This window comes from Sorangium sp. So ce836 (assembly GCF_028553905.1).
GTDB lineage: Bacteria > Myxococcota_A > Polyangia > Polyangiales > Polyangiaceae > Sorangium > Sorangium cellulosum_D.
The window spans coordinates 1,441,789-1,903,161 of the sequence record NZ_CP102233.1 but is presented as its reverse complement, the minus strand read 5'-3'; the positions used below and the strand labels follow the sequence as shown (position 1 = coordinate 1,903,161).

The window sequence follows — 461,373 nt, the reverse complement described above, 5'->3', positions numbered from 1 at the left end:
CGACGACGAGCTGCTGCGCACCTTGACGCGCATCGCGCAGCAGGATCCGCCGGGCGATCCGCGCCGGCGGAAGCTCGGCGAGGAGGCGCGCCCGGACGACGCGCGGAGCGCCCAGCGAGACGACGCGGACGCCGCGAAGACCGCGGAGCCCGCAGACCCCGCGGCGTCCACCACGGGCGCAGGGCGCGAGGGGCGCGGGGCGCGGGTGCCCCTCGACGACGAGACCCGCGCCCGGCTCGCCGACGAGCTGATCGCCCAGCTGCGGGACACGCGCGGCGACGCGCCCGCGCCGCCGTCGCTGCCGCGCCCGATGGTCGACCGGAAGTCCGGGATCCGCTTCCGGAGCCCCCACGAGTGGGACGGCGACGCGGACGAGCCGGGCGACGCGGCGGACGCGCCGCCGCTCGGCGCCGACGCCGACTCGCTCAGCGGGACGAGCGCGCCGTCCACCACGGATGCGCCCGTCTGCCGCGCGATCGGCGGCGACTCGGTGCCGCCCGGGGCCTCGGAGCCGCCCCGCGACGCGCGCCCGAGCGCGGCCCCGGCGCAGCCGGCCCAGCGCGCGCCGGACGGGGCGGACGCCGGCGCCCTGGCGCCGCGCCCGGGGCCGCTGCTGGTCCCCGAGCTGGTCGTCGAGCGGCGGAGCGCCCCGCGGGCGAAGATAGGGGCGCGGGTGCGGACCGCCGTGGGCGTGGCCGGCTGGGTCGTGTCGGCGGCGCTCGTGTCGCTGCTCGCGCTGCGCCCTGCGCCGTTCGCGCCCGGCGCCGCCCCGCTCCCCGACTACACGATCGCGACGACCCTCGGCGCCGGCCCGCAGCAGGGCGATCGCGATCCGGGCGCCCCGCGCCGCGTCGGCCGGGGCGCCCGGATCACGATCGCGCTCTCGCCCGACGCGCGCGTGCCCTCGCCGGTCGCCGTGAAGGCGTTTCTGGTGCAGGGCGGGAAGGCGCGCTCGTGGCCCGTCGACATCGAGCTCGACGGCAGCGGCGGCGCGCGCGTGTCGGGCACGCGCGAGGCGCTCTTCAGGGACGTCGCGGCGGGCCCGTGCGAGGTCGTCTTCGTGATCGGCCAGCCCGGGTCGCCGCCGGTCGACGCCGAGGCGCCGCCCGACCAGGCCGCCGTCCAGCTCGCGGGCGGCCGGCTCCTCCGGCAGCGATTGTTCCTTGACTGACCGCCACTTGGACTAAGGAGAAAGGCTGTCCTTCCCGGCGGGCGGCGCGCGCCTCGCTCGCGGACCGGCGGCGCGCGCGGCGCCGGCCCGAGCAGGGAGGAGCAGAGGTCAGCACGCATGAATCGACGGATGTTCAAGAGCAAGATCCACCGCGCGACCGTGACCCACGCGGATCTGCACTACGAGGGCAGCGTCACGATCGACGTGGACCTCCTGGAGGCCGCCGACATCCTGCCCTACGAGGCGGTCGACATCTGGAACGTGACGCGCGGCTCCCGGCTGACGACCTACGCGCTCGCGGGGGCGCGCGGCTCCGGCGTCGTGTGCATCAACGGCGCCGCGGCGCACCTCAACCAGCCCGGCGATCTCGTCATCATCGCCACGTTCGCGGACATGGACGAGGCCGAGGCGCGGCGGCACGCGCCGCGCGTGCTCCGCGTCGACGGGCAGAACCGGCCGCTCGCCGACCAGCCGCCCGAGGCGCCGGGGCCGCTCGCGCCGGCGGCGCCGCCCGCTGCCCAGCCGGGCGCTGCCCAGCCGGGCCCCGCGCCCGAGGCGCCGGCGCCGCGCGCGCCGAACTGAGCGCGCGTCACCCGGCGTGCGGCAGCGCCCGCGCCACCGGCGCGCGGGCCAGCCGGACGAAGCGCATCGAGAGCACCCCCGCGACGGCGATGAGCCCCGCGGTGAGCCCGAACCAGAGGCCGCGGACGCCGAGGTCGAGCCCGAAGGCGAGCCCGATCGACAGCGGCAGGCCGAAGGCCCAGTGGGCGCCGAGGTTGGCCCAGAAGGGGAACCGCACGTCGCCCGCCCCGCGCAGCGCGCCGGCGGCGACCGCCTGCACGCCGTCGAACAGCTGGAAGAGCGCGGCGATGCGGAGCAGCGGGACGCCGATGGCGAGGACGTCGGCGTCCGGGGTGAACGCGCCGATGAGGGCGCGGGGGAAGGCGGCGTAGGTCGAGGCGCTCACGCACATGACGCCGGCGCCGAGCAGCACGCCGAGCACGCCGGGGCGCAGCGGCGATCGGCCGGCGCCGACCGCGTGGCCCACGCGGACGGCGGTGGCGCCGCCGACGCCGATGGCGCCCATGAACGCGAAGGAGGCGAGGCCGATCGCGATCTGATGCGCCGAGACAACGGTCGCGCCGAGGCGCCCGGCGAGCAGCGCGGTCATCCCGAACACGCCGACCTCGGCGACGAGCTGCAGCCCGATCGGGACGCCGAGCCGGTAGATCACCGCGACCGGCACGGCGCCCTCGTCCGCCTGGTCGCGGCGCGGGGCCGCGCGCCGGCGCCGCGCCGCGACGAGCACGATCGACGACAGCACGGCGCTGGCGAGGCTCGCGGCGAGCCCTGCGCCGAGCGCGCCGAGCTGCGGCAGGCCGAGCGGCGGGAGGCCGACCCAGCGCAGCGCCTCGTCGCCGCGGACCATCAGGTTGCAGGCCACGAGGTTGACGGCGTTCGCCGCGACGACGGCGACGAGCGCGGGCCGCGTCGCGCCGTGGGCCTGGAGGAAGCTCTTCCCGGCGAGGAAGACCGGCCAGAGGAAGATCCACAGCGCGTGGCCGACGATGTACCGGCGCACGCCGGGGACGAGCCCCGGGTCGACGCCCATGGGGACGAGCGCGAAGGTCGCCGCGAGCGCGGCCCCGAAGGCGACGACGCTGACGAGCAGGCTCGCGCGCAGGGTCGCGCGGAGCGCCGCCCACGCCTGCCCCGGGCGGCCGGCGCCGATCGCCTGCGACGCGAGCGGATCGACCGCGGCCGAGACGCCGATCCCGAGCGCGTTGCACGTGTGGACGAGGGTCCTGCCCATCGCGCAGGAGGCGAGCTCGTTCACCGAGACGCGCCCCACGATGGCGACGTCGACGAGCGTCATCGCGACGAGCCCCGCCTGCGCCACCGCGATCGGCAGCGCGAGGCGCGCGAGGGCGCGCAGCTCGGACCGCGCGCTGTCGGCGGCGAGAGGGGCGGAAGCGGGGTTCACGGGGGCAACGGCGTCGAAAAGGGGCGCCACCATAGCGCGCCGGGGTGGGAGCGCTCGCCGGAGGTGGGACAAGCATCCAAAAACTTAGTATTTACAATAACTTATAGCGGCGCAGACGAGCCGACTCGAGAAGAGAAGAAGAAAAAAAACGCAAAGGCGCAAAGTCGCAAAGGGAGAGAGAGATAGGACCTCTCCCAGCTCCGGGCGTCGTCTTGGACAGAGAGAACATTTCCGAGCTCCTGCCGCCGTGCGCCCAGCAGCGCCCAATCATTTCTCTCTCTTTTTTGCGTCTTTGCGCCTTTGCGCCTTTGCGTTTTTTCTTCTCGTTCCCGCCGCGCGTCGCTCCACCGTCTTCGCGCCGGCGCCTCACCAGGCGAGGTGCGCCCGCCCGTCGAGGAACACGCGCTCCGCCTCCGCGAGCCCCGTCGACTCGACCTCCACCACGCGCAGGATCCCCGTCGCGGGCCCGAGCATGACGTCGCGCCCCGCCTCGAAGCGCTGCGCCCGGACCAGGGCGCGGTAGGCCTTGTCGAGCAGGAGCGCCCGATCGCGCGACGGCGCGACGAGGTACGCGAGATCGCGGTCGCCGCCGGGCGCGCCGCGCCGCACCTCCGCCTCGTCGAGCGCGCCGCCGGGGAAGAAGCGCGCGAGCATCTCGGCGTTCCCGCGGTAGTCGTCGGCGCCGCGGGCGCGGCGCAGGTAGGTCAGGACCTCCGGCTCCGCATGGCCGGCCTGCGGCACGTCGGGCATGCCGCGCAGGTCCTGGTGCCGCCAGCCGGCGGCGCCGGGCACCTTGCGCGCCAGCGAGAAGGTGTGGTCCACCGCGACGCCCACGGCGCCGTGGCAGCCCATGCACGCGCGGTGCTCCTCCGCCGTCTGCAGCCGCAGCCGGCCCCGCTCATCCTCGATGAACGCCTGGATCTGCCAGCCGAACGCGTTCCGAAGGCCGACCTCGGGCCCGCCGGCGTGGAACGGCGGCTGCCCCTCCGCCTTCTCGTCGGCCTCGCGCTCGTACGCGCGCGCGATCGCCCAGTCGTCCGGCGCCTCGACCTTGCGCGCATAGCGCAGCTCCTTCATCCGCGCCGACAGCAGCGTCGGGCGGTCCGGATCGAGGTACCGCACCGAATGCAGGAGCTCCGCCCCGCGCGGGTAGAGCCACGCGCGAACAGGGACGCCGGCCGCCCCGCCGGCGTACCGCGCGGGGAGGCGAACGACGCGCGTCACCGCCGGCTCGAGCGCGCCGTCGCCGTCGAGGTCGAAGCCGGCGAGGAGCTCGCTCACCGGCTCGACCTCCCGCCCGGCGGGCGCCTCCGCGGGCGGCGCCGCGCCCCCCACGGAGAGCGGCGACGGGGACGCGATCGCGGCCTCGAGCAGCGCGAGGTTCAGCTTGTAGACCTCGCGCGACGGCGCGCCGGAGGCGTCCTCGCGGAACGCGGCCGGCAGCCGGAGGAACACGTCGCCGGCGCTGCCGTTCGTGGGCCAGAAGCTCCCCGGGAACGGCTTGTACCGCACCGCCCGGAAGCCGCTCCCGTCGCGCGCGAAGCCCTCGTCGTCGAAGCCGGCCTCGAGGTCGAGATCCGGCACGTAACCCGGGTAATCCGGGCGGCCGGCGAGCGCCTTGCGCAGCGGCGCGTAGTTGTCCTCCCGGATGTACTCGAGGATCTCCTCGTCGCTCGTCCGGGCCGCGGCCGCCGAGAGGTCCTCGAGCAGGTTGGTCCAGGGGTTCTTCCGCGCCGCGTCCGAGAAGCTGTACGCCGCCTGGAGGTCGTGATCGGCGAGCGTGTTCGGGCCGCGCCCGATCGTGTGGCACGTCCAGCAGCCGTTCGCGCCGCCGGCCGTCGACGCGTAACACATCGGCGGGATCGACGCCTCGGGGTTGCCCGCGTGCCCCGCGCGCGCCGCCGCGGTGGCGAGCGGATCGTAACCGCCCCCGCCGCAGCGCGCGGCCGCGGCGAGGACGGCGGACAGCGCCGCGATGGCCAGGAGCAAGGACAGCGGAGGTTCGCGGCGAGCACCCACGGAGATCACTCGGGCAGGAAGGTGACCGCGATCACGCTCGACAGGGCGCCGTCGCCCTTCGGCCAGGTGCTGTAGGCGTTCTCGCCGGGGTGCTGCACGGACATGAAGATCGTGCCCATGTCGGGCGCGAACGACGGGCCGGTCGCCTCCGCGTCGCTCGGCAGCGCCACCACGCGGAACGCCTTGCCGAAGCTCGGCTGGGCCACGCCCGCCTGGCCCTCGCGGTGGGCGGGGTCGAGATCGAGGTAGTAGAACGCGTCCGCGTGCGAGGCGACCCCGAAGTTGCCGTCCGTGCCGAACCACACGCCGCCCTCGCGATCGAGGAGCAGGTTGTCCGGGCAGGAGGCGTCGAAGTCGCCCTGCGTCTTCGCGCCGTGCCACACCTCGAAATACCGGAACGAGGTCGACGCGCCCGGGTGCGCGGGGTCGGCCTCCTCCAGCGCGAAGATCGAGCCCACGGCGTCCGCGCGCTTCGGGGACGTTGTCGCGTGCGTGGCCGGATCGTAGAGCTTGCCCCCCTGATCGAGCGCCGTCTGCCCCGTGTGGTTGGTGAACGCCACGTAGATCCGCGGCGTGCCGCTCGGGTCCCGCGGGTTCCACTCGATGTCCTCGGGCCGGTTCAGCTCCATGATCCCGACCTTGTTGCTCGCCGTGAACAGCGCGCGCCACACGTCGTAATCGGTCGCGAAGCCGCCGAGGCCGTTCCAGGTCGCGTCGCGCAGCGCGGCGCCGACGGTCCTGGTCGCGTCGCCGAGCGCGGCCGCGTTCGGCGCGACGGCGGCGCTGTCCACCGAGAGCTCGATCCACTGCCCCGCGCCGGGCGCCGCCTCGGTCGGGGCCGCGCCGGTCGCGAGCAGGGTGTTGCCGGTCGTGTTGTCGAGCCCCGCGAGGTGCGCCGCATAGAGCTTGCCCTCGTCGAGCAGCCCGCGGATCTCCGCCCGCGTCATCCCGGCCGTGTAGTTGCCGGCCGTCACGTACTTGTAGATGCGGCCGCCGCGGCGATCGTCGGTCCCGTAGACCACGATCGGCTGGCCCGGCAGGAGCTTCCAGTCGCCGTCGACGGCGAACGTCGCGGCCTCCCAGCGGGCGCGGCCCATGAAGCCGAATTTCTTGTGGCCCGTGCCCGCCTCGGTCTTGCCGTCGTACTCGTCCGCGGGCTTCCCGGGGTCGATCTCGGTGAGGTACCCGTAGTGATCGCGGGGCTGCCTGCCGTTCGGATCGGAGATGCGCCCGAACTCGGCGCTGGTGCTCGCCTCGAAGGCCGGGCTCACCGGCGCGCCCGGGTCGAAGCCCCGGCCGGCGAGGAACTTCTGATCGCCCGACCAATTCGCCTCGAGATCGCCGTAGTAGTCCTGCACGTTCTCCTCGGCGGTGATCACCGTGCCCCAGGGCGTCTGCCCGCCGGCGCAATCGCCCATGATGCCGGCCACGATCCCCTCGGGGAGCGGCGCGCCCGTCAGGTCGTCCTTGCCCGGGCCCGAGAGCTCGTGCCCCGCGATCCGGCTCAGCGTCTTGCTGGTCGCGTCGTAGCGAACGGCGCGCGCGCTCCGGTCCACCGACCACGCGCCGGTCGCCGGGTCCTGCACGATCCGGAGCCAGGAGCCGCCGACCTCCTTCTTTTCCCAGCGGATGTACGTGTCGACGTCCGCCTGCGCCCAGACGTTCGCCTCGACGTCGTTCGCGAGGACACCGAGCTTCTTCAGGTGCCGCGCCAGCGTGAGGTGCTGCCCGGTCGGCGCGGAGCTGGCCGTCGGGCTCTTTCCGGAGACGTACTCGTGGTTGACCCAGAGCCAGCCCGCGCTGCCGGAGCCGTTCCATTGCGGCGCGCTGCCCGCGGCGGCGGACCACCCCTCGCCGAAGAAGGCGGTGTAATCGTTGTTGGCGCCGAACCGGGGCGCGTCCGGCGCGGTGCTGAAGGTCAGCGGATCGAGCCAGGTCACCACGATGTCCGAGCGCACCCCGGCGAGCGTCCGGATGGTGTCGGTCGCGGCCGCGTGGAGCGGGAACTGCTCGCCCGCGGGCAAGGCGCCGGCGGCGAACATCTCCACGCGCTCCTTCACGTAGCCCGCGATGTTCGCGGCGCTGGTCCACGGGACCGCGTCCTCGCCGTCCTCGCCCTTGGGCCCTGGCGGCCCATCCTGGCCCGGCGCCCCGTCCTCGCCGTCCTCCCCGTCCTGGCCCGGCGCGCCGTCCTGGCCCGTCGCGCCGTCCTCGCCGTCGTCGCCCTTGGGCCCGGGCGCGCCGTCCTCGCCATCCTGCCCGTCCTCGCCGTCCTTGCCATCCTGCCCCGGCGCGCCGTCCTCGCCGTCCTTGCCATCCAGCCCCGGCGCGCCGTCCTCGCCGGGCGGGCCCTGCTTCCCATCCTCACCACAACCGCCTGCGCTCGCGGCAAGGCCGCTCGCGAGCACCAGAAGCAACGCCGTCCTCAGGGTCCGCCTCGTCATCATCGCATCTTCTCCGCGGGGTAATGGGCGGAGACGATGCCTGCCCACCGTGGCGCCCCGATGCGACGATTGCGACGAGTTCTTGTCAGAGGTCGCGCGGATCGCGGGGCGCGACGGCGCGCAGCGCTCGAAGCGCGCGATTACCGTGGGCGTGAGCACAGCGGGCGTGGGCACCGCGGGCGTGGGGGCGAGCTCACATCGGAGGCGCCGCGCGCCTCGTCGGCGCGGCGCTACTCGTCGTCGTCGTCGGGCACGACGACGTCTTGATCGAAGCGCGCGCGCGCCTCGAGCAGCTCCTTGTCGGAGATCCAGGTGCGCTCGCAGCCCTGGAGCGGCGCGACCTGGTAGACGTCCTTGCGCTGCTCACCGTGCCCGTCGTCAAGGACCCGGACTACCTCGTGATGGAGGCCGCAAGAGGGGCAGAGCGCTCGCATGAGGGGTCACTATAGTGCGGCCGCGCTGGGTGCAAGACCCTCCCCCGGCGCGCCCGTGGACGGGCGGCGGGGGAGGTCAGCGCGGGGGAGAGGGGGCGCGGTGGCCCGGGAGGAGGGACGCCCGGCTCAGGCCGTGGCGTTGGCGCGGACGGCGGCGGTCTTCTCGGCGTCCGACTTGATGCGCATCCCGTAGAAGGAGCGGTACACGAACACCATCGAGAGCACGAAGAAGATGCCCGCGAGCACGAGGCTCGTCGTGCGGTCGATCTCGATCGCCAGCTCGACCGCGAGGAGGCCGAACAGGGTCGTGAACTTGATGATGGGGTTCATCGCGACCGACGAGGTGTCCTTGAAGGGGTCGCCCACGGTGTCGCCGACGACCGTCGCCGCGTGGAGCGGCGTGCCCTTCTCCTTGAGCTCCACCTCGACGAGCTTCTTCGCGTTGTCCCAGGCGCCGCCGGCGTTCGCCATGAAGATCGCCTGATACAGCCCGAAGAGCGCGATGCTGATGAGGTAGCCGATGAAGAAGAACGGCTCGAGGCAGGCGAAGGCGAGCGTCGAGAAGAAGACGCCGAGGAAGATGTTGAACATCCCCCGCTGCGCGTACTGCGTGCAGATCTCGACGACCTTCTTGCTGTCGGTGATCGAGGCCTTCTCCACGCCCTCGAGGCGGATGTTCGCCTTGATAAACTCGACCGCGCGGTAAGCGCCCGTCGAGACCGCCTGGGTGGACGCGCCGGTGAACCAGTAGATGACCGCGCCGCCCGTCACGAGGCCGAGCAGGAACGGCGGGTGGAGCAGCGAGAGCTTGTCCACGTTCGTCGTCAGCTTGTTCGTGAGCACGACGATGATCGAGAAGATCAGCGTCGTCGCGCCGACGACCGCCGTCCCGATCAGCACCGGCTTCGCCGTCGCCTTGAACGTGTTGCCCGCGCCGTCGTTCTCCTCGAGGTAGTGCTTGGCCTTGTCGAAGTTCGGGGTGAAGCCGAAATCCTTCTTCAGCTCGCCCTCGACGTTCGGGACGTTCTCGATGAGCGAGAGCTCGTAGACCGACTGCGCGTTGTCGGTCACCGGGCCGTACGAGTCGACCGCGATGGTCACCGGGCCCATGCCGAGGAAGCCGAACGCCACGAGGCCGAAGGCGAAGACGCTCTCGGCGATCATGAGCCGATCGAGGCCCTGGGCCGAGAAGAAGTACGAGATGCCCATCAGCACGACCAGGACGAGACCCATCCAGTACGCGCTGAAGTTGCCGGCGGTCAGGCCCGACAGCACGTTCAGCGAGGCGCCGCCCTCGCGCGACGCCTCCACGACCTCGCGGACGTGGCGCGACTCGGTCGAGGTGAAGACCTTGATCATCTCCGGGATGATGGCGCCCGCCAGGGTGCCGCAGGTGATGATCGACGACAGCTTCCACCAGAGCGTCGTGTCGCCCCCGAGGTTCGGGATCATGAACGCCGAGACGGCGTAGGTGAGCCCGACCGACACGATCGAGGTCAGCCAGACGAGGCGCGTCAGCGGGGCCTCGAAGTTCATCTTGTCGGCCTCGGCGTAGGACGCCTTCGCGATCGCCTCGTTGAGGAGGTACGAGCCGATGCTCGCGAGGACCATCACGATGCGCATCACGAAGATCCAGACGAGCAGCTGGACCTGGACGGCCGCGTCGGGGACGGCGAGGAGGATGAACGAGATGAGCGCGACGCCGGTCACGCCGTAGGTCTCGAAGCCGTCGGCGCTCGGGCCGACCGAGTCGCCGGCGTTGTCGCCGGTGCAGTCGGCGATGACGCCCGGGTTGCGCGCGTCGTCTTCCTTGATGTTGAAGACGATCTTCATGAGGTCGGAGCCGATGTCGGCGATCTTCGTGAAGATGCCGCCCGCGATGCGGAGCGCGGAGGCGCCGAGCGACTCGCCGATGGCGAAGCCGATGAAGCACGGGCCGGCGTAGTCGCCGGGGATGAAGAGCAGGATCACCAGCATGAGCATGAGCTCGGTGCTGATGAGGACCGCGCCGATGCTCATCCCGGCCTTGAGCGGGATCGCGTACGTCGGGAACGGCTTGCCCTTCAGGCTCGCGAACGCGGCGCGCGAGTTCGCGAACGTGTTGATGCGCATGCCGAACCACGCGACGCCGCAGCTGCCGGCGATGCCGACGAGGCTGCTCAGCAGGATGACCAGGACCTTCGTGGCCTCCATGTGACGCAGCACGCCGAAGTAGAGGACCATGACCGCGCCGATCAGGACCTCGAGGATCATGATGAACTTGAACTGCGTGACCAGGTACGTCTTGCAGGTCTCGTAGATGAGCTCCGAGATCTCCCGCATCGCGCGGTGCACGGGGAGCTTGTTCAGCTGCGAGAAGATGGCGAGCCCGAAGACGAACCCGAGGGCGCAGACGCCGATGCCCCCGAGGAGGAGCGTGCGGCCGTCGATGCCGCCGAAAGACTGGGTGCCTAGGTCGGGGAGGACCAGATCGGATTCGCTCGCGCTGGCGAGCCCGCCGCTGAGCAGCAAGGCGAGCGCAGCCAGGCCGGCCAGCAGCGGTGCGAGCCAGGCCTTTTGGGACCGGATGACGTTCATGGACGGTGTGCCTCCATCGCAAAATCCGAGGCAGAGGACGGCGCCATCGCCGCCCGCAGCTTCGTGGTTCCGAGGGGTTGGCCGCCTGCGTAAAGGGGAAGGGGACCGGCGAGCTGCCGGAGGGGTCTTGCTCTAACGCCGACGCTTCAGCACAGCCTCGTCCCTCAGCGGCCGGTGGTGGCGGGGCGCCAAGAGTTTCCTCCCAAGCCCCCCGCCTCGACCGGGAACGCCGAGGCGCGCGCTAGCTACCATGTGTGGCAGACGCCGTCGAGAGGGTGCGATGCGCGCGCATGACGAGAGCGCTTGTCAGCGCCGCGATGTCAGGAGATTACGTAGGGAGATTGCGTAGGAGGATGGCGCGGAGCGCGGGGAGATCGCGTAGGAGGATGGAGCGGAGCGCGCATTGGCGCGCTCCTTCACCGATTGTCGCGTTCAGCCCTGTTCAGTTGCGCTCGGTCGCGTTGTTCAGCCTCCGGTCCGAACCGGAGAGCCGCTGATCCGACCCGGAGTCGGCGTTGGGGCTGGCGTGCGAGGTGAGGAGCTCCGCCACGAGGTCCCGGCATTCCGGCTTGTTGCGGAGGTGGCTGAGGAGCAGGTTCGAGGCCTCGCTGAACGACTTCTCGTAGGCGAGCCCCTCGCGCGTGCGCGCCGCGACGCGCTCGCGCCCCTGCGCGAGGTCCTCCTCGAGCGCCTCGGCGTAGCGGGCGAGCTGGGCGCGGAGCTCGTCGATCTGGCGGCGCAGGTCGCGCGCGTTCGCCTCGCGCGCGTTCTTCTTGTGCTCGTAGCGCCCGAGCTGCTCGCGCTTCGCCTGCGCGGTCGCGCCGGCGGCGCCCGCGCGCTCGTAGACGAGCGGATCGTGGTTGCCCTGGCGCGCCGCCGCGTCGGCGAGCTGGCGGGCGGACAGCGCGAGCTTCTCGGCGGCGGCGAGCTCGACGCGGACCTTCTCGACGTCCTCGCCGTCGGCCATCGCCTCGCGCATCACGCGCGACTCCTCGTGCGCGAGCTCCTCGACCTTGCGGCCGATCTCGGCGCGCAGCGCGCGGCCGCGGCGCTCGAGCGCCTCGAGCTTGCGGGTGAGGCTCGCGACCTCGCCCTCGAGCTTGTTGGCGCGCGCGGCGAGGTCCCAGGCCTGCGCGAGGCCGTTCTGGACCTCCTGCGGCACCTGCCCGGACGGGTAGGCGCGGGAGACCATGCGCGAGAACAGGGCCGCCCGGCTCGCCCACTCGATGACGCCGGCGCTCTGCGGCGGCGGCGGGGGCGGGGGCACCGGGACGCCGTCGCCGCCCTCGACCTCCCACGCGTGGGCCGGGAGCCCGCGCTGGAGCGCCTTCAGCTCCTCCTGGAGGTGGTGGGCGTCGCGGTAGCGCTTGCGGATGTCCTTCTCGAGCAGGCGCAGGACGATCGCCTCGCCCTGCGCGTGCGCGTCGGGGCGGATCGAGCGGGGGCGCGGCGGCGCGTGGGTCCGCTGCATCTCCAGCAGCGTGTCGCGATCGTTCGCGCGGAAGGGGAGCTGCCCGGTGAGCATCTCGAAGAAGAGCACGCCGAGCGCGTAGAGGTCCGACTGCGCCGTCGCCTCCTCGCCGCGGGCCTGCTCGGGCGACATGTACTCGGGCGTCCCGAACACCGCGCCCTTCGGGGCGAGGCGCGGGTCGCGCGCGATGGCGGCGAGGCCGAAGTCGAGGATCTTGACGAAGTCCTTCCGGCCGCCGCGGTGGGTGAGCAGGATGTTGTCGCTCTTCAGATCGCGGTGCACGACGCCGAGGTCGTGGGCGCGCGCGAGCGCGGCGCACATCTGCTCGAGGATGTCCACCGACCGCGCGATCGGCATCGGGCCGCGCGCGAGCTCCGCCGAGAGCGGCGTGCCGACGAGGTACTCCATGACGAGGTAGAGCTCGCCCTCCTCGGTCTCGCCGATGTCGTGGATATCGATGATATGGGCGTGATCAACGCGGTTTGCGGCGCGCGCCTCGCGCAGCATCCACGCGCGGAGATGGGTCTCTCCGCGGAGATCGGGCCGGATGAGCTTCAGGGCGACGACCCGGTCGATCAGCACGTGACGGGCGCGGTAAACGACGCCCATGCCGCCTTCGCCAAGCCGTGCCTCGAGCCGGTACCGGCCGGCCACGACCTTACCGATCAACGGATCGGTGCTCGAAGCCTTGGGACCTGCCGGTCGCTGAATCGCGCGCTCCATGGTGCCTTCGTTTCTCCTCAGCGCTCCCCGGAGAGCCGTTCGCGTCTCTCAGGGGCCTTATTGCGCTGTGCGGTGAGTCGGATCGCTCGCTGAACGTATCCGGTTTGAAACAGCCGGTCTACGGGGCCGCGGTCGGGTGCGGAGGAATCTGGAGCGCGCTCCGCGTGGAGGTGGGGTGGGAGACCGGCGCCGATTGCGCGCTGGTTCAAGCCTCCGCTGTCCGCGGAGCGGGGCGCGCCTCCGCGGTCCGCGGGGCCGAGCCGCCGCCCGAGGACGGCCGTGCAGGCGGGGGCGCATCGCCTTGCGGGCGGGCGCTCCCCGGGCGAGGATCGAGGGGCAGGCGACAGACGAAGCGCGCCCCGGCGGGCGCGCCGCAGCGCAGATCTCCAGCGCGGCCGTCCGCGGGGGCGAGGGCGAGCGTGCCGCCGTGCCGCCGGACGATGTCCGTCGAGATGGAGAGCCCGAGGCCGGTCCCGTGCCCTCGCGGCTTCGTGGTGAAGAACGGATCGAAGATGCGCTGCGCGAGGTCGGGCGGCACGCCGGGGCCGCTGTCGGAGATCGCGACGGCCGCCATGTCCTCGTCGATCCAGGTCTCGACGCAGATCACCGGCGCGCCGGGCGGGCCCTCCGCCGCGCCGCCGGCGCCCTCCGCCGCCTCCGCCCCGACCGGCGCCGGCGGCGCGGCGCTCGCCTCCTCCAGCGCCTGGATGGCGTTGACGAGGAGGTTCATGAAGACCTGGTTGATCTCTCCGCTCCGGCAGGTGACGGGCGGCAGGTCGCCGTAGCGCCGGACCACCTCGATGCGCGCCTGGCGGAGCCGCGGGCCGAGCAGGAGCAGCGTCTCCTCGAGCCCGGCGTGCAGATCGACGGGCAGCGGCTCGCCGGAGACGCGCGAGAAGCTCTTCAGGTTGGCGACGATGCGGACGCTGCGCTCGACCGCGCGGTGGACGAGGGTGGAGATGCCGACGAGGTCCTCGAGCGCCGCCTCGGTCTGGAGCTGCTCGCGCAGCGCCTCGAGGGCGCGGCGGCGGTCGTCCGGGAGCTCGCGCTCGGCGGCGCGGTAGGCGTCGAGTACGGCGCGGAGCTCCGCGGCGAGCTCCTCGATCGGCTGGGCGGCGCCGGCGATGGCGTTCAGGGGGTTATAGATCTCGTGCGCGACGCCGGCGACGAGCTCGCCGATGGAGGCGAGCCGCTCGCCCTGGATGAGCGCGGCCTGCGTCCGCTTCAGCTCGGAGAGGGCGCGCGTGAGCTCCGCGGTGCGCGCGGCGACGTTCTCCTCGAGGCCGGCGCGCTCGCCCTCGAGCTCGTCGATCGTCCGGGACAGCGCCTGCCGCATGCGCTCGACGCTCTCGCCGAGGCCAACGACCTCCTTCGGCCCGGACAGCCGCGGCACGGCGGCGCCGAGCTCGCCGCGCGCGACCTCGTCGGCGGCGCGGGCGAGCTGCGCCATCGGCCGCGAGAGCTCGCGCGCCGCCCGCGCGACGACGCCGAGGGCGGCGAGCACGAGGAGGGAGAACGAGGCGAAGAGCGCGGTGATGGCGTTGAAGTCCTCGTTGAACGACGAGCCGGTCGCGAGCGCGCGGTAGAGGCCGATGGAGGAGAAGAGCGAGAGGAGCCCGGTGAACAGGAGCGGCAGCCCGAAGTCGCGCAGCATGCGCCGCCGGAGGGGCGTCGGGGGCGCGCCGCCGCGCTCGGGCGCGCCGGTCCACGCGCGCAGGAGGTCGACGGCCCGCGCGACGGAGTCTCTGTGCCACGCGCGCTGGTAGAACGAGACGCCGAAGGCGAAGAGCGCGCCGAAGCCGAGCTGCATGAGCGCGTCGGCGGCGCTGAAGGGGGCGCCGGGGCGGAAGGTGGCGCCGGGGCGGACATAGGCGATGCCGATCGCGGTGCACCCGAGCCAGAGCGCGAAGTTCAGGGAGGCGAGGACGTCGGGGAGCCGCTCGGCGCGGGCGAGGCCGCGGGCGAGCAGGGCGCGGTCGCCGGACGGGCCGGCCCGGAGGGCGGCGACGATCGCGTGCGTGGCGGGGCGCACGGCGAAGGTGAAGCCGAGGGTGCCGGAGAGCGCGAGGAGGGGGACGACCTCGAACCACGCCTGGAACACGACCTGGCTCTGGGTGCGGAGGAACGCGACGCAGAAGAGCAGCATGACGTGGCCGCCGACGATGCCGGCGGCCGTGGCCGACTCGGCGAGGCGCGGCCGGAGCGCCGCGGCGAGGGCGCGCGCCGAGGCGGCCTCGGAGGCGCCGCCGTCGGCCGCGTCGGCGCGGAGCAGGCTGCGGTGGATGGCGAGGCGCATGCCGCCGGCCATGACGCCGAAGGCGACGGCCGTGACCAGGAGGCCGAGCCACGACGGCGGCGTCGCATGGCCGATCCCGAGCGGGCCGGGCCACGAGGGCGGCCCCGCGGGGGGGCCGCGGAGGGCGAGCGGCGAGACGGCGAGGGGCCACGAGAGGGTGCGGATCGCCGCGGCGATGGCGAAGCCGCGGTCGCCGCGGCGGACGAGCGCGCCCGAGAGCGCGGCCGAGAGGGCCATCGAGGCGAGCAGGAGGATCGCCGGCCAGGGCGTGGTGAGGGCCGCGGGGACGACGGCGGAGAGGAACAGGAGGGCCGAGAACAGCTCCCAGCCGGTCGCGACGAGCTCGGCGCGGGCGCGCGGGGTGAGCGGCGCGCGGAGCTTGGGGGGCGGCGGGGTGCTCACGGGGCCGGCGGCATGGAAGCCCAGGGCGCGCGGCTTCGCAACGGCGGCCGGCGGCGCGGGCGCGGCGCCGGCGGAGGATCGTGCGCTGGCGCTTGACGGAACACGGATGACGGAAGGCGAGGAACGACGGCCGACGCTCTTGGCCCCCGGGCTACTCCCAGTACAGCGTCGCCCGCCCGATCGCCGTGAACGGCCACCCCGGCGAGTAGTGGATCCCCGTGACCGCGGCCGGCTCGTACGGCAGCCGCGAGTCGCTCGCGAACTGGACCTCGCGCCACGTCGCGTCGAACAGGTTCTGGATGTCCACGGCCGCCTCGACGTTCCTCCACCGGAGCCCCGCGTTCGCGTCGACCACCGTGAACCCCTCGGCGGTGAGCGACTCGTCCTCGGTCGCGGGCCGCGCGCCGATCGCCTTCACCCGGAGCGCCGCGAACGGCGTGAAGGCGCCGAACGCCCTGCGCACGCCGATGCCCGCGGTCAGCGTCCGGGTCGGCGCGAGCGCGACCGCGCTCCCGTTGCCGGCGTTCGCGCGGAAGCGCGCGCGGGTGAAGGTCGCGTCCACGTCGGCGAAGAGCCAGCTCCCGAGCCGGTAGCGCGCGCCCATCTCGATCCCATAACGCCGCGTCTCCCCCGACGCCTCGGTCACGCCGGCGTCGCCGCTCCAGACCAGCTCGGAGTCGAGGTCGAGCAGGAACCCGGCCGCGCTGAGCGAGAGGCCGCGCACGGGCGCGACCCTCGCGCCGACCTCGTAGCCCTTCGCCGGGGTGATCAGCGTCGCCGCCCCCTGGCCCAGCACCGCGCCCCGGGCGTCGTTCGAGTGGAAGCCGCGCCCGTAGTGGGCGAAGAGATCGAGCCCGACGGCCGGCGAGACGATCGCCGAGAGCTTCGGGAGCAGCTGCATCTGCCCCCGCGCGCCGCTCGACCGGTTCCCCGTCCCCTCGAGGTCCTCGCGCAGGTCGTCCACGTTGACGTCGATCCACTGCCCGCGCACGCCGAGCACGAGGCGGAGCCAGCGCCGGAGCCGGGCGTCCTGCTCGACGTACACGCCGATCTGGCCCTCGTCGACGTGGGTCCGATCCCGCTCCTCGAGCCGCTCGCGCGCCTCGTCGTGGTGGAGCGACTTGTCGATCGCGTCGGCGCGGATCTGCGCGCCGAGCGAGGTCGTGAACCTCGCCCCGCGGTGCTCGATCTGCTTGCGGAACCGGAAGTCGGCGCCCAGCACCGTGCGGTCGTCGTTCTGCTCGATCTGATCGCCGTGGACCGGATCCTCGGCGAAGAACGTGAAATTCGAGTACAGCGTGAAGCGATAGCGGAGGAAGTAAGCCATCGCGCTCAGGTCGGCGTCCCGCCACGCGGTCGAGGCGGAGACCGACGCCATGTGCCGCGCGGTCGACCCGCCCTCGGTCGGATCGACGGCGCCGAAGTGATCGATGCACGGCTGCCCGAAGGCGGAGGGCGGCGGGTTCAGACCGCCCTGCTCCCCCTCGCCGCACACGGCGCGCGCCGGGATCTGGCCGGAGCCGTACCAGGTCGAGCCGTAGGACATCCACGTCGCCTGGACCTTGCCGGTGCTGCCGAGGTCGCGCGTCGCCCTCAGGAAGACGTTGAAGCGCTTGAGCCGCTCCGGGCTCTGGAACGGCCCGTCGTTCCGGTAGACCTCCGCCGCGGCCACCGCGCGCCATTCGTCGCCGAGCTCCGGCGAGGCGATCACGAGGCCGCGCAGGATGCCGTACTGCCCCACGCTGAGCTGCGCGGTGCTCTCGTCGAGCTTCTCGGCGAAGCGGAGGTTGACGGCGCCCGCCGTGCCGAAATCGCCGATGTTCGCGTAATAGGGCCCCTTGTAGCCGTCGAGCCCGATCACGAGCTCCGGGATCATGAAGTAGAGGTCGGTGAAGCCGTGCCCGTGGCCGTGGCTGACCAGGTTGACGGGCACCCCGTCGACGAAGAACGCGACGTCGGTCCCGTGGTCGGCGTCGAAGCCGCGCAGGAAGTACTGGTTCGCCTTGCCGCCGCCGGCGTGCTGCACGGCGAAGAGCCCGGGGACCGACTCGAGGATGTCGCCCGGCCGGAGCCGCGGCCTGAGCTCGAGCTCGCGGTGCCCGACCGAGACGCGCGAGGCGGCCTCGCTGCCCGGCTTCTCCGCGTGCACCGTGACCTCGATGGGCTCTTCCTGGGCGCGCGCTGGCGGCGCGGCGAACAGCGAGATCGCCAGCGCGGCGATCCGATGGAGTCGATGACGGTGTCCGTGGCCCTTCGTGACGTTCTCGCGCAGCATTCATGTCCTCCTTCGCGCAATCGCGCGGAGCGGCGCCGGGCCGCTCGCATCGAGCTCCGGGAGGAGGAAAAGGTCGCCCACGGCGCGATGCCCTGGACCGACCTCTCGCCCCCGCGGGCGACCGAAAGGCAACGCGGGGGGCGGCTCGGGATCCGGGACGTGCGCAGGGCTGCACCGGCTCGGACCTCACCGCCTCCCTCGAGGCTCCCAGGTCGAACCGGCGTCGGATGTGTCCCCGTCGCCGGGCGCGGGCAGGTCTTCGGGCTCGCGAGCGCTCCGGCCGCGCCGGCTTCCTACTGTCCACCGCTTCCCAGCCCTCATCGGGCCAGTGCGTGGGGTGGAGGTCGTTCTCGCTTACCGCTGCGGGGCAGCCCCGGAATCTCACCGGGTTCCCTATTCAGCCTGAGCGAGCGCCCAGGCACCAGCGCGGCGCGCACCCTAGGAGGATGCACCTCCGGCTGTCAATCGCTCCCGCTCACCTCGCCCGCTCCGCGCGCGTCCCTCGCCATGCGCCCGCCTCGCGCGCGCCACCTGAACGAGAGCGCTCGCCGCGCGACGTCCGCGCGCCGGCCGAACGTTCGGGCTCTGGCGAGGATGGGCTCGCTCCTCCGTGGGTCGCGTGCTACACGGCCGCCGCCGTATATGCCGCGTAACGACCTCCGCAACATCGCCATCGTCGCCCACGTCGACCACGGGAAGACCACGCTCGTCGATCACATGCTCCGCCAGGCGGGCGCCTTCCGAGAGAACGAGGTCGTGGCCGAGCGCGTCATGGACTCGAACGATCTCGAGCGGGAGCGCGGCATCACCATCCTCGCGAAGAACACGAGCATCCGGTACCGCGGGGTCAAGATCAACATCGTCGACACGCCCGGCCACTCCGACTTCGGCGGCGAGGTCGAGCGCACCCTGATGATGGCCGACGGGGCGCTGCTCCTCGTCGACGCCGCCGAGGGCCCGCTGCCGCAGACGCGGTTCGTGCTCTCGAAGTGCCTCCAGCGCGGCTTCCCGGTCATCGTGGTCATCAACAAGATCGACCGGAGCGACGCGCGCGCCCACGAGGTGCTCTCCGAGGTGTTCGACCTCTTCTGCGATCTCGAGGCGAGCGACGGGCAGATGGACTTCGCGACGCTCTACGCGATCGGGAAGCTCGGCCAGGCGAAGCGCGAGCTCGAGCACGAAGCCAAGGACCTGGAGCCGCTCTTCGAGACCATCCTCGAGCGGGTGCCCGGCCCCTCCGGCGACCCCGACGGGCCGCTCCAGGTCATCGTCTGCAACACGACCCACGACGACTACGTGGGCCGGCTCGCGGTCGGCCGCGTGGTCCGGGGCACCGCCCGGTCCGGCGCCGACGTCGCGCTCCTCGGCGAGGGCGGGCAGTCGCGCGGCTACGTGAAGATGCTCTACGCCTACGAGGGGCTGAAGCGGGTCGCGGTCGAGAGCGCCGCCGCGGGCGAGGTGGTCGCCATCGCGGGGCTCGACTCGGTCACCATCGGCGACACGATCGCGGACCCGGCGACCCCCGAGTCGCTGCCGCGGATCGTGGTCGAGGAGCCGACGATCAAGATGAAGATCGGCGTCAACACGTCGACCTTCGCCGGCAAGAGCAAGCAGTCGAAGTTCCTGACGAGCCGTCACCTGAAGGAGCGGCTCGAGCGCGAGGCGATGAAGAACCTCGCGATCCGGGTGGAGCCGACCGAGGTGCCCGACACGTTCGTGGTGCTCGGCCGCGGCGAGCTCCAGCTCGCGATCCTCGTGGAGACGATGCGGCGCGAGGGCTACGAGATGCAGCTCTCGAACCCCGAGGTCGTGACGCGCGAGATCAACAGCGAGGTGATGGAGCCGGTCGAGCTCGTGGTCGTGGACGTGCCCGACACCTACGTCGGCGTGGTGACCGAGCGCCTCAGCACCCGGCGCGGCCGGATGGTGAAGATGACGAACCCCGGCTTCGGGCGCGCCCGCCTCGAGTTCCGGGTGCCGTCGCGCGGGCTCATCGGCTTCCGGGGCGAGTTCCTGACGGCGACGCGCGGGACGGGCCTGCTCAACACGATGTTCGACGGCTGGGCGCCCTGGGGCGGCCCGATGATGCGCCGCCCGACCGGCGCCATCGTCGCCGATCGCGCCGGCGTGGCGACCCCGTACGCGCTGCACCACCTCCAGCCGCGCGGGACGTTCTTCATCGTCCCCGGCGTCGAGGTCTACGAGGGGATGATCGTCGGCGAGCACAACCGGCCGAACGACACCGACGTCAACGTGATCAAGGAGAAGAAGCTGTCGAACGTGCGCAACCACGGCAAGGACGAGAACGTCCTCCTGGCCAGCCCGCGGCTGCTCACGATCGAGACGGCGATGGAGTGGATCGACGGCGACGAGCTCGTCGAGGTCACGCCCGACGCGGTGCGCGTCCGCAAGAAGGTGCTCGCGTGCAACCGCCGGGAGCGCCGCGAGGACGCGATCGAGCAGGCGCAGGCCGTGGAGTGAGCGGCGGGGGGCGCCCGGCGAGCGCGCGCCCGGCGAGCGCGCGCCCGGCGAGCGCCCCCCGCCCCTGCCCGCGCCGGTGTGGACCGGTGTAGACTCCCCGGCATGAGAACGACGCTGCTTCCGGCGCTCCTCGCTTCGCTCGTCGCCCTCGCGGGGGCGAGCGCCTGCGGCGGGAGCGTCGTGGTCGACGGCTCCCCGGGGGGCGACGACGGCTCCGGGGGCGCCGGCGCCAGCGCGACGTCGAGCGGGCGCGCGAGCGTCGGCGCGGGCCCGCAGTCGGCGAGCTCCAGCGCAGCGGGCTCGGGCGGCGGAGCGCGGGCCTCGTGCGATTTCTTCTGCGCCCTGTTCGACGGCACCGCCTGCCCGGACCCCGGCTGTCGCGACGCCTGCGCCGAGCTGCTCTCGGTGCCGCGCCCTTGCAACGACCTGACCGCGCCGTTCTTCGACTGCATGGGCGGGATCGTCCAGATCCCGTCGGTCACGCGCTGCGAGCAGATCTCGGCGTGGCTCGATCCGCTGTTCGCGTGCATGGCCTCCAGCGACCCGGCGTGCGACGCCGACTTCGTCCAGGTGGACTGCGCCCCGTTTTACGAAGATCAGCGGGCCTGTCAGCTCAGCCAGGGCCGGTAACGGCGGGCGACGTCACCGGCCCTGGCGCGGCCGCGCGCCCGGCCGGAGGGCGCCTCGCAGCGGCCCGAGGGCGTCGGTGACGAACGCGACGAGCGCCTTCACGCGCGGCACCGCGCGCGTGTCGCGGTGCACCCCGAGCCACAGCGTGCGCTCGGGCGGCGGCGACGGCGGCGAGAGCAGGCGCAGGCCCGACGTCGCGTCGCCCAGGTAGCGCGGCAGGCACACGAGCCCGACCCCGGCGGCCCCCATCGTCGCCTGGGCCTCGCGGCCGTTCGTGCGGGCGGCGACGCGGGCCTTCGCGGCGACGGCGCGCAGCCACGCGAGGTCGGCGACCGCCGGCGGCTCGTCGCTCATCGTGACGAGGGCGTGGCCCTCGCACTGCCGGTCGAAGTCCGGCAGGCCGCGCTCGGCAAGGTAGGCCTCCGACGCGTAGAGGCCGAACCCGATGCGCGCGACCTCGCGCTGGAAGACCTCGCGGTGCTCGAACGCGGCGGGGCGAAAGGCGATGTCCGCCTCCCGCCGCGGGAGGCTCAGCCAGCGCGCATCCGCGACGAGCTCGACGGAGATGCCGGGGTGACGCGCGAGGAACGGGGCGAGCAGCGGCCCGAGGACGCGGGCCGCGAGCCACTCGGACGCGGTGACGCGGAGGTGGCCGGTCAGGCCGGCGTCGCGTCCGGCGGCGGCGCGCTCGGCGGCGAGCGCGCCCTGCTCCATGCGCTCGGCGTGGCCGAGCACGCTCTCGCCCGCGGCCGAGAGCGCGAACCCCGACGGCGAGCGCCGGAAGAGCTTCGCCCCGAGGCGCCGCTCGAACGCTTCGATGCGCCGCCCCACGGTCGGCTGGGTGACCTTCAGCGCGCGCGCGGCGGCCGAGAGGTTGCCGTGCCGGGCGACGGCGAGGAAATAGCGCAGATCGTCCCAGTCGAGCATGGTCTTCGCGCGGGGCGCTGCTGCGCGAGAGCGCCCCGCGCCATGCACAGATGCATGGCGAGTATACGGCGATGGCGGATGTGCGGGCAACGGCGGAGGGTGCATGCTCTCTCCACGCATTCGCGCGCTCGTCTCTGGCGCAGCGCTCGCGCTCTCTCTGCGTGAGCTCTTTTGCGTGTTGCGTGACGCCGCGCGCGTCTCGCGCGTCCGCGCGCCTCGCACGTCCGCGCGGTCTCACCCATTTCATGTCGGATGACCCGATCGAGGCCACCATGCATTCGAGTCGTCGTACGTTTCTCCACCGCGTGGCCGGGACGGCCGCGACAGGCCTCCTGGGCTCGGCCCCGCTGGCCGTGACCGCCTCGTGCGCCGCGGAGCGCGGGCCGGCGCCGCCGCGGCCGGCGGCGGGCCGGAAGATCAAGGCCCTCGCCTTCGACGCCTTTCCGATCTTCGATCCGCGGCCGATCGCCGCGCTGGCGGAGGAGCTCTGTCCGGGCAAGGGCGCCTTGCTGAGCGAGGCCTGGCGCACCCGTCAATTCGAGTACACGTGGCTCCGGGTCGCGGCCCGCGAGTACGCCGATTTCTGGCAGGTGACGGCGGACGCGCTGGCGTTCGCCGAGCGGGCGCTGCGGCTCGATCTCGGCGAGGCGAGGCGGGCGCGGCTCCTCGGGGCGTACCTCGAGCTCGAGGCGTGGCCGGACGCGCTCCCCGCGCTCGCATCGCTGAGGCGCGCGGGCCTCCGGCTCTCGTTCCTGTCCAACTTCACGCCGAGGATGCTCGGCGCCGCGATCGAGCGCTCCGGCCTGGGAGGCCTGTTCGATCGCGTGCTCAGCACCGACCTGGCGAGGACCTACAAGCCGGATCCGCGCGCGTACCGGATGGCGCTCGACGCGCTCGGCCTCGAGCGCGAGGAGATCCTGTTCGTCCCGTTCGCCGGCTGGGACGCCGCGGGCGCCCGCTGGTTCGGCTATCCAACGTTCTGGGTCAACCGCCTGAGCCTGCCGGCCGAGGAGCTGGGCGTGAGCGCCGACGCCGCGGGAGCGAGCCTGAACGATCTGGTCGAGTTCGTCACGGCGGGGGCGTGACCGCCGCCGAGCGCCATCGCGGAGGGGCGTGGCCCGCAGCGCGGCTCAGGCGATCTCCAGCCGCCGCGAGGCGCGGATGCCGACCTGGCGCATCTCCTCGATGATCGGCGCCATCCTCTGAAGCGACCTCGCCGTCCGCTCTGGCCCGGCGAGCTCGGGGCTGCCCGTGCCATAGGGCGGCTCCGGTGCGTATTCCATCTCCAGCTCGCACTCCCTGGCGACCTCGTCGCCGCACAGGCGCCCGATCAGGCGCAGCGCCAGATCGAATCCGCCGGACACCGGCCCTGAGGTGAGCCGATTCCGGTCTTCCACCACGTTCCCCTTGGTGGGGATCGCGCCGTAGTAGGCGAGCTGGTCGTGCAGGTGAAAGTTCGTGGTGGCCCGGTAGCCCTTGAGCAGGCCCGCGGCGCCCAGCATCAGGGCGCCCGCGCAGACGCCGGACAACCACGCCGCGCGGCCGCCGTATTCTGCGAGGAACGCGAGCGATTCTTTGTCCTCCATGACGTGGGGCGGAAGCGCCGGAACATGGAGGACGTCGAGCGCCTTCGGGCATTCGCCGAAGGTGGTCGTGGCCCGCGTCGTGAAGCGCGGGACGCCCGCGATCTCGTCCCTGTTCTTCCAGACGAGGTGGAGGTCCACGTTGGGCAGGACGCCGAACACCGTCTGAAGACCGATGTTGTCGGGCAGGAAGAAGCCGGGGCAGACGAAGAGCGCCACCTGGAGCTTGCGCTCTACGGGGAGGCTCAGGGGCAAGGTGAACGAGGCATCGTCATGAACGCTCATCGAGGAATCCTTTCTGTTCTGGTCTCGCGCCAGGGCGCGAGGAGGGCGCGCGCTTCGGCGAGCGGTGCGCGTGAGCATGCGCCCCGCGCGGGATGGCAGAGGGACAGAGCGCCTGCATTTTCTGCCACGCGCCGCGCCGCGAGCCGGGCCCGCGGCGCGGCGCCCTCGGCTCCGGCCTCGGCGGAGGCCTGGCAGGAAATGCGGGCGCTTTGTCGTTGCGGTCGGGTGCGCAGCGGGTACCGTCGCCGCGTGAAGCGGCCCCGCCCCTCGAAGCGCGCTCCGCGGGGCTCGCCGAGCCCGAGCCCGCATGCGCCGACGCGCAGGATCGTGGTCGTGGCCTACGACGGCGCGGGCGCCATCGACGTGATGGGACCCGTCGATGTCTTCGCCTTGGCCTCGGCGTGCGCCGCCTCGAGGTGCCCTGGCGCGCCCCCGGCGTACGCCGTCGAGATCGCCGGGGTGTCGGGCGGCGTGATCCGGACGCTCTCCGGGGCGCAGATCGTCGCCCACAGGGCGCTCGAGGACGTGGCCCGCGGCGCCGATACGGTGCTGGTCGCGGGGGGCGATCCCCGCGAGGCGATGCGAGACGCCGGGCTGCTCAACTGGCTGCGCGCGGCGACGCCCGAGGTGCGGCGCATGGGCGCCGTCTGCACGGGCGCCTTCATCCTCGCCGCCGCTGGGCTGCTCGCGGGGCACCGCGCCGCCACGCACTGGCGCGAGGCGGCCGCGCTCGCGCGCCAGTTTCCCGCCGTCGAGGTCGATCCCGACGCGATCTTCGTGCGGTCCGGGAAGATCTACACCTCTGCGGGCACGACAGCGAGCATCGATCTCGCGCTCTCGCTGGTGGAGGAGGATCTCGGGTACGACGTGGCGCTCGAGGTGGCGCGCGGCATGGTGGTGTTCCTCAAGCGCCCTGGCGGACAGTCGCAGTTCAGCTGCCCGCTCCGCGCGCAGGAGGCCGCCGCGGGGCCGCTCGGGCGCGTGATCGCGTGGGCCCTGCGGCACCTCGACGCCGACCTGCGCGTCGAGGTGCTGGCCGAGAGGGCCGGGATGAGCCCCCGCAATTTCGCGCGGACCTTCACGAGGACGCTGCAGACGACGCCCGCGAAGTTCGTCGAGGCGGCGCGGCTGGAGCAGGCGCGCTCCTGCCTGGAGGGGGGGCGAGCGTCGATCAAGCAGCTCGCGCGCGACTGCGGCTTCGGCACGGACGAGCGGATGCGGCGCGCATTCCAGCGCACGCTCCAGGTCACGCCGGAGGAGTACCGGCGGCGCTTCGGGCGATCGTGAGCCGACGCCGCGGGGAGCGGCGGACTCGAGCGCAGGAGGCGTGGCCGGGCTCCGACCTGCGCAGCAGCCTCGACGGAGGCTGTCATGCACTCCCGTGGAGGTACGCCGGCCGCGGCGGTGGCGAGGAGGATCGATTTCTCCGATACCGATGGATCAACATAGTTCTTAACAATTCATTGGAGAATAGGAGTGGCCGGGGGACAGCGGATCTGTAAGCTGCGCGGAGCGCCTCCTCCTTCTGGGCCTTGCCTGGCGAGGCGCGAGCGAAAGGAACTCACGATGATGAGGATGGTTCGACGGGCTCTGGCCTCCGTGATTTTGCTTTCCGGCGTGGGTCTCTGGGTGTGCGCCGCCGGCGCGCCTGCGGCGGCGGCCACGGAGGCCCCCGCCGCAGAAGAGGCGCAGCCCGCGGCATGTTGGGAGTGCGTCAAGGACAGCGATTGCGACGCCAGGTGCGACGGCCCGGGCACCGGGGTTTGCCGGTGGTCCGGCTGTACGCGCTGCCTCTGTACCCAGTAGCCGATCCCCGCGACTGGCCGCACACGCGGTCAGACGTCTGGCCGTCGGTGGTCTCTCTTGCCCGAAGGAATACCTCGCCGGGCCGCGCCTCGCCCCGGAGGCGCACCCGATGCCATTCGAGGTGTTCGCGCGCTCGTTCCTCAATCCGGACGGACGCCGCCGCGCGGACCCTACCGGGCGCGCTCGTGCTCGCGCGCGAGCGCCCGGAAGCCCTCGTCCACGAGCTCGAGGAGATCCTCCGTCGCGCCGCGCGCGAGCCACGCATCGATCGCGCACTGCATGATGGCGATCGCGCAGCTCGCCAGCACCCGCGGCGCGAGGTCGCGCTGCGGATCCAGGCCCATGCGCGCGGCCAGCGGCTCGCAGATGGCCTCCGCGCAATGGCCGAGCCGCTCGCTCTGCCTCGCGCGGATGGCCGGCGTCTTCGCGACGAACTGCTGGACCGCGACGAAGCGCGGCACGTTCCCCTCGTAGAGCCGGCCGACGGTATCCCGGATCGCGTTGCGCGTCGCGACGACCGGCGCCTCGCTCCGAGGGCGCGCGCGGATCGACGCGCACGCCACCTCGATGAGCTGGTCCATCCAGGCGATGAGCAGGTCTTCCTTCGACTCGAAGTAGCGGAAGAACGTCCTCCGCGAGATCTCGACCGCTCCGAGCACCTCGTCGAGCGTCGTCTGCTCGTACCCATGTTTCAGGAAGAGGTCGATCGCGGTCTCGATGATCTGCGCGCGCGTCCGCTCCTTCTTGCGCTCTCGGAGCCCCGGGGCCTGGCCCTCCGCCATGGCGCCAGCCTACCACACGCAGGATCGGGGTGCCTCTCCTTGACAAATGCTACTCAGTAGCACATTCTTCCTCCTGTCGCGGCTCCCCGCCGACCTCCAGCGATTTCGCGCGATTTCGGGCGAGGGAGCGCGCCTTCACGGGTACGGAGTCCATCCATCGCCGCCGCTTTGAGCGGCGCCGCGGCCTCCGCGCGACCGTCGCGCGCATGGGCCGTCGCGCGCGGGGCGCATCGCCGGAGGCCGCTTTGCTGCGGCCAACGACCTTTCCGTACGCGCGCCGGTCGGCTCGGGCGATCGGCGCGTCCACGGTCGTTGTCCGCCGAAGAGCGCGCGGGGAGGCGGCCCTCACAGGAGCAACGATGAACACCACGGAACACGACAAGGTCGCGCTCATCACGGGCGCAAGCCACGGTATCGGCCTCGAGCTCACGCGCCGCCTGCTGTCGGAAAGCTTTCAGGTCGTCGCGCTGAACCGCTCGGGGTTCCCCGAGGGCGATCCGCTGCTCCGGGAGAGCCTCGAGCGCCGGAGGCTCCGTGTCCACACGGCAGATCTGTCCGATTTCGAGAGCCTCAGGCGCGCGCTCGGCGCGATCAAGGCGAGCGAGGAGAGGATCGATGTGCTGTTCAACAACGCCGGCGGCAGCGTCCCGGAGCTGACCTTCTCCAGGCAAGGTCGCGAGCTGCACTTCGAGCTCCAGACGGTGGCGCCGTACGTCATCGCGATGGAGCTCAGGGAGCTGCTGCGGAGGGGGGCCTTGAAGACGGTCGTGAACACCTCCTCGAACGCGTTCGACATGACGAGGCGCTTCGACCCCGACGCCCTGGAGCGCCCGGCGTCGTTCAAGCAGCTCTTCGGCCCATACGCGACGTCCAAGCTCGCGCTCTCCCTCTGGACGCGTGAGGTGGCGCCGCTGCTCGAGGAGGACGGGATCAAGATCCGGAGCGTGGATCCAGGGGCCAACAACACGCTGAGGAAGGGGAAGCGGTCGGGGCTGCCGTTCTTCGTGAAGACGCTGATGAGGCTCTTCTTCCCGCCGCCGACCCAGGGCGCCTCGCGGCTGTACGAGGGGGCGTTCGGCGCGCACCGGGAGCGCTCGGGCGTCTACTTGAGAAAGGACCGCGCGATGGATCTCCCGTTCCTGGAGCATGGTCCGAGGGTGCTGGAGAAGGTGCGCTCCATCCACGAGCGGGAGTTCGCCGCCAGCTGATGCGCCCGCTTCGTCAGGGGGCGGCGACCTGCGCTCCGGCCGCCAGGCCGCCCTCGAACCCGCGCGCGCTTCCGCGAGCGCCTCGCTCCCGCGCGGGCTCGCAGCGCTCACGTGGACGGGTTGGCCACGCGGCCCACGAACAGGATCGTGCGGGCGTCGTTGTCCCGGATGAAGAAGACGAACGGTCGATCGAAGCGGATGGCCGCGGTCTCGGGCGCGCTCTCGTCGAGCGCCACCGCCGTCGCCGCCGCGGCCTCCGTGCCGGCCTCGTTCACGTCGACGAACGCCTTGTGGACCACGGCGCTGATGGACAGGTTTCGCGTCCCGTCGATCCCCGAGAAATCCGCGTTGGAGAACGGGGCGGTCATCCCCAGCTCCTTGAGGGGCGGGATGAGATCGAACCGCGACTCCACCCTGAACTTCGGCAACGTGATGGTGACGTTCCGCGTCTCTCGGAAGACGAGGAGGGTGCTGAGCGCCGAGAAATCGAAGCCCGCCTCGAACTCGCCGAGGTCCGATGGCAGCACGAGCACCATCGACAGGCGGTCTTCCTGGTACGGCACCTCGACCGCCTGGTACCCGTCGTCCTCGTGATACCGCATGTGCGCCGTGTTGGTCATCATCGGCACGGACGCCTTGGAGCCGTCCGCCAGCGTGAAGTCGCCCGGCGCCGTCGCGTCCTCGTCAAAGGGGAACTTCCACGCCGCGTTGAAATAGATCGCGTTCGTCAACACGAGCCGCGTGGTGCTCTGGACGTCGTTCGCCTGTAGAAGGTCCTTGATCCGGTCCTCGGTGCGCTCGGCCACCCAGTCATTGATGATCTCCCGCGACGCCTCGGCCGCCCCCGCGAAATCGAGGAGGGTCATCCCCGCCCCGTAGTGCTCCGCGAGCACGTCGAGGAACGAGGGCAGGAACGGATGGCCTATCTGACCCCAGAGCGCATTGGCGATGTTGAGCTGGAACTTGCCGCGGCCCGCCCCGCTCGACCCCTCGCCGCGGCTCTCGAGCACCCCGTTGAGGACGTTGAACGTCGGGTGCAGCCGCTCCTGGGACAGCGTCGTGAAGTGCAGCGTGCTCGCCATCTGCTCTTCCGTCTCGGTGCGCGCTCCCGCGTACGTCATCGCCAGCGCGCTCGAGATGCTGTACGGCGAGTAGAAGAGGTTGCCCGGCTGGGCGCCGAGCTCGTGATAGAGGTCGAGCGCGAACCTCGTGTTGCCGTCGGCGAGGTCGTCGCGCTCGACGTCCGAGACCTGAGGGTCGTGGATCCGCTCTTTGTCGGAGGCGGCGACGCACGGCGGTGCGCCTCGGTCGCTGCACGCTGACTGTGGCTCCGGTTCGGTTCTGTCGGAGACGCAGCCGGCGAAGATCAGGGACAGTGGGAGGAGGGCTGAAAGGACCTGGAGCTTGCGCATGCGACCCGGCAGAGCAGGTGTTGTGCCAGGGCGGCGCGAGGAGCGCCGCGGCCCGTGACACCGACTCCCCGCCGACCCAGGGCACCCGTGGATGGCGCAGCTCCGCTGGCCAGCAGCGCAGCGGAGCGGCGGGCGCGATCGATGAGGCAGAGTTGGCCCACTGTGGCGCAGCTCCCGCGCTGCTCCACGCGGAGGGCGCGGGCGACGCGCTCCCCCTCGGCGCGGCGCCACGCCGGCCCGGCCGTGGAGGCGCGCCCCGTGCTCCGGGCAGCCGCGGGAGAGGACGCGGAGCTCGCGGTCTCCATGGTGGCGGCCGTGGAGATCGGGCGGGGCGATGTGCCGGCGGGCCGCGGGATTTCCCTCTCCCCGCCGCCGCCGTCGTAACGTTTTGCTGTACCTAGCTGGCTCGTGCGCTGGCTGCGCGCTGCTCGGCCGAAACGACAAAAGCCACGCTCGCCTGGCGGCTCAGAGCTTGGGTATGGTCCGCGCTCGAGGGATCACGCCGATGCGCAAGAATCTGATTTCGATTGGGCTGCTCACCTGCCTGCTCTGGTCGTGCGACTCGTCAACGTCGGGTCCCGACGATCCTGCAGCGGACGGCGCCGCCGGCGGCACCACGAGCACGGCTCAGACGGGAGGAACATCCGCGAGCACCGCGAGCGCTGGCGGCAACGCGGCGGGCAGCGGTGGTCAGACGAACGAGGGCGGAGGCAGCGCAATGGCCGACGCGACCTCCGCAGGCGTGGGCGGCGACGGCGGCGCGGGCGGCGCCGGCGGTGGCGGCCCGCCGGACGGCGACCGCAACAAACTGGCAGACAGGTACAAGAACTACTTCCCGATCGGGGCAGCGGTGGATTCGCAGTCGTACATGACGCACGCCTCGCTGCTGAAGACGCACTTCGATGGAGGATGGCGCGTACCGCACGGGCAACCTCGCAGATGGACAGCGGAGCCGCTGGTACGAGATCATCGGCGAGAGCTATATCGCGGAGGCCTTCAAGTCCGCGCACGCCGCCGATCCGGACGCCAAGCTGTTCTACAACGACTTCTACAACTACCTCCCCGCCAAGCAGCAGGGCATCTACAAGATGCTCAAAGGGTTGCTCGAGCAGGGCGTGCCGGTCCACGGCGTCGGGCTGCAGGCTCACCTCAACATCGAGCCCTCGACGGTGACCACGAACCAGGCCTATTACCAGCACGTGGCCAACATGGAAGAGGCCATCGAGCTGCATTCGTCGCTCGGCCTGGAGGTGCAGGTCACCGAGCTCGACATCTCGCTGTACATCCCCGGCGTGACGTACAACCCGAGCACGTTCTACACGACCGCGACCTTCACCGACGCGCTGAAGGCCAAGCAAGCCGCGCGCTACGGGGAGTTCTTCGAGCTGTTCCGGAAGTACCGGTCCGTCATCACGGGCGTCACCTTCTGGGGCATCGCGGACGACAACACCTGGCTGTCCGAGTTCAGCTCGGGGCGCAAGGACTTCCCCCTGCTCTTCGACGTCGACCACGACCCGAAGCCGGCCTACGACGCCGTGGTGGATTTCTGAGCCGCCGCGAGGGCGCGGGGCAGCTCAGCCCGCGCGAAGCCCTCCGAGGTCGACCCACACATCGACGCTCGCGGCCAGCCCGCGAGCTCGTGCCTTCGCCGCGCACCGCCGTGGCATCCGGCGCGGGCGCGCTCTGCGCTGCCGACCTGCTAGGCTGCGCGCATGCGGAGCATCGCCGGGCGCGCCGCGGGCGTGGACGCAGCGGGACATCGCCTCGCCTGCCCGGGCGACGGCACGATCGCGCGGGCCGGCGCAGCTCCGCGCGCGCTCCGGTCGCGCTGCTCCCGCCCGTGCGGGCCGGGCTCGCGGATCGGGGCTACCCTCGTGCTCGTGACGACGACCTCCTGCAACAGCGTGCGACCCCAGGAAGCCCTGCCCGGCGAGCCCGCGGCCGCGCCGGGCGGCCCGTCCGCGACGGCCCAGCAGGCCGCCGAGCAGGGCCCCCTGCCCTCCCCGCCCGGGCCGCCGGCGCCCGCGGGCCGCCTGGCGCCGCGCCTCCGCCGGGCGGCGCTGCGGGGCGCGCCACGGCCGAGGCGATCGCGGCCTCCGCGCGCGCCTTCCTGGACGGCCTCGACGGCGAGGCGCGCGGCCGGGCGCTGCTCGCGTTCCGGAGCGGCGAACGCGAGGACTGGCATTACGTCCCGCGCCGCCGCGCCGGCCTCGCGCTCGGCGACATGGACGGCGGCGAGCGCAGCGCGGCGCACGCGCTGCTCCGGGCCGGCCTCAGCCCGGAGGGGTATCGCAAGGTGGAGGGCGTCCTCCTGCTCGAGGGCATCCTCGGGGGCATCGAGGGCAACCCGGCGTTCCGCGACCCGGGCCGTTACCACCTCGCCCTCTTCGGCCAGCCCGGGCCCGAGGCCCCGTGGGGCTTTCGCTTCGAGGGACACCACGTCTCGCTCAACTTCACCTCCGCAGGCGGCGGCGTGGCCACCACCCCGGCGTTCCTGGGCGCCAACCCCGCCGAGGTGCCCTCGGGGCCCCGGAAGGGCCTGCGCGTGCTCGCGGTCGAGGAGGACCTCGGCCGCGCGTTCCTGGCCTCCCTCACCCCCGCGCAGCGCCAGCGCGCCGTGATCGCCGCCACGGCGCCGCCCGACCTCGTGACCGAGGCCTCCCGTCGGGCCGCGCTGGCAGGCTTCGAGGGCCTGCCAGCGGCCGAGATGACCCCGGCCCAGCGCGCCGCGCTGCTGCGCCTGCTGGAGGCCTATGCCCGCAACTTCCCGGCCGACGTCGCCGACGGGCACCTCGACCGCATCGCGCGCGCCGGCGTGGAGCGCCTGCACTTCGCCTGGGCGGGCAGCGCCTCACCGAAGCAGTCGCATTATTACCGGATCCACGGCCCCACCCACCTCATCGAGTACGACAACCGCGGCGGCGATCACATCCACACCGTGTTCCGCGACCTGCAGGACGACTTCGGCGACAGCCTGCTCGCGCGGCACCTCCAGGAGGGCCACGGCGCCCCCGCCCGCGGTCGGCCCTAGCGCTCTGACACGACTCTAGGATGCCGAGTCACCGCGCCGTGGCGCGCGTGACCCTTCGGCGCGCGCGTCACCTCGGCTCGTAGGTCGCGACGATGTTGCCGTTCGCGAAGGTGCGCTCCGAGACGCGGCGGAGCGCGATGGCGCGGTCGAGGCCTTCGAAGAGGGTGCGGCCGCCGCCGAGCAGGATCGGCACGATGACGAACGTGTAGCCGTCGATGAGCCCGGCCCGCGCGAGCTGCGCCACGATCGTGCCGCTCCCCATCACCAGGATCGGCTCGCCGCTGCCCTGCTTCATCGCGGCGACCCGCTCCACCAGGTCGCCGCGGAGCAGGGAGGCGTTCGTCCAGCCGACCTGCTCGAGCGTGCGCGAGGCGACGACCTTCTCCAGCCGGGCCATGCCCTCGACGACCTCGGGCATCTGCTGGCGCGCGGTCTCGGTGGTCCAGAAGCCCGCCATGAGCTCGTAGGTCTTGCGGCCGAAGAGCAGCGTGCCCCGGCCGCCCTTCGCGTTCTCGGAGGTGAAGCGCGCCCACTCGGGATCACCCGCGGCGGACGCGTGGGCCCAGCTCATGTCGCCTCGCGCATCGACGAAGTAGCCGTCCAGCGAGACGTTCTCGAACACCGTCAGCCTTCTCATCCCAGCCTCCTCGCGCGACCTCGTTGGAAGATCTTAGTCCTAAATTAGGACTGGACGGTCCTGAAGTCAAACTCCATCGTGGACCCCATGCGTAGCTACCTGGATCCGTGCGGGATCGCGCGCGCTCTCGACCGCGTGGGAGAGCGGTGGGCGCTCCTCGTCGTGCGCGAGCTCCTCCTCGGACCGCGGCGCTTCACCGATCTGCGCGCCGGGCTCCCTTCCGCCAGCCCCAACGTGCTGTCGCAGCGGCTGCGGGAGCTCGAGGACGCCGGCGTGGTGCAGCGGCGCGCGCTCGCGCCGCCGGTCGCGGCGACGGTCTACGAGCTCACGCCCCGGGGGCGCGAGCTCGAGCCGGTGCTCGTGTCGCTGGCCCGGTGGGGAAGTCGGGCCGTCCCTCTGCCGCGGGGCGAGCTCAGCCCGAGCGCGCTGATGATCGCGCTCCGCACCACGTTCGACCCCGGCGCGCTCTCGCGCGGGAGGCTCGCGGTCGTCCTCGACGGCGAGCCGTTCTCGGTCGAGATCGCGCGCGGCGCCCTGTCGGTGGCGCGCGGCGAGCCGGAGGCGCCCGACGCGACGATCACCACGACCGCGCGCACGCTCCGCGCCGTCGTCTTCGCTGGACACGAGCCGCGCGGGGTCGAGATCGCCGGCGACACCGCCCTCGCGACGCGCTTCCTCGGCGCGTTCGCGCGCCCCGCGCCCGCCTGAGCGCCCCGGCGAGGGCAGAGCCGGTCTGACGTCGAGCTCCGTCGCGCGGTCGAAGCCGAGCGGCTCGTCGCTATTGCCTCATGCCGATGGCCAGGCCGTGGCCGTCGCTCGACCGAGCCGACGCGCCTATCATAAAGATGCAGCTCGGTGCGAACAGCGGGATGTCGCCTCGTTCCACTCCTCGAACGCCGCCGTTCCATATCGCCGCCTGGCACTGCTCCTGGTAGCACCGCATACTCTGGACGTGAGCCTTGAGCGGTTGCGGGGCGGGCTTCGTTCGCCCGCCTCCGGGCCTCCTGCTCCGGCGGCCCCTGCCGCCATCCTCTTGCGGCGTGACGAAGGTGCACCCATGAATCCATGCACCCGAACACGCGCTTGGCCCGAAGACATAAACTACCATACCAACACATTGGCAAAACGAATGAAACACATCTCTCACATGACGCCCATGCGCGCCCTGATCTGCAGCCTTGTCGCCGGAGGCATCTCGCTGAGCGCACCCGCCGAAGCTCAGGCGGTGGAGTTCGGAGTCTACGAAGGAGAAGGCTGCCCCGCAGGATACACGCCGTTGACCGCGGTCGACGCCTTCTGGACGTTTGTCGCCCGCTGCGATGAGCTCCCCTATTCAGGAGTCTTTCGTATCGCAGGCGGCTCTTCGATCGATGGCCCGTGGAACAACTGCCAGCAGCATGCTGACGATACCCGCGAGCTGGAATACACGCTCTGCAAACCCAACTACGAGCTCTTTGACATCGACGGGACCACCTTCGCGGTGGTGAGAGGCGGAGAGCAGTGCCTCGAAGGCTTCGAGCACGTGGATTTCGCCACCGTCTCCGCCTACTCGGAGGAGATATGCACTCACGTCGGGTACTGGGGGATCGCGAGGATCGGTGGAGGGGGCTCCATTGACGGTGCAGGTTATGGTTGCGGCGTCCGCGCGACCGACTCTCGCGAGCTCGGTGATGCCATCTGCGTAGAAAGCGAGTGAAACTCCGAGCGAGAGGCTGGCTTCGGCGCTCGCCCACGAGGGGGTGAGCTCGAGAGCTCCCGGCCTGTGAGCGTGCGCCCGGCGGTGCTTCAGCCGTCGAAGCGGACGCGCGTGCCCGCCGCGGGCCGGAGCACCGGGAGGTAGCGCGAGGCCGGGAATCCGCCCTGGAGCCTGGGGCCCGAGGCCGGGAGCGCCCGCCCGAGCGCGACGAGGAACTGGACGATCTCCATCCAGGCGAGGTGATAGCCGAGGCAGAAGTGCGCGCCGCCGCCGAACTGGGCGATCTCGAGCGGCGAGATCGCCTCCTTGCGGCCGAGCCAGCGCTCGGGGCGGTAGCTGTCCGGATCCGGGTAGAGCTGGGGATCGCGCGAGAGCAGGACCAGCGGGATCGCCACGCTGGTCCCCCGGGGGACGGTGCGGCCTTCGAGCTCGAAATCGGCGACGGCGCGGCGGGCGTCGTGGGGCACCGGCGGGTGGAGGCGGAGCGCCTCGCGGAACACGGCCTCTGCGAAGGGGAAGCGGCGGAGCTCCGCGGGCGAGCGGGGGAGATCCGGCGCGCTCGACGCCTCCTCGCGGAGCGCGCGCCAGATCGCGGGGCTCTCGGCGAGGTGGGCGACGCACCAGGCCATGGTCGAGGCCGAGGTCTCGTGGCCGGCGAGGAGGAGCAGGCGGAGGTTGCCCACGAGATCGTGCTCCGAGAGCGGCGCGCCGTCCTCGTCGCGCGCCTCCAGCAGCGCGGGCAGGAGCCCCTTCGCCTCGCCGCGGGCGCGCACGTCGGCGAGGATCCGGCGGATGCGCGCGTCGAGCCAGCCGCGGGCGCGGAGGCCGCGGCGCCTCGGCGAGCCCGGCACGTCGAAGGGCAGGTTGAGGATGAGGAGCATCAGATCCTCGTAGTGGCGGCGCCACTCGGGGAGCTCGTCGTCCTCGACGCCGGTGATCTTGAACATCACCTCCAGGGCCAGCTCGCGGGTCTCGCGCAGCACCAGGACGTCGCGCCGGCCGAGCCAGGAGCGGACCTTGCGCTCGACGCTGGTCGCGACGATCGCGCCGACCTCCGCGGCGTCGAGCCCCTTCGGCGAGAAGGGCCCGTTCATGGCGGTGCGGATGTGGCGGTGGGAGGCGCCGTCGTGGGCCATCAGCGTCTGGCCGAAGAGGTGGCCGACCCCGCCTTCGGTCAGGTACGAGGAGTCGACGGTCTTGTTCTTGAAGAGCGAGAAGGCCTCGTTCGAGGCGTAGACGAGCTGCCAGGCCTGGAAGCCGTGGGTCCAGAAGAAGAGGGAGCCGAAGCGGCGCTGGCCCTCGCGGAGCAGGCCGAGCTCGTCGACGGCGATCGCCGGCATGTGGCCCACGACCGGGAAGCCGCCGGGGAGGACGGGGAAGCCATGCCGGGTCTCGACGCGGCGGGCGAGGGGGTTCTGGCCCCGCTGGAGCGGGAGGGCGGTGGAGGAGAGGAGGCGGGCGGTGCTCATGGCGGGTGTGAGCTCGTCTTGTACCATCGCGCTGGCGCGGACTGGGCGCCGGGATCGCGGGGCGGAGCGCGCGCGGGGAGCGAGGGGAGCAGACCGAGGAAGAGAGCCAGCATAGTTTTCGCTCGGAGTTGATGTGGATGTCTCTCGTGCTCGTCTCTCGTCTCTCGTCCCTCGTCCCTCGTGCTCGTGCGCGATTCTCCGGAGTTCGCGCGCACGCGCACGAAGTGACGAGCACGGAAGACGGGAGACGGAAGACGGAAGACGGAACGTGGGCGAGTCCGCAGCGAGCCAGCCGGAGCGCCGCAACGGGCCCCGCCGCGCCTCGGTCGCCCGCACGCCTCTCGACCGTTGGTGCGCTCTTTGCTGAAGCCCCGGTCCCCCCAGGAGGCCATCTCATGACCGATCGCAAAGATCCTGCGAAGTCATCATCCAAAGATCCGGCGCCGGCCGAGAAAGGCGCGGGCAGCGCGAAACAATCGATGGGCGGCCCGTCCGCGAAGCCACGGGCGGCACGGCCGAAACGCAGCCTCCTCGAGCGCGCGGCGACCGCGCTCGGCAGCGGGACCAGCAGCGACGACGCCGGGGTGCGCAACGTCGCGGCCGCCGATCGCCTCGACGCGAAGGTCGACGCCACCGAGGCGCTCGTCGCCGCAATCCCCGAGAACGTGAACAAGCCAGCCGAGTACGCGCTGCGCGGCAAAGTGCCACAGCCGCCGCAGGGTGCCACAGCGAAGCCCGAGAACCTCGACGCGACCGCGAGCACGATCACCGAGAGCAACGAGTCCGAGAAGAACGGCGCCAAGGCGGCGCCCGGCGCGAACCCGAACCAGGGGCCGCTGCAAAAGCACCGGGTCGACTCGCTCGGCCGGGCGCTGACGACGAATCAGGGCGTCCCCGTCGGGGATAACCAGCACTCGCTGCGCGCGGGGCTGCGCGGCCCGACGCTGCTCGAAGACTTCATCCTGCGCGAGAAGATCACGCACTTCGACCACGAGCGCATCCCCGAGCGCGTGGTGCACGCGCGCGGCTCGGGCGCGCACGGCTACTTCGAGTGCACCGAAGACATCACCTCGCTCACCAAGGCCGCGCCCTTCGCGAAGGTCGGCAAGCGGACGCCCGTCTTCGTGCGCTTCTCGACCGTGGCCGGCGAGCGCGGCAGCGCCGACACGGTGCGCGACGTGCGCGGCTTCGCCGTGAAGTTCTACACCGAAGAGGGCAACTGGGACCTGGTCGGCAACAACATCCCCGTCTTCTTCATCCAGGACGCGATGAAGTTCCCGGACGTGGTGCACGCCGTCAAGCCCGAGCCGCACCACCAGATGCCGCAGGCCTCGAGCGCGCACGACACCTTCTGGGACTTCATCTCGCTCATGCCCGAGTCGATGCACATGGTCCTGTGGCAGATGAGCGACCGGGCGATCCCGCGCAGCTACCGCACGATGCAGGGCTTCGGCGTGCACACCTTCCGGCTCGTCAACGCGGCGGGCGAGGCGACGCTCGTGAAGTTCCACTGGACGCCCGTGCTCGGCACGCACTCGCTCGACTGGGACGAGGCGGTGAAGATCGCGGGCGCCGACCCCGACTTCCACCGCCGCGACCTCTGGGAGGCCATCGAGGGCGGCGCGTTCCCCGAGTACCTCCTGCAGATCCAGACGTTCACCGAGGCCGAGGCCGAGACGTGGAGCTTCGACGTGCTCGACGCGACAAAGATCGTGCCGGAGGAGCTCGCGCCCCTGCGCACCGTCGGCCGGCTCGTCTTGAACCGCAACCCCGACAACTTCTTCGCCGAGACCGAGCAGGTCGCGTTCTGCACGCAGCACATCGTCCCCGGCATCGACTTCACGAACGACCCGCTGCTGCAGGGCCGCAACTTCTCGTACCTCGACACGCAGCTCTCGCGCCTCGGCGGGCCGAACTTCCACGAGATCCCGATCAACGCGCCGATCGCCGAGGTGCACAACAACCAGCGCGACGGGTTCCACCGCCAGGCGATCAACCGCGGCCGGGTGAGCTACGAGCCCAACTCGCTCGCCGGCGGCTGCCCGTTCCAGGCCGGCGCGCGCGGCTTCGCCTCGGTCGCCGAGCGGCTGCTGGCGCAGCAGGCCGCGACCGAGCCGAACAAGCTGCGCGCGAGCCCCGAGAAGTTCGCGGACCACTACACGCAGGCGCGCCTGTTCTGGGCGAGCCAGACGCCCGTCGAGCGCGAGCACATCGCGCGCGCCTTCCGCTTCGAGCTGACGCGCGTGCAGACGCAGGCCATCCGCGAGCGCATGGTCCGGATGCTGCGGAACGTCGACGAGGCGCTGGCCGCGCGCGTCGCGGCCGACCTCGGCATGCCGCTCCCCGAGCCGCTCTCGATGGCGGCGCCGCCCGTCAAGGCCCCCGAGGTCGCGGTGTCGCCGGCCCTGTCGCTGTTCGCCCGGCCCGGCGACGGCCGCATCCTCGGCCGCCGCGTCGCGATCCTCGTCGCCGACGGCGTGAGCTCCGCGGCGTCGGGCGCCCTCTACGACGCGCTGCTGCTGGAGGGCGCGGTGCCCCGCTACGTCGGGCAGCGCCTCGGCGTCGTGCGCGCCGCCGAGGGCGACGAGCTGCCGGTCGAGGTCACGATCGAGGCCGCCCCGAGCGTCCTCTTCGACGCGGCGGCGCTGCCGCCCGGCGCGGGCGCGGACGCGCTCTCGCGCGACGGGCTCGCGGTCGAGTTCGTCCAGCTCCAGTACCGCCACTGCAAGCCGCTGCTCGTCCCGGCGTCGGCCGCGTCGCTCGCCGCGGCCGCGGGCATCAAGGCCGCCGCGGCCGCGGGCGCCGACCCGGGCCTGCTCGTCCTGCCCGACGACGCGATGGCCGAGGCGGCCCCGGCGTTCATCAAGGCGATCGCCACGCACCGCGCGTGGCAACGCCAGACCGAGCCGCCGGCGGTCTGACCCGAGTCGCCCCGCGCCAAGAACCTCCTCGGCGCCACCTGACCTCGCGCAAGGACGAGCGAGCTGAGAAGGCTCCGTGACGGCTGCCAGCACGCCGCCGCCCAACGTTGTGCCGATGAGCGGCCGGCGCACGACGGCCGACGAACGACGAGGCAACGCTCTCGCCGGTCCGCCGCGTGGGCGGGTCATGCGTCGCCGTCCGCCGGCACGTACGATTGGAACCGATCGTGGCCAGGCCGTCGCCAGTGGATGCGTCCGCATTTCGGGCACTCCCACATCTCACCCTCCAGATCGAGCTCGGCATAAAGGCTCTCATGGAAATCCTTGGACTCCTGAGTACCGGGCTCGGGAAGCATGCCGCCTCGCTCGACGTCGCAGAGCTGGTATGTCCGCCACACGTGACGACCATAGGTGTCCATGTCTCGGTCGCGTATGACGTGCATGCTGTCGTTCGGGCAACCGACGTCGCTGAACACGTGGCCACACTGGCAACTGAAGCGTCCCATGTCCGTGCCCCTTGGCGCATGACGCCCTGGCGATAATCCGCGGGCGAAGCCCGTCTGAACCATCGCCCTGTCGGGCCGCATCCGTCAACGGTCAGGAGAGCACTTCGGCGGCCGTCTTCGCCCCAAGGACGTTATGCCTCGAGCGGGCGGCGAGCGAGCTCGCGACCCGCCCGGACGACGCGGTGTTCGAGATCGCCGCGCGCTGGGGCTTCCGCGACACGAGCCACTTCACGCGCCTGTTCCGGGGGCACTTCGCCGCGACGCCCGCGGCCTACCGGCGCGCGGCGCAGGAGCGGCCGGGCGACGCGCGGCCGGGGGCGACGAGGCCCCGTCAAGGCATCGGGATGACGAAGGTGGTGATGGAAAAGGCCGGGACCGTGGCCACCAAGCGATAGTCTTCGATCGCCATGTCGGGCAGCCGATCGAGGTCCTCCGTGCGCGAGGTGCGGTGCGCTTCCGCCGCGAGGCCGACCGTGGGGAGCCGCGTGAGATCGAACGTGTAGCCGCGGCTCGCGTCGCGATCGCCGTTGCGGACGACGAGCGTGAGAGAGCGCCCGTCGGCGCTGACCGCGGCCACCATGTCCTCGCTGTCGACCTCGACGAAGGTCGCGCCGGGCCGGATGTAGCGACTGAAGCCGGCATGCATGTAAAAGCGCTTGATGGGCGTGTAGGACTGCTCGCGGTCGTTCAGCGTGAAGCTCGCCCAGCTGCGCGACGGATCGCCCGACTGCCAATCCACCCAGGCCTCCGGCCTCAGCTCGCGCAGATCCCGGATGATGCGCTCCGCCATGAACAGCGCCGCGTCCGTGTCGTCGCTCAGGCTCTGCCCGAGGGGCCCCGACTCCGACTGCCACAGCCGCTTGCCGAGCCGGGTCGCCAGCTGCCGGAGCTCCTTGCGCTGGCTGCCCGCGTAGGAGTGGACGTTGATCTGCTGGAAAGCGGCGAGCGTCTCCGCGCCGAACGCGCCGATGTTCCGGACGGCATCATCCATGCTGTTCTCGTCCGACGCGCTGACCACCGTCTCGTCGAGGCCCTTGCTGGCGAGCTGCGCGGCCACCTCTCGGATGATCTTCTCCTGGCTCGCCCGGTCGAAGTGGCAACCTTCCTGGGAGCCATCCGATTTCCACCAGTTGGCGTAAGGCTCGTTCAGCGGCTCCAGCGTGCGAAAGGTGATCGCGTGCTCGTCCCTGTAATGACGCACGACCTCGGTGAGGTAGTGGGCGAAGTCGTCGTAGTGGTCGGCTTTGAGGTTGTCTCCGCCGCTCCTGCTGCCCGAGGCGCAGCCGCTGCTCGTCATCCAGTACGGGGGAGAGTTGGAGAACGCCTCGAAGATCAGGTCCGCTCCGCGCTCTGCGATGCGCAGGAGGATGGCGCGCTGGCGTTCGTCGTTCTCCCACGTGAAGGTCCCGTCGGCGCCTTGGAACCCCGGCATCTCGCGATGCTCCTTCATGTGCTCGTGGGACGGGTTCTCCCCTCCACCGATGTTGTAGCGGAAGATGTTGTAGCCGAGGCCGCTCACCGGATCGACGACCGCTTCGACGACCGCGTCGCGCTTGGCTTCGTCCCACCCGCCCACGTGATTTGCCCACCAGCACAAGCTCGTCCCCCAGCCCTCGAACGATTGGTGGAGCGCGTCCGTGTCGATCCTGACCAGCTCCGTGCCCGGAGCGGCGGTCACCGTGGGGCGTGGCTCGCTCGGTGAGCCCCCGCTCCCGCCCACGTCCCCCGTGCCGCCGCTGCTGCTCGACGATCCGCCCCCCGGGCCCGCGGTCGCGCTGCCTCCGCTTCCCCCCTGGCCGCCGCTCGCCGCGGCCGCGGCGTCCACGGAAGGGCCCGGATCGCTCGGGGAGCACGACACGGCCGCGGCGAGCGCGGCGAACGACGCGACGAGAGCTCGATGTTTCATGGAAGTGCGTGCGGTTGCGATGAGCGCTGTCTTGCTCGTGACGGCGTGATGCCACTCCGGGGAGGCGCGCGGGATCCCCACGGCCTCAGGACGTTCTCACGAGCGGAGTCTCGTCGAACGGGCAGCGCCTTGCACCCGAAAAGCGCCTCCCGCAGAGAGCGGCATGGCGCTCGGGGCGCAAGATTGCAACCGACCTTTACCGCATCGTGCGCGTCGGCGAGCATGTACGCCGCGTGGCAGCGCTGCCAGCGCGCCGCTCCGGTCAGCGCCTCCGCCTCTCGCGATCGACCCGCCGGTCCGCGGGCCCGGCGGGCTGCGCCCGCGCTCGTCCACGTCCACGGGATCAGGGGCCTCGCCGAGGTGGAGGCGCGAGCCTCCATCGCTCCGCCGATGGAGGAGGCTGCCGCCTCCATCGCCGGGCGAGCGGCGGTCGGCCCACGGCCCGCGTCGCGAATTTGCGCTGCGAGAGCGTTGAACGCACAGGAGCGATCAGGCGGATCGTCGTAGGCATGCTCCCTGCTCCTCGGTCGGGCGCGGTCTGACAGGCAGGCATACCAAGGGGAGTCGCACCATGAAGATTACTGCGTATCATGTCGGTCTCGGTCTCATCACCTTCTCGAGCGTCACGGGCTGCCTGGCGGCGGATGACGGCAGCTTCGACGAGGAAGACACGGCGGAGAGCGCCGAGGCGCTCGGAGGAAACCCTGACCCCTGCGCGATGGGGACCGACCCGAACTTCACCAGCGCGCAGCTCACCGCGGTCGGAGCGAGCGAGCATTACGTCCGCGCCTACCAGTGGATCGACAGCATCTGTCCGGCCAGCGGGCTGGATCGAGCGACGACCATCGTGGATTTCCCCGTGCCCAACTATTACCAGCACCAGACCCCGGAGACGTACCGCTTCGACGTGGCTCCTACCTTCTGGGGCTCCTCTTCCACCTCGTGGAGCGACGCGGCGCAGGCGATGAGCGACTGCGCGAACACCAAGATGGCGACGCGCGTGCAGCGCTGGGACTGGGCCACGAGCCAGTTCGTGCAGCTCACGTACAAGGAGCAGGCGGGCGCGTGGGTCTGGGACAACGCGCTGACCGGCCGCGGGCACTGCTCGACGCCGACCTTCACCTATTACCACGAGAACTACGGGACTGCGCAGCAGGTCGCCACGAGCAAGTACCGCGTCCGCACCTGGGCCACGCAGTCCGACGACTCCCACGCGACCGTCTGGATCACGGGGACTCACACTGGCCTGTAGCCCTGCGGCGCGGCGGCCCAGGCGCTCGCCAGCATTGAACGACCACGCGCGCCCGATCACCGCCGCGACGGCCCGCCGATCGGCGCACGCCGGGCTGCTGCGCCCCGGGCGTCGACGCTGCCGACGCGCTCCTCGCCCATCAGCGCGATACAAACCGTCATCGAGCCTGATCCGCGCGCCGGCGCGCCGCCGTCGCCCCGCCCCGACGACCCAGGAGCGGCCGGCGGCTCGCGGCGCGGCTGCACACCCGGGACGCCCCTGACGGGCAAAGACCGTCACAACGGCACGTATGGGGTTGACCCTGACAGGCAAGGACTGCAGCGACTGCGTGCATGGAAAAACCCTGACAGGTAAACACCGTACGTTGTCCAGTGCTCCGGCTCAGCTCGCCAGCCGCGCATGGGGCGCTACGCTGTTGCTTGGATCAATGGTGATGCCGCAGCCGCGCCCATGGCGAGCTCAGCAGCACCATGGCCTTCCATGACATGGCGGCGACGGCCGCCCGCGGAGGAGCGAAGCGATGACAAGGACCTTGTTGGTGGTGTTGGCGTGCGCGGCTGCCGCGCTGAGCAGCGCGTCGTGCGGTGGGACGGACAAGGACGATCGGGGTGCCGACGGGAGCGAGACCGGCGGCGGCGACACGTCGGGGACCGGCGCGCAGCCGGGGTCCGGCCAGTTCTCCGTCGACGCGCAGGGCGGGACCTTCACCGCGGAGGACGGCTTCACGATCGAGGTGCCGTCGGGCGCGGTGAGCGAGGAGACGGTGATCACCGTCGAGCGCGTCGAGGACGCCCCCGAGGGCGCGGTGGGGCCCATGTACGTCCTCGGCCCGGAGGGCCAGACGTTCGACAAGCCGATCACGCTCACGCTGCCGATCACCATCGCGCTCAAAGCGGAGCTGGGCGAGGACACGGTCCTCGGCGCCTATGGCTTCACCGCGCAGGAGGGCTCGAACGATTTCGCGCCGCTCGCGCGTCACGACGTCTCCAAGGAGAGCGTCGTCACGGAGACCGACCGCCTCTCCAGCGTTTACCCCGGGATGCCCCTGCCGACCGCGATGGCGAGCCAGCACCGCTACCCGAACGCGCTGGCCGCCGACGGGTCCTTCCTCTACTTCGCGAGCGGCGGCACCGAGGACGTCGCCACCGGGGACAACAACGACGGCTTCATCTACCGCGTGAAGCCGGGCACCGCCGCGGCGGAGGCGATGATCCCCGCCGATCCCGATCCCAAGTCGCTGTGGGTCAACGACTCCCACGTGTACTGGGCGAGCGGCGGCGACGATGATCCGGTGATCCCCTCGGCGATCCGGCGCGTCGACAAGGCGAGCCAGGAGGTGGAGACGCTGGTCGAGGTCGGCTATGTCGTGAGCGTCATCGGCGACGCGTCCGCCCTCTACTTCGGCGACGGCTTCGGCGAGAAGATCTACACGATGCCTCTCGACGGCGGCGAGCCCGTCGTCCTCGCGGAAGGCGCCGGAAATCCCGAGCACCTCGCGCAGGACGCGGAGAACATCTACTGGACCGGCGGCGCAGCGACCAACAAGGTCTACAAGGTGGCGAAGTCGGGCGGGGAGGTGACCGTCATCGCCGAAAACGAGGCCGAGCCGGCCGGGATCGCGGTGGACGCGGAGTTCGTCTACTGGGCCAACGTCGGCGACGGCGGCGTGTTCAAGGCGCCGATCGCCGGAGGGCAGAAGACCCTGGTCCATCAGGGGGTCTCGATGGCGGGGCTGGCCCTCCGGGGCTCGACGCTGTTCTCGACGGACACGGGCGGGAACCGCAGCGTCAACGCGCACGACCTCGAGAGCGACAGGACCGTCGTGCTCGCGCTCGGACAGCCCGTCGCCTGGCGCGTCCTCGCCCCGGAAGGCCAGGGCGTGTTCTGGTCCAACGCCGGCGATTACCGCTATCAGGGTCAAGTCGTGTCCTATCACGCCCCTTGAGCGCCCCCGTCCGGGCGGCGACCGCGAGCGCGCGCCAGCAGGGGCGCCCCCGACGCGCGCGCCTCGCGCATCGCCCCTGATTGCAATATTCCAACATCACGGTTGCCGCCGGCTGGCGCGGGACCCAGCAGGACGACGTCGCGGACGCCACGTTCCGCTGACGCCGTCCCCGATTTCGCCCAGAGCGGCCCGGGGAACCGCGGCACCGCCATTTCCCACTTGATCCGCCGTCATGGACGGAAGAGGGAGCCGGCGCTCGCTCCGGCCGGGAGCGATCGAGAGGACCATCACCCGTGGATGCATTGTCGTATCAGTCGCTCGTAACGGGCGCCGTCGCGCTCATGGTCGCACGCAGCTTCTACGTGCGTGTCAAGAAGGCCCCCGAAGGCAACGAGACGATGGCGCGCATCGCGCGCTACGTCCGCGAGGGGGCGATGGCCTTCCTCGCGCGCGAGTACAAGGTGCTCGCCGTCTACGCCGCCGTCGTCTTCGCGCTCCTGGCCGCGACGCTCGGGCTCCTCGCGGCGGGCGCCTTCGCTTCCGGCGCGTTCCTGTCGCTCATCGCCGGCTTCTTCGGCATGAAGGCCGCGACGTACGCCAACGTCCGCACGGCCGAGGCCGCCCGCGCCCACGGCAAGCCCACCGCGCTCGTCACCGCGCTCGACGGCGGCGCCGTCATGGGCCTCTGCGTCGCGGGGCTCGGCCTCATCGGGCTGGGCGGCATCTACGCCCTGTTCCGCAACCACGAGCACCTCGCGACGATCGTCCACTCGTTCGCGGTCGGGGCGAGCTCGATCGCGCTCTTCGCCCGCATCGGCGGCGGCATCTACACGAAGGCCGCCGACGTCGGCGCCGACATCGTCGGCAAGGTCGAGGCGAACATCCCCGAGGACGACCCGCGCAACCCGGGCGTCATCGCCGACAACGTCGGCGACAACGTCGGCGACATCGCGGGCATGGGCGCCGACATCTACGAGAGCTACGTGGCCGCGGTCGTCGCCGCGATCGCGCTCGGCCTCACGATGCCGATCGCCAAGCTGCAGCAGCTCGCGCCGTCGGCGAGCGAGCTGGAGCTCCGCGCCATGGCCGTGTCGCTGCCGCTGCTCCTCGCGACGATCGGCCTCGCGGTCTCGGTCGTCGGCATCTTCATCACGCGCGCGCTCAAGAACCTGCCCCCGGCCCGGGTGCTGCGCCTCGCGCTCATCGTCCCGCCGTTCCTCGTCGTGCTCGCGGCGGCCGCCATCCTCCCGGAGCTCGGCTTCAGCTTCGGCGCCGTCATCACCCTCGCGGCCGGCGCGGCGGGCGGCGCCATCGTCGGCCTCGTGACCGACTACTACACGTCGATGGGCCCCATCCACAAGGTGGCCCAGAGCTCGCTCACCGGCCCCGGCACCAACGTCATCCGCGGCATCGCGGTCGGCCTCGAGAGCGTCGCGATCCCGCTCGTGACCCTCGTCGCCGTGGGCTGGATCTCGAACCACTACCTCGGCCTCTACGGCATCGCGCTCGCCGCGGTCGGCATGCTCGCGGGCACCGCGATCGTCATGACCGTCGACGCGTACGGCCCGATCGCCGACAACGGCGGCGGCATCTCCGAGATGGCCGGCCTCGGCAAGGAGGTCCGCGCGATCACCGACGAGCTCGACGCGGTCGGCAACACCACCGCGGCCGTCGGCAAGGGCTTCGCGATCGGCTCGGCGGTGCTCACCGTCGTCGCGCTGTTCGCCGCCTTCAACATGGAGGTCGACGCGGTCCGTCGCGCGAAGGGGCTCCCGGAGCTCGTGCTCTATCTGACCGACGCGAAGGTCCTCATGGGGCTCCTCTTCGGCGCCCTCCTCCCCTGCCTCGTCGGCGCGCTGACGATGACCGCCGTCGGCCGCGCGGCCGGCTCGATCGTCGAGGAGATCCGCCGTCAGTTCCGCGAGATCCCCGGCCTGCTCGAGGGCAAGCCGGGCGTCGACCCGCAGCCCAAGGTCATCGTCGACATCGCCACGTCGGCCGCCATCCGCGAGATGATCGCGCCGGGCGCCATCGCGGTGCTCGCGCCGGTCGTCGTCGGCTTCGTGGCCGGCCCCGAGGTGCTCGCGGGCACGCTGGCCGGCGCGCTCGTCGTCGGCGCGGTGCTCTCGCTGATGATGGCGAACGGCGGCGGCGCCTGGGACAACGCCAAGAAGCACATCGAGAAGGGCGGCCTCGACGGCCACGCGAAGGGCTCCGACGCCCACAAGGCCGCCGTCGTCGGCGACACCGTCGGCGATCCCTTCAAGGACACGTCCGGCCCTGGCATCTCGATCCTCATCAAGGTGATGGGCGTCGTCTCGCTCCTCATCGCCCCGCTCATCGCCTGAGCGGACGCGTCGTCGCCACGACCCGCTCTGCGCTGTTCTCGCCCCGCCTCACGGGCCGAATCTCCTCGGCCGACGACATCACTTCAGCGCTGCAAATGGCCGTTGAGCCGTCCGGGATGATGGCGTAAACGTCATCATCCCGACTCGACAGGGTTCATGAGGATCAGCCGCCGCTCGCAGGTGCCGCCGTTCGCGGTCATGGAGGTGCTCGCCGCCGCCAACGCGCGGCGCGCGGCGGGCGAGCCGGTCATCAGCCTGTGCGCGGGCCAGCCGGGCTCAGGGGCGCCCGCCGCCGTGCGCGCGCGGGCGGCCGCGCTCCTCGCGGCCGGCGACCTCGGGTACACCGAGGCGCTCGGCATCCCGGCGCTGCGCCTCGCGCTCGCGGAGCACTACGGCCGCTGGTACGGCGTCGACCTCGACCCGTCGCGCGTCGCCCTCACCACCGGGTCGTCGGGCGGGTTCCTGCTCGCGTTCCTCGCGGCGTTCGAGCCGGGCGACCGCGTGGCGCTCGCTCGCCCGGGCTACCCGGCGTACCGGAACATCCTCCGCTCCCTCGGGGTGGAGGCGGTCGAGCTGCCGTGCGGCCCGGAGAGCCGCTTCCAGCCGACCACGGCGCAGCTCACGGCCGCGCACGACGGCGGAAGGCTCGACGGCCTGATCCTGGCGAGCCCCGCGAACCCGACGGGCACGATGGTCGACGCCGCGGAGCTCGACGCGATCGCGCGCTGGTGCGCGGAGCACGACGTCCGGCTGGTGAGCGACGAGATCTATCACGGCCTCACGTACGGCGCGTGGGCCGGGCGCCAGGCGACGGCGGCGCGCTACGGCGACGCGGGCGCCGTCGTCGTCTCGAGCTTCTCGAAGTACTGGGCCATGACGGGGTGGCGCCTGGGGTGGCTCGTGCTCCCGCCGAAGCTCGTCGCCCCGGTCGACGCGCTGGCGGGGAACCTCGCGCTGTGCCCGCCCGCCCTGGCGCAGCACGCGGCCCTCGCGGCCCTGACCCCGGAGGCGTACGCCGAGGCGGACCGGCTGGTGGAGGGCTATGCGGCCGCGCGCGACCTGCTGCTGCGGCGGCTGCCCGAGCTCGGCTGGAAGGTCGCCCCGCCCGACGGCGCTTTCTATCTGTATGCCGACGTCGGCACGGACGACTCGGTCGCGTGGTGCGAGCGGCTGCTCGCCGACACGGGCGTGGCGCTCACGCCGGGCACGGACTTCGACGGGATCGACGGCGCGCGGTACGTCCGGCTGTCCTTCGCGGCCCCGGTCGAGCAGGTCGACGAGGCGGTGACGCGGATCGTCGCCTGGCAGCGCGCGCGGTGACCGACGCGCCACGTCGGCCGCCACCCTCCCGACCGCGTCAGCCGCCCTCCGGCATGAGCACGGCGAGCGCCGTATCGATGAACGCTCGCAGCTTCGCCTGCGTCTGCGCGCGGGCGGGAAAGTAGAGGTAGAACCCGGGCCCCGTCGGCGCGCGGCGCTCGAGCGCCGTCGCGAGCGCCCCGCTCGCCAGGTCCTCCGCGACGGCGAGATCGAACACGTACGCGAGCCCGAGCCCCTCGCGCGCGAGGGACACCGCCAGACAGGCGTCGTTGACCGTGAGCGCGCCGGGAGCGTGCACGGCGACCTCGCGGTCGTCGCGCACGAACTCCCAGCGGTAGAGCGCGGAGCTCTGGAATCGGTACCGGATGCACGTGTGCGCGAGCAGATCCTCGGGCTCCTCGGGGCGGCCGTGGGCCGCGAAGTACGCCGGTGCGCCGACCACGAGCCAGCGGAGATCGCGCGTGAGGCGCACGGCGGTCATGTCCTGGGCGAGGCCGTCGCCGAGCCGCACGCCGGCGTCGAAGCCGGCCTCGGCGAGATCGACGAAGGCGTCGTTCACCGAGATCTCGACGGCCACGTCGGGGTAAGCGCGGCGGAAGCGCGGGAGCACCGGCTCGACCACGAAGGGCACGGCCGTCCGAGGGACCGTGAGGCGGAGCAGCCCCGCAGGCCGGCCCCGGAGCTCGTCGAGCGCCTCGAGCGCGGCGCCGATCTCACCGGCCGCGGGCGCGAGGCGCTCATGGAGCCGCTCGCCGGCCTCGGTGAGCCCCACGTGGCGCGTCGTGCGCGAGAAGAGCGGCAGGCCGACGCGGCGCTCGAGCGCGCGGATCGCCTGGCTCACGGCGCCCGTGGTCACGCCGAGCTCCGCGGCGGCGGCGCGGAAGCTCCGGTGCCTCGCCACGGAGAGGAAGACGGTCAGCCCCTCGAAGCGGTCCGCCGCGCGGTTCATCGCTCGATTGTATAGCAGCGCTCATCGGTCCGTTTCGCGCGGCGGGCCTACCGGTCGCGGCGGGGCGGGCGCATCTAGCCTGTGCGCGGCGGGGCATGCCGCCCTGCTCGACGGTCGGATGGTTTGGAGAACGCGAGCCCACGGGCTCCTACGATGAGGAGGCAGCATGGCCATCACCCTGGTGAACCCCAGCGGGTTGCCCAAGATCGAGGCGTACCGACAGGTGTCGATCGCCACCGGGTCGAGACTGGTGTTCATCGCGGGCCAGGTCGCCTGGGATGTCGAAGGGTGCACGATCGGTGTGGGCGACTTCGCCGCTCAGGTCGAGCAGTGTTATCTCAACGTCGCCACCGCCCTGGCGGCGGTCGGCGGCACCTTCAACGATGTGGCGAAGCTGACCATCTACGCCGTCGGCTGGACTCCCGACAAGATGCCCTTGTTGCTCGAGGGGATCGCTCGGGCGGCCGCGAAGCTGGGAGTCGTCCCGGTCCCGCCGGGCACGCTGCTGGGCATCAGCGCGCTCTCCGACCCCGATCACCTGGTCGAAGTCGAGGTCGCCGCGGTCCTCGACTGAGCGCAGGACGGCGCGGGGACCCGGACGCGGGTCCGGCGGACCCGCGGCGCGCTATTCTTCCCCTGCCCCGGCCAGCGCGCCCTCCCGGTGGGTGTGGCCGCGCCCCAGGGTGAAGGGCACCGCTCGCCCGCGCCCCGCGGGCGGCCCAACCGCCCTCCCCTCGATGCACCAGGACCTCCTCGATTTCCTCCTCGCCCTCGACCGCGTGCCGCAGGATCCGCGCTGGCACCCCGAGGGCGACGCGCTCTTCCACTCCCTGCAGGTCTTCGACCTGGCCCGCCGCGAGACCGCGGATCGCTCGCTCTGGGCCGCGGCCCTGCTCCACGACGTCGGCAAGGCGTTCGCCTCCGCCGATCACGCCGAGGAGGGCGCCGACGTCCTCGCGGAGCTCGTCTGCCCGCGGGTGGTCTGGCTCGTGCGGCACCACCTGCACCTGCTGCGCGCGCCCGGCCCGACGAAGCGGCGCCTCCGGCGCACGAGGGCGCTCGCCGACCTCACGCGGCTCCGCCGGTGGGACCTCGGCGGCCGCTCGCCGGCCGCGGCCGTGCTGAGCGCCGAGGCCGCCGTGGAGGTCCTGCTCGACGGCGCGGATCTCTCCCTGCTCTCGATCGGCGGCGAGCCCGCCCCCGCCCATGATCTGCGAAAGGAGCCGCTCGCGTGAGCGCAAGGCGCGCCGGGAGGTCCTCTGCGGCGACGTGGATCGCTGGGGCGACGATCGCCGGCTCTGGGGCGACGAGGCCGGGCCGCCGGGGCGAGACCGGCTCTGCGCCGCGGTGCGGGATGCGGTCGAGACCGCGCTGACGGCGAAGCAGCGCGAGGTCGTCGAGGCCTATTTCTTCGACGGTCTGTCGCAGGGCGAGATCGCGCGCCGCCTCGGGGTGGCGCAGCAGGTCGTGCAGAAGCGCCTGTTCGGGGCGCCGCGGGGCGGCCGGCAGGTCGGCGGCGCGATGCTCCGGCTGCGGCAGGCCCTGGCGCCGGCGCTCGCGGCGGCGGCGGCGGCGCGCGGCGCGGCGGCAGCGCCGGCAGCGCGCGCGGCGCGGGTGAGCCGATGAGCGCCGAGCGAACCGGCGGGCTGCGGGCCCGCATCGCCGCCGAGGCCGCGCGCCTCATGTACGAGGAAGGCGTGGACCAGTACTTCACCGCCAAGCGGATGGCCGCGAAGCGGATCCTCGGCCAGGTCGAGGGGCGGCGGGCGCGGTACCGGCCCGCGGACCTGCCCTCGAACGGGGAGATCCGCGAGGCGCTGCTCCTCTTCGCCGAGCGCGCCGAGGGGAGCCAGCGCACGCGCCGGCTGTTCGCGCTGCGCGTCGTGGCGCTGGAGGCAATGCGCGCGCTCGCGCCGTTCTCGCCCCGGCTGATCGGCTCGGTCTCCACCGGCCATATCCGCCGCGGCAGCGACGTCGATCTGCACGTGTTCCCCGCCGACGAAGAGGCGCTGGAGCGGCACGTGCGGGCGCTCGGCTGGACCTTCGATCGCGAGCGCGTGACGATCCAGAAGGGCGGCGAGCTCCGGGAGTACGTCCACTATCACGTCGCGGACGTGGCGCCCCTCGAGCTCACGGTGTACGCCCCGCGCGAGCTGAGGGCGCGGCCCCGCAGCAGCACCGACGGGAAGCCGATCGTGCGCCTCGGCGTCGCCGCGCTCTCGGCGCTCTGCGCCCGGGACCACCCCGCGGCGTGGGAGCGCTACCTCGCGACCGGCGAGGTGGAGGGGATGGACGCGCTGCTCGAGGCGGACGAGGACGAGCCGCTCCCGGGGCCGTTCGACGGGTTGCTCAGCGACACCGGCGGCACCGGAGCCGACGACGCGCCGGTCTGCGCCGAGCCCGGCGAGGAGGACGACCCCCATCAGGAGTACGATCCGCTGCCCGGCTTCGAGGGGACGGCCTGACGATCACGGCCGGGCTTCGTGGGCCGGTGCGGGCGCACGCGCGGCCCGCTGGCCGGCGCATTTCGGGGCGAGGCAGGTGTAATCGGCTCGCGGCCGGTGCGTCGTCCCCGGCAAGACCCTCAAGGAGGAGACGCCATGCAGACGAACGCTCGATACGTCCACGCCCTCGGCCCCGCCGCCCTGACGCGCTTCTACGACCCGGCGATCCGGCTGCTATTCCGCGAGGAGGCCTTCCGGAGCCAGCTCGTCGCGCACCTGGAGCTCGCCCCCGGCCAGCGGGTGCTCGACGTGGGCTGCGGCACCGGCACGCTCGCGGTGCTCGCGCAGCAGCGCCACCCCGGGGTGGAGGTGCACGCGGTCGACGGCGACGCCGAGGTCCTCGCCCTCGCCCGCGAGAAGGCCGCGCGCGCCGGCGCGGGCGTGCGCTTCGAGCGGGCCATGGCGTGGGCGCTGCCGTACCCGGACGGGACCTTCGATCGCGTGGTGTCGAGCCTCATGTTCCACCACCTCGGCGCCGACGACAAACGGCGGACGGCGCAGGAGATCCTCCGCGTGCTCCGCCCCGGCGGCGCGCTGCTCCTCGCCGACTTCGGGTCGCCGCGCAACGCGCCGGGCCGGGCGGCCGTGCGGGCGCTCCGCTGGTTCGACCGGCTCGCGCACCGCCACGACGACGCCCTCGCGCGCCGCTTCGACGACAACCTCGCGGACCAGCTCCCCGCGGTGCTCACCGGCGCCGGGTTCTGCGACGTGGCCGAGATCGACCGGATCGGCACCGCGATCCTGCCGATCGCGACGGTCCGGGGTTACAAACCCGGCGACGTGGCGCAGGCCTGAGCGGCGCACAGGCGCGCTCGACGAGATCGACGAGATCGACGAGCGCCGCCGCGGCCGCACGAGGCGGCCCGGGGGCGCGCGTTGCTCCGCCTCTCCGCGGCGGGTACAGTCGGCGGGGCATGCTGGTCACGACGGTGCTGGAGCGCGGGGCCATCTCGGTGCTCGACTACCGGTGCAGCGCCGGCCCCGCCGACGCGCCGTTCGTCGAGCAGCACCGCGGCTTCTCGGTCTCCTACGTGCGCAAGGGCAGCTTCGGTTACCGCGTCCGCGGGGAGTCGTTCGAGCTCGTCGCCGGGTCGCTCCTCATCGGCCACCCCGGCGACGAGTACATGTGCACGCACGAGCACGTCCGCGGCGACGAGTGCCTGTCCGTCCACCTCGCGCCGCCGCTGATCGAGGCGCTCGGCGCCCCGACCGACGCCTTTCGGACCGGCGGCGTGCCGCCGCTGCCCGAGCTGATGGTGCTCGGCGAGCTCGCCCAGGCGGCCGCCGACGGCAGGAGCGACATCGGCGTCGACGAGGCGGGAATGCTCTTCGCCGCCCGCTTCGTCGAGGTCGCCTCCGGGCGGGAGCAGCGGCCGCCCGAGGCCCTCGCGCGCGACCGTCGCCGCGCCGTGGAGGCGGCGATCTGGCTCGACGAGCACGCGCACGAGCCGGTCGATCTCGAGGGCGCCGCGCGCGAGGTCGGGCTCAGCCCGTTCCACTTCCTGCGGCTGTTCGCGCGGGTGGTCGGCGTGACCCCGCACCAGTACCTGGTCCGCGCCCGCCTGCGCCGCGCGGCGCGCCTCCTGGCCGACAGCGCCCGGTCGATCACCGACATCGCGCTCGACGTCGGGTTCGGCGACCTCTCCAACTTCGTCCGCACCTTCCACCGCGCCGCCGGCGTCTCCCCCCGCGGCTTCCGCCGGGCGGCGCGCGGGGATCGCAAGATCTTCCAAGACCGGCTCGCCGGGCGCCCCTAGGATGGCCGCCGGACGCGGGCGCTCGGCCCGCGCCGCCCCCCATGACGGCACACGGATTCCTCCTCTTCGACACGGCGATCGGCCGGTGCGGCATCGCGTGGGGCGCGCGCGGCGTCGCCCTCTTGCAGCTCCCGGAGGGGCGCGAGGAGGGCACGCGCGCGCGCCTGCTGCAGCGCATGCCGGGCGCGCTCGAGGCGCCGCCCCCGCCCGACGTGCAGCGCGCCATCGACGGCATCGCCGCGCTCCTCCGCGGCGAGGCGAGCGATCTGTCCGGCGTCGCGCTCGACATGGAGCGCGTGCCGCCGTTCCACCGCCGCGTCTACGAGGTCGCGCGCACCATCCCGCCGGGCGCCACGCTGACCTACGGCGACATCGCGGCGCGGCTCGGGTCGATCGGCTCGGCGCGCGCCGTGGGGCAGGCGCTCGGGCGCAACCCGTTCGCGATCCTGGTGCCGTGCCACCGCGTGCTCGCGGCCGGCGGCAAGGTCGGCGGCTTCTCCGCCGACGGCGGCGTCACGACGAAGCTCCGCCTCCTCGAGATCGAGCGCGCCCGGCCGGCCGGCGCGCCTCGGGCCGACGGCGGGGCGGCCGGCGCGCCTCGGGCCGACGGCGGCGGCGCGTTCGGCTTCGATCCGGCCGCCGCCGTCGAGCGCCTGCGCGCGTCCGACGCGGCCCTCGGGCGGCTCATCGATCGGGTCGGGCCGTTCGGCATGCGGCTCGACCGGACGTCGAGCCTCTTCCTCGCGCTCGCGGAGTCGATCGTCTACCAGCAGCTCACCGGCAAGGCCGCGGCGACCATCTTCGCGCGCGCGCGCGCGCTCTTCCCCCGGGCGCACGAGAGCTTCACGCCCGAGCAGCTCCTGCGCGCCTCGGACGAGGAGCTCCGCGCCGCCGGCCTCTCGCGCGCGAAGCTGCTCTCGCTGCGCGACCTCGCGCGGAGGACGCAGGACGGCGAGCTCCCCACGCTCGCCGAGGTCCACGGCATGGAGGACGAGGCGATCGTCGAGCGCCTCACGCAGGTGCGCGGCATCGGCCGCTGGACGGCGGAGATGCTCCTCATGTTCCGGCTCGGCCGCCCCGACGTGCTGCCCGTGGACGACTACGGCATCCGCAAAGGTTTCGCGATCGCGTTCAAGCAGCGCGAGCTGCCGGGGCGCAAGGACCTCGAGCGGCGCGGGGCGCGCTGGCGGCCGTACCGCACGGTGGCGAGCTGGTACCTGTGGCGCGCGGTGGATCTGGCGCGGGGAGACGGACCTCGCGCTCCCGCGGCGGACGGGGCTCCCCGGGACCGCGCATAAGCCGGCGCGGCTGTCGGCCGGCCCTGGCCTGGACGCGCGGTCTTCGCAGGGGCCGCCTGTCAGGCACGCTCTGACGACGGCGGCTGCAGAAACGCCACAGCGGGCTGTGCCGCATGGCGCGCGGCCGCGCGCAGGACCTCCGGAGCACGCGCGACGGCTGGCCGGCGTCGATGCGCGGGGTTAAGTTCTCGCCGGCCACAGAGCGAGAGCGCCGCGTGGAGCGCCGCACGACGTTGGACAAGGGTCGCCGTCCCGACGGCGCCCAGAAGAGCACTGGAGGAGCACGACAGTCATGCTGAAGAACCTCGAAGGGCAGCGCGTTCCGGATGTCACGTTTCGCACGCGTGTCGACGGTCAGTGGAAGGACGTGACCACGAAGGACGTGTTCGCGGGCAAGAAGGTGGTGGTGTTCGCCCTGCCGGGCGCCTTCACGCCCACCTGCTCGAGCAGCCATGTGCCGCGCTACAACGAGCTCGCGGCAGAGTTCAAGCGGCGCGGGGTCGACACGATCGCGTGCGTCTCGGTGAACGACGCGTTCGTGATGGATGAGTGGTGCAAGGCGCAGCAGGCGGACAAGATCCTGTTCCTGCCCGACGGGAACGGGGAGTTCACCGAGAAGATGGGGATGCTCGTCGACAAGGCGAACCTCGGGTTCGGCAAGCGCTCGTGGCGCTACTCGATGCTGGTCGAGGATGGCGTCATCAAGAAGATGTTCATCGAGCCCGAGAAGGAAGGCGATCCCTTCGAGGTGTCGGACGCGGACACGATGCTGAAGCACCTGGATCCGTCGTCGCAGGCGCCGCACGACGTGCTGATGTTCACGAAGCCGGGGTGTGGCTACTGCGCGAAGGCGAAGCGGCTCCTGGACGAGCAGGGCCTGGCGTACGAGGAGGTGGCGGCCTCGCCGCGCCGGCTGCGCGCGGTGAGCGGGAAGTCGTCGACGCCGCAGGTCTTCATCGACGGGAAGTACGTCGGCGGGGCCGACGACCTCGAGGCGTATCTCGCGAAGGCCTGATGTGACCGAGACCTGGCAGCTCTCGCCGGGACATGGCGCCATGCCCCTGGCTTGCCGCTCAGGGGCGGTACCGCGGATCGTCGAGGAAGGCGGGATCGGTCAGCGACCGCAGGAACGCCAATAAATCGGCCTTCTCGTCCGGCGAGAGCCCCAGCTCCTCGATCTGCGGATCGGTGGAGAAATGGCCCAGCCCACCGCGATCGTAATGGTCGACCACCTCCTCCAGCGTCGCCAGCGATCCGTCGTGCATGTAGGGGGCGCTCGCCGCAATGTTGCGCAGACCGGGCACCTTGAATTTGCCGAGGTCTCCCGTCCGTCCGGTGATCCTTTGCCGCCCGACGTCGCCGCCGTCGCGGTAGGTGCCGTTGTTGAAGAAGCCTTCGTTGGTGAGCATTCCGGCCGGGTGGCAATGGAAGCAGCCAGTCCGCTCGCTCAGGAACAGCGCCTCGCCGCGGCGCTCGGCGTCTCCGAAGCTCGTGTCGTCCCCGCGCAGGTGCCGGTCGTAAGGGCTGTCGGCGCTGACGATCGAGCGGACGAAGCTGGCGATGGCCTGGCGCAAGGACGCCTGGCCGGGAGGCCCGCCATAGGCATCCGCGAACGCCTTCACGTAGCCGTCATCGCCGGCGACACGAGCGACGGCCTCGGCGAGCGGTAGACCCATCTCGTCGGGGTGCTCGATGGGCATCCCCGCCTGCTCTTCGAGGGTGGCCGCGCGGCCGTCCCAGAAGAAGCGCTCGCCCCACGCCAGGTTCACCAGCGCGGGCGCGTTCCGCTGTCCCAGGCGGCCGTCGACCCCCCGGGAGACGGGGTCCGGCTCGGCGAAGGCGTGCTCCTGGCGGTGGCAGCTCGCGCACGCCACCTCGCCGGTGCGAGAGAGGCGCGTGTCGAAGAAGAGCCGCTTGCCGAGCTGGGCCCTCGCCTCGGTGAGCGCGTTGTCGACCGGCGCTCTGGCCGCCGCGGCGCGCGCCGGAAACCCGCCGGGGATGGCGTCCGTGACGAGCGGCGGCAGAGGTCCGGAGCCCGCCGACCCGTCGTCGCCGCATCCGCCCGCGAGGAGCAGCGCCGCCAGGCCCAGGGCCCCTCCGCGGCTGAAGCTCGGCGTCACGGATCGAAGGCGAACACCGTCAGGGCGGGAAGGCTGCGCCGCAGGCGCTCACCCGCGAGGAGCTCGTCTCCCACGGGCCCGGGCGGCCCGATGTACCCGGTCAAGTCGACGTCCGCCGTGGCGCCCTCGAAGATCTCGTCCATGACGAGCCGGACGACCTTGCCCGTCGAGCCGCTCTCGGGCACGGACACGGCGCCCCGTACCTCGACCCTGGGGGCGAGATCCATGGCAAGGTTGCCTCCCATGTGAACGGCCGGCGGAACCGTGGCCGCCCCTCCCTCGGGATCGACGGGATCACCTCCGGCCGGCGGATCCACCCTGCCCTCGTAGCGCAGGAAGAGGTAGCCGGTGTGCGGCCACGTCATCTGGGAGGCATCCGACAGAGGCGCGACGTTCTGCGCGGGCTGGGAGACATTGCAGGCCTGGTGCAAGCCCCAGACGAAGCTGACGCCTTCATAGCTGCCAGCCGGAGCGCGCAGCCGGAGCGTGGCCGAGCCCGGCTCCTCGGCGTTGTAGAAGTGGACCCCGTGAGGGGCGGGGGCGCCGTCCGGGCCGACGATATCGACGGGCACGAGATCGCCGCCCGCCTGGATCAGCGCCGCGTGCGAGACATAGAAGCGAACGTTGAGCGGCGTGACGGCGCTGCCGTCCGGCGCGGCGTTCGGCTCGCCGAACAGGAACGGCTTGCCGTCGAGGACGAGCTCGAACGCGAGCTCGACGAGGGTGCCCTCGGTCCTGATGGGCGCCGGCAGCTCTGCGCAGCCGGCCGGCCACGTCGCCTCGGCCGCGCCGCCCGCGCCGCCCGCGCCGCCGTCTCCGGGGTGGCCGGCCGCTCCACCCGTGTCGCTCTCTCCTCCGGCCCCGTCGGGCTCGCTGCCGCCCGCCCCGCCGGTCCCGGGCGCCGTCTGCTGAGGCGAGGGCGCGCCGCAAGCGGCGGCCACGCCCAAGAGCAATCCGATGAAGCCGAACAAGCGAGGAGATTTCATGGCGGGCTCGATTGTACGCGAGGACGCACCCCACGGGAACGGGTGACGCATCTCGGGGATTGGCAAGAGAACGCGAGGTGTCCTCTCCCTGGCGCCGCGCCTTCCTCCTCGGCCTCCTCGGCCTCCTCGGCCTCCTCGGCTTACTCGGCGTACATCTGGTCGATCACGCCGCGGAAGCGCTGCTCGATCACGTTGCGCTTCATCTTGAGGGTCGGCGTCATCTCGCCGTCCTGCACCGAGAACTCGCGGCCGAGGACGGTGAACTTCTTGATCTGCTCGAAGCTCGCGAGCCCCGCGTTCAGGGCGTCGATGTGCACCTTCACCTGGTCGACCACCTCGGGGGTCGTGATCGCGGCGTCGCCGTTCAGGGCGCCACGGCCCTTCAGCTCGGCGAGCTTCGACTCGGTCAGGGTGATCAGCGCCGACAGGTACTTGCGGCCGTCGCCCACCATGCACACCTGACTGATGATCTCCGCCGCCTTGAGCTTCTCCTCGATCGGCAGCGGCGCGATCATCTTGCCGCCGGAGGTCTTGAGGATCTCCTTCTTGCGACCGCGGATCTTGAGCTGCCCGCGCTCGTTCCACTCGCCGAGGTCGCCCGTGTGCAGCCAGCCATCCTCGAGCGCGGCCGCGGTCGCCGCCTCGTCCTTGTAATAGCCGACGAACACGTGCCGGCCGCGCGTCAGGATCTCGCCGTCCTCGGCCAGCTTGAACTCCACGCCGGGCACGGGCTTGCCCACGGTCCCCGCGCTCTCGACGCCAGGCTCGGTCATGCAGATGACGCCTGTCGACTCGGTCTGGCCGAAATCCTCGAGGATCTCGAGGCCGAGCGCGCGGAACCAGGTCGAGATGTGCGGCGCGAGCGCCGCCGCGCCCGAGGCCAGCATCTCGGCCTTGCCCAGGCCGAGGGCGGCGCGCACCTTGCCGAGCACGAGTTTGTCCGCGACCTTGAGCTGCAAGGCGTCGAGCGGGCTCGGCGCCCGCCCGGCATACCGCGCCTCGGCCACGCGCGCGCCGACCGAAAGCGCCCACTCGGCGAGCTTCTTCTTCGCGCCCTTGCCGCCGCGCACCTTCGCCATCACGCCTTCCATCATCTTCTCCCAGAGGCGCGGCACGCAGAGCAGCAGCGTGGGCTGCACCTCCGGGAGCTCGACCGAGACGTTCTCGAACTTCGAGCAGAAGCTGACGGTATAGCGCTGGGTGACGCCGACCCCCACGTTCTGCAGCTTCTCGGCGATATGGCAGAGCGGGAGGAACGAGAACATCGTGCCGCGCGCGAACGGCAGGCCCCAATACTTCACCACCATGTCGGACGTGTAGGCCAGGTTGTCGTGCGAGATCATCGCCCCCTTGGGGTTGCCCGTCGTGCCCGAGGTGTAGATCAGGAACGCGCCGGCCTTGGGATCGATCTTCGCCAGGTAGTCGGCGTACGTCTTCGCGCCCGGCCGCTGCGCGAGCGCGCGGCCCTCGGCCAGCGCCGATTCGTACGAGATCGCCTTTGGCGAGATCGACGTGTCGCCGTCGAAGACGAGGATCCACCGCACGCTGTCAGGGGCGGCGGACTCGCCCTTCTCCCCGGAGATCTTCTGGAAATATTCCCGGTTTTGCACCGCGAGCAGCGTCGCCTCGGTATGCGCCAGGATGTATTGGATGTCCTTCGCCGTGGAGTTCGGATAGAGCCCCGCCGACTTGCCCCCGACGAGCAGCGCCGCGAGATCGACGTGCACCCATTGCGGGCAGTTGTACGAGAGAATCGCGCCGATCTGGCTCGCGTCGAACCCCCTCGACTCGAGGAACAGCGCCAGGTGGTGGACCCGGTCGCGAACGTCTCGCGCCGTCAGCGTCGTCCATTCACCCCCGGATTTGTAACGCTGGGCCGGCGCGTACGGGGTTTCATGGGCCCACTGATCCAGACGGTGGAGAACGGTGCTCATGGCATCTTCCTGCGGCCTCGGGGCCTCGGGTGGGTGATCGGAGCCCAGGATGCGGGAGCCGCCGGGGCATTGTCAATCAGCCTCGAGAGCGCGCGCCGACGTCGAGCGGGTGCGCACGTCGCTCGTCGATCGTCCAGCTCGCCCGGGCGCTCCTGGGAGAGCGCGCCGCCTTCCGGGGCGCCGGCCGCCTCCGGGGCGGGCGCCGTGGGCCCCCCCAGGGCCGCCGCCGAGGTGACGAATCCCCGACGCGCGATCAAATATTTACTTGCGCATATATACACCAGTGCGTATGTTAAGCGCATGCCCAGCTCGGAACTGTTCGAAGTGCTGGCCGACCCGACGCGGCGTCTGATCCTGGAGGCGCTGCTCGACGGTGAGCGCGCGGTCGGTGAGCTCGTCGAGCTCGTCTCGATTCAGCAGTCCGGCGTCTCGCGCCACCTGCGCATCCTCGGGGAGGCCGGGTTCGTGGAGGTGCGGGCGGAAGGCACCCGGCGGCTCTATTCGCTGCGCCCGGAGCCTTTCCGAGAGCTCGACGACTGGGTGGGGCGCTATCGGTCGCTCTGGGAGAAGCGCCTGGATCGGTTCGGCCAGGCGCTCGAGGCGAGGCGAACGGCGCGCGACAGCGGGCCCAAGAAAGGACGAAGTGAATGAACGCGACGGTCGAAAAAGCCAGCATCCTCATCGAACGCACCTACCCGGCCTCGGTCTCCGAGCTCTGGGAGCTCTGGGCGACCAAGAATGGATTCGAGTCCTGGTGGGGTCCGGAGGGGTTCCGGGTCGAGGTCCACGCGCTCGAACCGAAGGAGAACGGGCTCCTCCATTACACGATGATCGCCGACGCCCCGGAGATGATCGAGGCCATGAAGCGCGGCGGGCAGCCGACGTCCCACGAGGTGCGCGCCCGCTTCAGCGCCTTCTCGCCCCACAAGACGCTCACCATCACGAGCGTCATCGACTTTCTCCCGGGCGTCGAGGCTTACGAGAGCAACATCGAAGTCCTCTTCACCCCGCTGGCGCACGGCGCGCACATGGCCGTGACGCTCCACGCGATGCACGACGCGCACTTCACGGAGATGCAGAGGGCCGGCTTCACGAGCCAGCTCGGAAAGCTCGACAAGCGCTACACGAAGTGAGGGTCCCCTCGCGGGGCGCTCCCCGGCTCCGGCCGCTTTTCCGCGGCCGTCGCCCCGGCGCTCGTGGCCGCGCCGGCCTCGGCGGGATCGATGCGCCGCCGCACGGCCTCGCGCCCGGCGAGAGCGGCGCGTCAGTCGTCGATCGCCTGGTAGACCGAGGTCCAGAAGTCGAGATAGACCGGCGACATGAGCGGGAATCCAGCGCGCTGGGTCATCAGGATGCCGACAAGGTCCTCCCTGGGATCCGAGCTCCAGGACGTGCCGTAACCGCCGTCCCAGCCGTAGCGGCCGGGGCTCGCCGTCACGTCGTCGCGCCGGGTGACGATCGATACGCCAAACCCCCAGCCGCGGCTGTCCCAGTAGCCGGGGAAGAACCCGGACGCCGCCTTCTGCTCGGGCGTCAGCTGGTCGGTCGTCATCGCCTCGACCGAGGGGCGCGACAGGATGCGCTCGCGCCCGTGCTTGCCCTTGTTCAGCAGCATCTGGCCGAAGGCGAGGTAGTCGTCGGCCGTCGAGACGAGCCCCGCGCCGCCGTCCGGGAACACGGGCGGGCGGCTCCACTGGCTGTCGGCGACGCCGTCGTGCAGGTCGAGCGCCCCGGCCTCGGCGCTGGCCCAGTAGCTGGTCGCGAGCCGATCGAGCTTGTCCGCAGGCACGCTGAAGCCGGTGTCCTTCATGCCGAGCGGCTCGAAGATGCGCTCGCGGAAGAACGCCTCCAGCGGCTGGCCCGCGGCGCGCGCGATCAGCACGCCCAGCACGTAGGACCCGGTGTTGTACATCCACCGCTCGCCCGGCTGATGCATCAGCGGCAGCGCCCCGAGCCGGCGGATCCACTCGTCCGGCGCGTGCGGCGTCGACGGCTTCGGCGGCCCCAGGCACGCGAGCTGCTGCTCGCGCACGGCCCTCTGGATCGGCGTGCCGCCCGGCGGCCCCATGATCATGCCGAACCCCATGCGGAAGGTCAGCAGATCGCGCACGGTGATCGGCCGGCTCGCGGGCACGGTCTCGTCGAGCGGCCCGTCGATCCGCTGAAGGACCTTGCGGCCCGAGAGCTCGGGCAGCAGCCGATCCACCGGCTCGTCGAGCCGCAGCTTGCACTCCTCGACCAGGATCATCGCGGCCACGGCGGTGACCGGCTTGGTCATCGACGTGATGCGGAAGATCGTGTCGCGCCGCATCGGGTCGTCGCCGCCGACCGCCTTCACGCCGATGGCGTCGACGTGCACCTCGCCCCGCCGGCTGATCAGCGTGACGAGCCCCGGCGCGTCGCCGCGCTCGACGTGGCCGCTCATGACGTCGCGCATGCGGCCGAGCCGCGCCCTGGAGAGCCCACCGGTGCTCATTGACTGCTTCCTCCGTTCATGTCCGAGGTCTTCACGTGCTGTCACGTCAGGCGGCGCCGGCGAGCTCTGATCGGCGATCCGGGGCAGGCGCGCTGGCCGGCGGCGGACCGGCCGCCGCCAGGCTCACCCCGGCTCGCGCCCCGGGATCTCCGGCCGCACGCGCACGCTCTTCCACCGCGCGAGCTGCACGAGCCCGGCCGGGGCGCCGCGCGGCTTGCTCACGTCGGCGACGCGGCAGACGTGGACCTCCACCTTGGCCGCGCCCCGCGCCTTCGAGTACCACGCGGCCGCCGCGGCGGCGCGCTCGACCACCTCGCGCGGGAGCTCCCCGCGCCCCGGGTTGCGCACGATCACGTGGCTGCCCGGCGTGCCGCCGGCCACGTGCAGCCAGAGGTCGTGCGGCTCGGCGATCTCGAAGGTGAGCGCGTCGTTGTCGTCGTCGCCGCGGCCGACGAGCACCTCGAAGCCGTCGAACGTGAGCGTGCGGTACGGCCGCCCCTTGCTGCCCATCCCCCGCCCCCCGCCGTCAACCGGCCGCGGCGCCGGCGCTCGGCCGCGCGGGCCGCGCGGGCGCCGCCTCGGTCTTCACCTCGGCGCCGAGCCACGCGAGCAGGTCCCGCACGACCTCCTCGCGGTTGATCTCGTTCAGCATCTCGTGGCGCCCGCCGGGGTAGATCCGCTGCGTCACCCGGCGGAGGCCGGCGGCGCGGTACGCCTCGATCATCTGCGTCACGCCCCGGAGCGGGCCGCCGACCGGGTCGCGCGAGCCGGAGAAGACGTAGACCGGCAGATCCTTCGGGATCCGCGCCTGCCGCTCGGGCCGCGCGATCTCCACCATCGCGTCGAGCAGGTCGATCCACAGCGAGACCGTCGCCGGGAAGCCGCAGTGGGGATCGGCCATGTACCCGTCGACCTCGGCGCGATCGCGAGAGAGCCAGTCGAAGGGCGTGCGCGCCGGCGCGAACTGCTTGTTGAAGCTGTCGAAGCTCATCGACTGGAGCAGCTGGCTCTTGCCCCGCTCGCCCAGGCGCCGCCGCTCCGCGCGCGCGAGGAGCCGGCCCGCGTCGACGAGCGGGCTCGGCTTGCCCGAGGAGCCCGAGAGCACCGCGCCCTGGATCGAGCCGCCGCGCTCGATCAGGTACTCCTGCACGAGCGAGGAGCCCATGCTGTGGCCGAAGAGCACGACCGGCAGGCCCGGGTGCTCCTCCTGCTCGCGGGCGATGAGCGCCGCGAGATCGCGCACGACCCGCTGGAAGCCGCCCTGGCTCGCGAAGAAGCCGAGCTCGCCGCGATCGCGCGCCGTCCTGCCGTGGCCGCGGTGGTCGTTCGCGTAGACGGCCCACCCGGCGGCGCAGAGCGCGTGCGCGAGGCGCGCGTAGCGGCCCGCGTGCTCGGACATGCCGTGGGCGATGTGGAAGATGCCGCGCGCCCCGTCGTCCGGGAGCCAGCGGTGCACGAAGAGCTCTCGACCGTCGTCCGCCTGAAACGTGAAGGTGTCCGCGGGCATCGGGAGAGGACCCTACCACCGCTCCGCGCGCGACTGACCACGATTCTCGATGCTTCCGCGCCGAAAGGACTTTTCGGTACGGTCCTCCGTGGCATGAGCTTCGCACGACGATCCGGCCATGCCCGAGCGCCGATCGTTGCCCGTGCTGTCGTTGCGCGACACCGTGCTCTTCCCTGGGATAGCGACGCCCATCACGGTCGGACGGCTGAAGACGCTCCGCGCGGTGGAGGCCGCCCTCCGGATGGAGGGAGAAGACAAGCGCATCTTCGCGGTCGCCCAGCGCGACGCCGCCGAGGAGCCCACCACGGGCGGCCTCTTCTCGATCGGCGTGATCGCCCGCATCACCCAGGTGCAGCGGTTCGGCTCGGGCCTCCAGCTCGTGCTGTACTGCGAGCGGCGAGCGGCCGCGCCCCGCTACACCGAGGTCGACGGCGTGATCCGCGCCCCGGTCATCGAGCTGGCCGATCTCCCCCTCCGTCCAGAGGAGGACAGCGCCCTGGAGGCGCTCTCCCGCGAGGTGCGCGAGCGCGCCGTCGAGTACGGCCGCCACCGCGGCGCGCCCGAGGACGTTCTCAAGCAGTTCGTCGGCAGCATGTACGGGCCCGCCGAGCTCGTGAACCACATCGCCTTCTACCTGGACCTCCCGACCCCCGAGAAGCAGGGGCTGCTCGAGATCCTCTCGACGGAAGAGCGGATGCGCAGCCTCGCGCTGCACCTCTATCGGCAGATCGGGATCGTGGAGACCCAGGAGAAGATCCGGACGACCGTCGAGGAGGAGCTCGGCGAGCGGCAGCGGGAGCTCTACCTGCGCGAGCAGCTGCGCGCGATCCAGAAGGAGCTCGGCGAGGAGGACGACGAGAACGCCGCGGCACGTCTGGAGCACAAGCTGCAGCGGGCGGGCCTCCCGGCGGACATCCTGCAGGAGGCCCGGCGCGATCTCTCGCGCCTCCGGCGCATGGGACGGGAGACATCGCCGGAGGCGCAGGTGCTGATGACCTGGCTCGAGTGGGTGGCCGATCTGCCCTGGAGCCAGCGCACCGACGACCACGTCGATCTCGATCGGGCGCGGGCGATCCTCGACGAGGATCACCACGGCCTCGGCGACGTGAAGGACCGGGTGCTCGAGTTCCTCGCCGTCCGCAAGCTGCGCGTCGAGCAGGCGCGAGGCGAGGGCGATCGGAGCCGCGCGGTCTCCCGCGGCCCGATCCTGCTCTTCCTCGGTCCGCCCGGGACCGGCAAGACGTCCATCGCGGAGTCGATCGCGCGGGCGCTCGGGCGCAAGTACGTCCGCGTCTCGCTGGGCGGGGCGCGCGACGAGGCGGATATCCGTGGACATCGTCGCACCTACGTGGGCGCGATGCCGGGCCGCATCCTCCAGGGGATCAAGCGGGTGGGCTCGAAGAACCCCGTGATCGTCCTCGACGAGGTCGACAAGCTCGGCGCCTCGTTCCAGGGCGATCCGGGCGCGGCGCTGCTGGAGGTGCTCGATCCGGCGCAGAACGAGGGCTTCGTCGATCACTACCTCGGCCTGCCGTTCGACCTGTCCGAGGTGCTGTTCATCTGCACGGCCAACTTCCGGGAGACGATCCCCGCGCCGCTGTTCGACCGGATGGAGACCGCGCTGTTCGCCGGATACACGGAGCAGGAGAAGCACGAGATCGCCCGGAGGTACCTGCTCCCCCGGCAGCGGCGGGAGTGCGGGCTGCGCGAGGATCAGCTGCGCGTGACGGGCGCGGCGCTCGGCGAGATCATCTGCGGCTACACGCGCGAGGCGGGCGTACGTCAGCTCGAACGGACGCTCGGCGCCCTGGCGAGAAAGGCCGCGCGCAGGATCGCGGGCGGCGAGATCGAGCGGGCTGTGGTGAGCGCGGAAGAGGACGTGAAGGAATTGCTCGGTCGCGCGAAGATGCGCCTGGAGCGGAGGCTGCAACACGATCAGCCGGGCGTCGCGACCGGCATGTATTACACGCAGATGGGTGGCGACATCATGCACGTCGAGGCGAGCGTGATGCCCGGCAAGGGCGATTTCGTCCTGACGGGGCAGCTCGGCGAGGTCATGAAGGAGAGCGGCCGCGCGGCGCTGAGCTATGCGCGCGCGCACGCGGCGGAGCTCGGCGTGCCGCTCGATCGGCTGCTGCGGCGCGACGTGCACGTCCACGTTCCGGCGGGGGCGGTGCCCAAGGACGGCCCGAGCGCGGGCGTGACGATCGCTGTGGCGCTGGTGAGCGCCCTGTCGGGCAGGCCGGTGCGGAGCGACATCGCGATGACCGGGGAGATCACGCTGCGCGGCACGGTCCTGCCGATCGGGGGCCTCAAGGAGAAGGTGCTGGGGGCCCACCGGGCGGGGATCTTCGAGATCCTGATCCCGGCGGACAACGAGGCGGATCTCGACGATCTGCCGGCCGAGGTGCGGCGCTCGCTGGAGTTCACCCTGGTGAGCACGCTCGACGAGGCGATCGCGGTCTGCCTGCGGCTCCGGCCGATCCGCCTGGAGGCGCCGGAGGAGATGCCGCACGCGCGGGCGTCCTGAGGCGCGCGCTCCGGGACGGCCTCAGCGGCGATCGGCGCTGTCGGTGTTGACGGAAGCGGCCCCCCGCCGCTCGGTCAACCCGGCGGAATCCTCGACGATGGCCTGGAAGCTCCGCAGCTTCCCGGCGTCGCGCATCCCCACGCGGATGGAGAAGCCCGGGTCGTCCGGGCGCCGGTAGAGCAGGATGGCCGCGTCTTGCCGCTCGAACAGGAGGCAGCGCCGCGGGTACGGCAGCCGCGTGAACCCCAGCCGCTCGAAGACCACGGCCGCGTCCTCGGCGCTCGGGGGCGCGCCCGCCGGCCCGTCCGCGGAGAGATGCTCGGCGCGGTGAGGGAAGGTCGGGAGGTGGACATTCCTCATCGCCAGCACGAACAGCATCTCCCGGAGGCTCACGAACCGCCGGGTGAGGCGCGTCTTCCACGTCTGCTCGCCGAACGGAAAGCGGACCACCTGGCAGTCCTCGGCCTCGGACGGAGCGTCGAGATCGAGGAACGTGTGCTGCCCGTCCGGAGAAGCGTCGCCGAAGGCGTAGAGGAAGCGGCGCGGCGGCATCCACGGGGCAAGCTCGTAGAGCTCTGCGATCTTCGTAGGGTGGTACTCGTGGAGGCCGTCGAGCAGCGGCCCGCCCTCGGCGCCCATCGCCAGGGCAAACGAGCGGTAGAAGCCCGGGCAAGGGCGGCCGAAGCGCTCCTCGAGCTCGTCGAGCCGCCAGCCGTAGACGCCCTGGATCCGGCCGCGGTACCCCGGCGCGTAGCGGTCCAGCAGCGCGAGGAGCTCTTCCATGGTCAGGGACACTCCGCGTGGTTGTCACAGAGCATCTCCGGGACGAGCTCCTGGCAGGTCTCGCACGAAGGCACCGACTCTTCGTGATCGAACTCCTGCGGGCCCCTCGCGGTCACTTCGCCTTCCGTCCTCGTGTACGTCACCTTGACCAGCTTGCCCAGGGGCGAATACCACTTCTCCGACATGGTCTTGACCTTGTGTCCGCCCGCGCCTCCTGCCTGGAGGAGCTTGGGAGCGGCGCAGTCCCAGGCATTGCGGTCCATCTTCTCGAGAGCGCTCTTCTGCCGTTCGCTCTGCGTGAAGCCGTCGACGAGCGCGAACGTCCCGGTGGCCTTCACGGCGCCCCTGAAGCCGGGCGTGACCTCGCCGGAGGCGGCCGCGAGCATCTTGGGGCTGCTCGTGCACTTGCAGATGCACGCCCCGATCATATAGGCCTTGGTGTACGTCCCGGACTTCTCGTCCTCCCCGAGGACAGGACCCAAGTCCGCGATCTCTTTGTTGATGTCGCGGAGCTCCGCCGAGAGGGCCTCGGTCGCGCGCTCGGCCTCTCGCCGGAGGGCCTTGATCTCGTTCTCCTTCGCCGTGACCTTGCCGCGGGCTTCGCCGTAGGCCTTGCCGAGCGTGGCCTTGCCCTCCGCGGGCGCCTTCTGGAGGGCTGCCAGGGCGGACGCCGCGGTCGCCTGCAGCGCCTCGAGCGTCTTGCTCTCCTTGTCGATCTCCAGCTCGAACTCGGACCGCTTCTTCCGCCGCTCCTTCAAGGCCTCGAGATACCTGCGGAGGAGCGCCTCTTGCGCGCGGAACCTGTCCCGGAGCTCCTTGAAGAGGTCGAGCAGGGTCGCCACCACCTCGCCCGTCTCGTGAACCCGGTGGTTGTCGACCGGCTGCTCGCACACCGCGCACGGCGCGTCGTCGCCGTAGGCCAGCCCCGTCTGCCCGTTCGAGATGAACGCCGTGTTGAAGGTGTTGCCGTTGTGCAGGGTCGGGTCGAGGAACCGGGCCACGCCCTTGCCCTCCACCTTCACGTCCATGCTCGATCCGCCCCAGGTCAGCTTGCCCTTGATCTTCGACGAGATGACGCCCCCGGCCGCCCCCGGCTCGTCGCCCGTGCTCGTGCTGAGCTCCGAGCTCGCGAGGGCCACGGGGTTGCCCGCGATGCTCGTCTGCTTGCTGCCCTTGGCCAGCATCGCGTCCTGCGCCGTGTTCACGAACGGCGTGGGCACCGGGCCGGCCGGCGTGGGCACCTTGCAGACGTCCGGCGGCGCCGCGACGTGCGTGAGGCCGTCGCCCTGATGCAGGACCAGCCGGCCGTTCGCGAAGACGTTGCTCATCGCCCCTCTCCTCCGCCGGAGCCCCCGGAGGCCCCCTCCACCACGCACGCCCCCACGCGCCCCCCGCGGCCCCGCCCGCCGTCCGCGCTGCCGTACACGAGCGCGCGCGGCGCCCGCCCGGCCGCCCTCGCCGCCTGCGCCCACCTCCGCCGCCGGTGGAGCGCCGCGGCCAGCATCACCGGCGCGGCGCCCGCGCCCGCGTCGCCCAGCCACTCGCCCGCCGCGCGCAGCGCGAGCGGCTCCGGCATCCACGCGGCGTTGCGCAGGTACGCGCGCGAGAACTCCGTCGCCCAGAACGACTCGCCCGGCTGGCAGCTCATCACCTCGTCCACGCGCCGCGCCCCCGCCGCCTCGTCCCCCCGGAGCGCGCGGAACACGCCCGTGAGCCCGTCGGCCGCGCTCGGCACCCGCGACGCGAACGGCGCGGGCTCGGCCCCGAGCGCGACGCCCAGCACGACGCCCAGCGCCTCGACGCCCATCGCCGCCGCGGCCCCGGGCCGCGCCACGACCACGAAGCCCGCCGCCTCCCCCGGGATGCGCCCGTCGCGGTTCTGCGGGGAGAGGTGCAGCCGCGCCGCCGCGAGCGCCGCGAGCGAATCCGCGTCGCAGAGCGAGTCGACCGCGCCCACCACCGCCATGGAACCGACCCGGCCCGCGCGCAGGTCCCCGATCGCCGCGGAGAGCGCCTCGAAGAAGGCCGCGCGCCCGCCCTCGAACGCCCCGACCAGCGCGAGCGCGCCCCCCGCCTGGCCCGGCGGCGCGGCCAGGAGCGCGCCGAGGAGCGGCTCGCGCGCCACCGGCGCGCCCAGCGACGGCTCCGGCAGCCCGAGGTAGAGCGGCACCCGCCCGGTCGGGGACGCCTTGAGCCGCTCCCGCACGCCGTCCAGCGCGGCGCGGCCGAGCGCGATCATCCGCTCCGTGCGGGTGGACGACGGATCGAGCGTCGAGAGCCGCGACGCGCGCACCGGCTCGCCCACGCCCGGCGCCGCGGCCTCGGCGAAGCGGGCGAGCCCCGCCCGCATCGACGCGAGCGTCATCTCCTCGGTCGTCCCGATCGGCGTGCACAGCCCGAGGCCCACGACGCGCTCGCCGCTCACGGCGCGTGCTCCCACGGCTCCAGCAGGCGGACGGTGGTGACCTCGTGCCCGGCGAGCTCGCCGTGGGCCGCGAACGTCGCGCGGTAGACGAGCGAGACGCGCCGCTCGTCCGGCTCCAGGTAGACCGCGTCGAGCGCCATGAGCCGCCGCTCCACGCGCCGCGCGAGGGCGCACTTCGCGACCACCCGGCACACGGGCAGCGAGAACGCGATCGGGCCGTCCGGCGAGACGCCGTCGAGGAGGACGGGCTCGCCGCCGCGGAGGTGCGGCGAGGCAGCGAGGCGCCGCGGCGCCGCCTGGAAGAAGCGCTCGTCGAAATCGGCGGGCCAGAGCGGGGCGCGCCGCTCGACCCACGCCGCGTCGTACGTGCCCGCGAGCCCGAGGCGCGGCTGCCAGCTCCGGGCCACCGGGCCGAAGCCGCACGGCGGAGGCCGGTCCGACCAGCCCTCGATGAGCGCGTCGGGGTCCTCGATGAACGGCAAGGGGCGGCCCTGCGCCTCGCGCTCGCTCGCATGGAGGCCCATGCCCACCGGGTTGCGCGCGTCGTGCGCGCCGGCCGCCGCCCCGCCGAAGCTCTGCTCGTAGCGGAGCGGCATCGACCGGAACGGCTCCGGGCTCGAGGGGGACAGCCCCGCCCTGCCCCGCTGCCAGACGCGCGCGCCGAAGACCAGCGCCCGCTTCTCGACCCGGCCCACCCGGACCGCGACCGAGGCCGTGGTCGCCCGCCGCCCGCCGGCGGTCCACGCGTGGCCGTGGAGCAGCACGTCCGTCATCGGGCGCGTGTACGCGGCCTCCGATTCATAGCGAAGGCTCGACGCCCCGGGCTCGCCCCAGTACTCGTCGGCCGCGCGCGGCGCGGGCTGCTCGTCGCAGAGGCGCAGCGGCCCCGCGGCCGGCCGCCCCGGCGCCGGCAGGACGAAGCTGCCGGCGACGACGACGACGAGGCATTCCACGCCGTCCCGCGTGAGCGACGGGAAATCGGCGGCCGCGAGCGGGGTGAGGTTGTCGAGGGCGGGCATCCAGCCGGTGAGCGGGGATGTTTTCAGACTCGCTGGCCCACGACAAGCAGCTCGACACCGCCAAGCGCGAAGCATGTAGTATCGGGGCGCTCGCGCGCGCGCTCCCGTGCGCTCGCCTCTCGGGAGGAGCGGGATCCGTGCACACATTCCAGATCGAAGGCGTCGGCGGAGATCTCCGGGTCGTCCATTTCGAGGGGCAGGAGGCGATCTCCGAGCTCTTCCGGTTCGATATCACGCTCGTGAGCCTCGCCGGCGACCTCGCCCTCGGCGCCGCGGTCGGAAAGCGCGCGTCGCTCGGCTTCCGGGTCGGCGAGGACGTCCGCCGCGTCCACGGGATCATCGCCCATTTCGAGCTCGGCGAAGAGGGGAAGAAGCTCACCACGTACAGGGCCGTGCTGGTCCCCGACGTCTTTCGCCTGCTCCACCGGCGCGACAGCCGCATCTTCCAGGAGCTCTCGGTCCCCGACATCCTGAAGAAGGTCCTCGAGGCCGCCGGCGTCGCCGCGGGCGACTGCCGCTTCGCGCTCCGGGGGCGCTACGCGCCCCGCGAGTATTGCGTGCAGTACCGCGAGACCGACTGGGCATTTGCCTGCCGGCTGATGGAGGAAGAGGGCATCGCCTACTGGTTCGATCACGACGCGGAGGCGCACACGCTCGTGCTCTGCGACGACCCCTCGGCCCACCCCCCGATCGACGGCGAGGCGACGCTCGTGTTCCGCCCGCCGCTCGGCGCGCTCGTCAGCGGCGAGCACGTCTCCCGCCTCCGCTACGCCGAGCAGGTCCAGCCCGGCAAGGTCACGCTGCGCGATTACAATTTCAAGAAGCCGGCGCTCTCGCTGGAGAGCTCCGAGCAGGGCGAGCGCGACGACGATCTCGAGATCTACGACCACCCCGGCGATTACGACGCGCCGGGCGCGGGCCGCGAGCGCGCGCGCGTCCGCCTGGAGGAGCTCGCGGCGAGGCGCCGCATCGCCGAGGGCGAGGCCGCGTGCCCCCGCCTGCTCGCCGGCCGCACCTTCTCGCTCGCCGAGCACCCGCGCGACGACGTGAACCAGGCGTACCTCCTCGTCCGCGTCGAGCACAGCGGCCACGAGCCCGCCATGGAAGCCGTGGTGAACGAGGGCAAGCCGCCCTGTGAAACGCGGTTCCAGGCCATCCCCGCCGGCGTCCCGTTCCGCCCGCCGCTCGTCACGCAGAAGCCGTCGATCAAGGGCGTCCAGACCGCGATCGTCACCGGCCCCGCGGGCGAGGAGATCTACACGGACGAGCACGGGCGCATCAAGGTGCAGTTCCACTGGGACCGGCAGGGCAAGCGGGACGAGCGCAGCTCGTGCTGGATCCGGGTGAGCCAGATGTGGGCCGGCAGCGCGTGGGGCGCGGTCGTCCTGCCGCGCATCGGCCACGAGGTCGTCGTCGATTTCATCGAGGGCGACCCGGATCGCCCGCTCGTGGTCGGCAGCGTCTACCACGGCGCCAACGTGCCGCCGTACGCGCTGCCCGCCGAGAAGACGAAGAGCGCCCTCAAATCGAACAGCTCGTCCGGCGGCGAGGGCTACAACGAGCTCCGCTTCGAGGACCGGAAGGGCTCCGAGGAGGTCTTCCTCCACGCCCAGAAGGACTGGAACACCGTCGTTCGGAACGACAGGACCCAGGACATCGGCCGCGACGAGGCGCTCCACGTCGCCCGCGACCGGACCAAGCGCGTGGACAACGATCAGCGCGAGGTCGTCGGCGGCCACAAGGCCATCGAGGTCACGAAGACGCACACGGAGAGCATCGGGCAGGACGAGCGCCTCGACGTCGGCGGCGACCGGAGCGTCGCGGTGGCGGGCGGCCACGCCGAGTCGATCGGCAAGGACCAGTCGATCGACGTTGGCGGCGGCCAGAGCGTCTCGATCGGCAAGTCGGCGTCGATCTCGATCGGCAAGGGCAAGACCGAATCGGTCGGCGAGGCGAGCGACGAGACCGTCGGCAAGAGCAAGTCGGTGAGCGTGGACGAGGCGTACGCCATCACGGTCGGCAAGGACATGACCGTCACGGTCAGCAAGAGCGCGCGGGACGAGATCGGCGAGAACAAGGCCGTCATCGTGGGCAAGGCGCTCACCATCCAGGTCGGCGACGCGCAGATCCTGATCAAGCAGAGCGGCGACATCGTGCTGCAGGGAAAGCAGCTCGTCGTGAAGGCCGACGGCCCGATCCAGGTGGAAGGGCAGAAGCTCGCGGTGAAGTCCGGCGGCGACGTGAGCGTGCAAGCCTCGGGCAACGTGAGCGTCAAGGGCGGCAAGATCGGGATGAACTGACGGCGTGTCCGATCGGGGCCGCGGATCGACCGGAGGAGGGCGCATGGCGAGGCGAGCGAGCGGGGGCGGAGCGGCGGCGTGCACCGGAGCCGGGGCGGCTCGGTGCGAGCCGGCCGAGCGCGCGGGCGCCAGGGGATGAGCGCGCCCCTGCAAGCCTCGCTGTGCGAGGAGCACGCCGACCAGGCGGCGTTCCTGTGGCTCCTCCGGGATCGCGCCGCCCGGAGCGCGGCCTACGGCCTCGACGACCTGGCCGAGCTCGACGACCGGCTGGAGGCGCACCTCGACGGGCTCAGGCTGGCGGGGGACGCGGGCTGGGAGGCGTGCCGCGCGCTGCTCCAGCGGGCCGAGGGGGGCGAGGTGTTCGGCGCGGCGGTCGTGGCGGTGCATCGCTGGGACCTGCGGGGGCTCGCGCGGGTCCTCGACGTGGGCGGCGGGGCGCCGGACCTGTCGCGGGGCATCGCGTCGGCGCTCGGGTGGACGCCGCTCGAGCGCGTGCGGCGCCTCCTGCCCGGGCTCCTCGCCGGCCGGAGCCCGCCGGCGCTGCAATGGCTCGGGATCGCGGCGTGCGCGGCGCACGGGGAGGACCCCGGCGCGCCGCTCGGCTACGCGCTGCTCGCGCGCGACCCGCGGCTGCGCGCGCGGGCGCTGCGGGCCGCGGGGCAGCTCGGGCGGGTCGACCTGCTCCCCGAGGTGCGCGCGTCGCTCCGCGCCGACGACGAGGCGTGCCGCTTCTGGGCGGCGTGGTCGGCGGCGCTGCTCGGCGAGGGCGCGTCCGCGCAGGTGCTCTGGGAGCTCGCGAACGGAGGCGGGCCGTTCGCGGCCGAGTCCGCGGGCATGGCGATGCGGCGGATGGCCCCGGCCGTCGCGTCCACCTGGCTGCGCGCGCTGGAGAGGTCCGCGCTCGATCCGCGGGTGCCGGTGGCGGCGGCGTGGGCGCTGGGCGACCCGGCGGCCGTGCCGTGGCTCCTGGAGGTCGCGGGAGATCCGGCCCTCTCACGCCTGGCGGGTCAGGCGATCGCGCTGATCACCGGGCTCGATCTGGCGGCCGAGCAGCTCGCGCGCAGGGCGCCGAGCGGCGTCCGCGCGGGGCCGACCGACGATCCGAGCGACGAGGCCGTGGCGATGGATCCGGACGGGGACCTCGCCTTTCCCGACGTCGCGGGGATCTCGGCCTGGTGGCGCCATCGCGCGGCGGAGTACCGGCCGGGGACGCGGTACCTGCTCGGCCGGGCGATGACGCGAGAGGGGCTGGAGCAGGCGCTGCGGGAGGGCAACCAGATCGCGCGCCGGGCCGCGGCGGTGGAGCTGAGCTTGCGGGAGCGGGGGCGGGCGGTGTTCGAGGTGCGGGGGCCGGGCTTCGCGCAGCAAGAGGCGCTCGAGCGACGCGGCTAGCGCGATCCGACGAGCGCCTTCACGCCGCGGCCTGCGGGCCCTCTTTGCCCGTCGAACCGCCCTGCTCCTCGGAGCAAGGCGGCCCGAGGGCGATTCGCGCTACGGCAGGTTGGCAGAAGAGATCTGCCAGGTCCTGTCGCTGCAGAAGCGGCAGTTCGCGCCGACGAGCATGCCCTTGCCCGTGGCCGATACGTCGCCCTTGAGCCACCAGTTGAGCCACGCCAGGTTGACCTGCGTGAACTCGCCGCCGTTCCGAGCCCACAGATCGCCGCCATGATCCGCGCCGACCTTGGCGAACATCATGACCGGGATATCGCCCAGGGCGGCGATGTTCTGGTAGTCTCTCGCGCCGTTCTCGTTCGCGCCCAGGCTATCCGCGGTGCCGGTGACGATCAGCACGGGCGAGTGAATCGAGTTGTAGAAGGCCGGATCCGGCGAGAAGGTGCCGCTGCTCGTGTGTCCCCAGGTCGTCATCCTGGGATCTGCGGCGGTCCCCGCCGCCATCAAGCCGCCGCAGGAGAAGCCGTTCGCGGCGACCTTCGTGGTCTCGATGCTGTGGTAGTAGGCGCTGCAAGGCTTCTCGTTCTCGGCGATCACCCAGTCGACGTAGGCGAGCAGCACGTCGCCTCCGCCCCCGAGATCGCGGTTGGGCTCCTTGCCTCCCGGTGTCCCGTCCGCCACCACGAAGTAGCCATGCGAGGCAATTTCGGCCATGGCCGCTTCAGTCGAGAGCCCGTCTCGCGAACATCCGCCCTGCCCCCACACGAAGATCGGATACTTGGTGCCACCACCGAGATCCGCCGGACGGAAGATGGTGCCCTCGTTGATGCGCGGGTCCGAGTTCGTCTCGACGACCACCTGATGAGGGCCGCTCCCCGACACCCTTCGATCCGTCGGTCGTGACTCGGTGCACGTGCCGGTGAAGCCGCCGCCCGAGCCTCCGTTCCCGCCCGCCATTTCCCCGCCGCCGGCAGACGCTCCTCCGCCCGCGCCGCCCGAGCCGGAGGCGTCAGCCCCTCCGGCCGTGCTTTGTGAGCCCCCCGAGCCCGCAGGCAGAGGCCCTCCGGTGGAGCTCGCCTGCTCGCCGCCCGAGCTGCTCACGCTCCCTCCTGTGCCCGCCGCGGCTCCGCCGCTTCCCCCAAGGTTGCCGTCATCACTTGAGCCGCCGCAAGCGCCGACAATCATGCCCAGCGCGGCCCAGGTGAAAGCCCAAGTCGATTTGCTTTTCATAGCGACTCCATATCACATCGAGCAAGCGAAGAGAGGGACCCCATTCGCGTCTCTCCCGCGAACCGCGGGCAAAGGCCGTGCGCGCCATCGGTCGGCGCTATGGAACATCCCGATATCTATCTGCTCTTGCCATCCCCCCGTGGTGCTGACGGGCACATGCACACGGATCGTCAGGCGCCCCACAGACCCCGGTGGCACGCCGTCGATCCACGTCGTCGATCGCCGAAGCAAAAGGATGTCTTTCCGCGTCACTGTGAACGTTCACATGTCGGATGTCAATTCCAATCGTCAAGCCCCGGACCTGGGCGTCAAACCCCGGATCTGGGGAGCTCGCCGCGACCGATCCGTCGCCACGGGCGGCCGTGGTCGCCCCGCTCACCAGCCCCCCGCGCCCGGCTCGCGCGGGCGGCGCTCGCCGAGCCGCCCGCACAGGCGAGCCCCTCAGGAGCCCACGACCGGGTGGGAGGGAGCCGTGGCGCCCTGTCTCGACGTAAACTTACCATCTGAGGGGAACTCTTCGAGCCCTCGATGACAAAGTCGAGCGACCCGTGATTGATCGAGAGCGCTCCCGTACACGGGGAGAGGGGGACGACGCGTTCCCGATCTCCGTCGCCGCGACCGCCGAACCACGCTCGGCGATCCGCGGTACTGCACCGGGCCGCTCACGAACCTGACATGGTCGCTCGAACGAGACGCGAACGACTGGCAATGAAATCGGACGCTTCTTGTCGGCGACTTCACTTTCTCGCGAGGCTACACCGATGAGCATGAATCGAAAGCAGTCTTTGGCGGCGACCTCGACGATCGCGGGCCTCTTCGTGCTTCTGGCGACCGGATACGCGAGCGCGGCGGAGCACTATGTGGCCCCGGACGGCAGCGATTCAAACCGCGGGACCATGGACCAGCCGTTCGCCACCCTCTCCAAGGCGAACAGCGCCGCCTCCGCCGGTGACACCATCTGGGTGCGCGGCGGCACCTACTACATCACGACCCAGCTCGTCCTTTCGAGGAGCGGCACCTCGGATACGAGCCGCACCAAGATCTGGGCCTACCCAGGTGAGAAGCCGGTGCTCGACGCGTCGAGGTATGTCACCAGCAACCCGGCCGTCGACGTGCCGGTGGTCTTGGTGACCGGAAGCTGGATGCACCTTCGAGGGCTCGAGATCGGCAACGCCAAGGTGGGCAGGAGCGGCGACCACTCGTACTCGCTGCTCCGCACCAAGGGCTCCAGCAACAACATCTTCGAGCTGCTCGACCTCCATCATGGCTTCGGGTCCGGCCTGTTCATCGATAAAGGCAACGGCGGCAACCTGGTCCTCAACTGCGATTCGCACGACAACTACGACCAGAACGGCAGCCAGGGCGACGGCCAGAACGGAGACGGCTTCGGGGTCCATTACCAAACGACGGGTCCCAGCACGGTCATCCGGGGGTGCCGCGCCTGGAACAACTCGGACGATGGCTACGACTACATCTCGCAGGAGGTGCCGGTCACCACCGAGGGCAGCTTCGCCATGTCGAACGGTCGGGGCAGCGAAGGCAACGGCAACGGGTTCAAGGTCGGCAGCAGCAAGACGGGCATCCGGCACATCGTGCAGAACAACGTGGCCTGGAAGAACAAGGCCGCGGGCTTCTACGCGAACCATTCGTCGGGCGGCAACACCTGGCTCAACAACACCGCGTACAAGAATGGAACCCAATACAACATGCTGGCGAGCCCGCCCGACGACAGCAGCCAGGCCATCATCTTGACCGGAGCGCTCGCGCACAAAATGCGGAACAACATCGGCTTCCCGAACAAGAACTCGAACATGGGGGGCGTCGACACCGCGTTCAACACGTGGGACCTGAACATCACGGAGACGAGCTCGGCCTTCGAGAGCACGTCCGACGCCGGTTGCACCGGCCCCCGCGAGGCCGACGGCAGCCTCCCCTCCGCGTGCGTGTTCATGAAGCTCAAGGCCGAGAGCGCCTTGATCGACAAAGGGACGGACGTGGGCCTTCCGTTCGTCGGATCGGCGCCGGACCTCGGAGCTTACGAGTTCGGCGCCGGGCCGACCGAAGGGACGGGCGGCGGCGCCGCCGGTGGCTCGGGCACCGCTGGCGGCGGCATGGGCGGCACGGCGGCCCATGGGAGCGGTGGCGACGGGTCCGGTGGCACGGTCGGCACCAGCGGTGGAATGGGCGCAGCTGGTGGCGCCGGCCAGGGTGGCGCGCTGGGCGTCGGCGGCTCCCCGGAGACCGGCGGCGCCACGGGCGGCACCGACGGCGAATCGACAGGCCGCGCCGGAGGCGCAGGGACCTCGGAAGACGAGAGCTCCGCGGCGGGTTGCGCTTGCGCCGTCGGTTCCGAGGACGCCACCGCCGGGATGGGCGGGTTCGCGTTCCTCGCGCTCGCCTCCGCGTTCGCCGCGCGCTCCCGCGATCGGAGGACGACGCGACGCGAGGGCGGCCGGCAGTCGAGGGTCTGATCCGACAGGCCCCGCGACAGCAGGGCTACTGGCACGTCGTTCCCTGGAGCTCTTCGGCAGGGGTCGATGGCACAGGAAGTCCATAGGACTCGGCCAAGCGCGCGTATGCGTCCATGTTCGCGTTGGTCGTATAGGTATTGTCGCTGAAGTCGAACAGCGTGCGATCACCATACGCCGTCGGCTCCCAAAGGAACGTGCCCCGGCCCATTTGGTTCGGGAACTCGCGCACGACGGAGTTGATGAGATCCCTACGGACATCGGTGTACTCGCAGCTCATCACGGGCAGCTTGTATTTATCGATGACGTACCCGAATTCCTCACTCCAGTCCTGGCCATTGTTGGTGGTTCCGTAGGTGGAGCCGCAGATTCCATCCACGTCGATGGGCGGATCGTTGGTCAAGTGCGCGTCGACCCAGGGGCGGAAGCCGCCGTCGGGTCGCGGTCGGCCGTGCTGCGCCCAAACGATGATGTTCGGGTCGGTCTCGCGCACGGCCCGAATGCCGGCATTGACGAGACCGGAGAAGCTTGCCCAGTTGCTCATGGACACCCCCGACATGCGCGAGTTGGTCTCGTTGCCGACCTGGACCATGTCCGGCTTCACGCTAGCGGCCACCATTTCATCGAGCACACCTTTTACGTGGCCGTAGGCGGCCTCCTGCATCTGAGAGGGGTTCATCCCAGCCCAGGCGGACGGTACGTTCTGGTGACCGATGGACGCCCAGGTGTCGCTCATGTGAAAATCGAGGAACAGGCCCATCCCGCAGGCCTTGACCCGCTTCGCCATGGCGATGGTATGCGCGGTGTCGCCGAAGGCCTCCGTCGGGCGAGCGCCCGAATAAAGCTCCGAGGTGTAACCTCCCGGACAATCCGGACACACGAAAGTCCGGAGCCGAACGAAGTTGAACCCGTGGTCGACCAAGATCCTCTCGATGGATTTGGTCTGGCCCTGGTCTCGGTAGCGCCGGCCGATCGACTCCTGTTCGAGGGTCCATGAGATATCGGCACCCAGGATATACGGAGGGTTGAAGATCTCGCCGGTGCCGGGATCGGCGCCCCCGCTCCCCGAGGCACCACCGCTCATGCCGGTCCCGCCGGCCGCCTCCCCACCCGTGCTCGTCGCGTCACCCGAGCTCGAGGTTCCGCCGGAGCCGGTGGACCCGCCGGAGCCGGTGGACCCGCCGGAGCCGGTGGACCCGCCGGAGCCGGTGGACCCGCCGGAGCCGGTGGACCCGACCGAGCTGGAAGTGTCGTCGATTCGGTTACCTCCTGTGCCGCCGTCGTCCACCGCGCACGCTCCGAGGAGCACCAGGCCGGCGGCCGTCGCTGCCGATAAGCAAGATCGCATGGGAACATCCTTTCAGCGGACGCGAGACACGAGTCGGTCCGCGGGCAAATCCTCGTCCTCCGGCGGCTCACCTGCGGGGCGCATGACCGCCCCTCCAGAACGAAGCAAGAGACCACCAGCAGGCCTCTATGTGAGCGCTCACATTTCCGATGTCAGCATCGTGTCGGCCACCGTCCGTTGCGGCGAGGCGATGGCCATCGTGGGCGTGACGCGACGCGGCCCGCGAGGCCGATGAGCCTCGCGGGCTGTGCGCCGCCGTTCAGCCGAACGACGACGCGAGGCGACCGCCGGCCATCGCGTGCAGCGTCACATCCGATCACAAGGTGGATCGAGCCGCCCGCGACCAATCACGATTCGATCACGAAACCTCGAGAGCGGCGAAGATCGCGTCGGGAGGTACTTTTATATCGCGGAGAGGACGGCAGACCGGCACGCGACGAGGCGCTCTAGCGCAAGCGGAACGGCGCGAGGGACGAGGTGGCTCGGTAGGGTCGGGCGATCGACGGGCGTCACGAGGCTTGCATGCTCGTGCACCTCGACGGGGAGCATGGCGGCTCTTCCTCGCGGCCGCCGCGGCAGGAGAGAGCATGGAGAGGCCCGCCCGTCGAGGTCATTTCACGGCCAATGCGGGGAGCGTCAGCGCCCCTGGACCTCGATGTTGGTCACGCCCCAGCCCTCATCGAACAGGCCGATCAGCCCGGACGCGGACAGGTCGAGCGCGAGGTCGGGCGCGGAGTGCGGGAAGACCAGCTTCATGCGATACACGGAGTCGCCGTACGGATAGGCGAGCGTGTTCACCTCGAGCGCTCCCGACCCGGCCAGGCTCCCGTCCAGCGGATAGCTCTGGGTGCTCAGGGTGTTGGAGAAGGTCTCGCTGAGCAGCTCGACGCCGTCCGCGGAGGCCGTCCAGACGCTGGGGCCAAAGGGCCCATCGCCGTCCCAGGCGTTGATGACGTAGAGGTCGAAGCTGACGGTCAGCTCGGTGTGGGGGGCGAGCTCGTCGAGCGTCAGGTGCGCCGTCTCGTTGCCGAACTGCCCCAGGAAGGTGCGGTCTCCGAGCGGGGTGACGCTTGTGACGATGGACTCCCACTCCGGGCCGATGGATCCGGTGAAGTTGTTGAAGTAGACGCTGCGAGGGCTGTCGATGATCGGCCCGCCCTGCCCGTGGCTCGCGAGATCCGTGGCGGCCTCCTGGGCCGAGACCGCGAAGCTCGGGTCGCCGGTGAGGCCCACGTCGAGGATGCACGTCTGCTTGATGACCTCGTCGGTGATGCCGGCGCAGGCCAGCTCGCCCGCGGCCCGCTGCGCGGGGGTCAGGCTGTTGAGCCACGCCGGCTGCCCGGGACCGGCCGGACCGCCGCACGGCGTGCCCTGCTGGATGAGCGCGACGTCGCCCTGGGCGGCGCCCACCCGCCAGACGTCCGCGTAGCTGTTCGTGTCCTGGTACATCTCGAAGAACGTCAGCGCGCTGCTCAGCACGCTGCCGTCGCGGGCCATCATGAACTCGTTGGTGGCGTCGTCATCGGCGTTCCCGAAGAGGCCGACCATCTTGCCCACGCTGGCCGGCGGGACGAGGAAGAGCGTGTCCAGGTACAAGCCGAGGGAATAGCTCCTCGGACGCAGCGCCAGCCGCTCTCCCGTCGGCCAGGCGAGCACGGTCCTGCCGCTCGCGGACTGGTAGACGCTCCCGCCGCCGGCGAGCGCGAGCGCGCCGCTCGACGGCACCGTCGTCGGCTGCCCGTTCACGTAGAGCGCGCCGGTCGCGTGGAACTCCACGAGATCACCCGCGACGCGCGCGCCCACGGCCCGGCCGGTCGAGACGCCCGGCGACACGGGGCACTGCCGGATCTGGATCTCCAGATCGGGAGTGGCCGCGCTGGTCGCCAGCACGAAGTCGCCCTCCCCCTGGAAGTCGAAGGCGACACGATCGAAGCTGACATAATGGGGATCTCCGTTGCACGTGGCGGGCTTGCAGGACGGGTCCGGGGTGTCCACGCGGCACCCCTTCATGACCTTGACGAGGAGGGCGTCGCTGCCACCGCCGCCGAAGGAGTGACCGCAGAACGGCGCGTCGGTCCTGCCCGTCAGGAAGACGTTGCCCTTCGGATCGACGGCGACGCCTTGTCCCGCCTCCATCGCGTTCGTGCCGATGTACTCGGTGCGCAGGTGCGCCCCCGCCGCGCTGTACTCGCGCAGGTACATGTCCGCGCTCCCGAGGGGCGCGTCGGAGTCGAGGTCGCGGCGGGTCTCGCCGGTCAACACGACGGATCCACCGACGACGGCCACCGACGTCGCGGAGACGTTCTCGCTCGCCGCGGTCTGCCGGATCCACTGCGTGGTGAGGCTCGCGTCCAGCTTGGCGAGGAAGGCGTCATATGTCGTCGAAGAGGCATAAGGGGGGAAGTTCCCGTTCGTCGTGCCGGAGACGTAGACGACGGTCTGACCCGACTCCACCGCGGTGGTCAGGCTGAACGCCTGGTCCTGGAGGCTCGTGCCGAGGAGCGCCACCCCGCCCAGGGCGCCGCTGTCGCTGTAGCGGGCGACAAAGGCGTCAGCGCTGCCGCCCGCGTACGGTTGGCCTGCCAGCGCGCCGGTGGTGTAACCGGCGACGTAGACTTGCCCATCCGCGCCGACGGAGACGCTGCGCGCGATGGTCGTCTTGTTGTTCACTCCGAGCTGCCTGGTCCAGACGAGATCGCCGCTCGCCGAATACTTCGCCACGAACAGCGACGTGGTGCCGCTGGTCGGCGGCGGGCTCACCCCGGCGAGATTCCCGCCTGTGGAGCCCACCACGTAGACGCTGCCGTCAGGCGCGTGGGCCACGGACCACGCTTGATCCACCGCAGCCGTACCGAGCTGGCGCCGCCAGGCCTCGGTCCCGTTTGCGTTCAGCTTGACGACGAAGGCGTCCGAAGATCCCTTGTGCTGGCCGGCCTCGATCGCGCCGCTCGTGTGGCCGACCACGTAGAGCGACGCGTTGCTGCCCGTGGGGCACTGGGCCGAGGAGACGGCGACGCCCGTCGCCTGGTCGTTCGCCGACGTGCCGATCTGCGCGCCCCACACGAGCTTCCCGTCCTGCCCGACCTTGCGGATGAAGGCGTCGCTCGCGCCGCTGTTCACCTCGCCCGAGATGGCCCCGGTGGTGGACCCGACCTGGTAGACGGCATCGCAGGACGCGGCGACCGCGTTCCCGAGGTCCGCGCCGGCCGTGGGCGTCTCGTCATGCCACGTGAGTCCCTCGAAGCTCGGGCAGGTCACGTTCTGCAACGGGAGCGGGAGGCCATTCGCGCGATCTCCGCCCGTGGGGTCGAACGGGAGGGTGGACAGGGGGGAGTCGTCCTCCCTGGGCCTCAGCTCCTCCTCGGTCGCGCTTGTATCGTCGTTCAGCTCTCCAGCGGGGGCGAGATCATCCCCCTCCGCTCCGGAGCCGTCGTCCGCGGAGGAGATCGGCGCAGCCTGGTCGGGCTGGGGGCCTCTCGTCGAGCCCACCGGCAGAGGATCGCCGGTCGAGCCGCTGCAAGCGGCGACGCCTGCTGCCAGGATGCACACGGAGAGCGTCTCACCATGAAATCGTTTCATGCTTGAACCTCGCAGTAATGATGTCGATTCGAAGTGGCCCTGAGGCTGGGAGAACCCGATGTTTCATTCTCGTTGTCGGGTGCCCCCGAGCTCTCCAGCCCGTCGGGGGGCCGCGAACCCGGCCTTGACGCTGCCGGTCCACGACGAGCGCGCTTTTCCTCGTCACCGAGAGCTCAGGGCTTCCGGACAGCCCCTCAGCGCGCTCCGATTCTCGCGGGGGCCATGAGCAACGAGAGTGCCAGACCTCTCAAGCTTCAGATCTGCACCCCATGGCCGCAGGCCAGCTCATCGGCTGGGCCCGCAGCGCGCGCAGGCGAGCGCCGCGCCAAGGACGGGATCGTTCCGCCTCCATGCAGAGGGAGAGGGCATATGCGGCAGCGTGCTCGTCCCCCAGGGACGCAGCGCTTCATTCGGGGACGCGGGCTCTATCGCGGCCCCCCTCTCCGGCGACCGCTCGCCATCGACCGGCTTTTCCGGCGGGATTTCCGACCCGGGTGCCAGCGCGCCGCCGCCTCGCTCACGGCGGCCTCTCCGCTCCGCGCATCGCCCTCGCCTCGGGAGGACGCGCCGTGGTACTGCCATGGACCGTGCGCTCCGCTCGATGGCCTGTCGCGATGACGTCGCTCGGCCGCGCCTCGGCCGCGACGCTGGTCTGGGGGCTGCGGGGGCAGCGGTACGTGACCGCGGTCGTCAAGGCGACGTTCGGGCTCGTGGCCGAGGGCGCGATGGCGCTCGGTGAGCCGGACCCGATCGTGCCCGGCGAGGTGCCGGATCCCTCGGGCGTGGGGCTGCGCTCGGCGGGGGATCTGGCGCCGTACCTGCGCGAGGTGGACGTGCTGCTGACCGGACACGCAGGGGTGCCTCCGACGGTCGCGGGGGAGATCCAGGTCCGGCTGGCCGTGGTGCAGGAGGGGGCCCTGCGGCTCGACCGGTGCGTGACGCTCGACGGGAGCGCGGGGAGCGCGCTGGGGAGCGAGGGGCAGAGGCGCGTGCGGGTGGACGGGATGGGGCCGCTGTCCCGCCGCTGGCCACGGCGCGAGGCGCTGCTCGGGGCGGCGGATCCCAGGCGGCTCGAGGGCGTGGCGCTGGAGGTGCCCGACGGGCTCGACTGGGGGTACTTCCAGGCGGCGCCACCCGAGCAGCGGATGGAGCGGCTGCTCGGCGACGAGTGGGTGGTGCTGGGGGGCATCGTCGCGCAGCGACCGCGGCTGCGCACGCAGCTCCCGGGCGCCCGGGGCGTCGCGCGGCTCTACCGGCGCGAGGAGCGGGCGCCGCGCGAGGGAGCGGCGCTGTCCCTGCGGGCCGACACGCTGCAGATCGACGCGGATCGGCGGTGCTGCTCGGTGGTGTGCGAGGGTACGCGGCCGTGGGCGAGGAGGATCTCGAGGCGCTCCGGTCGGAGCCGAGATCGACCAGGCACCGCGCGACCTCCGGGCGGATCCCCGTCAGCACCACCTTTGCCCCGAGCAGCCGCACGGCGCCCGCCGCCTGGAGGATCCCATGGGTCGCCTCCGCGTCCACCCCTGGGACGCCGGTGATGTCCAGGATGGCGACCCTCGCCTGGCGCCGCTGCAGCTCGTCCAGGAGCGCGCCCGTGGCCTGCTGCATCCGGGCCCGGTCCAGCGCCCCGATGAGCGGCATGACGATGGCGTCGTCGCTGATCGGGATCACCGCCGTGGACAGCTGCGCCAGCATGGTCATCTGCGCGCGGATCGTCTCCTCCTTGCTCTGGCGCAGCGCCTCCTCGGCCCGCTTGCGATCCGTGATGTCCAGGAGCGACACGAAACAGCGCTCCCACGTCTGCTCGCAGCCCGCGCTCATCGCGAGCCGGAGCGTGACGGTCCTCCGCTCGCCGTCGAGCGTGGAGATGAACGTCTCTTCCTCGAAGGACGTCGCCCCGTTCCCCAGGGCGACGAGCTCTCGGCGGAAGGTCATCACCGCGGGCTCGACGAAGATGACCGACAGCCCGGCGAGGATCTGGCCCTTGCTCGAGGCCCGGCAGAGCTCTAGCGTGGCCTTGTTCGCGTCGAGGATCTTCACCAGGGCGATGCCCGTGAAGAGGTCGTCGGCATGGGCTTGGAAGTGCGCGTCCAGGTCGGTGACGCCCGACGCGATGATCCGGTCGAGGTGCCGCCTGACCGCCGACCAGTCCTCCTCCCAGAGGGAGATCGGGGAGCTCTCGAAGATACCGCGGTAACGCGCCTCGCTCCGCTCGAGCTCCTCGATCCGCCGGCGTAGCTGCGTCAGCTCGTCATTCGTGCTCATTGATGTCATGCTCGATCGGTTGCTGCCGGGAGCACAAGCGCCCAGGACCAGGATGCTACGGCGGCCCCTTCACCGTCACCGACCAACCACCGTCAGCGTACGCCGACCACAGTCAGAGCACGCCAATCACAGCCAGACCATCGGCCTCTACCGTTCACGCCGAGCGAGGGCGACATCCTCGAAGCCTCGTTCGCGCCGTCGTTCGCCCGCGCGGCGCGCCAGTCGCCTCGCGCTGGACCAGCGCGTCGCGCCGGCCGTCCTCGCCGGAACCGCCATGGCCCGGAGCGCGCGCATCTCGGTAGTGGCGACGACCCGCTGGGCCGATGGGTCGACGCCATCGCCGAACGCCGGGGTCGCCACATCGCGGCCGTGGCGCTGGCGCGGCGGCTGTCGGGGGTGCTGTGGGCCATGTGGCGCGACAGCACGGCCGATCAGTCGACGGCCACCTTGCATTTGGGCCGTTGGGGAAGCACATCCCCTCAAGCCGCTTCGGTCCTCGACGCCATTCGTTCGCAGATGCGCGCGAGCGCCACGTCGCGGCGGCCACGATCCTGGGGTAGCTTTGGCTGCTGCGGATGCAATCTCGGAGCGCCCTGCCGTTACCCGACGTGCCTGCCCGGTCGCTGGCCGCGCCCGGGCTGGAGCCGATGACCGTTCGCCGGGCGAACCCCGTCGACGCCTCTGGTGTATCGCGGCTGCGGATGCTCCTGCGGGTCGAGGAGTCGGGCTCCATCCTGGAGCCGGACGAGCCGGCGCCGTCCTTGCAGGAGGAGATCGCCCGGATCGCTGCGCAGGACCGCGACCCCGGGCTGCTGACGCTGGTGGCGGAGTCGGCGGGGCAGCTGGTGGGCTGGCTGGAGTTCTCGGGAGGCGAGCACCGCCGGACCGCGCACCGGGGCTGGGTGGTGCTGGCGGTGGCAGCGGGCTACCGGAGGCTGGGGATCGGCCGCGCGCTGCTGGAGGCCCTGCACGACTGGGCGTCGCGCCACCGGCTGATTGAGCAGGTGGCGCTGCACTGCGCGGAGAACAACGCGCCGGCACTGGCGCTGTACCGGAGCCTCGGGTACGTGGAGGAGGGGCGGTCGCGGCGCGCGCTGAAGCTGGCGCCCGGACGCTACGCCGACGTGGTGCAGCTGTGCCGGGACCTCCGCGAGGGCGGGCCCGCGGTCATGCCTGGTCCGTCCACGGATCGCCATCGTACGGGACGGTGAGGATCCAGTACACGCCCAGGTTGGCGGTGGTGAGCGTGGTGAAGAGGTTGAAGTCCACCACCGCCCAGTCCCAGTAGTACCCGTCCCCGGCCAGCGGTAAGTCTTGGAGGCGATTCTGCTCCTCGACCAGCTCGCTGAAGCGGTCGCCCCAGTATTCCACCAGCCCCGTGTCCAGCTCCGGCTCGCGTTGGTCCTCGTAACGACTGTCGTTCAGGCTAAATTCGTTCAGAGTCTGGCTGACGTCCAAGCTCTCGTTTCGGCCATCGTTGGCCAGAGTCTGGCTGACGTCCAAGCTCTCATTTCGGCCATCGTTGGCCAAAGTCTGGCTGACGTCCAAGTTCTCGCCTTGGCTATCGTAGTCGTCATCCGACCCGTCGTCGATGAAGGAGGAAAAGGAGACGTCCTGTTGTTGGATAAAACACTCATTTACCCAAGACTCCGCGATCTTCGAGCTCTCTGGCGAGGTGGCGTTGCAGCCCCACTCCTTCAGCAGCACAGTGAGGGCATCCTTGCCCGTCATTGTTGCTCCCGCCTTCATCCGTTCGAGCACGGCTTTCACGCGATGAGGCATCTCGATGAGCTGCTCCTGCCCCTTTTTCTGAGATTCGAGCCCCACGTTCAGCCTGGGGCCAATGACGACGCCGTGGGGGCCGAACTCGGCGGTGGACTGCACGTTCGGGCAGTGCTCGAGCACACGCTTTACGACCTCCCAGGTGGGGTGGCGAAATCGGTCCCTGTTATCGGCGCTGAAATGGACCCAGGAGGGATTGACCGCCTTCAGAAAATTCACCGAGAACGATTGCGCGGAGCCGTGGTGACCGCCCGCGAGCGCGAACGACTTGAGATCGTCCTTCCACTCAGTGTGGAACAAGATGTAAGCTTCGGTGGAGAAGGTTGCATCGGCGCAGATCAGCACCTGTTTCTGATTGTAACGGAGGGCGAGCACGACACTGGCCGTGTTGGCCTCGGTGCCCCGCAGCGCGCCGGTCGTCTCCAAGGCGTTGATCTCCCCGCGGTCCGCCAGTCTCGCGTTGGCGCTGACGATCCAGACGTCCATCCCAGCGCACTGGATCAGTCGCTTGCCCACATCGGTCTTGGGGGACTCCGAGAAGGGTTTCTCGTTTTCGATGAACTCTGCCAGCAGCTCTTTCAGGAACTGCCCGCTGTCGCCCGAGTAGCTGGACGCCTTGCCCCCGCAGAGGACCGTCTTGATCTCGACGCCTTCCAGGACCTCGGCCAGCAGGTTATAGTGGTCCCCGTCGGGGTGCGAGATGACCAGGTAGTCGAGCCGATTGACGTGGAGCAGTCCTTTGATGTACTCCCGCGCAAGCGGGGCCACCAGCTCCTTACAGCTCTTGCTCCCGCAGTCGACGAGGATGGTCTCGCCGCCGGGACACTGGATGAAGGTGCAATTGCCCTGACCGATGTCGATGAAGTGGAGGACCAGGTCTCCGTCCACCGCAATCGTGTCCGTCGAGGAATCTTCGGTCGCGATTTTCCCGCGCCTCTCCAGGGTGGTCCGCTCCGGCTCTTTCCCCTTGGCCTCTTCGAGGGCCTCTTGGGACTTGCGCTCGGCCATCCGCTTTTGTCTTAGCTTGCTGCGCCCGGTCACTGACCGGAAATCCAGGTTCGGCTCCTCCTTCGCGTCCCTCTCGGCGTAGTTGTTGGTTTCCAAGGAGGGCGTCGTCCCCCCGGTGATCGAGCTCCGCCGGCCGTAGTTGCCTTCCACGGTGTACTCGTCTCCGCGGCTAAATCGCCGGGTTCCTGGGAGCTTCGCTGCCGAGGTTGTCGTGCAGGGTGGCGATCCGCTCGCGCGTGGCGTCGTCGATCTCGCCCGTCTCGGTGAGATCCTCGCGGCGCTGGAAGAGGCGGAGCGCGGCGCGGGTGCGGTCGTTGAACTGGCCGTCGGGCTCCCCGCAGTCGTAGCCGAGATTGTTGAGCCGGTTCTGGACCCCGCTGACCTCCTCGATGGGGCCGACGCGGCCGAAGGAAATACCGATGACCAGCAGCGGGCGAGGCGAGCGATCCACGCGGAGCACGCCGCGCCGGGCGCCAGCGGGGACGTAGCTCTTCACGACACCCTGGGCGTCGGAGCGGCCGGTGATCTTGAGGCCGCCGTCGATGACCAGCTCGTAGGGGAGGTCCGCCAGCGGCTTACCGCACGAGACGAGACGGACCCGGTACTTGGCGGGGATGCCCTTGCGCTTGAACCTGTGGCTGGCGCCCGTGGCGCAGGAGACCTCCTTGATCCTCTTGTCCGGGATGACCAGCTCGTCGCCGGGCAAAAGGGCGTTCATGTCCCGCCGGCGCGCGCGGAGCCCCGCGTTGTCCGGGTGCGACCAGACGGTGCGGTCGAAGAAGCCGTACTTCTCCGAGATGGACGTCGTCCCTTCGCCTTCCTCGACGCGGTGACTGATCGGCACCAGACGATTGTAATCTGGGGGGGTCCTGGTAGCATTGATTTTCACCCGCCGGATCCAATGAGGCGTCGCCGCAGTGGAGGTGGCCCTGGCGGCCACGCCGCTGGGCCATGAAGAGACCGCCACCGCGCCCCGCTCGGGCGCCGTGCGCCGCTGATCTGAGCGCGCGGTGCGCGGCGCCGCGCTCATCGTGATGGCGCAGGCGGCGAGCGGGCTCCTGGTCCCGCGGCCTCTCCGCGCCGCGCATTGCCTGCGCATCGCACTCGCCTCGGGAGGACGCGCCGTGGTACTGCCATGGACCGTGCGCTCCGCTCGATGGCCTGTCGCGATAACGTCGCTCGGCCGCGCCTCGACCGCGACGCTGGTCTGGGGGTTGCGGGGGCAGCGGTACGTGACCGCGGTCGTCAAGGCGACGTTCGGGCTCGTGGCCGAGGGCGCGATGGCGCTCGGTGAGCCGGACCCGATCGTGCCCGGCGAGGTGCCGGATCCCTCGGGTGTGGGGCTGCGCTCGGCGGGGGATCTGGCGCCGTACCTGGGCGAGGTGGACGTGCTGCTGACCGGACACGCAGAGGTGCCTCCGACGGTCGCGGGGGAGATCCAGGTCCGGCTGGCCGTGGTGCAGGAGGGGGCCCTGCGGCTCGACCGTTGCGTGACGCTCGACGGGAGCGCGCCGGGGAGCGAGGGGCAGAGGCGCGTGCGGGTGGACGGGACGGGGCCGCTGTCCCGCCGCTGGCCGCGGCGCGAGGCGCTGCTCGGGGCGGTGGATCCCAGGCGGCTCGAGGGCGTGGCGCTCGAGGTACCCGACGGGCTCGACTGGGGGTACTTCCAGGCGGCGCCACCCGAGCAGCGGATGGAGCGGCTGCTCGGCGACGAGTGGGTGGTGCTGGGGGGCATCGTCGCGCAGCGACCGCGGCTGCGCACGCAGCTCCCGGGCGCCCGGGGCGTCGCGCGGCTCTACCGGCGCGAGGAGCGGGCGCCGCGCGAGGGGGCGGCGCTGTCCCTGCGGGCCGACACGCTGCTGATCGACGCGGATCGGCGGTGCTGCTCGGTGGTGTGGCGAGGGTACGCGGCCGTGGGGGACGAGGATCTCGAGGCGCTCCGGGTCGTGGCCGGCGTGGAGCTGCCGGGCGAGGCGCTGCCGTGGGTCGACCCCTTCGCGCAGGAAGCGCGGGAGGCGGGGCGAACGGCGCCGCTTCCCGCAGCGCCCTCGCGCGCCACGCTGCCGCTGCCGACCCAGGCAGCGCCCGTGGTGACGAACGTCGAGGTTCATCCGCTCGAGGGCACCGTGGAGCCGCTGAGCGCGCACGTGCGCAGGCCGGCGACGCCGTTCGAGGCTCGGCCAGAGCTCCCTCCGGCCGCGCTGCCAGCGAGCCGGGCGCGGCCAGGAGAGCCGGCGATCGAGGATCACCCGCTCGCAGGGACCGTGGACCCGCTGAGCACGCCCGCGGGCCGGCCAACGACGCCGTTCGAGGCTCGGCCAGAGCTCCCTCCAGCCATCTCCGCGCCGCTCCCCTCGCCCACGCCCACGCCGCTCCCGTCGCCCGCGCCCGCTGCCCCCTCGGGGCCCATCGCCGCGGCCCCGCCGCTGCTCCCCCCGGAGCTCTCCGCCGAGCCGCCGGGCCTCGGCGACGCGTTCCTCTCCGCCATGACCGAAGCGGGCGCCTTCCCCTGACGATCGCATCGCGCGCCCGGCCTCGGCTCGCCCCTCGCCTCGGGGCCTTCCTTGCGCGAGGGCGGGCTGATACGCTCGCGCGAGCCCGGGAAGGAGCATGGTGCTTTGAAGCGGCTGCTATCGCTGGGTCCGCGGCGCTTCGCGATCGAGCTCGCCGACGGCCGTGAAGACGGCGCCGATCGGCTCGGCGATCGCGCGAGGGACGCCGCGTGGCTGCGCCAGCTCTTCGCCGAGCCGCAGAACCGCCCGGCGCTCCGGCGGCTGCTCGACGACGCCGCGCCGGCGAGCGCCGTCCGCCGCCTGGCCGACGCGGACGTGCTCGGCGCGCTGAGCCGGCTGCTGCTGAGCGGCCGGGTGCGGCTCCGCGAGGCTCCCCTCCCCTGGCTGCCGTCCTACGGCGGCGACGAGGCCAGCGCCGACGACCAGGCGCCCGCCGACGCCGCCCCGCGCGCGCCCAGGACCGAGCTCACCTGGGTCGAGATCCGCCTCATCGGCGAGGACGACAAGCCCATCCCGCACGAGCGCTACCGGGTGGAGCTGCCCGACGGCTCGATCCGGGAAGGCTCGCTCGACCACGAGGGCCGCGCCCGGCTCGACGGCATCGACCCGGGCGCGTGCCTCGTCACCTTCCCGGCGCTCGACCAGGAGGCCTGGGAGCGCGTGGGTTGACCGCGTAGACTCGCGCGGTGGCCACCGAAGCCGATCTCCTCCGCGATGTCCTCGCCGCGCCGGACGCCGACGCGCCGCGGCTCGCGTACGCCGCCTGGTGCGACGACCAGGACGACCCGGCCGTCGAGGCGCGGGGCAGCTTCATCCGCGCGCAGATCGCGCTGCTCGCGACCGACGAGGCCGCCGAGCCGGATCGCCACTTCCGCCTCACGTGCGAGGCCCGCGACCTCGAGGAGGCCCACCGCGCCGCGTGGATCGCCGCGCTGCCGCCGGAAGCGCGCGATCCCGTCTTCGACCGCGGCTTCGTCGAGCTCGTCACCCTCGACGCCCGCGCCTTCCTGCAGCACGCGGACGCGCTCCTCGCGCTCGCGCCGATCCGCCACCTGACGATCGACGCGCTCGGCGACGCGGCCGAGGAGCTCTTCGCGTCGCCGCGCCTGGTCGGCGTCCGCTCGCTCCGGCTCGACCGGGTGGGCCTCACCGACGACGACGTGGAGCGCCTCGCGGCGTCGCCGCACCTCGCCGAGCTGCGCTGGCTCTGGATCGGCAACAACCGCGTCACGCGCCGCGGCGCGGAGGCGCTCGCGGCGTCGCGGCGCCTCCCGGCGCTCGGCTACGTGGGCTTCGTCAACAACCCCTTCGACCCCTCGGAGCACCAGGGCCACGATCAGGGCATCATCGTCGATCGCTGGCTCCCGCCCGAGGGCCGCGCGCTGGAGGCGAAGTTCGGCGCGCTGCGCTGGCTCCACACCGAGGCGCGCACGCTGCTCGAGGTGGTGCCGGACCGGCTGCGCATGCCCGGCTGATCAGTACACGAGCTGGTCCGCCGCCCGGTACTGGGTGGTGAGCTTCGCGATCGGCGCGTCCCAGGACGGCTTCCAGCCCGTCCGCGCGAACTGGGCCATCCTCGCGAGCTCGCCCTTGATCTTCGCCTTGAGCGCCTCGCGGTTCTTCCAGACATCGTCGAAGAGCGCGCGGTCGGTTTGCCTCACCGCCTCTCGCGCCTCCGCGATCTTCCTGGCCAGGACCTCGTCGTCGCCCACCTGCTTCGCGAGGTTGTGCGGTTGTTTGTTCAGCGTCTTGTCGAAGCTCTTCCAGCCGTCGTACTTGCCCTCCCACCCCTCGGGCAGCGGCTCCGCCTGGCCGAGCGCGTGGCGGACGAGCGCCTTCTTCAGCTCGTCGAGCGTCACGTACCCGCTCTGCGTCTTCTTCCGGACCTCGATGATCCTCCGCGCGAGATCGACGTCCCCGAGGAGGGCCTCGAGCTCCTTCTGGGACATGGTGTTCACGTTCGTGTTCGGCGCCTTGCCGTTGCCGGGATCGAAGTAGTGGTTGGCCTCCGCCACGTTGAGGGCGGAGAACACGAACCCCACGAAGATGATCCGCCCCTGCGCCGGGAGCGTCTCGTGGTACGCGCGCATCTTCTTGACCGCGGCGTCCTCGGCGCTCACCAGCGCGGCGTTGCCGGTGGCGGCGGCGCCGAGCACGCGCACGGACTCGTCCTTGGTCTGGAGCCCGACCATCCGGCCGTCGGCGGGGGACACGATGGGGACGAGCTCCAGCATGGCCGCGATCTTCTCGGCTTGCCCCACCTCGCGGATGTCCTGCCCTGCGCAGCGGATCACCCGATCGTAGCTCCTGGCGTCCTGGATCGCCTGCGGGCGCGCATAGCTGTCGTAGAACTTGAAGGCGCCGTCCTCGAGGTCGGACACCTGCTCGTCGTAATCGCGGATCAGCGCGGGGATGGGCTGCTTGCTCATCTGGGGCGCGTTCGGCACCTTGTCGTACTTCGCGTCGGGGCTCTGCTTAAAGGTGATCCGGAGCCGCGGCGCGGCCTCCTCGACCCGGTCGAGATCGCACCCCTGGCCGAAGCGCCACTTTCGCGCCGCAGGCAGGATGACCGCGAGCTGATCGTTGCGCCCATAGGCGAAATCATCCATCCGCATCGGCTGGCCGCGCCGCTCGCTCGCGCTGGCGGCCGGGTGCTTGAGCAGGATGTCGTTGCGGCCGATGGGGAACGACTCGTGGAGCGTCTTCGTCGCGAGCCAGTCGATCCATTTGCCCGTCTCCTCGGCGCGCTCCACCATGTTGACGCCGACCCCGCCGCCGCCCATCACGCAGTAGCGCTCACCGACGTTCCAGTCGGTCTCTCGATAGAGCCCCTCGGTCCCGGAGAGGATCGACCGCCGCTTCTTCGCGTCGTCCCAGCGCTCGACCGGCTCCCAGAGCCGGGTGCGCACCGCCTCGTAGAGCTCCGACGTGACCATCGTCTCGTCCACGGCGCGCGGCTTGCCGGCGCCGGTGCAGATATCGATCTTGTCGGCGTAGAGCCAGTGGAGGTGCGCCGTCGTGTCGGCGAGGAGCAGCCGGTAGCGCGGGGAATGGTCCGGGTGCGCCAAGCGGAGCATGTCATTGAGCTCGTCCTCGTCGATGCCCTCCCGGAGGATGGCGCCGCGGGCGCTGTCGTGGAGGGCCTTCACCCCGCGCGGCACGATGGCGAGGACGCACATGGCGAGGCGCAGCAGCTCCAGCGGGCGCACCGCCGGGCCGTAGGCGGTCGCGATCCACACCCGCTTGTTCGCGCGCACGTGCTCCGCGAGCCGCGCCCGCTCGGCCCGCGTGTCCGCGGCGAACCTGGTCGAGTCGCGCGGCCCGGTGACGTCCTCTTTCCCGTCCTCGTTGGGCCCGCCGAGCACAGGCCGCTGCGCGACGCCCGGCAGGCCGAGCAGCTGGGGGAATTGCCCCATCTTGTGCTGGTTGTAATGGCTCCAGGGGTCCTCGAACCCGATGTGCAGGATCTCCGCCGGGGCGACCCGAGCCTTGCCCCACGCGCTCTGCCGCAGCGTCGTGTGGTTGACCGTCGCGGCCGTGCCGTCGCCGATGATCACGTAAGGCGGGGCCGGCCTGCGCAGCGCGTTCTGCCCCTCCCGCTCGGCGTGGGCCTCCGCCTTGTAACGGTCGTAGATCTCGGTGACGCGCTTGACGCTGCGGCTCTCCTTGTAGACGAACCCCCAGCGCTTCCCGAGCCCCGCGGCGATCGACCGGAGGACGATCAGCAGGAGCTCGCTGCTCACGGTCTTGCCGTGGTAGACGATGCTCGCGGGCTCCTTCTCGCCGTCCCCTCCGACGATCAGCAGGCCCTTGTGGTCGAGCGGCCTCGACAGCTCGGTGCTGACCTTGTTCCTGGCCTCGTTGCCGGTGACCGAGGTGCCCGCGACGGTGTCAGTGATCGTGATCTCGGTCCAGTAGATGTGCACGGCGCGCCCCTCCTCACTCCTCGTGCCTGCGCTCGATCTCCTGGAAGGTGTCGTCCTCCGGCAGCGACTCGTCGAGATCGTGCGCGGCCCGGAAGCGGGTCAGCGCGTCGGCGAAGGCGGGGCTCCGCTGCCCGTCGACCTCGCCGTGATAAAAGCCCAGGTTGGCGAGCCGAGACTGGATGCCGCGGATCTCGTCCGAGGGCTGGAGGTAGCCGAGCGCGATCGTGACGACCTCCTCTCCGCCGGACAGGAACAGCCGCGCCTGCCTCGCGTTGTTGGGGATGAACTCCTCGATGCGCCCGTCGCCGTCGGCCTTCTTGTCGTTCGGGCGGAGCTCGCCGTCGACCTCGAGGAAATACTCCTCGTTCGCGCGGGGCCTGCCCTCGTGATCGAGGAGCCGGATCCTGAGCTTGGCCGGGACCCCGCGCCGCCGGAAGGTGTGCACCTTCGCGGTCTGGCAGCTCTCCTCCCTGGGCCGCGGATCCGGAACGACCACCTTGTCGACGCCGGGGACCAGCGTGAACGGGTCCCTCCGGAGCTCGCGGAGCGCCTGGTTCTCCGGGTGATCCCAGAGCGTCTGCCAGAAGAACCCGTTCTCGTAGGCGATGCTGGTGAAGCAATCGCCCACGCGGACGCGATGCGCCTTCATGCCCGCCCCCGCGCAGCAGGGGGCGTCGCCGGGCGGCGCCCGGGCGCAGCGCCGCCCTCCACGCCCACGCCCCGCTGAAGGCCCATCCCATCAAAAGACCAAAGGGCCCCCGGGAAGTCAAGCGCCCGGCCCGCTCGACAGCCGGCGCGGGCGGCGCGCTGGCCGCGCGCATTGCCCCCTTCGCCGGACTTCCTCAGCGGCTCGTGTGGCGGCGAGGCCATCGCGCGCCGTCGTGCCGGCGCGCCTCAGGTGGGCGGCTGCGACGCCGGCGCGCCTCCTCCGCCGAGCGCGTCGGCCAGCGCGGCGGCGGCGGCGGCGGCGAAGGCGTCGAGCGTGGCGGGCTCGGTCCAGCGGGTGGCCTCGCGGGCGTCGAGCGCGTGGTGGGTCTCGATGAGGATGGAGGGCATGGCGGGGCGGCGCAGGACGAAGATCCGCTGGTCCTGGGGCCGCCGATCCACGAAGACGCCCGGCTGGGCGGTATCCGGCGCGTACAGGCCGCTGTACGCGGCGCCGCCGTAGGGCAGCAGGCCGGCCTCCTCCATGCGCCGCGCGAAGGCGCGCGCCAGGGCGAGCCGGCGGGCGCCGAGGGCCGGGTCCCCCTCGTCGGACCAGAGCACCGCGAACCCCGGCGCAGCGAGGCTGAGCGGGCACGAGCGGCCTTCTGCGGGCGACCACGTGTCGATCCTGCCGCGCACGTCCGAGTGCAGGCTGACGAACGCGTCCGCGCCCCACCGGGCGGCGTCCTCGACGCGCTCCGCGTAGGGCAGCGGCCGGTCGCCGGTCCTCCCCACGCGCGCCTCGAAGCGCCCGGTGGCGTTGAGCCGCTCGGCGAGCGCGCGCGCCGCGGAGAGCGTGAACTCCTGCTCCTCGACGCAGAAGCAGGACACGTTGCCGGTGTTGCCCGGGGCGCCGTGGCCCGCGTCGAGGTAGATGCGGCGGACCCCGAAGTCGGGCGGGAACACGGCGGAGGGGGCGACGACGCGGGCGCCCGGGAAGGGCCACCCGCTCGGCGCGATCGGGAGCTTGAGGGCGCGCCGCGCCGCGATGTCGCGCGGGAGGCCGGGGGCGAGCGCCCGCGAGAGGGCGGCGGCGCCGGCGGCGCCGGCGAGACCGAGGACGAGCTTCCTGCGCGAGATCACCGCGGCCCCGCTTGCTATCAAAGGCGGGGCGCGGCGTCAGGTTCTCGGCAAACCAGCGCGCGGGAGACCGCGCTACTGGGCCGACGTGTAGCAGACCTCGAGCTTCGGCCGGACGGCGACGTTCGCTTGCTCGCTCGACCGGATGTCGGTCCGGCCGTTCACGTCCTGGAGCGCGATGCCGTAGTTCGGCTGGGCTCCATCCACCCACGTCTGGACGAGGGCCGCCACGTCGGCGGTCGCGACGGCGTCCGCGGCGACCGCGGAGATGGTGGCCGCGACGGCCGCGTTGTACCCGGGGAAGTTGCCTGCGTGGACGGTCGACTCCTGCCAGGGGCCGTTCACGCGGTGCAGCTCGATGGTGCTGGCGCTCGCCTTCCACGCGTGGGAGAGCGAGAGGGTCGCTGAATCGACGTCGGCTCCCGCCGGGATGAACGACAGATCGAAGGCCAGCACGCCGATCTGCGGGCCCTCCGGCAGCGTGTTCAGGACGACGTACGGGTAATCGCCGTAGGGCCACGAGACGCCGGGCTGGATATGCGCGTCCGCCACGCTCCCGTTGGTGCCGCGCTGCACGACGACGCACTGCGACTGGACCGGGGGCTCGCAGGCGTTGCCGATGCCGTCGTTGTCGGTGTCGGCCTGGGAGGGGTTGGGCACCGCCGGGCAGTTGTCGCACGAGTCGAAGACCCCGTCCTGATCCGTATCGGCGGCGACCACGGTGACCCGATCGAGGAGCGTCCCCTGGCCGTTCGAGATGCCCAGATCGTTGAACTGGAGGCGCGTCGTCGCGCCGGAGGCCACGAGGGTATAGGTATAGTAGACCCACGCGGAGCTGGCGGTCGTGAGCGTGGCGACCGACTGGCCGCCCCAGACGACGCCGAGCACGTTCTGGTTCGCGCTGGTGCCGGGGCGCGCGGCGAAGGCGAACCGGAGCTGGTACGTCACCCCCGGGATGGTGGTGAGGTCCTGGTAGATGCCGCTCGAGTTGCTGGCGTCCAGCTCGACGTGCTGCTCGCCGTGCGCGGGGCTCATGCCGTTCGAGTGGTCATGGATCTGGATCTGTCCATAGGCGGCCTGCCAGCCTTGAATCGAGCTGTAGATCGACGAGTTGCCGCGCGTCACGTTCGGCGCTTCGAAGCTGCCGTTCGTGACGATGTCGCCGGAGGGCAGCACCGAGCAGGAGACGAGCGCCGCCGCGCCCTCGCCGACGGCTTCGTCGTTCCCGTCATGCGGCTCGGCGGCCGCCATGCAGCCGGAGATCATGGAGGCGAGCACGAGCACATAGATCGACGGATAGGTGGTTCTCATGAGAGAGCTCCTCGTTGCGGCGCCGGCATAGCGGCGCCGCGCCGTGCGGCGAGCTGCCGCACGCTATGGTTTGAAAAATGTATTTACAAATCGCAAACGATGCTGATAAACTGTTACGTTTGCCGCGCAGACGGGTCGACGTAAGCCGTTATTCGTCAACCAGCGCGCGCGGCACGACGGTACGACGGGACGGCCGCTGCGAGGCGCTCGCCTCCCGGATCGTGGCCGACCTCGAGCCGTCTCGACCGAGGAGGCCCGCGTCCCCCTGGAGGAGGACCACTGGCCTGGCGATCGATGGACGGAGTCGGACGAGCGCGATCACGAGCGATTCTTGCAACTGCCAGCCGAGGCGCTGTCTTCGTTATATCATGAAATGGGCGAACGGATCATCATCATTCGCACCCGGTGTGCAGATCGACCGACGTCGCTCAGCCTTGCCCAGCCTTGCTCGGCCTTGCTCGGCCTTGCCCAGCCTTGCTCGGCCTTGCCCAGCCTTGCTCGGCCTTGCCCAGCCTTGCCCCACCCCGTCCTGGTTTCATGCGAAATCGAACCACAGTGGGCACAGAGGGCACAGAGGGAAGAGGAGAGAGAACAATTTAAGAGAGATATAATTTTCCAATCTCTCCTCTGTGCCCTCTGTGCCCTCCGTGGTTCCACTTCTCCCCAGCACGGGACCTCGCTCGCGAGCCCCGCCTCGACCGCGCCGGAGAAGAAGCCGAAGAACGCCGCGTTGACGCGTTGACAAACGGGGCGCGCGCTCCGATCGTCGAAACCGGAACGACCGTTCCGGTTTCATGCGAAGAGAGGGCGATGGACGAAGGAAGAGATTCTCGCGCGCGGTGGACCGAGGCCGACATCCCCAGCCAGGTGGGCCGAGTCGCGGTCATCACGGGCGGAAACACCGGCATCGGCCTCGAGACGGCCCGGGCGCTGGCGGAGCGCGGGGCCACGGTCGTGCTCGCGTGCCGCGACATGGAGAGGGCCGGCGCCGCGGTGGCGCAGATCGAGGCCCGCGCCCCGGGCGCGGCCGTGCGCGCCGTGCGCCTCGACCTGGGCTCGCTCGCGTCGGTCCGCGAGGCCGCCGGCGAGCTCCGGGCCGCGTACGACCGCATCGACCTGCTCGTCAACAACGCCGGCGTGCTGTCCTTCAAGCGCGAGGTCACCGCCGACGGCTTCGAGCTCCAGCTCGGCGTGAACCACCTCGGCCACTTCGCCCTCACCGGCCTCCTGCTCGACCGGCTGCGCGGCGTGCCCGGCTCGCGCATCGTGACGGTGGCCAGCATCGCGCACCGTCAGGGCGACATGGACTTCGACGACCTGCAGTGGGAGCGGGCGTTCCGGGGGTTCCCCGCGTACGGGCGGTCCAAGCTCGCGAACCTGCTGTTCACCTACGAGCTCCAGCGCCGGCTCGCCGCGGCCGGCGCGAAGACGATCGCGCTCGCCGCGCACCCCGGCGGCTCGAACACCTCGATCGTCCGCGGCGCGCCCGGCTGGATGCGCGCCCTCAGCAAGATCGCCGAGCGGCTCCAGCTCGGGCAGAGCGTCCCGATGGCCGCCCTCGCGTCGCTCCGCTGCGCCGTCGATCCGGGCGCGCGGGGCGGCGAGTACTACGGGCCCCCGGGCCGCTTCGGGATGACCGGCTTCCCCGCGCGCCTCGAGTCGAGCGCCCGCTCCCGCGACGAGGTCGCGCAGCGCCGCCTCTGGGAGGAGTCCGAGCGGCTCACCGGCGTGACGTACGCCCTCTGACGAGGACGAGGCGCCCGTCGACCGACGGATGGAACGCGGTGAGGCCCGCTCACCCCTCGCCAGCGCTCCGCTCCCGGAGCGGCAAGAGCAGCCCGAGGAAGGCGACCGAGATCGCGGTCCCCAGGGCGAACAGCCCCGCATAGCCGAGCCGCTGGGCGAGGGTGCCCGACAGCCACACCGCGGGCGACTTCCCGAGCACCTCGACGCTCGCCAGCAGCGTGTAGTGCGTCGCGCCGACCGAGCGCCGGACGCGCGACATCATGAAGGCGAACACCGCGGTCGTGAGGGCGCCGCCGAAGAGGTGCTCGGCGACGGTGACCGCGATGACGGCCCCGGCGGTGGGCGGGCCCGCCACGGCGAGGGTCCACTCGCCGGCCATCGCGGCGGACCGGAGCGCCGAGGTCACGCCGACGGCGGCGAGCAACGGCAGGCGCTGCGCGAGGAGCCCGCCCGCGAGCGAGCCGGCGATCGAGGCGACGAGGCCGTACGTGCCCACCCAGAGGCCGATCTGGTGCGGCGGGAAGCCGGCGTCGACGAGGAAGGGCTTGAACATCATGTCGACCATCGCCTCGCCGAGCTTGTAGGTCCCGAGGAACGCGACGACCCAGAGCGCGCCCGGCGCCCGCAGGGCGACGGCGACCGTCGCGAGCACCTCGCGCAGCGAGCGGCGCGCGCGCGCCTCGACCTCGCCCGCGGGGGGCTCGCGCAGCGCGAACGAGGCGAGCACCGAGGCGAGGACGAGCGCGGCCATCGCGCCGAACTGGCCGCGCCAGCCGATCCACGCGCTCGCCCAGACGAGGAGCCCGCCGGCGGCGAGCATGCCGACCTTGTAGCCGACCACCTGCGCCGCGTTCGCCAAGCCGAGCTCGCCGTGCCCGAGCAGGTCGATCGCGAGCCCGTCGACCGCGATGTCCTGGGTGGCCGCGAGCAGGTTCATGAGGAAGACGAGCGCGAGCAGGGCGCCGAGGTGGCGCGACGGCGGGACGAACGCCGCGGCCGCGCACGTGAGCGACAGCAGCACCCCGAGCGGCAGGATCCACGAGCGGCGCCGGCCGAGCCGCTCCCACCCGAAGCGGTCGACGAGCGGCGCCCAGAGCGCCTTGGCGACCCAGGGGACCGCAAGCGCCCCCGCGAAGCCCACGCCGGCGAGGGAGACGCCGCTCGCCCGCAGGAAGACGGGCAGCGCCGTCGCCTGGAAGCCGAACGGGATGCCCTGAGCGAAGTAGAGTGCGGCGAGGGCGGCGATCTTGCCGGCGGACGTTCGGTCTGCCACGACCGACAATCGTAACCGAGCGGACGAGCTTCGGTCGCGCCAAACGCGGATGCTGGCGTAGATCTCGATCCGGCGGCGAGCGCGCCGCGCCGACCTCGATGAGCACGCAGCACCGACCTCGATGAGCGCGCCGCGCCGACCTCGATGAGCGCGCCGCGCCGACCTCGATGACCACGCAGCGCCGACCTCGATGACCACGCAGCGCCGACCTCGATGACCACGCAGCACCGACCTCGATGAGCACGCAGCACCGACACACCACGTTGGCCGACCGGGCGAGCCCGCGCCGATGATCGCCGACATGTTCTCGCCGCGATCGCTCGCGCCGGCGGGCGCGGTCCGGGTGCGGTGGCTGGGCACGGCGGGGTTCGCGGTCGAGCACGCGGGCGCGGTGGTGCTCATCGATCCCTACCTCACGCGCGCCTCGCTCCGCCGTTGCGTGCTCGGCCGGCTCGCCCCCGACGCGGCCGCCGTCGCGCGCCACGCGCCGCGCGCCGACGCCGTGGTCGCCGGTCACACCCACTTCGATCACGCGCTCGACATCCCGGCGATCGCGCTCCGCACGGGGGCGACCGTCTTCGGCTCGCGCTCCGCGGTGGCGCTCTGCCGCGCGTCCGGCGTCCCCGCGGCGCGCGTGCGCGACGTCGAGCGCGCGCCGGGCGGCCAGCCGGTCGTCGCCGAGGTCGGCCCGTTCCAGCTGCGCTTCCTCCCGAGCGCCCATTCCCGCCTGCTGCTCGGCCGGGTCCCCTTCCCCGGCGACATCTCCGATTGCGACGAGGTCCCGCTCCGGGCCGAGCGCTACCGGTGCGGCGCCGTCTTCGCCGTGGAGATCCGGGTCGCGGGCCGGCGCATCGTCCACCTGGGCAGCGCGGAGCTCGTCGAGGCGGGCCTCGATTGCAGGGAGCCCGACCTGCTCCTGCTCTGCGTCGCCGGCTGGACCGCCTCGCGCGACTTCCCCGAGCGCGTCGCGCGCGCCCTGTCGCCGCGCGCGGTGCTCTTCTCGCACTGGGACAACTTCTTTCTGCCCCTCGATCGCCCCGCCGTCGCGCTGCCCGCGATGCAGGGAGAGCGCCTGGCAGAGCGCCTCGGCCGGGCGGCGCGCGACGTCAAGATGGGCGTGCTGCCGCTCCTCGGCGAGGTGTGGATCTAGCGCCGGTGGCACGGAGCCCGGCCGCCCGCCGTCACATCGAGTCGAGCACCGCGACGCGATTCTGGGACGAGGTGCTGAGCGCGCAGGGTGCACCGCGACCTGCGATCGGGTCGCTTCGACGCGCCGGCTGGGGCGCTGAGGCTACAGCCCGAACACCCTGACATCGCTGCGGCTGCTGGCGTGATGGGGCCAGCAGGCGATCTCGCCGCTCGCGAGGGCGGCGCAGGCCTCTTCGTAGCCGACGGAGACGTGAACGGCCTCGCCGATGTCGATCTCCGACGGGGTTGCGTTCGCGGAGGCCCACCAGCAGACGACCCTGCCGCCCTGCCGGAGCGCGCAGGACAAATTGTACCCGGCGCTCACCTGGATCGCATCGTCGAGCCCGGGCACCTGGTGCGGCCCACGGGCGCCGTCGGCCCGCTGGTAGCGATCGCTCCAGCAGAGGACCTCGCCCGATGCGAGGCGGGCGCAGTCGTGCGCCCAGCCGGCCGAGATCTCGACGGCGCCTTCGACGCCCTCGACGCCCACGGCCGTCACCGCCTCCCCACCGGAGGTGAGCCACCCCCAGCACGCCACCTCTCCGGTGGCCCGCAGCGCGCAGGTGTGATCGATGTTCGCCGCGACCTGCACGGCGTCGTCGACGCCGGTGACGGTGACCGGAACCTGCGTCACGCCGATGCCATAGGCGTCCTCGACGTGCTCGACGCCGAGCACCGGCGCGGGGGACGGGCCGCCCCAGCAGACGACCTTGCCCGAGCCGAGGACGCCGCAGACGTGGTGATGACCCGAGGAGAGCTGGACGACGCCCTCGACCCCCGGAAGCTCGAGGGGCACCGCGCTGGATGCCCCGACGGGAACGGCCTGCCCGAGCTGCCCGTAGTGGCTGAGGCCGAGGCAGGAGACGCGCCCGCCAGCATGGAGGAAGCACATCTGCTCGACCAGGCCAGACGCAGCGACGATATCGTCGAGGCCCGGCTGCTCGACCGGACCGGCCAGGCGGGTCCCCAGCACGAATCCGTCCCACCAGCAGAAGGCCTTTCCGGAGGCGGAGGCGGCGCATTTCGGAGCGCCCTCGGCGATGCGCACGGCGCACTCCGCAGCGGAGCAGGAGGGAGCCGGCGGCGGGTCGGGAGGTGCGCCGCCCGAGCCAGTCGAGGCAGCGTCCTCGCCGCCAGCACCGGCGCTGCCGGTCTCCGGGACGGCAGGACCGCCGCCGGTCTCCAGGACGGCAGGACCGCCGCCGGTCTCGGCGATGGCAGGACCCCCGCCGGTCCCGGCGATGGCAGGACCGCCGCCGGTACCGCCCGAGGTGTCGTGCGGGGCGATCTCGACGTAGCCGCAGGCGGCGAGGGCGGCGGGGAGAACAACGATATAGAGGAGAGGGGTGACGATGGCGCGGCGCATGGGATCCTCCGTCGGCGGGCGTCGTTGCCGGACGGAGGGACTATGGAGGCGGACGGCGGGGGTGCTCCTTAATGAGGCCTTAAAGCAGCGCCGGGCGCCCTGAGCGCGGAGTCCCGGCCTCTCGAGCTCACGCCCGTCGTGCCACGCCCGCGTGGCCTCTGCTTTGCTAGAAGCGCCTGCCACGATGACGAGGCGCGCCGAGACGATCGCCAGCGCACCTGACGATGCGGGACGGCTCGTCGCGCCGCTGCACGGATCCGAGCAGCTTTGCGCCGCCGCTGCTGCTGGAGCAGCAGCTTGACCCGCAGGTTCGCCGCCGGCGTCACCGCGCGACATCCATTTTCGCTCGGCAACCGTGTCCATGCTCGTAGACATGCCGTCGCTCGATAGATTGCGAGGGACGCCAACCGGAAGGGAACTTTGCATGAAGTCCTTGTTGAGATTGCTCGCCCTGGTGCTCGCGCCGCTCGCCATTGCGCTGAGCGCCCGGGCCGCCGAAAAGCCCAGCGAGATCCGCGTGGCCAACCCCGGCGTGGGCGTCGGCAACCGCCCGGTGGTGGGGGGCTCGGCCTGGTCGCTGCTCAACCTGCGCGGCGCGCTCGAGAGCGAGTTCAAGAGCGACGGCGTTCCGGTGCGCTGGAGCTTCCTGCGCGGCGCCGGACCTGCCGTGAACGAGACGTACGCCAACGGGCTGACCGATTACTCGCTGCTCGGCGATCTGCCCTCGATCATCGGCCGCGCCGGCGGCCTGAAGACGCGCATCCTCGCGAGCGGGCCGAAGACGAACCTGTACATCGCCGTGCCCGCGGACTCGCCGATCCAGAGCATCAAGGATCTCAAGGGCAAGCGCTTCGCGGTGTTCAAGGGCACCTGCCTGCAGCTCTCGGCGGCGCGCATCCTCGAGGCCCACGGGCTCAGCGAGCGCGACGTCCGCGCCATCAACATGGATAACGCGACCACAAAGGCCGCCCTGGCCACCAAGGACGTCGACGCCGCCATCGGTCTCACCGATCTGCTCGCCCAGCGCGATCAAGGCCTCGTGCGCATCATCTATTCGACCAAGGGCGACCCCCGCTACACCTGCAACAGCACCATCATCGGCTCGGACGATTTCATCCGGAAGTACCCCGAGGTCACCAAGCGCGTGGTGCGACAGTACGTCCTTGCAGCCAAATGGCTCGCGGATCAGGAGAAGGACCTGACAGAGGCGTACCGCCTCTGGGCGCGCTCCGGCACGCCGTTCGCGTCGTTCAAGGAAGACTGGGCTGGCGAGTCCGCGCGCGAGAAAGACAGCCCGCTCGTGGACGCGTACGTGATCGCTCGCTACAAAACGAGCATCGCGGACGCCAAGCGCCTGGGCTTGATCCGCGCGACGTTCGACTTCGAGCCCTGGGTCGACCGCAGCTTCCTCGATCAAGTCCTGAAAGAGGAGAAGCTCGAAGGTTTCTGGAAGCCCCGCCCGGCGCCCTGACAGCGCCTCGCGCTCGACGCGAAGCTGCCGGGACAGGCAGACCGAATCGCCGCTGCCAGCTGTCGCGCGCGGCGCTGGCGGCGCCCGGCGAACGGCGTACACTGACGCTCCGCTATGACGGCCAACGACGACATCGTGGTGATCGTGCGCGAGCTGGACGTGGTGGTGGAGCGCGCCGGCGGGCTGTTCCTCGGCCGGCGCCACGCCCTCCCGCCGTTCGCCGATCCGCCCGTGTTCCTCGGCAGGTTCGAGGATCGCGGCTGGTACGCGGCGCGCGCTCGGCCCGACGTCGAGCTCCCGGCCGAGCTCGCGTTCGCGTCGGTCCGCTCCCTGTTCTCCGAGCTGCCCGAGCCCACGCTGAACATCCTGGGGCGCGCGCTCGCCGGCGTCGAGTTCGCCGAGACGCACCGCCACTGCGGGCGCTGCGGAGCAGCCACCGAACCGGGGCCGTCGGCGTCGGACGATCGCGAGCCCAGCGCCGGTGAGCAGACGCGGCGCTGCCCGCGCTGCGGCTTGAGCGTGCACCCGCGGATCGCGCCCGCCGTGATCGTGCTGGTGGAGCGCGAGGACCGCGTGCTCCTGGCGCGCAGCGCGCGCTTTCCGCCCGGGCGCTTCAGCGCGGTGGCAGGCTTCGTGGAGATCGGCGAGTCGCTCGAACAGGCGGCCGCGCGCGAGGTCGGCGAGGAGGTCGGCGTTCAGATCCGCGATCTGACGTATTTCGGCAGCCAGCCGTGGCCGTTCGGTCGCTCGCTGATGATCGGCTTCTCGGCCACGTACGCCGGCGGCACGCTCACGCCGGACGGCGTCGAGATCGTCGAAGCCGACTGGTTCCCACGCGACCAGCTGCCCGACCTCCCGCCCAAGGTCAGCATCGCGCGCCGCCTGATCGACGCCTTCGTCCAGCGCCCCTCGCCGCGGTCCTGAGCGAGGCCCGCGCGGCGCGCCGAGAGAACAGCGCCGCCTCCGGCGCTCCCTATTTCACGGCCTGCTCGTTCGCGTAGGGGTTGAACTCGTTCGTGTAGAGGCGGCTCAGGGCGATCTCACCCGGCTTGAGCTCGCCGCCCTTGACCATCCAGTCGAGCCAGATCTGAAAATCGCGCTCCGCGATCAAGCCGCCCTTGCCGGCGACGCCGTAGCTGCGCCAGAACCGGATGGCCGCGTCCTCCTCGTTCCGGCCGCGCTTCTTCATCAGCGCGACGAAGCGCTCCACCACCGTCTCGCGCGGGGTATTCCGGGCCCACTCGATGGCCTTGGCCGTCGCCTCGACGAAGCGCCGCACGGTCTTGGGATTGTCCTTGATGAAGCTGGTCTTCATCACATAGCTGCCCGCGGTGAACTTGCCGTAGAGCTCGTAGTCCGAGAACAGCGCGCGGAGGCCGCCGCGCTCGAGCGCGCGATCCCGGTAGATGTCGCTGAGCGACGCCACGTCGACCTGCTTCTCGCGGAGGAGCTGCTCGCCGTTCACGGGGGGGACGACGAGCAGCGTGATGCGCCGGGCTTCGTCCAGCGTCATCTGGTTTCGCGACAGGAACTCCTTGACCATGAACTCGCTGTGAGCGCCGAGCGTGTTCATGGAGATCGACTTGTCCAGGAGGTCGCGCGCGGCGCGCAGCGGGCTGTCTTCCAGCACGTAGAAGCCGCTCTGGCGCTGCTCGTCGACGCCGTAGTAGCCCGCGACGGCGATGATGGGCGCCTTGGCCGCGATCAGCTTGATGATGGCGCCGTTGAAGGCGCCGCCGAAGTCGGTGTCCCCGGTGACCACGGCCTGCACGCTCTGCGGGCCGCTCACCGTGCTCCCGATGAAGTTCAGGCGGATCGGCGCGAGGTAACCGAGATCCTCCGCGAGCTCGATCGGCGACACCGTGCCGTTGTTGCCCTGATACCGGAGCTCGAGCGTCTCGAACTCGCCCTCCGGTCCGGCGGCGGAGGCGCGCGACGCCTCGTCGCGCGAGCAGCCCGCCGCGCCGCACAGCGCCAGCAGGAGGAGCAGGAAGATCACAGGCGACGCGGCGCGGAGCAGGCCAGGCCGGACGGGACGCGGAGGAGCCACGTCCGCAATATTGGACAAGTATCCGTTCAAATGCAAGCATCCCCGGACAAGCATGTCCTCCAGTCCCTCGCCCGCCTCTTTCCGTGTGGCCGTGCTCGACGACTACCAGCGCGTGGCGCGCTCGCTCGCGCCGTGGGACGCGCTGGGCGCGGACGTCGAGGTCGAGTTCTTTCACGATCACGTGGCCGACGCGCGAGCGCTCGTGAGCCGGCTTTCGCCGTTCGACGCCATCGTGGCGATGCGCGAGCGGACGCCGTTCCCGCGCGCGGTGCTCGCCGAGCTCCCCAGGCTGCGCTTGCTGGTCACCACCGGCGCGCGCAACGCCGCCATCGACGTGGACGCCGCGCGCGAGCTCGGCGTGGTCGTGTCCGGCACCGGAGGCCTGCCCTACCCCCCGGCCGAGCTCACCTGGGGCCTGCTGCTCGCGCTGGCGCGGAACATCCCGCGCGAAGATCGCGCGGTGCGCGCCGGCGAATGGCAGACGAGCCTGGGAATCGGCCTGTCCGGCAAGACGCTCGGGCTGCTCGGCCTCGGCCGCCTCGGCGCGCAGGTCGCCCGCGTCGCGCTCGCGTTCGGCATGCGCGTGACCGCCTACAGCCAGAACCTCACGCGCGAGCGCGCCGCCGAGCACGGCGCCACGCTCCTCCCGCTCGACGAGCTGTTGGCGGGCGCCGACGTGGTCAGCATCCACCTGGTGCTCTCCGAGCGGACGCGCGGGCTGCTCGGGGCGCGCGAGCTCAACCTGCTCAAGCCCGGCGCGCTGCTCGTGAACACCTCACGCGGGCCGATCGTCGATGAGCGCGCGCTGATCGAGGCGCTCACGAGCGGTCGGCTCGCGGGCGCGGCGCTCGACGTGTTCGACACCGAGCCGCTGCCCGCGGAGCACCCGCTGCGCCGGCTGCCGAACACCGTGCTCACCCCGCACCTCGGGTACGTCACCGAGGAGACGTATCGCATCTTCTACTGCGACGCGGTCGAGGACATCGCCGCGTTCCGCGCCAACCAGCCGGTGCGCGTGCTCTGACCTGCGAGCGCCCGTCTACGGCGACCTCGAGCGGTGGCTCGATACCCACGCACACCTGTTCCAGAGCGACGCTGGCGCTACAGCCCGAACACGCGGACATCGCCGCCGTCGCGCCAGGACCAGCAGGCGATCTCGCCGCTCGCGAGGGCGGCGCAGGTCTCGTCGTAGCCGACGGAGACGTGAACGACCTCCCCCGTGTCGATCTCCTGCGGTGTCGCCGTCGAGGAGGCATCCCAGCAGACGAGCCTGCCGCCCTGCCGCACCGCGCAGGTCCGGTTGTACCCGGCGCTCACCTGAATGGCATCGTCGACCCCGAGCACGTGGATCGGCTCGCGGGCGCCGTCGTCTCCCTGGGTGTCGCCGCCCCAGCAGACCACCTTGCCCGACGCGAGGCGGGCGCAGTCGTGCGTCCAGCCGGCCGTGATCTCGACGGCGCCCTCGACGCCCTCGACCTTCACGGCCGTCACCGCCTCCCCACCGGTGGTGAGCCATCCCCAGCACGCCACCTCTCCGGTGGCCCGCAGCGCGCAGGTGTGATCGACGCTCGCCGCGACCTGCACCGCGTCGTCGAGGCCGGTGACCGCGATGGGGGCCTGCGTCTGCCCGACGCCCTCGACGCCGAGCACCGGCGCGGGCGACGGGCCGCCCCAGCAGATGACCTTGCCCAAGCTGCGGACGCCGCAGACGTGGTGATGACCCGAGGACAGCTGAACGACGTCCTTGACGTCCCGCAGCATGAGCGGCTCCGCGCTGGACACGCCGACGGGAACGGCCTGCCCGAGCTGCCCTTCGTGGCTGAAGCCCTGGCAGGAGACGCGCCTGGTTGCGTGCAGGAAGCACATCTGCTCGGCCAGGCCAGACGCAGCGACGATATCGTCGAGGCCCGGCCGCTCGACCGGACCGCCGGTCAGGCGCTCTTCCAGCATGACGCCGCCCCACCAGCAGAAGACCTTTCCGGAGGCGGCGACGGCGCACTTCGGCGCGCCCGCCGCGACGCTCACGGCGCATTCCGCGGCGGTGCAGGAGGGCGCAGGCACCGGGTCGGGAGGAGCGCCGCCCGAGCCGGTCGGGAAAGCGTCCTCGCCGTCGGCACCGGAGCCGCCGGTCCCCACGACGGCAGGACCGCCGCCGGTGGCGCCAGGCGTGTCGTACGGGACGATCTCGACGGAGCCGCAGGCGGCCAGGGCGGCGGGGAGCGCGACGGTAGAGAAGAGAGGAGCGACGATGGAGCGGGGCATGGGTTCCTCCGTGCGGCGGGCGTCTCCGCCGAACGGAGGAACTATGGAAGCGGCCGGCGGGGGCGCTCCTTAAGGAGACCTTAAAGCGATGCGGGCCCCGGCGTGCCTATCGCCGTCGGCTCACGGAGCGAGCGCCTTCTTGTCGAGGCGACCGAAGTCCCAGACCACGGAGGAGCCAGGACCGTAGTCGACCGTCACCGGCTCCTGCGCGGCGATGCGGTCGAAGGCGGCGCGCGGGAGCACGAACTGGACGGTGTGGAGATCGCCGTTCGGATGGCGCGCTCGGATGCTCCGCTCGGCGCCGACGGTGAGCACCAGGCCCGTGGCGCGGAGGTCGAAGAACTCGGCGCTGGTGAGCGTGAGCTCGACGGCGTCGGGGCCGCTGATCTTCATGCTCTTGATGGCGTTGCCGGCCGTGATCCGCCGCGGCTCGGGGGCGGTCGCGCCGGCGGAGCGCGCGATGGACATGGGCGGCGCCGCGCTCGACGCGGCGGGGGCGAGCCGCGCCGCAGCCGCCGGCGCTTCGGTGGTGGCGCGCGTCGCGCGGAGGTTCGCCACGAACAGGCTGTTTCCGTCGAGCGGGGTGGTGAAGGTCAGCCGGGCCCCGCGCACCGACCCGAGCGTGGCGCCGGTGAACAAGGACAGCGGGATGCGCGCGGTCGGCAGCGTGCTGCCGCCGCGCGGCGGCGAGCCGAGCTCCAGATAGTCGTCGATGGCGACGGCGCTCGATCGGCTATCGTCGGCGTTTACGAGCTCCACAAGGAACGACGCCTCGGTCGGGTCGGAGCCCCAGCCGCGGTCGGCGCGGAGATCGAGATAGTCGTACCCCGTGAGATCGAAACCCGTGCCGACAGGGGACCAGTTCGACTGGAAGAACGTCGAGCTGCCCTCGGCCACGTCGTGGATCCAGGCGACCGAGTGCGAAGGGTCGTGTCCGCTCAGGGCGATGTGCTCCACCGAAATGGTGCCGCCGGTGGTGTTCGGCAGGCCGTAGGAGCTCGTGCCGGTCGGGCTGATGAAATCCTCGAGCAACAGGCTGTCGGTGGAGTCGCCGCCGGTGTGATAGCCGCGGCGAACGCGGTACGGGACGTTCGGGAACGGGAAGGCCGGGTCGAACAGGGCGTTCGCGGCCTCGTCGCGGTCCTCGCCCACGTTCGCGGTGAAGAAGGAGACGGCCGCGAGGCGACCCGTCTCGCGCTGCGCCGGCGACCCGTACTCGAGCGGGTCGAAGAGCTCCTCGTGGTCGATGCAGCCCGTGATCCCGCCGGTGTTCCCGTCCGCGAGCTGCCACTCGCTGTTGTAGTAATTGTGGTTGGCGCCCCAGACATGATAGAAGGACTTGAAGAGGGGCTCCGGCTCGGGGATGCTCATCATGCGATCGAACGGGCGCAGCCCGGGCAGATCGCTCAGGTCCCAGTCGCAGGCCGGCAGGATCACGTTCCAGGCCGTCTGGTCGGCGTTCAGGCGCTGGCCGTTCTGGCCCTGATCGGTCGGGCCGATCTCGAAGATCCCGCGGATGCTCACCGGGCTCTCGATCAGGGCGGGCCACGGGCTGCCGCTCCGGCGGTATTCGTTGTAGGCGAACCGCACGGCCTCGCCGCCGCGCGAGTGGCCCATCAAGCCGACCTGATCGAAGTCGATGCGATCGTGCAGATCCACGCCGAGCTCCGTGGGGGTCGTCTCGGCGCCGCTGTCCCAGCGGCTCAGCCGCTCCAGGTGGCGGAGCAGCAGGCGCCCGCGCGGCCCGATGACCAGCTCGTCGCTGGGCGAGCCCGAGGCGGCGTGGATGCCGCGGTTCGTGTTGATGGACACGACGAAGTAGCCGCGCGCGGCGAGATCCGTGGCGATGTAGTCGTAGCCGCGGTGGTTGGGGACGACGACGTAGTTCGCCGGGCACGTCCCGGTCGTGGCATACTGGTTGTTGTTGTCCACCCGCGGGTTTTGGCCCGTGCCGCAGGTGGGGTGGTTACCGTGCATGAACACGAGCAGCGGATACTGCCGGCCGGCCTCGAGGCTCGCCGGGCGGTAGAAGGACGCCCAGAGCTCGGTCTCGTAGTCGGGGCTGACCATGGTGTCGACCGCGGCCGGGAACTTGTACTCTGCGATCGCCACGCCGTTGCCCATCGGGGGCAGGTCGCTGCTCACCGACAGGAGGACCGGCTGGATCCCCGGGCTCGGGATGTTGGCGCAGAAGCCGAGCTGGACGTTGCCCGACGCGGGGATCGCCGCGTTGCTGCCCTGAGGGGTGACGGTGATCTGACCCGAGCTTCCGCTGAACGTGCCGTTCCAGCTCGAGAAGATGGCGCCCGCGCCGACGTCGAGGCCGACGCTCCACGTGCCCGTCGTGGCGGTCGCGTGCTGGTTGCTCACGGTGATGCTCGCGCAGTACCCCTGACCCCACTGCGAGTCGATCACGAGATCGGCGCTGATCCCGTTCGCGCCCTGCAGGGCGGCCTGCGATGTGCCGATCGGCTCCGTCGAGCCGTCGCCGCAAGCCGGCACGAGCGCCAGCGCTGCAGCGGCTACCCACATGTCCCATCTGCTCTGGAGGTTGTGCATAGATCTCACCCAAGTTGATGACAAAGCGCTCCATCGTCGCCCCCTGGTTCGGCAGGGCGACGACGCGGCCGGCCCTCGGCTCCGCGGGGGAGGCGTCGAGCGAGCGCGCACCTGGAGACGAAGATGCCCTCATGATGAGGGCGCAGGAACGATAAGCCCGCCGAACCGGTCACCCGTGTTGTTAGACGCGAATATTCGTCTCGTCAATGGGCGCGCTATGCCCTATTCCCGGCATTCGCCGTCATGGCCTGCGCGCGCGACGCTGGAAGCTATCGTGTGAAATATCGTAAAGAACGATGAAGTTGACTCATGGCCTCCTCACGAGAGCTCCCTGCGCCACCGGCGGCTCTGGTGGATCGTTGGACGGGTCGTGCTACAGAGTCCGCGACGGCCGACCGGCCTTCGCAGGAGCGGCGCGGCGCCCACGCGAGGACGCGGAGCGTCAACGGCGACGGAGCGACGCCGGGTTCACGAGCTCCTGGATCGACGCACGCCGCACTTTTGGAGCCGAGCGGTGACGCCGTCGCTGTTGCTGAAATTGTTCAAATCGCGCGCTGCTTTTTGGCGAACGGCGTCGCCGCGCGCCGCCGTGCGCCGGTATTCAGGTGTATGTTCCGCGGCATGCAAGCGCTTACCCTGGCCAAGTCTTTCGCACGGCTCACGCTGACGGCGACCCTCGTCGCGGGTTGCTCTGGATCTTCCGACCCCGGAGGCGACGGCGGAGCGACGGGCTCCGGCGGGCTGCCGACCGCGAGCGGCTCGACGAGCGGCGGCGCGGGCAGCGGCGGCGGCTCGACCACGGGCGGCGCCGGCGGCACGAGCGTCGGCACCGGCGACGCCAGCGGCGGCACCGGCGGCGCGGGCAGCAGCGTCGGCACCACGGCCGGGACGGGCGGCGGCGGAGCGGCAGGCACCGGTGGCGGCGGCGCGGGCGACGGCACCGGCACGGGCGGCACCGCGAACCCGGGCTCGGAGCTCGGCAACGGCACCATGGAGGGCTCGGGCAGGTCGAGCGAGCGGTACGAGACGGGGCTGGTCTCGCGCGACGGCACGCCGTACGTGCTCATCACCAACGGCTGGGGCCCCGGGTTCGGCAACCACACCGTCTCGTGGGAAGGCACGTCGTTCACGGTGGAGAGCATGAGCGGCTCTGCCGGCTCGATGGGACAGCCCGCCTCGTACCCGACCGTGTTTTGCGGCCGCTACTCGGTGAGGGAGGTGCCCGATTGCGGGTTGCCGGCGCCAAGCGCCTCGATCACGAGCCTGCGCACCGGCTGGCGCTGGGCCAAGAACGGCAACGAGGGCCAGTACAACGCCGCGTACGACATCTGGATGGGCAACGGCACGCAGCTCCAGGGCTACCTCATGGTGTGGCTGCGCGATCCGCCGCGCTATCAGCCCGCCGGGCAGCCGAACCCCGCGCACCAAGGCGTGACGGTCGCGAACGTCCCCGGCACGTGGAACATATGGAACGGCATGGTGAACGGGCTGCCGATCACGAACTGGGTGCGCGCCGAGGGCAACGACAGCTACGAGATCGAGTTCGACGTGATGGACTTCGTGCGCGACGCGCAGACGCGCGGGCTCAGCGTGCCCGGCAACCAGGTGAACGCGGTCGCCGTCGGGTTCGAGATCTGGGAGGGGCCGATCACGAACTTGCAAAGCGTCGACTTCTACGTCGACGTGAACTGACGTGAACCGAGCGCGCGCTTTTGCCGAAACCGGCGGCAGGAGGCGGGGCTGACGCGGGGCGGGTGATGGGGGGCGGCTCGCCCCTCGGCGTCAGGGGTTGAACGTCGCGACGAAGATATCGGAGCCGCCGGCGTGGGGGATGAGGCCGGTCCCGAAGTCGACCGCCGCGCTCGCAGCGCCCGTGAGGGCGATGGTGCCGGCCGGAGAGATCGTGATGCCACGCGCGCTGGCGTCGAAGCCGAGGGTCCAGAGCTCGGCGCCGCTCGGATCGAGCTTGGCGAGCCCGTTTCCGGCGACGACGATGTTGCCAGCGGCGTCCAGCGCGAGCGTGTCGCCGAAGGGGATCGAGTCGCTGAACACGTAGGCCCCCGCGGCGTCCAGCTTGAGGAGCACGGGGCCGGCGGGCAGCACGCCGCCGCCGAGATCGACGGTCCCGTCCGTGACGCCGGCCACGAAGACCTCGTCAGCCGCATTGACGGCCACCGACCAGGCCGCCTTCCCCGCGCCGCCAGGGGGAATCGACGGATCCGGCGCGAACGGGCGGCTCCAGAGCACGGCGCCGGTCGGGTCGAACTTGCTGACCGTGAGATCCCCTGCGGCGGACTCCGGCGCGGTCACGGTCAGCGCGTTGCCGGCGCTGTCGATCGCGAGATCGGCGTAGTAGAACGGGTGGCCGTAATCGTCGGGAGGGGGCGTGATCCTGTGGTTCCAGAGGACATCGCCGCCAGGGCTCAGCTTTAGCAGGTAGGCACCGTCCGTCCAAATGTTGACGTAGACCAGGTAGGTGTTGCCGAGCGCATCGACGGCGATCCGCTCGGGAAAGCTGTAGATCTCGAGCGGCCTGTCCGGCGGCCTCGGCGGGACGATGGGGGCTTGACTCCACATGAAGTTACCATCGCGGTCGAACTTGGCCACGAAGGCTGCGGCATCAAGGGCCGCGAAGGGGGGGAGGCACTGGTTCAACACCCTAGCGCCGCGCGGCGAGTATGCGCCGGCGAGCAGGAGGTCGCCGTTGCCGTCGACGGCCATGACGAGCGGGCGGTCGCTGGGCAGGCGCTCGCTCCAGAGCAGCGCGCCCGATGGATCGAGCTTGAGCAGGAAGTGGCTTGAGAGCGGGGAGGGGCCGGTCAGAGGGCCCGCGCCGAAGTCGACGGTTCCTGTGAAGGTGCCGGCGACATAGTAGTTGCCTGCGGCATCGCTCGCGATGTTCAGGCCCTCGTCGGCGCCGGCGCTGCCGAACCCGCGCGCCCACGACAGCATCGGGCAATGTGGGTCGCCGTCGCAGTTCTCGTCCTCCGGCGTGGAGCAGATATCCTCGGCGGGCGTCACTTCGCCCACGCAGGCGCCGAAGCCAAGGCCGTCGGGTCGGCAGGTCTGCGTCCCCGCAGCGCAGGGTCCGACGCCCCTGGTCCCGGCAGGGCCGGAGTAGCACGCGATGACCGAGCCCGGCACGCACGTCTCGGACGGGTCTCCGCCGCTGCCGCCGCTGCCGCCGCTGCCGCCGCTGCCGCCGCCTCCTCCCTCGCCGCTGTCGCCGCTCGCCGGCGGATTGAACGTGGCAGCATAGATATCCCGGCCTTCTGTATGCGCGATCGGGCCGGTTCCGAAGTCCACCGGGCCGCTCACAATGCCGGTGACGGCGACCGCGCCGTTGGGGGATAAGGCTATGTCCCATACGCTGGCCGCGAAATCGAGCGTCCAGAGCTCGGCGCCGCTCGGGTCGAGCATCGTGAGCCCGCCCCCGCCGACGAAGATGTTGTCCGCAGGGTCGACCGCGATGCTGCCGCTGCGGTGGACGGGATGGCTGAACACTTCCTCGCCCTCCTGATCCAGCTTGATGAGAACGTTGTCAACTAACACGAAGATCTCGCCCGCCGAGTTGACCGCCACGTTGCCAGCGGAGAGGTAGTCGTACATTGGCCGGGACCATAGCAAATCGCCATCCGGAGAGAACTTTGAGACGATAAGGAAGGAAGTGTAGTTGATGTGGTCCCATCCCGTGCCCGTTGTCACCACGTTGCCGGCGCTGTCGAGCGCGAGCTTTCTGTAGGAATTGGCGTCCGGACCGCGACGCGTCCAGACGACATTGCCCATTGCGTCCATCTTCACCATCTCGGTCCTTTCCTCTACCGCGAAGGCGATGTACGCGTTGTTGAGAGCATCGAGGGCCATCTGCGTCACCGTGGGCCCATAGTGCACGTCGCTGCTGAATCCACCGCTCCAGATGTGATTGCCGTCGGGATCGAACTTGGCCATGTACATCGCGGCATTATCGAACCCACCGTTGACCGAGAAGGCGCACCCGCCGAAGCCGAGGTCCCTGGAACTGTTAAAATGGTTATAACGGTCGCCCTCGTAGCTGCCGACGATCAGGACATTGCCATTTCCGTCGATGGCCAGGGCCTCTCCGGCCTCGCGCAAGGGGGTGCCGAAGCGCTTGCTCCAGAGCGGCGCGCCCGAGGGGTCGAGTTTGAGAAGGAAGACGTCACTGTCGCCGGCGCTGGTCAGAGGGCCGGTGCCCAAGTCGACCGTTCCTTCGAAGGAGCCGAGGATGTAGTAATTCCCCATGGCGTCGACGGCGATGGACGATCTGATATACGTGGCCTCGATGCCGAACCCGCGCGCCCAGGCGGCCGGTCGCGGGCAATGGGGGTCGCCGTCGCAGCTCTCGTCCTGCGGCGTGGCGCAGACCTCCGCAGCAGGGGTGATCTCACCCGTGCAGGGCCCGTAGCCGAAGCCGTCAGGACGACAGGTCTGCGTCCCGGCCGTACAGCGCCCGACGCCGATGGTCCCCTCGGGGCCGGAGTAGCACGCGACGATGGATCCCGGCACGCATGGTGCGGTGGTAGCGGAGCCGCCGCTCCCGGTCGAGGTGCTCTCGTCGCCGCCGCCGTGGCCTGCGGAGCCGCCGCTGCCCGTGGCAGCCGAGCCGCCGCCTTCTCCTGTGGCTGCGGAGCCGCCGCTGCCCGTGGCAGCGGAGCCGCCGCCTTCTCCTGTGGTTGCGGAGCCGCCGCTGCCCGTGGCAGCCGAGCCGCCGCCTTCTCCTGTGGTCGCGGAGCCGCCGCTGCCCGTGGCAGCCGAGCCGCCGCCTTCTCCTGTAGTTGCGGAGCTGTACCCGCCGCCGCCCGCGGCGCCGCCGCCGCTGCTGCCGGGCCCCCTCGGATCGCATTCGTTCGTGGGGCCGAGGGCCGCGAGAAGCACGGCGGCGGAGGCGCGCCGGTGAAGCCTGGATCTCGAACCGATGGATTCGGAGGTTCTGGCCATGCCACCTCCGATGCTCGCGGCAGACGCCACATTCAGCCCGCGAGCGAGAATGACGCGCGTCCGGGCGAGGCCGAGGGATAGCAAGCTCCCCCTCGGCGCTGGCTCGCAGCGGCGGCCGCCCACCGTACCCGCGCTGGTTCCGAGCGGGTTCCTCCAGGCGCGTTCGCGGGGGCCACCCGTGGCGCCCGGCCGGCCCAGCGCGCTGGCTGGGGGAGGCTCGACCCCTCGCCATGAAGGCCGATTCCTGCGCAATCGCGCGGCCGCGCTGGTATCAGGGCCGTCATGACGACGATGCGCGCCAAGCGAACGGTCTCGGCCCCTCGTAGAGCCCCCAGCGCGGCCGCTCCAGCGGTCGCTGCTCCGCGCACGGCGCCGGAGCGAGCCCATGTGCTCGACGTCCCGTTCGCGATGCGCGCGGTCGCGTCCGCGAGCGGCGCGCGCTGGGACGCGGCGCACGGCGTGTTCGTCGCTCGCGCAGAGACGCTCCCGCCGGCCCTCGCGCCGTTCCGCGCCGCGCCCTACTCGTGGGAGCGACGCATCGAGCGCGAGCTCAACGACGACCCAGCGCCCGCGCCGGCCGCCCCCGCGGGGGCGATCGTCCTCCGCCCGCACCAGCTGGACGGCGTGCGGGCCATCGCCGCCGCGAAGGCCGAGAGGCGCGCCGGGTTCCTCCTCGCCGACGACGTCGGCCTCGGCAAGACGATCACCGCCTGGGCCGCGGTCCTCCGGATGCCGGACGTCGCGGCGGTGCTGATCGTTTGCCCGCTCGCCGTCGTCGCGCACTGGCGCCGCACGGTCGAGGCGATGGGCGACGCAGGCAAAGAGATCGTCATCATCAATTATGATCGGCTCGGCAAGCTCTTCGAGGTGACCCCGGAGGCGCGGCGAAGGATCCGATCGAAGAAGGGCCTCGCGCGCGCCGGCAGCGCCGCGGAGTTCGACGTGGTGATCTGGGACGAGAGCCACCGCTGCAAGAACCCGGCGGCGGCGCGCTCCAAGCTCGCGGTGAAGCTCAACGCACGCGCAGGGTTCGTGCTGTGGCTCTCGGCCACCGCGGGGCAGAACCCGCTGGAGCTATCGTATCTCGCGCCGCTCTTGGCGAGCGCGACCGGGAGCCGCTCCGCGGATCTCAAGGACTTCGAGCAGTGGTGCGAAGGCCAGGGGCTCGGGGTCACGCGCGGCGCGTTCGGCAGGTGGGACTGGCGCGGCGATCCGGCGGACTGCGAGAAGGTGCGTGCGCTCCTGTTCGACGGCCGTCCCGCGGTGGGGATGCGGCGTCGCCCGGAGGACGTGGCCGGCTGGCCCGAGATCAACCGCATCCTCACCCCCATCGAGCTCGACGCCTCCGCGCGCGAGCTCTACGCGCACGCGTGGACCGCGTTCCGCCGGGAGATGGAGCTCGTGCCGAAGGGCGCGAACCCGAGGTCGGCCCTCGCCGCGACGCTGCGCCTGCGGCAGAAGAGCTCGCTCATCCGCGTGGCGGGCACCGTGGAGCTCGTGCGTGAGCTGCTCGACAACGGGCATCAGGTCGCGGTCTCCGTCGCCTTCCTGGAGACGCTCGAGGCCGTGCAGGCCGCGCTGGCCCGCGAGCGCGTCCCGTGCGCGCTGATCCACGGCGCGATGCCGGCCGGCGAGAAGGAGGCCGAGCGCCTCCGCTTCCAGCGCGGCGAGCCGCGCGTCGCGCTCTTCACCGTGGAAGAAGGGATCTCGCTCCACCAGGGAGAGCACAACGAGGTCCCGCGCTCGGAGGTGATCCACGATCTGCGGTGGTCGGCGATCCAGATGGCGCAGATCGAGGGCCGCTGTCACCGCGATGGACGTTTTGCGCAGGTCTACTGGGCCTATGCCGACGGTACCGTCGAAGAGAAGATCGCCGCGATCGTGTGCCGCAGGATCCAGTCGATGAAGGCGATGGTCGGCGACGACGTCGAGACGATGCGCGAGATCGAGCGGCTGCTCGCCGGAGCCGATTGAGGCGCGCCATGCAGTGAAGCCGTGGTCGAGGGGCGGATGAAGCTCGTCAGCGGTGGAGTCGCCGCTGGAGAGGCTACCGGCGTCGGCCGTGGCGCAGGGGGACAGCGCGGCGTCGGCCGTGGCGCCGGACGACAACTCACGCGACGCCGAGATGGTCGCGCTCACGACGGTCGACCTGCTCATCCTCGACGACTTCGCGCTCGAAGCGATGAGCAAGGAACTCGGCGCGCCTCGCCCACCCTCGTCAACGTGACCGCGACGGGCACCGGGGGCGGGGTGGACGTTCCTGCTCCTGCGCCCCCTTTTGGGCAGCTGGATGGCTCGCCTCCCAGGGAGGCTACAGCTGAAGGTCCCCGACCGAGCTCCTGCAGCTTCTCCTCGTCCTCCTGCCCCCGGTCGTACGGTAGAGGCCAGCATCATCTGCCACCTTCACGCACAAAGGCCGAGGTACGCGGTTTGCGTCCAGATACCCATGCGAACCATCCAAACGTTTCTCGCCATGCTCTCTCTGTCTGGGGTCGCGCTGTGTGTTGCTTCATGCGCCACACCAGCGACAGAACCAAGGTCGGAGACGGAGGACACCGCACAGACCAGCGAACCAGAACCTGATCATGCAACACCTGACGATGAGGAGCCGAAGAGCGACTCCGAAACAGCAGAATCAAGCGGCGCGCTCAAGGTCATCCGCTGCAAGAAAAGCGAGCGCGGCGAAGAGTGCATGGAGCGGTGCGCTGAACAAGGAGTTCCTTGCGCGGCAGGACGCCGCCATCCATACATGCGCAATGTAGGCCTTGGACTGCTAGGACAGTGCAGATCAGCCGTCAGAGTCAACTGCTGCTGGTATTATTATAAAAATGGACACGTCTGTAGGTTCATCGGAAATCTTCATCTCTGTCTGTATCAGGGTGGACGTCATGATTGAGGGCACGCACGTTGGACTCGAACTCGTACGAGATGCATTTCCAGTCCGGGCCGACTAGGGACTCCATGCACCGAAGAGCGAGCGGGTACAGCTCGGGCGACCGCTCGCCGCCCGAGAGCGCTGCGGCGCCCAGCACATGAAGCCGGTGCATCCGCTGGACGTCCTCCAAGGTGATGGCCGTAGGTCCCTGCATGCGGCCGTGTACGTGCTCCATCATCGCCCACTGGACGGCGGCCATCGTGTTCTCCCACGCCGAGGGATCCACCCCGAGCTCGGCATCGCCGCGCTCGAGCGCGTCAGCCAGGATGCGGATGTAGCCGACTGCATAGACCTCGGCACTAGACGCCCAGTCGAGCTGATCCTCCAGGTGTTCCTGGTCGGCTCGGTCGGCTTCGTCCGTGGGGAGTCCCGGATCGAGCAGCGACTCTATGCACTGAAGAGCGAGTGGGTGCAGCTCGGGCGGCCGCTCACCGCCCGAGAGCGCAACGGAGCCCAGCACGTGGAGCCGTCGCATCCGCTCGACGTCCTCCAGGGTGATGGTCGGTGGCCATGTCGCGCGCCCGTGCACGTGCTCCATCATCGCCCACTGGACGGCGGCCATCGTGTTCTCCCACGCCGAGGGATCCACCCCGAGCTCGGCATCGCCGCGCTCGAGCGCATCAGCCAGGATGCGGATGTAGCTGACCGCGCAGGCCTCGGCGTTGGCCGCCCAGTCGAGCTGATCCTCTAGGTCTTGCTCATGGGGTCGATCAGAGTGGGCCATGCGCGGAGTCTACTCCAGCCTCACGAATGTGGAGCAGCGCCCACACGGATGGCCCCGGGCTCGCGCTCCAGGACGTCGACGCTGGCGCGCTCGCTGAGCTCGCCGACCACCGGCCGCGCCGAGGTGTGACCTCAGGCTGCCCGCTCCACCTTCGGCGAAAGCGATGCGGCTCTGTCCTGCTCGGGCAGACCCGTAACCGACACCCCCGGCTCACCCCGGGCACGCCGCGTCGCACCCCTTGCCGCCGCAGTCCACGCCGAGCTCGTCGCCGTTCTCCACGCCGTCCTTGCAGCTGGGCGCCTCGCACGCGCCGGCCCAGCAGACGCCGCTCGCGCAGTCATCTCCCGACGTGCAGCCGCCGCCGTCCGGGCAGCGGCGAGGGCACGCGCCGCTGCAGTCCACGCCGGTCTCGTCGCCGTTCTTCACGCCGTCGTTGCACGTCGGCGCCTTGCAATGCGCCATCGTGCAGACCCCTGATTGACAGTCCGTCGCGGCGTTGCATGGATCCCCGTCCCTGCACGGCGCGCAATCCCCACCACAGTCCTGAGCGGTCTCTCCGCGCCCAGCATCGAACACCATGTTGACGCAGTGGGGCGGGACGCAGAACACACCGTCACACGCCAACCCTGCAGCGCAGTGCAGCGTGGGGTCATCGTGGAGGCACTCGACGCACCGCCCCTCATGGCACCGACCCGAGCCCGAAATTGGACAGATCACCCCGTCGAGCAACGCGTTGAGCGGCCGATCATAATCGCAGAGATCGTTCGTGCACTGGTTGCCGTCGTTGTACACGTCGTACGCCGGCACGCTGACCACGCGCCCCTCCTCCGTGCACTCGTCCTGCTTGCAGTCGCCGCGGAGCTGCGATGCGAGCCGACCCGGCTTGATGGCGAGCTCGCATTTCCCCTCGACGCAGCGCCCCGCGCCGCACCGCGGATCCGGCGGACCGGGGCACTCCGCGTCGCTCTCGCACTGCGCCGAGGGATCCACCACGCCCGAGCACTCCGCCGTTCCCTCCGCGCACTCATCGCAGGGCCGGCACATCAGGAAGCAGCCCGGCTCCTCCTCGCCGCGCGCGCAGCAGACCACCTTGCCCGGCTCGGCGCACTCGCAGCGCTCGTTGATGCACACCGTCCCCGGCGCGCTCTGCCCCTCGGACAGGCAATCGTCCGTGGTCGCGCAGTCGCCCCCCACGTACGGCTCGTCACCACAGGCGAAAGAAAGCGCCAGACCCGTGAGAAATAAAAAGCCCCCGATACAAAGCTTGACAGAGCTCATCGTGTGTCCAGTCCTCCGGCACAAGGCTGGGCAGCCGGCAGCCCCGGCGGCCCCAATCCGCCGGGAGAGTCGTTGGCCTGATCCTCGAACGGGCTCACTATGCCGCGCTCGCCCCGCGGACGTCACGCAAGTTTTCGCCAGTGCGCGGCGCGCGGACGCCGCCGTCCGGTCACGCGCGGGTCAGGCCAGGATCGATGTCGAATCCGTGGTCAGAAGACGCCGCTGACCGTAAAGCCATCCGCCGACATCCTCACGTCGGCCTGAGCGCGCGGGTAGAACGTGTATCCGAGCGTGACCGCCAGGACCGCTCCACCGGTGATGAGCCCGGCCACCCCGAGCTGCCGGAGGGTGCGCATCTCGCCGTGGGCCGCGGCGGCTTGCTGGCACATCGGCCAGCGCACGCGGAAGCAGCCGTTCGGCCCGGCGGCGCGGGCGGCGGCGAGGACCGCCTCCTCGCGCTTCTCGGCGCCGACGAGCAGCACGCCGCCGGCCGCCGCGAGGGTGGCGGACAGGCCGAGGCCGCCCGTGACGAGGGTGCCGTCCGGCATCGGTCGCGGCGGCGGCGGCGGGGGGCTCGGTCGCGCCGCGCGCGGGCCTTCGGGCGGCGGCGGTTCGGCCGGCGGCGGGGGGAAGGTGAGCCTCACGTCCCGCGTCTCGCCGCGCGGGACGTCGACCTCGGCCGAGGCCGTCTTGCCGTCCAGCGTCGCGCGCACGACGCGGCGCCCGGGCTCGACGGGGACGGGGTTGTCGCCCTCGATCTCGGCCGGCGCGCCGTCGATGGTGACCGTCGCGCCCGCGGGCGCGAGGATGCGGAGCTCGCCGGCGAGCTGGCGCGCGCGGGCGAGGTCGACCAGCCGCGACTCGTAGAGCGCGCGCTCGTCGGGGGTCCGCGGCGCGCGCATGATCTCCTTGCAGAGCGACAGCCAGCGTACGGCGGCCGGCATGTCGCCGATCCGGAACGACAGCGCGCCGATATTGCAGGCCGCCACCTGGGAGCGCTCGAGCTTCCACACGGCCATCCACAGCTCGCGCGCGTCGGCCAGCCGCCCCTCGTCGACCGCGGTGTGCGCCTGCGCCACGAGCCGATCGCGGGCGCCGGACGGCGGCGCGGCCGCGGCGCCTGCCGAGGCTGAGAGGAGCGCGGCGGCGAACGCCGACGCGACGGCACGACGGATGTTCCTGTGCACGGAGATGGGCCTCCTCGGCCCTGGCTCGGGCTCGCGCGGGCGCCGCGGAGCCGGCCGCCAGGGATGCGGAGGCTCACGTACCAGAAGGATGGCAGCCGTGAAAGCGCGGCCCCACGGACGGGGTTCGGCCCCCGCCGGAACCGGTCCTGCAGGGGTGGGAGTGGCGGTCGACCCTCCCGAGAGGTGGCCTTGCACCTGATCGAGGGGGGGTTCGACCCCCTTCACGTCTGGCCGGACACCTGGTCCCGAGGGGGTTCGACCCCCTTCACGTCTGGCCGGACACCTGGTCCCGAGGGGGTTCGACCCCCTTCACGCCTGGCCCGGCATCTGGTCGTGTGGAGGTCGACCCCCGCGGGACCTGGCCAGCAAGACCCACGCAGGCCGCGCCAAGCACGGGTGGTACCTACTTCGAACATGGAAGGCGGGAAGAGAAGATCGATGATCTCCCCGCCTTCATGTGAATCACTCCGGGGCCATTGAGGCCACCACCCGACGACGACCTTCCCCTCGGCTGTGGACATGCTCGCGCCGCTGGTTGCGCCCGGAACAGCCCGACGGCCCGAGTCGTCGAATGGCCCGGGCGCCGTGGGCAGAGGCGATCTCCCCCGATGCCCTCGACGCCCCGGTGATTCTCGTCTTCCGAGGGCGATCCCCTGTGCGCGCAACGCCGGGGTTCGGCGCGGAGGCGGGCGCCGGATGGAATGGACCGGCATTTGCCGCCTTTCCCGGCGCGTGAACCGCGCGCCCACGGGCGGAGGCCGGGCGGCCGGACATCGCCGGCGGCCATGCACCACACGCGCGGCAGGAGAGGCCCGCGTGAGAACGTCCATGAATGTCGTGATGGCGCTGTGTGTGGCCGCCACGCTCCCTGCGACGGGCGGCTGTGCGCGCGGCGACGGCCTGGACGACGAGGGCCGCTCCATCGCGCCTGCGGCCCCACCCCCCGGCGCCACGAGGCAGCGGCGCGACGGCCGCGGTTGGAAGATCACCCAGACGGCCGACTTCAACGCCGACAGGATGGCGGATGTGGTCTGGTACGACGCCGAACGAAACCGGATCGCCGTGTGGTTGATGAACGGAAGCGACCTCCTGGCGCCCGGACCGTTCATCCCGGGGCCCGGCGGCGACGGCTGGCTCGTCTGGGCGAACGATTTCGACGCCGACAACATGGCGGACCTGCTCTGGTCCCACGACGAGCGGAACCTGATGGCGGTCTGGCTGATGGACGGCAGCCGCCTGCGCGCGCCCGGACCGTCCATTCCGGGGCCGATCGCCGATGGCTGGATCGCCCTGCCCGGCGATTTCGACTTCGATCGAATGTCGGATGTGCTCTGGATCAATGCCGAGCACAACCGGATGGCGGTCTGGCCGATGAACGTCACCCAGCCGCTCGCGGCGATGCCCCCGATCCCGGGGCCGATCGGCGGCTTCGCCTTCGGCTTTCCGGTCGACGTCAATTTCGATGGAATGGCGGATGTGGTCTGGAACGATATCGAGCGGAACCTGCTGCGGGTCTGGCTGATGCACGGAAGTCGACCGCTCGTGGAAGGGCCGGCGATCCCCGGGCCGATCGGCGACGGCTGGGTCGCCGCCGGCGTGGGCGACTTCAACGCCGACGGCATGCTCGACGTGCTCTGGAGCAACCAGGAGAGAGGGCTGATGGCCGTCTGGATGCTGGAGGGGACCCAGCTGCTCGCGGCGGGACCCGTGATCCCGGGGCCGATCGGCGACGGCTGGGAAGCGCGCGCCGCCGGCGACGTCAACCTGGATCGGATGGCGGATGTGATCTGGCAGAGGGCCGGGACGGGCGAGATGACCGTGTGGCTGATGGACGGGAGCCGCGTCCTCGCGCCGGGGCCGGTGATCCCGGGCCCTCACGGCGGCGGCTGATCGGCCGCCGCCGGTCGTCGCGACGCGCCCTCACGATCCGGCCCGCAGGAACGCCGCCTTGATCCGCTTCTTCCCCCACCCCGAGAACTTCACCGTCGCGATCGGATCCGCCCCCGGGTCCACGCTCTCCACCACGCCCGGCCCGAACCGCTCGTGGAACACCCGCATCCCGCGCCGCAGCGCCATCCCCTCGCCGCCCTCGCCCCCCGCGTCGACCGCCTCCCGCTCGACGTACCGCTCGCCCGGCGCCCGCTCCACCCGGTCCACGCCGCGCGCCGCCGGCGACCTCGCCGCCTCGCCGTCCCGCGCGAACCGCGACCACGCGAGCCGCTCCTCGGCCTGCGCCGCGGGCCGCCGGCCCTCCCACGAGCCCCGCCCCTCCCACGCGCGCTCCCCGGAGCCGCCGAACCTCCCCCCCGACGCCGCGTACCCGCCGCCCCCGACGTCGACCCGACGCTGCGCCATCATCGCCGTCGGCGTCGCCATCGGGCGCACCGACGCCGGCGGGAGATCCGCGAGGAACCGGCTCGGCAAGCAGTAACGCGTCTGGCCGAAGATCGCCCGCCGCGCCGCGTGCGTGATCCACAGCCGCTCCCGCGCCCGCGTGATCGCGACGTACGCGAGCCGGCGCTCCTCCTCGATGTCGCCCTTGCGGTTCGGATCCTGGCTCCGGAACGGGAACAGGTCCTCCTCCATGCCGGTCAGGAACACCGCGTGGAACTCCAGCCCCTTCGCCGCGTGGATCGTCATCATCGCGACCTTCGGCATGTCCACGAGCGCGTCCACGTCCGACACCAGGCTCACCCGCTCGAGGTAGCCCTCGAGCGTCGCGTCCTCGCCGGCCGCGATCGCCTCCTGCTCGTAGTCCACGAGCGACTGCACGAGCTCGCGCAGGTTCTGGAGCCGCGCCTCGGACTCGACGCTCTCGTCCTGCTCGAGCATCCGCGCGTAGCCCGACCGCGCGAGCACCTCCTCCGCGAGCGCGCTCGGCGACGCGCTCCTCGCCTCGGTCATGAGCCCCTGGATCAGATCGCGGAAGCCGAGCAGGCTGCGCTTCGCCGCCGTGGCGAGCGGCTCGAGCTTGCCCCCCGGCATCGCCGACGGCGGCACGCGCCCCTCGATGAGCGGATCGATCGCCTCGAAGAGCGACACGCCGAGCAGATCCGCCGCCTGGATGAGCTTGTCCACCGTGCTCTGGCCGATCTTGCGCGCCGGCACGTTGATGATGCGGTTGAGATCCACGTCGCTGCGGGGGTTGGCCACGACGCGCAGGTACGAGAGCAGGTTCTTCACCTCCGCCCGCTCGAAGAAGCGCGTGCCGCCGATGATCTGGTACGGGATGCGCGCCTCGCGCAGCACCTCCTCGAGCACGCGCGACTGCGCGTGGATCCGGTAGAATACCGCGATCTCGTTCGGCGACACCCCCTGCGCGATGAGCTCCTTGACGCACTCGACCACCCACGCGGCCTCGTCGTGCTCGCTGTCGGCCGCGACCACGTCGATCTGCGGGCCGTCCGCGTTCGCCGTCCAGAGCTCCTTCGGCTCGCGGTCCGACGCGTGGCGGATCACGCCGAGCGCGCCGCGCACGACGTGCCCGACCGAGCGGTAGTTCTGCTCGAGCTTCACCACCGTCGCGTGCGGGAAATCGCGCCGGAACCCGCGGACGATCCGCACGTCGGCCCCGCGCCAGCGGTAGATGCTCTGGTCGTCGTCGCCGACCACGCAGAGGTTGTCGTGGGCCTTGCAGAACGCCCGGACGAGCCGGTACTGCACCTGGTTCACGTCCTGGAACTCGTCGACGAGCACGTGGCGGAAGCGCGCCCGGAGATCTTCGCCCGCCAGGCTCGTCGGGTCCTCCGCGATGCGGAGCACGGAGAGCAGCAGATCGTCGAAGTCCACCGCGTTCGCCGCCTTGAGGTGCCGCTCGTACGCCTCGAAGCACCGCGCGATCGCGTCGTCGAAATAGCCGTTCCGCTCGAACTCGCCGGGCCCCCGCCCCTCCTGCTTCTCGGCGTGGATGCGCGAGAGCACCTGGCGCGGCGGGTAGCGCCGGTCGTCGAGGTTGAGCTCCTTGAGCACGCGGTTCATGACGGCGCGCTGGTCGTCGTCGTCGTAGATGACGAAGTTCTTCTCGAGCCCGGCCGCTTCGTGGTGCCGGCGCAGCAGGCGGGCGCACACGGCGTGGAACGTGCCGACCCAGAGGTCCTTCACGATGTCGGCCCCGATGAGCCCCTCCAGCCGGCGCTTCATCTCGGTCGCCGCCTTGTTCGTGAACGTCACCGCGAGGATCCGGTAGGGCGGGACACGGTGCGTCACGATGAGGTTCGCGATCCGGTACACGATGACGCGCGTCTTGCCGCTCCCCGCGCCCGCGAAGATGAGCAGCGGCCCCGCCGCGTGGCGGGCCGCGCGCGCCTGCGGCTCGTTCAGCTCCTCGTGGGGGAGGCCAGGCTCGGGCGGCGGAGAGCGGTCGGCGTCGGGTGCGGCAATACGATCCACACGGGGTCGCTAGCACGACCATCGCGCGAGCGGGAGCCCGGCCAGCCCGGAGACCGCCGCGCCGTTGCCCCGTTTTTTCCGCCGCAAAAAAGGCGCGCTCGCCGTAATCTGCCCCGCGCGTGCGCCGCCGACAGGGCACAGGAACGACGCGGCCCGGACGAGCGGCCCAGGAGAGATCATGCGCATCGCGCTCACGCACAACCTGAAGATCACGGGGTCCGCCGAGGAAGCGGAGTTCGACAGTCCGGAGACGATCGCCGCCATCGCCGGCGCGCTCGAGCGGGCCGGGCACGAGGTGGAGCGGATCGAGGTCAGCGGGCCGGCCTCCCGGGTCCTGGCGCGGCTCGAGGCGCTCCAGCCGGACCTCATCTTCAACACGGCCGAGGGCCACAAGGGCAAGACGCGCGAGGCGTTCTATCCGTCGCTCTTCGACGAGCTCGGCATCCCGTACACCGGCTCCGACGCATACACGCTGAACGTCGCGCTCGACAAGTCGCTCACGAAGCGCGTCCTCGCGAGCTACGGCGTCACGACGCCGCGCGCCCGCCTCGTCAACCGGACCACCCTGGAGAGCGGCGCCCTCGACGACGTGAGCTTCCCGGTCATCGTGAAGCCGAACTTCGAGGGCTCCTCGAAGGGGATCTTCCGGGAGTGGAGCGTCTGCGAGGACGCGTACCACCTCGCCGAGGTGGTCGAGCGGCAGCTCGCGCGCTTCGAGGCGGGGCTGCTCGTCGAGCACTACATCGCCGGCATCGACGTCGCGTGCGCCTTCGTCGACGGCCTCAAGGAGGCGAGCGGCGCGCGTCCGAGCGCCGCGGGCATCCCCGAGGGGGTCCTCACGCCCATCGAGTTCGTGATCGATCCCCAGGTGGCGGGCAGGCACAACGTCTACGACTTCAACCTGAAGCACGCGAAGCCCGAGCACGTCACGCGCCGGCCCGCGCAGCTGCCCGCGGCGACGATCGAGCGCATCCGGTCGCTCACCGCGCGCGTCGTGCGCGCCCTCGACCTCAAGGACCACGCGCGCTGCGAGTTCCGGGTCACGCCGTCGTCGAAGCGCGGCCTGGACCACGACGTGCACTTCCTCGAGGTCGACGGGCTGCCCACGCTCCAGCCGGGCGCCAGCGTCTTCGTGGCCGCGGCGCAGCGCGGCGTCGACTTCGACGGCGTGATCCGGGCCATCGTGAGGAGCGCCTGCAAGCGGCGCGGGCTCCTGCCGCTCCTGGAGAGCACCCCGCCGCGCCGGGCGAAGCGGACCGCGCTCCGCGTCGGCTTCACCTACAACATGAAGCGGAGCGACACGGTCGCGACCGACGGGGGCCCCGGCAAGGGGGGCGCCGGGGCCGCGTACGACTCCGAGGCCGAGTTCGACTCGCCGCGCACCATCCAGGCGATCGCGAGCGCCATCGAGAGCTACGGCCACACCGTGGTCCCGCTCGAGGCGACCCCGGATCTGCCGCGCGCGCTCGGCGCCTCCGGGGTCGACGTCGTCTTCAACATCGCCGAGGGCCTGCGCGGCCGCGGCCGGGAGGCGCAGGTCCCGGCGCTCTGCGAGCTGCTCGGCATCCCCTACAGCGGCTCGGACGCGACCACGCTCTCGCTGGCCCTCGACAAGGGGCTCACGAAGCAGATCCTGCGGGCCGCCGGCATCGAGACGGCCGAGTGGCAGGTGGTCACGACCGGGCGCGAGAAGCTGAAGCCGTTCCGCTACCCGGTGATCGTGAAGCCCAACGCCGAGGGGACCTCGAAGGGGATCACCTCCGCGTCCGTGGTCAAGGACGAGGCCGCCGCGCGCGCCGCGGCGAAGCAGCTGGTGGATCGCTATCACCAGCCGGCGCTCATCGAGGAGTACATCGCGGGGCGCGAGTTCACCGTGGGCCTGCTCGGGGAGCGGCGGCCGAAGGTGCTGCCGCCGATGGAGGTCGTCTTCGTCGACCCGCCCTCGTACCCCGTCTACGGCTACGACGAGAAGCAGTCGGACACGCCGCGGGTGCGCTTCGAGTGCCCCGCGCAGCTCACGCCGTCCGAGCTCCGCCGCATCGAGAAGGTCGTGCGCGACACGTTCGCGGCCCTCGCCTGCCGCGACGTGGCGCGGGTCGACCTGCGCATGGCCAAGGACGGCCGGGTGTACGTCATCGAGATCAACCCGCTGCCCGGCCTGACCCCCGACTTCAGCGATCTCTGCGTGATCGCGAAGGTGGCGGGGATGGATTACCGCATGCTGATCGGCGAGATCATGGCCGGCTGCCTCAAGCGCCACCGCGACGCCCGCGCAGCGACGCCGCAATCCGCGGGCGCCCTCGCTGCTGCGCCGCAGGCCGGGGGTGCCCTCGCCGCCGCGGCCCCTGCCGCCGCGGGCGCGGCGGGCGCCTCGCCGGCGTCCGAGCCGGCCCCGCAGGCCGCGCACGCCGCGCAGGCTGCGCCGGCCCCGCAGCCCGCGCCGGCCCCGCAGCCCGCGCCGGCCCCGCAGCCCGCGCCGGCCCCGCAGCCGCGCCGGCCCCGCAGCCGCGCCCCGCAGCCGCGCCCCGCAGCCCGCGCCGGCCTCGCAGCCCGCGCCGGCCCCGCAGGCCGCGTCCGGCCCCGCGCTCGCCGGGCCGGCGCCGCTCGCGGCGGAGCAGCCTCCATCGTCGGCGGCATCGGTCGTGGAGCGCGAGGTCGCCGGCCCGTGAGCGCGCCCTCGATCTCGATCAGGCGCCCTCGGCTGCGCGATCTCGGCGTCGCGATCGGCCGCTTCCCCACCGGTCCCGAGAACGCGATCACGGACGTCGCCGGGGTCCGGGTCCACCACGTGACAAAGGTCGAGGGCGAAGGCGAGCTCCTCCCCGGCATCGGCCCGGTGCGCACGGGCGTGACCGCGGTCATGCCCGCCGAGGGCGACATCTTCCTGGATCGGGTCTTCACCGCCAGCTACGTGCTGAACGGCGCCGGCGAGGTGACCGGCCTCGCGCAGATCAACGAGTGGGGCCTCTGCGAGACGCCGATCCTGCTCTGCAGCACGCTCTGCGTCGGCCGCGTCCTCGACGCGACCGTCGCGTGGCTCTCGCAGCGCCACCCGAAGATCGGCAAGGAGTACGACGTCGTGATCCCGGTCGTCGCCGAGTGCGACGACAGCTATCTCAACGACGCCGTGGGGCGGCACGTGACGCAGGCCGACGTCGACGAGGCGCTCGACAACGTCCGCGGTGGTCCGGTGGCCGAGGGGTGCGTCGGCGCCGGCACGGGCATGCAGACCTTCCATTTCGCGGGCGGGATCGGCACCTCCAGCCGCGCGGTCCCGGTCGGCGGGGTCGACTCCATGGTCGGCGCGCTCGTGCTCTCGAACTTCGGCGATCGCGAGCTGCTCCGGGTCGACGGGGTCCCGGTGGGCCGGCTCATCAGCGATCGTTTCACGCACGTCCCGCGGCGGGGCCCTGCCGGCTCCATCATCGTGCTCGTGGCCACGGACGCTCCGCTCATCCACCGCCAGCTCGCGCGCCTCGCGCGTCGCGCCGCGCTCGCGATCGGCCGGACGGGCGGGTACGCGGCCAACAACTCGGGGGAGATCGTCCTCGCGTGGAGCACCGCGAACCGGGTGCCTCGCGTCGCCACCGAGCAATGGAGCGCCCCGCGGTCGAGCCGCTCGCTCAGCGTGCACCCCCTCGCGCCCGGCCGGCACATGGCCGAGCTCGTCCTCGACACCGAGGTCGACGGCCTTTACGAGGCCACGGTCGACGTGGTGGAGGAGGCGATCCTCAACGCCATGTGCGCGGGCGCGGACATGATCGGCCACAGCGGTCATCACGCGCCCGCGTTGCCGCTCGACGCGGTGGCCGAGGTCCTCGCGCGCTACCGCCCGCCGCACCCGTGCGACCCGCCTCCCCTGCGCTAGCGCGGCGCTCCCCCCGCTCCTGGTGCACGGACCGCAGAGCTGCGGTCACCCCCCGCTCCTGGTGCACGGACCGCAGAGCTGCGGTCACCCGCACAGGAGACGGGCCCAGATCGGCGTTTTCGGCGCGGAAGCGCACTCTCGTGCGCTGAGCACCGAAAACGTCGAGGTGGGCCCGTATCCGAAGCGGGTGGCCGCAGCTCTATTCGGGATCGCCGTGGAGCAGCCACTCGTGGGCTGCGTCCTCGTCCCAGAAGCGCCGGAGCACCTTGTCCGTGCCGCTCTCGCGCGCGACGCGGTTGAGCTGGAGCGCGACGATGTCGCTCTCGATGATCTCGGCCACGCGCATCACCCCGAGCTCCAGGCCGAACTCCTGGACCGCGCGGATCTTCTCCGCCACCTCGGGGGACATCGGCCGGAAGCCCCGCACATCGGCCTTGATCTTGATCTCCCGCCCCTGGAGGCCCTCGCACGCCTTCCTCAGCTCGCTGACGAAGTTCTCCATCTCTTCGAGGCGGACGCGCCCCTCGAGGACGAAATCCACGATGGAGTGGATCCGGTCGACTTTGATCTCGAACACGTTGGGGGACCTCCTGCCGGTTCCCGAAGGGGCGGGATGGGGCCGCGTGATCATACCCCGGATCGCGCGGCGCGAGCCCCGGGATCGCGCCGCGCGCGCCGCGGCGATGCTGGTGGTCGGCCGTGGGGGAGCGCGGACGGCGCCGCTCCGGCGCGGCGCGGACGGTGTGGTTTTCCTGGAAAGACGCCGCCCGGGGCGCCGCGCCCTGCGGGGCTCACGCGCGGCGGGAGCGCGCCGGGCGCCGTGCCTCCCGGGCGCCGGCGCCCCGCCGCGCGCGGCGGCTCACGCCGCGCGCGCCTCGCCGGCGGGCGACTTGCCCCGCCCGCGCCGCGCGGCGATCGCCTGCTCGTAGATCGCCGGGTACCGCGAGAGCAGCGTGGGCCACTGCCGCTCCTTGAGGATCCACTCCCGCGCGCTCTTGCCGACCCGCTCGAGGCGCTCCGGATCCTTGAGCGCCTCGACGCAGCGCCGCGTGAGGTCGGCGCTGTCGCCCGCCTTGAAGACGAACCCCGTCTCGCCGTAGCGCACGAGCTCTCCCATCGCCGGCACGTCGCTGACCATCACCGGCCGGGCCATGGACATCGCCTCGAGCGGCTTCAGCGGCGTGGTGAGCGCGGTCGTCCGGGTCCGGATGCGCGGATACACGAGCAGGCTCGCCATCGCGTAGATGTTGAACACCTCGTCGTGCGGCACCCGCCCCGTGAACGTCACCTTGGACTCCACGCCTCTCTCGCGGGCGAACGCCTTGAGCTCCATCTCCTGGCCGCCGGCCCCCGTGATGACGACGTGCGCGTCCGGGATCTCCCGCGCGATGTCGCCGATCGCCGCGATGAGCGTCTGGAGCCCCTCGTACGGCTGGAACGTGCCGACGTACCCGATGAGCCTCTTCCCGGCGAGCCCGAAGCGCTCCCAGGCCCCGGGCGGGGCCTCCCGCGGCGCGAACTTGTCCGAGTCGACGCCGTTGCCCACCACGTAGAGCGCGTCCGCGCTGCGCACCCGCGGCGCGACGGCGTTCTTCAGGCTCTCGCAGATCGTCACCGTCGCGTCAGCGTACTTGTAGACCACCGTCTCGAGGCCGGCCGCGATCTTGTAGGGCACCGAGTCCTCGGCGAACTTGCCCCGATCGACCGAGGCGTTCTCCCAGAGGTCGCGCACCTCGTAGACGAGCGGCAGCCCGAAGCGGCGCGCCGCCGCGAGCGCCGGCAGCCCGACCAGCATCGGCGAGTGCGCGTGCACCACGTCGGGCTGGAACTCCCGAATCGCGTCCTCGACGCGCGCCTCGAGCGCCCGCACGAGCGAGAGCTCCCGCACGAGCGGCAGCTTCTTGCCGGTAGGCTCGCGCGTCCGCCAGTAGGAGATGCCGCCGATCTCCTCCTTCAGCGCGTCCCCGGATCCCTGCTGCGCCGACGTCACCACCGCCGGACGCATCCCGTGCTCGGCCTGATGCTTGACGATGTAGTCGCTGCGGATCGTGTACCCCGCAATCACAGGCAGCGACGTATGAAGAACATGAAGCACGCGCACGAATCACCACCCTTCTTTACGATGATGCGCCGCGCAGCCTACCCGAGGCCGCCGCGACCGTCACGAGGCTCGTCCACGCCGAGGGGCCTTCGCGCCGCGCTCGACGCGGACGCACGACCTCGACGCCGTCGCCTCGCCTGGCGGGCCCGCGCGCGGGCTGGCCCGCCCCGCCGCGGCCCCGCTGCGATCGCCGCGGGCCGGCCAGCCGCGCGCGGGGTGACGACCCCGAGAGCCTAGCTCTCGCCTGCCCCGTTGCGGTACGCTCCGCCGCCCCATGACCCTCAAAATCGCGATCGTCGGCTGCGGCAAGATCGCCGACGGCCACATCGAAGAGATCCAAAAGATGCCGGAGCGGGCTCGGGTCGTCGCCGTATGCGACCTGGAGCTCCTGATGGCCGAGCAGATCGCGGTGCGCTACGGCATCCCGAGCCACTACGACTCGTTCGACCGGATGCTCGACGTCGAGAAGCCCGACGTCGTCCACATCACCACCCCTCCGCAGTCGCACCTGTTCCTCGCGCGGCGGGCCATCGAGGCGGGCGCCCACGTCTACGTGGAGAAGCCGATTGCGCTGAACCTCTCGGACGTGCGGCGCCTCATCGAGCTCTGCACCGCGGCCGGGAAGAAGATGACCGTCGGCTGGGAGTACAACTTCGATCCGCCGGCGGTCGAGATGCGGCGGCTCATCGGCGAGGGCGTGCTCGGCGAGCCCGTCCACGTGGAGAGCTGCTTCGGCTACAACCTCTCCGGCCCCTTCGGCGCGGCGCTCCTCGGCGACGGCTCGCACTGGGTCCATCGCCTCCCGGGCAAGCTGTTTCACAACAACATCGATCACCTGCTGAACAAGATCGTCGAGTTCGTCGACGACGAGCAGCCGAAGGTGACCGCCACGGCCTACGCGCTCCGGGAGAAGCGGTTTGGCGACGCCCGCGACGACATGCTCGACGAGCTCCGCGTCACGGTGCAGGGCGCGCGCGTCAGCGCCTACGGGACGTTCTCGTCGCACGCGCGGCCGCCCGGGCACTTCCTCCGCGTCTACGGCACGAAGAACACGCTCCACGTCGACTACACGAGCCGCACGGTCACGCTCGACGCGTCGCCGAAGCTCCCGAGCGCCATCGGGCGCGTCGTCCCCGCCTTCGATCAGGCCCTCTCGTACCTGCGCGAAGGGGGCAAGAACGTGGCGCGGTTCGCCCGCAGCGACTTCCACTTTTTCTCGGGGATGAACCGCCTGTTCGGGCTCTTCTACGACAGCATCACGCGGGGCGCGGAGCTGCCCATCTCGTACCGGGACATGATCCGGGTCGCGTGGATGATGGATGAGATCTTCCGGCAGGCCCCGCAGGAGAAGGCGCGCACATGAAAGTCCTTGTCACCGGCTCGAACGGCTTCCTTGGGTCGGCCCTCGTCGACCGGCTGCTCGCCCACGGCGAGACCGACCTCCGCTGCCTCGTCCGCCCCGCGAGCAACCGCGCGCGGCTCGAGGAGATCGAGCAGCGCCGCGGCGTCCCCCTCGAGGTCGCCGTGGGCTCCCTCGCCACGAAGGAGGCCGCCGAGCGCGCCGTCGAGGGCGTGGACGTCGTCTACCACGTCGCCGCGGCCATGGGCGGCGCGCCCGCGGACATGTTCCTGAACACCGTCGTCGCCTCGAAGAACCTGCTCGAGGCGCTGGTCCACACCGGGCGGTCGCCGCGCGTCATCCTCATCAGCTCCTTCGGCGTCTACGGCGTGGCCGACCTCCCGCGGGGGTACATCGTCGACGAGAACACGCCCCTGGAGACGAAGCCCGCGCAGCGGGATCTCTACTCGCAGGCGAAGCTCCGGCAGGAGAAGCTCTTCTGGGAGTACCAGGCGCGCTACGGCTTCCCGCTCACGGTGCTCCGCCCCGGCGTCATCTACGGCCCGGGCGGCAACGCCTTCTCCAGCCGCGTCGGGATGAGCCTGTTCGGCGTGTTCCTGCACCTCGGCGGCAGCAACATCCTCCCGCTGTCGTACGTCGACAACTGCGCCGAGGCGATCGCCGTCGCCGGCCGCAGCGAGGTCGCGAAGGGGCAGGTCTACAACGTCCACGACGACGACCTGCCCACGGCCGACGTCTACCTCGCCCGCTACAAGCGCGAGGTGAAGCCGATCCGCTCGATCAAGGTACCGTATTTCGCCCTCACCGGGATATCGAAGCTCGTCGAGCGCTACCACGCCTACTCGAAGGGGCAGCTGCCGGCCATCTTCACGCCCTACAAGTCCGCGACCTCGTGGAAGGGGAACCGGTTCGACAACACGAAGCTGAAGGCGCTCGGCTGGAAGCAGCTCGTCTCCACGGAGGAGGGCCTGCAACGGACGTTCGCCTACCTCCGGGAACGCGCGACATGACGCGTCGGCCGTCGTTCGCGCCGCTCGCGCCGCTCGCGCCGCTCGCGCCGCTCGCCCTGGCGCTCGGCCTCGCGGGCCTCTCCGCCGGCTGCGACCGGCGGATGACCCCGGGGCCCCCGGCGGTCCACAGCGGCGCGGACCCGCAGACGCAGGCCGGCGCCGCGGCCCTCCAGGCGGCGGCGCCGGGCGTCGCGGCGCAGCGCTTCGAGGGGCCGCCGGCCCCGCCCGCCTCGCCGGTCACGGGGCACCCGCGCCTCTGGGTGCGCGCGGCCGACCTGCCGAAGCTCCGGGCGCGCGCCACGCCGGCGAACCCCATGTTCAAGGAGCTCGCCGCCGTCGCCGCCGAGGCCGCGGCCGGGATGGACAAGGGCGGCATCCCCTCCGAGGGCGACTGCGAGTTCAGCCGCGTCTACTGCGAGGCGCACGCCGAGCTCTTCGCCTTCATGTCGCTCGTCTCGAGCGACGAGGCGGCCCGCAACGACTACGCCGCCCGCGCGCGGAAGATCCTCCTCCACATCGTCGACCGCGTGAACAAGGGGGATCCGAAGGACCCCTTCAACCACCCCAAGTTCTCGACCGGCGACCGCGCCCGCTGGGCCGGCGAGTCGTTCGGCCTCACGGTCGACTGGATCTACGGGTACCTCTCGGCCCAGGACAAGGCGGCGATACGGCCCGTCTTCCTGCGCTGGGCGGAGGAGCAGCTGAAGTCGTCGACGACGAGCCACGACCACCCCGAGCCGGTGGGCAAGCTGAACGACCCGGTCCTGCTGAAGGAGCCGCGGAAGCGCAGGTACGCCGTGAACAACTACTTCACGTCGCACATGCGCAACCTCGCGCTCCTGTCGCTCGCGTTCGACGAGGCCGACGATCCGCCGGCCCCGAACCACAAGGGCACCTACCCGCGGCTCAGGGACTACTTCGCCAACGTCACCGGGGCGTGGCTCTACATGACCGACAGCGTCCTCCGGAACGACGCGCGGGGCGGCGCGCCGCCGGAGGGCTTCCAGTACGGCCCCGCGACGCTCGCCTACGTGAGCCAGACGCTGCTCGCCATCCAGACGTCCGGCGAGGCCGATCCGGCGAAGTGGGGCCCGCAGGTGCACCTCGACGGCAACCCCTTCTGGCACGAGTTCATCCCGGCCCACCTCCACAGCCTGAGCCCCGCCGCGCCGGCGGGGCGGATCGGGCCGACGCACGAGGCCGCGTGGACGGGCGACGGCCAGCGCTACGAGTACACCGATCACATCGACCCGTTCGCGGCGCTCGGCCTGCACGCCCAGAACGGCGGCAACGCCGAGCGCCTCAACGCGCTGCGCTGGATGGCCATCCACGCGGGCCCGGGCGGCGCCTCCGGCCTCGCGCGGCGCGCCCGCTCGCAGCTCGGCCAGGTCCACAAGCGCCACTCCATCCTGTACTTCCTGCTGCTCGACCCGGCGGTCACCCCGACCGATCCGCGCCCCTCCCTCCCGCTCACGCACTACGGCCCCGGCCTCGGCCAGGTGTTCGCGAGGACGAGCTGGGGCCCCGAGGCGGCGTGGTTCCAGTTCCAGCTCGGCTGGGAGCACATCGACCACCAGCACGGCGACGGCCTCAGCTTCGGCCTCTACCGCGGCGGCGAGTGGCTCACGAAGGAGCGCATCGGCTACGGCGCCTTCTTCGGCAACTCCGAGCAGCACAACACCCTCGCCGTCGAGAACGACAGGAACCGCCGCTACGACGACCCGAACCGCGGCACCTTGTGGCAGCGCGGCTCCCAGTGGCCGCTCGTGCACACGCACGATCCCCGGGTGCTCGCGAAGAGCTTCGCCGAGGGCTACGTCTACGTCCTCGGCGACGCGACCCCGCTCTACAACTCCGACTACGAGGACATCCACGACGTCACGCACGTCAGCCGCTCGCTCGTGTGGCTCAAGCCGGATCACCTCGTCATCTACGATCGCGCCGCGACGGGCAAGGAGGGGCGGTTCAAGCGGTTCTTCCTGCAGACGCCGAGCCCCGCGCAGGTCGCGGGGAAGCTCGCGACCGTCACGACGCCCAAGGGGCAGAAGCTCTTCGTGACCGCGCTGCTGCCGGAGAGCGCCGTCCTCGTGGCCGAGCCGTACAAGCCGACCGGCACCTGGGACACGAAGCCTGCCGAGTTCGAGCCGATGCTCGCGACCCTCAGGACCGAGCCGCCGGCGCCGATGCCGAAGGACGCGCGCTTCCTCCACGTCATCGAGGGGGCCGCCGCGGGCGCCGCGGCGCAGCCGGCGACGCTCGTGCGCACGAAGCAGGGCACGCCGTACGCGGGCGCGGCCGTGAAGGGCACCCTGGTCCTGTTCCCGGTCGCGCTGGGCGCCGTGTCCCAGGTGCAGCTCACCTCGCTGCCCGGCGTCACGAGGCACCTCGTCACGGGGCTCACCCCCGGCGCCTCGTACGACGTGATCAGGAAGCCGGCGGCAGGCGGGGACGAGATCGCGATCCGTCCAGGCTCAGGCCCCAACGCCGCCAAGGCCGACGAGGGCGGCGTCCTCGCGTTCTGAGCCGGTCGGCTTGTCCCCGGCGCGCCGCGCTGCGATAATTTAGCTTCCCCGCCCACGTCCTCTACGGAGATGCCATGAGCAAGAAGCACCTCGTGTCCGCCGGCGCATTCCTCGTCGCGCTGGGCGCCCTGTTCATCCCCATCGAGGGCAAGGCCCCCGCCGCCACCGGCCCCATCGCGAAGGCCACCTCGCTCGACCTGTCCGGCTTCTCGAGCGCCCCGCCCGGCGCCCCGCTGGATCTGCTGTTCATCCACCACTCCGTCGGCGGCCAGCTGCTCGCGGACCCGGGCCCCGAGAAGGAGAAGGCGTCGTGCGTCTACGAGACGCACCCGAACGGCGGCGGCCTCAAGAAGAGGCTCATCGAGCAGGGCTACCGCGTCCACGAGGCCTCCTACGGCAGCGCGATCGGCGAGGACACCGACCTCTTCCACTGGGCGCCCAAGTTCCGCGACAGGATGGACAGCGTGCTCCGGGTCGCGCTCAACGACCAGATGCTCCCGGACGGCGCGGTGAACCGGATCGTCGTCTTCAAGTCCTGTTATCCGAACAACCGCTTCGTCGGCGAGGGCACCGCCCCCGGCGACCCGTCCGGCCCGGAGCTGACCGTCTGGAACGCGAAGGCCACGCTCTCGTCGCTCCTGCCCGAGCTCGCGAAGCGCAAGGACACGCTGTTCGTCTACATGACCGCGCCGGCCAACATCCTCAAGCGCTCGAAGGAGCCCGCCTGGAAGTGGACCGCGAAGAAGATCCTCGGCAAGCCGTCGGAGGCCGAGGTCGCGCAGCGCCAGGCCGACCTCGCCCGCGCGTTCAACAACTGGGTCAAGTCGCCCGACGGCTGGCTCAGCGGTTATCCGGAGAAGAACCTCGTCGTCTTCGACTACTACGACGTGCTCACGAACAAGGGCGAGTCCAACTTCTCGCAGCACGGCTCGGAGAGGAACACCGACAACCACCCCTCGCGCGAGGGCAACGAGAGGGCCGCGGACGAGCTCGTGCCGTTCCTGAACCAGGCCGTGCGCCGCATGGGCCTCAGCACGTAGCGCCGAGCGCGCGGCGACGGCGATCTCGCCGGGAGGCGCCGGCGCAAGTCGCTTGACGCGGGCCGCGATCCTCCGGAACGTCCCCCTCCACCCGAACCGCGTCTTCGCTGAGGACCCTCGTCATGCTCGCGCTCCCCGGGGTCATCCTTCTCATCATCTTCATCTACGGCAGGCCCCAGGAGTGGGACGAGCGCTTCGAGAGCCTGCCGTTCTTGTACCTCTGGCTCGCCCTCGCCTTCATGGGCATGGGCCTCGACCTCGCCCTGGGCAAGGTCAGGCTGAAGGCGACCCCGCAGCTCCGGTGGGCGATCGTCGTCTACTTCTGGTGCGTGCTCACGCTCGGCCTGCGGAACCCCGCCGAGTTCTCCGAGGGCTTCGTCTCGATCAGCGTGACGTTCATCCTCTTCTTCCTGATCGGGCACAGCCCCGAGGGCTTCAAGGGCTTCCAGAAGCTCGCCGGCACGGTGCTCATCATGGGCCTCTTCGTGGCGGGCGTCGCCGTGCACCAGGGGTTCTCGTCGTTCCAGTGCCTCGCGATGACGCAGACCATCGGCGGCTCGCGCGGCGAGGCCGGCATCCCCGACGGCCGGCCGTGCGAGATGCGCGTGGACTGCCGCGAGGGGCCCGGCGCCGATCCCGAGGCCGAGTACCTGTGCGAGCGCGTCGGCCTCTTCAAGACGTCGACGATCAACGGCCGGGTGCGCTGGCGCGGCGTGCTCCAGGATCCGAACGAGCTCGCGCTCACGTCGGGCATCGTCCTGCCGTTCAGCTTCGCCCTGTTCGAGCAGAAGCGCTCGTTCACGCGCGCGCTCCTGGTCCTCGCCTCGCTCCTCGTGATCGCGACCGCGATCATCCTCACGCAGTCCCGCGGCGGCCAGCTCGTCTTCGCGACGGTGCTGGGCGTCTACTTCGTCAAGAAGTACGGCATCCGCGGCGCGATCTTCGGCGCGGTCTTCGCGGCGCCGCTCATGCTCCTCGGCGGCCGCGGCGGCGGCGAGGCGGACGAGTCGGCGAACGAGCGCACGGAGATCCTCGCCGAGGGCCTGATCATCTACCGGATGTTCCCGCTGATGGGCGCGGGCTTCCGCCAGTTCACGGAGCACCACTGGCTGACCGCGCACAACGCGTACCTCCTCGCGCTCTCGGAGCTCGGTCCCCTCGGGATGTTCGCGTGGACGGCGATGATCTACCTCACGCTCAAGATCTCGCTGGTCGCGCTCAAGCGGTACGAGCACGGCGCCCAGTTCGCGATGATCCGCGCCTGGTCCATGGCGATCATGGCCGGCTTCTGCGGGATGATGGTCGGGATCTTCTTCCTCTCGTTCACCTACCACTACGTGCTCTGGATCTACTTCGGCCTCGCGGGGGCGCTGTATTGCGCGATCCGGAGCGTCGATCCGAACTTCTCGATCCGGCTGGAGAAGCGCGACGTCTACCGGCTCATCCTGGCCGACATCGCCATCGTGCTCGTGATCTTCGTGCTCAGCAAAAGGGCCTAGCTCCGCCCGCCTGCGATCCCGCCGGGGATCGCCGACGCGCGGAGCCAAGGCGGCCGCGCCGCGCGCGCCGGGCGCGGCGCGCGGCGCCGGCTCAGCGCCCGAGGCCGAGGACCATCACGAGCGGCGTCTTCAGGATGATCGAGAGCTCCATCGACAGGAACGTCGAGAGCTTCTCGAGCGACGCGGCGTACGCGAGGTCGAACAGCAGCTTCATCCGCATGTCGTCGGCCTCGGCCCCCTCCGCCTCCTCGAGGCCGAACGGGTTCGTCAGCGTCGCCTCGAACGCGGCGACCTCGCTCTCCGCCGGGGCGCGGCCGGTGTAGCCCAGCGACACCTGCGCGAGCCCCGTGATGCCCGGCTTGATGTCGCGCATCCGCTCCTCGAAGAAGGGGATGGCGAGCGCCAGGTTGACGAGCAGCTCCGGCCGCTCGGGGCGCGGGCCCACGATGCTCATGTCGCCCATGAGCACGCTCCAGAACTGCGGGATCTCGTCGAGGCGCGTCTTGCGCAGGAAGCGCCCGACGCGCGTGATGCGCGGGTCGTCCTGCTGGGCGAGCACGGGCCCGGTCATCTTCTCGGCATCCACGCGCATGGAACGGAACTTGCGCATGTGGAATTCGACGAACCGCGGGTAGCTCACGCCATCCCGCACTTCCGTGCCGATCAGCATGCCCGCGCGGCGCTGCATGTAGAAGATCGGCCCGGGCGACTCGAGGTAGATGGCCGCGCCGATGATCGGGTAGAGCGGGAGGGTCAGCGTGAGACCCACGAGCGAGCCCGCGAGGTCGATCGCACGTTTCGCTACACGAACGCCAGGTGTCACTGTTTACCTTGTGGCTCCCATAGTCGAGAACGTGGTAGGGTACAAGCTCGGATGGAGGTTTGGGCGTGATCCGACTCCGCGTACCAGGTTCGTTGACCTATCGCCACCTCGCCCTCCGCGTGGTGGCGGCCGCATGCAAGATGGCCGCGCCTGGGAGGGTCGAAGGCGGAGGATCGCCCGGCCCGACCCAGGAAGATTTCGAGGACCAGACGGTCTCGGCGTTCGGCGAGGCGTTCAACAACATCGCGATTCACGGATACCGGGCTGGCCCGCCCGGCGACGTGGACATCGAGATCGAGTCCGACGCGGACGGCATCATCATCCGCCTGATGGACACGGGATGCAGCTTCGACCCCGCGGCCATCGACAACCCTCCCATCGACGACCTCCCCGAGTCCGGCATGGGGCTCTTCATCATCAAGTCGTTCATGGATGAGGTCGATTACTGTCCCGGCAGCCCGAATGTCCTCCGCCTCGTGAAGCGGCGGGACGGCAGCTCGTGCGTCGCCGGCGACGGCAGTGAAGGCAGCAGCGAACAAGAGCATTCCGATGCCGATTTCGCCGAGGCGACGGGGCATCGGACGAGCAGTTTCCGAATGCGGAGCGTCTCCCGCTTGGGCGCAGCCCGCGCCGCTGGGGGAATCAAAATCCAATGAGCTATACGCGGACCGATAACGGCAATGAGACGGTTGTGCAGTTCGAGGGGACCCTCGACGCGGTGACCGCACCGGAGTTCAGGACGTTGGTGGACGAGCTGGTGGCCGAGAACCGGCAGAACATCACGCTCGAGCTCTCGTCGCTCCGGCTGATCGACAGCTCCGGCGTCGGCGTCATCGTCTCCCTGTTCAAGCGGGTACGGGCCAACGGCGGCCAGGTGCGCATCGTGGGCCTCCGAGATCAGCCGCGCGCCATCTTCCGCCTGCTGCGCCTCGATCGGGTGTTCCCCACGTGACGCTCCGGGGCGGCGCGCTCGCCGCCGGCACCGCGGCAGCGGCCGCGGCCGCGCGCGGGGACGGGAGCGCGCCCCGCGCGCCCCGCACGCCGCGCGCGCGGCGTGACCGCGACCACGTCGCCTCGCGCGTGTGCCGGGGGCGTGACGGGCTCGGAGCAGCGAGCGGCGAGCGCGGGCCGCGTGCAACAAGCTGGCGCTCGGGCGGCGCACGTCTACGATAGGCAGCCGTCCGCCGGACGTAGGTGCGCGTTCTCCGGGTCCGGCGGAGCAAGGCAACCTTCGAGGAGCGCGAACTATGGACAAGAAGATGAACCAGCAGACCTCCGGGCCTACCCCGCCCCAGGAGGCGCTCGGGGCGCTTCCCGTCGATGCGACGGCGCGACCTGCGGGTCCACAGCCGCCCAGCATCAGCGCGATGATCAACCGGACCCTGGCGCACTGGTACGTGGCGGTGCTCGTGGCGCTCGCGGGGATCGCGTTCACGGTGCTCGTCGTGCAGTCGAGGAAGCCCGCGTACCGCTCCGAGACGGTGATCTTCTACCGGGAGGGCGTGAAGGCGACCTACCTCGGGCCGGACGGGCCCGACCCGCTCCGCACCCTCTCCGCGCGGCTGAAGGAGACGCTGCTCGCGCGCTCCAACCTCGAGAAGGTCGTGACCGAGTTCAACCTCTTCCCCGACGTCCTCGAGAAGCGGGGCATGGTCGACGCGGTCGACCGGCTCCGCATGAAGATCACCTTCAAGGCCCGCTCGACCGACACCTTCGCGATCTCGGCCGAGGGGGAGACGCGCGAGCAGGCGCAGGAGGTGACGCAGCGGCTCGCCGACATCCTCGTCGAGGAGACGACGCGCATGCGCAGGTCGCAGGCGAAGCTGACCAACGAGTTCCTCGACGCCGAGCTGAAGCGCGCCGAGCAGGACGTCGAGAAGGCGGAGACGGAGCTCGCGGCGTTCCTGGCCGAGCACCCCGAGTTCGCCGCCGAGCAGGCCGCGCCCGGCGGCGCGCAGACCGGCGCCGCCATCCGCGCGCAGGAGCGCCGCTCCACCACCACCGACCCGACGCTGGAGGCCCTCGAGCGGCAGGCGCCCCGCCTGCGGGCCCGGCTCACCGGCAAGCCGGAGCAGGTGGCGCCGAGCGTGGGGGGGGCGCCCTCCCCCGCGCTGGTCCGCCAGAAGGACCAGGCCGAGCAGGAGCTCGCGACCGCGCGGCGGGACCTGGCCGACAAGCAGTCCCGGTTCACCGAGCAGCACCCGGACGTCCGGGCCGCGGCCGCCCGCGTGAGCAACGCCGAGGCGGCGCTGCGGCGCGCCGAGGAGGCGCTCATCCTGCCGCCCGCGCCGGTCGTGGAGGTCGCCGCGACCGACGAGGCCGAGAAGGCGAAGATCAAGGCCCAGCTCGCGAAGATCGAGCGGGAGATCGCCGCGCGCAGGAGCGCGAAGATGGGCAACCAGGCCGACGCGAGCGAGACGGCCAAGGCGATCATCAACACCGAGACCGAGTGGTCGCGGCTCAGCCGCGAGAAGGCGCGGGCGCAGCAGCGGCTCGCCGACCTCGAGGGCAAGTCGTTCCGCGCGGAGATGGCCGCGAGCTCGGAGCAGGGCGGCTACTCGGCGCAGATCGAGGTGCTCGATCCGGCGTACAGGCCGAGCGCGCCCTCGAGCCCGTCGCGGCTGATCCTCGCCATCGCGGGGCTCTTCGTGTCCGTCGCGGCCGGGATCGCCGCCGCCGCGGCGCGTGGCATCGTGCTCGACGATCGGGTTTACGACATGGAAGATATCGATCGAATGGCGCTCGCTCCGGTGCTCGTCGTCGTGCCGGCCAACGCGCGGGGGCCCCGAGGACGCCGTGGCTGAGACAGGCGGAGCTGAGCCGGGAAAGCCCCCGCCGGTCGCGTCTCTGGAGCGGGCGCTCGATCAGGTCTGCGACTTCCTGAGTCGCGCGGAGCAGACCGCGCGGGTCCGCGCCCTCGTCATCGAGGCGCGCCGGCTCCGCAACGTGGTCGGCAACTGGCGCTCGATCGCGCCGGATCCGGACGTGCGCGAGGAGATGATCGCCCGCGTCCTGCGCCTCGCGAACGACGCCGAGGACGTGGTCGCGGCGGAGCGCCCGAGCCAGGACGACTCGAGCGCCGCGTTCGACTCGCCGACCATCCGCCACGACCTGCCGCCCGCGGGGCAGCACGGAATGGGGCTGCGCCTCGGCCCCGGGCCTGCGGCGGCCGGTCATCCCGGCATGCAGGCGCCGCTCAAGTCGCCGCCCCAGGCGGCGGCGATGTTCCTGGCGGGGCTGTCCGGGGAGCACGCCGAGCACGGCGCGCCTCACGGCCACCCGGCGATGCACGGCGCGCCCGCGCCCGCGCTGCCGCCCGGCCCCGAGCGGCCCTACGCGGCCCCGGTGGTGACGCGCGTCGTCGACCTGAGCGCGACGCTGAGCAGCCCCGGGTTCGCGCCGAGCGGCCCGGGCGCGCCTCACGGCCACCCGGCGATGCCGGTGCCGATCGAGCGGGTCATCGCGCCGCCGGCGCGCGACGTTGGCGTCCGCGACGCGGCGCCGCACGGCGCGGGCGGGCCGCCGTTGGAGCGCTCGTTCAGCGGGACGTTCCACTCGCCCCCGTCGCTCGTCTTCGACCGCGTGGTGCCGGCCGCCGCGCGCGAGGTGACGGTGCGCGAGGTGCCGTCGCCTCGGCCGCCGCAGCCGCCGCCCGAGAGGCCGCTGGAGCGCTCGGGCACCGCCACGTTCTCGTCGCCGCCGTCCCTCATCTTCAACCGCGTGGTGTCGACCCCGGCCCAGCAGGCCGTGGACGCGAAGCTGCAGTCGCTGGATCCGACGTTCGAGGAGCCGCCGTCGCTGCACATCGAGCACATGCGCTCGCTGCCGAGCCCCCCGGAGAACGCCGGGCTGCTCCCGGAGGAGTCCCTGGGCGGCTTCGGCGAGGTCACCGTGCGCCCGCTGCCGCTGCCGGACGCCGTGGATCTGAACATCGTGATGATCCACGCGCCGTACTCGCCCCAGGCGGACGCCTACCGGACGCTCCGGCGCAAGCTGCCGTCGGCCGTCGGGGCCACGATCGCCGTGACGAGCGCCGGGCCGAGCGAGGGCAAGACGTCGTGCGCCATCAACCTGGCGCTCGCCCTGCGCGAGACCGTCCGCGGGAAGATCCTCCTCGTCGAGGCGAACATCCGCCAGCCCGGCATCGCGAAGGCGCTGCGGTTCGATCCCCCGAGCTGCTTCAGCGAGCAGCTCCAGCGCCACGCCGCCGATCGGTTCGCCCCCTGGGTCGTCGTCGACCAGGCGGCGCCGGCGCCCGCCGTGGCGCCCGGCGACGACGGCGTCGACTCGTCGGACCGGAACGCGGCGCCGATGGGCGGCAGGGCGCCGGACCCGAGGCTCTCCCTCCAGACGCCGGTCCACATCCTGGCCGTCGACCCGCGCACGGAGCGGCCGCCGATCCTCGACGCGGTGGCGTTCTCGAGCGCGATCGAGAGCCTCAAGCGCGCGGGCTACTCGTACATCATCATCGACACGCCCCCCGTGCTCGGCAGCATGGACATGAACGTGATCGGCGACTCGGTGGACGGCGTGATCCTGACGTCGCGGGTCAAGAAGTCGACCCGCAAGGCGATCCGCCAGGCCATCGAGCAGCTCCGGCCGGCGCCCATCCTCGGTGTCGTCCTGCTCGACGCCTAGGCGCGCGGCGCGCGGCCCGCGGCTTCCCTGCTCGAAAGGTCGGGGAGGCGTAGCCGAGCGCCGGCTCCATTGTTACCTTGCGGCCCTCATGCGCTCCGGACGAGGCATTGCGGTCGCGGCCTTCGGCTGCGCGATCCTCACCCACGACGACGCCAGAGCGCAGGACGCGTATCTCCAGGGCGTCTTCACGGGCTCGATCGGCGTCACCGACAACGTGAGCTCGGCGGCCGAGCCTCCGGCCGGGCCTGGCCCCGACGCCGACGGCTTCGGGACCGTGAGCCCCGGCCTGATCTTCACCTACACGACGCCGCGGACCTCGCAGACGCTGTCGTACACGTTCTCGGCGAGCTTCTTCTTCCGGCACTGGGAGGCGAGCTCGTACTCGAACATGGCCATGTGGTCCGGCCGCTTCGTCACGTCGCCGAGGACCACGCTGACGCTCGGCGCGGCCGGGTCGCAGGGCCAGCTCAACACCTTCCAGCTCGAGCAGACGCCGGGGACCACGACGATCCAGGGCACCGCTGGCGGGACGACGAACTTCGTGCAGGCGTCGTTCAACGAGGGGTTCTCGTTCCAGCCGTCGCCGGTCTGGGCGCTCGGGCAGGCGGCGACGTTCCTCGTCTACAACCCGCTCCAGGATCTCCCGCAGCGCACGTACACCGTGTCGAACACGCTGAGCGCGCAGCGCATCTTCCGCCACGACACCGTGTCCGGCGCGCTCTCGGTCGGCTACACCCACTTCGACAACGTCCCGGTGACCGACGCCGATCCCGCGACCCCGGACACGATCGAGGATCGCGATCAGCTCCTGACCACGCTCGTGGCGAGCTGGCAGCACGACCTCGGCCGCCGCTTCTCGAGCCAGCTCGACGTCGGCGGGGTGGTCGCGACGGACCTGACCGGGGGCGCCGACTCGCTCGTGCGGCCGGCGGGGCTCGCGGCGCTGCGCTACACGCACGACCGTGGCGAGGCCGAGCTCGCGTACGCCTACGCGGCCACGCCCAACGTCTTTTTGCAGCAGATCCAGCTCTCGCACCAGCTGACGCTCCGCGCCGCCGCGCCCCTCCAGCCGGCCTGGCACCTGTCGGTCGAGGGCTCGGCCGGCGGTCAGATCGCGCAGCCGCTCGAGGCGAACGCGGCCGGGGGGCTCGAGACGGGGCCGACCACGGTCGCGGTGCTCACCGACGTGGCCTTGCTCTGGAGCCCCGTCGTCGTCATCCCCGATTTCGCGCTCGCGCTCCGGTACCAGCACACGAACCAGCGCACCGAGGCGAGGACGTCGGAGCTCCCCGACACGCGCATCGTCCGGAACGCGGTCCTCGTGTCCGTGTCGGGCGGGTTCCCGCGGCGGATGGAGCCCGGCTCGCGCATCACGATGACCCAGCCGTTCGGCTCAGCGGGCCCGGTGGGCCCGCCTCACCGCGATCCCACGCCGATCGAGCCGCCCGAGGGCACGGAGCCGCCGCCGGGCGGCGCCGCGCCCTAGGTCCAACGCTCGTCCCCGGTCACACGCCCACCGTAGGCCCCCGGGGGAGGCCTCAGGTCAGGTACGCCGCGCGAGCAGGAAGGCCCTGTCGTCCTCGGGCAGCTGGTCCCCGCGGAACTCCTCGAGCATCTGCGTGAGCTTGTCGGCGATCGACGCCACCGGCCGCCCCGCGCTCGCCGCGCACAGCTTGGCGAAGCCGGTGCCGAGCGCGTGCAGCCCGAGCATCTGCTTCGACGAGTTGCGCAGCTCGGTGAGCCCGTCCGTGTACATCGCGAGCACCTCGCCCGGCGCGAGCACGCTCTGGTGCGCCTCCATGGGCACCGGCCCGATCCCGAGCGCCGGGTTGACCGCCGCCTGGAGGTGCCGCAGGCCGCCCTCCGCCGTCGCCACCAGCGCCGGCGGGTGCCCCGCGTTGACGCACTCCATGCGGCCCGTCGCAGGGTCCAGCGCGACCGCCACCATCGTCACGAACGACTGCTCGGGCAGGTACTCGCAGAGGTAGGCGTTCAGCCGGTCCATCATGCCCGTGATGCCGCGGCCCGCGTCGACCGTCGCCCGCACCATCGTGTGCACGCTCGACCCGATGAGCGCGGCCTGGAGCCCCTTGCCGCACACGTCCGCCACCGCCAGCATCAGCCGGCCGTCGGGCATCGGGACGATGTCCACGTAGTCGCCGCCGACCCACCGGCACGGCTCGAAGCCGAGCGCCACGTCGAGCGCCTTGAACTCCAGCCGCTTCGGGACGAACGTCCGCTGGATCTGGTGCGCCATCTCGAGCTCGCGCTCGATCGCCGCGTGCGCCTGCGCGTGGCGCCGCGCCTCCCACGCCGACTCGGCCTGCTGGTAGACCTCCGCCGCGAGCGCGATGAGCCCGAGCCACTCGACGCTGCCGAAGTCGGGTGGCAGGGTCACGTAGAGCAGGTTCATCAGCTGCTCCTCGACGCGCAGCGGGCAGGCGACGACCCAGAGCGCCATGACGTCGCGCGACATCGTGAGCTCGACCGTGGCGCTGTCGCTCACCAGGTTGCCGGCGAGCACCGGCTCGCGCGTGTCCTGCACGGCCGCGAGCACGCGGCGCGAGATGTACGGCGGGGCGACCGAGTCCTCGCGCCGGAGCGACTGGAACGGGCGGTGCGGCCCGGACAGGATCGTGAGCGCGCCGTTCTGCCGGAGCCGCAGCGCGAGCGCCATGCTGCCGTGGAAGTCCTCCCGGACCATCAGCTGGCAGAGCGCGTCGAACCGGTCCGTGGCGTCCTCGATGCTGAGGAGCCGCCGCGACAGGTCCATCAGGGTGAACAGGTGCTTCGCGGCGATCCGCGGCGGATCGAGCTCGCCGAGCTTGCGGATCGCGGTCGGTTTGTCCTCCTCGAAATGGAGCCCGCCCGGGTCGAGCGGCACGCGGGGGGCGCGCGCCGTGAGCTGGAACTCGAGGATGTAGTCGCCGATCCCGATGCGATCCCCCGGCTTCAGCACCTTCTCGTTGATCCGCTCGTCGTTGACGAGCGTGCCGTTGGTGCTGCCGAGGTCGCGGATCCACCACCGGCCGAACGGATCGCAGAAGAGCTCCGCGTGGCGCCGGGAGACCGTGTAGTGGTCGAGCGTGAGCTGCACGCCCGGCGCCCTGCCGATGACGATGTGCGACTCGGTCAGCGGCCGCCGCGTCCCCGGGAGATCGCCGAGCCGGATCTCCAGGTGGCCCTTCCAATCCGAGCTCGACGGCGCAGGGCCCAGGTTCTCATCTGCAGGCGACATCGTTCGACCTGGCCCGACCATGGGCGGCGGCGTGGACATGGACCGTCTTCGATGGGTACCGAACCGGCGCCCTGACATCAAGGGGATGCTCGCGATTTCGCGAGCGCGGCGAGATCCGCGTACGTAAAGGCCGTCATTGAGACGCTGGCGGACGCTCACGGACGCTGGCGGACGCTCGCCGAGCATTTCCGCGCCGCGGCGCCCACAGCACGGGCGTTGAGCGACACGCCGCGGCGCGGGCCGGCAAGGCGGCGAGGACGCCGCCGATGGGTGCCCGGTCACCAAACCGCCGCCCCGGCCCGCGCCCGCGCCCGCAGGCGCGGCGCACGCGGGCCGGCAGGGCGCCGTCGTGCCGCTCGGGGCGCCCTCGGCTAAGCCTTGATCACCTTGGGGTGCACGTTGCGGTAGACGCCGCGGGCGTCGACGATCAGGGCGGCGTGGTTGAGCACGAAGTCGTAATCGACCACGGAGTGATCGGTGACGACCATGACCGCGTCGTGGCTCTTGAGCGTGTCCTCGTTGAGGGGCACCGACGAGAGCTCCGGCAGGTGCGGCCAGGTGCGCATGCGCGGCAGCTTGGGCACGTGCGGGTCGTGGTAGCTGAGCACGGCGCCGAGACGGCGCAGCAGCTCGATGATCTCGAACGCGGGGCTCTCGCGCGGATCGTCGATGTCCTTCTTGTAAGCGACGCCGAGGAGCAGGACCTTCGTGCCCTTCATCGGCTTGCCGCGCTCGTTCAGCCCGAGCTGGAGCTTGTTGACCACGTAGTGCGGCATCTCGACGTTCACCTCGCCCGCGAGCTCGATGAACTTCGTGGACACGCCGAACTCGCGCGCCTTCCAGGCCAGGTAGAACGGATCGAGCGGGATGCAGTGGCCGCCCCAGCCCGGGCCCGGGTTGAACCGCATGAAGCCGAACGGCTTTGTCGAGGCGGCGTCGAGCACCTCCCAGACGTCGATGCCCATGGCGTCGTAGACGACCTTGAGCTCGTTCACGAGGGCGATGTTGATGGCCCGGAAGATGTTCTCGGTGAGCTTCGCCGCCTCGGCCGCGCGCGCCGACGAGACGGCCACGGTGCGCGCGATCGCCTGGGAGTAGAGCGCCTGCGAGAGGGCCAGCGACGCGCGATCCACGCCGCCGACGACCTTCGGGATGGTCGCGGTGCTGTGATCGCGGTTGCCCGGGTCCTCGCGCTCGGGCGAGAAGGCGAGGTAGAAATCCTCGCCCATGCGGAGGCCTGATTGCTCGAGGATGCCCTTGACCAGCTCGTCGGTGGTGCCGGGGTACGTGGTCGACTCGAGGACGACGAGCTGCCCCTTCCGCAGCCGCTCCTTGATCTTCTGGGCCGAGCCGACGACATAGCTCATGTCGGGCTCCCGCTGGGCGGTCAGCGGGGTGGGGACGCAGATGAGGATGGCGTCGGGCTCGTTGAGCCGGCCGAAGTCCGCCGTCGCCTCGAACCGACCCGTCTTGGATGCCGCCGCGACGCGCGAAGGATCGAGGTGCTTGATGTAGCTCTTCCCCTCGCTGAGCGCGGTGACCTTCTCGGGGTCGACGTCGAAGCCCAGCACGCGGAAGCCCTTCTCGATGAACGTGAGCGCCAGCGGCAGGCCGACATAGCCCATGCCGATGATGCCCACCTGGGCTTCGCGCGAGTTGATCTTCGCCAGGAGGCTCTCGACCGCAGCGGGATGCGTCTCTGCCATTTCCTTTGATCTCCAGTGGTGGAGGGGAGCCGCCACGCGGGTCCCGACCCATGTTGAAGAGAGGGGCCCGACGCTACCACAGGCCCCCAAATTTCGCTCGATTGTCGAAAGGGGTCCTCGCGGCCGCCTGGAGGAGAGCGACGGCGGCCGGCGGTCGGCGACACGCGTCACACGTCAGCGACGGCGGCGCACCGCTTCGCGGGCGAGCTGGAGGAAGTCGCGCGACGCCTGCCGCGCGATGACGAGCGCGGAGCCGGCGAAGACCACAGCGCCCGCGAGGACCTCGGCGCCGAGGCGGAAGCCGCGGGGCAGCTCGCCGAGCGGCCGTATCGCGTAACGGACGGCGAGCACAGCAATGACCATGGGCACGCACGCGATCAGCGGGCGGGCCAGCGGGCGCAGCAGCCGCATGTACGGCACGCCGTCGGCGCGCTTCACCACCCAGAGGCTCCCGAGGGCGTGCACCCCGAACGCAACGCCGACCCCGGCGCACGCCCAGAGCACGCCGCCGATCGCGCCGAGCAGCGCGATGCCGCCGATGATCGCGGCCACCTTGAGCCACTCCAGGATCATGATCGCCTGCGTCCGGCCGTAGACCTGCATATACGAGGCCATGACCCAGCCGATCGGGCGGGTGACGCCGAGCGCCGACAGCACCGCGAGGAGCGGGCCCGCCGGCTCCCAGGCCTCGTTGAAGAACGTGTCGTTGAGGATCGTCGGGGCGACCGCGCCGAGGCCGACGGCGAGCGGGAAGATGAGCAGCGAGAGCAGCGTGAGCGCGCGGACCAGGGCGGCCTTGCGCTGCTCCGGCTCGAGCTTCGAGAACGACGGGACGAGCACGTCGCCGATGCGCTCGCCGACCTGGGAGGCCGGGATGTCGGCGAGGTTCCACGCGAGGTTGTAGAGCCCGCCGACCTGCTCGCCGAACAGCCGGATCATGACGAGGTTGTCCCACTTCGAGGCCCCGAAGTGCGCCAGCGACCCGAAGTTGAGCGGGATGCCGAAGGCGAACAGGTCGCGCGCCTTCTCGCGCGACAGCGGGCTCGGCGTCAGCCACTCGGCGAGCTTCACCGCCGGGACCGTGGTGACCACGCGCACGACGGCGCGCAGGAGCGTCGCGACCACGATGGCGTTGCCCCCCCAGCCGCGCACGGCGAGGAGGACCGACGCCGCGGTGTAGGTGAGCTCGCCGGCCGCGTTGCGGAGGCTCACGCTGCGGAAGCGCATCTCGCGGATGAGCAGGCGATCGGGGACGTACCAGATCCGATCGATGATCATCGCGAGGATGAGCCCGGGCATGAACTCGAGCATCCCGGGCGCGCCGACGAGGTGCACCGCGATCGGCTCTCGCAGGAGATAGATGACGCCGATGGCGAGCAGCCCCGCCGCGTGGAAATAGACGGTGGCGTTGAAGACTGTCTGGCGGTCGAGCTGCGGCTGCGACGCGATGTACTGGCCGATCCCGAGGCTCGACACGAAGTGCGCCGTCATGATGACGACGGACGCGGCCGAGACCTCGCCGTACACGTCCGGCGCGATGAACCGGGTGAGGACGAGGGTGCCAATCAGCCCGATGACGCGCGAGCCGAGCCCGGTCGCGATCGTCCAGACCGCGCCGAGGACGGCCTTGCGGGCGAGCGCGGAGGAGCCGGCCACGGTCAGGGCACGAAGACGGTATCGCCCGCCTTGAGCACGAGGTCCTGCTCGGGCCGCTTGCGCGAGGCGATATCGTCGTAGTTGATGGGGATGTGCCGGAATTTGCCCGGGCTATCCATGCGGATGAGCAGGATCTGATCGGTCGAGGCGAACTGGTTCGGGCCGCCGGCCATCGCGAGCGCCTCGGAGACCGAGACGAAGTAGTTCGCGTTGAAGATGCCGGCGCGCGCGACGTTTCCGCTGACCACGAACCGGTAGCTGTTGATTCCGGTCACGGCGACGGTGATCACGGCCGTCTCGTCCTTCACGAACTCGGAGAGCCGCCGCTTCAGCTCCTCGCGCACCTGGGTCGGCGTCCTGCCGGCGACGTAGACGTCGCCGATGAGCGGCATCGTGATGTACCCGTCGGCCCTGACCAGCGCCTCGCTCGACAGGTCGGCCATGCGCCACACGTTGACCCGGATCTGGTCGCCCACGCCGATCACGTACTCGTGCTTGCGCGGATCGTACTCTTTCGCGTAGTTGGCCGGGTTGTAGACGTACGTGGGCGCGCACCCGGCCGAGAGCGCGGCGAGGGCGAGGGCCGCCGCCGTCAAAAGCACTCCTCTCATGAAGGACCGTTTCTTGGGACGGGCTTTGCCTTCCATGGGCGTCTGCATTGAGGAGGATGTCAGGCAGTACAGGGTTGCGAATCACGAGGCGATCGCGGCCGTATGGCCGCGCAGCCCACGAGCGGCGCCAGCATTGCAGGAAGGCCGTCCGCCGCCAAGGGGAAGTTTTCATCCTGCGGCAGGGCGCGGGATCCTCGCGCGGAACGAGCTTGACGGCCCGATGGCCGCTCTCAAAGCTCGGCTTTGATGCTGCTTCATCTCCAACGGATCGCCGTCCCCTTCGAGTACCCCGTCTACCTCACGGACGGCGTCTTTTCGCCGAGCAACGGCGATCTCGCGTCCGCCATCGCCTCGAAGGAGCCGCGCCGGCGCCACCGCGTGCTGCCGGTGATCGACGGCGGCGTCGCCGCGGCGTGGCCGTCGCTCGCGGAGGACATCGCGCGGTACGTGGGCGCGCACGCGGACAGGCTCGCGCTCGCGGCCGAACCGATCGTGGTGCCCGGCGGCGAGGCGGCGAAGAACGACGCCGCGGCGACGGCGGCGCTGCAGGCGAGGCTCGACGCGCTCGGGATGGATCGGCAGTCGTTCGTGATGATCGTCGGCGGGGGCGCGGTGCTCGACATGGCCGGCTACGCGGCCGCGACGGTGCACCGCGGCGTGCGGGTCGTGCGCGTCCCGACCACGGTGCTCGCGCAGGCCGACTCCGGCGTCGGCGTGAAGAACGGGGTCAACGCGTTCGGGAAGAAGAACCTGCTCGGCACGTTCGCCCCGCCGTTCGCGGTGATGATCGACCCGCGCTTCCTGGAGACGCTGCCCCTGCGCGACAAGGTGGCCGGGATGGCCGAGGCGGTGAAGGTCGCGCTGATCCGGGACGCGAGGCTGTTCTCGTGGCTGTCCGAGCACGCGCCCGCGCTCGCGTCGGGCGCGCTCGCGCCGCTCGCGGAGCTCGTGCGCCGCTCGGCGGAGATCCACCTCCAGCACATCGCGACCGCGGGAGATCCGTTCGAGCTCGGGAGCGCGCGGCCGCTCGATTTCGGGCACTGGGCCGCGCACAAGCTCGAGTCGCTCACGAGGCACCGGCTCCGTCACGGCGAGGCGGTCGCCATCGGGATCGCGATCGACACGCTGTACGCGGAGCTCGCCGGCCTCTGCAGCGAGGCGACGTCGGCCGCGGTGGTCGCGACGCTCGAGGCGCTCGGCTTCGCGCTGTGGGACGACGCGCTGTCGCTCGCCCGGCCGGGCGGCGAGCGGGGCGAGCGGCTCTGCGTGCTCGACGGGCTGGACGAGTTCCGCGAGCACCTCGGCGGAGAGCTCACGGTGACGCTCCTCGAGGACGTGGGGCGCGCGCGCGAGGTGCACGCGATGGACGAGCGGCACATCGTCGCGGCGATCGCGCGGCTGCGCGAGCGCGCCGGGCGGCGGGGCGCGCTCGCGGCGGCCGGCGCGGCCGGGGCGGCGCGGTCGTGAGGCTCGCGTGCGCGGGGGCGCCGCACCTCACCTACTGCACGAACATCCACCCGGGCGAGACGTGGCCCGAGGTGAAGCGGAGCCTGGAGACGCACCTGCTCGAGATCTTGTCGCGCGCGGCCGGACGGCCGGAGGGCGGAGGGGCGGAGCGCGCGGGGACCGGCGAGCGCCGCCGCTGCGGCGTGGGCCTGCGGCTCTCGGCGCGGGCGGCGGCGGAGCTCGCGGCGCCGGCGGAGCTCGAGGCGTTCCGCGACTTTCTCGAGCAGAACGGGCTGTACGTGTTCACGCTGAACGGGTTCCCTTACGGCCGGTTCCACGGCGCGCCCGTGAAGGAGCGCGTGTACCTGCCGGACTGGCTCTCCGACGAGCGCCTCGCGTACAGCGATCTCCTGGCGACGCTCCTCGCCGCGCTCTTGCCGGCCGAGGAGGGCCTGATGGGCAGCGTCAGCACCGTTCCCGGCGCGTTCCGGCCGCGGGTGCGCGGGCGGGACGACGCGGAGGCGATGGCGCGGCGGCTGGTCCAGCACGCGGCGCACCTCGTCGAGATCCGCCGGCGCACGGGCAAGCGCGTCGCGCTGGCGCTCGAGCCGGAGCCGCGCTGCTTCCTCGAGACGACGCCCGAGGCGATCGGCTTCTTCACCGATCACGTGTTCGCGCGGGAGCGGGCGCGGGAGCTCGCGGCGCTGTGCGGGATGAGCGTCTCGGCCGCGGAGGAGGCGCTCCGCGAGCACCTCGGCCTCTGCTTCGACGCGTGCCACATGGCGGTCGAGTTCGAGGACGCGCCGGCGTCGCTCGCGGCGCTCCGCGCGGCGGGCGTCGGCGTGCACAAGGTGCAGATCAGCGCCGGGCTGCGCGCGCGCGTGGCGGAGCGCGATCCGGCGACGATGACGCGGCTGCGCGCGTACGCGGAGGACGTCGTCTACCTGCACCAGGTGGTCGAGCGGCGCGGCGGCGCGGCCGGGGGCGAGCTCGTCCGCTACCTGGATCTGCCCGAGGCGCTGTCGGCGCTCGAGGGCGCGGGGGCGGCGCCGCCGGAGGCGCGGCCGGAGGAGTGGCGCATCCACTTCCACATGCCGATCTTCCGGGGGTTCGAGGGCGCGCTCGCGACGACGCAGCCGGAGCTCGCGGCGCTGCTGTCGCACCTCCGGGACGTGCCCGCGACGCAGCACCTCGAGGTGGAGACCTATACCTGGGATGTCCTGCCGGAGGATCAGCGGCGCGGCGGCGTGGTCGAGGCGGTGGCGCGGGAGCTCCGCTGGGTGGAGGAGCGGATGGTGGTCGAAGGGAGCGGCGGCGCCGGTGATGGCGGCGTCCTCGGCGCTGGCAGCGGAGAGAGGGTGTGACGATGAGCTCACGCGCGCGGGTGTATTTGCGGCTCGGCCGCGTCTCGAACTTGCCGACGGTCTGGACGAACGTGCTGTGCGGCATGGCGCTGTCCGGGGCCGGCCTGCGGGCGCCCGAGGTGGCGCTGGTGGGGTTCGCGGTGTCGCTGATGTACGTGGGCGGCATGTTCCTCAACGACGCGTTCGATCGGGAGATCGACGCGCGCGAGCGGCCCGAGCGGCCGATCCCGTCCGGCCTGGTGAGCGCCCGCGAGGTGTTCGCGGTGGGGTACGGCCTGCTCGGCGCGGGGGTGCTGCTCGTGGGCGGCCACGCGCACCTCGCGGGCCGGGGCGCGGCGCCGGGCGTGGCGAGCGCGCTGCTCGCGGGGGCGATCGTGCTGTACGACGCCTGGCACAAGGGGAATCCGCTGAGCCCGGCGCTCATGGGGCTGTGCCGCGTGCTGGTCTACGGGACCGCGGCGCTCGCGGCAGGGGGGCAGCTCGGCAGCGCGGTGCTCGGAGGGGGAATGGCGCTGCTCTTCTACCTGATCGGGCTGACGGCGATCGCGAAGCAGGAGAATTTGCTGGCCGTGCGCAGCCTGTGGGCGCTCGGCTTCATGGCGGTGCCGTTCCTCTACACGCTCGGGGCGCCGCTCACGGGGCTGATGGGGACGGTCGCGTACGGCGCGCTCGCGGGCTGCGTGCTCCACGCGGTGAGGCTCTTGCGGGGGACGCGGAAGGACCGGATCCCGCGCGCCGTGGTGACGCTCATCGCCGGGATATCGCTGCTCGACGCGGTGCTCATCGCGCGGAGCGGGGCGCCGGGCGCCGGCGGCGCGGCGGCGCTCTCGCTCCTTGGATTCCCGCTGACGCTGGCGATGCAGCGGGTGGTGCGGGGGACGTGAGGCAGCGGGGGGGCGAGGGCCCCCGCCCCGCCGATCAATCGAACAGGTGGCTCAAGACGACCTTGCCGACGTCGGTGGCGTGGACGCTCTCCCCCGGCGGCAGCGAACCGCAGCTGGACATGAGCAGGGGCCCGCGCCCGGGCCCCTCGAGCAGCCGCCCGTGAGATCCCCGGACGAGCCCGGCGTCGAGCGGGATCACATCCATCAGGTACCGGAACCCGAGCTTCTTCTTGAGCAGCCTCCACGCGACGCTGGCCGGCAGGGCGCGCAGCGCGGGATCGGCGAACAGCTCCACGGGGTCGTACCCGGGCTTGCGGTGGATATCGACGGTCCTGGCGTACTCGGGCGCCTTCTCGTCATCGAGCCAGTAGTAGTAGCTGAACCATCGATCCTCGCGTGAGACGGCGACGAGCTCGCCGGACCTCGGATGATCCAGGCCGGCGGCGCGCTTGCCCTCCTCGTCGAGGACGACGTCCACGCCGGGCAGCCCCTCGAGCAGCGCCTTCACCTCGGCGACGCGCTCCGGGCGGCGCACATAGACGTGCGCCACCTGGTGGTCCGCCACCGCGAACGCCTCGGACGCGCCGGCGTCGAGCTTCTCGAGCCCCCGCTCGACCCGGACGCGCACGAGGCCTTGCTCCCGGAGCGCCCGGTTGATGTGCACGACCCCGGACACCCGCGTGATGCCGTATTCGGACAGGACGATCACCCGCGCCCCGTCCTTGCGCACGTGGTCGATCAGCTCGCCGCAGACCGCGTCCACGGCGCGCAGATCCTCCTGGATGGCGGGATCGTCCGGCCCGAGCCGCTGGAGGTTGTAATCGAGGTGCGGGAGATAGACGAGCGTCAGCGTCGGCCGCCGCGTGTCGTACACGTGGCGCGCGCACCGCGCGATCCACGCCGTCGACCGGATATCGGCGTTCGGGCCCCAGAAGTTGAAGAGCGGAAACTCGCCCAGCCGGAAGACGAGCTCATCGCGCAGCAACGCCGGCTCGGTGTAGATGTCCGGCAGCTTGAGCCCGTCCGCCCAGTAGATCGGCCTCGGCGTCACCGCGTAGTCGGCCGAGCTGTACATATTGTACCACCAGAACAGCTTGGCGCAGGTGAAGGTCGGATCGCGGCGGCGCGCCGCGTCCCAGATCTTCTCCCCGGCCACGAGCTGGTTCGCCTGGCGCCACAGGTTCACCTCGGCGATGTCGCGGAAGTACCAGCCGTTGGCGACGCAGCCGTGCCCGCCCGGGAGGAGGCCTGTCGTGAAGGTCGACTGGACCGTGCACGTGACCGCGGGCAGCACGGTCTCCAGCGGGCGCATCGCGCCTTCGCGCGCGAGCCGCTGCAGGTTCGGCGTGGCGTCGCCGAGGAGATCGCCGGTGAGCCCGACGACGTTGAGAACGACGGTGCGGTGCATGGGCGCGCTCGGTCAGCTCTGCACGACGGGGGTTTGCCCGCGCAAGACCGAGTTGCCCTCGAACAGCGCGCGCTGGTCCACGGCGGGCGCCTCGCCGAACTCCGCGAGATCGAGCCGGCCGCTCTGGGCGAAGAAGGCGAGCGGGTTCTTCCAGACGATCCGCTCGATCACCTCGTCCGCGATCCCGTCCTCGCGCATCCGCGCCGCCGTCTTCGGCACCTTCAGGGGATCGCTCACGCCCCAGTCCGCCGCGCTGTTGATCAGGATCCGCTCCGCGCCGTATTTCTTGACCAGCGCGACCATCCGGTCTTCGTCCATCTTCGTGTTCGGGTAGATCGAGTGGCCGGCCCAGCAGCCGGTCGCGAGCACGAGCGGCAGCGTCTCCTCGTTGTTGTGATCGACGAGCACGCGCTCCTCGGGGAACTTGAGCTCCCGCACCAGGGCGAGCGTCCGCTCGGTCCCCCGCTTCTTGTCGCGGTGAGGCGTGTGCACGAGGATCGGGAGGTCGTGCGCGCGCGCGAGCTCGACCTGCAGGGCGAAGTACTTCTCTTCCTCGGGCGTCATGTCGTCGAATCCGATCTCGCCGACCGCGACCACGCCCTCCTTGTCGAGGTAGCGCGGCAAGAGATCGATGACGCCCTGCGCGACGCGCGGGTTGTTGGCCTCCTTGGGGTTGAGCGCCAGCGTGCAGAGGTGGCGGACGCCGAACTGGCTGGCCCGGAAGCGCTCCCAGCCGAGCAGGGACGCGAAGTAGTCCTCGAACGTGCCGACGTGCGTCCTCGGCTGACCGAGCCAGAACGCGGGCTCGAGGACGGCGGCGATGCCGGCGTCGGCCATCGCCTGGTAGTCGTCCGTGGTCCGCGATGTCATGTGGATATGAGGATCGAATAGCTTCACTGGTCCCTCCGCCTTGCGCGCTTCACTCGGGGATGCGCGTCGCGCGCTCGTGCTCGTGCTCCGGGGCGAGCAGGCCGATGTCCGCCGGGACGCTCCGGCCAGCCGCCCTCCTCTCGCTCGCGAAGTCCTCTGCCATCCTGGCGAGCTCGCTCGTTCGCCGCCGCTCCAGCCCGACGATCCGCGCGAGCGCGACGCCCATGAACATGGCCTTGAGGACCATCTGGTTGAAATTGAGCTCCGGAAAATACGCCGCCGGGTAGCGGTTCTCGCAGGCGATCGCCTCGAAGACGGGCAGCTCGTTGGTGCGGCACGCGTCGACCGCGAGCGGCAGAGAGCGCTCCGCGCCGGTCACGAACGGCAGGGCGCGCAGGAGCGCTTGCCGTTCCCGGCTATCGCCCTGCTGATAGCAAGTCCAGAGCAGCGACTCGACCTCCATTTCGGGCAGGCGCCTGGACACGAGCGCGAGCAGGGTCACCCGGCCCAGCTCGTCCAGCCGCCAGCCCTCCACCGCCGTGGACCCCAACGCCGCTTCCAGCGCGTCGCGCTCGTCCGCTCGAAGCGCGAGCGGCGCCTTGCCGAGCGCGCGCGCAGCGGCGGTGAACGTCGACAGGAAGTGGTCGCGATCGAACCAGGTGGACGTCTCGCCGACCACCGCATCAGGCGCCTCGCCACGGCGCGCACCAATGCCGGTCACCTGCTCGACGCGCTCTCGCCAGGTGCCGGCCGCAGACGGAATCCGGCGTGACAGGATTTCGAGCAGCAGTAGGGAAGCGTCTTGCATTGTAGTTGCGTTCACCGATCCCGGTTGGGTGCAGAATCCGGAGATGCGGCGCCATCAGGTGGAAATTTATACCAAGGGGCGCGTTGTTCGGATAGTCTCCTACGGCATGATGGACCAGAAGCGTTTCCTTTTGTCTTTCATGCCCATCGCGGCCGCCGTCGTCGGTCTGAGCTTCACCTTGAATGGGTGCGGGGGCGATGAAAATAACGGATCAGGGGGCAGCGGTGGAGCCGGTCCTGGTGGAACCGGCACGGGCGGCGGCGCCACAACGGGTCCGGGCTCGGGGCCGGGCTCGGGCTCGGGCGCCACGACGGGCACGGACGCTTCGGCGACGGGCAGCGGAGGCGGTCCGGCGGCGACGACGACGACGAGCGGAACGGGGGGGTCGGGCGCCGGCGCGACGACCGGAACCGGCGCGGGCGGGCATGGGACGATCGAGTGCGACGAGCCGGGCGGGACCGTGCCGCCGCTCAAGCTCACCGAGGTGGCCAGCGGCCTGCGTAGTCCCGTCTTCGTGACGAGCGAGCCGGAAGATGCCAGCCGCCTCTACGTGGTGGAGCAGGGCGGGACCATCCGGCTCATCCGCGGAGGCGTGGTGCAGAGCACCCCGTTCCTCGATATCACCGCGCAGGTCCAGCAGATCCAGTACGACCAGGATGAGCGAGGTCTCCTCGGGCTCGCGTTCCACCCTCAATATGCGACCAACGGGCGGTTCTTCGTCTACCACAACACGAGATCGAGGACGCTGGCCCTTCGAGAGTTCAAGCGTTCAGCGTCCAATCCGGACCAGGCGGAGCCGGCGCAGGTCAGCGAGCTCTTCTCGTTCCCGGTGCTGGTCGGCAACCACAACGGCGGGATGCTCGCGTTCGGTCCCGATGGAATGCTCTACGTGGGCGTCGGCGACGGCGGCGGGGACACCTCGAATCCGGACCCGGACAACAACGGGCAGAACCTCGCGGTGAAGTACGCCAAGATCCTCCGCGTCGACGTCGACAACCACCCGACGCCGCCGGCCGGGAACGTCGCCGGTGGAGACCCGTACGTGTGGAATTACGGGCTGCGCAACCCGTGGCGCTTCAGCTTCGACCGCTGCAGGGGCGATCTCTACATCGGAGACGTCGGCGGGCGCCTGTTCGAGGAGATCAACGTCCAGCCGCGCGGCGAGGGCCACAAGAACTACGGGTGGAGCGTCACCGAGGGGGACGTCTGCCTCCAGAACGATCAGGAAACCAGGTGCGACTCGCCGACGATCACGCCGCCCGTCAAGCGCTATGATCACGACAACGGCGACGGCTCGATCACCGGCGGCTACGTCTACCGCGGCAGCACGATCCCGGCGCTCCGGGGGAAGTACCTGTACGGGGACTTCGCGTCGGATCGGGTGTGGATGTTCACCTGGCGGGACGGCGTCGCCACGCCCGCGAGCCCGAGCGATCTCGGCACCCAGCTCAGCCAAGATCTCAACTCCGTGAGCACCATCGAGGGCCTCGCCTCCTTCGGCGAGGACGCCGCGGGCGAGCTCTACATCGTCTCCTACGGGGGCAAGATCTTCCGGATCGATCCGGAATAGGTCGCCCCGCGCCGCGAGGCCATCACGCCGTTCATCGTCGGTTCACGCTGTCCGAAGAGCAGCTTGCCAGATCTGGATCCTAGCTATGCAGAAGAAGGTAAGGTTGGGGGTTGGTTGGGTGCTCGCGCTCGGGCTGCTGAGCCGCGGAGCAGCCGCCGGAATCGATGATCTCAAGGGGACCAAGGCGGGCGAGATGCCGCAGCCGAACAACCTCGGCACCGCCGAGCGCTGCGCCGGATGCCACCGGGCGGAAGGCCAGGACTCGCTGGATTACATGCCCACGGACACGTGGGCAGGCACCATGATGGCCAACGCGTGGCGCGATCCGGTCTTCAAGGCCGCGCTCACGATCGCCAACCAGGACGTGCCGGGGATCGGCACGTTCTGCTTGCGCTGCCACACTCCGGTCGGCTTCGTGAACGGGAGGGCGACGCCGCCGGACGGCTCCGGGCTCGACCCGAACGCCGCGTCCGACGGGAAGATCGTCGATGGTCAGGGCGTCAGCTGCAACGTGTGCCACCGCGCGAAGCCGACCCTCGGGCCCGACGACATGCCGTCGTACCACCTCGGCAACGCGCAGCTCGTGTTCGACGCCACGCCGGAGGCCGCCGGGTTCACCAGCACGCCCGTGATGTACGGGCCCTACGAGAACGTGGAGTCGAACTCCCACGTCGGCGAGCGGGACCCCATGCTCGCCGGCTCGCGGTTCTGCGGGCAATGCCACCAGGTCACGAACCCGGAGATCATGCTGAGGAACGCGGACGGCACCGAGACCAGGATCGAGTTTCCGCTCGATACGACCTTCGAGGAGTGGGCGTCCAGCGACTTCCGCGACGGCGGAGCGGACCCTCGGAGCTGCGTCGACTGCCACATGAAGAGGAAGACCGGAGAGCTGACCGTGGCCGATCTCGGTCCGCCCCGCACCGATCCGCGCGACCACGTCCTCGTCGGCGGCAACCACTGGGGCATCCAGGCCGTCATGGCGGCCGAGAAGGAGTTCGTCGCGGAGCGCGAGGCCTCCTTCCAGCTCGCGCTCGACCGCACCCTCGAGAGCCTCGCCTCGGCCGCCTCGGTCGAGCTCGTCGAAGCCCCCGGGGAAGCGAGGCCCGGCGACGAGATCACCGTCACCGTCCGCGTCGAGAACCTCACCGGCCACAAGTTCCCGACCGGCTACGCCGAGAGCCGGCGCGCCTGGATCGCCGTGTTCCTCGTCGGCGAGGACGGCGTCGAGCGGCCGCTGCTCGGCGGCTACGACGCGGACACCGGCGAGATCCAGCACGAGCCGCCCACCCACGAGTACCGGGCCGTGCACGGGCGCTGGGACAGCGACGCGGGCGCGGGGGAGAAAGAGGAGCACCTCGCGCTCCACGACATGATCATCTCCGACACCCGCATCCCGCCGAAGGGCTTCGTGCCGTCGCAGACGACCCAGCCGACGCCGGAGATCGACTTCGGCGACGGCAACGGCGGATACCGCAACTACGACGAGGCGCGCTTCACGCTCACCGTCCCCGCCGGCGCCTCCGGCGCCCAGACGCTCTCGGCGCGCGTCTACTACCAGTCGATGACGAAGGAGTACATCGAGTTCCTGCGATCCGAGAACGTCACGGACGACAGGGGAGAGCGGCTCCACGCCATCTACGAGGAGACCGGCGAGGCGCCGCCCATCCTCGTCGCGAGCGCCGACACGTCGATCGATCTGGGGGAAGCGCCCGACAACACCGGCGGCGGCGACGCCAGCGGCGGCGGCGACGCCAGCGGCGGCGGCGGGGACGGCCCGAAGGGCAGCGACGGCGCCCGCGAGGCGGGCGGGTGCGGCTGCCGGACGCCCGAGAGCGGCCACGGCGGGTGGCTCCCCGCGGGCCTCGCCGGGCTCGCCCTCGCCTCCGCCGCAGCCCGGCGGCGGCGCGCGCGCCAGCGGCGCTGAGCGCCGTCCGTCACGAGCAGCAGCGCCGGGGCGGGCGCACCGCGCGTCCGCCCCACACCTTCGCGGCGCGCCCTTTTCGCTCGCCTCGCCCCCCGACGACGGCATAGATAAAGCGCGCCGAGCGCCTCCCCGGCGAGCCTCACCTTGTCCATCTCCCGCCTCGTCGATCCGCTCCTCGTGCTCCTCGTCGCCGCGGGCATCGGCCTCGCGCTCTCCGGCGGCGGCTGGACGTACCGCGCGCGCTGGTCGAAGGTCGGGCGGGCGCTCGCGTGGAGCGCCTGGCTCGCGCTGTGGCTCCTCTCGTTGCCCGCGGTCTCCACCGCGATCTCGCGCCGGATGAGCACGGCGCCGAGGGACCTGCGGCCGGAGCTCGCCCAGAGCTCGCCCGAGCGGCGGGTCCTGATCGTCCTCACCGCCGGGATCGACGCCGACGAGTTCGGCACGCCCGCCCTGGAACGGCAGACGGCGGACGGCATCGAGCGCGGCATCGGCGCCGCGCGGGTCTACCGCACCTACGGCTTCGGCCACGTCATCGTCTCGGGGCGGGACCTCCGGCGCGCGCCCACCGAGCTCGCCGGCGCCATGGCCGACCTGCTCGTCGAGCTGGGCGTGCCGAGGAAGAAGATCATCCTGGAGACCGAGTCGCGCGACACCCGGGAGAACGCCCTCCACTCCGCCCGGATCGCGCGCAGCCTCGCGCCCGACGCCGTGGTGCTCGTGACGAGCGCGCTCCACATGCCGCGCTCGATCCGCATGTTCGAGCGCGCGGGCCTCGACGTCCTCCCCGCGCCGGTCAGGTTCCAGGCGCCGCCGAACGAGGGGCCGGGGCGGCTGCTGCCGTCGTCGCTCGCCCTCCTGCGAACCCACCGCGCCGTCCACGAGCTCGTGGGCCTGCTCGAGCCGTAGCCCGCGCGAGCGCGGCGAGCGGGCCGCGAGCGCGCGGGCCTGCTCGGAGCGCGGCCGCGTCGATCGCGGCCGCGCCCCCGCGCCTCACGCTACCAGGTGACCTTCTGCGAGCCGCGGACGTAGCGCCACAGGCCGACCACCGCCGCCGCGTTGAGGACCACGAACGTGCGCGCGAGCGCGCCGAGCTTGCCCGCGGCGCCCCCGAGCAACGCGAGCAGGTAGAACGCCGCCTGGCCGCCGAACAGCGCGCGCGCCGCATAGAGCGTCCACGACGCGTCGCCGCTCGACTCGGCGCCGACCCACGCGGCCGTCGACGTGAGCACCAGCGCGACGAGCGCCCAGGGGCACACGAGGCGAAGCAGCTTGTGAGAGAAGATCTCGAACCAGGACGGGTTCCGGAACGGGACGAGCAGCGCCGGGAGCAGCGAGAAGAGCTGGTAGTTGCCCGCCAGCGTGCGCACCTTGCGGCCGAACTCGCGCTCGTCGCCGAAGGCGTCGTCGTACGCGATCGCGTCCTCTGCGAAGAGGATCGAGCGGCCCTCGAGCCGGAGCCGCATCGGCACCCACATGTCGTCGAGGATGACGCCCTCCGGGAGCTGGCTCATGTCGGCGCGGCGGATGGCGTAGATGGGGCCGGTCACCCCGACCATGCTCCTGAACCGCCCCTCCTGGAGGCGGATCCAGTTCTCGTAACGCCAGTACGCCCCCGAGCCCGCCGAGCCCTTCAGCACCAGGTTGCCGGAGACGCAGCCCGCGCCGGGATCGGCCAGGAGCCGCACGAGCGCGCGCAGCGCACCGGGCACGAGCGGCTGGCGGACGTCCGTCATGAGCAGCACCTCGCCCGTCGCGACCCCGAGCATCGTATTCACGCCGATCGGCTTGCCGCGCCGCGCCTCGCTGACGATCACCTTCACCCGGGGGTCGCGCTCCGAGAGCTGCTGGGCCACGCGCACCGTGTCGTCGGTCGACCCGTCCGAGTAGAGCAGGACCTCCAGCTTGTCCCTGGGATAGTCGAGCGCGAAGAGGCTCTCGACCTTCGCCGGCAGATACGACGCCGCGTTGTAGACGGGGATGCACGCCGTCACCGTGGGGACGTAGCTCGGGTCCTCCTTCCGCTGCGCGGGCCAGAGGCGCGCCAGGATGCCGATAACGATCGGGTACCCGAAGTACGTGTACACGAGCACCGCGACGGCCAGGAAGGAGGCGATGACCACGCTAAACTGTAAAGCGCCGGTCGGGGGCGCTTGTCAATCGACATGGATGGACGCCGCCGAGCCCCAGCGGTTCGCGTTGCTCGCGCGTCACGCGACGCGCGCCATGTCGAACGCGTCGCGCGTCGCGCTCCGATGCGTCGCGCGTCGCGCACGATCGGTGGCGCGCGCCGCGCGCGATCAGTCGCGCACCTTCACGCTCCGGATGACGTCCCCGTCCACGAGCGCAGCCCACGGCCCGGCGGCGACGCCGACCGCCGCGTACTGGCCGTCGAGGTGCGGCGCGCGCGCGTGCATGACGAAGAGCTGGCTCGATCCGGTGTCGCGGCCGGCGAGGGCCACGCCGACGCGCAGCGGCTCGAACGGGACCGGCGACGTCTCGCAGCGGAGCGCCGGCCTGCCGGGCGGACCTCCGGCGCCGTCGCCGAACGGCGCGCCGAACTGCGTGACGAAGCCGGGCACCACGCGGTGGACGATCTTGCCGTCGTAATAACCGGAGCGCGCGAGATCCACGAAGCGGGTCACCGCGACCGGCGCGAGCGCTGGGTCGAGCGTCATCGTGAGCTCGCCGGCGTCCGTGTCGAACGTCAGCGCCGCCGGCGCGCGCGCGAGCGCGGAGGCCTCCGCCGGCAGCTCGCCGGCCGGCGGCGCGACGGCCGGCCGCCCGGCGTCGCCCGGCAGCCCGGCGTCGCACGCGATCTTCCGGCCCCGGAGCACGCCGAGCGCCGTCCCCGCGCGCGCCCGCGTCGTGGGGTAGCTCGAGCGGCAGAGCTCCTCGATCCGCGCCTCGGCCTGCTTGAGCGAGAGCGCCCCCGCCGCGTCGATGACCGCGCCGATCAGCTCCGGATCGTCGCGCACGCCAGGGCGGTCGAGGAGCGAGAGCAGCGCGCCCTCGATCGCGGGCGACGTGACCGCGGCGGGCGCGCCCTTGTCGTCGAGCCGCCGCTTGCGCTTCCGCTTCCCCTGCGCCGGCGCCTCCGACGCGCGCTGGGGCTGCCGCGCGATGACGTCCGCCGCGGCGGCGACGAGGCCCGGCTCCTCCGCGGCGAGCGCCTTCGCGAGCAGGTCGGGCGCGCCGGCGATCTCCTCGTGCGAGGCGATGAGATCGATCGCGGCCTCCCGCGCGCGCAGATCGCCCGACCCGGCGTAGGCGCGGTACGCGGCGAGCCGCGCGCCCGTGATCGCCTCGCGGCCGATCACCTCGACGACCGCCCGGGCGCCGATCGAGCCGCGCACCGGCGCGGCGGCGTCCGGCTTGCTCCCCGGATCCGGAGGCGCCGTGACGTCGCAGCCGAGGAGCAGCGGATCGCGGTAGTTCGCGCCGGCGAGGAGCTTGGCCGCGCCGCAGCGGAGCCACGCGACGCGGCGGAGGATCGCCGCGGGCGCGCTCGGCGGCGGCGGCAGGGCGGCGAGCTCGCGGAGCGGCTTGCGCGCGGCGCCCGCGGAGCCGAGCGCGTCGAGGGCGGTGAGCAGCACGCCGAGGTCCTCGCCCACGAGGCCCGTGAGCGCGATCGGATCCGCGCTCGGGACGAGCGCGGGGAGCGCGTCGGCGAGGGCGCGCTGGCCGGGCGCGCCGAGCCGCTTGAGGGCGCGCGCGGCCTCGGCGCGCTCGCTCGCGGCGAACACGCCCCGCGTGCCGAGCACGCGCGCGAGCTCGGGGGCGGCCGCCTCCCCTGCCCGGCCGAGCGCGCGCACCGCGAAGAGCCGCGCGTCGCCCGCCTCCGCGAGCCGCGCGGCGGCGACGTCGCGGATGCGGGGGATGACCGTGAGCGGGACGTGCTCGAGGCGCCCGATCGGGTAGAGCGCCTCCGGGACCGGCGGGCTGGCCGCGCTGCCCGAGGCGAGGTTGAGCAGCGCGACGAGCGTCTCCTCGCGCAGCTTGAGCTTGATCGCGGCGAGATCTCCGAGCGCGTACGCCGCGTGGATCGCGCGCTCGCGCGGCCCCTCGAGCCACGCGACGAGCGTCGGCTCCGACGCGTCGGCGCCGCACCGCCCGATGGCCCGGGCGAGCGCGCCGCCGGCGTCGAGCCGCGGCGCTCCCGCGGGGGCGCCGGCGCTCGCCGACGCAGCGGCGCTCGCCGACGCAGCGCCGCTCGCCGACGCAGCGGCGCTCGCCGACGCAGCGCCGCTCGCCGACGCAGCGCCGCTCGCCGACGCAGCGCCGCTCGCCGACGCAGCGCCGCTCGCGGACGCGGCGGCGCCCGGCGCGGCCGCCGGAGCCGGGCGGGCGTCGCGGGCGAGGGCGCGCGCGACGAGCGCCGAGACCGTCTCCGCCTCGTGGCCCTTGCACGAGAACCCGAGGCCGTAGGCGGCCCACGCGATCACCTCGTCGTCCTCGTCGGCGAGCGCGCGCGCGAGCCCGGGCCGCGCCGCGTCGCCGCCGATGCGCGCGAGCGCCCGCGCGGCGGCGCGCCGCACGTCGACGTCGCGGCTCTGCTGATCGGCGGCGGTCACCTCCAGGGCGGCGCGGCGCTGCTCCGCGGCGAGGAGGGCGTCGAGCCGCGCCTTCGCGCTGGCGCTCGGGGCCGGCGCCGCCGCGGAGCTCCCCGCGTCCGGCGCGGGGCCGGGCGCCGGCTGCCCGGTGCAGGCGGCGAGCGGCAGGAGCAGAGCGAGGAGCGAGGAGGGTCGCCGTCTCGGCATGATCACGTCTCACCCCGGCGCGCGCCGTCGAGCAGCCAGTCGGCGCTCTCGCAGAGGATCTGCCGGCGGCGCATCGCGCGCGCGTCGAGCCACATCGAGACCACCTCGTGACCGCGCAGCCACGCGCGCGCAACCATCGGAGCGCGCACGTGCGGCGACGGCAGCGCGCAGGCGTCGATCCCGACCTCGCGGAAGTTCTGGAGAGCCCTCGCCATGTGCCAGGGGCAGGTGACGATCGCCGCCCGCCGCGCGCCCATGCGGCGCAGGAGGGCCGCGCTGAAGATCGCGTTCTCGTGCGTCGTCAGCGACCAGAGGTCCTGCAGGATGGCGCGGGCCGGGACGCCGGCGCGCAGCAGCTCGGCGGAGAGCACGCGCGCCTCGATCTGCGCGCCCCAGCGCCGCCCGCCGCTGGCGATCACCCACGGCGCGACCCCGTCGCGGTAGGCCTGCGCCGCGCGCGCCGCGCGGCGCGCGCCGGGGGCCGCCGGGCGCCCGGACGGGAGCATCCTGCAGCCGAGGACGACGATGGCGTCCGCGTGGAGCGGCATGCGCCCGACCATAGCCCATCGGCCGTGGCCGTCGCGCGTCTGCTGCGCGGGGCGGGCCCTGCCCTCCGGCCGCCAGGACGCCGCCGCGGCCTCCCGCGCCGCCGCCACCCACGCCGCCGCGTCCTCCTGCGCCGCCGCCGCCACCCCCGCCGTCTCCCGCGCCGCCGCCCGCCGCCGCCCGCGCCCTCCCCGCCGCCGCGGCCTCCCCCGCCCCGCCTGCGAGCCCCCGCGCCGCCGGATCCAGGCCGTAACGTGGCCGGCTTCCTGGCGCTTCCGCGGCCTGTCGCTGCCCCGCCGCCTACCCCGCAACTACATTGGCGCCGTGCCCCTGCTCCCCCGGCCAGGTCTCCACGTCTGCGACCTTCCTTGCTCCCGGTGCACCTGCCGGCTTGACGCTGCCCGCGCTCGGAATCTAATAGCTCTACCTTGAAACGGGCGGGGTTCAGCGAGCGAGGCAGGATGCGGATCAAGATGTGGGGGGTTCGCGGAAGCATCCCCACGCCCGGTGCAGGCACGGTCGAAGTCGGCGGCAACACGAGCTGCTACGAGATTCGTGCCGGTGAGACGCTGGTCATCCTCGATGGCGGGACGGGGCTCCGTCTCCTCGGCCAGGATCTGGTCAAGGAGATGCCCTTCGAAGCCTGGATGTTCTTCAGTCACGTGCACTGGGATCACATCCAGGGCTTCCCGTTCTTCACGCCCGCGTTCGTGCGCGGGAACAAGATCCACCTCTACGGCGGCCTCAACGTCTCGCGGACGCTCGAGGAGACGCTCGCCGGGCAGATGGACTACCCGAGCTTCCCGGTGCACCTCACGGAGATGGGCGCGGCGATGACGTTCCGCGATCTCTACGAGGGCGAGGTGGTCACGATCGGCCCGAACGACGACGTGCGCGTGACCAACGCGCGCGGCAACCACCCGAACGGCGTCTACGCGTACCGCGTCGAGCACGAGGGGAAGGTCGTCGTGTACATCACCGACTCCGAGCACTACGCCATCGTGGATCCGAAGCTGAAGAAGCTCGCGATGGGCGCCGACGTGCTGATCTTCGACGCGATGTACACGCCCGAGGAGTACGCGGGCGAGGTGGGCGGCGGTCCGAAGACCGGCTGGGGCCACGCCACGTTCGTCGCGGGCTGCGAGCTCGCGAAGGCGGCGGGCGCCAAGCAGCTCGTCCTGCACCACCACGACCCCAACCAGACCGACGCCATGGTGCGCGAGAAGGAGATGCGCGCACGCGAGCTCTTCCCGAACACCATCGCCGCGCGCGAAGGCACCGTCATCGAGATCTAGCGCGGCGCCCCGCCCGCCTCGTGGCGGGCGCCGCTCGGCGCTCTGGAGGAGGCGGCGTCGCTCGCCGCCCACCCCGAGCGCTCTCTCCGGATCAGGCGCTCCTGGCCATCGGCTCGCGGGTGATCTCCTCGATGCGCGCGCGCATCCGCTTCTTCGCGCGCTCCTCGATCTGCCGCACGCGCTCCTTGCTGACGCCGAAGTCGGCGCCGAGCTGCTCGAGCGTCACGGGGCTGTCGGTCAGCCAGCGCTGGTTCATGATGCGGCGCTCGCGGGGCGACAGCTCGCTCACGACCTTCTGCAGCGCGCGCGAGAGCTGCTCGCGCTCGTCGGCGGCGCACGCCTCCTCCTCGGGCGTGTGCGAGTTCGACGCGATCCGCTCCACCGGGGCCACGCCGTCGTCGCTCGGAGAGCGCTCCAGGCTGACGTCGCGCGCCATGAGCAGCGGCAAGAGCTCGGCCGCCCGCTCCTCCGACAGGCCGCTCAGCTCCGCCAGCACCGCCGGGTCCTTCTCGTGCGTCTTGCGGTAGATGCGCAGCGCGCGGCGCTCGCTCTTCGACGAGCCGAGGCGCACGATCCGGTACCCCCGCGCCACGTGCTCGCGGATCTCCGCACGGATCCAGTAGGCCGCGTAGGTCGCCAGGCGGCAGCCGCGGTCCGGATCGAAGCGCTCCGCCGCCTTCAGGAGGCCGATGTTCCCCTCCTGCACGATGTCCTCCATCGGGAGCCCCCACCGGCGGTACTCGAGCGCGATCGTCATGACGAACGGCAGGCACGCCTCGATGAGGCGCCGGCCCGCGTCCCGGTCACCAGCGCGCCAGCGGAACGCCAGCTCCCGCTCGGCCTCCGGGCTCAGGGTGGCGTAGTTCGCGAGCTCTGTACGATAAGCCGAGAATGCCGCACGATCCCAGGTGGTGCTCATGGTCCCTTTGTTCTCCGCCGCGCGCCGATCAAGGAGGACGTGGGTCGAGAGACCCGTGCGAGCCGGTGGGCGGCACCCGGCCAGATGCAGGCTCGATGCCGGGATAAACCCTACGAAATCGCCTTTTTTTGCGCTGGAATGCGCAACGTGTTCGGATCCCTGGAGGGACGCGAAAGCTTTGCGGGAAAGCGAAGGAGCACGGATGCGCGGCGCTGAGCGCAGATCCACGGCGCGCGAGCGGCGAATGAGAACACGATGTTGCGTCCAGGTTTCGGGCTTGGGTCGGGCCGCCCGCGCGGACGGCATGGGCAGCGACCGCGGGGCCGTCCGCGCGACGCTTGCGCGGATGACCGCGGTCGCCCTTGCGCCCGCGGCCCGCGCGCCGATGACCGCGGTCGCCCTTGCGCCCGCGGCCCGCGCGCCGATGACCGCGGTCGCCCTTGCGCCCGCGGCCCGCGCGCCGATGACCGCGGTCGCCCCTGCCCGCGCGGCCCGCGTCGTGATATCCGGAGAGCAGTGAGGACACGCGTCGCGAGCTCCGTCGCGTGCATCGCCGCCTGCCTGGCGACGCTCGCCTTGCTCTCGCGCGAGGCGGAGACGCCCCTGGCGAAGGCGCGGCGCGGGCTCTCGCGGCCCCTGCTCCACGCCCTCGCGCCGGACGACGAGGAGATCGACGGCGTCGGCTGCGACCCGAACGCCCTCGACCGCGGCATCGCGGTGCCCAGCGGGGCGCCGACCTCGCTCGGCTGCGAGCAGGCGCGCGCCATCGTCGCCCAGGCCCGCACCACCCTGGCCGCCCCGCCGCTCCGCATCGATCCCGCAAAGTTTGCCGAGGCGACCTCCGACTGGCTCGATCCGCACGGGCTGTGGTCGGTCGCGCCCGACGCGCCCGTGGGGGCGGCGCTGCGGCGGGAGGCCGCCGAGCTCCTCGCCGATCTGCAGGCGCCCGTGGGCAGCGGGCCGTGCTCGGCGGCGCTGCGCGTGGGCCAGGAGCTGTCCCGGTGGTCGCGCGAGCTCGACGGGATCTTCGACGAGGGCTTCCGTCGCGGGCTGGCCCGCCCGCCCGCGACGGCCGCCGAGGCGTGGTCGCTGATCGCCGCGGCGCCGTTCGAGGACGGCGAGGTGACGCGGAGCGCCCGGGATCTCGCGCGCGAGCTCGGCCGGGAGGTCGGCGCGCTGCGCGCGCACTTCGGGGAGCCGCTCGCCCGCTACGCCGACGCCGTGCGCGAGCGCGCGGCGCCCTCGATGAGCGACGAGGGCTGGGCGCGCACGGTGATCGCGGCCGCGGTGCGCGCCTACGTGCCCCAGCTGGACGCCCACGGCGCCTGGGCGCCGCTCGAGGAGGAGGTCTCCATCTACGACCTCGATCTCGAGGCGCACCCGCCCGCCCGGCTCTGGCAGGAGATGACCCGCACCGCGATCGGGGTGCGCATCGATCGCGGCGCGCTCGCGCCGCTCGCGGACGGCGACGTGGTGATCCGGATCCAGGATCTTCCGATCTCCGGGATGAGCGTCGAGCAGGCCGAGCAGCTCGCCGTGCTCGCCGACGTGCGCCCCGGGACGACCGCGCGCGTGGCGCTGCTCCGGCGCGGCGCCGCGGCGCCGCTCGAGCTGAGCGTGGCGCCGCACCCGATCGGGCCGCAGCCGGCGGAGGCCGCGCCGACGGAGCTGCCGCTCGATCTGGTGCGGTTCGGCGACGGCAAGGTCGCGGTGATCGCCATCCCCGACGTCCCCGACGACCTCGGGGACCGGGTCGCGGCGGCGCTCCACCGCGCGCGCGCGCAGGGCGACACGCGGGGCGTGATGCTCGACGTGCGCGCGAACGGCGGCGGCTCGACCGACGGGGCGATCGCCGCGCTGGGGCTGTTCCTGCCGGGCGTGCCGCTGTTCCCGATGCGGCGCCGCGACGGCGGCGTCGAGGTGGAGCGCTCGCCCGACGTGCCCTCGGATCGCGGGTGGAGCGGGCCGCTCGCGGTGCTCGTCGACGGCGACTCCGCGAGCGCGGCGGAGATGATCGCCGGCGCGATCGGCAGCTACCGGCGCGGCGTGGTCATCGGCGATCGCACCTACGGCAAGGGGTGCGCCCAGGAGTACCTCGACGACGACGCCCACGTCGGCGTCCTGCGCCTCACCACGCTGCTCTACGCGCTGCCGGACGGCGCGCCGGTGCAGAAGGTCGGCATCGTGCCGCAGGTGCAGCTCTCGCTGCCGGCGACGAACGAGCGGGAAGCGCGGGTGGACCGGGCGCTCGGCCCGTGGCGCGGCCCCGACGTGCGCGATCTGCACCGCGTGCGCGAGGTGCCCTGGCCGGCGCACGCGGGGCGGGTGGGGCCCTGCCGCGACGAGACGATCTGCCGCGCGCTGCGGTCGCTCGGCGCCGCCCCGGCGGCGGCGCGCTGACCCGCGTCAGCGCTTCCAGAACTTGCCGAGGAGGCCGCCGGTGGGCGTCGGGTCGCTGGTCGTGCGGCTGCGCATCTCCTGCACGCGCACCTCGCGGATCGCGTCGAGGTTCTTCGGGTTGATCTCGGCCGCGAGGCGGAAATCGCGGATCGCGCGATCGATCCGCCCCGACCGCTTGAGGAGCATGCCGCGGTAGAAGAGCGCCCGCTCGTAGCGGGGCTCCTTCCGCAGGACGACGTCCAGCGTCTGGATCAGGTCGTCGTAGTGCGCGCTCGTGGCCCCCTCCGCGAGCGCGGGCGGCTCGCCGCGCCGCTGCGCCTGGATCCAGACGAGCAGCGTCATGTACTCCGGCTGCTCCGGGTCGGCGTTCAGCGCGCGCCGCGCGCGGATCTCGGCGCCGGCGAGGTCGTTCTTCTTGAGCAGGATCTCGGCCTTCTGGAACTCGAGCGCGGCGTCGACGACGCGGGCGATCTTCTCCTCGTCCTCCGCGGGGGGCGCGGCCTCCTTCGGCCCCTGCAGGTACTCGGCGCGCCGCTTTGGATCGCTCAGCGTCTGGTAGGCCTCGCTGATGCGGGCGAACACGCGCGCGACGAGCGGCTTGACGTCCTGGAGCTCCGCCGGCGTCCGGTCGGGGTGCCACTGCTTGGCGAGCGCGAAATAGGCGCTCTGCACGCGCTCCGGGGGGACGTCGTCCGCGACGCCCAGCATCTGGAAGAAGCTCTCGCCGTCGATCGCGGCGGCGCGCGCCTCGATCTCGGCGCGGCGCGCGGCGAGCTCGGGGCTCAGCGCGGCGCGCGGTGGCGGCGGGAGCTCGGAGGCAGGCGCGGCGCCCGCCAGCGCTGGCGACGCGCCCGCCTGCAGCCTCGCGGGCTCCGGCCCGCGCGGGGGCGGAAGCGGCGACGCCGCCTCGGCCCGCCCCGCCCGCGCAGCCCTGCCCTCCGCGCCGACGGCCGCCATCTTGACGGTGGGCGCCTGCTGCATCGGCGGCTGCGCGCGGGGCCCGGCGAACGCCGGCGCGAGGGGCTGCTTCGGGACCTTCGGCTCCGCGCCGCGGGGCGCGCCGCCCGGATCGCCGCCGGCCGCGCGCGGATCGAAGGGCGCCGCCGGGCCCGGGAGCGCGACGCCGCGGCCGTCCGGCGCCACGGACGGGGGCGGCATGGACGACCGGCGCGGGGCGACCGGCTCGGCGAACGGCAACCCTGACCGCCTGCTGGACGGCGCCGGCGCGTCGGACGGCCGCGGCGACGCGCGGCCGTCCGCCTCGCCGCGCGCCGCGCGCGGCGAGGGCGCCGTCGAGCCCGAGGTAGGGCGCGGCGACCGCGCCGCCGCGGCGGCCGGGTCGCGCTGCGCCTGGCCCGCGTCGGCCGGGGCGGCGCTGGCGGACCGCTCCCGGCCGGAGCCGGCGGGCGCGCCGAGGCCGACGGGGCGCCGGCCCGGCGCGCCGAGATCGAGGTGCCGCGTGATCGCGAGCGCGTAGATCGTCAGCCGCACGACGCGCTCCTGCGCGACGCCGGCCCCGACGAGATCGGCGAGCGTCATGCGCCGCGTGCGCAGGAGGTCGACGACGGCCGCCTCGTCGCGGTGGAGCTGGAACCGCTTCATCTCGGCCTCGACGTGGAGGCCGAGCTGCCGGCTCTGGATCCGGTCGAGGGTCGCGTCGATCAGCGGATCGTCGGCGTGGAGCCGGACGCCCGCCATGATCACCGCGAGCGGCTCGCACCCGATGAGCTCCGGGCCGCCGTAGGACGACAGCAGGTTCTGGCCGTCGTAGTAGGCGTAGCGCGTGTCGGGCGGGAGATCGTAGAGCGCGACCAGCTTGCGCACGAGCTGCTCGCGCAGCACGGCGAAGACCGTCTCCCGATCGAGCAGGCCCCGGGAGACGAGCAGCCGGCCGTGCAGCACCCGCCGCTTCGTGATGTCCCGGAGCGTCTCCCGGAGCGTCGCCTCGTCGAGGAGGCCGAGCTCGAGGATCACCCGGTCGAGCGGGGCGATGATCGTCCCGGTCCAGATCTTCGCCGGCACGCCGTCGCTGAAGAAGATGCCGTGGCGGACGCCCTGGGGGTCGATGAAGCACGCGGTGCCGGTGAGGCGCCGGTCGAGCATGTACACGAGCAGGTGGACGAGCGGCGTGCGCGCGAGCGCGCCCTCCGCGGTCGGCGGCTCGCCCGGCAGCGACAGCACGGCGATGGGGCCGGCCATCGCCGAGGGCGGCAGCTCCGACACCGGATCGCGCTCGCGCCGCGATGGCTGCTCTCCCCAGCCGCGGGCGCGCAGCGCGGCCGGCCGCGCGCTCTCCTCAGGGACCTCGTCCGGATCGCTGTCTGTCTGCACCGACCACGACTCCTCTCCGTGAGCGCCCTGCGGGGGCGAGTACGGGTCCGCCGCCGCGGCGGGCTCCTGCGGTGGATCCGGCCAGCGCGCGGTGGTGCGCCCGGGCCGCAAGGTGGGCGAGAGCCTGCCGGACGGCGCCGGCGGCAGATCCGCGAGCATCCTGGCCTCCGCGCCGCCGTCGTCGACCGGCGCCGGCGACGCGGCCTCGGGCGGCGAGGCGGGCCCGCGGCCGGCGTCGCCGGGCCGCGGCTGCGTCCTCCGGCTCACCGGCGAGCTGGTCATCGGCAGCGTCGGCGACGAGGGCCGCGTGATCGGCTGCGGCGGCGGCATGCGCAGGTTGGCGAGCGGCGACGCCGGCGCCTGCGCCGAGCGGCCGGGCGGCTCTGCAGGGATCGTCGGCGTCCTCAGCGACACCTGCGGCGCCTCCTGGACGGCCGCGTGGGCGCGCATCGACGCGGCGGCGGGGTCGTCGCTGGTCGCGACGATCCGGCGGATGTGCCGCGTCGGCTCGCCGTGGCGAGGCCGCTCGGCGAGATCGACCTCGAGCGCGCGCCCGATCGGCCCGCCGGAGGCGTCGAGGACCAGCCGGACGCGCGGCTGCGAGTAGCGGGCCGGGTGCGCCGGCGTCTGCACGACCAGCGCGACCTCGCCGGTCGAGAGCTCCACGAGCGTGCCGGTCGGAAAGATCCCGAGCGCGCCGACGAGCAGCCGCAGCACCGCGCGGTCCGCCGGATCGGTCGCCTCCTGCTCGAGCTTGGCGATCGCCTCGTCGGCGGAGAGCGGCGCCTCGCCCGGCGCGGGCGTCAGGAGGTCGTTGAAGGCGCGGGCGGTCGCGAGGATGCGCGCCTGCAGCGTCGGCTGGCGGAGGCCGCGGTAGACCGGGCCGAGCGCGGCCTGACGGCGCACCCAGTGCGCCTCGTAGGCCACCACGGTGCGCATGACGCTGGGCTCGTTGACGAGGCCGAGCGCGGTCAGCACGACCGCCGTGCCGGCCGGGACGTCCGCGTCCTGCTGCTCGCTCAGCTGCGGGACGAGCCCGCCGCCGCCGCTCCGCGCGACGCCGGTGAGCCGCGGCCGCGCGATGTCGAAGAGCAGCGCCGCCATCGAGAGCCGCTGCAGGAGCACGACGTCGCCCGTGATCTGCCGGGCCATGGCGAGGCTCAGGATCGCGGTGTTCACCGCGCGCCCGGCGTCGTCGTGGTTCTGGTTGCGGAGCGCGGTGACGCCGAGGAACGCCGGAGTCTCGTTCGCGGAGAGATCGACGAGGCGCTGCGTGATGCGCTTGACGCCCTGCCGCAAGACGTAGCGGCCCTGCCGCAGGTCGTCGTAGAACCGGCGGAGGATGACGATCGCCGTCGCGTAGGTCCGCACGATCGCCGACGTCTCGTCGCCCTCGCGATCGACCGCCACCTCGCGGCGGAGCACCTCCTCGTCCACGGCGCGCAGGCGGACGCGCGGCGCCGGGCGATCCGCGAGCGCCGGCTTGGCGCTCCGGAGGGCCTCGGCGAGCGCGGAGGCGAGCGCGTAGAGGTCGCTCGCGCGGACGTCCTTCGCGATCCCGATCTCGGAGTAGCCGCAGCGGCCCAGGATGTCGCCGAGCTCGAGCGCGCCCTCGTAGACGGCGCGGTTCGCCTTGAGGAGCTGCCCGGAGACGAAGACCGAGCCGCGGGTGAACAGGATGGAGACGTTGTGGCCGGAGCGCTGGCCGAAGTCCTGGACCAGCGAGACCGTCTCCTCGACCTGCCGCACCATGGCCTGGTTGTCGATGGCGTGCAGCGTCGAGAGCTTCACCAGCCGGAAGAGCGCCTGCACGACGCTGGCGGCGAGATCGCGCGCCTGCTCGCGCCGGATGTTCTCGGACACGTTCTGGCTGATGACGTCGACCTGGGGAGCCGTCACGGGAGATCTCCGACCGTCGAGATCCGCTCGCCGAGGCGGCCGGCGATCGCCTCGGCGGCGGCGCTCGCGGCGTCGCGCAGCGCCTGGCTGTTCCAGGGCCGCCGCTTCGAGGCCGCGAGCGCGGCGTCGAGCGCCTCCTGGGAGCGCGCCTCGCGGCCGAGCAGCTCGGCCGCGAGGCAGCGGGTCTGCTCCGCGGCGTCGTCCGCGAGCAGGCCGTGCCGCTGGAGCAGCTCGACGGCGACCGACTCGCCGCGCGCCGGGTTCAGCGTGTAGAGCGCGCCGAGGAACTCGCGCCGCTCGTCGAGCGTGAGCTGGTGGAACGAGCTGTCCTGCACGCGGCGGACGAGCAGCGGGCCGGCGGCGCGGACCTGGTGGTGCGCGAGCGTGCGGAGCGCCGCGACGCGCACCTCCGGCGGCGCCGACTCGGCGAGCGAGAGCAGCTCGTCCCGGATCTGCTCGGGGCTCGTGGCGAGGTGGGCGATCGCCTCGCAGCGGAGCGCCGCGTTCGCGCACCCGGAGAGGCGCCTCAGCGCGCCGAGGGCGCCCTGCGTCCGCGACGCGGCGAACATCTTGAGGATCGGGCGGGCGACGTCGAGCTCCAGGGTCATGAGCGCGTCGACGACGCCCTCCTCGTGCCCGGGCAGCGTGCGCTCGAGGTGGCCGAGGAGCGCGCGGCGCAGGGGCTCGTGGCCGACGTGCCCGACGACCTCCATGGCGACCGGCAGGGTTTCGCTGCCGAGCTTGTGCAGGATGGGCGCGAGGCGCTGCGCGACGAGATCGAGGTCCACGGGCGCGGGCTGCGCCGCGCCGCCGGGGGTGCCCGGCGCGACGACGCGCGTCGCCTCGCGGAGGAGCAGCCGCATCGTGTCGGGCGGGAACATGCCCCGGGCGAGCTCCGTCGCGAGCGCGCCGCCCTGCTGCCTGGGCGCGAGCGCGTCGAGCGCCTTCTCCAGCGCGTCGTGCATGCCGAAGAGCACGTCGAAGCGGCGCGCGAGGATGAGGTCGCGCGCCGAGGCGGCCAGCGGCTCGGCGACGAGCTCGACGTCCTGGTAGCGCCTCGCGTTCAGGAAGGCGTCCGCCACGATCTCGACGAAGCGCTCGCTCCAGCGATCCGGGCTGAGCACGAGCTGCGTGCCGAGCGCGCGCTGCGCGACCGGGTCGAGCGCGAGCGCGCCCGCGGCGCGGCGCGCCGCCCGCAGCGCGGCCGCGTCGGTGTCGATCACCATCGCGGCCGCCTCGGCGCGGTTCGCCCGCTCCTCGGCGGCGCGCCGGGCCATGCTCTCGACGTCGTCGGCCTCGTGCCAGAACTGCTCGCGATCGGCCGCGTCCCCCTCGGCGAAGACGCTCACGACGTCGTAGCGCACGTGCTCGAGGCGGCGCTCCCACAGGGCCGCCGCGACGTCGTCCTCGGGGGCGAGGTCGCGCAGCGGATCGAGCAGCAGCACCTCGCAGAAGGCGCGCAGCTCTTCCTCGGTGATGCCCGGGAGCAGCTGCACGCGCCGCACGCCGGCCGCGAAGAGGTTGTACGGGACGAGATCGAGCGGGTGCTGCGGCTCCCACACCGTCCGCCGGCGGTGCTCGAAGGCGTACGGCGTCAGCGCCCAGTGGACGAGGCCCCCGTCCGCGCGCAGCGCCTCCACGATCGCCTGGAAGGTCGCGCGGAGCTTGTTGTCGGCGTCCGGGTGGCGAAAGCCGTAGTGGCGCACCGCCGGGAGCAGCCGCTCCAGGCGGCGGAACACCTCGGTGAGCCGCGCGACCGCGGGGTCGTCCGGCTCCGCTTCCGCCGGCTCTTCCTGGGGCGCGGGCTGCTCCGGCGGCCGCATCCCGACGGCCGTGGGGGACTCGTCCGGCGGGGGGCGCCCCGTGCTCGGCGGCGCGGGGCGGCGCGGGACGGACGCGCCGAGCTCCTCGAGGAGGCGCAGCACCTCCTGCCGCATCTGCGCGGCCGAGTCGAAGCGGTTGCGCCGATCCCAGGCGAGCGCCTTGTCGACGAGGCCGATGACCGAGGCGGGCAGCTCGGGCGCGATCCGCGCGAGCGACGGGGCCGGCGTCGTCGCGGCGAGGATGAACGCCTCGTTGTCCGAGCGGCCCTGGTGCAGGCGCTGCCCGCTGAGCACGGCGTACAGGGTCGCGCCGATCGAGAAGAGGTCCGCCCGCCCGTCGACCCCCTCGGTCAGCCCCATCGCCTGCTCCGGCGCCATGAACGACGGGGTCCCGAGCGCCGTGCCCGCCTTGGTCTTGTCGCCGGGCGCGCCGCGCAGCCTCGCCACGCCGAAGTCGAGCAGCTTCACCACGTTGTCCTTCGTGACGAAGATGTTCGCGGGCTTCAGGTCGCGGTGGACGATGCCCTCGCCGTGGAAGCTCTCCAGCGTCTGGAGCACCTCCCCGGCGATCCAGAGCGCCTCGGCGACGGGGAGCTTCCGGCTCTTGCGCTTCCAGAGCTGCTGCACGGTCTCGCCGTCGAGCAGCTCCATCACGAGGAACGGCTCGTCCTGCTCGGTGATGTCGTCGTCGAGGATCGCGACCCGGCCGGGGTGATCGATCTTGTTGGCGACGTACCCCTCGCGCAAAAACCGGTCGCGGATGCCGACGTCCCGCGCGAACTCGGCGTGCAGGATCTTCAGCGCGGCGCGCGAGCCGTTCCGGTGGGTGGCGGCGTACACCGACGCCATGCCGCCCACGCCGAGGAGGGCGTCGATCCGCCACTTGTTCTTGAGGGTCATCCCGACGCGGGCGCGCGCCCGCTGCTTCTCGTCCGGGGCGTCCGAGACCTCCGAGGGAGGAGGGATGACGGACTCGGGGATGACGCCACGTGAGGTCATTCGGCCACCGGAAGGCGGGAAATCGTATCACCTCCGCGCCCTCACCAGGTTCCGGATTTCGGGGGGCAGGCGGTGCGCCTTACCGTTTCCCGGCGCCCGGCGGGTGCAGGGCGACCGCTGGCACGGGAGCTCGTTCCGCCGCCGGAAGTCCGGCCAGGGATGCGATGAGGTGCCGCGCGGGCGGCGAGCCGGCCGGGATTACGAGGGCCGAGCGCCGGCCGATGGCGAGGGGGCCGCGGGCGCGGGGGCCGCGGGCGCGGGCGCGGGGGTCGCGGGCGCCGGCGCCGGCGCAGGCTTGCCATCGACCGGTCCGGCCTCGGCGGCCTTGCGGGCCTTCTCGCGCCGCGCCGCCACGCGCCGGCGCCGCTCGTAGGCGCTGGTGACCTCGCGGACGATCTCGGAGTGACGCCGGAAGACGTGCGCTGCGGTCTTCCGGATGGCGGCGACGCGGTCCACCATGAGGTGCAGCATCTGGTTGCGGATCGTGGCCGCGGCGGCCGAGGCGACGCCTTCGGGGACCGTTTCCATCGCTCGCCGCTGCAGATCCTCCGCGAGCTTCCTGGCCTCGGCGATGAGGCGCACGTCGAACTCCTCGTCCGCCTCGACCAGGCGGTCCTTGAGCGCCTCCGCGAGCCCTGCGTAATCGCGGAGCGCCTGGGAGAGGGCGCTGGAGCGCTGGCCGTCCTGCGCGTGGAACTCCTTGATGCGGGCGAGCTGCGCGTCGGCGGGCTCGTCGACGTCGTCGTCCAGCAGGAACTCGAGCGCCGACTCGAGCTCATCGACGACGAACCGGGCGCGTTCTCCGACATCGGTGACCGCGGGATCGACGATGAGAAGCAGCCGCGTCTGCGCCTCCTGCACGGCGTGGACGATGGAGAGCAGATCCTCGCTGGTCGACGCGGGCAGCCGGCTCTTGACCCGCTTGAGGCCGGGGCGATCGCCGTCGGGCTCCCAGTAGTTCTCCACGAACGCCGCGGCGGCGACCGCCTCGCGCACGGCGACGTCGTACGGCACCTTCAGCGGGTTGTCGGTCCGTCCCGTCTCGGCGGCGGCCTTGACCCAGCGTTCGTAGTCCTTTCCCTGCTTTGCCATGGCGATTGCTTGTCCCCTCCTCCTGCGTCCGCGCCTTTCCGGCGCGGCGCGAAGCGGCAAGGATGAGCTCGCTCGCGGCGATGTCCAGCGCGAAAGGGGCTGGTCCGGACGCGAGCGGGGGAACCCCGGGGCGATAGGGCAGAGCGGCGGCGAGCGGAGCGCCGGGGGGTGTGTCCGGATGGCCGGGGGACGTGTCCGGATGATGGGCGGAGTGTCCGGATGGCCGGGGGCCGCGTCCGGATGGCAGGGGGCCGCGTCCGGATGGCAGGGGGGCGCGTCCGGATGGCAGGGGGCCGCGTCCGGATGGCAGGGGGCGTGTCCGGATGACGGGTGGCGTGTCCGGATGGCGTCCGAGCGCCCGGCGCTGGTCGCCGATGGTTCCAGCGATCGATCCATTTCTTGAGAAAGCCACGCCTCCACATCGATAGATCCGCGCGAACGCCAGGAGGACGGCCACCGCCTTCGCCCGTGCCTGGGCCAGAGGTGCTTCGGCTGCCGTCATGTCCGCGCGTGCTTCGACGAGGAACATGGCCGTGACAGCCGCCCGCAGCTCGATCGAACACCACCTCGCGACCGTGCCGGTCGACGGGCGCGCCCCAGTCGACGACCGCGTCACCGAGCCGGTGGCTCGCGGCGCCGCGCCTCCAACCCCGCTGGTCACCGAGCCGCTGTCCGCCGGTTTCACGCCGCGATCGGCGCTTCCCTGGCCGCCGCCTCGGCCGCCTCGGTCGGCGACCGCTCCCGTGGCGACCGCTCCGTTGCCGCCCGCTCCGATCGCGCCGCGGGTCGCCACGCAACCCATCGTGATCGAGGTGCTTTGTCCGCCAGTCCGCCGGGCGCCGCGCCCCTCGAGGGCGGAGTCGCCGCCGCGCGCGCGGGCGGTCGCCCCGCGGCCCCGTCAGCTGGCGGTGAGCTGGCTCATCGTCGCGTCGATCGCGGCGTTCTTTGGTATGGTCGCCGCACTCCTGATGCGGTGGTGGGTGGGATGAGCCAGGGCGAGCACAGCGCTGCGGACGACCATGCCGGGACGCCTTCGCCCCCGGCTCCCTATCTTCCGGGCAGCGTCGTCGCGGGCCACAGGCTCGTGCGGATGCTCGGCTGGGGCGGCCTCGGCGCCGTCTACGAGGCGGTCGACGAGTTCACGCAACGGCGGGTCGCGCTCAAGCTGCTGCTCCCCCACTACGCCAGCGCCGAGCAGGTGCGCGAGCGCGCCCGCAAGGAGGCCATCGCGCTCTGCCGGCTGCGGCACAAGAACATCGTCGCCGTGCACAGCGCCAACATGCTGCCTGACGGCACCGTCTGGATCGCCATGGAGCTGCTCGAGGGCCAGTCGCTCCGCCGGATCTGCCAGGTGGAGTCGCCGCTGCCGATCGCGCGGGCGCTCCACATCGGGATTGAGATCGCCGACGGCCTCGCGGCGGCGCACGACCTCGGGATCGTGCACCGCGACGTGAAACCGGAGAACGTGTTCGTCGACCGGCACGGCGACGTCAAGCTGCTCGACCTGAACATCGCGAAGGTCCATGTCGACGGCCTTCCGAGCACGCAGCCGGGCCAGCGGTTCGGCACGACGGCGTACATGGCGCCGGAGGAGTGCTACGGCGATCCGTGCACGCCGGCGAGCGACGTGTACGCGCTGATGCTCGTGCTCTACGAGATCCTGGCCGGGCGCTACGTGTTCGCGACGGGCCGCGGCCTCTCGGAGTTCCCGAACGAGAAGCAGCTCGTGACGGCGCACCTCCTGTGGCTGCCCAGGCCGCTGCACGAGGTCGCGCCGTGGATCCCGGCGTACTTCTGGCCGGTGTTCCAGCTCGGGATGGCGAAGGACCCGGCCGCGCGCTTCCGGCACGCCGGCGCCGCGGCGAGCGCGCTCCGCGAGCTCCGGGAGCGCTACCAGTCGGACGTGCGCGCCGGCCGGCTCGCCGGGGGCCCGGACACGGCACAGCCGGGACAGCCGGGGTCCCGGCGGGAGCACCACGCGCCGCAGTCGCCCGAGCGGCTGCTCACGGCGCCGAGGCCCGACGAGAGCCGGGTGATCCTCCATGGGCCGGCGGCCTCGGCCGACGTCGGCGGGAGCGGGGCGCGCGAGGAGGGCGCGACGCCGGCGGCGCGGCCGGCGCAGCCTCCGGCCCCTCCGTCGCATCCGCCGTCGAGCGCGGCGCCGGCGGGCGACCCGGGCTGGCCGCTGCTCGTGACCCCCGGGCCTCTCACGGTGCGATCGTCGCCGGGAGGCCAGGGGGCGAGCGGCTCGACGTCCGGGCTGCCGTTGACGGACCGCGTCGCCGACCGGCGCTGGCGAGCGCAGCTCCTGCGCCGCTGCGTCGCCGCGGCGGTGCTGGCGATGCCGATCTCGGGCGCCGTGACCGCGCTGTACCTCCATGCGCGCCGCGAACACCCCGCGGAGGCGGCGCCCGCCGGCGGGGGCGCGGCCGCCGGCAGGTTTGCGCCGGCGGCGCCCGCGCGCCCCACCTCGAGCGCGTCCGTCGGGACGGTGCGGGCGGAATCCTCGCCCAGCGGCGCGCGCGGGACCGGGACATCGCTGGACCGACGCGACGCACGCGACGCACGCGACGCACGCGACGCACGCGCAGCGCAGGCCGACGCGCCCGCGCGCCCGGTCGAGACCGGCGCGCCCGCGCGCGCGGCCGCCCCCCCCCGAGGTCGAGGCGTCCGCGACCGCGCTGTCCCCCGGCGCCGAATCCGGGGGGATGGCGTCCGGACCGAGCGCGCCGCCGCGGGCGAGCGCGCCGCCGCGGGCGAGCGCGCCGCCGCGGGCGAGCGCGCCGCCGCGGGCGAGCGCGCCGGTGACACGGGCGCGTCCGGTCGCGGGGGCGGCGCAGGCGCCCGCGCGGCGCCCGTGGGACTGGCTGTTCACGTCGAAGTCGAAGGGTCGCGACGAGGAGAGGGGCATCTACCCGGACGAGGAGGAGGACATCTACCCGATGCCCTCGCGCGGGCGCGCCCCCGCGCCCGCCAGGCCGGCCCCGCCCCGGAACGGGGAAAAGCTGCCGTTCGGCGACAAGCCGATTTTCTGAGGGTGCGTGCAGCGCCACGAGCAAGGAGCGACGAGATGCCGACCGATGAACCCAGCGCGACCGATCCCTACCTCGACGAGGTCGTCGAGCGGACGCTCGCGCCCTACCGCGGGATCGCGTCGCGCGACGTGATCGAGGCCATGCGCGAGCTGCTCGTCGAGGCGCTCACCGAGGACGAGGTCGGGCGGGACCTCTTGGAGCGGGCGCGGCCTCGCGCGGCGCCGCTCGGGAGCGGCGTGGAGGCGCGCGACGGCGTCGGGGAGCCCCGGCGCAAGGCGGGGAGCGGCGAGGATGGATGAGCTCAGGGAGATGCTCACGCCGGCGCAGCAGGCGCTCGCGGCGTCGGCGCTGCACGAGGTGAGCGGCGTTGCGCGCCGGCTCTCGCCGAGGCTGCGCAAGCACCTCTCGTTCGACGAGCTGATGTCGCTCGGCCGGACGGGGCTCATCGAGGCGGCGCTCGCCTACGATCCGGCGCAGAACGACAGCTTCCCGCGCTTCGCGCGGCACCGCATCCGGGGCGCGATGCTCGACGGGTACCTCCGGGAGGCGCGGGAGCAGGACCGGGTGATCGCGCTCTGCCTGCAGGGCGGGTACGACTACATCGCGCGGAAGCGGCGGTACGGCGACGTGATGACCGACGTCGACGGCAAGGCGGAGGAGCGACTCCTCGACCATCTTGACGGCGTGGCGGCGAGCGTCTTCGCGACGGCCGCCGGGGTGGCGAAGCCGGCGACCGGCGAGGAGGCGCTGTCGCGGCGCGAGCGCCACGCCCGGGCCCACGCGCTGCTCCGGAGCACCCTGAAGCGGCTGACGCCGCGCGAGGCCGAGGTGCTGTCGATGCATTACGTGGAGGGGCAGCCGCTCAAGGAGGTCGGCGGCGCGCTCCGGCTCCCGCACCCGGGCGTGTACCGCGTCCACGACCGCGCGATCGTGCGGCTCGGCAAGCTGCTGCATGCGGCCGGGGTGACCGAGGCGCCGCCGCGCGAGGACGAGCTGTGAGCGGGCGGGCGCGGCTCGATGAGCGATGAGAAAGATGAGAATTCGGACGCGCAGGGGCGATGAAACGCCGTGAAGGGCCAGCGGCACGGATGGGAGGCGAGGCTGTGAAGGACGAGGACCGGGACGAGCGCGGAGGCCGTGAGGCGGGCGCGGGCGCGCCGGCGAGCCCTGCGCCAGGAGCGAGCCCGCCCGCGGGTCACCCCGCCTTCCAGACGGGCGTGGTGTACGTCGAGCCCGAGCTGCGCGACGAGGTACAGGCGTACTGGCAGGCGTACGCCGCGTGGGAGAGGACCAGGCAAGGGCCCCCGCCGCGAGAGCCGCGCGTCAGCGTGCGCGTGGACCACGCGGACAAGCCGAGCACGGCCGCCCGGCTGCGGGAGGCGATGGCGCCTGAGGACGCGGCGCGAGGGGCCGGCGGGAAGAGTGCCGGCGGGAGCAGCTGCGCGGGGGACGAGGCGGCGGCGGTGATCGACAAGAGCGCGCTGCCGTCGGCGCACCGGCCGGGGAGCGCGGCGGCGGTAGAGAAGGACGGCGCCGAGACCGAAGCCAGGCCGGGGAAGGTGCGGCGCGTCGGGACGGTGGCGGCGGTGCTGGCGCTGGCGGCGGGCATCGGGGCCGCCGCGATGTGCGGGGCGAAGGCGCAAGCGCCGGAGAGAGGCGCGGAAACGCGAGCGAGCGAGACGGGAGCGGTGAACGGTGCGGCGGCGGCGCGGAGCACGACGGCCGACGCAGCGAGCGAGGCGGCGGCCGAGGCAGCCAGCGAGGCGGCGGCGAGCGGTGCAGCCGCAGCGAGTGGTGCGCCGGCCGTGAGCGCGACCGTGAACGGTGCCGCGACGGTGAGCGCAGCAGCGGCAAGTGGTGCGCCGGCCGTGAGTGGTGCGCCGGCTGCGCCGCTGATGAAGCGGCCACAAGCGCCACGCAAGGTGGTGAACGCGCCGAAGGAGAAGCGAGACGTCAAGCCGGAGCCTGCTGGCACCGCCGGGGCGCCGCCGGCACCGCCCGCGGCGACAACGGCGACGCCGCCGCCGGCGGAGCAGCGGACGCGCATGTTCGGAGTCGAATCATGAAGAGTACAGGTACAGCGATGTGGATCCTGTGCGCCGCGCTCGCGGCGCCGTCCGCCTGGGTTTCGGAGGCACGCGCGGCGGAGCCGACAGCCGATGTCATCGCGAAGCAGCGTGCGCTGTTCGAGCAAGGCAACGCGCGTTACGACGAGCGGAGGTGGGCCGAGGCACACGACGCGTACCTCGCGGCCTGGAAGCTCAAGAAGAGCTACGACGTGGCTGCCAACCTGGGGGACGTCGAGCTGATGCTCGGCGACGCACCGAGCGCGGCGGAGCACTTGGCGTATGCGCTTCGCGAATTTCCCGCGGGCGGCAAGCCGGCGCTGCGGGCGACGCTCACCAAGCGGTTCGAGGAGGCGCGATCGCAGGTGGGCACGCTGGTAGTGCGCGCGGACGTGGAGGGCGCGCGGGTGTTCGTGGACGGGACGCTGCGAGGGCTGACGCCTCTCGCGGATCCGGTGTTCGTGGAGCCTGGTACGCACACGATCTCGGTGGAGCACGAGGGGTACGAGACGCAGCAGATGACGGCGCAGCTCGGAGCCGGCGGCACGATCGAGAACGGGCTGCAGCTCAAGCGGAAGGCGGCCGGCGCGCCGCCGACGAAGGCGCCACCGACGAAGATGAAGGCGCCGGAGGGGGCCGTTGCGCGGCCGGAAGAGCGGAGCTGGGTGCCGGTGATCGTGCTCGGAGCGGCGAGCGTCGTCGGGCTCGGCGTGGGGGTGGGCCTGACGGTAGCGTCGAACGACGCGAACAACGATGCCCACGCGCACAGCCGATCGATCCGGGACGCTGGAGGGCAATGCGTCGAGCCGTCGACCGCGTTCACGGAGCAGTGCGCCGAGCTGGATCGGCGGGGATTAGAGGCCAGCACTCTGGGTTATGCCGCGTTCGGCAGCTACATCGCATCGGGCGTGTTCGCTCTCGCCACGGCGACGTATGTGCTTTGGCCCAGCCGAGCAGGGACCGGCTCGACGGGGGTGTCGGTGCGACCCGACGTCCGTCTGGATGGCAGCGGCATCCTGGTCGTGGGGACGTGGTGATGAGCCGGAGGGGTCACTTCGTGAGACTTCGACGAATGCAGGCGCTCACGGCAACCACGGCGTTCGTCATCGCCGCCGTTGGCTGCGATGGGCTCTGGTTCGATATCCACAACGACTGCGAGCTGATGCTCACGTGCGAGCACTTCCGCCCGACGAGCAGCGCAACCGGTGGTGGCGGCAGCAACGCCGTGTGCGACGCCGATCCGACGGAGGACGCGAGCACGGCGACGGAGGAGTGCGCGGTGTTCGCGCGCGCGAGCGCGAAGGCGGGCGGCGACGGCACCAGGGCGAAGCCGTACGCGTCGCTCGCGGAGGCGATCGCCAATGCGAACGGCAAGCGGGTGCTGGCGTGCGCGAGCGGGGCGTTCGCGGAGAGCGTGACGATCAGCGCGGGGGTCGAGGTGATCGGCGGCTTCGACTGCGGCGCGAGATGGACGTGGAGCAAGACAGCGCGGAGCGCGATCGAGGCGCCCGCGGACGAGATCGCGCTCACGCTGACGGAAGCAGCGAGCGGGGCGAAGGTGCGGAGCTTCCAGGTGACGGCGGCGAGCGCGACCGTGGCGGGCGGCTCGTCGATCGGCGTGGCGGTGGCGGACATCGAGGCGGAGCTCGCGCAGGTGGACGTGACCGCGGGCGACGGGATGGACGGCGCCAAGGGCGAGACGCCGATGGGGGCGCCGCAGGCTGGCGCCAGCGCGCCGGCGACGAGCGCGTCGAACGCGTGCGAGCTGCCCGCGGCGGTTCGGGGCGGCGAGCCCGGCGTGACGACGTGCGAGGACGGAGAGACACTCGGCGGCGCGGGTGGGCTCGGTGGAAGCCCGGGGATGGATGACGGCAACGGGCAGCGCGGGGAGGACGGCGCACCGCTGCCGGAGGAGAACCCGAACAACCGCGGGCTCGGCGGCATTGGCCAAACGGATGCGGCGGGTGAGTGCAGGCGTGGCGAGGACGGCAAGAGCGGCGATGCCGGCATCGCAGGTGACGCGGGCAGCAGCACGACGCTGACGCTGGACGGCATCGCAGGCGGCGACGGCGGCAACGGCATCAACGGCACCCGAGGTCAAGGGGGAGGTGGCGGCGGAGGAGCGAAGGCGGGGCTGTTCTGCGGGCCCGCTGCGGCCCCGGTGGAGGGCCCCGGCGCCAGCGGCGGCGGCGGCGGGGCCGGCGGGTGCGGCGGGAAAGGAGGAGGCGGCGGCAAGGCCGGCGGGTCGAGCATCGGCATTCTCAGCCTCGGCACGAAGTTGGTGCTGATGGACGTGACCGTCGCGGTGGGCAAGGCGGGCAAGGGGGGAGATGGCGCCGGCGGAAGAGGCGGTGCAGTTGGGGGCAGCGGCAGCACCGGTGGTACCCCGTCGTCCCTCGGTGGTTCCGCCGGCTGCCGAGGCGGGGACGGCGGCCAAGGGGGAGCCGGCGGCCCCGGCGCCGGCGGCCGAGGCGGCCACGCCGTTGGCATCGCCTATGCGGCGGCACCGAGCGACGCGCCGGCGGTGCAGTTCACCCCCGGCACGCCCGGCGACGGCGGCAGCGCCGCGCCCGGCGGCCCGCAGGAGAGTGCCGGCGCGCCGGGGAGCGCCGGGAGCTGCTGGGACTTCGCGACGGGCAAAGGCTGCGGGCAGTGAGCGCCATCCTGTTTTTTCGTGACGATTCCACGAGGTCAGACGTAAGGATGCGCAGCGTCAGGGATGTCATCGAGGCAGCGCTTGGCGAGCAGCGCCATCAGCAGCAAGATGGGCCTCCTCAGCTCGAGAGGTGCGCCCATGTCGAAGCGTCGGTGGTTGCACAGCAGCGGCATGCGTCGCGCGGACAACGTGATCCACGTGAGCCCAATGCTGATGTGGGAGCTGTCGTGGGTGCGCAAGATGGGCCTCGAGGACATCGACTGGGACCCAGGGCGCTACTGCGTTTGCTGCAGAGCGGAGCGAGCCGCACGCGGAGAGGCCGTCGAGGCTCTCGCGCCGCCGTCAAAGACACGGCCCGACTGCTTCATGCGGGACGATGGCGAGCACGCGACGCCGTCCGGCAGCCCGCCACGGAGCCCCAGCGGACGCGGCGGCATGCCGCTGCACCTGAAGCTCGTGCGACCGCCGCGGCCCGAGCCCGAGGACACGTGATCGAGGGGCGCCGCACGAGCGGCGCCCTTTCAGGAGAGCACGCGAGCGCTGTGAGCACGGATCGCGTGCGCTGACGACCCGCGGCAGCGCCGCGGCGCGCTGCCCCGGAGAAATGACCCGGCGCCCTGCCCTTGCAGCGCGCCCTGGCTCGGCTCGTCCTGGCGACGAGCGCGCGAGGAGGACGAAGGTGTATCCACAGCTCGCCATTGAAGCGGCAGCGCAGTCAGACGTGGGCCGCCGCCGCAGCCACAACGAGGACAGCTTCGCGGCGCTGCCCTGCCTCGGGCTGTTCATGGTGGCCGATGGACTCGGAGGCAACGCGGCCGGCGAGGTCGCATCACGCATGGCCATCGAGGTGGTCAAGAGCTGCATCGAGGAGGACGGCGATCTCGAGGACACGTGGCCGTACGGCACGGCGAGGCCGCACAACCGGGACGAGGTGCGGTTGGTGATGAGCGTGCGGCGCGCCAACGGGGCGATCTACGAGGCGAGCCAGCGAGAGGACGAGATGCGCGGCATGGCGACGACCTTCGCGGGCGTGCTGCTGGGGGTGGGCATGGCGTACATCGCGCACGTGGGCGACTCGCGCGTCTACCGGATGCGGGATGGCAAGCTGGAGCGGCTCACGCGGGATCACACGCTGCTGGAGGAGCTGCTCCGCGACGGCGACGGCGCGCTCGCAGCCATCGAGGCGCTGAGCGACCGGGCCAACGCGGTGACGCGGGCGCTCGGGTGCGACGAGAGCGTCGCGATCGAGTCGGTAGCCGCTCCGCAGAGCGCGTTCTGAAGCGAGCTTGTGGAAGGCGGCCCCGTGCGTAGAGTCGCGGTGCGATGACGGAGCGACGGAGCGGGGACGCAGGCGTCGAAGTCCCGAGCCTGATGACGGCGGTGCTGAAGCTGTCCGCGCCGCATGTCGCGTGGCAAGGCCGCGAGGACGTCCCCGCCCGCGCGAAGGGGCGCCCGCGTCGCGCGGCCGGCCAGGAAGAGCGCGCGGGAGCAGCCGAGCCCGCAGGCGTGGGGCGCCGCAAGAGCGCCGCCCAGCCGTCCGCGGAGCAGGAGGGCGGACGGCGGCCGACCCGAGGCGCGGACAAGCAGCGCCAAAGCGAAGCGACCCGGAGGCGCCCCGCCACGACGAGCTCGACGGCGGCCGGGCGAAGCGACGACAGCACCGGCTCGACGAGCCGACGCACCTCGGCGCGGAAAGGACGCGCGCCGGCCTCGACCGCTCCGGACGCGACGAGCGCTGTGGGCGCGGCGGATGCGGGCGACGCGGCGCGATCAGCGGTCGCGGAAGGCGAGCCGCGAGCCGGTGATCCGAGCCAGGTCCAGGTACTTGAGCCGCCCTTCGGCGATGAGGCGTTGTCGCGTCGCGACCCAGTTCTTGGGACTCAGGTCGAGGATGCGACTGAGCGGATAGCTCGGAGCCACGGTCAGGATCTCCTGCAAGTAGAGCTCGGGGTCGAACCCGTGCATCTGGCAAGTCGCGATGAGCGACGTGATGGCACAAGACCGGACAGCGTGCTCGTCGCTGCCGTGGAAGAGCCAGTTGCGCCGTCCCTTGACGACGCGGCGCAGAGCCCTCTCGGAGGCATTGTTGTGGATGGGGATCTCCCCGTTGGAGAGGAACTCGCAGAGCGCCTCCCTCTGGTTGTGCAGATAGACCAGCCCTTCGCGCAACGGCGAATGCTCGGGGACGACCTGCCGCTGCGCCTCGACCCAGGCGAAGAGCTTCTCAATCAGCGGTGCGGACTTGCGCTGCCGGATCTCGAGGCGCTCGTCCGGGCTGCACAGGGCGCATTCCTGCTCGACGCGGAAGAGCGCCTGGAGGGTCTGGAGCGCGAACGCCGCCTCCTTGCCCGCCCCGGCCTTGAACGCCTTGAAGAAGCGCCTTCGTGCATGGCTCCAGCAGCCGGCCTCACGCGCCTTGCCCGGCCCGAACAGCACGTTGTGGTTGGCCGAGGCGTCGGCGACGAGCGTCCCCTGGTAGCCGCCGAAGAGCTTCGCGACGGTGGGCCCGTCGTACGTCGGTGTATAGCGGAACAGCACCCCATCGCCCGGCGCGACCAGGACGAAGACATGCCCATAGCGGTGCTTGTCCTTGGCCCGGATGGCGGTGCCCGTCGCATCCATGGCGAACCACGACCTCGAGAGCGCGTCGCTCCAGATAGCATCGGCGATGCGCATCGCGATGCCACCACAATCGTACTGCCAGCGGGTCATGTTGCCGCGGCCGATGCGGAAGCCGTGGCGATCCGACTCCACCTCTTGCCGGTAGTAGGGCGTGTGGTAGTCGAGCTTGTGGACGAACAGGTGGGCCAAGAGGCTCGGATCGGCAAGGCACCTGTCGATCGGGCGCTCCGGCAGCGACGCGATCTTCACCGGTCCGCTGTCCTCCGCAGCGTCCGACTCGGGCGTGTAGCGTACAAGGACGCCGTCGACGAAGGGGCTTTGCTTGAAGGACGTGTCCGCGGGGATCCCCAGGAGCTCGTGCTCCCGCACGACGAGCGGCTCGCCGCGCTCGTGATTCAAGGCCGGCCCGGCGGCTGGCGAAGGAGCCGGCGCCTCTTCAGCTGCGCTGCTCGCCGCCGGTGCCTCCGCCTTGGCCACGTACTTGAGGCGACGCGTGACGAGCTCGAGGAGGCCGCCACGCCGGTAGCCGATGCTCGAGCTGTCTTCGGCGCCCACACGCTCGAAGCGCTCGAGGCCTTTGAGCAGCACCTCCTGCGGCAGCGACTCGATGATCACCCTCGGAATGACACCGATGCGGCGGCGCCCGTGCTCGTGGCGCTTGACTGGCTTGCCACCTCCGGGATCGGAGCCGGAGGAGGATTCTGCCGTCCCCGCGTGCTCCGGTGGGCTCGCGGAGCCCGGCGGCGGGCCGCTGGCCTCGCCCGGGTCCACTTCGGGCGCGGCGTCGACGCTCTCGGCCTGCGACGAAGTCGGAGCCGGACAGGCATCTGGCTCTCCGGCCAGCGAAAGCCGCAGCTGGTCAGGCGAGACCTGCTCGGAGACGTGGCGCCGGAATCCGATCTCCAGGGTCCGAATCGTCTCCTGCAGCTGTTGATTGTACGCCTTGAGCGACGCGACGGTGCGAGCGAGCTCTTGGGCCTGCTGCTCCGCCGTCGAGAGCTCGGCCAGCCTCGCCTCGAGCTCCTGCACCCGCCGGAGCAGCGCGTCGACCACCGACGCGGGGCCGGCGGGGCTCCCCTGTCCTTGTCCCCTGGCCTGGAGATAGCCGAGCACGAGCGCCGCGCCGTCAAGGCGCTCTGCCTCCGTCGACTGCGGCAGCGCGGTCTCACCGGGGCGTGTCGTCGAGGTCAAGGCGCGCCATGGATGCCCCCTGCGCTTGCTCTTGACAAGTACCTTATGCAGCGAAAATTCGCTGTTTTCGATGAGAATTTCTCGTCGAAGGCGGGAATGCAGGGCCGCCATGGTGCGCCATCGGCGGCGCGCTCTCGCGAGGTCTTCGGGCGCGATGCAGCGCGCGCCCTGCTCCATCTCCGCATCCGGCTGCGCCGGCCGCCATCGGGCCGCGCTGGCGCCGGCAGCGCGGTGAACGAGCGCCGGCGCAGACGCCTCAGTGGACCAGCCGGCGGCGGCTTGCCAGCTCTTCTACAGGCAGACCGGCGAGCAGCTGCGCGAAGTCCTGTGCTGACAGCTCGATACACCTGCCGTCGGCCTCGGTGAACGAAGGCAGAGCAAATGCACCCTTCGAGAGACGCTTATACAAGATCGTGTATCCATTGCGATCCCACCAAAGGGCTTTGAGCCGGTTACGCCTCCTGTTGAGGAACAAGAACAGCGCGCCGCTGGCCGGGTCCAGGCACAGCACTTGCCGGGTGATCGCGGCGAGCCGGTCGAACGCACCACGCAAGTCCACTGGACCGACCGCCAGATAGACGGCTATAGTCGCGGGGGTCACCGTCCCCTCCGCAACGCTTCGAGCGCTTCCACGAGCTCGCGCGCGCCTATCCCACATACCTGCATCCGCGTCCCGTCGGCAAACGCGACGTTGAGCCGCAAAGGCGGCGCCTCGCGGCGCTCCGGGCGCACCACGACGGGTAGGAACGGAATCTGCTGAGCCGCCTTGGGGGCTCTTGGCGACGCACCCTCGTCTGCGCGCTCACCGTCAGCCACCCATCGGTCGGCAGTCATCTTGTGGACACCGAGCTCCGTGGCGATCTCGGTCGGTGTTGCCCCCGAGCGGGAGCGCGCCTTGGCGTAGGCCTCGGCTCGCTCCCGCAGCTCGCTCGGGAATTTCCCACGGCTCTTCTGCTCTCGATACCTCGACAGCTCTGCACGCAGCTGTACCAGCTCCCTGCTTCCTGGCATCGCTCGCTCCTCTTCGCTCGGCGAGGGCACGGCCCTCATCTGGCGTCGCGTAGCGTGCAACCGAATCTGGCCAGGGGAAAGACGCGGTCAGCGGAGCGGCTACTCGAGTCGCGGGTGGAGGCGACCGCGCCGGGCGACATCTTCCTCGTCTGCTCGGACGGGCTCTGGGGGCCGGTGCCGGAGGGGCAGATCGCCGGCATTCTCACGGCCCATCGCGACCTGGGTCTGGCGGCGAGCTTGCTCGTCGATCTGGCCAACGAGCACGGCGGGCCGGACAACGTGACGTGCGTGCTGGCGCGCCTCGGAGGCGGGTGACGTGCGCGACTGCGACACGACGCTGCGGCTCGAGCTGTCGCTCGCGTGGACGGCCGAGGCGCCGGAGACGGACGCACCCCTCCCGTCCCGCGCGGAGCGCGGGACTTGGGAGGGGCGGACCGCGCGCAGGCCCGAAGGGCCGAGCACGGGCCGGGGGTGGGCATCTGTCATTCCCCTGCTCCTCTTCCTCTTCTCTCTCTTCTCTCTCTTCTCTGGATCAATCCAGCTCGCAGACCGGGACGAGCGCGGAGGCCGTGAGGCGGGCGCGGGCGCGCCGGCGAGCCCCGCGCCAGGAGCGAGCCCGCCCGCGGGTCACCCCGCCTTCCAGACGGGCGTGGTGTACGTCGAGCCCGAGCTGCGCGACGAGGTACAGGCGTACTGGCAGGCGTACGCCGCGTGGGAGAGGACCAGGCAAGGGCCCCCGCCGCGAGAGCCGCGCGTCAGCGTGCGCGTGGACCACGCGGACAAGCCGAGCACGGCCGCGCGGCTGCGGGAGGCGATGGCGCCAGAGGACGCGGCGCGAGGGGCCGGCGGGAAGAGCGCCGGCGGGAAGAGCGCCGCGGAGAAGAGCGCCGCGGAGAAGAGCGCCGCGGAGAAGAGCGCCGCGGAGAAGAGCGCCGGCGGGAAGAGCGCCGGCGGGAGAAGCTGCGCGGGGGACGAGGCGGCGGCGGCGGTGATCGACAAGAGCGCGCTGCCGTCGACGCGCCGGCCGGGGAGCGCGGCGGCCGAGGAGAAGGACGAGGCGGCGGCCGGGCCGGGGAAGGCACGGCGCGCCGCGACGGCCGTGGCAGCGCTGGCGCTGGTGGCGGGGATCGGGGCCGCGGCGATGTGCGGTGTGAAGGAGCGAGGGCCGGCGCAGAGCGCGGCGCCCGCGCAGAGCGCGGCGGCGCGGGGAGCGGCGGAAGCGAGCGGCGAGCGAGCGATGAGCAACCCGGCGGCGAGCGGCGCGGCAGCGGCGAGCGACGCGGCGACGAGCGACCAGCGCGCGGCGAGCGCGGCGGCCGCCGTCGCGGAGAGCGCGCCCGTCGGCGCGACGTCGGAGGCGTCCGTCGAACGCGCTGCGCCTGGCGCGGCGCCGGATCGAGTTGAAGCCGCGAGCGCTGCGCGCCGGAGGCCCGCTCCCGAGACGCACGCGCCGGCGCCGAGGGCGCCCGCGGCGCCGCCGCCGAGGCGGCAGCCTTCACCCGTGACGACGGCCGACACGCCGCCCCAGGCCCCCGTCGCCTCCGCAGCGGCGGCCAACTCGTCGGCCGAGATACCATCACCGACGCCTGCGGCCAGCACCAACGAGTCCCTCGATCTACCGGCCAAGAGCGCCCCCCACACGGAGCCGAAGTTCTGATCATGCGCAGGCACATTCGACGTATCGCTTCCGTCGCCGGCTTTCTCGCCCTGCTCTCGTGGACCGCGCCCGGCAGGGCACAGCCGAACGCTGCGCCCCACGAGGCGGAGGTCGCCGCGATGACCCAGCAGGCTCGGAAGCTGTTCAAGGAGGGCGTCGACGCCTTCGCGCGAGACCGCTGGGCCGAAGCGCGGGCCGCGTTCCTGGCGGCGCTGTCGCTAAACCCCCATTACACGATCCGCGGGAACCTGGGCGCCTCCGAGCTCAAGTTGGGCCGGTACCGCGACGCCGCCGAGCACCTCGCGAGGTACGTGCGCGAGATGGCGGAGGACGCGACGAGCACGGCGGCGGAGCGGCGGCGTGGCGCGGCGATGTACGCGGAGGCGCAGGCGAAGGTGGGCACGCTGGTGGTGCGCACGGACGTGGACGGGGCACAGGTGTTCGTGGACGGCGCGTTGCGAGGGCAGACGCCGCTCGCGGATCCGCTGTTCGTCGAGCCGGGGACGCACACGATCTCGGTAAGGCACGAGGACTACGAGACGAAGGATATGACGGTGCAGCTCAGCGCCGGCGGCACGATCGAGAACGGGCTGGAGCTCACGAAGAGGGCGGGGAGCGCGCCGCCGCCGAAGCTGCCAGCGACGACCGTCGCGCCGCTGGCCCGCGGCGCGGAGGAGCACGCCCGCGGACCGAGGACGGCGCTGCTGATCGGCGGCGCGGCGACGGCGGGCGCGGCGGCGGTCGCGGGCGTGGTGTTCACCGTGCTGGCGAACACGAGCGCCAGCGACGCGGAAGAGCAGCGGGATGCGCTGGCGCGCAGGGACGCCGCTCCATGCCCTCGCACCGGCGGAGCACCTGCATGCGTCGACCTGCGAGAAGCGTACGAAGCTCGCGTTAACTTCACCAATGCGGCGTTCTTCAGCTTCGTCGGCGCTGGCGCCATCGGTGTGGGAACCCTGGTCTACGGGATGATGACGCGGCCCTCGTCAACGCCGCAGGCGCGTATGCGGCTGGCGCCGCTCATCGGTACGAGCAACTTGGGGCTCTCCGTAAGCGGTTCACTCTGAACAGGCACGATGGAGCAAGGAGACAAGAGCATGCGTCGTGCTTCGTGCTGTGCATGGGCGCTCGTCGCGCTGGCGATGAGCTCGGGAATCTACGTGGCCGGGTGCTTCCCGTTCCCCTTGAACTACAACTGCGAGAACACGTACACGGACTGCAGTTCCGGCGCTGGTGGCGCCGGCGGCGACGCGAGCCCGACGTGCGATGCGGACCCGACGCAAGATGCGAGCACTGTGACGGAGGATTGCGCGGTGTTCGCGAGCGCGAGCGCGAAGCCGGGCGGCGACGGCACCAGGGCGAAGCCGTACGCGTCGCTCGCGGAGGCGATCGCTAACGCGAACGGCAAGCGGGTGCTGGCGTGCGCGAGCGGGGCGTTCGCGGAGAGCGTGACCATCGAAGCGGGGGTCGAGGTGATCGGGGGCTTCGACTGCGGCGCGAGATGGACGTGGAGCAAGACAGCGCGGAGCGAGATCGAGGCGCCCGCGGACGAGATCGCGCTCACGCTGGCGGAGGGCGCGAGCGGGGCGAAGGTGCGGAGCTTCGCGGTGCGCGCGGCGAGCGCGACCGTGCCGGGCGGGTCGTCGATCGGCGTGGCCGTGGCGGATGTGGAGGCGGAGCTCGCGCAGGTGGACGTGACCGCGGGCGACGGGATGGACGGTGCGAAGGGCGAGACGCCGATGGGGGCGCCGCAGCCAGGAGCGCCGGCGGGGGCGGTGTCGAACGCGTGCGCCCTCGTCCTCGGCGGCGAGGCCGGCGTGACGACGTGCGAGGACGGCGAGACGAGCGGCGGTCCCGGCGGGCGCGGTGGAAGCCCGGGGATCGATGACGGCAACGGGCAGCGCGGGGAGGACGGCGCGCCGCTGCCGGAGGAGAACCCGAACAACCGCGGGCTCGGCGGCATTGGCCAAACGGATGCGGCGGGTGAGTGCAGGCGTGGCGAGGACGGCAAGAGCGGCGATGCCGGCATCGCAGGTGACGCGGGCAGCAGCACGACGCTGACGCTGGACGGCATCGCAGGCGGCGACGGCGGCAAGGGCATGAACGGCACCCGTGGTCAAGGGGGAGGTGGCGGCGGCGGCGCGAAGGCGGGGCTGTTCTGCCAGCCAGGCGCGGAAATCGTGGAGGGCCCCGGCGCCAGCGGCGGCGGCGGCGGTGCTGGGGGATGCGGCGGGAAAGGTGGAGGCGGCGGCAAGGCCGGCGGGTCGAGCGTCGGCATCCTCAGCCTCGGCACGAAGCTGGTGCTGACCGAGGTGACCGTTGCCGTAGGCAGGGCCGGCAAGGGGGGAAATGGAGCTGACGGGCAGAACGGGGCCAACGGCGGCGCCGGTGCTTCCGGTGGCACCGCATCGGATAAGCCCCCCTCCATCCCCGGCTGCGATGGCGGTCGAGGCGGCCGAGGCGGAGCCGGCGGCCCCGGCGCCGGCGGCCGAGGAGGCCACGCCATAGGCATCGCCTATGCCGCGACACCGAGCGACGCGCCGGCGGTGCAGTTCGCCCCCGGCACGCCCGGCGACGGCGGCAGCGCCGCGCCCGGCGGCCCGCAGGAGAGCGCCGGCGCGCCGGGGAACGCCGGAAGCTGCTGGGACTTCGCGACGGGCAAAGGCTGCGGGCAGTGAGCGCCATCATGTTTTTTCGTGACGATTCCACGAGGCCAGGCGTAAGTCCGCGCAGCGTCACGGATTTCGCCGGGACAGCGCTTGGCGAGCAGCTTCATCGGCAGCAAGATGGGCGCCCTCTGCGCGAGAGGTGCGCCCATGTCGAAGCGTCGGTGGTTGCGCAGCAGCGGCATGCGTCGCTCGGGAAACGTGATCCACGTCAGCCCGACGCTGATGTGGGAGCTGTCGTGGGTGCGGAAGATGGGCCTCGAGGATATCGACTGGGACCCGGAGCGCTACTGCGTTTGCTGCAGAGCGGAGCGCGCCGCCCGCGGAGAGGCCGTCGAGGCTCTCGCGCCGCCCTCGAAGACGCGACCCGACTGGTTCGTGCGGGACGACGACGAGCACGCGACGGCATCCGGCAGCCCGCCACGGAGCGCCAGCGGAAGCGGCGGCATGCCGCGGCACCTGAAGCTCGTTCGACCGCCGCGGCCCGAGCCCGAAATGACGTGATCGAGGGGCGCCGCCGTACAGGCGCCCTTTCCGGAGAGCACGCGAGCGCTGCGTTGACGGACCGCGTGCGCTGACGACCCGCGGCAGCGCCGCGGCGCGCTGCCCCAGAGAAATGACCCGGCGCGCTGCGCAGCGCTGCGCAGCGCGCCATGGCTCGGCTCGTCCTGGCGACGAGCGCGCGAGGAGGACGATCGTGTATCCGCAGCTCGCCATCGAGGCGGCAGCGCAATCAGACGTGGGCCGCCGCCGCAGCCACAACGAGGACAGCTTCGCGGCGCTGCCTTGCCTCGGGCTGTTCATGGTGGCCGATGGCCTGGGCGGCAACGCGGCCGGCGAGGTCGCGTCGCGCATGGCCATCGAAGTGGTCAAGAGCTGCATCGAGGAGGACGACGATCTCGAGGACACGTGGCCCTACGGCACGGCGAGGCCGCACAACCGGGACGAGGTGCGCCTGGTGATGAGCGTGCGCCGCGCCAATCGCGTGATCTACGAGACGAGCCAGCAAGAGGACGAGGTGCGCGGCATGGCGACGACCTTCGCGGGCGTGCTGCTCGGGGCGGGCATGGCGTACATCGCCCATGTCGGTGACTCGCGCGTCTACCGGATGCGCGGCGGGAAACTGGAGCGGCTGACGCGCGATCACACACTGCTGGAGGAGCTGCTGCGCGACGGCGACGGCGCCCTCGCGGCCATCGAAGCGCTGAGCGACCGGGCCAACGCGGTGACGCGGGCGCTCGGGTGCGACGAGAGCGTGGCCATCGAGTCGCGGGTGGAGGCGACGGCGCCGGGAGACATCTTCCTCGTCTGCTCGGACGGGCTGTGGGGGCCGGTACCCGAAGGGCAGATCGCCGGCATTCTCAAGGCCCATCGCGACCTGGGCTTGGCGGCGAGCTTGCTCGTCGACCTCGCCAACGAGCACGGAGGGCCGGACAACGTGACGTGCGTGCTGGCGCGCCTCGGAGGCGGGTGACGTGCGCGACTGCGACACGATGCTGCGGCTGGAGCTGTCGCTCGCGTGGACGGCCGAGGCGCCGGAGACGGACGTACCCCTCCCGTCCCGCGCGGAGCGCGGGACTTGGGAGGGGCGGACCGCGCGCAGGCCCGAAGGGCCGAGCACGGGCCGGGGGTGGGCATCTGTCATTCCCCTGCTCCTCTTACTCTTCTCTCTCTTGTCCGGATCAATCCAACTCACGGACCGGGACGAGCGCGGAGGCCGTGAGGCGGGCGCGGGCGCGCCGGCGAGCCCCGCGCCAGGAGCGAGCCCGCCCGCGGGTCACCCCGCCTTCCAGACGGGCGTGGTGTACGTCGAGCCCGACCTGCGCGACGAGGTACAGGCGTACTGGCAGGCGTACGCCGCGTGGGAGAGGACGAGGCAAGGGCCCCCGCCGCGAGAGCCGCGCGTGAGCGTGCGCGTGGACCACGCGGACAAGCCGAGCACGGCCGCGCGGCTGCGGGAGCGCCCCGGTGCGGCCATGCCGAGCGCCGTGTGGAGCGCGCGATCTCGGTGTCCGCAGGGAACGAGGTGCGGCATGCTGCAGAGCGCGGTGTATCGAAGGCAGCGCGTGGGATGAGGGCAGCGATGAGAACGTTGATCATCAAGGTAGCGAGCAAGGCATCCACTCTCGCAGCGGGCGGAATGCGGGATGCGGGAGGCGCTGGCGGCGCACAGGCGCAACGCGCCGAGCATCGCCGGGGCGCGGGCATCTCTCATCTCTCCACGCCACGGCTCGGCATCCTCGTGATGGCCGCCGGAGCTTCCCTCGCCGGATGCGCCGTTCGGTCCGGGGATGCCACGGCAACGCCGATGCACCCGTCGTTGTCGCTGCAGGAAACGCTCGCGGAGCGGACGACGCAGGCGGAGGAGCGCACGAGCTACTCGAGAGCGGACAGCACCGAGCCAGCGCAGCAGTCCTCGTCCGTGGAGCCGACGCCCGAGGAGACGGCGCTGCTGGAGCAGGCCTCGGTGAGGCTGAACGAAGTGCTGGCCAGGATCGTGACCCTCAACCTGGTGACAGAGCCGGAAGGCGCACAGGTGACGGTCGATGGATGCGTGAGGGGGCGGAGCCCGCTCTTGTATACGGTGTTCCTGGAGCCGGGTCGGCATGAGATCCGTACGGACCTCGCGGGCTACATGCCGACACGGCATGTCATCGAGATGACGGCGGGGGAGACGCTTGGACTGACGGTGCACCTGCGTCCGTCGCGCACGGAGGTGCCCCCCCACGATGGATGCACCGGTAAAGGAGGCGTCGCCTGCGACGAGCCATGTCGCCGCGGAGTCGGACCGTTGATGAAATGAGCGCGCAGCCTCGAGACGCCGAGGCGGCGCGCGTGAGGCATGGCGACCTCGCGCGGAGCCGATCGAGCGCGACGGGTGATCGAGGTGTGGGAGGTGGTGACGAGAGACGCACCCCTCCCGTCCCGCGCGGAGCGCGGGACCTGGGAGGGGCCGGCGGCGCGGAGGCGCGAAGCGCCGAGCACCGCCGGGGGGCGGGCATCCATCAATTTCCTGTCCCTCCTCTTCGAATCCGGGTCGAGCGTGCCGGATCTGCGGGACGAGACCGAGCTTCGCCTCCCGCTCGCGTCAACGTGGACGCGATCGTTGGATTTCGCCCTCCTGTTCCCGTGGTTTCTTGGTGCCCTTGGCGTCATGGCGGTCGGCTTCGCAGCGCGACTTCCCGCAGCAGGGCTAGGACGGCCCCGTGGCGCCCCCGAGCGCGCGGCACCGGGCGTCGTGGAGCACCACACGCACGCCGCGGTTGGAAGGAAAGATCGCGTTCAGGCGCTCCGTGACCGCCGGATCGCCGGTGAAGACGTCGATCTGCCGCCCGACGACCTTGATGCCGCGATCCTCGGCGACGAAGCAGCCGTCGTGGCGGCCCCCGCCCGGGAGCGGCAGGCCGGCGAGCTCGGGCACGTAGAGGGCCGTGCCGAGCGGAATGACGCTCGAGTCGACCGCGACCGTGCGCAGCGGCGTGATGGGGCGCCCGGTCGCGCCGCGGCCGTACGGGAAGCGCCGCGGGTCGAGCCGCTCGAAGCAGACCTTCTGGCCGGTGCGCGGGCAGACGTCCGCGCACGCGCACCCGCGCCGCGCGAAGCTCACCGTGTCGCCCGACGCGAGCCGGCCGCTCCCCTGGACGCAGACCTGGTCGTGGAACGCGCGCGGGACGCTCGCGAGCGGCGCGCACGCGGCGTCGTAGAGCACCGCGTCCTTCGGCCCGCCGCCCTCGGTCGGGAAGTCGTAGTAGGTGTTCCGGAACAGCCCCGGCGCCAGCCCCGGCGCCGCGGCCGCGCGCGCCGCGCCGTCCGCGCGCGCGGGCCGGCCGTGCTCGCGGACGAGGATCGCGGGCTCGTCCTCCGCGGAGGCCGCGCCCGCGGCGCCGCGCCGGTCGGCGCGCGTCGCGTCGACCGCCTCGCCCGGCGCGGCGGCGTCGCGGCCCGCGGCGCCGGCGCCCGGGTCGCGATCGCCTTCGCCTGGCGGCGGCGCGTGGAGCCAGCCGCCGCCTCCGCGCGCGATCCGCGGCTCGCTCGAGCCGTCCTGGGCCCAGTCCGCGCCGCCCTTCGCCGCGCACCCCGCGGCGAGCGCGATGAGCAGCGCGCCGAGCCCGCGCACGGCGGGCGCCGCGCTCGTCAAAAGGCGCCTCCGAGGCGCGAGAGCTCCCGGATCGCTGCGGCGGCGACGTCGGCGCGCGCCCAGAGGGCGGCGGGGGCGCCGGCGCCGGCCGGCGCGGCGCCGGCGGCGATCACCACGGGCGCCGGATCGCCCGCGCCCGGCTGGCCGAGGCGGCTCGCGACGAGCCGCAGCGGCTCGAGCACCAGCGCGAACGCGATGTCCGCGCCGAGCGGGGCCAGCGCGGCCTTCATGGCCGGGGCGTCGCCGAGGCTCTCGCCCTGGATCGCGGCGACGGCGCTGCGGAGCCCCGCGCTCGGATCGTTTCCGACCGACGCGAAGAGGCCGTCGTCGCGGACCAGGTAGTGCAGCTCGATCGCGGGCGGCGGCCCCGCGCCCGGCGCCCCCTTTCGGGCCGGCGGCGCGCCCGCGCCGCCGGGCTGGCCCGCCGCGGCGGTCTGCTCGATGCGCACGCGCCGCACCTCGCCGCCCTGCTGCGCGAGCTCGGCCTTGCCCGCGGAGACCCGGAACCCCTCCCGCTTGAGCGCCGCCTGGATCGGCGGGAGCTCGGCGGTCCCGACGAGGTCCTGGATCGCGGCCTCGAGCTTGGCCCGGTCGCTCACGGCGGCGCGCACGAACGCCGTGGGGCCCGCGCCGTCGAAGCGGACCCCGCCGGCGAACCAGTCGCCGCGCGCGTCCGACGCCGCGCGGATCGCGGCGCCGAGGCGCTCCCGCTCGGGGGGCGGGAGGCCGCCCTCGACGAGCCCCGCGACGGCGTCGACGAGCTTCGGCACGTTCTCGGCGCGCGACGCGGCCCGGTCGCGGACCAGGACCCCGACGAGCGCGTCGGCGGGCAGATCGAGCAGCGGCTTCACGTCGCCGACCGCGAGATCGGCCGACGCCTTGGACGCCGGGCCGCCCCCGGGCTTCGGCGTCCCGGAGGCGCGCAGGTGCGCGCTCTCGTCCAGCGTGAGCGTGAGGCGCGCGCGCTCGAGATCGCCGAGCACCGCGAGCGCGCCCTCGATCATCGGGGCGAGCGGGACCGCGGTGGCGGCCGGCGCGCCGTCCGGCCCGCGCGCCCTGTCCCAGGCGCTCCGCGCCGCCCTGAGCACCGGGCCCTCGAGCGCGTGGCCCGGGAGCTCGATCGCGAGATCCTCCTTCGGCACCTGCGCCTGCGGCATCGTCCGCGCGACGTAGGGGCCCAGGGCGGTCAGGTCGCCCGGGGTCTCCGCGACGAGCAGGTAGTTGCCGAGGACGCCGAGGGCCGCCGGGCTCGTCCCCTGCAGCGGCTCGAGCAGCGCGATCGAGGTCGCCGCGTCGGGCGTCGCGCGGAAGCGCGCCCCCTCGCCCCGCGTGAGCTGATCGATCAGGCGCGCGCCGTCCTTCACGTGGACGCCGAGCGCGGCCCGGGGGTGCGGCCGGTCCGGCGTCTCCACGGCCACGCCGAGCGCCGGGACGTTGCCGTCGATCTCGGACGCGACGGCGATGGGCAGGCCGAGCAGCGACGCGGCGAGGGCGCCGGCGCTGCCCGGGAGGAGCGCCGCCGGGCCGCCGACGAGGGCGCGCACCTTGGCCCAGGTGGCGTCGGGCGTCGGCAGGAACGCCTCCCCGATGAGCCCGGCCGGCGCGGGCACGGGGCTCAGGCCCTGGACGCCGGCGTCGGCCGGCGCGCCCGGCGATTTGCAGCCGAGGGCGCCCGCGCTCAGGCCGAGGACGAGGGCCAGGAGCGCGGCGGCGCGCCGGGACGTGGCGGAGGTCGATCGTACGCTCACGACCGAACCGTAGCGCTTTCCCGCCGCGGTCGACCACGAACCTGCAAAACCGCCGCGCGCAGCGGCGCGGCGCGGCGGCGCGTCAGGGCCTCGTGGGGCGGCGGGCCGCGGCGACCCCGGCGGACTCCCCGAGGCAGATGCGCGCGAGCGAGAGCAGCATCGCGTTCTCGCGGACGCGGTGCAGGAAGCTCTCGCGCTGGGCGGGCTCCGGGATCTCCGCGGCCCGGGCGAGGAGCCGGTCGCGGCCCCGGGCCGCGGCGGCGCGGGCGCCCTCGACGTCGCCCGCGGCGCGCGCCGCCTCGACGACGGCCACGAGGACCAGCGACTCGAAATCCTCGATGCCGCCGTAGCGCGCGAGGATGCCCTCGGCCTCGCGCGCCGCCGAGAGCGCGGCGTCGGCGCGCCCCTGGGCGGCGAGGGCGCGCGCGAGCGCGGCGAGCGCGCCGGCGCGGGCGGGGGGCACGACCTGGAGCAGCTCCGCGGCGTCGCGGGCGTCGGACTCGGCCGCGGCGAAGTCCCCGGCCGCGTGGGCGATGAGGGCGGCGTAGATGCGAGTGCCGCCCTCGAAGCGCAGGTTGCCCTGCGCGCGGGCCTCCAGGATGGCCTGCCGCGAGAGCGCGAGCGCGTCGTCGAGCCGGCCGCTGGCCGCGAGCACGCGGCCGAGGTTCTGCCGGGCGCGCGTGGCGACGGTGCGCAGCCCCATGCGCTCGGCCGCCGCGAGCGCGGCGGTGAGCTCCTCGCCGGCCCGCTCGAAGTCGCCGAGCGCGAGGAGCGCGAAGCCGAGGCTGACGCGCGCGTTGCACGCGTCGCGGACGCCGCCGGCCCGCTCGAACGCGGCGACCGCGGCCGCGTAGCCCGCCACGTCGCCCGCGGGATCGCCGAGGTGCCGCGCCCGCGCGCCGCGCAGCCGGTGCACCTCGGCGGCGGCGCGCGGCGAGAGGGAGTCGAGATCCCCCGCGAGGGCGCGGACCCGCGCGATCAGCGCGTCGGCCTCGGCGTAGCGCCCCGCGGGGAAGAGCTGGCGCGCCGCCGAGCACAGGGCGATGACGCGCGCCGAGCGGATGTCCGCGGCGACCCGCGCGCCGGCCGGCGCGCTCCCGGGCGCGCCCGCGTCGCCGGGGGCGCCCTCCGCGGCCGCGGCGTCGCCGCACGCGGCGACCTCCTTCGCCCACGCGGTCGTGAGCATGGTATCGCCCCTCCGGCCGCTCGCGCTCATCAGCTCGTCGGCGGCGCGGAACCAGAGCGGCGCGCCGCGGGGCAGGCGCCGCGCCGCCTGGGCCGCGCAGCGCTGGGCCTGCTCGAACTCGCCGCGCCAGCGGTGCGCCTCCGCCTGCACCAGGCGCAGCGCGCTCAGCGTGTCGCCTTCGCGCGCGCCGCTCGGGCCGGCCGGGGCGCCGTGCTCCCCGGCGGGCTCCTCGCCCGCGAGCCGATCGCAGAGGTCGCCGTGCCGCGCGCCCCGCTCCGCGAGCGCGATCGCCGCGGCGAGATCGCCGCGCTCGAGCGCCTGCTCGGCGCCGCGCAGGAACCACTGCATCGCCCGGCCGTGCTCGCCGCCGTGGTCGAAGTGCTCCGCGAGCGCGATCGCGTCGCGCTCCCCGGCCTCCTCGAGCCACGCGCCCGCGAGCCGGTGGCCGAGGAGCCGGTCGCCCCGGGTGAGCGTCGCGTAGGCGGCCTCGCGGAGGCGCGCATGCCGGAACGCGTACTCCTCCTCGCCCGGGAGCCTGCACGCGGGCCGCCGCTCGATGAGCGCGCGCGCGGCGAGCTCGAGGAGCCACCTGTCCAGGTCCTGCGCGCCCTGCGCCCCGCCGAGCAGGGCGGCCACGCCGCCGCGCCAGAACGCCTCGCCGAAGATGCTCGCCGCGCGGAGGATGCGGCGCACCGCCGGGTGCAGATCGTCGAGGCGGGCGTGCGCCATCGCGAGCACCGTCTCGGGCGAGCCCTCGGCGTCGCCGCGGGCGACCGACCGGATCAGCTCCTCGAGGTAGAACGCGCGCACCGGCGCGCGGCCGTCGGCGCGCGCCTCCGCCGCGAGCGCCTCGCGGGCGAGCTGCCCCGGGGCGCCGGGGGAGCGCTCGCCGCGCCGAGGCTCGGCGGGGCCCGCGCCGGCGCAGATCTCCGGGAAGAGGCGCTCCATCTCGCCGCGGCCGAGCGCGAGCAGGCCGGCCGTCACGTCGTCGATCAGCACGCCGCCGCGCGGCGGGGCGCCGTCGCTCCCGTCGCTCCCGTCGACCGTCGCGCGCTCGCCCCCGGCGCGCGGGCGGGCGCCGAGCAGCGCCGCGGCGCGATCGATCACCTGCCGCGCTGGCCAGCGGCCGGAGGCGACGTCCTGGCCCGTCGCGAGCGCGATGGAGACGTCCGCGGGCAGCAGCGCGCGCAGCGCGAGCGCGCAGCGCGCCGCGTGGGCCGCCTGGTCCATCGGCGCCCTCGCCTGCGCCCCGGCGGGGCGCGGCGGCTCCGCCAGCGGATCGGCCTCGCCGGCGATCGTGACGAGGAGCCACCTGGCGGCGAGCCGGTCGACGCGCCCCCCGAACGGCGCGACCGCGGCCCGGACCGCCGCCTCGGTCGCGGCCCTCGGCGCGGACTCCTGGAGCTGCGGCGGCGGCCGAGCGGCGCCCGGCGCGCCGGACCCGGCGCCCGCGGCGTCGCCGGGGAGCGCGCCGTGGATGAGCACCACGCTGATGAGCCGCGGCTCGCCCGCGGCGCTCTCGGCCAGCGCCCGGGGCCTCGTGCTCGGCGTGCCGCTCTCGCCGGGATCCCTGGCCTGCTCGCGGGCGGCGCGGAGCTGCGCCGCGCTCGCGAGGACCTCGTTCCCGTCCCGCGGGCGGCCGTCCGGGTCCTTCTCGAGCATCCACGCGACCAGCTCGTCGAGCGCGGCGGGCACGTCGGGTCGCAGCTCCGAGAGCCGGCGCGGGCCCACGAGGGCGGCCTTCGCCAGGATCGCCATCACCTGGTCCCCGGCGAAGGGCGGCCGGCCGGTGAGGCAGTTCCAGATCACGCACCCGAGCGAGAACACGTCCGCGCGGGCGTCCACGTGCGCGTCGCCGCGCGCCTGCTCGGGCGCCATGTACCCCGGCGTCCCGAGCGTCACCCCGTTGCGCCCGCCCTCGCCGTCCCGGAGGACGCCGCCGTCGTGCCCACGCGCGGGCAGCCCCGCGGAGCCCGCCGCGCCCGCGCCGGCGCGGGCGATGCCGAAATCGACGATCTTGGCGCCCTCCAGCGCGCCGCCCGGCAGGAAGATGTTCCCGGGCGTGACGTCGCGGTGGACGACGCCCCGCTCGTGCGCCGCGCCGAGCGCGCCCGCGAGGCGCTGCAGCAGCGTCACCGCGCCGTCCACGCTGAGCCGCGCCCGCGCCACGCGCGCGGCGAGATCCTCGCCCTCGAGCCACTCGAGCGCGAGGTACCGCTGCTGATCCGCGGTGACCCCGTGCGCGACGTAGCGGACGATCCCCGGATGGCGCAGCCCGGCGAGGAGCTGCGCCTCGCGCTCGAGCCGCCGCTCCTGATGCTCGTCCCCGCGGTGCAGGATCTTCAGCGCGACCGGGCTGTCGTCGGTCAGGTCGGTGGCCCGGTACACCGAGCCCATCCCGCCCGATCCCGCCAGGCCATCGATCCTGAAACGGTCCGCGACCGTGACTCCCGGGCGCATCAACCGGGCGATTATACGTGGGGCCGCGGTCGGGGATAGGGGAAGCCCTCGGCGCGGCGGCGGCGCGCGACCCCGGCCGGCGCGCGGCGCGCGCCGCCGCATACGCCCCCGTCGCTCCGCGCGCGTCCGAGGCGGCGTCAGCGGAAAGCTGCGGAGCAGGCGCACCGCTGCGGTAAGCTCTGGTCGATGCCTCGCCCCGGCTACGACAGCGTGGTGCTCATCACCGGCTTCCCCTCGTTCATCGCGCGGAAGATGCTGCAGCACATCCTCGCGTCCGAGCCGCGCGCGCTCGTGTATGCCGTGGTGCTCGCGAAGTCGTCGGCGCAGGCGAGCGCGGAGCGCGACGCGCTCGCGCCGGCGGATCGCGAGCGCGTCGTGCTGATCGAGGGGGACGTCGCGGCGATGGATCTCGGGCTGTCGGGCGCCGAGTTCCGGCAGCTCGCGCGCGAGGTCGACCGGATCCACCACCTCGCGCACGTGGGCCACGCCGGCGCCGACCGGAGCACCGCCCACGCCCAGAACGTCGTCGGGACCGCCGAGGTGATCGAGCTCGCCCGGGCCTGCACCTCGCTCCAGTGCCTCGTGCACCAGTCGACCGCGTTCGTGGCCGGAGATCGCACGGGGACGGTGTACGAGGATGATCTCGACGCGGGTCAGGCGTTCCGCAACCCCGTGGAGGAGACGCGGATGCGCGCGGAGGTGCTCGTGCGGCGGGCGATGCGCCACGTGCCGGCGGCGGTGGTCCGGCCGACCACGGTGGTGGGCGACTCGGCGACCGGGGAGATCGACCGGCTCGACGGGCTGTACCTCCTCGTGCTGCTCATCATGGCGGCGCCGGCCGACATGGCGATCCCGCTGCCCGGCCGCGGGGACGTGCCGCTCAACATCGTCCCCATCGACTTCGTGGTCCGCGCGACGCACGCGATCGGCCTGCACCGGCTCGCGCCGCGCCGCACGTTCCACATCGCCGACCCGCACCCGCTGTCGGCGCGGCGGGTCTTCGACCTCATCGCCCGGGCGAGCGGCCGCCGCGCCGCGCGCGGCCACATCCCGTCGAACCTCGCCAAGGCGCTGCTCCGCACGCCCGGGATCGAGCGCTTCGTCCGCAGCCCGCGCGCGTTCGTCGAGCAGCTGATGACCCCGGTGCGCTACGACGCCCGGAACGCCGACCTCGTGCTCGGCGGCGCCGGGATCGCCTGCCCCCCCTTCGAGTCGTACGTCGACGTGCTCGTCGGCGCCGTGCAGGAGCGCGTCCGCGAGCGGCGCGAGCGCCAGGAGCTCGAGGCCAGCGCGGACGCCGAGCTCGACATCGAGGATCCGCTGTCGTGAGCGGCGCAGCCTGCGCCGCGGCCCGCGCGGACGTCCCGGAGCGCAGCCTCGCCGCGCCGCCGCGCCGCCTCGCCGCGGCGCTGCTCGCGGCCGCGGCGCTCGGCTGCAGCTCGACGCGCGAGCACGTCGCGCCGCCGTCGCCCGAGGTGGGGGCCGCGCCGCCCGCGCCCGCGGCGCCCGCGCCGCGCCCGGCGGAGGCCGCCGCCCCCGCGCCGGCCGCGCCGCGCCTCGGCGACGCCCCGCTGGCGCGCCCGCCGGAGCTGGATCTCTTGCGCCCGGAGGACGGGCCCTACGCCCACTTCTTCGCGGCGCTCCGCGCCCTCGAGCAGGGGCGCCGCAGGGACCACGTGCGCGTCGCCTGGCTCGGCGACTCGCACGCCGCGGCGGATTTCTGGAGCGGCGCGGTCCGCACGGCGCTCCAGCGGCGCTTCGGCGACGGCGGCATCGGCTTCGTGCACCTCGGCTATGCCGCCTACCGCCACGACGGCGCGCGGCTCACGGCCGATGGCAAGTGGCGGACCCGCCCGAAGGCGCCGGGCGGCTCCACGCCGGTCGACGACGGCGCCTTCGGGCTCGGGGGGATCCTCTTCAGCGCGCATCCGGGCCCGGCGCGCGCGGAGATCACGGTGACCGGGGCCGGGCCGTCCGCGCGGCTGCTCTGGGACGTGTGCTTCCGGTCCAGCGCGCCGACCGACGAGCTCGCGGTGACGATCGAGGGCGGCCCGAGCGAGATCCTCCGCGGCGCCGCGGGCGACGACGCCGGGGCGCTGCAGCACGCGAAGCTCGCGAGCGTCGGCGCGACGAAGCTCGGCGTCGTGCCGTCGGGCGCGCCCGAGCTCTGCGGGCTCGTCGTCGAGGCCGATCCGGAGGTGAAGCCCGGGGTGGTGCTCGACACGCTCGGCATCAACGGCGCTCGCCTGGCGACGCCGCTGCGGTGGAACGAGCTCGCCTGGGCCGCGGAGCTCGGGCGGCGCTCGCCGGAGCTCGTGGTGCTGGAGTACGGCACGAACGAGGCGGGCGACGTCACCACGGATCCGTCCCTCTACGCGAAGCAGCTCGCCGAGCTGCTCGCGCGCACCCGCAGGGTCGAGCCCGACGCCGACTGCCTCGTCCTCGCGCCCACGGACCGGCGAGACGCGCCCGATCGCACGCCCGTCGTCCGGGACGTGCTTCGCGACGCCGCCCGGGAGGGCGGCTGCGCGTTCTGGGACACCTACGAGGCGATGGGCGGGCGGGGCTCTATCGAGACCTGGTACCGCGAGCGCCCGCCGCGCGCGTCGCGCGACGGCGTCCACCTGACCTTCCGCGGCTACCGCGAGCTCGGCGTGAAGCTCTCGACCGAGATCCTCGAGCGCTACCGCCCCTGACGCGCGCGCCCCGCGGGGGCTCCGTCCGACGGCGACGGCGGATCGAGGGGCCCGTGGCCTTGCTCGTGCCTTTCGGCTCTCGGTACCCGATCGGCGTGAAGGCTTCTCACGCGCGATGGGCGAAGGGGGCACATGCTGCATGCCGGGGACGTCGCAGGAGGTCGCTTCCGACTGATTCGGCCGATCGGCTCGGGCGGGATGGCGAGCGTCTGGTGGGCGCGCCACGAGCTCATCGGCCGGGACGTTGCGCTCAAGCTGTCCCCGGCGCTCCGGGACGACCAGGTCGTCGCGCGGTTCATCCGCGAGGCGAAGATCATCGGCAAGTTCCAGCACCGGAACATCGTCGGCGTGGTCGACGCCGGGGAGCTCCCGGACGAGGGCTACCTCTTCCTGGCCCTGGAGCTCCTGCGGGGCTCGCCGTTCGCGGATCGCCTCGTCCCGAGCCGGCCGCTGCCGCCCGAGGAGGTCGTGCCCGTCCTCATCGAGGTCTGCTGCGGGCTCTCGGCCGCCCACGCCGAGGGCGTCGTGCACCGCGACATCAAGCCGGAGAACATCGTGATGGCCATGGTCCCCGGCGAGGGGATCGTCCCGAAGATCGTCGACTTCGGCATCAGCCAGCTCACGGACGCGGGCGACGCGATCACCGTCGATGGGCAGCTGCTCGGGACGCCCTCGTACATGAGCCCGGAGCAGGCCCTGGGCAAGCGCACCATCGACGCGCGCGCCGACATCTGGGCGGTCGGCGTGATGCTCTACGAGGCGCTCGGCGGCGCGCAGCCGTTCCGGGGGGGCAACCACCACGCGGTCCTCCGGCGCATCCTCGAGACCGAGCCCGCGCCGCTCCCGCCCTCCGTCCCGCAGCGCCTCCGGAAGATCGCCGCCCGCTGCCTCGAGAAGGACCCGGCGCGGCGCTACCCGGACGCGGCCTCGCTGCGCGCGGATCTGACGGGCGCGCTCGACGATCTCGGCGCGAGCGCGCCCGCGCCGATCGTGATCCTCTCGCCGGCGTCCGTGGGTCGGCGGTCGCTCGAGACGACGCGCCCCCGCGGCGCGCTCGCCGCGCCCCCGCGGCTCGCCCTCCGCGCCCTCGGACGGCTCTGGACCTCGAGCGCGCGGGCGCCCCGGTGGCGCGAGGCGACGACGCTCGGGAGCGCGCCGCGCGCCGCGTCGCCGGACGCGCGGCGGCGCGCGCGGGCGATCACGGCGCTCCGGGTCGCGGGCGCGGCGGTGCTCGCGGCGGCGCTCAGCTCGGCCGCGCTGCGGGCCCCGACGGACGAGGAGGCCGGGAACGCGGCGCGCGAGAGCCTCCGCCACGTGCTGGCCGCGGCCTTCGCCGACAGCGGCGCGTGGCGCCGCGGCGCGGGCGCGCCCGGGGCGGCGGGGATCGACGCGCCGCGCGCGCCGCACGCGGCGTCCGGCAAGGCGGCGGGCCGCGGCGGCGCGATGGGCTCGCCCGAGCTCGCGTCGGCGGACCCGGGCAGCCCCGAGATCACGGCGGCGGCGGAGGACAAGCCCCCGCGCTCGCAGGCGCCGCGCGGCGCCTCGAGATCCCGCATCACGAGCCCCGGGTTCTGATGAGCGGCGCCGCACGGATCCCCGCTCTGCGCGCGCGCTCCCGCCGGCGCGCCGTCGCGCTCGGGCTCGCTGGCTGGGCGCTGCTCTCGGCGCCCTGGGTCCGCGCGCAGGACGACGGCGCGACGCGCGCGCTGCGGCTCCAGTTCGCGCAGGGGCTGACGCTCGAGGGCGCCGGACGCTGGGCCGACGCGCTCGCTCGGTTCGAGGCGATCGCCCGCCACCGGCCCACGGCGAACGTGGCGTTCCACATCGGCCTCTGCCACGAGCGGCTCGGCCGGCTGCGGACGGCCGAGCGGACGTACCAGGACGCGCGCGCCACGGCGCGGGCCGCGGCGCCCGCGGTGCTCGCCGAGATCGACGCGCGCCTCCAGGACCTCGAGGGGCGGATGCCCCGGATCGTGCTGAACCTCGCCGGCGCGACCGAGGGCGTGACGCTGCTGCTCGACGGCGAGGAGGCGCAGCCATCGCGCGCGATCCGGGTCGATCCGGGCCCGCACGTGGCCGTGGCGCTGCGGCACGGGATCCCCGTCGCCGCGAGCGCGTTCTCGAGCCACGAGCGCCGCACGCGGTTCGTGACGCTGACCGTTCACCCCATCGCGATCGGCGCGCCGCGCCCCTGAGCTGGCCGGGTCCGCCGGCCTCGCTCGCTCCGCGCGCCCGCGATCCAGGGCGGGATCTCTGGCGCGCGGAGCGCGCGCGGCGGACCGCTCGCCTCGCCGGGCGATCGCCAGCGCGGCGCGCGCGCCACGCGCGGCGCCGACCGGGACGGCCCGCGCCGGGCCCCCCACACCCGAGCACTTGTGTGCGCGCGGAGGAGCCCTCACCCCTCGCTGCGAGCGCGGGCGCGCCGCGGCCACGCTCGCAGCGAGAGCGATCGCGTCGCGCGGCTTAGCGCTCGTCGCCGGCGTGTCAAGCCGCGAGCGCGACAGCGGCGCGCCGCCGAGATCGCGCCGATTTGAAGGCTTTTCGCGGCGCGCGCGGCGCTGGCCAGGGGCGTCAGGCGCCCGCTCGGACCGCGCTCTAGGTGCGCCTGACAGGGCGCTCCGGACACGGCCAAGCTCGCCGTGTCCGCGGCCATGAACGCTGGATCCAGCTTCTGACGTCCTGATAGCATGCAAGTCCCATGGCGCTCGACAGGCCGCCCGGTGCGGGCTCTGCTTCGCGACTCGGCAATTATGAGCTGCTGAAAGAGCTCTCCGGCGGCGGGATCGGGTCCACGTGGCTCGCGCGGGCGGCGTCCGACGACGGTGAGGCGGCGAGCGCCGCGCCTGTCACGATCCTGCGCATCTACCGGCACCTCACGAAGAAGCCCGAGACCGCGGACGGCATCCTCCGCGAGGCCGGGATGGCGCAACAGGTCCGCTTCCCCAACGTGCTCTCGGTGGTCGACGCGCGCGTCGCCGACGGCGAGGTGTTCATCGTCTCGGAGTACGTGGAGGGCGAGCCGCTCGGCGCGCTCGTCTCGGCGGCCGGCGCCGAGGGGCTGCCGCTCCCGGTCGCGCTCCGGATCGGGGCCGACGTGCTGCGCGCGCTCGCGTCCGCGCACGCGACCGAGCCGGCGCCGCTCGTGCATGGCGAGCTGAACCCGACCCACGTCACCATCGGCATCGACGGGGTCGCGCGGGTGAGCGGGCTCGGCGTCGCGCGGGCCATCGCCGGGCTCGCGCCCATGGGGACGAGGAACCCCGATCGCCTGGCCTATGCCGCGCCGGAGCGGGTCAAGGCGATGGCGGCGCACACGGCGGCCCCGCTCGATCCGCCCGCTGATCTCTTCTCGGTCGGCGTGATCCTCTGGGAGCTGCTCGCGCGGCAGCGGCTGTTCTCGTCGAAGCTGGAGTCCGCGGTCATCCAGAAGGTGCAGACGGCGCCCATCCCGCCGCTCGCGGCGGGCGCCGTCCCGGCCGAGGTCGCCGAGGTCGTCCGGACCGCGCTCGAGCGCGATCCGGCGCGCCGCTTCGAGAGCGCGTCGGCGATGCTCGCGGCGCTGGAGGCCGCGGGCGCGGGGCGGATCGCCGCGGCGGAGGACGTCGCCGCGACGGTGAGCCGGCTGGCCGGCAAGACGATCGAGCCGCGCAGGACGATGATCGCGGCGGCGATGGCGGGCGCGACCGGGTCGCAGCTGTCGCCGCCGCCGCGCGCGCGCGGCGCGACGCTGGTGGGCGTGGCGATCCCCGTGGTCGAGAGCGCGCTCTCCCCGCGCGGCGATGGCGCCCGCCACGCGATCACCGCGCCGTCTCCGCGCCCGCGTGGGACGCCAGGCCCGCCGGCGGTCGCGGGCGCCGCGGTCGCCGCGAGCCAGCTCCGCCCGTCCGGCGGCGCGACCGCGCCGAAGGAGGCCGCGGCGCCGAAGAACGGCCTCGCGGCCAAGGCAGGGGCCGGCGCGTCGAACGGCGCCGGGCCGGCGGCGCACGCCGACGTGGACGTGGACGTCGACTGGGGCTCGCCGGACGACGTCGCCGGCCGCGGCTTGCCCGCGCCGCGGCCCCCTGCGGCGACGCTGCCGCGGATCGAGCTCTCGAGCGAGAAGACGGAGAGCCGCGACGCCGCCGTGGCGAGGCCCGAGGTCCCCGCGGCGGCGACGGCGACGGCCGCGCGGAAGGAGCAGCCGCCTGCGCGGCCGGGCGTGCCGCGGCCCGGCGATCCGGGGGACAGCCTGGTTGCGGCGCGGACAACGCCGACGCCGGCCGAGGGCACGGTGCCGAAGCGGCCGACGCCCGTTCCGGCCGCGCCGCTCCCGAGGCCGCCGCGCCCGCCGGCGCCGCGAGGGGTGCCGTCGCCGCCCGCGGCGCCCGCGGCTGCCGGCGTTGCGCCGCCCGCGGCTGCCGGGTCTGCGACCGCGGCGAGCCCGGTGACGCCGCGCGTACCCGTGCCGCCCGCCGCGCCGCCGGCTCCTGCCGCGCCTCGCGTCCCGGTGGTGCCCGCCGTACCGCCCGCGCCGCGTGCCGCCGGCGCGCCCGCGGCATCGCCGGCGCCGGCCACACCGCGCGCGCCGGTGGTGCCCGCGGTGCCCGTGGCGCCGGCCCTGCTCCGGTCCCCCGCGGCGCCCGCGCCGGCCGCTGCGCCCGCCGCGGCGACCGCGGCGCCGGCGACCCCCGCGCCCGCCGCGCCGCCTGCGCCTCTCCAGGCGCCGCCTTCTCCTGCGCCGGCGTCGTCTACCTCGCCGGCCATCCCTGCCGCGCTGAGGGCGCCGCCCGCGCCGGTGTTCGCCCCTCCAGGCGGCGGGGCGGCCGCGCCGGCGGCGGCAGCGGCGCACGAGCTCGCGATCGCCGGCGAGCCGGCGCCGACCTCCGGCAGGACGCTCCACACGCCGACGGGCGCCCAGGGCCCGACGAAGCTGTGGGGTCGCGCCGCGTCGGCCGTCGACCGTCTCGGGCCGGGGAGCACCCTCGGCCGCTACGAGATCCTCATGCCGGTCGCCAAGGGAGGCATGGCGGCCGTCTGGGCCGCGCGCCTGCAGGGCACCCGCGGCTTCCGGAAGATCGTCGCGATCAAGACGATGCTGCCCGACGTCTCCGACGACCCCGACTTCGAGTCGATGTTCCTCGACGAGGCGCGGGTCGCGGCGCGCATCCGGCACCCCAACGTGGTCGAGATCCTCGACCTCGGCGAGGAGGACGACGTCCTCTACATCGTCATGGAGTGGGTCGACGGCGAGACGGCCGGCACGCTGCAGAAGGCCGCCAAGCGGCTCGGCGGCATCCCGCAGCGGATCGTGCTCCGCATCGCCTCCCAGATCTGCGCGGGCCTCCACAACGCGCACGAGCTCCGCGACGACAGCGGCGCGCTGCTCGACCTGGTCCACCGCGACATCTCGCCGGCGAACGTGCTCATCTCCACCGCCGGCTTCGTGAAGATCGTCGACTTCGGCGTGGCGAAGTCGAAGGGGCGGCTGCACGTCACGCGCGCCGGCGGCATCATCAAGGGGAAGACGCCGTACCTGTCGCCCGAGCAGCTCGGCGGGCTCCCCATCGATCGCCGGAGCGACATCTTCTCGCTCGGCGCGCTGCTGTACGTGCTCACGACGGGCCTGCACCCGTTCCGCGCCGAGACCGAGCTCTCGACCGTCGAGAACATCACGATCAAGAACCCGCTCCCCCCGCGCGAGCTGAACGGCGCGATCCACCCCGAGCTCGAGCGGATCATCCTCAAGGCGCTCGAGAAGGATCGCGAGAACCGCTTCTCGACGTGCGCCGAGATGCAGCGGGCGATCGATCAGGTGGCGTCGACGCTCGGCGAGCCCACGACCGACGAGGACGTGGCGGCCTTCGTGCGGCAGGCGATCGGCGAGATCCAGTCGAAGCGCGCGCAGGAGCTCCGCGACGCGATCGCCGCCGTCGACGCCGGGTCGGCCCTGAACTCGGAGCCGCGCTCCGGCGCCTCGCCGGATCTCCACGCCGCGCCGCCCGACCCGGGCCCTGGCGCGCGCGAGGGCGCGGCCGCGGCCGGCGCGGCCTCGCGCGCCGCGGCGGCGCCCCCGGCTGCAGCGCAGGAAGAGGAGAGCCCCGTCAGCCTGGAGCCGATCTCGCTCGAGGAGATCGCCGCGCCGGCGAAGCCCGCCGAGGCCCCGCCGCGGCTCATCATCGCGCCCGCGCTGCAGGCCGACATCTCGCCCGCCGAGCCGGCCGAGCCGTCGAGCCCGCGGCCCTCCTCGCGCGACGGCAAGCCGCTCGGCTCGTCCGTGCCGCGGGTCCTCCCGGCGGCCGGCATGCCCGCCACGAAGGTGCTCGCCGCGGCGGACCCGCCCGCCTCCAGGGCGGCGGCGCTCGGCGCGCGCTTCACGAGGGGCGGCTCCCGCAGCCTGGCCAACGACGTCGGTGAGGTCACGGCGGTCGACCGGTCGTTCGAGACCGGGCAGCGCCGCAAGCGGCTCCAGCTCATCGTGGCCGGCGCGGCGATGTTCTGCGTGGCGATCGGCGCCGTCGCGCTGGTCGTGCGCGGCGGCGACGAGCGCGCGACCTCGGAGAGCGGCAAGGCGCGCGTCGACGCGCTGCCCGCGCCCGAGCCCGCGGCCTCCGCCGCGCCCACGGGCGCGACCACGAGCGCGGCGGAGGCCGCGCCGGCCGCGCCGCCCGCGACCGCGGAGCCTCCGCAGGCAGCGCCGCCGCCGCCTCCCGAGGAGGCCCCGGCGCCTGCCGCCGCGCCTCCCGACGACGCGCCGGCGCCTGCCGCCGCGCCTCCTGACGACGCGCCGCCCCCGGCGGCCAAGGCGCTCCCGGCGCCGACGCCGGCGCCCGCGGCGACGCCGGCGCCCGCGGCGACGCAGGCCGCGCGCCCCGCGTCGACCGCGCGCCCTGGCTCGACCGCGCGGCCTCGGCCGACGTCCACCTCGACGAAGCCCGCGCCCAAGCCGGCATCGACGGCCAAATCGACCACCAAAAAGAAGTACAACCCCTCGGGGATCTGACCACCGTGCGACCTCGACCCTGGCTCCGTGCGCTGCTCTTCGGTGCGGCCTCTTGCCTCTGCCTGTGCACGCTCCCCGCGCCCGCAGCGGGCGCGGACGCCCCCGCGGCCACGCCGTCGCCGGACGCGGTGGAGAAGGCGCAGAGCCTCTTCAAGAAGGGCGCCGCCCTCTACGAGAGCAAGCGCTACGCGCTCGCGCTGGAGCAGTTCCGGGCCTCGTACGCCGCGGTGGCGAGCCCGAACTCACGCCTGTACATCGCGCGCTGCCTCGCGGATCTGGGCGAGCACACCGAGGCGTACCTCGAGTTCGAGCAGGTCGCGGCGGAGGCCGCGGCCCGCGCGGCGACCGAGCCGCGCTACGCCCAGACGGAGCAGACGGCGCAGCTCGAGCGCGACGAGATCGCGCGCAAGATCGCGCTCGTGACGGTCGCGGTGGCGCGCCCGGACGCCGCGATCTCCCTCTCGATCGCCGGCAAGGACGTCCCGCGCGAGCGGTGGGGCAAGCCGTTCCCGGTCAAGCCCGGCAAGACCGAGGTCGTCCTGCGCACGAAGACCACCTCGATCCCGCAGACCCTGGATCTCTCGGCGGGCGAAGCGAAGACCGTCTCGCTCGATCCGGAGGAGCCCGGCCAGGCCGGCGCCGCGGACGGCGGTCCCGCGCTCCTCGACGAGGGACCGAGCTTGCCCGAGGAGGCGCCCTCGGCGCGGGCGTACCTGCGCCCCTACGCCTATGCAGCCGGCGGCGTGGGCGTGGCGGGGCTCGCCGTGTTCACGGTCGCCGGCTTGATGGCGAACAGCACCTACAGCGATCTCGCCGAGAGCTGCCGGGGCCCCTGCCCCATCGAGCGGAAGGACGACGTCGATGCGGGCAAGGCCCAGCAGACGATCGCCAACGTCGGGGTCGTGGTCGGCGCGATCGGGCTCGTCGCGAGCACGACGCTGCTGGTCCTGAGCTTCACGGGCGGCAGCGCCGGCGAGCCGCCGCGCAGCACCGCCTCGACGCAGCTGCTCGTCGGCCCCGGCTTCGCCGGCCTGCGCGGCACGTTCTAGCTCCGTCGCGTTCGGTGAGCCGCCTGGAGGCGAGGAGCGTCAGGAACACAGATTCCTGAGCACTTTCGCACCCTTGTCGCCTTGGCGGTCGCCCGTCCAGGGCCTTCACGAGGGCGAGCCGCCTGCACCCGGCGACAAAACGAACGGGCGGGATCGCTACCGCGACCCCGCCCGCCTGCCGTCGATCGCTCGCGCTACCGCGGAGCGATCAGCGACCGCCGCCCTTGGCGACCTTGGCCTTCTTGTCCCCGGAGTGGCCGTGGAACGTACGCGTCGGCGCGAACTCGCCCAGCTTGTGGCCGACCATGTTCTCCGTCACGAACACGGGAACGAACTTCCTCCCGTTGTGCACGGCGAAGGTCAGGCCGACCGACTCGGGCAGGATCGTCGAGCGGCGCGACCACGTCTTGATCACCTTCTTGGCGTTGGTCGCCTGGGCCGCCTGGATCTTCTCCAGCAGGTGACCGTCGATGAAGGGCCCCTTCTTAATGCTCCTCGGCATGACTAACCCTTGGTCCCGCGCCGACGGACGATCATCGTGTCGGTGCGCTTGTTGTTCCGCGTCTTGAGGCCCTTGGCGAGCTGACCCCACGGCGAGCACGGGTGGCGCCCGCCGCTCGTCCGGCCCTCACCGCCGCCCATCGGATGATCGACGGGGTTCATCGTCACGCCGCGGTTGTGCGGCCGGCGACCCAGCCAGCGGGAGCGCCCCGCCTTGCCGAGGCTGATGTTCGCGTGCTCGGCGTTCGACACCTGCCCGATCGTGGCGCGGCAGTCGAGGTGCACCTTGCGGATCTCGCCGCTCGGGAGGCGGACCTGCGCGTAATCGCCGTCCTTCGCCATGAGCTGCGCGGCGACGCCGGCCGAGCGGACGAGCTGGCCGCCCTTGCCCTTCTTGACCTCCACGTTGTGGATGGAGGTGCCGGGCGGGATGAAGCGGAGCGTCAGGCTGTTGCCCGGCTTGATGTCCGCGTTCCGGCTCGCGAGCAGCGTCGCCCCGACCGCGAGGCCGTCGGGCGCCAGGATGTAGCGCTTCTCGCCGTCCACGTAGTGCAGGAGCGCGATCCGCGCCGTCCGGTTCGGGTCGTACTCGATGGCGGCGACCTTCGCCGGGACGCCGATCTTGTCGCGCCGGAAATCGATGATCCGGTAGCGCTGCTTGTGACCGCCGCCGCGGAACCGCGACGTGATGCGGCCGTTGTTGTTCCGGCCGCCGGTGGACGTCTGCTGCTCGAGCAACGACCGCTCGGGCTCGACCTTCGTGATGTCCTTGAAGTCGCTGACCGAGTAGTAGCGCCGCGCCGGCGAGGTCGGCTTGAAGGATCTGATTCCCATGGCTATTCCGCCTTCTCGTCGAAGAACTGGATCTCGTCGCCCTCTTTGAGGGTGACGATCGCCTTCTTCCAATTGCGCAGCTTCGCATAGCCGCGCCCCATGCGCTTTTCCTTGCCGCGCATGATCATGGTGTTGACGTCCACCACGCCCACCTTGAAGAGCGTCTGGATGGCGTCCTTGATCTGGATCTTGTTCGCCTCGCGGCGGACCTCAAAGATGACCTTGTTGCCTTGGTCGCGGAGCCGGCTCGACTTCTCCGTGAGGATGATGGGCCGGCGGATAATCTGCTCGGGCTGCATGGCGGACTCCCCTGACTAGCGAAGGCAACGCGCCTCGAGCGCCTTGGCGGCGTCCCTCGAGACGATGAGGTGGTCGTGCCTGAGGAGGTCGTAGACGTTGACCCCCTCCGGCGGCAGATACTGGTGGTTCTCCAGGTTGCGGAGGCTCTTCACCAGCTTCTCGTTCCCGGCCGTGTCGACGACCAGCGACTTCTTATCCGCCTGCAGCGTCGTGAGCGTGGCCGCGATCGCCTTGGTCTTGACCTCGGGGACCTCCAGGCTGTCGAGCACGATGAGCCGGCCCTCCTTCGCGAAGAGGGAGAGCGCGCTCTTCAGGGCGCCGATGCGCACCTTGCGGGGCGGACGGTACGACCAGTCCTTCGGCTCCAGGGCGTGCGCCATGCCGCCGCCCGCGTGGTGCGGCGCGCGGATCGAGCCCTGGCGAGCGCGGCCGGTGCCCTTCTGGCGGTAGAGCTTCTTCGTGGAGCCGGCGACCGCGCTCCGCTCCTTGGTGGCCTTGGTGCCCGAGCGGCGAGAGGCGAGCTGCGCCTTCACGACCTCGTAGAAGAGGTGCTCTTTCACCTCGGTCCCGAAGACCTCGTCCGAGAGGTCGAGCTCGCCGACCTGCTCCCGCTTGAGGTTGTAGACGGTAACCTTCATGGTACCTGGACTCCTAGCTCTTGATCTCGACGTCGACGCCGGCCGAAAGGTCGAGCTTCATCAGCGCGTCGAGGGTCTGCTGAGTCGGCTCGATGATGTCGAGAAGCCGCTTGTGCGTCCGGATCTCGAACTGCTCGCGCGACTTCTTGTCGACGTGGGGCCCCCGGAGCACCGTGTAGCGGCGGATCTCGGTGGGCAGCGGGATGGGTCCCGCGACGTGGGCGCCGGTCCGCTTCGCCGTCTCGACGATATCGCTCGTCGACTTGTCGAGCAGCTGGTGGTCGAACGCCTTGAGGCGAATCCGGATCTTCGTTGTATCAGCCATGGTGCTCTTCCTACGCGAGGATCTTGGTGACGACGCCGGCGCCCACCGTCTTGCCGCCCTCGCGGATGGCGAAGCGCATCTGCTCCTCCAGCGCGACCGGGGCGATGAGCTCGATCGTCATCGTGATGTTGTCGCCCGGCATCACCATCTTCACCCCCTCGGGGAGGTTCACCGTGCCGGTCACGTCCGTCGTCCGGATGTAGAACTGCGGCCGGTAGTTGGTGAAGAACGGCGTGTGGCGCCCGCCCTCCTCCTTCTTGAGGACGTACACCTCACCGGTGAACTTCGTGTGCGGCGTGATCGACCCGGGCTTCGCCAGCACCTGGCCGCGCTCGATCTCTTCCTTCTCCACGCCGCGGAGCAGACACCCGACGTTGTCGCCCGCCTGCCCCTGGTCGAGCAGCTTCCGGAACATCTCGACGCCGGTCACGACCGACTTCTTCGTGTCCTTGAAGCCGATGATCTGCACCTCGTCGCCGACCTTGATCACGCCGCGCTCGATGCGGCCCGTGGCCACCGTGCCGCGGCCCTTGATCGAGAACACGTCCTCGACCGCCATCAGGAACGGCTTGTCGATGTCGCGCACCGGCTCGGGGATGTAGCTGTCCAGCGCGTTGAGCAGCTGCTGGATCGTCTCCTCCCACTTCGGGTCGCCCTGGAGCGCGGGCAGCGACGCGCCCCGGACCACCGGCGCGTTGTCGCCGTCGAACTTGTACTTCGACAGGAGCTCGCGGACCTCCATCTCGACCAGGTCCAGCATCTCCGGGTCGTCCACGGCGTCGCACTTGTTCAGGAACACGACGATGTGGTTCAGGCCGACCTGCCGGGCGAGCAGCACGTGCTCGCGCGTCTGCGGCATCACGCTGTCGAGCGCCGACACGACGAGGATGGCCCCGTCCATCTGCGCCGCGCCCGTGATCATGTTCTTGATGTAGTCGGCGTGCCCGGGGCAGTCGACGTGCGCGTAGTGGCGCTTCTCGGACTCGTACTCGACGTGCGCCGCCGCGATGGTCACCGTCTTGGTCTCGTCACGGACCGTCCCGCCCTTCGCGATGTCGGCGTACGAGATCGCCTTCGCCAGCTGGCGCTTCGACTGCACCTTGACGAGCGCGGCCGTGAGCGTGGTCTTGCCGTGGTCGATGTGACCGATGGTGCCCACGTTCACGTGCGGCTTCGTACGAGTGAATTTCTCCTTGGCCATGGCGTCTTCTTAACCTCGCTGCTTGGCGACGATCTCTTCCTGGATCGCGGCCGGAACCGGTGCGTAATGAGAGAACTGCATCGAATGAGTCGCGCGACCCTGCGTCTTGGAACGGACGTCGGTCGCGTAACCGAACATGGTGGCGAGCGGGACCTCCGCGCGGATCACCCGGGTGTTCGCGCGTTGCCCCATATCGAGGATGCGGCCACGTCGCGAGTTGAGGTCGCCGATGACGTCCCCGAGGTAGTTCTCGGGAGAGACGACCTCGACGGCCATCATCGGCTCGAGGAGCACGAGGCCCGCCCGCTTCGCGCCCTCCTGGAAGGCCATCGACGCGGCGACCTCGAACGCGGGCCCCGAGGAGTCGACCTCGTGGTAGCTGCCGAAGTGGAGCCGCACCTTGATGTCGACGACCGGGTAGCCCGCGAGCACGCCGCGGCCCATCGCGTCCCGGATTCCCTTCTCGATCGAGGGGATGAACTCCTTCGGGATGATGCCGCCGACGATGTCGTTCTCGAACACGAAGCCCGCGCCGCGCTCGGCCGGCTCGATGTCGATCCGCACGTGGCCGAACTGGCCGTGCCCGCCCGACTGCCGGACGAAGCGCCCCTCGACGTCCGTCGCCTTCTTCGAGATGGTCTCGCGGTAGGCGACCTCGGGCTTGCCGACGTTGGCGTCGACCTTGAACTCGCGCTTCAGGCGGTCGACGATGATCTCGAGGTGGAGCTCGCCCATCCCGGCGATGATCGTCTGCCCCGTGTCCTCGTTCGTGTAAGTGCGGAACGAGGGATCTTCATAAGCGAGCTTCTGCAGGCTGAGCCCGAGCTTGTCGAGATCGACCTTGGTCTTCGGCTCGATGGCGATCGAGATCACCGGGTCGGGGAACTCCATCCGCTCCAGCACGATCGGGTGCTTCTCGTCGCAGAGCGTGTCCCCGGTGCGGGTGTCGCGGAGGCCGACGGCGGCGTAGATGTTGCCCGCGTAGCAGACGTCGATCTCCTCGCGCTTGTTCGCGTGCATCCGGAGGATGCGCCCGAACCGCTCCCGCTTGCCGCGGGTCGAGTTGAGCACGCTGACGCCGCTCTTCGTCGTGCCGGAGTAGACGCGGAAGAAGGTGAGGTTGCCGAACTGGTCGTTCATGATCTTGAACGCCAGGGCCGCGAACGGCTCGTCGTCGCTCGCCTTGCGCGCGACGACCTTGTCCTTCTTGTCGGGCAGCGTCCCCTCGACGGCCGGGATGTCGACCGGCGACGGCAGGTAGTTCACCACGCTGTCGAGCAGCAGCTGAACCCCCTTGTTCTTGAACGCCGAGCCGCACAGGACCGGGACGAACTTGAAGCTGAGGGTGCCCGCGCGGAGCGCGCCGTGGATCTCCTCCTCGGTGATCTGGTCGATGTCGCCGGCGATGAACTTCTCCATCACCTTGTCGCTCGCGTCGGCGCACGCCTCGATGAGCCTCTCCCGGAGCTCCTTGCACCGCGGCAAGAGGTCGGCGGGGATCTCCTGCCACTCGTAGCGCTGGCCCTTCGTCTCCTCGTCGAAGACGGCGGCCCGGAGGGTCACGAGGTCGATGACGCCGCGGAACGAGTCCTCCGCGCCGAGCGGGTAGTGGATCGCCACGGGGTTCGCGCCGAGGCGCTCGCGGATCGAGTCGACGCACATCTCGAAGTCGGCGCCGACCTTGTCCATCTTGTTGATGAACGCGATGCGCGGGACGCCGTACTTGTCCGCCTGCCGCCAGACCGTCTCGCTCTGCGGCTCGACGCCGTTGCCGCCGTCGAACACCGCGACCGCGCCGTCGAGCACGCGGAGGCTGCGCTCGACCTCGATCGTGAAGTCGACGTGACCGGGGGTGTCGATGATGTTGATCCGGTGAGAGACGCCCTTCTGGGGCCCCTGCTCCGGCGACCAGAAGCAGTTCGTCGCGGCGGACGTGATGGTGATGCCGCGCTCCTGCTCCTGGACCATCCAGTCCATCGTCGCGGCGCCCTCGTGGACCTCGCCGATCTTGTAGTTGACACCCGAGTAATAAAGGATGCGCTCGGTCACCGTCGTCTTGCCCGCGTCGATGTGGGCCATGATCCCGATGTTGCGCGTCCGTTCCAGGCTGTACTCGCGTGCCACTTTTCCTTCTCCGTCGTGTGATGCGTGGGGTGAGGGTTCCGGACTCAGGATGCAAAACACCCTCTCCAGCCCGTCCCGCCTCCGTTGTGGCGGGCACTTGAACCTGGAGAGGGTGTCGGGGTACAGCAGCAACTTTTCTAGGTCTCCGGGAGGCGAGCGCTGTCGCGCTCCCTCGAGAAGACCGGCTCTGTAACCCGATCCTTATGTCGACTGTGCCATCTCGCTCTACGCGTCTCCTCGCCTGGGAATGCGACGTGACGAACCGTCAAATGAACGAACCAGCGCAGATCCGGGATCCGCGCTGGCCGCCTCGCTCACCTACCACCGGTAGTGGGCGAACGCCTTGTTGGCCTCCGCCATCTTGTGCGTGTCGTCCCGCTTCTTGACCGCGTTGCCGCGGTTCTGCGCCGCGTCGACGAGCTCGGCGGCGAGCCGCTCGCGCATCGTCTTCTCGCCGCGGCCGCGGGAGTAGGTCACGAGCCACCGCATCGCCAGCGCGACGCGCCGCTCCGGGCGGACCTCGACGGGGACCTGGTAGGTCGCGCCGCCGACGCGCCGGCTCTTCACCTCGAGCTTCGGCTTCACGTTGTCGAGCGCCTTCCGGAAGACGTCGATCGGCTCCTCCTTGAAGCGGTCGCGCACGATGTCGAAGGCGCCGTAGAGGATCCCCTCGGCGGTCGCCTTCTTGCCCGACTGCATCAGGGAGTTCGTGAACTTGGCGACGAGCTTGTCCTTGTACTTCGGGTCCGGGATGATCTTCCGCTTCGGGACTTCGCGACGACGGGGCATCTTCGTTCCTCTGCTCGGCTATCGCCCGGTCAGGCCTTCGGGCGCTTCACGCCGTACTTCGAGCGCTTGCGGTTGCGGGTGGCTTTGTTGGTGGAGCTCGGCCCGGCGGCGCCGGACGCGTCGAGCGTGCCGCGGACGACGTGGTAGCGCACGCCCGGCAGGTCCTTCACGCGGCCGCCACGGATGAGGACGACCGAGTGCTCCTGCAGGTTGTGGCCTTCGCCCGGGATGTAGCTCGTCACTTCCATCTGGTTGCTCAGCCTGACACGGCAGACCTTGCGGAGCGCCGAGTTGGGCTTCTTCGGCGTCGTGGTATAGACACGTACGCACACGCCTCGGCGCTGCGGGCAGGACTTGAGCGCAGGAGAGGCCGTCTTGTAGCGGGCGGCCTCGCGGCCTTGGCGGATGAGCTGGCTGATGGTCGGCATAGAGACGCGGATTTCCACCTGAGGGATGGGGACGCGCAGGATACCCAGGAGCCGAACCGTGTCAAGCGGTACGACGCCCGTTCCTGCTGGATGCATCCGCGCGCTGATCTTCGGCGGCATCTTCGGCGATGGGCGCGGTGCTCGGGCGCGCCCTGGAGCGGTTGACCGGCGCGCGATCGCGCCGCTCGGGAGAGCGCTGCGCAGGGCGCTCGCGCGCGGCACGAAGCGGACGCCGGCGCGCGCCGGCGGCTCTTGGCGGCCCGGCTGCTGTTCGGTACGGTCGCTGCGTGGCGAAGAAGCCTTCACGCGCTCAGCGTAAAGAAAGCCGGCGGAAGGCGCCGCAGAACGGCGCCGCGTCAGGGGCTGCGTCCCGCGTGGACGCGAGGATCGCGGGGCCGCCGTCGCGCAGCGACCCGGTCGACGATGCGGCGGATCGAGCACGGGTCGAGCCCGCGACGGGCCGCCAGGGAGACGACGCGCTCAGCGGGCGAGCGCGCGGCGCCGCCGCCGCGAAGGGCGCGGAGCCCGCGCGAGCGCGCGGCGCCGCCGCTGCGAAGGGCGCGGAGCCCGCGCGAGCGCGAGGCGCCGCCGCTGCGAAGGGCGCGGAGCCCGCGCGAGCCCGCGGCGGCGGGGCGCGCTCGAAGGCGGGGAGAGATCGCGTGCTCCTCGTCTTCCTGGGCGTCGTGGCGCTCGCCGCGGTGATCGTGTTCGCCGCGCAGTCGCCCCGCGCGCCGGAGCGCGCCAGGGCGGAGCCCGCGAGCGCCGCTCCCCCGCCGCAGGAGCGCGCGGCGCCGGAGCCCTCCAGCGCGCCTGCTGAGGCGCCCGCGGAGGCGAGCGAGCCGCCGGCGCGACCTCCCGTCGACTCGTCGCCGCCGACCATCGTCACGGCCGAAGCGACCGCAGCGGCGCCGGCGAGCGCTGCGGCCTCGCAGCGCGCTGCGACCAGCGCCGGCCCGCAGGGGGCAGCGGCGGGCGCCGCGTCCGCAGCCGCAGCCGCAGCGCCGCCGAAGAAACGCGCGAGCGCGGCGAAGCCAGCCGCCGTGCCGGCCGGAGCGACGCCGCAGGCCTCGGCAACGCAGGCAACCGGCGCGACGCCGCCGGCTGGAGCCGCGCCGCCGGCCGGAGCCGCGCCGCCGGCCGGAACCGCGCCGCCGGCTGGAGCCACGCCGCCGGCTGGAGCCACGCCGCCGGCCGGCGCCGCGCCCCCGCCGGACCCAGCGCCAAGGCCCGCCGACGCGCCCTACGAATGACCGAAACCGCTGCGATGAAAGGACGCCCGAGATGCTTCGCTTGAATGCCTCGCCCGACGCCGCCCGCACGTCGCGCCCCTCGCCGCTCCCGTGCGGTCGGACGCTCGCCCTGCCGCTCGCCGTCGCGCTGTCCGGCCTCCTCGTCGCGACGACCGCGCCCGCGCAACCTGCGCCGCAACGGCAGCCTCCTGCGGCGCCGCCGGCCCAGCCAGGGGCCGCTCCACGTCAGCCCGGCGCGGCCGCCGTGCCGCCGGTCACGTCACAGCCGGGCGCTGCGCCGCCGGCCGCTGCGCCGCCCGCTGCGCCGCAGCCCGGCAGCGCTCCCCCCGCGGCGACGGACGCTGCGACGCCCGCGCCCATCGCGCCGCCCGGCGCCGCGCCGCCCTCGCCAGCGGCGCCGTACCCCGCGCCGCCGTACCCCGCGCCGCCGCAGCAGGCCCCTCCGCCCCCGCCGGGAGCATCGCCTGGCTACCCGCCGCCCGGCTACCAGGGCGGCTACGCGCCCTACGGCGGCGCCTACCCGCCGCTCCCGCCGGGCTACCCGTCGCACGCAGAGGCGATCCCGCCTGCGCCGCCGCCGGTCCCGCTGCGCCGAAACAGCCCAGGCTTGATGCTGGGCGGCATCGCGCTCACCGCCGGCGGCACGATCGCGTTCTTCGCCGGCACCGGCCTGCTCGCCTCGGCGAGCGAGCGCTACGAGATCTATTGCGATTTCGGCGGCGGCACGGGCATCTGCGACACGCGCACCGACGGCCCCCGCCAGGTCGCCGGCGCGCTCGTCTCGATCGGAGGCGGCATCATGCTCGCCGTGGGCATCCCGCTCTGGATCATCGGCGGCAAGAAGGTGCCGGCCACCGCGGAGGCGCCCGAGGAGCCCGCCCAGACGACGCTCTCGTTCGGCCCCGGGTCCGCCGCGCTGCGGACGCGGTTCTGACGGCGCTCCCCTCGCCCGCCCCCGGCCCGCGCGAGGCCGCCGGGGCGCGCCGTCGCTCAGGATAGGCCCTTCTTCTTCTTGCCGCCCTTGCGGTGCCGCGACTCGCCGTCCGGCGCGCTCGCGGGCATGCGGAGGATGTGGAAGCGGCCGCCGCCGCGCGCCAGCGGATCGCTGAGCTTCACCCGCTCGCGCGCGAGCTCGATGAAGCGCTGCTGCGACCGCAGCTGCGGGGCGCCGCTCGGCACCTGGAGCTTGTGGTAGCTGCCGTCGCTCGCGAGCTCCCAGGTCTTCGCCGTGTCCGAGGTCACGGTGTTCAGCATGTCGTCGACGCGCGAGCGGATGGCCGGCTCGATGATCGGGACCATCAGCTCGACCCGGCGGTGGAAGTTGCGCGGCATCCAGTCGGCGCTCGACATGTAGACCTCCTCGTTGCCGCCGTTCGCGAACCGGAACAGCCGCTTGTGCTCGAGGAACCGATCGATGATCGCGCGCACCTGGATCCGCTCCGAGAGCCCCGGGATCCCCGGCCGGAGGCAGCAGATGCCGCGCACCGCGAGCTTGATGTCGACCCCGGCCTGCGACGCCGCGTAGAGCGCGTCGATGACGTCGACGTCCACGAGCGCGTTCATCTGCGCCACGATCTCCGCCTTGCGCCCGGCCCGCGCGTGCGCCGCCTCGCGCGCGATGAGGCCCAGCACCGCCTCGTGCAGGCCGAGCGGCGCCACGATGAGGCGGTTCCACTTGGGCGGCGCGCTGTAGCCGGTGAGCAGGTTGAAGAGCGAGGTCATGTCCTCGCCGATCTCCCGGTTCGCGGTGAACAGGCCGATGTCGGTGTAGAGCCGCGCGGTCTGCGGGTTGTAGTTGCCCGTCGACAGGTGCACGTAGCGGCGCAGCTTGTCCTTCTCGCGCCGCACGACGAGCAGCGCCTTCGCGTGCGTCTTCAGCCCGAGCAGGCCGTAGATCACCTGCACGCCGCTCTGCTCGAGCGTCCTCGCCCACTGGATGTTGCTCGCCTCGTCGAAGCGCGCCTTCAGCTCGACGATGGCCGTCACCTGCTTGCCGCTCTCGGCCGCGCGCGCGAGCGCCTTCAAGATCGGCGAGTCGCCGCCGGTCCGGTAGAGCGTCTGCTTGATCGCGAGGACGTTCGGATCGTCCGCCGCGCGGGAGACGAACTCGGCGATCGGATCGAACGACTCGTACGGGTGGTGCAGGAGCACGTCCTGCTCCCGGATGACGGCGAAGACGTCCTCGACGTCGCGGAAGAGCGGCGGGACCTGCGGCGAGAACGGCTCGTCGCGGTACTCGCGGCGCTCGTCTTCCGCGACGATGCCCATGAGATCGGCGATGTGGAGCGGCCCAGGCACCCGGTAGACCGCGAGCGACGCGTCGACCTTGAGGGCGCGGCAGAGCCGCTGGACCGAGGTGCCGGCGCCCTCGCCGATGCCGATCTCCAGGCGCACGGCGTTGCCGCGGTCGCGCCGGCGGAGCTCGGCCTGGATCGTCTCGAGGAGGTCCTCGCCCTCCTCCTCGTCGATCTCGAGGTCCCAGTTCCGGGTGACGCGGAAGGGGTACGTGCCCCGCAGCCTTCCGGAGGGGAAGAAATCCTTCACGTGGCGGGCGATCACGTCCTCGAGCAGGACGAAGGCGCGCGTCGCGCCCTCCACGCGGACCTTCATCAGCCGGCTCAGCATCGGCGGCACCTGGATGACGGCGAAGCCCGGCTCCTGCGCCTCGTGCTCCCGGGAGAACATGATCCCGAGGTTGATCATCTTGTTGCGCAGGTGCGGGAACGGGTGCCCCGGGTCGATCGCGATCGGCGTGAGGATCGGGAAGATGTCGGTGCGGAACCGATCGTCGAGCGCGCTGAGCTCGGTCGGGCCGAGCTCGTCCGGCTTGACGATCACGATGCCGGCGCGCTGGAGCGCCGGGATCAGGTCCGAGTTCCACAGCTGGTAGGCGTCGTCGACGAGCGCGTGGACCCGCGCGCCGATCGCCACGAGCTGCTCGTGCGGCGTGAGCCCGTCCGGCGGGACCTCCGCGATCGTGCGCTGCGTCTGCGCCTGGAGGCCGGCGACGCGCACCATGAAGAACTCGTCGAGGTTGGAGAAGAAGATGCTCAGGAACTTGAGGCGCTCGAACAGCGGCACCTCGTGCGATCTCGCCTCCGCCAGCACCCGCGCGTTGAACTCGAGCCACGAGAGCTCCCGGTTCAGGTAGTGATTCGGGTCCCCTTCGATCGGGATCGGCCCCGCCGCGGCGGGGCCCGACGCGGCGGGGATCGACACCGGGCCGCTCGCCGGGGCGGCGCTCGCTCCCGACCTCGCGCCGGCCGAGTCGCCGGAGCCCGCGCCGGGCCGGTCGGCCTGAGCGGTATCCGAGTCGCCGCCTGGGCCGGAGCCGAAGGTGGTGTCGGTGGAAGAGGGCAGGTCGATCATGGTCGAAGCTCCGAAGTTAGCCCAGGTCTGGTAGGGTCCGCCCATGGATTTCTGGCGACATCCGGACGAGCTGAGGCGCGCTTGCGAGCGGGCGCGCGCGGCGGGGCGCCGCGTCGGCCTCGTTCCGACGATGGGCGCGCTCCACGCAGGCCACCTCGCGCTGATCGCGGAGGCGCGGCGGAGAGCGGACTTCGTCGCGGTGACCATCTTCGTCAACCCGACGCAGTTCGGCGCGGGCGAGGACCTCGCGCGCTACCCGCGGATGCTCGAGCGCGACCGCGCCACGTGCGCCGAGGCCGGCGCCGCCGGCGTGTTCGCGCCCGAGGTCGACGCGATGTACCCGCCCGGCGAGGAGACGCGCGTGCGCGTCGGCGCGACCGCGGCCCCGCTCTGCGGCGTCCACCGTCCCGGGCACTTCGAGGGCGTCGCCACCGTGGTCACGAAGCTGCTCGCGCTCGCCGGCCCCTGCGTCGCCGTCTTCGGCCGGAAGGACTACCAGCAGCTCCAGGTGATCCGGCGGCTCGTCGCCGACCTGTTCCTGCCCGTCGAGGTCGTCGGGGCGACGACGCTGCGCGAGCCCGACGGCCTCGCCATGTCGTCGCGCAACGCGTACCTCTCGCCCGAGCAGCGGAGCGCGGCGCGCGCCATCCCGCTCGCCCTGGCCGAGGCGTGCCGCGCCTTCGCCCGCGGCGAGCGGCGCCCCGCCGCGCTCCTCGGGCCGGCGCGCGCGCGCCTCGCGGCCGTCGCGACGAGCATCGATTACGTCGACCTCGCCGACCCGGAGTCCCTCGCGATCTGGAGCGAGGAGGCCGCGATCGGCGACCGGGCCCTGCTCGCGGTCGCCGTCCGCCTCGGGACGGCGCGCCTCATCGACAACGTCGTCCTCGGGGCGGACGCGCCGCCCGTCGCTGTCGAGGAGATCGGGTAGATGACGGCGAGGACGAGCGCCGAGCAGGAGGCCGCCGCCCCGTCCCCGCGCCCGGCCGGACACGCCGGCCGCGGCGTCTTCCTCGTCTTCGAGGGCATCGACGGCGCCGGGACGAGCACGCAGGCCGAGCGCTACGCGGCGCACCTCAGGGCCGCGCGGCGCCTCGTCCACGTCACCCGCGAGCCGAGCGCCGGGCCGGTGGGCGCGCTGCTCCGGCAGGTGCTGACCCACCGGATCTCGCTGCCCAGCGCCCGCCAGGCCGAGGTGATGGCGCTCCTCTTCTCGGCCGACCGCCTCGATCACCTCGGCGCCGAGGTCGAGCCGCTCCTCCGCGACGGGTACGTCGTGATCTCGGATCGCTACGACCTGTCGAGCCTCGCCTACCAGTCCACGACGGCCGCCGACGGCGGGGAGCCCGGGGATATTCTCGAATGGATCCGGACGCTGAACCGTTACGCGCGGCGGCCCGACGCCACGGTGGTGATCGACGTCGCGCCGGAGATCGCCGAGCAGCGGCGCCGCGGCCGCGGGGGGGCAGAGGAGCTGTTCGAGAAGACCGAGCTGCAGGCGCGGCTCGCGGAGGCCTACCGCCGGGCGGAGGAGCTCGTGCCGGGGGACCGCGTCATCCACGTCGACGGGGGCGGCACGGTCGAGGAGGTCTCCCGCGCGATCGCCGCCGCGCTCGCGCCGGTCGTGGAGCGGTGAATCGGGGCGGCGGCGCCTCGAGCCTCCGAGAGGAGCCGCGGAGCGCGCAGCGCCCCTGCGCCGCCGCGCGCCCTCCGCGCCTCGCTGGCCCGAGCCTCCGCGTCGCGCGCTACGGGCAAGCCGCGTTCGCGATCTCCACGTCGTCGATGTTCCAGCTCGACACGGTGTCGACGAAGGAGTCCCGCCCGATCTCGTAGCCGAACCGGATCCGCAGGCGCGCGCTCTTGTGGGGGGTCAGGTCGTAACGGATCTTCGTCCAGGCCGGGTCGCGGACGCCGGGGTAGGTCCCCGACTCGAAGAGCACCTTCCACCGGACGCCGTCGTAGACCTCGACCCGGTTCGTCATGTGGGGCGCCTCATCGCTGTTCAGGAAGCGCCAGAACGTCAGATACACGCCGCCCTCGACATCGGCGTTGATGACTGGGCTCGTCAGATAGAAATACGGATGAACGCCCGGAGGCGCGTTCCCTCCGATGACCACGCCGGCCACCCCGTTGTCCGGCGTCTCCGTATGATCGAGCGCCGGATCGGCGTGCCCGTAGGTCTGCCCGGTGGACGCCGCCGCCGCGCCGATCTGCCAGGTCGGACCGAGCTCCCACCCGGCCGCGTTGCTCTCGAACGTATCCCGGAAATAGACGGCCGGCGTCGCGGCGGCGCCGCCGCCCTGGCAGACGCCGGCAAGGCAGGACTCCCCCACGGTGCACCAGTCGCCGTCGACGCAGACGCCCCCGTCGGGGACCGAGCGCGCCGTGCACACCCCGGCGTCGCTGCAGACGCCGCGCGTGCAGCCGACCGTCCGTGAGGAGCACGACGCCCCCGGGGTAGGGATGGAAATACAGGCGCCGTGCTCGTCGCAGACGCCACGATTGCACTCGTCGGTCCCGGAGAGGCAGGCGCCGCCCGGCGCGATCGGCTCAGCATAGCAATTGCCAGAGCCCGGATCACAGGCGCCATCGTTGCACCCGACGCTCAGCGCGCTGCAGTCCTTGGGGACGCCCCCCTCGCAGCGGCCGCTCTGGCAGGTCTTGCCGACCATGCACAGGTCGCCGGAGTCCGCGCACGGCGCGCCCTCGTTCCCGGGGACCGCCTCGCACGCACCGGTGGCCGGGTTGCACTCGCCCACATGACAGGAGTCCGGCACTTGGAAGAAGAAGCAATCCCGCTGGGTCCCGACGCAGGCGCCGTCCGCGCACGCGGCGCTCAGCACGCAGCGATCTTCCGTCACGCACGACGCCCCGTCCTCCTTCGGCTCCACCCCGCAGCGGGGCTCGCCGCGCGCGTCGACGCACGTGACGACATGACAGCTGTCCGGCTCGATGCCGCAGTCCTCCTGCGCGCCGCCCTGACACACGCCGTCCGCGCACGCCTCGCCGACCGTGCAGGCGTCCCGGTCGTCGCACGGCTCCCCGCCCGCGCTGGGGACGAGCTCGCACTTGCGCGTCGCCTCGTTGCACACGGCCGCCATGCACTGCGGCGTCGGGACGAGCGAACAGTCGATCTCGCACGGAGCGCCGGCGCCGCCCCCGCTGCCCCCACCGCTCGCGCCGCTCGCGCCGCTCGCGCCCGGCGCGCCGCCGTCCCCCGCCGCGCCCGAGCTGCCAGCGGACGTCGCGGTCGAACAGCCGAGATCCGTCAGGGCGACAGCGGCAATTACCCATGGAATCCACCTAGTCATGTTCGCCTCTTTCCAGCAAGCGTGACGCACCTCGTGGGAATTACGCGTCCTTCGCGGCCGCGCAAGGAAACATGATGTTCCCGCGCGCGAGCACCCGGAACGGTCCTCGCGCGCCGCGCCGCGGCGCCGGCGGCCGCGCGGTGCACGGTGTGCGGTGTGCGGTGTCAAAGAGCACACGAGGCCTCTCGCGTCGCGAGGGGCCGTGAGGAGCCACGAAAACAAGACAGCGACGAGAGCAAAGACATCACGTCACCAAGGAGGCCCACAAACCGGAGAGCCCCTATCGCCCCTCGCTCGAGAGTTGCAGTATGCTGACGAGATCGTCTCGGAGCTCGCCCCCCTCGATAGACAGACCACTTCGCGCGTGGAGCCCTCGCGGCCGCGAGCCACGTCGCATCAATTTGAAGAGGAGCGCAGAGATGTCCTTCCGACGTCATTTGGTGTTTGCCCCTTTCCTCGTCGCCGCCGGGCTGGCCGCGCCGTCGGGCGGCTGCGCGGCCACCGAGGAGAGGAGGCCCGCGCGCGTCGACCCGCCGGAGGACGGCGGGGGCGGCGGAGGCGGCGCCTTCGGAGCGAGCGCCACGGGCGGAGGCGCGTCGCTCGGCGCGGGAGGGTTCGGCGCGACCGGCGAGGGCGGCTTCGACGAGGGCTCCTCCTGCGCCCAGACGAGCGCGGAGGCCGCGCTCATGCCGCTCGATATGCTCATTTTGCTCGATCGCTCCGGGAGCATGCTCGGCGCGAAATGGAGCGGCGTCACGAGCGCGCTCTCCACGTTCGTGAACGACGCCGCCTCCGCCGGGATGAACGTGGGGCTGACCTACTTCCCGCGCGGCAACAATGGAACGAACGACTGCGAGCACACGGTCTATGACGAGCTCGCGGTCGCCATCGGCGAGCTGCCGCTGCACACGCCGGAGATCTGCGCCTCCATCCAGCGCACCGCGCCGGGCGGGGGGACGCCCATGCGCCCGGCGCTCCAGGGGGTGCTCTCGAACGCGACCGCCTACAAGGACGCCAACCCGTCCCACAAGGTCATCGTCGTGCTCGCGACCGACGGCGATCCGTCCGGGTGCGCCGACAACACCGTCGCGAGCACCGCGGAGATCGCGCAGCGGGCGCTCAACTACAACGGCGTCCAGACGTACGTCATCGCCGTGGAGGGCTCGACCGTGTCCAACCTGGATCAGATCGCCGCCGCGGGCGGGACGGCGCGCGCGTTCGACGTCACCGCGGACGTCGCCGCGTTCTCGGCGAAGATGGCCGAGATCCGCGCGTCGGCGCTGCCCTGCGAGCTCCTCATCCCCGACCCGCCCGCGGGCGCGACGCTGGACACGAGCCGGGTCGCGGTGAAGTTCGCGACGGCGAGCGCCAGCGCGCTGGAGATCCCGAAGGCGGACGGCGAGGCCGACTGCGGCGCGGGGCCAGGGTGGTATTACGACGACGAGCTGCAACCGAAGAAGATCGTCCTCTGCCCCGCGTCCTGCAGGGCGGTGCAAGGCGAGGTGCAGGCGAAGCTCGACGTGCTCTTCGGGTGCGAGCCGAAGCTGAACTGAGCGCCTCGCGCCCGGCCGCCGCCCGCGCGGGGCCCAGGGCCGCCGCCCGCGCGGCGCTCAGGCCGCCGCCGCCCGCGCGGGGATCACGGCCGCCGCGGCGCCTCGGTCTTCAGGGCGTCGAGCGCGGCCAGGAGCTCGGCCTCGGTGAACGGGAGCCGCGCCAGGGCCGCCTGCTCGTCGGCGAGCGAAAGCTCGATCTCGCGCTGCGCGTCGCGGGCCCGGAGGACCCACGAAGGCGCCTCCCCGGTGCGATCGCCGAGGCGGACGGTGCCGGCCAGCATCTTCTGCCCCTTCTCCAGGAGCACGCGGTAGCGCAGGCGCATCGCCCCCTCGAAGAGCAGCTTCTTCCTCGGGGTGTCGGCGCTCGGCGGCGGCGGGACCTGCATCACGTCGCGGTGGAGCTCCTTGTAGAGCTGCCCGATGCGGTAGCCCGCCATCGCCGACCAGTGGGCGTCGAGGCTCCGCATGGCCTCGGTGTAGGCGCTCTGCGCGTCGAGCAGCCCCTGGCAGCGCCGCTCCAGCGCCTCGGCGAAGTCTGGCGGCGCCGGCACGAAGGTGATCGCCTCGCTCCGGCGCCGCCGCACCTCGCCGAGCGCGAAGCTCACCTGCGCGAGCTCGAGCGGCGGCTTGCCCGCCTCGCCCAGCCGGTGCGCCTCGATGAGATCGCGCGCGAGCCCGATCTGACGCGCCGCCGCCTCCACGAGATCCTGCTCCACGAGGCCGAGCGCGAGGGCGCCGCGCGCCTCGATCGCCTCGAGGACGCTCAGATCGCCGAGGCCGAGCAGGCGGCGCGCGACCTCGACGAGCTCGGGCCACCGCTCGAGGGCGGCCGCCGCGCGCGCGAGCCGGAAGAGGGCGCCGCGCGCGACCGCGTGGTCCGGGAAGCGCCGCGCGACCTCGCGGTAGCGCTCGGCCGCGAGCGCGCGATCGCCGAGCGCCTCGTGCGCGAGCCCGGCGTTGAACAGGCTGGGCGGCGCGACCTCGCCGTCCGGCGCGAGGCGGACCAGCCGATCGAACAGGGGCGCCGCCTCGCGCGCCTTGTCGGCCAGGAGCAGCGCGCGCGCCCGCTCGAACTCCGCCGCGAGCTCCGCGTCCGAGTAGGGCGAGACGACGACCGGCGCGAGCTCGACCGGCGCGCGCGCCGAGGCCGCCTGCGGGGAGCGCGCGGTGGCCCCGGAGGTGCATCCGACCGAGGCGATCACAGCGGTCAGGACGGCGAGCGGGGCGATGCGGGGAAGCGACATGGCCCGGGAAGAATAGCCCCACGGTCGAGGTTGTCCCTCTCGCGCGGACGGAGATGCCAGCCTGGCCGTCCGGAACGAAGGTGTACCGCTGTGCGCCTGTAGGGCAAACCCTGGTTTCAGCTGCTGTTCCGGGATGTTACAGAGGGTACCCCCCGACAAAAAGCCTGCATCGAGCCGCCATGATGCGGTAATCTCGCTTCGTTCAACAGGCCGCTGTTCGCTCATAGCTCGCGGCGGCGATCTCCTCTCCAGCGACGATCGGAACGAGGGCTTCTGTTGTGGGCTCTCGAAGGCATCACGGCCCTCTTGTGGGCCTTGGAGGTGGGTACATGAAGCATCAGATCATCTCTCCTCGCGCGATGACGGCAGTCGGCCCGGAGCAGCGGCTGAGCATGGCGGAAGCGCGTCATCGCGAGCTCGACTCGCGGCTCAGGCAGCTGGGTCGACGGGCCTTCTTAACACCGGGGGAGAGGATGGAGGCAGCCCAGCTCAAGAAACACAAGCTCGCCGCGAAGGACGAGATCGAATCGCTGCGCCGGCGGATGTCGTAGCGCGACCCGGCTGACCAGCGATCCCACAGCGCCGCGCACGGCGCCCCGCCCCACGTCTCCTCTCGCAGCTCCTGTCCAGGCCATCCAGCGCGCCCACACGGTGGGACGCTCGCACGAAGCGCACGACGAGCGCGCGGTGCAGTGCCGGTGCGCGGAACGATGCGGGCGCGCGGAACGACGCGGGCGCGCGGAACGACGCGGGCGCGCGGAACGACGCGGGCGCGCGGAACGACGCGGGCGCACGGCGCCGGCGACGCGCGGGGGGCGTGCGAGCACCGCGGACGCGGGCGCGCTGCGGTCAGAGCGTGGGCGCCGGAGGCTCCGACGCATCGGCGGGCGATGCAGGAGCAGCGTCGGGCTGCGGCGCGGCGCCGCCCTCCGGCAGCGCCTCGGCGCCGCCGTACACGTCGCGGTTGAGATCCGCGAGCGTCTCGGTGAGCCGGCCCTTCTGCTCGCTCGTGATGCCGCCGGGGGTCTGCTTCTCGATCGCCGCGGCGAGCCCGAGCCAGTGGCGCGCGTTGTCGCGGTAGCCCTTGCGCGGATCGGCGACACCGGTGCCCTGCGGCGCAAGATCGGCCAGGCGGTAGTCCGTCATGCCCCGGAGGTAGGCGTACTGCGCCCGCTCCGGGACCGAGAACGAGTCCATGTCGTGCTCGAGCACGCGGAACAGCGCCAGCGCCTGCTCGAACCGGTTCGCCTCGTAGTGGCTGCGGGCACGATCGAGATCTTGCGTGTAGGTCGCGCAACCCGGCGCGAGGGCGAACGACGAGAGGAGAAGGACGCACGAGACCAGGCGGCGCATGCGCGGAGGGTATCTCTCGCGTCGCGGCGCGATCAAGCGGGAAGGCAGCGCACCGCGCGACGCGGCGACGGCGGCCGCGATCGGGGCGGGGCGTCGAGGCTCCGCGCCCGGCGGTCGGGGGCGCGCCGCGAGGCCGGCGGCGCCACGCTGGCGCGCCGCGAGGCCGGCGGCGCCGCTCACCGCAGGAGGGTCGCCGCGAGCACGCCGCCCACCGCGAGGAGCGCGATCCCCAGCACGACGACCGCCCAGATCAGGCCGCGCACCGCCGGCGCCGCCGCCGCGACCGCGCCAGGCGCCGCCGCCGGACCCGCCGGGGCGCGCGGCGCGGCGGCGGCCGGCGGCGCGACGGCCGGCGGCGTCACGGCGGCGACCGCCAGCGTCGCGGCCGCGGCCGGCAGCGTCGCGGCGGCCGGCGGGGGTGCGCCGCTCGGGGCCAGGGCCACGGTGTCGGCCGTGTCCCACGCCCCGGCCCGGGAGCCCGCGGCCGACGGCGACCGCGCGCCCGGGAGGCCCGCCGAGGGGCCGCGCTCCATCGAGTCGGCCGTGCCCGACGCCACCATGAACGCCTCCGCGAGCTCCCTGGCCGAGGCGAAGCGCGCGTCCGGATCGACGGCGAGCGCCTTGCGCATCCAGGCCTCGACCTCCGCGGGGACGCGCGCGGAAGGCGCCGCCGCCGACAGCGCGGGCGCAGGCGTCCCCAGGATCTTCGCGATGAGCGGGCCGAGCGCCGGGGCCGTGAAGGGGCGCTGGCCGGTGAGGCACTCGAAGACCACGATTCCCAGGGACCACAGGTCAGACCGGTAATCGACGCTCTTCAGGCCTTTCGCCTGCTCCGGGCTCATGTAGTAAGGCGTCCCGAGGAGCGCGCCCGTGCGCGTGGGATCCACCCCCGCCATGGAGAGCGCGTCCGTCGCCTTCGCCACCCCGAAATCGAGGATCTTGACGATCTCGCCGTCATCCTCGCGCGCCATGAAGATGTTCTCGGGCTTGATGTCGCGGTGCACGAGCCCGGCCTCGTGGGCGCGCGCGAGGGCGCGGCACACGTGAGATACGACCTTCGCCGTCTCCGCCAGCGTGATCCGCCCGCGCGCGGAGAGCCGGTCGCGCAGGGTCTCGCCCGCGAGGCACTCCATCGCGATGTACGGCAATCCATCGTCGGTCAGGCCGTGGTCGAGCACCTTGACCACGTGGGCGCTGCGGATCCGCGCCGCGAGCTGCGCTTCGCGATCGAAGCGCGCGCGGGCGCCCGCGTTCTTGGCGGCCTCGACGTCGATGAGCTTGATGGCCACCGGCGTGCGGAGCGACAGGTGCTCTGCCAGCCACACCGAGCCCATTCCGCCCTTGCCGAGGAGCCGGGCAAGGCGATACTTCCCGGCGATACACTGACCTTCCATGGCGTGCGCTCACGGTAACGCGGAGCGCGCCGGTCGTCATCAGTACGGGAGTTGGTCGACGATCCCCCTCGCCGGCTGGCTCGGCGCCGGGGGCGTCACAGGCGGCGTCGCCGAGGGCGCCGGCGCCTTCGCCGTCGCCGTACCGGAGGGCGCCTTGGGCGGAGGCCGCCGCGCAGGAGGCACGGCGGACGCCGCGGCGGCCTCCGCCGCGCGATCGTCTCGGGCGAGGGCGGCCGGGGCCGCCGCGCTCGGCGCGGAGGACGGAAGGGGCGCCGGGCCGGACGCGCGCGCGCCCTCCGCTGCGGCCGTCGAGGAGACCAAAGGGGCGGGCGCGCCCTCCGCTGCGGCCGACGTGGAGACCAATGGGGCGGGCGCGTCCGCCGGAGGGCGACGGAGCGCCGCGAACGCCGCGACGCCGATCGCCGCGAGGAGCGCGGCGCCTGCGCACGCCCGCTTCAGCGACCTCGCGGGGCCGCCTCGATCCGTGACGGCGGCGGGCGCGGCGGAGCGCGGGGGCGCGATCAGCGGCGCGAGCGCGTCGACCACCTTGCCGCCCGCGAGCGCGCCCGGCGACGCCGGGTCGGCGTGGCGGCCGAGGACCTCGATGAGGGGCCCGAGATCGTCGAGCCGATCCTCGCGCCGCTTCTGCAGGCAGCGATCGAGCACGTCGGCGACGTCCGCGGGCAGGTCGGGGACGGCCGAGCGGATCGACGGCACGTCGCGCTGCAGGAACGCCGTGTACATCTCGCCGAGGGTCTCGAACTCGAGCGGCCTCCGGCCGGTGAGCGCCTCGAAGAGGATGACGCCCATGGCCCAGATGTCCGCCCGATGATCGATGTCCTTCTCGCTCATCGCCTGTTCGAAGGACATGTAGTGCGGCGTCCCGAGGATCGAGCCAGTGCTCGTGTTGGCTCCCTGGGTCTCCGAGCTGATGGAGGTCGGGTCGAGCACCTTGGCGATCCCGAAGTCGAGCACCTTGGGCACGCACCCGCCGGCCGGGGGCTCGGAGAGGAAGATGTTGTCCGGCTTGAGATCGCGGTGCACGATCCCCTTGTCGTGCGCGGCGCGGAGCGCGGCGGCGACCGGCGAGAGGAGCCGCGCCGCCTCGTGGAGGTGCAGGGCGCCCCTCTGCCTGCGCAGCCCGGAGAGCGGCTCGCCGCGGAGCAGCTCCATGACCATCACGGGCGTGTGATCGTCGCCCTCGAAGACGTCGAGCACCTCGATCACGTTCGGGTGCTGGATCGCGGTCGCCGCCTTGGCCTCGCGGAGGAAGCGCCGAGTCTGCGCGGCGTCGGCGACGCCGCGGACCACCTTGAGCGCCACGTCGCGCCCGGTGCCGAGGTTCTTGGCCGCGTACACCTCGCCCATCCCCCCGCGGCCGATGAGGCGCTCGATCCGGAAGCGCCCGGCGACGACCTTGCCGGCCGGGAAGGAGCCCTGGAGATCGTCCGACACGAGCGCAGCGTACCGTGGTTCCCGGCCGGACCCAATCCTCGGCGGCGCGGTCACATCGGTCACATCGGTCACATCGGTCACATCGGTCACATCGGTCACATCGGTCACATGGATTGCGCGCACCGGAAGCCGGTGGCCTGATTGAACGTCGACGGCCCGTCATGGCTGCGCGCGGTCGCCTGCGCCGAGAGCTTGTATCCCGCCCAGGAGCTCCCGCGATAGGAGAAGGCCTGCGCCGCGCCGGGGGCCGGCGCGCGGCACACCGGATCGACGAGGAGCGCTCCGCCCGGCTGCCAGCACGGCGCCGTGTAGGGAGCGAAGGTGTCGGCCACCCACTCGGACATGCTGCCCGCGAGGTTCCGGACGCCGAGGGCGGTCACGTCGCCCGGCGCGCCTCCGGCGACAGGCCCCCAGAGCATCGTCCCGCCGAGCGGGCGACAGCCGGCGTTCTCGAACACGCCCGCGTCGGCTTCCACGGGGTGCCGGCCCCTGCCGAGCAGCGCCGTCGCGCAGAGATCGCCGGCGTTGCCCCACGGATAGGCGGTCTCGTCGGCGAGGTTGCCGGCCGCAAACTCCCATTCGGCCTCGGTCGGGAGCCGCTTCCCCAGCGCGGAACAGACCTCCTCCGCCTGCGCGTGCGTGACGCAGTTGACCGGCAAGGCGTCGCTGTCGCGGTCGTCGGCGCCGAGATACGTGCACGCGCCCCGGCCGGACCCCGGCGCGTCGAGGTCCCGGACGCCGGGCTCGGACCGGAGCTGCCCTGTCGCCGCGAGCTCCCGCACCGCGCCCACGGTCACCTCGTCCACGTCGATGGCGAAGGCGCCGAGCCGCACGAGGTGCTCGGGCTGGCTCAGCTCGTCGAAGTCGACGGCGAAGCCCGGCCGGGGCGCGCCGAGCAGGAAGACCCCCCCGGGCACGCAGACCATGCCGGCGGGCGCCGGCCCCGCGCAGGGCACCGGGGCCGCGCCCGGCCAGGAGCCGGGCCGGGGCTGGGGCTCGACGTCGGAGAGCAGCGGGAGCACCGGCTCCGGCGCGAGCGCGCCCGTCTCCGGGTCGCAGGTCGCGCCCTCCCCGGGGGCGCTCGGGACGCCGAAGCAGCGCATGGACAGGTCGAGGGCCACGCGCGTCTCGCCCTCGAGCAGCGGCGGAAGCACGGCGACCGCATCGATCAGCGCGGCGGCGTCGGGCAGGCCGTCCGGGCCCGCCTGCTCGGCCCGGTAGAGCCGCGCGCGGACCCGCACGGCGGCGCCTTCGCCCCGCGGGACCACGCCGAAGCTGACCGGGAGGCTGTCCGGCCCGTCCACCCCGATGAGCCGCATGCACCCGGTGCAGCTCGCGTCGGTGCCCATCACCTCGAGCAGCAGGTGATCGCCGAACCGGGGCACCGGCGCGTCCGTCGAGACGCTGACGAGCCACTGGCGAGGCTCGGCTCCGCACCCGGAGAGCAGGAGCCCCGCGGCCGCGAGCGCCCCCAGGGAGCGCCGGGCCGTCACGGCGCCCCTCCCGCGTAAACGCACCGGAAGCCGTGCAGCGCGTCCAGCACATCGCCCCTCCGGAACGCAGCGCGGGTGTTCGCGGGGCCGCTGGCCCAGTCTCCCCCGCGGGCGGCGCGCGATCGGGTGGTGTCGTCGTCGCACCGGGGATCGACGAAGATCCCGGGAGCGCCCCAGCAGCCCTCTCCGTAAGGAACCAGCCTGTCGGCGCACAGCTCGCTCAGGTTCCCGCCGAGATCGAGGACGCCATCCCTGGACGCGTCGCCGAGGCCGCCGCACGCCGCCGACGGCGGATGGGCGCCGACCTCCTCCGGCCCCGTCCCGCCGGGGCACAGCGTCCCGCGCCCAGCGCTCGCCGTGCAGCACGCGGGCGACGCGTCGCCCCAGGGATAGACGCGCCCCTGGCCTCGACCTCGCGCCGCGTGCTCCCACTGCGCCTCGGTCGGCAGATCGCCGCCGCTCGCCCTGCACGCCTCGCGCGCCAGCTTCCACGAGAGGCAGTTGAGGGGGTGATCGTCGTTCGCGCCGTCCGCGGCGCCGAGCCAGCGGCAGCCCGCGAGCGCGTCCCTGTCCGGATCGGGCCCGCTGGGGAGCTCGCCCGCCGCGCCGAGGAGGCCCTCGTTCAGCAGATCGCGGAAGCGGCCGACCGTGAACTCCGTTCGATCCATGAAGAAGGGGCTCACGTAGACCGGCCGCGGGGGCGCGGCGGCGGCGTCGCTCTGCTCGTCGATGGCGGCGAGCTCGGCCTGGCCGAGGAAGCTGAGCCCGCCCGGGATGCAGACGGCGTCGGCGCCCGGCGGCGGCGCGGCCCCGCAGGGCACCTCGCGCGCGCGGGGCCACGTGCCGGCCCGCGTCGCGGGCGCCCCCGTCTCCGGACCGACGAGGACTCCCTCGGCGGGGGCGGCCGCGCGCCGGGGGCCGTCGAGGCACGTGCGCGGCGGATCGCGCAGCGACACGGGCACGCCGAGGCAGTCGGCCGAGAGCAAGAGCTCGACCGTCTCCACGCCGGACGAGGGGAGCGCGACCTCGAGCAGCCGATCGATCGCGGCCTCGGGCGGAGGATCGATGGTCGAAAACGCCCTGCCCTCGACAGCGTCCTTGCCTCTCGTCGCGACGGCGCCGCGGAACGCCCGGACGCGCAGGCGGAGCACGGCGCCGCCCGCCTCGGGCGTGGCCACCCCGAAGGAGAACGGCCAGGAGGAAGGATCCGGCAACACGAAGTTGGCCGTACAGTCGACGTCGTCGATGCAGCTCGGGCGCCACGCGTCGTCGAACCTGTCGATACGCACCGTATCGACGACCGCCTCCGGAGAGATCGACGGATCGGCGAGGAGCTGCGCGGCGACCGGGGCGTCGGTGTCCACGACGACGAGGAGCTGCGGTCGCTCTCGCCCGCCGCAGGAGCCCGAGTGCACAGCCATGCTGAGCACGGCGAGGCTCGAGAGCGCGCGCCTCGGTTCCACCACGTTCCGCCTTTCTCGTTGCCGTTCGACCGGCGCCAGGGGTAGCATCACTGTTATCATCCAGGGAAGGCGGAGCCAAGCACGATCGAAGGAAGATCCAAGTCCGAAGCACGAAGATCGATTGCCGCTCTCGCCGACCGACGAACGCCAAACGCTGCTACCGCTCGCGAGGAGATTGTATGTCGTGGGTAACCCGGCCCGTGCTCGCCGTGCTCTCTGTGTCGCTCGCGGCGGCGCTCTCCCCGGCGTGTGACGGGGGTCCCCTGCCCGCGAGCTCGGGGACGGCGTCGAGCACGGCATCGGGGACCGGCGGAGGCGCCGGCGCCGGCGGAGGCGAGGTCACCTACCGGACGAGCGCGTGCGGCGCGTGCGTCGTGGAGACAGCGTGCGTGTCCCAGGTGAACGCCTGCGCGGCCGACCCGGGCTGCGCCGCCTACCTCGACTGCCTCGACGCGTGCCCGCTCGGCCCGAGCGGGGATGCGGACGTCGCGTGCGAGAGGGCATGTCCGCCCGTCTCCGGCTCCGCTGGCCAGAGCGCGCAGCAGGCCTTCATGGACTGCCGCGCCTCGGGTCCGGGCGCGCGGTGCGCCGGCTGCGGTCAGGTCCCCGCCGCGACCGACCCGGACTTCAACCAGACGTGCCCGCCGTCGATGGAAGAGAACGAGTGTTACAAGTGCGAAGACGAGCGCTGCTGCGAGACCTACCAGGCGTGCAGAGACGACCAGGACTGCCAGGATCTCGTCGCGTGCATCAAGGCCTGTCCAGGCGGCGCGGACTACCCGCCCTGTGAGGGCCAGTGCTACCAGGATCACGCCGCCGGCTACGAGCGCTACGGTCACCGGGTCGCCTGCATGGAACACTTCTGCTTCGACGACGACGCCTGCGGCGAGGAGCCGCTGCACCCTTGTGTCGAGTGCCAGATCCTGCGCTGCGCCGACGAGATGGCGGCTTGCCATCACGATCTCCAGTGCGCGCTGCTGGAGAGCTGCCAGGTCCAGTGCGAAACCGGGGACCAGGCCTGCCTCACGGCGTGCGAGGAGGCGTTCCCGACCGCGGTGGAGACGCACAACGCTCGCCTCGGCTGCGCGCTCGCGCACTGCTTGTCAGCCTGCGGCGGGACCGAATGACGGGGCCGTCGGCGAGGAGAGGCGCCCTGCGGACGCGGTGGCTCCTGGGTGGCCTTGTCGTGGCGGGATTGGCGCTTTCGGCCGAGGGGCGCGCGAGCGCCGAGGAGCCGAGCGGGCCCGCGGCTCCGGCGGAGGCGCCGGCGGCCGACGAGCGCACCGCGCGCGGCAGGGCGGCGTTCCTGCTCGGCGTGCAGCGCTCGAAGGACGCGCAGTGGGGCGAGGCGCTCGCCGCCTTCGAGGAGGCGGCGGCGGCGCGGGACGCGCCGATCGTCCAGTACAACATCGGCTTCTGCGAGCGCGCGCTGGGCCGCTACGTCGCGGCGCGCCGCACCTTCCGCCGCGTGCTCGCGAGCGCGGACGGCCTCGCACCCGCGCAGATCGACGACGCCAGGGCGTTCGTCGCCGAGCTGGACCAGCTCGTCGTCCGCGTGGCGGTGACGCTGGATCCCGCGGGGACGCCGCTGACCGTGGACGGGCGCCCCCTCCGCCTGGACGACGGCGACGGGACCCGGGTCTTCGTCGCGCTCCCGGCGCCGGCCGGGCGCGCGGAGGCGCCGGCGGAGAAGGCCTTCACGGTGGAGCTCGATCCCGGCGTCCACCTCTTCCGGGCGGCGCGGCCGGGGCGCCAGGATGCGTTCGTCCAGAAGACCTACCGGCCCGGGGAGCAGGCCACGCTCGACCTCCGGTTGGACCTGCTCCCTGCGCGGGTCGCGGTGCGCGCCGAGCCGGCGCAGGCGCTCGTCCGCGTGGACGGCCGCGAGGCCGGGCTCGCGCCCATCGACATCGAGCGGCCGCCGGGGAAGTACCGGATCGAGGTGGTGCGCGACGGGTTCGAGACGTACGCGGCGACGCTCGATCTGCACGCGGGGCAGCGGGCGGATCTGACGGCCAAGCTGGTCCCGGTGCGGCAATCGGTGCTGAAGACGTGGTGGTTCTGGACGGGCGCGGCGGCCGTGCTGGCGGGCGGCGCGGCGCTGACGTACGCGCTGACGCGACCGCCGCCGCCCTACGACGGGGGGAGCCTGAACTGGGTCGCGGAGCCGACGGCGATCCGGTGGTGAAGGAGGCGGCGGTCAGGGGCGACGACGAAGGCGGAAGCCGAACTAAAGCCCAACAATTTTCTACACTTATCCCTCATCGCGAGCTCTCTCCGGGCCGTGCGATCAGGCCCTGAGGGACGTCGCCCCCGCCCGGCTCACCCCATGAGCCGCCTCCCCAGGAGCCGCGCCGCCAGCTTCCGCAGCCAGTCGGCCCGCCGCGGGTCGGGCGGCGCGAGCCGCCCCGTGCGCGCGGCCTCCACGATCGCGGCCGTCTCGGGCGTCGGGTCGGCGCACGCCTCCAGCACCCGGAAGACCGTCGCGTCCTCGTGCCCGACGCCCGCCTCCGCCACCCACGCGTCCACCGACGCCGCGAACGCAGGATCGCCCGGGAACGGCTGCTCGACCTCGTTGCTCGGGCCGAGCCCGTTGATCCCGGCGATCACGAGGTCCTTGCGCTCCTTGTAGGTCAGCCCCGCGAGCTCCTCGGGCAGCAGCGGGCGGCCGATCCAGATGTCCTGCACGCCCATGCCCAGCGGGAACTCGAGCCGCTTCTCGAGCGGCTCCGGCGGCAGCGCGCCGGCGAAGCGCACCGGCACCACCGGGACGCCCACCGCGAGCGCCATGTCGATGAACGAGCCGCTCATCTTGCGCACCGGCGTGCGGCACTCGAGCGACCTCGTGCCCTCGACGTGCACCATCACCCCCTTGCCCGAGCCCTGCATCTCCGCCCCGAGCTCCGCGATGATGCCCCCGAGCGACGCCTTGTCCTCGCGATCGAAGTACGTGATCACCTTCGGATCGCGCGCGCCCGGGTACGCGAAGCAGTGCGCGAGCATCGTGCCGAGCCACGTGGTCCGGTGCTCCGCCTTGGCCAGCGTGACCGTGGAGACCTCCGTGAGCCCGGAGACGGCGATGCCGAACAAGAGCGACTCGACGCCGACCTGGTGGTTGCCGAGGTAGAGCAGGCTCCGGCCCTTCACCGCGCGGAACGCGGCGGGATCGGCGACGTGCACCCGGCGGATGAACCGCTCGATGAGGCCGAAATACAGGTCCTCCGCGGGCCACCGGCCGAGGCCCATGGCCGCGCCCCAGTAGCGGCGCACCGGCGCGATGTCGATCACGGGCGGGCCCGCGTCGCGGACCACGACCTCGGAGCCCTCGCGCGCCACCGCGAACGGCCAGCGCGTCAGCGGCTGCGCCGAGGAGACCCCGGCGAGCGAGACCGTCGACGGGTGCACGCCGGCGCGCCGCGCGACGTGATCCTTCACGGCCACCGCCTCGACGAGATCGCCCGACGCGGCGTACAGGTGCGCCACCGTGCCCGGCATCCAGTCCATCGTGCGCACGTCGGCCGGGCTGCACCGCGCCTCGCCCGACGCCGCGTCGAGGCGCGAGACGCCGAGGTCGACCGGGGCGCGGTCGCGCAGGAACGCCCGGCGGATCCCGGGCGGCGCGCCGCCCACCGACCCCTGCGGGAGCAGCACCTCGACGAGGCGGAGCTCCAGCCAGACGCGCTCGCCGGCGGCCTCCGCCCCGGCGCCGGCGCCCGCGATGGCCTGCACCCGGAACGAGACGAAGCGATCCTCGCGGCCCTCGTAGCGCACCTCGACGCGCACCGGCGCCTCGGGGATCGGCCCGTACAGGCGCAGCGACGGGATGCGCGACGGGAACGCGATGTGCGCGGGCGGGCTCGCCGGATCCCACAGGAACAGCCGGTCGTGCGGGATGGTGTGGGTCAGCGCGTCGAGCATGCCCTGGTGCAGCGCCCCGGGAGGCACCGAGCCCTTGCCGGGATCGAGCACCGCCGAGGAGCCGCGCGCGCCGAGCCGGAGCGAGGTCAGGTACTGGAACGCGGGGCCGTGGAACAGCGTGCCCGCCGCGTAGGGGTCGTCGGCCTCGGGCGCGTCGAGCGCCGGCTCCGGCGCGGGGGCGGGCGGGTACGCGCCGGCCACCCGCACGCGGCCGGTGCACACGGGCTCGAACCGCGAGAGCGCCGGGTTCGAGGCCTCGCGCCACGCGAGGAGCCGCACGTCGAGGACATCGCCGGTCCCGGTGGCCTCGGCCTTGATGCGCACCGGCCCCGGCACGGGCAGCCAGCGCAGCACCACCACGTCCTCCACGGCGACGACCACGCTCCCCGGGCGCGCCAGCAAGGCGGCGCCGGCCAGCCGGTCGACCATGCTCATCCCCGGGAGCGCCGGGACCGTCCAGGTGGGGCAGTGGTCCGCCACCCAGCCGGCCGGATCCAGCACCTCCTCGGCGCCCTCGGCCTCCGGCGGCGCGGCGCGCCCCGCGAGCGCTCGCGGGCCCCGGACCTCGCCCTCCGGCGGCGCGGCGCGCCCCGCGGTCGGCTCCTTCGGGCCAGGCCCCTGGCTCCGGAGCACGGCGCCCGGGAGCGAGGCGAGGTGGCGCGCGTCGCCGCGCGGGTCGAAGCCGACGTCGCGTCGCGGGCGGGGCGGCGGAGCGCCGTCGACGATGCGCACGCCGAGCGTGGCGCCGTAGATGCGGAGGCCGTCCACCCAGAGGTAGGACTCGGCGACGACGTAGGGCCCGCGATCGTCGCGGCCGACCTCGAGGATGTCGGTCTCGACCGTCACCCGCCGGCTGCTCGGCAGCACCTGGCCGCGGTAGCGCCAGGCGTGCTCGTGCCCCGTCATCACCGGCTCGAACCGCGGGTCGCGGAGGCCCGCGTGGAGGTCGTGGTGCAGCATCCAGAACTGGATCGTCTGCAGCATCGCCTCGATGCCGAGCGAGCCGGGCTGCACCGGATCGCCCAGGAAATGGGCCTTGAAGAACCACTCCGACGGCTGGACGTCCCGCCGCGCGCGCAGCCGGCCGAGCCCCTTCCGGCCGCCGCCCTGCCACAGGCCGTCGATCCGGTCGATCATCAGCAGCGACGGCCGCGCGAGCCCGAGCTTGCCCCCGCAGTACCGCTCGGGGCGCGCGCGGAGATCGACCTCGACATCGGACGGCGCCTCCAGCGCGGCGACCTCCTCGGGCTTCGGCGGGATGCCGATCTGCGTCGCGAGCGCGGCCTTCGGGAAGAAGCCGAACACCGTCTCGAGGTCGTACACCCGCGTGGCGCCGACGCTGCACTCGACCCGGAACGACAGGATGATCATGCCGCCCGATCGCGAGATGTTCGTGAGCTGCGACGTCGTGCGCAGCGCGCCCGCGTCCGGCAGGACCTCGGCGCGCAGCGTGCCCTTGCCGTCGAGGTTGCGGAAGTACAGCGCGCCCTCGCTCGAGAGCGCGCAGCCGGCGTAGCTCGCGAGCCAGCCGCACGTCTGGAGCGCGGCCTCGAGCACCACCGCGAACGGCATGGTGAGGCTCGCGTTCTCGTCGAAGTACCAGGCGTCCTCGGGGACGTCGTACTCCACCTCGACCTTCGCGCCGGCCTTCATCGCCGCCATGGGGCTCGAGACCGAGAGGACCCGGCTCATGAAGTGGTACGGCGGCCCCGGGAGCCGCGCGACGTGCCGGCCCTCGTCGAACCTGCGGTAGAGCGGGCCGAACGCGTCCGACGGCCTGCCCCAGGCGCACGAGAGCAGGCTCTTGTAGTCGAACGGGAAGCCGCCGGCGTCCGCGTCGGCGCCGCCTGGGGGCGGCGCGCCGAGCTCGGCCCCGGGGACCCGCGCGACCGGCTTCGGCTCGACGTGGCCGTCGAGCAGCTCGGGGAAGCTCGAGAGCGGCCAGTCCGGGCGGAGGCGCAGGCCGACGCGGCGGGCGTGGAACGCCTTGAGGCCGTCGACCGTGCACAGGAAGTCGGCGAACACGGTCGGCTGGGGGCCGTCGTGGACCTCCTCGACGAAGACCTCGTACGTGAGCAGCCGGCTCTGCGGGACCACCTGGCCGCGGCAGCGGAGCAGGTAGGGGATCTCGGGCACGGGCTCGAAGCGGAAGCCGTCCGCGTCCACCGTGAAGCCCATGGCCGCCATGTAGAACGCGAGCGCCTGGAAGCAGCCCTCGAACATGAGCGTGCCCGGCATGCACGGGTCGTCCTTGAAGTGGCCCTCGAAGAACCAGCCGTCCTTCGTGATCGGCATCGTGGCCCTGAGATAACCGCGCTTCCACGGGCCGCCCGCCGGGTCGAACACGTCGACGCGATCGAAGAACAGCATGGGCGGCGCGCTGATCCGCGGCGTCCGGACGTGGGTGCTCAGGCGCTCGAAGCCGGGGCCGAACGCCGCCGCGCCGTCGCCGGCCGCGAACGCGAGGAGGTCGGCCCGATCGAAGGCGGATTTCTGGCAGGCGATGCGCGGCGGATCGAGGCGGGCGGTCGCCGCGTGCTCGGCGGTCTCCGCGTCCCAGAGGACGCCGCCGGAGCTCGCGAGCTCCTCGTCGGTGAAGAAGCCGGCCTGGCCCTTGCGCGTCTTCAGGCGCAGCTCGCCGCCGATGCGGCAGTCGTAGTGGAAGAAGAACAGGCGGACGTCGCCGTGCTTCGCGTGCCCGTCGACGTGGATGTCGTAGACGAGCGTGTCGCCCGGGCGCGGCAGCCCGCCGTAGAAGGTGAGCTCGCAGCCGAGCAGCCGGTAGACGCGCTCGCCCTTGTTCTCGAAGTCCGCGCCGAGCCAGCTGATGAGCAAGAGGTCGGCCTGGCCGCTCTCGATCATGATGCCGGCCGGCATCGCGCCGTCGTGCAGGTACCAGGAGTCCCACCGCACGTCGGTCTCGGTCCACATCGTGCCGAGCTTCATCGAGCCGGGCTCGGCGTCGATCCCGGTGACCCGGTCGGCGAGCAGCAGCGGCGGCATGGGCATGCGCACCTGACGGCGGTAGCCGTCCTGCCGGGCGAAGAGCGGGCCGAAGACGTCGGAGATCCGGCCCGAGGCGAGGTGCTCGAGCTGCTCGCGGCTGAACCGGGGGCCGCGCAGCGCGAGGGCAGCCGCCGCGGGGAGGTCCGGCGCGGCGGCGGGGCGCGGTGGAGGCGGCGGCGCGGCGGCGGCGGGGCGCGGCGGAGGCGGCGGCGCCGCGGCGGCGGGGCGCGGCGGAGGCGGCGGCGCCGCGGCGGGGCGCGGCGGCTCGATCGACCGCGGCGGCTCGACGGGGCGCGGCGACTCGGCGCGGGGCGGGCGCGGCGGCTCGGCGGGGCGCGGCGGCTCGGCGGGGCGCGGCGGCTCGGCGCGGATCAGGCGCGGCGCCTCGACCGGCCGCGGCGACTCGGCGCGGACCGGCGCGACGGGGACGACCTGCGCCGAGGGCGCAGCGTGCACCGCCGCAGCCGCGCCCGACGACGCCTCGACGAGCGCGTCCAGCGCGCGCTGCCGCATCTGCAGGAACCGGCGGTGGACCTGGGCTTGCTGCTCCGCCCACGCCCTGTGGATCTGCGCCATCTGCACGGTGAACGCCGCGGCGCCGGCGATCACGTCGCCCGGGATGTCCACGGCCGCCGTCTCGACGAACGCCGGCGCGACCTGCAGCGGCTCGACCTCGATGCCCGCCGCCGCGGCCTCGACGAACGCCGGCGCGACCTGCAGCGGCTCGACCGCGATGCCCGCCGCCGCGGCCTCGACGAGCGCCGGCGCCATCGGCGGCGGCTCGTCCCAGGACGGCGGCGAGGCCGCGTCGGCGGCAGAGAACCCCGTGGGCCCGGGGTACAGCGGCGGCAGGTCGTCGAGGGCGGACGGCAGAGGCGGCGCAGGTTCCATGGAGTCTCCAGCGGATGAGCGGGGGGCCGCGCCGGGCATGACGATCGCCGGCGGGTGGGCGGGGAGCGTGAGCGCCGGCCCCCCCGAAGGTCGCGGCGGCGGGAGCGGCGCGGCCGGACCGCCGGCCCCGATGCGGACCGACAGCGAGCCCCCGCCGAGGCCGGCGCAGCGGACCTCGGCGACGCGGACGTCGTCGGACCACGGCGCTCCGTCGGGCTTGCGGCCATGACGGCAGGCGAGCACCGCGGCGGCGACGTGCAGCAGGCCGGAGGCGGCGTGCGCATGGCCGAACCGCGGCGCGAGATCCGTGGCCGACAGCACGAGCCCCGGCTCGGCCGGCTCGTCCACGACCACGGCCAGGACCGGGTGCCGCTCCCGGACGGCGTCGTCGAGCCGCTCGAGCACGAGCACGACCGCGGCGTCGCCCGGAGGCAGGTGGACGCCGAGCGCCTCGAGCGCGGCCGCGTGGGCGGGCTCGCACGAGACGTCCACGGCGCCGACGATCGCCGCGTCCACGGCGCCCGCGCGCAGGGCGCGGGACGCGACCCGCAGCGCCCAGGGCCCGGAGAGCTCCTCGGCCGCGATCGTGAACGACGGCCCGCCGACGTCGAGGTGGCTGTTCAGCCGGTTCGCCGGGATGTTGGGCATGTTCCCGACGACGCCCGCCGCCCGGAGGGGCGCGATGATCGCGTCCTTGAGCGCGTCGACGTCGACCGACGGGCCGAGCCGCGCCGGCGCCGACTCGGCGAGCCGCCAGCGCGCCATGTACCGGCACACCTCGGTGTCGGCGCCCATGCCGATGAGCACGGCGGTGCGATCGCGCGGCAGCGCGAGCCCCTCGGTGGCCTCGATCGCCGCCTCGAGCAGCAGCGTCTGCTGGGCGAGCGCCTGCTCCAGATCGCGCGGCGGGAACCGGAGGCGATCCGCGGGCAGCGCCACGGTCGCGCGGCGGGGATCCGCGCCGCCGCCCGAGAGGAGCGGCTCGGCGAACGCCCGTACGCCGCTGAGCTCGCCGACGCACACGCCCATCGCCACCACGGCCAGGTGGCCCGCCGGGGCGGGGCGCGCCGCCGTGGCGGGCGGCGCGGCGAGCGCGGCGCGGCCCCTCGGCGCGGCGGGCTCGTACGCCTCCACGAGCAGGTGGGCGTTGTTCCCGCCGAACCCGAACGCCGAGAGGCCGGCGAGCCGCCGGCCCTCCCAGGGCTCGGCCCGCTGGAGCACCCGGAACGGGCTCGCGGCCACCGCGTCGCTCAGCGGATCGGCGTGCAACGTGGGCGGGCGGATCCCCGCCGCCATGGCGCCGAGCAGCTTGAGGAGCCCGGCCGCGCCGGCCGTCGTGACGAGGTGGCCGAGGTTCGACTTGAGCGAGCCGAGCGGGACCTCGCGGCGGCCGAACACCTCGGTGAGGGTCGCGATCTCGGTCGCGTCGCCGAGGGGCGTGCCCGTCGCGTGGCACTCGAGGAGCGAGACCTCGCCGGGATCGAGGCCGGCCATGGCGTACGCGGCCCGCATCGCGCGCAGCTGGCCCTCGACCGCCGGCGCGAGCAGGCCGCGGCCGCGGCCGTCGTTCGACAGGCCGATCCCGCGGATCACGCCGAGGATGGGCCTGCGCGCGGCCTCCGCGTCGGCCAGGCGCTCGAGGACCACGAACGCCGCGCCCTCGGCCGGGACCAGGCCGTCGGCCGCCGACGAGAACGGGCGGCTGCGCCCGGTGCGGCTCAGGGCCGACAGCGCGCAGAACCCGATGTGCATGAAGAGGTCGTCCGACCGGCACACCGCGCCGGCGAGCATCCGGTCGACCTCGCGGTCCTGCAGGCGCTCGCAGGCGAGCGCGATCGCGTAGAGCGACGACGCGCACGCGGCGTCGAGCGCGAACGCCCCGGCCCCGAGGCCGAGCGCGTCGGCGAGCAGGTGGGCGGGCAGCCCCGACATGAACCGGTTGCGCGGATCGGGCCGCGCGACGCCGGCGAGCTCGCCGAGCCACGTCGCCTCGGCCCACGCCGACATCGCCGACGAGGGGAACGAGAGGTTCCCGAGCACCGCGCCCGCGCGGTCGGATCGGCCCTCGTGGCCGGCCTCGCGCAGCGCCTCGCGGCCCGCGTAGAGCACCCACTGGAAGAGCGGGTCGAGCGCGAGCAGCGACTCGGGCGGACCGCTCCTCCGCGGGAACGGGTCCCGGGCGAGCACGCGGCGGAAGTGCTCGTCGAACCCGGCGACGTAGCCGCCGCGGTCGCTCCACGCGCGGTCCTTCGCGTCGCGCACGTCGCGCGCGCCGCGCCCGTCGCCGTGGCCGGAGGCGAGCGCGCGCTCGCGCGACAGGCGCCAGCGGCCGTCGGGGGCCGCGGACAGGAGGTCCCTGCCCGCGAGCACGTTGTCCCAGAGGGCCGCGGGGTGGAGCGCGCCCGGCAGGACGCACCCGCGGCCGACGATGGCGATGGGCTCGAACACGCTGGCCACGATCACGCCTGCCCGCGCGCCGTGTCGGGGCGGAGGACGTACTGCACGTCGCGCAGCTCGGCGACCATCGCGCCCGTCTGGTCGACGAACGCGATGTCCGCCTTGGTGCGGTCGCGGGCCACGATCTGCCCGCGCACCACCGCGCGCAGCGGGCCGTCGGACGGCCCCTCGGCGAAGGTGTGCAGCGCGCCCACGGACATCGGGAGCGCCGCGCCGCCGAGCACGTGCTGCGTCCACAGCGTCGCGAGCTGCAGCCCGCCGTCGAGCGCCGCCGGGTCGGTCTTCCACGGCTGCGCCACCCAGCCGGCCTCGCGCAGGCCCACGACCGTCCCCGCGATCCCGTCGCGGCTCACGCCGTCGAGCTGCCGGATCACCTGGAAGTCGCGGCCGTGGAACAGCGTGCGGCCGTCGTACAGGTCGCCGCCGGAGGGCCACGGGCCGAGCGACGGCAGGGCCGGGCCCCTCGGGGCCGCGCGCCCCTCGGGCTGCGCCATCTCGATGGTCGCCGCGTAGTGCAGCGCCCCCTGGGGCCCGCGCAGCTCGGCCGCGAGCACCGCGCCGTGGCCGTTGCTCACCTCGCGGCAGTCCACGCGGAACACCTCGCCGCCCGACTCGTACGCCGCGAGCTTGATCCCGCGCAGCACCCGCACGTCGCGCAGCTCGGTCACGACGAGATCCGGCCGGCAGGCGCGCGCGGCGCGGGCGAACCACTCGAGGGCGATCACCACCGGCACCACGGGGACGCCGTTGATGGCGTGATCGCCGAGGTAGGGGTGCGTCGCGCGGTCCGCGCGGACGGCCAGCGCGACCCGCCGGCCGTGGCCCTGGGCCGCGAGCGTCGTCGGCTCCGCGCCGAGCACGAGCTCGACCGCGCCGGGCGCGGCGGAGCCCGCGCCGCGGTCGCCCGAGCCGTCGCAGAGCTCGTCGAGCAGCATCCTCGCGCCCACGTCGAGCGGGATGAGCGGCACGCCGAGCTGCGCGAAGTGCGCCTCGAGCGCCGCGTTCACCATGCCGCCCTGCCAGGGCCCCCAGCCGAGCGACCTCACGCGGCAGCCCGGGCGCCGCGCGGCCTCGGCCGCGGCGACCTTGTTCAGGACCTCGTTCGCCATCGCGTAGTCGCACTGCCCCTTGTTGCCGCTGCGCGCCGCGATGGAGCTGAAGAGGACGATCGCCTTGAGCGGGTCGCCCTCGGTCGCGCCGAGCAGGGCCCGCAGGCCGTCGACCTTCGTGCGGAACACGCGCTCGAGCTGCTCGACCGTCTTCTCAGCGATGAGCTTGTCGGCGAGCACGCCCGCGCCGTGGACGATCGCGGTGACGGGGCCGAGGGCGCCGCGCACCTGGTCGAGCGCCGCGGCCACGGCGCGCGCGTCGTTCACGTCGACCGGCACGTAGACGGCCTCGCCGCCGGCCGCGCGGATCGCGTCGAGCGTCGCGCGGACCTCGCGGCTCGCGAGGATCTTCGCGACCTGGCGGCCGATCTCCGCCGGCGTCGCCTTGTGGCCCGCGGAGGCCGCGGCCTTGACGAGCGCCGCCTTGAGCGCGGCCTCGCCGCCGACGCCGCGGCACACGGCCGGGTCGTCCTCGAGCGCGGAGCGGCCGAGCAGCGCGAACCTCGCGCGGCTGGCCTTCGCGAGCGCGATCAGCGTCGCCGCGGTCACGCCGCGGGCGCCGCCGCTCGCCACGACAACGTCGGACGGCCCGAGGGGGAGCGGCCCGGGCTGCGCGTCCTGCCGGACGCTGCGCGGCGTGGTGCGGCGGCCGTCGGCGCGCAGGCCGATCTCGAGCTCGACGCCGCCGGACAGGAGCTCCGCGGCGATGGCCTCGGCGAGCTCGGCGGCGGGCCGGCCGCCGCGCTCGAGGTCGATCGCGCGGCACGACGCCTCGGCCCACTCCAGGGCCGCGGTCTTCACGAGGCCCGGCAGCCCGCCCACCCAGGCGCGGTCCGAGCCGGCGAGGCCGAAGTCGCCGCCCGTGTCCTGGACCGTGACGAACAGGGCCGGCTGCGCCGCGATCGCCTGGGCCGCGAGGAACGCCTCGCGGTGGACGGCGAGCGCCTCGTCGGCCGTGGCGGCGTCGCGCAGGCCGCCGAGGAACACGGCGCCGCGGGCCCCGCGGGGCACGGCGGCGGCGTACTCGGCGGCGATCCCGCGCGCCGCGAGGGCGGCGGCGAGCGCGGGGCCGACCGCGTCGTCGCCGGTGACCACCACGGTGCCGGCGTCGAAGAGGCCGGGCATCGCCATGCCGGCGGCGGGCGCCGGCACCTCGACGAGCGTCCACCGGCCGAGGTGCGCGGCGGCGGGGTCCTCGGCGGGCTTCGCCGGGGCGTCGCCGGCGGCGGCGGGGCCGAGGCGCGCGCGGAGGTGGTCGACCACCTGCCCGAGCGTGCGCAGCTGCGCCAGCGCCGAGGCGTCCACCTCCGACAGCCCGGGCGTCCGGTCCCGCACCGCCGACAGGATCTCCACCCGCTTGATGCTGTCGATCCCGAGATCGCTCTCCAGCTCCATCTGCAGCCCGAGCATCTCGGCCGGGTAGCCCGTCGTCTCGGCCACCACCGCCATCACCACCCGCTCGACCTCGGCCGCACCGGGCGTCGCGGCGGAAGCGCTGGCCGGCGCGGGGGCGGGCAGCGAGGCGCGGAGGTGGTCGACCACCTGCCCGAGCGTGCGCAGCTGCGCCAGCGCCGAGGCGTCCACCTCCGACAGCCCGGGCGTCCGGTCCCGCACCGCCGACAGGATCTCCACCCGCTTGATGCTGTCGATCCCGAGGTCGCTCTCCAGCTCCATCTGCAATCCGAGCATCTCGGCCGGGTAGCCCGTCGTCTCGGCCACCACCGCCATCACCACCCGCTCGACGTCGGCTGCCGCGGGCGCCGCCGCCGCGGCCGGCGCGGCGGCCGGCGTGGCCGGAGCGGCCGCAGCGGGCGCCGCCGCGGCGGAGGGGGCGGCAGTCGGCCTGACGGCGGCCGCCGGCGCGGCGGCCGGCAGCGAGGCGCGGAGGTGATCGACCACCTGCCCGAGCGTGCGCAGCTGCGCCAGCGCCGAGGCGTCCACCTCCGACAGCCCGGGCGTCCGGTCCCGCACCGCCGACAGGATCTCCACCCGCTTGATGCTGTCGATCCCGAGGTCGCTCTCCAGCTCCATCTGCAATCCGAGCATCTCGGCCGGGTAGCCCGTCGTCTCGGCCACCACCGCCATCACCACCCGCTCGACGTCGGCTGCCGCGGGCGCCGCCGCCGCGGCCGGAGCGGCGGCCGGCATGGCTGCAGCAGGCGCCGTCGCGGCGGAGGGTCCGGCAGCCGGCCTGACGGCGGCCGCCGGCGCGGCGGCCGGCAGCGAGGCGCGGAGGTGATCGACCACCTGCCCGAGCGTGCGCAGCTGCGCCAGCGCCGACGCGTCCACCTCCGACAGCCCGGGCGTCCGGTCCCGCACCGCCGACAGGATCTCCACCCGCTTGATGCTGTCGATCCCGAGGTCGCTCTCCAGCTCCATCTGCAATCCGAGCATCTCGGCCGGGTAGCCCGTCGTCTCGGCCACCACCGCCATCACCACCCGCTCGACCTCCGCGGATGCGGCGGACGCCGCCGCGGCTGCGCCCGCCGGCGCGGCTGCTGCGGGCGCCGCCGCGGCGGCGGGTGCGGCGATGGCCGGCGTTGCGCCGGCCGCCGGCGCGGCGGCGGGCATCGAGGCGCGGAGGTGGTCGACCACCTGCCCGAGCGTGCGCAGCTGCGCCAGCGCCGAGGCGTCCACCTCCGACAGTCCGGGCGTCCGATCCCGGACCGAGGAGAGGATCTCCACCCGCTTGATGCTGTCGATCCCGAGATCGCTCTCCAGCTCCATCTGCAGCCCGAGCATGGAGACGGGGTATCCGGTCTTGTCCGCGACCACCTCGAGGACCATCCGCTCGAGATCGACCCCCGGCGCGGCGGCGCCCGCCGTCTGCGTCGCCCCGGCGGGCGAAGGCGGCGCGACCGCCGGCTTCGCTGCCGCGGTGGGGGCGGTGGACGGCGGCGCGGCCGCCGGCTTCGCTGCCGCGACGGGCGCCGCAGCCGCCGGCGCCGCGGCCTTCGCTGCCGCGATGGGCGCCGCCTGCACGGGCGGCGCGGCCGCCGGCTTCGCTGCCGCGACGGGCGCCGCAGCCGCCGGCGCTGCGAGCGCCGCGTGATGCTCCCCGCCCGCGCCGTTCAGGCCGTCCTGGATCGCGAGGCTCCTGCCCCCGCCGATGAGCAGCGCCGGCGCCCCTGCGGGCCCCAGCGACGCCTCCGAGACCGGCCCTCGATGCACCGGCGCGAGGATCGTGGGCGAGATCCGCGCCTCGGGCGCCGCCGTGACCGGGAACGGAGCGCCGGTCGCGAGCGCGGCGAGCCCTGCGAAGGAGGCCTCGGCCGCCTGCAGGAAGGCGATGTGGGTCTCGGCCATGGTGCGCTGGTACACGCTGTGGGCTTCCGCCGTGGCGCGTTGCGCCTCCTGGTAGGCAGCGAGCCACGACGCGCTCACGGCCGGCGACGACGCGCGCACGGCCGGCGACGACGCGCGCACCACCGGCGACGACGCGCTCACCACGGCCGGCGACGACGCGCTCACGGCCGCCGACGACGCGCTCACGGCCGGCGACGATGCGCTCACGGTCCCCGACGATGCGCGCACGGCCCCCGACGATGCGCTCACGGTCCCCGACGATGCGCGCACGGCCGGCGCAGACGCGCTCACGGCCGGCGCAGACGCGCTCACTGCCGGCGCAGACGCGCTCACTGCCGGCGCAGACGCGCTCACTGCCGGCGCAGACGCGCTCGCAACCGCCGCTGGCGCGCGCACCACCGGCGCAGACGCGCTCACGGCCGGCGCCGGCGCGCGCACCACCGGCGACGCCGCGCTCGCGACCGGCGCCGCCGGCCTCGCCGCGCTCACCGCCGCCTCGAGCGCCGGCCTCGCCGCGCTCGGCTTCGGCAGCTCCTTCGCCCCGCCCTGCGGCGGGTACGGCTTGCCGTAATTGCTCCCGTTGATCGCCAGCGACAGCTTCGGCTTCGGCAGCGCCCGCGGATCGACCGGCGCCGCGACCCCGTCCCAGAGCACCCGCGCGTCGAGCGGCACCCCCGCCACGGCGAGCCGCGCCACCGCCTCGAACAGGCTCGTCACCCCGTGCTTGCCCTTGCGGTCGAGCGCCACGGCGCGGTGCGGCCGCCCGCTCAGGATGTCGCCGACCAGGTTCGTGAGCACCGAGCCCGGCCCGACCTCCACGAACGTGCGCACCCCGGCCGCGTACATCCGCTCGATCTCCTCCACGAACCGCACCGGCTCGGCCAGCTGGCGCGCCAGCCGGTCGCGCACCGCGTCGCCGCCGCCCGGGTACGGCTCGACCTCCGCGTTGCTGTACACCGGCGCCCGCGGCGCCTGCACCGCGATGCCCCCCAGGAACTCGCGGAACGGCGCGCTCGCCTCCGCCACGAGCGGCGAGTGGAACGCCGCCGCCACGTCGAGGCGCCGCGCCTGGATCCCCATGCCCGCGAGCCGCTTCTCCGCCGCCTCGATCGCCGCGACCGACCCGGACAGGACCACCTGCTTCGGGCCGTTGTGGTTCGCGACCACCACGTCCCCGAGCCCGAGCGCCCGCACCTCCTCGATCGCCCGCGGGACCGCGATCATCGCGCCCCGCTCGGACGACGCCGCGCCCATCAGCTCGCCGCGCCGCCGGGCCACGCGCAGGAGGTCCGCCGCCGGCAGCGCGCCCGCCGCGTGCAGCGCCGCGATCTCGCCGAAGCTGTGGCCCGCGAACGCGTCGGCCCGCACCCCGAGCGCCCCGAGCAGCGCGAGGTGCGCGAGGCTCGTCGCGCCGATCGCGGGCTGCGCCCACCGCGTCTCGCGGAGCCGCGCGTCCTGCGCCGCGCGGTCCTCGTCCGAGAACACCGGCCGCGGGAACACCACCTCGTGCAGCGGAGCGTCCGCGATCGGGACGCTCGCCGCCGCGTCCCAGGCCTCGCGGGCCGCGTCGAACGTCATCAGCACGTCGGCGCCCATCGCGAGGTACTGGCTCCCCTGCCCCGGGAACAGGAACGCCACCTGCCCCGGCGCCTCCCCGGTCGCGTAATGCACGAGCGGCGCGGCGAGCGCCTGCTCGGGCTTCGACCCGAGGTGCGCCGCGACCTGCTCGAGCTTCTTCCGGAGATCCGCCTCGTCCGTGGCGCACAGCCCGAGCCGCGCGGGCCGCGACCCGTCGAACGAGAGCACCGACTCCCGCGCCAGGAAGCGCAGGATCTCCGGGGTCTCCGCCGCCTTCGCCGTCGCCCGGACGCGGTCCGCGAGCGCCGCCGGCGTGTCCGCCGACAGGAGGACGAGCTCCGCCGGGACCGACCGCACCCGGTGCGCCCGCGGCGCCGGGCCCGTGTACTCCTCCAGCGCCACGTGGAAGTTCGAGCCGCCGAAGCCGAACGAGCTCACCGACGCCCGCCGCGGGTGGCCCGCCGGCCGGATCCACGGCCGCGCCTCGGTGTTGAGATAGAACGCGGTCTTCTCGATCTCGAGCTTGGGGTTCGGCTTGTCGACCTTGATGGTCGGCGGCAGCACCTTGTGGTGCAGCGCCATGATCGCCTTGAACAGGCCCGCCGCGCCCGCGGCCGCCTTTGTGTGGCCGATCTGCGACTTCACGCTGCCGAGCGCGCACCACTGCCGGTCCTGCCGCCCCGACTCGTCGAACATCGCGCGCAGGCCCTCGAACTCGGCCGCGTCGCCGGCCTTGGTCCCGGTGCCGTGGGCCTCCATCAGCTCCACGGTCTCGGCGCCGTACCCGGCGGCGGCGTAGGTCCGGCGCAGCGCCTTGGCCTGCCCTTCCGGCACCGGCGCATACACGCTCTTGCTCCGCCCGTCGGACGACGACCCGATCCCGCGGATCACCGCGTACACCCGGTCTCCGTCGCGCTCGGCGTCGTCGAGCCGCTTGAGCGCCACCATCGCGATGCCCTCGCCGAGCAGCGTGCCGTCGGCCTTGTCCGAGAACGGGCGGCAGTCGCCCGACCGCGACAGGGCCGGCGTCTTGCTGAAGCACATGTACATGAAGGCGTCGTTCATCGTGTCGCAGCCGCCGGCGATCACGAGATCGGACTGGCCGAGCGCGAGCTCGTTGATCGCCATCGACATCGCCGACAGCGACGACGCGCACGCCGCGTCGGTCACGCAGTTGGTCCCGCCGAGGTCGAGCCGGTTCGCGATGCGCCCGGCCACCACGTTGCCGAGCAGGCCCGGGAAGCTCGACTCCTGCCAGGGCACGTAGCTGTTCGAGATCCGGTCGCAGGCGCGCTTCACCTCGTCCTCCGGATACCCGAGATCCCGGAGCGCGTTGGCCCACACCGGCCGCTGGATCCGGCTCACCATCGAGGCGAGGAGCTCCTGCGCCGAGGTGACGCCGAGGATCACGCTGATCCGCTCGCGGTCCATCGACTCGAACTGCCCCTGCGCCGCGTCCTCCAGCACGCGCTTCGCCACGATCAGCGCGAGCAGCTGCGTCGTGTCCGTGGCCGGAACGATCGACGGCGGGACGCCCCACTCCAGCGGATCGAACGGCACGTTCTTCAGGAAGGCGCCGCGCTTCGCGTAGGTCTTGTCCGGAGCGGACGGATCGGGATCGTAGTAGTCCTCGACCAGCCAGTGGGAGCTCGGAACGTCGGTGATGAGGTCGGTTCCAGCGAGGATGTCGCGCCAGAAGCCGTGAGCGTCGAGCGAGCCGGGGAAGATGGCGCTCACGCCGACGACGGCGATGGCCGGAGTACGCGGGGACGAAGGGTGCATGACGGACCTCAGCAGGTGATCGGGCGCTCAGACGAGCGGGCGAGGGGTGAAGTGGAAGGCGGCGCTCGGCACGGGGACGCCGTATGTCCGGAGCTGCTGCGCGCGCGTGACGACGGCCGCGCCCTCGAGCAGGTTGCGCGCGACCTGGACCACGGTGCGGTTCGCGGGGGCCTCGAGGAACGACCCCTTGACCCAGCGGTTGAAGGCGCCCATGGCCGGGCCACACCAGATCTGGTAATCGGCGCGGCGCTTCGGGTCCCCGGCGATCGCCCACTTGCTGGACATGCCGAGATACCACCGGAAGATCAGCGCCATCTTGTGCTTCGGCTCGCGGGCGGCGCGCTCGAGCTCGGCCGGGTCGCGCTCGGCGAAGAACCGCTCGCAGCCGGCCCACACCTCGTCGCACGACATCTGGAACTGCTCCCGCTCGACGCGCGCGCGCACGTCGGCAGGCAGCGACTCGATGGAGTCGTGGGCGACGTACAGGTCGTAGAGCCGCTGCGCGCGGACGCCGAACATCGTGCCGCGCTTGAGCACCTGGACCTGCACGCCGAGCTCGAACATGTCGGCGGCCGGCGTCATCGTCACGTCCGGCAGGTCGGCCTGGGCCAGCATCTTCTTGCCCTCCTCGGACAGGCCCGACTCGACGCATGCCTGGTTGACCGAGCCCGTGAGCACGTACGCCGCCCCGAGCGCGAACGCCGCGGCGACCGTCGACGGCGTGGAGAGGCCGCCGGCCGCGCCGACGCGGATCGGGCGCTGATACCCGTGCTTGGCCGCGAGCTCGTCGCGGACGCCGAGGATGACCGGGAACAGCGCGACGAGCGGCTGGTTGTCGGTGTGCCCCCCGGAGTCGGCCTCCACGGTGATGTCCTCGGCCACCGGCAGGGACCGCGCGAGCTCCGCCTCTTCCCGGGTGAGCCACCCGTTGCGAACGCACGTATCGAGGATCTCGGCCGGCGCCGGCGACAGGAAGCGCGCGGCGACCTCCGGGCGCGAGATCTTCGCGAACAGGTGGTTCTGCCGGTCGATGCGGCCGTCGGGCAGGCGCCTGATGCCGCTGTAGGCGAACCGCACGACCATCGGGTTCAGGCCCATGTAGGCCGCGGCCTCGGCCCGCCTCACTCCCTTTCTCAGGTAGAGCTCCACCGTGTCGCTCTCGAGCCGCGGCTGGTTCGGAGCGTGGATGAGGTTGCAGCCCCAGGTGGGGCCTTCCGTGCCGAGCGCGGCGACGATCTCGTCGACCGCCTGCTCGATCCGGTGGAGCCCGAGGCCGGCGGCGCCGAAGAACCCCATCATCCCTGCCCTGGCCATCTCGATGGTCAGCCGCGTGGTGTGGATACCGTTCGCCATCGCGCCGGCCACGTAGGGGAAGCGCAGGCGGTGGACCTCGAGGAAGGAGCGGTCCCCGAGCCACTCCGGATACAGCGCCGGCAGCGTGCCGAGGAGCGGGAACGTGGGGACCCCGTTGACCTGATCGTCGCGGATCACTGCGCCGCCGCGGGACACGCCGACGCGCCCCTCCGACGTCTCGCGCACCACGTGCACCGGCTCGCGCACGCAGGAGACGGCCTCCCGCAGATCGGTCGACGTGAACGCGGGGAGCCACGGTCCGCTGCGCCAGATCCCGATCGGCTGGAGGCCGGCGCTGCGGAGGGCCTGCGGTTCATTAATCATGCTGAGCTGCCTCCCAATGACAAGCTCGCGGTCTATAACATCCGTCGTCTCCGGCCCGCGGTAATGGTTCGGTCACGGCGCGACGGCATGGCCCGATCGCGCCGTCCCCCCAGGATCGGCCATGAAAGCGCTTTCCCTCGGCGCGTCCGCGCCCGCGCCTCATGACGCGTCGCGCCTCGGTCTCCCTGGCGACCCATGGGCTCAAGCATTCGGAATCGCTTGCTTTTTCTGCGGCCCGCGGCTCCGGGGCGAGCGCTGCGCGGCGGCCCGGAGCCGCGGGCCGGCGCGCATTGTCAGCGTCTCGTCATGAACCCCCAACCGGCCAGCGCGGCGCGCCCTGAGAGAGAGAGACTGAACCGCCGAGATGGCAAGGACCCCAGGAGAATCCAACAGGCCTGCTCCCCGTTTCTCCTGACGCTCTTCACGTCCAGGCGGTTCAACCCCCTCTCCCGCTGGAAGGCGGTTTGATCTCGCCCAACTATGTCCCCGCAGAAGAATTCGAACCACGGAGGCGCAGAGGTCTTCTCTTCTCCAAGATTCCCTTTCGTCCCCGCGCCCACGGTAGGCCTCCGGCGAGGCCTCCCCCGAGCCAGGGGCCGCAGCGATGGCTAGAGCGAGTACCCGCCGTCGCTGACGAGCAGCGCGCCGGTCATGGTGCCCGAGGCGTCGGAGAGCAGGAACGCGATGAGCCCCGCGATCTCGTCGGCGCTCGCATACCGCCCGAAGGGCGTCGCCATCGCCGCCATCTGATCGAACGCGGCGCGCTCGCTCCCGGCGGTCGCGACGAGCTCCTGGAAGAACGGCGTCTGCGTCCAGATCGGCGTCTCGACGCCCCCGGGCAGGACGCCGTTCACGCGGATCTTGTCGCGCGCGCCCTCCTTCGCCGCGACGCGGACCAGCTGCGCCGCGCCCGCCTTCGAGGCCGCGTACGCGGCGATGCCCGGCTCGGCCTTGACGGCCGCGACCGAGGAGACGACGACGGCCGTCCCGCCCTCGCCCGACCTCCTGAGGAAGCGAAGACCCGTCCGCAGCGTCAGAAAGGCGCCATCGAGGTTCACCGAGAGCACGCGCCGCCAGTCCTCGAACGAGGTCTCCGCGAGCGGCGCCCCGTGGGCGATACCGGCGTTCGCCACGACATGGTCGAGCCTCCCGAACCGGCGCTCGACGGCCTCCTCGATCTCGGCCCACGGGGCCTCGGTCCCCACGTCGCCGTCGCGCACCAAGAGCTCCGGCCCACGGAGATCCGCCGCGAGCGCGTCGAGCGCCGTCCGGTTCCGATCGATGAGGACCAGGCCGCCCACGGCTTGCGACAACCTGCGTGCGGTGGCCGCGCCGATACCCGACGCGGCCCCGGTGACGAGCGCGACTCGACCTGACATGTGCTCAGCCCCTCTACCACGGCGAAGCCGCCGTGTGCACCTGCGCCGTCCCAAGGCGGGTACCCAAGACGGGTGGAAGAGACGCGCTCTCGCCGGCACCGCCAGCCATCACCGGGTGTCGTTCGACGCGGGCGACGCGGGCGACGCAGGCGCAGCCGGGCGCGCCGCAGACCGGGGCTCGCCAACCGCGACGGAACGCTTCCATGGAGGGCACACCCGACCGGCGCAACACGAGCCCCGCCGCGCTCGTTCGCCGGGCTCCCCCGCCGGCCGCCCGTGCTCGGCGGCCGCGTTCCGGTGCGGTGATGCTTTGAGGTCGCTCGCGCTCGTTTTATGCTCTCGCGACGAGCCAACGATGCGACGCCTCTACCGGCTCTCTGCCAGGGTCAGCAAGCTCCTCCAGGCCAGTCGAGCGCGCGCCGAAAAATCACGGACGTCCAGGGCGGCGTCGCCGGCCGAGGCGCGGGTGCGCGCCGCCGACATCGCCGCGCAGCAGCAGGCTCAGGCGAGCCTCGAGCAGCAGCAGGCGGTGCTGAAATACGTCATCGCCAACGTCCCCCACGCCATCTTCTGGAAAGATCGCCAGGGCCGGTTTCTCGGAGGAAATCAGAACTTCCTCAACGACACGAACACGAGGGTCCTGGAGAACCTTGTCGGCAAGACCGACTTCGACGTCTGGGGGAAGCAAGACGCGGAGTCGTTCGTGCGCGTCGACCGGGAGGTCATCGAGCGCGGCACGCCGATGCTCGACATCGAGGAGCCGCTGCTCCGCCCGGACGGCGAGCGGCGGGTCCTGCTCACCAGCAAGGTGCCCATCCGCGACGAGCGCGGCGAGGTGACCGGGCTCCTCGGGATCTACGCCGACATCACCGAGCGCAAGCGGATGGAGGTCGAGCTCCAGAAGGCCAAGGAGGCCGCCGACGCCGCCGCCCGCGCCAAGGGGGAGTTCCTCACGGTGATGAGCCACGAGCTCCGGACGCCGCTCTCGCTCATCCTCGGTCCGCTCCAGTCGCTCCTGTCGGGCCAGGACGAGCCGCTCTCGCCGCGGGTGCAGGCCGATCTCGAGCGCATCCAGCGCAGCGGGCGGCGGCTCCGCCGGCTCGTCGACGACGTCCTCGATTACCAGAAGATCGAGGCCGGCAAGATGCAGGTCGACTGGGAGGCGGTCGACGTGACAGAGCTCGTCGCGGACATGGTGGAAGAGGCTCGCCCCGCGGCCGAGCGCGGCGGAGTGCAGCTGTCGCTCCAGGTGGATCCGGCGCTCGGGACGGTCCCCCTCGATCGGCGCAAGTTCGAGAAGATCGCGCTCAACCTGCTGGGCAACGCGCTGAAGTTCACCCCGGCGGGCGGCCGGGTCGACGTCGGGCTGCGGAGGGCGGACGGGCTCTTCGAGCTCTCGATCGAGGACACCGGTCCTGGCATCCCGCCGGACCAGAGACACCTGCTCTTCCAGCGGTTCCAGCAGATCGACGCGTCGGCCACGCGCAAGCACGAGGGGACCGGGATCGGGCTGTCGCTGGCCAAGGAGCTCGCGGAGCTCATGGGGGGCACGGTCGGCGTGGAGAGCGAGCCCGGGGTCGGCTCCCGCTTCTTCGTGCGGCTGCCGCGCGCGGCGGACGGCGTGATGGCGTCGCGGGCGCCTCGCGCGCCGGAGCCGCCGAGGCCGTCGGTGCCGCCCGGCGGCGCGGACGACCCCGTGGCGTCCAGGCCGCGCGTCGCGGACCACCTCGCGGCGCCCTCGCCTCGCGCCGCGCCGGCGGTCCGCGGAGACGGCCGCGCAGAGGCGCCTGCGCCGCGCGTGCTCGTCGTGGAGGACAACCCGGACATGGCGTCTTACCTGGAGGGCATCCTGTCCGCCGAGCACGAGGTCCTGCTCGCGACGAACGGCCGGGAGGCGCTCGAGGTGGTCGGGGCGACGAGGCCCGACGTCATCGTGTCGGACGTGATGATGCCCGAGATGGATGGCTTCGAGCTGGTCCGGCGGCTCAAGCGGGAGCCCGAGCTCCGGGACATCCCGATCCTCCTGCTCACGGCCAGGGCGAGCCGCGCCGAGGCCGTGGGCGGGCTCGAGGTCGGCGCCGACGAGTACCTGAGCAAGCCGTTCGACCCGCTGGAGCTCAAGGCGCGGGTCCGCGCGGCCGAGCGGCTGCACCGCGCCTACCTGGAGCTCGCCGCGAAGAACCGCGAGCTCGCGGCCGCGCTCAAGCGGCTCTCGGAGACGCAGGAGGAGCTCCTCCAGGCGGGCAAGATGGCGGCGATAGGCACGCTCGTCGCGGGGCTGTCGCACGAGATGAACAACCCGGTCTCGGTCATCGTGATGACCGCGCAGCTCCTGCTCCGGCGGCACCGGAAGGGGCACGGCCTGCCCGACGAGGCCGCGATCATCAAGGCGCTCGGCACCATCGAGCGGCAGGCGAACCGCTGCTCGGACCTCGTGACGGCGCTGCTCGAGTACGCGCGCGGCAAGCCGGTCGGCCGGCAGCCGTGCGACGTGCGCGAGGCGCTCCGCCGCGCGGTCGACCTCTCCGGGCCGCGGGCGCGCGAGCGCCGGGTCCACCTCCAGGCGAACAGCGCCGCGTCGGCGCTGCCCGCGGTGCTCGTCAACACGTCGCAGCTCGAGTCGGCCCTGCTCAACGTGATCGGCAACGCCCTCGACGCCAGCCCCCAGGGCGGCGCCGTCGTCGTCGGGGCGCGCGCGCTCCCGCGCGGGGACGTCCACGGCGTGGAGATCGACGTGCGCGACACCGGCTGCGGCATCCGCGCCGAGGACCTGAGCCGCATCTTCGAGCCGTTCTTCACGACGAAGCCGCCCGGGCAAGGGACCGGGCTCGGCCTGTCGCTGACGCACCGGTTCATCCAGGAGCACCAGGGCAGCATCCGTATCGAGAGCGCGCTCGGCGAAGGCACGACGGTCCGCATGTGGCTGCCCGCCTTGCAGGCGGACGGGGCGGAGTGAGCTCGTGAGAGGCGCTTGAGGCGCGTAAAAGCCGTGTAAAAGCCGAGCGTAAGAGAGCGGCCGGACTGAAGCGTGAGAGACAGCGAGTAATACGGGCCACAGCGCATCATCTCCCACTTCAGCCCTCATCGCCGACCCTTCCACGTCCTTGACAGACCCATCTCCTTTGAGATGTGATCGTAAGGTCTGTATGCACCTTGGGATCCATGCCTCTTCGCGGTGCGTCCATCGAGCCGACATGGGTTCCACGCATCTCATACGACGCCTGCGCTGCCTGGAGGCCGGGTTGCTCGTGGGGCTCGCGTCCCTACTCTCGGCGTCCTGCGCGCCGAGCGAGCCCGAGCGCCCCGAGAACGCGGTCGTCATCGGCGCCCTCCTGCCGTTCTCCGGCAGCGAGTCGGCCATCGGCCGCAACCTCGAGCAAGCGATGCTGCTCGCGATCGAGCACCTGAACGCCGCGGGCGGGCTCGACGGGCGGCCGTTCGACCTCCTGAGCCGGGACAGCCACTCGAGCGCGGAGCGCGGGATCCACCAGCTGGCCGCGCTGCTCTACAAGGATCGGGTCGACTACCTGGTGGGGCCCGAAGAGAACGACCTCGCCCACGAGATCTCGCGGGACGTGAAGGAGCTCGACCGGTTTCACATGCTGCCGGGGTATGCCGCCCCCTCCGTCGCGCGCAGCGAGAGGAAGGGGGGCTGGATGCGGCTCGCCCCGACCCCGTTCGACATCGGCTGCGCGCTGGCGAAGGACGCCATTCGCGACGGCATCCGGACCGTGAACACCCTCGCCGCGTGGGACGACTACAACGCCAAGGTCAGCAGCGAGTTCGCGACAAACTTCGTGGGGCTCAGGGGCAGGGTGCTCCCGTCGGTGCCGCTCACCGCGGGCGAGCATACCTACACGGACAAGATCGAGTTCGCCTTCGGTTCGCAGCCCGACCGCACGCTCCTGGCCGCCTTTCCTGCCACCGCCTCGACCATCGTGACCGAATGGACCGTCGCCGGGCGCCCGGGCGACTGGCTCCTCGGCCCCGCGCTGCGCGCCGAGGCGTTCCTCGCCAACATTCCTGCGGGCGTCCTCGATGGGTACTCCGGGGTCTCGCCCTCGCTGAGCCTGCGGAGCGAGTGCCAGATCGTGGACGAAGCGGAGGAGAAGGTCGAGTGCACGACCGGGAACGCCGCCGCCTTCATCGAGCACTTCTCCCGCCGGTGGGGCGGGGAGGTGCCGTTCCCCGCGGCGCACTTCTACTACGACGGCGTCGTCCTCATCGCGATGGGCCTCGTGTACGCGCAGGCGACGAGCGGGAAGATCCCCGACTCCGGAAACGCGCTGCAGAAGATCATCCGCGAGCTCAACAGCCCTGACAACGAGCCGGCCTCGTGGCGGGATCTGAAGACGGCGATGACCAGGCTTCGCGAGGGGGTCCCGCTCCGGTACGTCGGGGCGGCCGCGGAGTACGAGTTCGACGGCTACGGGGCGAACAAGCACCACTTCATGCAGAAGTGGACCATCCGCGACGAGGCCTTCGTCGATCTCGACCCCGTCCCCGTCACCTGCCGCGTCAGGCAGTGATCTCGCGGCGAGCGTGACGTTCGCGCAGCAGTGCGCACGATCGACGAGCCACGGACGAGGAGGAGCAGCTCATGGGGCGGATTGGACGATGGAGTACGACGGTCCTCGGTCTCGCGCTGGCGACGGCGGCGTGCGGGTCCGACCAGCCCCCCGGCGCCGGCGAGCAGATCACGCCCATCCAGCGAGCTCCGATTCCAGACAACGAGTTCACGCCCGTGGAGCTCGAGGACACGGTCGACCGCCTCGTCGCCGAGATCAACGCGAGCGCGCTCCGGACGATGCCGATGGCGGTCGTGCTGAAGAACGCCGCCGGCTTCTGGGCGCCGGTCGTGACGGCCGCGACCCGGGCCATGGCGGAGCTCGGGGTCGTGGGGAGCGTGATCGGGCCGATCGAGCTGTCGGAGGACGGCCCCAAGCCGGAAGAGGTCCAGAACGAGCAAATCGCGCAGGCGGTGGAGGACGGCGTGGAGGGGATCGGCCTCGCGCCCTTCGGCGACCTCCAGACCACCGCCGTCGACGAGGCCGCGGCGAGAGGGGTCCACGTCGTGACGCTCGACAACGACGTGGCGGCCTCGAAGCGCTCGATCTACGTCGGGACCCTCAACGAGTCTGCCGGCGCCACGGCGGCGAAGACCCTGCTCGCGCTGCTGCCCGCGCCCCCGGGGACGGTGATCATCCACGGCAGCATCGACGAGGCCGGGAGCGCCGGCCTGGAGCGAACGCAGGGTGCCCAGGCCGAGCTCGAGGCAGCCGGCTACGAGGTCGTGGTGGGCCAAGCCCACTGGACCCTCTCGGGCGAGACCGAGGACGTCGAGTGGATGACTGCCGAGATCGAGGCGGCGGACCCGCCCGCCGTTGGGCTCATCGGCCTGTTCAACGTCTCGTATCGGTGCGCGATGGCCGCGGAGGCCGCGGGCACGGAGCTCCCCATCGTCGCCTTCGACTTCGATCCGATGACCGTCGAGTACATGCGCCAGGGGCGCATCAGGGCCACGCACATCCAGCGGCAGTACTACCAGGGCTATCTCGTGCCCTACGTCCTCTACGGCATCAAGAACCTCGGCCTCGAGGCGACCAAGCAGATCCTCGCCCCGCAGATGGTCGACGGCACCCGGGTCAACACGGGCCTCGACGTGGTCCCCGGGGACAAGGTCGACGCCTACAACGACTTCCTCATCTCGATCGACGCGAACCAATAGCGGCGCCGCGGCACGCGCCGTGAGCAGCGGGTAGACCAACAGGCGCTATGCGCCGACACTGCCTCCCAGTGTGGGTAAGGAAATTCCTGTTGCAAATATGAAATAAGCTACGTACCGTCGGGAACTGAAGGGCATTCTCTGTGCGCCTGTCCGCGCTCCTCCGGGGGGGGCATCCGACGGCGCCCGGACATGCCTCTGTCTTTCGTGGGGGCGCGGATGACGTACGCTCTTGGATTCGACCGTTCCTTGCATCGGGTACGCGCTGCCGCGCCGGTCGCCTGATGCTCGACGCCGGCGCCGTCTCCACGCCCTCGACGCCCGACCGGCAGCGCGCCGGGCGCGCCAGCGTCCCCCTCGGCATCGGCGTCAAGCTCGCGGCGGCGACCGTGGTCGTCCTCACCAGCGTCACCGTGCTGGTGGCCAATCAGGCCATCGAGAAGACACGGGATGATCTCGTGTCGGCGAAGGCGAACGCCGCCTCGATGATGGCGGATCTGCTCTCGGGGGCCCTGACCGCGCCGCTCGATTTCGGCGACCGCGACGCGGCGCAGGGCGACCTCGACCAGCTCCGGTCGAACCGCGCGCTGATCGGCGCGATCGCGTGGGGCAGCGACGCCGAGCCCGTCGCCAAGGTCGGGGCGCCGCCAGAGGGCCTGTCGGCCTTCATCGCGCGCGGCGCCGAGAACCAGGTCCTCGAGCGCGAGATCCGCGTCGCGCGCTCGGTCGTGCGCGACGACGGGCGGCGCCTCGGGACGCTCGTCCTCGTCCTCTCCCTCGATCCCGAGAACGCCGCGTTCGCCGCGGCGCGCCGCAACATCCTCGAATACGCGGGGCTCGTCGGCGCGGTGACCGCCTTCCTCCTCCTCGGGTTCGCCCGGTGGCAGATCGTGCGCCCGCTCTCGCGGCTCGTCGACGCCGCGCGGCGCCTCGGCGAGGGCGACCGCACCGTCCGCGTGCACGTCCGCACGAACGACGAGCTCGGCCGGCTCGCCGACGTCTTCAACGCGATGAGCTCCGCCATCCTCGAGCGCGAGGGCAAGCTGGAGATGGCCACGGAGAGCCTCCGCGAGCTCTTCGACAACATGCGCGAGGCGATCGTCGCCTTCGGCCCCGACGGCCGGCTGGGCGTCGAGGCCTCGAAGCAGGCCAGACAGCTGTTCGGCGAGCGCGCCGAGGCGGGCCGCCACGTCGCGGAGCTCCTCTACGGCGACGAGCCCCTCTGCGTCGAGAGCCAGGCGCTCCGGCAATGGATCGACGCCGCGTTCGGCGCGGAGCTCGACCTCTTCCCGGACGTCGCCGAGCTCGCCCCGCGCTCGCTCTGGTTCGAGCGCGCGCCGGGCGACCGCAGGTTCTTGCGGCTCGAGTTCTGCCCCGTCGTCTCCGGCCAGAAGGTCGCGCGCATCATGCTGCTCGCGACCGACGAGACCGAGCTCCGGCGCCTCGAGGCGAGCGTCAAGACCAAGGACGAGGAGCACGCGCGCCAGATCGCGGCCATGCGCCGCCTCGTCGCCGGCGGCGGCCAGGTCTTCGTCCGCTTCGTCGAGATCTCGCGCGAGCGCGTGGCCCGGTGCGCCGAGCTCCTGAGCCCCGGCGGGCGGCTCGGCGCCGCGGACCTCGACGAGCTCTTGCAGCAGCTGCACACCCTGAAGGGCGAGGCCCGCTCGTTCGACCTCGAGCGCCTCGCGGACGAGGTCATGACCCTCGAGGACGAGCTCGCCGCGCTCCAGGCGCGCGCGCGCTCGGAGGACGAGCTCTCCGTCGACCTCGGCGCGGCGTCCTATCGCGCGCGGCTCGAGCGCGTCGCGGAGGAGCTCGCGCGCGCGCAGCAGACGTTCGTCGACGCGTCGCCCGTGGGCAGCGCGATCCTCGACCAGATCACGGTCCGCCGCACCGACGTGAGCCGGCTCGGCGAGCTCCTCGCCGGGCAGCGCGGCGAGGCCGCCGAGATCGTCCGCCGCCTCGCGGCCCGCCCGTTCGGCGAGGTGCTCGCGCCGCTCGTCGAGCGCGTCCCCCGCTGGGCCGAGAAGGAGGGCAAGCGCGCCCGCCTCGAGATCGAGGGCCGCGAGGTCCCCGTCCCCGCCGATCTCGCCGGCCTGCTCCCGGGCGTGCTCATCCACCTCGTGCGCAACGCGATCGCCCACGGCATCGAGACCCCGGACGCGCGCGCCCAGGCGGGCAAGCCCGAGCTCGGCGTGATCCGCGCCGTCTGCGACGAGGATCGGCCGCTGCCCACGATCGTCGTCGAGGACGACGGCCGGGGGCTCGACCTCCACGCCCTCGCGGCGCGCGCCGGCGTCGACCCGACCGACCTGCGCCGCGCGCGCGAGCTCCCGTTCGCCCCCGGCGTGAGCACGAAGGGCGACGTGAGCGACCTGGCCGGCCGCGGCGTCGGCCTCTCGGCGGTCCGCGCCGACCTCCTCTCGGTCGGCTGGCTCATCGAGGTGGACGCGTCGCGCCGGACCGGGACGGCGTTCGTGATCCGGCCCCGCGACCGGGCCGTTCCCCCCAGCAACGGAGATTGAACCGATGTCACACGGCGGACGCATCCTGGTGATCGATGACAGCGAGATCGTGCTGATGCGGATCCGCGTCGAGCTGTCGAGCGCCGGCTACGACGTCGTCACGACGACGCAGCTCGTCGGCACCGCCCGCCACCTGCGCGGCTGCGATCTGGTCATCATCGACTTCTTCATGCCGGGCCTCGACGGCGGCGCCGTCCTGCGCTCGCTCAAGGCGGCGGCGCCCGCGGGCGAGCGGCCGCCGCTCTTCTATCTCTACACGACCGACGCCAAGGCCGGGGCCCGGTACGCGGAGCTCGGCTTCGACGGCGTCTTCGGCAGGAAGGGCGATCTGCTCGCCCTCACCCCGCAGGTGGAGGCGGCGCTCCGCATCCGCAAGCTCTCCGGCCTCGTCCGCGCCAAGGAACGCAGGGCGTGACGCTCTGCCGGCGCGCCTTCGTGCTCGGCCTCCTCGCCGCGGCCGCCCTCGCCCCGGGCCACGCGCGGGCCGAGACGGCGACGGCGCCGTTCGCCGTGCAGGCGGAGATCGTCACGCGCATCCTGCCGTACGATCGGGGCTTCTCGGAGCGGGTGAAGGCGCAGGTCTCCTTCCTGCTGCTCACGAGGGCGGGCGACGCGGACTCGGCGAGCGCCGCGCACCAGATGAGGCGGGCGCTCCTCGACATCGGCAAGGTGCGCGACCGGCCGATCCGCGTGGAGTCCATCGAGTACTCGAGCGCGCCCGAGCTCGCCGCGGCGTGCCGCGCGCGCGACATCCACGTCGTCTACATCTCCTCCGGGCTCGCGAAGGACGTCGCCGCCATCCGCGGCGCGCTCGCGGACACGGGCATCTTGAGCTTCGCGGCCGTCGAGCCCTACGTCGCGCAGGGCGCCGTGCTCGGCGTCGACGTCGCGAACGGCAAGCCGCGCATGAGCATCAACCTCGCGCAGGCCCGGGCCCAGCGCATCGACTTCCCGGCCTCCATCCTCAAACTGGCAAGGATCTACTGACGTGCGCTCGCCCCGTTTGGCACTGCTCTGCACAGCGTCGATCGCGTGGTCGACCGCCGCGCCGCGCGAGGCGCGGGCCGAGGACGTCAGCTCCCTCCTCGAGATCCTCGAGGAGAACGTCGTGTCCGGCGCCTCCCGCGCCGCGGAGCGCGCGAGCGACGCGCCCGCCATGTCGTCGGTGATCACCGGCAAGCAGCTCAAGCTCTTCGGCATCCAGCGCCTCGCCGACGCGCTCAACTTCCTCGCCAGCGGCGTCTTCGCGCACTACCGCATGTCGGCCCCCGAGGTCGGCGCGCGCGGGGTCGCGCTGGCCCGGGACGCGAACAGCCACGTGCTGCTCGTGCTCGACGGCATGGTCGTGAACGAGCAGGGCGGCGGGGCCGTCTTCCTGCACGACATCCCGGTCGACGTCATCGACCACATCGAGGTGGTCCTGGGCCCGGGCTCCGTGCTCTACGGCGCGCAGGCCATGCTGGGGGTCATCAACGTCGTCACGAAGAAGGCCGCCGACCACCATGGCCTCCACGCCTCGCTCACGCTCGGGGTGTCGCCGCCGCTCGACGAGTCGGGGAGCATCAGGGCCCCGACGGTCGACAGCCCCGGGGGCGAGAACACGGTGGCGCTGAGCCTCGGGCGCAGCTTCACGCTGCTGGGGCAGCCCGCGGGCGTGGTGGCGGCGGCCGACATGCACACGTTCAAGGGCCCGCACTTCGCCTTCCCGAAGCAGCCCATCCCGGTCGGGCCCGACGGCGCGCCCTCGCTGGATCTCGGCTCGCACGCCGAGCCGGGCACCTGGGGCGGCCCGGTCGAAGAGCAGTGGTTCCGCCGCAAGGCAGGCGCGTACCTGCGCGTCGACGTCGGCGACCTGAGCGCCGCCGCGCAGATGACGCGCTCGGTGTGGGCGGCGCCCCAGATGGATCTCTACGAGAACCGCGTCGGCGCCTACGACGACGCGCACAACGACAACGCGCAGTCGCTCGCCCTGGCCAGCGTGCGCTACCGCGCCCGGCTGAGCGAGCGCCTCGAGGGCGTGGCGCGCGCGTATTTCGGGTACAGCCGCCTCCTGCGCTCGCGCTACGTCATCGGCCACGACGCGCTCGTGCCGCACGTGCCGCTCGGCGTGATCGATCCCGAGCAGTGCCCGCGCGGGCCGTCCGGGCCGTGCCGGAAGGAGTCGCTGTTCCTCTCCCGCTGGGTCGGGCTGGAGCTCCAGGCGGTGGTCGACTGGGCGGGCGACGGCGCCTTCTCGACCATGGCGGGCGTCGACGGGCGCCTCCGCACGTCCGCGTACGAGATCGTCGCGTTCGACGAGCTCTCGGGCAAGAGCTACGGCTCCGACCCCGCGCTCACGCGCTGGCACGGCGGCGGGCACCGCCTCGAGGACGAGGCCGCGCTCGGGGCCTACGTGCAGCAGACGCTGCGCCCCTTCCGGCCCATCGCGCTCAACGCGGGCATCCGGGTCGACCTCGACTCGCGCATCCCGCTCGAATATCTGCCGGCGGCGATCTCGCCGCGCGCCGCGCTGATCGCCGAGCCGGACGATCGCATCTCGCTCAAGCTCATCTATTCGAGCGCGTTCCGCGCGCCCAGCTTCGTCGAGCTCTACATGGTGAGCGGCAGGCTCCTGCCGAACCCGGACGGCCTCAAGCCGGAGAGGGTCTCGTCGGTGGAGGCGGTGTCGTCGTTCCGGACCGGCGCGTATTCGATCACGGCCGGCGGCTTCGCCTCGACCTGGCGGGACGTCATCGAGCTCCAGATCGTGAAGGCCCAGGCGCCCAGCGTCTCGAGCTTCAAGAACGTACCGGGCATCCGGAACTACGGCGCGAACCTGGGATTCGAGGCGAGCTTCCTCGATCGGCGGCTGCGCGTCGGCGCGAACTCCACGTTCGCGGTGACGCGGCGCCGCTTGTCGGCGCAGCAGATCGAGGACAATGCGCCGTTCGGCGTCGGGGACGAGGTCCCCCTCGCCGTCGCGCCGTCGGTGTACGGCAACGCGCACGTCTCGTACGAGATCGGCGCAGGCGCCGTGTCCCTGGCGGCCGCGTACATGGGCCGCCGGATCGCGGATCAGGCGTATGTTGGCGGCCATCCGTCGAACATCGCCCCGCGCCCCGAGGTGTCGCCGCAGCTCGAGCTCCGCGCGGCGCTGACGGGCGCGCTCCCCGGGGTGAAGGGCGCCGGGTACACGCTCGGCGGTCAATACGCGTTCTCGGCCTACGAGCCCTACGTCGTCGGCCCCAACCAGGGGCTGCCGCGCTACCTCGTGGAGCGCGGCCCCACCGCGGATTACGCGCTGACGAACCGGCTCACGATCTTCGCCGGGATCGAGCTTCACCTGGGCGGCGAGGACGCCGCCGGCGGCCCGCCCGCGGCGGCCGGGCCCTCTTCCCGCGCGACGGCCTCGCGCGCGCCGCAGGGAGCTTTGCCGTGAGCTTTGCCGTGAAGAAGAGCGCGCTCCTCCCCTCGTTCCTCGTCGGCTCGTCGGCCGCCGCGTGCCTCCTTTCGTGGGGCTGCATCGAGATCGGCCACCCCGTCGAGGTGGGCTGTTTCGTCGAGGTCGACAACCCGAATTGCGTCGACACGGGCGTGTCCGCGAGCTCCTCGCGCGCGAGCGGGACCACCTCGACCGGCGGCGGTGACGGCGGCGGCGCCGCCGGCGGGGCAGGCGGCCATGGCGGTGGCGGCGGCGCCGGCGGGACAGGCGGCCATGGCGGTGGCGGCGGCGCCGGCGGGACGGGTGGCCATGGCGGAGGCGGCGGCGCCGGCGGGACAGGCGGCCATGGCGGCGACGAACCGTGATGGACACCGAGCGTCCAGATCCACGAGCTGGGGGCGCCGACACCGCCTCTTCGCCCCTCCACCAGCGCGCCGGATCGCCGTCGCTGTCGCCGAAAGGACTCGAAAAGGCGTTGTCAGCCAAACCTATCTCACCCAATCGCAATATCGTTCCTGACTGCTCTCTTGGTTCTTGAGCGTGGAGGGGGTTCATGCGCCATCGAAAGTTCTCCGGTATTCTCCTGGCGGCCGGCCTGCTCGCCTGCAGCGACAGCGAGAGCGCGACGGGTGAGCCGATCACCATCGCCTACATCACGCACAACAAGTGCAACCGGTTCCACGACCTCGGGCGCGAGGGCGCCAGGCAGGCGCGCACGGAGCTCGCGGCCACGAGCGCGCGCCCGATCGAGGTGTTGATCCTGGATCCCGAGTGCCCGGAGCTCGACGAGAACGGCGACCCGGTCGTTTCCGACGACGAGTGCTATTTTTCCCGGCCGCAGATGGCGGTGCTGGAAGAGGTCATCGACAAGAAGGTCGACGCCATCTCCATCGACGTCTTCGACGGGGTCTGCGAGAACGACCTCATCAACCGGGCCGTGGACGCCGGCATCAAGGTCGTCACCTACGGCGGCGACGCGCCGGACAGCAGGCGCCACACCTACTACGGCATGGACAACAAGGCCGCTGCCGCCTTCCTCATGGATGCGCTCGCGACCATCAACGGGAAGACCGGCAAGATCGCCTTCCAGACGATGATGGAGGAGAGCAAGGACGGCGGCTACACCCCCACCGCCGCAGGAACCTTCATCGACCGGACCGCCGGCTTCTCCGAGGCGCTGAAGAAATACCCGGACATGACGAACGCCGCGACCCTCCCCTGCCTCTGCTGCGACTACGAAGACCCCTTCTGCACGCACCAGGCGGAGCAGGCGCTGGAGGACGACCCGGAGATCACGGGCTTCTTCTTCTCCTACAGCAAGCTCCTCGGCGAGCCGGACCTCGCGGCCAACGCCCCGCTGCTCGCCGAGAAGGCGATGGCGAAGGAGATCCACTCGGTCGCGTTCGATACGCTGCCGGAGTACCTGGATCGCATGCGCGCCGGCTACGTGGACGTGCTCCTCGGCCAGAAGCTGTTCGGCTGGGGCTACGACACCGTGATGCTGGCGTACGACCTGGTCACCACCGATCGGCGCGTGGACCCCTTCACAGACGCTGGCTGGTACGTCGTCTGTCCGAACAACCTGGACGAGTTCGAGCGCAATACCCAGGCGATGGACTACCGGACGCCCCTGTCCGACTGCAGCCTGCTCCCCTGAGCCCGGCGGCGCGCAGCGCCGCAGGCGACGTCGTGTGACGCGCGCCACCATCGCGGCTCGCGCCTGCGCGAAAGCGCTGGCGCGCCGCGCCGGGCGCCCTCGACAAGGGGGCGGCGTCGTCGATTCCGCCGCTCGCGCCCGCGGCGATTGGCTATCATGTGTCAAGCTCAGGCCCGCGCTCGCCGCCGCCCGACCTCGAAGGAGCCACCATGAACAAGGCCGTGCCGGGATGAACGAGACCAGGGGCAAGGACCACCAGGAGGCGAGCGGCGGGCGCGCTCAGCGGATGCTCGACGCGACGCCGGCGCTCCTGTGTGTCGTGGACATGAGAGAGCGGCGGCTCACCGCGCACAACGCCGCCCTCGCCCGCGCGCTCGATTGCTCCGACGAGGAGCTCTCGACGCGCGGCCTCGCGGCGCTCTCGGCCCGCGTTCACCCCGACGACCTCGCCGGCCTGGCCGCGCGCGCCGAGCGGCTCTCGTCGGCGCGCGACGGCGAGGTCGTGGACGGCGAGCTGCGGGCGCAGGGCCGCGGGGGGGACGAGCGGCTCTTCGCCGTCCGCGCCGAGGTCTTCACGCGCGGCGAGGACGGCGCCGCGCGCGAGATCTTCCTGTCGGCCGAGGACGTGACCGAGCGGCGGCGCCGCGAGCGGCGCCTGCTCCGGAGCGAGGCGCTGCTGGCGTCGTTTTGCGAGCGGGCGCCGGTCCTGCTCTACGCGAAGGACGGCGACGGCGCCTTTCTCCTGGCGAGCCGCTCGCTCGAGGAGATCGCCGGCGCGGCCCCGGGCGGCATGGTCGGCAAGACCGACAAGGACTTCTTTCCGCCGGAGGTCGCGGCGATTTACAACGATGTCGACGCGCTCGTGCGCAGCAGCGGCACCCCGTTCGAGGCCGAGGATCCCGTGCCGCACGCCGCGGGCGAGAGGACGTATTACACGATCAAGTTCCCGGTCTGGGGCGAGGGCATCCCGGAGGGCTCGATGGCCGGCGTCTCCCTCGACATCACCCGCGTCAAGGAGGCGGAGCGCGAGCGGGAGGCGGCGCGGGACGAGCTCATCGCGGCGCAGCAGGACACGATACGGGAGCTCGTCACGCCGCTCTTGCCGATCGCCGAGGGCGTCCTCGTCATGCCCCTCATCGGCTTCTTCGACAGCGCGCGGGCGGGCCGCATCATCGAGACGCTGCTCCAGGGCGTCGAGCGGCACGCGGCCCGCATCGCGATCATCGACATCACCGGGGTCAAGGCGGTCGACGAGCGCGTCGCCGAGATGCTGGTGCACGCCGCGCGCGCGGCCGGGCTGCTCGGCGCCGAGGTCGTGCTGACCGGCATCCAGCCCGCGATCGCGCGGACGATGATCGAGCTCGACATCGACCTGCGCGGCCTGGTCACGGAGGGCACCTTGCAAGGCGGCATCGCGTACGCCCTGAAGCGCCGGTGACGGGGGCCGGCCGCGCACGGGCGCAGGGCGCGCGCCGGCGGGCCCGCGGGCTCCCGTTCGATCCATCGGTAAAGTTGTGCCAAGAGCGCCGCTCGCCGGCGAGCGTTCGTACGAGCTTCGATGAAGGATGTGGCGCGCCCCCGTGTGGTAACTTCGGCGCATGACGAGCGCGAGCGTGACGCTGCCAGTCCCGGTCGCGGCGCCGCGCCGGGAGGCCGCGGGCGCCCGGATCATCGAGTTCCTGCTCGTGGGCGGCGCGACGCTCGTGCTCTTTCCGCTCGCGTGGCTGCTCCGCCGGGCCGTCGGGCTCGACGCGTCGGAGCTCGCGATCGGCTTCTTGACGTTCCACGCCGCGTCCGTGATCAACGATCCTCACTTCGCGGTCACGTACCTGCTGTTCTACAGGGACGCGAGGCGCCGCGCGTTCGACGGCGCGCTCCCCCCGGCGCAGCGGGCCCGCGCCATCGTCGCGGGGCTCCTCGTCCCGCTCGCGCTGCTCGCGTGGGCGGCCTTCGCGCTCTCGACCGGCTCCGCGCGGGCGATGGGCTTCATGATCCAGCTCATGTTCCTCCTGGTGGGCTGGCACTACGTCAAGCAGGGCTTCGGCGTCCTGACGGTGCTGTCGGCGCGGCGCGGGTTCCGGTTCAGCCCGCTGGAGCGCAGGGTGGTCCTCGCGCACTGCTTCGCGGCCTGGGCCTATGCGTGGGCGAGCCCGGCCGATCCGGGCAGGGAGCTCGAGGAGAAGGGCGTGGTCTACGCCTCGATCGCGCACCCGCCGGCCCTCGAGCCCATCGCCGGCGCCGCCTTCGCGCTGAGCGGGCTCGCGCTGCTCTGGGTGCTCGCGCGGCGGTGGCGAGCGGACCGGCGGCCACCGCCGCTCTCGCCGCTCGCGGGGTTCCTCATCACGGTGTGGCTCTGGACGGTGTACTCGAGCCTCGACCGGCTCATGATGTACGTGATTCCGGCGCTGCACTCCGTCCAGTATCTGTATTTCGTCTGGCTCCTGAAGCGGAACGAGGCGCGCGACGCCGAGGGCCCGCCGCTGTTCGGGAGGCCGACCGGCCTGCGCCTCGGCCTCCTGGCCGCCTCCGCCGTCGGCCTCGGGTGGGTCGTGCTCCGCGGCGCGCCCGCGCTCCTCGACGGCGCGCTGGTGCTGAGCGCGAGCGGCGACGAGGCGATGGCCGGGCTGGGCCCGACACCCTACCTCGCGGCCGTCTACGTGTTCGTGAACATCCACCACTACTTCATGGATAACGTGATCTGGCGCCGGGAGAACCCCGAGACACGGTATCTGCTGCGCCTGGACGAAGGGGCCGGCGCGAGCGGCTGAGCGGCCAGCCCGCGCCCCCGCGCCCGCGTCACGGCCTCCGCTTCACCACCGCCCCCACCGCGCGCGCGGCGAGCCAGACGACGGACGCCGCGGCGCCGAGCGCGCTCGCCGCCGCCAGGGAAGCCCGCATCAGCGCCGGATTGACCTTCTCCGGCCGGTGATCGGGCAGGTACGGGCGGGCGGCGCGCGGCAGCACCCACGCCTCGCTCCCGGGCCCCTCGCCGCCGATCGCGCGCACCGCGCGGGCGAGGCGGCCGCGGGGCCGCGCGCGGCTCTGCACCCACGGGATGAAGCGGGCGAGCGGGACGTGGCCAGGCGCCTGCCGCTCCATCCAGGCGACCGTGCGGTTGAGCTCGCCCGCCGTCGCGGGCGCGCAGCCGTCGCCGTCGAGGCGATGCCACTCGCCGTGGCTGGGCAAGAGCCACGCGAACCGGAGATGGCCCGCCTGCGCCAGGGCGGCCAGGCGGCGCACGGAGCCGGTCTGGCGCTCCCAGTCGTGCCAGCACTGGAGCCGGAACGCCATGATCTGGCCGAGGCGCCGCGAGTAGGCGAGGTGGTCGCCGGTGAACAGGAAGCGGCCGCGGTACAGCAGGCACATCGACCCCGCGGTGTGGCCGGGCTGCGAGAGCACGGCGAGCTCGGCGCCGGCGAGCGCGGCGTCGGCGAGCGGCGCGCCCTCGAGGGTCATGGGCTCGGGGCGGTCGGGGAGCTGGATCTCCACGTCGGTGGTGACCGCCGTGTACTCGCCGCCGCGCGCGCTCACGTCCGCGAAGCCGAGGATGCGGCGACATCCGGGGAAGCGGGCCGCGAACTCGGCGTGATGCGCGGTGTTGTCGCCGTGGGTGAGGAAGATCCACCGCACGCCGCCGCGCTCCTCGAGGAAGCGGAAGATGGCCTCGCTCGGCTTCGGCAGATCGACGAGCACGTTCCCGCCAGGGCGCTCGATGAAGTAGGCCGTGGCCCCGACGGTTTCCCTCGCGGGCTCGCCGAGCGCCCAGACGTCGTCCTCGATGCGGCGCGGCCAGGTGCTGAACGGAGCGCCGAGCTCGCCGGCGCGAGGGCGCGCGGCGGGCGGCTTGAGGCGCAAGGCGTGGACCGGGCAGGAGGCCACGGCCGTGCGCGCCGCCTCGAAGTCGGCCCGGCTCCGCGGCTGGCGCAGGACGCCCGTGAACGCCCCCTCCTCGTACGTGCCCTCCAGCACCGCGGGGCCGCGGCGCTTCACGTCGCCGTCCATGGCCTCCCAGTGCGCAGGCGCCACCTCGCCCAGGAGCTCTGGCGCGAAGTTCCTGCAGACACCTGCGCCGCAGCAAGCTCGCGTGACGTGCAGTCGTCCCCAATCTTCCCCATCGATGCCGTCGGTAGGCGTGTTGTTCATGGGCGCGCAGACTACCACGCTGCCCCCGAGCCGCCATGGGCGCTCAGCGGTCCGAGCCGGTGAGTAATCATACCGAAGCAGGCTGAGCGCCGCCGCTCCGCCGCTGACCTCTCCGGTCGTCCAGGTTGTACACACCCGTGGTCCGCGCGAGCAGCTTTACGACGTTGCGGCGGCTCCCGTCATCCGCCGCTCACTCCCGCTCCGGTGACCCGGGTCCTCTCCGGCGCCGGCGAGGCCGCCGCGCCGGCCTGCGCGCGTCCGGTGTACCCCCAGCCAAAGACAGGGTCGATGACCCGCTCGTTCACGAGCTCGACCAGCCATCGGGCGTCGCCAGCCGGCGGCCCTGGGAAGAGCCGCGCGCACGCCGCGCTCTCGGCCCCCAGCGCCGCGCGCGCCGCCCGGAGGCGCCGCTCGCCGCGCGCCCCCGGAGCCTGCATGCGTCCCCCGGACGAGCAGGACGTCCCGCCGAACGGGCGCTCCAGATGCACGATCGAGAGAGCGGGCTCGCGGCCTCATCCGTTCATGCGCGGGAGGTCTTCAACCTCTTCTGGCCGCAGGTGGAGGTGATCGCCACGTCCGCCGCGTCGCGCCCGCGGGCGATCGGCGCGCGCCCCATACGAGGCACGTTGTTGCGCGCGTCGAACGTACGCCACCGCCCACCGAGATAGGCCTCCAGCCAGACCGAGGAGCTCATGGCCCCGTGGGGGAGGACGCGCGCCGAGGTCGCCGAGGTATCCAGCGCACGACCGGGCCCGATTCGCCCCCGAAGGTGATGTGCCGATGAACGAAATCACAGAGGGCCCGCACGCGAGCCCACGGACTCGCCCATCGCGGGCTCGCCTCACGAACGGAATCGAATCGAGTGGCGCAGGGACATACGCGCGCGAGAAGCGCGGTTCCGGACTCGTCGCATCGTGACCGTGAGCCGACCGCGCGCCGGCCCGCCCTCGATGTACAGACGAGCCACGGAGCTCCTTGCTGTCCTGATCGCCCACTCCACCCGCGTGTTCGCCTGGCTGGGCATCGTCCGGATGCCCCACAAGCGCCAGGTCGCCCGGCTGGACACCGGGACCGCGGGCGCCGAGGGGTGAGCGCCCCTCCTCGGAAGAGACATTTCGCACCACGCCCGAGCAGCCACGACGCGAAAAAGCGTCGCCTCGGCGAAATCGGCGCATGCTGCGCCGATATGCGTGGTGCCCTGGCGCATCTTTCTGCTATACATTGGCGTACACGCAGTGAAGTTGTCGGCGATGCCGTCTGGCCCATCGACCAGGCTCGGCAAATACGGCCGTCATGCGACGTTCGAGGCAACTTTCGCACAGCCGTGGGATGCACGCGCGTCTCGTGCCTTCCACCGTCGGAGGAACGTCGAGATGACTCACACGTGCACGCCGGGCATCATCGCCGCGCCGAGCAGTGCGACGCAGTGCGACAGCCTTGCCTCGGCCACGAGCTCGCGCGCTGTGCGCGGGGAGGTACAGACCGTGAAACCGTGGTTGTCGCGGGTCGTGGACGGAGTGGAACAAAGGCTCTGCTGGCGCTTCCAGGTGCACGGGAGGAGCGATGTCACGTACGAGCCGGCGAGCGGCCAGCACGGCCCCTTCGATCGCGACAGGCAGCGGCACCTCAAGGCGGGTGAGACGTTCCAGCGGCTCGACCGCTCGGGCTCTCCCCGGAAGTACGGCGGGCTCGTCTGGCAGCCGAAGCGCTCGATCGCCGGCTCAGGCCGGTGAGCGCCGGCTCCACGGGAGCTCGGCCGCCAGGCCGTCACGGAGAGACACGTCACCCGGTCCGCACGCAAGGGCCGCCCACGGAGCTGTTCATCACCGCCATGTCCATCCCCCAGAAGCCAGTCGCCTCCGCCCTGCTGCTCGCCACCGCGGCCCCCCTCAACTTCCGCGCCACGTCGCGCGACCGGAGCGGCTCGACGCTCGGGGTGCTGCTCGACGCGTCCGGCGCTCAGCAGCACCTCGTGATCGAAGAGGGCGGCCCGGAGGGGACCTGGATGCTGTCGAGCGCGCTGCCCCCCGGCCACGCCTCCTTTCTTCTGTACGAGAGCGCCGCCAACGTGCTGCGCGGCGGAAACTTGAGTGAGGGCGGGACCATTTCGTACCAGGGAGCGCTGTACAGGATCGAGACGTCGCTCGACGGCAATACCCGTACAGCGAAGGTGAGCGGCAGCGTGTGATCGGCCGCCGGTCGATCACGCTCACCAGCCGGATCGATCCGCAGCCGCTCGCGCGGCGCCATCGCCGTTCTCCGGGTCGGAGCGGCAAGCGCAGCGACGACCGTCGAACAACCCCCCGGACGACGACTGGGCTCGACGGCAAGCCGTTCGTCCTCAGGCCGTTCGACGAGCACACCGGCGCGTGGTTCTGGTGGGGTCAGCCGTACTGGAACTGACAGGCCCTGCTCGGCGACGATCAGGCCGTCACCGGCCCCGACGCGTACCGCGCCGCGTACCGCACGTTCGCCGAGGCGAAGATCCGAGATCCGGAGAGCCTCTCCCGCGACATGCTCCGAGCGCGCCTCGTCGAGGAGCTCTCCGAGCTCGGCGCAGCCTACCCCGCCCCTCGAGCTCCCGGCGGATCGCCAATCTGGAGATGAGCGAGCGAACGCGCCGGAGCACGGCGCTGCGGACGCGGATCGGATCAGGCAGCCTGGGCGGCGAACGATCGGCGCCAGGATTGCGATCCAGGCATGAACCTACATATTGCGGCGATGCCAGCTCCGCTCGAACACTACGGTCTCATCGGTGACACGACCACGGTCGGTCTGGTCTCATGTAACGGCTCGCTCGACTGGCTCTGCCTGCCGCGCATCGACTCGGACGCGTGTTTCGCGAGGCTGCTCGGCCGCGACGATCACGGCTACTGGACCATCCGGCCAGCCACGGCGATACGGAGCTTGGAGCGGCGCTATCGGCGGGACACGCTGGTCCTCGAGACCGAGTTCGCCTGTGAGGGCGGCCGCGCGCGCCTGATCGACTTCATGCCCCCAGGCGTCGCCGCGCACGAGGCCACCCGGCTCGTCGACGGAGCCTACGGCGTCGTCGCGCACGACGTCATCCGGATCGTCGAAGGGATCGAGGGCGAAGTCCCGATGCACTCCGATCTGATGGCGCGGTTCGGCTACGGCCGCATGATCCCGTGGATCCAGTGTGACGGAGGCCGAGCGACGCTCACGTCTGGCCCCGCCGCGCTCGCGTTCAGCAGCCCAGCGCCGCTCGACCCCGACTGGAACGCGGCCCGATTGGAGACGAACTTCGTCGTCCGCGCGGGTCAGCGCCTGCCGTTCACCCTCACGTTCTACCCGTCGCATGAGCGCGCGCCGGCCCACCCCGTCGACGCCGAGCAGGAGCTCGCGCGGACCGAGCGTCACTGGCGAGCGTGGGCGGGCCGCTGCCGCTACCAAGGCCGCTGGCGTGATGCCGTCGTGCGGTCGCTCCTCACGCTGAAGGCGCTCACCTATGCGCCCACGGGTGGGATCGTGGCGGCGCCGACCACGTCCTTGCCGGAGGACCTCGGCGGCGTTCGCAACTGGGACTATCGCTACTGTTGGTTGCGCGACTCCACGCTCACGCTCGACGCCCTGATGCGCGGCGGGTACCTCGAGGAAGCTCAGGCTTGGCGCGACTGGCTCATGCGCGCGGTCGCCGGTGCTCCTGCGCAGCTGCAGATCATGTACGGCGTGGCCGGGGAGCATCGGCTCACCGAGGTCGAGCTGCCGTGGCTCCCGGGATACGAGGAGTCGAGGCCGGTGCGGATCGGCAACGGCGCATACGATCAGTTTCAACTCGACGTCTACGGCGAGGTGCTCAACACGCTCTACGACGCCCACGCCCAGGGCCTGCCGGATCTGCCGCACACCTGGGACCCTATCGTGGAGATCGTGGACTTCGTCGAGAGGTCCTGGCAGCGACCGGACGAGGGCATCTGGGAGATACGCGGGGGGAAGCAGCTGCACTTCACGCACTCGAAGCTGATGACCTGGGTGGCGGTGGATCGCGCCGTACGCATGATCGAGGAGTTCGGCGTAGGCGGACAGCATCGACTCGCGAAGCGGCTCCTGCGCTGGCGCGCGTTGCGCGAGGAGATCCGCGGCGACCTGCTCGCGCGCGGATTCAACACGCGCGTCGGCGCCTTCACTCAATCGTACGGCTCGGAAGCCCTCGACGCGAGCGTGCTCCTGATCCCGCACATGGGCTTCCTCGCCGCCGATGATCCCCGCATGCTGTCCACCGTCGCGGCGATCGAGAAGGGCCTCACCCGGGATGGCCTCGTCCTGCGCTACGCGACCGAGACGGGGGTGGACGGTCTGCCGGGGCACGAGGGGACCTTCCTCATCTGCAGCTTCTGGCTCGCCGACAACTACGCGATGGTCGGTCGCCTCGACGAGGCGGAGGCGCTCCTCGATCGCTTGGTCTCCCTCCGCAATGATGTCGGCCTGCTCGCCGAGGAGTACAGCCCCGAGCTGCACCGCCAGCTCGGCAATTTTCCACAGGCGTTCTCTCACGTCGGGGTCGTCAACACCGCACACATCATCGACGCGAGGAGGGCCGGGAAGGAGGTGTCCTTGCCATCCGCGGCGTAGTCTCTGATTCGGCATGTGCGGGAAGCAGCAGGGGCATCGCGACATCGCCGACGCCACGCTCCGATGATGCCTTCTCCCCGATGTGCCCGATGTGCCCGATGTGATCGACGAGGGCCTCGCAGCGTACGGTCGCAGACGACCGTCGGGTAAGCGGCCGGTCGAGCCCCGTCAAATCCGGTCAAATGCGGTGCTCGCCGCGGGCTTGCCGCCTCCGGACGAACGCCCCATGGGACCCATCGCCGTGCCCTCCCTGGCACGCACGACGGCGAGCGGGCAGGTGCTCGCAGGAAGAGGGGACGCGTGAAGTCGGTCGCTGCCTTGATGGCCGAGAGGGTGGTGTGTCTCGTGGAAGAGGAAGACCGACCGGATGCTCGGCCGCTGGCGTACGGGCACGCGCTGCTCCGCACCCTCGCAGTCGGAGTGTGCGGAACCGACCGAGAGATTGCCGCGTTCACGTACGGGTCCGCCCCGGCAGGGACGGACCGGCTCGTGCTGGGACACGAGGCTCTCGCCGAGGTCGTGCAGACGGGTGACGGCGTGGTTCGCCTTCATCCCGGAGATCTCGTGGTGCCGACCGTGCGTCGGCCCTGTACCAGAGTCGAGTGCCCGGCCTGCCGCGTCGGGCACCAGGACTTCTGCGCGACGGGCGAGTTCATCGAGCGCGGCATCTGCGGAGCGGACGGCTTCATGACCGAGCTCTTCGTCGAGGAGGAGCGCTACCTCGTCCCCGTCCCTCCGGCGGTCGGCGAGCTCGGCGTCCTCGTCGAGCCGCTGAGCGTCGTGGCCAAAGCGTTCGCCCAGCTCGACGCCACCCTGACGCGCCTGCCATGGGACGACGACGGGGCGCGGGGCCTGGTCCTCGGCGCCGGACCGATCGGCGTGCTCGCGGCGATGGCGCTGGTCGCGAACGGCGTTCGGGCGGTCGTGTATTCGAGGGAGCCGAAGGACGGCGATCGGGCGCTCTTGGTGCGCAGCGTCGGCGCCGACTACGTATCGAGCGAGTCCACCGACGTCCCGGGGCTGGTGAGGCGCCTCGGGCGGTTCGACGTGATCATCGAAGCGGTCGGCGTGCCGGAGTTCGCGTTCAAGACCCTCCCCGCGCTGGCGGCGAACGGCGCGTTCATCCTCACCGGCATCCCTGCGCCGGGGCCCGCGATCGGCTTCGACGCATCCGGTCTGATGCGCGATTTCGTCCTCCAGAACCAGCTGATGTTCGGGACCGTGAACGCCGGCCGCAAGTCCTACGAGGCAGCCGTCCGGATGCTCGAGCAGTTCCTGATCCTGTTTCCCGCCCCCGCGCGCCGAGTGATCGCGCGGCGGATCGCGCTCGACGAGGCGCCGGCCTCGCTGCGAGCCGCGGGGGGCGGAGCGAAGACGGTGATTCACATCGCAGAGGCCGGAAGGGCGACGCGCGACGAAGGGCTTCGGGCTGCTGGGTAGGCCGTGGCGCCCCTCGTCCAGGGAGGTGAGCGATGAAACAGAAGCGAAAGCTGCGGAGCCAAGCGTGGTGGGACGACGCGACGAATCCGGAGATGACGGCGCTGTACCTCGAGCGCTACCTGAACTTCGGGCTGACCCGCGGAGAGCTCCAATCCGGCCGCCCCGTCATCGGGATCGCCCAGACGGGCAGCGACCTCGTGCCATGCAACCGCCATCATCTGAGCCTCGCCGTCCGAGTCAAGGAGGGCGTGCGTGACGCCGGCGGGATCCCGCTGGAGTTCCCGGCGCACCCCCTCCAGGAGACAGGCAAGAGGCCCACCGCAGCCCTCGACCGGAACCTCGCGTACGTCGCGTTGGTGGAGGTGCTCTTCGGATACCCGCTCGACGGCGTCGTCCTCACGACCGGCTGCGACAAGACCACGCCGTCCTGCCTGATGGCAGCGGCGACGGTCGACCTGCCCGCGATCGTGCTCTCGGGCGGGCCGATGTTGAACGGATATTACCGGGGGAGGCTCGCCGGCTCGGGGCTCGTGATCTGGGAGGCTCGCCGGCTCCTGGCGGCCGGCAGCATCGACTACGCGGAGTTCATGGACATGGTCGCCGCGGCCGCGCCCAGCGCGGGGCACTGCAACACCATGGGAACGGCCTTGTCGATGAACGTCCTCGCCGAGGCCGTCGGGATGTCGCTGCCCGGATGCGCGGCGATCCCGGCGCCCTATCGGGAGCGGGCGCAGATGGCATACGCGACCGGGCGCCGGATCGTGGAGATGGTGCACGAGGACCTGACGCCGAGCGCGATCATGACCAAGGCGGCGTTCGAGAACGCGATCGCCGTCGCTTCGGCGATCGGCGCGTCGACCAACTGCCCCATCCACATGAACGCCATCGCCCGCCACGTCGGGGTCGACTTGACCATCGACGATTGGCAGAGGGTCGGGCAAGCCGTCCACTTGCTCGTCGACTGCCAGCCCGCCGGGCGCTTCCTGGGAGAGGACTTCTATCGCGCAGGGGGGGCGCCCGCCGTCATGAACGAGCTGCTCCGCGCAGGCCGTCTCCACGGGGATGCTCTCACGGTGTCCGGACGAACCGCGGGTGAGAACGTGGCGAGCGCCGTCGTCGCCAACCGCGACGTGATCCGACCGTACGAAGATCCTCTGCTCCCCGCCGCCGGCCTGCTCGTCATGAGCGGGAACCTCTTCGACTCGGCCGTCATGAAGAGCAGCGTGATCGGAGAGAGCTTCCGCAACCGCTACCTGTCGGACCCCGCGCATCCCGATGTCTTCGTGGCGCGGGCCGTCGTCTTCGAGGGGCCGGAGGATTACCACGCTCGCATCAACGATCCGTCGCTCGGGATCGACGAGGGCTGCATCCTCGTCATGCGCAACACGGGGCCCATCGGTTATCCTGGCTCCGCGGAGGTCGTGAACATGCAGCCGCCCGACGCGCTGGTTCGAGAGGGATTGTCACTGCCGACGCTCGGCGATGGCCGCCAGAGCGGCACCTCGGACAGCCCCTCGATCCTCAACGCGTCGCCCGAGTCCGCGGTGGGCGGCGGCCTCGCGCTGCTCCGGACGGGGGATCGCATCCGGGTCGATCTGCGCCAGCGTCGCGTGGACGTGTTGCTCTCCGACGAGGAGATCGAGCAGCGCCGCAAATCCCTGAAGCCGCCGCACCTCGAGAGCCAGACGCCATGGCAGGAGGTTTACCGGAGCGCCGTCGGTCCCCTGTCCACCGGCGCTTGCTTCGAGCCGGCCGTTCGGTACCAGCACCTCGTTCAGCTTCGCGGGCTGCCTCGTCACTCACACTGAACGGCAGGGGAACGGAGGGAAGGACCATGAGCATGGAACGGACGGGGCAGGTCGTCGTGCTGGACTACGATTTCGGCGACGTGGACATCGAGCGCTCTCTCGTGGAACCGGCCGGCTTCGAGGTGGTCGCCGCGCAGTGCAAGACCGAGGACGACGTCGTGGCCGTCGCGCGCGACGCCGTCGGCGTGCTCACGCAGTACGCCGAGGTCAAGGGGCGAGCCATCTCGGGGCTCCGGCGCTGCCAGGTCATCGCTCGGTACGGCACCGGGGTCGACACCGTCGACGTCGCGGCGGCGACCCGCCGTCGGATCCGCGTGACAAACGCGCCGAACGACTGGTGCGCCGACGAGGTCGCCGACCACGCCGTGGCGCTCTTGCTCACGCTCGCCCGCAAGCTGCCCGCGTACGATCGTGCCACGCGCGGTGGATCCTGGTCCTGGCAGGACGGCCGGCCGATCCACCGGATGCGGGGCGCGACCCTGGGGCTCCTGTCGTTCGGCGCGATCGCCCGAAACATCGCCGCGAGGATGGCGAGCTTCGGTGTCCGCGTCGCCGCGCACGACCCCTTCCTCGACACGGACGAGATCCGCGCCGCCGGCGCTGCCCCCGTGTCCTTCGACGAGCTCCTGGAGCGCTCCGACTACCTCGTCATCCAGGCGCCGCTGACCCGCGGGACCCGTGGTCTCTTCGGGGAACGCGAGCTCCGGCGCATGAAGCGGACGGCGATCCTCGTCAACACCGCCCGTGGTCCGATCATCGACGACGGCGCCCTGTACCGGGCGCTCGAGGAGGGATGGATCGCGGGGGCCGGGCTCGACGATATCGCCGAGGAGCCGGCGAAGCGCCAGGACTGGAGGCCGACGAGCCCGCTCTTCTCGCTCGAGAATGTCGTCATCTCGCCCCACGCCGCCTACTACTCGGAAGAGTCGATCGAGTTCGTCCGACGATTTGCGGCGAGCGAGGTCGTTCGCGTCCTGTCCGGACAGGAGCCGATGTCGCCCGTGAACCTCATGGCCGCTTGAGCCCGCCGTCTCGCCGGCGCCGGCGGGTATGGCGGATGCGTTGAAGGGAATTGCTGGACCTGTCGCGCGTCGAGCCCGACTCGTAAGGAGATGCCGCATGGAGCTAACCAACATTCGTGAAATACAGATTCCAGCGAGCCGGGTCGGCCTAGGGACCTGGGCCATGGGCGGGGTTCAATGGGGGGGCGCCGACGACGACGCGTCGGTCCGCACGATTCACGCGGCGCTCGACCTCGGGATCAACCTGATCGACACCGCGCCCGCCTACGGGTTCGGGCACTCCGAGGAGGTCGTCGGACGGGCCATCGCCGAGCGGGGCCAGCGCGAGCGGGTGGTCCTCGCGACAAAAGTGGGCCTCGAGCGGCGCGGCGACGCGCTCTTCCGGAACGGGACGCGCAAGCAGATCCTGGAGGAGGTCGAGCTCTCGCTCATGCGCCTGCGCACCGACTACATCGATCTGTATCAGGTTCACTGGCCGGATCCACAAACGCCTTACGAAGAGACGGCCCAGGCCATCCTCGATCTCCAGCGTGAAGGCAAGATCCGCGCGATCGGCGTCTCCAATTACTCGATCGACGCGATGCAGCGGTTCCGCTCCGTCGCGCCGCTCTCCTCGGCGCAGCCGCCGCTGAACCTCTTCGAGAGGCAGGCGGAGGGGGACATCCTGCCTTGGTGCCGGGACAACGGGATCGCCACGCTCACGTACGGCGCGCTCTGCCGCGGGCTCTTGAGCGGCGCGATCGACGAGAAGACCGCGTTCAAGGGGGACGACCTCAGGAGGACCGATCCGAAGTTTCAACCTCCACGCTTCACGCAGTACCTCGACGCGGTAAGGGGCCTCGATCGATTCGCGCGCGACCGCTACGCGCGGGGCGTGCTCGCGCTCGCGGTGCGCTGGGTGCTCGACCACCCGGGTGTCTCGGTGGCGCTCTGGGGAGCTCGACGGCCGGAGGAGCTCGCGCCGATCAACGATGTGATGGGATGGAGCCTCGACGACGAAGCCCGCGCCCACATCGACGCCGTGCTCACCGGAGCCGTGCGCGACCCGGTGGGTCCCGAGTTCATGGCGCCGCCGGAGCGCCCCGCCGAGGCGCGCAGCGCAGCCTGACGCTACCGGCCCGGATCCTGCGAGTCCATGGCGAATCACGCCGCCCGGAGCCCCGGCTCCGGGCGCGCTCGACCGAAGGCGTCGCTCCTGCCCCAGCGGCCGGGGATGTCGAGCAGTCGAATCTCCCCGAGCTCGGCGGGGACCGCCGGATCGACGAACAGCCGATTGCCCATCGGCTCCAGCCCGAGCACGGCGCGCAGAAAGAGCAAGGGCGCTCCGGTGGCCCAGGCCTGCGGGCTGCACGCGGTCGGATACTCGACCGGGAACTTGGTGAGCTCTCGTGGATACCCGGCAAACGCCTCCGGCAAGCGGTAGTGGAAGAAGGGAGCCGCGGCCAGGTTGCCCGTGGCGATACGCCCGGCCTCCACGCTGAAGCCGTAACGCCGGAGCCCGAGCGCGATCAGAGAGTTGTCGTGCGGCCAGACCGTGCCCACGTGATATCCGATGGGATTGTACCCGCCCTCGTCGTCGGCCAGGGTACGCACCCCCCAGCCGCTGAACAGATGGGGCCCGAGGAGGTGCTCCACCACTCGTTCGGCCTTGGATGCTTCGACGATACCGCTCCAGAGCAAGTGGCCGATGTTCGATGCCAAGGAGTCGACCCGGCGCTTCCGGCCATCCAGCGCGAGCGCGAAGAACCCGCGATCCTCGAGCCAGAAGTCCTGATTGAATCGACGCTTCAGCTCGACCGCGTCTCGCTCCAGGCGCGCCGCCAGCTCGGGGTCCCGCCAGAGCTCGCGCGCGAGCCGGGCGCTGCGCACCTTCGCGTCGTAGACGTAACCCTGGATCTCACAACACGCGAGAGGCCGCGGCGCGAGCGATCCGTCATGAAAGACGATAGCGTCCCACGAGTCTTTCCAGCACTGGTTCTCCAGGCCGGTCTCGGGGTTGCGCGTGTCGTATTCGACATAGCCATCGCCGTCCCGGTCGCCCCACTGGTCGATCCATCGAAGAGCGGCGCGCGCGGAGTGCTCCATCGACAGGACGAGCTCCGCGTCGCCGGTCCAGCGCTCGTACTCGTCCAGCAGGATCAGGAAGAGCGGCGTCGAGTCGGCAGCGCCGAAGTAGGGAGAGTGCGGCCGCTCTTCGAAGGCGGTCAGCTCGCCCCAGCGAACCTCGTGGAGGATCTTCCCCGGCTCCTCATCGCGGAAGTCGTCCCGGCGGCTGCCCTGGCGGCGCGCGAGATAGCGGAGCGTGGAGCGCGCGAGCTCGGGGACGAATGGCAACGCTTGCAGGCTCGTGATGATGCTGTCGCGGCCGAAGGCCGCCATGAACCACGGCAGACCAGCGGCCGGAATGGCGGCGTCCGGCATCAGCTTGGAGAAGAAGCGCAGCGCGGCCAGGTCGATGAGGCTCCGCTCGTACGTCCGGGCGAGCGTCTCGTTCGAGGTGAGGAGCCGTGGTGCGTGGTCGATCCAGCTCTCGAGGCTGATGCCGATGTTCGGGCGCGCGTGGCGCTCGCCGTGGGCGTACTTCACCCGGGTGTGCCGCTCCTCGAGGCCGTCGATCGCCGCCACGACGTCGAGGCACGTGCTCCAGCGGCCGTGCGGCTCGATGCTCACCCGAAAGGTCAGGCCGTCCGGATCGATCTGCGCGGGCTGCGAGGCGGAGATCCACGTCTCGCGCACGAAGCGCTCGCGTCGATAGCCGAGGACGAGCCGATTGTCTTCGATACGGTGATAGCGCTCGCCTTTCTTCGGGAGCATGTCCTTGACCTCGAACAGGTCGGCGAAATCGGCGGCGGCCTGGATGCGGACCTCGAGCTCGACGAGATCCTTGCCGTGGTTCATGAGCAGGAGGTCCTCGTGGAAGCCATCGCCCGCAAACCGGCTCCGGACGATCGAGAGGGTCGATTCGACGTACATCGCGGCAGGCCTCGGGACGAGGAAGAACTGGGCCTGGAAGTACTGCACGTCGTCGGTGGACAGCGCGGCCGGGACGATGCCGTCGATCGTCAGGATCCATTCGGAGAGAAAGCGCGTATCGAGGTGAAAGAGGCCGAGCGGCCGGTTGACGGAGTGTTCGATGTTGCCACGCGGATCGCTGACGACGAACGTGCCGCCGTCCAGAATACTCACTTGCCGTTCCATGGGCCCTCCGACGACGGCGGCTCAGCGCGTCGCTTCTGGCGTCTGGTCGTCCCTCGGGGAGAAGACGCTCTGAAACATCTGGGCGACGCCCAGGTCTCCTCGCACGCCGACGCGGCCCTGCATGATCGCCGTGATCAGGCTCTGTTCACCGCGAACGATCCGCAGGAAATCGTCGAGCGAGCAGGAGAGCTGGCAGTCCTCGCTCGCGCCTTCGGGCGCGACTCCGAACGACCCGTCGGCGATCTCGACGAGGATGCGCTCGTCGTCGCTGAGCTGCACGGCGCACACCCTCCGTATTCCTCGCAGACGAGCGTCGTAGCGTCCTGCCGCGAGGGCCTCGATGAGCTTCCTTGCTTTCGACATGACCAAAGAGTGTGTCCGGGTTGCCAACCTGGCCTTCGCGCTTCCCACCCCAGCAAGGGGTGTGCCCTTCTGCGCGACGCGGAGGCCGCCTCCTTCACGGTCGCGTGTGGAGCACGCGAGCGCCGCCCACCGCGATCAGGATCATCGACGTGCCGCCGGTCAGGAGGCTGATTCCGACGAGCAAGCCGAGCACCCTCGCGGCGGTGGTGACGCCGCCCGTGACGATCAGCATCCCGAGCCCCAGCGCCAGGATGCCGTCGAACACGAGCCACCCCGAGCCCCGCAGCCCGCGGTGCTGATAGGCGCGGATGAGCTTGAGCGCGCCCTCGGCGACGAAGTACGCCGAGGCGAGCACCATCAGCGCGAGCTTGCCGGTCATCGGGAAGAGCACGAGGAGGAGCCCGAACGCCACCTGCACCAGGGCGCTCACGAGCTCCCAGCCGGCGCCGGCCCAGCCGCGGCTCTGGATGGCGTGAGAGCCCTCGGCCACGCCGGCGAGCACGATCAACCAGCCGAGCGCGATGGCGGTGACCCGAGAGGCGACGAAGGGCAGGAGGAACGCGAGCACCCCGAGCACCATCGAGGCCACGCCGATCGCGAGGAACCAACCGCGGTTCTCCCGCACGGTGTCAAAGTCGACCGGCGCAAAGCGCAGCGGCTTCGGGGACTCTCCGAGCGGACCAAACATGGGCACCCCTCTGGTTCGTGGAGCACGCGTGTCCCGTCGGTCACCCGCCCCACGCGGACGAGGTGGCCGGGACGACGTCCGCTTGGGAGCATCGTCCGTGCCAGCGCGCCGGCGGGAACATTGTGCCTGGCGATCGTGGGAGGCGTCACGGCCGTGGGAGGCGTCACGGCCGTGGGCGGCCAGGAGCGCACCGCCTCATCAGCGGGAGATGGCCTTCGCGGCCCCGGCGCTCGGAGCGGTCGCCTGCCGGACCTGGCCTCGCCGGCGCTTCCAGCCCTGAAGCCGGAGGATCGATCTGGCGCGGATCACGGGCAGAAGGTGACCTCGAAGCTCGTCTCCGACGAGCAGGCGTGGAGCCCGGCGGCGTCGTCGTACGCATAGCTATAGGCGGTGGGGCACATCTGGTGCATCCGGACCACGTAGTCCGTGTGCTCCACGCTCCGCGGATCCGCGGTGTTCCGGCACGCGTCCGACGTCATGCACCCCCTCTCGGCCGTGCACTGGCCCGTGGCCGGATCGATCGGTGTCGGGCAGCAGAGGTGGAGCCCGGGATCGGCGCTCTCCGGCTGCCCCAGGCCCCAGGGCGCCGGGTAATTCCACTTCTTGCAGGGCGCCATGCAGCCGACCACGACGCCGTTTCTGTCGCGCACCCGGAGATCCTGGTGCGCCACCGCGGGGAACTGGCCGTTGCCGAGATCCTCGTCGCCGGGGCAGAGCGCGAGCGACAGGCCGGAGCAGTCCGAGGTGATGCAGCTGCCCTGCTCGGCGCCGACGCCCTTGGGGGCGACCTTGAAGGGCAGCGTGTAGCCGTCCACCTGGCTGAGGTTGTACCAGGTCTGGTCCGCGCTGCCCCTGGGCGCGAAGGTGGCCTCGAACTTCGACTCGATCGGCGGCTGGCAGCCGCCGGCCGGGCAAGGGGCGACGCTGTCGCCCGTGGTGCAGTTGCGGCCGCCCTCGTCACAGCCGGTCTTCGGCCAGAAGCGCGTCGCGCTGATGCCGCCGTCCGGCACGTCGTAGGTGTACGCGGCGCCCCGGGTGAGCTTGACGTTCTGCGGGCCCTGCACGTTGGTCGAGTGGGCGATCCAGATCGGCGCCGAGCAGTTGTTGACGATCGTGAGGGTGCGGGCGCCGGAACCGGTGGAGGAGCCGCCGCTCACCTTGTCGAGGGTCCAGCGCTGGTTGGTCGTGCCGCCGTAGGGATATTGAAGGATATCCGTCCCGTCGGCGGCGTTGCCCCACGCGAGGTCGACGACCTGATCGGTGTGGCGCGCGTGGATGCTGAACTGGCTACCCCCGCGATGGACGAGCTTCCACTGCTGGTTGGCGCCGCCGCCGTACGTCCACTGCTGGATGACCGCGTTCGGCGCGGCGCTCACGTCGCGCACGTCGAGGGCCTTGTCGCTGTTCACATTGACGATCTTCCAGTAGCCGTCGGTCGTCGGGGAGATGTGGAACTTCTGCGCGTTCGTCCCGTTGCAGGTCCACTGCTGCATCCGCGTGCCGTCGGCGGTGCTGGCCGAGGGCACGTCGAGGCACTTGTTCGTGGCGACCGAGCGGATCACATAGTCCCCCTCGGTGACGCTGGACACCAGCACCGCGTCCGCGTCCTCGGCGCTGGCCTCGGTCAGCGCCCCCTCGTCAACGGCGACGAGACACCCGCCCAGCAGCGCGATCCACCCCAGCGCCAGCGACAGACCCCCCACAGCGATCTTGCGAGCCATGATGCCCTCCTCGTGGTTGCGATGCGCCCTGGATCCCGGCGCGATCGCTGGTCGAGGCGTCAGTGCACGCGGCGTTCCACGCGGGCAGCCCGGGCGCGCACGGCCGGGCCGGCGAGGCTCCACCCCGCTTTGCCGAGATCCAGCGGGGTCCGAGGGGCGATCCGCGGGATCGCCCCTCACCAGGGCGAGGTGATCCGCGCGATCACCGTTCGGTCTCGAGGGGCGATCCGACGGATCTTTCCCGGGGCTGACCTCAGTCGACGAGCACGCAAAGGCGCTCGAATCCGAGGGCGCGTAGAAGCCAAAGGCTTCTTTCGTCGTACCGTCGAGCGTCAAATACGGAATCGGCTTCGGCCTGCTCCTGGCCCCTGGCGTGGGCGAAGGGGACGATTGCCACCTGCGGCCGGAGGGATCGAGGCCATCGAAAAGGACGCAGAGAGCTCGTTCGGTGGCAGGCCGTCGAAGCTGCGCACCGGCTGCACGCCCGGCGGATTCCACAAGAGTCAAGATTTTACAAGAGCTAAAAAAAGTCCACTAGTGCGGTGCGCGCAACGTGCGGACACCACGAAATGACACAAAATCGACTTGAGACGATCGGCAAAGTGGGGAATAACGTCAGCGACACTCGCGGGTCGGGCCCTCGTCCGCAATCCCATCGCCCGACCCCAGCGGGATCCTGCTTCACGACCCCCTCAGGAGGAGCGCTCGACATGCGTCTACGCACTGCACGTCCCACGATCTCTTTGGCCTTGTTCGCAGCGCTGCCTTGGGCGCTCGCCGCCTGCGGCTCCGGAGGCGGAGGATCGGATCCCACCGGTTCAGGAGGAAGCTCTGCAGTCGGTACGGGGGGCGGCGGCGGCAGCGGCACCGGAGGGGCGTCGACGGTCACTGGCAGTACGTCCTCTTCGGGCGGTGCCCCGACCGGGACGGGCGGCGGCGTGACGACGGGCGGAGCCAGCAGCAGCGGTGGTGGGGGCCCAGTCGGGACGGGCGGAGCGCCGGGAACCGGTGGTACCGACGGCAGTGGCGGCGGCGACGCCGGAAGCGCCGAGTGGGGCGAGGTGGAAAACCCTGGAGCCGGGTGCGCCGTCGGACCGATGCCGAGCGTCGCCTCGCTCACGGCGAACGCGAAGCTGCCGGACCCCTTCAAGAAGATGGACGGCACCCGCATCGCCGACAGGAGCGAGTGGGCCTGCCGGCGCGAAGAGATCCTCCAGCAAGCGTACAAGTTCATCTACGGCGACAAGCCCGTCCCGGCAGAGGGCGCCGTGTCCGGCACCGTGAGCGACAGCAGGATCACGGTCCAGGTCAACGATGGCGGCGGCAGCGCCTCGTTCAACCTCACCGTGAACATGAACGGGGCGACGGCGCCGGCCCCGGCCATCATCGGCTACGGCGGCCTGAGCGGCATGCCAGTCCCGAGAGGCGTCGCGACGATCACCTTCACCGCGGTCGAGTCGACGGGCGGCAGCGGCGCGAAGAACGGGCCGTTCTACAGCGTGTACGGCTCGGACCATCCCGCGGGTTACCTCACGGCGCAGGCCTGGCAGATCAGCCGCGTCCTCGACGTCTTGGAGCAGAACCCCGGCGTCATCGATCCGCGCCGGGTGGGTGTGACGGGTTGCTCACGCTGGGGCAAGGGCGCCTTCGTCGCCGGCGCGCTCGACAACCGCATCGCCTTGACCATCCCGGTGGAGTCGGGTCTCGGGGGCACGGTCGGCCTGCGCCTCGTCGAGGTGCTCGATAGCTACAGCGGCTCCGAGTGGCCCTATCATGGCATCAGCTACGTCCGCTGGCTTTCGGAGGTGGCGCTCGGTCAGTTCACCACGGGCAATAACGCTGGGGCCGACAACACGAACAAGCTGCCCGTCGACATGCACGAGATGATGGGCCTCATCGCTCCACGCGGCCTCTACATCGTGGACAACCCGAGCACCATGTACAACGGGCTCGATCGGAACTCGGCGTGGGTCACCGCCAACGTCGGCAAGATGATCTTCGAGGCGCTCGGCGTCGGAGACCACATGGCCTACACGGGCGCAGGTGGGAGCCACTGCAGCTGGCGCTCGCAGTACACTGCATCCCTCAACGCCATGATCGACAAGTTCCTGATGGGCAACGACGCCGCGACGACGGGCACTTTCGCCACGGACCTGCCCAACAAGCCGAACCACCTGGACCACATCGACTGGACACCGCCGACGCTCACCGGCGAGCTTTGATCGAGCGCAGAGGTAACCCATGAATCATAGAGCATTCCACTCTCTCGGGGTCGCCCTGGCCCTGACGCTGGGCGCTTGCGGCCCTGGCGAAGACGGTGACGCCACGGGAGGCACCGGAGGCGGTGGAGCCTCGGGCAGCCAGAGCTCCGCGGGAGGCGCCGGCGGCGCGCCGCAAGAGACCGGCGGCGCCTCATCGGGCGGCACCGGCGGCGGCGCGACGTCGACCGGCGGGGCGGGGCCGAGCGGCGGCACCTCCAGCGGCGGTGGACCCGGAGCGGGCACCGGCGGAGCGACGGGGTCGGGCGGCGCTCCGGGTGGCGACTGCACGCGCGAGCTCCTGGATGGCCTCCTGGACGACTACTTCGCCGCCCTCGCCGCCGGGGATCCTTCCAGCCTACCCCTGGCAGGAGGCGTGAAGTTCACCGAAAACGCCGTGCAGGCCGAGATCGGCACGACGGACTTCTGGAGGAACGCTGGCGAGGTGAAGCATTCGCAGCGTGCCCTGGATACCGAGGCGTGCAGCGCCGCCGCTCAGGCGGTGATCCCGGAAGGCGGGAGGGATCTTCCCGTCGCCCTTCGCATCAAGGTGGAAGGTTCGAAGATGACGGAGATCGAGACGATCGTCGTCCGCCCGGGCGATTACACGGCTTCCTTCGCGGTCGCCTCGGATCCCGCCGCGATCATCGCCATCGCGGACGACATCGGTTGGCACGACGAGGTCCCGGAGGCCGAGCGGGCCACCCGGCAAGAGCTGACGAGCTGGATCGACAAGTACTTCCGCGCGTTCCCCTCCGGCGTCTGCAACGTCACGGGAGCTTGCAAGCGCTTGGAGAACGGGGGCGGCAACTTCTCTTGCCGCGCCGGAGCCTCCTGCAGCGCCGGCGCTCCTGGGTCCGGCGGCACCTTCATCCCGCGCGTCATCCTGGCCGACGAGGTGCGCGGCATCGCCGTCGGTCTCACCATGTTCGACTTCATGACGGACGGGCATCTGGACATGCATATGATCAAGATGTCCGGCGGTGAGGTGCACGCCGTCCACGCCATCCTGCGCGACACGAACGGCGTGTCCGGCTGGGAGTGATGGCGACCTCCCTCGCCGCTCGCGTCGAACCGCCGTCCTATCGGCACGTAACCTCCTCGTCGTAGCCGCCCCCGCGCAGGCCCTTCCGGCCGCGGGTGGAGCGCTCCCGCGCCGCCGAGCCCCTTCGATTCCTCCCGGCCTCGCTCTTCCACGGCGTCCCCTCGACGCGCCCCGCCGCGCAGCAACCGGCGTTGGGCGCATCACAGTCCCGTGTGGAAGCCATTTACCCACGTGGTGTGCGGGTGTTATGCAAAAATGATGGGCAGTTACACCACGACGGAGGAAATTCGAAGCGGCGTCGAGACTGTCATCTATCGCGGATACCGGAACGTCGACCGGGCGTCCGTCGCGATCAAGCTCTTCAGGAGCGCAACCCCGACCTCCCGGCAGATCGCCAAGCTCCGCCACGAGTATGCGATCACCAGGGACCTCGATCTCTCGGGCGTGGTGAAGGCCTACGGGCTCGAACGGGTGGGCGCGAGCCTCGCGCTCGTCACGGAGAGCATCGAGGAACAGCCGCTGAGCGACATCCTCCAGGCCCAGCGCCTCAGCCTGAGGGCCGCGCTCCAGATCGCCGACTCCGTCACAGATGCCCTGGACGCAATCCACCGGCGCCACATCATCCACAAGGACATCCAGCCGCAGAACATCCTCGTCCACACGGAGACGCTGCAGATCAAGCTGGTCGACTTCGGCATCGCGACGCGCCTCTCCCAGGAGATCCAGCGGGCCGCGAGCCCCGATTCGCTCGAAGGGACGCTGTCGTACATGTCACCGGAGCAGACCGGGCGGATGAATCGAGCCCTCGATCACCGCACGGACCTGTATTCGCTCGGCGTCACGCTCTACGAGATGCTGACCGGCGAGCTGCCCTTCCCGGCGACGGATCCGCTGGAGCTCGTGCAGAGCCACGTCGCCAGGCAGCCCACGCCGCCGCACGAGCGGGCCCCCGGCGTGCCCGAGGCGGTCTCGAACATCGTGGTGAAGCTCCTGTCCAAGACGGCGGAGGACAGGTACCAGAGCGCGGACGGGCTCAGGGCCGACCTGCGCGAGTGCCTGGAGCAGCTCCAGGCGACCGGCCGGGTCACCCCCTTTCAACTCGGCCGGTACGATCGCGGTCACGGGCTGCTCCTCCCGCAGAAGCTCTATGGCCGAGACGCGGAGATCGCGGCGCTCCTCGCGGCGTGGGAGCGGGCGAGCCGCGGCGCCGCCGAGCTCGCGCTGATCTCCGGTCACGCCGGCATCGGCAAATCGGCGGTAGTGAGCGAGCTGCACCGGGCGATCGCCGAGCGGGGAGCGCGCTTCATCGCGGGCAAGTTCGACCAGTTCAACCGGAGCGTCCCTTACGCCTCGCTGGCGCAGGCGTTCCGGGACCTCGTCCGGCACCTGCTCACCGAGCGCGGCGAGGCGCTCTCGCGCCTGCGGCGCAAGCTCGCGACCGCCCTCGGCCAGAGCGGGCAGGTCCTCGTCGACCTGATGCCGGAGCTGGAGCTCGTCATCGGCCCCCAGCCGCCCGTGCCCGAGCTCGGGGCGGCCGAGTCCCAGAACCGGCTCAACCTGGTATAGGTGCCGCGCAACCTGGCGGGGCGCCAGATCACCGACCTGTTCGACGCCCCGGCGCTCAAGAGCCCCGAGCACAAGGCCGCGCTGACGATCCTCACGAACGTGAGCGCCGCCATCCTCGGCGCGAACCCTTCCCTCCACGCCCTCGTGTGCGTCAAGCACGCCAACATCTCCCTCGAGCACGGCCACTCGGAGGTCTCCGCCTGGGGCTATTTGATCTACGCGATCGTCCTGATCGAGCAGGGCCGATACGCGGAAGCGTACGAGTTCGGCAGGCTCGCGATGGATCTCGACGAGAAGATGGGCTGCGCCGTGGTGTCGTCCAAGGTGAAGTCGAGCTTCGCGGTGTTCATCTCTCCTTATCGGGAGCCGCTCCGGCGATCGTTCGCCTACCTGGCGCAGGCGCACCGGGCCGGGCGCGAGGCGGGGGACCTCCAGTTCGCCAGCTACTCCCTCTTGCACGGGATCACGAACCGGCTGAGCCACGGCGTCGCGCTCGGCGCGGTGTCCGAGGAGATCGAGCGGTCCCTCCCGTTCTTGCAGCGGACGAGCGACGTGATGTCGGGCCTCATCGTGACCTCGTCGAAGCAGATGATCGCGAACCTGCGCGGCTGCACGCTGGGTCACCACACCCTGAGCGACGGCGTCTTCGACGAGGACGAGTTCAGCGCGACGCTGGGCGCGCCGAACCACGAGTTCATGGCGGCGTTCTATCATATCCAGAGAGCGCAGCTCGCGTTCCTCTACGGCGACCACGAGCGCGCCCTCGCGCTCATCGCCCTGGCGGAGCCGCTGCGCCCGTACCTGGCGAACATGTGGATGTCGACCGAGGTCCCGTTCTACGCGAGCCTCATCCTGCTGGCGCTCTACCCGTCGAGGGCGCCGGGCGACGAGCAGGCGCGCTGCGCGAGCGAGATCGCGCGCCGCGCGGCCGACGTCGCGGCGTGGGCCGAGAGCTGCCCGGAGAACTTCCGCCACAAGCATCTCCTGATCTCCGCCGAGCGCGCGCGCGCCTCGGGGGACGACGCGGCGGCGACGGATCTCTACGAGGCGGCGATCAAGGCCGCTCAGGAGAGCGGGTTTTTGCACCACGAGGCGCTCTCGAACGAGCTCGCCGCGAGGTTCCACCTGGCGAAGGGCCGGACGAAGATCGCGCGCATGTACATGGCCGACGCCGCCCATGGCTACGCGCGGTGGGGCGCGGAGGCCAAGGTCGCGCAGCTCCATGGGAAATACCTGGAGCTCGCGCCGCGGGGGGCCGCCGCGATGGAGTCGGCGAGGCCGGCGCGGCGGACGGCGAGCCCCGGGCCCGGCGAGGACCTGGCTCTCGCGACCATCGCGAAGGCCTCTCAGGCGAGCTCCGGCGAGCTCTCGATCGAGAACAGCCGCCTGTACGGCGCGCTGGAGGAGAAGGTCCGGGAGCGCACGGCGGAGCTGGAGGAGGCCCGGGCGAAGCTGGTCCGGCTGGAGCGCGAGGCCGCCGACAAGCGGAGGGCGGGCGGCTTCGCGCGCGAGATCGAGGAGGCGCTGGCGGGCGCGATGCGGGCGCTCGCGAGGGCCCTCGGACAGGACGAGTCGAGCTCGCGACCGAGCCTCACCTTCGACTCGGGGGTGGAGATCGGCAAGCTGCACGAGGAGCTCAGCCAGCGCTTCCCCGACGAGGAGATGGCTCGGATCGGCGGGCGGCTCCAGCACATCTTCGAGAACCAGGAGGAGCTCGACGCCGCGCTGAGGCTCGTGTCCAAGGCGACGGACCGCGCGCTCGCCGTCACCAGGGAGATCATGAGTCTCTGCAGCATCGAGGGCGGCCCGCCGTTGCGGCCCGCCGGATGAGGCGCGCCGCGATCAGCAGCGCTCGCCGTCGTCCTCGGCTTCGGCCAGCCCGACCTGGGTCGGTGGCCTCGACCTGGGTCCGGTCGCCTGCGTGGCCGCTTCTACAGCCCGGAGGCCGAGCGCCCAGCTGTACCGACGCTCATGACGCGCGCGGTCCCGGCGGCGGCAAACTTGTACCCGCGTGAGGGTGAATCTGTACGATCCCTGGATCACGTCGCCAGGCCATCGGAACGCTTCGCGGAAGGTCGAGCTGCCCCGTGGTCGCCCACCGCAGCCTCCGCACCCTGCCACCGTCGCGCAGGGCGCGGGCGTCAGCCGACCGCACCCCGCCACCGTCGTGCAGCGGGTCTCCAGCGACACCGAAGTCCGCAGCCTGTTGATCGACGCGAAACGCATTCTCGAGGAGAGCAAGCCGAAGATCGACGAGGAAGGGCTCGCCGTCATCGAGAGCACGCGCGCGGATGAGATCTTCCGCAGCCTCATGGGCCATCTAGGTTCCGTCGAGGACATCAAGGTGCTCGGGGAGGTGTTCAGCAAGAAGGACATCGAGCTCGTCCTCAACAGCGTCTCGCAACGCTATCGCCTATCGCACTGGTCCGATCTGATCTCGCTCGCCGACGTGCATGGCTCCAACGTACCGCGGGTCACCATGAAAGCGATCCGGCACGAGATCGGCGATAAGGAGGCTTCGCTCCGCATTCTTGATCGCTGGCTCGAAAGGCGACAAAACCAGCAACTTCTCCATCAGGACTACCTCGACGACAAGATCGATTACAGCGTCGACGAGCCCGTTCCCCTCGGCGCTTACGCCCTCGCCGAGGTGCTCGCCGTCGTGGGCGACCTCGCGATCAACCCGCTCGTCGTGACCTCCCCGGTGCTCCCTGTCGAGACGATCTCCCAGATCGGTATCGAGCTCGAGCCCGGTCCGTCCTTCATCCGAGGCAAAGCCACCGAAGCTGACATCCGGTGGGTCAGGGCGCATTGGCACCAACCGGTCACCGTCGCTTACCTGACGTGGCAGGGTGCCCGGGAGGAGCGCGCGCTCGATATCGTGTTCGACAACACGCCGGAATGGCCTGCCATCGAGGTGCGCATCGGACCGCGCCGGATCGCTCGCCTCCTCTCTGCTGACTGCGTCGAAGGCATCCTCAAGACCATGAGCGCCTCCAAGCTCGGCGAGCCGTGGACCGTCGAGACGGTGATCGAGGGGCGGAGGTGCACGGTGCGATGGGCGCCGCAGCCCGGCTGGCCGGAGCATATCGCGCGCTACATGCCAGTCGAACATGGCTCCTACAAGGTTGACAAACATCGCTGGGACAACATCCACATCTCCCACACGATCCCGATCGGCCGCTTTCTTCGCCTTGACCGGAAGCAGCAGATCGACCTCATCCCCCACATCGCGCAGTCCACGCACAAACCGATCGCGGAGAACGGACTGCGGACCATCGCCCATTTCTTCTTCCACTTCGCCGGGCGCAACGTCGGCGACGTCAAGACCGAGCTACGCGACAAACTCACGCCCAACATCAAGACGCCGCTCGACACGCTGTTCCAGGTCTTCCCCCATGGAACCGAGGAGACCGACACGGTCAAGGCAATCCTGGAGGCTGCCATCAAGAATGCCAGCCTGACCGGCAAAGTGACCCTGAAGCAACCGGATACCAAGAGCGACTTCCGCGTACCACAGGGCCAGTCGTCGACGCGCCGCGGTCATCTATCGATAGAGGAGAAGCCAAAGCTGCCCTTCCTCGATCTCGCGCACGCCGACATCCGCGTGCTCATCGAGCATCGCAACAAGGAGCCCACCCCCTTCTGGCGCGCGATCCACGGCGCCGTCAGGAAGGACAAAGCGATTCCCTCGAATTTCCTCGAGATCTTCCGCCGGCTCGACGAATGAGCCTAGAACACCGATCGCGTCGATCGAGCGAGAAATAAACCGCCAAGACGCCAAGGACGCCAAGACATTCATTGTCTTCTTCTTGGCGTCCTTGGCGACTTGGCGGTTCGAAAATCGGCTCACCTCGGGCAGGTTCAACCCGTTTGTCGCCCCAGGCCTACCTCCTCCCCTCTCCTCCCGTCCCGCATGCTCCCGCGGCTCCCCTCGACCTGTCCTCGCTCGCCCAGCACATCCGCGCCCGCATCAGCCTCAGCTCCATCTTCTCCGGCGGCGTCGCGAGCAGGAGCAGCCGCCATGAGTCGTCCGCCGGCTGCCGGTACAGCGCGTAGACGGCGATCCGGCCCTTCTCCGGCACCGGCAGCGTCACCTTCTGCTCCACCCCAGGCAGCACCGCGATCGAGCTCAGCACCGACTCGTCCGGCGCCATCGCCTTGGCGGCCACGTCGTCATACGACTCCGTGGCGAACGCCTTGTCGTCGATCGCGCGGGCGAGCACATAACACGAGCGCGACTCGTTCATGTCGGTCGAGGGGCGGATGGTCAGCTGGATCTGCCGCTGAGCGGAGCCGCAGCCCACGACCGCGACCCCCAGAGACACCCCGAGTACTGCGCGCAAGGCCGGCCGCTTCATGCTCCCGCCGAGTATCTCCTCGCCACCCTCGAGCTGCCTAGTTCCGGGCGACCAGCGCCACGCAGCGCCGGCCGCGGTGCTCGGGCGGCACGATCAGCGCCCAGGGATTCGGCTGGATGTCGAACCCGATCACCGGATCGAAGGGCCAGGTGACGGCGCCCTCCGGCGCCATCGAGGCGCGGCAGAGCAGCCGGTAGAAGCGCCACGCGCTCCCCTCGCCCTCGAGCGTCCGCAGCACGGGATCGTCGCCGTCGGGCGAGCTCAGCTCGAGGCCCACGCCCGCCGCGCTCGACGTCCACCACGCCACCGGCAGGGGCTGCCACGAGGGCGCCTGGTTGAAGCCGAAGACGGTCGCCTCGCCCGAACGGAGGAACGCCCGGGTGGCGACGGTCCGAGCGCCGCGCCGCACCTCCGGCAGAGGCTGCGGGCGCACCTGGATCGCGATCGGCCTCGGCTTGCCGCCGTCGTCCCAGAGCACCGCCGCGACGCCGTCCGCCCAGCTGGAGAGCTCGATCGCCTCGCCAGGCACCTTCACCGCCCGGAATCCAGCGGGCGACTTCGGCGCGCGCGCGCCGCCGCTGCCCCGCTTGCAGACCGGCGAGAGGAGCTGGTCGAGCCCGGTCCGGAACGTCCCCTTCGGCCCCACCGCGGCCAGGAGCTCGTCGGGCGACACCTCGGCGTCGGCGCGCGGATCGAGCGGGAACCGGCCGAGCAGCGGCGCGACGATCGGGCGGATCTCCAGGCGCCAGGCGTCCTGAACGGTCCGCTCCACGCTCTGCAGCGCGAGCGCGTAGGTGAGCTCCACAGGCGCGAGGAAGGGCTGGCGCAGCGCCTTGTCGAGGACGCGCGCCCCGTCCAGCCAGGCGTTCACCTGGCCGAGCGGCGCGGGCTCGTCGACGTCGAGCACCGCGACGCCGAGCTTGCCGATCGGCGGCAGGCGATCCTCGAGCGGCGCGCCCGCGGGGCCCGGCGACGCCGGCCCCGCGGCGTCGAGCGAGGGCAGCATGGGGGCGATCACCGCGTAGTACTTGTCGAGCGCCGGGTACTTGCCCTTCTCGCCGGTCATCACCGCGACGACGGGCTGGAACGGCGCGAGGGCCTCGGCGAGCGCGCCGAGGTCGGCGTTGCCCTCGGGATCGACGCTCGCGTTCTCGGCGACCGTGGCCCAGAAGTCCGTGAACCACGAGGCGGGGCCGACCATGTCCTCGAGATCCACGCGCAGGCCCGCGGGCGAGGTCACGTCGAGCCGGAAGCTCCCGACGTAATCCCACAGCGCCGACCGGTAGCCCGCGGCGTAGCGCGCGAGCTCCTCGCGAACGAGGCCGGTGAGCGCGGCGCGGCTGTCCTCGGGGACGCGCGCGCCGTCCAGCGCGGCGTCGAGGGCGAGCAGGGCCGGCTTCACCTCGGCCTGCACGGCCCTCGCCGTGAAGGTCCCCGGCAGGCTCTTCGTGGGGCCGCGCAGCCGGAGGCCGCCCGCGCCGACGGCGGGGTAGTCCGTGGAGCGGACGAAGAAGGGTGACCGACCGGTCGCGCGCACGTCGCCGACGAAGGCGTCCGCGTACCGGCCCGCGCGGCTCGCGAGGACCAGGGTCGACCAGGCGCTCGCGCGGTAGGTGCGCGCGGGGCGGCCGTCGATGACGACCGGGTAGGCGAGATCCGCCTCGCCGGGATCGGCGCGCCCGAGCGCCGCGAGATCGTCCAGCGCCTTGCGCACGCTCTTTCCCTGCGCCGAGGGCACGTCGAGGCTCGCCCGCTGCACCATCCCGAGCAGCGCCTCGAGCGAGTCCCAGTTCTCGCTCACCCACCGCGGCGCCCGCTGCTCGGCCGCGCCGCGGCCGAGGAACGCGTCGATCTCGCCGGGGCGCGCCTCCCCGAGCAGCTCGATCACGTCCTCCAGCGAGCGCGCCTCGAGGGCGCCGTCGGCCGAGCCGGACAGGGCCTGGCCCGCGTCCTGGAGCGCCGCGAGCTCGTCCGGCGCGATCGTGTCGCGCTGCATCGCCGCCTCGAGCTTCTCGAGCCACCGCTGCCAGTCGTCGAGGCTGACCTCGGCGCCGTCCGACGCCGGCGGCGCCACCGCGCCCGCATACGGGCGCTCGCTCCACGCCAGGTAGTCGGTCACCATCCGCGCCGGGACGTCGAGCCCCGCGGCCCAGGCCTCGGGGGCCCGGAGGATGCGCCTGCCCAGCGCGTCGTCGCGCGAGGCGTAGAGCAGCGACAGCGCGTAGACGCGCCGGGTGCGGTCGGGCCCCTGGGCCGCGGGCACGAGGTAGAGGTCCCGGATGCCCTGCAGGAAGGCGCGGGCCAGGTCCCGCTTGCCGTCCGGGAACGCGGCGCGGAGCGGCGGCCAGAGCGGGCGGAGCGCGGCGCCGAGCGCGTCGGCGGCGGCGGCCTCCGCCTCGCGGGCGGGGGCGTCGGTGGTCCAGCTCCGCTGCGGCGCCCGCCGGGCGCGCTTCACCTCGGCCTCGAAGCGGCGCACCGCATCGCCGGCGTGGTCGACCGCGGCCCCGTGCCACGCGTGCACGCCGAGCAGGAGCGCGGCCACGACCGAGGCCGCAGCGACGGCCGCGCGCTTCCTCCGCCGGTCGAGCGCGCGCGCGTCCTGCTCGACCGCCGCGCCCTCGATCGCCAGCGCGTCGCCGAGCAGGTCGGGCTCGCCGCCCTCCGCGACCCCGGCGAGGACGATCCCGTCGAGCGACGGCGCGGCAGGGCCGGCCCGGCTGCCCAGCAAGGGCTCCAGGAAGGGCGCGAGCTCGGCGAGCAGGCGCGGCCCGGCGCCGGCGAGGAAGCGGGTGAGCCGGCCCATCGGCGCGGCGGGGAGCGCGCGGAGCCCCGGGTAGAGCTGGGCGTCGAGCGGCGCGAGCGCGGCCGAGAGCTCGGGCGCGAGGCGGCCGCCGGGGGCGAGGGCCGCGGTGTGGCCGGCGTCGCGCGCCAGCGCGGCGAGCTCGGTGAAGCCCTCGGCGCCCTCGTCGAGGTGGGTCAGGCACACGCGCACCCGCGGCGGGCTGCCGCGCATCGCGGTGAGCAGGTCGACCTTGTCGCGCACCAGCGCGCCCAGGCGGCGGAGGCCGCCGGGCGACCACGAGGGCGCGCGCACGTCGAGCACCGCGAGGACGAGCGGCGCCTCGAGCGCCACCGGGCCCCAGAGCGCGCCCAGCGCGTCGCGGGCCTCGGGGCGGACGTCCTCGAGCAGCTCGCCGGAGATCTCCTGCACGAGCGCGTTCCGCCCCGCGTAGAGCGTGAGGCGCGGGTCCTCCGGCGCGTTCGGCGCGACCAGCGCAGGACGGCCGCCCTGCTCGAGGGCGGCGTGCACGAGCCGGGACTTGCCCGCGAGCCGCTCGCCGAGCACCACGACCACCGGGTCGCGCCGAGCGCTCGCGGGCAGGCCGCGCACGAACCGCCCCCACACCGAGGAGAGCGACGGCGGCTCCGGCGCCCTCGGCGCGCGGCGCCGCTGCCGCACGAGGAGCACGACCGCGATGATCACGAGCGCGAGCCCGAGGACCGCGATCGCGGCGATCAGCCAGGGGCTCACGGCCGGGAGCCCCGCGATCGCCCGCGACACGCCGCCGTCCCCCGCCGCGTCGTGCCGCCGTCCTCGGGCCGGAGGGAGCTCGCCCGAAGGGAGTAAGCATAGGGAATTATTGGCATTTATTCCCGTCTCCAGGTTCAGGTGACAGCGCCATCACCCCTCCGCGGCGGGCGCTGTCTGCGCCGGGAGGAGGAGCGCCTCGAGGACCTCCTCGGCCTGCTCGAAGGCGAGCGCGAGCGCCGCCGGATCGCGCTCCGCGGCGGGCGCGCCGAGGGCCGCGCGGAGGGGCGCCAGCATCGCGCGGGCGGCGCGGGCGGCTCCGGGCGGCGCGCAGGCGTCGACCGCGTCCTCGATGGCGGCGAGGAGCGCTCCGGGGTCGGGGGGCGGCGCGACGGCGGACACGGCTGCGCCCTCCGGGCGCGCGGCGGCGGGCGCCTCCGGCACGGCCGGCGCCGGCGCGGCCGCGGCGGGCGCCTCCGGCGCGGCCGGCTCCGGCGCGGCCGCGGCAGGCGCCTCCGGCACGGCCGGCTCCGGCGCGGCCGCGGCAGGCGCGGCCGCGGCGGCAGGCGCCGGCCTCCCCAGCCACGGGCGCGGCGGCGGCGCGGCCGCGCGCGGCGCCGTCGCGTTCCACCGCGCGAGCAGCGGAGACGCTGGCAGCTTCGGCTCGGGCCCCTCCGACATCACCCGCCAATCCACCACATCGCACGTGTCAAGGCCAAAAGGACGACCTGCCAGGCGACGACGGCGCCGATCGCCGCGAGGGCGTAGAACGACCGCGGCCGCGCCCTCCGGAAGGCGACCGGCGCGGGCTCGGCCCCGGGGGGAGGAGCCGCCGGGAGCCGCTCCGCGAGCCGCGCCTTCCACTGGGGAATCCGCGCGGGATCGTCGACGAGGCGCCCCTGGAAGCCGGCCTGCAGGCAGAAGAGGTAGGCCCCGATCACGAACGGCGGCGCGTCGGGCTGGCGGAGGAGCGCGGCGGCCTGCTCGTAGAACGCGTCCCCGCCGTCGCCGTCGGGGAACAGGTCGCGCTGCAGCTCCGGCCACGCGGGCGGCGCGCCCGCGGCGACCCGGGCGAGCCGGCCCTGGACCAGCTCGTCGAGCAGGAGCACCAGCGGCACCAGCGCGGCGACGGCGTGCTCCTCGGGGAGCGGCGGCGACAGCGCGGCGAGCAGCTCGTCGAGCCGGCGGCGGAGCCGGGCGCGGAGCACGGCGAGGTCCGGCGCCCTCGCTCGGTCCGCGAACGCCGCGGCGACGAGGCGCGAGGCGTCCTCGTGGGCGGCGACGAGCTCGGCCCAGAGCCGCGGGGTCACGCGCGCGCTCCTCCGCCGGCCGGCAGCGCCCGCCGCGCCTCGTCCGCGCCCGTGGTGATCTCCACGTCGACCGGATCCTCCGTCCAGGCGTCGAGCAGCTCGGCCACCTGCGCGGCGAGCCGCCTCGTGAGCGGCGCGTCCTCCGGGCTGCGCCGCCGCAGGGAGAGCCGGTAGACGCGCCGGATGCCGCCCGCGCGCCGCGCCGGATCGGCCGCCTCCGAGGACTCGAGCGCGTCGAGGAGCGCGTGCGCCCCCCGGTACGGCCCGTCGCCGCCGGTCCCGAGGATCTCGAGCAGGCCCACGAGATCCCGCCGGTCGAGCGCGGGCCGCATGCGCAGCGAGAGCACGTCGAGGCAGCGCGCGGCGTCGCGCGCGAGCGGGCTCTCCGCGGGCCGGCGCACGGGCCCCGCCGCGCGGAACGCCACCGCCGGCAGGTGCCGCGTCTGCGGCGCGATCGACACCCGGCCCACCGCCGACGACCACAGCCCGGATTGCGACCAGCGCGCGTCGACCCGCACCTTGGCCGGCCGCTCGAACGCGTCGGCGAGGCACAGGCGCAGCCGCGGCTCGCCCGCCTCGCCGTCGTCCTCGATCTCGTAGGTGTCTCCCTCCTGCGCCAGCGCGGCCGGGAGGATGGGGACCATCCCGCGATCCCCGATCCGGTAGACCCCGCGCACGCCCTGCAGCTCCAGCCCCTCGAGGACCGCGCTCGGGCTGCGCACCGGGTAGCTGTCCCTGGTCCCGTCGCAGAGGATGGGCGCGGAGAGATCGGTCCAGGCGTTCACGGCGGGCACCACGAAGAGGTGGAAGGCGTCGTGCGTCACCGCCATGTCGGCGGGGAACGCCTCGTCGAGCTCGAGGTGGATCGCCAGCGTGCCCCACGGCGCGGGCGACGCGGGGACCGAGACGTGCACGAAGAGGTCCTGCTCCGGCTGGTGGAAGAACGAGCGGATCTGCGCGAGCGCCCCCGGCTCGCCGGTCTCGTCCTCGATCCGCCGCGGGGGCTCCGCGCCGAAGGCCACCTGGCACGGCCGCTCGCGCTCCTCGCCGTCGGCCACCGCGAAGGCCCGCGCCACGTGCTGCTCGAGCGCGTCGTGCAGCGCGAGCGAGGCGCGGTAGTCGTTGAGGCGCCGCACGTGGAAGGCGAGCTCCACCGCGCCTCGGACGGGGCGGAGCGCGCGCAGCCGGATCACCACGCGGAGGCGGCGCCGCGCCTCGACGAGGCCCGCGCCCTCGATCGCGATCGGGAGGACGGCGAGCGCCCGGCCGGTCGAGAAGATCCCGACCTTGCCCTCCGGCGTCGCCACGCGGAGCAGCGCGCCGCCGGGCAGGGTCAAGGGCTCCACGAGGCCGCCGTCGGGCACGGCCTGCACCATCAGCGCGGCGGGGGAAGGGGCGAGCAGGTCGTCGAGCGTGCCCGCGGCGATGCGCCGCACCGCGGCCCGCGTCGACGCGGCGGCTGCGGCGCGCGTCCGCGCCGAGAAGAAGGCCATCGCCTCGACGAGCCGGCGGACGTCGGGATCCTCGCGCCCGGGCAGGAGGCCCCCCTCGACCTCGCGCCGCGCCGCGAAGGCGTCGAGCGCCGCGAGCTCGGCCAGGAACAGCGCAGAGAGCGTCTCGATCGGCGCGGTCATGCCTCCCCCCTCACCCCAGGTTGACCAGGCTGCCCTGCACGTTGGTCAGGCTGCCCTTCAGCGTGGCGACGCCCGACGACTCGAGCGACATCATCCCGTCCGCCTTCACCTCGACCTGCGCGCCCGACATGGAGGCCTGAGCCGGCCCGAGCTTCAGCTTCGCCCCCGCCGAGAGCGTCGCGCCCGCGCTCGCGAGGGCGAGCGTGTTCTGCGAGGCCCCGGTGAGGTTCACCTCGCTCTGCCCCTCGGCCGCGACCTTCTGCCCCGAGACGCTCACGTTCGCGTCCGACTTCAGGGTCATGTCCTTCGCGCTCTTCACGGCGAGCGCGTCGCCGCTCTCGTACGTCGACGCCTTGCCGGAGCTGAGGTGGATGGTCTCCTCCGCCTTCACCTCGAGCTGCTTGCAGGTGATGGTGACCTTCGCCGCCTCCTGCGTGATGATGCTCGTCGCGCCCTCGCCCGCGACCTTGATCTCGATCTTGGTGCCGTCCATCGTGAGGGTCTGGGTGATGTTCGCGTCGGCGTTCTTGACGGTGACCGTCAGCCCCGCCGCCTTGTCCATCTCGATCGTGCAGACCAGGGTCCCCATCTCGCCTAACCCTTCTTCTCCTCGACCTTGAGGGTGAGCTTGCCCTCCTCGAGCTGGAAGAGGATGGTGTCCTTGTCGTTGGTGCGCTGGATGCGGAGCACCGGCTTGTCGTCCTGGTAGTCGTGGAGCACCGAGGTGTTGCTCTTCGCCGACTTGCCGAGGAAGAGGTGCTGCCCCTGCCCGTCCGCGGGCGCCCTCGCGTCCGCGCGCCAGTCGAGGAGCGCGTGGATGCGCGCCCGGGTGAAGTCGAGCGCGACGAGGACGCGCTCGTCCTTGTAGAGCGGCAGGTACAGCGTCCCCGAGCCGGAATAGGGCTCGTAGGGCGCGAGGATCTCCTGATCGGCGAAGAGGGGGATCTTCACCTTGTAGCGCTCGGCCGAGGTGTCCTGGTCCGTGTCGAGCTGATAGGTGATGTCCGTGTCCTCGCCGACCGCGCTCACCACCTTGCCCTCCAGGTAGCCGGGGAAGCGCGGGTCCACGATCGGCGGCAGCCGGAGCGCGGGCTCGGTCTTCGCCTCGAGGCGGGCCGACATGGTGAGATCGAACGCCGTCGACGGCTCCCCGTAGCTCTGCTCCGGCCCCTCGTCGGCGGCGCGCGCCTCGAGCGAGAGCCGGTAGACGCGCCAGGGCTCCTCGGCGAGGAGCAGCGCGGGGCTGTGCCCGCCCTGGCCGCTGATCGACACCAGGCTGCCCGGCGCCGTCGCCACCGTGGGGAAGCGCCGGAAGACCACCTCCACCTCCCGCCCCGGCAGGAGCGGCCGCGCCTTCTCCAGCGCCACCCGGTCGTCCACGTCCTTGGCGATGGGCGTGCGCAGGAGCACGTCGCGGTACACGCCGTCGGCGGCGTTCGCGTTCTCGACCGGCTCGGCGCGCGTCGCCTCCGTGTAGGAGCAGACGACGCGCGGCTTGTGGCGCGGGATCTCGGGGAAGATCGAGGTCAGCCGGGCGACGTCCTCCGCGGGCAGCTCGGCGGCGGCGCCGCTCGCGTCCTTGGCCTTCTTGATCGCGTACGTCCCCTGCGCGTGATCGAAGGCGAACACGCCGTCGTGGTGCCGCACGCACCAGAGGACGAGATCGTAGAAGCTGCTCCCCGAGGCCGGATCGAGGTGAAAGAAGATGTGCGGGGCCGCGGCGGTGAGCGCGTCGAGATCGTACGTGAGCGTCGCCTTCGCCCCCTTGTGGGCCTCGATGGCGTCCTTGAAGGACTTGCCGGCCAGGAGGTCGCAGGGGAAGTGCTGCCGCCAGAGCGCGCGCGCCGGGTCGGCGAAGCGCACCCGGTAGTACCGCGAGATCGCGTCCGCCGCCTCGCGCGCGTCCTGGTGGACCTCCTCGCGGAGCTGCCGCTCCAGCACCACGCCGCCCGTCTTCAGGGCCGCGTCGGCGGGCTCGGTGTCCGTCTCCAGGCGCGCCGCCTCGATGGAGAGGCTCACCTCGGCGAGGTCCGGCTTCTGGAAGTCGGCGAGGATCTCGTCGGTGTACTTGCCCCGCCGGCCGCCGTCGGCCTGCACCACGAACTCCACCCAGCCCTCGACGCCCCAGCTGTGCATCTCCAGGGCGAGGCCGCGCACGTCGCCGCCGGGGATCGCGTGATCGACGCCCCCGAGCTTGAGGCTCAGCGTGATCGAGAGGCGCTCCCTCACGGCCGCGCCCCTCCCCTCCGCGCTACGCCGGCAGCACCCGGACGTGGCGGAAGACGCTGTGAAAGAGCACCGCGAAGGCGCAGGGCTCGCCGCGGCAGCGGCCGGTGAGCCGGAAGCGCACCCAGAGGTTCCTGTCGCGCCCCACGAGCGCGAGCGAGGGGTCGGCGAGCCGCGGCTCGAAGCGCTTGATCTGCTCCAGCATCCCGGCGACGAGCGCGGCCACGAAGGCGTTCTGCGCGACGATGCCGTCGTGGCCCCCGAGGCCGAAGACCTCCACCGAGGCCGCGTGCCCCTGCTTCGCGTTGAGCACCGCCTCCAGGTTGCGCGCGACGCTCTCGATCGCGTCCTCGTCCGGCTTGCCTGCGAGCTTCCCGAAGAACGACACGCTCCCGCGCCTCCGCCGCCGAGTATAGGCCCGTCATGGACGCCTCCAGCAAAGGACCACCCGGTGCCCCTCGAGGTGCGGCGGCGGGTGGAAGGCGATCGCCCGCTCTCGCACCACGTGCGTCCACTCGCCGCCCTCCTCGCCCGGCGCGGCGCCGGTGGACAGCCGGTAAAAGTCGACCGCGCCGCCGAAGCCGTGACGGAAAGGCGCGGCCGGGACGGGCGCGATGCGGACGCCGCGGAGCGCGTGCTCGCGCACGAGGCGCAGCCGCCCCGGGCTCGCCAGGCGCGCGCCCTCGAGCGGCGCGACGTCGGCCGCGCGCGCCTTGAGCACGGCGACGTAGACCTCGGGCGCCGAGAGCGCCTCGGCGGGCAGGTCGGCGGCGACGAGGCGCCCGCCGTCGGAGACGAAGGCGGCCACGGGCGCGGCCGGCCGCGGCAGCTGCATCCGGCCCGCGACATGGGTGAGCACGGCGCCGAAGCAGCGGCCGGGCGCGTCGTGATCGTAGGCCGGCGGCCGCCAGGGCGCGGCCCGCTCGTCGAGCAGGTAGAGATCGAGCGAGAAGGCGCGGAGCGCGCTGTACACCGCGTAGGGGTGCATCGGCACGCCGCGCTCGAGGTCGTCGAGCAGCGCGGCGAGCTTGCGCGCCTCGAGCCGCACGCGCTGCACCGGGCCGAGCGACTCGCCGCGGCCGAGCGCCTCGATGGCGAGCTCGTCGAGCGCGCTCTCCAGCCCGCCGAGCTCGCCGCGGAGCTGCCCGAGCGCGCGGCCGAGGTAGGGGGTGGTGTCGAGCCGGAGCAGCGCGGGCGCCGAGGCCTCGTCGAGGCGGAAGGCGCCGCCCTTGGCGAGCGCGAAGCGGCCGAGGGCGACGCGCCCGCGGCCGCCGGTGCGGGTCGGGTCGGTGGAGAGATCCACGACGTGGAACGTGCGCGGGACGTCGGGCGGCAACGGCGGATCCATGGATGCCTCGCCCGCGTCGTCGTCGACCACGTGGGCGAACACCTCGATCTCGCGCTGGGCGGCCTCCTTGAGATCGAGGGGCGCCCGCACGCGGGCGTTGCCCGGCACGTCGACGAGCGCGCCGTCCGGGAGCACCGCCGTCAGGCCGGTGACCCAGACGACGCCGTTCGGCGGGCTGTCGCCGTTCCACTCCAGCCGGGCGACGCCGTACGCGGGCGCGCCGAGGAGCGACGCCCGGAGGGCGGCCTCGGCCGCGAGCGCGGACTCGAGGCCGAGGAAATGCTCGGGCAGGAGGACCTGCCCGAGCCGCCACGTCGGGCGCGCCAGGGTGGGGGCGGGCATGGTGCTCCGGGCGGCCGGATCAGCCGACGGTGAGGCCCCAGGCCTTGGCGAAGTTCTTCCCGTCGCCGACCGCCACCTGGAGCGCCTGCGCCGTGGGCTGGGGCTTGATGCCGGTCATGAAGCCGTAGTTCTCCGGCGACTGCACCTCGGTCGAGGGGTCGTCGTTCACGGCCAGGTTGAGGTCCTCGCCGCGCTTCTCGAGGATGCCCTTCATGTCCGTCTTGTTGCTGTGGAAGCAGAGATAGTACTTCTTCGCCAGCGGGTCGTACTCGTAGATGGAGAACTGGAACTCGGCGAGGACGTTGGTCATCGAGTTGTAGACCAGCGTGGCGATGTTCTGCTTGTTGGTGATCGAGACCTGCCCCGAGAAATAGACGGCGTCGGTCACGCCGGTCTCCCACTGGATGTCGCCCAGCACGGCGACGGCCTTCACGTCCGTGGTCGGGTTCGTGGGGTCCTTGCAGGTCTGATCCGCGGTGAGGTCGGTGTCACCGAGCTTGAGCTTGGTGATGAAGCCGACCGGCGTCATCTTGTCCTTCTTGTAGTTGTATCCCTGGTACACATCGAGGGTCTTGCGGAACGTAGGCATGGGCGTTCATCCTTTCTCGCGACGCGGGGGAGCTCCTCGTCCGTCGAGCCTCACGGCCCGCCGAGCGCCGCCTCGAGGCGGAGCTCGACGTCCATTCCCTCGAACTGCACGTGCGGCAGGACCGATATGGTCGCCTTGTACCAGCCGAAGGGCCCCGGCTTCGGCTCGACGGCCACCGCCACCGCCTTGAAGGGGTAGTAGAGCAGCGTCAGGTCGTCGGGGTTCGTGATCGTGGTCACGTACTGGCCCAGCCACCCCTCGAGGACGCGCTGGATGTAGGGGCCGTCCGCGGTGCTCCCGATGTACTCGCGCATCATCCGCTTCACGAAGTGGGCGATGCGGGTGATGGAGAACGTGTACGCGAGGTTCGTCACGAGGTGCGCGTTCTTGGTGTTCAGGTCCTCGACGAAGAAGCGCGGCTTCTTGATGGACTGCGAGCTGAAGAACGTGGCGATCGCCTCGTTCTTCTTGTGCACCAGCGGGATGAAGCCGTTCTTCGCGAACTGGAACTCGCGGTAGTCGGGGATCGCGATCTCGACCGGCGGCTGGATCTCCTCGTAGCCGTTCCTCGTGTACGTGTGGACGGTGAGCCCCTCGACGATGCCGCCGCCCTTCGGCCCGCGGATGTGCTGCGCCCAGCCCGACATCTCGTAGGAGCGCACCATGTTCTTGGCGAAGAGGATCGCCGAGTTGCCCCAGAGGAAGTTGCTCCCGTCGTCGGTGCGGCCGGGGTGGACGGTCTCGGTGTAGCCGACCGCGTTGCCGCGCTGCGCCGAGGCGCCGTTCGCCCAGGGGCGGCGGAGGAGATAACGCGGCAGCGTGAGGCCGACGTAGGCCGCGTGGTCGGTGTCGCGGAGCTCGTTCCACTTCCCGAAGCGGGGGTGCGAGAGCACCGCGTCGAGATCGGCGATCTCGGCGACCTCCTCCATCGTCTTGCAAGGCTGGAAGAAGGTCGGCTGCGCGGAGGCGACGAACGGGCAGTGGCTCGCGTTCGCGACCTTGCCCATGGCGCCGAGCCACTCGACGTCCTCGTCCGAGGAGTCGAACTCGTAGAGCCCGATCATCGAGGCGAACGGCTTGCCGCCGTAGCGGTCGTACTCCTCGACGTAGGCCTTCTGGAAGAGCTCTCCGCCGAAGATGTCGGACTTGTGGTCGACGAGGTCGTTGTAGAGCTCCTCCTTGCTCACGTCGAGGAAGTCGATGATCACGTCCTCGTCGTTCACGCTGGACGCCAGATCGTCGAGGCCCCGCCACGCCGCCTCGAGCGCCTGGAAGTCGTCGTCGTGGAAGACGACATCGAGGTATCCCGAGATCTTCCGGTCGATGGTCTCGGTGAGCCGGCCGATCGTGTCGAGCACGTCGCTGAAGCTCTTCATGTCACGGTTGATGTCCGCGCTGTTGACGAGCAGCGCCGCGAGCGCGTTCATGAAGCGCGCCCCCTCGTTCAGCTCCGTGCTGCGATCGTCGAACTGGAGCGGCGACGTGGTGTCGGCGTGCGCGGCCGCTCCGTCCTCGAGGCCGAAGGACAGCGGCCCGGCGCCGGGCGCCGCCGCGGGCGCGCTCGCCGCCTTGATGATCGCCTTGGGGCGGCCGTTCGACAGGAGGTCTCCGGGGGTCTCCCCGAGCGTCTCCAGGAGGCGCTCTTGCAGTTCTCTTGCTTTATCCGTCAGAGCCATCGTTGCTTCTCTCGCTTCCTTTTGACCGGCTGATTCACGCTGGCCCGGGGCTCACGCGCCCGCGGGCGCCTCCCCCCCGCCGGCCGCCGCCGGGCTCGCGCCGCGCTCGATGCGGAGCAGCGGGAAGCTCTCGTCCGCCCACTCCTTCAGGTCCCGGAACGACTGCAGCTTCGCCTCGATGTTCGCCTTCGACTCCCCGTAGCCCGGGAGCATGTCCTTGAGCCGCTTGCGGAGATCGTGCCGGTTGCGCAGGCCCGACTGCAGGTCGAGCAGCAGGCGCTTGAGCACGCGCAGGCGGTACACCTCGGGGATGTTCAGGGCGACCGAGTCCGGGGTGAACGAGTCGAGCGAGGTGAAGGGGATGGTCCGCTCGGCGCTCACCTGCTGCTCCCCCGCGATGGTCACGGCAAAGACCTTCACCTTCCGGTCCTCCGCGGCGCCGGAGCCGTCGTCCTCGTCCGCCGGTTTCACGGTCACGCGGCCGGCGTCCACCGCGAGCCCCCGCACCTCGACGAGCCCGGTGACGATGCCGACCACCTTGTTGGTCGCGGGATCGACGTAGGTCCCGGTCACGGCGCCCACGAGGTCGATCTTGGCCTCCTCGGCGGTCACCGTGCCCTCGGCGATCTTCGTCGCGAGGGATCCGCTCACCTGGACGGTGCCCTCGATATCGCACATCCCGTTCTCCCTCGCCGCGCTCTCGAACCGCGCGGTGCCGCCGAGGCTGAAGTTCTTCGCCTCGTCACGGGCGAGCGCGGTAGCGGGGATGGAACACGTCACCTGGTCGAAATGGATCTGGCCGGGGATGACGCTCCTCAGCGCCCGGAGCGCCTCGTCCTCGCGGGGGATTCGCCAGGTGGGGACCACCTCGTTCAGGTGGTTGTCGACCGTGGTGCCGCGCTTGATCGAGCGCACCGTCCTCTTTGCCGTGTCGGGGAGCAGGTTGGCTCGCCGGAGCGACCGACCCGCGAACTCGCCGAGGACCAGCAGGCGATAAGGCAGCTTCTCTTGCTGGACCGTTCCGGTGATGTTGGTCCGGTACGTGATTGTCAGCCGGGACTTGAATATCTGTTCCTGGATCGGCTTGCTCAACGCCGTCCTCCTTCCGCGCTCCGCAGGGATCGAGGAGGCCACCCCGCACCCCGCGTGTGACCCCGTAGCAAGGCCACCCCGCACCCCGCGTGTGACCCCGTAGCAAGGCCACCCCGCACCCCCGCGTGTGGCCCCATCGCAAGGCCACCCCGCACCCCGCGTGTGGCCCCCTAGTGAGGCAAAGCGTCACACACGCTTTCGTCGCAGACCAACTTTCCGGTTATCCCTGAGGCACGCGCCCTTCGAACAGGATCGTCGCTTTGGGCGGCTCGCCCCGTCCGAGCGCCTCGAATCCGAGGTGGGAGGCGCCGAGGAGATCGAGCCGGCCTCGGGCCTCGCGATCGACGAGGACGACGCGGAGGTGCGCGCCCGTGTCGCGGAGCGCGGGCAGGACGTGGGCCGAGAGGCGGCGCCGGGCCTCGGCGGCCCACGGCTCGCCGGACCACGTCGTCGACTCCTCGGTGGTGAGGATGACGTCGAGCCCCGGCGCCGCGACCTCGACCTCTCCCCCGAGCGCCGCGTGGCCGAGCCTCGCCTGGCCGAGGCGCGGATCCTCGGCGGCCATCCCGCGCCGCACCGGCGCGCGGCGCACGGTGACCCCGAGCTCCGGGTAGATCCTGGCCAGGATCCAGCGGAGCGCGAGCGGCGAGGCCGGGCGCGCGAGGGCGAGCGCGTCGCGCCGGAGGTCGCCCGCGCGCGGCAGGAGCCGCTCGGCGGCCTCGGGCCCGAGCCCGTCCACCCGGTCGCGGAGCAGGCGGTCGTCGAGCAGCGCGAGGATCTCCTCGAGCGCCGGGCCGGCGCGGGGGTGGGCGAGCAGCTCGTGGAAATACGACGGCAGCGGGCTGGTGCTGCTGCGCAGGCCGAGGTTCAGCGTCACGACCACGTGATCGGGGGCGAACTCGACGCCGTCGACGAGCGTGGGCTGCGTGGCGAGCGAGGCGCGGCCGCGGAAGCGGATGGCGAGCCCGGGGAGCTTCTCGCGGAGGAGCGCGACCAGCGCGGGCGCGTCGAAGGCGCGGGCGCGCCGGCGGATCGCCTCCTCCAGCGCCGCGCGGTCGCCGGCGGGGGGAGCGGCCTCGTCGGCGGGCGGTCGGGCCTTGTCCATCGCGGCGCTCAGTGCTCGAGGAACGCCTCGAGATCGACCTGGTAGAGCTGCTCCAGCGCTTGCCACGCCGGGGTCTCCGCGGCCTCCCAGTGCGGCGCGATCGTCTCGATGTTGGCGCTGAGCAGGCGGAAGTAGGGCGAGAGCAGCCGGGGCAGGTACACGCGTGGATCGAAGTGATCCACGGCGGCCTTGATGTCGCGGGCCACGATGGCGGCCTTGCCCGTCTCGCCGCGCTCGAGGAGATCGGCGAACACCTCGAGCTTGCGGATGAACCGCTCGAGCGCCGGCGACACCTCGATGAGCCGCGCCCCCGGGGCGCTCGCGGCCGGGGCGGGGCGCGATTCCTCGGGCGGCTCGCCCTGCGCGCCGGCGTCGTCGGCTCCCTCGGCGGCCTCGGCCGGCTCCGCCTCGGCGTCCGGCGGATCGAGCTCTTCCGGTTCCGGCGGTTCCGGCGCGGCGGCGGGCTGCGGCGGCGGATCGGGCGGCGGCGGGAGCCGCTGCAGGCAGAGGTCGACCCGCGCCCGCAGGCCGGCGAGCTCCATGGCGCAGCGCGGGGACGCGATCCGCTCGGAGATCGCCGCGTCGAGCGTCGCGGCCGCGTCGGCGCAGGCGCGCGCGAGGTCGCGCTCCACGCGCGCCGACCACGCACGCCAGGTCGCGTCGCGCTGGCTCTCGCGGTAATCGATGCTCGACTTGACGCTGCGGAACAGCAGGCAGAGCGCCGAGTCGACGGCCCGGTCCCGCCGCGCCTCGGGCCGGAGCGCCGCCCAGCGGCGCCCGATCGCGCTCGCGAGCGCCTCCAGCATGGCGGGCAGCGCCGCGGGGCCGCGCTCGTCGAAGGCGCCGAGCAGGAACGCCGCGATGAGCCGGACGTCGGTGCACCCCGCCCGGATCGCGCGCGCGGCCTGCTCCGCCGCGGCCCGGGGCTCGCCCGCCTGGGCGAGGCGCGTCACCTCCTCGACCGTGGCCTCGGCCACGTCCTGACCGGGGCCCTCCAGCGCGCGCGCGACAGTGGCGGTATCGAACATCCTCGGGGGCCGTGGCGTGGGGGGCGGATCAAGCGCCGAGGAGCGAGCCCCGGAGCTCGGCGAGGCGGCGGAAGACGGGGTGGCTCGCCTTCCGCACCAGCAAGCCGGACGAGTATTGCCGGCGGCACCATTCAGCGTCCACTTTCCCGCCCTTCCTGCGCGGGAAGAGCGGAAAGACGCTGATCCGGTCGGGCACGAAGTCAGGGCCGAGATCCTCGCGGAGCGCCGCCTCGACGGCGGCGGCGGGGGGCGCGGGCGCGGCGGCGAGCGAGCGCGCCGCGCCGGTGAACACGAGCAGCGCAAAGGCCCAGCGCGCGCCGGGATCGCCGGTGGCGATGGGCAGGACGCACGCGCCCGCGACGCCGGGGATGGCCGAGGCGCGCTCGACCACCTCGCTGGCCGGGAACACCCGCCCGGCGCGGCGGGGGGCGAGCGTGGAGCCCCACAGGTACTCGGAGCCGCGGCGCGCGAGGAGGAACCACCCGTCCTTCTCGGGATCGCCGCCGGGCATGGGCACGAACACGCCGACGCCGCCGGCCGCGGGCTCGCCGCTGCCGGCGGCGTCGAAGAGCGCGAACGGCCGGCCCGGCGCGGGCAGCGCCAGCGCCTGGAGGCTGCCGGGCCGGCGCGCGGAGAAGAGCACGGCGCCGCCCGAGGCCGCGTCGACGAGGAGGTTGGAGGTGGGGATCTTGCCGAGATCGTTCCGCCTCACGAAGTCGTTCCAGGCCACCCAGTCGAGCGGCTCGTCGACGCTCTTCAGCCAGTGGCGCAGCTTCGGCGGGGGGCCGAGCGGCGTCTTGCGGAGCAGCTCGCAGAGCGCGGGGGCGACGCCGAGCGTCGTGATCGGCTGTTCGTGGAGGAGGGCGGGGTTCGCCTCGATGTCGGCGAGCGGGAGGTGCACGAAGGACGCGCCGGCGAGCATGGTGGCCATGAGCGCGGCGGGCTGGTGCTGCTGCGGGGGGAAGCCGGGCAGCGCGAGCGCGTCGCCGGCGCCGGCGCCGAGGCGGTAGGCGAAGACGGCGTCGCGATAGGCGTTCTGCCAGGCGATCTCGGCCGCGAGATCGACCGGCTCGGCGAGCGGCGCCCGCAGCGGCGAGAAGAGGCGTGCGCAGGGCTCGTCGGGCGCGTAGGCGTGCGGCGGCGCGGCGTGCGGCGGGCCGCCCTCGACGAGGCGCAGGGCGCGCTCGGCGAAGGGGCCGAGCGGCGGCGCGGCGGGGTCGACGACGACGTGCGCCGGATCGAGGGCTTTGAGGCGGCGGAGAAGGGCGTGCTCGCCCGCGGGCGCGAGGAAGGAGACGACGAGGCCGAGGCGGAGCGCGGCCGCGAAGGCGACGAGCCAGTCGACGCCGAGCGGGAGCACCAGGGCGACGGCGGCGCCGGGCGCGACGCCCGCGAGGGCCCAGGCCTGCGCGCAGGCCGAGGCGCGCGCGGCGAGCTCGGCGTAGGAGAGGGAGCGCCAGCCGGCGCGGCGGTCGTGGACGACGAGCGCGACACGGGTGGTGGCGGCGTGGCGACCGACGGTGTCGTGGTAGAGATCGTACGCTTGGCCGGGGCGGCTGCGCGGCGCGGGGGCGATGCGGCGGGCGTGCTCGGCGAGGGCCGACCAGAAGGCGGGGGGGTCGTCGTGGGAGGCGGTGAGCCAGGCGAGATCCGGGACGTCGTCTTCGCGGGAGAGGTCGAGAGAGCGGAGCGCGGCGGGGACGTCCATGGTTAAGCAGGGAATGGGGCCGCGAGGCGCGGACTGACAAGTTTTCCGGCGGCGGCGCGGCGCTGAGCGGGGCGCTCCGGGGCGCCTCGAGCGGGTCAGTTGGCCGCCGGTTTCACGGCTGATAGCGTTTCTTTCAACCGGACATGCGCCCATCCGCGCCCTCATCTCCCGTCCGCTCGCCGCGCGTCGTGCAGGCGTGTTTTCCTGAGCGCCGCGTCCCTGCGGGCGTGCCCGTGCAGCGCTTCGCCCGCGCGGCGCTGCCGCCCCACCCGGCGACCGCCGCGCAGCCCCGCGCCGCCCTGGATCCGAAGCAGCGGCCGCCGCACCCGGCGACCGTCGCGCAGGCCCGGCCCGGGCTGAGCTTCTCGCCGAAGCCGCCGCACCCCGCCACCGTGATCCAGCCGCGCGCGCCGTTCGGCGCCGCGCCGGATCCGGCGCGGACGGCGCAGCGGAAGGAGGCCAACGTGCATGCCTTCCAGACGCCCGCGGGCTTCCTCGAGGGGTCGTCGAAGGGGCAGCCGCTGCCGCCCTCGGTGCAGCTCCGCATGGAGCGCTATTTCGGCGCCGATTTCTCCGACGTCCGCGTGCACGTCGGCCCCGAGGCCGCCTCGATTGGCGCGCTCGCCTTCACGCTCGGCTCCGATCTGTATTTCGCCCCCGAGCATTACCAGCCGCACACGCGCTATGGCCAGGAGCTGCTCGGCCACGAGCTCACCCACGTGGTCCAGCAGCGCGAGGGCCGCGTGGCCAACCCCTACGGCGACGGCATCGCCGTGGTGCAGGACTTCGAGCTGGAGGCCGAGGCCGACCGCCATGGCAAGGCGGCGGCGGAAGGACGGATGGGGTCGGGCTCGTCGGGGCCGGTGTCCGGCGGGCTTTTCGGGGGCGGCGGGCCGGGCGCGCCGCCGGCGCGCGGCGGGGTGCAGGCGAAGGGCGGCTATCAGCTGCTCGTGGGCGCGTACATGCATGACGAGGCGCTCCCCGAGCCGCTCGCGGGGCACAGCTTCGTGGCCATCGAGGACCCGAGCGGCGAGCGCCGGGCCTTCGGGTTCTCGCCGGCGCATTACGGGAGCTACGACCCGAAGCGCGACCTGGGACGGCTCCGGATGGGCGTCGAGGGGGTGGTGCACGACGACGCCCGGGCCTTTGACAAGCCGGGGGTGAAGACGCGCGCTTATTCGATCACGCGCGAGCAGGCGCAGGCCGCGATGGCCAAGGTCGCGGAGTACGAGTCGGGCCGGCACCGCTACACCCTGGACCGGCGCCAGTGCTCCACGTTCGCGCTCGACGTGCTGCGCGCCGCGCGCGTACCGGTGCCGGAGCAGGGCGCCGCGCCGAGGCCGCGGGTGATGTACGAGGCGCTCGACGACGAGGGCTGAGGAGAGCTGAGGAGAGGAGAGCCGAGATGGAGCGAGCCCGGACGAAGCCGCCGCACCCTGCCAGCGTGGCGCAGACGAAGGCGGCGCCGGCGAAGAAGGAGAGGCCGCCGCATCTGGCCACCGTGGCGCAGACGAAGGCGGCGCCGGCGAAGAAGGAGAGGCCGCCGCATCCGGCGACGGCGGCGCAGACGAAGGCGACGCCGGCGAAGAAGGAGAAGCCGCCGCATCCGGCGACCGTGGCGCAGACGAAGGCGGTGCCGGCGAAGAAGGAGAAGCCGCCGCATCCGGCGACCGTGGCGCAGACGAAGGCGGTGCCGGCGAAGAAGGAGAAGCCGCCGCATCCGGCGACCGTGGCGCAGCCGCGGCCTGCGATGCGCGGCGTGGCCGTCCGGCCGCCACATCCGTCGACCGCCGGGGCGGCGACCGTGACAGCACGACGATCGGGCGCCGGCGCCGTGCAGCGCTCCGAGCGATCCGAAGTTGCATCGTTCATCGCGGTCGATTCCCTGGCTGCATACTGCGAATGGGCGAAAGAGCACGCGATCGAGCTCCGAGGGAAGGGGGGCCGGAGGCTATGGAAAGAGTACGGTGATAGAATCAAAGACAAGGTGGGCAGAGACCGGGCGTTCAATAAGGAAGTGGCGCTCCTCCGCAGGCTCGACGGACGCGGCAAGGGCACTCGCTGGGACGAGGTGGCGAGCGTCGATGACCTGCTCGATAAGCTAGAGAAGCTGTACAAGGGCGAACCTCGCCTGAGCACCCTGATCATCACCGGACATGCGAACGAGAGCGCACACAACCTGGGCCAGGGCAACCTCAATATTTCTGAAGATCTCGATCTCGGCCGGGACGATGCCGACATCTACGAGGCGCTGCAGCTCCACCGGTCGGAGATAACGACGTACGGGCTCTCCTTGGGTCACTGGCCTGGCGTCTTCGAGCGCCTGCGGCCGATCGCCTGCCCCGAGGGGAGGCACAACAGGTTCTACGTGTTCCTCCTGGGATGCAACTCGGGTGGCCCTCCTCCCTCGACGCAAGGAGGAAACTTCCTCCTCAACAAGATCGCCGATGTCCTGTTCGTGAACGTCTTCAGACGCAGGATCGGCGTGGGCGTCTTCGGTGCATCGCTGGAGACCGTGTCCGTCGATACGGAGAGGATTCTCCGTCACATCGACCAGATCAAGGACGCGGGCAAGCCGTGGTTCAATTTCAAGAAGTGGGAGGCCGCTGACGCCTACGAGGACGGCGAGCCGGGTCTCTACGGTGTGTTTCGTGATCCCTCCTGAGCCGGGAGGAGCCAGACCGCTCGGAATTTAGCCCTCCGTCGACGCCCACCCCTATCCTTCCCCACCATGGCCGTTCAAGTCTGCCTCGGCGCCACCATGATGTGCAGCTTCGGCGCGGCGCCCGCCACCTTTATGGTCCTCCCGGTCCACCAGACCCTCGCCACCACGCCCGCCGCCAACATCGGCGACAGCGTGCCGATCCTCAACATCCTCCCCTTCGGCGCCTGCACCTCCATGGCGAACCCCATGGTCGCCGCGGCCACCGCCGCCGCGTTCGGCGTGCTCACGCCGATGCCCTGCATCCCCGTCCCGGCGGGGCCGTGGGTCCCGGGCAGCACCAAGGTCCTCCTGAAGGGAATGCCCGCGCTCGACAGCGCGGCCAAGGCCACCTGCGCCTGGGGCGGGGTGATCCAGATCGTGAATCCTGGGCAGACCAAGGTGATCGACGGCTGACAGCGCCGGGCTGTTCGCCCGGCGACCGCGCATGCCGATCATCCGCGGCCATCTCGACATGGTGCGGCTCGCCCGACACTGCGGTGCGCTCGTACGGCGGGTTCCTCTCCGCAGTCGCTGAACCCGTTTTTTGAAGCGCGCGCACCACGCCGAATGATGGCGTCCTGGCGGTTACGCCGCGACGCCGAGCCGGCGTTCATCGTGGCCGTCGAGCCGGGACGGTGGCTCGCGGCGCACGCAAAGACCAATCGAGCAACGGAACGCCGTAATAGTTGATTTATTTTGCCCCGAGACCTTCGATTCTTTTCTTCAGATTCGTCAGCAGCCCAACGAGTTTACTTGTCTTTGATTTTAGGACAGGTGCTTTTGAGTCCAACTGTATGTCGGGTATGTCGAACAGCAGGAACTGTGGCGGGTCCGCGGTGAGCAGGTATTGCACGTCGGCGATCAGGTGCCCATTTTTAAAAACTCTGTCGTGTAGCAACTCTAGGCTGTTGAATATTAGTTGCAGCGCCTCTTTGTCTGAATATGCTCTGTGCGAAATGAGATCTGGCGGAATCAAAGGGCTGGTAAGCTTGACGCTGATCTGCGAAGCTCCCTCGATCCACCCCAGGAGATAGCCAAGACAGTTCCTGCGGCCATCTTCTTTTTTTGATGGCAAGCCCTCTATGATGCGTTCGTCGAACGGAACGACGCTCAACCCCAAGCCGCGCAAGCATCTCAATGCGTTCAATTGTGTTCTGATCCCTTCGTTCTCCTCGGGAGAGAGGGCGACGGCGAGTCCGATCTTCGGGTAGTCCTTGAGCTGGATGACGCGTTTGTGAGCTCCTACGCCGATCCTCTGGCAAATCTGCAGTAGAAAGTCTCCGTCGTATTCCTTTTCTTTGGCCTGCATGACGAGCCCGTGAGCAGCGTCAAAGTCGAGAGACTCGGACGAATCTCGGTCCTCCCTCCTCTCCATTCGCTGGAGAACGGCCCGAGGTGCGACCGGAGACATGCCACCTGGCGCTTCGCGACGCCACGCCCTCGTGGCCGGGTGCGGTGGGCGCTCCACCATCCCACCAAGCGCCGGCTTGTTCTGCACCGTCGTGGCCGGGTGCGGCGGCAGCGCTTTCCCGGACACCGCCGGGGGCGGCGCCGGCTTGTTCTGCACCGTCGTGGCCGGGTGCGGCGGCAGCGCTTTCCCGGACACCGCCGGGGGCGGCGCCGGCTTGTTCTGCACCGTCGCCGGGTGCGGCGGCAGCGCTTTCCCGGACACCGCCGGGGGCGGCGCCGGCTTGTTCTGCACCGTCGCCGGGTGCGACGGCTGTCCCGTTGTTCCACCACGTCTCGCAGGGTTCCGCAGCATGATCTCGGCCGATGGTCCCTGGCTGTGTCCACCTGGTCAAGTTCCCCGTCGATGTACTCTGAGCTCTTGGGGCGCAGTTCCGCCCGGCACCGAGATCATCCATGTTTTATCACGCCGTCGATCACCTCCACATCGCCTCGAGCGCGACAGCGCAAGGCGCCCAAGCGCCGGAGTGCGTCTAGCGGCGAAACAGAGGTGTGATACGCCCGCCGCGCAGAGCTTCCTTCAGCCGCATCGCGGTGCGTGGACGGCTCCGCCGACGGTCCAAGAAATCGACGTCTGAGCTCGCCGTGACGTATCTTCAAAGCGCCCCTCCGTGCACCTCACCCTCGAGCTCACCCGCACCGACCGCCCCGACGAGGCCTTCCTCTCTCCCGAGGGCGCCACCGACTACGTCCTCCGCACCGAGGGCGGCGGCGCCGAGACCGCCACCCTCGACTGGAGCCGCGAGCTCCACGCCGACCTCGACGCCGTCCGCCGCCCCGGCCGCGATCCCGCCGTCGTCCAGCGCCTCGGCAACCGCCTCCGCAAGTTCCTCGCGCCCGCCGGCTGGGCCCGCCACGAGGCCGCCATCGCCGCCGCCGTCGAGCGCGGCGAGCCCGTCCGCATCACCCTGCGCGCGAGCGCGGCCGAGCTCTACGGCCTCCCCTGGGAGCTGCTCGCCCTCAAGGCCACCGGCCAGCACCTCGGCGAGCTCCCCGACGTGCTCCTCCGCTACGCCTGGCCCGACAGCCGCACCCGCCCGGAAGAGCCCTCCCCCCTGCCCGAGGGCGGGCGCCTCCTCGTCGGCTGGTCCGCCGCCGCCGGCGGCGTGCCCCTCCGGCCGCACCTCGACGCCATCGGCAGCGCCGCCGCGCGCGGCGACCACCCCTTCGACCCCGAGCGCGACGTCCTCGAGCACCTCTCGGTCGACCGGCTCGCGGGCGCGCTCGACGACGCCGCGCGGTCGGGCCGGATCGTCACCGTCCTCCACCTGCTCTGCCACGGCGGCGCGGCCGGGCAGAGCTACGGCCTCTGCTGGGACGCCGACGACGGCAGCGGCGACCGCGTGCTCGTCGACGCCGGGCGGCTGCGGCAGATCCTCGCCCCGCACGCCGGCCGCGTCCGCCTCGTCGTGCTCTCCGCCTGCGACAGCGGCAACGCCGGCCACCTCGGCAACCACCTCGGCAGCGTCGCCCAGAACCTCCATCAAGCCGGCGTCCAGGCCGTCATCGCCTCGCGCTTCCCGCTCTCGGCCGAGGGATCCGCCCGCTTCTCGGAGACCTTCTACCAGGCGCTCCTCGCCGAGCCCGCCTCCGTCGAGCGCGCCTTCCTCGCGGGCCGGCGCCGCCTCGCGCGCGACCCGCAGAGCCTCGACTGGGCCGCCCTCACGCTGTACGCCCGCCCCGAGGACGGCGACGACTCCCGGCCTGTGGCGATCCGGCCCTACCGCGGCCTGCTCGCCTTCCAGCCCGCGCACAGCCGCTTCTTCGTCGGCCGCGACGCGGAGCGCGACGAGGCGCTCAGCGACCTCGCCGCGCTCCGCGAAGGCGGCAAGCCGCGGCTCCTCGTCGTCGCCGGCGCCTCGGGGACCGGGAAGTCCTCGGTGGTCCTCGCCGGCGTCGTCCCGGCGCTCCTCGGCGCGGAGCGCGAGCCCGCGCGCGGCGGCGACGAGGTCGAGGCGCTCCAGCGCACCGTGGGCCGGCTCGCCCAGCTCCTCGGCGACAAGGGCAAGAGCACCCCGGTGCAGCAGGCCCTCCAGACCCTGGCGCGCGAGGCCGCCGCGCTCGCCGGCGCCGCCGCCGGCCGCTGGGAGGTCGCCGTCTTCCGCCCCGGCGCCGACCCGACCGGCGCGCTCGAGGCCGCGCTCGAGCGCCGCGCCCGCCGCGCTCGCCCGGACGCGCCCTTCCTGCTCGTCGTCGACCAGCTCGAGGAGATCTTCACCCACACCGCCGACCCCGCGGCCCGACAGGCCTTCGCCGCGCGCCTCTGGGGCCTCGCCAGGGAGCCCGGCGGCCCCTCGGTCATCGCCACGCTGCGCGTGGACTTCCTCGGCCAGTGCGGCGAGATCCTGCTCGATCCGGAGGCGGGCCTGCGCCTCGACAGCGTGGCCTACGACGAGGCCCACCGCGTCTTCGTCGCCCAGATGAAGCCCGCGCAGCTCCGCGACGTCGTGGAGGAGCCGGCGCGGCGCGTCGGGCTCGAGCTCGACCCGGGGCTCGCCGCCCGCATGATCGCCGACGTGGGCGCCGAGCCCGGGGCGCTGCCGCTGCTCGAGTACACGCTCGACCTGCTCTGGCAGCGGCGCGCGGGCCGCGCCCTCTCCAGCGCGCGCTACGAGGAGCTCGGCGGCGTGTTCGGCGCGCTGGAGAGCATGGCCGACCGGGTGCTCGACGGCCTCGACGAGGCCCAGCAGGAGGCCGCGCGGCGCCTCCTGCCGCGGCTCGTCGGCGTCGGCGACGGCAGCGCCGGCGACACCCGGCAGCGGGTGCCCCTCGCGCGGCTCCTGCCCGCCGATCCCGGCCAGCGCGCCCGCTGGGAGGAGGTGCTCGCCCGCTTCGTGGACGCGCGCCTGCTCACCCGCGGTGAGGAGGCGGGCGAGGTCGTCGTCGAGGTGGCCCACGAGGCGCTCATCCGGCGATGGAAGCGGCTCGGCGCGTGGCTCGCCGAGGACCGCGGCCGGCTCGGGGAGCTCGCCAAGATCGAGCGCTGGGCGCTCGACTGGAAGGGGCACGGCGCGCCGCTCCAGGGCGCGCAGCTCGGCTACGCGCGGCAGTTCCGCGAGCAGCAGGCCGAGGCGCTGAGCGCGGCCGCGCTGGAGATGATCGCCGCGAGCGAGCAGGCGGAGCGCGAGCGCCTCGAGGCCGAGAAGAAGAAGCAGGAAGGCGAGCGGCGGCGGCTCCGGCAGATCGCGGCCGCCGCGGTCGTCACGGCGGCCGCGATGCTGGTCCTCGGCAGCGTCGCCGTGGTGGCCCACCAGCGGGCCGAGCAGAAGGCGCAGGAGGCCGCGCAGAAGACGCGGGAGGCCGAGGAGAAGGCGCAGGAGGCCGCGCGGAGCGACCAGCGGAGCCAGGACGCCCTCCACCTGGCCGCGGCCTCCAACCTCTACGGCAAGGGCCAGTACGCGTGGGCCCTGAGCGTGCTCCTCCGCGTCTCCGAGGGAGGGCGCCGCGATCTCTGGACGGGCCTCGCCCAGCGCCTGCTCGTGGCCCCCGTGCCTCGGGCGCTCCTCGGCCACACCGGCGGCGTGCAGGACATCGCGTGGAGCCCGGACGGGCAGCTCGTCGCCACCGGGGCCGCCGACGGCACGGTGAAGATCTGGACCCCGGCCGGGGAGCTGCGCGCCTCGCTCGAGCACGGCTCGCGCGTCGAGGCCCTCGCCTGGAGCCCGAAGGGCGATCGCCTCGTCACCGGCGCCTACGACGGCAAGGTGCGGCTCTGGAACCCGAGCGTCTCCGGCAAGACGCCCCTCGTCGCGCGGGATCGCCACGAGGCCGCCGTCACCGCGGTGGCGTGGAGCCGCGACGGCGAGCTCGTCGCCTCCGGCTCGGCGGACATGACCGTGGCGCTGTGGCGCGCTCGCGGCCCGGCCCAGCTCGCCTTCGAGCGCCTCGTCGGGAAGGAGCGGGATCGCCACGCGGCCAGCGTCGTCTCGGTGGCGTTCAGCCGCGACAGCCGCCGCCTCGTCAGCGCGTCGCACGACCGCACGGCGCGCGTCTGGGACCTCCAGGGCGCCGCGGCGCCCGCGGTCCTGCGCCACCGGAGCCTGGTCTACTCCGCGCGCTTCAGCGCGGATGGCGCGCGGATCGTCACCGCGTCGGCGAACGAGGCGCGGGTGTGGGGCGCGGACGGGTCGGGCCCGCGGCTCGTGCTGAGAGGGCACGAGGCGGACGTGAGCTCGGCGGCGTGGAGCCCGGACGACGCCTGGATCGTCACGGGGTCCGACGACAACACCGCCCGCCTCTGGAGTGCGGGCGACGGGGCCCCGATCGCCATCCTCCGCGACCACGCGGCCAACGTGAGCGCGGTCGACGTCATCAGCGGTCGCCGGGGCGGGCTGCGCATCGCCACCGGATCCTGGGACGCCACCGCGGACATCTGGCGCCTCGACCGCTTCGACCTGCCCATCTTCACGCGGCCCGCCGGACGCGCCGGGACCGACGCGCTCGCCCTCGTCACGTGGAGCCCCGACGGCAGCCGCGCCCTCACCGCCACGAGCGCTGGCAAGCTGCAGGTGTGGTCGCACGGCAACCGCGAGGGCCCGCTCGCCCTGCCCGGCGAGGTCCGCGATCTCAGCGCCGCGGCCTTCGACGGGAGCGGCCGGCGCCTGGTCGTCGCGTCCGCATCGGCGGCGCGGATCTGGGATCTCGACGCTCCGTCCCGGTCCCCCTCCACGCTCGCCGGCCGGAGCGGGCCCATCTCCCTGGTCGCGCTGAGCCCTGACGGCCGGCGCGTCGTGATCGCCTCGGGCGACACCGCCGAGGTGTGGGAGCCGGCCGCGCCGCAGCGCCCCATCACCTTTCGCGCCGAGGAGGGCAACGTCACCTACGCTGCCTGGAGCGACGACGGAACGCGCCTCCTCACCGCCTCCGGGGGCGTCGCCGAGGTGTGGGAGCTCGCCGCGCCCTCGCGCTCTCCTGCTCTCGTGTTGCATCACCCGCGCCCCGTCCTCGCCGCCGCCTTCGCGGGCTCCGGTGATCGCATCGCGACGGCCGCGGGCGCGGCGACGTACCTGTGGGGCGCGCGCGGAGACCTGGAGGGCGTCCACCTGGAGCACGACGGCGCCGTCGTATCCGTGCGCTTCGCCCCGAAGGACGACGTCGTCGTCGCCGTCGCCGGAAGCGGCGGCGTGCGCGCGTGCGCCACGAAGGCGCCGTACGACTGCCCCTTCGCCGTCGCCGGCGGCGAGGCGAGGGCGTCGCGGGCGTTCATCGACGGCGCCGGGACGCACCTCGTGATCCTCGGCACCGACGGGATCAAGCGCACCTGGGACTGGATCACGAAGCCGGAGGCCCTCGCGCGCCGCCTCGCCGAGGAGGACGCCGGCTGCCTGCCGGCCGAGGTGCGGCGGAGTTACCTCGAGGAGAGCGAGGACACGGCCAAGGGCGCCTACGAGGCGTGCAGGAAGGCGGAGGCCTCGCGCCGCGCGCCTGCCCCTGACCGCGTGGCCCGCGCGGAGCCTTGAGCCGGTGGCGCCCGGCGGAGAAGATCCCGATCATGCCCGTCCCCCACGACCTCCACCTGCTTCTGTCGCACCACGACACCGGCGAGCCCGTCCTCTCCCAGGGTCTACCCGAGGGGGCGTCCGCCCCGGCCGAGCGGCCGGCGGACCTGCCCGGCCCCGCGTACCTCTGGGACGAGGGCGGCGACCCCGGCGATCTCGAGGCCCAGCGCTGGGGCGTGATCGCCCCGGAGGGCCCCGCCGGCGATCGGCTGCTCGAGATCGCGAGGCCGCTGCTCGACGCGCGCCGGGAGGCCCAGGGCGGGCACGAGATCAAGGTCTTCCGCGCGCCCGCGAAGCTCGACATGGCGGGCGCCTCCCGCTGGCGCAAGGAGGTCTTCGATCGCGGCGCCGATCTCGCCGTCGACCTGCCCCGCTACCAGCTCATCCTCGGCGACCTCGACGAGGTGCCGCTCGCGATTCAACAGGTGCAGGGCGGCGACGGCTACGTCGGCCGCCTCGCCTTTCCCGACGCGCGCGGCTACGAGGCGTACATCCACAAGCTCCTCCGCGCCGAGCGCCACCCCTCGGCCGCGCGCGAGGCCCGCTCGCTCTTCTACACGGTCCACGACGGCACGCCCGCGACGGCGCTCGGCCACAAGGCGCTCGTCGCGCCGGGGACCGAGCTCGCCCGCCGGCGCCAGGGCGCCGGTCAGTTCCCCGCGCGCGAGATCCTCGAGCTCGGCAGCCCGAGGGCCCCGTCTCCGTCGGAGCTGCTCGACGCCGTGTCGAGCCCCGATCCCGGCGTGCTCTTCACGTTGAGCCACGGCGCGGGGGCGCCGGCCGAGGGCTGGCGGAGCGCCTCCGAGCAGCGCGAGGGCCAGGGCGCCATGATGTTCGGCAAGGAGGGCCGCCTCGCCGGGCGCGACCTTGGCGAGCGCCCGTTCCTGCCCGGCGGCGTGTGGTTCATGCTCGCCTGCTACGGCGGCGGCACCCCGGACTCGAGCGCGTACCGCCACTGGCTGGAGCGCCTGCGCCAGGCCGGCGAGTTCGGCGGCGAGGCCACCGCGGTCCTCAAGGCGCTCCCGCGCGCCGCCCCGTTCATCGCCGCCCTCCCCCGCACCGCCCTCGCCAACCCCGACGGCCCGCTCGCCTTCGTCGGGCACATCGATCTGGCCTGGACCTATAGCTTCGAGGAGCGCGACGGCGGCAAGTCCCCGGTTGCCCGCCCCGCGCGCTTCGTCGCGGTGCTGCGCTCGCTCCTGCGCGGCGACCGCGCCGGCGTCGCGTTCCGCGAGCTCACCCGCGCGTTCCAGCAGGCGAACCTGGAGCTGACCAGCCTGTACGATCGCGAGGCCCAGCTCGGCGCCCACACCCGCGACAATGCCCGGCTCGGCCATCTGTGGATGTTGCGGCAGGATCTCGCCGGCTATGTGTTGCTCGGTGATCCGGCGGCGCGCCTCCCGCTCGCCCGCGGCGCGGTCGCCCAGCCGGCAGCGACTCCGGCTGCCCTGGCGACCCCAGCGGCCGCGCCGTCCGCGCCCGCGACGCCCCCGGCGCTGGCGGAGGAGCTGCCGCTGGAGCTGGAGACGCTGGAGGAGGCGATCGGACATGTGCTCATCCGCGAGCGCAGCACCAAGGAGATCGCAGCGGAGTACAAGCTGGATCTCGGGCTGCTGAAGCGGCTGGCCGATGCCTATCGAAAGGGAGGACGGGCGGCCCTGGGACGGCAGTGACACAGATAGCCTGGAGGGCGAGGCAATGTTGTCCGCAGCGACGGAGCCAAGCGCGGAGCCAAGCGCCCGCGCGCTCGTCGTCAGCCGGACGTGGTCCAGCCCTCCCCGTGCCTCATCGAGGACGGCGGTGATGAGGGAGGCCGGGATCGCGTTCGCGTCGGGTCACCCCTGGCCAGCGCAACCCGGGTCGGGTCGCCTCAACCCGGGTCGGGTCGCCTCAGCGCGCTGAGCCCAACCCGGGTCGGGTCTCAGCAGTCGCGTCGGGCGGCGCCTGCGCGAGCCCCCGCCGCGCACGTCGAGGACGGCCGCGGTGAGCTCCATCGCCCCCTCGCGCGGCAGGTGGCCGTCGAGGAACATGCGCGCGCGCCCGTAGGCCATCGCCCGGCCGGCGACCTCCGTCACGATGGAATCGATGGGCCGCAGCTCGCCCCGCGCCCGCGCCTCGTAGAGCATCGCCTGCTGCCGTGATCGCGCCTCGTCCTGGGCGGCGAGGAGCGCGCGCGCCTTCCGGGTCAGCGCGGAAGGCAGGGCCGGCCCGGCCCGCGCTACCCTCACGAGCGGCCCTCGGAGCCGATCTTCGTGCCGCGCGCGCCCGGCGCGCCCGAGGGGGAGGGCCACGTCCTCGCCTTGGTGACCGATGTGCAGGCCGGAAAGAGCGCTGTCTATGTCTGGGACGCCGCGCGCCTCGGCGAAGGGCCGCTGGCGCGGGCGCTTCTGCCTCACGCCTCGCCACGGACGTTTCACGGGGTATTCCTGCCCGCGCACGGCGGGTAAATTGCCGCCCGGAGACGAGAATAGAGCGGTTCTCAGCCGGCACTGATACACCGTCTCCCGTCGCCGTGCCATGCACGATTCCTCGGAGTCCGCGCGCACGAGCACGGAAGACGGGACACGAAGAACGGGACACGAAGTACGAGACACGAAGTACGAGACACGAAGTACGTCTGCAACAACCCCAAGCAAAACCGCGCTAGAAGAAACGCCAGTACGCCGCGCTCGATATCCGACGGCGCGCGTCTCGCCGGCCGCCGAGGCGCGACCGGCGCGTCAGGGCTCGCCGGCGAGCTTCTTCACGGCGGCGAGCAGGAGGTCCGGCTTGAACGGCTTGATGATCCAGCCCTTCGCGCCGGCCTTGCGGGCCTTGTCGATGAGCTCGGGCTGCCCCTCGGTCGTGAGCATGAGGATCGGCACGCCGGTCGCGAGGCCCTTGTCCCGCAGGCTCTCCAGCATCTCGATGCCGTTCATCACGGGCATGTTCACGTCGGCGATGATCATCGCCAGATCGCCCTTGTGGGCGGTGACCGCCGCGACCGCGTCCCGGCCGTTGTCCGCCTCCACGATGCTGTAGCCCGCACCGGACAGGAGAATGCCGACCTGCTGGCGGACCGTGTTCGAATCCTCGACGAGAAGAATTTTCTTGGCCATCTGTCGTATCTCCTTAACGCGGCCCGCGGCTCAGAACAGCAGCACTTCGCCCTCGCGCTGCGGATCGGGCATGTCGACCTCCTCGAGCTCCAGCGCCGTGTCGGGGGCCATCGCGTCGAACAGCACGGCGAGCCGGTCGGTCCCCGCGTCGAAGAGGAGCCGCCGGAAGCCCTCGCTCTGCTCCTCCCGGGCGCGCAGGTGCTCGCCGATCGCGGCGCTCGGCGTCGAGAGCACGATGATGAGCCCGAGGTGGCGCAGCCGGTTCTTCACCCGCCCGAGGAGCTGGTTCGCGAGCTCGCTCGCCCAGTCGCACACCATGTCCTCGTCGAGCTGGCGCCGCTCTCGCAGCGGGTGGCAGCGGGTGATGAGCGCCACGGGGGCGACGATCGTCAAGCTCCCGCGGAGGTGATCGCCCGTGAAGCCGATGAACGAGACCACCGCGTTGCCCGGCGTCGCCTCCGAGTCCTGGTGCTCCAGGAGCCGGAGCTCGACGCCGTTGTCGCGAAACAGGTGGACGCACGACGCCGCAAGCTCGTCATAGATGCGGTGCCAGCTCTCCGAGTTCATTGCGCTCTCCTCGATCTGTCGCTGTCCATGGTCGATGCGCTCATCGCGACACCCGATCCGGGTGGCCCGCGCTCGGCGAAGGGCCCGGGCTCGGTCCGCGCGAAGGGCCGGCGAGGGGCGCGACGCGCCGGCTCGACGGCGGCAGCGGCGCGCCGGCCGCCTCCCCGAGCTCCCGGGGGAACCGGAAGCGGAACGTCGTCCCCTGGCCGCGCTCCGTCTCGATCTCCACGCCGCCGCCGAGCCGCCGGCACTCGTGGAGCGCGACGCCGAGGCCGACGCCGCGGCCGGAGACGTCCGTGACCTGCTCGGCGGTGGTGAAGCCGGGAGAGAACAGCGCGGCCTCGAGATCCCGCCGCGTGGCGTTCGGCAGCCCGACCGCCCCGGCCTTCTCGCGCACGCGCTCCCAGTCGATGCCGGCGCCGTCGTCGCCCACCTCGATGAGGACCTCGTCCGCCGTCGCGCGCGAGCGGAGCGTGAGCGCGCCGCGCGGCGGCTTGCCGGCCGCCTCGCGCGCCTCCGGCCGCTCGATCCCGTGGTCCATCACGTTGCGCACGACGTGCCCGAGCGCCTGCCACATCGCGGCGAAGCGCGGCGCGGGGAGCCGCACGCCGCCCGCGTCGATGCGCACGTCGGGCCTCGGCTTGCCGAGCTTCCGCGCGAGCGTCTCGGCCTGGTCCTTCATCCGGTTGAACCGCACCTCCGTCCGCTCGTCGCGGAGGGCCGCGATGGCCCGCTCGAGATCGGCGTGGTCGCGGCGCTCCTGCACCATCGCGAGCAGGGCCTCGATCTCCTCGTCGTCGACGTCGACGCGCGAGGTCTGCGCCGCCCCGGCGAGCAGGCCGCCGACCCGCGCGACGAACGCGGACCACGCGTCCTTCAGCGCGTCGATCTGCTCGTCGGGCGGCAGCGAGCGCTCCTCGACGACGAAGCTCTCGATCTCGTGCGCCACCTTCGCCACGCTCGTCACGTCCCAGAGCCCGGCGTTCCCCTTGATCGTGTGCACGAGGCGCATCACGTGGTCCACCTCGGCGATGCTCCGCGAGCTCACCGCGTCGACGAGCTTGGTCGTGTCACTCACGAACCCGAGGAGCCCGAGCCGGTCCTTCACGGCGCGCTCGAACACCTGGATGTACTCGCGCTGCCGCTCGGACTCCCGCAGGGAGTCCATCGTGGCCGTGACGTCCGTGATCACCATCAGCGCGCCGCTGAACTGGCCCTCATGGGACAGGATCGGCTTGAAGCCGAGCGTGAGGTGGCGCCCCTCGCGGTGCAGGACCTTCGGCAGCTGATCGAGGACCACCTCGAGCGGGAGGAAGTCGTCGCGCGCGGCCTCCCACCCCATCTCGAGCAGCGCGCGGGCCCGGGGGTCGTGGCCGGCGACGCGATCGGCGAAGTGCTCGTCGTGCGCCGGCACGCCGAAGAGGCGCTCGAAGGCGGCGGAGCGCGCGGGCTCCATCGTGCCGTCGCGGTGGATCGTCACGAGGGCCTGATCGACGTTGTCGAGCACGAGGCGCATCTCCCGGTTGCGCTCCTCGAGCTCGCAGGTCCGCTGGGCGACGGTGGCCTCGAGGTTCTGTCGGTGGCTCTCCAGGGCCTCGTCGCGCGCCTGGATGCCCGCCAGCATCTCGTTGAAGGCGTCGGTGAGCGCCCCGAACTCGTCGTCGGCGGTCTTGCTGGCGCGCGTCGTGTAGTCGCGCGTCCGCCGGACGTGGGCCGCGGCCTCGCCGAGGACCTCGAGCGACCGGGACAGCCCCCGCACGAGCACGAGCGCGAGCGCGCCCGACACGAGCAGCACGACCCCGGAGACCGCGATGCCGTTGAGCACCGTCCTCCGCGTGTCCGCGACCTTGGCCGAGGCGGCGTTCCGCATGCCGGCGATCGCCTCGTGCTCGATCGCGGCGAGCCGGTCGAGGCGCCCTTGCTGCGCGTCGAACCACGCGTCGTGGTCGACGGCCAGGTCCTCGTCCGTCGACGCGATCGCCGCGGCGCGCAGCTCGTCGGCGCGCCGCACGCGCGGATCGCCGCGGGCGGCGTCGTAGAGCGCCCGCGCCGGCTCCGACGCGTTGGCCAGGAACACCTCGCGATAGAGCTGCTCCTCCGTCATCAGGGTCACGAGCGTCTTGAAGGCGCCCGGCTCGAACTGCGTCGACGCGAAGGCGTGGGCGAGCAGCGCGTGCTGGCGGCTGGCGCGCTCGGCGAGCTCGTGCACGGCGACGATCGACTGGATCCTCCGCAGGAGCTCGCCCTCGTCGCTCAGCTCGGAGAGCCCGGCGTTGGCCCGGATCAGGCTCGCGTTGATGCCGCCGAAGATCTTCAGCGCGCTGTCGAGCGGCACCGGCTTCGCGTCGGCCTGGCGCCGGAACGCGCCGAGCTCGCCGACGTGGGCGCGCGCGTCGGCGAGGTCGCGCGCGAGCCGGGACGGCAGCCGGGAGAGATCGCGCTCGGCCAGGAACGCGTCGAGGTGGGCGAGGCTCTCGTCGGTCGCCGCCCGCGCGGTCTCGAGCTGGGCGCTCGCGCGGGCGAGCGCCACGGCGCGCTGGAACGGCCGCGCGGCGCCCCGCGCGGCCTCGGCGTCCCGCGCGTCCGGAGGCCGGATCTCCAGCCCCTCGACCAGCGCGGTCCACGCCCGCTCCTTCTGGAGCGCGTGCAGCGGCTGCGCCATGATCGACGAGAGCTGCGCGAGGTCCTCGATCGAGCCGATCGCCGCCGCCCTCGCGGCCTGCTGCCGCGCGTCCCACACGATCATCGCCGCGAGCAGCAGGGCGCCGACGACGGGCACGCCAGCGAGCGACCACAGCTTCAGACGAATCGACGCCTTACGCAAGGTAGGCATGCCCCCGCTCCCCCGGCGCGGCCCCTCGGGCGCGACGACGGCTCGCCCTCTCTACAGCGAGACGCCCCGCGAGGACGCATGAAATCGCGCGCCGTGTCCTCACCTTCGGCCCCGGAACGATTGACGCTGACAGGCGACGGGAGAGGCGCGCGGACGCGGCCGTCATCGGCGCGCCTTCGCGCACCATGTGCGTCTTCCTGATTCAGGCTCTTTCTTGTTGCGACGTTTCACTGGCCGTGGTCCGCAGGCCCGGGCGGATCGCGTTGTTGCCCCACCCGGCATCGACGCTGTGTATGCTACGCGCGAAGGTCGCGAGTCCGCAAGAGCGCGCGCGGCGCCGCGCCTGTACCGCAATGGAAGCTCTTCGAACAGGGAGAGAGCAATGATCATGGGTCGGAGTTCACAGCGGCGAGCGCGAGCAGAGCGCCTCGCGCGCGCTTCGAGCGCTGCGATCGCAGGAGTGCTTGTCACGGCATCTCTCGCGCACGCGCAGAGCCCTGCCGCCGGCGTCGCCCCGCAGCCCGCTGCGCCTGCGCCCTCTGCGGCCGCCGCTCCGCCTGCGCCCGCCGCTCCGCCTGCGCCCGCCGCCGCGCCTGCGCCCGCCGATGCGCCTGCGCCCGCCGCCGCGCCTGCGCCCGCCGATGCGCCTGCGCCCGCCGATGCGCCCGCCGCGGCCGGAGAGGCTTCCATCCTCGCGCGGCTCGAGGCGGCGGAGAAGCGCTCGGCGGACCTCGAGAAGCGCCTCGCGGCGATCGAGGACGCGCAGGTCGCGCCGGCGCAGGACGAGGGCAGAGAGCTACTCCAGCTCTACGGGTTCATCGACGTCGGCGTCCAGCGCACGTGGGCTCCGGAGAACTCGGGCCTCGCAGCCGCCCTCCCGCAGGCCAACGCCCTGAACTTCGTCGTTGGGAATTTGAACCTCTACCTCGACGCGCAGCCGAGCGATCACTTTCGCTTCCTCGGGGAGCTGCGGTTCACGACCGCGCCCGGCGGCGCCCCGGTCCCGGTGACGACGCCGCTGCCGCCCGACGTTGCGTACCGGATGACCACGCAGGAGTACGGGACCTTCGACTCGACGTCGATCGCGCTCGGCTCGCCGACCTTGTATGGCGGGCTGGTGTCGATCGAGCGCGCCCACATCGACTGGACGCGCTTCAACCTCTTCAAGGTGCGCGTCGGGCAGTTCTTCACCCCTATCGGCATCTACAACGTCGACCATGGGAGCCCGGTGCTCATCACCGCCGCCATCCCGTATTTCATCACCTCGCGCCTGTTCCCCACGCGGCAGACCGGGTTGATGATCTACGGTAGCGCGTTCGCGGGCCCGTGGGAGCTCGGGTACAACGCATACGTGAGCAACGGGCGCAACGAGAACGCGCCGTTCGCCTTCGACGACAACCGCGGGTTCGGCGGCCGCCTGCACGCCAGCTTCGAGGACCCCGGCAAGCTGACGTTGAAGCTCGGGGCGTCGTTCATCGCGAGCCACGCCCGCGACTGGGTCGTCGATTACAAGATCACCGACCCCAATCCGGACATCCATTCGACGTGGTCGTTCCAGGAGTACACCGGTGCCGGAGACGTCTCGCTCGACATCGGGAAGACGCGCGTGCGCGCGGAGGCGGCGGTCGTCCGCGTGGTCTACGACGAAGGGAAGCGCCAGGGGGGGTTCGGGTCCTACGCGCCGGACGCCTGGAAGACCTCCACGTACGCCGTGGCGGCGCACCGGCTGGATTTCCTGAACATGGAGCCGTTCGTCATCGGCGCTATGCTGCACGCGCCTTTCCTGGGGCACGACACCATGTTCCAGGTCGGCGGCGGTCTGAACTTCTACATCACCCCGGACGTCACGCTTCGGACCCAGGTGCTGCGCACGATCATGACCGTCCTGCGCGAGCAGGAGAGCACGGCGCCGGCGATCCCGGCCCCGGAGGACTTCCGCACAACGGCCGCGCTCGCTCGTCTGATTCTGGCCTTCTGAGAGAGGTTCAACGCAATCATGAAGCGTTTATCCCTTCTGCTCCTCCTGGCCCTGCTCGGCATGACCCCGTCGGCCTCGTCCTTCGCCGACGCGGATGAGATCGTCGTCGTCGTCAACCAGGCCAACCCCGTGCGGGCGGCGGGACGCGACACGCTCCGCCCGATCTTTCAGACGACGCGCACGGAGTGGTACGGCAAGTCGGCGGTGCCCGTGAACCTCCCCGAGGACTCTCCGCTGCGGCAGCGCTTCGACATGGCGGTGCTGGGGCTCGATCCCGAGGGTGTCGCCCGCTACTGGATCGATCGGAAGATCCGCGGCGGCGAGCGGCCGCCGCGCAAGGTGCCGACGGCGAGCGCCGTCCTCCGCGCGGTGGGCGAGGAGGCGGGCGGCATCGGGTACGTCGCCGCCAGCGATCTCAACCCCACCGTCAAGGTGATCGCGCGCATTCGCGACGGACAGGTGGTGCCGCCGTGAGCCGGTCGAGAGAGGAACGAACGATGGACATCCAGCCGTCTTGCCTGTTGCTGCCCAGCCGCCGCGGGGCCTTGGCCCATGCGCTCGTCGTCGCGTGCGCGGCGCTGCTGGTGGGGTGCTGGGATTCCAACCCCTGCGATCCGGGCCAGTTCGTCATGTGGAACGTCTGCTATGACCCTCTCCCGCCCTTCCCTCCCACCACGGCCAGCGGCAGCACCACCGGCACGGGGAGCGGCGGCGGCGGCGCGACGGGCACCGGCGGCAGCGGCGGTGACGGCGGCGCCACGGGCTCCGGCGGCAGCGGCGGTGACGGCGGCGCCACGGGCTCCGGCGGCAGCGGCGGTGACGGCGGCGCCACGGGTACCGGTGGCGGCGGTGGCGGCGCCGCGGGCACCGGCGGCAGCGGCGGTGAGGGTGGCGCGATGGGCACCGCCGGCGGCGGAGGCCCCTAGGCTAGAGCGGTTTTCCACTGGGCCTGGCACACCGTCTCTCGTCTCCGTGCCCGTCTCCGGCACACGCGCCGCCGAGCGGCGGTCGCCCGCACAGGAGACGGGCCCAGATCGGCGTTTTCGGCGCGCAAGCGTGCTCCAGCACGCTGAGCACCGAAAACGCCGAGGTGGGCCCGTATCCGAAGCGGGCGACCGCCGCTCAGAAGAGGATGACTTTGCCGTCGAGGGGGAGCGGGGACGCGTTCGAGAACACCAGGGAGCTCTCGTCGAAATCGCCGCTCAACGTGACGAGCACCTCGCCCTTCAATGTCCTGAAGGAATAACAGCACTGCTGCTTGCAGCTCCGGCCCCGGCGCTCCACGTCGCTCGGGTGGCGCAGCTGCGGCAGCTCGGCTTGAAGCGCGATCTGGAACCGGGCGAGGCGGCTCTTCACCTTCCCCATGAGCTGATTGGCCACCTCCCGCATCCAGTCGCCGACGCCGTCGACCATCGGCGGCACCCCCGTCATGGCGCGAAACACACCCTGGTTCGCGGACAGGGCCAGGAAACCGGAGAAGCCGCGCGCCGAGAACTCGACCGTGCTCGCGGGATCGGTGTGAAGGCGCACCTCCTCGCGGCTATCCCCCGTATCCGCCGGCGCGATGGCGACGCCGTAAAAGTGAAAGAGCTCCACGGTCGCGCCCTGAACGAGGACATCGATCGTCCGCACCTTGCGCGACGCAGGCGGCCGGGACGACGGCGAAGGCGACGGCTCGCTGGGCGGGCCGGGACGCCCCGACGAGGACGGCGGAGGCCGCTGCGAGGAGCTCGGGGCGCGGCGATCGGTGCTCGGGCGTTCATGGATGCTAGGCCCAGGCCACGCCTCGGACTGCCCATCGCTCGGGATGCCGCGCCGATGCCCCATGATAAACGCACAGCGTAGCTCATCTATCCCATATGGAGCAATGATGTTCTCAAACGAGATGCGCGAGCACGCCGCGACACGTGCACCCACGTCGATCGACATCGACGCCTGTTGTGGGCATGCGCATGCCCATGCCAGATTGCGCGGAAATTTCACGCGCGGCCGCCGAGACGCAGCGCGCCAACACTGGGCCTGAGGCGCGGCGCCCCCCGCGGCGACGCGCTCCTGCGCGCCCCTTCCCAGTGGAGTGGAGCGCACAGTAACGTCGTCGCTCATGGGTGGCGTGGATCGGGACCCCGCCGGGCTCCTCGAGCGGGTGCCAGAGCTCGCGGATCTGGCGAAGATGAACCCCGGCGTGCGCCGGGCGATCGAGCAGGGTCGCCCGCACGCCGTCTACCGGCGGCTCTTCTGGATGCGGTGGCGCGAGCGCCTCCTGCCGCGGCCCGGCGCCGCGGGCGCCCAGCTGCGCGCGCTGCTCGACGCCCTCCTCGCGCGCCGGCGGCTGTTCCTCGAGCCCATGCGGAGGAGCCCCTGGCTCATGACGATGAACGGCGTCGGTGCCACGGTCTACGGCGAGTCCGACCGCGACCCGGAGGACGGCACGTACATCAAGACGCTGTTCTTCGTCTTCCTCTTCGTCCCGCTCTATCCGCTCGGGAGCTACCTGGTCGCGAACGGCGCAGAGGCGCGCTCGTGGCGGTTCATCGGGCGCGCGCCGCTCGGCCCGGCGCTCTACCTCTGGCAGCGCGCGGTGGCGCTCGGGATCACCACGGTCGTCGCGCTCGGCGCCTGGAACGCCCTCGCCGCCGCCCGCTATACCACCGTCCGGGTCGCGAACGCGCTCCCCTACCCCGTCGAGGTGAGCGTCGGCGACGCTTCCATCCAGGTGCCGGCGCGAGGCCTGGAGCGGCTCGAGGGCCGCGTCGGGCGGCGGCCCGTCAAGGTCACCGCCCAGGGCCGGACGATCGAGGAGGGCGAGCTCGACGTCCCGCGCGGCACCGACGTCGTCGCGTGGAACGTGCTCGGGCTCGCGCCCATCTACCAGCTGGAGGTGCGGTACACGGCCGATCGCAACGCGAGCTCGAGCGACGACGCGGCCCCTACCCTCTTCTGCGGGCAATCGGCCGTGATCGTGGACGACGTCGACTTCGTCTTCGAGACGCCGCCCGAGCAGCTCAGCATGCCCAAGGGGCAGGCGTTCGTCTCGCGCACGCTCGTGACCCTGGCGCCCGTGGAGCCGGGCGGCTGCGCCTTCGCGCTCGTCGGCGCGGGGAAAGCGGCGCTCGGCGCCGAGCTCGCGGCGCGCTACGCGGAGCACACCGGCTACGACGTCCCGGCCTCGGAGCGGGCGGTCGGGCTCCTGATGAACGCCGAGGACGAGCAGGGCGCCGCCGCCTTCGCGGACCGGGCGCGGCGCGCCCACCCGGAGTCCATCGAGCATCACCGCCAGTACCAGAAGGTGATGACCATGGTCGGGCGCCGCCAGGAGCTCATCGACGAGTACAAGGGCCGCCACGAGGGCGACCCGGGCTCGGCGGACGCCGCGTACCTCTACGTGCGGCTGCTCTCCGGGCCGGCCGCGGACGAGGTCCTCGCCGGCATGCTGGAGCGCTTCCCGGACCACCCCTACCTGCTGCGCACGCTGGCGTACCAGGCGGGGCACGACGGGAAACATCAGCTCGCCCTCGACACCCTGGAGAAGCTGCGCGGCGTCGATCGCGCCCTCGCCGACGACAGCGTCGCGCTCGAGGTGACCGCCGCCGTCGGGCTCGGGCAGGTCGAGCGGGCGCGGAGCCTCGTCGCCGCGGCCCTCGCTGCCAGCCAGGAGAGCCCGCTCGAGCGCCGCGAGCTCGCCGAGCAGGCCCTGCTCCTCGCCCAGCTCGATCCGAAGACCTCGGTCGAGCGCGCGCTCGATCCGCTCCGCGGGAAGGGCGACGAGGAGACGGCGCTGCTGCGCCTCCGGGCGCGCGTCGACGCGGGGCTCGAGGTGAGCGCGCCCGAGCTCGCCCGGGTGAGCGACCCGGCCCTGCGCGACGCCCTCGAGCTCACGGTGCTGTCGCGCTCCGACCCGCGCGCGGCCGTCGCGCGCCTGACCGGCGCCGAGGCGGCCGTCTTCCACCACCTGTCCCTGCCCGTCTGGGCGCTGCTCATGGCCGAGGCCGTCCACGCGGAGGGCGCGGGGGCCGCGCTCGCGAAGCTGGAGCAGCGCTCGCCGCTCGGGCGCGTGCTCACGCGCGGGCTCGTCGAGTACGTGCGCGACGGGACCCGCTTCTCCGAGATCGACGATCTGCCGGACGCGGTGCGCGCCGCCCTCCACTTCGGCCGGGCCCGGCACCGCGCCCTCGCCGCCGAGGAGCGGCAGTCGCTCCTCGCGCTGGCGCGGCGCGAGGACGCCCTGCACGGCGCCGTCAGCGTCGCGATGGAGTCGTGGCCGCGGTGAGGCCGCGCGGCCTGGCGCACCGCGCCGCGTGGCTGCTCGGCATGGCGGTGGGCTTCTACCTGCTCGCCGCCGGGATCGCGCTCGGGCTCTTGTGGGTGCCGTACGCGCAATCCGAGTACGGCGACGGCATCGAGCCGTCCGGCTTCCTCTGCGGCGCCGGCGCGCTCTGGGTCGCCTGGGGCCTGGTCCCGCGGAGGCCGCGCGCCCACGATCCGGGCGTCCCGCTCGGCGAGGGCCGGCACCCGCGCCTCCAGTCGCTGATCCGCGACGTCGCCGCGCGCGCCGGCCACGCCACCCCGGCCGACATCCACCTCTTCCACGACGCCAACGCCTTCACCGCGGTGCGGCGCGAGGCGTGGCTCCGGAGCCGCACGGTGGTGGGCGCCGGGCTCCCGCTGCTCGCCTGGCTGAGCCGGAGCGAGCTCGAGTCGGTGATCGCGCACGAGTTCGGGCACCACGTCTCGGGCGACCTCGCGCTCGGCCCCTGGGTGCACAGGACGCGGCGCACCATCGGCGGCGCCCTCGACCACCTCGACGGCTCGAGCTTCTGGCTGCACCTGCCGTTCGTCGCGTACGCCGAGCTGTTCGTCCGCTCGAGCTCGGGGATCTCGCGCGCGCAGGAGCTCGAGGCCGACGCGGTGGCCGCGCGGATCGCCGGGCGCGGGCCCACCGCGCGCGCGCTCCGGATCACGCACGAGAAGGGGCCGCTCTGGAGCGCCTACCTCGAGATGGAGGTGCTGCCCGTGGTCTCCGCCGGGCGCTCCCCTCCGCTGCTCGAGGGCTTCCGGTGGTTCGAGGGCGCCGTGACCGCGGAGCAGGGCGCCCTGGCCGAGCGGCGGGCCGAGCGGGCGGGCGAGGCGTCGTCGGTCTACGACACGCACCCGTCGCTGTCGGAGCGGCTCGCCGCGCTCGGCGCCGAGGCCGGCGGGCCGGAGCCGGGCGCGCACTGCCTCGACCTCCTCGACGACGTCGCCGCGGCCGAGGAGGCCGTCCTGCGGTCGCTGCTCGTCGACCCGTCGCGGCCCCTGCCGCGCATCGCGTGGGCGGACGTCACGCGCGAGGTGTGGCTGCCGCGCTGGCGCCAGCAGCTCGAGGCGCACCGCGAGCATTTCCGCGAGCTTCGCCCGAGCCAGCTGCCCGAGGCGCTGGCGCAGATCGACGCCTGGGCGGAGCGCACGCGGGTGGGCCTGGCGCTGCTCTCGCCGGCCGCCGAGCGCCGCCGGGTGACGGGCCTGTTCAGCGTCTGGCTCGCCGTCGCGCTGGCGGAGCTCGGCTTCGAGCTCGACGGCCTGCCCGGCGCGCCCGTCCGCGCGCGCCGCGGCGAGCAGGCGCTGGAGCCGTTCCTCGTGGTGCGGCGCCTGCTCGACGGCAAGCTCGACGCCGGCGCGTGGCGCGCGCGCTGCGCCGAGGCGGGGGTGCCGTAGCCCCGGCGCCAGCGCAGAGGAGCGCCCGGCTCACCGCTTCGGTCGCGGCCGCTCCCCGGCCGTGGCCGCGGCGAGCCAGCCCCGGAGCGCCGCGATCTCCTCGCGCGCCGCCGCGCCCGGGAGGTGCACGAAATGGTAGCGATAGCCGTCGAGCGCCGGGCCGAACGGCTGCACGAGGGCGCCGCTCTTCAGGTCGTCGGCGACGAGGACCAGGCTGAGGAGCGCGACGCCCTGACCGGCGATCGCCGCCTGGATCGCGTGGGCCTCGTCGGAGAACGTGGTGCCGCCGTCGTCGCGGACGCCGGAGAGGCCGGCGCGCTCGAGCCACAGGCGCCACGTCGGCGTGTCGCGCTCGACGCGCCGCCACTCGAAGTGGAGCAGCGGCGCGCGGCGCAGGTCCTCCGGGCGGCGGACGGCGAGCCCGGGGCTGCAGACGGGCGCGAAGCGATCGGCGATCAGCGCCTCGGCGGCGAGCCCGGGGTACGGGCCTCGCCCGTACCGGATCGCCGCGTCGGCCTCGCCCGCGGCGAGGTCGACGGGCTCGTCCGACGCGTGGAGCCGCAGGTCGAGCCCGGGGCACGCCTCGCGGAAGGCCGCGACGCGGGGCACGAGCCACTTGGCGGTGAACGCGGTCGTGGCCGACAGGGTGATCCCGCGGCGCGCGCGGCGGGCGGTCAGCTCGTCGATCGCCCTCGCGAACGCGTCGAACCCGTCGCGGAGCACCGGATAGAGGCGCTGCGCCTCGCGCGTGGCCACGACCTGCCGCGCGTGGCGCTCGAACAGCCGGACGCCGAGGGTCTCCTCGAGCAGCCGGACCTGGTGGCTGATCGCGGTCGGCGTCACCCCGAGCTCCCGGGCGGCCCGCTTGAAGCTGAGGTGGCGCGCGGCGGCCTCGAAGGCGCGGAGCGCCGTGAGCGGTGGGAGCCTTCGCATGGGGGTGAGATAGCTGATTCAATCTCATCTATCAGCTGAGAATTACTCGTTGGTCATCCGCCCGCGGCGCCCCATATTATCCGCGTGAACGCGCCCACCACGGGCCCAGGAGCAGAGCGACAAGCGCCGCCGCGGCGCCTCGGTAGATGAATCGCGCTCATCTCGGATCGACCCCGCTCGGCCGCGGGCGGCGCCCCGCGCGCCGGGAGGGATCGCCGGGCGCGCGCAGCGGAGCGATCGAGGCCCAGGCTCGTGGGGGCGCCCCCGCCCCGCTCAGGAGACACGCCATGTCCACGATACTGCACATCGACTCGAGCGCTCGTCCGGGCAGCTCGGGCACGGTCCGCCACGGCTCTCACACCCGGCGCCTCACCGCCCGCTTCGTCGCGCGCTGGCGCGCGGCGCGTCCAGGCGACGAGATCCTTTACCGGGACGTTGGGCAGAGCCCGCCCTCGCCCGTGACGGGCCGCTGGATCCAGGCCGCGTTCACGAGGCCCGACCGGCGCGAGCCCTGGATGAGGCAGGCGCTCGCGGAGAGCGACGCGCTCGTCGACGAGCTCATCGCCGCCGACATCGTCGTGGCCGGCGTGCCGATGTACAACTTCAACGTGCCCGCGCAGTTCAAGGCCTATATCGACAACATCGTCCGCGTGGGGCGCACGTTCGGCTTCGACCGCTCGCGGCCGGGCGAGCCGTACTGGCCGCTCCTCGACGGGCACGGGAAGACGCTCGTGATCCTGACGTCCCGCGGCGACCACGGATACGCTAAGGGCGGACGGATCGAGGCCATGAACCACGTCGAGCCGAGCATCCGGACCGCGTTCGGCTACATCGGAATTACCGACGTCGAGTCCGTGGCGATCGAGTACGACGAGTTCGCCGACGAGCGGCTCACGGCGTCGATCGCGAGAGCAGAGCTCGAGGTGGATGCCCTCGTCGACCGCCTGCTGGCCGCGCGCCGAGCGGCGGCCGGATCGTCGCCCGCCCGTCGAGATCTTGCTCACGCGCCCGCGCGCGGCGGGGTCCACAAGGAGGTTGACACCGGAGAAAGTTCCAGGATTCCCTGAACGCGCGATGCTGAAGCGCAGAGATTTCCTCCGAGCCACCCTCGTCACCGCCGGCGCGCTGGTCGTCCCGGCCTGCGGCGATCCCGAGATCGTCAATCCGCTGGGCGCCGAGCCCGGGCGCGAGCTCGCCGACGGGTCAGCGTACTTCCCCCAGTCGGTCGCCTCCGGCGACCCTCGCCCCGGCAGCATCGTCCTCTGGACCCGCGTGCAGGACGGCGAGGAGGATCTCGATCTCGAGGTCGAGGTCGCGACCGACGCCGAGTTCACGCAGCGGGTGGCGCTCGACGCCGGACAGACGAAGGTGAAGGCGCTCGGGCGGCACGATCACTGCGTCAAGGTGAAGGTCCGCGGGCTCTCGGCGGGCACGGTCTATTACTACCGCTTCATCTATGTGAAGGGCGACACGGGCTACGTGTCTCGCGTGGGGCGCACAAAGACCGCGCCGGCCGAGGAAGACGACGTCAAGGTCCGCTTCGCCTACGTGTCGTGCCAGGACTACATCGGGCGCTTCTACAATACCTACCTGGCGCTCGCCGAGGAGGAGCTCGACTTCTTCGTCCACCTCGGCGACTACATCTACGAGACGACCGGCGATCCAAGCTTCCAGAGCACCTCCGGGCGCAGCGTCGTCTTCACCGACGCGGCCGGCGCCATCGACCTCGGCGAGGGCGAGAGCGCCTATCAAGCGGCCCGGTCGCTCAGCAACTACCGGGAGCTCTACAAGACGTATCGCTCCGACGCCAACCTCCAGAGGGTCCACGAGCGCTTCGCGATGATCGCCACGTGGGACGATCACGAGTTCTCGAACGACTGCTACGGCGCGACGGCCACCTACTTCGACGACCGGGAGGACGAGACCGACGTGGAGCGCCGCAGGGCCGCGAACCAGGCGTGGTTCGAGTACCAGCCCGTCGATTACGGCGACGACGTCGAGCAGGACCCCGGCGCCTCGCTCCCGGACGATTTCCGCATCTACCGCGACTTCGTGTTCGGCCGGCACGTCCACCTGGTGATGACGGATCTGCGCAGCTACCGCCCGGATCACCTCGTCCCCGAGGGCGCCTTCCCCGGCAAGGTGGTGCTCGACCAGGTGACGCTCATCGAGGAGCTCCAGGGGGTCCCCGAGTTCGCCATGCCCTACGTGTCGCACATCGAGACGTACGAGGATGGCCTGTACGCCTCGGTCCTCAAGGAAGCCGCGGAGGCCGCCGGCTACGACGCCGCCGACGTGACGGGCGACATCAGCGTGCTCGTCATCAATCAGATCGTCGCCGGCGTGAACGAGGGTTTGCCGGAGGACATGCAGATCCCGCTCATCGAGCCCGCGGCCTCGGCGCTCTTCGATCGGGGCATCGCGTACGTGGATCTCGGCAAGTTCAGCGCCCACGGCTCGGTCGGGGCGCGCTACCTCACGGCCAAGGACGCGTTCGAGCTCTACGCCGCCTTCCGCTACAAGGAGACGCAGGGCGCGAGCGAGGACGTGATGGGCGCCGAGCAGGAGGCGTGGTTCCTCGAGACCATGGAAGGCTCGAAGGCGACCTGGAAGATCTGGGGCAACGAGTTCTGCCTGCTCCCGCTCGCGGTCGATCTCTCCCCCTACAGCATCCCCGAGCAGTTCAAGCGCCGCTTCACCATGAACGTCGACGCCTGGGACGGGTTTCCCAACAAGCGGAACGAGCTCCTGGAACGGCTCGTGGAGGTGGGCGGCGTCGTGGCGATCACCGGCGACATCCACGCCTTCTACGCGGGGACCGCGGGCCTCGCCGGCGATCCCTCGAAGAAGATCGTCGAGCTCGTGGGCGGCGCGGTCTCGTCGGGGGCCTTCCGCGAGCTGTTGATGAGCCAGGTGACCGGCGATCCGGTGCTCGGCTCGGTCCCGGGCGCCGCGCTGCTCGCCGCCGGCATCGACGATCTGCTCATGTCGACCGAGACGAAGGTCAACCCGCACCTCGCGCACGCCGACAGCAACGCCCACGGCTACGTGGTGATCGAGGCGAGCGGGGAAGAGCTCGTGGCCGAGATGCGGCGCATCGGCGCCGCCGACGCGCTGATCGACTACTCGGAGAAGCGCGGCGAGCTGGAGATCGGGAGCAAGCGCTTCCGCACCCTGCGCGGGGAGAGCGAGCTCTACCTGCACGACCGCGGCGCCTGGAAGCGCTGGGACCCCGACGCGCAGAAGTGGATCTGAGCCGGCGCGCGCGGAAGGCGCTGCGCGCTGGCGCGCTGGCGCCGCGGCGGGATCACGGCGGGACGAGGGGGAGCTGCGTCTCGAGCGGATCGATCCCGCGCAGCACCGCGGCGCCGTGCGGCCCGGCGCGGCGACAGGCCTCCTCGACCGGGAGGCCGTGGGCGAGGTGGAAGGTGAGGGCACCGGCGAAGCTGTCGCCGGCGCCGTAGTCGCCGAGGACGCGGGCGGGCGCGGGCGGCGCGTCGACCAGCGCGGCGCCTCCGGGGCGGAGGACGCGGACCGGGCGCGGCCCGTCGGTGAGGACCAGCGCGCCGGGGCGAGGGTCGTAGGCGTCGAGCGGGGCGTTCTCGCGCGGGTCGGAGGCGCTGCCGAGGACGACGTCGGGCGCGATCGCCGCGGCCCGGAGCGCGGCGCCCCTGCGGGCCGTCACCACGAGGCGGCGGGCGGCGCGCGCGAGGCGCAGGCTCTCGGGGTCGGCGCCGGTGAAGTACGCGGCGTCGCAGCCGGCGAGGATCGACCAGGGGAGCGGGTCGGTCGCGGCGGGCTGGAGCGGGGCGCCGGTGACGATGATGGTGCGGCGGCCCTCGGCGTCCACGACGACGACCACGCGCGGGTGATCCACGGCGCGCACGGCGGCGTGGACGTGGACGCGGCCCGGCGCGACCCGGATGCGCGCCTCGACGGCGCGCGCCGCGGCGTCGTGGCCGAGCGCCGTGAAGAGGTGGATCTCGGCGTCGCTGCGGCAGAGCTGCGCGAAGGCGAGGCCGCCGCCCCCGCCGGGGAGGAAGCGCGCGTCGAGCAGGTGCACGATGTCGCCCGGCGCGGGGACGCCCTCGGCGCGGCCGAGCGTCACGTGCTCGACGTGGCCCACGACGGCGATGCGCGGCGCTGGCATGAGGGGCGACATAGCACGGCGGCGGCGGGAGGCGGGGGCGCGGCCGGGGCGCCGAGGGAAAGGACGGCGAGGGCTGTCAGAAGCCGGAGGGACGCGGCGTAGGAAAGGGGGTGGCCCGAGAACTCATATGCAGAGGAGATCCTCACCATGTCCCAGGACGCATTCGACAGACCCATTCCTCACCCAGCGTCACGCCTCGCCGCCGCGCTCGTCGCGGGCTGCGAGAGGACGGACGCGTCATGAGGCGGCTCAGCAAGAGCGCGCTCCCCGCGGTCCTCGCCGCGCTGGGCATCTGCGCGAGCACGGGAGACGCGCGCGCGGCCGAGGGCGCATCCGCGTTCTGGAACAACGCCGTCGAGGTGGCGGTGGGCGACGGCGCGCTCACCCGCGGGCCGGGCTGGGGCTGGAGCGCCGGCGCGTCGTCGGTCCAGCAGATCGAGGCGGGCGACGGGTTCGTGGAGTTCTCCACGAACGAGGCGGACCGGACCAAGATCGCCGGGTTGAGCCACGGCGATGACAGCCAGTCGTTCTGGGACATCGATTACGGGCTGCTCCTGCGCGCCGACGGGGGCGTGGAGATCCTCGAGCAAGGGTACGGGAAGGGCTACTTCGGGACGTACCAGGCCGGCGACGTCTTCCGCGTCGAGGTGTTCAATGGCGAGGTGCGCTACCGCAAGAACGGGGTGGTGTTCTACACGAGCGCCACGGCGCCCACCTACCCGCTCGGGCTCGACGCCAGCCTGCACGACGAGGGCGCGACCGTCACGAGCGCCCAGGTCACGAGCTGCGCGGCCGGCGACACGAGCTGCATGCCGCCGGGGTTCTGGAAGAACGTCCGCTACGCCCCGGCCAACGGGACCTTGCTGACGCGCAGCCCCGGCTGGGGCTGGCACGCCGGCGCCTCGTCGGTCGAGCAGATCGAGGCGGGCGACGGGTTCGTGGAGTTCTCCACGAGCGAGGCGAGCCTCCAGAAGATGGCGGGCCTCAGCAACGGCGACGCCGATCAGGGCTACGGGGACATCGATTACGCGGTCTACCTGCGCGCCGACGGGGGCCTGGAGATCTTCGAGCAGGGGTATGGAAAGGGCTATTTCGGGACGTACCAGGCCGGCGACGTCTTCCGCGTCGAGGCGTTCAATGGCCAGGTGCGCTACCGCAAGAACGGGCTCGTGTTCTACACGAGCCACACGCCGCCCACCTACCCGCTCGCGCTGGACACAAGCCTGCACGACGAGGGCGCGACCGTCACCAGCGCCCAGGTCGCGAGCTGCGCGGCCGGCGACACGAGCTGCATGCCGCCGGGGCTGTGGAGGAACGTCCGCTACGTCACCGCCAACGGAGGTTTGCTGACGCGCAACGCCGGCTGGGGGTGGCACGCCGGGGCGTCGTCGGTCGAGCAGATCGAGGCGGGCGACGGGTTCGTGGAGTTCTCCACGAACGAGGCGAACCTCCAGAAGATGGCCGGCCTCAACCACGGCGACGGCGATCAGGGCTTCGGAGACATCGATTACGCGGTCTACCTGCGCGCCGATGGAGGCCTGGAGATCTTCGAGCAGGGGGCTGGACAGGGATATTTCGGGACGTACCAGGCCGGCGACGTCTTCCGCGTCGAGGTGTTCAATGGCCAGGTGCGCTACCGGCAGAACGGGATGGTGTTCCACACGAGCAACACGGCGCCCACTTACCCGCTCGGGCTCGACACCAGCCTGCACGACGAGGGCGCGACCGTCACCAGCGCCCAGGTCATGAGCTGCGCGGCCGGCGACGCGAGCTGCATGCCGCCGCAGGAATGGAAGAACGTCCGCTACGCCACGGCGAACGGAAGCCTGCTGACCCGGGATGCCGGCTGGGGCTGGCACGCCGGGGCGTCGTCGGTCGAGCAGATCGAGGCGGGCGACGGCTACGTGGAGTTCTCCACGAACGAGGCGGACCTCCAGAAGATCGCCGGCCTCAGCCACGGCGACATCGATCAGGGCTACGGGGACATCGATTACGCGATCTACCTGCGCGACGACGGAGGCCTGGAGATCCTCGAGCAGGGCGTTGGACAGGGATATTTCGGGACGTACCAGGCCGGGGACGTCTTCCGCGTCGAGGTGTTCAATGGCCAGGTGCGCTACCGCAAGAACGAGCTTGTGTTCCACACGAGCAACGCGGCGCCCACCTACCCGCTCGGGCTCGACACAAGCCTGCACGACGAGGGCGCGACCATCGCCAGCGCGCAGCTCGTGAGCTGCGCGGCCGGCGACACGAGCTGCATGCCGCCGGGGCTGTGGAGCGACGTCCGCTACGTCACCGCCAACGGAGGCCTGCTGACGCGCACCGCCGGCTGGGGCTGGCACGCCGGGGCCTCGTCGGCCGAGCAGATCGACGCGGGCGACGGCTATGTGGAGTTCTCCACGAACGAGGCGAACCTCCAGAAGATGGCGGGCCTGAGCCACGGCGACGCCGATCAGGGCTACGGGGACATCGATTATGCGATCTACCTGCGCGCCGATGGAGGCCTGGAGGTCTTCGAGCAGGGAGTTGGACAGGGCTACTTCGGCACCTACCAGGCCGGCGACATCTTCCGCGTCGAGGTGTTCAATGGCCAGGTGCGCTACCGCAAGAACGGGCTCGTATTCCACACGAGCCTGACGGCGCCGACCTACCCGCTCGGGCTCGACACAAGCCTGCATGACGAGGGCGCGACCGTCGCCAGCGCCCAGGTCGTGAGCTGCGCGGCCGGCGACACGAGCTGCATGCCGCCGGGGTTCTGGAAGAACGTCCGCTATGCCCCGGCGAGCGGGAGCTCGCTGACGCGCGCCGCCGGCTGGGGGTGGCACGCCGGGGCCTCGTCCGTCCAGCAGCTCGCGTCGGGCGACGGCTACGCGGAGTTCTCCACGAACGAGACGAGCCGGTACAAGATGGCGGGCCTCGGCCACGCCGACACGGATCAGGGTTACGGGGACATCGATCACGCGATCTACCTGCGCGGCGACGGAGGGCTGGAGGTCGTGGAGCACGGCTATGGCCAGGGCTACTTCGGGAGCTACCAGGCCGGCGACGTCTTCCGCGTCGAGGTGCAGGGCGGCCAGGTGCGCTACCTGAAGAACGGGACCGTGTTCCACACGAGCAGCGCGGCGCCCACCTACCCGCTCGAGCTGGACACGAGCCTGTACGACGAGGGCGCGACCATCACGAACGCGACGGTCTCGGGCGCCGGCGGCGGGGGGGACCCGACCGCCGGCTGCGGCGAGGTGGGGCCCGGCGACGAGCTCAGCGACACGAAGACGCCGACGTTCTGCAATCACCCCACCACGATGCCGAACGGCGATGCGCCCCCCATGGGCCAGTACTTCGGCCACACGTGCACCTCCGTCGTGCTCCAGACCGTCTATTACAGGCACACCTCCGGCAACCACAGCGGGCTCGATTTCTCCGTCCCCGCGCGCAGCCCCCTGTACTCGGTCGGCTATGGCAAGGTCATGTGCGCCGGGCCGAGCGCCTGCACGAACCGGTACCCCACCGCCCGCGGCGCGCCCTCCCAGATCGATCTGACGATCCGCTATGGCTCGGTGTACGTCATCTACGGCCACGCCGCGTCGAGCCTGGTCGCGGAGGGAGATCTCGTCGTCCCGGGGCAGGAGATCGGCGAGTCGTCGGACTGGCCGGACAACGACCACCTGCACTTCGAGGTCCGCCGCGTCGCCGACAACAAGGCGCCGAATCCGGTGCCGTTCTTCTCGCAGGACCTCCGGAGCTATCTCGAGGGCACCGTCACCGACGCGCACTTCTGCACGGGGCACTTCGACGATCAGGCGGACGTGGGCTTCACGTCGCACACCCAGCTCGACGAGCGGCCCTGCACCGACGCGAACGACGGGACGACCGGCCCGATCCGCTGCGAGGGGGTGTGCACCCAGCACAGCCCCGCGGACTGCGAGGTGAAGACCCTCCCGAACGGGGACAAGGAAGTGCACGAGTACTGCAGCGTCTTCAGCTGCGGCGGCGGCGCCTTCGTCTGCGGGCTCCGCCGGAACACGGCCGCCCAGGCGTGCCGGTGACGCCCGCGCCGTGACGCCGCCCATCCACCCCGCCTGCTGAGCCGAGCTCGCCGGCGCCGACCCCCGCGGAGTCGCCCCCTGGCCGCGGCTCCCCTGCGCTCGGACAGCGCCCCCAGCCGGTGACATTCCGGTGACCTTCCCGTGCGATCCTGCGCCCGTGCTCTCCCCTCGGGCCAGCCGCCTGCGCGACTGGGCGCTCTTCGCCGCCGCCGCGAGCGTCCCCGCGATCTGCGTCGGCGTCCTCGGCCTGCGCGCCGTCTCCAACGAGGCCGACGGCGCCCGCCGCGAGGTGGCGCTCGGGCTGGCCACCGCCTCCGCGCGCCTGTCGCGCGCGATCGACCAGGAGACCGACCGCGCCGAGGCCGCCCTCGCCGCCCTCCGCAGCGACGGCCCCCTCGGCGGCCCCCTCGACAGCTCCCCCCACGGCCCCCCCGAGTCCGCCGCGGCGGCGCTCGCCGCGATCGCGCCGCCGTTCGCCGCGCCGGTGCTGCTCGCGCCGGATCGCTCCGTGCTGCTGCCGGCCCAGGCCGCGCCGCCGACCGCGCCCGCGCCCGACGGGTGCGCCGCGCTCGCCCGCGCCGCCGCCGGGCCGGACGCCCAGGCCCGCGCCGCCGCGCGGCGCGACTTCCTCGCGCGCTGCGCCGAGGCCCGCTCGCCCGCGGGGCGGTGGCTCTGGCCCGTCCTCGCGCTCGACGCCGCGGCCGATCGCGCCGTCGACCACGGCGCCATCGCCGCGTGGCTCGAGGCGCACGCGGCGGGGCTCTCCGAGCCGGAGCGGAAGGCCGCCGCGATCGAGGTGGACGCCGCGCTCTCGGGCGAACCGCGCGAGCGGGCGGCCGCTGCCCTCGCGGCCCCGCGCCCCGAGCGCGACGCGCTCGTGGCCGAGCTCCGGCGCGGAGGCCTCGACGCCGCGCTGCGCGCGCGCCCCGACGCGCGCGGGCTCGTCTCCTTCCGCGCTGGCGCCGCCGCGGGCGCGCTGCGGGCGCTCCCGGACGGGCGCTCCGCCGGCTTCGTGATCCACGGGAGCTCGCTCGCCGGCTGGCTCCACGGCGTCGCACGCCCGCTGCCGCCCGACGTCCGCGCCGACGTCCTCGCCGGGGCCGCGGCCGCGGGGGCCGGGCGGGCGCCCGTCGCGCCCGAGCTCGGCGGCGCGCCCGCGGCCCTCCTGCCGATCGCGCCGGAGCTCGCCGTGCGGCTCTCGCCCGCGGATCCAGCGGCCGTCGAGCGGCACGCCGCGCGCGGCAAGCGGCTGCTCGTCGGCGTCGGCGCCGCCGCCACGGCGCTCGCCCTCGGGCTGGCCGCGGTCCTGTTCGCGCGCATGCGCGCCGCCCGGCGCTCCAGCGAGCTGCGCACCGACTTCGTCGCCGCCGTCTCCCACGAGCTCCGGACGCCGATCGCGTCGGTGCGCATGCTCTCGGAGCTGCTCGAGGAGGGGCGGCTCGCGCCCGACGAGCACCGCGAGGTGTTCGAGGCGCTCGGCCGCGAGTCGCGGCGGCTCGGCGAGACCGTGGAGCGGCTGCTCGGCTTCAGCCGGATGATGGCCGGACGCGCGGCCGAAGGGCGCGCCCCGGCCCGCGTCGCCGACGCGGTCGCGGCCTCGATCGACACGTTCGAGGAGCGGAACCCGGAGATGCCCAGGGTCGTGCGCGAGCTCGACCCGGCCGCGGAGGCGAGCATCGACGCGGGCCAGATCCAGCTCGCGGTCGACAACCTCCTCGCCAACGCCCTGAAGTACGCGCCGCTCGCCGCCCCCTACCTCGTGCGCGTCGCCCGCGAGCGGGGCGGCGTCGCGATCGCCGTCGAGGACCGCGGCCCGGGCATCGCCCGGCGCGACCAGCGCCGCATCTTCGAGCCGTTCGAGCGCGCCGACGACCGGCTGAGCCGCGCCGTCTCCGGCAGCGGCATCGGGCTGTCGCTGGTCCGGCACGTCGCCCGCGCGCACGGCGGCGGCGCCCGCGTCGACAGCGAGCCGGGCCGCGGCGCCGCGTTCACCCTGTGGATCCCAGGCCCCCGAGGACCGAAGGAGCACACGCCATGACCCAGAAGACGCCCGAAGGCAGGCTGGAGACCGTCCTCGTCGTCGAGGACGACCCGACGCTGCGCCTCGGCCTCCAGAAGACGCTGCGCTCCGCGGGCTTCCGCGTCGAGGTGGCGAAGACCGGCGCCGAGGGGCTGTCGATGGCGCTCGCCGCGCGGCCCGACCTCGTGCTGCTCGACGTGATGCTGCCCGGGCTGAACGGCTTCGAGATCTGCGAGGAGCTCCGCCGGCACGACGCCGACCTGCCCATCCTGATGGTCACCGCCAAGGGCGAGGAGCAGGACAAGGTGCGGGGGCTCCGGCTCGGCGCGGACGACTACATCGTCAAGCCGTTCGGCGTCTCCGAGCTCCTCGCCCGCGTCGACGCGGCGCTGCGGCGGCGGCGGCTCGGCGAGGCCGAGCGCGCCGTCGTGCAGTTCGCGGAGGTCGTCATCGACTTCCGCGCCCACCGCGTGGAGCGGCGCGGGGCGCCCGTCGAGCTCACGGCGCTCGAGATGAAGCTCCTGCGCTTCTTCGTCGAGCGCGAGGGCGCGCTCCTGCCGCGCCAGCGCATCCTCGACGCGGTCTGGGGCGCGGACTACTTCGGCACCGATCGCACGGTCGACAACTTCATCAACCGGCTGCGCGCGAAGCTCGAGCCCGACCCGAGATCGCCGCGGCACCTCGTGACCGTGCGCGGCGCCGGCTACCGGTTCACCCGCGCTCCGACGCCGGAGACGGAACGGTGACATGGCGAAGACGGCGCCAACAAGGCCAGCGCGCAGACTCCCCCTCACGCGCTGCCGCAAACGGGCCGCGCGCAGGAGGACATCGATCGTCATGAACACCATCCATCGCTCCGCCGCCGCCGCCATCGCCGTGGGCCTGCTCTCGCTCGCCGCGTGCGTCGACGGGCCGGAGACCGCCGCGCCGGGCGCCGGGGCGCGCGTCGACCTCGCCGCCGGCGCCGACAGGCGGCCCGACATCTCGCTCGCGATCGAGCAGGCCGAGCGCAGGCTCGACGCGGGCCGGGAGATCGCCGCCGCGCGGCAGGCGCTCGCCGAGGTGCTCGCCGATCCAGCGCTGACGCTGGATCAGCGCGATCAGGCCAGGCTCGCGATGAGCCGGGTGCTCGAGGCGGAGGGCGACCACGAGGCCGCGATCGCCGCCGTGGAGTCGCTCCTCGGCGAGCACGCCGTCGAAGAGCCCTGGCCGCTCCAGAGGGCCGCCGAGCGGCGCCTGCGCCTCCTGGTCACCGGGAGCGAGGAGAAGCCGCTGCCGGAGGAGCCGTTCGACGCGGAGCGAGCGTCGCCGTTCGCCCGGGCGCTCGCGCGGTATTTCCCCGTGCAGGAGTCGGGCCCCCGGGAGCTCACGGTCACCGTGATCACGTTCGGCGGGAACCGGGAGGTGAGCGAGCGCCTCAGGACCTTCGCGATCCCGACCGCGATTCGAGCGCTCCGGCAGGAGGCCTGCCCGCGCTGCGACAAGGTGTCGATCAACCGCATGTCGCACGGGACCGACGGCTGGACCCAGATCCCGGCGGCCCGGCCGCTGCTCGGGTCGAGCCTCGCGGTCTTCTACTTCGATCTCGGCAACCACCGCATCCCCGCGCGGTACGACGCGGACCTGCCGCTGCCCACGGCGGACATCGCCGCGCGGCTCGAGAAGGGCGAGGGGCTCATCGCGGTGCGCGAGCGCGCCGGGGCGCCGCCCGCGATCCTGATCGCCGCGCCGCGGAAGGCGCAGCTCCCCGCGGTCGAGGAGGCGCTCGCCGCGATGACGGAGGTGCCCGCCGGGCCGATCGCGGTGCCGCTGCCGGACGGCCTCACGCCGGCGGAGATCCAGGCCGTGGTGCGGACCGGCTTCCCGGCGTACCGGACCTGCTACGAAGCGCTGCTCGAGCGGCGCCCGGACGCGGCGGGGAAGATCCCGCTCTCGTTCGCGATCCACGGCGACGGGACGGTGGCCGACGTCCAGGTCGACGCCGCGGCGGCGACGCTGCGCGACGCGACGGCGGACCGTTGCATGGTGGAGGCGACGAGGGGGCTGCGGTTCCCGGCCATCGGGAAGAAGACCACGGTCGTCTATCCGATCGAGTTCTCGCCTGGCGACTGAGGGAGGGCCGGTGACCGAGGCGGGCGCCCGCCTCGCGAGCGCGGCTGGGCGGGGCGCGCCGCGGCGGCGCGCCCGCCCGCCCGCCTATTGCGCGAACGCGCCGATGGTGAGCTTCGGGCCGTCGCTGCGCCGCTTGGCCTGCTGGTGCGGCTCGTACTGGTAGTCGACCGGCGGGAGGCCTTCGAGCGCCGCTCCGGCCTCGATGAGCGGCGCGCCCGTGGCCGGGATGAAGTCGTGGCTCGACGCCGAGGCGAACGCCGGGTCGACGCCGAAGATCGAGCTCTCCAGGCCGTCGACCCTCCCGATCAGCTTCGGGCCCGGCACGGGGTCGAACGCCGTCCACCCCTTCCTCACCCAGTTGCCGGCGAGGACGAGGACCCCGGCCGCCACGTCGTCGCGATCCCCGAGGAAGGTGACCGCGCGGATGTCCGTCGGCTCCTGGCTGCTGGCGAACACGTTGTTGCGCGCCTGGATCCGCTCGTCGTTGGTCGAGGCCTCGAACACGGCGGAGCGCTGGTAATCCCGGTACGTGTCGTTCTTGACGAAGACGGTGTTGGAGAAGAAGTGGAGCGTGCCCTTCCGGTAGTACTCGGTCTGCCCGCTGTCGCCGCCGTAGTGGATCATCGACGGGCCGTAGCCGCTGCGCAGGAGCACGTTGCCGTAGATGAAGGTCTCGTGGAACGACGGCAGCGCGATCGAGTCGGTCGCCTCCTGCGCGTCGACGAGGTCGATCAGGTGGGCGCCGTCCTCGATCCAGTTGTACCGGATCACGACGCCGGCCGAGCGCTCCTTGATGTTGTTGCCGTTTCCGCCGCGCGTGGGGCCGAAGCGGTTGAACTGGTAGATGACGTTCGACGCCTCGTTGTAGACGTTGTGCTCGTTGAAGTCGCTCAGGCTGCCGTTGTCGTGGATGTAGCTCGACTCGATGAGCACGTTCTTGGTGAGGATGTCGCCGCCGGCGGTGCCGATGAAGAGGCCGTTGGCGTTCTCGTGCACCTCGCAGGCGCGGATGGTCACGTGGTCGCCGCGCTCCACGAAGATGCCGGCCGCGTTGTCCGCGTACGACGCCGCCGACCCCGCCTTGTCGGTGAAGCGGTGGGGGGGCGAAGCGTTCTTGATCTCGAGCCCCTCGATGACGATGTGGCTGGGGTCGAGATCGTACGGGTCGTCGTGCTTGTGCCCGACGATGATGAGCCCCCTCACCTGGTGGCCGTCGAAGGGGAAATCGAGCTCGGGCCGGGTGGTGGCGCCCTCGCCGTCGATCACCGGCAGCTCGCCGTTCGGCCCAGGGACGCCGCAGAGCCGGATCGGCTGCTCCGCCGTCCCCTGGCCGCCGAGCATGATCTTCTCGTGGTACCCCCCGGCGCGCCAGAAGACGCGCACCGTGTCGCCGGCGGCGAGCGTCTCGAACGGCACGTCGCCGAGCGTCTCGAACGCCTTGCCAGGGCCGACCTGGTAGTCCCGGCCGCTCCCGACGTGGGTGCAGTCGATGCTGACCGGCGGGATGTTGACCGGCGGCGGGAGGGTCACCGGTCCGTCCTCCGTCGCTCCACCGAGCTCGCCGGTGCATCCGGCCGTGAGGAGCAACCCGATCGCGCAAGCTCGAATTTTCACAGAAGCGTCCTCCTCGTCATGGGCTACAAAAGCTCCACTGTAATTTTTCAGAGTCACGGTGAGGCATTCTCGCCGTGGCGAGGCAAGATGACACAACAATGCCCGTTGTCATGCGACCAGACACTGCTGTGGTGGCAGATCCTGCGCTTTAGGTGGCAGGATGTACTCCAGCCTGTGCTCGACGCGGCTTCCGCGGCCTCGTCGCGGCGCGCGCCGACCACCGAGGATGGTAGTGAGCTGGCGACGAGCTGTCGAATCGCCAGAGCGAGAGGACACCGAGAGAAGAATATTCCTGAGCCCTCTCGGCGCCCCTGGCCTCTCGGCGGCTCGCTTCATCGGCCGCTTGTTCACGGTTTTCGAGGCGATGACGTGCGCCATGCACGGTGTGCATGCATCGCATGCGGCCTATGAGTTGGCTCGCACCGATGAGCTGGTTAGTTATCCAACGACGGAGACGAGCCCCGGCTCGGCGATCGCTCGAACCCTGCATCCCGCGGATCGACGGGCGCGCCGCACAGCGCGGCTCGACAATTCCTGAGAGAATCCGTTAGGAGGACCATGCGCCCGAGTCCGCTGTTTTCCGCGCCCGTCGTGCTCACCGCGCTCGCCCTGGCGGGCGGCGCGATCGCCTCCGCGCCTGGGTCGATCTTCACGACCCAGACGCCTGCCGTATTCGCCAACGACAGTTTTTACGAGCTGGGCACCCGTTTCCACACGCTCCGCGACGGCAACATCACCAAGGTACGAATCTACACGAACGCCGCCGAGAGCGGCGCCCACGCGGTGCGGATCTGGGGCCTCGGCGCGGACGCGCCCCTCGCCTCCCACACGTGGAACATCCCCGGTGGAACCGCTGGATGGAAGGAGTTCACGCTGCCTGCACCGGTGCGGGTCGCGGCCAACAGGACCTATACGATCTCGGTGTCGACCAGCGGAGATCACTGGTACGCTGCTACGAACGGAGGGTTCAACGCCCCGATCGTGAACGGCGATCTCGTCACCTACGTCGGCAGCGGCGTCTACACCACCTCGGCCGGCCAGAGGCCCGCGATGGTGTACAAGAACAGCAACTATTTCCGCGACGTCGTGTTCGAGCCGGAGCCGCCGAGCACGTTCGCCGACGATTTCGAGGACGGCGATCTCGACGGCTGGGACCAGTCCTACGCGGGCTTCCTCATCACGACGGACGGGACCAACAAGGTGCTGTCGTACTCGACCACCGACTCGAACGCCAAGCTCTTCCCCGAGGCGACCAACTGGCAGGACTCGGTCGTGGAGGCCAGGATCAAGATCCCGAGCTGGTCGGGCCCGGGGAGCGTGGGGTTCAACTCGCGGTACAATATCTATGAGCTCGACCGGTATACCTTCATGTACAAGAGCACGGGCGAGCTCGAGATCGCCGTCCGCGACCTCGATGTGGTCGTGTCCTCCGTGTCGAAGCCGCTCACCCTGGCCCCGGGGACGTGGCACACCTTCAAGGCGGTGACGGTCGGAACCACCCTCGAGTTCTACGTCGACGGGGTGCTGGAGCTGACCACCACGGACACGACCTACGCCGCCGGCACGTCCGGGGTCGAGGTCCTTCGGCAGGGGGGCGCGGCGTATTTCGACGACGTCTCGATCACCGCGCCGTGATGGGGGCGGGTTCGCGCTGCGATCCCGTCCCTTGCTTTTTCTTGCTCTGACCGCGCGAGGACCGAAGCCATGAAGCGAACGATGCCGGACGGCGTGCTCCCCCTCGAAACACTCGGGCGCTCGGCCGCACCCCGGCGGCGCGGGGCGGCGCTCCTCGGCGCGGTCGCCCTCGCGACGTCGGGCGCGCTCGCGGGCTGCGTCGGCGACGTCGGCGGCGACCGCGACGGGCGCGACGGGCCGCCACGCGACAGCGGGCTTGTCGACGTCGCCAGCGCGGGCATGCGCCGGATGACGCCGGAGCAGTTCACGAGCTCGATGCGCGACCTGTTCGGCGATCCAGGGCTCGATCTCGACCTCGACCCGGACGCGGGCGAGGTCGCCTCGCTCCTCGCCGTGGACAAGCTCAACGCCGCCGCGGAGGCGATCGTCGCGCGGCGCGCGTCGTGGGGGACCCCGGTGTTCCCGTGCGACACGCGCGGCGCGGACGACGAGGCGTGCGTGGACGGCTTCGTGCGGACGTTCGGACGCCGCGCCTTCCGGCACACGCTCGATGAGGCCGAGGTCGCGATGCTCAAGGGTCAGTTCGCCCGGGCGCGGGAGGAGCAGTCGTTCGAGGACGCCCTGCTCGTCGTGCTCAAGACCATGATCCAGTCGCCCAACGTCTATTATTTCGTCGAGCTCGGCCGCGACGGGGACGGCGGCGACGCGCTCGCCTCCGGCGTCCGCCCGCTCACGGGCTGGGAGCGGGCGTCGCGCCTCTCGTATTTCCTCTGGAACACGATGCCGGACGACGCGCTGCTCGACGGCGCCGAGTCGGGCGCGCTCGACACGGCGGAGGGCGTGCGCGCGCAGGCGGAGCGGCTGCTCTCGCACGACCGCGCCCGCGCCACGGCGAAGCGCTTCTTCGCCGAGTGGCTCCAGCTCGACGGCTCGAACAAGCACGCTTCGCTCGAGAACGCGCCGAAGAGCCGCGAGCTCTACCCCGAGGACTCCCCGGCGCTGCGCGCCGCCATGCGCGCCGAGGTCGAGGCCCTCGCCGAGCGCGTGCTCTTCGAGGGGGACGGCCGCTTCGAGACGCTGCTCACGACCACGGACGCATACGTGAACGGGCCCCTCGCCGCGCTCTACGGGGTGGAGGGCCCCGCGGGCGACGGCGCGTTCGCCTGGGTCTCGCTCCCGGCCGATCAGCGCGCGGGGCTCTTCACGCGGGCGGCCTTCCTGAGCGTGTTCGGCAGCGTCGAGGTCAAATCGCCGATCCGTCGCGGCGCGTACATCCTGGAGGAGGTGCTCTGCCGCCCCCTCGGGCCTCCGCCGCCCAACGCGAGCGACGTGCCGGTCAAGGGCGGCGCCGTCGAGGAGGGCGGCGCGCTGGTGCACAGGACGGTTCGAGAGGACGTCGAGGCCAAGACGTCGAGCGAGACGTGCGCGATCTGCCACAAGGCCATCAACCCGATCGGCTTCGCGTTCGAGCATTACGACGCGCTCGGGCGCTGGCAGGCGCAGGAGACGGGCGAGGACGCAGGGGCGCTCGACATCGACGCGCGCGGCCGCCTGCCGGCGATCGGCCCGGACGGGGAGAGCGTCGAGGTCGACGGCGGCGTCGAGATGTCGGCGGCGCTCGCGGCGAGCGCCGCGGCGCGCGCTTGCCTCACGAGGCACTTCTTCCAGACGGCGCTCCGGCGCATCCCCGTCGACCAGGATCTCGCGTCGATCGAGGCGGCCACGCCTGCGCCCGAGAGCGGCGGCAGCCTGCGCGACCTGATCCTCGACCTCACGACGAGCCATGCCTTCTTGCACCTGCGAAAGCCCGAGGGGTGAGCCCATGAACCGCGCCGCATTCAGCCGAAGGAATTTCCTCCGAACCGCGACCGGCCTGTGCATCGCGCTGCCGTTCCTCGAGGCGACCCACGGCGCCGTCTGGGCCGCTGACGGCAGGGCCAGGCGGTTCATCGTGTTCTTCAGCCACGGCGGCACGATCACGTCCCGCCACAACTCGGGGGAGCTGGGGGATCCGTGGAAGCCGGGCGCCTGGAGCATGCTCGACCTCTGGTCCCCGGGCGGCGAGGGGCAGGCGCTCGAGGTCCTCGGCGAGGAGATGGCCGCGCTCGAGCGCCACAAGGGCGATCTCACGCTGCTCCGCGGCGTCGACGACGCCGCCGGCTTCGTCCAGGGAGACTACGGCGGGCACCACGGCTGCTCCAACGCGACCGTGCTCACGTGCGCCGACACGACCTCGGGCGGCGACGACGCCAGGGCGCTCGGCCCGTCGATCGATCAGGTGCTCGCGGAGCGGCTCGCCGCCGAGCGCCCGACGCCCTTCTCGTCCATCGATCTCATGGTCGACGGGCACAACTACGGAGAGCCGCTGTACCGCGCCTCGGGCGAGCCGGTGTCCACCGAGAAGGACCCGACGAGCGCCTTCGACCGGCTCTTCAAGGACGTGACGGAGACCGCTTCGGGTCCGACGCCCGAGCAGCTCCGGATCCGCGCCCAGCGGAGGAGCGTGCTCGATGGGGTGAGCGAGCACCTCGCGGCCTTGAAGGGGCGCGTGAGCGCGGCCGACAGGCACCTGCTCGACGCGCACGCCGAGCACATCCGGAGCCTGGAGAAGAAGCTCGAAGGCGTCGCCAACCTGGCGGCCTGCACGAAGCCGGACGTCGGCGGCGCGCCGGTGTACCAGGGATACGGGTCCTACACGGGAGGAGGGATCAAGGAGGCAGCGCCGCTCCTGGTCGACATCCTCCTGCACGCGCTCCGCTGCGGCCTCACGAACGTCGCCACGTTCCAGATCGCCGACGTCCTGACGAGCTGGCTGCCTCAGCCCTACACGACCGACCTGGGCCACAGCCTCGGCCACGCCGGCCTCGACGTCGGTCCGAACGGCGCGGAGCCCGACAAGCTCGAGGACTGGCGCGCGACCATCCTCGCGAACCGCAGCTGGCGCATGGAGATCTTGGCGCGCCTGCTCGACGGGCTGAAGAGCACCCCCGAGGGCGACGGCACGATGCTCGACAACAGCGTCGTGCTGTTCACGAGCGAGTTCGGGTGCGGCGGCGCGCACTCGCCCCGCGACATCCCGGTCCTGCTCGCCGGCAAGGCCGGCGGCAGGTGGCAGGGCGGGCGGCACGTCAATTACAACAAGCGCGGGGGCGGGGATCCCGGCCAGTCCGGGTACGAGACCGACGTGTCCACGCACAACGTCTACACGTCGATCCTGCGCGCCTTCGGCCACGAGGACGCGCACTTCGGGAACGACACCGCGTACAAGAAGGGGCCTTTAGCGGAGCTGCCGTGAGGGCACGCCGCGCGCTCCTCCAGCGGGGGCGGCTGGATCTCGCGCGGCTCCCCGGACTCCTCGCGAGGTAACGCGCAGTTGCGCCGGCGCTCGCGGCGCGGAGCCTCAATCCCGGTCCGGCGCTCCCAGGGGGAAGAGCGGCCGGAACTGCCGCGCCTCCTCCACCGCGCGGGCGAAGGACGGGCGCGCGAGCAACCGCGCGCGGTAGGCGCGCAGCAGGGGAAACGCCTCGGAGATCCGGTGCGTCCAGTCCGCGTAGAACAGCGAAGGCGCGGCCGCGCAGTCCGCCATCGTGAAGTCCTCGCCAGCGGCGGCCCAGGTCCTGCCGGCGAGCTGCCCTTCGAGCCAGGCGTAGGCGAGCTCCAGCTTCGTCGCAGCATGGGCCAGCCCTTCCTGGCGCTTCACCGGATCACCCGTCAGCGCACCGTCCACCGCGTGCTGCATCGGACTCATGACATGCAGGTCGAAGAAGCGGTCGAGAAAGCGCACGTCCAGCGCGGCCATCGGGTCTGCGGGCAGCAGGCGCGCTGGCCCGGGATGCACGAGCTGCAGGTACTCGATGATGATGCTGGTCTCGACGATGTTGCGCTCTTCGTCCACCAGCAGCGGGAACTTGCGCAGAGGCCAGCGCCGCAGCCACTCGGCCGCGTGCTGCGGCGTATCCGGCCCGAGGCAACGGAACTCGAAGGGTGTGCCGTTCTCGTACAGCGCAATGAGTACCTTCTGCGTGTACGAGGAGAAGGGATGACCGTACAGCACGAGCGACATCGCGGGCCTCCTGGTTCGGACCACTTGTAAATTGCAAGTGGTCCGAACCCTACTCCTACCGCTTGCGTATTGCAAGTACTAGTCTCAGGAGGATGGCCGTACCGCAGACAGGACGATCCGGCTGCCCGATCAACCTGACGCTCGAACAGCTCGGCGACCGCTGGAGCCTGATCGTCATCCGCGACGTCATGTTCGGGAACAGGCGCAGCTACGGCGAGCTGCTCGCGCAGAGCGAGGAGGGCATCGCCTCGAACATCCTCGCGGACCGGCTGAAGCGCCTGACCGCGTCCGGCCTGCTGACGAGACGCTCCGATCCGAAACACCGGCAGAAAGGGATCTACAGCCTCACGGAAGCGGCCATTCAGCTCGTGCCGCTGCTCGCGCACATGGGCGCCTGGGGCCGCCGCCATACGCGCCCGAGCAAGGAACTGTCCGTGCGCGCGGAGCTGCTGGAAGAGGGCGGCGCTCCGCTCTGGAACGCCTTCATGGACGAGCTGCGCCACCTGCATCTCGGCGCGCCGCGTCCGGCGCGCTCGGTGTTCGGCGAGCTGCAGGCCGCCTACGAGAAGGCGCTGGCGCACCGCGCCCGCTGAGGGACGTGGAGGGGCTACCCTCAGAGGTGGACGCGCTCCGAGGACGCCGCCGCCTCGAGCATCCGGGACGCCCCGGTGAAGGCGGGGTTGTCGCGCTTGAGGGGCATCTTGCTCATCGCCCGTTCGGCCATGGCGGTGATCGTGAGCGACGGGTTCACGCCCAGGTTCGAGGGCACCATCGAGCCGTCGACCACGTACAGGTCCTCGTGGCCGAACACCTGATTGCGCTGGTCGATCACCCCGCGCTCCGGGCTGTCGGCGATGGCGCAGCCGCCGAGGATGTGCGCGGTGGTCGGGACGTTGAGCACGGCCTCGTTGATGGCGTTGCGCGGGGTGCCGTTCATCAGCACGCCGAGCCGCTTACCCACCTCGTTGGCGATGGGGATGTACGCCGGCGGCTTCGGCTGCCCGGGCGGCCTGTGGGTGGTCATGCCGCCGCGCTTCCAGACGAGCTGCATGTAGTTGTCCACCGTCTGCATCACGAGGAGGATCGTGGAGCGCCTCGCGAATTTGAACGGCAGGAGGCCGAAGATCAGATCGATGGGGTGGAGCAGCCGGCGGCCGAGCCAGCGCAGCCAGCGCGGCAATCCCGGCCCGTCGTCGGTGAGCACGGTGCCGAGCGCGCCCATCACGTCAGAGCCGGCCGGGTAGCGCACCGGCTCGATGTGCGTGCGCGCGTCCGGGTAGATGCCGCTCGTGATCGCGATGCCACGGGAGTAGTCGACCCGGTCGTCCCTGGCGGTCACCCCGAGGATGACCTCGCTGTTGGTGCGCACGTAATTGCCGAGCTGCCGGGAGAGATGCGGTAACCGGCCCTCGGCTCTCGCCCTGAGCAGGAGCTTCACGGTGCCCAGCACGCCGGCGCTGAGCACCACGCCGCGCGCCCGGAGCTTGCGGCGCCGCTTGTCGAGCAGCGCGGTGGAGCGCTCGAGGGTGAGCTCGTAGCCGCCGCCCGGGAGCGCGTCGATGGCGGTGACCATGGTCTCGGGCTGGATGGTGCAGCCCTTCTTCTCGGCCAGGTAGAGGTAATTGAGATCGAGCGTGTTCTTGGCGCCGAAGCGGCAGCCCACCATGCAGCCGCCGCAGTGGACGCACGTGGCGCGCTCCGGCCCCTCGCCGCCGAAGAACGGGTCGGGCACGCGCTGGCCCTCCTGCTCGCCTTCCTTCGCGAAGAGCACGGCCACGCTCGTGACGTGAAACGTGTCCCCGCGGCCCATCTCGTCGGCGATCTGCCGGAGCTGTCGGTCCGCCGGCCAGAGCTTCGGGTTCGCGGTCACGCCGAGCATGCGCTTCGCGGTCTCGTAGAAGGGCATCAGCTCGTCGCGCCAGTCGGTGCCGGCAGGCCAGCCCGGGTTGCTGAAGGCCTCGGGCGGAGGCACGAGCAGGGTGTTGGCGTAGACCAGCGACCCGCCGCCCACGCCCGCGCCCGACAGGATGAGCGTGTCCCGGAGCAGGGTCAGCCGCTGGATGCCGTAACACAGCACCCTGGGCGCCCACAGGAACTTCCGCACATTCCAGTTGGTCCGGGGAAAATCCTCCTTGCTCCAGCGCTTGCCGCACTCGAGCACCGTGACCTTGTAGCCCTTCTCGGTGAGGCGCAGCGCGGAGACGCTGCCCCCGAAGCCGGAGCCCACGATCGCGAAGTCGACATCGAAGTCCATGCACACCTGCTTCTCGGAGCGGAGTATGGTCCAGCCGCCCTCCGGCGCCTACCGCGCGGACGCAGGTCCGCCCCTCCGCTCGCGGACAGCCGCGCGACGCGCCCCTGAGCCGGTCATGATAGAAGGGCGCGATGGCGTCCTTGAAGCCTCGTCCGGCGTCGGGGCCCGCGCCCGACGAACGCGCCCGAGCGCTGCGCGATCGCGTGACCGTGGGGCTCGTCACGGCCCTCCCCAAGGAGTTCGCGGCGGCGAAGGCGATGCTGGACGGCCCCGTCGAGCACTCGGCCGGGGGCGAAGGCGCGGGCCGGGACTACGTGCTCGGGGAGATCCCGGCGAAGGGCGGCGGCGCGCACGCGGTCGCGCTCGTGAGCACGGGCATGGGCAACAACCTCGCGTCGGTCCGCGTGACGCAGATGCTGGAGCACTTCCGGCAGATCCGCAGCGTGGTGATGGTCGGGATCGCGGGCGGGGTGCCGCACCCCGAGAAGCCCGCCGAGCACGTGCGCCTCGGCGACGTCGTGGTCGTCGACCGGCGCGGGGTGGTGCAATACGATTTCGACAAGGAGACCGCCCGCGGCAAGATCCCCCGTCCGTCGCCGCGGGCGCCGGGCGCGTGGCTCCTCGAGGGCGTCGACGCGCTCGAGGTCCTGGCCTACGAGCGGAAGGCGCCGTGGGTGAAGCTGATCGACCGCGGGCGCAGGCTCGTGGGCGCAAAGCGGCCTCCCGACGCGGAAGACGTGCTGCGCGATCCGCTCGATCCGTCGAAGATCCGCCCGCACCCGGCGGATCCGCAGCGCAAGAAGGGGCAGCCGCGCGTCTTCCAGGGGCCGATCGGGTCGGGCAACACGCTGCTCAAGGACGCGCGCCGCCGCGACCAGCTCCGCGACGAGCTCGGCATCAAGGCCGTGGAGATGGAGGGCTCGGGGCTCGCCGACGCCGCCTGGCAGCACGACGTGGGGTATCTGGTGGTGCGCGGCATCTGCGACTACTGCGATGAGCAGAAGGGCGACGCATGGCAGATGTACGCGGCCATCGTGGCGGCGGCCTACGCCCGCGCGGTGCTCGAGCGGATGCGGGCGAGCCGCGAGAGCGCGACGGAGCGCCCCGCCGCGGCCGACGGCGGCGCGCGGGCGCGCGAGCGCGGCGAGCGCGGCCGCGCGGGGGACGACGAGCGCGACGAGCGCGACGAGGACCTCCTCGACCACGTCGTGCGCATCTGCCGGATGCGCGAGGAGGCGCGCGGCAAGCGCGTCACGATCGCCTGGAGGGAGGCCCCGCCCCCGTTTCATGCGGTCGCCGAGGTGGTCACGGCCGAGCCGCTGGGGCCGGCGCTCCTGGGGCCGGCGCTGAACTTCGCCCTGGGCGCCGTGGCGGGCCCCGTCACCCCCGCCGCGATCGAGCTCTTCCGGACCCAGGTGCACGCGCGCGCCCAGCGGCGGAGCGCCGCGACGTTCTCCCAGCTCGTCTACGACGGCCCGCCGGCGCCCGAGGCGCTGGTGCGGGAGGCGCACCGCAAGGGCGTCTGGCTGGCCAGCATCGCCGAGTATCAGGGCCTGATCCACTTCGGGCCCTACGTCGAGCGGCTGATCCACCGGCTGGAGCGCGATCCGATCTACCCGCCGAGGCTCTATGTCCCCCAGCGCGCGGCGCTGACCGCCGCCGGCGGCCCGAGGCAGGAGGTCGACCACGCGCTGGACGCGATCGACGACCTGCTCGCCTCGCCCGCGGCCCGGTTCGTCCTGGTCCTCGGCGATTTCGGGACCGGAAAGACCTTCTTGCTCCACGAGCTGGCGCGCCGCCTCGGGGCGCGGGAGGGGCCGCCGTACCCGGTGCTCATCGAGATGCGATCGCTCGAGAAGGCGCACTCGCTCGACGCGCTGGTCGCCAATCACCTCGCGCTCTCGGGCATGGAGCGGTTCGATCTGCCGAGCTTCCGGTACATGCTCGCCGAAGGCCTGATCGCGCTCCTCTTCGACGGCTTCGACGAGCTGGCGCTCCGCGTGCGCTACAGCCGCGCCGCGGACCACTTCGACACGCTGATCCAGGCGGCGCAGGGCAAGGCCAAGGTCGTGCTCACCAGCCGGACGCAGCACTTCTATTCGGACGACCAGATCCGGACCAAGCTCGGCGAGCAGGCGGAGCGGATCCCGGGCCACCGGATCGCCACGCTCACGACGTTCTCGCCGATCCAGGTGCGCCGGTTCCTCGTCAACCTGCTCGGCAGCAGGGAGGCCGCCGACGCCCGGGTGCGGCTGCTCGACGACGTGAAGGACCTCCTGCGCCTGTCCGAGAACCCGCGCCTGCTCGGCTTCATCTCCGAGATCCCCGAGCGAGAGCTCCTCGAGGCGCGCGACCGGACCGGGAAGATCACCGCCGCCGGGCTGTACCAGAGCCTGATCGACCGGTGGTTCCGGAGCGAGGACGCGCGCGTCCACGTGCGGGGCGCGGCGGCGTCCCTGGTGGCCGAGGATCGATGGAGGGCCGTGACGACGCTCGCGCTCCGGCTCTGGTCCAAGATGGAGCCGAGCGTCCACGTGGACGAGCTCCCGGCCGAGGTGGCGAAGGCGATCGCCGACCTGAGCACGCGGCAGATCGATCTCGAGGAGGCGGTCCACGCGGTCGGCTCCGGCACGCTGCTGGTGCGCGATCCCGAGGGCAATTTCTCGTTCCTCCACGCCTCGGTGCTGGAGTGGCTCGTCGCGCGGGAGGCGGCGGCCGAGCTGCGCCGGGGCGGCGAGGCCACGGTGCTCGGCTGGCGCGAGATGTCCGATCTGATGGTCGAGCTCTTCACGGCGATGGCCGATCGCGAGGCGAGCGTCGCCTGGGCGCGGCAGGTGCTCGGCGGGGCGTCGGGCGAGATCGCCAAGCGGAACGCCATCGGCGTGCTGAAGCGGCTGAACGTCGAGGCCGAGGAGCGGGTGAACCTCGCCGGCCAGGACCTGCGCGGCAAGGACCTCTCGCGCCGGAACCTCCGCGGCGCGGACCTCCGCGGCGCGGATCTGCGGGCAGCGATGCTGATCGAGACCGACCTCGGCGGCGCGTCGCTCGCCGGGGCCGCGCTTTCGCGCGCGGACCTCTCCGGGGCGCGGCTCGCGGAGGCGGACCTGGAGGGCGCCGACGCGTCGTCCGCCAGGCTCCTCCGCGCCGATCTGCGCGGCGCGCGGCTCGCGTCGGCCCGGCTCCGCTATGCGCAGCTCGTCGGCGCGCGGCTCGACGAGGGCGCGCTCGCCGGCCTGGACGCGTTCGGGAGCGCGGCCCCCGACGCCGCCCACGCCGACGTCGTCACGGCTGCGGCCGCGTCTCCCTGCATGGCGGTGGCGGTGAGCCCCGATGGGCAGCTCATCGCGTCGGCGCATCGGAACGGGCCGGTGTGGCTGTGGGACGCCGCCACCGGGACGGCGCGCCGCGCGCTGGCCGGGCATGCGGCGACGGTCCGGAGCGTCGCGTTCAGCCCGGATGGCGCCCTCCTGGCCGCGGGCAGCGGCGACGCGACGATCCGGCTCTGGGACGTGGCCACGGGGCGGGAGGTCCGCGTGCTGCGAGGCCACGCGGCCCCGGTCACGAGCGTCGCGTTCGGCCCTGGCGGCGCCGTGCTCGCGTCGGGCAGCAACGACAGGACCGTCCGGCTCTGGGACGTGGCCACGCCGGCCGAGCCCCGCGTGCTGACAGGCCATCGGGCCATCGTCCGGAGCGTCGCGTTCAGCCCGGATGGCGCCTCGCTGGCCTCGGCGGCGGACGACCAGACCGTCCGGCTCTGGGACGTCGTCCGGGCCGCCGAGCGCCGCACCTTGATGGGCCACGCCGGCATCGCGAGGAGCGTCGCGTTCAGCCCGGATGGCGCGTGGCTGGCCTCGGGCGCGCACGACAGCACCGTCTGGCTCTGGGATCTGAGCACGGCGGCCGACCCCCGAGAGCTGATAGGCCATGAGGCCTCGGTGAGGAGCGTGGCATTCGACGGGAGCGGCCATCTGCTCGCGTCGGCGGGCAACGACAACACCGTCCGGCTGTGGGACGTGGCCATCGGGGCCCAGCGCGAGGTCCTCCGGGGCCACACGGCCACGGTCAGGAGCGTCGCGTTCAGCCCGGATGGCGCGACCCTGGCCTCGGGCTCCACGGACAGCGCCGTCGTGCTGTGGGACGTGGCCACGGGGACGAAGCGCAGGGTCCTCCGGGGCCACGCGTCGACGATCCGGAGCATCGCCTTCAGCCCCGATGGCGCCTCGCTCGCGACGGCCTCGGAAGGAGGCGCCATTCGCCTCTGGGACGCCGGCACCGGGGGGGCGCGCGGCGTCCTCGAAGGCCACGTGGACCACGTGAGGAGCATCGCCTTCAGCCCGGATGGCGCCTCGATCGCGAGCGCCTCCGCGGACGGCACCGTCCGGCTGTGGGATGCGGCGACGCGGACGGGGCAGCGCATCATGAAGGATTTCCCCCTGTCGGCGATCACCATCGCCTTCAGCCCGGATGGCGCCTCGCTGGCGTGGGGTGGAAAGGACAGGACGGTCCGGCTGTGGGACGTGGCCGCGGGCGCCCAGCGTCGCGTCCTGAAAGGCCACGCGGACGCCGTCCGGAGCATCGCCTTCAGCCCGGACGGGGTGTCGCTGGCGTCGGGCGCCGACGACGGGACCGTCCTCCTGTGGAACGTGGCCGCGGGGGCGGTGCGTCACGTGCTGAAATGCCGCTCGGCGCTCGTCAGGAGCGTCGCCTTCCATCCGGAGAGCGCCTCGCTGGCGGCGGGCGCGGGCGACGGCGCCGTCCAGGTGTGGGACGCGGCCACCGGCGACGAGCGGCTCGTCCTCCGAGGCCACGCGTCGGCCGTGGCGAGCATCGCCTTCAGCCCGGATGGCGCCTGGCTGGCCTCCGGCGCCGAGGACTGCACCGTCCGCCTCTGGGACGCGCTCACCGGGGCCGAGCGCCGCGTCCTGCTGGCCCACGCGAGCGCCGTCCAGGGGATCGCCTTCAGCCCGGACGGCGCCTGGCTCGCGAGCGCCTCGGACGACGGGACCGTCCGGCTGTGGGAGGTGGCGACAGGCACCTGCCGCGCGGTGCACCTCTCGCGCGCCGACGGCTGGGCGGCGTTCACGCCCGACGGCCGCCGCTACAAGCTCGGCGGCGCGCTCGCGGGGTCGTTCTGGTACGCGATCGGCCTCTGCCGGTTCGAGCCGGGGGAGCTCGACGCGCTCCTCCTCTCCCTCCAGCGCGTCCCCGACGACGAGCCGCTCCTTCCCCCACCACACCAGAGTTAACTTAACCGGTTCAGTTGCCGTTGCCGAATGCGGTAGGCATCTCCCTTCCTCCGCCCGGTCGCCGGTCGTCGCTGTCTGTCCGTCGAGGCAAGCTGGGTCCTTTAGAGCCGCCCCATCGCAGCGCTCCGCCAGCCGTCCACGCGCGCCGCGGCGCGGCGCCGCAGGAAAGCGACACGCCGCGCAGGACTTCGGCGAAGATGAACCGATGCCGATGGACTACCGGCTCGGGAAGGTGCTGTACACCGGCGCGGAGACGCGGGTCGTCACAGGCGTCGACCTGACCAGCCGGGCCGACGTCGTGCTGAAGATCCCGCGCCACGAGCTGCCGGACGAGCGGATCGTGGCGCGGCTCCGCGGCGAGCACGCGCTGCTCCGCGAGCTGAGCCTCCCCGGGACCGCCCGCGCCCTCGACCTCGTGCCCTACGGCGCCGGGGTGGCCCTCGTGCTCGAGCGCTGGGGGGACTGCTCCCTCGATCTCGCCCTGGCCCACGGGCCCCTGCCGGTCGAGGCCGCGCTGCGCCTCGGCGCGTCGCTCGCGCGCCTGCTCGGGCAGCTGCACCGCCGGGGCGTCATCCACCGCGACGTCAAGCCGCAGAACGTCCTCGTCGACGCCGAGCGCACCGAGGTCCGGCTCATCGACTTCGGCCTGGCCGCGCGGCGGGCGGCGGCCGGCGACGCCGCCGAGGCGGACGGCGCGGCCGTCGGGACGCTCGCCTACGTGGCGCCCGAGCAGACCGGCCGCATGAAGCGCGCCCCCGACGCGCGCGCGGACCTCTACGCGCTGGGCTGCACGCTCTACCAGATGCTCACGGGCACGCTGCCCTTCGAGCAGACCGACGAGCTGTCGCTGATCCACGCGCACATCGCCCGCAGGCCGCCGCCGCCGCACCAGCGCGCGCCGGCGCTCCGGATCCCCGAGGCGGTCGGCGCCGTCGTGATGCGGCTCCTGGAGAAGAGCCCGGAGCAGCGCTACCAGACCGGCGACGGCGCGGCGCACGACATGGAGCACGCCCTCGAGGAGCTCCGCGCGACAGGCGCGATCCGGCCGTTCGCGCTCGGCGCGCGCGACTGGGAGGACCGCCTCCGCCGACCGTCGCGGCTCGTCGGCCGGGAGCGGGAGCAGCGGGCGCTCCGGGAGGCCCTCGAGCGCGCGCGCGGCGGCGAGACCGAGCTCGCGCTGCTCTCCGGGCCGTCCGGCGTCGGCAAATCGGCGCTCGCCGTGGCGCTGCGCGAGGAGGCGCGCCTCGCCGGCGGCCTGTTCGCGCCCGGCAAGTTCGACGTGCTCCAGCGCGGCGCCCCCTGCGCGGCGCTCGCGCAGGCCTTCCGCGCCATCGCCCGCCGCAGGCTCTCGGACAGCGCCGAGGCCCTCGAGGGCTGGGCCGCGACCTGCCGCGCCGCGCTCGGCGAGAGCGCGCGCGTCCTCGTCGACATGGCGCCGGAGCTCGCGCGCGTCCTCGGCGAGCCCCCGCCGCTCCTCGAGGTGAGCCCGGCCGACGCGAAGCACCGCTTCCAGCTCGCCGTGCAGCGCTTCGTCCGGGCGACGGCGAGCGCCGAGCCCCCGCTCGTGCTGTTCATCGACGACCTCCAGTGGGCCGACGCGCCGTCGCTGGCCCTGCTCGAGGCGATCGCGACCGACCCGGAGATGAAGCACCTCCTCCTGCTCGGCGCCTGCCGGGAGGGCGAGGTGGGCGAGGCGCACCCGCTGCGCGCGCTGCTCGAGGCGATCCGGGCGAGCGGGCGGCGCGCCGAGGTGCACGCGCTCGGGCCGCTCGACGGCGATGCGCTCGCCGGGATGGTCTTCGACATGCTGCCCGGCGCCGGCGCCGGCGACGAGGCGCAGGCCCTCTGCTCGATCGTGCGGGCGAAGACCGACGGCAGCCCGCTGTTCGTCGAGCAGTTCCTGCGGGCGCTGCACGAGCAGGGGCTGCTCTCCCGCGACCTCGCCACGGGCAGGTGGCGGTGGGAGGCGGAGCGCATCGAGCGGGCCGCGGTCACCGACAACGTCGTGGCGCTCTTGACGGCGAAGATGGGCCGCCTGCCCGAGGAGCTCCGGCGGACGCTGGCCGCGGGGGCGTGCGTGGGGGCGGCCTTCGAGGCCTCCCTGGTGAGCGCCGCCGCGGGGCTCGCGGCCGCGGCGCTGCGGAGGGCGGCCGAGGCGCTGCTCCACGAGGGGCTGCTCGTGGCCGCGGGCGAGGGCGAGGCGTACGCGTTCGCGCACGACCGGGTGCAGCAGGCCGCGTACGAGCTGCTCGGGCACGGCGAGCGCCTCGACCTCCACCTCGCGCTCGCGCGCGAGCTCGATCGGCGCTGGTCCGAGGGCGGGGGGGACGCCGAGCTGTTCGCCCTCCTCGACCACTACCTCCGGGCCGCGGAGCGCCTGAGCGCGCCGGCCGAGCGGCGCCGGGTGGCGGACCGCTGCCTCGCCGGCGGGCTGCGAGCGAAGGCGGCCTCGGCCTACGCCGAGGCGGTGCGGTTCCTGCGGGCGGGCCGCGATCTCCTGGACGGAGGCGGCGGCGCTGCGCCGTCCGGGGAAGGCGCAGCGCTGGCCTCTGCGAGCGGCGCCCCGGCCGCCGAGGCCGACGGCGGCGCCCCGGCCGACGGCGGCGCCCCGGCCGCCGAGGCCGACGGCGGCGCCCCCGCGGCCGACGGCGCCCACGATCTCCGCTTCGAGCTCCTGCTCGCGCTCGCGGAGGCCGAGTGGCTCGCCGGGCAGCCCGAGGTGGGCGAGCGGCTGTTCGCGGCGTGCCAGGAGCGCGCCAGGGACGCGGTCGCGCGCGGCCGCGTGGCGCTCGCCCAGGTGCCGCTGCTCACGGTCGCCGGGCGCTACCCCGAGGGCCTCGGCGTCGGGCTCGCCGCGCTCGCGGAGCTCGGCTGGTCGTTCCCGCGCGAGCCCGAGGCGCTGGCCGCGTTCTTCGCCGCCCAGGCCGCGCGCATCGCCCCCCTGATCGCGGCGATGAGCCCGGCGTCGTTCCGCGCCCTGCCCCGCTGCACCGATCCGGTCGCCCGCGTGGCCGGCGAGCTGATCGGGGCCTCCATCACCGCGGCGGCGCTCAGCGAGCCGCCGCTCGCGGCGAGCCTGATCTTCGCGATGCCCGAGATCGCCCTCCTGCGCGGGCTCTACCCGCGCGCGGCCTACGGGCTGAGCATGAGCGCGGTCGTGTTCATCGGCGTGCTCCAGGAGCTGCCCCTCGGCGCCCGGTGCGTCGAGCTCGTGTACGCCGCGGAATCGGCGCAAGGCCTGCTCCTCGCCGGCGCCCTCCACACGGGGAGCATCGCCGCCCAGTGCGTGCACCCGGACCTCGCCGCCGTCCACGAGCGCTGGCGCGACGTGCCCGAGCTCGGCGCCCGCGAGGGGGCCATCACCCACAGCGACGTCGGCCAGGTCATCCTCCCCGCCGCGCGGATGGCGGCGGGCGCGCGGCTGTCGAGCTGCCCGATCCCCGCGAGGCCCTGGAGGGACCTCATCGCCGGCCAGAGCGCCCCGGCGTGCCGCGCCGTCCATCACCTGCTCGCCCAGGCGGGCGAGGCGGACGTGGGCGAGGCGATCCGCCGCATCGCCGCGCTCCCGGCCGGCTCGCCGATGGTGCGGGTCATCGTGCTCGGCGCCGCCGCGTTCGCGGCCGTGCACCTCGGCGAGGATCGCGAGGCGCTGCGCCTCGCCGCGGAGGCGAGCGCCGAGTGGACGGCCGGCTGGTGCAACCCGCCGGCCCTCTGGGCCCTCGAGATCGCGACGATCCTAGGCGCCGCGCTGCCGCCCGCCGGGGCCCCGGACGCCGCCGACGAGGACCGCGGCGCCCGCGCCGCCTTCGCCGCCCAGCGCGCGCGGCTCGCCCGGCTCTCGGCGTTCAACCCGGCGACCTTCCGCCACGCCCTCCTGCTCACCGAGGCGCGCGAGGCGCAGGCCGCGGGGCGGCACGAGGACGCCGAGCGCCTCTACGACGAGGCCATCGAGCACGCCCACCGGCGCGGCTTCGTCGGCGGCGAGGCCCTCGGCCTGCGCCTCGCGGGCGAGCACCTGCTCGGCCGCGGCCGCGCCCGGATGGCGCGCGCCTACCTGCGCGACGCGCACGGCGCCTACCTGCGCTGGGAGGCCGCCGGCGCCGCGGCGATCCTGCGCCGCCGGCACCCCGAGGTCTTCGCGGCGGCCGAGGCGCCCGGCGACGTGCCGGCGGGCGCCGCGGCGCACCTGGCCGGGGCGCCCGCCGCGACCACCGCGCCGGGCCCCGCGGGCAGCCGGATCGACGTGGTCTCGCTGCTCAAGGCCGCCCAGGCGCTGGCCAGCGACCGGGACCCGGGCTCGCTCATCGCGCGCATGATGCGGCTCCTCGCCGAGAACGCCGGCGCCGAGCGCGCCGTGCTGGTGCTCTCGCGCGGCGAGCACCTCGTCGTCCGCGCGGAGCTCACCGTCGATCCCGAGCGGATCACGCTCCACCGCGACGAGCCGGCCCTGAGCTCGGCGCTCCTGCCCGAGAAGGTCGTGCGCTACGTGGCGCGCAGCCGCGAGCCGCTCGTGCTCGGGCGCGACGGCGGCGACGGTCGCTTCGACGACGACCCGTACCTCGAGCGCCGCGGCCCGGCCTCGCTGCTGCTCGTGCCGCTGCTCCACCAGGGCCGGCTGCTCGGCGTGATGGTGCTGGAGCACGCCGGCGTCTCGGGCGCCTTCCCCGAGGCGCGCGTCCAGGTGGTCTCGCTCCTGGCCGCGCAGGCGGCGACCGCCGTCGAGAACGCCGCCCTCTACAGCGAGCTCTCGAGCTCGCACCACCGCCTGGAGCAGCTCGTCGAGGAGCGCACCGCCGAGCTCAAGGCGGCCAAGGAGGCGGCCGACGCGGCGAGCCGCGCCAAGAGCGATTTCCTCGCGAGCATGAGCCACGAGCTGCGCACGCCGCTCAACGGGATCCTGGGCTACGCGCAGATCCTGGGGCGCCTGGACGGGCTGTCGCCCCGGCACCTGCGCGCCGTGCAGATCATCCAGTCCTCCGGCGAGCACCTGCTCACGCTGATCAACGACGTGCTCGATCTCGCCAAGATCGAGGCCGGCAAGCTGACCCTGATGCCCGACGAGGTACATTTCCCCTCGTTCGTGCAGGCGGTGCTCGGCATCTGCCAGGTGCGCGCCGAGGCCAAGAGCCTGACGTTCCTGTTCGAGCAGGACGGCGCCGCGCTCGGGACCGTGATCACCGACCAGAAGCGGCTCATGCAGGTGTTGCTGAACCTGCTGGGCAACGCCATCAAGTTCACCGAGCGCGGCCGCGTGGTGCTGCGCGTGACGGCGGGCGAGGCCCCTCCGGGCGCGGGCGCCGCGCGGCGGGTGCGCTTCCGCGTGGAGGACACGGGCCCCGGCATCGCGCCCCAGCACCTCGAGCGGATCTTCGAGCCGTTCGAGCAGGTGCCGACCGAGGGCGCGCCGGTCGAGGGGACGGGCCTCGGGCTCGCGATCGCGCGGCGGATCGTGGAGCGGATGGGCGGCGCGCTCCGGGTCGAGAGCCAGCCCGGGCGGGGCAGCCTCTTCGAGTTCGAGGTGCCGCTCGTCGACGCGAGCGCCGCGCCGGCGGCCGCCGCGCCGGCGGCCGCCGCGCCGGAGCGCCGGGCGCGGGTGACCGGCGACGAGGGGCCCGGCCGCGCCGCGGTCGAGGCGCCGGGGCGCGCGCTGCCGCCGGCGGAGGCGCTGGCCGGGCTGCTCGACCTGGTGAACCGAGGCCGGCTGAGCGGCCTGCTCCTGGAGCTCGAGCGGCTCGAGCGCGAGGACGCGCGCCTCCGCCCGTTCCTCGACGAGCTGCGCGGCCTGGCCAAGGGCTTTCAGGTCAACCGGCTGCGCGAGCTCCTCCGCGCCGCCGCCGGCCCCGCTCCGGCGGCGGCGCCGTCCGAGAGCCGCGCCGCGCCGCGGTGACCGCCTGCGCGCCGGAGGCCGCCGCGCCGCCTGCGCGCCGGAGGCCGCCGCGCCGCCTGCGCCGGAGGCCGCCGCGCCGACCGCGCGCCGGAGGCCGCCGCGTCACTCGCGCGCCGCGGGCGCCGCGGCGCGGCGCGACAGCGCGCGCGTCTTGCTCATCGCGTACGCGATGCCGTCCTGGAGCGTGCTCTGCGTCACCATCCCCGTCATCTCGGCGCCGAGCGCCACCAGCTCCTGGGCGACCTCCGGGCGGATGCCGGTGATCACGACGCGCGCGCCGAGCAGGCGCACCGCGCGCGCCGCCCGCACCAGCGTCTCGGACACGTGCGCGTCGACGCGCGACACGCCGGTGATGTCGAGGATCATGACCGCCGCCCTGCGCGCGCTCACCCCCAGCGTCGCCGCGTCGACCATGCCCTGCGCGCGCTCCTCGTCGACCACGCCGATGAGGGGCATGACCAGGATCTGGTCGTTGATCGGGATGATGGGCGTCGACAGCTCGGCCAGCCTCGCCGCCTGCGCCGCGATGATCTGCGCCTGGAGCGCCGAGCGGGCCTCCTCGAGCGACGCCCGCTCGGCGAGCTCGCGCTCGAGCCGCTCGTTCGCGCGCTGCAGCTCGCGGGTGCGCCGCTCCACCGTCTCCTCGAGCGACTCCTTGGCGCGCTCGAGCTCCGCCACCGCGCGGGCGAGCGCCTGCGTCCGCTCCCCCACCCGGCGCTCGAGCTCGTCCGCCAGCCGGGCGAGATCCGCCTGCGCGGCGGCGCGCACCTCGATCTCGTTCTCGAGCTCCGCGTTCTTCCTGGCCAGCGCGGTCAGGGCGCGCCGGAGCGACAGCTGCGTCTTCACGCGCGCGAGGAGCTCGTCGCGCTCGAACGGCTTGGTCACGTAGTCGACCGCGCCCAGGCGGAACCCACGCAGCTTGTCCGCCATCTCGGTGTGCGCGGTGGTGAAGATGACGGGGATATCGGCGGTCGCCGGGCTCGACTTCAGCCGCTCGCAGACCTCGAAGCCCGTCATGCCCGGCATGGTGACGTCGAGCAGGATGAGGTCGGGAGTCTCGTACTCCAGGCGCTCAAGCACCATGGGGCCGTCTGTCGCGATGCTGACCTCGATCCCCGCGGACTCCAGCGTGCTTGTGAGCACCTCGAGGTTCACGAGAACGTCGTCTGCGATGAGCACGAGCCCGGGCGACGGCTGCTCAGCCCGCATCCCTTCACCTCCCCTGAGCGCCTGAGCAGGAACGCTCGCGTTCCCCCCCGGCGTGAGTGCGTTATCAGCCTCGTCGCTGACCTCGCCCGCATGGTCACGTACCCGGTTTCGGCTGTCAAGCGCCTTACCTCGCGGGCCTCGTCGGCCGCAGTCTCGCCCTCGCGACGAGGGCGAGATTCCGTCGCGAAGGACCCGTTGACGCGGAGCACGTCTCACCTTGTGGGCACGCCGGCACCTTCCGCCGGGGCGCGCAGCGGGGCGCGCGGCGCGGAGCGCCTGGCTTCGAACGGAAGGCGTTCAGATCATGAGAACAAAAAAAACGCAAAGTCGCCAAGGCGCAAAGACGCAAAAAGACAAATAGATAAATGGATAAAGAGAGATAGAGAGGGATGACAAAGCCGATGCCGTACAGGTGTCGCGTCCTATCGTTTCTCGTCTTCTCTTTCCCCTCGAACGTCGTGGAGTCCTTTCGTCTTTGCGTCTTCGTTCTTCTCGCCGGCTCACCGCAGAAGGAGCGCTCACCGGGCGGCGCGGGTCGGGGGCGCCGCGCCCCGCCGTCGCCGCGGCCACGCCCGGAGGGCGGCCTGCGCGACGCGCTCCAGCTCTTCCCTCGAGGCGCCGTCGCGCGCCTGCACCGACATGCCCTGGATCACCGCGCCGTAATACTTGGCGAGCGCCGCCGCGTCGGTGTCTGTGGGGAGATCGCCCTCCGCGATCCCGCGCTCGATGCGCCGGCGGAGCGCGGCCTCGCTGGCCGCCCGGCGCTCGCGCAGCGCGGCCTCGACCTCGGCGGAGCCCGGCGTGCAGTTGGCGGCCCCATGGACCATGAGACACCCGAGCGGATGATCCGGCGCGCTCGCGAACGCCGCGAACTCCAGGAGGACGCGCGACACCGCGGCCCGGGCGGTCGGCTCCTCGGACAGCGCTCGCGGGACGCTCGCCCCGTACATCGCGGCGTACAGCGCCACCGCCTCGAGGAACAGCTCCTTCTTGCTGCCGAACGCCGCATACAGGCTCGGCGGCGCGATCTTCATCGCGGCCGTCAGCTCGGCGAGCGACGTCGCGTCGTATCCGTGCCGCCAGAACACGCGCAGCGCCGCCTCGAGGGCGACACCGCGATCGAAGGCGCGCGGCCGGCCGCGCGCCGCCCGGGGGGACACGTTCTTCATAGCGATCACTATAGAATGCCTTGACGGGCGGGCTCATCCAATTTACATAGCGTTCACTATGAAATTCTTCCGTTCATCTGCCGTCGTGCTCGCCTCGGGCCTGTTGCTCTCGCTGCTGCCTGCCGCGCTGGGTGGGTGCGCGAGCCCGTCGCCGCCGGCCGCTGCCTCGGCGCCGGCCGCTGCCTCGACGCCGGCCGCTCCTCCGGCGCCGCCGGCCGAGGCGGCCGCTCCTCGGGGCGACGAGGCGCTCCAGCGCCGGCTCGACGCGGTGGTCGAGGCGGCCACGGCCGAGGGGCGGATCGTCGGCGCGGTCGTCGTCGTCGCGCGCGACGGCCAGGTCGTCTACCGGCGCGCCGCCGGCTTCGCCGATCGGGAGGCGGGGCGGCCGGTGCGCGAAGACACGGTGTTTCGCCTCGCGTCGATGACCAAGCCGATCGTGTCGGCGGCGGCCCTCGCGCTCGTGGACGCAGGCGCGCTGGGCCTCGACGATCCGGTGACGAAATGGCTCCCTTCGTTCTCGCCGCGGCTCGCGGACGGCCGGGCCGCGACGATCACGGTGCGCCACCTGCTCACCCACACCGCGGGCCTCAATTACACCTTCATGGAGGCCGCGGACGGGCCTTATCACCGCGAGCGCGTGTCCGACGGGCTCGATCAGCCCGGCCTCTCCCTCGAGGAGAACCTCGCGCGGATCGCCAAGGCGCCGCTCCTCTTCGAGCCTGGCAAGGCGTGGCACTACTCGCTGGCGACCGACGTGCTCGGGGGCGTCGTGGCCAAGGCGGGCGGCGCGCCCCTCCCGGACGTGGTGCGCCGGCTCGTGACCGGACCGCTCGGGATGGACGCCGCGTTCACGGTCGCCGACCCGGGCCGGCTCGCGGTCCCGTACGGCGACGCGGGCGCGCGCCCGGCGCGGATGGCCGATCCGCAGGTCGTGCCGTTCGGGCCGGCCAAGATCACGTATTCGCCGTCGCGGATCCTCGATCCGCGCTCGTACCCGTCGGGCGGCGCCGGCATGGTCGGCACGGCCGACGATTACCTCAAGTTCCTCGAGGCGGTGCGCACCGGCGGCGGGAAGATCCTGCGGCCCGCGACGGTCCAGGCCATGACCTCGAACCAGACCGGTGACCTCGAGGTGCAGCAGCCGGGCGGGAAATGGGGCTTCGGCTTCGGGTTCGCGGTCCTGAAGGCGCCGGAGCCGGGCACGATGCCGTCCGCCGCCGGCAGTTGGCAGTGGGGCGGCGCTTACGGCAGCAATTTCTGGGTCGACCCGACCGCCAAGCTCACGGTGATCGTCTTGACCAACACGGCCCTGGCCGGCATGGCGGGCGAGTTCCCGGACGCCGTGCGGCACGCGGTCTACGGCCCGGCGCAGCCGTGACGCGGAGGCGCGCGCCGCTGCCGAGCGGCGCGGCGCACGGCGGTGTGAACATCCTCGCTCACTCGCGGCAGATGCCCGTGACGCACATCTGTCCATCGGGACAGGCGGCGCCGCACGCTCCGCAGTTGCCCTCATCGTTGCTCAGGTTCACGCAGCGGCTGCCGCAGTACGCCAGCCCCGCATTGCAGGTGCACTCGCCGGCGGTGCAGAAGGAGCCGCCGCCGCACGCGTTGCCGCAAGCGCCGCAATTGAACTGATCGAGGTTCGTGTTGGTGCAGAGCGGATCGCAGTAGGTTTGCCCCGTCAGCGGGCAAGTGCAGGCGCCGGCCTGGCAGGTCGAGCCTCCCGCGCACGTGGCGCCGCAGGCCCCGCAGTTCGCGTTGTCCGACTGCGTATCGACGCACAGGGGATCGCAGAACGTCTCGGTCGGGCCGCACGGGGATTCGCTTTCGCCGCCCTGTCCGCCCGCGCCGCCGAGGCCACCTTGCCCCCCGGCGCCGCCCTCACCGCTCCCTCCTTGGCCCCCCGCGCCGCCGGCGCCGCCTTCACCGGTCCCGCCCTGGCCCCCTGAGGCGCCGGTGCCGCCGGCGCCGCCCTCGCCGCTCCCTCCTTGCCCTCCCGCGCCGCCTAGCCCCCCGGTGCCCCCCTGAACGTCTCCACCGCTCCCGGCGTCCCCTCCAGCGGCGCCGCTCGTGCTCGTGGTGGCGTCTGACGTAGTGCTCGTCGCCTGGCCGCCCTCGCCGCCGCCGCACCCGACCATCGGTACCGAACAGACGACCGCGCCCGCCAACCAACCCAGGATCCCCATGCGTACACGCGCACGATGCATCTCGTCCTCCAATGTAAGTAGAGCAGTGCTCAAGATCTGTTCTGTTCTGGGGAGTCACCACGACTCCCACGTACCGCTGTTGCGGCGGGCCGCGCGCGCGGCTCAGCTTTTTCTCATTCGTCCGGAGGAGCGACTGCATCTGTTCGAAAAACCGCGGAGATCTCGAGCCGAGGCCCTCCGCTCGAGCCATCGAGTAGCCTCCATGACATATGCAGCGGTGTTTCCGTAGGAGAGATGAGCCGGGATACGGGCAGACTGGTCCAGCCGCGCTCGCGGCGAAGAGGTGCCATACCCCAGCTCGCGACGTCACGTCGGAACCGGTCCACGACCGGAGTCGGCGGCGCACAGGCAGCGATGTGCGCCGCTCGGAGCGCAGGCTTGGCTTCCTCGCGCGATTCCGCAGCACCTGGATCGCCGACGTGCGCGCCTGGTGGTACCGGCGATCGAGCGGCCTCCGCCGAGCAGCGGGCGTCCCCGGCCCCGGGGAAGGTCAGGAGCAGCCGCGGAGGGCTCCCGCGGACGGGGAGCGACGTCGAGGGCTCAGCAGCCCGTGCTCTGCGAGGCCGTGAGCGTCGCGCTGTAGGCGTCGGGCGAACCGGCCTGGAACACCACCACCTGCGTGGTCGCCGCCCCGACGAGCGCGCTGGCCGGCACCTCCCAGACGTAGACGTCGTCGGCAGTGGCCGACGGCGGAGACGACCGGCGTCCCGCCGGACACACCGCGCTCACGCCGATCAGCGACACGCTGCACACCGAGCGCGAGGGCCAGGTGTTCGATGCGATCGAGCTCTCGGGCCGGCTCTATGTGGATCACCCGAACGTGACCATCCGGAGATCGCGCCTGGTGGGCGACGAGTATTACGCGATCTACACGACGATCGAGGACGCGCACCTGACCATCGAGGACTGCGACATCACCGGCGGCGTGCTCCTCACCGATCACACCGTCGCGCGGCGCAACCACCTGCACGCCGGCGATGGCAAGGGCCGAGACGACGGCTTCATCTTCGGCGCCAGCCGTGTCGTGCTCGAGCACAACCTCCTCGGCGGCGCGGGATCGCATATCGACGGCATCCAGGTCATGGCCGGACAGGACATCGTGATATGCCACAACTGGATCGATCCCTCGGCGCCGCCGGTCGACGACGGCGGCGTGAACGCCGCGCTCTTCTTCGGCCCCGACAACGGGCCCATCGGACGTGGTGGTGAGCCACAACCGGCTGCTCGGCGGCGGGAGCTGGTACCCGCTCCGCCTCGACTGCGGCGGCACCATCGACGTGCGCGGCAACCGCTTCGATCGCGACGTGATGGGCAGCCCCGTCCTGAACAACGGCGACCCGCCCACGACCTGGGAGGACAACGCGTTCGACGACGGCACGCCGATCCCCGCCCCCTGATGGGGGAAGGAGGACGTGCCCTGTTCACCCCCCGGGCGCGAGGATCGCCCGCGACGACCGCTGCCAGAGAGGGGCTTATCCGCCGTCCGTCGGCGCCCCGCCCCCGGCCTCGCGCGGCCGCCTGCGGTAGAGCAGCCGGCTGACCGGCAGCCCGTCGGCGATGGCGTGGTGCTCGCGGGGGCTCCTGGCGCCGTAGGGGTTCTCGCCGAGGTGCGGCGAGCCGGGCGCGTCGCCCGCCGGCTCGAACGCCGGGTGCGCGCCGATCTGCTCGGCGTACAGCCCGGCGCGCTCCTCCACGTCGGTCTGCACGAACAGCTCGCCGCCGTCCACCAGCAGGCGCGCGAGGCTGTCGAGCAGCGCCGGGCCCATCACCAGGCGCTTCTCGTGGCGCTTCTTCCACCACGGATCCGGAAAGTGCAGGAAGAACCGCGCGATCGACGCGTCCGGCCGCAGCCGCCCGAGCGCCTCGCGCGCGTCGGCGTTCAGCGCCCGCACCCGGCCGCCCAGGCCGCCTTTGCGCAGGCGCTCGTCGACGATCGCCGACCACTTCAGGCGGATCTCCAGCCCGAGCAGCCGCGACCCGGGGCTCGCCGCCGCGCGCTCGAACAGGAAGCCGCCGCGGCCGGGGCCGATCTCGATCTCGACGGGGCCCGTGCCCGGGAGCAGGTCGTCGATGGAAACGTCGTCCCCGTCGGGGAAGCGGGGCGCGTCGGCGTAGGGGTGGTTCGGGCGCGGCTGGAAGACCATGGAGCCCCGGCGCTCTACCAAATGCCGGCCACGCGCGCGCGGGAAATCGCGGCCCGGTTCGGGGGCGCGGTGGTATTCGTCGGGCCCCATGGCGGCTCCCCAAGCGCCCTCCCCGCTGCGCGCCCTCTCCGCGCGCGCCCTCCCCTACGCGCCCGCGCTCGCCGCGAGCGGCGCGCTCGGGGCGCTGTGCATCCGGGCGGTCCTCGATCAGGCGGGGCGCCCGGCGCTGCCGCTCGACGACGCGTTCATCCACATGCAGTACGCCCGGCGGCTCGCGGAGGGCGGCTTCTTCAGCTTCGTCGCCGGCGAGGGGTACTCGACCGGCGCCACGAGCCTGCTCTGGCCCGTGCTGCTCGCCCCCTTCTACGCGCTCGGCCTGCGCGATCTCTCGCTCGTGTACGCGATCTGGGCGCTCGGGCTCGTGTTCCACGCCGCCCTCGCCGTCGAGACCGCGCGCCTCGCGCGCCCCCTCGCCGGCCCCGCCGCGGCCGCCGGCGCGGGCGCGATGTGCGCCGGGTTCGCGGCGTTCGCGTGGTTCGCGTGGAGCGGGATGGAGACGGTCGCGTTCGCGTGGATCCTCACCCGGACCGCCCGGCTGGCCGCCGGGCTCCTCGAGCCGGCGAAGGGGGAGGCGGAGGCGGCCGAGGACATCGGGCAGCCAGCGATGCCGGCCGGCTCCGCTGCGATGCCGGCCGGCTCCGCTGCGCCGCTGGCCGGCTCCGATGCGCCGCTGGCCGGCTCCGATGCGCCGCTGGCCGGCTCCGCTGCGACGCCGACCGGCTCCGCTGCGACGCCGACCGCCTCTGCCCAGCTGCCCTCCGCCTCCGCCGAGCGGCCCCCCGCCGCCGTCGCCCGCGCCCTCGCGCTCGCCGGCTTCGCGGCGCCCCTGCTCCGCCCCGAAGGCGCGCTCGCCTCCCTCATCGCCGCGCTCGCGCTCGCCGTCTGGGCGGCCCGCCCGGCGCCGCCATCCCTCCTCCCGGCGTCGCCGCCCCCGACGCCCTCCGCGCCGCCTCGCCGCGGCAGCGCCATCGCCCGCCTCCTCGACCGGCGCCTCCTCGTCCTCGCGCCGCTCTTCGGCCCGCTCGTCGTCCCGGCCTTGAACCAGCTGTTCGCGGGCCACCCGACCTCGTCGACGACCACGGTCAAGTGGCTGCTCGGCAACCCCAACTACGACGGACCGACGCTCCGGGACGCCCTCCTCCAGAACATCCGGCTGCTCGTGACCGACGTCCTCGACGGCGGCCAGTGGACCGCCGTCTTCCTCCCCGAGGGCTCCGCCGCCGTCATCGCCCTCGGCGCCGTCGCGCTCGCCGTGGCGGCGCACCGGCGCGGCCGGCCCGCGCACGCCGCGATCGTGGCCGCGCTCGCGCTCGGCGCGCTGCTGCCGTGCACGTACCTGAGCTTCCTCTGGAACCGCGTGCGCTACGTCTGGCCGTTCGCCCCGGCGTGGCTCGTCATGGCCGCGTGCCTCGCGCGCGAGCTCGGCGACGCCGCCCAGCGGGTCCGGCGCTCGCTCCACTACGTGACGCCCCTCGTCGCCGGCGCGTTCGCCGGCGCCCTGGCCGCGCGGCTCCCGTGGGCCATCCACGACCTCGCCAACTCCGCGCGCGCCATCGATCGGCAGCAGGTCTGGCTCGGCCGCTGGGCCGCGCAGCACCTGCCCGAGGGCGCCCGGATCGGCGTCAACGACACCGGCGCGCTCGCCTACTTCAGCGGCCGCAGGACGTTCGACGTCGTCGGCCTGACGACCGAGGGCGAGGCGCGCTACTGGGTGGCCGGCGCGGGCTCCAGGTTCGAGCACTACGAGAAGCTGCCCCCGGAGCGCCGGCCGACGCACTTCATCGTCTACCCGCACTGGATGGCCTGCGCGCCGGTGCTCGGCCGCGAACTCGTCGACGCCACGGTCGAGGATCAGGCGATCCTCGGCGGCACCACGATGATCGTCTACGAGGCGCGCTGGGACCTGCTCGGCTCCGGGGCGCTGCCGGTGCGGTCGGCGCCTGGCGAGCGGATCCTCGATGAGGTCGACGTGTCGGATCTCGAGTCGGAGGCGGCGCACGGATATGCGCTGGAGCCGCTCGCCGACCAGCGCAACGTGGCGGTCGCGCTCGCTGCGCCGGAGAGCGATGCGCCCGGAGAGGTCGACCGGGCCCGGGCGGAGATCGCCGACGGGGGCCGGTACTACAGGGCGGCCGACCGGTTCGTCGTTCACGTCGATGCGCCACCGGCCGAGGCGCGCCTCGTGATGCGGGTGGCCTCGGACGATGGCGCCGAGCTCGCGATCTCCGTGGCAGGCGAGGAGGCGGGGACCGTCGAGGTGCCGGCCGGGACGTGGGTGGAGCGCGCAGTGGCCCTCCCCGCCGCGCGCCTCGCCGGGGCGACGCCGATCGCGATCACCCTGCGGCGCGGGGCTGGATTTCACGCCTTTCATTACTGGATCGTGGGGCGCTGAGATGCTGTTGCGTCACCACCGGGCCTGAGCCGGTGGTTACGCCTGCATCCGGATGCGCGGCATTCGATGCTGCCGATAAGTCAGGGCACACGCAGGCCACACGGCGTGACGAATCCGGGGAGTCTGACCCCGCTGGTGCTCGGCCCCGAGGGCGTCCCGGTCGTCACGGACGCCGAGCAGGCGAAGGCGGCGCCCGAGGTGGTCGTGCTCTCGGCGATGGCGCACGGGCAGGAGGAGGCCGGTGAGGCGATCGGCGTGGCGTTCCTGGCGGCGGCAACCGGGCTCGATCAGGAGCGGCGCGGCCTGTACGCGGACGTGGTGCTATCCTCGCTGAACGCAGCGGCGAGGCGGACGTTGGAGGCGATGATGAAGAGCGGATACGAGTATCAGAGTGAATTCGCGCGCAGCTACGTGGCGAAGGGTCGGCAGGAAGGCCGGCTGGAGGGGCTCCTCGAAGCCAAGGCGCAGGGCGTGCTCGCCGTGTTCGAAGCCCGCGGGCTGGAGGTCCCCGCCGACATACGGGAGCGCGTCCTCGCGAGCAAGGACGTCGCCGAGCTGGACCGGTGGATCCGCCGCGCCGCGGTCGTCACCGATGCCAGGGAGCTCCTCGACACGAACGGCTCCTGAGTGCGCCGGGGCTCCGGAGGCCGCCGCGCGGCGGTCTCGTTCCTCCGGAACCCGATCGTAGAGCTGCTCGTGAGCAGGGAAGCGAGGTCGAGCAATCCGCGCGATACGCATTGCTCCGACCGGCCGCTCACGACGCGCCGAGGCCGCCCCTCAGCGTCCGCTCCGTGGTGGCCCGCGACTCGCTCAGGTAGCGAGCCGCCGGCTCGGGGCCTGCTCTGGGCCCCCGCGGAGCCCCGTACCCTCGCGTCACCCGCTACGCTGGTTTCCGGCGATCTCGCTCACACCGGGTCGCCTCTCCCGCTGGATTGTTTGGTTTGCCATCTCTTCGCAGCGATCAACAAAGCGGTGACGGCGTGACCTTTGCGTTCCGAGTACGTCAGGAGGGTGCTCGCCCCACTTTGCCATGCTTCCTCTTTCGAGCGCGCATACTCGGCAGCCGCGTCCTCATGCGCCCGGAGGAAGTCCCGAAGGAGAAGGTTGTCGTGCCAGAGGCTGGTACCCCACTCGACGACCGCAAGGTTGGTGTCGTGCGCGCCTCTTCGCCTGAAATACTCGCGTCCGACTACGCCAGCTTCGCCGAGGTACTGGTACCCGAGCGCCTCGAGTGCTCTCCTATCATGCGCGGCCAGCGGCCACTCTAGCGGCGAAACAAGAATGTCGATGATCGGCTTGGCCGCCATTCCGGGCACCGAGGTGCTGCCAAAGTGCTGCACCTCTCGGATCCGGGCGCCGAGGGCGTTCGACAATTCACCCGCATCTGCAGTGTACCAGATCGGCCAGCGGGGGTCGTATTCGACCACCCTGATCGGCTCATCGATGTCAGCGCTAGTTCTGCTCAGACGGCTCATGGTTGTCTCTATCCCCGGATCTTCGGATCCGGCCGCTGCTGCGGCACCGTTTATCAGAGGCGCGACGGCTACGGGCGGCGAGACTCCGGCAGAGGGAGCCGGCTCTCATCGGACTTGGAAGGCGAGGCTGGGCGTCGCTGCGTACGGTGTCCGGACCATCGCGCCGGTTCTCGCTGCAGCTCCAGCCATCCCCGTGGTTGTGCCCATCGCCGAGATCATCCGAGATACCGTCGCGCGTCAAGAGCAGGTGCCGCCGGCAGCGATCCCTATGGCCCAGGCCAGGGGAGGTGCCCCCTGCGTGCCGTGATCGCCCACCCATCGCCATGGATGCACTTCTTGTCCGCTTGTCCGCGCCGCACTGCGGCCACCTACGCTCGGCCTCAGGAACGGCGCGTCTCGCACGGCAGACGGGGGGAAGCGGCGCGCGCCCACGGTGCCCCCGCAGCGGCTTCGGCGGCTCAGGAGGTCGCGGCGCAAGCCCCTGTTCCGGCTGCCGAGGCGCTTCGGCGCCGGCTCCGGCGAGAGCGCCGAGCCAGCTCGATGAGCTCGGGGATCTGCCCGGCGGCCGTGAGTTGCTCGCGCTTCCGTCGCACATCCGCCAGATCGGCGGGGAGCGCTGCGTGGGACTGCGGGGGAAGGATCCCCCTGCTGGGGCTCCTCCCTGCGTCGCCCGAGTCCGGCGATCTCGCTCACGTCGCGCCGTTCCCCCGATTCACCATTGCTGAAATTCATCAGGTCACACGCAGGTCACAGAGAGAAGAGACGGCTCTCCGTAGTCGAGGCGCCGGCAAACCGACCCCGGAGACGAATCTGCGGGGCGCATGCGCGAGAGATACGGCGGACGCCGCGTCGGACGCGTCGGAGCGGTGTCAGAGGCCATCTGGGGCTCGATTCCTCTCGTATACTCGAGTGCCCTCTCGTGGAGCCCTGTACCCTGGCGTCGTCGGGGCACACGGAGGTCACACGGCGCCGCCTGGCCTCCTCGAAGCGCGCGGGCGTAGCCGAACGACGTCAGCGCGGGAGCCGCGCGGGCATCGTGAACGAGAAGCGGGTGCGCACGATGCCGTCGGCGCCGCGCTCTTCGCGCTCGTCGACGGAGATGCTCTCGAACTCGGCCGTCGTGCGTCGCCAGAGCGCGAGGCCCTCCGGGTTCTCGGGGCGCACCGTGAGCGTCCAGGGGCCCGGGTGCGCGGCGATCATGTCAGTTAGACGCAGTTGAGAACACAGTCCCAAACTGGATCCATACCCGCCATCCGATACGGGGCCCGGATGTGCCGGAATAGACCATCACAGATGGGTAAAATAGGCGGTGGTTGACCAAGGCCCACATCCGCTCTCATTGCACGCCCGCACCCGCCAGGAGTATCCAGTTCCCGATGGAAGGTTGGTCCCGATACCTGGCATGGAGTTGGCGTTTTCGGCCGTATTAAGGAATCCACCATACAGCTGGACCCATCCGGAACCGGACGAGTATTTTAGATCGATCTGATAGTACGTCGTCCCTGGGTATACCGCGCCCCATTGCAACGTAACCGGGAAGCTCACAGAGACGCTACCAGACGGATACATACTGGACGGCGCCGCAGACGGAAACCCTGTGTGTATAGACACTCCACTACTGATCGTAGAGTTAACTGGGGCCCCTAGAGCATTCATTACGCCGTGATTCAATTCCCACTTCGCTGCATCTGACAGGTCGCGAACAGTCGCCTTGCTGCAACGATTGTTCCAACAGACGGTCACAATTTGTCCACATGAGACACCCGCGCTCGTGCTTGGCATCGCGACAAAGCGGTCTGCGTCTGAGTAGCTTGCCGATGTCGCATTGGAGCAGGTATTATCGCAGTAGAATAATGGTTCCCAGTATCCGCTGGAAGAGACCTGGTCTGGATCGTGACAGGTTGCTTTCGACTTTCCAGAGCAAAAAATGGCACCAGGATTGCTGGAACTAGATGCGCATGACCAGCAGGAGTTACAGGTTACATAACTAACCGACCCCCAGGCCAAGGCGCTGACGTTGGTAGCAATCGCTGTGAGCGGCTCCTCGTAACTCGCTATATCTTCGGATAGGTCCGTCTCAACGGTGCAACCAACGGAGAGAGCAAGGAAGCAGCCGATACCCACCTGGATCGGGACTAATGTGAGCCTGTTGATCATAGGCACCTTCTGCGTAGGATAGATTACGCATTATATCTTACTTTAATCCATGAGTTTCAAGAGCATCGGCGTCCGCAGGCTTCAGAATGGTCGCATAATGTGGTACCATGTAGGCACCCATGTTGCTGTCGTCGTCAGCGGCTTCTGCGTAAGCTGCCCAGGTGTCGCCATCGGCGTGGCCGATTGCCGCTCACGTCGGGGCCGACGGGGCTCGGCGCGTTGCTGCTCGGCCTATGGCCCGGGAGAGGCACGGCGGCCACGGCAGGGCCCTCTCCATCCGCGTCGGAGACCGAGGCCCGCTTTGTTCACGTCGCGCCGGCGTCGCCGGCGAAACTGCGCGCAGCATAATTAAGGGACAACTACGAGGTCCAAGTGGGAATTTCTTGACCGCTCCAGTCGTGATCCGTTCTGCATACGGGCTTGTGGTCCGTGAGGATCGCCGCCGCCACGCCTCATGCCTCTACCCCTCTCTGGCATCTCCGGCCTCGACCGTCTTCTTCCTGAGCGCCCGGATGAGCTTCCGCAGTGTCGGCGGCGCTCGCGACCCTCAGCGCGCCGCCAGCGCGAGGAGGCAGGCGCGCAGCTCCTCGGCGCACTCGGGGCATTGCTCGAGGTGCCGCGCGGCCTCTCGCAGCGCCTCCGGCACCGGGGCGCCCTCCGCGACGAGCTCGGCGTACTGCGCCGCGTACTCCAGCCATTCATCGCACGTCAGCTCGTCGGGCTTCGTCGCGAGGACGGCCTCGGCCAGATCGCGGATCTCTTCCTGGGACAGGCGCTTCATGGCGCTCCTCTCGAGGGCATCCCTCCCTGGGACGGGATGTCGAACGCTTCTCTTACGTCGTCCTCGCCGAAGCCGGCCGCGGCGAGGCCTTGTCGCAGCTTGCGGCGAGCGTCGTGGGTCAGCTTGTACAGGGCATTCCGGGTCGTCCCGAGCTGCTCGGCGATCTCGACCTGGGGCATGCCCCTGAGCTCGGCGATGAGCGCCCGGCGCTGCCGATCGGTCAGCTCGGTGTCGAGCACCTGGTACAGGGCGGCGATCATTCGCTCCCTGGCCACGTGGGCGCTCGAGTCAGGGGCCGCGATCGGGATCGGCCCGCCCGCGCCCTCGGTGAGCTGCTCCAGCGACACGTCCTTCCAGCGGGCCCTCCGCAGCTCGGTGAGCGCCACGCGGATGGCGACGGTGATCGCCCAGGTGGTGAAGCGGCTGGCGCCCCGGAAGGAATCGAGCGCGCCGAGCACCTTCAGCGTGGCGTCCTGGGTCAGGTCGTCGATCACGGCGTCCCCTACGCCGGCACGGCCGGCGAGCGCCCGCTGCAGGCCTCCCCGCACGACGTGCCGCAGCTCGGCGACAGCGGTGCTCGCCTGCGCCTCGGGCTCGCGGAGGAGCCGCAGCCACTCCTCGTTCGTCCGCTCGCTCATCCGGCCGCCTCGAAAAGAGTCCCCCTGCGGAAGTAAGAACCGGAGCCCCCACGGCGTCCCATGGACCGAGAGCGGGCCGCCGACGAGGCAGGCCCGAGAGACCGAATCCACGAGGGAGAGCCCACCATGTCGACCACCGACCGTACCGCCCAGCTCGCCGACATCCAGGTTACGAAGCGCACGGAGCCCAGCCTAACCGAGTGGGGCGTCCGGATCGAGGCCCTCGGCGGCCGCCTGCTCCGCGCCGGTCTGGCGCTCACGCTGCTGTGGATCGGCGGCATGAAGTTCACCGTGCTCGAGGCGCAGGCGATCCGACCGTTCATCGAGAACAGCCCGATGTTCTCATGGACATATCCCGTGCTGGGGTTCCAGGGGATGTCCAACCTGCTCGGATTTACGGAGATCGCGATCGGGCTCGCGGTCCTGTCCCGGCCGTGGTCCGCTCGGATCGCGGCCGTCGGCAGCCTGCTCGGGGTGCTGACGTTCCTGAGCACGCTGAGCTTCCTGATCACGACACCCGGAGCGTGGGCGGATGACATCGGCGGGTTCCCAGCGATCGGCGCGCTCGGTCAGTTCCTGATCAAGGACGTGGCCCTGCTGGCGATCTCCGTCTGGTCCCTCGGGGAGGCGCTCCGCGCTGCAAGTCGCGAGGCGTAGGGCCGAGGGAGCGACCAGGGCGACGAGCGTCCGTCGATCGGATCGAGACCGATCATCAGTGCCGCCCGACGAAGAAGCCATGACGGGCCACGGTGCCCGGAGATCAGTGAGCCGACGGCGACCATTGCGAGAGAGATGATCCGCTACAACTCCAAGCTTCCACTCGTGATCTACGTTCCGGATGGCCTCGATGCGGCATTCCGGACGTTCACCACGCCTGGCGGGTTCCAGACGAGAAGCTGAAGCCATTTCCATGACGTGATCCGGTCGTAGGGCATCGAGCGCGCCGAGCTGAGCCGCCTGGACAACCATGTCGGCGCCTCAGCCGAAACCGCTCACGGACGCCGACGGGCGTCCAGCTGCACTGTGGTCAGGGTTGCGCGCGCGTCACTGCGCGCGCGCTCAGCCAGCGCGCCGCCCGGGAGAGCGGCGCAGCGCGACCGCGAGCTCCGCATGGGCGCGAGAGGGCGCCGCAGGACAGCGCGGCTGGCCTGGTGAGTCACAGCGCGGCTGGCCTGGTGAGTCACAGCGCGGCTGGCCTGGTGAGTCACAGCGCGGCTGGCCTGGTGAGTCACAGCGCGGCTGGCCTGGTGAGTCAGAAGACGCCCGATACCGCATGAATCGAACGAGAACGAGCGCGAAACCGGCTCCCCGGCCTCAGCCGTTGTGATACATCGAGGACACCTTGTCCGACGCGCCCACTCAGGTTCACGCGCCGCTCGACCTGCACGACGACGCCCCGGACGAGGGGCCGCGCGAGAGGGCCGCTGTCGACCTCCTGCTCTTCGAGCTCGGCGCGGCCACCTTCGCCCTGAGGGCGCAGCAGGTCGAAGAGGTGATCGCATGGCGCACGCCCCTGCCGCTGCCGCGCGCCGATCCGCGGGTGATGGGCATCCTCCAGGACCGCGGCAGGATCATCGTGATCGTGTCGGCCCCGCTCGCCGAGCCGGCGGCCGCGCCGCTCCGCATCGTCGTCTGCCGCACGCAGCGGGGTTACCTGGGTTTGCCCGCCGGCAAGACGCGGTGTGTTGGCGCGGTACAAGTGTTCGGAGAGCTCGCGCCGAAAGCGGTGGTCGACACCAGAGAGGGAGTAGTAACCTTCCTCGACGTGATCCACCTGCTCGACGCCTCCGAGGGCGCGCCGCAGCCGTCCGTCGCGCCGCGCGGCGATCCGGCCGCCTGGTTGGGTCGATGAGCGATCCGAGCTCCCGATCTCCCACGGCGCGGGCCAGGCCGCCGGCCGATCCGACCGATGAAGCGGGGACGCCCGCGAGCGCGTCTCCGCCGCCGAAATCGCCGTCGAGCGCGCCGCCGAGCCCGCCGGTGCTCGTCATCGACGACAGCGAGATCGCCCGGGACGAGGTCTCTCGCTTGCTGCGCTCGGCCGGCTTCCAGGTGGTCGCGCTCCCCTCCCCCATCGGGGCGACCCAGGCCATCGTGCGACATCAGGCGCGGATCGTCGTCGTCGACGTCTTCATGCCCACCATCCGGGGGGACCGGCTGCTCACCCTGTTCCGGAAGAACCAGCGGCTCGGGCACCTCAGCGTCATCTTGATGTCCGGGCACTCCGAGCGCGAGCTCGAGCAGCTGCAGATGGAGGTCCAGGCGGACGCGGTCCTCTCGAAGCGCAACCTCGATCGCCTGCCGGCCCTCGTCCGGCGGCTCGCCGGCAAGGAGCGGTGACGTGGGGGTGGTCGACGCCCGCCGCCTCCCCGACATCGGTGTCTGATGCGGCGCTGGGCAAAGATCCGTTCGAGGTCGTTCAAGGCTGACCAGAGACCCATGGCGTTTCCGAGCTCCTCGATTCGAATGCTGATGGCCCTCCTGCTCGTCACCACCGCGAGCGCCGAGGGCCGCTCGGCCGCTTCCGTCCCTTACGAGCTGAGGGGCGCCATCCTCCTGCGCTCCATCGGCTACGAGAGCGGGTTCGCGAGCCGGAAGGGCGCGGCCGTGCTCGCCGTCGTCGGCGGGGAGTCGGGCGAGAGCGCGGAGGACGCGAACGCGATGGCCACCGTGCTCTCGAAGCTGGCCGCGAAGACGACCGTGGCCAGCCGGCAGGCGACCGTCCTGCGCGTGACGTACACCGGAAAGGCCCAGCTGCAGGAGGCGCTGCGCGCCGGCGGCGCCGAGGTGGTCTACGTGGCGCGCGGGCTCGCCGCGGCCATCCCGGACATCCCGTCTCGCGAGGGCGCCGTGGTCCGCATCGTCGTGTGCGGCGACGGCGACGACACGAAGCGCGGCTGCGCCGTGGCCGTGGGGCTCGCCGGCACCAAGCCCGAGCTCCTCCTGAACGTGAAGCTCGCCAACGCCATCGGCCTCCGCTTCGATCCGCAGTTCCTCCGGCTCGCCCGCATCGTCGACTAGGGCCCTCGCGGCGCCGGCCGCAGGCCCGCCGGCCCGGCGCGCCGCCCCTCTCGGGATTCACGGTTCACGATTCGCGACTCACGATCCCTCCCCCAGCGTCCGCCATCGATCAGCGACCCTCATCGATCCTCCTCCGCCGCCGCCATGCTCAACTTTCGCTCCATCCGCTGGAAGATCGCCGCCCTCGTGGCGGCGGTCGCCATCGTGCTGTCGGCGCTCGATCTGTGGCTGATCCCCGACCGCACGGCGCGGGCCAGCGAGGCCGAGCTGCGCGAGCGCGCCGGGATCCTCGCCACGATGCTGAAGGAGCCCATCGGCGTGGCCATGGACCTCGAGCAGCCGCCAGACACTTTCCCGGACACCCTGCGGACCGCCATGACCGATCCCCTGGTGAGCTGGGTGTCCGTCTACGACGCAAAGGGCGCGCGCATCGCCGCGATCGGCGCGGTGCAGGCGCCCGGGAGCCCGGCGGGCGCGCAGGGCGGGGACGACGGGAGCGTCGTCGTCAGCGAGGCCCCGATCCGCTCGCGGAGCGGCGACCGCCAGCTCGGGACGCTCGCCGTGGGGCTGCGCAGCGACCGGATCGCCCAGCGCCGCGCCGACGCGCGCAGGACCATCGCCCTCCAGTCGGCGGGGATCATGCTGCTCGGCCTCGGCCTCGCGTGGGTCATCTCGGCGCGCATGACCCGCTCGATGGCCCACATCAAGGAGGCGGCCGACCGCATCGCCCGCGGCGACGTGTCGGCGCGGCTGTCGCTCCGGATCTCGGGCGACGAGCTCGGGGACATGGCCAGCGCCTTCGAGCGGATGAACACCCAGCTGCGCGAGCTCCAGGAGACGGCGTCGCGGGTCGCGGGCGGCGATTTCACCTGCAAGATCACCGGCGACGGGGAGCTCTTCGCCGCCTTCCGGGCCATGGTCGCGAGCCTCCAGGAGCTCGCCACGCGCATCGGCAACACCTCGTCGGAGGTCGCGTCGGCCGCGGCCGGGATGTTCTCGTCGGTCCGCGAGCAGGAGACCACCGCCAACCAGCAGAACGCGGCGCTCGAGGAGATCCGCCGGACCGTCGAGGCCCTGACCGCCAGCGCCGATCACATCGCCAAGGACGCGGCCACCGTGCACGAGATGGCCCAGCGGAGCCTCGTCAGCGTCCAGCGCACCGCGAAGCAGACGCGCTTCGTCAGCACCCACTCGGACCGCATCGGCGAGATCCTGTCGCTGATCCAGAGCATCGCCGACAAGTCGGATCTGCTCGCCCTGAACGCCGCGCTCGAGGGCACGAAGGCCGGCGAGGTGGGGCGCGGGTTCTCGCTCGTGGCCGCCGAGATGCGCCGGCTGTCCGAGCACGTCATGGACTCGGTGCGCGACATCCGCAAGCTCGTGGCGGACATGCACGCCGCCTCCCACGCGTCCGTGCTCGCGACCGAGGACGGCATCAAGCTGGCCCGCGACACGGCCGCCGCCGCCGCGAAGATCTCGGACGCCGTGGACCACCAGCGCGAGGGGACGGCCCGGGTGAAGACCGCGATCGTCGACATCGTCGGCGCGGTGAACGACACGCTGACGAGCAGCGCGGACGCGACGCGCTCGGCCGAGTCGCTGCTCCAGCTGTCGCACGCGCTCAAGGCGACGGCGAAGACCTTCCGGGTGAAGCCGGCCGGGGCGAAGCGCGAGGGGCCGGCGCCGGCCATCGACGAGGCGGACGCGGATGAGGAGCCGGGCTGACCTCGTCGCCGCGTTCCACCGGGCCATGCCGGACCGCGTGGCCCAGGCGACCGACCTCTGGCTCGGCTTCGAGCAGGGCCAGGCCGGCAACCTCCCGGTCCTGCGCCGGCTCCTGCACACGCTGAAGGGCGAGGCGCACATGCTGGAGCTCGCCGCGTGCGGCGACCTCGCCGAGCTGGCCGAGACCGTCATCGACGCGGTGCGGGGCGGCGCGCGCCCCACGCAGCTCACCGGCGACAGCCTCCTCGGCGCGCTGGAGGCGCTCGGGCTCCTGTCGGCGAGCGCCGGCGAGGCGGCCGCGCTCGACCTCGGCCCCGTGCAGGAGACCCTCCGCGCGGCGCACGCGGAGCTCACGGGCCCGAGCGCCCCCGCCGGCGAGCCCGCGCCGCCGCCCGCCCCCGCGGCCGAGAGCGCCCTGCCGCCGCGGCTCGACCCGGCGGCCGCGCCGGACCAGGCCGCCCCGCCCGCCGCCCTCGACGCCGCCGCGGTCGGGGCGCTCCTGCACGAGATGCAGCGGCTCCACGGCGAGCGGGAGGTGCTCCAGCGGCGGCTCCGCGAGGCCCAGCGCATGCTCCGCGCGCTGCTCGTCGAGATCGACCCCCGGGGGGCCGCCGCGGACCGGGTCGCGGAGCGCATCACGAAGACGCTCGGCTACGGCGCGGAGATCGAGCGCCTCCTCGGCGCCGTGCGGGCCGACTGGTCGAGCAACGAGTTCGCGGCCGGGCGCGCGCTCGGCGAGCTCGACGAGGTGGTCCGCAGGGCGTCGGTGGTGCGCACCGAGCGCCTCCTGAACCAGGTGTCGCTCGCCGCGAGGAGCGCGGCGCGCATGCTGGGCAAGGACGTCGAGGTGCGGGTCGAGGGGACGGGGCTCCTCGACGCGGCGGTGGAGCGCCGCCTCGAGCCGGCGCTGCTGCACCTCGTGCGCAACGCCGTCGACCACGGCATCGAGCCCGCGGACGTCCGCGCCCGCCGCGGCAAGCCCGGCCGCGGGGCGGTGGCGGTGACCGTGGTCCAGACCGACGCGGCCGTGCGGGTCGAGGTGAAGGACGACGGCGGCGGGGTCGATTTCGCGCGCCTGCGCGAGGTGCTCGCCGAGGTGGTCCCGGACGTCGCGTCCCTCGACGACGCCGAGCTCATCCCGTACCTGTTCGCGCACGGGCTCACCACGACCCGCAGCGTCGGCGCGATCTCGGGCCGGGGTGTCGGGCTCGACGTCGTGGCGCGGGAGATCGGCGCGCTGGGCGGGCAGGTCCGGGTCGACTCCAGGCCCGGCCTCGGGACGACGATCCTGCTCGTCGTGCCGAAGAGCCCCCACGGCGAGGAGGTGGTCCCCGTCACCTGCGGCCGGTTCCGGTGCGCGGTGCCGACGCACGCCGTGCACTCGGTGATGCTGCTGGAGGAGGTGCTGCGCACCTCGGACGGGCCGCGCGTGCGCCTGGCCGGCGGCTCCGGCGTGGAGCTCGTGCCGGTCTACGCGCTCGGGGCGGTGCTCGGCGACGGGGGCCAGCCCGCGCCGGGGGACGCGGCGCTCGTGCTGCACCACGCCGCGGGCCTGTTCGCGGTGAGCGTGGACGGCTACGAGAACCCGCGGCTCGTCGCCCTCGTCCGGTCGGAGGAGCTGCCGTGGAGCTCGCCGCTCGTGCGCGGCGTGGCGCCGACGGCGGACGGCGGGGCGATGCTGCTCCTCGACGTCGAGCGGGTGTTCGCGTGGGCGCGGCAGGCGCCCCGGGAGGCGCCGGCGCGCGCCGCGGCCGCCGCGCCGAAGCGCGAGCCGCTCGCGCTTGTCGTGCCCAAGCGCGAGCCGCTCGCGCTGGTCGTCGAAGACGCCCCGGTCGCGCGGGAGCTGCTCTCCGGGATCTTGCGGGCGATCGGCCTGCGCGTGGAGGAGGCGAGCGACGGCCGGGAGGGGCTCGCGCGGGCGCGGGCGGCGCCGCCGGACGTGGTGCTGACCGACATCGAGATGCCGTACATGAACGGCCTCGAGATGGTGGCGGAGCTCCGGCGCACGCCCGCGCTCGCCCGGGTGCCGGTCGTGGTGCTGACGACGCAGACCGCCGCGACCCACGCGCAGAACGTCGCCGCGCTGCGCGAGCTCGGCGTGCGGGCGGTGCTGTCGAAGCAGCGGTTCGTCGAGGAGGAGCTGCGCCGGATCGTCGCGGAGAGCCTCGGTGGCGCGTGACGACGCGGGTCGTGATCCGCGTCGCGGAGCTCGTCGAGCTCGCGCGGAGGCGGGTGCTCGATGAAAGGATCAATTTCGAGCGCGACCCGCGCTGAGCCGCGGGCGCCCCCCCGGCGCCGGTCACCTCGCGTCGCCCGGCTCGCCCGGCAGCGCGATGGAGATCTCGACCCGCCCCGCGGGCGGCTTGCTCTCTCCGAGCGCCGCGCCGGCGGGGTCGTGCTCGGCGTGCCCGACCGCGGACAGCCGGGCTCCTGGCAACGAGCACGCGTCCTGGAGGGCCTGCGCGACGCTCGCCGCCCGGGCCGCGGAGAGCGCCCACGGCGTCGGATACCCGCTCTGCAGCGCGGGCGACACGAGCTCCGGAGGGCCGCTGACCGCGCCCACGCGGATCGGCGCCTGGCCGATGGCCGCGACGGCGCCCGCGACATGGCACAGGAGGGCTCGGCCCTGCGGGCTCACGTCGAGCTTGTGAGGAACGAACACCGCCGTCTCCGGGAGCGCGACGAGCGCCTGACCGTCCGCGACGGCGACGGCCGCGGTCCCCTTCTTGATCTGCTTGTCGAGCTTCCCTGCGAGCTCGGTCTTGAGCTGCTCGATCCGCGCGAGGCCCGACTTCTTGGCGTCCTCGGTCTGCCGTCGGTCCGCTTCGAGCTTCTCGACCTGCGCCGCCTTTTGCTGGAGCTCTCCGCGCACCTGGCTCAGCGTCTGTTCGAGGTCTTGGCCCCGCTGGTTCGACTTTCGCTGCTCCTCGATCAGGAGCAGGTGAGCGCGGCGGAGCGGAACGTAGTAGGCCGCCACGAACGTCGCGCTCGCGACGAGGAGGAGCGCCGGCACCAGCCGGACCCAGCGCCGGAAGCCGGACGATCCAGCGCTGTTGCTGGCCGCGACCTCATCCGCTGTGCTCATGAATGCCTCCATGCTCCGCCCCCATCGGCCGCGAGAATACCTACGTGGCGAGGATCCCGCCAGCGCCACGGGTCGCGCCTCAAGTCGCTGAAAAAATCCGTACCATCTCGAAAGCGCGCCGCGCCTCATGTCGGTGTGTACAGGTGCGCTCGGGCCGTGGCATCCTCGCGCGCGCAAGGGAGGACTTTGTATGAAACCGCCGCCCCTTCCGGCCCGGCGCCCTGCGCCGCCCGTTCCAGCCAGGCGCCCCGCGCCGCCCGTTCCGGCGACCGATGATCGCGAGAGCCTCTGGCACGTCGCGATCGCGCCTGACGACATTAAGGTGCTCACGTTGGACAAGCTCGACGATCTGTTCCGGCTCGACCTCATCGACGAGTCCACGAAGATATGGAAGCCCGGGATGGCCACGTGGCAGCCGCTCGGCGTGGTGGCGGGGCTCGATTCGGACCCCCCGGTCGAGTCGGCGCGGGTCCCGGCTCCGCAGAGCACGGCGCGGCGGGGTCCGCCGCCCCCGCCCAGTCCTCCGTCGCGGAACATGGATTCCGATCATCCGACGCCGGTGGTGTCGAGCCTGTCGTCGATGTTTCCGGTCTCACCCACGATGCCGATCGGGGAGCTGGACAGCTCGCCGCACCTGGTGACGCGGACCGAGGTGCAGGCGCCCCCGGCGGCGATCCTCGCGGCGTCCCGGCCGACGCCCCCGCCCGGGATGCCGGATCTGCGCGCCCCGCTGCTGATGATCCAGCCGGCCGAGGCGGTCGAGGCGCCGCCCCGCGCTCGCGCGCGCGACACGGGCCGGGCGCAGCGCCTGATGCTCGCGCTGTCGGTCGTGACGGGGCTGATGTTGACGCTCTACCGCAATGACGTCCTCCTCGATGCGGCGCGCTCCGCGGGGCGGGAGGGCGTGTATCAGAAGATCGAGACCGCGCTCGGCGGCCCCGGGTTCGGGACCCCGCGCTCGATCGACCCGCTCCGCGCGCCCGCGGAGCCGGCGCCCACCAAGTAAGCGCCCCGCGCTCCAGCCTCCCTGCGCGGCGCGCGACGTTCAGCCCTCCTGACACGGCCCCCCGAGAAGAACACCGCCGAGGCGCGAAGGACGCCGGGAGAATCGAGCGATTCCCCCCTTGGCGTCGTTGGCGCCTTTGGCGTCCTTGGCGGTTCATCTCCCTCTCACCAGAACGACCCAGAGAAGGAGTCGCCAAGGCGCCAAGGACGCCAAGAGGATGAAGAGAGGCTCTCTCGGCGTCTCGTCCTCTCGGCGTCTCGTCAATTCACCTCTTCACGTGCGAGCGCCGCAATCGTGCGCTCGCTGCCAGTGATGGCTCACTCCGAGGCTCGCATCCGCGCCGCCCGTCGCGTGACGCGCTGACCAGAGCAGCAACGTCCGTGCCACTGGACTCGTCGCCTCGGCCACGTGTTGGTCATGTGCCGGCGTCATAAATCAACCTTGACAGTGCGGACGAGCTCTGCGCTTGCTATAGTAAAGACCTTACCCTAATCGGGGGCGCACCTTACCGGAAGCCATGCGGTCCCCGGTAGATGCCGAAGCTTTGTCCAGCGCGTCCACCGCCCCCTGGAGCGGTGGGATTTGGTCGGCAACGTCACTTGAAACGAAACAGTGAGGTAGTTCTATGTCGCTTGTTATCTCACGCGGCCCAGCTGTTTTCCTGACTCAAGTTGGTTTGCTCACCACGGCTTCGTTGGCCGTCCTCGGGTGCGTCCAGGCGGATCCCCTGGACGAGCCGGTCGAAGCTCACGCCGACGCCATCTTCGCCCATGATTTCGGCCATGACGAGGCCGGCGCCGCCGCCGACGACGCGTCCTTCACGTCGCGCGAGATCACTCGAGGATTCGAGTATCCTATGCGGATCGTCTGGGGGCCGGACAACACCCTGTGGTTGACCGAGCGCACCGGAAAGCGCGTCGTGCGCGTGAGGCCGGAGGACGGCGTGCGGACGACGGCGATCACCATCTCGGAGGTGTACCAGGCGGGGGGGCAGGACGGGCTCCTGGCCCTGGTCCTGCACCCGGATTTGCTGAAGGGCAAGGGGAGAGACTACGTGTACGTCTCGTACACCTATGACGCCGATCCCGGCACGGCGGTGGACCGCAGGACGAAGATCCGCCGCTACACGTACAACCCGGCGACCAAGACGCTGGGGAGCCCCTTCGACCTCATCACGGGCCTGCCGGGGAGCGACGATCACAACTCCGCGCGGCTCCTGTTCGGCCCTGATCAGAAGCTCTATTACACGATCGGAGATCAGGGGAACAACCAGTTCGGCAGGAAGTGCATCCCGATCCGCGCGCAGGCTCTGCCCACGAAGGCCCAGGTCGCGGCGCAGGACTGGTCGACGTACGTCGGCAAGGTCCTGCGCTTGAACCTCGACGGCTCGATCCCGCACGACAACCCGCGGATCGACGGTGTCCGGAGCCATGTCTACTCGTACGGCCACCGCAACCCGCAGGGCCTCACGTTCGGTCGCGACGGCAAGCTGTACGCGAACGAGCACGGGCCGAAGACCGACGACGAGCTGAACCTCATCAAGCCCGGCAAGAACTACGGCTGGCCCCACGTCGCGGGGTATCGGGACAACCAGGCCTACACGTACGACAACTGGTCGGCCTCGAGCCCGACGCCGTGCGAGGAGCTCGCGTGGAACGACTACCAGGCCCCGCCCTCCGTCCCGCAGCAAGAGGAGAGCACCTTCAACCATCCGGACTTCACGGAGCCGCTCCACACCTTCTTCACCGTCGACGACGATTACCAGTTCTTCGATCCGGCGTGCGGGTTCCTCCAGTACATCTGCTGGCCGACGATCGCGCCCTCCTCGCTCCACTATTACCCCACCGAGGGGCACGGGGGGCACGGGGGGCACGGGGGGCACGGGGGGCACGGGGGGCACGGGGGGCACGGCATCCGCGGGTGGGGGAACTCGCTCCTGATGACCACCCTCAAGGCGGGCGCGCTCTACCGGGTGAAGCTGAGCCCGAACGGGAAATCCGTGGTCGGCGAGCCGGCCGTCCTCTTCAAGACCGTGAACCGCTACCGCGATCTCGCGTGGAGCCCGGACCGCCGGACGCTCTACATCATCACCGACACCGCCGGAAATTCGAGCGATCAGAACGGCGGCGCCACGACGGCCCTGGAGAACCCGGGAGCGCTCCTCGAGTTCAAGTACACCGGCGCGCACTGAGCCAGCGCCGGGGTCGCGGGGCCAGCGCCGGCGCGGCGCGGGCCCGCGATCGCGCGCAGGCTCGGCGCCGCGCGGGCGCGGCCCTCACCGCGCGGGTACGCCGGCCGGCGGTCCCTGGGGCGGCTGCATCCCGCCGGCCGTGATGGACACGGTCGCCCCGCGCGAGAGCCCGAGCGTCACCCGCGTCCCCGCGGGGACGGTGGAGAGCGGCCGGTAGAGATACGCCATCTTCCCCCGGACGTCGTGGCCGTCGACGGACACGATCACGTCGCCCACCTGGAGGCCCGCGTGCGCGGCGGGCCCTCCGGGGCGCACCTCGATCACCTCGAGGGTCTGCGCGGACAGATCCATGGCGAATGCGTCCTTGATCGAGAACCCGAGATCGCCAGGCGGATTTTCCGGCCCGACGCGGCGCTTCGCCAGGACGACGCGCCCCACGTCGGTCACCGCGCCCGGCTGCGCGTCCACCGGGAGCACCGCGACGTCGTAGGGCGAGCCCACCGGATCGGACGGCGCACACACGAGCATGAGGGGCCCGGAGGGGGCTTGATTCACCTCGAAGCGCCCCGCCTCGTCCGAGCGGCTCTCCTGCTGGCTGCCCGGGCCCACGGACGGCGCGCCCTTGCGAGGATAGGCGCTGATCCGCACCCCGGCGATCGGCGCGCCGCCGTCGAGCGACGTCACCTGCCCTTTCAACGAGGCGCGCGGCGCGAGCGCGAGCACCACGCCGCTCCGCTGCTCGCCTGGCGCGAGCGCGACCTCCACGGACGCCGTCCCTTCCTGCGTTTCGGTGGAGATCTCGTATTGCCCCTCCGGGAGGTCGCTGATCGTGAATGCGCCTCCCGTGAAGGCGAAGGTCTCGGCGCGGAGGAGCGCCGCTCCGCGGTCGAGCGCGCGGACGGTGAACTGCTCGGGGACCTTCCCGGACGGCACGGAGAGGGTGCCCGAGATCGCGCCGGCCGGCTTCAGGGTGAGCGTCACGCTGTCGCCGGTGTGGACGTGCTCGGCGAAGGCCTCGCCCCCTCCCTTGCGGTACGCGTGGACCGTGTACGTGCCCTGGGGCAGGCTCCCGACGACGAACTTGCCCTCGGAATCGGCGAGCACCGGCGATTGCGCGAAGGCGCCCCACCGCGCCCTGCCCTGGTTGCTCGCCCCCGGCGGGATCGCGCCCTCGAGCTCGCGCTCGGCGTGGACGAAGGCGTCCGTCACCGGCTCGCCGATGTCGTCCACGACGCGCCCGTGAATCTCGCCGTTCCGGCGCTCCACGACCAGCGTGACGCGCGCGCTCGCCCCCGCCTCCACGCGCGCGGAGACCGCCCGTGGCGCCCCGCCGCGCGCGCCCGGGCCTTGCGGCGGCAGCGCCGGCGGCGCGTCGCCGGCCACGACCTGGTAATCGCCCGGCGGGAGCCCCCGCATGACGAAGCTCCCGTCGTCGAGCGACTTCACCATCCCGCCCGCGGGCGGCCGCATGAGCCCCATCGCCGCGCCCGGCGTCCCCATGTCCGGCGGTGTCCCCAGGATCGAGACGTTCACGCTCGCGACGGGCTTCCGGTCCTCGTCGGTGACGATCCCCTCGATCGCGCCCCCGCGGTCGACCACGATCGTCACCTCGGGGGCGTGCCCGTCGCGGAGCTCGACCTCGACGGGCGCGGGCTCGGCATGGCTGACCGGACGCGCCATGATCATGTACTTCGCGGGCGCGAGCCCCTTCAGCACGAAGGTCCCGTCGGCCTCGCTCCGGGCGGCCGCTCCGGTGGCTCCTCTGGCTCCCATCATCGCGGGCGCGTACGCGTGGACGGCGGCGAGGACCGGGTTCTGGTCGCGGTCCACGACCCGGCCGCGGATCGCCAGGCCGGCGCGCACGGTCCACACGAGGCCTTCCACGTCGGCGTCCCCCACCTCCACGGCCGGGTAGGTCGGCTCTGCGATGTGATGGGCGCAGGCCACGAGCACCTCGTAGGAGCCGCGGAGCACGGCGTCGAAGAGCACCGAGCCGTCGGCCTCGACGGCGGCGCTCTGGATCCCGGCCTGCCCCGGGCTCAGCAGGCCGACGACGCCGCGCTCGCAGGGCGCGCCGTCCGGCGCGACAGCCACGCGGCCCGCGACGACGCGCGCGCGGTGGACCTCGATCACCACCTCGCGCGAGGTCTGCCCAAGGCCGAGGAGCACGCTCTCGCGCGCCTGGCCGAGCTTGCCGAGCGCGCGGGCGACCAGCCGGTAACGCCCCGGCGCGAGCCGATCGACGCGGAAGCGGCCCTCCGCGTCGCTGCGCGCTGCGGGCATGCCGTGCATCATTCCCCACGCGCCTTCGCTGTCGAGGGAGATCGTCGCCCCCTCGACCGGCGCCCCGGAGCCTGCCTCGACGACCCGCCCGACGAGCGCGGACGCCGGCGTCAGCAGGAGCTTGAGCGAAGGCCCCGGCGCCACGCCGTCCCTGGCCGCCGCGGCGTAGCCGTCGGCCTGAGCGCGCGCCACGTAGGGCCCCTCGTCGATCCACGCGGCGTAGAGGCCCTGGGCGTCGGACCTCGCCACCACCGAGCCCATCCCTGGCTCGAGCCAGTCGAGCGTGACCAGCGCGCCGGAGATGGCGCCGCCGCCGATATCCTCGACCTGCCCCCTGACCTCGACCCCGCCGGCCAGAAGGACCAGATCGACGCCGGCGCGCGCCTCGCCGGCGCCGAGCTCGACGAACGGCGTGCGGGCGGCGTCGGGCGAGGCGTAGCGCGCTGGGCGGTGATGCGGCGCCGAGGCGGTGATCGTCCAGCGCGCGGGCGGCAGGCCGGAGAGCGCGTAGCGGCCGTCCGCCGCGGAGGGCGCGCACACCGGCTCGCGCGCCTCCGCGGACGGCGGCGCGCCCGGCGCGGCCGGCTCGACGACGGCGCAGACCAGGGCGCCGGCGACCGGCGCGCCCGCGGGCTCGGCGACGCGGCCGGCGATGCTCCCGGGCTCGCGGGGCTTCGGCTCGGTCGCGCGCCGGCGCGCCTTTCCCGCGGCCGGCCCCGCGCTCGCCGGCGGAGGCGCGGCGCTGCTCGGCGGCGCCGGGGTGGAGCGGGAGCAGGAGGGGCGGACGAGGAGAACCAGGCAGGCGAGGCAGAGCACGCCGAGCACGCCCATCGTCTTGGTCCAAGGTCGCTTCATCGGGCTTTCTCCGGGGCGTTCGCGAGGGCCGCCAGGGTAGGGCACCGGAAGCGAGCGGAGGACGAAGAGCACGTCGCCGGCGCGGAGCGCGCGAACACCGCTCCGTTTTCAGGCAGAGCGAAACGGATCGCTATTCCGATTGTCAGGGGCAGGGCGCTGGCGCACGATCCGACCGAGGCAGGGACGATGTGAAGCCATCCGCGAGAGCAGAGAAGCCCGAAGCGCAGGCGCCTGCGGCGCGGGGCGTGCGCGCCGACGCGCAACGCAACCTCGACGCGCTGCTCGAGGCGGCCAAGGCCGTCTTCGGCGCCAAGGGCGTGGACGCGCCCGTGCGTGAGATCGCCGCGCGGGCGGGAGTCGGCGTCGCGACCGTCTACCGTCACTTCCCGCAGCGCTCCGACCTTGTCGCGGCGGTGTTTCGACGCGAGGTCGACGCATGCGCCGCCGCCGGCCCCGCGCTGGCGCGCGAGCACGAGCCGGCCGAGGCGCTGGCGCGGTGGCTTCGCCGATACACGAGCTTCATCGCGACAAAGCGCGGGCTCGCCGCGGCCCTGCACTCCGGAGACCCTGCCTTCGACGCCCTGCCGGAGTACTTCCGGCAGCACCTCGAGCCGGCCCTCCAATCGCTGCTCGACGCGGCGGTGAGCGCCGGTCAGATCCGCGCCGACGTCGAGCCGTACGACCTGCTGCGCGCGGTCGGCAACCTCTGCATCGCCACCGGCGAGGACGGAGCTCTCCACAGTCGGCGCATGGTCGACCTGCTGATCGACGGGCTGCGCTACGGCGCCCCCGGGGCGGGTCTCGCTCCGGGAGGGCGACGCCGCGCGCGCTGAAGAGGTGCGACGACGGTCTGCGCCAGCAGCATCGCCTGGGTAACGGCGACGGCGCCGGACACGTTTGTGTCGAACACCCCGCGCGCAGCGCATCGAAGGATACGTTGCTCACGAGGGGCGACTTGGCGTGATCCTCGAGGCTGCCGTCGATCTCGGCCTACCCGACGCGGATGCGCGCTTTCTTGTGCGCGAGTTGCTCCGGGGTCGATCACGCGCACGCGCACGAAGGACGAGCACGGAAGACGGAAGACGGAAGGTTCGGGGCTCGCGACGGAACGGGCGTAAGGCAGAATACGCGACCTCCGCACACATGGCCTCCTGGTGTCTCAGATCGGGACCTCGCCGACGATCAGGGTATGTGCCGCGCTCGCCTTCATGCTCTCATGAAAGGAACCAAGAAAGGTCCGGTGCAACGAGATGCGCGTGTTGTCTTCCTTGACCGTGGGGCACCTGCTCTTGCAGCTGTCCTTGCTCCTGTCCGCCGTCGCCGGCACCGCCTGCGGCGCCGATTCGCCGCCGGTGGAAGGGGAAGACCTCTCGTCGTCGACATCGTCGGGTGGGGAGGGCGGCACCGCGGGCGCCGGCGGGCTGGGCGGCGGCGGCGATGCCAGCGGCGGGGGCGGCGCCGGCGGTGAAGGCGGTGGGGGCGGCGGCGCCGGCGGCCGGGGTGGCGCGGGTGGTCAAGGCGGTGACGGCGGCCAAGGCGGCGCCGGCGGCCAGGGCGGCGCCGGCGGCCAAGGCGGCGTCGGCGGCCAAGGCGGCGCCGGCGGCCAAGACGGCGCCGGCGGCCAGGGCGGTGCCGGCGGCCAAGGCGGTGCCGGCGGCCAGGGCGATGCCGGCGGCCAGGATGGCGCCGGCGGCCAGGGTGGCGCCGGTGGCCAAGACGGCGCCGGCGGCCAGGGTGGCGCCGGTGGCCAAGGCGCTGGCGGCGACGGTGGCTCCGGCGGCGACGGTGGCTCCGGCGGCGAGGCCGGCTCCGGCGGCGACGGTGGCTCCGGTGGCTCCGGCGGCGGCGAGGACGTCCCCCCGGTGCGCGTCCGGCTCATGGCCGCGAACCTCACGAGCGGAACGCGCCAGAGCTACGACCCAGGCCACGGCAAGCGCATCATGCAGGGGGTCAGACCGGATATCGTCCTGCTCCAGGAGCTCAACTACGGCGACAACGGCGCGGACGCGCTCCGCACCTTCGTCAACGACACCTTCGACAGCACGTTCAGCTACTACCGCGAAGCGGGCGCGCAGATCCCGAACGGGATCGTGAGCCGCTACCCGATCCTCGAAGCCGGCGAGTGGGAGGACAGCGAGGCGCCCAACCGAGACTTCGCCTGGGCGCGCATCGACATCCCCGGGCCGATCGACCTCTGGGCCGTCAGCGTCCACTTCCTGACCGCCAGTTCGAGCAGGCGCCAGGCCGAGGCGCGGCAGCTCGTCGAGCGCATCCGCGAGAGCCTCCCCGAGGGCGATTACCTGGTCATCGGCGGCGACTTCAACACCGACACCCGGACAGAGCCGTGCATCTCGACCCTGTCGGAGGTCGTCGTCACGTCCAGCCCTTACCCCGCCGACAGGAACGGAGACTCCGATACGAACGCCGGCAGGAGCAAGCCGTACGACTGGGTGCTCGTCGACGCCGACCTGGATGCGCACGAGACCGCCGTCATGATCGGCGAGAGCAGCTTCGCGAACGGCCTCGTGGCGGACACCCGCGTCTACACGCCGATCGCGGAAATCAGCCCCGCCCTCGCGACCGACAGCGGCGCCGACCAGATGCAGCACATGGGCGTCGTGCGCGACTTCCTGATCCCCGTGGACGCGTCCCCCGTCGATCCGACGCCGGGCACGGCCGCCGTCTTCCTCAACGAGATCCTCGCCAACGAGCCCGGCAGCGACACGGCCAGCGAGTTCGTCGAGATCGTGAACCTCGGCTCGTCGGCCGCCTCCCTCGGCGGGTGGACGCTCTCCGACCGCGTGTCGGTGCGGCACACCTTCGCCGCCGGGACGACGCTCGCGCCCGACGCGGCCATCGTGGTGTACGGCGGCGCGACGGCCGTGCCCCCCGGCGCGAGCGGGGCCGTCGCCGCCTCCACGGGGCGCCTCGAGCTCACCAACACCGACGACACCGTGACGCTCAAGGACGCGTCCGGCGCCACCGTGGACGCGATGACCTACGACGCGACCCTCTCCACCGACGGCGTCTCGATCAACCGCGACCCCGACGCCACCCCGGGACAGCCCTTCGCGCTGCACACCGCCCTCGCCGCGAGCGCCAGCTCGCCCGGCACGCGCGTGGACGGCTCGCCGTTCTGAGCCGCAGCGGCCTGCCGGGCGCGGCGGCCGCCGCGCCCGGCAGGCGGACGCCGCGACGCCGCGACGGAAGCGCGCCCGCGCTCAGTTCCATAGCCGCGCGACGAGGCCGTACGTGGGGAACGTCTGCCGCGTGCCGGCCACGAGCAGCTTGCCGTCGGCCGAGACCGTCATCGACTGCACGGCGTTCTCCTCGCCGAGGAACACCGCCTGCACCCCGCCCTCGCCAAACGTCGGATCGAACGCGCCGTCCGGCAGAAAGCGCGCGAGCGTGGGCCGGCTGGCCGCGAACTCCCCCACGTTGCCGGCGACCACGATGCGGCCGTCGAGCTGCAGCGCCATGTCGACCGCCGCGCCGCCCGGAACGCCGGCGAGCGCCTGCCCGTCCTCCCCGAAGGTCTCGTCGATCGTGCCGTCCGCCTCGAAGCGCACCACGAGGTAGTCGCTCGATCCCCCCTCCTCGCTCCGCGCGGCCACGACGATGCGGCCGTCGGGCTGGACGGCCATCGCGACCGGCTCCTGACGGCCGGCGCGCGTCACCTGCACCCTCCCGAAGCCGCCGAGCGCGCCGTTCGAGGCGAGCTCCAGCAGCACGATGTCCCGCTCGCCGCCGTCCTCCACCCAGCCGGCCACCAGCGTCGAGCCGCGCGCGCCCGCCGCGAGCGCCGTGCCCGCGCTCGCGCCCGGGCTGCCCATGAACGGGACGGTCCACCCCTCCGCGCCGAAGTCGCGGTCGAGGCGCCCGTACGTGGGGTTGATGGCCGCCACGAAGAGCTGGCCGTCGCGCTGGCCGGTCACGAGGAGCCGCTCCGAGGCCGACAGATCCATGGCCGCGACGCGCTCCTCGCCGCCGAGATCGATCAGATCCTTGCCCGTGTTGCCCGAGTCGACGCGGTCCAGGGTCCCGTCGTCGCGGTAGCGGAGGAAGGCGATGTCGTCCGTCGTCTCTCCGGGGGCGTAGCCGACCAGGAAGACGGAGCCGTTCAGGAGCCGCGTGATCCCACGGATCTCCTGGTATTTCGTGCACCCGCAGAAGCGGTCCGACACGCCGCCGCCGCCCGCGAAGGACGCGTCGGCCGCGCCGTCGCCGAGCAGGCGGAAGCCCTTGAGCCGGGACCCGCCGAGGCCGTCGATGCTGGTGCCGGCGGTGAGGATCTTCCCCTGCGCCGTCTGCCGGATGTCGTGGAGGCCCCCGCCGTCGGAGTCGAGCTTCCAGGCGGAGATGCCCGCCTCGCCGAAGCTCTCGTCGAGCGTGCCGGGCTTGCCCGTGACCACGGCGCGCACGGCGTCGGTGCGCACGGTCCCGCCGGAGGTCGCGATGAGCTCGAGGTCGAACGTGGTGCCCAGCGTGAGCGCGCCGGAGGCGCCGACCTCCAGCCTGCCCGCGCTGCTGCCCGGCGGGATGGTGATCGCCTTCGCGACGAGGCCCGGAGGCGGCGCCTGCACGTCGACCTCGACCGGCCCGTCGAAGCCGCCGATCCGGGTGATCGCGACGTCGACGTGATTGACGCCGTTGTACGGGACGTTGACCCCGGTCGACTGGATGGCGAACGTGAAGTCGCCCTGGGCCTGGCCCCCCTGCCCTCCGCCCCCCTCGGCCGGCCCTCCGCCGTGCGTCGAGGTCGACGCCGAGGTCGACGCCGAGGACGACGACACGCTGGCGCCGCCGCCGCCCGCGCCCGGGTCGAGCGACACGTCCTCGATGCCGAGGAGCGCCTCGCAGCCGACGAGCGCCGCGGCGCCCCCCAGGAGGGCCGCGCGGGCGGCGATGCGGGCCAGGAAGGCGGGGTCCGACGGGGTGTGCGGTTCACGGGATCGAGGAGGCTAGCTAGGCGCCGTCTGGGGCTTCCTCGGCTGGCAGGTGATCCTGCGCTTCCTTGAGCGCGCGCCCACGGAGCTGCGCGACCCCATCCTCGGCCGCAGCACCTCGTTCTACCTGTTCTCGCTGCCGTTCTACGATGCGGTCCACATCCTTGCGTGGGCCCTCGCGCTCTTCGCGCTCGCCGGGGCAGCGGTCGACGCGGGCCTCGCGCCGGTGCGGCGGAGGATCCGTTATCCCGCCGAGGAGCACGTCGCAGCGCCTCCTGCGGAGCACGCCGCAGCGCCGGACATCGTGGGTTCCGCCGCGGGCGCCGCGCCGGCCGTCGCCGCACGGTACCGCGCGCTCTTCTTCTCTCTCGGCGCGCTCGCGCTCGTCGTCGCCTGGGGGCGCTGGCTCGCGGCATATCACCTCATGTACTCGCCCTGGGGCGTGGTCGTGGGTCCGGGCTGGACCGACGTCCACGTGCGCCTGCCCGCCACCCGGATCGTCGCCGTCATCGCGGCGCTCATGGGGTTCGCGCTCTTCCTCCCGCCCGTGCAGCGCGCCCTCTGCCGCCTCATCGCCGGCGAGCGCAGGGCGGGCCGGCGCGCCCTGGCGGGGCTCGCCGCGCTGCCGGCGCTCCTCGTGGCGGTGCCGTGGGCGCTCGGCATGTACGTGCTCCCGCTGCTCTTCCAGTGGCTCAAGGTGGTGCCCAACGAGCTCGCGCTCGAGCGCCCCTACCTCGCCCACAACATCGCGTTCACCCGCGCCGGGTTCCGCCTCCACGACGTCGAGGTCACCGAGTTCCCCGTCTCCGACCGGCTCACCCGCGAGACGCTGGAGAACAACCAGGATCTCCTGTCCGAGGTGCGCCTCTGGGACGCGCGCGCTCGACGCCGTGCTCCATCAGTTCCAGGCGATCCGCCTCTATTACGACATGCCCGGCATCGACATCGATCGCTACACCGTGGGCGACCGCTACCGGCAGGTGATGCTCGCCCCGCGCGAGCTCAGCCCGGAGAACCTGCCGCGCGAGCACCAGACCTTCGTCAACCGTCGCTTCAAGTACACGCACGGTTACGGCGTCGCGATGGCCTCGGCGCACGACTTCACGCACGACGGGCAGCCGAACCTGCTCGTGAAGGACATCCCGCCCGTCTCCGCCTCCTCCGAGCTCGAGGTCGAGCGCCCGGAGATCTATTACGGTGAGACCACCCACGGCTACGTGGTGGCCAACTCCAGGGAGCCGGAGCTCGACTATCCGAGCGGCTCGGAGAACGTCTATACGCGCTACGCGGGCACCGGCGGGATCGCGCTCAACGGCTTCTTCCGCAAGCTCCTCTTCGGGTGGAAGCTCGGCGGCACGAGCTTCCTCGTGTCCAGCATCCCCACGGAGGACAGCCGGGTGATGTTCCGCCGCGAGGTCCGCGAGCGCGTGGGGGCGATCGCCCCCTTCCTGGCGCTCGATCGCGATCCGTACATCGTCGTCGCCGGCGGGCGGCTCCACTGGATCGTCGATGCGTACACCACGTCGAGCTACTACCCCTACAGCGAGAGCTTCTTCTCCGCCGAAGGCACCGGGATGAGCGGAGCGCGCGCGCTGGGCGACGCGGGCGGGCGGGCGGGGTTCACGCATCACCTCCGCCGCGCGAACTACGTGCGCAACTCGGTCAAGGCGGTGGTCGACGCCTACGACGGCTCGGTGCGGCTCTACATCTTCGAGCCGGAGGATCCGATCATCCAGGTCTACAGCCGCATCTTCCCCGGCCTGCTCCTGCCGCGCGAGCAGATGCCGGCGGAGCTCCGCGCGCACGTGCGTTACCCGGAGAATCTCCTCCTCGCGCAGGCTCGTTTACGCGAAGTACCACATGAAGGATCCCGAGGTGTTCTGCAACCAGGAGGATCTCTGGACGCGCGCGACCGAGAAGTACTACGAGGAGGTCCAGCCGGTGGAGCCCTATTATGTGATGTGGAAGCCGCCGGGCGAGGGGCGACCCGAGTTCACCCTGATCCTGCCGTTCACGCCGAAGAACCGGCAGGTGCTCATCGGCTGGATCGCCGGCATGTCCGACGGCGCCAACTACGGGCGCATGCTCGCGTACAAGTTCCCCAAGGAGACGCGTGTCCTCGGCACCCAGCAGATGGATACCAAGATCGATCAGGATCCAGCGCTGTCGGCGCAGCTCTCGCTGTGGAGCCAGCGCGGCCAGAAGGTGATCCGCGGCAACGCGCTGGTCATCCCCGTCGAGGACACGCTCCTCTACGTCGAACCCATCTTCCTCCAGGCGGACACGGCGGCGTATCCGGAGCTCCGCGTGGTGATGGTGATGCACGGCGATCGGATGAGCTACACGAGCTCGCTCGACGCGGCGCTGCGCGGGCTCGTCGACGGCGGCGCGCCCCCGGCGGCGGCCGCGGCGGGCCTGCCCGGCGTGCCGGAGGCGCCGGGTGGGCCCGGCGTGACCGACGGGCTGGCGCAGCGGGCCAACGAGGCCTACGCGAGCTACCTGCGCCTGCTCGGCGAGCATCGCTTCCACGAGGCTGCCGCGGAGCTCGAGGCGCTGAGCCGGACGCTCGAGGAGTTCCAGGGACCGTCCGCCTCGCTCGACGAGCGGCAGCGGGACGCCGCGCGTGACCGGTCGGGGCCGGCGAGGCGGCTGCGCGGTCGCTGGCCCAGCAACCGAGCGCGCAGTCGTCGCACGCCGCACAGGCAGGCACACCTTTCGCTCCTTCATGGCAAGCCATGCCCATCGTCTGCGACACCGACTTTTCTCCAGCCGCACAGCAAACTGGGCGGGCCGCTGCCTCCCTCGCCCAGCGGCTCGGCGAGGAGCTCTATCTCGTCCACGTCGTCGACGAGCTCGGCTCCGACTTCCTGATCGGCCACGAGGAGGACGCGCTGCTCGATCCAGAGCGCGAGATGCTCGACCGGCAGACCGACGCGCTGCGACAGCTTGGAGCGCGGGTCGAGGCGCGGCTCGTCGCCGGGTTCCGGCACGTCTGGCTCGCCGAGATCGCGAGCGCCTGCCGAGCCCGCCTGATGGTGATCTCGCACCGCCCCGGGAACCGGCTCGAGAGGCTGCTCGGGGACGGCGTCGAAAAATTACTCCGGATTTCGCCCGTCCCGGTGCTGGTCGCCGAAAGCTCCGATCGCCTGGTCGATTGGCTGCGAGGCGAGCGCAGCTTGCGCGTCCTGGTCGGGCTCGATCCCTCCGACGCTTCTCGAGCCGCTCTGGGCTGGCTCACTGGGCTCGACGGCGCGGGACCGCTCGAAGCGCTCGTCGCGACCTTTCACCGAGAGCTCGGCTTCGTGAGCTTCTGGACGCGGCTCGTGTCTGCCGCGGCGACCCGAGGCACCGTGCATCCCTACCGCGACAGGCCCGCGGCCGGTGCTCGCAGCCCGGTGGAACCACGCGCGCTCGACGGGGCGACCTCACACGTCGAGGTCATCACCCGTCATCCAGCCGCCGAGCTGCTCCGCCTGGCGCGGCGAGAGCAGGTCGATCTCCTGATCCTCGCTCGCGATCCGCCGCAAGGTCGCCTGTGGCCAGCGCCGGTCTGGCGCACCATCCTTCAGCCGAGCCTGCCGTGCAGCGCCGTGTGCGTGCCGGCGACCTATGCGCCGGCAGAAGTCTCGAACTCGCGCGGTGAGCCCGCGGCTCAACGCATGCGGCGCCGACGCCCACGGGCGCGATGGCTTGTGCGGAGCGCGCGCGGAGAACGGAGAGCCCATCGCGGCATGCAGGGCAGAGCGTAGCCACATGCCAGGGGGGACGTACCCCGCTCGGCAACAAGGGTTCTCGCATGCTACCGACCCTCGCATGGACCATCGCTGTTCCCTTCCTGGGCGCGGCGCTCGTGCTATTTCTCTCATCGCGGTGGGCCGGACGCGTCGCGCTCCTCCCCCCTGTGCTCGTGCTCTTCCTCATGCTTCCGCGCTGGTCCGAGGTGTCCGGGGGGGCATCGACGACGATCCCGATCGAGTGGCTCCCCTCCGTCGGGATCACGGCGAACCTGCGCCTGGACCGCCTCGGCGCCTTCTTCGTGCTGCTGGTCGCCGGCGTGGGCCTCGGCGTCGTCCAGTACAGCCGCGCATACCTCGGACCGAAGGGCAAACCCGCCTACTGGGCGACGCTCCTCGCGTTCATGGGGGCCATGATCGGGGTCGTCCTCTCGGACTCGCTCGTGCTCCTCTACGTCTTCTGGGAGCTGACCACCATCGCGTCCGCTCTCCTCATCGGGATGGACTTCACCGATCCGGAGGCACGGAGCGGCGCGATCCGCGCCTTCCTGGTCACGGGCGCAGGGGGCCTCGCGATGCTCGCCGGCGTGGTGCTGCTCGGGCAGATGGCCGGCACCTACAACCTGTCCGATCTCGCCCCGCGCGCGGGCGATATCATCGCGAACCCGGCCCATGTCACCGCGCTCATCCTCCTGCTCGCCGGGGCGTTCACCAAATCGGCGCAGTTCCCGTTCCATTTCTGGCTCCCGGGCGCCATGGCCGCGCCCGCGCCCGTCAGCGCCTACCTTCACTCCGCCACGATGGTGAAGGGAGGCGTCTTCTTGATAGGCCGCCTGTTCCCGGTGTTTCATGCGTCCCCCGTCTGGCAACCTGTCCTCGTCACGGTGGGGCTCACCACCTTCGTCGTCGCCGGATGGGATGCCGTCCGGGCCTGGGACCTGAAGAAGCTCCTCGCGTACAGCACGGTGGCGTACCTCGGCGTGCTGACCGCGCTCTACGGCCTGTATGCGAGGGCAGGGACGCGCGGTGAGCTGCTCAATATCGCGAACCACGCGCTGTACAAGTCCTCTCTGTTCTTGCTCGTCGGTTGGATGGAGAAGGTGACGGGCACACGCGATCTGTCGGTGCTGAAGGAGGAGCACTGGTTCCGGCGCGAGCCGGTCGCCGGGGTCTTGATCGGGTTCGGCGCCGCCGCCATGGCGGGCTTTCCCTTCGTGCTCGGCTTCATCAGCAAAGAGGTCCTCTACGAGGCGCTGCTCACCGTTCGTTCCCCGGCCGGCGTGGCCGCGCTCGTGGCGGCCCTCGTGGGCGGGGCCTTCGCCGTCGCCTATGCGCTCAAGCTCTTCGTCAGCTCGTTCTGGGGGCCCGAGATCCCGCCCGAAGATCGCGGGCATCCGCGGCACCAGCTCTCGCCATGGCTGCTGCGCGTCCCCCTCATCCTGCTCGCCCCGCAGGTGATCGGCGGCGTGGCGCCCGGGCGGCTGGGTTCCCTCCTCGAGCCCGGAGCCGAGCGGCTGGGGTGGCTGGCCGTGTGGCACCACGTGGACGCGCTCTTCGCCCTCAGCTCGAGCACCATCGCGCTGGGTGTGGGCGGTTATCTCCTCTGGAGGCGGCTCGCAAAACCTCCCAGCGAGCCGGAGACACAGATCCTCTCCGACCGCATCTCCGGGGCCGTCCTCCACCTCTCGGGCTGGGCCGGTCGAGCCGTACAGGCCGGGGGACTGCCGCGTTACCTGGCGGTCATGCTCCTGTTCGCCGCCGCCGCCTCGTGCGCCGCCGTCGCCCTGGGGGATGGGCTCGCCGGCACGGGGACGTGGGGCCCCGATCGCGGGATCGCGTGCCTCCCGGCGCTCATGGTCGTGGCCGGCGCAGCGCTGACGCCCTTCGGGAAGAGCCGTGTCGCCAGGATCGTGACCATGGCGGTCGCGGGGTACGGCGTCGCGGTCTTCTACATCCTCTTCCGCGCGCCCGACCTCGTGCTCACGCAGATCCTGGTCGAGACGGTCTCGCTCATCCTGCTCCTGCTCGCCTTTCGCAGGCTCCCCAGGCTCGCTCCCGACGCGCGGCCTCGAGGGGTGCGCATCGCGCACGCCGCGGTGGCCGGCACCGTGGCGGCCCTCGCGGCAGCCCTCGCCTGGAGCACCGGTGTCCATCCTCCGAGAGCCCCTGCCGGAGCGGATCAGCTTGCGCTGTCGCTCCCCGAGGCCCACGGAAGAAACGCCGTCAACGTCATCCTCGTGGATTTCCGGGGCGCCGACACGCTCGGCGAGATCACCGTGCTCGCCGTCGCCGCGCTCGGCGCGGCGGCGCTGCGCCCGCGGCGCGAGCCGACGCCGGCGTCCAGCCCAGAGGGGTCCGGGTCATGCGATCGCCCTTCCTGAGCTACGTCGCCACCGGGGTGCTCCCGCTCATCGTCGTCTTCGCGCTCTTCCTGCTGCTCCGCGGGCACGACGCGCCGGGCGGCGGCTTCATCGCCGGGCTCGTCACGACCATCGCGTTCGTCCTGGCGGCCCTCGCCTTCGGCGCGGGCACCGTGCGGGCCGCGCTCCCCCCGCTCGCCTGCCGGATGCCCTGGATCGGCCTGCTCGTCGCCGCGGCGTCGGGGCTGCCAGCCGTCGCGCGCGGCCAGGGCTTCTTGACCCATTACCACGTGCAGATCGGCGCCGCCGAGGCTCCCGCGCTCCGCCTCTCGACGACGCTGCTCTTCGACGTCGGGGTCTATCTCACGGTGGTGGGCGCTGCGATCAAGGCGCTCGACGCCTTCGCCGCGGAGGCGCCGCCGTGATTGGAGCCGCCGCGATCGCCGCCGGGGTGCTCCTCGCCGCGGGTCTGTACCTCATGCTGTCCCGCGACGTGCAGCTCGTGGCGATGGGCTTCTTCCTCCTGTCCAACGGCGTGAACCTCTTCGTGCTGACCGCCTCGGGCATGCCCGCGGACGCGGCGCCGCCGTTGATCCCGGAGGACGATCCGGCCGCCGCCCTCGCCCTCCCCGCCGCCGATCCGCTCGCGCAGGCGTTCATCCTCACGGCCATCGTGATCGGCTTCGGGATGGCCGCCTTCCTGCTCGCGATGGCCGTCGACATCCACCGGAGGAAGCGGAGCGATGAGCCGTCCGGGAGGGACGACGCATGAGCGCCGCGATCGTGGCGGTCCCGGTGCTGCTGCCCCTGTCCACCGCGGCGCTCCTGGCGCTGTTCTCCGGGAAGCCTCGGCTGGAGCGGTGGCTGTCGCTCGGAAGCGGCGTCCTCCTCTTCACGACCGCTCTTTCGATCACCGCCCGGACGACCCGCGGCGCGATCCTCGTGCTCGCGCTCGGAGGCTGGAGCCCGCGCGTCGGCATCGTGTGGGTGACGGACTCGCTCGCCGCCCTGATGCTGCTGTTCGCGTCGATCGTGGCCCTGGCCGCGCTCGCCTACGCGCCCGGATCGCTGCGCGATGCGCGCGAGCGGCGGTGCTTCTACCCGCTCCAGCAGCTCATGATGGCAGGGGTCAACGGCTCGCTCGTGACCGGTGATCTCTTCAACCTGTTCGTGTTCTTCGAGCTCATGCTCCTCTCGTCCTTCGCGCTGCTCGCGCTCGGCACCCGGGCGGCAGGGCAGCAGCATGCGCTCGCGTACGTGGTGATCAACCTCGTCGCCAGCGCCGTGCTCCTCGGCGGCGTGGGCGCGGTCTACGGCACGGCCGGCACCGTGAACATGGCCGAGCTCGCGGTGCGCGTCCGCGAGGGGGGCCTGCCTTCTGCGTTCTGGGGTGCGGGGGCGCTGGTGATCGTCGTCTTCATGGTCAAGGCGGCCCTGGCGCCGGTGTTCTTCTGGCTGCCCGACGCGTACCCGGAGGCATCGGCCGTGGTGAACGGCCTCTTCGCCGGGCTCCTCACCAAGGTAGGCGTTTACACGCTGTTCCGCACCGTTCCGCTCCTGGGCGCCGCCGCTCCCGGCGCGCTCCGCCCGGCGCTCCTGGTGATCGCCGCGGTCACGATGGTCATCGGGGTCGTGGGGGCGCTCGGGCGAAGCACGATGCGCGGCATCCTGTCGTTCCACATCGTGAGCCAGGTCGGCTACATGATCTTCGGGCTCGCGCTGTTCACCCCGATCGCGGTGGCAGCGGGGCTGTTCCACACGATCCACAACATGGTCGCGAAGACAGCGCTGGTCTTCGCAGGGGGAGTCGTGGAGGGCATCGGAGGGCCGGGGGCGCTCGGCCACGCCCGCGGGCTCGCGCGCACGCACCCGTGGGTGGCCGCGGGCTTCTTCGTCCCCGCCATGTCGCTGGCCGGACTGCCCCCGCTCAGCGGGTTCTGGGGCAAGCTGCTCCTCGTCGTCGGTGGCTTCCGGGCCGGAGCCATCGTCGCCACCACGGTATCGCTCGTCGTCGGCCTCCTCACGCTCGCGTCGATGCTCAAGATATGGACGGCTGTCTTCTGGGGTGAGCCCACGGGCCTGCGGTCGCGTGGCGCCGGCAGCGACCGGGGCATGCTGGGCGCGACGCTCGGCCTCGGCGCGCTGACCGTGATCCTGGGCCTCGCGGCGGCGCCGCTCTTCGCGCATCTCGAGCGGACGGCGACCACGCTCCTGGAAGTGACGCCGTACGTGGACGCGGTCCTCGTGCAGCGACGATGAGCCGATGAACCACCTCGCGTTGAACCTGCTCCTCGCGATCGTCTGGGTCCTGCTCCACGCGGAGTTCTCTCTGAGGCGACTGGTCGTGGGCTTCCTCGCCGGCTTCGCTGCGATCGCGCTCACCGAGCGCGCGCTCGGCCGGCGCCATTACTCGCGCGCTGCGGCCGGCGTGCTCGCCCTTTCCTGGAGCTTCCTCTGGGAGCTCGTCCTCTCGAGCCTCACGCTCGCGCGCGACATCCTCCGCCCGCGACCTGTGTTTCATCCGGCGTTCGTCCGCCTCGACGTGCGTGACCTGAGCCCCGTGCAGACGATCCTCCTCGCCTGCCTCATCACCCTGACGCCGGGCACGCTGACGGTCGACGTGGGCCTCGAGGAGCAGGCGCTCTACATCCACTCGCTCTACGCGCGCGATCCGGCGGAGCTGGGCAGCCGGCTGCGCCGCTTCGTCCATCTGATCCAGCGCGCCGCAGGCCGCGCGCTGCCGTTATCGCCGGAGCAATGACATGGGAAGCATCGATCCGCGGTCCGCCGTCCTCTTCACCTCGCTCTTCGTGCTCGGCGTCGGCATCGGGCTCTGCACGATCCGCATCGCGCGCGGGCCGACGAACTTCGATCGATTGCTCGCGTTCGATTGCCTGTTGATGAATGTCGTCGGCGTGGCGCTCGTGGCATCGATGCTGCTCGCGACGGACGCGTTCATCGACATGGTGCTGGTGACCGCGCTGTTCGGGTTCATCGGCACCGTCTCGCTGGCCGCCTACCTGGAGGGCTCCCTTGCTCGCTAGCGCGCTCGAGATCGCCGCCGCCCTGGCAGGGACGTTCTTCATGTTCGTGGCGTCGCTCGGCGTCCTGCGCCTGCCGGACTTTTATGCGCGCATTCACGCGCCGACCAAGGCGGCGACGCTGGGGCTCGCGTTCCTGCTCGCCGCGCTCGCGCTGCACTTCAGGGAGCTCGCGAGCGTGACCAAGGCGGCGCTGGCGCTGCTCTTCGTGGGCGTGACCGCGCCCGTGGGCGCGCACATCCTCGCGCGAGCGGCGTACCGGAGGGGCGTACGGGCGCCCGGCACGCTGGTCGACGAGTACGGGCCTTCCGTGCAGCGCCTGCGCAGCGAACAGGAGCGAGCGGAGGAGGTGAAGGAGGACGGGTGAGCCGATGCCGCCCGGGAGGCGCTGGACGATCCCGTATCACCTGCGTCGCGCATGCGCTTGTTAGAAGACGTCCCTGGATGGCCTCCTCTGCCCTGCGCGGCGTGCTCGTCCAGCACGCACCGCTCGGATTCGAGCCGTCGTGGCACCGCGTATCACTTGATTTCGATCGTATCGACCATCCACTCGTGCTGAGCATCGGCCACGAACGTGAGGCCGCCGCCGGCTCCGCTGGCCGCGCCGTCTTGCTTGGGCGCCCAGACGGCGACGAGCCAGCCGCCACGGATAGGCGTCCGATAGGTCGTATGTCCCGAGTTGGTCTCTTCTTGTATCTGTTCCCAGTGAAGCTTCATGAACATGATGTCGAAAGTACCACGCCACTCGCGTTCGGCAACGTGTCCAACATGGCCCCTGCCTGTCTCCTGCGGAGTCCGTGCAGCGCGCACGCGGGGCAGCGCTACTCCGCCTCTCTCCCTTTCGGCGCCCGAGCGACACCGCGGGGCCGCGGCACCGCGCCCTTGCCGGCCGGCCACCCCTCGCGCTGACGGGAGCGGTCGCCGTCGGTCTCCTCGGTCTGGTCGTGGAAGAGCACCTGCGTGGTCGGGAACGGCAGATCCACGCCGCCCTCGGTGAGCGCCCGCCTGATGGCGACGAGCACCTGATCGCGCGCGTCGAGCGCGTCGTGCTGGCGGGGAGGCCTGATCCACCAGCGCACGCGCAGGTTCACCGAGCTCGCGGCGAGCTCCATGGCCAGCACGTCGGGCGCCGGCTCGGCGAGCACGCCGTCGACGCTCCGGAGCGCCTCCAGGATGAGCGCCTTGGCGCGCTCGATGTCGTCGCCGTAGCCGATGCCCACGTCGTACTCGATCCTGCGCACCTCGAAGGCCGTGTTGACCATCACCGAGTTCGTGAACAGCTCCGAGTTCGGGATCACGACGCGCCGGCCGTCGTACGTCTTGAGGAGCGTCGCGCGGGTCTGGATCTCCTCGACCGTGCCCTCGTAGCTGCCGAAGCGGATCTGGTCGCCGATGCGGAACGGCTCGGTCAGGAGGAGGAGGATGCCCGCGAGGTAGTTCTGGAGCACGTCGCGGAACGCGAAGCCGATCGCGACCGATCCGATGCCGAGGAACTGGAGGAGCGCGGCCGGCGTGAAGTTCGGGAAGACGATGACGCAGCCGACGAGGGCGCCGAGGATGAACATCGCCCCCTGGGTGAGCCGACCGAGGACCAGCCCGAGGTTCTGGTTCCGGCGCCGCTTCATCGCGAGGCGCCGGATCGTGGATCTCAGCAGCTTGCCGGCGATATGGAAGGCCGCGAAGACGGCGAGCGCGATCGCGATGCTGGGCAGCGACGCGATCAGGTCGGTGGCGAGGCGATGCACCTTGTCGGCGGCCTGGGCCCATGCGGAGGCGTTCTCGCCGGGCGGCGCGGCGCTGGCGTCCATGGCGTCTTTCTACCGCTGCTCGGGACCCCCCGGAAGCGGCGCATTCCCCCCCTGGTCCACGGTGGTGTCGCCCAGCACGCCCTCCACGTAGACCCGCTTCGCGAGCACGACGAGGGCGGCCAGGAGCGGCGTGGCGAGGACCACGCCGAGGCCGCCGGTCAGCGTGCCCATCAGCACCTGCGTCGCCAGGATGAGCCCCGGCGGCAGCGACACCGTGCTCCGCTGGATGAGCGGCGTGATCAGGTAGCTCTCGACGAGCTGGATGCCGAGGTAGAGCGCGGCCACGTAGCCCGCCATCGCCGGGCCCTGCAGCAGGCCGAGCAGGGCGGCCGGCACGAGCGCGAGCAGCGGTCCGATGTACGGGACGAACGTCAGCGTCGCCGCCAGGATCGCGAGCACCAGCGCCAGGCGGATGCCGAGGAGCGCGAGGCCGATCCAGGTCATGACGCCCACGACGGCCATGGAGAGGAGCCTCCCGAGCAGCCACCGGCGAAGGATGTGCCCCGTGTCGTCGAGCACCGTCGACGCACGTTCCCGCCGTGCGATGGGGACGAGGCGGAGCAGGCCCTTGCGGTAGGTCGCGGGCTCGGCCGCGAGGAAGAGGCCCACGAACAGGACGATGACCGCGCCCGCGAGGGCGCCGAGCGTGGTCGAGAGCAGGCGGGTGGCGCCCACGAGCGCCTGCCGGGCGTGCGGGAGGACCCGGACGTCCGAGAGGCGCTCGGCGAGCTCGCGGCCCCAGGCATACCGTCCGGCGTGCTCGGCGATGCGACGCGCGGCCTGGGGCAAGCGCTGCGCGAGCTCGTCCACCTGCGCCGCGAGCGAGGGCGCGATGAGCCAGACGCCCGCCGTGACGACGGCGGCGAGCGCGGCGACGGTGACGATCAGCGCCCAGCCGCTCGAGAGAGGGGTACGGCGGCTCAGCCAGTCCCCGATGCCGCGCAGGAAGACAGCCAGGAGGATCCCCGCGAAGACGAGGGCGACGACGTCGAACACGGCCCGGAGCGTCCAGAGGAGCAGCCCGATCACCGCGGCGGCCGCGAGTGCGACCATGGCCGTGGAGGAGGCGATCGCTCGCGCCTGCCCGAGCCCGTCGGCCTCCGAACTCGGTCTCTTCTCCGCCACCTCGGCCCCGTCGGCGCGCGGCCGCGCCTCTGCTCACCTCCATTCCGCCAGCCGTGTTGCACGTCAAGGCGTCGAGGGCGCCCCCGCGCGCACCTCACCCGCGGCGGGCATGCACGGGGGATCTCGAGTCCAGCTCACGAGTGCGCACGGTGGTGACGGCGCTCGGCTGTGCCCGGCGCCTCTCCGGGAGCATCTCCCGTCTGCAGCGTCGCCCGAGGCTGGCCGGGCGCTGCGTTCCCGGCGGCGGGCATGGAGGGGCTGCCGCCGCGTATTTCGAGCCCATGGCGGCACATCCAGCCCGGCGCCCCGTGGCGATCTATCCCTGCCCGGCCCATCGCCAGGACATTGCCGTCGCACAGGACAGCCGATCTCGGCACAAGCGGAGGCACGCTAGTCGCAAGGATGTCGGGGCATGTTGCGAGAAACCTGCATGCGGATGTTCTGGTCGGGGACGGTTCTGCTCGTGGCTGTCGCCGGCTGTCGAACCGACGAGCCGCGCGGAGAGGCCCTCCGGGAGAACCGGCAGGGGGAAGCACCGGCGCAGCAGCCGCAGCGGGGAGCGCAGACGCCGCCGGAGAGCGCGGCGCGGCAAGCTCCTCCAGGCGAAGTCGAGGTTGGCGGCGTGCTGTCCTGCCGCCCCGAGGCCGAGGTCGAGGCCGCCATGACCCGCCTTATCGCGCTGGCGGACGCGAACCAGGACGGGGCGCTCTCGAAGGACGAAGCGCTCGGTCTGACGAACGTCGTGGTCGGCGGCTTCTTCTTTCGCGCCGACGAGAACGGCGACGGGGTGGTGACGCCCGAGGAGGGAAGGAAGGTGCGAGCGGAGTTCATGAACCAGAACCCCGCGGCCGCCGCGCTCTTCCAGGAGGCGCGCAGGACGACCGGCAAGAGCCCCTTCGCGACGCTCGCTCGGCTGTTCGACGTCGACTACGGCAAGCCGCTCCCCATCGCCGAGGCGCGCGACGCGGCCCGCGCCGCGGTGGAGGACCTGTACCGCGCGGCCGATCAGAACCGCGACGGGATCCTCTCCCGCGCCGAGGCCAGCGCCGTGGTCTGGGACGGCGCGCGGGCGCTGGGCCGGTCGGCGTTCGAGGCAGCCGACGGCGACCGGAACGGGCGTCTGACCCTGCAGGAGTTCCAGGCAGCCCTCCAGGAGCCGGCCAAGGTGGCCTTCGCCATGGCCGATACCAACAACGATGGACAGCTCACCGAAGAAGAAGGGGCCAGAGCGATGGGGCAACTCGTGAAGCGGCTCGGTATCCAGCCGCCCGCACCGAAATGAACAGACGGGTTGGGGAGGAGATGATGCAAAGGGAACACGGAAGATCTAGGGTGGCCTTGGTCCTCGCGGCGGCGGGGCCTCTGCTCGTGGCCGCATGTGATCGGGAAGAGAGGACGCTCGGGACGACGCGCCCCTCGGACGGCCCCCAGGTCGAACCGCGGGTGGCGGTCGCCAGCGCGGTCGACAGCATCGTGGCGGCGCGGTGCGACCGCGAGGCGCGGTGCAACAACGTCGGCCAAGGCCGGGAGTACGCGAGCAAGGACGCCTGCGCCACCAGGATCCGAGCCGAGTGGCGCGACGAGCTCAATTTCGCCGAGTGCCCGGGCGGTATCGACTCCAAGGAGCTGAACGAATGCCTGCAAGAGATCCGCAACGACGACTGCAACAATCCGTTCGATACGCTCGGCCGGATCGCCGCGTGCCGCTCCAGCGATCTCTGCCGAGCCACTCGGTAGTCGTGCTCACTCCGTCGCTCCGGGGCTCAACCCGGATCGATGGAGCGCAATATCGGGCTTGCGGTCGAGGGGCGCTGAGCCGCTCGGCTGCCGCGCCCGCTCTCTGATGTGACGTGTCGTGAGGGAGGGAAAGCCATGCAAAAGATTGCTGGGAAACTGGTCGTGGGCCTGATCTCGGTGTCGGGAATGAGCCTGTTCGCGGCGGCGTGCGGCGGCGAAAAGGGGTCGGGCGGGGAGGCGCAAACCCCGGGTGACGGGCAACGCGAGGCGCCGGTGCCGGTCGGCAGCGCCGTCGATAGCATCGTGGCGGCGCGGTGCGACCGCGAGGCGCGGTGCAACAACATCGGACAAGGCCGGGAGTATTCGAGCAAGGATGCGTGCTCGAACAAGATCCGATCCGATTGGCGCGACGATCTCAACTTCACCGAGTGCCCGGGCGGCATCGACGCCAAGGCGCTGAACGAGTGTCTGGAGGGGATCCGCAATGAGGAGTGCGGCAACCCGTTCGACACCCTCGGGCGGGTCGTCGCCTGTCGCTCCAGCGATCTCTGCCGCGACACGCGCTAGGCGCTGGTCGAACCGGGCGCCGCTCCGGTCATGTTTGCGAAGAGGGAACAACGGACGCGCCGCCGCTCGGCTGCGCCCGAGAGAGGCTCATTCCCCACGGGCAAGGGCAGTATAGAGCGAGATGAGCGCCCGCTCGGCTGCGCGCAGCGCGGTCAAGATCTGCTGGTCGGACGCGGGTACGCGGTCCGCGGGGTGAAGGAGCGCCGTATCCGCCCGAAACTCCCGCACGGCGGCGGACACGCGGCACGATCCGCGGTGCGGACCGGCCGCGCGCGCCTGCGTGGCGGACGCCACGTCGCGGAGCGCGTGCTCCGTCGCCGCGCGGAAGCTCGCGTACCGGGCGGCGACATCGAACCAGACCGCATCGTTCTGGAGTCCGCCGGCGACCTGGGAGACGCCGGCCGTCGTGTGCGCGAAAGGTACCCTGTCGAGCGCCTTGCCCAGCCGCACGATCGCGAGCCGCACGAGGCTCTCCAGCCGCGGCCGCTGCGCCGCCTCCGCCCACCGCACGGCCTCCGAGTACGCGGCGATCGCGTCGCGGAACGCGCGGAGCGCCTCATCGGCCTCTTCATCCGGCGACTCCGGCTCGAGCTGGGCCGCGGGTGGCGGCCGGATGTCCGCGGGTGGAGCCACCACCGGCGAGGTGTACGAGCAGGCGCCGAGGCTCAGGCTTGCGCAGCGCGTCCCGGCGATGCGTCGAAATCCCACGTGAACGCGCCCTGTATGCGCCGCTCCATCGGCCCGGCGCCGATCGCAGGGCGACATCGCTGGCTGCGCCGCAGGATGGCATACTGCCGCACATGCCGGCGGATCATGGGCGTTCAGCGCTCGCGCGACAGCCGAGATCATCCCGGGAGCAGGGCGGGACGAGCCTGCGGTCCATCGTTCGGGGAGTGATCGCGGTGATGGCCGTGCTCCTGCTGCTCTCGGCGGCAGCCATGGGACTGCTCACCAGGTTCCTGCACCGGACGTCGCGCCTCATCGACGACAGCGTCGAGGGCGTCCGGCTGGCGATGGAGCTGCAGCAGCAGATGACGCAGTACAACCGCCTCAGCAACCTCGCGCTGGCGTCCGCCGAGCGCGGGCTCGCACCCGCCGAGGACAACGGCCCAGCGCTGGAGGCGATCGTCACCGGCGCGAACCGGCGCCTCGTCGAGGTCCGAAAATACGTCGGCAGCCCGGAGGAAGAGTCCCTGCTGCGCGAGGTGGAGCAGCGCATGCACGGCTACTTCGCCTCCCGGAGCACCCTCCTCGAGCGCCGCGTGACGCCGGGCGAAGCCATCCGGGCCTCCTCGCCGCGGCTGGAGGCCGCGATGACGAGCCTCCAGGACTTCGTCGACAAGAACCGGCGGCAGGCCGAGGACGCGATGCGCCGGGCAGCCGCCTGGGACTCGACGGCGGACGCGCTGAGCGTCGCCGTTGCCCTGCTTGCCGCGATCGCGAGCGTGTCGTCGCTCGTCGCCCTCGAGCGCCGCGTCCATTCCCCGCTCGCGGCGCTCGAGCGGGCCATCGAGCGCTTCGCGCGCGGCGACAAGGCCGCGCGCGCCCCGGCCGCGGGGCCCTCGGAGCTGCGCTCGATCGCGCGCGTCTTCAACGCCATGGCGAAGAGGCTGGCACACCAGGAGGAGAATCAGCTCACCTTCATCGCCGGCGTTGCCCACGACCTCCGCAACCCCCTGACGGCGCTCCGGTTCAAGGTCGGCAGGTTCGACCCGAGCGGCCCGGCGCCGACCGCGGAGCAGGCCCGGCGGGAAAACGATCTCATCGCACGGCAGGTCGTTCGCATGGATCGGCTCGTCGGCGATCTCCTGGACGCCACCCGGATCCACGCCGGCCGGCTCGAGCTCAAGCTGGAAGCCTGCGATGTGCGCGAGCTCGCGCGCGAGGCGGCGGAGCTCTTGCGCCCTCTGTCGTCGTCTCATGAGATCACCGTCTCGATCGCCCCGGGACCTGTGGTTGCCCGCTGTGATCCGACGCGCATCGCGCAGGTGCTCAACAACCTCATCAGCAATGCCGTCAAGTATTCTCCTCAGGGAGGAGAGATCACCGTCTCCGTGGGAGAGGACGGCGGCCGTGCCTCCGTCGCGATCGCCGACCAGGGCATCGGCATCGAGCCGGAGGAGGTCGAGCGGATCTTCGAGCCGTTCCGCCGTGCCGGCGCGTCCCGCGACCTGGTGCCCGGCGTCGGGCTCGGGTTATGGCTCGCGCGGCGGATCGCCGAGGCGCACGGCGGATCGCTCGACGTGAAGAGCACACCGGGCCAGGGATCGGTCTTTCGCCTCGCGCTGCCCCTCGCGGAGGGCGCAACGAGCGCGACGTCACGGAGCGCCCGGGCGGCGTCGACGCTGCGGAGCTGAGCGAGCGCCTGCGAGAGATCCGAGGGGACAATCACCACCACCCGTTCGGCCCTTTCGGCCATCCCTGGACTTTCACAGTCCGACCGTCAGGTCTATGGACATGGTTGACGTGACGCGGCCATGCCCGGCCCGCTCAGGATGGGTCCGGCCGCGCCGGGTTCTCTGCCTCCGATAAACGTCGCGGTGGAGCTGCGCTGCAGGCTGCCGCCCCATGGATCATGGAGCATGTCGCGTGTTCTTCAGCAACTGGAACAGCCTGGGTCGGATCGTGCTGGTCGGCGGCCTCGCCTACGTGGCGCTGGTCGTGCTGCTCCGGGTCTCCGGGAAACGCGTGCTCTCGAAGATGAACGCCTTCGACCTGGTCGTCACCATCGCGCTCGGCTCGACGCTCGCGACCGTGATGCTCTCGAAGAGCGTGGCGCTCCTCGAGGGCGTGCTCGCGTTCGCGCTGCTCATCTCGCTCCAGTTCCTGATCACCTGGCTCTCGGTCCGCTCGAAGACGGTGAGCCGGATGATCAAGGCCGAGCCGATGCTCCTCGTACACCGCGGAGAGATGCTCCCGGGCGCGCTCAAGCAGGAGCGCGTCGTCGAGGCCGAGATCCTCGCGGCTGCGCGCGAGCACGGGCTCATGTCGCTGGCGGAGGTGGAGGCGATCATCCTGGAGACGGACGGCAGCTTCTCGGTGATAAAGCGCTCGCCATCGAGCGAGGAGGCGTCAGCCACCCCATGAGCAGGGCGCTCGCCCGTCGCGCTGGCTCGCCTCTGGAGCGCGTCGACTTGCCGACCCCTTGCGGCGCCGCTGCGTCGACCCAAGAGGTCGCGCGGACATGCAGCAGGAGGTAGATCCATGCCGGAGAAGGGAGCTCGTGAGCACGCCACCCACCAGGTTGATCTGAATACCGCGTCCGAGGACGAGCTGGCCGAGGTCAGCGACATCGGAGCGCAGCGCGCGCGAAAGATCGTCGAGTATCGACAGCAGCGCGGTGAGTTCAAGAGCGTCGACGACCTCGTGAACGTCGAGGGATTCGGGCAGACGCTGACGGACGATCTGCGCAACGCGCTGACGGTGTCGAGCGGGCGCAAGGTCGCCTAGACTAGGCCACCGGCGCCACCGCGTCGAGACGGCGGCCGCGGCGCTCGCGCTCGGGCGCCCGGTGCGGTTGCAAGAGGTGGTGGGTGGCGGCCAGGCGCCGCGCGGCCGGGATCGGTTACTCGAGGCGCGGCGCCGTCCACCGCATCCAGCGGGCCAGGTCGGCCCTCGCCCCGTCGGCCCGCAGCACGTTGGTGCTGTCGGTGCCGCCTCCGACGAGGAACTTCTTCACGTACGCCTCGAGGACCGCCCGCTGCGACGAGGGGAACGCGCAGTGGGTATGATAGCTGGTCTGCCAGTAGCCCATCTTGTCGGGCACGCCGAGCCCCTCCCAGATCGCGTGGGCGATCGACCCGGCCGTGAAGGTGCTGTCGATACCGAGCCAGTCGACCTGGTTGTCGATGACGAGCAGCGCGCGCGGAGCGACGAGGCCCATGACCATGTGATGATCGAACGGGAGGTTGTTCACCCGGCTGCCGAAGCTCGAGCCGAAGTTCGAGCGGAACCACGGCTGCTCGTTGGCCGCGTTGGACAGGGTCTGCACGTTCTCCCCGGCGTTGGCCCCGGCCTGCGAGACGCGCCAGCTCGCCGAGCCTCCGGCGCCCGACTCCTGCGGGATCGTCAGCACGATGCGCTCGTCGAACGCGCCCGCCATGAGCGCTCCCTTGCCGTTGCGCGAGCAGCCGGTCACGGCGATGCGCTTCGTGTCGATGTTGGCGCCCGGGGTCTTCTCCAGCGCATCGATGACCCGGCTGATGCCCCAGGCCCACGCGATCATCGAGCTGGCCGCGTGGCTCCTGCCGTAAAGATCGTAGAACTTCCCCGTCCCGCGCGAGCCGCCCCCGGACTGGGCGCCCATCCCGTTGTTGTCGAAGTTGGCCGTCGCGACGCCGTTCCGGGTGAACACGCTCGTGTCCAGGTTGTTGCCGCCGACGCCGATGACGAGCGGGATGGGCCCCGCAGGCGCCCCGGAAGGCCGGCTGATGTCGATGGAGAAGGAGATGCTCTTTCCTGCCTCGTTGACGCCGACCGTCAGCCTGTTCCCCGAGAACGATCCCGTGACTTTGTCCTTGGAGATCGCGGGCTTCGGTCCGGACTCATACTCTTCGACCTGCGCCTTGATCTCCGCGCGCCGGCACGCCCACTCCGACTTCTTCGTGATGCGCGAGCCGCTCACGTTCAGGAACGGATCCTGATGGGTCTCGAACGCCGGCAGCGCCGACGCGGTAGGCAACGACGGCCTGGGGCAGCTCGCGCCGCTGTCTTCGACAGCGCCCGACCCACCACCGCCACCGCCGCCGCCGGACCCGCCGCTGCCGCCGGAGCCGCCCGACCCGCCGGAGCCACCGGAGCCGCCCGCGCCGCCGCTGCCGCCCGCCCCGCCGCTCCCGCCGGCACCGCCGCCGCCGCCCGCGCCGCCGCCGCCACCCACGCCGGTGGTCGACGACGAGCTCGACGACGAGCTCGACGACGAGCTCGAGCTGCTGGACGAGGAGGACGCGCTCGTGCCGCCGGTCGTGCCGCCGCTGCCGGTGACCGAGACGATCGTAGGCCGCCCGCTGCCGTTCGCGCAGAACCCGAAATCCGTCGAGCGACCCAAGGCCACCGCTCCGTTGTGGCTCGCGTTCGTGGCGGTGAACTGCCCGCCCGATCCGGTGGGGGTCGCGTTCCACACGTTGTTCGTCGTCGAGCCGTTGAGCCCGACCACCACGCTCCAGCCGGTGGTCGCCGGGTCGCGGGTGTTGTTCTTCACCGTCACGTTCGCGCAGTAGCCGCTCCCCCAGTCCGACGTGACGGCGAGAGTCGCCGCCATCGAACGGTCCGAGCTGTCCACGGCCGAGTCGAGCTCACCGAGATCCTCGCCCTCGAGAGGCTCGACGGCGCACCCCAGCACACTGCAAGCCAACGAAGCGGACATGTAGCCAAGCAAGCGAGCGATTCGCATTAAGGTTCTCCGTGCTCGGACCGGCTGAGCCGCAGGCTTCTGCTCAAGATGGATCTGTGAACCATCGAGACGCCTGCGAGCTCCCCGCTCCATGGGTTGTAAGTTCGAATTCCCGGCCAGCGTGCTTTTGATCACGTTGCACCCGCGGTGCCTGTGCCGACCACGTGCCTGGCATCACAAGACGTTCGTCGGGGAATACTCACATGTGGACACGTCGCGTGATGGAGCTGGGCATCCGGCGAAGCAAGAGCGCTCGGACGCACGGCCCCAGGGAGCAAGTCATCCTGGAAGCAGCCTCACGCGGAGTCGACCCTTGAGCGTCCGGTGATCGACGGCAGCGCCCGGTCGATCGTGGTCCGGGCCGCCAAGGGGGATTGGACCATTGAATACAAAATCGGCCCACAAGTCAAGGCTCTTTTGTTTCCGCCGGCGGTTTGTCGGTGCAACGTACAGCCACGTTGCGCGCGCTCTCCCGGGCATAGAACCCTATGGGGCTCGTTCACTCTCCTGGGAAAGCGATGACATCTCGATAATCGGCCCTGGGAGGCGCCCGAGCCAGCAGCATCTCCTCCCGTGTCAGCCCGTGTCAGCCCGAGATGAGCGTCGCGATTCACCCTTGACGCCGGCAAACCGCTTTGGTCTTGCTTCTCCCTGGCCCACCTTCCACGCGAAAGGCTGATGCAGATGACGCCCCCTTCAGAAAATGAGATTTCAAGTCGCTCAGGCCCAACGCCTGCCAAGCGGCCCCCTTCGATGGCGATCCGGAGAGCCCCGCTCCTCCTCGTCGGGCTCCTGGGCGTCGCGCTCGCAAGCGCCTGTTCCTCGAGCGGCGCCGACGGGCCGAACGGGACCACCGGCAGCGGCGGGTCCAGCTCGGCGGGAGGCTCCACCGAGGCCACCGGGCCCGGGGCGACCGGCACGAGCGGCGGCTCGGGCGGCGGCGCTACGACCGGCGCCGGGGGCGACGGCGCCGGAGGCGAGGGCGGAATGCTGGGCTCCGACGAGGAGTACCCCCTGCCGGACTCCCTGCCGGACGAGACCGGAGCAGACCTCTGGCTCCGGTACCCGAAGGTCCCGATTCCGAGGCGCCTCGCGGAGTACCAGGCTGCCCTCAAGCGCGTCGTCAAATCGGGGAGCGGCGCGAGCCTCGACATCGCCGAGGCCGAGCTCGTCAAGGGCCTGAGCGGCCTGACCGGCGGGACCGTCGAGACCGGCGCGGCCGTCGACGGCCCGGGCGCCGTGGTGATCGGGACGGCGACCGCCGACGTCATCAAGGGCCTCCCGCTCGCGGCGCGCCTCGGCGACCTGGGCCCCGAGGGCTACCTCGTCGAGACCGCGGACGTGGGAGGCCAATCGGTGATCGCCGTGGCGGGCAACACGGAGGTCGGCGTGCTCTATGGCGCCTTCGCCCTCCTCCGGCACCTCCAGAGCCACAGCGCCCTCGCCGGGCTGTCGCTCAAGGGCTCTCCCAAGATCGAGCATCGCATCCTGAACCACTGGGACAACCTCGATCGCAGCGTCGAGCGCGGCTACGCGGGCCGCTCCATCTGGGACTGGAGCGCGCTGCCGGGCACGCTCTCCCCCCGTTACAAGGACTACGCGAGGGCCAACGCCTCCCTCGGCATCAACGGGACCGTGCTCACCAACGTGAACGCCAACGCGCAGGTCCTCACGCCGTCGTACCTCACGAAGGTGAAGGCGCTCGCCGACGTCTTCCGCCCTTATGGCATCAAGGTCTACCTCACGGCCCGCTTCAGCGCTCCGGTCGAGATCGGCAACCTGAGCACGGCCGACCCGACCAACGCCAACGTCAAGCAATGGTGGGCGAACAAGGTCGACGAGATCTACCGGCAGATCCCCGACTTCGGCGGCTTCCTCGTGAAGGCGAACTCCGAGGGTCAGCCGGGGCCGCAGGACTACAACCGCACGCACGCCGACGGCGCCAACATGCTCGCCGACGCCCTCGCGCCCCACAAGGGCATCGTGATGTGGCGCGCCTTCGTCTACTCGGACACGAGCCCCCCGGACCGCATCAAGCAGGCGTACGAAGAGTTCAAGCCCCTGGACGGCAAGTTCAAGGAGAACGTCCTCGTGCAAGCGAAGAACGGCCCCCTCGACTTCCAGCCTCGGGAGCCGTTCCATCCGCTGTTCGGGGCCATGCCGAAGACGCCGCTGGTCCTCGAGCTCCAGATCACGAAGGAGTACCTCGGCGAAGACACGCACCTCGCCTATCTCGGCCCGCTCTACGAGGAGGTCCTCAGGGCGGACACCCACGCGAACGGCGACGGCTCGACCGTGGCGCGGGTCATCGACGGCTCCCTCCACGACTATGCGACCACCGCGATCGCGGGCGTCTCCAACGTCGGCGACGACGCGAACTGGACCGGATCCCACATGAACCAGGCGAACTGGTACGTGTTCGGGCGGATGGCGTGGAATCCAGACCTCTCCGCCGAGGCCATCGCCGAAGAGTGGGTCCGCCAGACGCTCTCGAACGACCCCGTCGTCGTCGAGCCGGTCGTTCAGATGATGATGAGCTCCCACCAGACGCTCGTCGACTACATGACGCCGCTCGGCCTGGTCCACATCATGGGCAGCGACCACCACTACGGGCCAGCCCCGTGGGTGAACAACCTGGGCCGCGCCGAGTGGAACCCGGTCTACTACCACAAGGCGGACGCGAGCGGCATCGGCTTCAACCGATCTCCCTCGGGCAGCAACGCGGTCGCCCAGTACTTCGCGCCCGTGGGGCAGCAGTTCGGGAGCCGGGAGACGGTGCCTGACGATTTTCTGCTCTTCTTCCACAAAGTCGGCTGGCAGGACAAGCTGAGCTCCGGGCGCACGGTCTGGGAGGAGCTCGTCCATCGCTACAGCCTCGGCGTGGACGGGGTGAAGCTCCTGCGAGATGCATGGCAGTCCGTCGAGGGCCGCATCGACGCAAAGCGCTTCAAGGAGGTGGCCGAGTTCCTGCAGATCCAGCACTACGAGGCGCGCTGGTGGCGCGACGCGTGCCTCTCCTACTTCGCCCAGGTCGGGAGGCTTGAGGTCCCGAGCGGCTATGCCCCGCCGGCGAACTCGCTGAGCTTCTACCAGGGGCTCCGCTGCCCCACCGACGCAAAGAAGCCCCGCTGCTCGCAGGTCTACACGGGGGAGCCGTCGCCCGCCATCCTCCCATGAGCTCGTCCGGTCGGCTCGGCGTCGCCCGAGCGGCCTGCGGATCGACACCGGATCATCGGTAGCTCCGGGCCGCGCGGCGCGCTGTCGAGCCCGCTCACGCCCCTCATCACGCGCATCGGCTCACCGGGGACGACCAGGTACCCCGGTGTCCTGCCCGTCGACCCGGCGACGCCGCGGGGTCACGCGCGCTGGGGCCCTGTGGCCCGGCCCCCTGTCGAGCGCGCTGTCGATCGAGTCGACGCTCAGCGCCGAAGCTGATACGGCTAGACGGCACATGACGCAATCATGGCAGCTGGACGAGCTCGGCCGGTTCTTCGAGCTGTCCGTCGATCTGGTGGGCATCGCCGGCTTCGACGGGCACTTCAAGCGCATCGGCCAGGCCTGGGAGCGCACGCTCGGCCACTCGCGCGAAGAGCTCCTCTCCAGGCCCTTCCTCGACTTCGTCCATCCGGACGATCGAGAGCGCACCCTCGCGGAGTCGGCGCAGGCGTTCGCCGGCACCGGCAGCATCACGTTCACGAACCGTTACCGGTGCCGCGACGGCTCGTACCGATGGATCGAGTGGAACTCATCGGCCAACCAGGAGGCGCAGGTCGTCTATTTCGTCGCGCGCGACATCACGGACCGGAGGCGCGCGGAGGAGGCGTTGATCGCCGCCGAGGCCCGGTTCCGGGCGGCGACCGACGGCAGCCTGGACGTCTTCTGCGTGCTCCGGCGCGCGCCGGGCGAGCGCGGGGCGGACGGGGACTTCGAGTTCACCGAGGCCAACGCCAAGCTGCTCGAGATGTTCGCGAGGCCGCGCGAGGCCGTCATCGGCCGGTCCGTCGACGAGATCACGCCGGAGACCCGCCAGGTGGGGGTCGTGGCGCTGATGGAGCGCGCCCTCCGGACCCGCGAGCGGGTGCTCGAGGCGATTGAGTTCCCCACGCCCGACGGCGGGAGCTTCTGGATGCATTACCAGATCATCCCGCTGAGCGACGACGACGTCGCGGTCACGGCCAGGGACATCACGCCGTTCAAGCGGCTGGAGGGCGAGCTCAGGGAGGCGCTCCAGCGCCGGGAGGCCTACGCCGAGGAGCTCGGGGCGAAGAACCTGTTGCTCGCGGAGGAGAACGCCGAGCGCGAGCGCGCCGAGGCGCTCTTGCGGCAGCAGCAGGAGACGATGCTCGCCATGTCCACGCCCATCATCCAGGCGTGGGAGGGGGTCCTCGTGCTGCCGGTCATCGGGAGCGTGGATACCGCGCGGGCGGCGCAGATCATGGAGCGCCTCCTCCCCGAGATCGTGCGCACGCAGGCGCGTTATGCCGTCCTCGACCTGACCGGCGTGAGCGCCGTGGACGCCGCGACCGTGTCCCACCTGCTCGCCGTGGTGCGCGCGGCGAGCCTGCTCGGCAGCAAGTGCCTCGTCTCGGGGATCTCACCCGCGATCGCCCGGACCATGACCGAGATCGGCGGCGCCGAGGGGGCGTTCATGACCTTCGGCCTGCTCCAGAACGCCCTGCGCTACGCGCTCTCCCGTTGCCAGGGCGGCGGCGCGGGCTGACGCGGCGCGCCCGCCCGGAGCTCTGCGCAAGCGCGCTGCGCGGCCGCCGGAACCGTGCTGGGGCGCCCCGCGGGCGTGGATCTCGCTTGCTGGCCCCGTGCGTGAGTGAGATCCTCGACACACCTGCTTATCACCTAGCCTGGATGGCGCGGCCCCGCACCGGAGGTCCGGCCAGCCCACGGCGCGTTCGCCAGCCTCAACGAGGGTATCATGAAGGGAACCGGCACCTCGGCCGCAGCCATCCGGAGCATCGAGCCGTCCTCCTCGCGGCGTGGGGGCGCCCGCGCGGCAGGCGGGAGTCGCGGCCGGGCGGCGCTGCGCGCGGCCGCCGCCGGGATGGCCCTGCTCGCGCTCGCTGCGCTCGTCGCCGGATGTCCGTTGTGCAACGGCAACGACGTCGCTTGCTCGGACGGCGCCCACATCTCGGGGCCTATCGGGCTCGCCTCGGACGCGTCGGCGCACATCGAGGTCCGGGCCTGCAGGAACGGGAGCTGCGGGGAAGCGACGCTCGGCTCGGATCCGGGCGATTCGCGGAGCTCGCCGGGCCCGACAAACGCCGCGACCGCCGCCATCGACGGCGGGCGGTTCGGCTTCTCGCTCTTCGATGACGACCCGACCAACGCGCAGTGGGAGCTCTCGATCGGTTTCTCGCCGGACTTCGGCAAGGAGCTCGAGGACGGGGACGTCTATTCGATCAGCGTCATCGACGCCGACACGCAACGCGAGCTCGTGAGCTTCGAGCGCAGCATCCTCTACGGTGAATTGCAGCCCAACGGCGAGGGCCCCTTCTGCACGTCCTGCAACGTCGCGGACATCAAGCTTCCTCCGCCCGCCGCGCAGTGATCGCGAGAGCGCCGCCGGCGGCGGCGCTCCGCCGCGGGCGGGGTCAGCCGCGCTGCAGCCGGCTGACGGCGAACGCGCCGTCGCCGAGCAGCGCCTGCGCGCCGAGCCCGATCATCAGAAAGGCGACGTACTCCCAGCCGCCCCCCTGGCCGGAGAACATCCAGCCGTTCGGGAGGTGCACGAGCAGCGCGCCGGCCATCACCGGCAGGAGCGCCAGCGCGACGAGGCGCGTCCGGAGCCCGGCCAGGAGCGCGGCGCCGCCGAGCAGCTCGGCGAGGAACACCGGGTACGCCGTCCAGCCCGGGAAGCCGCTCGCCGCGAAGAACGCCACGGTGCCCGGCAGCGTGAACACGAGCGGCTTGGCGAGCGCGTGCGCCAGGAACACGGCGCCGAGCCCGAGGCGCAGCAGGAGCGCGGCCACGTCGGCCGAGCGGGGGGCGGAGAGGATCGTATCGAGTCGGTTCATGGTGGATGCCTCCATGCCCCGAGGAGTAAGCCCCGGCGCGGCGCGGCGGTAGAGCGCGCCCCGGAACGAATTGTTCTCCGGGGAGAACGATCCGCCGCTACGCCCACGAGACCCCGCGGAACGCCGCGGCCAGGTGATCGATGAGCCGGCGCACCCGCGCGGGCGGGCGCCGGCCGGCGGCGTGCACGGCGTAGATGCCCATGGGGCGCGGCGCGAAGGCGTCGAGCAGCGTGACCAGGCGCCCGGCCCGGAGATCCTCGTCGACCATGAAGCGCGGCAGCACCGCGAGGCCGATCCCGGACACGGCCGCCTCGCGGAGCGCCGTCCCGTTGCTCGCCGTGAGCGGGCCCGAGACGGGCACGGAGATGCGCCCCGAGGCGCCGTAGAAGCGCCACTCGTCCTCGACGCGCAGGTGGACGTAGCGCAGGCAGTCGTGGCGCAGGAGATCCCCCGGCTGCTCGGGCCGCCCGCGCCGCTCGAGGTAGCCGGGCGCGCCGACCACGTGCAGCGCGGTCGTGGCGAGCTTCTGCGCGACGAGGCTCGAGTCCTTGAGCTTCGTGATCCGGATGGCCAGGTCCACGCGCTCCTCCACCAGGTCGACCAGCCGGTCGTTCAGCGCGAGCTCGACGTGCGCCCCCGGGCTCGCCCGCAGGAACCGCGCGAGCGGCTCCGCCAGGTACATCTGCGCGAAGGTGACCGGCGCGTTGAGCCGGATGCGGCCGCGGTCGGCGTCGGACGCGCCGCGCACCGCCGCCGCGGCCTCCTCGAGCACGCGCGCGCAGCGGGCGTAGAGGTTCATGCCGGCGTCCGTGACGGTGAGCTTGCGCGTGGTGCGCACGAGCAGCCGCTCGCCGAGGCGCTCCTCCAGGCGCGCGACCCGGGTGCTCACCATCGACTTCGACACCCCGAGCTCGGCCGCCGCGGCGGTGAAGGAGCGGCGCTCCACGACGCGGGCGAAGCACAGCATGGCGGGCAGATCGTCGAAGAGCGGGTCGAGCATGCGCCCACGGTGCCCGGCGGGGCGGATTGTTCGCAAGGGAGAACGAGGTCCGCGGCCGCGAGGGTCTTGCCGGCTCCCGCTTGCCTTCGTCCCTCCCCCTCGGTAGCGTCGGCCCTGGGTAGAATTCTGTGGCGGCCCCGATCGTCGTCGACATCGCGTCGGGCCCTGCCGTGCACGGCGAGCTGCCGGCGCTCCTCATCGAGGCGTGCTCCCGCGCCGCCGGGGGCGGCGGGTGCGCGCTCGGCGATCCGAAGCGCACCGGCACCCCGGTCCGGGCGCTCGCCGTCGTGTGGCTGGAGGGGCCGGACCACCGCCGCCTGCGGGTCGACGTCGCCTCGGTCGGCGCCGCCGGAGGCACGCTGTCGTCGCGTGAGATCGAGTTCCGCGAGGAGGATCCGCTGCCGGACCGCTACCGCACCGCGGGGCTCCTGGTCGCGGCCCTTTCGTCGGAGCGCGCCGGCGCCCCGGTCGCCGGCGCCCCGGTCGACGCCGCCTCGGCCGACGCCGAGCAGGCCGCGGAGGCGCCGCCGCCGCGCCCGCTGGGCTGGTTCATCGGCGCCGGCGGGCTCGCCGGCAACGGGCTCGAGGGCGGCCCCGCCAGCGCCGGCGGCTGGGCCATGGCCCTGGCGCTCGACCGGCGCTCGGGCTTCTTCGGGACGCTGTCGGCGTCCTATGCCACGACCCTGCGCGAGCCGGCCCCGGGGCTGTCCGTCCAGTGGCTCGGGCTGGGGGTCGGCGGCGGCATCGCCGCGCCCGTCGCGCCGCTCGACGTGCTCGTGCGCGCGAGGATCCTGGCCGCGGCCGAGTGGGTGATCGCCTCCCCGAGCGATCCGAAGAAGCCGGAGGAGACAGGGCACGGGTGGACCTTCGGGACGCGCACGGCGATCGACCTCGCGTGGCCCGCCGAGGGCAGCGTGGCCCTCCTCGGCAGCGCCGAGGCCTTCGTGCGGATCCATCAGACCGACCTCCGCGTGCACCCGAAGCCCAAGGCGACGCTGCCGAGCGGCGGCCTCACGGGGATGCTGGGGGTGCAGCTGCGCCTGCGCTAGTGAGCGCCGCGCGTCAGAAGTACCGCCAGAAACACCGTGATCGCGGCGGCGCCGCGCAGACATCACGCCGCGTCAGCTCTCCGTGTCCACCGACCCCACGCCTCCCACGCCACAGGTGACCGGCGCGATCACCTTTCCGGGGTTGAGGATGCCGTCCGGGTCGAAGGCACCTTTGATGCGGTGGTGCAGCGCGAGCGACGCCGCGCCGAGCTGGCGCGTGAGGAGGCCGCGTTTGAGGGTGCCGACGCCGTGCTCGCCGGTGATCGTGCCGCCCAGATCGAGCGCCTGCGTCATCACCTCGTTGAAGGCCGCGACCGCGCGCGCCTCGGCCGCGGCGTCGTTTCGATCGAACACGACCAGCGGGTGAAGGTTGCCGTCGCCCGCGTGCGCCACCGTCGCGACGGTGGTCTGGTTTGCGGCGACGATCGCCTCGATTCGACGGAACATCTCCGGCAGCTGCGGCAGCGGCACGGAAACGTCGTCGACGAGCACCGTGCCGAGCTGCTCGAGCGCCGTGAGCGCGAGGCGGCGCGCGGTGAGCAACATCTGCCCCTCGCCCTCGTCCTCGGTGGTGGCGATCACCGTCCCGCCGGCCGCCTCGCAGGCCGCCTGCATGCAGGAGAGCTCGGCGGCCCCGGGGGCGTCGCTCTGCGCGATCAGCATCGCGGCGGCCTCGGTGTCGAGGTCGAGCGGGCGGAAGCGCTCGACGGCGCGGATGGCCGCGCGGTCCATGATCTCGAGCATCGACGCATCGACCGACCGGACGATCGCCGCGACCGCCCGCCCAGAGGCCTCCAGCGACCCGAACGTCGCGACGAGCGTGGTCGCCGGCGGGCGCCGCCGCCGCAGGCGCAGCGTGATCTCGGTGATCAGCGCGAGGGTGCCCTCGGAGCCGACCAGGAGGCGCGTCAGATCATAGCCGGCGACGTCCTTGCGGCTCCGGCCGCCGGTGCGCAGCGCCGTCCCGTCCGCGAGGACCGCCTCGAGGCCGAGCACGTAGTCGGACGTGACACCGTATTTCACGCAGCACAGTCCGCCGGCGTTGGTGGCGACATTGCCGCCGATCGTCGAGATGGCGTAGCTCGACGGGTCGGGCGGATACCACAGCTCCCGTTCATGCGCCGCGGCCTTGAGCTCGCCGTTGAGCACCCCCGGCTGGACGACGGCGACCATGGCCGCCTCGTCGATCGCGAGGATCCGGTTCATGCGCTCGAAGCTCACCACCACGCAGCCGTCGATGGCGGTCGCCCCGCCCGCCACCCCGGTCCCGGCGCCGCGCGGCACCAGGGCGATACGGTGCTTGGTCGCCCACCGCGCCAGCGCCTGCACGTCGGCGGTCGAGGACGGCCGCGCCACGGCGAGCGGCCAGCCGCCCGGCGCCCAGAGGGCCTTATCGTGGCGATACCCCTCGATGACGTCCCGATCCGTGACGAGGCCATCGCGCAGCATGAGGGCGAGCTCGCCGAGCGGGCTCATGTGCCGTAGAACTCCGAGAGGTGCGCCCTGAGGAGCGTCGCGGCCGACTTCGCGTTACCGCGCTCGATCGCGCGCAAGAGCGCCCGGTGCTCCTCGACCACCCGCGGGCGGATCGCCGCGAAGGAGCGCGCCCGCAGCGCCTCTTCGAGGTGGAGCCGGATGCTGTCCTTGACCGCGACCATCACGAGGGAGAGCGCCTGGTTGCCAGAGGCCGCGACCAGCGCGGCGTGGAACGCGATATCGACGTCGTAGAAATCGGTGGGCGAGATATCCTCCCGCTCCATCTCCTCGATCGCGGCGCGCGCCTCATCGAGGTGAGCGGCGACAGGCGCGGCCGCCGACCGGGTCATCGCGGCGGTCTCCAGCGCGACGCGAAGCTCGATGAGGTCCGGGAGCGACACACTCCGGAGCTGGACCACGTGGGTGAGCGCCTCACAGAAGCGGTCGACCGCCGCGTCAGGGCTCGCCGCCTGCATCGGCGAGGTCCGGCCGCGCGACGCGAGGAGCCCCTGCGCCTGGAGATGGCGGAGCGCCTCGCGGATCGTCGCGCGGCTGACCCCGAACTGCTGAGCGAGCTCGCGCTCGGGCGGCAGGCGCTCGCCTGACGAGAGCGAGCGATTGAGGATCGCGTCGCGGATTTGGTCGGCGACGTCGACGTAAATCGCCGAACGGGACACGGTCCGGAATCGTGGCACGTTGGTCATGTTGTCCTTTGGTCAGACCAACGTACTTTCGGCATTCGGCGCAGTCAAGGCAGATCTGGAATCCCTGCCGGCCAGCTCGAGCAGCGCCAGGAAGATGGCGCCCGGGGGCCTCCATCTTCCTGGCGCTGCTCACCGGGTCCTGAAGCTCTCTGCCCGACCTGCGGACGCGCGGCGTACCGCGTCCAGAGCCGCTGCCGACGCACCCCGGCCGATCTGCCCTGCCAGGGTGTACCGGCGCGCCTGCACCTGCTGTCCGGCGCTTCCGATGCGAGCCGCTCGACGAACGGGCAGCTCCGCGGAGGCGCGTTCGCGGGTCGGCGCACGCCTACTTCGCCGCTGCCCCTGCGGCCTCCTGCGCCTTACGGTAGGCGGCCATCGACGTCTTCGTCGCCTGGAGGATCTGCGAATACGCCGCGTCGCTCCCCGCTGACTGGCACGTCTGCGCGTCGGCCCCGAACAGCGTGTCCTTCATCATTCGGCGGGGCCTCGACTTCGCCTGGGCGACGAAGTTCAGCCCTTTCTCTCGCCAGAGGGCGCAATCCTCTGCCCCGAGGTCTTGGCACATCCGTGCGTCCAGATCCTCACAGACGTTGCACCCCATCGCCAGGGCACCAACAACACACAACATCAGAACGTTCATCTTCGATTGCATGAAATGCCTCACGATCCGCACCTGGGTATCGTGCCGCGGAGGGTAACCCAGGTCCGCCTGGCGGCTCAGTTCGGGTCGATCGACGTGATCGGTGCACTAGCAGCTCGCGACCGTTTTACTGCAATACCAGGTCGAAGCGCAAGCGCTCTTCATCACAACCGTCGTGAAAAATCAGGTTGGTCCCTTCGGCGGGTGTCGCCGATCCGCCTAGCGGGTGAACGCAGCGGCCGGTTTCGCTGTTTTGCAGGCTCCCACCGGACGTCACGTCGAAAGAGAGGCGTGCTTCGGGCGCGCAGGAGGGGTTGAGGATCAGGGCAACGCCGTTGTAGGCGGTGCCTTGATTCGGGTGAATACAAAGTCCGCTCGGGACATGCTTCAGCAGGCCGCTGGCCAGAACCCTGAACGAAGAGGCGAGCGTGCTGCAGCTGCTCGACAGCACCAGCGGCGTGTCGTTGTCCGGCTTCGTAGCGCCGCCTTCCGGGACAAAGCATTTGCCGCTGGTGTGCTGCACGATCTTGTACTCGTCCACCGCCGGGCTCAACGCGTAATCTCTCGGCGTGATTTGGGCGAACGCGCGTGGGCCGAAGCCGCGGTAGGTGTCATCGGAGGCGATGACGGTCCCCAACCAGTAGTCGCGGTACCAGTGCAACCACGAACGGCCACCAATACCGGAGCTGGCGTAACGATTCGGCGCAGATCCTCCGTCCAGCAGCCCTTCGGGAAGCGGGATCCCCAGCTCTTCGAAAAACCCATCGAGGCCGTGTATGGGTTCATGGATGAACACCTCCGCAGGCTCGCTGTTGACGGTGGACAGCCAGTCCGAGGCGACCGTATTCTTCCCGTTCACCGTCGTCCACATGGTGTAGTTCGATTCGTAGCTGCTCCCCGGGCCCCACCCCCAGCCCCCCGGCTTGCTGTTGCCGGGCGTGAAGAACACTTGCACGGTGTCGTACTGGCCGCGGGGCACGAAGCTCTGCACGTCTTGCTGAAGGTGGATGGCCGCCGGCAAATAATTATCATTGCCCGAGCCCGACAACGACGTGATGGGATCGTTGGACACGACGCTGGAGCCATGCCATGCGACACGGCCGTCAGTGATCAGATCCATCCAATAAGCCACCCGATCTTCGAAGGCGAACTGCACCGCGTCGACGACGCTGGTCGACAGCGAACCTTGCGTGACACCAGGGACGTCGGTATAGGGCTTGACGAGGAGGAGCCCATGAAAATCGAACTCTACGCTCGCGAGGCGCTCACCGAAGCCGACAGGCTCCAGGTACCAGCGTGCGCTGTCGTTGCAGGTCCCCAGGGTGGGCTGTGCGCCGCCGTTGGGGATGGCGCAGCTGTTCCCGTTCGAGCGCAAGCGATACAGGGCAGGGCGCTCCACCGTGCGGGCGCGCAAGGTCTCCACGGTCCACTCCGCCGCGCTGCCGCTGCAGCCGCCGAGCACCGTCGTGCCGCTCGACGCGACCAAGCACTGGCCGGTCTCCTCGTGAAAAAACTGATACTTGCTCGCGCCGACGCCGACCAAGCGCCAGTGTTGATGGTCATCGCCCGAGTAATCGGCGCCGACCAGCTGCCCGGTGATGGCATTGCGGCTCAACGTGCCACGGTCGGCGCGGGACATCAGTCGCCAGAGTCCAATTTCAAACTCATCGTCGCCGGCGTTCGTCGGCTCGACGCGCAGGCTATGCACATCGAACTCCGCGGTGCCTTGCGTGTCCCGCAGCTCTACCGTGTTGTTCCCGGCCTGCAGCGTCACCGGGAACGGGCCGAGCTCCTTCCCGGTCGGGCGCGGGCTCTCTGTGGCGGTGGACGTGATGACGGCGATCTGGCTGCCGTTCAACCAGAGGCTCATCGCTCTGGTCTGCGACAGCACGGCGATCTTCACATAGAGGTCCGCGTTGCCGCCGGCGCCGCCCGCTACGCTCCAGGCGAATCCGGTGTTGTCATTGAGGTCGACACCCCAGCTTTCATTCGTGCAGTTCGCGCCGCCCGTGCACCCGCTCACGCCGGGCCCACCGCTGGACGAGCTCGCAGGATAGACGGCCGCGTGCGCCGAGCCCGCCGCTCCGAGGAATAGAATCGATGCAATCGCTGTCGAGGTGTATGGAAGATGCTTCAAGCTCATATACAAGTACCCTTCTAGACAAACAGGAATGAGATGCGCGAGCGCGACGCCGCCAGCGACGTCAAGGAATAAAACAAATGATTTAAACGAATGTTTAGCATGAACGCACGCGCTGTCAAGGTCCGGCGTCGACGACGGCGCGAGGCGGCTGCTCTAGCACGGCGGAGGCATGAAGCGAGAGGAGCCGGCCGACGTCCGCGAGCGGAGCATCACCTCCTGCATGGAGGTCATTGAACGCGGGAAAGTTGACGATGTATCAGCAGCTCATCCATGCATCGCGGGGGCCGCTTTCGCTCCACGGCCTGCGGGCTTGAGCCGATTGGAGTCCGCGCGTCCAGGCGTCGAGCGAAAGGCGCAGCCGGCCGGCGCCGAACGCCGCCGGTTCGAGCGCGGGGATCCGGGGCGTGGCCACGGGCCTGCTCGGCCGCCCGATGTCAGGCTCCTCGGAACGGTGAGCCCAGCGTCACCCGCGCACCCCGCGGCAGGTAGGGGTCGCTTGTGGCGGGCGGGACCAGGGCGGCCGCGGCGGGCGTCGGAAAAGCGCCGCGGCTCAGCCTGCTTTCGGGCGGACCGGCTACTGCATGAGCATGGGAACCGCCGAGCCACGACCCGCTGACCGCCGGCTCAGGCTCGTCTCCGCTCAGACCGACGGGCAGCCCGCGCCCGCGCCCGCCAGCGACGAGGAGCTCCTGCGCGCCTTCCACCGGGGCGAACGAGGGATCGGCCTGCGCCTGTACGAGCACCTGCTCCCCGTGGTCGACCGGACCCTGTACCGGATCCTGGGGTGCCGCGAGCAGGACCACGCCGACCTCGTGCAGGGCGCGTTCGAGCAGATCGTAAGCACGCTCGCGAAGCGCCGCTTCGCGGGGGAGTGCAGCCTGGCGGGCTGGGCGTCCGTCATCGCCTGCCACGTCGGGCTGAGCGCGCTGCGCGCCCGCCGCCGCGAGCGCAAGGTCATCGATCGCGCGCCGGGGCCCCCGGAGGGCGGCGCCGCGCCCGAGCCGCCCGCGCAGAGCGCCGACCCCGAGCGGGCGGTGAGCGCGCAGCGCGACCTCGAGGCGCTGCGCCGGCACCTCGCGGCGATGGACGGCGACCGCGCGACCGCGCTGCTGCTCCACGCCATGGGCTATTCCATCAATGAAGTCGCTAACTTGACCGGCGTCTCCGAGGCCGCGGCCCAGTCGCGGCTGTCGCGGGGGCGGCGGGAGCTGAAAGCGCGCTGCGAGCCCGACGCGGCGGCGCGACGCGACGCCGATCGGCCCGAGGAGCCACGATGAAGCAGGACGACGTTGACGCCACCCCGGAGGACCGCGCCGATGCGCCCGGCGTGGAGGCCTCGCTGCGGGCGCTGGTCGAGCAGCCGGTGCCGCCGCTGCCCAGGGCCCAGGCGCGGTACCTCCAGCAGCGGATCGCCGGCCGCATCGACCAGCTCGCCGCCGAGGGGGTGGAGCGGCGCGGCCGCTTCGCCCGGCGGAAGCGGGCCGCCCTCGCCGCGGCGGCGCTGGCGGCCGCCCTGGCGGTGTCGGTCGCCGGCGTCCTGATCGGGGTCCGGGCGCGGGACGCCTCGCCCACGGCGGCGCAGGTGACGGCGCTCCAGGGCTCGGTCGAGATCGCGGCCGGGGACGCGACGCGCTCGCCGCCGTCGCTCGCCCTCGTGCCGCTCACGAGCGACGAGGAGCTGCGGACCGGCGAGGGGGCGCGGGCGAAGGCGTCGCTCGCGACGGGCGCGACCGTCGAGGTCGGGCCGTCGACGCGCGTGCGGTTCGCGCCGGTGGGGACCGCGCGCGACCGCCTCGGCGACGTCGTCACCCTCGATCAGGGCAGGATCGCCGTCGAGGTGCCGCCGCTGCCGGCGGGCGTGACCCTGTCGGTGCGGACCCTGGACGCCGTGGTCACGGTCCACGGGACGCGCTTCTCCGTCGAGCGGAAGCCCGGCGCGGCGGGGGAGCCGGCCGAGACGCGCGTGTCGGTCACGGAGGGTCGGGTCGCCGTGCACAGCGACGCGGTCGAGCGCTCCCTGAGGCCCGGCGAGACGTGGTCGTCCCGCGACGAGGAGCGCGGGGCGGACCGGCCCGCCGAGGGGCGGCCGGGCGACGCGCCGGCGCCGCCGCGCGGGCAGGAGCAGGACAGCGCAACCGGCGAGGGCGGCGAGGGCGGCCGGGCCGGCGAGGGCGGCAAGGGGGAGCCGCGCCCGCCGCGCGACGCGCGCGAGGCGCCGGCGCGGGGCTCGCTCACGGCCGAGAACGCGCTGCTCCAGAGCGCGATGGCGGCGCGGAGGGGCGGGCAGCCGGGCCGGGCGATCGAGCGGCTCGACCGCCTCCTCGGCCGCTACCCGGACTCGCCGCTCGCCGAGATCGCCCGCGTGGAGCGCCTGCGCGCGATCGAGATGCTCGGCGACAAGGAACGGACGGCGGCGGAGGCGCGCCGGTACCTCAGGGACTACCCGCAGGGCTTCGGGCGCGAGGAGGCCACGTCCGTCTCGCGCGCCAGCGGCGCTCGCCCGTGAGCGCCCGCGCGCGGCGCCGTGTCGATTTCTGACGAACCCCTGCCTGCTCTCGGCGCCTCCGGCGACTTCTACTTCATTCGAGGCGCTCACCGCGCCGGCGAGCGGGTTCGCCGGCGGCGGCAGAGGTCGTGCTTGCTTTCGAGCTGGGAGGATCCCGATGCGTTCGTTCGCGTTGAAAGGGTGGTTGTGTGGTGGGCTGTTGTCTCTCGCGATCGTCGGCCCGGCCTGTACCGTGCTGGGGACGGGAGACGCCGGCAGCAACGTGGTCTCCGGCGGGGACGACTGCGCCCCGTCGGACGAGGGAGGGAGCGCGCCCGCGCCGAGCTTCCCGGGGTCCGGCACGTCGGGCGCCGGCGCCCCGATCAGCGCCGATCTCGATCCGCTGTCGTGCGGAGCGAGCGGCCGGGGCATCCCGGTGGACGGGACCGCCCAAGTCGACTGCTATTACACGAACAGCAACCCGACGACGCCGATGGCCTTCGTCGAGCGGGTCGTCGAGATCGCCGAGAGCGAGGAGCTCGTGCACGTGCGGCTGACGCTCAACCCCGCGTTCGTCGACAACACCTACGGCGAGACGGCCATCGGCTGGGGCGGCGAAGAGCAGCCCGAGCAGCAGCCCGCGCCCGGGCCCGGCGGCGGGCCGAAGCCGAAGGGGCACAAGGGGCACACGTTCAAGGATCTCGTGGGCAGCGACAAGGCCCAGTTCCAGATGACGGACGGGAGGGGAGAGCTCGTGCTCGACTTCTTCGTCGACTACATCTCGGCCGACGAGACGGAGCCGTCGGGCTATGGATCGCTGGGCGTGCTCGGCGGAGAGGGCAAGATGCTCCTCGGAGACGCGGGGGCCGTCGTCGCGGCGACCACCTCGCTCGACCGCGATCTCAACGCGTGCGGGTACGGCGGGTACGTCGTCGACTCCCCGGAGACGGACGAGAGCTATGCCCCGAATCCGCAGGCACCGGGCTGGGATTACCGGGTCGTGTACGACGTGTGGGTGAGCGCCTCGGCGTTCGGCGCGGCGGGCTTCGGCGACGCGACCATCAGCTATGTGCACGCGTCGCCGAGCAAGTACCCGTCGGACACGCTCACCGTGACGCCGGGGCCGTGCCCGCCGACGACGTGCGAGGGCGAGGATCCGCCCGCCGGCGACGGCGGCGGCGATCCTGGCGAGGAGCCGGGCGGGGATGTGGAGTGCAAGAAGTCGGGTGGGGAGTGCAAGGCCAACTCGGACTGCTGCTCGGACAGCGACGCGTGCTTGACCGGCGTGTGCCAGCCGTTCGAGGTGCCCCGGTAGCGCGGCGCTCCCCGGCGCCGGGGCGGCCGTCCGCCCCGGGCCGGGCCGCCCAGCTCAGACCGGGGCCGGGCGGTCCAGCGCGGCGTTGAAGACGGTCGCGGGCCCCCGCCGCCCGTCCGCGATCCGGATCGCCGAGCTGCTCGGCGTCCGCGACCTGCTCATGCCCGGCAACCTGGTCGTCACGCGCTCGCGGGGCGCGGGCCGCACAGCGGGCGCAGCGCGTCGCGCTCGGCCTGGGGAAGGACCGTGACCGGGTACTTCGGATCGCCGCTCGCGCGATCGAAGAACGGGTGTGGCCACCCCTTGCCGCGGATCTTCCAGCCAAGCACCTTCCCGATCATGCGCGCGAGCAGGGGCACGTTCGGCTTCACCGTCCCGGGCGGAGGCTCGCCGACCGCGAACTTGCCGAAGATCCCGCCGCGCGGCGGGCCGAAGACCTCGTCGCACGGGCTCGCGCTCGGCGCCTTCTGAAACAGCTCGGTGACGATGCCGAGGAGCGGCAGCCGCGGCGTCGGCGTGTTGCCGAGCGGCGTCTTGCAGCAGCTCGCGTACCACCGATAGAGGCCGCGCGGCGTGAGGCGCACGGCGGCGATGACCTCGCTGCCGCGATCGAACGAGATCGCCGACGGAGGGACCTGCACGATGTCCGAGCCGCCGTGCTCGTCGAGCAGGTCCTCGCGGCCGAGGTGGTGCAGGAATGCCTGGCAGTCGCTGCAGTAGCAGATGGCGCGGTTCACCGCGCTCGGCGATGCATCGCGCAGCCATCCGTGGAGCTTTCCGCAACGACACTGGAGCTCGATATCTCGGGACATGGATCCCACATATCATGTCCTGACGCGCGGCGCGCGCGCTTCTCGCCCCGCGCGCCCGCGGCGCGTCCCCTCCGCCGCCGGCGCCGTGCTCGGCGATCCGCACTTCGTCCGTACCGGAACTGCGCTCCGGCCGCCCCGCCCTTCTCGTCCTTCCGGCTTCCGGCCGGTCAGGTCTTCACGGCGCCCGCGGTGAGCCCCTGGACGAGGTAACGCTGGAGCAGGAGGAACCCGGCCACCACGGGCACGCTGACGACCACCGAGGCGGCCATCACCTGGTTCCAGTAGATGTTCGACTGCGTCGCATACCCCTGCAACCCCACGGCCAGGGTGCGGCCGTCGTCGTCGGTGAGCACGGAGGCGAACAGGACCTCTCCCCACGCGGTCATGAAGGCGTAGATCGCGACCGCGACGACGCCCGGCTTGGCCGCCGGGAGCACGACCCGGAGGAGCGCGGTGAGCGGCCCGGCGCCGTCCACCAGCGCGGCCTCGTCGAGCTCGCGCGGGATGGTGTCGAAATACCCCGCGATGAGCCAGATGGAGAACGGCAGCGAGAACGTCAGGTACGTGAGGATGAGGCCGAGCCGCGTGCCGTGCAATTCCAGCCCGGTGGACCGCTCGATCGTGACGAAGAGGAGGAAGAGCGGGAGCAGGAACAGGATGCCGGGGAACATCTGCGTCGACAGCACGGCGGTGAGGAACGCGCGCCGGCCCCGGAAGCGGTACCGGCTCACCGCATACCCGGCGAGGATCGCCAGCGCCACCGAGGACACCGTCGCGGCGGCCGCGACGACGGCGCTGTTCACGAAATAGCGCGCGAGCGGCACGGTCCGCCACATGTCGACGAACGGCTGGAGCGTGACCTCCGTCGGCACCCAGGTGAAGGGCCCCTGGACGTCGCGCAGCGGCTTGATCGCCGAGATCAGCATCACATAGAGCGGGACGACGGTGAAGACCGCGAGCGCCGCGAGCACGGCGCGCCGCAGCCAGGCGACCCACGCAGCCTCACGCATGGCGCGCGCTCCTGCCGGTGATCAAGAGATAGCCTGTCGTGACGACGAGCAGAAAGCCCACGAGGAGCACGGACATCGCCGAGCCCAGCCCGAAATTCCAGGTGATGAACGACGCCTGGTAGATGTGGATCGCGATCACGTCGGCCTGCGGCGGCGCCGCCCGCCCGAAGAGCGTGTACGGCGTCGTGAAGTCGTTGAAGCTCCACAGGAACAGGACGAGCAAGAGCACCTGGTTGACCGGCCGGAGCATCGGGAGCGTGATCGACCGGAAGCGCGTCCACGGGCCGGCGCCGTCGACGCTGGCCGCCTCGTAGAGGTCCGACGGGATGGCCTGGAGGCCCGCCGTCACCGTGAGGAACGCGAACGGCCACGTCCGCCAGATCGCCACCACCACCAGGCTGAGGAAGCTGTTGCCGCCGAGCAGCCAGAACGGGCGTTCGTGGACGAGGCCGAGCTGATCGACGAGCACCGTGTTCACGATGCCCGTGTCGCGCTGGAGCATGAAGCTCCACGTGATGACGCCGGTGAAGATCGGCATCGCGAACGGGATGAGGAACAGCGTCCGCAGCGCCGCGCGGCCGCGGAACGGCTTCTGCAGCGCGACCGCGGCGGCCGTGCCGAGGAGCCACGAGCCGCCGACCACGAGGACGCTGACGGCGACCGTGATCGCGAAGGAGCGCAGGAGCTCGACGCCGATCGGAGAGCCGAAGTCGACCGCGATGCGGTAGTTGGCGAGCCCCGCGAACGGCGCCTTGCCCCAGTTGCGGATGTAGCGCTGCGTGAGCTGGAGGAAGCTCATCCACGCCCCGACGAACATCGGGACGATGTGCACGGCGAGCTCGGCGACGAGCGCGGGCAAGAGGAGCACGTACGGGAACGCCCGCGGCCACCGCGAGCCCGCCCGCGGCCCCGAGGCGCCGCGCGCCGCCCCGGCGGGCGCCTCCCCCCCGGCGCCTCCCGCGCCGCCCTCCCCCATTACTTGCCGCTCACCATCTGCTGGTTGGCCTTGGTCAGCTTGGCGCGGATCGCGGCCTCGTCCACCGCCTTGCCGGAGGCGGCCTCGGCCAGGAGGTCCTTCATGGCCGTGCCCACCAGCGTCTCGAACTGCGTCGTCTCCTCGATCATCGGCATCGACTCCGCCGTCTCGGCGAGCACCCTCTGGAACACCTGGATGTTCGCGGTCTTGAAGCGCTCATCGGAGTAGGCCTCGGTCACGACCGGCAGGGAGTTGAAGGCGGCGTTCAGGATCCGCTGCTCCTCGGGGCTCGTCATGAACGCGACGAACCTGAGCGCGGCGTCCTTGTGCTTGCTGTCCTCGAAGACGGCGATGTTGATGCCCGCCACGTGGCTGTTCACGCGCTTGCCGTTCGCGGGCAGCGGGTCGGGCAGCGGGATCGGCGCCACGCCGTACGTATCGCGGGCGAGGCCGTTCTGCTCGATCGCCGTGGCGGCGTAGCTCTGGATCATGAGCATCGCCGCCTTGCCGGCGGCGAAGTCCTTGAGGATCTGCGTGTCGTTCACGTACTCGGCGTTGCTCGGGTTCACGACCTTGTGGACGCCGAGCAGGTCGATGTACTGCTTGACGCCGGCGACGAGCTCCGGGTCGTCGAAGCGCGCCTGCTTGCCCTCGAAGATCTTGGCGCCCTGCTGGCGGCCGAACATGAACGCGAAATGGGCGTTCTCGGTGTAGCTCGCGCCCATGATGGCGAGGCCGTAACGGCCGCTCTTCGCGTCGGTCAGCTTCTTGGCGACGGCGACGAGCTCGGCCCACGTGGCCGGCGGCTTCTCGACGCCCGCGTCGGCGAACATCTTCTTGTTGTAGAAGAGCCCGTAGGCGAGGCCGTAGAGCGGCACCGAGGCGGGCGGCTGGCCGGGCGCGCCGGTGGCGGACATGCTCGCCGGGATGAACCGGTCCTTGCCGCCGACCTTGGCGAGCGCGGCGTCGTCGAACGGCAGGAACGCGCCGGTCGCCTGGAGCGACGCAGACCACGAGTTGCCGATGTTGAGGACGTCGGGGCCCTTGCCGCTCGTGGTGGCGCCGAGGATCCGGTTGAGCAGGTCCGACCAGGGGATGACCTCGAGCTTTACCTTGATCCCGGTCTGCTTCTCGAACTTGTCGAGCTCGGGCTGCAGCACCTTCTTGTCGTCCTCGACGCTGGGCGCCTGGTTGCTCGCCCAGTACGACAGCGTCACCGGCTCGGCCCCCGGCGAGGCCGCCGCGGCCGACCCTGACGGCGAGGGCGACGACGACGGCGCGTCGCCCCCGCTCTTGCCGCACGCGGCGGCTCCCACGGCGAACAGGGCAAATGCGGCTACGGCCTCGATCGTGCGTGACCTCACGGTGACTCCCTCTCCGTCTGAAGATTCACTCCCTGTCGCGCGGGTCGCGCGAGCCCCCGGGCAGGCTACCCCCTGCGCGGCCGGGCGTGCAATGGGGAGCGCGGCCGGACGCGAGCCGCCCACGCGGCGGCGCGGCGCCCGATCACCGGCGTGCGACGGAGCGCGCGCAGCGCCGCCGCGTGATGACGTGATCGCGTGTTCATCTCATCACAGGATCCGACGCAGGCCGCCTCCTGCGCCATGGCCGGTACGTGCAAGGAGCGCCCGCGAGGAGAGCACTTAATCGGTTCAGAGTCAACGGCCAAGGGGGGCGGCGCGCTCCGCCCGACCCGGGCGCGGGCAGCGGCAGCCGGCTTGACGCGCCGCGGGCGCGCGGGGAGCCTCGGCGGCATGGCGCCTCTTCCGCCCACAGGCCGCGATCGGCTCATCGCCATGCTCCGCGCCCCTGACGCCCGCGACCGGCTCCCGATCCGCATCGGGGGGCCCACGCTCCAGGTCGGCGTCACCTGCGAGGACGGGCGGTGGCGGCTACGCCGGCTCGTGCTCGATCACGACGCGCTCACGGAGTTCGGGCGCCGGCAGCTCGCCGCGGGTCGAGGGTTCTTCCCCGATCACGCCAACATGTTCCTCATGCCGATCGGGGAGGTGCTCGCCGAGGCGGGTGATCTCGATGCCTTCTGCGAGGCGCTCCGGCGGCTCGCCTGGGATCCTGGCTGGTGAGACGACGCCGTGGCGAGCGGGCGACGTCATGCACGGGGTGCATGACGTCCATGCTGCATTCTCATTGGAAAGATACTTTCCAATGACATAGACATCGCCGTCGCGCCGATACGACGAGACCTCGCGCAGGCGGTCCCGCTGGACGGCCGCGCCTTCCCTTGCGCTCGACGTGGGATCACCACGGGACGCGTCCTCCACTGACGTTCGCACCTCGGAGAGCGAGACACGGCGCGTGCGCGCCGCGTCGAGCGCGGCCGACGGAGGACGCCGGCCCGCGGGCACGGAGCGCGAGGCGGGCGACCGGGCGTGGGTGCTCGAGACCATCGGGGCGACAGGAGAAGCAACCAGTGCGCGCACCTGTATATGCTTTGCTCTCATTGTCCTTGGTCGCCTGCAGCGTGGAGGGCTCCGGCGAGCCCTCCGAGGAGATCGGCGCGGCGGACGACGCGCTGATCGGGGGGCGACCGGCGCTCGAATCGGAGTATCCGTCGACGGTCCTCGGCCCGGGATGCACCGCGGCGAAGGTCGGGCCGCGCCACTTCCTCACCGCCGCTCACTGCGTGGATGACGAGTACAACGCCACCGTGTCCCCGAGCTACGGGCCGGGCGGCTCCTACTGGGTCAGCGCCACGAATACGCCCCCGATCTGGCCCTACGTCGAGCTGACGATCGAGCAGACGTACATCCACCCGCAGTGGCTCGCGGACTGCGCCGCCGCGCTGGCGGGCGGAGCGACCGATTGCGCGGTCAACGTCCTCAACCCGGGGCACACGCCCGACCTCGCGCTCGTCGTCGTCAACGAGCTCTCGCCGACGATCCCGGCGGCCGTGGTGGACGGGGCGCCGGTCGCGGTGGGAGATCCCGTCGTGGCGACCGGCTACGGCTGCGAGGACCCGAGCGGCACGGGCGGCGGTCTCTTCAAGCTCCAGGAGCTCACCGCGTCGGCCTCCTCGATCCTGAATCACCCCGGCTCCTACGTCTCGGGCCAGGGCATCGTCGACGTCGCGGCCGCGTACGTGCTCACGCCGGGCTACGCCAGCAGCACCAGCTACGCCAGCCTGTGCCCCGGCGACTCGGGCGGCCCGCTCTACCGCCAGAGCTCGACCGACCTCGTGGTCGTGGGCGTCAACGCCTATTACACGTTCCCGTCCGGGTGGCCCGGCCCGGCGCCCTCGCAGACAAACTGGCACACGCGGCTCGACACGTCGGCGCGCTACCCGGTGACGTCGTGGCTCCAGGCCCTCGGGGTGAGCGTGATCAACGGCGGCACGGCGCCGACCTGCACCGACGGCGTGCAGAACGGCACCGAGACGGACGTGGACTGCGGCGGCACGTGCGCGGCCGATTGCGCGAACGGCGATACGTGCAGCACCAACGCGGACTGCACCAGCCAGAACTGCGTGGCCGGGGTGTGCCAGCCCAGCACCGGGACGGCGCCGTGCAGCAACCTGTGCACGAGCCCCACCGCGTTCACGGGCCCGAGCTACAACTCGGGCAACCTCGGCACCGGCGCGCGCTGCTTCGAGACCACGGCGAACCTGACCGGCGCCAACTGCGGCAACTTCGCGAGCGGCCGCACGTTGTCGGTCAACGGCACGGCCGTGACCTGCAACGGCGGCAACATCTCGCTGCCCGCGAAGCGCAACGGCGGCTACTGCTTCCAGGCGTCCGCCGGCAACGAGTCGTGGGCGTACTTCAGCACCTGGTAGACGAGATCTCGTGAACCGAGGCGCCTCGACCGAGGCGCACGATGGTGAGGCCGCGGCCGCCCCCGCTCGGGGTGCGGCCGCGGCCGCTCCATCACCGGAGCTTCTCCTGCGCCGACGGCACCTCGAGCCCGAGGTGCTTGAAGAGGAACGCGAACACGTCCGTTTGCTCCTCGATCTTCTCCCCGAGCGGCGTCCCGATCCCGTGGCCCGTCGAGCCGCTCGCCCTGAGCAGGATGGGCGCCGGGCTCGACGTGGCCGCCTGCAGCCGCGCCGCCATCTTCCGCGAATGGTACGGGTCCACCCGCGCGTCGTTCGCGCCCGTCAGCAGCAGCGTGGCCGGGTACGCGGTCCCGTCCTTCACGTGGTGATACGGCGAGTAGGCATAGAGCGCCTTGAACTGCTCCGGATCCTTCACCGTGCCGAACTCGGTCACGTTGAACGCCCCGTTCGGCGTGAGCTCCACCCGGAGCATGTCGTAGATGCCGACGTGCGAGATCACCACCTTGACCATGTCCGGGTGCTGCGTGAGCTGCGCGCCCATCAGCAGGCCGCCGTTCGAGCCGCCCTGGATGGCGAGCCGGTCCGGGCGCGTCATGCGGCCGTCGACGAGGTGCTTGGCGCACGCCGCGAAGTCGTCGAAGACGTTCTGCTTGTTCGTCAGGTTGCCGCCGCGGTGCCACGCCTCGCCGAACTCGCCGCCGCCCCGCAGGTTGGCGACCGCGAACACCCCTCCCTGGTCGAACCACAGCCGCCAGAGCGGGTTGAACCCGGGAGAGATGCTCGTCCCGTAGCCGCCGTATCCGGTGAGCAGCGCCGGCGCGGTCCCGTCGAGGACCGTGTCCTTGCGGCGCAGGATGCTGATCGGCACCTTCGTCCCGTCCTTCGAGGTGCACGCCTCGCGGACGACCTCCACGTCGGCGTAGGACACCGGGGACGTCATCGCGAGCGGGGTCTTCGTCACCTTGCCGTCCTTGGCCGCGTACGCGAACCAGGCCGCAGGCTCGGTGAAGCTGACCCCGCGGAAGAGCATGTCGTCGCCGTCCGCGCGCACGAGCTGCCGCACCGAGGACACCGGCGGGATCGGCACGGTCCCGAGCGCCTTGCCCTTGAGATCGAAGACGCGGATCTGGGACGGGCCGCCGAGCAGATCCCGGACGTAGAGCCGGCCCTTCGTGGGCAAGAAGTCCTGGATCACCGCCTCGCTCTCGGGCACCACGAGCTCCGCCTTCGCGAGATCGGGCTTGCCCGGCGCGAGGCGCAGCACCTTGCCGCGGGGCGCGTCCTTGCGCGAGAGGAGGTAAAGCCGGTCGTCGGCGCCGAACTCGGCGTGGATGATCTTGTCGGGGAGGTCGGCGAAGCGGGTCCATTTGCCCGCGGTGTCGAGGAGGTAATGCCAGTACTCGCCGCCGTCGCCGTTCTGCACGCTGGCGAGCACGAGCTTGCCGCTCTCGCTCGTCCTGAGCTCCACCTCGGCGATGCGGGGGAATTCCTTGCCGAGCGAGTACTTGTCTTCCTGGTCCGGCGCGCCGAGCTTGTGGAAGTAGATCTGCTGGTAAAACCCCATGTCCTCCTGCGGGCGCTCGCCGGGGTGCGGGTGGCGGGTGAAGTAGAACCCCTTGCCGTCGCCGCTCCAGGCGAGGCTGCCGCCCGCCGTGCCGCTGCTCGCGTAAGGGACGATGTCGCCCGTCTCCTTGCCGGTCGCGACGTCGTAGACGCGCACGGTGCCGTTCTCGCTGCCGCCCTGGGACAGGGAGACCGCGACCTTCTTGCCGTCGCGCGAGGGGACGAACCAGTCGATGGTCGTGTGCCCCTTCGGGTCGACGACCTCCGGATCGACGACGACCCGCTCGGAGCCGGGGTCGTTCGCGGATTTCATGACCACGAGGAAGGGCTGCTGCTTCGGCGGCTGGTCCTTGAGGGCGAAGAGCTGCCCGCCGGCGTCGTCGACGGCGTAGTAGTTCGTGGAGGTCGCCGACAGGATCGCCTCGACGCGCGCCCGGATGGCGCCGCGCGAGGGCAGCGCGTCGAGGGTGGCGCGCGTGAGCCGGTTCTGGTCCTCGATCCAGCGCTGGACCTCGGGAGAGCTCGAGTCCTCGAGCCATTGATACGGGTCGACGACCTTGGTGCCGTGGTACTCGTTCGTGACCGGCCGCTTCGGGGTCGCCGGGTACGGCAGGCGAGCTCCCCCTGCCGCGGACGCGGCAGGCGCGGCGACCGGCGGCGGGGCCGCGGCGGCGGGCGCCGCCGGCTCTTCCGGCGGCCGCGGCGCAGGCGCGCTGCACGCCGCGAGCAGCGGCAGCGCCAGGGTGATGGCGGGGATCGTGCGCAGGCGGTTCATGCCGTCGAAGCTAGCCCCCGCCGCGGCCGCCGCGGAAGAGAATCGGCCGGCGGCGGGCGCCTCGCGATCCTGCAACGCTGCAAGGCCGCCCTCGCAGGATCGAAACCGCCGGATCGATGTCCCCGACAGAAAATGCGGGGAATTCCGGGGGGATGGGTCTGGTACGGAGGATGCTTATCCGCCGGCCAGCTCCGCCGGCGGCCTCCGCTACCCCCCGAGGCGCCCGGCGGCGCTGCTATTTTGTCCCTCGATCTCGGGCGGCGCGTTCCCCCGGGTCCAAGCGGTTGCGGCGCCGCGCGCCGCGCGGCCCATCGCGCGTGCTGCTGCGGGCCGCTCCGGGCCGGCGGCGCGGGCGCCGGCGTCCTCGCGTCGGGCGCCGAGAGCGCCGAGGCGGCGCGCGGGGCGCGGCGCCCTTCGTGCTAGCGTGCGCCGCATGGCGAACGACGTGAACGAGGGAGCGACCACGACCGCCGACGTCGAGGTCCGCGAGATCGACGACAGCGTCCTGAAGGACCTCGAGTCGAAGTACGCCGACGTGGCCTGTCCGATGCACGGCGGGCCGCCGACGTTCGAGCTCGCCTCCGACGGGTCGGTGGTCGAGCGCTTCTGCTGTCCGGCCCTGCTCTCGATCGTCCGCGAGCTCCAGGTCGCCGCGGGCGAGCGGCCTCCGCCGCCGGACGAGGGCGAGTGAGAAGGATCCAGGGAGAGCCGGCGGAGATCGCTCCAGGGCGCCGCCCTGACGGCTCCCTGCTCCTGGACTAGGCCTCTCCACGACAGATGGCCTGAACGATCTCGCGCGTGTGCCCGCGCAGCCACGCGTGCGCCTTGTCGCTCTCGAAGCGCTGGTGCCACAGCTGGACGATCCGGAGCTCCGGCACATCGAGCGGCAGCGGCAGGGCGCTGAGGTCGAGCGCCCGCAGGGTCGGACCGCAGACCCGCGCCGGCAGCGCGACCACGAGATCGCTCTCGCGGGCGAAATGGGCGGCGGCCGCGGTCGTGGGGGCCGCCGCGACGACGCGCCGACGGAGCCCCTGGGACTCCAGCGCGTCGTCGATCGGATCGCGCAGGCGACCGCGCCGCGACACCGTGACGTGGAGCGCCTGGGCGTAGCGCCTGGCGGTGAGCCGGCCGCGCGCGAGCGGATGACCCCGGCGAACGGCCACGACGACGCGATCCTGGCCGATGAGCTCCCCGCGGATCTCCGGGAGGGCCGGCGCCGTCGCGCCGATCTCGAGATCGACGCGCCCGTGGCGCAGCTCGTCGGTATCCCCGGCGGGCTCGCCCAGGAACCGGAGCCTCACGTGAGTGGCCTGCTCCTGCACCGCGAGCACGAGCCGCGCGCCGAGCGCCGTCGTGAGCGCGT

The 461,373-nt window shown here is 72.3% G+C and carries 332 protein-coding genes, 3 pseudogenes and 1 riboswitch (2 of these 336 cut by a window edge); of the genes and pseudogenes, 181 read left to right on the top strand and 154 right to left on the bottom strand.

Annotation, left to right across the window (positions count from 1 at the left end; genetic code table 11):
• Together NQZ70_RS07040 and panD are read left to right on the top strand one after the other, a co-directional pair.
• Positions 1-1,171: the 3' portion of a hypothetical protein gene (locus NQZ70_RS07040; protein WP_129573528.1), read on the top strand. The gene continues 5 nt to the left of window position 1, outside the view; 1,171 of the gene's 1,176 nt are visible here — the last part of the coding sequence; its start codon lies off the left edge, out of view; its stop codon occupies positions 1,169-1,171.
• A gap of 117 nt (positions 1,172-1,288) precedes the next feature.
• A complete protein-coding gene (gene panD, locus NQZ70_RS07035) occupies positions 1,289-1,753 on the top strand; it encodes an aspartate 1-decarboxylase (protein WP_408022412.1) in 465 nt (154 codons plus the stop codon).
• A gap of 7 nt (positions 1,754-1,760) precedes the next feature.
• Here the strand turns inward: panD and NQZ70_RS07030 are convergent, their stop codons facing one another.
• The 8 genes from NQZ70_RS07030 to NQZ70_RS06995 all read right to left on the bottom strand — a co-directional run bounded on the left by NQZ70_RS07030 (position 1,761) and on the right by NQZ70_RS06995 (position 17,796).
• Complete coding sequence (locus tag NQZ70_RS07030; RefSeq protein WP_129573527.1) at positions 1,761-3,155, bottom strand: MATE family efflux transporter; 1,395 nt, start codon at positions 3,153-3,155, stop codon at positions 1,761-1,763.
• A gap of 366 nt (positions 3,156-3,521) precedes the next feature.
• The gene (locus NQZ70_RS07025; protein ID WP_237245111.1) at positions 3,522-5,144 is read right to left on the bottom strand and encodes a hypothetical protein; all 1,623 of its coding nucleotides are present in this window, start codon (positions 5,142-5,144) and stop codon (positions 3,522-3,524) included.
• Positions 5,145-5,179: 35 nt separating this feature from the next.
• Positions 5,180-7,618: an alkaline phosphatase PhoX gene (locus tag NQZ70_RS07020; RefSeq protein WP_129573525.1), complete on the bottom strand. Its 2,439-nt coding sequence runs from the start codon at positions 7,616-7,618 to the stop codon at positions 5,180-5,182.
• A 230-nt stretch (positions 7,619-7,848) separates the two neighbouring features.
• Positions 7,849-8,052, bottom strand: a complete 204-nt coding sequence (locus NQZ70_RS07015; protein WP_061626777.1) for a hypothetical protein — start codon at positions 8,050-8,052, stop codon at positions 7,849-7,851.
• 126 nt (positions 8,053-8,178) lie between these two features.
• Positions 8,179-10,629, bottom strand: coding sequence for a sodium-translocating pyrophosphatase (locus NQZ70_RS07010; RefSeq protein WP_129573524.1), 2,451 nt, complete (start codon positions 10,627-10,629; stop codon positions 8,179-8,181).
• 442 nt (positions 10,630-11,071) lie between these two features.
• Positions 11,072-12,769 (bottom strand): serine/threonine-protein kinase, encoded by a 1,698-nt coding sequence (locus NQZ70_RS07005; protein ID WP_165373825.1) that lies wholly within the window; start codon positions 12,767-12,769, stop codon positions 11,072-11,074.
• A gap of 259 nt (positions 12,770-13,028) precedes the next feature.
• Complete coding sequence (locus NQZ70_RS07000) at positions 13,029-15,521, bottom strand: sensor histidine kinase (protein WP_272828019.1); 2,493 nt, start codon at positions 15,519-15,521, stop codon at positions 13,029-13,031.
• 151 nt (positions 15,522-15,672) lie between these two features.
• Positions 15,673-17,796 carry a TonB-dependent receptor gene (locus NQZ70_RS06995; protein WP_129573521.1) on the bottom strand — a complete coding sequence of 708 codons (2,124 nt, stop codon included), beginning with the start codon at positions 17,794-17,796 and terminating at the stop codon, positions 15,673-15,675.
• 247 nt (positions 17,797-18,043) lie between these two features.
• Positions 18,044-18,222: riboswitch (cobalamin riboswitch) on the bottom strand.
• A gap of 168 nt (positions 18,223-18,390) precedes the next feature.
• On the opposite strand from NQZ70_RS06995, the gene typA reads away from it, so the two are divergent.
• Both typA and NQZ70_RS06985 read left to right on the top strand, forming a co-directional pair.
• On the top strand, positions 18,391-20,277 hold the full coding sequence (gene typA / locus NQZ70_RS06990; RefSeq protein ID WP_129573520.1) for a translational GTPase TypA: 1,887 nt from the start codon (positions 18,391-18,393) through the stop codon (positions 20,275-20,277).
• Between the two features lie 102 nt (positions 20,278-20,379).
• Positions 20,380-20,907 carry a hypothetical protein gene (locus NQZ70_RS06985; RefSeq protein WP_129573519.1) on the top strand — a complete coding sequence of 176 codons (528 nt, stop codon included), beginning with the start codon at positions 20,380-20,382 and terminating at the stop codon, positions 20,905-20,907.
• A 12-nt stretch (positions 20,908-20,919) separates the two neighbouring features.
• Here the strand turns inward: NQZ70_RS06985 and NQZ70_RS06980 are convergent, their stop codons facing one another.
• Positions 20,920-21,834: a LysR family transcriptional regulator gene (locus tag NQZ70_RS06980; protein WP_129573518.1), complete on the bottom strand. Its 915-nt coding sequence runs from the start codon at positions 21,832-21,834 to the stop codon at positions 20,920-20,922.
• Positions 21,835-22,106: 272 nt separating this feature from the next.
• Here NQZ70_RS06980 and NQZ70_RS06975 point away from each other — a divergent pair, with 272 nt between their 5' ends.
• On the top strand, positions 22,107-22,919 hold the full coding sequence (locus tag NQZ70_RS06975) for a haloacid dehalogenase type II (protein ID WP_237245109.1): 813 nt from the start codon (positions 22,107-22,109) through the stop codon (positions 22,917-22,919).
• Positions 22,920-22,964: 45 nt separating this feature from the next.
• Here NQZ70_RS06975 and NQZ70_RS06970 read toward each other — a convergent pair whose 3' ends face one another.
• Entirely contained in the window at positions 22,965-23,702 is a 738-nt protein-coding gene (locus NQZ70_RS06970) for a DJ-1/PfpI family protein (protein ID WP_237245108.1), read from the bottom strand.
• A 327-nt stretch (positions 23,703-24,029) separates the two neighbouring features.
• Here NQZ70_RS06970 and NQZ70_RS06965 point away from each other — a divergent pair, with 327 nt between their 5' ends.
• Positions 24,030-24,989, top strand: coding sequence for a GlxA family transcriptional regulator (locus NQZ70_RS06965; RefSeq protein ID WP_129581197.1), 960 nt, complete (start codon positions 24,030-24,032; stop codon positions 24,987-24,989).
• Positions 24,990-25,678: 689 nt separating this feature from the next.
• On the opposite strand, the gene NQZ70_RS06960 is transcribed toward NQZ70_RS06965, so the two are convergent.
• A complete protein-coding gene (locus NQZ70_RS06960) occupies positions 25,679-26,290 on the bottom strand; it encodes a TetR family transcriptional regulator (protein ID WP_129573516.1) in 612 nt (203 codons plus the stop codon).
• A gap of 359 nt (positions 26,291-26,649) precedes the next feature.
• Between NQZ70_RS06960 and NQZ70_RS06955 the strand changes: the two genes are divergently transcribed.
• A complete protein-coding gene (locus NQZ70_RS06955) occupies positions 26,650-27,498 on the top strand; it encodes an SDR family NAD(P)-dependent oxidoreductase (RefSeq protein WP_129573515.1) in 849 nt (282 codons plus the stop codon).
• A gap of 107 nt (positions 27,499-27,605) precedes the next feature.
• On the opposite strand, the gene NQZ70_RS06950 is transcribed toward NQZ70_RS06955, so the two are convergent.
• The gene (locus NQZ70_RS06950) at positions 27,606-28,910 is read right to left on the bottom strand and encodes a serpin family protein (RefSeq protein ID WP_129573514.1); all 1,305 of its coding nucleotides are present in this window, start codon (positions 28,908-28,910) and stop codon (positions 27,606-27,608) included.
• A gap of 902 nt (positions 28,911-29,812) precedes the next feature.
• Here NQZ70_RS06950 and NQZ70_RS06945 point away from each other — a divergent pair.
• Together NQZ70_RS06945 and NQZ70_RS06940 are read left to right on the top strand one after the other, a co-directional pair.
• Positions 29,813-30,460, top strand: a complete 648-nt coding sequence (locus NQZ70_RS06945; RefSeq protein ID WP_129573513.1) for an endo-1,4-beta-xylanase — start codon at positions 29,813-29,815, stop codon at positions 30,458-30,460.
• A gap of 290 nt (positions 30,461-30,750) precedes the next feature.
• Positions 30,751-31,941, top strand: a complete 1,191-nt coding sequence (locus NQZ70_RS06940; protein WP_272828014.1) for a DUF3500 domain-containing protein — start codon at positions 30,751-30,753, stop codon at positions 31,939-31,941.
• Between the two features lie 67 nt (positions 31,942-32,008).
• On the opposite strand, the gene NQZ70_RS06935 is transcribed toward NQZ70_RS06940, so the two are convergent.
• Positions 32,009-32,578, bottom strand: a complete 570-nt coding sequence (locus NQZ70_RS06935) for a dihydrofolate reductase family protein (protein WP_129573511.1) — start codon at positions 32,576-32,578, stop codon at positions 32,009-32,011.
• A gap of 87 nt (positions 32,579-32,665) precedes the next feature.
• Between NQZ70_RS06935 and NQZ70_RS06930 the strand changes: the two genes are divergently transcribed.
• Positions 32,666-33,286: a helix-turn-helix domain-containing protein gene (locus NQZ70_RS06930; RefSeq protein WP_207217765.1), complete on the top strand. Its 621-nt coding sequence runs from the start codon at positions 32,666-32,668 to the stop codon at positions 33,284-33,286.
• A gap of 421 nt (positions 33,287-33,707) precedes the next feature.
• Positions 33,708-34,274, top strand: coding sequence for a hypothetical protein (locus tag NQZ70_RS06925; RefSeq protein ID WP_129573510.1), 567 nt, complete (start codon positions 33,708-33,710; stop codon positions 34,272-34,274).
• An 89-nt stretch (positions 34,275-34,363) separates the two neighbouring features.
• Here NQZ70_RS06925 and NQZ70_RS06920 read toward each other — a convergent pair whose 3' ends face one another.
• On the bottom strand, positions 34,364-35,743 hold the full coding sequence (locus NQZ70_RS06920; RefSeq protein ID WP_129573509.1) for a cytochrome P450: 1,380 nt from the start codon (positions 35,741-35,743) through the stop codon (positions 34,364-34,366).
• Between the two features lie 395 nt (positions 35,744-36,138).
• Here NQZ70_RS06920 and NQZ70_RS06915 point away from each other — a divergent pair, with 395 nt between their 5' ends.
• Positions 36,139-38,664, top strand: coding sequence for a catalase (locus tag NQZ70_RS06915; RefSeq protein WP_129573508.1), 2,526 nt, complete (start codon positions 36,139-36,141; stop codon positions 38,662-38,664).
• A 185-nt stretch (positions 38,665-38,849) separates the two neighbouring features.
• On the opposite strand, the gene NQZ70_RS06910 is transcribed toward NQZ70_RS06915, so the two are convergent.
• On the bottom strand, positions 38,850-39,170 hold the full coding sequence (locus NQZ70_RS06910; RefSeq protein WP_207217764.1) for a hypothetical protein: 321 nt from the start codon (positions 39,168-39,170) through the stop codon (positions 38,850-38,852).
• Positions 39,171-39,181: 11 nt separating this feature from the next.
• Here NQZ70_RS06910 and NQZ70_RS53275 point away from each other — a divergent pair, with 11 nt between their 5' ends.
• Complete coding sequence (locus NQZ70_RS53275; protein ID WP_129573506.1) at positions 39,182-39,565, top strand: helix-turn-helix domain-containing protein; 384 nt, start codon at positions 39,182-39,184, stop codon at positions 39,563-39,565.
• On the opposite strand, the gene NQZ70_RS06905 is transcribed toward NQZ70_RS53275, so the two are convergent.
• Entirely contained in the window at positions 39,502-41,076 is a 1,575-nt protein-coding gene (locus tag NQZ70_RS06905; RefSeq protein ID WP_237245106.1) for a glycoside hydrolase, read from the bottom strand. The genes NQZ70_RS53275 and NQZ70_RS06905 overlap by 64 nt on opposite strands.
• 571 nt (positions 41,077-41,647) lie before the next feature.
• Here NQZ70_RS06905 and NQZ70_RS06900 point away from each other — a divergent pair.
• The 4 genes from NQZ70_RS06900 to NQZ70_RS06885 all read left to right on the top strand — a co-directional run bounded on the left by NQZ70_RS06900 (position 41,648) and on the right by NQZ70_RS06885 (position 47,941).
• Positions 41,648-42,328 carry a hypothetical protein gene (locus NQZ70_RS06900; protein WP_129573505.1) on the top strand — a complete coding sequence of 227 codons (681 nt, stop codon included), beginning with the start codon at positions 41,648-41,650 and terminating at the stop codon, positions 42,326-42,328.
• A 520-nt stretch (positions 42,329-42,848) separates the two neighbouring features.
• Positions 42,849-44,273 (top strand): DUF5050 domain-containing protein, encoded by a 1,425-nt coding sequence (locus NQZ70_RS06895; protein ID WP_129573504.1) that lies wholly within the window; start codon positions 42,849-42,851, stop codon positions 44,271-44,273.
• 341 nt (positions 44,274-44,614) lie between these two features.
• Positions 44,615-46,621, top strand: a complete 2,007-nt coding sequence (locus NQZ70_RS06890) for a sodium-translocating pyrophosphatase (RefSeq protein ID WP_408022422.1) — start codon at positions 44,615-44,617, stop codon at positions 46,619-46,621.
• Between the two features lie 156 nt (positions 46,622-46,777).
• Positions 46,778-47,941 (top strand): pyridoxal phosphate-dependent aminotransferase, encoded by a 1,164-nt coding sequence (locus NQZ70_RS06885; protein WP_129573502.1) that lies wholly within the window; start codon positions 46,778-46,780, stop codon positions 47,939-47,941.
• Positions 47,942-47,978: 37 nt separating this feature from the next.
• On the opposite strand, the gene NQZ70_RS06880 is transcribed toward NQZ70_RS06885, so the two are convergent.
• The gene (locus NQZ70_RS06880; protein ID WP_129573501.1) at positions 47,979-48,890 is read right to left on the bottom strand and encodes a LysR family transcriptional regulator; all 912 of its coding nucleotides are present in this window, start codon (positions 48,888-48,890) and stop codon (positions 47,979-47,981) included.
• 166 nt (positions 48,891-49,056) lie between these two features.
• On the opposite strand from NQZ70_RS06880, the gene NQZ70_RS06875 reads away from it, so the two are divergent.
• The 8 genes from NQZ70_RS06875 (at position 49,057) to NQZ70_RS06840 (ending at position 55,464) form a co-directional block, all read left to right on the top strand.
• Positions 49,057-49,464 carry a RidA family protein gene (locus NQZ70_RS06875; protein ID WP_129573500.1) on the top strand — a complete coding sequence of 136 codons (408 nt, stop codon included), beginning with the start codon at positions 49,057-49,059 and terminating at the stop codon, positions 49,462-49,464.
• Positions 49,465-49,627: 163 nt separating this feature from the next.
• Positions 49,628-50,125, top strand: a complete 498-nt coding sequence (locus tag NQZ70_RS06870) for an HD domain-containing protein (RefSeq protein ID WP_129573499.1) — start codon at positions 49,628-49,630, stop codon at positions 50,123-50,125.
• Positions 50,097-50,516, top strand: a complete 420-nt coding sequence (locus tag NQZ70_RS06865; RefSeq protein WP_129573498.1) for a sigma factor-like helix-turn-helix DNA-binding protein — start codon at positions 50,097-50,099, stop codon at positions 50,514-50,516. Before NQZ70_RS06870 ends, NQZ70_RS06865 begins: the two co-directional genes overlap by 29 nt.
• Positions 50,513-51,355, top strand: a complete 843-nt coding sequence (locus NQZ70_RS06860) for a nucleotide-binding enzyme (protein ID WP_129573497.1) — start codon at positions 50,513-50,515, stop codon at positions 51,353-51,355. Before NQZ70_RS06865 ends, NQZ70_RS06860 begins: the two co-directional genes overlap by 4 nt.
• Before the next feature lie 135 nt (positions 51,356-51,490).
• Positions 51,491-52,189, top strand: a complete 699-nt coding sequence (locus NQZ70_RS06855) for a class I SAM-dependent methyltransferase (protein ID WP_129573496.1) — start codon at positions 51,491-51,493, stop codon at positions 52,187-52,189.
• Positions 52,190-52,308: 119 nt separating this feature from the next.
• Positions 52,309-53,151, top strand: a complete 843-nt coding sequence (locus NQZ70_RS06850) for an AraC family transcriptional regulator (RefSeq protein WP_207217763.1) — start codon at positions 52,309-52,311, stop codon at positions 53,149-53,151.
• Positions 53,152-53,192: 41 nt separating this feature from the next.
• A complete protein-coding gene (locus tag NQZ70_RS06845; RefSeq protein ID WP_129573495.1) occupies positions 53,193-54,449 on the top strand; it encodes a methylated-DNA--[protein]-cysteine S-methyltransferase in 1,257 nt (418 codons plus the stop codon).
• A 292-nt stretch (positions 54,450-54,741) separates the two neighbouring features.
• Positions 54,742-55,464 carry a glutathione peroxidase gene (locus tag NQZ70_RS06840; protein ID WP_129573494.1) on the top strand — a complete coding sequence of 241 codons (723 nt, stop codon included), beginning with the start codon at positions 54,742-54,744 and terminating at the stop codon, positions 55,462-55,464.
• A 58-nt stretch (positions 55,465-55,522) separates the two neighbouring features.
• On the opposite strand, the gene NQZ70_RS06835 is transcribed toward NQZ70_RS06840, so the two are convergent.
• The 3 genes from NQZ70_RS06835 to NQZ70_RS06825 all read right to left on the bottom strand — a co-directional run bounded on the left by NQZ70_RS06835 (position 55,523) and on the right by NQZ70_RS06825 (position 59,489).
• Positions 55,523-56,569 carry a cytochrome-c peroxidase gene (locus tag NQZ70_RS06835; RefSeq protein WP_129573493.1) on the bottom strand — a complete coding sequence of 349 codons (1,047 nt, stop codon included), beginning with the start codon at positions 56,567-56,569 and terminating at the stop codon, positions 55,523-55,525.
• Complete coding sequence (locus NQZ70_RS06830; RefSeq protein WP_165373824.1) at positions 56,566-57,555, bottom strand: MbnP family protein; 990 nt, start codon at positions 57,553-57,555, stop codon at positions 56,566-56,568. The genes NQZ70_RS06835 and NQZ70_RS06830 overlap by 4 nt, the downstream gene beginning before the upstream one ends.
• 140 nt (positions 57,556-57,695) lie before the next feature.
• Positions 57,696-59,489, bottom strand: coding sequence for a long-chain fatty acid--CoA ligase (locus tag NQZ70_RS06825; RefSeq protein ID WP_129573490.1), 1,794 nt, complete (start codon positions 59,487-59,489; stop codon positions 57,696-57,698).
• Positions 59,490-59,789: 300 nt separating this feature from the next.
• Here NQZ70_RS06825 and NQZ70_RS06820 point away from each other — a divergent pair, with 300 nt between their 5' ends.
• Together NQZ70_RS06820 and NQZ70_RS06815 are read left to right on the top strand one after the other, a co-directional pair.
• A complete protein-coding gene (locus NQZ70_RS06820; protein WP_129573489.1) occupies positions 59,790-60,140 on the top strand; it encodes a helix-turn-helix transcriptional regulator in 351 nt (116 codons plus the stop codon).
• Positions 60,137-60,622, top strand: a complete 486-nt coding sequence (locus tag NQZ70_RS06815; protein WP_129573488.1) for an SRPBCC domain-containing protein — start codon at positions 60,137-60,139, stop codon at positions 60,620-60,622. The genes NQZ70_RS06820 and NQZ70_RS06815 overlap by 4 nt, the downstream gene beginning before the upstream one ends.
• A 131-nt stretch (positions 60,623-60,753) precedes the next feature.
• Here NQZ70_RS06815 and NQZ70_RS06810 read toward each other — a convergent pair whose 3' ends face one another.
• From NQZ70_RS06810 to NQZ70_RS06800, 3 genes are all read right to left on the bottom strand, one after another.
• Positions 60,754-61,965 carry a serine hydrolase gene (locus NQZ70_RS06810; RefSeq protein ID WP_129573487.1) on the bottom strand — a complete coding sequence of 404 codons (1,212 nt, stop codon included), beginning with the start codon at positions 61,963-61,965 and terminating at the stop codon, positions 60,754-60,756.
• A gap of 123 nt (positions 61,966-62,088) precedes the next feature.
• A complete protein-coding gene (locus NQZ70_RS06805; RefSeq protein WP_129573486.1) occupies positions 62,089-62,475 on the bottom strand; it encodes an NFACT RNA binding domain-containing protein in 387 nt (128 codons plus the stop codon).
• Between the two features lie 16 nt (positions 62,476-62,491).
• A complete protein-coding gene (locus NQZ70_RS06800; protein ID WP_129573485.1) occupies positions 62,492-63,472 on the bottom strand; it encodes an alpha/beta hydrolase in 981 nt (326 codons plus the stop codon).
• A gap of 118 nt (positions 63,473-63,590) precedes the next feature.
• On the opposite strand from NQZ70_RS06800, the gene lon reads away from it, so the two are divergent.
• Complete coding sequence (gene lon, locus NQZ70_RS06795) at positions 63,591-66,002, top strand: endopeptidase La (protein WP_129573484.1); 2,412 nt, start codon at positions 63,591-63,593, stop codon at positions 66,000-66,002.
• A gap of 21 nt (positions 66,003-66,023) precedes the next feature.
• On the opposite strand, the gene NQZ70_RS06790 is transcribed toward lon, so the two are convergent.
• From NQZ70_RS06790 to NQZ70_RS06775, 4 genes are read right to left on the bottom strand one after another with little or no spacing between them, the layout of a single operon-like run.
• Complete coding sequence (locus tag NQZ70_RS06790; protein ID WP_129573483.1) at positions 66,024-66,785, bottom strand: hypothetical protein; 762 nt, start codon at positions 66,783-66,785, stop codon at positions 66,024-66,026.
• A gap of 2 nt (positions 66,786-66,787) precedes the next feature.
• Complete coding sequence (locus NQZ70_RS06785) at positions 66,788-68,113, bottom strand: DUF4150 domain-containing protein (RefSeq protein WP_129573482.1); 1,326 nt, start codon at positions 68,111-68,113, stop codon at positions 66,788-66,790.
• Positions 68,110-69,210: a 3-oxoacyl-ACP synthase gene (locus NQZ70_RS06780; protein WP_129581193.1), complete on the bottom strand. Its 1,101-nt coding sequence runs from the start codon at positions 69,208-69,210 to the stop codon at positions 68,110-68,112. The genes NQZ70_RS06785 and NQZ70_RS06780 overlap by 4 nt, the downstream gene beginning before the upstream one ends.
• The gene (locus NQZ70_RS06775) at positions 69,207-70,229 is read right to left on the bottom strand and encodes a DUF2169 domain-containing protein (protein ID WP_129573481.1); all 1,023 of its coding nucleotides are present in this window, start codon (positions 70,227-70,229) and stop codon (positions 69,207-69,209) included. The genes NQZ70_RS06780 and NQZ70_RS06775 overlap by 4 nt, the downstream gene beginning before the upstream one ends.
• A 137-nt stretch (positions 70,230-70,366) precedes the next feature.
• Between NQZ70_RS06775 and NQZ70_RS06770 the strand changes: the two genes are divergently transcribed.
• Entirely contained in the window at positions 70,367-72,529 is a 2,163-nt protein-coding gene (locus NQZ70_RS06770; protein ID WP_129573480.1) for a type VI secretion system Vgr family protein, read from the top strand.
• A gap of 135 nt (positions 72,530-72,664) precedes the next feature.
• Positions 72,665-73,921 (top strand): TIGR02270 family protein, encoded by a 1,257-nt coding sequence (locus NQZ70_RS06765; protein WP_129573479.1) that lies wholly within the window; start codon positions 72,665-72,667, stop codon positions 73,919-73,921.
• 99 nt (positions 73,922-74,020) lie between these two features.
• Here NQZ70_RS06765 and NQZ70_RS06760 read toward each other — a convergent pair whose 3' ends face one another.
• Entirely contained in the window at positions 74,021-74,803 is a 783-nt protein-coding gene (locus tag NQZ70_RS06760; RefSeq protein ID WP_237245105.1) for a S9 family peptidase, read from the bottom strand.
• A gap of 1,109 nt (positions 74,804-75,912) precedes the next feature.
• Between NQZ70_RS06760 and NQZ70_RS06755 the strand changes: the two genes are divergently transcribed.
• Positions 75,913-77,622: a right-handed parallel beta-helix repeat-containing protein gene (locus tag NQZ70_RS06755; RefSeq protein ID WP_129573478.1), complete on the top strand. Its 1,710-nt coding sequence runs from the start codon at positions 75,913-75,915 to the stop codon at positions 77,620-77,622.
• 25 nt (positions 77,623-77,647) lie between these two features.
• Here NQZ70_RS06755 and NQZ70_RS06750 read toward each other — a convergent pair whose 3' ends face one another.
• Both NQZ70_RS06750 and NQZ70_RS06745 read right to left on the bottom strand, forming a co-directional pair.
• A complete protein-coding gene (locus tag NQZ70_RS06750) occupies positions 77,648-78,967 on the bottom strand; it encodes a glycosyl hydrolase 53 family protein (RefSeq protein WP_129573477.1) in 1,320 nt (439 codons plus the stop codon).
• Between the two features lie 636 nt (positions 78,968-79,603).
• Complete coding sequence (locus NQZ70_RS06745) at positions 79,604-82,546, bottom strand: SBBP repeat-containing protein (RefSeq protein ID WP_129573476.1); 2,943 nt, start codon at positions 82,544-82,546, stop codon at positions 79,604-79,606.
• Between the two features lie 269 nt (positions 82,547-82,815).
• Here NQZ70_RS06745 and NQZ70_RS06740 point away from each other — a divergent pair, with 269 nt between their 5' ends.
• The gene (locus tag NQZ70_RS06740) at positions 82,816-84,084 is read left to right on the top strand and encodes a DUF2169 domain-containing protein (protein WP_129573475.1); all 1,269 of its coding nucleotides are present in this window, start codon (positions 82,816-82,818) and stop codon (positions 84,082-84,084) included.
• On the opposite strand, the pseudogene NQZ70_RS53270 reads toward NQZ70_RS06740, so the two are convergent.
• A pseudogene (locus NQZ70_RS53270) lies at positions 83,999-84,187 on the bottom strand (STAS domain-containing protein); the annotation flags it as partial. The gene NQZ70_RS06740 and the pseudogene NQZ70_RS53270 sit on opposite strands and share 86 nt — an antisense overlap.
• On the opposite strand from NQZ70_RS53270, the gene NQZ70_RS06735 reads away from it, so the two are divergent.
• Positions 84,141-84,743, top strand: coding sequence for a hypothetical protein (locus NQZ70_RS06735; RefSeq protein ID WP_237245104.1), 603 nt, complete (start codon positions 84,141-84,143; stop codon positions 84,741-84,743). The pseudogene NQZ70_RS53270 and the gene NQZ70_RS06735 overlap by 47 nt on opposite strands.
• A 643-nt stretch (positions 84,744-85,386) precedes the next feature.
• On the top strand, positions 85,387-86,022 hold the full coding sequence (locus NQZ70_RS06730) for a GNAT family N-acetyltransferase (protein WP_129573474.1): 636 nt from the start codon (positions 85,387-85,389) through the stop codon (positions 86,020-86,022).
• Here NQZ70_RS06730 and NQZ70_RS06725 read toward each other — a convergent pair.
• Together NQZ70_RS06725 and NQZ70_RS06720 are read right to left on the bottom strand one after the other, a co-directional pair.
• Positions 85,979-87,751: a ComEC/Rec2 family competence protein gene (locus tag NQZ70_RS06725; protein ID WP_129573473.1), complete on the bottom strand. Its 1,773-nt coding sequence runs from the start codon at positions 87,749-87,751 to the stop codon at positions 85,979-85,981. The genes NQZ70_RS06730 and NQZ70_RS06725 overlap by 44 nt on opposite strands.
• A gap of 19 nt (positions 87,752-87,770) precedes the next feature.
• On the bottom strand, positions 87,771-88,445 hold the full coding sequence (locus NQZ70_RS06720; protein WP_165373822.1) for a peptidoglycan-binding protein: 675 nt from the start codon (positions 88,443-88,445) through the stop codon (positions 87,771-87,773).
• A 280-nt stretch (positions 88,446-88,725) separates the two neighbouring features.
• On the opposite strand from NQZ70_RS06720, the gene NQZ70_RS06715 reads away from it, so the two are divergent.
• The 3 genes from NQZ70_RS06715 to NQZ70_RS06705 all read left to right on the top strand — a co-directional run bounded on the left by NQZ70_RS06715 (position 88,726) and on the right by NQZ70_RS06705 (position 91,589).
• Positions 88,726-90,114, top strand: coding sequence for a DUF2169 domain-containing protein (locus NQZ70_RS06715; RefSeq protein WP_207217761.1), 1,389 nt, complete (start codon positions 88,726-88,728; stop codon positions 90,112-90,114).
• A gap of 105 nt (positions 90,115-90,219) precedes the next feature.
• Positions 90,220-90,783 (top strand): hypothetical protein, encoded by a 564-nt coding sequence (locus NQZ70_RS06710; protein WP_129573470.1) that lies wholly within the window; start codon positions 90,220-90,222, stop codon positions 90,781-90,783.
• 17 nt (positions 90,784-90,800) lie between these two features.
• Positions 90,801-91,589 carry a TIGR02996 domain-containing protein gene (locus tag NQZ70_RS06705; RefSeq protein WP_129573469.1) on the top strand — a complete coding sequence of 263 codons (789 nt, stop codon included), beginning with the start codon at positions 90,801-90,803 and terminating at the stop codon, positions 91,587-91,589.
• Here the strand turns inward: NQZ70_RS06705 and NQZ70_RS06700 are convergent, their stop codons facing one another.
• From NQZ70_RS06700 to NQZ70_RS06685, 4 genes are all read right to left on the bottom strand, one after another.
• The gene (locus NQZ70_RS06700) at positions 91,590-94,040 is read right to left on the bottom strand and encodes a hypothetical protein (RefSeq protein ID WP_129573468.1); all 2,451 of its coding nucleotides are present in this window, start codon (positions 94,038-94,040) and stop codon (positions 91,590-91,592) included.
• Between the two features lie 13 nt (positions 94,041-94,053).
• Complete coding sequence (locus NQZ70_RS06695) at positions 94,054-94,689, bottom strand: peptidoglycan-binding protein (protein ID WP_129573467.1); 636 nt, start codon at positions 94,687-94,689, stop codon at positions 94,054-94,056.
• A gap of 245 nt (positions 94,690-94,934) precedes the next feature.
• Positions 94,935-95,828 (bottom strand): N-acetylmuramoyl-L-alanine amidase, encoded by an 894-nt coding sequence (locus tag NQZ70_RS06690; RefSeq protein WP_129573466.1) that lies wholly within the window; start codon positions 95,826-95,828, stop codon positions 94,935-94,937.
• 72 nt (positions 95,829-95,900) lie between these two features.
• Entirely contained in the window at positions 95,901-97,136 is a 1,236-nt protein-coding gene (locus NQZ70_RS06685) for a DNRLRE domain-containing protein (protein ID WP_129573465.1), read from the bottom strand.
• A gap of 810 nt (positions 97,137-97,946) precedes the next feature.
• Here NQZ70_RS06685 and NQZ70_RS06680 point away from each other — a divergent pair.
• Positions 97,947-98,882 carry an oxidoreductase gene (locus NQZ70_RS06680; RefSeq protein ID WP_129573464.1) on the top strand — a complete coding sequence of 312 codons (936 nt, stop codon included), beginning with the start codon at positions 97,947-97,949 and terminating at the stop codon, positions 98,880-98,882.
• Between the two features lie 49 nt (positions 98,883-98,931).
• Here NQZ70_RS06680 and NQZ70_RS06675 read toward each other — a convergent pair whose 3' ends face one another.
• A complete protein-coding gene (locus tag NQZ70_RS06675) occupies positions 98,932-100,155 on the bottom strand; it encodes an MFS transporter (RefSeq protein ID WP_129573463.1) in 1,224 nt (407 codons plus the stop codon).
• A 301-nt stretch (positions 100,156-100,456) separates the two neighbouring features.
• On the opposite strand from NQZ70_RS06675, the gene NQZ70_RS06670 reads away from it, so the two are divergent.
• Complete coding sequence (locus tag NQZ70_RS06670) at positions 100,457-101,305, top strand: MBL fold metallo-hydrolase (protein WP_237245103.1); 849 nt, start codon at positions 100,457-100,459, stop codon at positions 101,303-101,305.
• A gap of 141 nt (positions 101,306-101,446) precedes the next feature.
• Here NQZ70_RS06670 and NQZ70_RS06665 read toward each other — a convergent pair whose 3' ends face one another.
• Positions 101,447-102,709 (bottom strand): hypothetical protein, encoded by a 1,263-nt coding sequence (locus tag NQZ70_RS06665; protein WP_129573461.1) that lies wholly within the window; start codon positions 102,707-102,709, stop codon positions 101,447-101,449.
• A 424-nt stretch (positions 102,710-103,133) separates the two neighbouring features.
• On the opposite strand from NQZ70_RS06665, the gene NQZ70_RS06660 reads away from it, so the two are divergent.
• Complete coding sequence (locus tag NQZ70_RS06660; RefSeq protein WP_129573460.1) at positions 103,134-104,180, top strand: ABC transporter substrate-binding protein; 1,047 nt, start codon at positions 103,134-103,136, stop codon at positions 104,178-104,180.
• Between the two features lie 114 nt (positions 104,181-104,294).
• Positions 104,295-105,104, top strand: a complete 810-nt coding sequence (nudC, locus tag NQZ70_RS06655; protein WP_129573459.1) for an NAD(+) diphosphatase — start codon at positions 104,295-104,297, stop codon at positions 105,102-105,104.
• A gap of 49 nt (positions 105,105-105,153) precedes the next feature.
• Here the strand turns inward: nudC and NQZ70_RS06650 are convergent, their stop codons facing one another.
• Complete coding sequence (locus NQZ70_RS06650) at positions 105,154-106,230, bottom strand: ABC transporter substrate-binding protein (protein WP_129573458.1); 1,077 nt, start codon at positions 106,228-106,230, stop codon at positions 105,154-105,156.
• A 52-nt stretch (positions 106,231-106,282) separates the two neighbouring features.
• Between NQZ70_RS06650 and NQZ70_RS06645 the strand changes: the two genes are divergently transcribed.
• The gene (locus NQZ70_RS06645) at positions 106,283-107,254 is read left to right on the top strand and encodes a D-2-hydroxyacid dehydrogenase family protein (protein ID WP_129573457.1); all 972 of its coding nucleotides are present in this window, start codon (positions 106,283-106,285) and stop codon (positions 107,252-107,254) included.
• A gap of 77 nt (positions 107,255-107,331) precedes the next feature.
• Here the strand turns inward: NQZ70_RS06645 and NQZ70_RS06640 are convergent, their stop codons facing one another.
• Together NQZ70_RS06640 and NQZ70_RS06635 are read right to left on the bottom strand one after the other, a co-directional pair.
• Entirely contained in the window at positions 107,332-108,492 is a 1,161-nt protein-coding gene (locus NQZ70_RS06640; protein ID WP_129573456.1) for a hypothetical protein, read from the bottom strand.
• 120 nt (positions 108,493-108,612) lie between these two features.
• The gene (locus NQZ70_RS06635) at positions 108,613-111,024 is read right to left on the bottom strand and encodes a cellulose binding domain-containing protein (protein ID WP_165373820.1); all 2,412 of its coding nucleotides are present in this window, start codon (positions 111,022-111,024) and stop codon (positions 108,613-108,615) included.
• 648 nt (positions 111,025-111,672) lie between these two features.
• Between NQZ70_RS06635 and NQZ70_RS06630 the strand changes: the two genes are divergently transcribed.
• Positions 111,673-112,743, top strand: a complete 1,071-nt coding sequence (locus NQZ70_RS06630) for a GH12 family glycosyl hydrolase domain-containing protein (RefSeq protein ID WP_237245102.1) — start codon at positions 111,673-111,675, stop codon at positions 112,741-112,743.
• A 90-nt stretch (positions 112,744-112,833) separates the two neighbouring features.
• Here NQZ70_RS06630 and NQZ70_RS06625 read toward each other — a convergent pair whose 3' ends face one another.
• Positions 112,834-116,007 carry a hypothetical protein gene (locus tag NQZ70_RS06625; RefSeq protein WP_237245101.1) on the bottom strand — a complete coding sequence of 1,058 codons (3,174 nt, stop codon included), beginning with the start codon at positions 116,005-116,007 and terminating at the stop codon, positions 112,834-112,836.
• A 387-nt stretch (positions 116,008-116,394) separates the two neighbouring features.
• Between NQZ70_RS06625 and NQZ70_RS06620 the strand changes: the two genes are divergently transcribed.
• Together NQZ70_RS06620 and NQZ70_RS06615 are read left to right on the top strand one after the other, a co-directional pair.
• Positions 116,395-117,981 (top strand): DEAD/DEAH box helicase, encoded by a 1,587-nt coding sequence (locus NQZ70_RS06620; RefSeq protein ID WP_129573451.1) that lies wholly within the window; start codon positions 116,395-116,397, stop codon positions 117,979-117,981.
• Between the two features lie 52 nt (positions 117,982-118,033).
• Positions 118,034-118,234: a hypothetical protein gene (locus NQZ70_RS06615; RefSeq protein ID WP_129573450.1), complete on the top strand. Its 201-nt coding sequence runs from the start codon at positions 118,034-118,036 to the stop codon at positions 118,232-118,234.
• A gap of 619 nt (positions 118,235-118,853) precedes the next feature.
• Here the strand turns inward: NQZ70_RS06615 and NQZ70_RS06610 are convergent.
• The 3 genes from NQZ70_RS06610 to NQZ70_RS06600 form a co-directional block, all read right to left on the bottom strand.
• The gene (locus tag NQZ70_RS06610) at positions 118,854-119,666 is read right to left on the bottom strand and encodes a hypothetical protein (protein WP_129573449.1); all 813 of its coding nucleotides are present in this window, start codon (positions 119,664-119,666) and stop codon (positions 118,854-118,856) included.
• Positions 119,667-119,876: 210 nt separating this feature from the next.
• A complete protein-coding gene (locus tag NQZ70_RS06605; protein ID WP_129573448.1) occupies positions 119,877-120,860 on the bottom strand; it encodes a hypothetical protein in 984 nt (327 codons plus the stop codon).
• Positions 120,861-121,153: 293 nt separating this feature from the next.
• On the bottom strand, positions 121,154-122,131 hold the full coding sequence (locus NQZ70_RS06600) for a hypothetical protein (protein WP_129573447.1): 978 nt from the start codon (positions 122,129-122,131) through the stop codon (positions 121,154-121,156).
• A gap of 816 nt (positions 122,132-122,947) precedes the next feature.
• Here NQZ70_RS06600 and NQZ70_RS06595 point away from each other — a divergent pair.
• On the top strand, positions 122,948-124,021 hold the full coding sequence (locus NQZ70_RS06595) for a VCBS repeat-containing protein (RefSeq protein WP_237245100.1): 1,074 nt from the start codon (positions 122,948-122,950) through the stop codon (positions 124,019-124,021).
• A gap of 30 nt (positions 124,022-124,051) precedes the next feature.
• Here the strand turns inward: NQZ70_RS06595 and NQZ70_RS06590 are convergent, their stop codons facing one another.
• A complete protein-coding gene (locus NQZ70_RS06590) occupies positions 124,052-126,520 on the bottom strand; it encodes an ATP-dependent helicase (protein ID WP_129573446.1) in 2,469 nt (822 codons plus the stop codon).
• A 178-nt stretch (positions 126,521-126,698) separates the two neighbouring features.
• On the opposite strand from NQZ70_RS06590, the gene NQZ70_RS06585 reads away from it, so the two are divergent.
• A complete protein-coding gene (locus NQZ70_RS06585) occupies positions 126,699-130,388 on the top strand; it encodes a P1 family peptidase (protein WP_272827998.1) in 3,690 nt (1,229 codons plus the stop codon).
• A 199-nt stretch (positions 130,389-130,587) separates the two neighbouring features.
• Here NQZ70_RS06585 and NQZ70_RS06580 read toward each other — a convergent pair whose 3' ends face one another.
• Positions 130,588-130,965 carry an STAS/SEC14 domain-containing protein gene (locus NQZ70_RS06580; RefSeq protein ID WP_020733235.1) on the bottom strand — a complete coding sequence of 126 codons (378 nt, stop codon included), beginning with the start codon at positions 130,963-130,965 and terminating at the stop codon, positions 130,588-130,590.
• 282 nt (positions 130,966-131,247) lie between these two features.
• Entirely contained in the window at positions 131,248-132,489 is a 1,242-nt protein-coding gene (locus tag NQZ70_RS06575; RefSeq protein WP_237245099.1) for a glycosyltransferase, read from the bottom strand.
• A 274-nt stretch (positions 132,490-132,763) separates the two neighbouring features.
• On the opposite strand from NQZ70_RS06575, the gene NQZ70_RS06570 reads away from it, so the two are divergent.
• From NQZ70_RS06570 to NQZ70_RS06550, 5 genes are all read left to right on the top strand, one after another.
• The gene (locus NQZ70_RS06570) at positions 132,764-133,852 is read left to right on the top strand and encodes a Gfo/Idh/MocA family protein (RefSeq protein ID WP_129573443.1); all 1,089 of its coding nucleotides are present in this window, start codon (positions 132,764-132,766) and stop codon (positions 133,850-133,852) included.
• Positions 133,849-134,859, top strand: coding sequence for an NAD(P)-dependent oxidoreductase (locus NQZ70_RS06565; RefSeq protein WP_129573442.1), 1,011 nt, complete (start codon positions 133,849-133,851; stop codon positions 134,857-134,859). The genes NQZ70_RS06570 and NQZ70_RS06565 overlap by 4 nt, the downstream gene beginning before the upstream one ends.
• Positions 134,856-137,381 carry a hypothetical protein gene (locus tag NQZ70_RS06560; protein ID WP_129573441.1) on the top strand — a complete coding sequence of 842 codons (2,526 nt, stop codon included), beginning with the start codon at positions 134,856-134,858 and terminating at the stop codon, positions 137,379-137,381. The genes NQZ70_RS06565 and NQZ70_RS06560 overlap by 4 nt, the downstream gene beginning before the upstream one ends.
• Before the next feature lie 74 nt (positions 137,382-137,455).
• Complete coding sequence (locus tag NQZ70_RS06555) at positions 137,456-138,421, top strand: hypothetical protein (protein ID WP_129573440.1); 966 nt, start codon at positions 137,456-137,458, stop codon at positions 138,419-138,421.
• A gap of 122 nt (positions 138,422-138,543) precedes the next feature.
• The gene (locus tag NQZ70_RS06550) at positions 138,544-139,920 is read left to right on the top strand and encodes an O-antigen ligase (protein ID WP_129573439.1); all 1,377 of its coding nucleotides are present in this window, start codon (positions 138,544-138,546) and stop codon (positions 139,918-139,920) included.
• Between the two features lie 91 nt (positions 139,921-140,011).
• Here NQZ70_RS06550 and NQZ70_RS06545 read toward each other — a convergent pair whose 3' ends face one another.
• Positions 140,012-140,743 carry a sugar transferase gene (locus NQZ70_RS06545; protein ID WP_129573438.1) on the bottom strand — a complete coding sequence of 244 codons (732 nt, stop codon included), beginning with the start codon at positions 140,741-140,743 and terminating at the stop codon, positions 140,012-140,014.
• 65 nt (positions 140,744-140,808) lie between these two features.
• Here NQZ70_RS06545 and NQZ70_RS06540 point away from each other — a divergent pair, with 65 nt between their 5' ends.
• From NQZ70_RS06540 to NQZ70_RS06520, 5 genes are all read left to right on the top strand, one after another.
• Complete coding sequence (locus NQZ70_RS06540) at positions 140,809-141,399, top strand: ATP-binding protein (protein WP_272827996.1); 591 nt, start codon at positions 140,809-140,811, stop codon at positions 141,397-141,399.
• A complete protein-coding gene (locus tag NQZ70_RS06535; RefSeq protein ID WP_044985570.1) occupies positions 141,396-141,695 on the top strand; it encodes an STAS domain-containing protein in 300 nt (99 codons plus the stop codon). Before NQZ70_RS06540 ends, NQZ70_RS06535 begins: the two co-directional genes overlap by 4 nt.
• 295 nt (positions 141,696-141,990) lie before the next feature.
• On the top strand, positions 141,991-143,547 hold the full coding sequence (locus NQZ70_RS06530) for a protein kinase (RefSeq protein WP_129573437.1): 1,557 nt from the start codon (positions 141,991-141,993) through the stop codon (positions 143,545-143,547).
• Positions 143,540-145,381, top strand: coding sequence for a CpsD/CapB family tyrosine-protein kinase (locus NQZ70_RS06525; protein WP_129573436.1), 1,842 nt, complete (start codon positions 143,540-143,542; stop codon positions 145,379-145,381). The genes NQZ70_RS06530 and NQZ70_RS06525 overlap by 8 nt, the downstream gene beginning before the upstream one ends.
• Positions 145,382-145,469: 88 nt before the next feature.
• A complete protein-coding gene (locus tag NQZ70_RS06520; protein WP_129573435.1) occupies positions 145,470-146,867 on the top strand; it encodes a hypothetical protein in 1,398 nt (465 codons plus the stop codon).
• 57 nt (positions 146,868-146,924) lie between these two features.
• Here NQZ70_RS06520 and NQZ70_RS06515 read toward each other — a convergent pair whose 3' ends face one another.
• The 4 genes from NQZ70_RS06515 to NQZ70_RS06500 form a co-directional block, all read right to left on the bottom strand.
• Positions 146,925-148,619 (bottom strand): SpoIIE family protein phosphatase, encoded by a 1,695-nt coding sequence (locus tag NQZ70_RS06515; protein ID WP_020733221.1) that lies wholly within the window; start codon positions 148,617-148,619, stop codon positions 146,925-146,927.
• Between the two features lie 371 nt (positions 148,620-148,990).
• Positions 148,991-150,325, bottom strand: a complete 1,335-nt coding sequence (locus tag NQZ70_RS06510; protein WP_129573434.1) for a nucleotide sugar dehydrogenase — start codon at positions 150,323-150,325, stop codon at positions 148,991-148,993.
• Between the two features lie 174 nt (positions 150,326-150,499).
• Positions 150,500-151,981 (bottom strand): oligosaccharide flippase family protein, encoded by a 1,482-nt coding sequence (locus tag NQZ70_RS06505; protein ID WP_129573433.1) that lies wholly within the window; start codon positions 151,979-151,981, stop codon positions 150,500-150,502.
• Positions 151,982-151,983: 2 nt separating this feature from the next.
• Positions 151,984-152,592, bottom strand: coding sequence for a polysaccharide biosynthesis/export family protein (locus tag NQZ70_RS06500; RefSeq protein WP_129573432.1), 609 nt, complete (start codon positions 152,590-152,592; stop codon positions 151,984-151,986).
• Between the two features lie 246 nt (positions 152,593-152,838).
• Here NQZ70_RS06500 and NQZ70_RS06495 point away from each other — a divergent pair, with 246 nt between their 5' ends.
• Genes NQZ70_RS06495 through NQZ70_RS06485 form a run of 3 tightly spaced genes read left to right on the top strand, consistent with a single transcriptional unit; the run spans position 152,839 to position 156,286 of the window.
• Entirely contained in the window at positions 152,839-154,059 is a 1,221-nt protein-coding gene (locus NQZ70_RS06495; RefSeq protein WP_129573431.1) for a 3-dehydroquinate synthase, read from the top strand.
• Complete coding sequence (eboE, locus tag NQZ70_RS06490; RefSeq protein ID WP_129573430.1) at positions 154,056-155,402, top strand: metabolite traffic protein EboE; 1,347 nt, start codon at positions 154,056-154,058, stop codon at positions 155,400-155,402. The genes NQZ70_RS06495 and eboE overlap by 4 nt, the downstream gene beginning before the upstream one ends.
• Before the next feature lie 2 nt (positions 155,403-155,404).
• Entirely contained in the window at positions 155,405-156,286 is an 882-nt protein-coding gene (locus tag NQZ70_RS06485) for a UbiA family prenyltransferase (protein ID WP_129573429.1), read from the top strand.
• Between the two features lie 34 nt (positions 156,287-156,320).
• Here NQZ70_RS06485 and NQZ70_RS06480 read toward each other — a convergent pair whose 3' ends face one another.
• Genes NQZ70_RS06480 through NQZ70_RS06470 form a run of 3 tightly spaced genes read right to left on the bottom strand, consistent with a single transcriptional unit; the run spans position 156,321 to position 159,243 of the window.
• Positions 156,321-157,694, bottom strand: a complete 1,374-nt coding sequence (locus tag NQZ70_RS06480) for an alkaline phosphatase family protein (protein WP_129573428.1) — start codon at positions 157,692-157,694, stop codon at positions 156,321-156,323.
• A gap of 12 nt (positions 157,695-157,706) precedes the next feature.
• Positions 157,707-158,591 carry a TatD family hydrolase gene (locus NQZ70_RS06475; RefSeq protein WP_129573427.1) on the bottom strand — a complete coding sequence of 295 codons (885 nt, stop codon included), beginning with the start codon at positions 158,589-158,591 and terminating at the stop codon, positions 157,707-157,709.
• Positions 158,592-158,613: 22 nt separating this feature from the next.
• Positions 158,614-159,243 carry an EboA domain-containing protein gene (locus tag NQZ70_RS06470; protein ID WP_237245096.1) on the bottom strand — a complete coding sequence of 210 codons (630 nt, stop codon included), beginning with the start codon at positions 159,241-159,243 and terminating at the stop codon, positions 158,614-158,616.
• 235 nt (positions 159,244-159,478) lie between these two features.
• On the opposite strand from NQZ70_RS06470, the gene NQZ70_RS06465 reads away from it, so the two are divergent.
• The 3 genes from NQZ70_RS06465 to NQZ70_RS06455 all read left to right on the top strand — a co-directional run bounded on the left by NQZ70_RS06465 (position 159,479) and on the right by NQZ70_RS06455 (position 163,775).
• Positions 159,479-160,942, top strand: a complete 1,464-nt coding sequence (locus NQZ70_RS06465) for a sorbosone dehydrogenase family protein (protein ID WP_237245095.1) — start codon at positions 159,479-159,481, stop codon at positions 160,940-160,942.
• 103 nt (positions 160,943-161,045) lie between these two features.
• Entirely contained in the window at positions 161,046-162,869 is a 1,824-nt protein-coding gene (locus NQZ70_RS06460; protein WP_237245094.1) for an MYXO-CTERM sorting domain-containing protein, read from the top strand.
• Between the two features lie 144 nt (positions 162,870-163,013).
• Complete coding sequence (locus NQZ70_RS06455) at positions 163,014-163,775, top strand: YdcF family protein (RefSeq protein ID WP_129573426.1); 762 nt, start codon at positions 163,014-163,016, stop codon at positions 163,773-163,775.
• A gap of 89 nt (positions 163,776-163,864) precedes the next feature.
• Here NQZ70_RS06455 and NQZ70_RS06450 read toward each other — a convergent pair whose 3' ends face one another.
• From NQZ70_RS06450 to NQZ70_RS06440, 3 genes are all read right to left on the bottom strand, one after another.
• The gene (locus tag NQZ70_RS06450; protein WP_129573425.1) at positions 163,865-164,989 is read right to left on the bottom strand and encodes a glycosyltransferase family 2 protein; all 1,125 of its coding nucleotides are present in this window, start codon (positions 164,987-164,989) and stop codon (positions 163,865-163,867) included.
• Positions 164,990-165,166: 177 nt separating this feature from the next.
• Complete coding sequence (locus NQZ70_RS06445; RefSeq protein ID WP_129573424.1) at positions 165,167-167,626, bottom strand: peptidylprolyl isomerase; 2,460 nt, start codon at positions 167,624-167,626, stop codon at positions 165,167-165,169.
• A 2-nt stretch (positions 167,627-167,628) separates the two neighbouring features.
• On the bottom strand, positions 167,629-168,318 hold the full coding sequence (locus NQZ70_RS06440) for a YdcF family protein (RefSeq protein WP_237245093.1): 690 nt from the start codon (positions 168,316-168,318) through the stop codon (positions 167,629-167,631).
• Between the two features lie 327 nt (positions 168,319-168,645).
• Here NQZ70_RS06440 and NQZ70_RS06435 point away from each other — a divergent pair, with 327 nt between their 5' ends.
• Positions 168,646-169,467, top strand: a complete 822-nt coding sequence (locus tag NQZ70_RS06435; protein WP_237245092.1) for an MBL fold metallo-hydrolase — start codon at positions 168,646-168,648, stop codon at positions 169,465-169,467.
• A 91-nt stretch (positions 169,468-169,558) separates the two neighbouring features.
• Here NQZ70_RS06435 and NQZ70_RS06430 read toward each other — a convergent pair whose 3' ends face one another.
• Positions 169,559-170,386, bottom strand: a complete 828-nt coding sequence (locus NQZ70_RS06430; RefSeq protein ID WP_129573423.1) for an RNA polymerase sigma factor RpoD/SigA — start codon at positions 170,384-170,386, stop codon at positions 169,559-169,561.
• Positions 170,387-170,902: 516 nt separating this feature from the next.
• Between NQZ70_RS06430 and NQZ70_RS06425 the strand changes: the two genes are divergently transcribed.
• Positions 170,903-172,786, top strand: a complete 1,884-nt coding sequence (locus tag NQZ70_RS06425) for a S41 family peptidase (RefSeq protein ID WP_129573422.1) — start codon at positions 170,903-170,905, stop codon at positions 172,784-172,786.
• Between the two features lie 6 nt (positions 172,787-172,792).
• On the opposite strand, the gene NQZ70_RS06420 is transcribed toward NQZ70_RS06425, so the two are convergent.
• From NQZ70_RS06420 to NQZ70_RS06410, 3 genes are all read right to left on the bottom strand, one after another.
• Positions 172,793-177,016, bottom strand: coding sequence for a DnaJ domain-containing protein (locus NQZ70_RS06420; RefSeq protein ID WP_129573421.1), 4,224 nt, complete (start codon positions 177,014-177,016; stop codon positions 172,793-172,795).
• Positions 177,013-179,838 carry a serine/threonine-protein kinase gene (locus tag NQZ70_RS06415; protein ID WP_129573420.1) on the bottom strand — a complete coding sequence of 942 codons (2,826 nt, stop codon included), beginning with the start codon at positions 179,836-179,838 and terminating at the stop codon, positions 177,013-177,015. The genes NQZ70_RS06420 and NQZ70_RS06415 overlap by 4 nt, the downstream gene beginning before the upstream one ends.
• A gap of 198 nt (positions 179,839-180,036) precedes the next feature.
• A complete protein-coding gene (locus NQZ70_RS06410) occupies positions 180,037-180,930 on the bottom strand; it encodes a hypothetical protein (protein WP_272827983.1) in 894 nt (297 codons plus the stop codon).
• 985 nt (positions 180,931-181,915) lie between these two features.
• Between NQZ70_RS06410 and NQZ70_RS06405 the strand changes: the two genes are divergently transcribed.
• From NQZ70_RS06405 to NQZ70_RS06375, 7 genes are all read left to right on the top strand, one after another.
• Positions 181,916-184,264 carry a serine/threonine-protein kinase gene (locus NQZ70_RS06405; protein ID WP_272827981.1) on the top strand — a complete coding sequence of 783 codons (2,349 nt, stop codon included), beginning with the start codon at positions 181,916-181,918 and terminating at the stop codon, positions 184,262-184,264.
• Positions 184,257-184,964 (top strand): sigma-70 family RNA polymerase sigma factor, encoded by a 708-nt coding sequence (locus tag NQZ70_RS06400; RefSeq protein ID WP_129573417.1) that lies wholly within the window; start codon positions 184,257-184,259, stop codon positions 184,962-184,964. Before NQZ70_RS06405 ends, NQZ70_RS06400 begins: the two co-directional genes overlap by 8 nt.
• An 89-nt stretch (positions 184,965-185,053) precedes the next feature.
• On the top strand, positions 185,054-186,031 hold the full coding sequence (locus tag NQZ70_RS06395) for a hypothetical protein (RefSeq protein WP_129573416.1): 978 nt from the start codon (positions 185,054-185,056) through the stop codon (positions 186,029-186,031).
• The gene (locus tag NQZ70_RS06390) at positions 186,028-187,068 is read left to right on the top strand and encodes a PEGA domain-containing protein (RefSeq protein WP_129573415.1); all 1,041 of its coding nucleotides are present in this window, start codon (positions 186,028-186,030) and stop codon (positions 187,066-187,068) included. The genes NQZ70_RS06395 and NQZ70_RS06390 overlap by 4 nt, the downstream gene beginning before the upstream one ends.
• Positions 187,069-187,088: 20 nt before the next feature.
• Positions 187,089-188,687, top strand: coding sequence for a hypothetical protein (locus tag NQZ70_RS06385; RefSeq protein WP_324293046.1), 1,599 nt, complete (start codon positions 187,089-187,091; stop codon positions 188,685-188,687).
• 138 nt (positions 188,688-188,825) lie between these two features.
• Complete coding sequence (locus NQZ70_RS06380) at positions 188,826-189,179, top strand: hypothetical protein (protein ID WP_237245090.1); 354 nt, start codon at positions 188,826-188,828, stop codon at positions 189,177-189,179.
• A 187-nt stretch (positions 189,180-189,366) separates the two neighbouring features.
• Complete coding sequence (locus tag NQZ70_RS06375) at positions 189,367-189,966, top strand: PP2C family serine/threonine-protein phosphatase (protein ID WP_237245089.1); 600 nt, start codon at positions 189,367-189,369, stop codon at positions 189,964-189,966.
• Positions 189,967-190,457: 491 nt separating this feature from the next.
• On the opposite strand, the gene tnpC is transcribed toward NQZ70_RS06375, so the two are convergent.
• The 3 genes from tnpC to NQZ70_RS06360 all read right to left on the bottom strand — a co-directional run bounded on the left by tnpC (position 190,458) and on the right by NQZ70_RS06360 (position 193,511).
• Positions 190,458-192,500, bottom strand: coding sequence for an IS66 family transposase (tnpC, locus tag NQZ70_RS06370; RefSeq protein ID WP_165373741.1), 2,043 nt, complete (start codon positions 192,498-192,500; stop codon positions 190,458-190,460).
• Between the two features lie 256 nt (positions 192,501-192,756).
• Positions 192,757-193,101 carry an IS66 family insertion sequence element accessory protein TnpB gene (gene tnpB, locus NQZ70_RS06365; RefSeq protein WP_165373740.1) on the bottom strand — a complete coding sequence of 115 codons (345 nt, stop codon included), beginning with the start codon at positions 193,099-193,101 and terminating at the stop codon, positions 192,757-192,759.
• Positions 193,098-193,511 carry a helix-turn-helix domain-containing protein gene (locus tag NQZ70_RS06360; RefSeq protein ID WP_129572567.1) on the bottom strand — a complete coding sequence of 138 codons (414 nt, stop codon included), beginning with the start codon at positions 193,509-193,511 and terminating at the stop codon, positions 193,098-193,100. The genes tnpB and NQZ70_RS06360 overlap by 4 nt, the downstream gene beginning before the upstream one ends.
• Positions 193,512-193,565: 54 nt before the next feature.
• On the opposite strand from NQZ70_RS06360, the gene NQZ70_RS06355 reads away from it, so the two are divergent.
• A complete protein-coding gene (locus tag NQZ70_RS06355; RefSeq protein WP_237245088.1) occupies positions 193,566-193,826 on the top strand; it encodes a PP2C family serine/threonine-protein phosphatase in 261 nt (86 codons plus the stop codon).
• A gap of 312 nt (positions 193,827-194,138) precedes the next feature.
• Here the strand turns inward: NQZ70_RS06355 and NQZ70_RS06350 are convergent, their stop codons facing one another.
• On the bottom strand, positions 194,139-195,113 hold the full coding sequence (locus NQZ70_RS06350) for a hypothetical protein (protein WP_165373817.1): 975 nt from the start codon (positions 195,111-195,113) through the stop codon (positions 194,139-194,141).
• Between the two features lie 57 nt (positions 195,114-195,170).
• On the opposite strand from NQZ70_RS06350, the gene NQZ70_RS06345 reads away from it, so the two are divergent.
• From NQZ70_RS06345 to NQZ70_RS06320, 6 genes are all read left to right on the top strand, one after another.
• Positions 195,171-196,235 (top strand): PEGA domain-containing protein, encoded by a 1,065-nt coding sequence (locus NQZ70_RS06345; RefSeq protein ID WP_129573414.1) that lies wholly within the window; start codon positions 195,171-195,173, stop codon positions 196,233-196,235.
• Positions 196,236-196,265: 30 nt separating this feature from the next.
• A complete protein-coding gene (locus NQZ70_RS06340; protein WP_237245087.1) occupies positions 196,266-197,846 on the top strand; it encodes a hypothetical protein in 1,581 nt (526 codons plus the stop codon).
• A 138-nt stretch (positions 197,847-197,984) separates the two neighbouring features.
• Positions 197,985-198,338 (top strand): hypothetical protein, encoded by a 354-nt coding sequence (locus NQZ70_RS06335; RefSeq protein WP_237245086.1) that lies wholly within the window; start codon positions 197,985-197,987, stop codon positions 198,336-198,338.
• Positions 198,339-198,531: 193 nt separating this feature from the next.
• Positions 198,532-199,308, top strand: coding sequence for a PP2C family serine/threonine-protein phosphatase (locus NQZ70_RS06330; protein WP_129573412.1), 777 nt, complete (start codon positions 198,532-198,534; stop codon positions 199,306-199,308).
• A 1-nt stretch (position 199,309) separates the two neighbouring features.
• The gene (locus tag NQZ70_RS06325; protein ID WP_165373815.1) at positions 199,310-199,909 is read left to right on the top strand and encodes a hypothetical protein; all 600 of its coding nucleotides are present in this window, start codon (positions 199,310-199,312) and stop codon (positions 199,907-199,909) included.
• 8 nt (positions 199,910-199,917) lie between these two features.
• Entirely contained in the window at positions 199,918-200,637 is a 720-nt protein-coding gene (locus NQZ70_RS06320; RefSeq protein ID WP_165373814.1) for a PEGA domain-containing protein, read from the top strand.
• 390 nt (positions 200,638-201,027) lie between these two features.
• On the opposite strand, the gene NQZ70_RS06315 is transcribed toward NQZ70_RS06320, so the two are convergent.
• The 3 genes from NQZ70_RS06315 to NQZ70_RS06305 form a co-directional block, all read right to left on the bottom strand.
• On the bottom strand, positions 201,028-201,972 hold the full coding sequence (locus tag NQZ70_RS06315; RefSeq protein WP_129573408.1) for a 3D domain-containing protein: 945 nt from the start codon (positions 201,970-201,972) through the stop codon (positions 201,028-201,030).
• On the bottom strand, positions 201,969-203,720 hold the full coding sequence (locus NQZ70_RS06310; protein WP_129573407.1) for a hypothetical protein: 1,752 nt from the start codon (positions 203,718-203,720) through the stop codon (positions 201,969-201,971). The genes NQZ70_RS06315 and NQZ70_RS06310 overlap by 4 nt, the downstream gene beginning before the upstream one ends.
• A gap of 82 nt (positions 203,721-203,802) precedes the next feature.
• Entirely contained in the window at positions 203,803-207,366 is a 3,564-nt protein-coding gene (locus tag NQZ70_RS06305; protein WP_207217760.1) for a serine/threonine-protein kinase, read from the bottom strand.
• Between the two features lie 186 nt (positions 207,367-207,552).
• On the opposite strand from NQZ70_RS06305, the gene NQZ70_RS06300 reads away from it, so the two are divergent.
• From NQZ70_RS06300 to NQZ70_RS06275, 6 genes are all read left to right on the top strand, one after another.
• Positions 207,553-208,695, top strand: coding sequence for an SDR family oxidoreductase (locus NQZ70_RS06300; RefSeq protein ID WP_129573405.1), 1,143 nt, complete (start codon positions 207,553-207,555; stop codon positions 208,693-208,695).
• Positions 208,692-210,062, top strand: coding sequence for a GDSL-type esterase/lipase family protein (locus NQZ70_RS06295; RefSeq protein WP_129573404.1), 1,371 nt, complete (start codon positions 208,692-208,694; stop codon positions 210,060-210,062). The genes NQZ70_RS06300 and NQZ70_RS06295 overlap by 4 nt, the downstream gene beginning before the upstream one ends.
• Before the next feature lie 132 nt (positions 210,063-210,194).
• On the top strand, positions 210,195-211,637 hold the full coding sequence (locus NQZ70_RS06290; protein ID WP_129573403.1) for a serine/threonine-protein kinase: 1,443 nt from the start codon (positions 210,195-210,197) through the stop codon (positions 211,635-211,637).
• The gene (locus tag NQZ70_RS06285) at positions 211,637-212,257 is read left to right on the top strand and encodes a tol-pal system YbgF family protein (RefSeq protein ID WP_129573402.1); all 621 of its coding nucleotides are present in this window, start codon (positions 211,637-211,639) and stop codon (positions 212,255-212,257) included. The genes NQZ70_RS06290 and NQZ70_RS06285 overlap by 1 nt, the downstream gene beginning before the upstream one ends.
• Positions 212,258-212,760: 503 nt before the next feature.
• Entirely contained in the window at positions 212,761-217,041 is a 4,281-nt protein-coding gene (locus NQZ70_RS06280) for a serine/threonine-protein kinase (RefSeq protein WP_129573401.1), read from the top strand.
• Positions 217,042-217,046: 5 nt separating this feature from the next.
• A complete protein-coding gene (locus NQZ70_RS06275) occupies positions 217,047-218,090 on the top strand; it encodes a tol-pal system YbgF family protein (RefSeq protein WP_237245085.1) in 1,044 nt (347 codons plus the stop codon).
• A gap of 208 nt (positions 218,091-218,298) precedes the next feature.
• Here NQZ70_RS06275 and rpsS read toward each other — a convergent pair whose 3' ends face one another.
• The 9 genes from rpsS to rpsL all read right to left on the bottom strand — a co-directional run bounded on the left by rpsS (position 218,299) and on the right by rpsL (position 225,230).
• Positions 218,299-218,592, bottom strand: a complete 294-nt coding sequence (gene rpsS, locus NQZ70_RS06270; protein ID WP_129573400.1) for a 30S ribosomal protein S19 — start codon at positions 218,590-218,592, stop codon at positions 218,299-218,301.
• 2 nt (positions 218,593-218,594) lie between these two features.
• The gene (gene rplB, locus NQZ70_RS06265; RefSeq protein ID WP_129573399.1) at positions 218,595-219,425 is read right to left on the bottom strand and encodes a 50S ribosomal protein L2; all 831 of its coding nucleotides are present in this window, start codon (positions 219,423-219,425) and stop codon (positions 218,595-218,597) included.
• 2 nt (positions 219,426-219,427) lie between these two features.
• Positions 219,428-219,724 carry a 50S ribosomal protein L23 gene (locus tag NQZ70_RS06260; RefSeq protein ID WP_020733177.1) on the bottom strand — a complete coding sequence of 99 codons (297 nt, stop codon included), beginning with the start codon at positions 219,722-219,724 and terminating at the stop codon, positions 219,428-219,430.
• A 15-nt stretch (positions 219,725-219,739) separates the two neighbouring features.
• Positions 219,740-220,363, bottom strand: a complete 624-nt coding sequence (gene rplD, locus NQZ70_RS06255; RefSeq protein ID WP_061621681.1) for a 50S ribosomal protein L4 — start codon at positions 220,361-220,363, stop codon at positions 219,740-219,742.
• 13 nt (positions 220,364-220,376) lie between these two features.
• Positions 220,377-220,688: a 30S ribosomal protein S10 gene (gene rpsJ / locus NQZ70_RS06250; RefSeq protein ID WP_012233476.1), complete on the bottom strand. Its 312-nt coding sequence runs from the start codon at positions 220,686-220,688 to the stop codon at positions 220,377-220,379.
• A 10-nt stretch (positions 220,689-220,698) separates the two neighbouring features.
• Complete coding sequence (gene tuf, locus NQZ70_RS06245; protein ID WP_129344884.1) at positions 220,699-221,889, bottom strand: elongation factor Tu; 1,191 nt, start codon at positions 221,887-221,889, stop codon at positions 220,699-220,701.
• A 9-nt stretch (positions 221,890-221,898) separates the two neighbouring features.
• Positions 221,899-224,013 (bottom strand): elongation factor G, encoded by a 2,115-nt coding sequence (gene fusA, locus NQZ70_RS06240; protein WP_129573398.1) that lies wholly within the window; start codon positions 224,011-224,013, stop codon positions 221,899-221,901.
• A gap of 318 nt (positions 224,014-224,331) precedes the next feature.
• Positions 224,332-224,802, bottom strand: coding sequence for a 30S ribosomal protein S7 (rpsG, locus tag NQZ70_RS06235; RefSeq protein ID WP_012233474.1), 471 nt, complete (start codon positions 224,800-224,802; stop codon positions 224,332-224,334).
• A 29-nt stretch (positions 224,803-224,831) separates the two neighbouring features.
• Positions 224,832-225,230 carry a 30S ribosomal protein S12 gene (gene rpsL, locus NQZ70_RS06230; RefSeq protein WP_012233473.1) on the bottom strand — a complete coding sequence of 133 codons (399 nt, stop codon included), beginning with the start codon at positions 225,228-225,230 and terminating at the stop codon, positions 224,832-224,834.
• A gap of 659 nt (positions 225,231-225,889) precedes the next feature.
• Here rpsL and NQZ70_RS06225 point away from each other — a divergent pair.
• Both NQZ70_RS06225 and NQZ70_RS06220 read left to right on the top strand, forming a co-directional pair.
• The gene (locus NQZ70_RS06225) at positions 225,890-226,480 is read left to right on the top strand and encodes a hypothetical protein (protein ID WP_129573397.1); all 591 of its coding nucleotides are present in this window, start codon (positions 225,890-225,892) and stop codon (positions 226,478-226,480) included.
• Between the two features lie 31 nt (positions 226,481-226,511).
• Positions 226,512-227,414: a hypothetical protein gene (locus NQZ70_RS06220; RefSeq protein WP_129573396.1), complete on the top strand. Its 903-nt coding sequence runs from the start codon at positions 226,512-226,514 to the stop codon at positions 227,412-227,414.
• Between the two features lie 56 nt (positions 227,415-227,470).
• On the opposite strand, the gene ppk1 is transcribed toward NQZ70_RS06220, so the two are convergent.
• Positions 227,471-229,849, bottom strand: coding sequence for a polyphosphate kinase 1 (gene ppk1, locus NQZ70_RS06215; RefSeq protein WP_129573395.1), 2,379 nt, complete (start codon positions 229,847-229,849; stop codon positions 227,471-227,473).
• A 43-nt stretch (positions 229,850-229,892) separates the two neighbouring features.
• Here ppk1 and panC point away from each other — a divergent pair, with 43 nt between their 5' ends.
• Positions 229,893-230,777 (top strand): pantoate--beta-alanine ligase, encoded by an 885-nt coding sequence (gene panC, locus NQZ70_RS06210; protein ID WP_129573394.1) that lies wholly within the window; start codon positions 229,893-229,895, stop codon positions 230,775-230,777.
• The gene (gene tmk / locus NQZ70_RS06205; RefSeq protein WP_129573393.1) at positions 230,778-231,482 is read left to right on the top strand and encodes a dTMP kinase; all 705 of its coding nucleotides are present in this window, start codon (positions 230,778-230,780) and stop codon (positions 231,480-231,482) included.
• Positions 231,483-231,591: 109 nt separating this feature from the next.
• Here the strand turns inward: tmk and NQZ70_RS06200 are convergent, their stop codons facing one another.
• The gene (locus NQZ70_RS06200; protein WP_129573392.1) at positions 231,592-233,157 is read right to left on the bottom strand and encodes a hypothetical protein; all 1,566 of its coding nucleotides are present in this window, start codon (positions 233,155-233,157) and stop codon (positions 231,592-231,594) included.
• Between the two features lie 419 nt (positions 233,158-233,576).
• Here NQZ70_RS06200 and NQZ70_RS06195 point away from each other — a divergent pair, with 419 nt between their 5' ends.
• Positions 233,577-234,710, top strand: a complete 1,134-nt coding sequence (locus tag NQZ70_RS06195; protein ID WP_165373811.1) for a vWA domain-containing protein — start codon at positions 233,577-233,579, stop codon at positions 234,708-234,710.
• An 83-nt stretch (positions 234,711-234,793) separates the two neighbouring features.
• Here NQZ70_RS06195 and NQZ70_RS06190 read toward each other — a convergent pair whose 3' ends face one another.
• The gene (locus NQZ70_RS06190; RefSeq protein ID WP_129573391.1) at positions 234,794-235,954 is read right to left on the bottom strand and encodes a tetratricopeptide repeat protein; all 1,161 of its coding nucleotides are present in this window, start codon (positions 235,952-235,954) and stop codon (positions 234,794-234,796) included.
• Positions 235,955-236,283: 329 nt separating this feature from the next.
• On the opposite strand from NQZ70_RS06190, the gene NQZ70_RS06185 reads away from it, so the two are divergent.
• Positions 236,284-236,505: a YdcH family protein gene (locus NQZ70_RS06185; protein ID WP_129573390.1), complete on the top strand. Its 222-nt coding sequence runs from the start codon at positions 236,284-236,286 to the stop codon at positions 236,503-236,505.
• A gap of 298 nt (positions 236,506-236,803) precedes the next feature.
• Here the strand turns inward: NQZ70_RS06185 and NQZ70_RS06180 are convergent, their stop codons facing one another.
• The 5 genes from NQZ70_RS06180 to NQZ70_RS06160 form a co-directional block, all read right to left on the bottom strand.
• Positions 236,804-237,307, bottom strand: coding sequence for a hypothetical protein (locus NQZ70_RS06180; protein ID WP_129573389.1), 504 nt, complete (start codon positions 237,305-237,307; stop codon positions 236,804-236,806).
• Between the two features lie 176 nt (positions 237,308-237,483).
• Entirely contained in the window at positions 237,484-238,701 is a 1,218-nt protein-coding gene (locus NQZ70_RS06175; RefSeq protein ID WP_129573388.1) for a serine/threonine-protein kinase, read from the bottom strand.
• A 39-nt stretch (positions 238,702-238,740) separates the two neighbouring features.
• Positions 238,741-240,156, bottom strand: coding sequence for a serine/threonine-protein kinase (locus NQZ70_RS06170; protein ID WP_129573387.1), 1,416 nt, complete (start codon positions 240,154-240,156; stop codon positions 238,741-238,743).
• A 104-nt stretch (positions 240,157-240,260) separates the two neighbouring features.
• Positions 240,261-241,649, bottom strand: a complete 1,389-nt coding sequence (locus NQZ70_RS06165; RefSeq protein ID WP_129573386.1) for an SUMF1/EgtB/PvdO family nonheme iron enzyme — start codon at positions 241,647-241,649, stop codon at positions 240,261-240,263.
• The gene (locus tag NQZ70_RS06160; RefSeq protein ID WP_129573385.1) at positions 241,646-243,112 is read right to left on the bottom strand and encodes an SUMF1/EgtB/PvdO family nonheme iron enzyme; all 1,467 of its coding nucleotides are present in this window, start codon (positions 243,110-243,112) and stop codon (positions 241,646-241,648) included. The genes NQZ70_RS06165 and NQZ70_RS06160 overlap by 4 nt, the downstream gene beginning before the upstream one ends.
• 179 nt (positions 243,113-243,291) lie before the next feature.
• Between NQZ70_RS06160 and NQZ70_RS06155 the strand changes: the two genes are divergently transcribed.
• Together NQZ70_RS06155 and NQZ70_RS06150 are read left to right on the top strand one after the other, a co-directional pair.
• Positions 243,292-244,239 carry a hypothetical protein gene (locus NQZ70_RS06155; protein WP_237245083.1) on the top strand — a complete coding sequence of 316 codons (948 nt, stop codon included), beginning with the start codon at positions 243,292-243,294 and terminating at the stop codon, positions 244,237-244,239.
• Between the two features lie 59 nt (positions 244,240-244,298).
• Positions 244,299-245,300: a PEGA domain-containing protein gene (locus NQZ70_RS06150; protein ID WP_237245082.1), complete on the top strand. Its 1,002-nt coding sequence runs from the start codon at positions 244,299-244,301 to the stop codon at positions 245,298-245,300.
• Positions 245,301-245,434: 134 nt separating this feature from the next.
• Here the strand turns inward: NQZ70_RS06150 and NQZ70_RS06145 are convergent, their stop codons facing one another.
• The 4 genes from NQZ70_RS06145 to NQZ70_RS06130 form a co-directional block, all read right to left on the bottom strand.
• Positions 245,435-253,384: a beta-ketoacyl synthase N-terminal-like domain-containing protein gene (locus NQZ70_RS06145; protein ID WP_237245081.1), complete on the bottom strand. Its 7,950-nt coding sequence runs from the start codon at positions 253,382-253,384 to the stop codon at positions 245,435-245,437.
• A 2-nt stretch (positions 253,385-253,386) separates the two neighbouring features.
• Complete coding sequence (locus tag NQZ70_RS06140) at positions 253,387-261,159, bottom strand: type I polyketide synthase (RefSeq protein ID WP_129573382.1); 7,773 nt, start codon at positions 261,157-261,159, stop codon at positions 253,387-253,389.
• 27 nt (positions 261,160-261,186) lie between these two features.
• Complete coding sequence (locus tag NQZ70_RS06135; RefSeq protein ID WP_129573381.1) at positions 261,187-262,836, bottom strand: PfaD family polyunsaturated fatty acid/polyketide biosynthesis protein; 1,650 nt, start codon at positions 262,834-262,836, stop codon at positions 261,187-261,189.
• Positions 262,837-263,444: 608 nt separating this feature from the next.
• Entirely contained in the window at positions 263,445-264,215 is a 771-nt protein-coding gene (locus NQZ70_RS06130; protein WP_129573380.1) for an SDR family NAD(P)-dependent oxidoreductase, read from the bottom strand.
• A gap of 355 nt (positions 264,216-264,570) precedes the next feature.
• Between NQZ70_RS06130 and NQZ70_RS06125 the strand changes: the two genes are divergently transcribed.
• The 11 genes from NQZ70_RS06125 to NQZ70_RS06075 all read left to right on the top strand — a co-directional run bounded on the left by NQZ70_RS06125 (position 264,571) and on the right by NQZ70_RS06075 (position 280,311).
• Positions 264,571-267,171, top strand: coding sequence for an ATP-binding protein (locus NQZ70_RS06125; protein WP_129573379.1), 2,601 nt, complete (start codon positions 264,571-264,573; stop codon positions 267,169-267,171).
• 238 nt (positions 267,172-267,409) lie between these two features.
• Positions 267,410-268,744, top strand: coding sequence for an ABC transporter substrate-binding protein (locus NQZ70_RS06120; RefSeq protein ID WP_129573378.1), 1,335 nt, complete (start codon positions 267,410-267,412; stop codon positions 268,742-268,744).
• Between the two features lie 71 nt (positions 268,745-268,815).
• Positions 268,816-269,943 (top strand): substrate-binding domain-containing protein, encoded by a 1,128-nt coding sequence (locus NQZ70_RS06115; RefSeq protein WP_129573377.1) that lies wholly within the window; start codon positions 268,816-268,818, stop codon positions 269,941-269,943.
• 281 nt (positions 269,944-270,224) lie between these two features.
• The gene (locus tag NQZ70_RS06110) at positions 270,225-272,465 is read left to right on the top strand and encodes a HAMP domain-containing protein (protein ID WP_129573376.1); all 2,241 of its coding nucleotides are present in this window, start codon (positions 270,225-270,227) and stop codon (positions 272,463-272,465) included.
• Between the two features lie 4 nt (positions 272,466-272,469).
• The gene (locus NQZ70_RS06105; protein ID WP_129573375.1) at positions 272,470-272,880 is read left to right on the top strand and encodes a response regulator; all 411 of its coding nucleotides are present in this window, start codon (positions 272,470-272,472) and stop codon (positions 272,878-272,880) included.
• On the top strand, positions 272,877-273,452 hold the full coding sequence (locus tag NQZ70_RS06100; protein ID WP_129573374.1) for a YfiR family protein: 576 nt from the start codon (positions 272,877-272,879) through the stop codon (positions 273,450-273,452). The genes NQZ70_RS06105 and NQZ70_RS06100 overlap by 4 nt, the downstream gene beginning before the upstream one ends.
• A 1-nt stretch (position 273,453) precedes the next feature.
• The gene (locus tag NQZ70_RS06095) at positions 273,454-275,883 is read left to right on the top strand and encodes a TonB-dependent siderophore receptor (RefSeq protein ID WP_237245080.1); all 2,430 of its coding nucleotides are present in this window, start codon (positions 273,454-273,456) and stop codon (positions 275,881-275,883) included.
• Positions 275,880-276,251: a hypothetical protein gene (locus NQZ70_RS06090; protein WP_129573373.1), complete on the top strand. Its 372-nt coding sequence runs from the start codon at positions 275,880-275,882 to the stop codon at positions 276,249-276,251. The genes NQZ70_RS06095 and NQZ70_RS06090 overlap by 4 nt, the downstream gene beginning before the upstream one ends.
• Before the next feature lie 188 nt (positions 276,252-276,439).
• Positions 276,440-277,543, top strand: a complete 1,104-nt coding sequence (locus tag NQZ70_RS06085) for a substrate-binding domain-containing protein (protein WP_129573372.1) — start codon at positions 276,440-276,442, stop codon at positions 277,541-277,543.
• 229 nt (positions 277,544-277,772) lie between these two features.
• A complete protein-coding gene (locus NQZ70_RS06080) occupies positions 277,773-278,981 on the top strand; it encodes a PAS domain-containing protein (RefSeq protein WP_129573371.1) in 1,209 nt (402 codons plus the stop codon).
• Positions 278,982-279,141: 160 nt separating this feature from the next.
• Entirely contained in the window at positions 279,142-280,311 is a 1,170-nt protein-coding gene (locus NQZ70_RS06075; RefSeq protein WP_129573370.1) for a hypothetical protein, read from the top strand.
• A 28-nt stretch (positions 280,312-280,339) separates the two neighbouring features.
• Here the strand turns inward: NQZ70_RS06075 and NQZ70_RS06070 are convergent, their stop codons facing one another.
• From NQZ70_RS06070 to NQZ70_RS53265, 3 genes and pseudogenes are all read right to left on the bottom strand, one after another.
• Positions 280,340-281,686: an MBL fold metallo-hydrolase gene (locus tag NQZ70_RS06070; RefSeq protein ID WP_237245079.1), complete on the bottom strand. Its 1,347-nt coding sequence runs from the start codon at positions 281,684-281,686 to the stop codon at positions 280,340-280,342.
• A gap of 179 nt (positions 281,687-281,865) precedes the next feature.
• On the bottom strand, positions 281,866-282,123 hold the full coding sequence (locus tag NQZ70_RS06065; protein ID WP_129573369.1) for a hypothetical protein: 258 nt from the start codon (positions 282,121-282,123) through the stop codon (positions 281,866-281,868).
• 83 nt (positions 282,124-282,206) lie between these two features.
• A pseudogene (locus tag NQZ70_RS53265) lies at positions 282,207-282,502 on the bottom strand (transglutaminase family protein); the annotation flags it as partial.
• Between the two features lie 104 nt (positions 282,503-282,606).
• Between NQZ70_RS53265 and NQZ70_RS06060 the strand changes: the two are divergent.
• The 9 genes from NQZ70_RS06060 (at position 282,607) to NQZ70_RS06020 (ending at position 291,657) form a co-directional block, all read left to right on the top strand.
• The gene (locus NQZ70_RS06060; protein WP_207217759.1) at positions 282,607-282,777 is read left to right on the top strand and encodes a hypothetical protein; all 171 of its coding nucleotides are present in this window, start codon (positions 282,607-282,609) and stop codon (positions 282,775-282,777) included.
• Positions 282,778-283,170: 393 nt separating this feature from the next.
• Positions 283,171-283,419, top strand: coding sequence for a hypothetical protein (locus tag NQZ70_RS06055; protein WP_129573368.1), 249 nt, complete (start codon positions 283,171-283,173; stop codon positions 283,417-283,419).
• Positions 283,420-283,517: 98 nt separating this feature from the next.
• Positions 283,518-283,874, top strand: a complete 357-nt coding sequence (locus NQZ70_RS06050; protein WP_237245078.1) for a hypothetical protein — start codon at positions 283,518-283,520, stop codon at positions 283,872-283,874.
• Positions 283,871-284,089: a hypothetical protein gene (locus NQZ70_RS06045; RefSeq protein WP_129573367.1), complete on the top strand. Its 219-nt coding sequence runs from the start codon at positions 283,871-283,873 to the stop codon at positions 284,087-284,089. The genes NQZ70_RS06050 and NQZ70_RS06045 overlap by 4 nt, the downstream gene beginning before the upstream one ends.
• A 318-nt stretch (positions 284,090-284,407) precedes the next feature.
• Positions 284,408-286,279: a glycoside hydrolase family 15 protein gene (locus NQZ70_RS06040; protein ID WP_129581175.1), complete on the top strand. Its 1,872-nt coding sequence runs from the start codon at positions 284,408-284,410 to the stop codon at positions 286,277-286,279.
• 321 nt (positions 286,280-286,600) lie between these two features.
• Complete coding sequence (locus NQZ70_RS06035; RefSeq protein WP_237245623.1) at positions 286,601-287,719, top strand: glucose 1-dehydrogenase; 1,119 nt, start codon at positions 286,601-286,603, stop codon at positions 287,717-287,719.
• 32 nt (positions 287,720-287,751) lie between these two features.
• A complete protein-coding gene (locus NQZ70_RS06030; protein ID WP_129573365.1) occupies positions 287,752-289,527 on the top strand; it encodes an IlvD/Edd family dehydratase in 1,776 nt (591 codons plus the stop codon).
• A 26-nt stretch (positions 289,528-289,553) separates the two neighbouring features.
• Positions 289,554-290,549 (top strand): C-terminal binding protein, encoded by a 996-nt coding sequence (locus NQZ70_RS06025; protein WP_237245077.1) that lies wholly within the window; start codon positions 289,554-289,556, stop codon positions 290,547-290,549.
• Between the two features lie 97 nt (positions 290,550-290,646).
• A complete protein-coding gene (locus tag NQZ70_RS06020) occupies positions 290,647-291,657 on the top strand; it encodes an aldo/keto reductase (protein ID WP_129573364.1) in 1,011 nt (336 codons plus the stop codon).
• 35 nt (positions 291,658-291,692) lie between these two features.
• Here the strand turns inward: NQZ70_RS06020 and NQZ70_RS06015 are convergent, their stop codons facing one another.
• The 4 genes from NQZ70_RS06015 to NQZ70_RS06000 form a co-directional block, all read right to left on the bottom strand.
• Entirely contained in the window at positions 291,693-293,747 is a 2,055-nt protein-coding gene (locus NQZ70_RS06015; RefSeq protein ID WP_129573363.1) for a glycogen debranching N-terminal domain-containing protein, read from the bottom strand.
• 21 nt (positions 293,748-293,768) lie between these two features.
• Positions 293,769-294,110, bottom strand: coding sequence for an SCP2 sterol-binding domain-containing protein (locus NQZ70_RS06010; RefSeq protein WP_129581173.1), 342 nt, complete (start codon positions 294,108-294,110; stop codon positions 293,769-293,771).
• Between the two features lie 94 nt (positions 294,111-294,204).
• Positions 294,205-294,798 (bottom strand): HdeD family acid-resistance protein, encoded by a 594-nt coding sequence (locus tag NQZ70_RS06005; protein WP_129573362.1) that lies wholly within the window; start codon positions 294,796-294,798, stop codon positions 294,205-294,207.
• 305 nt (positions 294,799-295,103) lie between these two features.
• Positions 295,104-296,519: an RICIN domain-containing protein gene (locus NQZ70_RS06000; protein WP_129573361.1), complete on the bottom strand. Its 1,416-nt coding sequence runs from the start codon at positions 296,517-296,519 to the stop codon at positions 295,104-295,106.
• Between the two features lie 1,061 nt (positions 296,520-297,580).
• Here NQZ70_RS06000 and NQZ70_RS05995 point away from each other — a divergent pair.
• From NQZ70_RS05995 to NQZ70_RS05975, 5 genes are all read left to right on the top strand, one after another.
• Positions 297,581-298,741: a PE PGRS family protein gene (locus tag NQZ70_RS05995; RefSeq protein ID WP_237245076.1), complete on the top strand. Its 1,161-nt coding sequence runs from the start codon at positions 297,581-297,583 to the stop codon at positions 298,739-298,741.
• 19 nt (positions 298,742-298,760) lie between these two features.
• On the top strand, positions 298,761-299,822 hold the full coding sequence (locus tag NQZ70_RS05990; protein WP_129573360.1) for a hypothetical protein: 1,062 nt from the start codon (positions 298,761-298,763) through the stop codon (positions 299,820-299,822).
• Between the two features lie 258 nt (positions 299,823-300,080).
• Complete coding sequence (locus tag NQZ70_RS05985; protein ID WP_165373809.1) at positions 300,081-301,388, top strand: serine/threonine-protein kinase; 1,308 nt, start codon at positions 300,081-300,083, stop codon at positions 301,386-301,388.
• Positions 301,389-303,218, top strand: coding sequence for a hypothetical protein (locus NQZ70_RS05980; RefSeq protein WP_129573358.1), 1,830 nt, complete (start codon positions 301,389-301,391; stop codon positions 303,216-303,218).
• A gap of 187 nt (positions 303,219-303,405) precedes the next feature.
• Positions 303,406-305,118 (top strand): hypothetical protein, encoded by a 1,713-nt coding sequence (locus tag NQZ70_RS05975; protein ID WP_129573357.1) that lies wholly within the window; start codon positions 303,406-303,408, stop codon positions 305,116-305,118.
• Positions 305,119-305,275: 157 nt separating this feature from the next.
• Here NQZ70_RS05975 and NQZ70_RS05970 read toward each other — a convergent pair whose 3' ends face one another.
• The 15 genes from NQZ70_RS05970 to NQZ70_RS05900 all read right to left on the bottom strand — a co-directional run bounded on the left by NQZ70_RS05970 (position 305,276) and on the right by NQZ70_RS05900 (position 323,336).
• Positions 305,276-305,734, bottom strand: coding sequence for a type VI secretion lipoprotein TssJ (locus NQZ70_RS05970; protein ID WP_165373808.1), 459 nt, complete (start codon positions 305,732-305,734; stop codon positions 305,276-305,278).
• Positions 305,735-305,786: 52 nt separating this feature from the next.
• Positions 305,787-309,311: a hypothetical protein gene (locus tag NQZ70_RS05965; RefSeq protein WP_129573355.1), complete on the bottom strand. Its 3,525-nt coding sequence runs from the start codon at positions 309,309-309,311 to the stop codon at positions 305,787-305,789.
• 120 nt (positions 309,312-309,431) lie between these two features.
• Positions 309,432-309,959, bottom strand: coding sequence for a hypothetical protein (locus NQZ70_RS05960; RefSeq protein ID WP_129573354.1), 528 nt, complete (start codon positions 309,957-309,959; stop codon positions 309,432-309,434).
• The gene (locus tag NQZ70_RS05955) at positions 309,959-310,588 is read right to left on the bottom strand and encodes a DotU family type IV/VI secretion system protein (protein ID WP_165373807.1); all 630 of its coding nucleotides are present in this window, start codon (positions 310,586-310,588) and stop codon (positions 309,959-309,961) included. Before NQZ70_RS05955 ends, NQZ70_RS05960 begins: the two co-directional genes overlap by 1 nt.
• Positions 310,585-312,222 carry a type VI secretion system baseplate subunit TssF gene (locus NQZ70_RS05950; RefSeq protein ID WP_129573353.1) on the bottom strand — a complete coding sequence of 546 codons (1,638 nt, stop codon included), beginning with the start codon at positions 312,220-312,222 and terminating at the stop codon, positions 310,585-310,587. Before NQZ70_RS05950 ends, NQZ70_RS05955 begins: the two co-directional genes overlap by 4 nt.
• 10 nt (positions 312,223-312,232) lie before the next feature.
• A complete protein-coding gene (locus tag NQZ70_RS05945) occupies positions 312,233-312,811 on the bottom strand; it encodes a hypothetical protein (RefSeq protein WP_129573352.1) in 579 nt (192 codons plus the stop codon).
• A 5-nt stretch (positions 312,812-312,816) separates the two neighbouring features.
• On the bottom strand, positions 312,817-314,451 hold the full coding sequence (locus NQZ70_RS05940) for a hypothetical protein (protein WP_129573351.1): 1,635 nt from the start codon (positions 314,449-314,451) through the stop codon (positions 312,817-312,819).
• Between the two features lie 22 nt (positions 314,452-314,473).
• Entirely contained in the window at positions 314,474-314,836 is a 363-nt protein-coding gene (locus NQZ70_RS05935) for a GPW/gp25 family protein (RefSeq protein WP_129573350.1), read from the bottom strand.
• Positions 314,837-314,869: 33 nt separating this feature from the next.
• Positions 314,870-316,138 carry a type VI secretion system baseplate subunit TssK gene (tssK, locus tag NQZ70_RS05930; RefSeq protein WP_129573349.1) on the bottom strand — a complete coding sequence of 423 codons (1,269 nt, stop codon included), beginning with the start codon at positions 316,136-316,138 and terminating at the stop codon, positions 314,870-314,872.
• A gap of 19 nt (positions 316,139-316,157) precedes the next feature.
• Positions 316,158-316,727 carry a hypothetical protein gene (locus tag NQZ70_RS05925; RefSeq protein WP_129573348.1) on the bottom strand — a complete coding sequence of 190 codons (570 nt, stop codon included), beginning with the start codon at positions 316,725-316,727 and terminating at the stop codon, positions 316,158-316,160.
• A 50-nt stretch (positions 316,728-316,777) separates the two neighbouring features.
• A complete protein-coding gene (gene tssC / locus NQZ70_RS05920; RefSeq protein WP_129573347.1) occupies positions 316,778-318,403 on the bottom strand; it encodes a type VI secretion system contractile sheath large subunit in 1,626 nt (541 codons plus the stop codon).
• A 51-nt stretch (positions 318,404-318,454) separates the two neighbouring features.
• A complete protein-coding gene (locus tag NQZ70_RS05915; protein ID WP_165373806.1) occupies positions 318,455-319,495 on the bottom strand; it encodes a type VI secretion system contractile sheath small subunit in 1,041 nt (346 codons plus the stop codon).
• A gap of 220 nt (positions 319,496-319,715) precedes the next feature.
• Positions 319,716-320,600, bottom strand: coding sequence for a hypothetical protein (locus NQZ70_RS05910; protein ID WP_129573345.1), 885 nt, complete (start codon positions 320,598-320,600; stop codon positions 319,716-319,718).
• 8 nt (positions 320,601-320,608) lie between these two features.
• On the bottom strand, positions 320,609-321,628 hold the full coding sequence (locus NQZ70_RS05905) for a type VI secretion system protein IglI family protein (protein ID WP_129573344.1): 1,020 nt from the start codon (positions 321,626-321,628) through the stop codon (positions 320,609-320,611).
• A 28-nt stretch (positions 321,629-321,656) separates the two neighbouring features.
• A complete protein-coding gene (locus tag NQZ70_RS05900) occupies positions 321,657-323,336 on the bottom strand; it encodes an AMP-binding protein (RefSeq protein ID WP_165373805.1) in 1,680 nt (559 codons plus the stop codon).
• 227 nt (positions 323,337-323,563) lie between these two features.
• Between NQZ70_RS05900 and NQZ70_RS05895 the strand changes: the two genes are divergently transcribed.
• From NQZ70_RS05895 to NQZ70_RS05885, 3 genes are all read left to right on the top strand, one after another.
• Positions 323,564-324,715: a DUF4157 domain-containing protein gene (locus NQZ70_RS05895; protein ID WP_237245075.1), complete on the top strand. Its 1,152-nt coding sequence runs from the start codon at positions 323,564-323,566 to the stop codon at positions 324,713-324,715.
• A gap of 26 nt (positions 324,716-324,741) precedes the next feature.
• The gene (locus NQZ70_RS05890; protein WP_129573341.1) at positions 324,742-326,001 is read left to right on the top strand and encodes a hypothetical protein; all 1,260 of its coding nucleotides are present in this window, start codon (positions 324,742-324,744) and stop codon (positions 325,999-326,001) included.
• Between the two features lie 66 nt (positions 326,002-326,067).
• Positions 326,068-326,454: a DUF4280 domain-containing protein gene (locus NQZ70_RS05885; RefSeq protein WP_129573340.1), complete on the top strand. Its 387-nt coding sequence runs from the start codon at positions 326,068-326,070 to the stop codon at positions 326,452-326,454.
• Positions 326,455-326,731: 277 nt separating this feature from the next.
• On the opposite strand, the gene NQZ70_RS05880 is transcribed toward NQZ70_RS05885, so the two are convergent.
• Positions 326,732-327,742 carry a hypothetical protein gene (locus NQZ70_RS05880; RefSeq protein WP_129573339.1) on the bottom strand — a complete coding sequence of 337 codons (1,011 nt, stop codon included), beginning with the start codon at positions 327,740-327,742 and terminating at the stop codon, positions 326,732-326,734.
• A 376-nt stretch (positions 327,743-328,118) separates the two neighbouring features.
• On the opposite strand from NQZ70_RS05880, the gene NQZ70_RS05875 reads away from it, so the two are divergent.
• Positions 328,119-332,966, top strand: a complete 4,848-nt coding sequence (locus NQZ70_RS05875; protein WP_129573338.1) for a CHAT domain-containing protein — start codon at positions 328,119-328,121, stop codon at positions 332,964-332,966.
• A gap of 32 nt (positions 332,967-332,998) precedes the next feature.
• A complete protein-coding gene (locus tag NQZ70_RS05870) occupies positions 332,999-334,678 on the top strand; it encodes a hypothetical protein (protein WP_129573337.1) in 1,680 nt (559 codons plus the stop codon).
• A 162-nt stretch (positions 334,679-334,840) separates the two neighbouring features.
• Here the strand turns inward: NQZ70_RS05870 and NQZ70_RS05865 are convergent, their stop codons facing one another.
• Positions 334,841-335,296, bottom strand: a complete 456-nt coding sequence (locus NQZ70_RS05865; RefSeq protein ID WP_165373699.1) for a hypothetical protein — start codon at positions 335,294-335,296, stop codon at positions 334,841-334,843.
• Here NQZ70_RS05865 and NQZ70_RS53260 point away from each other — a divergent pair.
• Positions 335,258-335,452 carry a carotenoid oxygenase family protein gene (locus NQZ70_RS53260; protein WP_165373804.1) on the top strand — a complete coding sequence of 65 codons (195 nt, stop codon included), beginning with the start codon at positions 335,258-335,260 and terminating at the stop codon, positions 335,450-335,452. The genes NQZ70_RS05865 and NQZ70_RS53260 overlap by 39 nt on opposite strands.
• Before the next feature lie 273 nt (positions 335,453-335,725).
• Here NQZ70_RS53260 and NQZ70_RS05860 read toward each other — a convergent pair whose 3' ends face one another.
• From NQZ70_RS05860 to NQZ70_RS05850, 3 genes are read right to left on the bottom strand one after another with little or no spacing between them, the layout of a single operon-like run.
• Positions 335,726-336,103, bottom strand: a complete 378-nt coding sequence (locus NQZ70_RS05860) for a response regulator (protein ID WP_129573336.1) — start codon at positions 336,101-336,103, stop codon at positions 335,726-335,728.
• A gap of 30 nt (positions 336,104-336,133) precedes the next feature.
• On the bottom strand, positions 336,134-336,670 hold the full coding sequence (locus tag NQZ70_RS05855; protein ID WP_129573335.1) for a chemotaxis protein CheX: 537 nt from the start codon (positions 336,668-336,670) through the stop codon (positions 336,134-336,136).
• A gap of 40 nt (positions 336,671-336,710) precedes the next feature.
• Positions 336,711-339,503, bottom strand: coding sequence for a nitrate- and nitrite sensing domain-containing protein (locus tag NQZ70_RS05850; protein WP_129573334.1), 2,793 nt, complete (start codon positions 339,501-339,503; stop codon positions 336,711-336,713).
• Between the two features lie 460 nt (positions 339,504-339,963).
• Here NQZ70_RS05850 and NQZ70_RS05845 point away from each other — a divergent pair, with 460 nt between their 5' ends.
• The 3 genes from NQZ70_RS05845 to NQZ70_RS05835 are packed head-to-tail and all read left to right on the top strand — an operon-like array spanning position 339,964 to position 342,407.
• On the top strand, positions 339,964-341,481 hold the full coding sequence (locus tag NQZ70_RS05845; RefSeq protein ID WP_207217758.1) for a hypothetical protein: 1,518 nt from the start codon (positions 339,964-339,966) through the stop codon (positions 341,479-341,481).
• An 18-nt stretch (positions 341,482-341,499) separates the two neighbouring features.
• Positions 341,500-341,955, top strand: a complete 456-nt coding sequence (locus NQZ70_RS05840) for a hypothetical protein (RefSeq protein ID WP_129573333.1) — start codon at positions 341,500-341,502, stop codon at positions 341,953-341,955.
• A 23-nt stretch (positions 341,956-341,978) separates the two neighbouring features.
• Positions 341,979-342,407, top strand: a complete 429-nt coding sequence (locus NQZ70_RS05835) for a hypothetical protein (RefSeq protein WP_165373698.1) — start codon at positions 341,979-341,981, stop codon at positions 342,405-342,407.
• A 196-nt stretch (positions 342,408-342,603) separates the two neighbouring features.
• Here NQZ70_RS05835 and NQZ70_RS05830 read toward each other — a convergent pair whose 3' ends face one another.
• Entirely contained in the window at positions 342,604-343,113 is a 510-nt protein-coding gene (locus NQZ70_RS05830) for a chemotaxis protein CheX (protein WP_129573331.1), read from the bottom strand.
• 469 nt (positions 343,114-343,582) lie between these two features.
• Here NQZ70_RS05830 and NQZ70_RS05825 point away from each other — a divergent pair, with 469 nt between their 5' ends.
• Both NQZ70_RS05825 and NQZ70_RS05820 read left to right on the top strand, forming a co-directional pair.
• A complete protein-coding gene (locus NQZ70_RS05825) occupies positions 343,583-345,748 on the top strand; it encodes a hypothetical protein (protein WP_129573330.1) in 2,166 nt (721 codons plus the stop codon).
• Positions 345,736-347,172 (top strand): M48 family metallopeptidase, encoded by a 1,437-nt coding sequence (locus NQZ70_RS05820; RefSeq protein ID WP_129573329.1) that lies wholly within the window; start codon positions 345,736-345,738, stop codon positions 347,170-347,172. Before NQZ70_RS05825 ends, NQZ70_RS05820 begins: the two co-directional genes overlap by 13 nt.
• A 30-nt stretch (positions 347,173-347,202) precedes the next feature.
• Here NQZ70_RS05820 and gcvA read toward each other — a convergent pair whose 3' ends face one another.
• Entirely contained in the window at positions 347,203-348,105 is a 903-nt protein-coding gene (gene gcvA, locus NQZ70_RS05815) for a transcriptional regulator GcvA (protein WP_129573328.1), read from the bottom strand.
• Positions 348,106-348,392: 287 nt separating this feature from the next.
• On the opposite strand from gcvA, the gene NQZ70_RS05810 reads away from it, so the two are divergent.
• Positions 348,393-349,172, top strand: coding sequence for an FMN-dependent NADH-azoreductase (locus tag NQZ70_RS05810; RefSeq protein WP_129573327.1), 780 nt, complete (start codon positions 348,393-348,395; stop codon positions 349,170-349,172).
• A 7-nt stretch (positions 349,173-349,179) separates the two neighbouring features.
• Positions 349,180-351,360: an alkaline phosphatase gene (locus NQZ70_RS05805; RefSeq protein ID WP_129573326.1), complete on the top strand. Its 2,181-nt coding sequence runs from the start codon at positions 349,180-349,182 to the stop codon at positions 351,358-351,360.
• A gap of 52 nt (positions 351,361-351,412) precedes the next feature.
• Here the strand turns inward: NQZ70_RS05805 and NQZ70_RS05800 are convergent, their stop codons facing one another.
• Complete coding sequence (locus tag NQZ70_RS05800; RefSeq protein WP_129573325.1) at positions 351,413-352,255, bottom strand: PfkB family carbohydrate kinase; 843 nt, start codon at positions 352,253-352,255, stop codon at positions 351,413-351,415.
• A gap of 239 nt (positions 352,256-352,494) precedes the next feature.
• Here NQZ70_RS05800 and NQZ70_RS05795 point away from each other — a divergent pair, with 239 nt between their 5' ends.
• The 4 genes from NQZ70_RS05795 to NQZ70_RS05780 all read left to right on the top strand — a co-directional run bounded on the left by NQZ70_RS05795 (position 352,495) and on the right by NQZ70_RS05780 (position 360,433).
• Positions 352,495-356,301, top strand: coding sequence for a M23 family metallopeptidase (locus tag NQZ70_RS05795; protein ID WP_129573324.1), 3,807 nt, complete (start codon positions 352,495-352,497; stop codon positions 356,299-356,301).
• 157 nt (positions 356,302-356,458) lie between these two features.
• Positions 356,459-358,339: a sensor histidine kinase KdpD gene (locus NQZ70_RS05790; protein ID WP_272827897.1), complete on the top strand. Its 1,881-nt coding sequence runs from the start codon at positions 356,459-356,461 to the stop codon at positions 358,337-358,339.
• Positions 358,336-359,067, top strand: a complete 732-nt coding sequence (locus NQZ70_RS05785) for a response regulator transcription factor (RefSeq protein WP_129573322.1) — start codon at positions 358,336-358,338, stop codon at positions 359,065-359,067. The genes NQZ70_RS05790 and NQZ70_RS05785 overlap by 4 nt, the downstream gene beginning before the upstream one ends.
• Before the next feature lie 91 nt (positions 359,068-359,158).
• Positions 359,159-360,433, top strand: coding sequence for an AgmX/PglI C-terminal domain-containing protein (locus NQZ70_RS05780; protein ID WP_129573321.1), 1,275 nt, complete (start codon positions 359,159-359,161; stop codon positions 360,431-360,433).
• Between the two features lie 84 nt (positions 360,434-360,517).
• Here the strand turns inward: NQZ70_RS05780 and NQZ70_RS05775 are convergent, their stop codons facing one another.
• Entirely contained in the window at positions 360,518-362,047 is a 1,530-nt protein-coding gene (locus NQZ70_RS05775; RefSeq protein ID WP_237245074.1) for a right-handed parallel beta-helix repeat-containing protein, read from the bottom strand.
• 558 nt (positions 362,048-362,605) lie between these two features.
• Between NQZ70_RS05775 and NQZ70_RS05770 the strand changes: the two genes are divergently transcribed.
• The 3 genes from NQZ70_RS05770 to NQZ70_RS05760 all read left to right on the top strand — a co-directional run bounded on the left by NQZ70_RS05770 (position 362,606) and on the right by NQZ70_RS05760 (position 366,977).
• Positions 362,606-363,682 carry a DUF4082 domain-containing protein gene (locus NQZ70_RS05770; RefSeq protein WP_129573320.1) on the top strand — a complete coding sequence of 359 codons (1,077 nt, stop codon included), beginning with the start codon at positions 362,606-362,608 and terminating at the stop codon, positions 363,680-363,682.
• A gap of 69 nt (positions 363,683-363,751) precedes the next feature.
• On the top strand, positions 363,752-365,500 hold the full coding sequence (locus tag NQZ70_RS05765) for a DUF1592 domain-containing protein (protein WP_129573319.1): 1,749 nt from the start codon (positions 363,752-363,754) through the stop codon (positions 365,498-365,500).
• Between the two features lie 4 nt (positions 365,501-365,504).
• On the top strand, positions 365,505-366,977 hold the full coding sequence (locus NQZ70_RS05760; protein ID WP_129573318.1) for a DUF1552 domain-containing protein: 1,473 nt from the start codon (positions 365,505-365,507) through the stop codon (positions 366,975-366,977).
• Between the two features lie 105 nt (positions 366,978-367,082).
• Here NQZ70_RS05760 and NQZ70_RS05755 read toward each other — a convergent pair whose 3' ends face one another.
• A complete protein-coding gene (locus tag NQZ70_RS05755; protein WP_129573317.1) occupies positions 367,083-367,745 on the bottom strand; it encodes a glutathione S-transferase family protein in 663 nt (220 codons plus the stop codon).
• 92 nt (positions 367,746-367,837) lie between these two features.
• Between NQZ70_RS05755 and NQZ70_RS05750 the strand changes: the two genes are divergently transcribed.
• On the top strand, positions 367,838-368,338 hold the full coding sequence (locus NQZ70_RS05750; RefSeq protein ID WP_129573316.1) for a helix-turn-helix domain-containing protein: 501 nt from the start codon (positions 367,838-367,840) through the stop codon (positions 368,336-368,338).
• Positions 368,339-368,358: 20 nt separating this feature from the next.
• Here the strand turns inward: NQZ70_RS05750 and NQZ70_RS05745 are convergent, their stop codons facing one another.
• Positions 368,359-369,999 carry a GMC oxidoreductase gene (locus tag NQZ70_RS05745; RefSeq protein ID WP_129573315.1) on the bottom strand — a complete coding sequence of 547 codons (1,641 nt, stop codon included), beginning with the start codon at positions 369,997-369,999 and terminating at the stop codon, positions 368,359-368,361.
• Between the two features lie 131 nt (positions 370,000-370,130).
• Between NQZ70_RS05745 and NQZ70_RS05740 the strand changes: the two genes are divergently transcribed.
• Both NQZ70_RS05740 and NQZ70_RS05735 read left to right on the top strand, forming a co-directional pair.
• Positions 370,131-375,245 (top strand): pentapeptide repeat-containing protein, encoded by a 5,115-nt coding sequence (locus tag NQZ70_RS05740; RefSeq protein WP_129573314.1) that lies wholly within the window; start codon positions 370,131-370,133, stop codon positions 375,243-375,245.
• A gap of 205 nt (positions 375,246-375,450) precedes the next feature.
• Positions 375,451-381,132, top strand: a complete 5,682-nt coding sequence (locus NQZ70_RS05735) for an AAA family ATPase (protein ID WP_129573313.1) — start codon at positions 375,451-375,453, stop codon at positions 381,130-381,132.
• A 102-nt stretch (positions 381,133-381,234) separates the two neighbouring features.
• Here NQZ70_RS05735 and NQZ70_RS05730 read toward each other — a convergent pair whose 3' ends face one another.
• Both NQZ70_RS05730 and NQZ70_RS05725 read right to left on the bottom strand, forming a co-directional pair.
• A complete protein-coding gene (locus NQZ70_RS05730; protein ID WP_129573312.1) occupies positions 381,235-382,341 on the bottom strand; it encodes a response regulator in 1,107 nt (368 codons plus the stop codon).
• Between the two features lie 518 nt (positions 382,342-382,859).
• Positions 382,860-383,510 carry a TetR/AcrR family transcriptional regulator gene (locus NQZ70_RS05725; protein ID WP_129573311.1) on the bottom strand — a complete coding sequence of 217 codons (651 nt, stop codon included), beginning with the start codon at positions 383,508-383,510 and terminating at the stop codon, positions 382,860-382,862.
• Between the two features lie 58 nt (positions 383,511-383,568).
• Between NQZ70_RS05725 and NQZ70_RS05720 the strand changes: the two genes are divergently transcribed.
• A complete protein-coding gene (locus NQZ70_RS05720) occupies positions 383,569-384,888 on the top strand; it encodes a serine hydrolase (protein WP_237245073.1) in 1,320 nt (439 codons plus the stop codon).
• A 58-nt stretch (positions 384,889-384,946) separates the two neighbouring features.
• Here NQZ70_RS05720 and NQZ70_RS05715 read toward each other — a convergent pair whose 3' ends face one another.
• Together NQZ70_RS05715 and NQZ70_RS05710 are read right to left on the bottom strand one after the other, a co-directional pair.
• Entirely contained in the window at positions 384,947-385,717 is a 771-nt protein-coding gene (locus NQZ70_RS05715) for an MXAN_6577-like cysteine-rich protein (protein ID WP_129573310.1), read from the bottom strand.
• A gap of 540 nt (positions 385,718-386,257) precedes the next feature.
• On the bottom strand, positions 386,258-386,461 hold the full coding sequence (locus tag NQZ70_RS05710) for a hypothetical protein (protein ID WP_207218059.1): 204 nt from the start codon (positions 386,459-386,461) through the stop codon (positions 386,258-386,260).
• A gap of 461 nt (positions 386,462-386,922) precedes the next feature.
• On the opposite strand from NQZ70_RS05710, the gene NQZ70_RS05705 reads away from it, so the two are divergent.
• On the top strand, positions 386,923-387,114 hold the full coding sequence (locus tag NQZ70_RS05705) for a hypothetical protein (RefSeq protein ID WP_237245072.1): 192 nt from the start codon (positions 386,923-386,925) through the stop codon (positions 387,112-387,114).
• Positions 387,115-387,189: 75 nt separating this feature from the next.
• Here the strand turns inward: NQZ70_RS05705 and NQZ70_RS05700 are convergent, their stop codons facing one another.
• Positions 387,190-387,861 (bottom strand): tRNA (guanosine(46)-N(7))-methyltransferase TrmB, encoded by a 672-nt coding sequence (locus NQZ70_RS05700; protein WP_129573308.1) that lies wholly within the window; start codon positions 387,859-387,861, stop codon positions 387,190-387,192.
• An 88-nt stretch (positions 387,862-387,949) separates the two neighbouring features.
• On the opposite strand from NQZ70_RS05700, the gene NQZ70_RS05695 reads away from it, so the two are divergent.
• Positions 387,950-390,313 (top strand): hypothetical protein, encoded by a 2,364-nt coding sequence (locus NQZ70_RS05695; RefSeq protein WP_272827890.1) that lies wholly within the window; start codon positions 387,950-387,952, stop codon positions 390,311-390,313.
• A 105-nt stretch (positions 390,314-390,418) separates the two neighbouring features.
• Complete coding sequence (locus tag NQZ70_RS05690) at positions 390,419-390,940, top strand: hypothetical protein (protein WP_237245069.1); 522 nt, start codon at positions 390,419-390,421, stop codon at positions 390,938-390,940.
• Positions 390,941-391,218: 278 nt separating this feature from the next.
• On the opposite strand, the gene NQZ70_RS05685 is transcribed toward NQZ70_RS05690, so the two are convergent.
• From NQZ70_RS05685 to NQZ70_RS05670, 4 genes are all read right to left on the bottom strand, one after another.
• Complete coding sequence (locus NQZ70_RS05685; RefSeq protein WP_207217756.1) at positions 391,219-391,740, bottom strand: GrpB family protein; 522 nt, start codon at positions 391,738-391,740, stop codon at positions 391,219-391,221.
• Positions 391,741-392,799: 1,059 nt separating this feature from the next.
• Positions 392,800-392,988, bottom strand: coding sequence for a hypothetical protein (locus NQZ70_RS05680; RefSeq protein ID WP_129573306.1), 189 nt, complete (start codon positions 392,986-392,988; stop codon positions 392,800-392,802).
• 1,504 nt (positions 392,989-394,492) lie between these two features.
• Entirely contained in the window at positions 394,493-394,726 is a 234-nt protein-coding gene (locus tag NQZ70_RS05675) for a hypothetical protein (protein ID WP_129573305.1), read from the bottom strand.
• Positions 394,723-395,364, bottom strand: coding sequence for a sigma-70 family RNA polymerase sigma factor (locus NQZ70_RS05670; protein ID WP_129573304.1), 642 nt, complete (start codon positions 395,362-395,364; stop codon positions 394,723-394,725). The genes NQZ70_RS05675 and NQZ70_RS05670 overlap by 4 nt, the downstream gene beginning before the upstream one ends.
• 126 nt (positions 395,365-395,490) lie before the next feature.
• Here NQZ70_RS05670 and NQZ70_RS05665 point away from each other — a divergent pair, with 126 nt between their 5' ends.
• The 7 genes from NQZ70_RS05665 to NQZ70_RS05640 all read left to right on the top strand — a co-directional run bounded on the left by NQZ70_RS05665 (position 395,491) and on the right by NQZ70_RS05640 (position 402,289).
• Positions 395,491-396,021 (top strand): YkgB family protein, encoded by a 531-nt coding sequence (locus tag NQZ70_RS05665; RefSeq protein ID WP_129573303.1) that lies wholly within the window; start codon positions 395,491-395,493, stop codon positions 396,019-396,021.
• 135 nt (positions 396,022-396,156) lie between these two features.
• Positions 396,157-396,264, top strand: a complete 108-nt coding sequence (locus NQZ70_RS53255; RefSeq protein ID WP_020733093.1) for an ecotin family protein — start codon at positions 396,157-396,159, stop codon at positions 396,262-396,264.
• Between the two features lie 442 nt (positions 396,265-396,706).
• Positions 396,707-397,216, top strand: a complete 510-nt coding sequence (locus tag NQZ70_RS05660) for a chemotaxis protein CheW (protein ID WP_129573302.1) — start codon at positions 396,707-396,709, stop codon at positions 397,214-397,216.
• A complete protein-coding gene (locus NQZ70_RS05655; protein ID WP_237245068.1) occupies positions 397,213-397,704 on the top strand; it encodes a PleD family two-component system response regulator in 492 nt (163 codons plus the stop codon). Before NQZ70_RS05660 ends, NQZ70_RS05655 begins: the two co-directional genes overlap by 4 nt.
• Before the next feature lie 99 nt (positions 397,705-397,803).
• Entirely contained in the window at positions 397,804-398,385 is a 582-nt protein-coding gene (locus NQZ70_RS05650; protein ID WP_237245067.1) for a YfiR family protein, read from the top strand.
• A 144-nt stretch (positions 398,386-398,529) separates the two neighbouring features.
• On the top strand, positions 398,530-400,110 hold the full coding sequence (locus tag NQZ70_RS05645; protein ID WP_129573300.1) for a methyl-accepting chemotaxis protein: 1,581 nt from the start codon (positions 398,530-398,532) through the stop codon (positions 400,108-400,110).
• Positions 400,094-402,289, top strand: a complete 2,196-nt coding sequence (locus NQZ70_RS05640) for a response regulator (RefSeq protein ID WP_129573299.1) — start codon at positions 400,094-400,096, stop codon at positions 402,287-402,289. Before NQZ70_RS05645 ends, NQZ70_RS05640 begins: the two co-directional genes overlap by 17 nt.
• Before the next feature lie 120 nt (positions 402,290-402,409).
• On the opposite strand, the gene NQZ70_RS05635 is transcribed toward NQZ70_RS05640, so the two are convergent.
• Positions 402,410-403,195: an OmpA family protein gene (locus NQZ70_RS05635; protein WP_129573298.1), complete on the bottom strand. Its 786-nt coding sequence runs from the start codon at positions 403,193-403,195 to the stop codon at positions 402,410-402,412.
• A gap of 331 nt (positions 403,196-403,526) precedes the next feature.
• Between NQZ70_RS05635 and NQZ70_RS05630 the strand changes: the two genes are divergently transcribed.
• Together NQZ70_RS05630 and NQZ70_RS05625 are read left to right on the top strand one after the other, a co-directional pair.
• Entirely contained in the window at positions 403,527-404,201 is a 675-nt protein-coding gene (locus NQZ70_RS05630) for a DUF4339 domain-containing protein (RefSeq protein ID WP_129573297.1), read from the top strand.
• Between the two features lie 676 nt (positions 404,202-404,877).
• Positions 404,878-406,392 carry a glucose/sorbosone family PQQ-dependent dehydrogenase gene (locus tag NQZ70_RS05625; protein WP_237245066.1) on the top strand — a complete coding sequence of 505 codons (1,515 nt, stop codon included), beginning with the start codon at positions 404,878-404,880 and terminating at the stop codon, positions 406,390-406,392.
• Positions 406,393-406,476: 84 nt separating this feature from the next.
• Here the strand turns inward: NQZ70_RS05625 and NQZ70_RS05620 are convergent, their stop codons facing one another.
• Complete coding sequence (locus NQZ70_RS05620; RefSeq protein ID WP_129573296.1) at positions 406,477-409,530, bottom strand: carboxypeptidase regulatory-like domain-containing protein; 3,054 nt, start codon at positions 409,528-409,530, stop codon at positions 406,477-406,479.
• A 188-nt stretch (positions 409,531-409,718) separates the two neighbouring features.
• On the opposite strand from NQZ70_RS05620, the gene NQZ70_RS05615 reads away from it, so the two are divergent.
• Both NQZ70_RS05615 and NQZ70_RS05610 read left to right on the top strand, forming a co-directional pair.
• The gene (locus NQZ70_RS05615; RefSeq protein ID WP_129573295.1) at positions 409,719-410,363 is read left to right on the top strand and encodes a TetR/AcrR family transcriptional regulator; all 645 of its coding nucleotides are present in this window, start codon (positions 409,719-409,721) and stop codon (positions 410,361-410,363) included.
• Between the two features lie 423 nt (positions 410,364-410,786).
• Positions 410,787-412,670 carry a lamin tail domain-containing protein gene (locus NQZ70_RS05610; protein WP_272827884.1) on the top strand — a complete coding sequence of 628 codons (1,884 nt, stop codon included), beginning with the start codon at positions 410,787-410,789 and terminating at the stop codon, positions 412,668-412,670.
• An 81-nt stretch (positions 412,671-412,751) separates the two neighbouring features.
• Here the strand turns inward: NQZ70_RS05610 and NQZ70_RS05605 are convergent, their stop codons facing one another.
• Entirely contained in the window at positions 412,752-414,362 is a 1,611-nt protein-coding gene (locus NQZ70_RS05605; RefSeq protein ID WP_237245065.1) for a delta-60 repeat domain-containing protein, read from the bottom strand.
• Positions 414,363-414,528: 166 nt separating this feature from the next.
• On the opposite strand from NQZ70_RS05605, the pseudogene NQZ70_RS53250 reads away from it, so the two are divergent.
• From NQZ70_RS53250 to mnhG, 9 genes and pseudogenes are all read left to right on the top strand, one after another.
• A pseudogene (locus NQZ70_RS53250) lies at positions 414,529-416,603 on the top strand (UPF0182 family protein); the annotation flags it as partial.
• Between the two features lie 608 nt (positions 416,604-417,211).
• Positions 417,212-418,225, top strand: a complete 1,014-nt coding sequence (locus NQZ70_RS05585) for a universal stress protein (protein ID WP_129573291.1) — start codon at positions 417,212-417,214, stop codon at positions 418,223-418,225.
• 47 nt (positions 418,226-418,272) lie between these two features.
• Positions 418,273-420,591 (top strand): hydrogen gas-evolving membrane-bound hydrogenase subunit E, encoded by a 2,319-nt coding sequence (gene mbhE / locus NQZ70_RS05580; RefSeq protein WP_165373802.1) that lies wholly within the window; start codon positions 418,273-418,275, stop codon positions 420,589-420,591.
• On the top strand, positions 420,573-420,995 hold the full coding sequence (locus tag NQZ70_RS05575; RefSeq protein WP_129573289.1) for an MnhB domain-containing protein: 423 nt from the start codon (positions 420,573-420,575) through the stop codon (positions 420,993-420,995). The genes mbhE and NQZ70_RS05575 overlap by 19 nt, the downstream gene beginning before the upstream one ends.
• The gene (locus NQZ70_RS05570; protein WP_129573288.1) at positions 420,992-421,342 is read left to right on the top strand and encodes a sodium:proton antiporter; all 351 of its coding nucleotides are present in this window, start codon (positions 420,992-420,994) and stop codon (positions 421,340-421,342) included. The genes NQZ70_RS05575 and NQZ70_RS05570 overlap by 4 nt, the downstream gene beginning before the upstream one ends.
• Positions 421,339-422,829, top strand: a complete 1,491-nt coding sequence (locus NQZ70_RS05565) for a proton-conducting transporter membrane subunit (RefSeq protein WP_129573287.1) — start codon at positions 421,339-421,341, stop codon at positions 422,827-422,829. Before NQZ70_RS05570 ends, NQZ70_RS05565 begins: the two co-directional genes overlap by 4 nt.
• A gap of 4 nt (positions 422,830-422,833) precedes the next feature.
• On the top strand, positions 422,834-423,331 hold the full coding sequence (locus NQZ70_RS05560) for a Na+/H+ antiporter subunit E (protein ID WP_129573286.1): 498 nt from the start codon (positions 422,834-422,836) through the stop codon (positions 423,329-423,331).
• Position 423,332: 1 nt separating this feature from the next.
• Entirely contained in the window at positions 423,333-423,614 is a 282-nt protein-coding gene (locus NQZ70_RS05555) for a monovalent cation/H+ antiporter complex subunit F (RefSeq protein ID WP_129573285.1), read from the top strand.
• A complete protein-coding gene (gene mnhG, locus NQZ70_RS05550) occupies positions 423,604-423,978 on the top strand; it encodes a monovalent cation/H(+) antiporter subunit G (RefSeq protein ID WP_207217755.1) in 375 nt (124 codons plus the stop codon). Before NQZ70_RS05555 ends, mnhG begins: the two co-directional genes overlap by 11 nt.
• 152 nt (positions 423,979-424,130) lie before the next feature.
• On the opposite strand, the gene NQZ70_RS05545 is transcribed toward mnhG, so the two are convergent.
• From NQZ70_RS05545 to NQZ70_RS05535, 3 genes are all read right to left on the bottom strand, one after another.
• Positions 424,131-424,334, bottom strand: coding sequence for a hypothetical protein (locus NQZ70_RS05545; RefSeq protein WP_129573284.1), 204 nt, complete (start codon positions 424,332-424,334; stop codon positions 424,131-424,133).
• Between the two features lie 98 nt (positions 424,335-424,432).
• On the bottom strand, positions 424,433-425,419 hold the full coding sequence (locus tag NQZ70_RS05540; RefSeq protein ID WP_129573283.1) for a mechanosensitive ion channel family protein: 987 nt from the start codon (positions 425,417-425,419) through the stop codon (positions 424,433-424,435).
• A 9-nt stretch (positions 425,420-425,428) separates the two neighbouring features.
• Positions 425,429-426,472: an AI-2E family transporter gene (locus NQZ70_RS05535; RefSeq protein WP_129573282.1), complete on the bottom strand. Its 1,044-nt coding sequence runs from the start codon at positions 426,470-426,472 to the stop codon at positions 425,429-425,431.
• Between the two features lie 484 nt (positions 426,473-426,956).
• Here NQZ70_RS05535 and NQZ70_RS05530 point away from each other — a divergent pair, with 484 nt between their 5' ends.
• The 3 genes from NQZ70_RS05530 (at position 426,957) to NQZ70_RS05520 (ending at position 428,848) form a co-directional block, all read left to right on the top strand.
• A complete protein-coding gene (locus tag NQZ70_RS05530; RefSeq protein ID WP_129573281.1) occupies positions 426,957-427,826 on the top strand; it encodes an EF-hand domain-containing protein in 870 nt (289 codons plus the stop codon).
• 50 nt (positions 427,827-427,876) lie between these two features.
• On the top strand, positions 427,877-428,281 hold the full coding sequence (locus tag NQZ70_RS05525; RefSeq protein ID WP_129573280.1) for a DUF6184 family natural product biosynthesis lipoprotein: 405 nt from the start codon (positions 427,877-427,879) through the stop codon (positions 428,279-428,281).
• 135 nt (positions 428,282-428,416) lie between these two features.
• Positions 428,417-428,848: a DUF6184 family natural product biosynthesis lipoprotein gene (locus tag NQZ70_RS05520; protein ID WP_129573279.1), complete on the top strand. Its 432-nt coding sequence runs from the start codon at positions 428,417-428,419 to the stop codon at positions 428,846-428,848.
• A gap of 87 nt (positions 428,849-428,935) precedes the next feature.
• Here the strand turns inward: NQZ70_RS05520 and NQZ70_RS05515 are convergent, their stop codons facing one another.
• Positions 428,936-429,556 carry a hypothetical protein gene (locus NQZ70_RS05515; protein ID WP_129573278.1) on the bottom strand — a complete coding sequence of 207 codons (621 nt, stop codon included), beginning with the start codon at positions 429,554-429,556 and terminating at the stop codon, positions 428,936-428,938.
• A gap of 185 nt (positions 429,557-429,741) precedes the next feature.
• On the opposite strand from NQZ70_RS05515, the gene NQZ70_RS05510 reads away from it, so the two are divergent.
• From NQZ70_RS05510 to NQZ70_RS05500, 3 genes are all read left to right on the top strand, one after another.
• On the top strand, positions 429,742-431,205 hold the full coding sequence (locus NQZ70_RS05510) for a HAMP domain-containing sensor histidine kinase (protein WP_207217754.1): 1,464 nt from the start codon (positions 429,742-429,744) through the stop codon (positions 431,203-431,205).
• 232 nt (positions 431,206-431,437) lie between these two features.
• Positions 431,438-431,935 carry a DUF421 domain-containing protein gene (locus NQZ70_RS05505; RefSeq protein ID WP_129581164.1) on the top strand — a complete coding sequence of 166 codons (498 nt, stop codon included), beginning with the start codon at positions 431,438-431,440 and terminating at the stop codon, positions 431,933-431,935.
• A gap of 117 nt (positions 431,936-432,052) precedes the next feature.
• Positions 432,053-432,298: a helix-hairpin-helix domain-containing protein gene (locus tag NQZ70_RS05500; RefSeq protein WP_129573276.1), complete on the top strand. Its 246-nt coding sequence runs from the start codon at positions 432,053-432,055 to the stop codon at positions 432,296-432,298.
• Between the two features lie 115 nt (positions 432,299-432,413).
• Here the strand turns inward: NQZ70_RS05500 and NQZ70_RS05495 are convergent, their stop codons facing one another.
• Positions 432,414-434,213 carry a cellulose binding domain-containing protein gene (locus tag NQZ70_RS05495; protein ID WP_129573275.1) on the bottom strand — a complete coding sequence of 600 codons (1,800 nt, stop codon included), beginning with the start codon at positions 434,211-434,213 and terminating at the stop codon, positions 432,414-432,416.
• A gap of 780 nt (positions 434,214-434,993) precedes the next feature.
• Between NQZ70_RS05495 and NQZ70_RS05490 the strand changes: the two genes are divergently transcribed.
• From NQZ70_RS05490 to NQZ70_RS05480, 3 genes are all read left to right on the top strand, one after another.
• Positions 434,994-437,417 carry an alpha-glucuronidase family glycosyl hydrolase gene (locus NQZ70_RS05490; protein WP_129573274.1) on the top strand — a complete coding sequence of 808 codons (2,424 nt, stop codon included), beginning with the start codon at positions 434,994-434,996 and terminating at the stop codon, positions 437,415-437,417.
• 274 nt (positions 437,418-437,691) lie between these two features.
• Complete coding sequence (locus tag NQZ70_RS05485; protein WP_129573273.1) at positions 437,692-438,960, top strand: PAS domain S-box protein; 1,269 nt, start codon at positions 437,692-437,694, stop codon at positions 438,958-438,960.
• 210 nt (positions 438,961-439,170) lie between these two features.
• Positions 439,171-439,803, top strand: coding sequence for a hypothetical protein (locus NQZ70_RS05480; protein WP_129573272.1), 633 nt, complete (start codon positions 439,171-439,173; stop codon positions 439,801-439,803).
• Positions 439,804-439,846: 43 nt separating this feature from the next.
• Here the strand turns inward: NQZ70_RS05480 and NQZ70_RS05475 are convergent, their stop codons facing one another.
• Together NQZ70_RS05475 and NQZ70_RS05470 are read right to left on the bottom strand one after the other, a co-directional pair.
• Positions 439,847-440,269, bottom strand: coding sequence for a DoxX family protein (locus NQZ70_RS05475; protein WP_129573271.1), 423 nt, complete (start codon positions 440,267-440,269; stop codon positions 439,847-439,849).
• 97 nt (positions 440,270-440,366) lie between these two features.
• Positions 440,367-441,269 (bottom strand): LysR family transcriptional regulator, encoded by a 903-nt coding sequence (locus tag NQZ70_RS05470; RefSeq protein ID WP_129573270.1) that lies wholly within the window; start codon positions 441,267-441,269, stop codon positions 440,367-440,369.
• Between the two features lie 128 nt (positions 441,270-441,397).
• Between NQZ70_RS05470 and NQZ70_RS05465 the strand changes: the two genes are divergently transcribed.
• Positions 441,398-442,318 (top strand): hypothetical protein, encoded by a 921-nt coding sequence (locus NQZ70_RS05465; protein ID WP_129573269.1) that lies wholly within the window; start codon positions 441,398-441,400, stop codon positions 442,316-442,318.
• A gap of 72 nt (positions 442,319-442,390) precedes the next feature.
• Here the strand turns inward: NQZ70_RS05465 and NQZ70_RS05460 are convergent, their stop codons facing one another.
• The 4 genes from NQZ70_RS05460 to NQZ70_RS05445 form a co-directional block, all read right to left on the bottom strand.
• On the bottom strand, positions 442,391-443,794 hold the full coding sequence (locus NQZ70_RS05460) for an FAD-binding oxidoreductase (RefSeq protein WP_129573268.1): 1,404 nt from the start codon (positions 443,792-443,794) through the stop codon (positions 442,391-442,393).
• The gene (locus NQZ70_RS05455) at positions 443,791-444,471 is read right to left on the bottom strand and encodes a FadR/GntR family transcriptional regulator (protein ID WP_269467633.1); all 681 of its coding nucleotides are present in this window, start codon (positions 444,469-444,471) and stop codon (positions 443,791-443,793) included. The genes NQZ70_RS05460 and NQZ70_RS05455 overlap by 4 nt, the downstream gene beginning before the upstream one ends.
• A gap of 352 nt (positions 444,472-444,823) precedes the next feature.
• Positions 444,824-445,063, bottom strand: coding sequence for a hypothetical protein (locus NQZ70_RS05450; protein WP_207217753.1), 240 nt, complete (start codon positions 445,061-445,063; stop codon positions 444,824-444,826).
• Between the two features lie 202 nt (positions 445,064-445,265).
• A complete protein-coding gene (locus NQZ70_RS05445) occupies positions 445,266-447,281 on the bottom strand; it encodes a hypothetical protein (protein ID WP_129573265.1) in 2,016 nt (671 codons plus the stop codon).
• Between the two features lie 581 nt (positions 447,282-447,862).
• Between NQZ70_RS05445 and NQZ70_RS05440 the strand changes: the two genes are divergently transcribed.
• The 3 genes from NQZ70_RS05440 (at position 447,863) to NQZ70_RS05430 (ending at position 451,081) form a co-directional block, all read left to right on the top strand.
• On the top strand, positions 447,863-448,558 hold the full coding sequence (locus NQZ70_RS05440) for an RNA polymerase sigma factor (protein WP_237245062.1): 696 nt from the start codon (positions 447,863-447,865) through the stop codon (positions 448,556-448,558).
• On the top strand, positions 448,555-449,787 hold the full coding sequence (locus NQZ70_RS05435) for a FecR domain-containing protein (RefSeq protein ID WP_272827867.1): 1,233 nt from the start codon (positions 448,555-448,557) through the stop codon (positions 449,785-449,787). The genes NQZ70_RS05440 and NQZ70_RS05435 overlap by 4 nt, the downstream gene beginning before the upstream one ends.
• 157 nt (positions 449,788-449,944) lie before the next feature.
• Positions 449,945-451,081, top strand: coding sequence for a hypothetical protein (locus tag NQZ70_RS05430; RefSeq protein ID WP_237245059.1), 1,137 nt, complete (start codon positions 449,945-449,947; stop codon positions 451,079-451,081).
• Between the two features lie 179 nt (positions 451,082-451,260).
• Here the strand turns inward: NQZ70_RS05430 and NQZ70_RS05425 are convergent, their stop codons facing one another.
• The 4 genes from NQZ70_RS05425 to NQZ70_RS05410 all read right to left on the bottom strand — a co-directional run bounded on the left by NQZ70_RS05425 (position 451,261) and on the right by NQZ70_RS05410 (position 455,243).
• Positions 451,261-451,893 (bottom strand): DUF6151 family protein, encoded by a 633-nt coding sequence (locus NQZ70_RS05425; RefSeq protein WP_129573262.1) that lies wholly within the window; start codon positions 451,891-451,893, stop codon positions 451,261-451,263.
• Between the two features lie 167 nt (positions 451,894-452,060).
• The gene (locus tag NQZ70_RS05420; protein WP_129573261.1) at positions 452,061-452,903 is read right to left on the bottom strand and encodes a carbohydrate ABC transporter permease; all 843 of its coding nucleotides are present in this window, start codon (positions 452,901-452,903) and stop codon (positions 452,061-452,063) included.
• A complete protein-coding gene (locus NQZ70_RS05415; RefSeq protein ID WP_272827865.1) occupies positions 452,896-453,879 on the bottom strand; it encodes a carbohydrate ABC transporter permease in 984 nt (327 codons plus the stop codon). The genes NQZ70_RS05420 and NQZ70_RS05415 overlap by 8 nt, the downstream gene beginning before the upstream one ends.
• A complete protein-coding gene (locus tag NQZ70_RS05410; RefSeq protein WP_129573259.1) occupies positions 453,879-455,243 on the bottom strand; it encodes a sugar ABC transporter substrate-binding protein in 1,365 nt (454 codons plus the stop codon). Before NQZ70_RS05410 ends, NQZ70_RS05415 begins: the two co-directional genes overlap by 1 nt.
• A 432-nt stretch (positions 455,244-455,675) precedes the next feature.
• Here NQZ70_RS05410 and NQZ70_RS05405 point away from each other — a divergent pair, with 432 nt between their 5' ends.
• A complete protein-coding gene (locus NQZ70_RS05405; RefSeq protein ID WP_129573258.1) occupies positions 455,676-455,963 on the top strand; it encodes a hypothetical protein in 288 nt (95 codons plus the stop codon).
• A gap of 377 nt (positions 455,964-456,340) precedes the next feature.
• Positions 456,341-457,672 carry a trypsin-like serine protease gene (locus NQZ70_RS05400; RefSeq protein ID WP_237245058.1) on the top strand — a complete coding sequence of 444 codons (1,332 nt, stop codon included), beginning with the start codon at positions 456,341-456,343 and terminating at the stop codon, positions 457,670-457,672.
• A 91-nt stretch (positions 457,673-457,763) separates the two neighbouring features.
• Here the strand turns inward: NQZ70_RS05400 and NQZ70_RS05395 are convergent, their stop codons facing one another.
• Positions 457,764-460,010: a prolyl oligopeptidase family protein gene (locus NQZ70_RS05395; RefSeq protein ID WP_129573257.1), complete on the bottom strand. Its 2,247-nt coding sequence runs from the start codon at positions 460,008-460,010 to the stop codon at positions 457,764-457,766.
• A gap of 433 nt (positions 460,011-460,443) precedes the next feature.
• Here NQZ70_RS05395 and NQZ70_RS05390 point away from each other — a divergent pair, with 433 nt between their 5' ends.
• On the top strand, positions 460,444-460,701 hold the full coding sequence (locus NQZ70_RS05390) for a hypothetical protein (RefSeq protein ID WP_129573256.1): 258 nt from the start codon (positions 460,444-460,446) through the stop codon (positions 460,699-460,701).
• 67 nt (positions 460,702-460,768) lie between these two features.
• Here the strand turns inward: NQZ70_RS05390 and NQZ70_RS05385 are convergent, their stop codons facing one another.
• Positions 460,769-461,373: the 3' portion of a LysR family transcriptional regulator gene (locus NQZ70_RS05385; RefSeq protein WP_129573255.1), read on the bottom strand. It continues 304 nt past the right edge of the window; 605 of the gene's 909 nt are visible here — the last part of the coding sequence; the start codon falls outside the window, past its right edge — the gene reads right to left on this strand; it ends in the stop codon at positions 460,769-460,771.

What these genes read in the sequence shown, in the direction of transcription:
- NQZ70_RS05560 (WP_129573286.1), top strand. Translation starts at nt 422,834, where the DNA reads ATGAACCACCTCGCGTTGAACCTGCTCCTCGCGATCGTCTGGGTCCTG.
- NQZ70_RS05460 (WP_129573268.1), bottom strand. Translation starts at nt 443,794, where the DNA reads ATGAGCCCGCTCGGCGAGCTCGCCCTCATGCTGCGCGATGGCCTCGTC.
- NQZ70_RS05785 (WP_129573322.1), top strand. Translation starts at nt 358,336, where the DNA reads ATGACCCAGAAGACGCCCGAAGGCAGGCTGGAGACCGTCCTCGTCGTC.
- NQZ70_RS06410 (WP_272827983.1), bottom strand. Translation starts at nt 180,930, where the DNA reads ATGGCAAAGCAGGGAAAGGACTACGAACGCTGGGTCAAGGCCGCCGCC.
- NQZ70_RS06625 (WP_237245101.1), bottom strand. Translation starts at nt 116,007, where the DNA reads ATGGCCAGAACCTCCGAATCCATCGGTTCGAGATCCAGGCTTCACCGG.
- NQZ70_RS06395 (WP_129573416.1), top strand. Translation starts at nt 185,054, where the DNA reads ATGGGAGGCGAGGCTGTGAAGGACGAGGACCGGGACGAGCGCGGAGGC.
- NQZ70_RS05850 (WP_129573334.1), bottom strand. Translation starts at nt 339,503, where the DNA reads ATGCCTACCTTGCGTAAGGCGTCGATTCGTCTGAAGCTGTGGTCGCTC.
- NQZ70_RS06985 (WP_129573519.1), top strand. Translation starts at nt 20,380, where the DNA reads ATGAGAACGACGCTGCTTCCGGCGCTCCTCGCTTCGCTCGTCGCCCTC.
- NQZ70_RS06670 (WP_237245103.1), top strand. Translation starts at nt 100,457, where the DNA reads ATGTTCTCGCCGCGATCGCTCGCGCCGGCGGGCGCGGTCCGGGTGCGG.
- NQZ70_RS05840 (WP_129573333.1), top strand. Translation starts at nt 341,500, where the DNA reads ATGAAGCGTTTATCCCTTCTGCTCCTCCTGGCCCTGCTCGGCATGACC.
- NQZ70_RS06180 (WP_129573389.1), bottom strand. Translation starts at nt 237,307, where the DNA reads ATGCGCCGCCTGGTCTCGTGCGTCCTTCTCCTCTCGTCGTTCGCCCTC.
- NQZ70_RS05890 (WP_129573341.1), top strand. Translation starts at nt 324,742, where the DNA reads ATGGAGCGAGCCCGGACGAAGCCGCCGCACCCTGCCAGCGTGGCGCAG.
- NQZ70_RS06120 (WP_129573378.1), top strand. Translation starts at nt 267,410, where the DNA reads ATGGGTTCCACGCATCTCATACGACGCCTGCGCTGCCTGGAGGCCGGG.
- NQZ70_RS05945 (WP_129573352.1), bottom strand. Translation starts at nt 312,811, where the DNA reads ATGGGGACCCTGGTCTGCACGATCGAGATGGACAAGGCGGCGGGGCTG.
- NQZ70_RS06805 (WP_129573486.1), bottom strand. Translation starts at nt 62,475, where the DNA reads ATGGGCAGCAAGGGGCGGCCGTACCGCACGCTCACGTTCGACGGCTTC.
- NQZ70_RS06320 (WP_165373814.1), top strand. Translation starts at nt 199,918, where the DNA reads ATGAGAACGTTGATCATCAAGGTAGCGAGCAAGGCATCCACTCTCGCA.
- NQZ70_RS06005 (WP_129573362.1), bottom strand. Translation starts at nt 294,798, where the DNA reads ATGTTTGGTCCGCTCGGAGAGTCCCCGAAGCCGCTGCGCTTTGCGCCG.
- NQZ70_RS06300 (WP_129573405.1), top strand. Translation starts at nt 207,553, where the DNA reads ATGCCTCGCCCCGGCTACGACAGCGTGGTGCTCATCACCGGCTTCCCC.
- NQZ70_RS06020 (WP_129573364.1), top strand. Translation starts at nt 290,647, where the DNA reads ATGGAGCTAACCAACATTCGTGAAATACAGATTCCAGCGAGCCGGGTC.
- NQZ70_RS06030 (WP_129573365.1), top strand. Translation starts at nt 287,752, where the DNA reads ATGAAACAGAAGCGAAAGCTGCGGAGCCAAGCGTGGTGGGACGACGCG.
- NQZ70_RS06035 (WP_237245623.1), top strand. Translation starts at nt 286,601, where the DNA reads ATGGCCGAGAGGGTGGTGTGTCTCGTGGAAGAGGAAGACCGACCGGAT.
- NQZ70_RS06810 (WP_129573487.1), bottom strand. Translation starts at nt 61,965, where the DNA reads ATGAGCACCGGTGGGCTCTCCAGGGCGCGGCTCGGCCGCATGCGCGAC.
- NQZ70_RS06815 (WP_129573488.1), top strand. Translation starts at nt 60,137, where the DNA reads ATGAACGCGACGGTCGAAAAAGCCAGCATCCTCATCGAACGCACCTAC.
- NQZ70_RS05925 (WP_129573348.1), bottom strand. Translation starts at nt 316,727, where the DNA reads ATGCCTACGTTCCGCAAGACCCTCGATGTGTACCAGGGATACAACTAC.
- NQZ70_RS06535 (WP_044985570.1), top strand. Translation starts at nt 141,396, where the DNA reads ATGAGCTATACGCGGACCGATAACGGCAATGAGACGGTTGTGCAGTTC.
- NQZ70_RS05425 (WP_129573262.1), bottom strand. Translation starts at nt 451,893, where the DNA reads ATGTCCCGAGATATCGAGCTCCAGTGTCGTTGCGGAAAGCTCCACGGA.
- NQZ70_RS06080 (WP_129573371.1), top strand. Translation starts at nt 277,773, where the DNA reads ATGAACGAGACCAGGGGCAAGGACCACCAGGAGGCGAGCGGCGGGCGC.
- NQZ70_RS06000 (WP_129573361.1), bottom strand. Translation starts at nt 296,519, where the DNA reads ATGGCTCGCAAGATCGCTGTGGGGGGTCTGTCGCTGGCGCTGGGGTGG.
- NQZ70_RS05395 (WP_129573257.1), bottom strand. Translation starts at nt 460,010, where the DNA reads ATGAACCGCCTGCGCACGATCCCCGCCATCACCCTGGCGCTGCCGCTG.
- NQZ70_RS06555 (WP_129573440.1), top strand. Translation starts at nt 137,456, where the DNA reads ATGAGCAAGAAGCACCTCGTGTCCGCCGGCGCATTCCTCGTCGCGCTG.
- NQZ70_RS05420 (WP_129573261.1), bottom strand. Translation starts at nt 452,903, where the DNA reads ATGCGTGAGGCTGCGTGGGTCGCCTGGCTGCGGCGCGCCGTGCTCGCG.
- NQZ70_RS05985 (WP_165373809.1), top strand. Translation starts at nt 300,081, where the DNA reads ATGGGCAGTTACACCACGACGGAGGAAATTCGAAGCGGCGTCGAGACT.
- NQZ70_RS06565 (WP_129573442.1), top strand. Translation starts at nt 133,849, where the DNA reads ATGAAAGTCCTTGTCACCGGCTCGAACGGCTTCCTTGGGTCGGCCCTC.
- NQZ70_RS05700 (WP_129573308.1), bottom strand. Translation starts at nt 387,861, where the DNA reads ATGGTCTTCCAGCCGCGCCCGAACCACCCCTACGCCGACGCGCCCCGC.
- NQZ70_RS06195 (WP_165373811.1), top strand. Translation starts at nt 233,577, where the DNA reads ATGTCCTTCCGACGTCATTTGGTGTTTGCCCCTTTCCTCGTCGCCGCC.
- NQZ70_RS05680 (WP_129573306.1), bottom strand. Translation starts at nt 392,988, where the DNA reads ATGATCGCCGCGCACCCGGGCCCCTGGACGCTCACGGTGCGCCCCGAG.
- NQZ70_RS05885 (WP_129573340.1), top strand. Translation starts at nt 326,068, where the DNA reads ATGGCCGTTCAAGTCTGCCTCGGCGCCACCATGATGTGCAGCTTCGGC.
- NQZ70_RS06980 (WP_129573518.1), bottom strand. Translation starts at nt 21,834, where the DNA reads ATGCTCGACTGGGACGATCTGCGCTATTTCCTCGCCGTCGCCCGGCAC.
- NQZ70_RS05585 (WP_129573291.1), top strand. Translation starts at nt 417,212, where the DNA reads ATGCCCATCGTCTGCGACACCGACTTTTCTCCAGCCGCACAGCAAACT.
- NQZ70_RS05910 (WP_129573345.1), bottom strand. Translation starts at nt 320,600, where the DNA reads ATGGACAAGGCCCGACCGCCCGCCGACGAGGCCGCTCCCCCCGCCGGC.
- NQZ70_RS06345 (WP_129573414.1), top strand. Translation starts at nt 195,171, where the DNA reads ATGCGCAGGCACATTCGACGTATCGCTTCCGTCGCCGGCTTTCTCGCC.
- NQZ70_RS05405 (WP_129573258.1), top strand. Translation starts at nt 455,676, where the DNA reads ATGCTCCGCGCCCCTGACGCCCGCGACCGGCTCCCGATCCGCATCGGG.
- NQZ70_RS05950 (WP_129573353.1), bottom strand. Translation starts at nt 312,222, where the DNA reads ATGACCGCGCCGATCGAGACGCTCTCTGCGCTGTTCCTGGCCGAGCTC.
- tssK (WP_129573349.1), bottom strand. Translation starts at nt 316,138, where the DNA reads ATGCCCGCCCCCACCCTGGCGCGCCCGACGTGGCGGCTCGGGCAGGTC.
- NQZ70_RS05545 (WP_129573284.1), bottom strand. Translation starts at nt 424,334, where the DNA reads ATGTTCATGAAGCTTCACTGGGAACAGATACAAGAAGAGACCAACTCG.
- mbhE (WP_165373802.1), top strand. Translation starts at nt 418,273, where the DNA reads ATGCTACCGACCCTCGCATGGACCATCGCTGTTCCCTTCCTGGGCGCG.
- NQZ70_RS06260 (WP_020733177.1), bottom strand. Translation starts at nt 219,724, where the DNA reads ATGCAGCCCGAGCAGATTATCCGCCGGCCCATCATCCTCACGGAGAAG.
- NQZ70_RS06445 (WP_129573424.1), bottom strand. Translation starts at nt 167,626, where the DNA reads ATGCCGAGACGGCGACCCTCCTCGCTCCTCGCTCTGCTCCTGCCGCTC.
- NQZ70_RS06950 (WP_129573514.1), bottom strand. Translation starts at nt 28,910, where the DNA reads ATGCGCAAGCTCCAGGTCCTTTCAGCCCTCCTCCCACTGTCCCTGATC.
- NQZ70_RS06865 (WP_129573498.1), top strand. Translation starts at nt 50,097, where the DNA reads ATGATCTGCGAAAGGAGCCGCTCGCGTGAGCGCAAGGCGCGCCGGGAG.
- NQZ70_RS06335 (WP_237245086.1), top strand. Translation starts at nt 197,985, where the DNA reads ATGTCGAAGCGTCGGTGGTTGCGCAGCAGCGGCATGCGTCGCTCGGGA.
- NQZ70_RS05470 (WP_129573270.1), bottom strand. Translation starts at nt 441,269, where the DNA reads ATGCTCGACCCGCTCTTCGACGATCTGCCCGCCATGCTGTGCTTCGCC.
- NQZ70_RS06560 (WP_129573441.1), top strand. Translation starts at nt 134,856, where the DNA reads ATGACGCGTCGGCCGTCGTTCGCGCCGCTCGCGCCGCTCGCGCCGCTC.
- NQZ70_RS06075 (WP_129573370.1), top strand. Translation starts at nt 279,142, where the DNA reads ATGACGAGCGCGAGCGTGACGCTGCCAGTCCCGGTCGCGGCGCCGCGC.
- rpsJ (WP_012233476.1), bottom strand. Translation starts at nt 220,688, where the DNA reads ATGGCTGATACAACGAAGATCCGGATTCGCCTCAAGGCGTTCGACCAC.
- NQZ70_RS06765 (WP_129573479.1), top strand. Translation starts at nt 72,665, where the DNA reads ATGAGCGCGCCCCTGCAAGCCTCGCTGTGCGAGGAGCACGCCGACCAG.
- NQZ70_RS05720 (WP_237245073.1), top strand. Translation starts at nt 383,569, where the DNA reads ATGAAATTCTTCCGTTCATCTGCCGTCGTGCTCGCCTCGGGCCTGTTG.
- NQZ70_RS06660 (WP_129573460.1), top strand. Translation starts at nt 103,134, where the DNA reads ATGAAGTCCTTGTTGAGATTGCTCGCCCTGGTGCTCGCGCCGCTCGCC.
- NQZ70_RS06010 (WP_129581173.1), bottom strand. Translation starts at nt 294,110, where the DNA reads ATGTCGAAAGCAAGGAAGCTCATCGAGGCCCTCGCGGCAGGACGCTAC.
- NQZ70_RS05750 (WP_129573316.1), top strand. Translation starts at nt 367,838, where the DNA reads ATGGCCGTACCGCAGACAGGACGATCCGGCTGCCCGATCAACCTGACG.
- NQZ70_RS05540 (WP_129573283.1), bottom strand. Translation starts at nt 425,419, where the DNA reads ATGGACGCCAGCGCCGCGCCGCCCGGCGAGAACGCCTCCGCATGGGCC.
- NQZ70_RS06380 (WP_237245090.1), top strand. Translation starts at nt 188,826, where the DNA reads ATGTCGAAGCGTCGGTGGTTGCACAGCAGCGGCATGCGTCGCGCGGAC.
- NQZ70_RS05900 (WP_165373805.1), bottom strand. Translation starts at nt 323,336, where the DNA reads ATGGACGTCCCCGCCGCGCTCCGCTCTCTCGACCTCTCCCGCGAAGAC.
- NQZ70_RS05730 (WP_129573312.1), bottom strand. Translation starts at nt 382,341, where the DNA reads ATGCGGGCTGAGCAGCCGTCGCCCGGGCTCGTGCTCATCGCAGACGAC.
- NQZ70_RS05725 (WP_129573311.1), bottom strand. Translation starts at nt 383,510, where the DNA reads ATGAAGAACGTGTCCCCCCGGGCGGCGCGCGGCCGGCCGCGCGCCTTC.
- NQZ70_RS06855 (WP_129573496.1), top strand. Translation starts at nt 51,491, where the DNA reads ATGCAGACGAACGCTCGATACGTCCACGCCCTCGGCCCCGCCGCCCTG.
- NQZ70_RS06880 (WP_129573501.1), bottom strand. Translation starts at nt 48,890, where the DNA reads ATGAACCGCGCGGCGGACCGCTTCGAGGGGCTGACCGTCTTCCTCTCC.
- NQZ70_RS05770 (WP_129573320.1), top strand. Translation starts at nt 362,606, where the DNA reads ATGCGCCCGAGTCCGCTGTTTTCCGCGCCCGTCGTGCTCACCGCGCTC.
- NQZ70_RS05860 (WP_129573336.1), bottom strand. Translation starts at nt 336,103, where the DNA reads ATGGCCAAGAAAATTCTTCTCGTCGAGGATTCGAACACGGTCCGCCAG.
- NQZ70_RS05990 (WP_129573360.1), top strand. Translation starts at nt 298,761, where the DNA reads ATGAATCATAGAGCATTCCACTCTCTCGGGGTCGCCCTGGCCCTGACG.
- NQZ70_RS07015 (WP_061626777.1), bottom strand. Translation starts at nt 8,052, where the DNA reads ATGCGAGCGCTCTGCCCCTCTTGCGGCCTCCATCACGAGGTAGTCCGG.
- NQZ70_RS06745 (WP_129573476.1), bottom strand. Translation starts at nt 82,546, where the DNA reads ATGAAACGATTTCATGGTGAGACGCTCTCCGTGTGCATCCTGGCAGCA.
- NQZ70_RS06975 (WP_237245109.1), top strand. Translation starts at nt 22,107, where the DNA reads ATGCATTCGAGTCGTCGTACGTTTCTCCACCGCGTGGCCGGGACGGCC.
- NQZ70_RS06305 (WP_207217760.1), bottom strand. Translation starts at nt 207,366, where the DNA reads ATGCGCCCGGGAGTCACGGTCGCGGACCGTTTCAGGATCGATGGCCTG.
- NQZ70_RS06280 (WP_129573401.1), top strand. Translation starts at nt 212,761, where the DNA reads ATGGCGCTCGACAGGCCGCCCGGTGCGGGCTCTGCTTCGCGACTCGGC.
- NQZ70_RS06115 (WP_129573377.1), top strand. Translation starts at nt 268,816, where the DNA reads ATGGGGCGGATTGGACGATGGAGTACGACGGTCCTCGGTCTCGCGCTG.
- NQZ70_RS06860 (WP_129573497.1), top strand. Translation starts at nt 50,513, where the DNA reads ATGAGCGCCGAGCGAACCGGCGGGCTGCGGGCCCGCATCGCCGCCGAG.
- NQZ70_RS06495 (WP_129573431.1), top strand. Translation starts at nt 152,839, where the DNA reads ATGCTGCTTCATCTCCAACGGATCGCCGTCCCCTTCGAGTACCCCGTC.
- rpsL (WP_012233473.1), bottom strand. Translation starts at nt 225,230, where the DNA reads ATGCCGACCATCAGCCAGCTCATCCGCCAAGGCCGCGAGGCCGCCCGC.
- NQZ70_RS06825 (WP_129573490.1), bottom strand. Translation starts at nt 59,489, where the DNA reads ATGAGCACCGTTCTCCACCGTCTGGATCAGTGGGCCCATGAAACCCCG.
- NQZ70_RS06570 (WP_129573443.1), top strand. Translation starts at nt 132,764, where the DNA reads ATGACCCTCAAAATCGCGATCGTCGGCTGCGGCAAGATCGCCGACGGC.
- NQZ70_RS05530 (WP_129573281.1), top strand. Translation starts at nt 426,957, where the DNA reads ATGTTGCGAGAAACCTGCATGCGGATGTTCTGGTCGGGGACGGTTCTG.
- rplB (WP_129573399.1), bottom strand. Translation starts at nt 219,425, where the DNA reads ATGGGAATCAGATCCTTCAAGCCGACCTCGCCGGCGCGGCGCTACTAC.
- NQZ70_RS06635 (WP_165373820.1), bottom strand. Translation starts at nt 111,024, where the DNA reads ATGTGGGTAGCCGCTGCAGCGCTGGCGCTCGTGCCGGCTTGCGGCGAC.
- NQZ70_RS05555 (WP_129573285.1), top strand. Translation starts at nt 423,333, where the DNA reads ATGGGAAGCATCGATCCGCGGTCCGCCGTCCTCTTCACCTCGCTCTTC.
- NQZ70_RS06890 (WP_408022422.1), top strand. Translation starts at nt 44,615, where the DNA reads ATGGTCGCACGCAGCTTCTACGTGCGTGTCAAGAAGGCCCCCGAAGGC.
- NQZ70_RS05390 (WP_129573256.1), top strand. Translation starts at nt 460,444, where the DNA reads ATGGCGAACGACGTGAACGAGGGAGCGACCACGACCGCCGACGTCGAG.
- NQZ70_RS06480 (WP_129573428.1), bottom strand. Translation starts at nt 157,694, where the DNA reads ATGCACCGCACCGTCGTTCTCAACGTCGTCGGGCTCACCGGCGATCTC.
- NQZ70_RS05620 (WP_129573296.1), bottom strand. Translation starts at nt 409,530, where the DNA reads ATGAAGCGACCTTGGACCAAGACGATGGGCGTGCTCGGCGTGCTCTGC.
- NQZ70_RS06105 (WP_129573375.1), top strand. Translation starts at nt 272,470, where the DNA reads ATGTCACACGGCGGACGCATCCTGGTGATCGATGACAGCGAGATCGTG.
- NQZ70_RS06200 (WP_129573392.1), bottom strand. Translation starts at nt 233,157, where the DNA reads ATGACTAGGTGGATTCCATGGGTAATTGCCGCTGTCGCCCTGACGGAT.
- NQZ70_RS05740 (WP_129573314.1), top strand. Translation starts at nt 370,131, where the DNA reads ATGGCGTCCTTGAAGCCTCGTCCGGCGTCGGGGCCCGCGCCCGACGAA.
- NQZ70_RS05440 (WP_237245062.1), top strand. Translation starts at nt 447,863, where the DNA reads ATGAGCATGGGAACCGCCGAGCCACGACCCGCTGACCGCCGGCTCAGG.
- NQZ70_RS06920 (WP_129573509.1), bottom strand. Translation starts at nt 35,743, where the DNA reads ATGAGCACCGCCCGCCTCCTCTCCTCCACCGCCCTCCCGCTCCAGCGG.
- NQZ70_RS05435 (WP_272827867.1), top strand. Translation starts at nt 448,555, where the DNA reads ATGAAGCAGGACGACGTTGACGCCACCCCGGAGGACCGCGCCGATGCG.
- typA (WP_129573520.1), top strand. Translation starts at nt 18,391, where the DNA reads ATGGGCTCGCTCCTCCGTGGGTCGCGTGCTACACGGCCGCCGCCGTAT.
- NQZ70_RS06935 (WP_129573511.1), bottom strand. Translation starts at nt 32,578, where the DNA reads ATGAGAAGGCTGACGGTGTTCGAGAACGTCTCGCTGGACGGCTACTTC.
- panD (WP_408022412.1), top strand. Translation starts at nt 1,289, where the DNA reads ATGAATCGACGGATGTTCAAGAGCAAGATCCACCGCGCGACCGTGACC.
- NQZ70_RS06755 (WP_129573478.1), top strand. Translation starts at nt 75,913, where the DNA reads ATGAGCATGAATCGAAAGCAGTCTTTGGCGGCGACCTCGACGATCGCG.
- NQZ70_RS05755 (WP_129573317.1), bottom strand. Translation starts at nt 367,745, where the DNA reads ATGTCGCTCGTGCTGTACGGTCATCCCTTCTCCTCGTACACGCAGAAG.
- NQZ70_RS06945 (WP_129573513.1), top strand. Translation starts at nt 29,813, where the DNA reads ATGGAGGATGGCGCGTACCGCACGGGCAACCTCGCAGATGGACAGCGG.
- NQZ70_RS06750 (WP_129573477.1), bottom strand. Translation starts at nt 78,967, where the DNA reads ATGCGATCTTGCTTATCGGCAGCGACGGCCGCCGGCCTGGTGCTCCTC.
- NQZ70_RS06125 (WP_129573379.1), top strand. Translation starts at nt 264,571, where the DNA reads ATGCGACGCCTCTACCGGCTCTCTGCCAGGGTCAGCAAGCTCCTCCAG.
- tuf (WP_129344884.1), bottom strand. Translation starts at nt 221,889, where the DNA reads ATGGCCAAGGAGAAATTCACTCGTACGAAGCCGCACGTGAACGTGGGC.
- NQZ70_RS06870 (WP_129573499.1), top strand. Translation starts at nt 49,628, where the DNA reads ATGCACCAGGACCTCCTCGATTTCCTCCTCGCCCTCGACCGCGTGCCG.
- lon (WP_129573484.1), top strand. Translation starts at nt 63,591, where the DNA reads ATGCCCGAGCGCCGATCGTTGCCCGTGCTGTCGTTGCGCGACACCGTG.
- NQZ70_RS06630 (WP_237245102.1), top strand. Translation starts at nt 111,673, where the DNA reads ATGCAAGCGCTTACCCTGGCCAAGTCTTTCGCACGGCTCACGCTGACG.
- NQZ70_RS05520 (WP_129573279.1), top strand. Translation starts at nt 428,417, where the DNA reads ATGCAAAAGATTGCTGGGAAACTGGTCGTGGGCCTGATCTCGGTGTCG.
- NQZ70_RS05430 (WP_237245059.1), top strand. Translation starts at nt 449,945, where the DNA reads ATGCGTTCGTTCGCGTTGAAAGGGTGGTTGTGTGGTGGGCTGTTGTCT.
- NQZ70_RS53255 (WP_020733093.1), top strand. Translation starts at nt 396,157, where the DNA reads ATGATCCGCTACAACTCCAAGCTTCCACTCGTGATCTACGTTCCGGAT.
- NQZ70_RS06130 (WP_129573380.1), bottom strand. Translation starts at nt 264,215, where the DNA reads ATGTCAGGTCGAGTCGCGCTCGTCACCGGGGCCGCGTCGGGTATCGGC.
- NQZ70_RS06680 (WP_129573464.1), top strand. Translation starts at nt 97,947, where the DNA reads ATGGACGAAGGAAGAGATTCTCGCGCGCGGTGGACCGAGGCCGACATC.
- NQZ70_RS05645 (WP_129573300.1), top strand. Translation starts at nt 398,530, where the DNA reads ATGCTCAACTTTCGCTCCATCCGCTGGAAGATCGCCGCCCTCGTGGCG.
- NQZ70_RS06785 (WP_129573482.1), bottom strand. Translation starts at nt 68,113, where the DNA reads ATGAGCAACGTCTTCGCGAACGGCCGGCTGGTCCTGCATCAGGGCGAC.
- NQZ70_RS06875 (WP_129573500.1), top strand. Translation starts at nt 49,057, where the DNA reads ATGGCCATCACCCTGGTGAACCCCAGCGGGTTGCCCAAGATCGAGGCG.
- NQZ70_RS06845 (WP_129573495.1), top strand. Translation starts at nt 53,193, where the DNA reads ATGACGGCACACGGATTCCTCCTCTTCGACACGGCGATCGGCCGGTGC.
- NQZ70_RS06510 (WP_129573434.1), bottom strand. Translation starts at nt 150,325, where the DNA reads ATGGCAGAGACGCATCCCGCTGCGGTCGAGAGCCTCCTGGCGAAGATC.
- NQZ70_RS05565 (WP_129573287.1), top strand. Translation starts at nt 421,339, where the DNA reads ATGAGCGCCGCGATCGTGGCGGTCCCGGTGCTGCTGCCCCTGTCCACC.
- NQZ70_RS05715 (WP_129573310.1), bottom strand. Translation starts at nt 385,717, where the DNA reads ATGCATCGTGCGCGTGTACGCATGGGGATCCTGGGTTGGTTGGCGGGC.
- NQZ70_RS06065 (WP_129573369.1), bottom strand. Translation starts at nt 282,123, where the DNA reads ATGCAGGCTCCGGGGGCGCGCGGCGAGCGGCGCCTCCGGGCGGCGCGC.
- NQZ70_RS06110 (WP_129573376.1), top strand. Translation starts at nt 270,225, where the DNA reads ATGCTCGACGCCGGCGCCGTCTCCACGCCCTCGACGCCCGACCGGCAG.
- NQZ70_RS06015 (WP_129573363.1), bottom strand. Translation starts at nt 293,747, where the DNA reads ATGGAACGGCAAGTGAGTATTCTGGACGGCGGCACGTTCGTCGTCAGC.
- NQZ70_RS06405 (WP_272827981.1), top strand. Translation starts at nt 181,916, where the DNA reads ATGAGCCAGGGCGAGCACAGCGCTGCGGACGACCATGCCGGGACGCCT.
- NQZ70_RS05495 (WP_129573275.1), bottom strand. Translation starts at nt 434,213, where the DNA reads ATGTCCGCTTCGTTGGCTTGCAGTGTGCTGGGGTGCGCCGTCGAGCCT.
- NQZ70_RS06435 (WP_237245092.1), top strand. Translation starts at nt 168,646, where the DNA reads ATGTGGGGGGTTCGCGGAAGCATCCCCACGCCCGGTGCAGGCACGGTC.
- NQZ70_RS06040 (WP_129581175.1), top strand. Translation starts at nt 284,408, where the DNA reads ATGCCAGCTCCGCTCGAACACTACGGTCTCATCGGTGACACGACCACG.
- NQZ70_RS05735 (WP_129573313.1), top strand. Translation starts at nt 375,451, where the DNA reads ATGCCGATGGACTACCGGCTCGGGAAGGTGCTGTACACCGGCGCGGAG.
- NQZ70_RS05485 (WP_129573273.1), top strand. Translation starts at nt 437,692, where the DNA reads ATGACGCAATCATGGCAGCTGGACGAGCTCGGCCGGTTCTTCGAGCTG.
- NQZ70_RS06185 (WP_129573390.1), top strand. Translation starts at nt 236,284, where the DNA reads ATGAAGCATCAGATCATCTCTCCTCGCGCGATGACGGCAGTCGGCCCG.
- NQZ70_RS06820 (WP_129573489.1), top strand. Translation starts at nt 59,790, where the DNA reads ATGCCCAGCTCGGAACTGTTCGAAGTGCTGGCCGACCCGACGCGGCGT.
- panC (WP_129573394.1), top strand. Translation starts at nt 229,893, where the DNA reads ATGGATTTCTGGCGACATCCGGACGAGCTGAGGCGCGCTTGCGAGCGG.
- NQZ70_RS06360 (WP_129572567.1), bottom strand. Translation starts at nt 193,511, where the DNA reads ATGCCAGGAAGCAGGGAGCTGGTACAGCTGCGTGCAGAGCTGTCGAGG.
- NQZ70_RS05650 (WP_237245067.1), top strand. Translation starts at nt 397,804, where the DNA reads ATGGCGTTTCCGAGCTCCTCGATTCGAATGCTGATGGCCCTCCTGCTC.
- NQZ70_RS06960 (WP_129573516.1), bottom strand. Translation starts at nt 26,290, where the DNA reads ATGGCGGAGGGCCAGGCCCCGGGGCTCCGAGAGCGCAAGAAGGAGCGG.
- NQZ70_RS05800 (WP_129573325.1), bottom strand. Translation starts at nt 352,255, where the DNA reads ATGCCAGCGCCGCGCATCGCCGTCGTGGGCCACGTCGAGCACGTGACG.
- tssC (WP_129573347.1), bottom strand. Translation starts at nt 318,403, where the DNA reads ATGGCTCTGACGGATAAAGCAAGAGAACTGCAAGAGCGCCTCCTGGAG.
- NQZ70_RS06665 (WP_129573461.1), bottom strand. Translation starts at nt 102,709, where the DNA reads ATGCGCCGCGCCATCGTCACCCCTCTCCTCTATATCGTTGTTCTCCCC.
- NQZ70_RS06515 (WP_020733221.1), bottom strand. Translation starts at nt 148,619, where the DNA reads ATGTCGCCTGCAGATGAGAACCTGGGCCCTGCGCCGTCGAGCTCGGAT.
- NQZ70_RS06530 (WP_129573437.1), top strand. Translation starts at nt 141,991, where the DNA reads ATGGACAAGAAGATGAACCAGCAGACCTCCGGGCCTACCCCGCCCCAG.
- NQZ70_RS06800 (WP_129573485.1), bottom strand. Translation starts at nt 63,472, where the DNA reads ATGCCCGCGGACACCTTCACGTTTCAGGCGGACGACGGTCGAGAGCTC.
- NQZ70_RS05780 (WP_129573321.1), top strand. Translation starts at nt 359,159, where the DNA reads ATGAACACCATCCATCGCTCCGCCGCCGCCGCCATCGCCGTGGGCCTG.
- rplD (WP_061621681.1), bottom strand. Translation starts at nt 220,363, where the DNA reads ATGAAGGTTACCGTCTACAACCTCAAGCGGGAGCAGGTCGGCGAGCTC.
- NQZ70_RS05745 (WP_129573315.1), bottom strand. Translation starts at nt 369,999, where the DNA reads ATGGACTTCGATGTCGACTTCGCGATCGTGGGCTCCGGCTTCGGGGGC.
- NQZ70_RS06135 (WP_129573381.1), bottom strand. Translation starts at nt 262,836, where the DNA reads ATGATTAATGAACCGCAGGCCCTCCGCAGCGCCGGCCTCCAGCCGATC.
- NQZ70_RS06850 (WP_207217763.1), top strand. Translation starts at nt 52,309, where the DNA reads ATGCTGGTCACGACGGTGCTGGAGCGCGGGGCCATCTCGGTGCTCGAC.
- NQZ70_RS06400 (WP_129573417.1), top strand. Translation starts at nt 184,257, where the DNA reads ATGGATGAGCTCAGGGAGATGCTCACGCCGGCGCAGCAGGCGCTCGCG.
- NQZ70_RS05480 (WP_129573272.1), top strand. Translation starts at nt 439,171, where the DNA reads ATGAAGGGAACCGGCACCTCGGCCGCAGCCATCCGGAGCATCGAGCCG.
- NQZ70_RS06430 (WP_129573423.1), bottom strand. Translation starts at nt 170,386, where the DNA reads ATGAGCACCACCTGGGATCGTGCGGCATTCTCGGCTTATCGTACAGAG.
- NQZ70_RS05665 (WP_129573303.1), top strand. Translation starts at nt 395,491, where the DNA reads ATGTCGACCACCGACCGTACCGCCCAGCTCGCCGACATCCAGGTTACG.
- NQZ70_RS06895 (WP_129573504.1), top strand. Translation starts at nt 42,849, where the DNA reads ATGACAAGGACCTTGTTGGTGGTGTTGGCGTGCGCGGCTGCCGCGCTG.
- NQZ70_RS06610 (WP_129573449.1), bottom strand. Translation starts at nt 119,666, where the DNA reads ATGGCCCACTCTGATCGACCCCATGAGCAAGACCTAGAGGATCAGCTC.
- NQZ70_RS05475 (WP_129573271.1), bottom strand. Translation starts at nt 440,269, where the DNA reads ATGAACCGACTCGATACGATCCTCTCCGCCCCCCGCTCGGCCGACGTG.
- NQZ70_RS06175 (WP_129573388.1), bottom strand. Translation starts at nt 238,701, where the DNA reads ATGGAAGGTCAGTGTATCGCCGGGAAGTATCGCCTTGCCCGGCTCCTC.
- NQZ70_RS05695 (WP_272827890.1), top strand. Translation starts at nt 387,950, where the DNA reads ATGGCGGCTCCCCAAGCGCCCTCCCCGCTGCGCGCCCTCTCCGCGCGC.
- NQZ70_RS05490 (WP_129573274.1), top strand. Translation starts at nt 434,994, where the DNA reads ATGGCGATCCGGAGAGCCCCGCTCCTCCTCGTCGGGCTCCTGGGCGTC.
- NQZ70_RS05805 (WP_129573326.1), top strand. Translation starts at nt 349,180, where the DNA reads ATGCTGAAGCGCAGAGATTTCCTCCGAGCCACCCTCGTCACCGCCGGC.
- NQZ70_RS06840 (WP_129573494.1), top strand. Translation starts at nt 54,742, where the DNA reads ATGCTGAAGAACCTCGAAGGGCAGCGCGTTCCGGATGTCACGTTTCGC.
- NQZ70_RS07010 (WP_129573524.1), bottom strand. Translation starts at nt 10,629, where the DNA reads ATGAACGTCATCCGGTCCCAAAAGGCCTGGCTCGCACCGCTGCTGGCC.
- NQZ70_RS05445 (WP_129573265.1), bottom strand. Translation starts at nt 447,281, where the DNA reads ATGAGCTTGAAGCATCTTCCATACACCTCGACAGCGATTGCATCGATT.
- ppk1 (WP_129573395.1), bottom strand. Translation starts at nt 229,849, where the DNA reads ATGATCGACCTGCCCTCTTCCACCGACACCACCTTCGGCTCCGGCCCA.
- NQZ70_RS06685 (WP_129573465.1), bottom strand. Translation starts at nt 97,136, where the DNA reads ATGAGAACCACCTATCCGTCGATCTATGTGCTCGTGCTCGCCTCCATG.
- NQZ70_RS06290 (WP_129573403.1), top strand. Translation starts at nt 210,195, where the DNA reads ATGCTGCATGCCGGGGACGTCGCAGGAGGTCGCTTCCGACTGATTCGG.
- NQZ70_RS06500 (WP_129573432.1), bottom strand. Translation starts at nt 152,592, where the DNA reads ATGAGAGGAGTGCTTTTGACGGCGGCGGCCCTCGCCCTCGCCGCGCTC.
- tmk (WP_129573393.1), top strand. Translation starts at nt 230,778, where the DNA reads ATGACGGCGAGGACGAGCGCCGAGCAGGAGGCCGCCGCCCCGTCCCCG.
- rpsG (WP_012233474.1), bottom strand. Translation starts at nt 224,802, where the DNA reads ATGCCCCGTCGTCGCGAAGTCCCGAAGCGGAAGATCATCCCGGACCCG.
- NQZ70_RS06955 (WP_129573515.1), top strand. Translation starts at nt 26,650, where the DNA reads ATGAACACCACGGAACACGACAAGGTCGCGCTCATCACGGGCGCAAGC.
- NQZ70_RS05655 (WP_237245068.1), top strand. Translation starts at nt 397,213, where the DNA reads ATGAGCGATCCGAGCTCCCGATCTCCCACGGCGCGGGCCAGGCCGCCG.
- NQZ70_RS06695 (WP_129573467.1), bottom strand. Translation starts at nt 94,689, where the DNA reads ATGAAGGCGCATCGCGTCCGCGTGGGCGATTGCTTCACCAGCATCGCC.
- rpsS (WP_129573400.1), bottom strand. Translation starts at nt 218,592, where the DNA reads ATGCCGAGGAGCATTAAGAAGGGGCCCTTCATCGACGGTCACCTGCTG.
- NQZ70_RS05905 (WP_129573344.1), bottom strand. Translation starts at nt 321,628, where the DNA reads ATGTTCGATACCGCCACTGTCGCGCGCGCGCTGGAGGGCCCCGGTCAG.
- NQZ70_RS06155 (WP_237245083.1), top strand. Translation starts at nt 243,292, where the DNA reads ATGTCGTGGGTAACCCGGCCCGTGCTCGCCGTGCTCTCTGTGTCGCTC.
- NQZ70_RS05835 (WP_165373698.1), top strand. Translation starts at nt 341,979, where the DNA reads ATGGACATCCAGCCGTCTTGCCTGTTGCTGCCCAGCCGCCGCGGGGCC.
- NQZ70_RS05960 (WP_129573354.1), bottom strand. Translation starts at nt 309,959, where the DNA reads ATGTCGGAGGGGCCCGAGCCGAAGCTGCCAGCGTCTCCGCTGCTCGCG.
- NQZ70_RS06190 (WP_129573391.1), bottom strand. Translation starts at nt 235,954, where the DNA reads ATGTCGCTTCCCCGCATCGCCCCGCTCGCCGTCCTGACCGCTGTGATC.
- NQZ70_RS05855 (WP_129573335.1), bottom strand. Translation starts at nt 336,670, where the DNA reads ATGAACTCGGAGAGCTGGCACCGCATCTATGACGAGCTTGCGGCGTCG.
- NQZ70_RS06070 (WP_237245079.1), bottom strand. Translation starts at nt 281,686, where the DNA reads ATGAACAACACGCCTACCGACGGCATCGATGGGGAAGATTGGGGACGA.
- NQZ70_RS05635 (WP_129573298.1), bottom strand. Translation starts at nt 403,195, where the DNA reads ATGAGCACAGCGGATGAGGTCGCGGCCAGCAACAGCGCTGGATCGTCC.
- NQZ70_RS06025 (WP_237245077.1), top strand. Translation starts at nt 289,554, where the DNA reads ATGAGCATGGAACGGACGGGGCAGGTCGTCGTGCTGGACTACGATTTC.
- NQZ70_RS06390 (WP_129573415.1), top strand. Translation starts at nt 186,028, where the DNA reads ATGAAGAGTACAGGTACAGCGATGTGGATCCTGTGCGCCGCGCTCGCG.
- NQZ70_RS06645 (WP_129573457.1), top strand. Translation starts at nt 106,283, where the DNA reads ATGTCCTCCAGTCCCTCGCCCGCCTCTTTCCGTGTGGCCGTGCTCGAC.
- NQZ70_RS06465 (WP_237245095.1), top strand. Translation starts at nt 159,479, where the DNA reads ATGATGGACCAGAAGCGTTTCCTTTTGTCTTTCATGCCCATCGCGGCC.
- NQZ70_RS06585 (WP_272827998.1), top strand. Translation starts at nt 126,699, where the DNA reads ATGCGCATCGCGCTCACGCACAACCTGAAGATCACGGGGTCCGCCGAG.
- NQZ70_RS06220 (WP_129573396.1), top strand. Translation starts at nt 226,512, where the DNA reads ATGCTTCGCTTGAATGCCTCGCCCGACGCCGCCCGCACGTCGCGCCCC.
- NQZ70_RS05810 (WP_129573327.1), top strand. Translation starts at nt 348,393, where the DNA reads ATGTCCACGATACTGCACATCGACTCGAGCGCTCGTCCGGGCAGCTCG.
- NQZ70_RS06915 (WP_129573508.1), top strand. Translation starts at nt 36,139, where the DNA reads ATGACCGATCGCAAAGATCCTGCGAAGTCATCATCCAAAGATCCGGCG.
- NQZ70_RS06730 (WP_129573474.1), top strand. Translation starts at nt 85,387, where the DNA reads ATGCAATCTCGGAGCGCCCTGCCGTTACCCGACGTGCCTGCCCGGTCG.
- NQZ70_RS06340 (WP_237245087.1), top strand. Translation starts at nt 196,266, where the DNA reads ATGCGTCGTGCTTCGTGCTGTGCATGGGCGCTCGTCGCGCTGGCGATG.
- NQZ70_RS06995 (WP_129573521.1), bottom strand. Translation starts at nt 17,796, where the DNA reads ATGCTGCGCGAGAACGTCACGAAGGGCCACGGACACCGTCATCGACTC.
- NQZ70_RS06885 (WP_129573502.1), top strand. Translation starts at nt 46,778, where the DNA reads ATGAGGATCAGCCGCCGCTCGCAGGTGCCGCCGTTCGCGGTCATGGAG.
- NQZ70_RS06925 (WP_129573510.1), top strand. Translation starts at nt 33,708, where the DNA reads ATGAAACACATCTCTCACATGACGCCCATGCGCGCCCTGATCTGCAGC.
- NQZ70_RS06520 (WP_129573435.1), top strand. Translation starts at nt 145,470, where the DNA reads ATGCGCTCCGGACGAGGCATTGCGGTCGCGGCCTTCGGCTGCGCGATC.
- NQZ70_RS06285 (WP_129573402.1), top strand. Translation starts at nt 211,637, where the DNA reads ATGAGCGGCGCCGCACGGATCCCCGCTCTGCGCGCGCGCTCCCGCCGG.
- NQZ70_RS05575 (WP_129573289.1), top strand. Translation starts at nt 420,573, where the DNA reads ATGCGATCGCCCTTCCTGAGCTACGTCGCCACCGGGGTGCTCCCGCTC.
- NQZ70_RS06415 (WP_129573420.1), bottom strand. Translation starts at nt 179,838, where the DNA reads ATGACCTCACGTGGCGTCATCCCCGAGTCCGTCATCCCTCCTCCCTCG.
- NQZ70_RS05415 (WP_272827865.1), bottom strand. Translation starts at nt 453,879, where the DNA reads ATGGGGGAGGGCGGCGCGGGAGGCGCCGGGGGGGAGGCGCCCGCCGGG.
- nudC (WP_129573459.1), top strand. Translation starts at nt 104,295, where the DNA reads ATGACGGCCAACGACGACATCGTGGTGATCGTGCGCGAGCTGGACGTG.
- NQZ70_RS06050 (WP_237245078.1), top strand. Translation starts at nt 283,518, where the DNA reads ATGTCCATCCCCCAGAAGCCAGTCGCCTCCGCCCTGCTGCTCGCCACC.
- NQZ70_RS05765 (WP_129573319.1), top strand. Translation starts at nt 363,752, where the DNA reads ATGAAGCGAACGATGCCGGACGGCGTGCTCCCCCTCGAAACACTCGGG.
- NQZ70_RS05675 (WP_129573305.1), bottom strand. Translation starts at nt 394,726, where the DNA reads ATGAAGCGCCTGTCCCAGGAAGAGATCCGCGATCTGGCCGAGGCCGTC.
- NQZ70_RS06550 (WP_129573439.1), top strand. Translation starts at nt 138,544, where the DNA reads ATGCTCGCGCTCCCCGGGGTCATCCTTCTCATCATCTTCATCTACGGC.
- NQZ70_RS06740 (WP_129573475.1), top strand. Translation starts at nt 82,816, where the DNA reads ATGGCCGCAGGCCAGCTCATCGGCTGGGCCCGCAGCGCGCGCAGGCGA.
- NQZ70_RS06775 (WP_129573481.1), bottom strand. Translation starts at nt 70,229, where the DNA reads ATGCCCGCCCTCGACAACCTCACCCCGCTCGCGGCCGCCGATTTCCCG.
- NQZ70_RS05760 (WP_129573318.1), top strand. Translation starts at nt 365,505, where the DNA reads ATGAACCGCGCCGCATTCAGCCGAAGGAATTTCCTCCGAACCGCGACC.
- NQZ70_RS05535 (WP_129573282.1), bottom strand. Translation starts at nt 426,472, where the DNA reads ATGGTCGCACTCGCGGCCGCCGCGGTGATCGGGCTGCTCCTCTGGACG.
- NQZ70_RS06640 (WP_129573456.1), bottom strand. Translation starts at nt 108,492, where the DNA reads ATGCCCCGCTCCATCGTCGCTCCTCTCTTCTCTACCGTCGCGCTCCCC.
- NQZ70_RS06910 (WP_207217764.1), bottom strand. Translation starts at nt 39,170, where the DNA reads ATGGGACGCTTCAGTTGCCAGTGTGGCCACGTGTTCAGCGACGTCGGT.
- NQZ70_RS05500 (WP_129573276.1), top strand. Translation starts at nt 432,053, where the DNA reads ATGCCGGAGAAGGGAGCTCGTGAGCACGCCACCCACCAGGTTGATCTG.
- NQZ70_RS06930 (WP_207217765.1), top strand. Translation starts at nt 32,666, where the DNA reads ATGCGTAGCTACCTGGATCCGTGCGGGATCGCGCGCGCTCTCGACCGC.
- NQZ70_RS06140 (WP_129573382.1), bottom strand. Translation starts at nt 261,159, where the DNA reads ATGCACCCTTCGTCCCCGCGTACTCCGGCCATCGCCGTCGTCGGCGTG.
- NQZ70_RS06830 (WP_165373824.1), bottom strand. Translation starts at nt 57,555, where the DNA reads ATGAAATCTCCTCGCTTGTTCGGCTTCATCGGATTGCTCTTGGGCGTG.
- NQZ70_RS05640 (WP_129573299.1), top strand. Translation starts at nt 400,094, where the DNA reads ATGAGGAGCCGGGCTGACCTCGTCGCCGCGTTCCACCGGGCCATGCCG.
- NQZ70_RS06970 (WP_237245108.1), bottom strand. Translation starts at nt 23,702, where the DNA reads ATGAGCGTTCATGACGATGCCTCGTTCACCTTGCCCCTGAGCCTCCCC.
- NQZ70_RS07020 (WP_129573525.1), bottom strand. Translation starts at nt 7,618, where the DNA reads ATGACGAGGCGGACCCTGAGGACGGCGTTGCTTCTGGTGCTCGCGAGC.
- NQZ70_RS06900 (WP_129573505.1), top strand. Translation starts at nt 41,648, where the DNA reads ATGAAGATTACTGCGTATCATGTCGGTCTCGGTCTCATCACCTTCTCG.
- NQZ70_RS06085 (WP_129573372.1), top strand. Translation starts at nt 276,440, where the DNA reads ATGCGCCATCGAAAGTTCTCCGGTATTCTCCTGGCGGCCGGCCTGCTC.
- NQZ70_RS05825 (WP_129573330.1), top strand. Translation starts at nt 343,583, where the DNA reads ATGGGTGGCGTGGATCGGGACCCCGCCGGGCTCCTCGAGCGGGTGCCA.
- NQZ70_RS05450 (WP_207217753.1), bottom strand. Translation starts at nt 445,063, where the DNA reads ATGTGCCAAGACCTCGGGGCAGAGGATTGCGCCCTCTGGCGAGAGAAA.
- NQZ70_RS06905 (WP_237245106.1), bottom strand. Translation starts at nt 41,076, where the DNA reads ATGAAACATCGAGCTCTCGTCGCGTCGTTCGCCGCGCTCGCCGCGGCC.
- NQZ70_RS06485 (WP_129573429.1), top strand. Translation starts at nt 155,405, where the DNA reads ATGAGCTCACGCGCGCGGGTGTATTTGCGGCTCGGCCGCGTCTCGAAC.
- NQZ70_RS05795 (WP_129573324.1), top strand. Translation starts at nt 352,495, where the DNA reads ATGAGGCGGCTCAGCAAGAGCGCGCTCCCCGCGGTCCTCGCCGCGCTG.
- NQZ70_RS05870 (WP_129573337.1), top strand. Translation starts at nt 332,999, where the DNA reads ATGCCCGTCCCCCACGACCTCCACCTGCTTCTGTCGCACCACGACACC.
- gcvA (WP_129573328.1), bottom strand. Translation starts at nt 348,105, where the DNA reads ATGCGAAGGCTCCCACCGCTCACGGCGCTCCGCGCCTTCGAGGCCGCC.
- NQZ70_RS06790 (WP_129573483.1), bottom strand. Translation starts at nt 66,785, where the DNA reads ATGGAAGAGCTCCTCGCGCTGCTGGACCGCTACGCGCCGGGGTACCGC.
- NQZ70_RS05670 (WP_129573304.1), bottom strand. Translation starts at nt 395,364, where the DNA reads ATGAGCGAGCGGACGAACGAGGAGTGGCTGCGGCTCCTCCGCGAGCCC.